Raw genomic sequence first — 442,681 nt, forward strand, 5'->3', positions numbered from 1 at the left:
TCAGCGCCGATGGTACTGCAAGGGAGACCTTGTGGGAGAGTAGGACACCGCCGGACCCATCCTCGAAACAGCCCAGCCCACACCGGCTGGGCTGTTCTCGTTAAGCCACCACAAACCCGCCACTAGACTGGCGGACACATATCTACACAGCGCGCACCAAGACGACAGGGAGTGTCATGAGCGATTCGCCAGACAGGGAGAAGCGCCCGGGGCGTCGTGCAGACGGTGCGCGATCAGACGGCCCACGAAGCGGTTCCGACCGGCCGAGGGGCTCCCGTCCGCCGCAGAAGTCGGGGGAGCGCAAGCTCTGGACCAGTGACGGCAAGCCTGCACGAAGTGCCGCTCCCGGCTCCCGCGACAAGGCCAACCGCGGCGGGTACCGCGACGAGGGTCTGAGCCCCGAAGAGCTGCGGCAGCGTGAGCTGCGCGCCGTTCGGGCGCACCACGACGACCCGGAGGTACCCGAAGACGTTTCGGTCAAGGAGCTCGATCGCGTCGCGTTCAACGAACTCAAGACGCTGTCGAAGGAGAACGCCGATGGCGTGGCCAAGCACCTCGTCATGGTGGCGCGACTGATCGAGAGTGACCCGGAGCTCGCCCACAAGCACGCCACCTCGGCCTCTCGACGGGCGGGTCGTATTGCGATGGTGCGCGAGACCCTGGCGATCACGGCCTACGCGACGGGTGACTACGGGCTGGCCATCCGCGAGCTGCGCACATACCGGCGTATCTCCGGTTCGAACGAGCAATTGGCGCTGATGGTCGACAGTGAGCGCGGGCTCGGCCGGCCCGACCGAGCGCTCGAGCTCGGTCGTTCGGTTCCACGGGAGTCGCTGACGCCGGCCACACAGGTCGCCGTTGCAATCGCGATGTCGGGTGCACGGCTCGACCTCGACCAGCCTGAAGCTGCCCTGGCCGAGCTGAGCATCCCGAAGCTCGATGCGTCGCGCGCGTACAGCTACAGCCCCGAGCTGTTCTGGGCCTACGCCGAGGTGCTCGATGATCTCGGGCGCGCGGCCGAGGCCGCCGAGTGGCGCGAGCGGGCCGACCGGGCTGAGGCGGCGCTCTACGCGGCCTCAGCGGAAGAAGACGACGACCTGGTGGAGGTCTTCGAAGAAGAAGGCGAAGACGGGGCTGACAGTGAACCTCTTCACGACGAGAAGGAGTAGAGACGTGGCATCCGAAACCCCCCTCAACGGAGTAGACGTGGTGCTGGCCGACCTCGACGGCGTCGTCTACACGGGAAAGAACGCGATCGAGTTCGCCGTGGATGCTCTCGGCCGCGCCGTCTCCGAAGGCACACGGGTCGGTTACATCACCAACAACGCCTCGCGCACCGACGAGCAGGTGGCCGAACACCTCTCGAGCTTCGGCCTGAGGGTCGCTCCCCACGACGTGGTGACGAGCCCGCAGGCCGCGGTGCTGCTGCTGGTCGACCTGGTCGAGCCGGCATCGACGATCCTCGTGGTCGGGGGAGTCGGGCTGACCTCGGAGGTCGAGAAGGCCGGCTTCACCGTCACGCGACGGGCGGCTGACCAGCCGGCGGCGGTCATCCAGGGCTTTGCTCCGGATGTCGCGTGGACCGATCTGGCCCAGGCGAGCTTTGCGCTGCACACCGGTATCCCCTGGGTCGCGACGAACACCGACTGGACGATCCCTGTCGAGGGCGGTATCGCACCCGGCAACGGCACTCTCGTGTCGGCCGTGCACACCGCCGTCGGTATTCTGCCGGTGGTAGGCGGTAAGCCGGAGAAGGCGATCTTCGAGGCGGCGGTGAAGCGTTTTGCCGCTGAGACCCCGCTCTTCATCGGCGACCGGCTCGACACCGACATTGTGGGTGCCAACCGCGCCGGAATGCGTTCGGTGCATGTTCTGACCGGTATCGACGGAGCCAAACAGCTCATCGCCGCCGACAAGGACTCCCGGCCGACGTACATTCTCGATGACCTGCGCGGGCTCTTCGAGCCCTATCCCGAGACGGTGTTCTCGAAGGACGGGCTGAGCGCGACCGTGGGTTCCGCTACCGTGCGACTGAAGGGCAACGAGGTCGAGGTGGCGAAGGCGGGCGACTCCGCGGTGAACCGGCTGCGGGCTGCGTGTGCGCTCATCTGGGAATCCGGGCGCCCCATCTACGGTCTGAAGGTCGCCCCGGAGCTCTACAGCTGAGGCGTCGGGTAGCCTTGCAGCGTGACAGACGATGAGGCGCCGAGCGGAGGCGCGGAGCTGAGGGGCGAGCTGCTGTCGCGGCTGCGGGTCATCGAGGACCAGCCGCTCGAGGCGCGCTCGGGCGCGTACAGCCAGCTGCACGACGAGCTGCGAACCCGCCTCGAAGGCGGAGACGTGTCGACCCCGCGTGCCTGATCCTGCCGAGCAGGGCGTGGCCGACGACGATCGCGCGGTGGGGTACGCGGAGGGCAGCCGCCTCGATTCCGCGTTGGCCTCGAGCGGCTTGGCGCGCTCGCGCAACCACGCTGCGCAACTGATCGCCGACGGGTTCGTGAGCGTGGACGGCGTGGTCGTGGTCAAGCCCTCGGCGAAGGTGTTCGGGGGCCAGGCGCTGCGGGTCGAAGGCAGCGACCACTACGTCAGCCGCGGTGCCGGCAAACTGCTGGCCGCGCTCGATGCGTTCGACGGGGTCGTGGTGGCGGGCCGCGTTGCGCTCGACGCCGGGGCGTCGACCGGTGGCTTCACGCAGGTGCTGCTCGAGCGCGGTGCCCGGCTGGTGCTGGCAGTCGACGTGGGCCACGACCAGCTCTCGCCTGTCGTGTCGACGGATGCCCGGGTGCGCGTCATCGAGGGGTACAACGTCAGGCATGCCACCCCGGAGTCGCTCGCTGGGGTCTCCGGAGTCTCGGAGTCGCCCGCGCTGGTCGTGGCCGACCTCTCGTTCATCTCGCTGACCACGGTGCTGCCGGCCCTGGTGGCCGTCGCGGCGCCAGGCGCAGACTTCGTGCTGCTGATCAAGCCGCAGTTCGAGGTGGGACGGACGGGCATCCGTGAGGGAGTCGTGAGAAATGCCGGGCTGCGCGCCGACGCGATCACCACCGTGCTCTGGGCGGCGTTCGACCTCGGGTTGGGCACGGCGGGGCTCCTCTCCTCCCCAGTCATCGGAACTGCCGGGAATCATGAGTATCTGGTCTGGCTGAGCAGTTCGGCTGGAACCAATCCGACAGAATGGTTGGACCGCGCACTTTCACTGTCAGGAGCTCAGACGTCGTGACGACACCCCGCTATTTTCTCGTCGTGCTGCACACCGGGCGCCGGGATTCCGTCGACGCGGCGATGCAGGTCTGCGACCAGCTGGCGGCATCGGGCGTCACGGCGGTGCTGTCGCCGAGCGACCTGGCCGACATCTCCGACCGGCTGACCGACCCGGCGCTCGTGGGTGTTCTCGGCGAAGGCGTGCAGATCAGCGAGCTCGAGCTCGTGATCGTGCTGGGCGGCGACGGCACCATCCTGCGCGCCGCGGAGATCGTGCGCGGCTGCAAGGTGCCGCTGCTCGGCGTCAACCTCGGCCACGTCGGTTTTCTGGCCGAGAGCGAGCGCGAAGACCTGAAGGCATCGGTTTCGAGGGTTCTCGACGGTGACTACATCGTCGAGGAACGCATGACGCTCGACGTGGTCGTGACGCATGCCTCCGAGGTGGTCTACTCCGGCTGGGCCCTGAACGAGGCGACCGTCGAGAAGGCCAGCCGGGAGCGGATGATCGAGGTCGTGATCGAGGTCGACGGCCGGCCGCTCTCGACCTTCGGCTGCGACGGTGTCGTGATGGCGACGCCCACGGGCTCCACGGCGTACGCATTCTCGGCCGGCGGCCCCATCGTGTGGCCGAGTCTCGACGCGCTGCTCTTCGTGCCCCTGAGCCCGCATGCGCTGTTCTCCCGCGCGCTGGTCATCGGCCCCGACTCGGTGCTGGCGGTCGAGATGCTCGAGCGCACGCCGGGTGCGGGGGTGCTCTGGTGCGACGGGCGACGCGGGTTCGACCTGCCGAACGGGTCGCGGGTGGAGTCACGGCGCTCCGAGGTGCCGGTGCGGCTCGCCCGGTTGACGCACGGGCCGTTCTCCGACCGGTTGGTTCGCAAGTTCGCGCTGCCGGTCGACGGCTGGCGGGGGCCGGTGATCCGGTGAGCGGCCCCCGTTCCGGAGTGATCGACGAGATCACGATCCGCGACCTCGGGGTGATCGCCGAAGCGGTGCTGCCCCTCGGGCCGGGTTTCACAGCAGTGACCGGCGAGACCGGTGCCGGCAAGACGATGGTCGTGCAGGCGCTCGGGCTGCTGATGGGCCAGCGCGCCGTCGCGGGCCAGGTTCGGCTCGGCAGTGCCCAGAGTTGGGTGGAGGGTCGCTGGAGCGTTCGCGTCGACGGCGTCGTCGCCCAGCGGGTGCGTGACGCCGGCGGCGAGGTCGAGGAGTTCGAGCCCCGGGCCGCGCTCGGCGAGCTGATCCTTTCGCGCTCGGTCTCGGGCGAGGGCCGCAGCCGCGCCATTGTCGGTGGCCGCAGCGCCCCGGTCGGGGTGCTCGGCGAGCTCGGCGAGAGTCTTGTGGTGGTGCACGGGCAGTCAGACCAATTGCGCCTGAAGTCGTCGACCGAGCAGCGGCTCGCACTCGACCGGTTCGCCGGGCGGGCGTTCCGCGACCTGCTCGACTCCTACGAGAGTGCGTTCCACGCCTGGCAGGGCCTTCGTTCTGAGCTCGAGACGCTCGTCTCCCAGCGTGAGGCGCGCATCCGCGAGGCCGACGCCCTGCGCATCGCGGTGGCCGAGATCGACGCACTCGCGCCGATCGCCGGCGAGGAGGAGGCGCTGGCGGAACGGGCGAGCAGGCTCACCAACCTCGAAGACCTGCGGCTCGCGGCGGCGTCGGCCCGGGAGTCGGTCTCCTCCGATGAACTCGATGGGCGCGCCGACACGGTCGGTCTGCTCGACTCCGCCCTGCGGCAGCTCGAACGGGTTCAGGCGCACGACCCCGCCCTCGAGCCCATCGTCGAGTCGCTGACCAGCGCCTCGTTCCTCGTCGCCGAGATCTCCACCCAGCTCTCGAGCTACCTCGCCGAGCTCGACACCGACGGCGGCTCCGAACTCGACGAGGTGCAGGATCGACGCGCGGCGCTGTCGGTGCTTGCCCGCAAATACGGGCCGACCCTCGACGAAGTCATCGACTACTTCGGGGCGGCCGGGCCGCGGCTGATCGAACTCGAGAACGATTCCGATCGCATCGACGAATTGACGGATGCAACGGCCGACGCCCTCGCTCTGGCCGAGACCCTCGCCGCCAACGTGAGCGTGGCGCGGTCGGAGGCCGCGGGGCGACTGAGCGGATCGGTCTCCGACGAACTGGCGGCCCTGGCGATGGGCGGCTCCTCCCTCGTGGTGGAGGTCGTTTCGGGCATCGAGCTGACGACCTCGGGGCGGGACGCTGTGCACTTCCTGCTGGCCTCGCACGCCGGCGCCGAGCCGCGGCCGCTCGGGCGGGGAGCCTCGGGCGGCGAACTTTCGCGCATCATGCTCGCCATCGAGGTGGTGCTGGCCGCGACCGATCCGGTGCCGACCTTCGTGTTCGACGAGGTCGATGCGGGGGTGGGCGGGGCATCCGCCATCGAGATCGGGCGGCGACTCGCCCGGCTGGCCGAACAATCCCAGGTCATCGTGGTGACCCATCTGGCGCAGGTGGCGGCGTTCGCCACGAACCATCTCTCGGTGGTGAAGGACTCCGAGGGGGCCGTCACCGAATCGAGCGTGCAGCAGCTCACCGGCGAGGCCCGGGTGGCCGAGATGGCCCGGCTGCTGTCGGGTCTTCCCGACAGCGAGAGCGGGCTCGCTCACGCGCGCGAACTGATCGAACTGGCGAGCGAGTCGGGGGCGTGACCGCTCGGCGAACGGCGGGGACGGGCATCCGTACTGTTAGAGTGGAACTCCGTGGATGATGATCAAAACGGCCCCCTGTTGAACGCCCGTGCCAGCGCCGAAGAGGCGCTCAGCCCCGCGAAGCTGACGAAGCACATTTTCGTGACGGGTGGTGTTGTCTCCAGCCTGGGTAAGGGTCTCACCGCCGCCAGCCTCGGGAATCTTCTCACCGCTCGTGGCCTGCATGTCGTGATGCAGAAGCTCGACCCGTATCTTAACGTCGACCCGGGAACGATGAACCCGTTCCAGCACGGCGAGGTCTTCGTGACCGACGACGGTGCCGAGACCGACCTCGACATCGGGCACTACGAGCGGTTTCTCGACATCAACCTGAACCAGGCCGCGAACGTGACGACCGGACAGATCTACTCCACCGTCATCGCCAAGGAGCGGCGCGGGGAGTACCTCGGCGACACGGTGCAGGTCATTCCGCACATCACCGACGAGATCAAGCGCCGCATGCGGCTGCAGGCGCAGGGCGAGAACGCTCCCGACGTGATCATCACCGAGATCGGCGGAACGGTCGGCGACATCGAGTCCCAGCCCTTCCTCGAGTCCGCCCGCCAGGTGCGGCACGAACTCGGTCGTCGCAACGTGTTCTTCGTGCACGTGTCGCTGGTGCCGTTCATGAACGCCTCGGGTGAGCAGAAGACGAAGCCCACGCAGCACTCCGTGGCGGCGCTGCGGTCGATCGGCATCCAGCCCGATGCCCTCGTGCTGCGGAGCGACCGACCCGTCTCCGACTCGAACAAGCGCAAGATCGCCCTGATGTGCGACGTCGACGAAGACGCCGTGGTGAACGCGATCGATGTGCCTTCGATCTACGACATCCCCACGATGCTGCACGACCAGATGCTCGACGCCTACATCATCGACCACTTCGGCCTCACCACGAACGAGGTGGACTGGTCGGGATGGTCGGCGCTGCTCGAGGCGGTGCACGAACCGCGGCACGAGGTGACCATCGGCCTCGTGGGCAAGTACATCGACCTGCCCGACGCCTACCTCTCGGTCACCGAGGCGCTGCGGGCCGGCGGGTTCGCGCACAAGACCAAGGTGCACCTCAGGTGGATCGCCTCCGACGACTGCGAGACGCCCGAGAAGGCCTCGAAGGAGCTCAGCGACCTCGACGGTATCTGCGTTCCCGGGGGGTTCGGCGTGCGCGGTATCGAGGGCAAGCTCGGAGCCCTGCGATTCGCGCGGGAGAACGGTATCCCGACGCTCGGGCTGTGCCTCGGCCTGCAGTGCATGGTCATCGAGTACGCCCGCACGGTGGTGGGTCTCGACGAGGCGTCGTCGAGCGAGTTCAACCCCGACACCCCGTTCCCGGTCATCGCGACGATGGCCGAGCAGGTGGACATCATCGCGGGCGGTGACCTCGGCGGCACCATGCGCCTGGGGCTGTACGAGGCGAAGCTCGCGGGCGGGTCGCTCGTCGAGTCGCTGTACGGGGCTCCCACCATCGAGGAGCGGCACCGTCACCGCTACGAGGTCAACAACCACTACCGCAGCCAGATCGCCGATGCGGGGCTGTGGTTCTCGGGCACCTCGCCCGACGACCAGCTCGTCGAGTTCGTCGAGCTGCCGCGCGACGTGCACCCCTACTACGTCGGTACGCAGGCGCACCCGGAGCTGCGCTCGCGGCCCAACCGAGCGCATCCGCTCTTCGACGGGCTGATCTCGGCAGCGCTCGCCCGCCAGGAATCCACCCGGCTCTTCCCGACCGACGCGTAGGGGCTTCCCGTGACCGACTCCACACCCTCACCGCTCTCCGACGAGACAGCCACCCCCGAGATCACCGGCAGCGAGGTCGTCTTCGACGGCAAAATCTGGGATGTCCGCCGTGAGACGTTCGTGTACAACGGCGCCGATGTGGTGCGCGAGTTCGTCGACCACACCGGGGCCGTTGCGATCGTCGCGCTCGACGAGAACGACCGGATGCTGCTGATCAAGCAGTACCGCCACCCCATCCGCACGCGGGAGTGGGAGATCCCGGCCGGGCTGCTCGACGTCTCGGGTGAAGACTGGCTCGTCGGCGCGAAGCGCGAACTGGCAGAGGAGGCCGATCTCGAGGCCGACACCTGGAACGTGCTGACCGACTACGCCACGACGCCGGGTGGCAACAACGAACTGATCCGCATCTATCTGGCCCGCGACGTGCGCTCGACGGCCACGCCGTTCGAGCGCGAAGACGAAGAAGCCGACATCGAGTTGCGGTGGGTCGACCTCGACGAGGTGGTGGATGCGGTACTGCGGCGTGAGCTGCAGAATCCGAACCTCGTGATCGCATCCCTGGCGCTGGCGGCGAGCCGGTCGCGCGGGTGGGGCTCTCTCGGAGCGCCCGACGCACCGTGGCCGGAGTACACCCGGCTGCACCCCGCGGCCTCCTGAGGCCCGATCTTTACCGGCGGCGCGTGATGGACGAGCTCATCGACGGGTACCTGCGGCACCTCACGATCGAACGCGGACTCTCGGCCAACACGCTGGCCGCCTACCGCCGTGACCTCGAACGGTATGCGGCGTGGCTGGCGTCGGCGGGCATCCGGGGCCCGGGGGAGATCGGTGAGACCGCGATCGGGGAGTTCACGCGGCAGTTGCAGACACTCGCCGAACCCGGTGTCGAGGCTTCGCCGCTGGCCGCGACATCCGTCGCCCGTATCGTGTCATCGGTGCGGGGGCTGCACCGGTTTCTCGCCGAAGAGGGCGCGACCGACGCGAACCCGGCGCGGGAGGTGAAGCCGCCGAAGCTCGCGATGCGACTGCCGAAGGCGATCTCGATCGGGCAGATGACGACGCTGTTGGAGGCGACCGGAGGAGATGATCCGCAGTCGCTTCGCGACCGGGCGCTGCTCGAGCTGCTCTACGCGACGGGCGCGCGGGTGTCGGAGGTGGTGGCGCTGAACGTCGACGACGTGGGCGCCGACGACGACTTCGTGCGGGTCGTGGGCAAGGGGAGCAAACAGCGCATCGTTCCGGTGGGGAGTTTCGCGCGGGCAGCGCTCGACGCGTACCTCGTGCGGGTGCGGCCGCTCTACTCGGTACGGGGGAGGTCGACGCCGGCACTCTTCCTCGGGCTGCGCGGCGACCGGTTGAGCCGGCAGGGGGCGTGGCTCGTCATCCAGGCGGCGGCGAGACGGGCAGGGTTCGAGACGCACATCTCCCCGCACACCTTCCGGCACTCCTTCGCGACCCACCTGATCACCGGTGGCGCTGATGTGCGCGTGGTGCAGGACCTCCTGGGCCACTCCTCGGTCACCACGACGCAGATCTACACCCAGGTCACCGCCGACACCCTCCGCGACATGTACCAGACGGCGCACCCCCGCGCCCGCTGACGCACCCCGCGCCCGCCGACGCACCGCGCGCCGCTGCATCTTCAGTGAGACACTTTCGGACAGGTGAGAGCCGCGTGCGCGTCTCACGTGTCCGGAGGTGTCTCACCGACGGGCGCGCGGGCGCGGCTCCCCGAGGGCAACGCGCCGTCGCACTAGAATTGGGTCACCCGCCCTGGGAGAGGTCGGGGTGAGTGAGGAGCAGCGCCTGTGACGGCAAAGAAGAACGACCTTGCTTCTGAACTTCCGGGTCTCGAGGCTCCTGATCTGGGGCCCACCGGCCGGCCGCGCCGTATCTTTCCGCAGCCCGCTCCGCTGAAGAGCCACGGCCCCGCGCGCATCATCTCGCTCTGCAACCAGAAGGGTGGCGTGGGCAAGACCACGACAACCGTCAACCTGGGCGCAACTCTCGCCGACGATGGCCGGCGTGTGCTGGCGGTCGACTTCGACCCGCAGGGCGCGCTGTCGGCCGGGCTCGGCGTCGACACTCACGACAGCCTGACGATCTACGACCTGCTGCTGGGTACCGAGAAAGACCCCCACAACGTGATTCGGCAGACCAGTGTGCCGAACTTCGACATCATCCCCGCCAACATCGACCTCTCGGCCGCCGAGGTGCACCTCATCAGCGAGGTCGCCCGCGAGACCATTTTGGCGCGGGTGCTGCGCCGCGTGAGCGACGAGTACGACGTCATTCTGATCGACTGCCAGCCGTCGCTCGGCCTGCTGACCGTGAACGCGCTGACCGCCAGCCACGGGGTGCTGATTCCGCTCGAATGCGAGTTCTTCGCGCTGCGCGGTGTGGCGCTGCTGGTCGAGACGATCGAGAAGGTCAAAGACCGGCTGAACCCGGCGATCAAGCTCGACGGCATCCTCGCGACCATGTACGACTCGCGCACCCTGCACTCGCGTGAGGTCATGCAGCGCGTGGTCGACGCGTTCGGCACGGATGTGCTCGAGACGGTCATCGGGCGCACGATCAAGTTTCCCGACGCGAGCGTGTCGGGTACGCCGATCACGCAGTTCGCTCCCGATCACCCGGCCGCGAACGCGTACCGGCAGCTCGCGCGAGAACTGGTCTTCCGTGGCGCGGTCGCCTAGGGCGGTTCTGGATGCCCGCGGTGGCGGTGCCTCCCGCGGTGGCGGTGAACCCCTCGCGGAACAGCTGCCTGCCACACCCGGCTTCTCGCTCAGCCTCAGCAACTTCGAAGGTCCCTTCGACCTGCTTCTCTCGCTGATCTCGAAGCACGAGGTCGACATCACCGACATCGCCCTCAGCGCTGTCACCGACGAGTTTCTGAGCTACCTGAAGAACCTCGACTCCGAGGAGGAGTTGGAACGGGCATCCGAGTTTTTGGTGGTGGCAGCAACCCTGCTCGACCTGAAGATCGTCGGGCTGCTGCCGCAGGGTGAGCTCGTCGATGCCGAAGATGTGGCATTGCTCGAGGCGCGCGACCTGCTGTTCGCCCGGCTTCTGCAGTACCGGGCGTTCAAACAGGTGTCGCTGTGGTTCGCGTCGCACTTCGACGACGAGGGGCACCGGCACGCGCGCGCTGTGCGGCTGGAGGAGAAGTTTCGGCAGCAGACACCCGAACTGGTGTGGACGCTTAGCCCCGACGACTTCGCCGCGCTCGCGGTGCTGGCGCTGACGCCACGCGAGGTGCCCGTGCTCGGGCTGGAGCATCTGCACGCACCGCTGGTGAGCATCCGGGAGCAGGCCGCGCACGTCGTGTCGGCGCTGCGGTCGGGTGAGCCGGTGTCGTTCCGGCGGCTGATCGACGGCATCCTCGAGAAGGGGATCGTGGTGGCCCGGTTCATCGCCGTGCTCGAGCTTTACCGGCACGCGGCACTCGCGTTCGAGCAGCTCGAGCCGCTCGGTGAACTGACCCTGCGCTGGACGGCCGAGAACTGGTCGGAAGAGAGCCTCTCGAGCCTGGGGGCCGACTATGACAGCTGAGATCCTGGGGCAGGTGGGGCAGGTGGGGCAGGGCATGGCCGGCGCGCCGGTTCAGGATGATCGTCCGCTCGATCTCGAACGCTCCCTCGAAGCGATCTTCACGGTGGCCGACGCACCGCAGAGCCTGATGGCCCTGGCGACGACCCTCGGGCGACCCGTCGCGGCCGTGCGTCAGAGCATCGAGCGGCTCGTGGCCGACTTCGACGGTGCAGACGGCGGCGTTCAGCGCGGATTCGAGCTGCGGGAGGTCGCCGGAGGCTGGCGACTGTATGTTCGATCGACCTATGACGCCGTCGTTCGTGACTTCGTCCTGACCGAAAACCCTTCACGGCTCTCGCAGGCGGCGCTCGAGACGCTCTCGGTGATCGCCTACAAGCAGCCGATCACGCGAAGTGCGATCGCGTCGATCCGGGCCGTGAACGTCGATTCGGTGGTGCGCACGCTCCTCGGGCGGGGGCTCATCACCGAGGTCTCGACCGACGGCGAAACCGGCGCCATCTACTATGGAACGACGGATCTGCTGCTGTCACAGCTCGGCATCAACACGCTTGACGAGCTTCCGAGAATTTCACCACTCCTGGCCGATGGTGCGGAGGGTTTCGATGACCGGTTCCACTGAGTTTCCTGAAGAGCGGCGCGGTGGCGACGCCCGCGCCGGCGACGCTCCACTGCCCGAGGGTGTGCGCCTGCAGAAGGTGCTCGCCTCCGCGGGGGTCGCCTCACGGCGCGTGTCGGAAGACCTCATCACCGCGGGCCGGGTGCGCGTCAACGGCGAGGTCGTGCGGGAGCTCGGCCGGCGCATCGACCCGACGACCGACAGAGTCGCGGTCGACAACACGGCCGTGCAGCTCGACACGACGAAGCGCTACGTTCTGCTGAACAAGCCCGTGGGCATCGTGTCGTCGCTCGCCGACCAGCACGGCCGGCCCGACCTCTCGCGCTACACCTCGCAGTACGAGGAGCGCCTGTTCAACGTGGGCCGGCTCGACGCCGAGACCTCGGGCCTGCTCATCCTCACCAACGACGGCGAATTGGCGCACGTGCTGGCGCATCCGTCGTTCGGCGTGCTGAAGACGTACATCGCGCAGGTCGAGGGGCGCGTCACGCCGCAGACCATCTCGAAGCTGACCGCCGGGGTCGAGCTCGACGACGGCCCGATCGTGGCCGACAGGGTGCGCCTCATCGACAGTTCGAACGGCTCGAGCCTCGTCGAGGTGACCCTGCACTCCGGGCGCAACCGCATTGTTCGGCGGATGCTCGAGGAGGTCGGCCACCCCGTCATCGAGCTCGTGCGCCGCCAGTTCGGCCCGCTGCACCTCGGCACGCTTGCGGCAGGCGAGCTGCGCGACCTCAGCCGCGACGAGCTCGGCGCGCTGCTGACCCTGTCGCGACAGGCGAAGGCCCCGGGCGCGCAGGGCGCATCCAATGCGCCTGGCGCGTCCGCAGCACCCGTCACCGGGGCCCCCGACCGTGGTTGAGAGCCGCCTCACTGGTTCGGTGCGGGTGGTCGGTGCCGGGCTGCTCGGCACGAGCATCGGGTTGGGCCTCGTCGCGCGCGGTGTCGACGTGATCGTCGCCGACGCCTCACCGACGCATGTCAGCATTGCGGTCGACTACGGTGCGGGCCGGCAGGCGGCACCGGATGATCGGCCCTCCCTCATCGTCGTGTGTGTTCCGCCCGACGTCACCGCGCAGGTGGTCGCCGCCGAGCTCGAGGCCTTTCCGCACGCGGTGGTGGCGGATGTGGCGAGCGTGAAGCTCAGCGTTCTGCACGAACTCCGGGCATCCGGTGCCGACGTCTCGCGCTATATCGGCACCCACCCGATGGCCGGTCGCGAGCGGGGCGGGCCGCTGCAGGGCAGGGCCGACCTCTTTCTCGGACGGCCCTGGGTCGTGGCGGCGCACGACGGCGTCTCGTACCAGCGGGGGAGCGTCATCGACGACCTCATCCTCGACCTCGGCGCGACCCTCGTGGAGATGACGCCCGAGGCGCACGACAGCAGCGTGGCGCTGGTCTCGCACGTTCCGCAGGTGGTGTCGACACTGATGGCGAAGCGGCTGACCGACGCTCCGGGCGCCGCGGTGAACCTCGCGGGGCAGGGCCTCCGCGACGTGACCCGGGTCGCCGCGAGCGACCCGGGGCTCTGGGTGCAGATACTCGGGGCGAACGCAGCACCTGTGGCGGGCATCCTGAAGGCCTTTCGTGCCGATCTCGACCGCGTGATAGAGACCCTCGACGCGCCCGAGGCCGTCGGCAACCGGCGGCGGCTGGCCGAGGAACTGCTGGGCGGCAACGTCGGAGTGGCGCGCATTCCGGGCAAGCACGGGCAGGACCGGCGCTTCGCGCAGCTGGTTGTGATGGTCGACGACAGGCCCGGCGAACTGGCGCGGCTGATGAGCGAGATCGGCGAGGCCGGCGTGAACCTCGAAGACCTGCGACTGGAACACTCCCCGGGTGCGCAGATCGGGCTCGCCGAGATCGCGGTCGTGCCCGAGGCGGTCCCGGGGCTGACAGAGTGGCTGGGCGAACGCGGATGGCGGATCGCCGGATGAGTGGAGATGCAGTGAGTGACGAAGTGGCGGTGGCCGGTCGGGCAGCGGTGGCCGGGCATCCTGAGCCGGTCGTGGTCGTGGTCGCGTTCGACGGGCCGGTCGTGGTGGCCATCGACGGACCGGCCGGCAGCGGCAAGTCGAGTGTGAGCAAGGGGGCAGCGCGTGAGCTCGGCTTCGCGTACCTCGACACCGGGGCCGCATACCGCGCACTGGCGTGGATGCTGCTCGACCGCGGGCTCGACGCCGAGAACCCCGACGTCGTGGTGGCGTCGCTGCCCGAGTTCGACCTGTCGATCGGAACCGACCCCGACGGGTACTTCGTGAAGGTCGGTCCCGACGATGTGACCGACGCTATCCGCGAGCCGTGGGTGACGAGCGAAGTGCGGCTCGTCGCGCGGTTGCCCGAGGTGCGAACGTTTCTGACGAACCTGTTCCGTGACACCATCCTGTCGACGGATCGAGCGGGCATCGTGGTCGAGGGCCGCGACATCACGACGGTGGTCGCGCCCGATGCGACCAGCAGAATCCTGCTGACGGCCTCAGAAGAGGCTAGAATGAACCGGCGTTCAGCAGAAATCGTCGGATCGACGGCCGCCGTGGTTGGCGAACAGCTGAGATCTCGCGATCGGGCAGACTCCCGGGTCGTCGACTTCATGAATGCCGCAGACGGGGTCACCACCGTCGACTCCACCGAACTCGACTTCGGCCAGACCGTGAAAGCGGTGGTCGACGTTGTCACACTTGCACGAACGAAGGCTTCAGATGGTCAATATACACAGCGCTGACAAAGACACCGACGGCGAGTACGACGAGTACCCCGAGGTCTCGAGCGCGGTCGTCGAACGCCTGAGCGACCTCGACGAAGACCTCGTCACCCGGCGGGCGGATGCTCTGCGGAGCGGCCTCGCCGACTACGACCTCGGCGACGAGGACCTCGCCATCCTCCAGGCTGCGACAGACGACCCCGATGCGATCACCTACCTGCCGGCCCTGCCGGTGCTGGCGATCGTCGGTCGGCCGAACGTCGGCAAGTCGGCCCTCGTCAACCGCATCATCGGCCGCCGCGAGGCCGTCGTCGAAGACACCCCCGGCGTGACCCGCGACCGCGTCAACTACAAGGCCGAGTGGGCCGGGCGCCACTTCACCATCGTCGACACCGGCGGCTGGGAGCCGGATGCCCGGGGTATCGACGCCTCGGTCGCCGCGCAGGCGGAGATCGCCATCGACCTCGCCGACGCCGTGCTGTTCGTGGTCGACGCCAACGTCGGCCCGACCGCGACCGACGAGCACGTGGTGCGCATGCTGCGAAAGACCAAGCGGCCCGTGTTCGTCGCGGCGAACAAGATCGACGACGTGCGCCAGGAGCCGAACGCGGCCTCCCTCTGGTCGCTCGGCCTCGGCAACCCCTACCCCGTGTCTGCGCTGCACGGCCGGGGTGTCGCCGACCTCCTCGACCAGATCATGAAGGTGCTGCCGGAGGTCTCGGCCGTCGCCAAGCAGGAGGTCGGCGGGCCCCGCCGTGTCGCCATCCTCGGCCGGCCGAACGTCGGCAAGTCGTCGCTGCTGAACCGCGCTGCGGGCGAGGAGCGTGTCGTCGTGAACGAGCTCGCGGGCACCACCCGCGACCCCGTCGACGAGCAGGTCGAGATCGCCGGCAAGATCTGGCGCTTCGTCGACACTGCCGGCATCCGTCGCCGGGTGCACCTGCAGCAGGGCGCCGACTTCTACGCGTCGCTGCGCACGTCGGCCGCGCTGGAGAAGGCCGAGGTCGCGGTCGTCATGATCGATGTGTCACAGCCGGTGAGCGAGCAGGATGTGCGCATCATCGACCTCGTGCTCGAGTCCGGTCGCGCGCTGGTGCTCGCCTTCAACAAGTGGGACCTGCTCGACGACGAACGGCGCCGCTACCTCGAGCGGGAGATCGAGCAGGATCTGGCGCACGTGTCGTGGGCGCCGCGCGTCAACATCTCGGCCAAGACCGGGCGTCACATGGAGAAGCTGGTTCCGGCCCTGGAGCTGGCACTCGAGTCGTGGGACACGCGTATTCCGACCGGAAAGTTCAACGCCTTCCTCGCCGAACTCACGGCCGAGCATCCTCACCCCGTTCGTGGTGGCAAGCAGCCGCGCATCCTGTTCGGCACCCAGGCGTCGAGCCGCCCGCCGACCTTCGTGCTGTTCACGACCGGGTTCCTCGACCCCGGCTACCGCCGCTACATCACCCGTCGCCTCCGCGAGATCTGGGGCTTCGAGGGCAGCCCCGTCAACGTGAACATGCGGGTGCGCGAGAAGCGCAAGCGCTAGAACCCGGGCGCTCCGGGCGCTGAGGTTCCCGGCGCACTGGGAGGTGGCTGGGAGGCTACCCACGGGAATGTCAGGGGGGCTCGACTATCGTGGAGGCTTGGTCGGCGCCGCTGTGGTGCCGGCACGGGCCCCTCGCGCAGTCGGGTTGCCCGGTCGCGCGTGGCTGTGGCCTCGCCGGGTGAGCTGAGACAGGGGTGAGCCGAGTGACCACGCCGCCGCCACCCCTGCCGCCCCGGCCGCGACGCGAGGGCGCGCCCGGTGCCGGTGCCGGTACGTCGGGTGCTGGTGCGTGGGGTGCTGGTGCGTCACGCTCCGCGGTGCCCGCGACATCGGGCCGCGGGGGCGGCCCCGGTCTTGCCGCTCGCGCCGGGCGTTCGGGTGACGTCGCGAGCGTGCTTCCGCTGGCCCTCGGCGGCGCGGCGTTCGTGATCAGCCTGGTGTTGGCGTTCGTCGAGGGGGCGGATGCCCGGGCATCCGATCTGGGAATCGCGACGCTTCCCGTGATCGAGCCGCGCCTGTGGTGGGTGGCGCTTCTCGGATACCTGCTGACGCCGATCGTGGTCATCGTCGCCTCGGGGCTGGACAGGCTCTGGCAGCGCGCGGGCCTGCGCGATCGCCGGTTCACACCGAGGCCGCTCTACAGCACGGTGCTCACCTGGCTCGTGCGCGTGGGTTTCGTGCTGGCGCTCTGGCACATCGTCAACCTCGCCGCGGCGATCTCCGACTTCTGGAGCAACCGGTGATGCGCCGGATGCTCGCGCTCGCGGTGAGCGTGGTGCTCGCGGTGGGTGGGGTGGCGACACTCACCGCTGCCGCGTCGCTGCCGAACGAGAGCACGGTCACGGCCACCCTCGCCGCCGCGGGTGACGCCGGCACGCTGGACGCCTCCGGCACGGCGGCCATCGACGACGTGCGCCGCTGCATCGCGTCGAACAAGCAGCTCAACGTCTTCTACCTCATCGATGCCTCGGGCAGCCTCTTCAAAGATGTCGATCCGGTCAACGCGACCGACCCCGACTTCGTGCGCGCCGACATCCTCGGCAACAGCCTGACCCAGCTCGCCGGGCTCGGCAACGGCGTGCAGGTGAACTACAGCGCCGGATTCTTCGGTTCGAGCTACAAGACCGCCACGGGCTGGTCGTCGGTGACGCCGGAGACCGCAGCCGCGGCATCCGAATCGCTGAAACAGACCATCCGCACCCAGCCCTCGCTCGGTTTCACCGACTGGGGTGCGGGCATCGCGGGTGCCCAGGATGCGCTGGCCACCCAGCACGCCGCCAACAACGGCTGCCAGATGATGGTGTGGCTCACGGATGGGGCGCTGAACATCCGCGACGATGCCGCCCAGAATGCGGCCGCGATCAACACCCTCTGCGGCAACGCCATCGACGGGTCGACCCAGCCCGCCGAGGGGCTCGGCACGTTCAACGCGCTTCGCCAGAGCGGGGTCGTCGTCGTGGGCGTGCTGCTCTCGGTGCACCCCGACGGCGGCGAAGCGGTGAACACCCAGTACATGCGGCCGCTCGTAGAGTCGTCGGGCGAGGTCGACGGCACAGCTGTGACGTGCGGCCAGTCGCCGCCACCGAGTTCGTCGGTGAATGGAGCGCTCGTCGAAGCCAACGATCCGAGCCAGCTCGCCTCGGTGTTCGCGCAACTCGGCGTGCTGATCAACGGCGGGTACCCGCATCCGTTCGACGCCGACGGCGGCTTCCAGGTCGACCCGGGGGTCGCGAGCTTCACGATCATCACGTCCGACCCGAGCTGGACGCTCACGCCGCCCCAGGGCTCGGGGTTGGCTGCGGTGTCGGCTGCGAGCGTCGACCCATCGGTGGTCGTGACGTCGACGGGCGGGGCCATCCAGATCGACGTCGACGTGGCGAGTGCGGCCCAGCAGGGGCGATGGATGCTCGCCACACCGGGCGGCGGAGACCGCCAGCTCTTCTACTACAGCGGTCTCACCATCGTGCCCGGCACGGGCAACCAGCTCGTGGCGGGGCTCGCCGGCGCGGTCTCGGGGCAGGTCGCAACCACAACGGGGCGTGCCCTCGTCGCCACCGACTACTCGTCGCTCACGGTGTCGGTGTCGAAACTTCCGGCCGACGGATCGGCGGCGCAGAAGATCGGCGATGCCGTCGTCTCTGCCGACGGCTCGTTCACCCTGCCCTACACCCCGGGCGCCGACGACGGAGGGGCGGTCGATCTGGTCTACTCGATCGATCCGCTGGCGACGGCGCTGAATCAGATCGCGCTCGCGGCAGTGAGTGCCTCGCAGACGGTGATCGTGACCGTTCCCGCGAACTACCCGACCGTCACTCCCTCTGCTCTCGTGCTCGGTGCGCTCGAGGGAGCCAAGGGCTCGGCGACCGGAACCCTGACACTGGCCGCGCCGGCGGACGGGTCGGCCGGCTCGGTGTGCTTCCCGTCGGGCGCGACGCCCACCGTGGTATCCGACCCGGCGAACCGGGTCGACACCTGGCAGTGGAGCAGCTCGGCTGAGCTCACCGGCGGCTGTGTGGCGCTTCTGCCCGGGCAGAGCGTGACGGTCGACCTTGCGGCGTCGAACCCGGTCGCGGCGAACAGCTCGGTGGCAGCCGCGCTGCCGGTCGCGCTGACGAGCGCCGCGGGCGAGAGCCTGCCGCAGACGATCGCGGTGACGTTCGACACGACCCGCCCGGTCAACGCTGCGGCGTTCAACGTGGCTGTGCTGCTGCTCATTCTGCTCGGACTGCTGATCGCCCTCGTCGTGCTGTGGCTGATGAACTTCGTAACGTCCGGCATCGCCCACGGTCGACAGCTCCTGCGGGCGTCGTTCCCCGTGACGGTCGATGCCGAGAACGGTGTCGTCGGTGCTCGGGGGATAGACCTGATGGCGGCCACGCTCGACGACTTTCTCTACCAGCCGCAGCTCGGAACGGTGAAGACACTCACCGACCCGGAGCTCGGAACGCTCCGCACGCACGCCCGGCTGTTCCAGACGCGCTACGAGATCCAGGCACCGGCCGGGATGCGCGTCTTCACGGTCGTCTCAGCGGGTTCGCGCCGGGTGGCCGTCGAGCAGGGCACGATCGCCCCGATGACCGACCAGCTCAACCGGCTGTGGGCGGTCGTCGTGCGCGACAACGATCTCCTGGCGGGGGAGCCGGGCAGCCCGATCGCCGGCCGGCTCGTGGTGTACAAGCGCAACGAGTCGAACCGCGCCGACCAGTTCACTGACCGGATGCTCGACGTGACCCGGGACCGCACGCTCTGGTCGCGCGTGGCGCGGGCGCGGGTGCTGCTGCTCGAAGAGCGCGGCAGAGGGCCGGCCGCGACCGCAGAGCGCGGCGCCGGGCCGGCCGCGACCGCGGAGCGCGGCGCCCCCGCACCCCCACCGGCACCCCGGGCATCCGGAACCGCCGCACCCCCGCCCGTCACACCTCGCCGCGACCCTCGCGACCCGCCGCCGCCCCGCCGCTGACCCGGCGCTCCCCACTTCACCGACATCCCCCTCTCGTCAGGAGACAGACCATGCTCAGACCGTTCCTCATCATCGGCGTCGGCGGCTCCGGCGGCAAGACCCTGCGCGGCCTCCGGCACGCCCTCGAGCTGCGCCTGCAGCAGGCCGGCTGGGACGGCGGCCTTCCCGCGGCCTGGCAGATGCTGCACTTCGACACGCCCATCGCGCAGGACGGCGCCGACTATCCCCAGCCGTTCATGCCGCCGCAGAACTACAAAGGACTCGTCGCCGGTGGGGGAGCGTACGAGAGCGTCTTCGGCGGCATCGTGCACGGCAAGAAGATCGCGTCGCAGGCGATGGACGACGTGCTGCGCCAGCTCCCCGACCCTAAGCGGGTGCCGGTGGATGTGACGAAGGGCGCCGGGCAGTTCCGTGCCGTTGGGCGCGCGGTTGCCCTCTCGAAGCTCTCCGACATCGCGAAGGCTGCGTCGGAGTCCATCAACACGATGAGCGACGCGAAGGCGCTCGGCCAGTTGCGCACCCTCGGCGACGTGCTGCGGGCGAAGAGCGAGGGCGGCGTCACGCCGAACCCGACGGTGATCGTGATCTCGTCGATCGCCGGCGGATCGGGCGCCGGCCAGTACATCGACGTGATCGAGGCCATAAAGGCGACCGCGAAGACGCAGCCCTGGGCGTATCAGTTCTTCAGCCTGCTCTTCGCCCCCGACGTCTTCGACCAGATCAAGGGCAGTGGCGGCATCCCGAGCAACGCACTTGCGACGGTCGCCGAGACGATGAACGGATTCTGGACGACGAACCCGTCGGAGTCGACGATCGAGCTGTTCAAGAGCAAGGGTCTGACGCCGAGCTATGGTGGTGCGCGCGACAGGGTCGGCGGTGCCTACCCGTTCATCATCGGCCGGCAGAACTCGAAGATCTCGTTCGACAACCAGGGCGAGGTCTACTCGGCGCTCGCGACGAGCGTGGCCGCCTGGATGACCGACGACCGCGTGCAGGGCGACATCGACGAGTACGCGACCGGCAACTGGACGGCGAACGTCGGTGCGAACAAGTTGAGCGACGAGTCAAGACTGATGCGTCCGATCGACCAGTCGCCGCCGTTCTCGAGCCTCGGCTTCGGCCGGGTGACGCTCGGGCGTGAGAAGTTCCTCGACTATGCCGCCGAACGGTTCGCCCGCTCCTCCGTCGACCGCATGCTGTTCTGGCACGCCGAGAGCGACCCGCAGTTCACCGAGCGCACCCGCGAGGAGTGGATCGAGCTCAAGGCATCGTGGGCGCTGACCGGCTTCATCAGCGCGGCCCGGCTCGACGAAGAGACGGAGGAGCGCAACGACGTCATCGACGCCCTGCGCGATGCGCCCGCCCAGAAGACCCTGCAGCTCGAGTTCGAAAAGGACGTTCTCGCCTCCGCCGGCGCCGAGTACTCGCTCGACAAGTCGGGCGGGCTCGACATCTCGGTCTGGCACGAGCGGCTGATGAGCGAGTACAACGACAAAGTGGAGCGGTTCCTCTCCCGCGACACGGCCAATCGCCAGGCGAAACTCGACGAATGGATCGCGTCGCAGCCCTCCCACATCGTTACCACCGTCGAGCAGGCCATCGGCGAGCACGGCCTGCCCGTCACCGTCGAGCTGCTGAACCGGGTCGGCCGCGTCGTGAAGAGCGCCTCGGAGACCCTGACTGCCGAGGCGGAGCTTCGCCGCAGCTGGATCCGGCAGCTGCCCGGCTACATCCACGAGGAGCTGAGCCGGTCGTCGAGCCAGAACTCGATCCGGCCCGACCAGGAGCCGGTCGACCTCGCGATCGGCCGTATCGGCCAGGCCTTCGAGTGGGAGTCTGAGGCGCGCCTGCGCGACAGCGCCTCGGCGCTGCTGCGGGAGCTGCGCCGCGACTTCCTCGATCCGCTGCGCGCCCACCTCGCCAGCAGCCTCGCCGCACTGCAGTCCCGCGTCTCGGAGCAGAACCACTCCGACGGCCGCGTCAACGAGTACGAGTTCTGGCCGCGCCAGGACGACCAGACCGTTCCGCGCAAGTACGCGCCGGCGCCGAACGAGCGCCTGCTCGTCGAGGTCGCCGAGTACGCCGGCGAGTTCGAATCCCTGGTCTCCTCCGCAGCGAGCGGAGCATCGTTCGGCGACGCCATGCCCACGGTGATGAGCTCGATCCTGCTGGGTACGATCGGCGACGAGACGGTCACCGATCCGAAGCAGCGCTGGCGACTCATCCAGAGCACCCGCTCGTGGAAGCCCGTGGTGACGGCCGACAAGACCCACGTCGTGTCGTCGCCCCAGCTGCCGCGGTTCACCTTCGCCGACCAGCCCGAGGTCTACGTCGACAGGGCGAGGGTGTGGATGCTGCGCCAGGGCACCGCGTTCCAGAGCTACATCACCGAAGACCTGCGTACCTACTTCGATGTGCAGCATGTCGACCCGGTCACGTTCAAGAACCGCCGCGACAAGTTCACCGAGCAGCTGCGCGCGGCGCTGGGATCGAGCGAACCGCTCGTCAAGCTCAACCCCGCCCTGCTCTCCGAGGTTCACGGAAAGTCGGTCGGCGACGGCACCCGGCTGGTCTTCAGCTCGATTCCGTTCGAGGCCGGCACCGAGATGTACGAGGTCACCAAGCACGCCCTCGTCACGCAGGGCGTCTGGGACGACAGCGTCTCGAAGGGCTGGTTCCAGGATGCCCGGGTCGACGGTATCGAGATCTTCGCCATGTCGGGGTTCCCGTACCAGCCCTTCGTCATGGACTCCGTCATGGAGCCCATCGCCCGCGGCTGGCTGGCCGAGTCGAACAACGTCAACAGCCGCGCTGCGTTCTGGAAGTGGAAGCGCTCGCGCCTGCTGATGGAGGCTGTGCCGGCCGACCCCGAGGTCGCCGAGTCGATCATCCGCGGCTGGTACGTGGCCAAGGCGCTCGGCCAGCTCGCCGTCGACACCAGCGACGACGCCCGTGGCCCCGCGCTCAGCGTGTGGGACGCCGAGCACCGCACGTTCGCCGACTTTCCGCACCCGCTGCTCTATCCCGGCATCGCCCCCTCGAACGACTACCCGGGTGTGGTGCTCGAGTCGCTCATCGTCGCGATGGCGCTCATCAGTTCGGAGGGGTCGCTTCGGCCGCTCCACGCGTACCACGCGCTGATGGAGCTGGGCGGGGCGCCGGGACAGCTGTCGCGTCCGCTCTCGACGTGGATCCGGTCGGGCGAGCTGGCCGGCGGCGCGCCGGAACCCGACGACGAGCGGGCGGGGGGCGCATCCGCGAGTCTGAGCGCACGCCAGGATGCGCTGCGGGCCTTCCTCGAGAGCGAGCTCGACGACTTCCGTGCCGAGATCGCGACGCAGGATGCCCGCACCAGCGTCTACAACTACCCGGTGAGCTGGGAGATCCGCAACGAGATCATCCGCGTGCTGGGCGACCTGCGTGACGGTGTCGTCGAAATCAAGGCCGCGAAGTCAGGGATCTAGCCGTGGCGCGCGGAATGTGGCCGAACGGCGCGGTGAGCATCATCCTGTTGCCGAGCGGCGACCAGGGAGCCTCGCTCTTCGATCTCGCTCGCGAATGGGTGGGACTGTCGCTCGTGGCGCCGGCGCTCTGGGTGCGGCCCGAGCGGGTGAGCATGCTGCCCGACAGCCCACCGAGCATCCGGGCCTGGGTGATCGGTGTCGACAGCGATCGTGAGGTTCAGCAGATCGATGTCGACCTCTTCGAGGCCCTCGCGCGCGAATCGCTGTCGCTCGTCAGGCTCATCAAGGTGCGCTCAGCGTTGCCGAGCCGGGAACAGGATGATCTGCAGGACGCCATCGGTCAGACGGTGTCTGACTACATCACCCTCTCGCTGCCCTCGGTGAACCCCGAGTACTCGCACCTCAAGGCCCGCACCTCGCTGACGAAGGTGAGCCTGATCGCAGCGCCCACCGAGTTCCAGCTGCGCGAGCGGGTGGAGTGGGCCGACACCGACCAGGGCGTCACCCTCGTGGCGTCGCCCGAAGACCGGTCGAGCCCCTGGGCCGGCGATGCGTTCGTGCGCGATAACGCCCGGTTCGTGGGATTCACGCTGATGCACATCGCAACGGTCGGCGGGCTCTGGAACGGGGTGCCCACCGGGTCTCTCGACATCGTCGACTCGTCGTCCTCCGCGCAGCCGGTCTCCGGCGGAATCTGGATGCCCCGGGTCTTCGTCAACGCCGTGCTGACCGACGGCCTCGCCCGACGTGTCGCGGCGCAGGTGCTCGAGTCGGCCGCCGATCCATCCTCTGCCCTCATCGACCCCTCGCGGGGCGTGCCCGCCGAGGGAACGGCGGCGATTCCGGATGAGCGGATCGATGACTACGTGGGCGCGATGGTCGAAGCAGCCTTCCAGCTCGACGACGCGAAACTCAGCTACCGGGCTCCCGTGCTGGAAGGCATCCGGGGGAAGGACAGCGTCGGGGTCTTCCGCCAGCTCGGGCTCTTCACAGCGTTCGCCGCGGAGAAGATCCTCTGGATGCCGTACTGGTTCGTCGCATTCTTTCGCGACGGGCTCGTGGCGGCGGTGCAACGGTTGTTCCAGGGGAACAGGGGCCGGCTCGAAGTGGTGGCCGGCGGCGGTTCGGCGACGGACGGCGGCGCCCTCTTCGGCCGCCGTGCGCCCCGCGTCGATTCCCGCGACCGGATGCTGTTGACCGCCCGATCGGCGTTGGTCGAGGCCGAGGCGACCGCACAGCAGTCGCTCAACACCCCCGCTGCGGCCAGTGCGCTGCGGTCGACACCTCGCCTCTGGACCGGCCTTCGCGAGCTGGTCTTCGGATCGCTCGACGGCAGCGCCGACCTCGAAGACCGCGGGTTCACGCCGATCGAAGACAAGACGCCGGTCTTCGGCCGCGTCAGTGACGTTCTGCCCGACGCGAACGACGTCTGGCACTTCCCGGGTGACGTTCTGCCCCCCGGATTCCCCGCGTCGATCGGGTCGCAGAACCTGCACGAGGCCTCCACCCTGCGCGAGAGGATCGGGTCGGCGATACGTGACACGCGTCTCGAGGCAGAGGGTGTTCAGACGGCGTACGACGCGGCACAGTCCGAGTACGTGACCGCATCGGCGCGCTTCGAGGTATTGCAGAAGTACCTGCTCGCCCAGAACGCCATCAGCCTCGACGGCGAGGGGCGGCCGACTGTGCTGGTGCCCGGGCTGCCGAGCGGCGAAGCCGACCCGGCGGCGGCCGGTGCCGCTTCGGGGGCAGGATCGGCTGACGACTCGTTCGCATCCCTTCGCCCGTATCTCACTGAGTACCTTGCGCTGCCCGTGCGCCTCGAGACCCTCGAGCTGAGCGGAACGGAGTTCGGCGCCGACCTCGAGCGGCTCACCGCGCGGCTCGAGACCCATCGCACCGCCCTGGCCTCGTTCGAGACCTGGCTCAGCCAGCGCGAGCGGTCCTTTCTCTGGCGAACGCTCGCCCGCATGAACCGTACCCGCGACAGGGCGCGTTCCGACCTTTCGGGGTTCGAACGCCGCATCGTCGCCACCGAGCTGCCCGAGGCCGGCACGCTGGTGCGCCTCCGGCAGAGCTTCCACGGGCGAATCGGACTCGCGGCCTTCGTGCTGTTGGTCATCGGCGCGCTGCTCGTGCTGTTGCCCCGCGCCGTGCAGCAGGTGCGCGACTGGCCCCCGTACCCGGCCGACTGGATGATCGTCACCGCACTCGTCGTGCTGGTGCTCCTCTTTCTTCTGGGCTATCTGGTGGCCTACTACCGCGGCTGGTCGGAGTTCGACCGAACCGTCGCCGAGACCCTCGACGAGTTGCACCAGCTGGGCCGCGCGACCACGCAGGTGCGCAGCGAGCTGCACCGGCTGGCGAGCCTGCACGGCCAGTCGATGGACTGGCTCGAACTGCTCGCTGTCTCGCTCTACCGGCCGTGGGCGGTCAAGCCGTCGTGGCTCGACTCCGGGCTGACGTCACTCGACACGCTGGCGATGCCGTTCGCGATGCAGGTCGCGCAGGCCTACGAGGGCAGCTCCACCGAGTCGGTGCGCCTGCAGCATGCGGCGGCCCGCAGCCTGGTACGCACCGGATGGCGCGCCCGGGCCTTCGAGCAGATGCTGGCAGCGATCGGCACCCGCCTCGGCCTCTCGCCCGAACAACTTGGGCTCGACGCTCTCGACCACGACCTTCCGCACGCCTCGAACAACTCCCGTCGGATCGTGCGCGACAACATGACCGATGGGGTACTGCTCGAGACCGTGGCGCGCACCCACCTCGGCGAGCTCATCCAGGAGGTGCAGAGTGGTGCGCTCTACGAGTCCAAACCGCGGGTGCGCCGACTCGTCAGCGACCCCCTGGCGCGGCTGCAGTCCGATGCCTCAGGAATCGACACGAGTGTCGAAGACCTTGAGTGGAGCGGCTTCCTCACGGGCGCACTGGGGGAGGCGAGCGATCCCATCTCCCCCCTGAGCGCCCTCGGAATCGCGCCCTTCGAGGTGCAGGACGGACACCACATCGAACCGTCCACCTTCGTTCTCGCTCCGGCCCGCATCGCGTCGGGACTGGCGGCGCGGGAGGGGCGCCGTGTGCACATCACGTCGTACAGCGACGCTGTGGCACGCCCTCTCGACATCGTGCTGCGCATCGACCTGGCGGGCCCCCTGCCTCTCAGCGCCGTGCACCTGTGGGGAGAAGGCAAGCGGCGGCATCCGCAGCTCGTCGACGCCCTCGCCGCAGCCGCGCCCGCGGGCAACCCAGCGGCGCGCGCCGATGCGGCCCGCTGCCCCCAGTGCGGCAAGACCTCGTGCCCTGCCGCAGACCCCGCGAGCGGTGCCGCCTGCGTGAACTCGGGGATCTGAGCCCTCGGTCCCCGGTCGGGGTCTTCGCTAGGCTGGGGGCCCGTACACTCTGGGAGGTTTTCGTGGGATCACTCGAGGCGGCGTGTGTCGTTCACCAACTGCGTTCGGACTCCGGCAACGTCGGTGTCACCGCCATCGACAAACGCCCGGTCGACGGTCCCGTGCGCGTGAGGCCGCTCGGCCTCTACGCCGATGCCCAGGCCGACCGCGCACACCACGGCGGCGCTGACAAGGCGCTCTACGCGTACTCGGCCGCTGATGCCGAGTACTGGGAGTCGGAGCTCGGGCGCCCCCTGCCGGCGGGCTGGTTCGGAGAGAACCTGCGCGTCTCGGGCATCGATGTGTCGGGCGCGCCAATCGGCTCGCGCTGGCAGATCGGCGCACAGGTCGTCGTCGAGGTCACCATGCCCCGAACGCCCTGCCAGACGTTCGCCCGCTGGGTGGGCGGTGCGGATGCCCGGGGCTGGGTCAAGCGCTTCGCCACAGCCCTCCGCCCCGGCGCCTACCTCCGCGTCGTGACGCCGGGCTCGATCCTCGCTGGCGACACGATCACGGTGCTGTCGCAGCCCGCGGGTGCACCGACCATCGCAGAGGTGTTCGCGGGCTCGCTGTCGTCGACGCGCGCCTGAGGCGCGCTGCGCGCTGCGCGCTGCGCGCTCGCGTGGGCGGTGCGCGCCGGTGGGTTCGCGACTGCCGCCGGGTTGGGCTAATATGGACAAGTTGTCGTCCCACCAACGGGCTGTAGCGCAGCTTGGTAGCGCACCTGACTGGGGGTCAGGGGGTCGCAGGTTCAAATCCTGTCAGCCCGACACAAAGCCCCGGAACCCGGCCAGTAGGCAAGGCTCCGGGGCCTTCTTCGTTCCGGGCGGTGTCTTCTACGAGTTCCCGCAGGTCTTTCCTCTACTCGCTGTCGTCTGCGCCGCCACCCGAGGTCGTGTCTGCCCCATCGTCGGCCTGGCTGCCATCGGACCCCGAACCGTCCGGAATCGCGTCGACATCGGGTTTGCCACCATCGAATTCAGTCATGTCTCCCTCTCGTTGTGCTGCGAAACTACGCCCATCCACGGGCCTTGGCACGGGGTTGACTCCGCAGCGCACGCTGACTTTCATAAAACTGAGTCCAGTCCTGGTTTTTGGTAACTGACAAACATTCGCTTCGGCGAATTTCCGGCTGAGGGGTCTGCGATGAGCGCCAGGCGGCTGCGAACCATGAAGTCGTGGACGCGACGCCGGTCGGCAGCCTCCGCTTTTCTTCTGCTTAGTAACACTTAAGCGCACAAGTGTTACTAAGCTGATCGTGTGAAACCAGATAGTCCCGTCACCAGCTCTCTTCCCATCCCGCCCGGGGCAGCAGAGAACAGGGTGTGGAAGCCGAGGGACACCGGCTACCATTCTCGCAACGAGCTCCGGCGGCAGACCGGCGAATACAGCTCCTCGGTCACGCCTGAGATCGTCTCCTGGAACCCCCGTCTCTCGAGCGCTCTCAGCGCTGACGTGGAGGACGCCGCGAGGGCGCTCGTGGATTTCGACTCCTACGCGTTGCGCGTTCTCGGGGTGGACAGCCCGGCAGTCGGCCCGATGTCCGCGATCCTGCTCCGCACAGAGAGCGCCTCCAGTTCGCAGATCGAGAACCTGACGACCAGCGCACGACAGATCGCGCTTGCCGAGATCGAGGAGACGGTGAAACCCAACGCGTTGACCGTCATCGGTAATGTCCGAGCAATGGAGGCCGCACTCGCGCTCTCAGAAAGCATCGATAGGGCGGCGATACTGGCGATGCATCGAGAACTCCTCAGCCGACAGCGGGGATGGGAGGAGCACGCGGGGGTGTTCCGGTCGGAACTGGTCTGGATCGGAAAAAGCAGAGCCGGGCCCCTGGGTGCCGATTTTGTTGCTCCTCAGCATGAGCGGGTCGGTGCGGCGATCGACGACCTCATCGCTTTTGCCGACCGGGACGATCTTCCCGTTCTGGTGCAGGTCGCCGTAGCGCACGCACAGTTCGAGTCCGTGCATCCCTTCGTCGACGGCAACGGCCGCACCGGCCGCGCCCTCGCGCAAGCGATGCTGAAGAACAAGGGGCTCGTCTCCCACACCACCGTGCCGATTTCAGCGGGCCTCCTGACGCAGACGGAGGTCTACTTCGGTGCTCTGGAGAGATTTCGGGCCGGGGACGCGGCGCCCATCGTCGAGAGCTTCGCGTGGGCGTCGCGGTACGCCGCTGCGACCGGCCGCGGGCTCATCGACCGGCTCTCGGAGCAATTGGAGTCATCGCGATCGCACCTGCGGGGCATTCGATCGGATGCAGCCGCCTGGGGTGTTCTGCCGAGGCTCATCGCCCAGCCGATGTTGAACACGCAGTATCTTCGGTCGGCGCTCGGTATGAGCACGATGACGGCCCAGCGGGCGCTCGAGGTGCTCACGGACCGCGGCGTGCTGAAGGAGACGACGGGGCTCAGACGCAATCGCGTATGGCAGCACACGGGCATCCTGGGTGTGCTCGACCAGTACGCCGACGACATCAGGCGCGGACGATAGTCGCGCCCCGATCGTTCCTCGGCGAGACCGCCGGGCCGGGGGCTGGTGCTCTGCAGGCTCGTGGGCGGTACACCGGCCGATCTGTGCGAACGTATGATCAGGTGAACGCATTCGGGGGAACGTTGTGAGTACTTCATCGGGGATGCCTGCGGGCTGGTATCCGGATTCGCAGATCGACGGCGGCGAGCGGTACTGGAACGGCGTCTCGTGGAGCACCCGGCGGATGGCGGCTCCGCCAGCGGCGGCTCCCGCAGTACCTCCGCCGGTCGCGCCACGACGGCCGGCCCCGCCACGACGGCCAGCCTCGCCGCGACGGCCAGCCTCGAAACGACGACGGGTCTCGCAACGACGACCGGTCGCGCCTCGGCGGGGCGTTCCAGTGGTGACCATGGTCGTCGGTGCTGTGGTGCTGCTCGTCCTGGCGCTCTCGCTCGTCAGCGGCGTCGGCGGGTTTCTGATCACGCTCGGCCTCATCGCGCTGCTGACGGGGCTGTACGTCGCCGTCACGAAGCGCCGGAGTTGGGCGCGGCTGCCCGCATCCCGGATGATCGGGGCCGGCGTCGTGGTCGGCGCGCTCATCATCGCGGGGGTCGGTGTCGGGGTTTCGCCGAAGCGGGTTCCGGATGTCGCACCCGCCGCCCTCGCGGCGACTGGGGCGGTGGCAGACCCTACTTCTGGCGATCCGACCCCGGCTGTGCCGACGGCCGCGCCCACGACTGCTTCGGACGCGGAGCTGGCCGCCGCTCAAATGGATCCGGAGACCGCCACGACCCCGCCCGAAGGCTCGAGCGTGGTCGCTGCCGACACCAGCGTCACGACGGGCACGGCCCTCGCGGTGCTCGCGACGTTGGCGGTGAAGGGCCGGGCGCCCAAGACGGGGTACGACCGGGTCGGGCAGTTCGGGATCGCCTGGCTCGACGTCGATCGGAACGGCTGCGACACTCGCAACGACATCCTCGCCCGTGACCTGGCGGATGTGACGAAGTCGGGCCCGTGCAAAGTGCTGACGGGTGTCCTGACCGACCGGTACACGGGAAAGACCATCGACTTCGTGCGCGGCAACACGACCTCGACGCTGGTGCAGATCGACCACGTCGTCGCACTGTCCGATGCTTGGCAGAAGGGCGCACAGCAGCTCACGGCGGCGCAGCGGGTGAGCTTCGCGAACGATCCGCTCAATCTGTGGGCGGTCGACGGAGCGACCAACGAGGCGAAGAGTGACGGGGATGCCGCCACCTGGCTGCCGCCCAGCACAGGGATTCGGTGTGAGTACGCTGCCCGCCAGATCTCAGTGAAGGCGACCTACGCGCTCTGGGTGACGCAGGCGGAGCACGACGCGCTCGCGGGCATCCTCTCGGCGTGCCCCGACCAGGCGGCGGTGTCGTCGGCGTTCACGCCCGCTGCCGCGGTTACCGTGCAGGCCGCGCCTCCGGCCGCGCCGGCACCTGCCCCCGTCGCCGCGCCGGTTCCCGCACCCGCACCGGTGCCTGCGCCCGTCGCGCCCGTGCCGCAACCGGCCCCCGCTGAACCCGCCGCACCTGCCGCACCTGCACCGGCCCCCGTCGAACCGGCCCCGGCAGACGTCTATTACGCGAACTGCGCGGCAGCGCGAGCAGCGGGGGCCGCGCCTCTGTATCGCGGAGATCCCGGCTACCGGCCGAAGCTCGACGGCGACAGCGACGGCATCGCCTGCGAGTAGGCGGTCAGTTCACCTCGAGCAGCACCGTCAGCCCGACCATCGCCGAGCCGATGAGCGCCAGCGCGACTCCGGCGATACCCGCCCTGATGGTGGTGAAGGGCGCCCACCAGGTTCCGATGAGAAAGAGCGAGGCGATAGCGATGGCGTTCGAGAGGTCGAGCGCTACGTCGGGGTCGAGGGGGAGGAGGAACGGGATGATCGGGGGGAGCGTCGTGGCGAGCACCAGCACGACGATCGCTCCGGCGGCGAGCAGATCGGAGCGCCGCAGTCGGGGCGCGAAACGGCGACCGGCCACGTTCTCGGCGACGGCGTCGTAGAGGTGATCGACGGCATCCGGGGTCGCGTAGTCGTCGAGCGCGGAGTCGAGGGCACCTCGCACGAGGGCACGACGCTCGCTGGCGTCGGGGGAAGAAGCGCGGAGGGTGCTCGCCACAAGGTCGAGCCGCCCACGCTGGAACAGCACGTTCATGAGATACAGCGCCGCGTCGATGATGGCCCAGGCCAGCGCCGTCGAGAAGGCGACCGTCAGCAGGTTGTTCACGCCCTCGTCGGTGTTGATCACATCGAGGCGGGCGGTCGAGGTGATGCCGATGACCATCACCAGACCGACGACGATCTCGGGGAGCGTCTCCGCAGGGCTCAGATTGCCGAGGACGGGCAGCTTCCGCTGGAGGAACGGTTTCTTGGTCACTGTTCGCGATGGTACTGGATGCTGGCCGGTACCATCGGCCCATGCCAGATTCGCGACACGCAGCCGACAGCCACGACCTGATCCGGGTTTTCGGAGCGCGGGAGAACAACTTGAAGGATGTCTCGCTCGACATCCCGAAGAGGCGTCTCACGGTGTTCACCGGGGTGTCGGGTTCGGGCAAGACCTCGCTCGTGTTCGGCACCATCGCGGCTGAATCGCAACGTCTCATCAATGAGACCTACACCGCGTTCGTGCAGTCGTTCATGCCCAGCCTCGGCCGGCCCGACGTTGACGCACTGACGGGGCTGACGCCGGCGATCATCGTCGACCAGGAGCGCATGGGTGCCAACTCCCGCTCCACGGTCGGTACGGCCACCGATGCGAACGCCATGTTGCGCATCCTGTTCAGCAGGCTGGCGGAGCCCCGGCTGGGGGCGTCGATGCGCTACGGGTTCAATAGCGCAGAGGGGATGTGCCCGCGCTGCGAGGGTCTGGGCGAGGTCAACGACATCGATGTCGACGAGCTCGTCGATCGCTCGCTCTCCCTGGAGCAGGGCGCCATCCGGGTCCCGGGCTACACGCCCGATGGGTGGTACGTGCGCATCTTCACCGAGTCGGGTTTCGTCGACGGTGCGAAGAGGGTCGCCGACTTCAGCGCGCAGGAGCTCGTCGACTTTCTCCACCGACCGGCCGAGAAGGTCAAGATCGGCAACACCAATATGACATACGAGGGGCTGGTGCCGAAGGTGCAGCGCACTCTGCTCTCGAAAGACCGGGAGTCGATGCAGCCGCACATCCGGGCCTTCGTCGACAGGGCCGTGACGTTCACCTCGTGCCCGGAGTGCGGTGGCACCCGGCTGAACGCGGCCGCGCTGGGTTCGACGATCGAGGGCCTGAGCATTGCCGACTGCACGGCGATGCAGATCAGCGACCTGGTTCCGTTCATCCGGGGCCTCGGCACGTCGTCGGGTGCAGCATCCGTCGCCCCGATCGTCGAGACGCTGGCAGAGACGCTCGACTCCTTCGTCGAGATCGGACTCGGCTACCTGAGCCTCGACCGCCGCACCGGAACGCTCTCGGGCGGCGAGGCGCAGCGCGTCAAAATGGTGCGGCACCTCGGATCGAGCCTCACCGACGTGACATATGTGTTCGACGAGCCCACCGTCGGCTTGCATCCGCACGACATCCAGCGAATGAACGGGCTGCTGCTGAGCCTCCGCGACAAGGGCAACACGGTGCTGGTCGTCGAGCACAAGCCCGAGACCATTGCCATTGCCGACCACGTTGTCGACCTGGGGCCGCGGGCCGGAACGAACGGTGGCGAGATCTGCTTCACGGGCACGGTTGCCGAGCTGCGGGCATCCGACTCCCTGACCGGGCGACACCTCGAAGACCGAACTCGGCTGAAGGGGATGCCCCGGGTGGCGCGCGAGGTTCTCTCGATTCAGGATGCGACCACCCACAACCTGCAGAACGTCAGTGTCGATGTTCCTCTCGGCGTGCTGACGGTCATCACGGGGGTGGCGGGCTCGGGCAAGAGCTCGCTCATCCACGGGTCGATCCCGCGCGGGGCGAACTTGGTCTCGGTCGACCAGACGGCGATCCGTGGGTCTCGGCGCAGCAACCCGGCGACATACACGGGGCTGCTCGACCCGATCCGCACGGCGTTCGCGAAGGCCAACGGGGTGAAGCCGGCGCTGTTCAGCGCGAACTCGACCGGGGCGTGCCCGACCTGCAACGGTGCGGGCGTGATCTACACCGATCTCGCGATGATGGCCGGGGTGGCGACGGTCTGCGAGGAGTGCGGTGGCGCGCGCTTCCAGGCGCAGGTGCTCGAGTACCGGCTCGGCGGTCAGAACATCGCGGAGGTGCTGGCGATGCCGGTCGCCGAGGCGGAGCGGTTCTTCGCGGCCGCGGGTGCGGGGGGCGAGGGCGCGCACGCTGGTGCTGGTGCTGGTGCTGGTGCTGGTGCTGGTGCCGGTGCGGCGGGTGCGGGGGCTGCGGCTGGCGCTGGCGCCCGTGCGGCTTCTGCGGCGGGCGCGGGTTCCGCCGCGGCGGCGGCGCACGCCATCCTGACCCGGATGCTCGACACCGGCCTCGGCTACCTGAGCCTCGGGCAGCCGCTCACCACGCTCTCGGGCGGAGAACGTCAGCGCCTGAAGCTCGCAATCCACATGGCCGACAGAGGCGGCATCTACGTTCTCGACGAGCCCACCTCCGGGCTTCACCTCGCAGACGTCGAGCAGCTGCTCCGGCTGCTCGACCGACTCGTCGACTCCGGCAAATCTGTTATCGTCATCGAGCACCACCAGGCCGTCATGGCCCACGCCGACTGGATCATCGACATCGGCCCCGGCGCCGGCCACGACGGAGGCCGAGTCGTCTTCGAGGGCACGCCCGCCGACCTCGTCGCGGCCAGATCGACCCTCACGGGCATTCACCTCGCCGACTACGTCGCAACGGCGCGGTAGCCCCCGCTGGCCTGCGCAGCACCCACCACCCCAAGAATGCCGTCGCCGCGGGACGGGGAGGCCCCCCGCTGCGATTCCCTACGCCGTCAGCTCGGGTAGGAAATCGCGTGGCTCAGTCGAAAGTTTCAATCGACGCATTTCGATGAGCGCCTCGAGTTGTCAAAGAATCAGGGACGCTCATCACCGTGCAGTGAATTGCAAAAGTTTCGAGGTGAACCTCGGCGGGGTGGAACAGGGTTGCAGATCGACTTCAGTCTTCACACGACAGTGCAGTCTTCACATGACGATGCTGTCTTCACACGACAGTGCAGTCTTCACACGACGACGCGGCGCACATCAGCGATGCACCGTAGCGACGATCTCAGACCCCGTGCTCGAGCTTCCGCAGGGCGGTCAAGCGAGCAACCAGAACTGTAGCACGGTCGGCGTGCCGTGGCGAATCGGATGCCTCGGACAGCCGTACTGACTAGGTTTGACCCATGGCAAGCAAAGCAGTGGTGCTCGACGTTCCCGGCCCGGAGGGCGACCGGCAGGTGCGCGTGTCGAGCCCGAGCCGCGTGCTGTGGCCGGAGCTGGGCATCACCAAGCTCGACCTGGCAAACTACATCATCGCGGTCGGCGACGCGTTCATCAATGCCAACGGCGGGCGCCCGCTTTCGCTCGAGAGGTTTCCCGAGGGAATCGAAGGCGAACGGTTCTATTCGAAGAACCCTCCGCGGGGAGCGCCCGACTATGTGCGCTCGGTGGTGGTGACGTACCCGAGCGCGCGGGCGCATCCGCAGCTCATCCTCGACGAACCGGCCGCGGCGGTCTGGGCCGTGCAGATGAACACCGTCGTGTTCCATCCGTGGGCGTCGCGGGCCGAAACGAGCGACTTCCCCGACCAATTGCGCATCGACCTCGACCCGCAGCCCGGCACCGACTTCGATGACGCCGTGCCGGCCGCGCTCGAACTGCGGAAGGTGCTCACGGAGGCCGGTCTCGAGGCGTTCATCAAGACATCCGGTAACCGTGGGTTGCACATCTTCGCGCCCATCGAGCCGAAGCACGAGTTTCTCGAGGTGCGGCACGCGGTCATCGCCGCCGCCCGCGAACTCGAACGCCGGATGCCCGAAAAGGTCACCACCGCCTGGTGGAAGGAGGAGCGCGGCACCCGCATCTTCGTCGACTTCAACCAAGCCAACCGCGACCGCACCATGGCCGGCGCCTACAGCCCGCGCGCCCTCGCCCACGCACCCGTCTCGACCCCCCTCGAGTGGAGCGAACTCGAGGGCGCCGACCCGCGTGCGTTCACGATCGGCACGGTTCCCGAGCGGCTTCGGATGATCGGAAACCCGTGGGAGCGGATGCACGAGAACCCCGGCACGATCGACACTCTTCTCGAGTGGTGGAAACGCGACCTGGCCGCGGGGCTCGGTGAGCTGCCCTTCCCGCCGGACTACCCGAAGATGCCGGGGGAGCCGCCGCGGGTTCAGCCGAGCCGGGCGAAGAAAGCCTGATCAGGGCGGCTTCAACCGTATTGTGCGCATCGACTTTCACCGTTGTGAGCATTTGTTCAGGAAGTCAACGTACTTTGGACGCTTCGCCCGGCTGACGGCCTCTGGTCGCGGGCGTTCGGTGAGATGGTTCGCGTCTTGCCTGTGATACCGACTGTCATCCGTCGCTCGCTCGTGCGCTCACCCCGCTCGCGCAGTGCCCTGTTCCGTGCCCTCTGCGGCTCTGAACCCCGGATGCGCGTGCCCCTCCCTGAGGCCGGCGCACGTCGGCCGACCATTGGAAGACATGCAGCCCGAACAGCCCGAAACATCCAGACGCTCAGCCCGCCGCGCACACGCTGCGTCGGCGAAGAACCCCGCATTCCCGGCCCGACAGGGTCACCCTGCCAGCACCGCTCCCGCCACGGCCGCATCCACCACCCCGCCGGACGCCGATGCGTTCCCCACCCGCCGGTCGCTCCGCACGCCGAACCGGCGTCACCGCAGCCGCACTGTGCTCGTGTCGACCGCGGTCGTGGCCACGGGCATCCTGATCGGCTCCGGGTTCGTCGTGCAGTCGACGGTGACGGCCAACCAGGTCGCGGCCGAGGCTGCAGCGTCGACCGCTCGCACGCAGGCCGATGTCATCGCGCGGGTCGCGCAGTCGAAGGTCGACGCAGACGCGCAGAACGCACTCACGAAGGCCAATGCGGTCGTCGACCAGTCCGCGGCCAAGGTCGATGCGACCCCGCTCATCGCCTCGATCGCCTCGCTGAACAACTACACCGAGCTCGATGCGCAGACCGTGACCGCGCTGACCACCCAGACGGAGTCGCAGGCGCAGACGATCGCTGCCGCCGCTGCGGAGGCCGACCGGGTTGCCGCTGAGGCCGCCGCCGCAGCCGCCGCGAAAGCCGCGGCCGACGCCGCTGCAGCCGCCGAAGCCGCAGCTGCCGCGCTCGCGGCAGGCAACACGGTCTCGGGGGCGAAGGCCACGGCCGAGAGCATCGCCTCCTCCGACTACGGCTGGGGTGCCAGCCAGTTCTCCTGCCTCGTCTCGCTCTGGGCGAAGGAGTCCGGATGGTCGTACCAGGCCTACAACGCGTCGAGCGGTGCCACGGGCATCCCGCAGGCCCTGCCCGGCAGCAAGATGGCGACCATCGCCGACGACTGGAAGACCAACGCCACGACCCAGATCAGGTGGGGCCTGGCCTACATCAACTCTTCCTATGGCAGTCCCTGCTCAGCATGGTCGCACTCGCAGTCGGTGAACTGGTACTGAGCCCCGGCCTACTCACCACCGAAACCCGTGAATCTGTCGATTCGACTGCCGGGGGCGACACCTTCCGGGGCTTCGACGAAAACGGCCCTCTGTACGCTGGCCGCATGGATCTGCGATTCAGCGGCGTGCTCTGGTACTGGCGCGGGCCGGCGCCGTACTACTTCGTGACGGTTCCGGTCGAGGAGTGTGAGGCGATCAGCATTGTCGCGGCCGTGGTGAGCTACGGGTGGGGGATGATTCCAGCGACCGTCCGCGTGGGCGACACCGTCGTCTCCACGTCCCTCTGGCCGAAGGATGGCGGCTACATCGTGCCGCTGAAGAAGCAGTTGCGCACGGCCGAGTTGCTCGAGTTGGGCGACGTCGTGAACGTTCGGGTGGGCATCCGCGTGTGAGTGAGGGCGGTGTGACGTTCGTTCGGCAGGCGTGCTGCCGATCATCCTGAACCGGGGGAGGCTACGGGCGCACCGTCTGGAGTTCGCTCATCTCCAGCCCGGGGGAGGCGGCAACGCGCATCGGCGGCGTGTAGGAGCGGAAGGCGGCGACGAGCTCGTCGATCGAGTCGGAGAAGCGCAGCATGGCGGTGTAGCGCGGGTGCGTGAAACCCCGATCGCGCATGGTCTCGACAAGCGTGATCAGTGGGTCGTAGTAGCCGGCCACGTTGAGAAAACCGCACGGTTTCTCGTGGATGCCGAGCTGGGCCCACGTCCACTGCTCGGTGATCTCCTCGAGGGTCCCGGGGCCGCCGGGAAGGGCGAGGAACGCATCTGACCTCTCGGCCATGACCATTTTGCGCTCGTGCATCGTCTCGACGATGACGAGTTCGGAGACGGTGTCGTGGATGATCTCCCGATCGTGCAGCGCCTGGGGAATCACGCCCGTGACATGACCGCCCGCGTCGAGGGCGGCGTCGGCCACGGCACCCATCAGTCCGACGTGGCCGCCGCCGTAGACGACGGCGATGCCCTGCAGCGCGAGGGTTTCGCCGACAGTGCGGGCGGCATCGACGTAGACGGGATCGTTGCCGGTGCTCGAGCCGCAGAACACGGCGACGGTGAACGGGCGGTCGGTGGATGTCATGGTGTGCCTCTTTCGGATGCCGTGGGCCAGGTCAGGGGGCACGGTTCTTCTCCAGTGAATCTGCCTCACGCGTGTTTCGCGCCGGTTACCGTGCGGGAAATTCCAGAGAGTTCGCGCCGGGTCAGACCAGGACCTCCGAGAGGTCGTAGGCGATCGGGCGGTCGAGCTGGTCGAAGGTGCACGAGCGGGCCTCGCGATCCGGCCGCCAGCGATCGAACTGCACGGTGTGGCGAAAGCGCGACCCCTCCATCTGGTCGTACCGCACCTCGACCACGAGTTCGGGGCGGAGTCGCACGAACGAGACATCCTTCGACCCCGAGAACCTGCTGCGATCGGTTTCGCCGCGCACCATCTCGCCGTCGGCATCCCGTTCGGCGTAAGGCGCGAGTTCGTCGATCAACTCGAGGCGGCGTGCATTGCTGAACGCGGAGGCGCCCCCGATGCCCTGCAGCTCTCCCTCGGCGGTGTACAACCCGAGCAGCAGGGACCCGACGCCCTGGCCGCTGGTGTGCATCCGGTACCCGATGACCACGACATCGGCGGAGCGGTGGTGTTTCGTCTTGAGCATGACGCGCTTGCCCGGGGCGTAGGGTGCGGCGAGCGGTTTGGAGACCACGCCGTCGAGGCCCGCGCCCTCGAACTCGACCAGCCAGCGGTTCGCTGTGGCCTCGTCGGTGGTCACCTGGCTGAGGTGCACCGGATGCTCGGTTCCTGCCAGCAGCGTCTCGAGCGCTTCCCGGCGCTCGCCGAAGGGCCGGGAAGCGTAGTCGTCATCGTCGATGGCGAGGAGGTCGAACGCGACGAACATCGCCGGAGTCTCGACGCTCAGCTTCGCCACCCGGCTGGCGGCGGGGTGGATGCGCTGCGACAGTGTCTCCCAGTCGAGCTTCTCGTGGCCGGGCTCGCCGGCGCGCACCACGATCTCTCCGTCGAGAACGCACGGCCTCGGCAACAGCGTCACGAACGCCTCGACGAGCTCGGGAAAGTAGCGGGTCAGCATTTTCGACCCGCGGCTGCCGATCTCGACCGTTTCGCCGTCGAAATAGATGATGGCGCGAAAGCCATCCCACTTGGGCTCGTAGCTCAGGCCGCCCTCCACCGAGTCGGCGGCCGGAATCGTCGCGACGGCCTTGGCGAGCATCGGAGTGAGGGCGTCTTCGGGGGAGTAGGGCATGCTCCGATCATGCAGCACGGCGGAGGGTTGCGACAGGGTGTTGCGGGCGCGCGGTCGACGGCTCGTACAATCGAACCGGTGGCTGATGCACTCGGCCACGGCGCCACAGGGCGCGCGAACGTGAGAGGTACGACACACATGGCAGGTAGTACGGGAACGAAATGTCCCGTCTGTGGCAAGTCCATAGGTGTCGGCCTGGTGTCGGGAACGTTGATCCAACACGAGAACAAGCACGGCGAGCGCTGCGAGGGCACCGGGAGGGCTCCCGTCGTGGCGGCTCCGCGGGTATCCGCGGCATCCGGGTCGAAGGCCCCCGCGCGCGCCCGCGCGTCGGCCGCCTCGACCGGTTCGTCGGGTGCGGGCGAGGCATACAAGCCGTCGACGGGCACGAGCGTGACGGGGGCACCGCCGGCTGCTGCGGGGTCCGCCGCGCGAACGGCACCCGCGGCGCGGCGCGGCGTCACCGTTCGAAAGGTCGAGGTTGATCCCGAGTGGCTGGCGGCGCGGGAGGCGAAGCAGGCGCGGTTGCGTGACGAGCGCGACGCGCGGGCGCGTGCCCGCAACGAGATCTACTCGACGGGACTCGACGAGGAGCCGGCGCATGTCGCCGAGCAGACCCCGGACATCCCGCAGGCCGACGGCGAGAAGTAGCACCCGTTATTCACCGACGCGGGGCTCTCAGAGTCGTAGTGTGAAGTCATGGAACTAGGCATTCACTTCGCGAACTTCACCCTCCCCGGCGGTCCGCAGGCCCTCGGCCCCGCGCTCGCAGCATCAGCAAAGGCTGCAGAGGAGGGCGGATGCTCGCTGTTCACCCTGATGGACCACTGGTTCCAGATGGAGAGCCTCGCCACGTCGTACGATCCGATGCTCGAGGGGTACACCTCGCTCGGGTTCCTCGCGGGGCAGACCTCGAGCATCCGTCTGGGTCTGCTTGTCACCGGCGTGACGTACCGCTACCCCGGGCTGCTCGCGAAGATCGTCACGACGCTCGACGTTCTCTCGCAGGGTCGCGCCATGCTCGGTCTCGGCGCCGCCTGGTACGAGCGCGAGCACCTCGGGCTCGGCGTGCCCTACCCCGCCATCAGCGAGCGGTTCGAGCGCCTCGAGGAGACGCTGCAGATCTGCGCGCAGATGTGGAGCGACAACGACGGCCCGTACGCCGGAAAGCACTACCAGCTGGCCGAGACGATCTGCGTGCCGCAGCCCATCCAGAAGCCCGGCCCGCCGGTGATGATCGGCGGCAGTGGCGAGAAGAAGACCCTGCGCCTCGTCGCGAAGTACGGCAACGCCTGCAATATCTTCGACCTCGGAGTGGAGGGCGTCGCCCACAAGCTCGACGTGCTCAAGGGGCACTGCGACACCGAGGGCACCGACTACGACGCTATCGAGAAGACGCTGATCACGTCGGCGGATCTGCTCGGAGACCCCGACGCATTCCTCGCGTCGATGGAGCAGTACGCCGCCATCGGCATCGACCTCGTGACGACAGGCCCTCGCGCCGACGACCCCGCGGCGTGGGTCTCCGAGGTGACGGCGGCGATCGTGCCGCGCCTCCGCGAGATCTGATCCGCGGCGCCAGACGAGACCGAGAAAACGCCGCGTTCTCGCGAGACGGCGTATCCCGCACTTCGTGTGCTCTGGCCGGGCCTTCTGAGCATCCGACCCCCGGGCGTCGGCGCGGGCGAGTAGGGTCGCGGTGAACGCACTACGGCGTGCCCCGCGGGGGCTAGCCACCTGAGACAGAGGAGTCCACCCATGCAAGCCATCAGCCCGTTTCTGTGGTTCGACGACCAGGCCGAGCAGGCCGCCGAGTTCTACGTGAGCATCTTCGACAATTCGCGCATCCTTAACGTGTCGCGCTATCCCGAAGGTTCGCCCTACCCGGCCGGCACCGCGATGGGCGTGAGTTTCGTGCTCGACGGGCTGGAGTTCCAGGCGCTGAATGCCGGTCCGCAGTTCCACTTCAGCGAGGCGATCTCGTTCTTCGTCTCGGCCGAGACGCAGGAGAAGATCAATCACCTCTGGGAGTCGCTGCTCGAGGGCGGCGGCACGGAGTCGCAGTGCGGTTGGCTGAAGGATCGCTTCGGCCTGTCGTGGCAGATCGTTCCGCCGGCGCTCGGTGAGCTGCTGGGCGACGCCGACCCCGAGAAGTCGCGCCGCACCATGGAGGCGATGATGACCATGCAGAAGATCGTCATCGCCGACCTGCAGCGCGCGCACGACGGCGAGTGACCGTCTAGTGGTCGAGCGGGCGCACTGAGCAGCCGATCATCCATTTCTCACCTGACATTCAGCAAAATGGGCAGGATTCGAGCCCGCGTCGCGTTGCACCCCTACGTAACGCAATCGAAGGGAACACCATGAAGGTCTGGTTCATCACCGGCACATCACGCGGATTCGGCCGCGAATGGGCGATCGCTGCCCTCGAGCGGGGCGACAGGGTCGCTGCTACCGCTCGCAACACCGACAGCCTCGACGACCTGGTCGAGAAGTACGGCGACAACATCCTCCCGATCTCGCTCGACGTCACCGATCGCGCTGCCGCGTTCGCCGCCGTCGCTGCTGCGCACGAGAAGTTCGGCCGGCTCGATGTCGTCATCAACAACGCCGGCTACGGGCACTTCGCCTTCGTCGAGGAGATCACCGAAGACGAGGCCCGCGCCCAGCTCGAGACCAACGTCTTCGGAGCGCTCTGGGTCACCCAGGCGGCGCTGCCCTTCCTGCGCGCTCAGAAGAGCGGTCACATCATCCAGGTCTCGTCCATCGGCGGTATCTCGGCCTTCCCGCTCGTCGGCATCTACCACGCGTCGAAGTGGGCGCTCGAAGGCTTCAGCCAGTCGCTCGCGCAGGAGGTCGCCGGCTTCGGCATCAAGGTCACGCTCGTCGAGCCGGGCGGATTCTCCACCGACTGGGCCGGGTCGTCGTCGTCGACCTCCGAGCCGCTCGCGGACTACGCCGAGCTGCACGAGCAGGTCGCCGAAGCGCGCAAGTCGCGAAACGCGACCCCCGGCGACCCGAATGCGTCTGCCGCCGCCATCCTGAGGATCGTGGATGCCGAGGAGCCGCCGCTGCGCGTCTTCTTCGGCTCGGGCCCGCTCGGCATCGCGAAGGCCGACTACGCCTCGCGTATCGAGACGTGGGAGAAGTGGAACGATGTGTCGGTACTCGCCCAGGGCGGCGCCGCGTAACATCCGCCCCTGCGGGCTCGCGTCTGACGGAACGGACACGACTTGGGCACTCCGCCGCGCTCTGTGGCGGGGTGTGCCGGAGTCGTGTCCGTTCGTCGTGGCGGCCGCACCCGGTTGTCGTGGTGGCCGCACCCGTTTGTCGCAAAAGCACCCAAACCGCACAGTTTGGGTGCTTTTGCGCAAGAGGGGTGGTGGTGCGGGGCCGGGACGCGGGGGGCGGGCCGGGACGCGGGGGCGGTGTGGCGCGGGTGGCAGGCACCGGTGATCGTGCTGCGGGCGGGCTCCGGTGGTCGTGCTGCGGGCGGGCTCCGGATGCTCGGCTAGCCTTGGTGCATGGCGACCCCCGACTTCGTGCTGGCGCTGCGAGAGAAGATCGGGCACGACCCGATCTGGCTCGTCGGCACCACCGCCGTGCTCACCCGCGGCTCCGAGATCCTGCTCGTGAAGCGCGCCGACAGCGGCGCCTGGACCCCGGTCACCGGCATCATCGACCCCCGCGAGGAGCCGGCCGACGCCGCCGCCCGCGAGACTCTCGAAGAGGCCGATGTAGTCGCCGTCGCCGAGCGACTGGCATGGGTGCACACGATCCCGCGTGTGACGTATCCGAACGGCGACCAGGCCGACTACCTCGACTTCACATTCCGCATGCGGTACGTGTCGGGCGAACCGTACCCCGCCGACGGTGAGAACACCGAGGCCCGGTGGTTCGAGCTCGACGCACTTCCACCGCTCTCGGAGGCGATGCGCGAGCGCATCGACCATGCCCTCGCCGACGAGGTCGCAACCGAGTTCGTTCGCGCATCCTGAGTTGCGGCCCGCCGGTGCGCCCACTCTGCGCGGGTCGGCGGCGAATGCCCGCGCTCACCGGCGGGCAGCGCCCTCGCCGAGCACCTCGCGCGAGATGCGCTCGGGACGGAAACCGTACCCCACGACGCGGGCGGCGATCGGGCGGATGATCGGGATCGCAACACGCAACGCCACCCGCTGCCTGCGCGTGGGCGGGTTCTGCAACACCCGCTTGCCCGCACCCGTGCCGATGATCCGGTGCACCGACCGTTGCAGCCGCTGCATCAAGGCCGTCGGCCCCTCGCGGCGACGCTGCACGGCGCGGGTGGCGGCGTCGATGGCCTTGGGTGAGCCGCCCGCGCGCAGAACGGGCACCAGCAGATTCGCGGTTGCGACGGCATCCTGCACTGCGTAGTTGATACCCACGCCGAAAACCGGCGACATCGCGTGCGCCGCATCGCCGATGCACAGAGCGCCCGGCGCCGACCACGTCTTCAGCCGATTGATCCGCACCGACAGCAGCTTCACGTCGTCGATCGAGGCGAGACTGGAGACGGATGTCGCGAGCCGCGGTGCAGCGACGGCGATGCGCTGGCGAAAGGCCTCGATGCCATCGCGCCGAAGCCCGGCGAACGACCCCTTCGGCACCAGCAGTCCACACTGCAGGTACTCGGGTCGCGGAATCGTGACGATGAACGCTGAATCGCTCAGGTACCCGAGGGTGTCGGGCGCACTACCGGATGGGCGGTCGAGGCGGAACCACGTGACATCCACCGGTACGCCGAACTCTCTCCCGGCCAGATCGAGAGCCTTCCGCACGATCGAGTCGCGCCCGTCGGCGGCTACGGTGAGTTCGGCGTCGATCCGCAGCAGCCCGCCGGCCGTCTGTGCGAGCACACCCGTGACGCGGCCGCCGGCGCCGTCGCGCACGACATCGACGACCTCGTAGCCCATCCGCAGCTCGAAGTGCGGTGAGCGGGCCCCCTCGATGGCGAGGAGCTTCAGCAGGTCCCACTGCGGCATAAGGGTGATGGCTCGGTTCGGTGCCGGCAGCGAGGCGAAATTGATCGCGTGCAGCCGGACTCCGTTGACCACCGCGTCGAGACGGGGAAGCAGAGCATGCCCAATGGCGTCGAACTCCGCGCGGATGCCCAGCTGGTCGATCAGGTTCAGTGTCGACGGGTGCACCGTGTCGCCACGAAAGTCACGGAAGAAGTCGGAGTGCTTCTCGAGCACCAGCACGTCGATTCCCGCCCGCGCGAGCAGCAGCCCGAGCATGACGCCCGCAGGCCCGCCTCCCGCAACGCACACCCGCGTCGAGATGCTGTCAGTCGTGCTCGGTGAGTCGCCACTCGGCATCGTCATGACGCCATTCTGGCCCGCCGCGCGGTGCGAGACCAGAGGGTCGGGGCTCGGGATGATCGCCGACGGGGGGCTGCGGGTACGGGCGGAGCCGACCGTGCCGCTCACGGCCTGAGTCGACCGTGCCGCTCACGACCCGAGGATCGACTCCGCGATGCGTGTGCGGTTGGTGCCGGTGATTCGTCCGACCGTGAGCTGACGGCGGATCTCATCTCTCAGGGCGGTCGATTCCTCATCCGTCAGGGACTGGGCATCGACGGCCGCGCGGGCCGTCAGCAGCCCCTGGTACTGCTCGAAGGTGCTCCTCGATCCACCGATCGACTCGACCAGCATCTCGAGGCTTCCGAGATCGGGGCGCTTCTGGGTGATCGCCAGCGCGGTGATCCGTTTGTCCTCGCTGTGGTCGCCGTACAGCTTCTTCACGTCGGCGCGGCGAAGCGAGGGTCGCTTCGCGAGTGCGTGGCCGCGATTCAGGGCGGCCTGAATCTCGGGGGTGGGTGCGTTCTCGGTGGTGAGCTGTGCGCTCGCGCTTCCGTGGGGTTGCTGCGCGCCAACGCCGTCGCGCCTGTGGTCGTCTTCGCTGACTGGCGCAGCGGGTCGGGGCACCGGGGCGCGGCCGGAGGCCTCATTCTGACGCCGTCCATCGGCGTGTACCGGGGAGTTCGCGACGCGATCGCCGAAGAACCCCAGAACGACGAGCACCACGCCGGCGCCGATCAGCGCGGCCGTGCCGCCAGCATTCGTCGAGACGAAGACCGCGACCGCACCCGCCGCGAGGAGGGCCACGCCGACGACGATCAACCCGGTGGTGCCGAGACGAGCGGCGGTAGTTCGCCACCGGGCAGAGGTCGTGGTGTTCACCCGCTCAGGCTATCCGCGCCTGGGAGGCGCCGCGGCGAAAGGTCATCGCGGCGGCGGGGGTGTTGGGGTGGTGGGGGTGGGGGATGCGAGCGGCGGCATGTCGGCGCGCAAGCGACGAGACCTGCCGAGAGTTCGCCGCGTGTCTTCCGCGAAGAGCCCGAGCACCGCGGGGTCCCATCCGCCCTCGCCCATCGCCCATCGCCCATCGCCCATCGACCGCCACCGCCACCGCCACCGGCATGCTAGGTTGTGCGAATTCGATGGATTCGCCCCGGGGTGGCGACTCGGGGGAGACAAGCTGTGCTGAAACGCGTTCTGGCCTCAGGTGCGGCCCTCTTGTTGGTCGCCGGTCTCACCGTGACCCTCGCGCCCACCGCACAGGCCGCCGTGACCCAGCCGCCCACCGCTACGGCGGCGCCCCCCACCCCGGCGGCCTCCGCTCCGCAGCAGGCGCCGGCTCCGACCGCGGACACCCCCGACCCCACCACCCTCCCCGCTGCAGCAGCGGCCCCTTTCACGCTCAACGGCCACATCGATCTCGGCTCGGCCGGGCATCCTGCAGGCCCCACCGACGTCGTCATCACCATCTGGGGCTGGACGAGTATCGAGGGCGGCTACTGGCTGCACTACAACTCCGAGTTGCGTCCCGACGCCGCGGGCAACTTCACCCTAGGCTCCGCCCTTCCCGACGTCGTGCTGCAGTACGACTACGTCGGTGCGGGCAACTTCGTCAGCGCCTACACCAGCGATTTCAAACAGCGTCCCCTCGCCAGTGAGCCCGGTGTCATCCACCTGACCGCACCCGTCACCAGCCTGAACTCGACCCTCGGTGTCGGCGCCACGATCGCCGGCAGCGTCACCGACACGGTGCACAGCCTGACCGACGGCCTCACGGCGCTCGCCGTCCCATCCTCCGGCACCCGGACGACTCCGCGGTACGTCTCCACGAAGGTGAAGAGCGACGGGACCTACGTGCTCACGGGTCTGCCCGCCGGCACCTACACCGTCGAGTTCTCAGGCAACGACGTGCGGGGCAGCAACTTCTGGCAGTTGTGGAAGGGAACCCCGGCGCATCCGGAGGGTGTCTCGATCACTCTCGCCACCGGCGGCCGCGCCGACCTCACGCTCGAGACCGTCAAGCTCCAGGGCCGTATCGCCGGGTACGTCGACTGCGGCCAGGACTGCCTCACCGCGAACAGGTCGAAACTCACCCTGCAGGCCTTCGATCCGGTCACCTCCACCTGGGTCACGCAGCTGGATCCGAATCTGACCCGGTCGTCGGAAGACCCTCGTGTCGCCTACGAGTTCCCGCGGCTGCTTCCCGGCACGTACCGACTGGCCGTCGACTACCTGCTCCAGGGCGACTACGACGACCTGCTCACCGCACCGTTCACCCTGAACCCGGGGGAGAACAGGAGCGCCTCGCTCGTCCTAGTCAAGCACGCCATTCCATCGGCCGGTGTCTCACCCGCGGTGAGCTCCTTCGTCACCGCGCTCTACATGGACTACCTCAACCGGCGCCCCAGCTCGGCGGATGTCGCGTGGTGGGGCGGCAAGCTCGCCGCGGGCGCCCCACGTTCCGCTGTCACCGCGGGTTTTGTCAACAGCGACGAGTACCGGTTGATCCGCATCGACGCCGCCTACAACACCGTGCTGGGACGGGCACCGGATGCTGGCGGCCGCCAGTCGTGGCTCACGGCCATGCAGGCCGGCGCGATCACGACCGACGACATCGAGCGCTCGTTCTACGCGTCGTGGGAGTATTTCACGCGGAAGGGCGGTACCGACAAGACATGGGCCGCCGCCCTGTACAGCACTCTGCTCGGGCGTTCAGGATCGGACACGGACTACACGTTCTGGGCGAACCTCGCCGCCCAGCACGGCCGCGACTGGGTGATCACCCAGTTCTGGATCAGTCCCGAAACGATCGCCGCCGGCTGAGCGCGATGTACAGCCGCTATCTCAACCGCCAACCCGACGCCCCCGGCCTCAGGCTGGGTCGGTGTCGCGCTTGCCCTGGGGGATTCGGGACTCCGCTCGGCGCTGACGAGCAGCGACGAGTACTTCGCCAAGGCGTCGGTGCGCTTCCCGGCTGTGTAGGGCCCCACATGACCGGCCCCCGCCTGGCCCGGGCGCCCTGCGCGACGGAGGTTCAGCATCCGTTCACCGAGCCCTCACCTGCCACGGCCCCTCAGGCCCGGCGCCCGGCGCCGCGCCTGCCTACTATCGGAGGCATGCCGCACGCGACCGAACGTGACATCCCGCTGCCCGACTCGATCCTGCGTGCTCTCTGGCGCGCCGTCGAGGTGTACGTATTCGTCGTGCTGATCGTGAAGGATAGGCGGGTGCCCGCCTGGAACGGTGCGATTCCGGATGCCCGGCCACCCGCCGATGTCAGTGCACCGTCACCGTTCCGCACCCTCCTGGCCCGACAATAGAGGGATGGGCGAGACTCAACACCGCATCTTCGCCACTCCTTTTGCCGCCATCCACCCCCTCTACGTGAGGAAGGTCGAGCGCAAGGGTCACACCCGCGCCGAGGTCGACGAGGTCATCGGCTGGCTCACGGGCTACGACGAGCTCGGCCTCGCACTGGCTGTCGCTGAAGGAGTCGATCTCGAGACCTTCTTCGCCCGGGCACCCGCCGTCAATCCGAATGCGACGCTCATCACCGGACTGATCTGCGGAATCCGGGTCGAGCAGGTCGAAGACCCCCTGATGCAGAAGATCCGCTACGTGGACAAGCTCGTCGACGAGGTTTCGCGCGGCAAGAAGATGTCTTCGATTCTGCGCGCCTGAGCCGAGTATGCGAACAGGGGCGCGTTGCCAGACACGCTCTGTTTCCGTGCCGGCAACGTCACTGAAGTCGATCTCGATTCACACCAGCCCAAGCTCCCGCAGGCTCTCCGCCGTCTCCACGATCGTCTCCTCCACAGCCCGCGGACGAAACCCGAGTTCGCGCTTCGCCCGGTCGTTGTGGATGACCAGCGGCGTCGGCTCGTCCCCGGGCGCCTCCACGGTCGGCACGGCGTCAGCGAACGCTCCCAGCCGCTCCCGCAGCACCCGCGCCACGTCGAGGAACGACAGTGTCGGACCGTCGGCCAGTGCGAGATACCGTCGCCCCGCAGCATCCGGAGCCTGCATCGCGGCGATGTGCAGCCAGGCGACGTCGCGCACATCCGCAATGCCGAAGAGCTGGCGGGGTGTCGCCGTCATCGAGCCGTCGAGCATCGCGGTGAACACCTGCAGCGACGAACGTGCGTCGACGGTGAGGGTGGGGCCGGCGATCCACGTCGGGTTGATCACGACCAGCGAGGTGTCGCCGCCCTCCCGCTCGATGAAGTCCCACGCCGCACGCTCGGCGACCGCCTTCGACAGTGGATACGCGGCCAGTCCGGGCGTCGCCGGATCGGTGAAGTCGTCTTCGTCGTAGTCGCGCACGGGCTTGGGGGAGTACCCGACCGCGGCGAACGATGACGTGAGCACCACGCGGGGCACACTCGCATCCCGCGCCGCCCGCAGCACGCGCAACGCCCCGTCGCGGGCCGGAACGACCACCTCGTCGGGCGTCGTTCCGAGGATCATCGGCGACGCCAGGTGGTAGACACCCTCCATGCCGTCGGCGGCGGATGCCCAGCCCTCGTCTTCGGTGAGGCTGGCGTGCACGATCTGCAGGAAGCGGTGGTCGTCGGCGTGATCACGGGGGTGATCGGTGGCGTGATCATCGGGATTCCGGCGACCGTCGCGAGCAACAGTCTCGGCGCCGCGATCGACAACCAGGCCACGTGCGACAACCCGCAGGAGCTCACCCTGCTCAGGGGTGACACGATCCAGGCGACAGGCGAATATCTGATCTACCCGATGCCGGACGGGCCGTTCAGGTACCCGCCCGGGCAACTTGTCGACGGAACCCGCTCGACCGCCTGGGTGGCCAAGGAGACCGACGATCAAGGCGTCGGGTCGACGGTCACTCTGACCCTGCCCGATGAGACGGATGTCCGGCTCATCTGTGTTCTGAACGGATACGCGAAAGGCGCGGACTACGAGATGAACGCCAGCGTGCAGGTGGTCAAGGTGGTGACGGATCGCGGCGAACGCGACGCCACCCTTCCTCCCCTTGACGCCGCGAACGCGTTCACCTACCAGCCTCTGGCGTTCGCGCCGGGCAAGACCAGAACGATCACCTTGACGGTGCTCGTGGTCGATCCGCCCGCGCATCCGGATCCCGCCGAGGGACCCGTCTCGGCGACGATGAGCGAAGTCGAGGTATGGACCAGCTCAGGTGGTCGACTTCCGTTCCTGTGAGGCGCCGCGATATCGAGCCCCAGAGCGCTGCTGTTGTACGAGCAGCGGAATCCGGGTATCCGGATTTCCGCCGCCAGCCGCGAGCTGCGGGAGCGACTCGAGAGCACGCGCGACGGGTCCAGCAGCGAGTGGCGCATCATCGGCCTGCCCGCGCCCGAGATGCGGGAGATCCTTGCTCGCGGTGGCGGCAGCCACCGCATCACCCAGCAGCAGCCAGCGAGGCACGTGCGATGACGGGCGACGCGTCGAGGAGCATCCAATGCTCCAGGGCGCACGTGAGTTCGGGGAACTCTCTGAGGAGCGGTCGTTGTTGTTGGCGGAGACCGCGATGGCTTCCAAGATATATCCGATGCCGATGTGAGCGAAGAGGTGTTGGATCTGCTGATCCCTGATGGGCGCCTCGGCTCAATCAGCTGAGAAGCCCCCGAAGTACCGAGGCGAGAGAGTCGGAACCGTCGACGCTGACGGCGAAACTTCGCCCACTCTTGAGGTCGACGACGATGCCCTCGCCACGCCTCAAGATAATGGCCGACCTGCTTGGTGTGACGCGATATCCCCATCCTCCCCATTCCGCTGGGCGGATCTCAACCGAGTGAACGTCTGCCATCTTGGCAAGACTGATTGTTCGCGCCGCGAAGGGGAGGAAGCGCGAAGATATTCGGAGGCCCCGATCGTCGGCGGTGACGCGCAGCCAGGCGAGGGCGGCGCAGACGAGGGCCAGACCGATCATTGCCGCTGAGGAGCTAATGACGGCTGCGTTCCAGTCGTGGTGGGTGAACGGGCCGAGTACGAGCATCCCGATTGCAGCGACAAGCGCTGACGCTGCGACCCAGGCAAATGCAGGTGTCGTCATGGTTTGGTTCCACGACGCTCTCTCGTGAGGTGAAAGCGTGAGTGGAGCGGCTTGGGTTCGCGATTTTGCAGGTGGGGGCGTTCGCGCTACGAGAAAAACGATCAGCCCGTACAACGGAGCCGCGATGACAACCAACCCCAGCGAGCCGATGGCAGGTTGGATGCTCGGGGCGGTGTTGACGGCTAGGCCCGCACTGATCATCCAGATCGCAGCAGCAAGCGCAGCGAATAGTCCGCAGAGGAGAAACCCAAGGCGCGAGGTGTAATTCGTCAGTGGGAGCGCTGCCTTGCTGACGGTGAAGGCGGCGGCGACAAGCGCTGTGACACCGCTCACAACAAGAACGGCAATAGTCGGCTGTGTTGAGACCACCCTGTCGCCAGACCACTGGGTCGGAAGGGTCTGCGGTAGCGCGTCTCTCCAGGTCAGCCACGTGATGACGATGAGAAGGAGGGGAATGGTGGCCAAGGTTGCCGCGGTAATGTTTCGTGGGGAGCGTTGAAAGCTTGTCACTTTACGTCCTGTCCAGGAGGCGGATGACGTCGCTTCGCGTCAACCCGAGTTCGTGTGCTTCGTTGAGAAATTCAAGGGCGAGCTGGTTCAGGTGTGCGGTTCGGGGAGCGAACCGCGATCTCACCCACGCGCCGCGGCTCTGTCGCATCTCGACCAGGCCTTCGTCCCGAAGCCTGCTGTAAGCCCTGAGCACGGTATGCGATCTGTCTGGCCAGAGGTTGACTCGATGAGTGATCAATCCTCACAAATAATGACACAGTGTCACTATAGCGATGCGTGTTGGACGATGTGGGTGCTCAGCGCGGATGGGTCGGGGATGAAGAGCGCGCTCGCTGGTGTTGAGCACGCCTGCTTCCAGCGGGTATCGACGTCGTCGCCCGACCTCGCCAAGACGCCTGCGCCGGATGACGCTACGCTCGGCCGCCCACGAATCCGCGCGAGACGGTCACATCGTGGAGCTCCGGTCACTCGAGAGCCGCAGCGTCGACCGTGAAGCCGCGATGCGCTCCGCCGACGCACCTCAGCTGACCTGCGGACGTCCGAGCGCGTCCGAGGTGGGGTGGTCGGTTGGGGCCGATGAAGTACTGTCGGAGGGTGCTGCGATGGTAGGCGGCGAGCAACACGGCGGGGGTCAGCGCTTGCGAGGGAAGACGGTAGACGTGACAGGGGAAGGCCCGTGCCGATGACGGTCATCATCGATCTCGAATGCTCTGACGTGATCTCGTACGCGGCCACGCACAACGGTCGTCCGTTCGTGCAGCATCTCTCGGTGCGGCCGGCGGACAGCGCCGCCGAGCTCACAGACATCACCGTCGCCGTCGAACTCACCAGCCTCGGCACGGCGCTCATCGAGCCGTGGCGGCGCGAGCAGGCCGTGGTGGGCTCGCAGGGCACCAGCTGGGACGACCTCGACCTCCGGATGCGCGCCGACGTGCTGTTCGAATTCACCGACCAGCGGGCCGCCGAGGTCGTCGTGACCGTGACGCAGGCGCAGGGAGCGGCGGCGGCGCAGGGAGCAGCAACGGCGCAGGAGGGAGCGACGGCGCAGGAGGGAGCGGAGAACGAGCCCACCATCCTCGCCGTCGAACGTCGCCCCGTGCGCGTGCTCGCCGCGAACGCCTGGGTCTGGCAGGCCCCGCCCCGCGACTACGCGCTGATGCTGCCCGCGTTCGTGATGCCGAATCACCCAGCGCTCCGCCCGATCCTCGCCGAAGCGACCGAGCGGTTGGAGAGGGCGGGCTTCTCGGCCGGGATGTTCGGCTACAGCAGCGAGAGCGGTGACCCCGAAACCGACCCGGAGACCGCCGCGGAGTCCGATCGGCGCATCGACGCGACCGTCGAGGCGATCTACGAGACGGTGCGTGCGGTCGGGCTCACCTACGTGCATCCACCCACCTCGTGGGACATGAAAGACAATCCGAGCACCCGGGGCCAGCGCATCCGCACACCCGGCGACGTGATGGGCGAACGCGCCGGAACCTGTCTCGACACGACCATGCTGTTCGCCAGCCTGCTCGAGAACATCGGGCTGAAGCCGCTGGTGATCGTCGTGCCGGGGCATGCTTTCGTGGGCTACTGGCGACTCGACAGCGAGGCGCTCGAGTTCGCCGACGCTGTTGCCGGATGCTCGACGGCGGTCAATTTCGTCGATGCAGGGTCGACCAGGCTGTTCGAGACGACCACCGTCTGCGGAACGGAGAGTCTTCCCTATAGAGAGGCCTGCGTGATCGGCCGGGCGAAGCTCTCCGACCCCGAGGTGCTCGACCCTGCGAACCCGTTCTCAGTGTTCGTCGACGTGGCGATGGCCCGTCGGCGCAACCGTGTTCTGCCGATCCCTGCCCGGGTGATGAACGCAGACGGCACGGTCGAGATCGTCGAATACCGGCCGCAGGAGTTCACGGTGAACCAGCTGCGCCTGAACCTGGCCGGGCAGTTCGCGAACCGCTCTGCGCTGCACTCGTCGCACGAGCCTGCGCGCATCCGGCGCTGGAAGAATTCGCTGCTCGACCTCAGCCTTCGCAACCCGCTCATCAACTACCGCTCACCGGCGGCCTCCTCGGTGGGGCTGATGGTTCCGCGGGGCACTCTCGGCACGATCGAAGACCTGCTGCAGTCGGGTTTCGAGCTGAAACTCGGGCCGGCCCCGGCGCTCGGCAGCGGGCAGCCGCTCGCCCTGAACGCGCGTGGAGAGGTTCCCGAAGAAATCAACGCGCATCTGGAGACGCGGTTGACCACCGAGCGCAGGCTGGCGACGACGGCCAGCGAAGAGGTGTTCGTCACGCGGATGCGCCGCATAGCATCCATTGCTCGAGCCTCGGAGGAGGACACCGGCAACAACACGCTGTTCCTTGCGATGGGGTCGCTCGTCTGGGTACCCGAGGGCAAGGCCGAGGTGCGATCGCCGCTGATTCTCGTGCCGGTGACCCTGCGGGCGTTGAACCGGTCGAAGAACTTCTCGCTCGTGATCGATGAGGCGAGCGCGGTCACGCCGAATTACAGCCTGGCCGAGAAGCTGTTGCAGGATGCGAACCTGGTGCTGCCGAAGCTCATCGAACCCGATCTCGACGAGTCGGGTGTCGACATCGACGGGCTGCTCACCTACATGCGCGAGGCGCTGGCGACGACCGAGCTGGCGAACTTCCGCGTCGACGAGACCTGCTCGCTCGGCTTCTTCGATTTCAGCACCTACCGGCTCTGGCGCGACCTGAGCGACAACTGGCCGACCTTTGTCGGTGCTCCCCTCGTCGACCATCTCGTGCACACGCCGCAGCTCGAGTTCGTCGACCCCGCCGATGCCGCGCCGCACGACCTCGACGAGCTGGCGGCGCTGCTCCCGATCTCGACCGACGGCTCGCAGGTCACGGCTGTGCAGAAAGCGATGGCCGGCCAGACGTTCGTGCTGCAGGGCCCGCCCGGCACAGGCAAGTCGCAGACCATCACGAACCTGCTCGCGCGGGCGCTGCACTCGGGCAAGCGGGTGCTGTTCATCGCCGAGAAACCGCCGGCGCTCAACGTCGTGAAAGACCGTCTCGAGAGTGTCGGTCTCGCTCCCTTTCTGCTGAACCTGCACGACAGGGGTATGCGGCCGGCCGAGGTTCGCCGGCAGCTGCTGGCGGTTCTGGATGCTGCGGTGGTTCCTGATCGCGCCGGTTACGACGCTTCACAGGCGGAGCTCGACCGCGCGCTTCCGCCGTTGCAGCGCTACCCCGAGCGCATCCACACACGCGGGAAGTTCGGCGAATCGGCCTACTCCGCGCGCGGCAAGCTGTTGGCTGCTCTGGATGTCGCGGAAGTGCCGGTTCCGTCTGCCTTTCTGTCGTTCGGTGACCTGCCGGCGAAGGATGCCGTCGCCGGCGCGCTCCGCGACGTGGCCGAGCTCGGGCCCTCCGCGGGTACGGCCCGGCAGAATCCCTGGTCGCTCTCTCTGCTGAGCACCGAGCACCTGACGACGGAGGCGACGTCCCAGATCGCGGCGGCGGTTGCCGCACTCTGGAAGGGGTTGTCGACGCTGCGTTCTGTCGAGCCGGCGTCGCGGTTCCTCGGGTCTGTCGACTCGCTGGGGGAGCTCGCTGATGCGGCCGTGCTCAGCCAGCCGAACGCCCTCACGCTCGCGCAGATCGACCTCGCTGCCGATCCAGCGGAGGCCGCGACACGGGAGCAGCTGAAAGAAGTTCTCGGGCGGCTGGCCGCTGCGCCATCGACCATCGTGCCCGGCACGGCTTTCGCGCCGCTGGCCGAGTTGACCGCATCGGTGGCCGCGGCCGAGGGCAGCTTCTTCATCGGCCGAAAGAAGCGTCTGCAGGTGGAGTGTCGCCGCGTCGAGGAGTTTCTCTCTCCCGGTTCGACGGTCGCTCCGGAAGCGCTCAGGTCGACCCTCGAGCTGATCGGCCGGGTGCAGCAGGATGCCGCGGCCGCCGTCTCGCTCGCGCAGAACATCGCAGGGATGGTGGTGCCCGACGCCTTCAACCCAGTCGATTGGTCGAGGCATCCGGAGGTCATCAACCAGCTCGACTGGATCGCCTACTGGGCAGCGGTGCTGGGCCCGTCGACCGGCGCTGCTCGCGAACGACTGCGGCAGGTGTTCAGTGAGTGCGACCCGGTGTCGCGAGCCGGGGTCGGTGCTCTGGGCGGCGCCGTGGGGGCGCTCGTCGAGCTGTTGCGGGCCACCCCCGAGAGCATCGCGCTCTGGCAGGGAGACGAAGGCATCGCAGACGCCCTTCTTCGTCGGGCGGAGGCGTGGCAGCTCGACGCCGTCGACGACGAACTGCGCAGACTGCGCCGCTGGGGTGCCCTGGTGTTGGCAGTGGAGCCCGTTCGCGCGAACGGACTGACAGAGGTGGTTCAGGCGCTTCTCACGGGCGCGACCGCCTACGCCGATGGTGGGCCTGCGTTCGAAAGGGGCTTTCTGAAGGCCGTGTTCCGGCGCCAGCTCGATGACCAGAGCCTCGACACCTTCGACGGGTTGGCCCACGACGTGGTGGTGAGCCGCTTCGACCAGAGCAGTTCTGCCCTTCGGTCGACGATCCCGAACATCCTCGGTGCTGACCTCATCGAGGCCCGAGGATTCGCGGCGTCGGTCGCGATCGGGGCCGTCGGTGAGCTCAAGCGAGAACTGTCGAAGACGCGCGGAGGCAAGCCGATCCGTCGGCTGATCAAAGACCACTGGTCGGTCATCTCGCGGCTGACGCCGTGCGTGCTGGCGAGCCCGGATTCGGTGGTTCGCTTCATCGACGCTGACCTCGAGCCCTTCGACCTGGTGGTCTTCGATGAAGCATCTCAGATCAGGGTTCCGCACGCGATCGGGGCGCTCGGTCGTGCGCGCGCGGCAGTCATCGTGGGCGACAGTAAACAGATGCCGCCGACGTCCATCGCCGAGATCGGTGTCGCCGACGAGTTCCCTGAGGACGACGCGGGCACCGCCGGGCCTGACGGTTCGGATGCCGACCCCAATGCCTTCGTCATCGATGAGGAGAGAATCCTTTCGGAGAGCGTGCAGGCTCGCGTTCCCGACGTCATGCTGGCCTGGCACTACCGCAGCGAGGATGAGTCGCTCATCGCCTTCTCGAACCAGCAGTACTACGACGGGCGTCTGAGCTCGTTCCCCTCTGCTCGCGACACACTCGACGACAAGGGCCTGTCGTTCGTGCCGGTGAAGGGCGAGTTCATCCGGTCGGGGTCGGCCAAGGAGTTCCGCACGAACCCTGAGGAGGCGCGCGCGATCGTCGCCGAGATCACACGTCGGCTGCACGACCCCGAGCTGTCGGCGTTCAGCATCGGAGTGGTGACGTTCAACAAGCAGCAGCAGCTGCTCATTCTGCAGCTGCTCGAAGACGCGGGTGACGAGCTGGTGGATGCCGCTCTGCAGTCGAGCACACCCGACTCCATTCTCGTGAAGAACCTGGAAGACGTGCAGGGCCAGGAGCGTGACGTCGTGCTGTTCTCGGTCGCCTTCAGCCGCAACGCGGCTGGGGTGCTGCCGCTGAACTTCGGACCACTCAACCGGACCGGTGGCGAGCGACGTCTCAACGTGGCCGTGACGAGGGCCAGGCGCCAGGTGGTGGTGTTCTGCTCGTTCGAGCCGAGCGACCTGCGGGTCGACCCCTCGAGCCCGGCCGGCCTCCGGCACCTGCGCACGTACCTGGAGCTGGCGAAGTACGGCCCGTCCTCGTCGGGCGCCGTGTCGAGCAGGGCGGTGCGGCCGCCCGACCGGCACCGCGATGAGATCCTCGCGGCGCTCACCGCGCGGGGCCTCCGGTGCGTCTCCGATGTCGGACTTTCGGACTTCAAGGTCGACATCGCCGTGCTCGACCCGGCTGACCCGTCACGGCGGGTGCTTGGCATCCTGCTCGACGGTGATACGTGGCGCTCGCGCGTGACGGTCGGCGACCGCGACGGACTGCCCTCCGAACTGCTGACGGGTCGCATGGGCTGGCCCGCGATCGCGCGGGTGTGGATGCCCACCTGGGTGCGGGATGGTGCGCAGGAGGTCGAGCGCATCGTGGCGCTCTACGGGAAGGTGATGGCGGGGGAGTTCGAGCCGGGGGAGTTCGAGCCGGGGGTGGTTGATCCCCCGAACGCCGTCGAGGCCACGCCGGTGGATGCCAGCGAGTCCGCTCTGATGGCGCCTCCGCCGGTCAGTACTGGATCCGGTATCGACTCAGGCGCGCTGTGGCCCGATGTTCCGGAATGGAGGGTGTGGGCCCCGCGGGCCGTCGGCAGGACCTCCGATCTCGATCGGCTCGGGCACCCGGTGGTGAGGGCGGGCATCGGGGCTCTGGCGCTCGAGATGCTTGCAAGCGAGGGCGATCTGCACCCCGCCCGCTTCGCCCGGATGGTCGGGTTCGCTCACGGGCTTCAGCGCGTGGTGGCGCGGCGCTCCGAGCAGATCGGGGCGGTAGCAATCGACGGTGTGCGCCGTGATGCGGAGGAGTTTCTCGTGCTCGAGAGCGTGCGCGCAGGCGACCTCGACTGGCGCACCTCCCGGCCCGGGGCGGGGCGCGACATCGCCGAGATCTCGCTGCGCGAACTGGGCAACGCGATGCGTGCTGTCGCCCTCGTCGGGCTGGGGGCGACGCCGGATGATCTTGCACGACTCACCAGCCAGGCGTTCGGAGTGACCCGCCTCACGGCGGGCATCCGGGTTCGACTCGACGAGGCGCTCGCCGACGCACTGGGGCGCGGCATCGTCGAGGAGCGCTCCGGCTACGTGGTCGCCACCTGACCGCCCTGCTCCCTTCCCAGGGGCCAGCGAGCGCCAGCCGCACCCGGTGGGTACGCTGGAGGGGTGACACAACCCGGGGGCGCGGCGAACTGGCGCACGCGTGCGCGCGAGCTGTCACGCAAGGTGCCCACGAAGTGGTTCGTGACGGGTGTCATCGCGGTGTTCCTCTCGGGGTCGGCGGCGTTCGGCGGGTTGAACACGGTCGAAGCGGATGCTCTGCCACAGGTCGCGGCGGCCACGCCCTACGACGGGGCCGAACTCCGCATCAGCGTCGAGCGGGCCGTGCTCGTCGACGGGTTTCCGGAGCAGAGCATCAACCCGGCGGAGGGCAAACGCTTCTTCGTCGTGGTCGCGACGGTCGAGAACCTCTGGGACCGTCCTGTCTCCACCTACAGCGACTCCGGCGCGGCCGACAATCTGCGCCCGGTGGGCATCGACGGCATCAGCGCAGACACGAAGCCCGTCGACGTGATCGTGATCAGTGATGCCACGCGCTCGCCGAGGCTGCAGCCGCATGTGCCGATCCAGCTCGCCTACCTCTGGGAGGTCGACCCCGGTGTTGCGGCGGGAATGGACGAGGTGAAGGTCGACATCTACGACAAGGTGTATGCGGCGGGCGGTTTCGTCACCTTTGGCGCGCGGTACGACGATCCGTTCCTCGCGGCCACCTCGACGGTGCCGCTGAAGGACAACGGCGCCGGCGCGAGCGCCGAGACCGGGGCGTCGTCATGACGAATGAGTCGACACCGGAGGGCGGGCCGCCGACACCGGAGGGCGGCCCGCAGGCCCCCGCCGCCGCATCGCAGACCTCTGCCGAAGCCCTGAAGACCCCCGCCGCACCCCCGCGCACCCCCGTCTGGCGACACATCGCCAACGGCGCGGCACTCGTCGGCTTCCTCGTCGTCGGCGGCATCGTGGTGCACACCGCCCCGACCGAGGAGCAGTGGCAGGCGCCCATCGCCGTGACCGGGGCGATCGGGCAGACGCTCACGGGCCGCAACATCCAGGCGACGGTGACCGACATCCGGGTGGCCGACTCCGTGACCGCGAGCAACGGATGGTCAGGCGAGACGTCGGGCGTGTGGGTGGTGGTCGACGCCAGCGTCGAGGCCGTCGTCACCGATTACGGAGCGAGCCTCAGCACCGCGCAACTGAAGGTCGGCGACACGCTCTACGGAGCATCCGAACGCCCCGACCAGGCGACGATCGAGGGGGTTCCGCTGAGCGTCGGGCTGCCGAACACCGGGCCGCTGATGTTCGAGGTGCCGGCCGATGCGCTCGCGGGCGACGATGCGCGTGATGCCGAGGTGCAGCTCGCCGCCACCTCCGACCCGCGCACCGACTCGATGATCGTCGTTCCGGTCGACCTCTCGGCGATCGCGCGGCAGACATCGGTCACCACCGAGAAGCCGACGTGGGGTGACGGATGAGCGGGGGCTGGTTGAGACGCAACGGGATCGCCCTCGGGGCCGTCGTCGTGCTCGTTCCGCTGACGCTGGGCGTGACCTTCTCGAACGAATGGGTGGCGTACTACGCGAACCGGCCGAGCCAGCCCGTGGCGGTCGCTGCGGCGTCCACGGCGGATTTCGCGGGCACCGGCTGGGCCGTCGAGAGCAGCCGCCGTATCGCCGCCGACAGCGCCGAGGGTGTCGAGGCCGGGCTCCCTTCAGGCAGCCAGCTCGTGGTGGTGACCGTCGATGTCACCCCACGGGAGCTGAGCGGCGAGGGGAAGTCGCCGTACTGCACGTTGCGGCTCGAGGAGCAGGGGCGCGGGGAGCTGGCGCGTACCTGGGGTGATGCGACGTTCGACGCCATCGACTATCGGGAGCCCGAGGGCGTCGAGTCCGGCTGCAACACCGATCTGGCAACGCCGTACCGCATGGAGGCGAAGTTCGTCATCCCCGGCGACGTGCAGACGACGCTCGCGCTGAGGCTCGAGGTGGTCGACGAACTGCCGCGCTACCTCTCGTTCACGCTGTGACGCTGCCCCGGGCATCCGCCGTACCGGCCGTGCCGCCCGAACCCGCCGTGCCGGTCGCGGCCGCCGCCACCTCGCGGCGCTCCTCGAGCTTCACCAGGCAGAAGTTGTAGGCGGCGGCGACCAGGCAGAGTCGCAGCGGCTCGACGATCACGTCGACGACGAAGCTCAGAATCTGGTCGAAGTTCATCCACCACGAGCCGAGGTCGTGCGGGCCGATGATCCGCACGGCGGCGAAGTCGAGCCAGGCGCTGGCGCTCTCGAGCACGGTGTAGCCGAGGATGAAGATGCCCATGGGGACGACCCCGGCGCGCCAGATGAGCAGCAGAGCATCCGCGAACGGGCGCCAGCGGCCGGCCCAGTCGGCGCCGAGGTCTTTGAGGCGATTGCTGACGGCGGGGGGCAGAGCGTTGAAGCGGGTGCGCGCGCCGGTGTACAGGCGGTTGCGGGGTTCGCGCAGGCGTACGCGTGGGGCGGCGAGGGCGCGGCCGTAGACGATTCCGGCGAGGGTGAGCCAGGCGAGCGGGAGCAGCACGAGGCCGCCGGTCTCGTTGATGGCCCACTGCACGGCGTTGTAGATCGTCTCGAACGGGGCGAACACCCCGACGATCGCCTGCCGGGTGTCGTCGAGCCAGCGCATGGCCTGGCGGTCGGCGAGCCAGGTCTGGAATCCCTGCTGATAGTTCGTGATGAGGAAGAGGGTGAGGTAGACCCAGACGGCTTCGAGGTAGACCGCGACGAGGTTCGTCCAGCGGGGGAGGCGGTCGCTGTAGCGCTTGATGAGGAAGCGGCCCGCGAACGCCAGCACGATCACGCCGACCGAGACCGGGCTGAACTCGATGCTGAGCACGGAGTTCGGGGCGCTCCCCGCGAAGAAATCGATGTTCTTCAGGGCCGCCTGGGCGTAGGCCTGCGTGTCGTCTTTGAGCAGCTGCCACGCGGCATAGAACGCGAAGAACGGCAGGATGCTCACCAGCAGGATGTCGTAGAGCCTCTGCCGCGGGGCGTCTGCTGTGCCGGCGGTGGTGCGGTCGACCGCGTCTTCGCCCTTGTCGCGCAGGCTCACGAAGCCCGGCAGGGCTGGGCGCAGCACGAGGAACATCGCGATGTAGCTGCCGAGGCGGGCCAGGATCGCGAGGGGCATGAGCAGCAGGCCCATCAGTGCGCTGGTCGCGCCGAAGAACGCGGCCAGCTCGATGAGGAGGTAGCGCGCCAGCCAGCCCGTGAGATACCACGCCAGCAGCTGCGGCCAGCGGGCCGCCACCAGGCGCAGGGTGCGGGTCAGGATGGAGAACACGCCACCAGCGTACCGCCGCGCCCGCGTGCGGTCGCGATGTGCCGTAATTCAGGCGTGGGCGGTCGCCGTCCCCGAATACGCCGCCGCGAGTCGCTCCTCCTGAATTGATGTCGCGGCGGCGGCGTTGTGATCTTCTTCTCCACAGGCACGCTGTTCGGCGAACTGTCCACAATTGGTCGCTGTAGCGCCCCGGACGCGCTGGGCCGCTCGTAACGTCAGCACATGCTCGAAAACGACTACCAACCACCCCCGTTGACCTTCGCCGAACCCGGTTCTTCCTGGGGAGAACTCGCCGCGCGTTTTCCGACCACAAACCTGTGGCCGATCTTCGGTGCCGGGCACTGCTACCGGGATCGCCCCGGGGTTCGCCACACGCACTGGCGCGATGACCCGCCGACGCCGGCCACGACCCTGCGGGAGCAGTTCGGGCTCGACCGCCGGGATGAGTACGACATCCAGGAAGACGACTTCTGCTTCGAGTGCGGGGTCGTGCGAGATCGGTCGGGCGAGCTCAGCATCGGCAATCCCTCCGGTGATGGCGACTTTCTGCGAGCCCTCGACCGCTGGCGGGATGAGGAGGAGAGGCCGGCGTTGATCGCTGCGGAGAATGCGTGGGACTGTCTGGCCGAGTTGGGTTGGACGGGCGCCGTCAACTCCGGGATGCTCGGGGCGGACGCCTCAGTCGTTCTGGAGTCCTGGCAGCGACGTTTCGGTGCCTACGTGTTTTCTGCCTACGGGGCATCTCTCGAACTGGTGGTCGCACGGCCGCCCACGACCGTGGAAGACGCCCGACTCCTGGCGCGCGAACACTTTCACTTCTGCCGCTACGACAGTCAGTTTCACGGCACCGGGGGAATCGGCCCCTACGTCCGGCAGCTGGTTGGTTCCCACAGCTGGAGCTTCTGGTGGGACTGATGGTTGACCAACTAAAGTTGGTCAACATGACCGAGGTAGTGAATGTCCAGGATGCCAAGACACGGCTGAGCGAGATCCTCAGCCGTGTGGAGCGGGGGGAGGAGTTCATCTTCGCGCGCGCAGGGAAGCCCATCGCGATGCTGCGCGCGGTGGAGCCTGTGCGGCGCATCGAGCTGGGGTTCGCCCCGGGGCCGGACCTGCCGGACTCGTTCTGGGAACCGATGAGCGAAGAAGAACTCGCCGATTGGGGCCTGTAGTGAAACTACTCCTCGACACCCACACGGCGTATTGGGCCGTTCGGGTGCCCGAACGAATACCGGAGGCGGCCATGACGCTCATCACCGACCCGTCGAATGAGCGTCTTGTCTCAGCCGTGACGCCCTGGGAGCTGGGAATCAAGCTTCGCAAGGGCGGGTTCCCCGAGGCCGGGCCGTTCCTGGCTGCTCTGGCTCACCATCTCGTGTCGCTGAGGGCGACTGAATTACCGATAACCGGAGAGCACGCCCTCGCGGCGGGTCGACTCGATTGGGACCACAACGATCCATTCGACCGGATGCTGGCCTCCCAGGCGATCGTGGAGAATGCCGTGCTGGTGACGGCAGACACCGCGTTCGCAGGTCTCGCCGGCCTTCGATCGGTCTGGCGATAGGGAGCGGCGGTCAGACGAAGGGGGTGGCCGAGTCCATCAGGCGGGAGCGGATCATGAAGCGCACGCCCTCGGGGGCCTCGACGCTGAAGCCACTGCCGCGGCCCTTGACCACGTCGATCGTGAGATGGGTGTGGCTCCAGTAGGCGAACTGCTCGGCACTCATCCAGAAGTCGATCGGCTGTGGCTCGCCACCCGGAGGGGCGATGTCGAGTACGCCGAGCAGAACGTCGGCGTCGGAGGTGATGAAATCCCCGGCGGGGTAGCACATCGGGGAACTGCCGTCGCAGCATCCGCCCGACTGGTGGAACATCAGGGGGCCGTACTGGTCCCAGAGCTTGCGCAGCAGTTCGGCGGCCGCGTCGTTCGCGGCGACGCGCGATTGCGTCTCGTTCGGCACGGTGACGGTGGCGTCGATCATGGTGGCCTTCTCTCTGGGTCGAACAGTACGCCGGATTTGCGCAGAAGCACCCAAAACCTGCGGTTCGGGTGCTTCTGCGCTGAGTGGGCGGGTGGTGCCGCGGCCGAGGGCACGCGGCACCACCCACGATTGGTGGGTTTAGAAGAAGCCGAGCGCGCTGTCGCTGTACGACACGAGGAGGTTCTTCGTCTGCTGGTAGTGGTCGAGCGCGAGCTTGTTGTTCTCGCGGCCGATGCCCGAGCTCTTGTAGCCACCGAACGCGGCCCCGGCCGGGTAGGCATGGTAGTTGTTGATCCACACGCGACCGGCCTGGATGTCGCGGCCCGCCCGATAGGCGACGTTGCCGTTCCGTGACCAGACGCCGGCCCCGAGGCCGTAGAGCGTGTCGTTCGCAATGGAGATCGCGTCGTCGTAATCGTCGAAGCTCGTCACCGCGACGACCGGGCCGAAGATCTCCTCCTGGAAGATGCGCATCTTGTTGTGGCCCTCGAAGATGGTCGGCTGCACGTAGTAGCCCTCCGACAGGTCGCCGCCGAGGTCGGCGCGCTCGCCGCCGAGGCGCACCTTCGCGCCCTCCTGCTTGCCGATGTCCATGTAGCTGAGGATCTTCTCGAGCTGGTCGTTCGAGGCCTGCGCCCCGACCTGGGTGTCGGTGTCGAGCGGGTTGCCCTGCACGGCTTTCGCGGTGCGCGCCGTGACGGTGTCGAGGAACGAGTCGTAGATGGGCTTCTGGATGAGCGCCCGGCTCGGGCACGTGCACACCTCACCCTGGTTGAAGGCGAAGAGCGTGAAGCCCTCCTGCGCCTTGTCATAGAACGCATCGTTCTCGTCTGCGACATCTTTGAAGAAGATGTTCGGGGACTTGCCGCCGAGCTCCAGCGTGACGGGGATGAGGTTCGCCGACGCGTACTGCGAGATGAGCCGGCCCGTGCTGGTTTCGCCGGTGAAGGCGATCTTGCGGATGCGCGGGCTCGACGCGAGCGGCTTGCCGGCTTCGACACCGAACCCGTTGACGACGTTGATCACCCCGGGCGGCAGGATGTCGCCGATGAGCTCCATCAGCACCAGGATCGACACCGGGGTCTGCTCCGCAGGCTTCAGCACCACCGTGTTGCCAGCGGCGATCGCGGGCGCGAGCTTCCACACCGCCATCAGGATGGGGAAGTTCCAGGGGATGATCTGCCCCACGACCCCGAGCGGCTCGTGGAACTGATACGCGACTGTGTCCTGGTCGATCTCGGCGTGGTCGCCGTCCTGCGCGCGGATCGCCGCGGCGAAGTAGCGGAAGTGGTCGGCGGCGAGCGGCAGGTCGGCGTTCAGCGGCTCGCGGATCGGCTTGCCGTTGTCCCAGGTCTCGGCGACAGCGAGCAGTTCGAGATTGGCGTCGATCACGTCGGCCATCTTGTTGAGCACGGCGGCTCGTTCTGCCGGCGAGGTCTTGCCCCATGCGGGAGCAGCGCTGTGCGCCGCATCCAGGGCCTTCTCGATGTCTTCGGCGGTGCCGCGGGCGACCTCGGCGAAGGGCTTGCCGGTGACGGGGGAGATGTCTTCGAAGTACTGGCCCTTGACGGGTTTGGTCCACTCACCGCAGATCCAGTGCTCGTAGCGGGGTTTGAACGTGACTTTGGCATCCGGGGTGCCGGGTGCTGCGTAGATCGTCATCTTCACTGATCCTTTGACGTCGTTGTCGTAGGAGGCGCAGGTCAGGCCTCGCTCGCGACGGTACGCGCCCGGAGGTTGCGCGGAGGTTGCGCCGGGTTGCGCGGGTTACGCGCGGGAACGCGTTGCGCCGGGTTGCGCTGGGTTGCCCGGCCTGCGCGCGGGAATATGTCGCGCCGGGTTGCGCGCGGGAATGCGTCGCACCGGTAGCGCTGCGCGTTTTGCGCAAAAGCACCCAAAGGGTTGGGTTTAGGTGCTTTTGCGCAAAATAGGGTGGGTCAGGCGCGCGCGGAGGTTGGGTGAGCGGGCGCGGGGCGGGTCAGCGCGGGCGGGCGGGTGCGGCGAGTTCGGCGTCGATGCGTTCGATGCGGGAGACGACGGATGCCCGGCGGGGCGAGTGCGCCGGTAGCCGTTTGAGGCATTCCGCCCAGACCTCTCGGTCGTACGAACATTCGTCGGAGCGGGCGTACCCCAGCAGCACCTCGGCGGAGGCGTCGGCCATCAGCGACTCCCGCACGTTCGCGCTGACCTCACGGCGGATCTCGACGACCCCCGGCGCCCGCGACCCCGCCAGCACCTCGCCGGCGTAGGCACCGAGGGCCACCCTGTGCGCCCCCCGCTCGAGAAACGCCAGAACGCGGTGCGCGTCGAGCTCGATCGGCACGGGCAGGCGGTAGGGGCGCGACAGCGGTTCGAGCGCGGGGTCGATGTCGGCCAGCACAGCGCGCAACCGCACCATCTCCGCACGAAGAGTCGCGACCGAGTTGTCGGCCGCGTAGAGCTTCTGGGCCAGCTGCTCGGCCGAGAGTCCGTGCCGGTTCCACGCCAGCAGGGTGAGGATCTCGGAGTGCCGCACGCTCAGTTCGTGCGACCGGCCACCCTGGGTCAGGCGGCCCGCCTCGCGGCCGAGCACGCTGAGAAGGGGGGCATCCGTCGATGAACGCCTCGCCGGAGCCGACACGATGTGCGTCGCATGATGCCGCTCGGCGCGGCCCGGGCGGGGCGGACCGGAGCTGCGCAGCCCCGCGTTCGCCAGCCCCGCGTTCGCCTGGCCGGCGTTCGCCAGGCCGGCGTTCGCCAGGCCGGCGTGCGACAGGCCGGCCTGCGGAAGGCCCGCGTGCGGCAGGCCCGCTCGCGACTGACCCGGGCGGGGCAGGATGCCCGGCGAGAGCTGGTGGATGCGCAACTCGGCCTCAGCGGCAGCCACGGCGGCTTCGAGCAGGGGCAGCGTGATCGGCGAGACCGCGTCATCGCCTCCGGTCACGTCGATGACGCCGAGCACGTCGCCCGAGCCCGGGTCGTGCACGGGCACGGCGGTGCAGCTCCACGGGTGCACGATGCGGTTGAAGTGCTCGGCCCCGCCGATCTGGATGCTGCGATCCAAGGCCAGCGCGGTTCCGGGCGCGCTCGTTCCGACGACGCGTTCCGACCAGTTCGCCCCCTCGACGAACGACATGCCCTCCGCTCGGCGGCGCAGGTCGCGGTCGCCGTCGATCCACAGCAACCGGCCCGCCTGGTCGCCGATCGCCACGATCAGCCCGCGTTCGAAGGTGTGCGCGATGAGCAGGCGATGGATGACCGGCAGCACCAGCGCGAGCGGATGAGCGCTGCGATACTCCCTCAGGGCATCATCGTCGAGGTCGAACGCGGGAGTGAGCCGGTCGGGGTCGAGGTGCAGCTCGAGGGAACGCTGCCAGCTCTCCTCCACGATTCGCCGCACCGCGACGGTGTGCGCGGGGCCGCCCTGCCCCGCCGAACCCCGCACGGATTCGCCGACCACGGATTCGCCGACCACGGAGTCGTGCGCGAGGGCGGCTCGGTGGCGCGGTGTATCGCCCGAGGGAGTGATGGCGACCGTGCGGGCCAAGGGGTGTTCCGATCTGCGCTGATCTGTGGCTGTGCGCCTCAGGATACCCCTCACCGCACCGAACAGGCTGGAGATGGCGCGGGAACCGGCAACGCCTCGGGCGGTGGTCGAGCCGCTACAGTTCTGGCATGGAGATCCGGTTGTTCGATGTCGCCACGGCGACCGCGCTGGCACAGATCCTGCCGATCATCCTGCTGGCCCTGATGGTGGAACTGCGTCGCGTGAAGATCCATCGTCGGGGCCGCAGCATCCGGCGCACGCGGGCGATCATGGCGGTGTTCTTCACGCTTTTCGCCTCGATCGAGACCGTGCTGGTGCTGTCGATCGACGGCCGGCTGTTCCCGACGCAGTGGAGTGACATCGTTGCCGCGCTGATCATCTTCGCGATGCTGTGGCTGCTGTTCGTGCTTTCGTTCATGAGCGAGAAAGAAGAGAGCGAGCGCGAGCTGCGTCAGGACGGGCGGCGGGCCGGGAAGCGCAGTGGCGGTCGTGAGCAGGATGCGGGCGACGACGCTCTCTGAGCGTTTCGGCGACCTGCCGCTCGGGGTGGCGGGCTGCGGCTGAGCGGTTCGGCGAACGGCCGCTATGCGGGTTCGGGGGCGGGCTCGGCGACCACTTCGGTGACGATCCGTGGCATCGAGACTGCGGCGAGTACGGTCGCTCCGGCGCAGACGGCGACCGCGATGAAGGCGCTGCCGGAGGCGAGGGCGATGGTCGCCGGGTCGGAGGTGCCGCCGTCGCCGTGCGCGGCGTAGATGCCGTTCGCGATCGCACCGAAGATGGCCACGCCCACGGCGCTGCCGATCGACCGCGCGAAGAGGTTGGTGCCCGTCACGACCCCGCGCTCGTTCCAGGGCACGCTCGACTGGGCGGCGATCAGCGACGGCGTCGCGACGAAACCCAGACCGAGCCCGACCACGAAGCAGCTCACGGTCGTGAGCACCAGGTTCGGATTGGGAGCCGAGAGGGCCAGCGACACGGCACCCGCGACCGCCACGGCGAGTCCGATGAGAACTGTCGAGCGGAACCCGATCCGCAGGTACACCCGCCCCGACTGCGACGCAGCGATCGGCCAGCCGATGGTGATGGACGCCACCGCGAGCCCTGCCACCAGCGGCGAGACGCCGGTCGCGCCCTCGAGGAACGTGGGCACGAACGACGTCAGCCCGACGAGCACGGCGCCGACACCCAGCGAGATGAGGGTGGTGGTGAGCAGCAGGCGTCGGGAGAAAACCCAGAGCGGCAGCACGGGTTCAGCGGCGTGTCGTTCGACGAGCAGGAACGCGACCACGGCCACTGCGCCGATGCCGAAGGCCGCGAAGCTGGCGGGGGAGTCCCACGCCCAGGCCTGTCCGCCTTCGAGCACGGCCAGAATCAGCGACGTCAGTGCCACCGTCAGCACGGCGGCCCCGGCGTAGTCGACCGTGTGTCTAGTGCGTTCGATCTTCTCGTGGAAGTTGCGGATGAGCATCCAGCCCGCAATCAGGCAGAGCGGGATGTTCACGAAGAAGATGAAGCGCCAGGAGACGAACTCGGAGAAGAGACCGCCGAGGCTCGGGCCGACCACCGATGAGATCGCCCAGACGCTCGCCAGGTACCCCTGCACCTTCGCCCGTTCGGCCAGGGAGTAGATGTCGCCGGCGATCGTGATCGACATCGGCGCCACCGCCCCGGCACCGAGACCCTGCACCACGCGGAAGAGGATGAGCGCGGGCATGCTCCACGCGAAGCCGCAGAGAATCGAGCCGACCAGAAAGAGCGAGATGCCGATCAGGATGATCGGCTTGCGCCCGACCGTGTCACTGAGTTTCGCGTACACAGGCACAGAGACGGCCTGGGCGAGCAGATAGATGGAGAAGAGCCAGGGGAACTGGGAGAAGTCCCCGAGGTCGGCCACGATCGACGGCACGCTGGTGGCCAGGATCGTCGCGTCGATGGCGACGAGCCCTGTGGCGAGCATCAGGGCGATGAGGAGGGGGCCGCGCTCGGAACGGAAGCCGACGCCCTGCCTGTGTACGGAGGTGCTCATAGTGACCTCAAGTCGCGGGTGGGGTGAATTTATTTCCTGCGGGGCAAGTATCCGTGGGCTCTGGTGGGCGCGCGGGCTGCGCCGGGGTGCGGTGGCGGTGGCGGTGGCGGGGCAGGGCGTGGTGGGAGTGCGGCGGCGGGGCGGGCGGCACGCGGGCGGCGTGCGGGTGGCGCGGGGTGGCGCGGGGACGGGTAGGCGGTGCCGGGGCGTGCGGGCTCCACTGGGGGTCACGGGCAGGTGTAGGACGCGCCGGTGATGACGTCGGTGCAGGTGAAGGTGAAGATCGGGGGCGTGACGGGGAAGATGACCCCGCCACCACCCGAGCTACCGCTGCTGCTGCTGCCGCTGCCGCTGCTACCGCCGCCACCGCTCCCGCCGGAACTCGACGACGATCTGACGGCCGCTGCTGCACGGGCTGCCTCGGCCTTCGCCTCTTCGGCGGCCGTCTGGCTGGCCTGCACAGCCTGGGCCGCGGCGATGTAGGCGGTGACGGCGCCGGTCAGGTCGACGGATGTCACGGCGACACCGGTTTCGAGAGCGCTTCCGGCCGACGTCACGGCGGTCAGGGCCGCGCCGAGCGCGTCGCGCGTCTCCGAGGTGGCGAGGGCGGAATCGTCGAGGATCTTCTGTCCGCGGGCGACTGCGGCGGTCGAGACGCTCGCCAGTGCGGCTCGCGCTTCGACTGACTGGGCGGTGAGGGTGGCCGCTGCATCCGTGAGTGCGGCGGCGTGCGCGTCGGCACTGGCGCGGGCGGCGTCGAGAGCAGCCGCGTCGGCGAGGATGCCCGGGGTCGTGGTCGCGGTGACGGAGACGGCGGTGAGCGTGACGGTGGTCGCAGGCGCAGCTGCGGTGGGCGCGGAGCCTGCGGCTGCCGTTGTCGCGGCTGCGGGGGCCGCGGCTGCGGAGTTCGCTGCTGAGGCGCTCGCGGTTCCGCCGCCCGCTCCGGCGTCGGAGGCGAGGGCCGCCGTGACCCGGGCCGCGGTGGCGGCGGCGGTGTCGAGTGCCGACTGGTCTGCGAACGTCGCCAGCGGCGTCGTCAGCGCGCCGAGTTGTGCCGCGAGTGCCGAGGCATCGGACACGCTCGAGGTGTAGGTCGCCTGGGCGGTGGTCTCGGCATCCTGAGCCGTCGTGAAGAGCTCAGACGACGCTTCGCGGGAGGCGATCGCGGCCTCGTGCGCGGCCGCACCCTGCCGAAGATCGGCGACGACACCCCCGGCGATGAGCAGGGCGACCACCGCGGCGAAGGCACCGAGACCGAGGTTCAGGGTGCGGCGGCCCGGCCGGCGACGCTCGTGTTCGGCAGTCGACATGTTGCGGCCCTCCCCGGCGTCACCGTGCGGGTCGGCGCTTTTCTGCTGCCAGAGTAGCCGACTGTCAAGCATTCGGGAGTGCATGGCCGGGTGTCGGTTCTGCCGCGTACGCTCGGACCATGACCACGTCACACACCCTTCTCATTCTCGGCGCGAGCGGAGACCTCACCGAACGCCTCCTGCTGCCCGGCCTCGGCAGCCTCATCGCGGGCGGGGTCGAGGCCGACAAGGAGCTCATCTCGGGGCTGCGCATTCTCGGTTCCGGGCGTTCGGAGCGCAGCCGCGACGAATGGCAGAAGACCGTCGCGACGGCACTCGATGCGGTGGGGGCGAAGGGGGCGGATGCTCGGCAGATCATCGCCGACGCCGACTACGTGGTGGCCGACCCGACCTCGAAAGACGATCTCGCGGGCATCCTGGGCGGAGTGGAGGGTGCTCTGGTGATCTACTTCGCGCTGCCGCCCGCGATCGTGGTGAAGGTCATCGACACGCTCGCGAAGGTCGAGTTGCCCGGGGGAACGGTGCTGGCGCTCGAGAAGCCGTTTGCCTCCGACGCGCGGAGCGCTGCCACGCTCAACCGGCACCTGCTGAAGCTCGTACCCGAGGAGCAGATCCACCGTGTCGACCACTTTCTCGGCATGTCGACGGTGCTCAACATTTTGGGCCTTCGTTTCGTCAACCGACTGGTCGAGCCGATCTGGAACAACCAGAACGTCGAGAAGGTCGAGATCATCTACGACGAAGACCTCGGGCTCGAGGGGCGAGCCGGGTACTACGACAGTTCGGGCGCCCTGATCGACATGCTGCAGTCGCACCTGTTGCAGGTGCTGTCTATCGTCGCGATGGAGGCGCCGACGCGCATCGACCCGGTCGACTTCCGGGCGGCGACGGCGGCCGTGCTGCGGGCCACTTCGGTGTGGTCGGGGGTTCCGCAGCTGCAGGGAACGGATGCTGTCAGCCGGCGTGCGCGCTACACGGCCGGTACCGTGGGCACCCGGAAGATGCCTTCGTATGCGTCGGAGGAGGGTGTCGACCCGTCGCGGGAGACGGAGACGCTGGCTGAGATGGTGGTGTCGGTCGACACCCGGCGGTGGGCGGGCGTGCCGTTCGCGCTGCGGTCGGGCAAGGCTATCGGCGAACCGGTGAAGCAGGTCGTCCTGACCCTCAAGCCGGTCGGATTCGTGCCCGCCGGCTTGACCGGCGCGCAGTCGCGCGAGCGCCTGGTGATCGGTCTCAAGCCCGAGACCCTCACCTTCGAGTTGACATTGAACGGCGACGACGATCCGTTCAGCCTCGAGCGGCACGACCTGACGACCGAGCTGGCACCGAGCCCCCTGACGGCCTACGGCGAGGTGATGCGGGGGGTGCTCGGCAGTGATCCGACGCTGTCGATCCGCGGCGATGTGGCCGAACAGTGCTGGCGCATCGTCGCACCCGTGCTGAACGCGTGGAAGCGGGGCGACGTGCCCCTCGAGGAGTACGCCGCGGGCTCCCAGGGCCCGAGCAGCTGGTCGCACGACGTGACGGAGTAGCGGCGGGGTAGCGCTCACCGCCCCGCGCTGCCTCGGGTGGGCGTGGCGGGGTGGGGTCGGTCAGGTGTGGATCGTGTGGGCGGAGCTGCCGACGCGGAGGCCGGTCACGGTGAGGGCGCCGGCGGGGGCCGGGCGGATCGGGTTTACGGCGAGAGTGCCGCACGCGGCATCCGGATTCAGGCCGAGGGTGGTCGTGAGAACGCTGACGGCGGCGGCTGCCGACCACGCCTGCGGACGGCAGGCGGCGGGGTACGGGACGGCTTTCGACGCTGACGTGAGCGGGTCGCCGGAGTGCAGCTCGGGCATCCGGTAGTCGAAGCCCTCGGCGGCCGCGAGGAGGCCCTCGATCAGAACGGCTGCCTCTGCGGTGAGGCCTTCGCGGCCGAGGCCGGCGATCGCGATGGCGGTGTCGTGGGCCCAGACCGATCCGCCGTGGTAGCTGAGAGGCCAGTAGCCGGCGGAGTCGGTGGACATCGTACGGAGCCCGTAGCCCGAACTGAGTTCGGGGGAGACGAGGCGAGCGGCGATGAGGGCGGCCTGGTCGGAGGTGAGGATGCCGGTGCCGAGGAGGTGGCCGATATTGCTGGTCACGGTGTCGACGCGTCGCTTGGAGGCGTCGAGTGCAACGGCGGGATAGGCGCCGTGGGGGGAGTCGATCCAGAAGTGGTCGGCGAAACGCTGCTTGAGGGCGTCGGCCCACGCCAGCCATTCGTCGGCTTCGGTGGGGCGCGCGGAACCGGAATCCGCGGCGCGCGCGGCGGCAGGGCGCGCGGCGGGCCCCGCGACATCCGGAAGCCCAGCGAAGTGCGCAAGCAGCGCCGCCCCACCGACGGCTGCCTCATGGGCGTAGCCCTGCACCTCACAGAGCGCGATGGGCCCGGTCGCCAGGGTGCCGTCGCGCCACTGGATCGAGTCGCCGGAGTCCTTCCAGCCCTGGTTCGCAAGCCCGTGGCCTGTGGTGTCGACGTACTCGAGAAAACCGTCGCCGTCACTGTCGCCGTAGTCGCGCATCCACGCAAGGGCGGCGCGCAGGTTCGGCAGCAGAGCGCGCACGGTGGCGTCGTCGAGGCCCCACGTCCACGCATCGTGCAGCAGGATGATCCACAGCGCGGTCGCGTCGACCGTGCCGTAGTACAGCGGGGGCAGCGAGACGTTCTCGCCGGGGATCAGCAGCTCGCTCGCGCGCAGCTCGTGCATGATCTTGCCCGGCTGCTCGGCGGTGTCGGCGACCTCGCGCGTGCCCTGCAGGCGGGCCAGCAGCTTCAGCGTCGAGCCCGCCAGCTCGGTGCCGAACGGCAGGAGGAAGCGCGCGGCCCAGAGTGAGTCACGACCGAAGAGGGTGAAGAACCAGGGCGCACCGGCCGCGAGGAATGGCTCGTCGGGGTACGCCCGGGTCACGAGCCGCAGGGCGTCGAGGTCGTCGAGCGCCGTCTCCACCCAGTGGGCGAGGCGCGTGTCGTCGCTCCGGATGCTCGGCTTCACCCGGTGCGCATCGAGCGGCGGACCGGCGACGACGTTGGCCGAGTCGCTGAGGTCGAGCGTGAACGTGACGGTTGTGCTCGAGTGCGGGGCGACGTGGATCGGCCAGGTGCTCTCGCTGGCGCCACCCGCCGCGCCCGCGGTGCGCGAGGTGGTGGCACCCGGCGCGGTGAGCGCGGCGCGCGCGGTGCCGTGCTCGAAAACGGCGGCGTGCGCTCCGTCGCCCGGGGAGGGGGTCGACGGGGCAGGGGGGTGTGGCGTCGCCCCTGCGGCCGGGCCACCTGCGGCGGGACCCCCTGCGGCGGGGCCACCCGCGGCCGCCCGGCCGGTTCCCTCGAGCCCCGCCTTCACGGACTGCATCTCCGAGAAGTCGGGGCAGAGGGTGAGGGTCAGGGTGGTGTCGATCGGCGTGGCGATCGCCGAGGTGACCGTGAGGGTCTCGGTGAGGTGTCCGTCGGCGACGGTTCGGGTGCGGTCCAGGCGCACTCGCGGGTCGGCTCCCGCACCATCCAGTTCGCGCAGCAGCGAGACGAAGGTCACCGAGGAGGCGCCGTTCCGATGGGTCGCGATCGATTCGGGTGTCACGCCGCCGACGTCGATGCTGAGCCCGGCGAACATCCGGATGTCTGAGTGGTACACCCCGTGAATGGGACTGCCTCCGAGGGAGCCGTCGTGAGCCGACCACACTTGGGTCGGGGCGCGGTAGACGACGAGCTCGTCGGCGAGGAGGGGTTGCCGCAGTCGCCCGGGCACCTCCGTCACTCCTTCACCGCCCCGTCGCTCGCATTCAGGATGCGTCGCTGGAAGATGAAGAAGACGACGGCGACGGGCACCGTCATGATCGCTGCGGCCGCCAGCTTCAGCGGGTACTGCGAGCCCTGGCTCAGCTGCCCGCTCGCGAGCGAGGCCATACCCTTGGTGAGTGTCGTGAGGTCGGGGGACTGCGTCGAGATGATGAAGTGCGACAGCTCGTTCCACGACCCCTGGAACGACAGGATGATGATGGTGATGAGGGCGGGCCGGGCCATCGGCAACACGATCGACCAGAAGGTGCGGAAGACGCCGGCGCCGTCGATCTTCGCCTGCTCCTCGACGCTCGCCGGTATCGACTCGAAGAAGTTCTTCATGATGAAGATGCCGGCGGCGTCCGCGAGCAGAGGGATGATCATGCCGCTGTACGAGTCGTACATGCCGAGCTGGTTGATCACCAGGAACTTCGGGATGAGCAGCACGACGTTCGGCACGGCCATGATGGCGATGAGTGCAGCGAACACCACGTTGCGGCCGCGATAGCGCAGTCGTGCGAGGGCGTACCCGGCGAGAGAGTCGAAGAAGACGCGACCGGCCGTCACGAAGATCGTCACGACGAACGAGTTCTTGAACCAGACCGGGAAGTCGGAGTTCAGGAACAACCGTTCGTAGGCCGCGGTGGTGATGGTCTGCGGCAGCAGCGAGAGGGGCGAGCTGGCCGCTTCGGCATCGGTCTTGAACGAGGTGGCGAGGTTGATGAGGAACGGGAAGATGTAGACGACGGCGATCGCCACGAGCAGCGCGTAGAGGAGCGACTTCGCGACGAGGGCGGCACCGGGGCGTGCCGCACCCGCCCTGCGGCCAGGGCCGGACGGGGTCGCCGACGAGGGCGCCTTCAGCACCTCCTCGGCGGTGACGGCCAGGGCGAGCGAGCGTGCGGTCGGGGTGGTGGCGGTCATCGGCCCGTTCCCTTCGTGTCGAGGCTGTAGGCCCGCAGGCGCCGTTTCGAGACGGCCTTGTCGCGCAGGATGAAGCGCTGCAGCAGGGTGAGCACGACGATGATCACGAACAGGATGAACGCGATCGCCGAGCCCTGCCCCCACTGCTGGTTGTTGAACGCGGAGGTGTAGGAGAGGTAGGCCGGCGTCACCGTCGTCTTGCCCGGCCCGCCCTGTGTTCCCGTGTAGATCTGGTCGAAAACCTGCCAGGTTCCGATGACGCCGAGCGTCAGAACCGTGAAGAGTGTGGGCTTGAGCTGCGGGAGCGTGACCCGGAAGAAGCGTTGCCAGCCGTTCGCGCCATCCATCATCGCCGCCTCCTGCGTTTCACCGCTGAGGTTCTGCAGGGCCGCGATGAACAGCAGCATGAACGTGCCGCTGGTGGTGAAGACGGCCATCAGGACGAAGGCCGACATGGCGACGGATGGCCCGGAGAGCCAGTCCCAGAGCGAGACGCCGAGCGCGGTGTTGTCGGTCAGGAACCCCGGACCCTGGGTCACTCCGAAGAGCCCGAAGAAGTTGTGCACGATGCCCGACGGGTCCTGGAACCAGTTCGGACCGTTCACGCCGAGGTACGAGAGCACTTTGTTGACGGCGCCGGTCGCTCCGAAGAGAAAGAGCCAGAGCACGGTGATGGCAACCGAACTGGTGACCGACGGAAAGTAGAACGCGGTGCGAAAGAACCCGCGCCCCCGCAGAACCGCGCGGTTCACCAGCACGGCCAGAAAGAGCGACAGCGCCGTCTGCAGCGGTACGACGAGCAGCACGTACCAGCCGTTGTTGCGCAGCGAGATACCGAAGTCGCGCTCGGCCAGGCCGCCGCCGTTCAGCAGTTCGCTGTAGTTGTCGGTGCCGACGAAGCCGACGGTGCCCGAGAAGGGGCTGCCCCGACCGGTCCAGTCGGAGAAGCTCACCCAGAGCGCCATCCCCACCGGCACCACGAGGAACAGGCCCAGGATGACGATCATCGGAGCGGTGAAGAGCCACCCCGCGACGCCCTCCCGGCCGGCGATGTGCGATCGCCTCCGAGCGGATGCCCGACGGTCCGTGAGTGCTGTCATGACCTGTTCCTCCCGAAGCCCGTACCCGTGCCTGCCCGGCGCCCGCCCGCGCCTACTTGCCGATCACCGCTTCGAGGTTCTTCTGCGTCGAGTCGAGGATGGCCTGCGGATCGGCGGTCGCCAGTGACTCGAGCTGTGAGTTCAGGTCTTTGATGACATCGGCCGAACCCTGCGCGGTGGGCACACCCTGGGCGAAGGTCGCGGAGTCGAGGAAGGGGGCCAAGTCTGGGTTGGCCGACTTCCACTCCGCCGCTGCCGACTGCACGGAGGGCATCACGCCGAAGGCGCTGGCGAATGCCAACTGCTGGTCGGTGGAGGTGAGTTGTTCGACCAGCTTGAGGGCGGCATCCTGGTTCTGGCTGTCGGCGGCGATGCCCCAGCAGTTGGTGAACTGCAGGGTGCCCTGGCCGGCGGTGCCCGCGGGAAGCTCGGCGATGCGGTACTTGATACCCGGGTAGTCGGCCTTCATGGCGCCGCTGATCCAGTTGCCTTCGATGGTCATTGCCGCGAGGCCCTTGCCGAACGCCTCGCCGCCCCAGCCGGCCCCGAGGGTGGAGGAGTACTTCGCGGCGCCGCTGGTCAGGAGGCTCTTGACGTAGCTGAGGCCGGCGACACTGGCCGCGGAGTTCGCGGTCGCGGTCGTGCCGTCGGTGTTCACGAGGCCGCCACCGGCCTCGGCCATGAAGGCCCCGACGCGTGCGTACTCCGGTGAGAAGCTCAACCCGGCGTGGTCGGCGGTCGTCAGCTTCTGGGCGACGGCGCTCAACTGGTCCCAGGTGGTGGGAACGTCGGCGTCGGTGAGGCCGGCCTGCGACCAGAGGTCGGTGTTGATGACGAGGCCGAGGGTGGAGAAGTCCTTGGGCGCGCAGTAGAACTGGCCGTCGTAGGTGAACGACTTCACGAGGGTGGGGTAGAAGTCGTCCTTGTTCGCGAGCTTCTCGCCGTAGGCGAGCAGGGAGCCGTTCGCGGCGTAGCCGGCGAGGGCGTCGGTCGAGACGTAGAACACGTCGGCAGGCTTGCCGGATGCGAAACCCTGGCTGAGCTGCTGGTTCAGGTCGCTGGCTGCGGTGACCGTGGCCTGGGTGCCCGAGGAGCTCGACCAGGTGGCGACGGCATCCGTCACGGCCTTGGTCTCGGCGTCGCCGCTGGAGCCGATGAGAACGGTGAGGGGTGACGAGGCGTTCTGGCTGGAACCGGCGCTGTCGCTGAAACCGGATCCGCTGCAGCCGGCGAGAGTGAGGGTGCTTGCGGCGACGACGGCGCCGAGCGCCAGCCATCTCTTCGTGCTTCTTTGCATGATGTCTCCTTGGTGTTCGATCGATCCAACATCGTTGTCGTCGGGGCAATTTGATCGATCAAATTTGCTGTACCTCACGTTAATCGCCGCGTCAGAGGGTGTCAAGACGTGCGGCGGATTGTGGTTGGATCGTTCTAAGCTGACCGCGGAGGATCGGATGAAGCGCATGGCGACCATTTCAGACGTGGCCGATGCAGCGGGTGTCTCGCGGCAGACGGTGTCGAATGTGCTCAACACGCCGACGATCGTGCGGCCCGACACCCGGCAGCGGGTCGAAGAGGTCATCGCTCGGCTCGCGTACCGTCCGCATGCGTCGGCCAGGCGCCTCCGCACGCGGAAGAGTTCGACCATCGGTATTCGGCTCGATCCGATGACCGACGGCATCTCGGGCTCGGTGCTGGACCGCTTTCTGCACGCGCTCACCGAGCAGGCCGCCGAGAGGGGCCTGCGCATCCTGATCTTCACGGCGGCGGGGCCCGAAGACGAGATCGTGCAGTTCAAACGGCTGATCGACGGGGCAGACGTGGATGCGTTCGTGCTCACATCGACGTTCCACGGCGACCCGCGCACGGAGTGGTTGATCGAGAACGGGCACTCGTTCGTGACGTTCGGGCGGCCGTGGGGCATCGACGACATGAGCGATGAGAACCATCTGTGGGTGGATGTCGACGGCTCGGCCGGGCTGCGGGCCGCGACCGAGCACGCGCTGGCCGCCGGGGCGCGCCGGGTGGGATACATCGGTTGGCCGGTGGGGTCGGGAACGGGGGATGACCGCCGGCGCGGCTGGCAGAGCGCCCTCGTCGCTTCGGGGGTCACCGATGTGGCGCTGCTCGAATCGCTGCAGGTCGCGGCGAACGACACCGTGGTCGAGGGCGGAGCGGCGATGCTGAGGCTGCGGGAACAGGTGCCGGGTCTCGACGCGGTGGTCTGCGCGAGCGACTCTCTGGCGCTTGGGGCAATGATGAACAACCCGCACGCGCTGCCGGTGACGGGGTACGACAACACGCCGGTCGCCGCGGCGCTCGGGCTGTCGAGCGTGGAGCAGTGCCTCGGCGACGTCGCGGCGGGGGTGCTGGAGCTGCTGATGGCGGAGAGCGCTGCCGGTGCGGCTGCGGGCTCGGGCGCTGGGGCGGGTTCGGGGGGTGCCGCTGGCGAGAGTTCGGGGGGTGCCGCTGGCGAACGTTCGGGTGATGCCGCTGGCGAGGTCGCCGGGGACGGGGTCATGGGCCCGCAGGCCGATGACCCGCGGCACCGTCTCGTCATCCCGCGTCTCGTCGTGCGGGAGATGGTGGTGCCCGGCTGGTCTCCCGAGTGAGGGGCGGGGGTGCCACTGGGAAGCAACGGTGTCGTGGGGCTGATGATGGGCGGGGGATCGCCGACCCGCCTATTGAAGGAGTTTGCTAAGGTTTTCTCATGTTGGAGAAGACGTCACCCCAAGTCATCGTCGGCCGCGTCGGTCGGCGTGCGAGCAATGCCCTGACCGTGGAGTTCACCGACGGCCCGGGTGCGCCGGTGGCGACGGCGAAGCAGGGCGGGGCCGGGGGGTTCGGCGGTAGGTTCGCCATCGCACTGGGCCTCCGCAACCACGGCCCGGGGCGGCACCTGTCGGTCACGCGCGAGGGTGACCGCATCGTGACCGACAGCGGGTACAACTCGCCGTCGGTCATCACGCGCAACAGCGAACCGGCCCTGTCGGTGACCTGCGGGGGGTTCACGAGGGTCTGCGGGGCCGATGGCGTCGAGCGGTTCCGCGTCGAGCGCGATCCCGATCGGGCGAGCACCTCCGACGTCGACCGGATGCTCGTGGTCGACGCCCGCGGAATGCGGGTGGCGCTCATCGAGGTCATCCTGGCGCGCACGGGGTGGACGATCAGGCCCGGCGACCTGCTCGACCTCGGCCTCAGTGTGGCGAACGACGGGTTGCTCGGGCTGCTGGGCGACGGGTCGCCGAGAAACGGCAGCCTGCCGATCCGCATCCTCGGAACGCGGCTCATCATCCCGGCCCCGGTGTCGCTCGAGGAGCGCGACCTGCTGCTCGGTCTGTGCGTCGACCTCACCATCGGCGGCCGAGACTACGTGGTGGGCGACTGAGGGTGCGGTGTACGGCGCGGGAGCGGGGATGGCGCGGGCTTCAGTTGATGCAGGCGCCCTGCGCGTAGCTCGTGCCGGGAGTGGTGGGGGCTGGGGTGGCTGCGTCCGTTCCGGCGTCGGTGGCGGCTGTGGAGTCGGCGCTGCCGGAGTCGGTGCTGCCGGAGCCGGTGCTGCCGGAGCCGGCCGGATCGGTCGCGGTGATTCCATCGCCGCCGAGCACGACCGTGACGTCGGCGGCGCTGTCGGAGACCTCGACGGCCGCACCGGGGAAGTACGCGGCGACCGCCTTGGCGTCGCCCTCCTTGCCTGCGGGGTATTCGACGACCGTGGTCTCGCGGGTCTCCGCCGAGTCGGGGGTGCCGGTGGCGAACCCGAAACCGCTCAGCGTCTCGGTGCTCGATGCGGCGGCCCCGTCGGCGTCGCTCCCGTTGAGCACCGTCACCGTGACGTCACCGGGTGCAGAGGCCGAGGCGGCATCGTACGCAGAGGGGGTGGGCGAGGCATCCGGAGCAGCGTTGCCGAGAATGCCGGCGATGAACCCGGGCATTGCCGCGGTGTCGACCGCCACGATCGACACCTCGTTCCCGTCGACGTCGATGGTCGGCGTTCCGGTGATGGGAATCGTGGCCGACCGGATCTTGTCGGGGCTGAGGTTTCGCATCTGCGTAGCAAGGTCGATGATGTTCAGCCCGGCGTCTGTCTCGACAGACGAACTGATGGCGTCGAGAACGTTGGCGAGCTTGCCGGGGTTCAGCAGGGTGCCGGCCGACAGAATCTGGCGGGCCTCGACCGAGAGGAAGTACTGCTGTCGAACCTGCCGGTCGAGATCGCCGTTCGGCAGACCGTGTCGCTGGCGCACGAACGACAGCGCCTCGGAGGCGTTGAGCGATGAGACCCCGGCCGGCAGGTCGATCGCCGAGAACGGGTCTTTCACCGCCTGGTTCAGGCACACCTGAACGGGCCCGAGGGCGTCGACCACGTTGTAGAACCCGAGCAGGGAGACGCGAACGAAGTGGTCGATCTTCAACCCGGTGAGCTTCTGGATGGTCGAGACCAGGAGCTGGGCGCCGGCAGCGTCGTTGCCTCCGGCCTCCACCCCGTGAACGAACGCCGAGTTCAGCTTGTCTTCGCCGTAGCCCGGAATGTCGACCCAGGAGTCGCGCGGCAGGGAGATCATCGTGGCCGAGCTGCCGTCGGCCGGCAGGTGCACGACGATCATGGTGTCGGTGCTGGTGCCGCCGCCGTCCTGTTCGGTGCCGAGCTGGGCGAGCTGTTCGGGGGTGGCGTTGTCGGGGCGGTGATCGTCACCGACGAGGAGGATGTTCTGGTCGGTGCCGCTCGCGCCCGACCCGCCGGGAATCGCGTCGATGTGGTTGATCCCGGTGACGAAGCGCTGGTAGTTGTAGACGACGTACCCGCCGGCCGTCACGACGACGAGGATGACCGCGATGACGAACCACCGTGTAATGACCTGGCGTCGACGGCGGCGTCGGCGCTGATCGGGCGTCAACATGCGGCGGGGCGGCGTAGCGGTAGTCATCGCAGCAGAGCCTAGGCATCCGTCTGCACCTCTCAGCTGAGCGACCCGGCCATTCGCAGAAAATTTACACGGCACTGCCAGCCGGCGACTGCGTCAGAGGAGGTGGGAATAAAACCGCAGCCCTGCGGTTGTATCGTATGCAAACGCATAGACTTGTGATGCAGAGATGAAGGATGGCAGGGTTTCGTCATGACTGAAGCAGTAGCAACAGACCGCATCGAGTTCGGACTCGACACGTTCGGGGATGTCACCCAGGCGCCCGACGGTTCCGCCGTCAGCCAGGCCCAGACCATTCGCAACGTCGTCGAAGAGGGCGTTCTGGCCGATCAGGTCGGCCTCAGCTTCTTCGGTGTGGGAGAGCACCACCGCGAGGACTACGCCGTCTCGGCCCCCGACGTGGTGCTGGCCGCCATCGCGAGTCGCACGCAGAACATCCACCTCGGCTCGGCCGTGACCGTTCTGAGTTCCGACGACCCGGTGCGCGTCTTCCAGCGCTTCTCGACGCTCGATGCGGTGTCGGATGGTCGCGCCGAGGTCATCCTGGGCCGCGGTTCGTTCACCGAGTCCTTTCCGCTGTTCGGCTACGACCTCGGCGACTACGAGAAGCTCTTCGAGGAGAAGCTGGAGCTGTTCACCCACCTCCTCGCCGAGAAGCCGGTGACGTGGAGCGGCACGACCCGTGCACCGCTGACCGATCAGCGGGTGTTCCCGGTCACCGAGAGCGGCTCGCTCCGCACCTGGATCGGTGTCGGAGGCAGCCCCGAGTCGGTCGTGCGCACCGCCCGGTACGGGCTGCCGATGATGCTCGCGATCATCGGTGGGTCTTCCGCTCGCTTCGCGCCCTACGTCGACCTGTACAAGCGTGCGCTCGCCCAGATGGAACTGCCGATGCAGGCCATCGGTGTGCACTCGCCCGGGTACGTGGCCGAGACCGATGAGCAGGCGCGCGAGGAGTTCTTCCCGCACTACCAGCTGATGCATGCCCGCATCGGCGCGAGCCGCGGCTGGCCGCCCCTCACCCGCATGCAGTTCGAGGGCGAAGCCACCCCGAACGGCGCCATCTACGTGGGTTCGCCCGAAACGGTCGCCCGCAAGATCGCGACCACCCTCGAGGTGCTCGGAGCCAACCGGTTCGACCTCAAGTACAGTGCCGGAACTCTCCCCCACGAGAACATGATGAAGAACATCGAGCTCTACGGCACCCAGGTCGTACCCCGCGTCCACGAGCTGCTCTCCGAGTCAAAGGCCCCGGTCGCCCTCTAGCCCGAGCCCGTTTTGCGCAAAAGCACCCAAACCGGAGGTTTGTGGTGCTTTTGCGCAAAACCGCGAACGCTCTAGGGGAGTCCGACCATGCGCGCGCTCGTCTCCCACAGCTGGGTGGCGAGCGCGCTGTCGTACGCCTGCTTCGTCGCCCGCTGGATCTTTCGGCGCTCGTAGTACTGCCCGGGCACCCAGTCGACCGCAGGCTCCGTGCTGGCCAGCCAGACCAGTGTGTCGGAGCCCTTCTCGGGCGACATCATCAGCCGCCCCAGCACCGTGCGGTACACGAAGCGCAGGTTGCTCGTCGAGCCGGCCGCGAAGCTCGTTCCCACGATGCCCGGGTGGAACGCCGCCGTGGCAATGCCGTCGGCCGCGTGCAGGCGGTCGAGTTCACGGGTGAACAGGATGTTCGAGAGCTTCGCGTTGCCGTAGGCGAGGTTCGGCGTGTACTTCTGTCGCAGGTTGAGATCGTCGATGTCGATCTTGCCGTACAGGCTGTTCGCGACGCTGGCGGTGTTGATGACCACGCCCTGGGAAGCCGTCAGCCGGTCGAGCAGCAGGTTCGTCAGCAGGAACGGCGCGAAGTGGTTCACCTGCATCGTCTTCTCGAGCCCGTCGACCGTCTCTTCCCGGGCCGACATCAGGCCACCCGCGTTGTTCGCCAGAATGTCGATGCGGGGGTGGTTCTCGAGCAGTGTCGCTGCCAGAGCGTGCACGTCGTCGAGCCGGGCGTAGTCGGCGAGGTAGTACGGCACGGCGAGTTCGTCGGCGACGGCCTTCGTCTTGGCGGGTGAGCGCCCCACGATGACGACATCATCGCCGCGACGCTTCAGCGCCCGGGCCGCGGCGGCACCGATGCCGTCGCTCGCACCCGTGATGACAACAGTTCTCTGGGGCATTCGTTCTCCAAAAAGCGCTGGATCAGGTGTGCAGGAGTGCGACGCCCGGTACACCTCTATTCTCGCTGGTCCGCCGTGCCGTCGATGATCGCGGCGAACCGGGAGGGTAATCGTACGTTGCCGGGAACCTCTGAGAAGTACGGTGCGACCTGGGCCGGGGTGTAGCCCGCGATGCCGCAGCCGATCTCAGTCACGAGGAACATCAGCTCGGGGCGTGCGCGAGCGACGTCGAGAAACTCGGCCACGTCGGCGGCCATCGCCTTGAGCCCGCTCATCGTGTCGATGCCGTAGCTCTGGCCCTGCAGCCCATGCCCCTGGCCCCAGACCGCTCCGAACTTCTCGTAGGCGGTGCGTGCGGCTCCGCCACCGTGGGCGCCCGACGCGTTCGAGCCGAACACGAAGATCTCGTTCGGTTCGAGGCGGGTTATCTGTGCATCCATGGCTCGAAAACTACGCGTGCGCACACTGTTCACACAAGCGGGGGTGGTGAAACACGACCGTATTCCGCCTGAAACCAAGCCGAAACGGGTGAGCCGAAGACTTGATGACATGGCCCCCACGACATCGGATGCACATCGGCACATCGGAGTGCTGCCTGCGTACCCATTCTACGGCGGGCCCGCCATCAACCCGGATACCACCGCCCGGGCCACCATCGCCGAGTTCATGGCCGACGTGGATGCCGAGCAGACAGACCGTGCCCTCGTGCTGCCGAACTACGGTGTTCCCGTGGCGTCGGCCGCCTTCGAACTGAACCCGCTGGCCATCGAAGCCGCGCAGAAAAACGAGCGCATCCTGTGCGGGTTGTGGGTGTCGCCCCGGCCCCAGGACATCCTGCTGACCGAACAGGCCCTGGCGCTCGCGGGCGAGGCCGGAGTCCGGGCGCTCAAGACCAGCTTCCTGCTCGGTGGCAGCGCAACCGATGAGGCCTGCGCCCCGGCCCTCGACCGCATCTTCGAGACCGCGCGCGAGCACGATCTCGTGGTTCACGTGCACACGTCGCCCGGCGGGGCATCCGACATCGACCAGGTCGGCGCACTCGTCGAGGAGTACGGCGATGACGTGAAGATCCATCTCGTTCACCTCGGCGGCGGCATGAGCGGCAACATGAAGCTCATCGGCGGTCGGCTCTTCGACTGGATCGCCGCCGGCAAGAAGGTCTACACCGACACCAGCTGGACCATCGGCTTCGCCCCGCGCTGGCTCGTGCAGGAGATCGAACGCCGGGGTTTCGGCGAAGACCGCATCCTGTTCGCCAGCGATGCCCCATGGGGCGACCACGAGGGCGAGTATGCCCGCATGCACGCCGCCGTGAAGGACACCGAGCTCGCAGACCTGTTTCTGCGCGAGAACTTCGCAACGCTCTACGCCTGATCGCACCGACGGCCTGATCGCACCGACCGCCTGATCGCACCGACCGCCTGAAGCTCCACCCACAACAAAGGAGAACCACCGTGTCAGACGACATCGAAACCACCATCCAGGAGAACATCGCGAAGTCGATCGCCGAGATTCCGCACCCTTCGCTGCCGAAGGGCAGCAACATCTACGGCTCGACCAAGATCTTCCCCGACTACCAGGCCGAGCCCGGCCAGTCGTACCTCACGCTCGTGCACGGCATCGCGCACGAGTCATCCGTCAGCTTCGTCGCGATTCTGCAGGCGACCCGGGCCCTCCGCAAGGGCTATGAGTCGGTGCTCTACTTCTACGGTCCCGGCGCGATGAACGCGATGGCGACCCGTGGCTTCCCGACCACCGGTGACAGCGCGTTCCCGGGCGAGCAGAACATCAACAACTCGCTCGAGACCTTCATCAAGGAGGGCGGCACGGTCTTCGTCTGCCGCTTCGGCCTGTCGCTGCACGGCCTGCGTGAAGAAGACCTGATCGAAGGCTGCATTCCGTGCCACCCGCTCGACGTGCAGGACGCCCTCATCCACTACGCCAACAAGGGCGCGATCATCAACTCGACCTACAACCTCTAGGAGACCCGTGTCGAATGCACTGTCGACCCGAGTGGATGTCGCGATCCGCGGCATCCGCGTCGACGCACCCGTCACCCGGCAGGCCGGCGCGGGGCCGAGCGACGACGCGCACGTCATGTTCGGGGGCGAGCAGGCGGCGATTCCGCAGAATCCGAACAGCCCCTACCTCGTCAAGAACGGGCGGCTGCTGCTCGACGGTGCCGACATGGGGCTCGACGTGGTGCCTGTCACGCGCCCGAAGTTCTACGACCTGAGCACGGCCGACGGGGTGTCGTACGAGCAGATCGCGCGGCTGCACGGCGCGAACGTGCTGGCGACGACTGTGGTTCAGACGTGCATCCGGTACGGCGAAACCGACCGCTGCCGGTTCTGCGCGATCGAGGCGTCGCTGCGGTCGGGGGCGACGATCGCGGTCAAGACTCCCGCGATGATCGCCGAGGTCGCGCTCGCCGCGTACGAGCTCGACGGCATCCAGCAGATGGTGATGACGACGGGCACCTCGAAGGGCAAGGATCGGGGTGCGAAGCATCTCGCGCGCTGCGTGAAGGCCGTCAGAGCGGTACTGCCCGACCTGCCCATCCAGGTGCAGTGCGAGCCGCCCGGCGACCTGCAGACGATCACCGACCTCTACGAGGCGGGGGCGCGCTCGATCGGCATCCACGTCGAATCGATGAACGACGATGTACGCGCGAAATGGATGCCCGGCAAGAGTTCTGTCAGCCTCCATGAATACCGCGCGGCCTGGCGTGAGGCCGTGCGCGTGTTCGGCCACAACCAGGTCTCGACGTACCTGCTCGTGGGGATGGGTGAAGACCCGGACGAGTTCGTGGCCGGGGCGCAGGAGCTCATCGACATGGGGGTGTACCCGTTCGTCGTGCCGTTCCGCCCGCTGAAGGGCACGCTCGCGACCGACGTCGACCATGTTCCCGCGCCGAACCGGTTGGTGCTCGAAGACGTGTCACGCCGGGTCGGGCTGTCACTGGTGGCAGCCGGGATGCACGGAGCCGACCAGCAGGCCGGCTGCGCGGCGTGCGGAGCCTGCAGCATCCTGAAGACGGCGGGCGCGTGATGAGCATCGACGTCCCGTTCCTGATGGGGTCGCCGCGCACGGCACCCCACCCTGCGGCGCCCGTTGCGTTCCTCATCCACGAAGCCGACGCGGCCGAGGTCAGGGCGTACCGGGTGTTGCGACGCGAGACCTTCGTCGAGGAGCAGCAGCTCTTCGACGGGCACGACCTCGATGAGCTCGACCTGGATGAGCGCACCGTGGTGCTGGTGGCGCGAGCCGCCGACGGAACGGTGCTGGGAGGGGTGCGGCTGAGTCCGGCCATACCCCTGCCGGCACCCGACCTCGGCTGGTGGACGGGCTCGCGTCTCGTCGTCGCCCGCGCCGCCCGGGGCCAGCTCGGCATCGGGGCGGCGCTGGTGAAGGCCGCCTGCGCACACGCAGAGGCACGCGGTGTGCTGAGGTTCGAGGCGACGGTGCAGCCGGCAGCAGAGCGGATGTTCGCGAAGCTCGGCTGGGAGCGTCTCGGTGAAACGACGGTCGCCGGGGTGCGGCACGCGAGGGTGCGGTGGCCGATCGGACGGGTCCAGCGGGCATCCGACCAGGCGAAAGCGCACCTGGAGGCGCTGCTCGATCCGTTCGGCGGGTGGACGAATGCGCATCCGCTCTCCCTCGGCGGGCCCGAGTACGTGGGCGACGACGGTGCGCCGGTTCCGGGTACCGACGTGATCGCGGCATGCGACGCGATCCTGCCCGCGATGGTGGAGCGTGACCCGGAGTGGGCAGGCTGGTGCGCCATCCTCGTGAACCTCAACGACATCAGCGCGATGGGCGCAGAGGCGGTGGGCGTGCTCGACTCGCTCGGCGCCCGCGACGCCTCCTTCGCCCGCCGCATCATGTCGGGCCTCCGGGCGGCGACCGAGGCGTGGGGCGTACCGGTGCTCGGTGGGCACACGCAGCTCGGCGTTCCGGCGTCACTGTCGGTCACCGCGCTCGGTCGTACAGCGCACCCGGTGCGGGGTGGCGGGGCCCGGGCCGGACACGCGCTCACGGTGACCGCCGACCTCAGCGGGGGCTGGCGGCGCGGCTACGACGGGTCGCAGTGGGATTCGACGTCGGGGCGCACGGGCGCCGAACTGCGGGCGCTGGGTGCTCTGGTGCCGACCGCCCGACCGGCCGCTGCGAAAGACGTGAGCATGGCGGGGCTCGTCGGCACCGTCGGCATGATGGCCGAGGCCTCCGGGGTGGGTGCCGAGCTCTACGTGGCTGAGATTCCGCGGCCGGGAACGGCGGGAATGGCCGACTGGCTGACCTGCTTCCCGGGGTTCGGGATGGTGACGGCCGATGCGCCGGGTGCGGGGCGAATGGGTGTGGTGCTCGCCGAGGGTTCGGGCGGGGCCGCGGGCTCGGGCCCCGGCGCCGGGGTAAATTCTCGTGGCGGCTCTGCCGGGCATCCGCCCCTCGCCGTGTCGGCCGAGTGCGGCACCATGACACACCAGCGGGGCGTTCGCCTGCGCTGGCCTGACGGAGACGTGACGACCGTGGTCGACTCCACGGTCACGGGATTGGGACGAGCATGACGAACGCACAACCCGTGCGCGTGGCGGCCGTGGCCGAGAACTTCGGGCGCGACCTCGACGAGAGCTATCGAACGATCGCCCGGCTGCTGGCCGCGGCGCGTGAAGAGGGCGTCGCGCTGGTGGCCCTGCCCGAGGCCGCCCTCGGCGGGTACCTCTCGAGCCTGGGGGGCGGCAGGGATGTCGCGGAGACCCTCAAGAGCCGGCCGAACTCGCTGCCGCCGGCGCTGCGCCTCGACGGCCCCGAGATCGCGCGCGTCATCGCCATGGCGGGCGACGTGATCGTGGTGTTCGGATTCTGCGAGGCCGAGGGGGAGCTGCGCTACAACACCGCTGTGGCACTGGATGGAACGGGAATCCTGGGTGTTCACCGCAAGGTGCACCAGCCGCTCGGTGAGAACCTGTCGTACGCGCCGGGGGAGTCGTTCGAGGCGTTCGACACCCCGATCGGCCGGATGGGCATGCTCATCTGCTACGACAAGGCTTTTCCCGAGGCCGCCCGGTCGCTCGCGCTCGACGGTGCCGAGATCGTGGTGTGCATCTCGGCCTGGCCCGCCTCGCAGACGGCGTCGAGCGACGACCTCAGCGAAGACCGCTGGACCAAGCGCTTCAACCTCTTCGACCAGGCGCGCGCACTCGAGAACCAGGTGGTGTGGGTGGCGTCGAACCAGAGCGGCACGTTCGGTTCGCTGCGGTTCGTCTGCAACGCGAAAGTGGTGGGCCCGGGAGGCGATGTGCTGGCGACGACCGGCACCGCGAGCGGGATGGCCGTGGCGACGGTCGACGTCGCCGAGTTGCTCGGCACCGCGCGCCGCTCGATGTTCCACCTGCGCGACCGCCGTCCCGCGGCGTACCTGACGGCTGAGCCGGCGGTGGCCCCGGCCGCCCCCGACCCCGACCGTGCCGCGATTCAGGCACCGCAGGCCGTCGCGCACGTGGCAGAGCCGGAGGTCACCCATGCCTGAGATGACGTTCACCGTTCGCTGGCCCGATGGCCGTGTCGCCGACTGCTACTCGCCCTCGCTGGTCATGCACGATCACCTCACCGTGGGTGCGTCGTATCCGCTGGCCGAGTTCATCTCGCGCACGAACACCGCGCTCGACCTCGCAAGCGAGCGGGTTCGGGCGAAGTTCGGCTTCGAATGCACCTCGGCGAGGCAGCAGCAGAGCGAGATCGCGGCGGTCGCGTCACGGTTCACCGCGGCTCCGGATGCCCGTGTCGAAGTGCTGGCGATGGTTCCGCCGCTCGAGGTGGACTCATGAGCGGGGCGGAGATCGATCCTGAGGTCGAGCACCACACCGTCGTCATCATCGGCGCCGGCCAGGCCGGGCTCTCGGCCAGCTGGCACCTCACGCAGCAGGGTGTCGAGCACGTGCTGCTCGAACGCGGCACCATCGCCCACGAATGGAAGGACGGGCGCTGGGACAACTTCACCCTCGTCACTCCGAACTGGCAGTGCGCGCTGCCCGGCTACGAGTACGCGGGCGATGACCGCGAAGGCTTCATGAAGCGCGACCTCGTCTACGACTTCGTGCGCGACTACGCCTCGACGTTCCGGGCACCGGTGCGTGAGCACGTCGAGGTCGTCGAGCTGACCGAGGGGGCGACCGGCGGATTCGCGCTCGACACGACGGCGGGGCGCCTGACCGCCGACAGCGTGGTCGTCGCCACCGGCGGGTACCACAAGCCGATCATCCCGGCCTCGGCCGAACGCCTGCCGCGGTGGATCACCCAGGTGCACTCCTCGGAGTACAAGAACGCGGCCGACCTTCCGCCCGGGGCGATCCTGGTCGTCGGAACCGGGCAGTCGGGGGCCCAGATCGCCGAAGACCTCCACCTCGAGGGGCGGAAGGTTCATCTCGCGGTCGGCGGAGCACCCCGCGCACCGCGCTTCTACCGCGGCCGCGACAGTCTCGACTGGCTGAACGAGATGGGTGTCTACGACATTCCGGTGCAGCTCCAGCCGGGCGGGCTCGCCGCGCGGGAGAAGACGAACCACTACTTCACCGGGCGTGACGGCGGGCGCGACATCGACCTGCGACAGTTCGCGCTCGAAGGGATGCGGCTGTACGGGCGCCTCTCGAGGGCCAACGGCTCGACGCTGCAGTTCGCTCCGACGCTCGCCGAGTCGCTCGACTACGCGGACTCGGTCGCCGAATCGATCAAGAACGACATCGACGGGTACATCTCCCGTGAGGGCATCTCGGCGCCGGTCGAGGAGCGATACGTACCCGTCTGGCATCCGCCGTTCGAGGCGACCGAGCTCGACCTCGCCATCAACGAGGTGTCGACCATCATCTGGTCGATCGGCTACCGGGCCGACTACAGCTGGATTCGCGTCGGAGTGTTCGACGGGGTCGGCCAACCGACGCACACGCGGGGCGTGACGGGTGTTCCGGGGCTGTACTTCCTCGGGCTGCCGTGGCTCTACACGTGGGGGTCGGGGCGGTTCGCCGGCATCGCTCGGGATGCGGAATACGTCGCTCGGTCGATCGTGGGGCCCGGGTTCGGTGCGCGCGCGGCGGCTGCGGCCGCGGCGGTGCCCTACGAGCAGACCGCAGCGGGTGCGGACGCACCCAGCGACGCCGCCGACCCTGGCGCCGTGACCGCTGCTGCCGACGCTGCCGCTGCACCCGAGACGATCTCCTCCGGGGCTGCCGGCTGACGGGCATCCCGCTCGCTGTTTATACACTCGACACCATGGCAGAGATCACCCTGGCGGCCGTCGCCGCGCACTTCGGGCGCGACATCTCGCGGGCGATGCCGAAGATCGCGGGCATCATCGCCGACGCGCGGGCACAGGGCGTCGACCTGCTCGTCTTTCCCGACGCCACCCTCGGCGGCTATCTCGCCAGCCTGGCGAGCCCCGACCCCTCCGAACTGCCGCCGCCGGTCGAGATCGACGGGCCCGAGATCAGGCAGATCATCGAGTGGGCGGGCGACATGGTGGTGTGCCTGGCGTTCACGGAGGAGGTGAGGGTGGCGGATGCGGCACCTCCGGGCGGTGGGCCGGGTGCCACGGGCGGTGGGCCGGGTGCCACGGGCGGCGGGCCGGGTGCTCCGGATGCCCGGCAGCGGTTCAACACGTCGGTCTGCCTCGACTCGACCGGAGTGCTCGGCGTTCACCGCAAGGTGCACCAGCCCCTGGGGGAGTCGCTCGTCTACGATCACGGTGACTCGTTCACCGCCTTCGACACTCCCGTCGGACGCCTCGGCATGCTGATCGACTACGACAAGACCTTCCCCGAAGCAGCTCGCTCGCTCGCCCTCGACGGCGCGGAGATCATCGCCTGCCTCTCGGCCTGGCCCGCCAGCACCACGAACCGTGCCGAGCGCCTGCCCCAGGATCGCCAGTCGCGCCTCTTCGACCTCTACGACTGCGCCCGCGCCGCCGAGAACCAGCTCTTCCTCGTCTCCTCGAACCAGACCGGTGTGATGGGCGGGCTGCGTTTTCTCGGCCAGGCGAAGGTCGTCGGACCGGGCGGAGATGTGCTCGCGAAGACGTGGAACAAGGGCGCGCTCGCCGTAGCCCGCATCGATGTGCAGCACGAGGTCGCCCGCGCCCGCCGCAGGCTGCACCACCTCCACGAGCGTGCCACGACGGCGTACCACCCCGGCATCGTCGGGCGGGCCTGAGCCGTGCGGATCGCCCTGCTCACCTACTCGACCAAGCCCCGCGGGGGAGTCGTGCACACACTCGCACTCGCCGAGGCGCTCGTCGCGGCCGGCGAGCACGTCGACGTCTGGACGCTCGGTCGGGGCGGTGACCAGGCCTTCTTCCGCCGGGTCGATCCGCGCGTAGGCCTCCGCGTGGTGCCGTTCGAGGGACTCGACCGAGAGAGTGTGGGGGAACGCATCATCCGTTCGATCGAGACCCTGCGCCGGGCGTTCACCCCGCGCGACTACGACGTCGTGCACGCCCAGGACTGCATCTCGGCGAATGCCGTCGAGCAGTGCATCCGTACCGTGCACCACCTCGACACGTTCACGACCCCCGAGCTCGTCGCCTGCCATGAGCGGGCCATCGTGCGTCCGAGGGCGCTCGTGTGTGTGTCGGCGGCGGTCGCCGGCGAGGTCGCGGCGGGCTGGGGTCGCACCGCGACCGTCATCGCGAACGGTGTCGATTCGGCCCGCTTCGAGGCCGCGGCGGGTGAGACTCCGGATGCCCGGGCCGCCCGGCTCCGCTGGCAGCAGTCGCTCGGTACCTATGTTCTCGCGGTCGGCGGCATCGAGCCGCGGAAGGGCAGTATCGACCTGCTCGAGGCGTTCGCCCGGGTGCGCTCGTCGGTTCCGGATGCCCGGCTCGTGTTCGCCGGAGGGGAGACGCTCTTCGACTACTCCGACTACCGGCGGCGGTTCGAGGCCCGCGCCGCGGAGCTCGGAATCGAGTACACCCTGCTCGGAACCGTCGTCGACGACGACCTTCCCGCGCTGGTGGCGGGCGCGGCGATGCTCTCGTTCGTCTCGACGAAGGAAGGATTCGGGCTGGCCGCGATGGAGGCGCTGGCGGCCGGCGTGCCGGTCGTCGCCCGTGACCTGCCGGTTCTGCGCGAGGTGTTCGGCGGCGCGGTCGCGTACGCGGCGGATGTGGCGGGGATCGCCCGCACCCTCGCCGCACTCCTGGCGCTGCGCGCCGCCCCCGCGGCCGCCGCGCCCGCGTTCTCTCCACGTCCCGTCGGGGAGGGCGGTGGCGGCGAGTGGTCTGCCGCGGAGGGGCGCGCGCTCGCGCGGAGCTACAGCTGGGCATCCGCCGCAGCCGCCCACCGCGAGCTGTATCGCGCAATCCTCGCAGAGGAAGCGGCCTCCGCCGCACCGTCCGCCGCCGCCGAGTCCTCCGCCGAATCTGTCGCCGCACTGTCCGCCAACGCCGCGGGTGGTCGCGGAGGCGACGCGCCCGAACCCTCCGCGGGCTGACGCGGATGCCCCGTCTCACCATCTCGCGCGCGATCTCGTGGCTGGCAGACCGGCATCCGGAGACCGTCGCGGTGCGAGACGACCACATCGCGCTGACCTGGCGGGAGCTCGACCGGCGCACGAACCGCCTCGGGCGCGCCTATGCCGAGCTCGGGGTCGGCGTCGATGACCTGGTGACAGTCGCGCTGCCGAACTCGGTCGAATTCGTCGAGAGCTGCGTCGCGATCTGGAAGCTCGGCGCCACCCCCGCGCCCCTCTCGCCCCGCCTCCCCTCCGCTGAACTCGCCGCCGTGTTTGCCCTGGCCGCGCCCACCCTCGTGGTCGGCTTCCGCCCCGCCGACGTCCCCGCTACCGCCGCTGTCGACCCCGCCGCCGCCACCCGCCCCACCCCTGCACCCCCGCACCACCTCCCGGCCGGTTTCGTACCCCGGCCCGCGCTCCCCGACGGGGCCCTGCCCGATGCGGCGGCCGCCTCGTGGAAGGCACCCACCTCGAGCGGAAGCACCGGGCGCCCCAAGCTCATCCTCGCCAGCGCTTCGGCCCACATCGATCCGGAGGGGCGCGTCGCCCCGTTCATTCCGCCGCGTGCGGTGCAGCTGGTGTCCGGGCCGCTCTACCATTCCGCACCCTTCACGTACGCGATGCGCGGGTTGATGACCGGGCACACCCTCGTGATCCTCCCGCGCTTCGACGAGCGCCGCGTGCTCGCCGCCATCGCCGATCACCGCGTCACGTGGGCGCCCCTCGTGCCCACCGTGATGAGTCGCATCTGGCGACTTCCCGCCGACACGCGCGCCGCGGCCGACCTCAGCTCGCTCGAGTCGATCCTGCACATCGGATCGCCTTGCGCACCCTGGCTGAAGCGCGCCTTCATCGGCTGGCTCGGCCCCGACCGCGTCACCGAGGTCTATGCCGGCGCGGAGTCACAGGGACTCACCGTCATCTCCGGGCGGGAGTGGCTCGAGCATCCGGGATCCGTCGGCAGACCCGCGGGCGGCTCCGAGATGCAGGTGTGGGGGGCGGATGACCGGCCCCTGCCCGCGGGCGAAACCGGTCGCATCATGATGAGGCGGTCGCACGGAGCGACGTACCGCTACCGCGGCGGCCCGCCACCGCGCCCGGACGGCTGGGACACGCTCGGCGACCTCGGCCACCTCGACGCGGACGGGTACCTCTACCTCGCCGACCGTGCAGACGACCTGATCGTCACGGGCGGGGTCAACGTGTACCCCGCCGAGGTGGAGGGTGTGCTCGAGCAGCACCCGGGCATCCGTTCGGCGGTGGTGTTCGGCCTGCCCGATGACGACCTCGGCGAGGTGGTGGCGGCGCTCGTCGATGTGGGCGGGGGCGGGGGCGCGCCGAACGAGCAGGAGCTGCTCGCATGGCTGCGGTCGCGGCTCGACCCTGAGAAACGCCCGCGCCGCATCGAGCTCAGCACGGAACCGGTGCGGGACGACGCCGGCAAGGTGCGGCGCCACCGGCTCCGCGCCCGCTTCGGCGCACGAACAGCGGCGCCCGACCACCAGCCCGGCGGCGACGCGGCCGATGCGGGGGCGTAGAGAGCCTTACATCGGCCGTGCTCCGTCCGGGTGGGGTTCACGCGGGCGCACGGCACGTTCGCCACCCGGGCGCGCCGACCGGGGCGTCCGCGCGCGGACGGCGAAGCCGGCGCAGGCCACAACCACCAGCGCGGCGACCAGCACGAGAGGATCGAGGCGCTCGCCGAAGAACAGGGCCGCCCAGACGATGGTGAGCACCGGCTGCAGCAACTGGATCTGGCTCACGTTCGAAATCGGACCGATCGCGAGCCCGCGGTACCAGACGAAGAACCCGAGAAACTGGCTGACCACGCTCACGTAGGCGAAGGCGACCCAGCCCGAGGCCCCCGCGACCAGCGGGCCGTGGGACGCACCTAGGAGCGTCAGCGGAACCATCACGGGCAGCGTCAGAACGAGCGCCCAGCAGATGATCTGCCAGCTTCCGAGTTCACGGGCGAGCAGGGCTCCTTCGGCGTAGCCGATCGCCGCCAGCACGACCGCCGCCAGCAGCAGCAGGTCTGACGGCTGCAGCCCACTGAATCCGCCGCCGCTCACTGCCACGAAGACCACCACCGCGGCGAGCCCCGCCAGACTGGCGATCCAGAACCGGCGGGTGGGCCGCTCACCGCCCCGCAACACGGCGACGACCGCCGTCGCCGCCGGCAGCACCCCGATCACGACCGCGCCGTGCGACGCGGGAGCAGAATGCATCGCGAAGCTGGTCAGCAGCGGAAACCCCGCGACGACCCCGGCGGCGACGACCAGGAGCCGCACCCACTCGGTGCCGCGAGGGCGGCGGGGACGGATGACCGCCAGCACGATCGCAGAGAGCACCGCGGCGACGACGGCGCGACCCGCTCCGACGAACAGCGGGTCGAGCGTGCTCACTGCCACCCGGGTGAACGGGAGGGTGAAAGAGAAGGAGAGCACCCCCAGGAAACCGAACAGCAGGCCCCCGGGCATCCGTCGGCCGGTGGTGGGCGGAGGCGATCCGGCGGATAGCGGATGTGCCGAACCGTCGATAGCGCTACTGTTGTGACTCATGCAGCAGGATAGCACCGATGCCCGGCTCGAGCGGCACCTCCGCCGACTGATCGCCGCGAGCGGTTCGGGGGCGCGGCTTCCCGCGACACGGACCCTCGTCGCCGACTTCTCGGCGAGCCCCCTGACCGTGCAGCGCGTGGTGCAGCGCCTGGCGCAGGCGGGTCTCGTGGAGACCCGGCCGGGCGCGGGAACCTTCGTCGCCCGCCCGCGCACCCTCACCCGGTCGGACTTCTCGTGGCAGACGACCGCCCTCGGGGCGGCTCGCAACAGCGCCCAGGCGGTGGGAGCGGCGATGGCGCTGAACGCTCCCGACGCGATCGCCATGCACAGCGGGTACCCTGCCGAGGACCTCCTGCCGGTGCGTCTCGTGCGCTCGGCGCTCCGTCGCGCGGCCCGCGGGCCCGCGTCGCTCGACCGTCCGCCGGTCGCGGGGCTCCGCGATCTTCGTACCTGGTTCGCCAACGAGGCCAACCGTGTGAACGAGACCACCCGTGTGAACGATGTCGGGGCGGGAGCGGGGGCGCGAGCATCCGGAATCTCGAGCGACGATGTGATCATCGTTCCGGGCAGCCAGAGCGCCCTCACCTCGATCTTCCGCGCGCTCGCGCAGCCGGGCGACGCCATCGTCATGGAGTCGCCGACCTACTGGGGCGCCATCGCGGCCGCCCGCCAGGCGGGCCTCGTGATCGTGCCGATCGCCCGGGGTGCATCCGCACCGGCGGCAGAGGCGCTCGACGAGGCCTTCGCGACCAGCGGTGCCCGGCTGTTCTATGCGCAGCCGAGCTTCGCAAACCCGACCGGTGCGCTGTGGACCCCCGCCGAGACCCGCGCGATCCTCGACGTCGTACGGGCACGCAACGCCTTCGTGATCGACGACGACTGGGCGCACGACTTCGGTATCGAGGCTGACTCGCGGCCGATCATCGGCGACGACACCGACGGCCACGTGGTGTACCTGCGCTCGCTCACGAAGAGTGTCTCGTCGGCGTTCCGCGTGGGCGCCCTCATCGCGCGTGGCCCGGCGCTCGCGCGGATCCAGGTCGACCGCACGGTCACCGACCTCTACATCAGCGGCACGCTGCAGGCCGCGGCAGTCGATGTCGTGACCGATCCGGGCTGGCGCAGCCACCTCGTGCGGCTGCGCTCGCAGCTCCGCCAGCGGCGCGACAGCCTCGCCGGTTTCGTCACGGCCCGACTCGGGCCCGACGCCCTCACGTCACTGCCCCTGGGCGGGCTCAACCTCTGGGTGCAGTTCGGCGACCGAGTGGATGCCCGTGCTCTCGCCGCCCGCTGCCTGGCCGCCGGTCTCGCGGTGGCGCCGGGTGCCGACTGGTTCCCGACGGAACCGCCGGGGTCGTTCCTGCGCCTCAACTTCTCGGGGCCCCGCCCGGACCGCTTCGAGGAGGCCGCCTCGATCCTGGCGGGCGCGCTCGCCGAGGCGCCGTAGCCCGGCCGCCGGGCGAGACCGGGGCCGCGGGCAGCCGCACAGCGCGCTGGCGGCCCCGCAGCGGCCGCGTCAGTTGACGGTCGCGGGGTGGCTGCCGTTTCGCCCGTCTTCGCCGCGGTCGAGCCGCGCGATCACACCGAGATCGGCCGCAGACAGCTCGAAATCGAACAGGTCGAAGTTCTCGGCCATCCGGTCGCGGTTGTTCGACTTCGGAATGACGATGTTGCCGATCTGCAGGTGCCACCGCAGGATGACCTGCGCTACGGACTTCTGGTGGGCGTCAGCGATCGCCTGCAGCTCGGGCGACGAGTTGATGCGGCCCTGGCCGAGCGGACCCCACGCTTCGGTCGCGATGCCGTGCTCGGCGTGGAACGCCCGCAGCTCGGTCTGCTGCAGGTCGACGTGCAGCTCGATCTGGTTGACGGCCGGAACCACCGAGGTCTCGGCGAGCAACTGCTCCAGGTGCGGCACCAGGAAGTTCGAGACACCGATCGACTTCGCGAACCCCTGCGCCTGCAACTCCTCGAGCGCCCTGTACGCCTCGACGAATGTGCCCTTCTCGGGCGTGGGCCAGTGGATGAGGTACAGGTCGACGTAGTCGAGCTCCAGCCGGCCGAGGCTCTTCTTCATCGCCTCGACCGCGTCGGTCTGGTCGTTGTTCCACAGTTTGGTCGTGATGAAGAGATCCTCGCGGGCGATGCCCGACTCGGCGATCGCGTGCCCCACACCCTCTTCGTTCTTGTAGATGGCGGCCGTGTCGAGATGACGGTAGCCCACCTCGAGAGCGTCGCGAACGATGCGCCCCGTCTTGTCGGGGTCGACCTTGAAGACTCCGAAACCCAGCTGGGGAATGGTCAGGCCGTCGTTCAGAGTGTGCTCAGGAACCGTGTTCGTCATGCCTCAAGCTTAGGCAACTATTCTGGGGCGACCCCGCAGCACTTTCCCCCAGCATGGCCGCCGTTCCGGCGAGAAGAGAGCACTCCGCATGGCCGACAGCCCCTTGTCGCGCACCCCCTACGAGGTGCTCGGGGTGAGCCCGCGCTCGACCGACGACGAGCTCCGCCGGGCCTACCGGCGACTGCTTCGCGAGACGCACCCCGACACGGGTGGCAGCGCGGCCGAGTTCCACGCTGTGCAGGCGGCCTGGGAGCAGGTCGGCTCCGAGGCCGAGCGTGCGGCCTACGACTCCGGCGCGGGGGCACGTCGTTCGGCTCCGGATGATCGTGCCGCGGGTGACTCGAGCCGTGCATCCGGTGCCCACCGACCGGAGGGCAGCTCGCTCAGAGCCCGCTCCTACGGACACCCCGGCGGTGTGGAGCGCGAGCACTTTCTCAGCCTCATGCGGGAGTGGGTGGGGCGCGGCGTCGAGCTGCCCGACCCGTACGATCCGACGCTGGTGCGGTCGGCGCCGCGCGAGATCAGGCGCTGGCTTGCCAAGGCGCTCGCCGAGGAGGAGACGGCGCGCATCGTGTCGACCCTCGGAATCGGCTACACGATCTGGAACAACGTGCTCGTCGACCGGGCGGGGCGCAACATCGACCAGATCGTGCTCGGGCCGGCCGGTCTGTTCGCCGTGCAGTCCGAAGACTGGGGGAGCACCGTGCGCATCTCCCGTGGCGAGCTCGAGGGAGACGGGATCGGGGAGGAGGAGCAGCCGTTCAGAGTTCTGGGGCAGGCGGCGCGCACTCTCCAGAAGACGCTCGGGGTGCGTTTCACGGGCCTGGTGATCGTCGTTCCCGACGACGATCTCGACGCTGCTGTCGAGCAGATCGAGCGCGGTCGCCAGGCGGGAGCGGTGGTTGTGCGGCGCTCGGTACTGCCGCAGGTACTCCGGAACGGAGTCGGCGGCGGAGAGCGCGCGAGCGTCGACCGCGTCTTCGAACTGCGGTCGCGGCTGCAGCAGGGCATCCGGTTCGTCTGAAGACCGGGAGTCCGGCAGGTCTCCCTCGGGCCGGAACGTTCACGGCGTATGCCCCGAACGGCATCGGTTGAAGCTTCAATGAAGCTGGAAGTCTCGCGGCTGATGTGACAAAAAGGTAACGGTTCGGTAACCTCGAGAAGTCGTCGCGACCACCCGAAACGGTTTCGACGCTCGATCTGGACACTGAGCACCAGATCCCACGGGCCGAAGTGAAAGACGCACGGCCCGGCGCACCGCAGTGCGCTGGAGGAAAACGACACGTGACTCACGCGAGCGAAGGACCAGATGGTTCCGGCGATCTGGTACCCAGCCCGAGTCTTGAAGAGGTAGGCGACGCCGTTCCGTTGGGTCGCCGCGCACTGCGCGAGCAGCGTGCCGCTGCAGCTGGCGCTGTGGTGTCGCCCGCTTCGCGGCCTGCGCCTGCGCAGTCGCCCGTGTCGCCGATTGCCGCTCCGAGTTCCGTTCCCACCGCCGGCAGACGCGTCCGCCGCGACATCACGGGGCTCGAGCACCTCCTGCTCGCTCCGAGAGAACGCCGGGACGCGAGCCAGGCTGCGGGCCCCGCTGAGCGGTCGATCCAGGATGCTTTCGACCCGACCGGGCCGACCACGGTACCCGTGCAGGTCGTCGCGGCTGCGACGGTGACGGCGGCCGAACCCGTCGTGCCGAGCAGGCACCCCGATCTCGAAGCCGATCCCGAACCCGCCGAACGCGAAGAGCCCGCGACCGCGCCGCTCGCCCCCGAGGCCCTGCCCCACGCCGTCGACTCGACTCCGCGCACGATCGACGTCACGCCCGCACCCGCCAGGCCGAGAACCTCCGTCTCCGCGCCGCGCCAGGCCCGGGCATCCGTGTCGTCGCCCTCAGACCCCCGACAGCGCGTGATGCCGCGTCTCGGACGCACCTCGTCGTCGTCACAGCCCTTCTCGCGCAAGCGCACCATCGTCAACACGTCGGTGATGGTAGCCACCGCCGGTCTCGTCGCAACCCTGGCCCTGCCGGCGTACGCCTACACCGAGAACGACGGCCTGCCGCTCTCGGCCCGCACCGCGTCGAGCCAGCTCGGCATCCAGAGCCTCACGGTCGACGGGGTCAACTCGCAGAGCTCGACACGCGACGGGTACACCACGACCGGCGACATGGCGGCGATGGACTCCACGAACGGCACGACCGTCTCGCCCACCGTGCAGGCCCTCGCCGCCGAGCTGATGGCCGATGTCGCCTCCGGCAAGCTCGTCGGATCGGTGCCCGATCACATCGCCGAGATCCGCAACCTGTCGAACGGCGTCGCCGTGCCGGGCTGCGGCGTCGACTACCGCGTTCTGCAGACCATCAAGGTCGCGGTCGACAACTTCGACAAGGTCGGTGTGAGTGACATCAACCGGCACTGCACCAACCAGATCGAAGGCGCCGGTACGGCGTCGTCGCACTACAAAGACGGCGGCGGGCACGCGGTCGACTTCTACATCCTGAACGGGCACGGCCTCACCGGAGCCGACAGCGACTCGCTGAAGCTGATCAGCCTGCTCGACCCGCTGGTTCCCAAGGGCAGCGGACTCGGCCAGGCGAGCTGCGGCCGTTCGATCTCGCTCTCGAACTTTGCGCCGTTCGACGACACCTGCACGCACCTGCACGTCGACTTCGGCGCGGCGCGGGGGGTCAGCCTCGGCTCCTAGGAGCTTTCCCTACTTCAGTGCCCCGGGCACCGGTTGCGGACAGGACCGGTTGATCGCCTCCCACTCGCTCTCTGCCATGGTCTGGCTGAGTCGGGCGACGTCCGACGACGCCATCGCCGACCACGCCCGGCTTTCGTACCCGTCGAGGAAGGTCTGCAGGCTCGGCGCCTCATCGACGGCGTAGCCGTGCGCCTCGAGGCAGTCCCGCTCGGCCAGTTCGGCGCCGTACAGCAGGTGCTTCTGCCGGTCGTCGACCGGAAAACGCGCCGAGACCTCCGAATTGCAGGCCCAGGTGTCGGCGAGGTACCGGTCGTACTGCTCCTTCGGAATGGTGTCGCTCGAGGCGTCGATGCCGCCGTCGGAGGTCAGTGTCACCGTCCAGCCGCGGTCGGTGATGCAGCGGTAGAGGGCATCGGCGACCGGCGACTGGCTGAGGGCGCTCTCCACGGTGGGCTCCGGATGCGCGGAGCCGGTGCCGCAGGCCGTCACGGCGGGTGGCACCAGCGCGGCCACCACCATGCACGCGAAGAGAGGTGTGGGTCGGCGTCTGTCGGGCATCCACCTGTCCTTTCTGAGAGTTTCGGCTCACCGACGTGGCGCAAAAGCCTGAGGCGTATAGTGAGGATTATTCACACACAACAATCCCACCGAAGCCGGCTCGCGTCAATGCGTCCGGTCTCGCACTCGGTGGAGAAGAGGGAGATCAGTCATGAAGTCAGTTCCAGCAACACTCGCCGTTCTCGTCGTCGCAGCCGCGCTCGTCGTGGCGAACTCGTCGGCGGCGTCGGCCAACTCGGTCGACTTCGGGTCGCAGGTGTGTGGTTTCGGCGGGCCCGCGGCCGCCTCGACGGCCTACGTCAGCGCCACGAGCGTGCACTACCACCAGGCGAACGGGGTCAGCTGGTCGAGCCGCACGTTCGGATCGGGGTTCCACCGGTTCTCGAGCGGCAACGGGGTGGTCGCGATGCAGATCTCCTATCCCGCCGGCACGGAGACCGGCCGGGCCTTCTCCTGCGCCGACGGCTCGTTCTGACCGGCGCCGCGAGACGTAGGGGAGAGAGGGAGATCATGCCGAACGGGCGACCTGCGGTAACGGGTCCATTCGACACGCTGGCAGACGCCCGTTCGGGTATGGCAGTCGGCCGGGAGCGGGGCTGCGACACCCTGGTGCTCGCCTGCGTCGAGGCCGGGGTCACGCTCGGGCGCTTCGACACCCGGGTGCTCGACGAGCTGGCAGAGCTCGAGGCCGAATCCGTGTGGGTTCTGGCCTCGATCATCCGCCGGGCCGGGGGTGACACCCGATGAGTGCCCGGCGCCTTCGAGTTGGGGGCCGGGCGGGGATGATCGGGGTCGCCGGGCTGGTTGCCGGCGGTGTCGTCGCAGGTTGGGCACTCACGGTCGTCCTGTCGCCGCCCGGTGCTGCAGCAGACCCCGCGGCCTTCGCGACCGTGACGGTGACGGAGGGGGAGGTGGGTTCGCGGCTCGCCCTGAACGTCGCCGCCGAATGGCAGGCCTTGCCGGTCGGTACGAACGAGGCGGTCGGTGTGGTCACCTCGGTCGACGCCACCGCCGGAACCGTGGCGGCGGCGGGTGCCCGACTGTACGGCGTGAACGAGCGCCCGGTGGTTGCGGCGCAGGGCAGTGTTCCGGCCTACCGTGACATCGGTTCGGCCACGAGCGGTGACGATGCGGCCCAGCTGCAGGGCCTGCTCCGCGACCTGGGCGTCTACGCGGGCGCCATCGACGGCACCATCGGCACCGACTCGGTGGCAGCGATCGAGCGCTGGCAGCAGGCGCTCGGCGTCGACGCGACCGGAACGGTGCGACTGGGCGACGTGGTCTTCGTACCGACGCTCCCTGCTCGTCTGACGCTGAAGACCGACGTGGTGCGGCGGGGCGCGCGGCTCGGCGGGGGAGAGGAGGTCGTGCTCGCGCTCGGCTCCGCTCCGCAGTTCACCCTGCCGGCCGGCGAGGCGCAGTCGGCCGAGATCCCGACCGGCGCCCGCGTGGAGATCACGGCGGCCGGCGGGCAGCGCTGGGAGGCCTCGGTCGCGGGGCGCGCCGCCGCACCGTCGGGCGGCACGGTGGTGCTGGGGCTCGAGCCGGCGCCCGCGGGCGGGGCTTCGGGCGCGGAGGCCGCGGGTGGGGCTATGGGCGCGGAGGCCGCGGGCGGGGCTATGGGCGCGGCGCCCGCGGGCGGGGCCGCGGGCGGGGATGCCGCGGGCGAGCCGGGTGCGGCCGCATCCATCTGCGGCGCCGCCTGCGATTCGGTGCCGGTCACCGGCCAGACGCTCCTGGCCGCCGAGATCGTCACGCTCGAGACGGTGCGTGGCACGGTGGTGCCGGCGATCGCCCTGCGCTCCGACCCGCAGCACGCGCTCTCACTGCTCGACGAGGGCGGGGTGGCGCATCCGGTGACCGTCACGGCCGAGGCCCGCGGAATGGCGGTCGTCGGCGGCGTACAGCCGGGGCTCCGCGTGCGGGTGCCCTCAGCGGTTGCACCGTGACCGTGGTGAGGGTGCGCGCCGAGGGCGTGAGCTTCGGATTCCGGGGTGGTGAGCCGCTCTTCGACGCGTGGCACGGGTCGTTCGAGGCGGGTGAGGTCGTGGCGGTCACCGGGGTGTCCGGCCGTGGAAAGTCGACGCTGCTCCATCTGCTCGGGCTGATGGTGCGCCCGGATGCCGGCGAGGTCACCCTCGACGGAGTTCCGACCGCGGTGCTCAACGATCTCCGACGTGCGAGACTCCGTGCGACGCTGCTCGGTTTCGTGTTCCAGGATGCACTGCTCGACTCGCAGCGTACGGTGCTCGACAACGTGCTGGAGTCGTGCCTGTATCGCTCCCGCTCCCGCCGGGCATCCGTGAACCGAGCGCACGAGCTGTTGGAGCGGTTCGGGGTGAACCGGCGTGCCGACGCCCGTCCCGGGCAGATCTCGGGCGGACAGGCGCAGCGCATCTCCCTCTGTCGTGCGCTGATGGGGAGCCCTGGCATCCTGCTCGCCGACGAACCGACCGGCAACCTCGATGCGGAGTCGGCGGCCATCGTGCGGGGCGCGTTCCGTGAGGTCGCCGACGAGGGGGCGGTCGTCATCATCGCGACGCACGACCGTGACCTCGTCGCTCGGTGCGATCGAGTCGTGGAGCTCTGATGCTCCGGCGCGCCGCCCCTGCGCGCGCCGCCGCCCCGCCCTGCCCTGCCCTACCCTGCCCCGCCCTGCCCCGCCCTGCCCTGAGAGGACCCGAAGTGTTCGAAAGCGCGCCCGATACAGCAGTTGGGGTGCTCTCGGTGCGTTTGTTCGCGGTGCTGAGGGAAGCATGGGTGTCGGCGGCGAGCCAGAGGGTCGCCTCGCTGCTGACCGTGGTCGTGGTGGCGGCGCTGTGTGTGACCGTGCTCGTGACGGCGGGGAGCGCGGAGGGCAGCGCTGAGACCGTACTCTCCAGCCTCGACGCGTCGGGAACGCGGTCGATCGTCGTGCGCGCCCAGGCTGGCTCCGGGCTCGACACGCGTGTGCTCGATCGGCTCCAGGGTGCCGCAGACATCGACTGGGTGGGGGCCTTCGGATTCGCCGACGACGTCACGAACGCGGCCTTCGAGGGCGGCGCGCGGGTTTCCCTGCGGCCCTACTACGGAACGGACCTCGGCGGTTCGGGTCTCCTGTCGACGGATGCCGCGACCCAGCTCGGTTTCGCCGCCGGTCTGGGAACGGCGGTCTCGGAGTCATCGGGACGGTCGTACGATCTCGCGAAGACCGTGGACCTGCCCGGGGAGCTGTCGTTCCTCGAACCGGTGGTGCTTGTGCCGACGGCGGTATCCGGGGTCGGGGGGGTACGGGTGGCGACGGGAGCGGGGTCGGCGGGGGTGCGGCCCAGCCGGTGGCGGTAGTGGTGGTGCGGGCGGCGTCACCCACGCTGGTGGGCGCGGTTGCGGCGGTGGTGAGTTCGGTGCTGGGGGTGGACGATCCGACCACCGTCACGGTGCAGACGAGCGAACAGCTGGCCTCGGTGCGGCAGCAGGTTGCGGGGCAGCTGGGGGACTACGGGCGCACACTCGTTCTGTCGGTCTTCGGTGCGGCCGCAGCACTGGTGGGCGCCATCCTGCTCGCGCTGGTGATGTTGCGTCGGCGAGACTTCGGGCGGCGTCGTGCGCTCGGGGCATCCCGATCGATCCTCGTCGCTCTGCTGCTCAGCCAGGTCGGGCTGCTCGCCGCGGTGGCGGTGCTGGTGGGCGTGACAGCGGCGCTCCTCCTGCTCGGTGTGCAGGGGTTGCCGCTGCCGACACCCGCCTTCACTATTGCCGTCGGGGTGCTCGCCATTGTCACAAGCCTGGTGGCCGCGGTGGTTCCGGCGCTGATCGCGTCGACCCGTGATCCGCTCCGCGAGCTGCGGGTCGCCTGAGGTCGAGCGCAGCCTGCGCGGTGGTCTGTAGGGTCGAAGTATGACGTCGACCACTACCGGGCTTGCCTCTTCGAGGTCGACCGGGGCGACGGTGGGGTCGTCAGACGCCGCAGTGGTGCCCGCAGTGTCACCCGCGACAGAGCCCGCTGTGCCGATGGTGGGTTCGGCCGGCAGGGCGGTGGCGGTATCCGGTGCATCCGCAGGCGCGTCCGTGCCCGCCACGGTGGTGCTCTCCCTCGAGGTGTGGACGGCGCTCGAGGCCCGTCACCAGGAGCGCGCGGATGACCTCACCGCAGGCTGGCGATCGCGGCGTGCAACAGGTGTGGCGCATCCGATCGACGACTTTCTCTTCACGTATTACCCGTACAAGCCGAGCCTGCTGCGAAGGTGGCACCCCGGCGCCGGAGTGACCCTGGCCGACACCGCCGATCGCGACCGTCATGCGTGGCGGTGGTACGCGCGAGTCGCCGGCCCGCGCAGCTCCGCCGCCACGGGCGCCCACAGCACGGTCGACGCGGCCGGGTTCCTCGCCGCCAGGGCGTCGACCGTCGACTTCATCGAGCGGCTGCTGCGCCAGACCGCCGCGCGCCCCGCGCAGTTCGGCTGTTTCGGACTCCACGAGTGGGCGATGGTCTACCGCGTTCCGGCGGGCGGGGTGCGTCACGAATTCCTTCCGCTGCGGCTGACCTCCGAACAGACCGACCGCGTCGTCGAGAGCAACCGCATCGCCTGTTCGCACTTCGACGCGTTCCGATTCTTCACGCCCGAAGCGGTCGGTACAAATGCCCTGCAGCCCACCCGCGAGTCACAGCCCGACCTCGAGCAGCCGGGCTGCCTGCACGCCGGCATGGACGTCTACAAATGGGCGATCAAACTCGGCCCGCTGGTTCCCGGCGAGGTGCTGCTCGACTGCTTCGAGCTCGCCCGCGACATCCGCCAGCTCGACATGCAGGCCTCGCCGTACGATGTGTCGTCGTTCGGGCTGCACCCCGTTCGAATCGAGACTCGGGACGGCAAGGCGGAGTACTCCCGGCGGCAGCGTGGCTTCAGAGACCGGTCGAATGCCCTGCGGATGAGAGTGGTCGCCGCCGTCGAGAGGGCCCGCGAGGTCGCCGCTGTCGAGACGACCCATGAGGTCACCGCCTCCATCTGACGCCTGCGCCTGTCCCGCGCCGTGCCCGCACCCGGCCCGCACCCGCACCGCAGCCGCCACGGCCCTGTCGCTGCTCGCGCCCTATCGCCCGCGCAGCCGCAGCCGCCCCGGCCCTGTCGCTGCTCGCACCCTATCGCCCGCGCAGCCGATCCACTTCGCGCCGCTCGCGTTTCGTCGGCCGCCCGGCGCCCCGATCGCGCGTGGCGACCAGCGCCACCGTCTCGCGCGGCGGCGGCGGGGGAGTCACATCGACCAGGCACTCGGCCGCGACCACGGCACCCACGCGCTTCACGACGGGGCGGCTGACGATGACGATGCGGTCGAATCCGGCACTGCGGATGCGCACCTCGTCACCCACCTTCACCGTCTGCGCGGCCTTGACCTTCTCGCCGTTGACCTTCACATGCCCCGCGCGGCAGGCCGCCGTCGCTGCCGACCGCGTCTTGAACAGCCGCACCGCCCAGGCCCAGCTGTCGACGCGGGCACTCACCAGGTCAGGCACGGATGCGACTCAGGATGCCCGGCGGTGCTCGCGCTCGCCACGACCGGCGACGGGAGTCTTCGCGGCGTTGTCGGTGTCGGCGTTGTCGGTGTCCTCGGTGTCGGTGTCGTCCGTGCCGGTGTCGTCCGTGTCAGTGGTGTCGGTGTCGTCGGCGAAGAGACTGCCGAGCTTGTCGACGTCGTCGATCTCGTCGGTTTCGTCGCGCACGATGTGGTGCTCGATGACAGCGGTGTGGCCGATGAGCGCTGGTTCGGGCTCCGCGGGCCGCCCCGCTAGCTGCTCCGGCCGGGCGGTGTCATCGTCTTCCGTTGCACCCTCTTGGGCTGCTGCGTCTTCGTGCGCAGCATCGTCATCGTCGTCGTCATCGGAGAGCGCCCAGCTGCCCGAGGGCACGTCGCCCTCCGACGCCTCGAACTCTACGTCGACCTCATCGCGCAGCTCAGCCTCGAACTCGGCGTCAGCCTCCTCGACCTCCGACAGCTGTGCGTCGCCGGAGTCGGCACCAACGGAACCACCTGCAGCGACGACACCCGCTCCCGTACCGACTGCAGTACTGGCACCGACATCAGCACCGGCACCCGCACCGACGTCACCCTCACCTTCCTCGGCCGACCCGTACAGTGCGTTCAGCACCAGCACCGCGGCGTCGTTCGCGCCGATCGCGTAGTCGCTGGTCTCGGTCTCGTCCACGAGCTGCGACGTCGCCACCTCTTCGATCTCGTCGAGGGTCGCGCGGGCGGCATCCACGTCAGCGGTGAGGGCGAGCCGACTCTGCTCGACGACGCTGATGAGCCGGGCGTCGGGAGCATTGTCGTTCGTCCACTCGCCCACATCGACGGTGCTGGCCAGCGCACCGACCGTCTGGTGGAGACGGTTTCGCCATTCGGAGCCCTCGGCGATGGCCCGGTCGCGCTGCGCGGTGAGGCTGCCGGCCTCGAGGCGGGCCTCCCTCAGCTGGACGGTCGTGGCCTCGGCCGCCGCGATCGCGGCTGCGAGCTCGGCCTGGAGGGCAGCGATGGCTGCGGCGTGCCTCACTCCGAGGGCCGCGACGGCAGCGTCATGGCGTGCTTCTGCCTCCTCGGCGGCCTGCACATTCGAAGAAGTGAGCGTGCCGACGGCGCCCGCGTGGGCGGCGTGCAGGGCCTCGATCTCGGCCTCGTGCTGCGCCCGCTGCTCCGCGGTGTCGTTCGTGAGCTGGGCCTCGAGACGGGCCACCTCTGCGTCGCGGTCGGCGACGAGCGCGGCGACCGTCGTGTCGCGGTCTGCTGCGAGCTCGGCCAGAGTGCGGTCGCGCTCCTCGGTCAGGGAGGCGACGGATGCCTCGTGCGATCCGAGCGTCGCAGCCAGCTCGGCAGCGTGGCTCGAATGGAGGCCTGAGACCTCGGCTTCGAGTTGCTCTCCCAGCTCGACGACCCGGGCGTCGGCGGTGCCGAGGCGAGCCGTCGTGTCGGCCAGGCGTTCGTCGAGGTCGGCCGCGCGGGCGCGGACGTCAGCCAGGTCTGCCTGTGTCTCCTCGAGGTGTGCCTGAAGATCGAGGCGGGCCTTGTCGCGGGACTGCCGGTCGTCGATCACCACGCCGAGGTGCGAACGGATGATCTCGAGCGGATCGCTCTCGGCATTCAGCTGGTCGACACGCGCGAGGGCGGGCGGCACGAAGGCGGGCTTGGCCGTCGGGTCGATGTAGACGTGAGTGAAGAGTTCGTCGGAGACGGGGCGGTAGCGCTGCTGGAACTCCGGGGTACCGAGTTTCACGGCCCAGTCGATGAAACGGATGGCTGTACGGTCGCGGCGGGTGAGCACATAGCCCATCTGGTTCATGGGGAGCGCAACAGTCGCCGCTGGCACGACGACCGTGGCTGCGGGCCGGGCAGCAGCGCCCTCGAGGGCATCGGTCTGTGTCTCGTCAGTCATGCATTCCAGACTACAGAGATCTCCTCGCCGGCACCCTCAGTCTTCCCACGGATAGTTCTCAGGCTGTCCGAGCGCTGCGCATAGCTTCTTCATAGCATTCGGGCGTTCTCTTGATCTTGCCCACGAGGGGCACCGAGAGGACATCATGGAAACCCCCGAGATCGACCCGCAGCCGGAGCAGCACCAGGTGGCACCCGCCGCCGCCGGGAGCACGACCCGCGAGAGGCGGATCTGGCGCCCGCGCAACTTTCTCATTCTCGGCGCGACGGCGGCCGCACTCGCCGTCGGCTGCCTCGGCGTGGGCGTGACGGTCACGGGTGTCCCCCTCGCGGTGGGTGCCGTCGCAGCAGCGACCGGTGCCTCAGACAGCAGCGCGGCATCCCGCTACCTCGACACCACCGGCGGCTCGGGCACCTCGACGCTCCCCGACGGCACCAATGGCTACGGCTACGGGTTCGGTGGCGGCTCGAGCAGTGGTTCCTCGGGCAGCAGCGGCTCGACGGGTTCGGGTTCCACCGGCAGCAGCACGACGGCTGCGACCGATGCGACGGATGCACAGGCCGTCGGTGTCGTCTTCATCAACACAGAGCTGAAGTACGAGAGCGCCAGCGCTGCCGGCACCGGCATCATCCTCACATCCGACGGCGAGATCCTCACCAACAACCACGTCGTCGAAGGCTCGACGAGCATCACTGTCACGATCGCCTCGACGGGCAAGACCTACACCGCGAAGGTCGTCGGAACCGACGCCACGAACGATGTCGCCGTGATCAAGCTCGAGGGAGCATCCGGACTCACCCCGGCGAAGCTCGACACCTCTGAGGCCCTCGCCGTGGGCGACGAGATCACCGGCGTCGGCAATGCCGGCGGCACCGGAACCCTCTCGGCCGCGGCCGGCACCGTCACCGGGCTCGAGCAGTCCGTCACCACGCAGGCCGAGGGATCGGCCGCGGGCGAGACGCTCGACGGCATGATCCAGATCGCCGCCGACATCCAGTCCGGCGACTCGGGCGGGCCGCTGTACGACGCCGACGGCGAGGTCGTCGGCATCGATACGGCGGCCTCCAGCGGCAGCTCGGATGTCACCGGCTTCGCCATCCCGATCACCGACGCGCTCACCATCGCGAAGCAGGTCGAGGCCGGCACCGAGTCGGGCACTGTCAGCCTCGGCTACCCCGCGTTCCTCGGTGTGGAGATCGCGAGCGACGCGACCAGCACGTACCCCGGCTCGAGTTCGCGCGGCAGCGGTTCCACCGGCTCGGGCACCAGCGGCTCGACCGGTTCGACCAGCACCGCAAGCGGCGCCACCGTTGCCGGCGTGATCGCCGACACCCCCGCCGCCACGTCGGGCCTCGTCGCCGGTGACGTCATCACCGCCGTCGATGGAATCGCGGTCGCCTCCGGCACCGAGCTCACCACCGCCCTGAAGGCCTACAATCCGGGCGACACCGTGTCGATCACCTACACGGATGCCGCGGGCACCAGCCAGACGGTCACCGTCACCCTCGTGCAGGGCCCGGTCGGCTGACCCGGCCCGCGTCGTCCGGCCCGCTTTTGCGCAAAACGTGTGCCGACACCGGTCGGGGCGCGCACGGCCTGCGCGGAACATCAGGTGGTTCGCGCCGCGAGACCGGTGTTGATCGAGTCGGTGAGCTGCGCATCCACGGCCCGGGGAGCCCCGTCGACCGAGCGGATGGGCGCCGCATTGCGCACGCTCGAGACGAGCCAGGCCGCATCGGCCGCGCGGAGGTCGGCCGGCGTCAGGCTCTCGTAGGCGGTCTTGAAACCGTTGAGCGTCGCGATCTCGAACACGCTGTGCTGCGTGGTGCCCGGCAGGATGCCGAGGTCGGGCCGCGGCGTCACGAATGTCTCGCCGAGCTTCAGGATGATCGTGGCCGTCGGTCCCTCGAGCAACAGTCCGTCGGAGGAGACGAAGACCACGTCATCGGCACCGCGCCGCGCGGCCTCGCGGAGCGCCGCTCTGTTGATCGCGTACGACAGCGTCTTGGCGCCCTGCAGAAGCCACGGGGAGGTCTGGGCAACGGTGCTGGGGTAACCGCGGTCGAGGAGAACCACGTCGATACCCTCGGTGCGCTGTCGGGTGAAGTCGCCGCTCTGTTGCATCCAGGCCCAGCCGGTGGGCAGGGGCTGCCCCTCCACGCCGCGCGAGTAGACCAGCTTGATGAACGCCTCCTCCACCGGGTCGTGCGTGTCGACAGCGGCGAAGACGGTTGTGCGCCAGGCGTCGAGGTCGGGGGTCGGGAGGTCGAGCAACTCGGCCGACCGTTCGAGGCGGGTGAGGTGTGCATCCAGAGCCTGCGGAATGCCATCGATCACCGTGATGGTCTCGAAGACGCCGTCGCCGCGGGTGATGCCGAGATCGAGGGCGTTCGCGACCGGTGCTGCAGGGTCGAGCCTGTCGAAGACGGGCGCTGAGGCACCCGCGGTGACGGCGCCCTCGTCGTGGGCGACGGTGGACGGGGAGCGCAGAACGAGCAGTACGGGAGAGACCATGGCACCCATTATCGACCGTCCTCGGCCAGTCAGTCGGTGGCAGGGGTCGTGACAAAGTCGATCAGCTGTTCGACCCGGCCCAGCAGCTCCGGTTCGAGGTCGGTGTAGCTGCGCACTCGGCCCAGGATGCGCTGCCATGCGGCCGCGATGTCGGTCTGGTCGTCGTGCGGCCAGCCGAGGGACTGGCAGATGCCGTGCTTCCACTCGATGGTGCGCGGGATGCTCGGCCAGGCCGTGATGCCGAGTCGCTCCGGTTTCACGGCCTGCCAGATGTCGATGTACGGATGCCCGACGATCAGCACGGCGTCTTCGCCCTGGCTTCGCATCACCTGTTCGGCGATTCGGCTCTCCTTCGAGCGTTCGACGAGGTGATCGACGAGGACACCGACGCGGCGCGCGGGCGTCGGACGGAACTCGGCCAGGACCGCGTCGAGGTGGTCGACGCCCTCCAGGTATTCCACGACCACACCTTCGCCGCGCAGGTCGTCTCCCCAGACCTTCTCGACGAGCTCGGCGTCGTGGCGGCCCTCCACGAAGATGCGGCTCGCTCGGGCGACCCGGGCCCGGGCATCCGGAGCCTTCACCGAACCCGACGCCGTGCGGAGCGCACCTTTCGCGCTGGCCGACGGCGCGACCAGGATGACCGGGGTTCCCTCATACAGAAAGCCTCCGCCGAGCGGGAACATACGCCGCTTTCCGTTGCGGTCTTCGAGCTGCACCATCTTGCCCTCGACGGCCGTCACCGAGCCGCAGAAGTCGCTCGCCACGTCTTCGACGACGAGGTCGAACGCGGCTTCGCGGGTGGGAACGGCGGCCCGAACCCGACGCCTTGAGAAGTCGGCGAGCACATCGTTGCTGTAGCGGTCGAAGGTCACCCGCCCGACGCTAGTGTACGAAACGGGCGCCGCAGAAAATCGACTCGCGACTTGTGCACATCCGCTTTTCGTACAGGGCCGATCAGCTACGCTGGTCACCAGTAAGGAGGCCATCGACAATGCCAGACGAGAGCGACAGCGCCGCACCGGGCACGAGTGCCATCGGCACCGCCTACACCGACAACACGATGAACCTCACGGGCGAGTTCGCGGCCCAGATGGCCGCCCTCGAGGGCGGCGTCACCCCCGAGGAGCTCGACGCCATCGCGGCCCTGCCTTCCGGGTCGGCGCTGCTGATCGTGCGCAGGGGCCCGAGCGCGGGTGCCCGCTTCCTGCTCGACAAGCTGACCACGACGGTCGGTCGGCACCCCGACGCCGACATCTTCCTCGACGATGTGACGGTCTCCCGCCGCCACGTCGAGTTCTCCCGCTCGGGCACCATTTTCACGGTGCGCGACCTGCACTCGCTGAACGGCACCTACTTCGATGGGGTCAGGGTCGACGACGCCCTCCTGACCGATGGCTCTGAGATCCAGATCGGCAAGTTCCGTCTCACCTTCTATCCCTCACGTCGTGACGTGGCGGCGAACGCCGACGCCTAGTGGCGGCTCTCTCCGCCCGCTTCGATGAAGGGCGGCTGCTCAGCATCGGTCAGGTACTCGCCCAGCTGAGCCCCGAGTTTCCCGACATCAGCCCGTCGAAGCTGCGCTTTCTCGAAGAGCGCGGTCTGGTGAGCCCGGCCCGCACCCAGTCGGGCTACCGCAAGTTCTCCAACGCCGACGTCGAACGCCTGCGCCTCGTTCTGGCCATGCAGCGCGACTGCTACCTGCCGCTCAACGTGATCAAGCAGTACCTGCACGACGTCGACGCCGGGCTGAACCCCGCGATGCCGGGCGGAACCTCCGCCACGGTGCCCTCGATGCTCGGTGGCGCACGCCGTCTCTCGCGCGACGACCTGCTCGCCGAGACGCGGGCGACACCCCAGCTGCTCAACGATGCGGTGAGCGCCTCCCTGGTGACCGCGAGCGAGACCTACGGCGACGACGCGGTCGGGGTGCTGAAGGCGATGGTCGAGCTGCAGAAGGTGGGCATCGAGCCTCGGCACCTGCGCGGGTTCCGCGCGGCGGCCGACCGGGAGGTGGGGTTGATCGAGAGCGCACTGTTGCCGGTGGCCCGCCGCAACACGGTCTCGAGCCGCGCGCAGATCGCCGACCGCGCGAGCGAGATCTCGGCGCAGCTCGAAATCGTGAGAACCAGCCTCATCCGGTCGGCGCTCGGCAAGCTCGCACCGTAAGGTGGGGGGCCGGGGCGCGTGCCGGTTCGAACGACACGCCGGGGCACTTGGCCCGATGTCGTTGCTCGCAGAACCCTGCGTCGATAGCGTGGGTAGAAGAAGTACGAGAGAGGCAGACGATGAGTGAGCATGTCCATGGCGGGGAAGCCCGCTACGACCAGGGCCTGCTCTTCACCGACGGTCTTCCCGAGCTCGACACCGCTGCGGGCTACCGCGGTGCGGTCGCCGCACGGGCCGCAGGCATCACGTACCGCCAGCTCGACTACTGGGCGCGCACGTCGCTCGTCGAGCCGACCGTTCGGGGTGCCGCCGGATCGGGTTCGCAGCGTCTCTACGGTTTTCGCGACATCCTGGTTCTCAAGCTCGTCAAGCGACTGCTCGACACGGGCATCTCGCTCCAGCAGATCCGCACGGCCATCGAGCAGCTGCGGGAGTCGGGCGTCACCGACCTGGCGCAGACCACGCTGATGAGCGACGGCGCGAGTGTCTACCTCTGCACGTCGAACGACGAGGTCATCGACCTCGTCAGCCGCGGCCAGGGCGTCTTCGGCATCGCCGTCGGCAAGGTCCTCCGCGAGGTGGAGTCCTCCCTCGTCGAACTCGGCACCGACGTGGCCGACCCGCTCGACGAGCTCGCCGCTCGTCGCGCCGCCCGCTCGGCCTGACGCCCGCTCGGCCTGACCCCCCGCTCGGCCTGACGCCCGCTCGGCCTGACCCCCGTCCGACCGGCCGCGCCGGCTCTCCGCTCGCACGGCCCCACCACCCATCCTCCGGCATCCGGTCGCGAACTCGTGCGTGAAAGAGGATCAGAGCTCGCACTGAGCCCGTGGTGGCCCCACCCACCCGCGTCATCCTCTTCTACGCCACGAGGCGCCGGCGGGGCACACGGGATTGCCGAGGGGCTCCCAAGGTGGGAGCGCGGTGGGTTGAAGTGCGGGGAGGTCGGCTGGGCCTAGCGGTCGGCGGGGGTGCGACCGGCTACGGCCGGTGCCGCGGAGTCGGCGTAGTCGCCGATGCGACCCGTGCGCATGACGCGCTCCAGCAGCAGGTCGAAGTTGCGCGCCATCTCCTGGGCGCCCTCGCCGGGCCAGACGTGCAGGGCCTTCGCTGCGCCCTGGGCCTGCTGCAGCGATGTGCGCTCCGGCAGCTGTGGTGAGAGCACCAGCGGCCCGAACATGTCGCGCAGCTCCTTGATGCGGAACTGGTGCTCGAGCGACTGGGACCGCACGCGGTTCACGATGATGCCGAGGGGCTGGAGGCGTGGCGACAGCCCGCGACGGATCTCCTCGATCGCGCGGAGTGCCCGGTCGGCGGCAGCCACGGAGAACAGCCCGGGCTCGGTCACGACGGCGACACGGTCGCTGGCCGCCCAGGCCGTGCGTGTCAGGGCGTTCAGCGAGGGGGCACAGTCGATGAGCACGAGGTCGTAGTCACTCTCGACGGTCGCCAGAGCCTCTTCGAGTTTCCAGATGTCTCGGATCGACGGATGCGGCCCATCGAAGTTCAGCGCCGACGGCGACCCGATGAGCACGTCGATTGTGCCGCCGCGGTCTTTCGTCCAGCCGGAGGGTGCGATGGCCGCCCGCACGATCTTCTCTTTGGGCGACGCCAGAACGTCGGCCACGTTCAGGTGGCCCGAGACGTTGATGTCCATTCCCGTCGACACATCCGACTGCGGATCGAGGTCGACGACGAGGGTGCGCAGGCCCTTCGCGAAGGCCGCGGAAGCCAGGCCGAGGGTGACGGTTGTCTTACCGACCCCGCCCTTGAGTGAGCTGACGCTGAGTACATGCACAATCGACTACGTTACCTTCACTAGGCTGAGAGAACCTAACTGTCTCCTGTATGCCGCATGGACGCCGCACTGCTTCGGAAGGACCGTATGTTCACCAAGATTCTGGTTGCAAACCGGGGAGAAATCGCCATCCGGGCGTTCCGAGCGGCGGTCGAGCTCGGCGCCAAGACGGTGGCTGTCTTTCCGTACGAAGACCGCAACTCGATGCACCGGCTCAAGGCCGACGAGGCGTACCAGATCGGGGAGATCGGGCACCCGGTGCGGGCCTATCTCGACGTGAGCGAGATCATCCGTGTGGCCAGGGAGTCGGGCGCCGACGCGATCTACCCCGGCTACGGCTTTCTGAGCGAGAACCCCGAGTTGGCCTCCGCGGCTGCCGCGGCCGGCATCACCTTCATCGGCCCCGCGACCGACGTTCTCGAGATGGCCGGCAACAAGGTTACCGCGAAGGAGCACGCCATCGCGGCCGGCGTGCCCGTTCTGCGCTCCACCCCGGCGTCGCGCGACCTCGACGAGTTGCTCGCCGGTGCCCACGAGATCGGCTTCCCGATCTTCGCCAAGGCGGTTGCCGGCGGCGGCGGGCGGGGGATGCGCCGGGTCGAGACGAAGGAAGAGCTGCGCAGCGCCCTCGAGGCAGCGATGCGCGAAGCCGACAGTGCGTTCGGCGACCCGACGATGTTCCTCGAGCAGGCGGTGCTGCGACCGCGCCACATCGAGGTGCAGATCCTCGCCGACACGCACGGATCGACGGTGCACCTGTTCGAGCGGGACTGCTCTGTTCAGCGGCGCAACCAGAAGGTCGTCGAGATCGCTCCGGCCCCGAACATCAGCGACGAGCTTCGCGAAGCGCTGCACAGCGATGCGATCAAGTTCGCCAAGTCCATCCACTATGTCAACGCCGGGACCGTCGAGTTCCTTGTCGACACCGTCGGCGACCGCGCCGGTCAGCACGTCTTCATCGAGATGAACCCGCGCATCCAGGTCGAGCACACCGTGACCGAGGAGGTCACCGACGTCGACCTCGTGCAGTCGCAGATGCTCATCGCCTCGGGGTCCACCCTCGAAGAACTCGGCCTCGTGCAGGAGAAGATCGTATTGCGGGGTGCTGCGTTGCAGTGCCGCATCACCACCGAAGACCCGAATGCCGGCTTCCGCCCCGACACGGGCAAGATCACCACCTACCGGTCGCCCGGTGGGTCGGGAATCCGGCTCGACGGCGGCACGGTCGCCGCGGGCGCGCAGATCAGCCCGCACTTCGATTCCATGCTCGTGAAACTGACCTGTCGCGGGCGCGACTTCCCGGCGGCCGTTCGCCGCTCGAAGCGCGCCCTTGCCGAGTTCCGCATCCGCGGCGTCTCCACGAACATCCCGTTCCTGCAGGCGGTGCTCGAGGACCCGTCGTTCGCGGCCGGCGATCTGTCGACGAGCTTCATCGAGGAGCGTCCGCAGCTCTTCGCCACCCATGTGTCGAAGGACCGCGGGTCGAAGATCGTCAACTGGCTGGCCGACGTCACCGTGAACCAGCCGAACGGCAAGCGCCAAGGCTCCGTCGACCCCGTCGCGAAGCTGCCCGCCATCGACATCTCCGCGCCCGCACCCGACGGCTCACGCCAGCGGCTGCTCGCGCTCGGCCCCATCGGCTTCGCACAAGACCTGCGCGCACAGACCGCCCTGGCGGTCACCGAGACGACGATGCGGGATGCTCACCAGTCCCTGCTCGCCACGCGCGTGCGCACGAAGGACCTCCTGGCTGTCGCACCCTACGTCGCCCGCATGACCCCTGAGCTGCTGAGCGTCGAGGCGTGGGGCGGAGCGACCTACGACGTCGCGCTGCGCTTCCTCGGCGAGGACCCGTGGGAGCGGCTCGCGTCGCTTCGCGAGGCCCTGCCGAACGTCAACATCCAGATGCTGTTGCGGGGTCGCAACACGGTGGGCTACACGCCATACCCCACCGAGGTGACCGACGCGTTCGTGAAGGAGGCGGCATCCACCGGCGTCGACATCTTCCGCATCTTCGACGCGCTCAACGACGTGAACCAGATGCGTCCCGCGATCGACTCGGTGCTGACGACCGGCACCACGCTGGCAGAGGTCGCGGTCTGCTACACCGGCGACCTGCTCGACCCGGCCGAAGACCTCTACACGCTCGACTACTACCTGCGGCTCGCCGACGACATCGTGAAGAGCGGCGCGCACATCCTCGCCATCAAGGACATGGCCGGGTTGCTGCGGCCCTACGCCGCTGAGAAGCTGGTGACGGCGTTCCGCGAGAACTTCGACCTGCCGGTGCACGTACACACTCACGACACGGCGGGCGGGCAGCTCGCGACGCTCCTCGCGGCGAGTCGCGCCGGGGCCGACGCAGTGGATGTCGCGAGTGCACCGATGTCGGGCACGACCTCGCAGCCCAGTGCGTCCGCGCTCGTCGCGGCGCTCGCTCACACCGAGCGTGATACCGGCCTGTCGCTCTTGGCGGTCTCCGACCTCGAGCCCTACTGGGAGGCCGTGCGGGCGCTCTACCACCCCTTCGAATCCGGACTCCCGGGGCCGACCGGGCGGGTGTACAAGCACGAGATCCCGGGTGGGCAACTGTCGAACCTCCGCCAGCAGGCCATCGCGCTGGGCCTGGCCGACCACTTCGAGAAGATCGAAGACCTGTATGCGGCGGCCAACGGCATCCTGGGTCGCATCCCGAAGGTGACGCCGTCGTCGAAGGTGGTGGGCGACCTGGCCCTGCACCTGGCGGCGGTCGGCGCCGATCCCGCCGACTTCGCCGAGAACCCCCAGAACTACGACATTCCCGACTCGGTGGTCGGGTTCATGGCCGGGGAGCTGGGCGACCTGCCGGGCGGATGGCCGGAGCCTTTCCGAACGAAAGTCCTCGAGGGGCGCACCGTGAGTGTGGGTGTCACCGAGATCAGCGACGACGACAGGGCGCTGATCGGTGCCGAGGCCAGCTCGGCCGACCGGCGGCGTACGCTCAACCGCCTGCTCTTTCCGGGGCCCACAGCGGCCTTCGAACAGCAGCGCGAGACGTACGGCGACCTCTCCGTCGTCGAGACGGCCGACTACCTGTTCGGGTTGCAGCAGGGTGAAGAGCACGTCGTCGAGATTGAGAAGGGCGTGCGACTGTTCATCGGCTTGGAGGCGATCGGCGAGGTCGACGACAAGGGGATGCGCGCGGTCATGACCATTCTGAACGGGCAGTTGCGACCGGTGGTGGTGCGCGACCAGAACGTGAAGGTCACGGTGACGCAGGCGGAGAAGGCGGATGCCTCGAAGCCGGGCCAGGTCGCGGCGCCGTTCTCGGGTGTCGTGACCCTCAAGGTCGAGCAGGGCACGGTGATCGCGGCCGGCGACGCCATCGCGACCATCGAGGCGATGAAGATGGAGGCGGCGATCACCTCGCCCGTCGGCGGTACGGTGCGGCGCCTGGCCATCCCCACGACGCAGCAGGTCGAGGCGGGCGACCTCCTGGTGGTCGTCGAGCCGTGAGGTGAGCGCGGCGGGCGCGCTGAACGGGCGCCCGCTCCAAGCGCAGCACACTGCGAGTCGTGACGCGGGGGTACCGGTAAAATCGGGGTGACCCATCTGCAAGGAGAACACCTGTGACTGCCCGCGAGATCCGTGTCTTCGGAGATCCCGTACTCAAGACCGTGAGCGATGAGATCGGCGTCATCGATGACCGGGTGCGTGCCCTGGTGGATGATCTGCTCGACTCGGTGCGTCTACCCGGCCGCGCCGGGGTGGCCGCCGCCCAGATCGGCGTGAACCTGCGCGCCTTCAGCTACAACGTCGACGGCGAGATCGGGTACCTGCTCAACCCACGACTCGTGGAGGTTTCGGGGGAGCCCGAGTTCATGGACGAGGGCTGCCTCTCGGTACCCACGCTCTGGTTCAAGACCAGGCGCTACCCGTTCGCGCGTGCCGTCGGCATGAACCTCGACGGCGAGGAGGTCGAGGTCTCGGGCACCGGCGTCATGGCGCAGGCGCTCCAGCACGAGACCGACCACCTCGACGGCGTGCTCTACCTCGACCGCCTCGAGAAGGAGACCCGTCGCGCGGCGATGCGCGAGGTGCGCGAGTCCGACTGGTTCTGATCTGCTCCCTGAGTTATTCTCGTCTGCATGTTTGATCTGCAAACGCTGCCGGAATGGTGGCAAAACGCCGACGACGACGAGGATCGCGACTGGATCTGGGCTGAGTGCCAGACCGAGCTGACGACGGCGCATCCGTCGTTTGAGACGGTGCGGCTGCTGGCGACGTCGATCGGTACCGATGACGTGCTGCTGGTGCACACCGACCGCGATAACGCCGTCTCTACTGTGCACCTCTCGATGAGCGGTCGGCCGGAGTGGCCGGTGTGGGATGGTTTCGAATTCACGGGCACGTTCGCCGAGTTCATGGCCCGAGAGCTGCGACGCTATGGCCCGCGAACCCCGTGAGGGGCTAGGTCAGTGGGCGACGGAGATGCCCTCGGTGGCGGGGGCACTGGAGTACATGCGCTCGATCGTCGTGGCGTAGTCGTGCACGATCACGGCGCGCTTGATGGTGAGCTTCGGAGTGAGGTGACCGCTCTCCTCCGTCAGGTCGGTGGGCAGTACCACGAACTTGCGGATCGACTCGGCCCGGGAGACGGTCTGGTTCGCGGCATCCACCGCCCGTTGGATCTCGGCGAGCACCGCGGGGTTCTGCGACGCCTCGGCGAGCGTCATCTCCTTCTTCTCACCGTGGTTGCCGAGCCACACCGGCAGCATCTCCGTGTCGAGCGTGACCAGCGCGGAGATGAACGGCTTCTGGTCGCCGACGACGATGACCTGCCCGACCAGCGGGTTCGCACGAATCGGATCCTCGAGCACGGCAGGCGCGACGTTCTTACCGCCGGCCGTCACGATGATCTCCTTCTTGCGGCCCGTGATGGTGAGGAAGCCGTCGCTGTCGAGCGCGCCGATGTCGCCGGTCCTGAACCACTCGCCGTCCATTGCCTCGGCGGTCGCAGCGGCGTTGTTCCAGTAGCCTCCGAACACGTTGACGCCCGACACCTGCACCTCGCCGTCGGCGGCGATGCGGATGCCCACCCCGGGCAGCGCCGGGCCCACCGTGTCGAGCTTGAACTTGTCGGGCAGGTTCACCGTGGCCGGAGCCGTCGTCTCGGTGAGGCCGTAGCCCTCGAGGATGGTGATGCCGAGGCTTCTGTAGAAGTGCCCGAGGCGGTGGCCCAGGGGAGCGGAACCCGACACCGCGTACTTCGTGCGACCACCGAGCGCAGCACGGAGCTTCGAGTAGACGAGTCGATCGAACAGGGCGAACTTGACCTTCAGTCCCAGCGGCACGTGGCCGGCGTCGAGCGCCTCGCTGTGGGCGACGGCAACGTCGGCGGCCTGGCGGAAGATCTTGCCGCGACCGTCACCCTCGGCCTTCTGCTCCGACGAGTTGTAGACCTTCTCGAACACCCGCGGAACCGCGAGCAGGAAGGTCGGTTTGAACGATCCGAGTGCGGGCAGCAGCTGCTTCGTGTCGGCCTGGTGCCCGACTTTGACTCCCGCGTGCACGCTCATCACGGCGATGAACCGGGCAAAGACGTGGGCCGTCGTGATGAACAGCAGGGTGGAGGCGCCCTCGTGCACGACGTCACTGAGCTTGACCGCGGCGTTCCGGGAGAGCTCGACGAAGTTCGAGTGCGTCAGGATGCAGCCCTTCGGGCGCCCCATGGTGCCCGAGGTGTAGATGAGCGTCGCGAGGTCGCTGCCCTTCGCGAGGGTGCGGCGCCTCTCGACCTCGGCGTCGTCGACGGACGCCCCGCCCGCGACGATCTTGTCGAGGTCACCGAGATCGATCTGCCAGACCCGGGTCACGAGCGGAAGGTCGGCGGCGACCTCGTCGTAGCGGGCGAAGTGGTCGGGGGTCTCGACGATGACGGCGACAGCACCCGAATCGCTCAGGCTCCACTGCACCTGCGAGGGAGACGACGTCTCGTAGACAGGAACGAGCACGGCGCCGGCGAACCAGGTCGCGAAGTCGATCAGGGTCCACTCGTAGCGGGTGCGGCACATCAGGCCGATCTTGTCGCCGGGCTGCACTCCGGCCGCGATGAGGCCTTTGGCGAGGGCGCGCACCTGCGCGAGGAACTCGGCGCCCGAGACATCCACCCAGCCGCCGTCGCCGCCGTTCTTCGAGGGAATCGCGAACAGGGGCGCATCCGGTGACTGCTTCACGCGGTTCACCAGCAGGTCGGTGGCGTTCGCCTCGGGGTCGGCCGGTACAACGGCTGGGGCGACAAACTGGTCCACGGTAGCTCCTTCGGTTCCTAACCCCCCCAGTCTATCGGTGGGCCGAAAATTCGACAGGAACAGCGGCGCTTGCCAAGATGTGACTGTGCAAGCCATAGGAATCGACATTGGCGGAACGAAGATCGCGGGCGCGCTCGTCGACGAGCTGGGAACCATTCTGCGCTCCGACCGACAGCCCACCACCGCGAGCAATCCGCAGCTCATCGAAGACGCCGTCGTCGCGATGGTCCAGAGGCTCTCCGAGGGGGTCGAGGTCAGCGCTGTCGGTGTCGCCGCCGCCGGCTTCATCGACGCCGCGCAGTCGATCGTCGACTACGCGCCCAACATCTCGTGGCGCAACGAACCCTTTCGCGAGAAGCTCGAACAGCGGCTCGGGATGCACATCATCATCGAGAACGATGCGAACGCTGCGGGGTGGGCCGAGTTCCGTTTCGGGGCGGGCCGTCTGGTCAGCGACATGGTCATCCTCACCATCGGCACCGGGGTCGGCGGGGCGATCGTCTCGGGCGACCGACTCTTCCGGGGCGGATTCGGCGCCGCAGCGGAGTTGGGGCACATGCGGGTCGTGCCCGACGGGCTGCCCTGCGGGTGCGGGGCCCGCGGATGTATCGAGCAGTACGGCAGCGGGCGTGCCCTCCTCCGCTCGGCCAACGAGCTGGCCGACGCCGGTGGGATCGGGATCGGTCTTGCGGCGGCACGCGCTCGCAGCGGCATCCTGAGCGGGCTCGATGTGAGCGAACTCATCCAGGCCGGTGACCCGGGTGCACTGCTGGCACTCCGCACGCTCGGGCACTGGCTCGGGCAGGCGGCCGCGAGCCTCGGGGCGGTGCTCGATCCGCAACTCTTCGTCATCGGTGGCGGGGTGGCGCAGGCCGGGGATCTGCTGCTGGACCCGATCAGGGCGGCGTACCTCGACGTGTTGCCCGCGCGCGGGTTCCACCCCGAGCCGGAGTTCCGCATCGCTGAGCTGGTGAACGACGCCGGCGTGGTGGGAGCGGCCGATCTGGCCCGGCTGTACGCCGAGTCGATCTGAGGCCGCGCCGGGCATGCCGCCGGGCGGCATCCGACGCGCCCGGGGTCATTCAGCCCCGGTAGAATCACAGGTCAGACGCGAGGACGACGATGTTTTACTGGTTCATGAAGTACATAGTGGCGGGCCCGATCGTGAAGCTCGTCTTCCGCCCGTGGGTGCTCGGTGCGGAGAACATCCCCGCCACGGGCGGCGCCATCCTCGCCAGCAACCACCTGTCGTTCGCCGACTCCGTCTTCCTGCCACTGATGATGGACCGTCGGGTGAGTTTTCTCGCCAAGAGCGAGTACTTCACCGGCAAGGGGCTAAAGGGCCGACTTGTGAAGCTGTTCTTCACAGCGACCGGGCAGCTGCCGATCGACCGGTCCGGCGGAAAGGCGTCCGAGGCATCGCTGAACACCGGTCTCGAGGTGCTGGGCAAGGGCGACCTGCTCGGCATCTACCCTGAGGGCACGCGTAGCCCCGACTCGAAGATGTACCGGGGGCGCACGGGAGTCGCACGCATGGTGCTCGAAGCCGGGGTGCCGATCATCCCGGTCGCCATGATCGACACAGAGAAGGTCATGACCGTCGGCAGCGGGGTGCACATCCGCCGGATTGGCATCGTGTTCGGCGAGCCACTAGATTTCTCTAGGTTCGACGGCATGGAATCAGACCGATTCGTGCTGCGTTCGATCACCGACGAGATCATGTACGAGCTGCACCGCATCAGCGGGCAGGAATACTCCGATGTGTACGCGACTTCTGTGAAGGAGAAGCGGGCGAAGGTCTCGCGTTAGGTCCTGTTCCCCTGTTGCTGATGTGAGTTGAGTGTTCTCGTGATAGATCTGTCCGAACGTGTCGTAGAAGCTGAAGCGAGCGTCATCGACGGTCTCGACAACTGGCGCACCCTGGTGGCCAAGCAGCAGCCGCAGTGGCCCGACCGCGCGGCGCTCGAGGCCGCCTCGGCCCAGATCTCCAAGCTGCCGCCGTTGGTGTTCGCGGGCGAGGTCGACACGCTGCGCGACCGGCTGGCGGTGGCGGCCTCCGGGCAGGCGTTCCTGCTGCAGGGTGGCGACTGCGCCGAGACGTTCGCGGGGGCGACGGCCGACCAGATCCGCAACCGCATCAAGACGGTGCTGCAGATGGCCGTCGTGCTCACCTACGGTGCCTCGATGCCCGTCATCAAGATGGGACGCATGGCGGGGCAGTTCGCGAAGCCGCGATCGAGCGACTCCGAGACGCGTAACGGGGTGACGCTGCCCGCATACCGGGGCGACATCGTCAACGGCTACGACTTCACGCCCGAGTCGCGTGCGGCAGATCCCGCCAGGCTCATCGCGGGGTACCACACCTCCGCGTCGACGCTGAACCTGATCCGGGCGTTCACGCAGGGCGGATTCGCAGACCTCCGCGAGGTGCATCACTGGAACAAGGGGTTCACCTCGAACCCGGCGAATGCCCGCTACGAAGACCTGGCGCGGGAGATCGACCGTGCCATCCGGTTCATGATCGCGTGCGGTGCCGACTTCGAGGCGCTGAAGCGTACCGAGTTCTACACCGCCCACGAAGCGCTGCTCTTCGACTATGAGCGACCGATGACACGCATCGACTCCCGCACCGGAACGCCGTACAACACGTCGAGCCACTTCCAGTGGATCGGGGAGCGCACGCGTGACCTCGACGGCGCCCACATCGACTTCCTCTCGCGGGTGCGCAACCCGATCGGCGTCAAGCTCGGGCCTACGACGTCGCCTGACGACATGCTGAGGCTGATCGACAAGCTCGACCCCCAGCGGGAGCCGGGTCGCCTCACCTTCATCACGCGCATGGGCGCAGGCAAGGTGCGGGATGCCCTGCCTCCGCTCCTCGAGGCGATCAAGGCTTCGGATGCGCTCCCACTCTGGGTGACCGACCCGATGCACGGCAACGGCCTCACCACGCCCAACGGCTACAAGACGCGTCGGTTCGACGACGTCGTCGACGAGGTCAAGGGCTTCTTCGAGGCCCACCGCGCGGTCGGAACGCACCCCGGCGGCATCCATGTCGAACTCACCGGCGACGACGTCACCGAGTGCCTCGGCGGCTCGGAGCACATCGACGAGGCCACCCTCTCCACCCGCTACGAGTCGCTCTGCGACCCCCGGCTGAACCACATGCAGTCCCTCGAGCTCGCCTTCCTGGTCGCCGAGGAGCTGCGCGGCGCGAAGCTGTAGTGCGCCGCGCACCCCCGCCGCACTGAGGCGCGCCAGCGGCGCGTGCCCGCGGCGCTGCGGCGCCACCCGGACGGAGCTGAGGCGATCCGGGCCCGTATGCGCGGCGGTTCGGTCCCCGTCCGTCCGAATGGGGGAACCGGTCCTCGACGGAACTGCGGCGGTGTTGTGCGCCGAATGGACACGCTCGCGCGCATCGTCGCCAGTATCTGCCTCGGAGGGCCGAAATCGTGTCCGTTCCACGCGACGGGCAGGTGCGTGACGGAGCGCGGTCGGTCGCCGGGGCTGTGGTGGGCCGCGGGACGGCGGCGCGCCGGGCGGCGCGGGGCCGCGGGACGGCGGCGCGCCGGGCGGCGCGGCGGCTAGAAGCCGGCGAAGCTGACGGTGACCTTCGAACCGCGGGGGAGGGCGGTGCCGGGGGCCGGGTCGGTTGCGCTGACCACGAAGGCCCCGGCCGCGAGGTCTGCAACGGGACTGTAACCCAGGCTGAACCCGTCGTTCTGGAGGGCGGCCTTGGCATCCGACCAGTTCTTGCCGACGACATCCGGAACCGGCACGGGAGCGGGGCCCTTCGACGTGTTCAGCGTGATGGTGGCGCCGGGCACGACGGGTGAGGGCGGCAGGCCGATCGAGATGACGTTGCCCTCGGGGATCGTCTCGCTGTAGTCCGACGAGCCGATCGCGGAGTCGAGGTTCGCGGCCTTGAGCGCCGCCGACGCGTCGTCGGGGGTCTTGCCGACCACATCGGGGACCCCGCCGAGCGACACGACGAGGGTGATCGGCTGCTGCTCGCCGTAGGTCGCCGCGAGGGGTTGTCCGTCGGAGCCGAGCGCCTGCATGACGGTTCCCGCCGCGACGTCGCCCGCGAACTGGCCCTGCGAGTCGGTCACGGTGAACAGGCCCGCGACGGATGCCCGTGCCGCATCCTCCATCGATCCGACGAGGGACGGCACCGGCAGTTGCGCCGGCCCGGCGGAGACCACTACCGACACCGTGGAGCCGTTCGGCACGGTGCCCGCGTCTGAACTCGGATCGGTTCCGAGCACGGTGCCCGCGGGAACGGTCGGACTCGTCGCCGACTCCTCGGCCCCGAGCTGCAGGCCGAGCGCGGTGAGGGTGGCCTCGGCATCCGCCGGCGTGCTGCCGGTCACGGAGGGGAGCGCGACGCTGCCGCCGGGTCCCGAGCTGAAGTACCAGCCCGTTCCGCCACCCGCGGCAAGGAGAATGACCACCAGTGCCAGGATCCACCACCCGCGCCGCCGACGTTTCGCCGTCTTGGCCTGGAGTTTCGCGACAGCGCTGCCGGGCCGGTGCTCGGCGGGCCCCGCAGGGCGAGCGGATGTCGGTGCCGCCGCCGGAGCGACCGCCGCAGCCGCGCCGCCACCCTGGGCGTGGCCCGTCGTTCCGGGCAGACCGAATCCCGCCGCGAAACCACCCGCGGAGGCGGCACTCCGGCCGGCTGTCGCGCCCGGTGCCGCGCCGTAACCCGCGGCCGTGCCGCCCGGCGCCGCACCGTAACCCGCGGCCGTGCCGCCCGGCGCCGCACCGTAACCCGCGGCCATGCCGCCCGGCGCCGCACCGTAACCCGTGCCCCCGCCTCCGCCTCCGCCCGCGCCGCGAACGGTGGCCGCACCGGTATCGACCGCAGCGGCAGCCGCCCCGGCAGCGGCGCCTGCCTTGGCAGCGCGGGCCGCGGCACGTCGGCCGCCCTTCGTCTTCTGGGGGCGGAGTACCTGGGTCGCAGCTTCGTCGAACCCGTCGTCGAAGCCCGAGAGACCGTCGTCGTCGTCGTCGTAGCTGCGATCGGCGTGCGCGCGGCCATCGCCCGAGCCGCCGGCGCCCGCCCGGCCAGCGGCCGCACCGTGGCCCGAGATGCCGGGTGCATACCGGCTCGTCTCGTCGGCAGAGGGGCGGTCGAGCACATCTGCTGCACCCGCGCCACCTGTACCGCTACCGGCTGCGCCGGCTGCGCCCGCCGCGCCCGCCGCGCCCGCCGCGACAGCGCCCGCCGCACCTGCAGCAGCCGCTGCCGAGTGCGCCGCCGTCATCATGCCCGCGGGCATCACACGGGTCTCGAAGACGCCGGCCCGCTGCGCGGCGGCCGACGCACGCAGCGACGCCGCGGTCGTGGCCTCGGCGTCGAGGAGGCGATCGAGCAGGATGCGGGCATCGTGCGGTCGATCATCCGGGGACTTGGCCGTCGCCCAGCGAACGAGTTCGTCGACCTCGCCGGGGATGCCCGCGACCCGGATGCTCGGCGCCGGAACCGTCTCGTTCGCGTGCTGGAACGCGATCTGCATGGGCTGCTCGCCGAGGTAGGGCTGCTCGCCGACGAGCATCTCGTACATCATGATGCCCGAGGCGTAGATGTCGCTGCGGGCATCCGCGACGCCCCGAGTCAGCAGTTCGGGGGAGAGGTAGGCGATCGTTCCGAGCAGCGCCTGGCCGGTCGCCGTGTTCGCGGATGCCGCGCGCGCCAGCCCGAAGTCACCGATCTTGATGCGGCCGTCGTCGGCCAGCAGCACGTTCTCGGGCTTCACGTCGCGGTGCACGATGCCCGCCTTGTGCGCGGCGGCGAGCCCGCCGAGCACGGCCTCCATGATGTCGAGCGTCTGCTCGGTGGTGAGGCGCCCGTAGTCTTTGAGCAGGTCGCGCAGCGTCATGCCGGGCAGGTACTCCATGACCATGTAGGCCATCTCGTCGTCTTGTCCCTGGTCGAACACGCTGACCACGTTCGGGTGCGCGAGCCGTGCGGCCGATCGCGCCTCCTGCACGAACCGCTCACGGAACGCTTCGTCGTCGGCCAGGTGCCCGTGCATGATCTTGATGGCGACCTGGCGGTCGAGCCGCAGGTCGTCGGCCACGTAGACCGTCGCCATTCCGCCTCTCGCAATGCGCGCAGAGACCCGGTAGCGACCGTCGACGAGACGATCGAGCATGGGGTCGGTGGGCGCGCGGTTCACGCCCCGATAGTAAACCGAAGAGTTCGCCGTTTGCGGTACCGACATAGCCGAACACCCGACTGCGACCGAATCGAGACCAGCGAGGGGGTGTCAGACCCTGCCCGGTACATGCCATCCTTGTGTGGTGAGCGACACAACACGAAACTGGCTGACCGTTCCCGACCTCGCCGACAGGCTGGGCATGACCATCAGCAAGGTGCGAAAACTCATCGAAGAGGGTTCGCTGCTGGCGACGAGGCGCGACGGGGTGCTGTCGGTTCCCGAGGTCTTCATCGTCGATGAGGCGCCGATGAGCGAGCTGAAGGGCACGATCGTCGTGCTGCACGACAGCGGTTTCTCCAACGACGAGATGATGGAGTGGATGCTCGAACCCGAGGATTCGCTCGGAGCCGCCCCCATCGACGCCCTCCTCGCCGGCCGCAAGGCCGAGGTGCGCCGCATCGCCCAGGCCCTGGGCTGATCCCCGGGGCTCGCAACCCCTTTCAGGCTCGGGCGGAGCCGCGGGCTACGCGTCGCGCTGGGTGATGACGCGGGCCAGCGACGCCAGCTCGATCTTCGCCGGCTCAGCCAGGGGGGCGGCCGTGAGAGCCGCAAGCGCGTCGTCGGTGTGCCGCGCGATGAGCGTCTCGACGCGGTCGGCGGCGCCGCTGTCGGTGATGGTCGCCTGCAGCATGGAGATCTGGGCCGGGCTCAGGTCGGGGTCGCCGAGCAGCTCGTCGAAGAGCCGGCGGCTCGAGGCCGAAAGGGTCTGGCGCGCGAGCGCCACGAGAACCGTGCGCTTGCCTTCCCGCAGATCGTCTCCCGACGGTTTGCCGGTGCGGGCCGCATCTCCGAACACGCCGAGCAGGTCGTCGCGCAGCTGGAAGGCGATGCCGAGCGGCAGGCCGAACGCCTGCAGCGCCGCCACCTGGTCGACGGATGCCCCGTGGAGCTTGGCACCGAGAACCAACGGTGCCTCCACGCTGTATTTCGCGGATTTGTAAACGATGACCCGTTCGGCCCGGGGCAGCAGGTCGGATTCGGGGACGACTGGCCAGGCTCCCTCCTCGAGGATGTCGAGGTACTGGCCGAGCGTCACTTCGACTCGCATGCGGTTGAACTCCTGCCGGGTGGCGAGCGCTGCCGCCGGTTCGAGCGCCTGCAGCGCCTTGCCGACGAGCTCGTCGCTCCACGCGAGCAGCAGGTCGCCCATCAGGATGGCGCTGGCCCGGCCGTAACCGGCCCTGTCGCCCGAGAAGCCCTGCGCTGAGTGCAGCCGCTCGAAGCTGCGGTGCGCCGCCGGCATGCCCCGCCGGGTGTCGGAATTGTCGATGATGTCGTCGTGCACGAGCGCCGCCGCGTGGAAGAACTCGAGCGCTGTGCACAGCTCGACCAGCGCCTCGAACTCGCGTTCGCCGGGGCCTGAACCGTAGCCGGTGGCCTGCTCTGTGCTGCGGATGTCGTCACCCAGCACCGAGCGCCAGCCCCAATAGCAGAACTGGGCGCGGAAGCGTTTTCCCCCGCTGAGAAGATTCCGCGAAAATTCGCCGAAAGGAGCCAATTCCGCCGCGATAGAGGTGAGAATGGGATCACGGTCCGTGAGGAAGTTCGCGATGTTGGTGTCGACGAACGTGGTCAGGCGTGTACTTTCAGTCACACGCCTAGCCTAGCCACGAACCCCGCAGTATTATTTGACGGCGCAGTTCGATTCGAACGGCGCAGGACCCGCTGTGATTGACGGTCCATACCGAGCCCAGAGGTGAATGAAATGCCGCTTTCGGAGCAGGAGCAGAAGCTCCTCGATGAGATGGAGCGCAGTCTCTATCACAATGACGCCGATTTCGTGTCGGCGGTGGGCGCAGGGCGAGGTCGCCTGAGTTACAGCTCGCTGGTTCTCGGAGTGCTGCTCGCCGTCGTGGGACTCGCCGTCGTGATCGTGGGTGTGGTCATCCACATTCCCCTCATCGGCATCCTGGGCTTCGCGGTCATGTTCACCGGCGTGCTCGTGGCTCTGCGCCCGACGAAGGCGCTCGGGCGTCTCCGCGGTGGCAGCGCTGCACCCGGTGCGAGCCAGTCCGGCGCCAGCCGAAAGCCCGCCAACAAGGCCGGCTTCATGGATCGCCTCAATGACCGCTGGGATGACCGCAACGAGAAGAACGACTAGTCCCCACCGCTTTCACCAAAAGACCGGCCCCCACGGGCCGGTCTTTTTTTGTGCCCGAAAACGAGGGAAGGGGAGGAGCGGGCACATCCGTGGGGCGATTTACCAGCAAAGTGGAGGGAAGTGGAGTACGGTGGAGCAACACCCGCAGTCTGGCCGGAAATGAGGGGAGTGGCGCATGTTCCTTGGTACCTACACCCCCAAGCTCGACGACAAGAGCCGCATCATCCTCCCGGCCAAGTTCCGCGAAGAACTCTCGAGCGGCGTCGTCATGACGCGTGGCCAGGAGCACTGCATCTACGTGTTCTCCACGCGTGAATTCGAGACCGTGCACGAAAAGATCCGCCAGGCACCCGTGACCAACAAGACGGCGCGTGACTATCTCCGCGTCTTCCTGTCTGGCGCGAGCGCGGAGAACCCCGACAGCCAGCACCGGGTCACTGTGCCGGCACCACTTCGCGCCTATGCCGGCCTCGAACGCGACCTCGTCGTCATCGGTGCCGGAAGTCGTGCCGAGATCTGGGATGCGAGTGCCTGGGAGACCTACCTCGCCGAGCAGGAAGCGAAGTTCAGTGAGACCGAGGAGGAGGTGGTTCCGGGACTCTTCTAGTGATGCGTGCGCTGTGACTCCCAGCCGTTCGCCCTGGCACACTTCCCCGGTGCCAGGTCGATGCGGATGGGGATCAGGGGGCACGACCGCCACCGGAACCCGTTGTCTATGGACCTCTCTCGAATCCACACCCCCGTCATGCTCGAGCGCTCGATCGAGCTGCTCGCCCCGGCCATCGGCGCCCCCGGAGCCGTTCTCGTCGACGGCACGCTGGGTCTGGCCGGTCACGCCGAGGCGTTCCTCACCCGTTTTCCCGACCTCACCCTCGTCGGCCTCGACCGCGATCCCGAGGCCCTGGCGCTCGCCGGGGAGCGTCTCGGGCCCTTCGGCGAGCGGGCGAAGCTGGTGCACTGCCGGTACGACGAGATCCAGGATGCCCTGCAGGGGCTCGGCTACAGCGACGTTCAGGGCATCCTGCTCGATCTGGGCGTCTCGTCGATGCAACTCGACCGCGCCGAGCGCGGATTCGCCTACTCGAAGGACGCGCCGCTGGACATGCGGATGGACGGCACCGCCGAGCTGACGGCCGAGGAGATCCTGGCCGAGTATTCCGAGCCCGACCTCCGCCGAATCTTCTGGGAATACGGCGAGGAGCGTCTCGCGGCGCGTTTCGCGAAGCGCATCGTCGAACGCCGGGCCGAGAACCGGCTGGTGCGCTCCGCCGAGCTCGTCGACCTCATCTCGAAGGCGACCCCTGCCGCGCTCGCCCGGCAGGGCCACCCTGCCAAACGCGTCTTCCAGGCGCTGCGCATCGAGGTGAACCAGGAGCTGGTGTCGCTCGAGCTCGCGGTTCCCGCTGCAATCGGTGCTCTCGCGCTCGGCGGGCGGATGGTGGTGCTGTCGTACCAGTCCCTCGAAGACCGCATCGTGAAGCGTGCACTCGCGGCCGCCTCCACCTCCTCCACCCCACCGGGACTGCCCGTGGAACTGCCTGAACACCAGCCGCAGCTGCGGTTGCTGGTTCGGGGGGCCGAACTCGCCGGCGAAGACGAGAAAGCCACCAATCCCAGGTCTACCCCCGTGCGTCTCCGCGCGGCCGAGCGAGTGAGAGTCGCATCATGACGAGTATTGCCCCAGCCAGGTCTCCCCGAGCATCCGGAGCCGCCACGGCGGTCGCCGAACCGTTCGACGACCCCTTCGACGATGCCTTCCTCGGTGACTACTCGCCGCCCGCGAAGCCGAAGTCGCGCTTCACGATCGCGACGAGCAACGTGCTGCGTCGCCGGAAGCCCAAGCTGGCGTACGCGGCCGTGGTCGTCGTCGGAGTGTTCTCGATCGTTGTGGCGCAGCTCACGCTGAGCATCGGGTTGTCGAACGGTGCCTATGAGATCGAATCGCTGCAGTCCCAGCAGAAGGAGCTGGACCGCACGAACGGCGCCCTCACGGAGCAGCTCGACGGGCTGAGCGCGCCGCAGAGCCTCGCTGCCAATGCAGAGTCGCTCGGCATGGTGGCCAACGTGCATCCCGCCTACCTGCGCCTGTCGGACGGGGCGGTGCTCGGCACGCCGCAGACGGCGTCGGGTGCCTCGGGCTCGCTGACGAACGGGCAGCCCTCGCTCGTGCCGAACGCACTGACGAGCGGCGCTGCCGCTGCGGCAGCGGCAGCGGCACAGGCCGCCACCGACGCCGCCACGACCGCCGCCGCAGCATCCTCAGCAACTGCCACCGGTACTCCGGCGCCCACCGCCGGCACCCCCGTCGCCACTCCGAGCGCGCCTTCTGCGGCGGCAGCCACCGCCGCAGTACCGTGGCAGGGCCAGCTGCCCGCGCCGACGACCCACTGAAGACCAGCCCCGCAAGGCGCCCACCGTTAGGACACTGCCCCTTTTGAGAAGCTCTCGTTCCACACGAAACCGGGTCGCCGTCTCGATCTTCATCATCACCGCCATCGTCGCGGTTCTCGTGGTGCGGCTCGTCGACATCCAGGTGGTGCAGGCCAGCGACCTCAACGCGCAGTCGTACGACAAGCTCTCGGTACCGCAGACCATCTATGGCCCCCGCGGCGACATCGTCGACTCGAACGGTGTCGTGCTGGCGACCACGGTCATCCGCTACAACGTCACCGCCTCGCCGAAAGACGTGGCCGACTACACCCCCATCGACCCGGCGACCGGCGGCGACCTGCCCGATGTCACCCCCACCGAGGCGGCCGCGAAGATCGCGGCGATCACCGGCCAGACCCCCGAGGTCGTGTTCGCCCTGCTGACCGCAGACAAGACCAGCTCGTACGCGTCGATTATCAAGGGCATCGACCTCGACAAGTACCGTGCCATCGTCGCGCTCGACATTCCCTGGCTCTACTACGAGACCGACCCGCAGCGCATCTACCCGAACGGCAGTGTCGCCGGCAACCTCGTGGGCTTCATGGGCGACGACGCGAACGGAGCGTTGGTGGGCACCGGCGGCCTGGAGGAGAAGGAGAACCAGTGCCTGGCCGGCTCCGACGGCCTGCAGACCTATGAGAAGGGTGCCGACGGCGTCGCGATTCCGAACACCACCGTGCTCGACAAGGAGCCGGTGAACGGATCGACCGTCGTCACCACCATCGACAGCGACCTGCAGTACTACTCCCAGCGGGTGCTCGCGCAGCAGGTCACGTCGACCGGTGCCGAGTGGGGCAGTGCGATCGTCACCGAGGTCGCCACGGGCAAGATCCTCACGGCGGCGCAGTACCCCACGCCCGACCCGAACAACCTGGATGCGACCGACTCGAACTTCTGGGGCGCCATCGCGTTCTCGAGCCCGTTCGAACCCGGATCCACTTTCAAGGCCGAGAGCGCAGCGACCGTGGTCGACGCCGGCAAGGGCACGCCGTCGACCGGCGTGATCGTTCCGCAGCGGTACAAGACGCCGGGTGGAGCGGTCATCACCGACGACGAGTCGCACGACCCCGAGCCCATGACCCTGACCGGCATCATGCAGGTCTCCTCCAACGTGGGCATCTCGCTGATGAGTGCGATGCTCACCGACCAGCAGCGCTACGACTACATGAAGAAGTTCCACCTCGGAGAGAAGACCGAAGTCGACTTCCCGGGCGAGTCGGAGGGCATCATCCGCGACCCCACGCAGTGGGACGAACAGACCCTCTGGAACACCTCGTTCGGACAGGGCCTCACCACCACCGCCGCGCAGGTCGCCAGCATGTACCAGACCCTCGGCAACGGCGGCGTCAGGATGCCCGTGACTCTCGTCGAGGGCTGCAGAGCGGCCGACGGCACCATCACAGAAGCCCCCAGCACGCAGGGCGAGCAGGTCGTCTCGGCCACCGCTGCGCAGCAGACCGTCGACATGATGCAGAGCGTCGTCGAGGGGGGCTACGCCGCCACACTGCTGAAGATTCCGGGCTACAACGTCGCGGCGAAGACCGGCACGGCCGAGGTGAGCAACGGCGAGGGAGCGTACGGCGGAGGCTACCTCACCAGCGTCGCGGGGCTCGCTCCGGCGGAGGCCCCCAAGTACGTCGTTTCGGTCAACCTGATGAAGCCGGTTACCATTACTAACGGTTCGGCTGCGGCTCCGGTCTTCCAGAAGATCATGTCGCAGGTGCTCCAGAAGTACCGGGTGCTGCCGTCGACGGTGCCTCCGGCCGACTATCCCACCCGCTATTGAGTGCCCAGAGGAGCCAGGTGAAGACAGGGGTCATTTCCGGGTTGCGACCCGAACACCCCGACGCCCGGCTCGTCTCCGATCTCGTGCGTCAGTTCGGGTTCGAGGTGCACGGTGACGTCGACGGAGTGGCGATCACGGGGATCACGCTGTCGTCGAAGAGCGTCGAACCGGGCGACCTCTACGTCGGGCTTGCCGGTGTGCACGCGCACGGTGCCCAGTTCTCCGAAGACGCCCGCGCGAAGGGTGCGGTCGCCATCGTGACGGATGCCCGGGGCCAGGCCCTGGCAGCCCGGTCGGGGCTGCCCGTGCTCGTCATCGACGACCCCCGTGCATCCCTCGGAGCCCTCTCGGCCTGGGTCTACCAGACCGCCCACTTCGCGCCCGTGCTCTTCGGAGTGACCGGCACGAACGGCAAGACGAGTGTCGCCTACATCATCGAGGCCATCCTGCGCCAGCTCGGCGTACTCGCCGGCCTCAGCACCACCGCCGAGCGGCGCATCGGCGACTTCGCCGTCACCAGCACCCTCACCACGCCCGAAGCCACCGAGGTGCACGGGCTGCTCGCCCGCATGCGCGAGGCCGACGCCGAGGCGGTGGTCATCGAGACCTCGGCGCAGGCCCTCACCCGCCACCGTGTCGACGGCATCGTGTTCGACGTGGTCGGTTTCACCAACCTCACCCACGACCACCTCGACGACTACGGCACGATGCAGAAGTACTTCGAGGCCAAGGCGCCGCTCTTCACGGCCGAGCGCGCTAAGCGCGGGGTCGTGATCAACGACGCGGAGTGGGGCACCAGGCTCGCCCGGGCCGCGACGATTCCGGTGACACAGCTCTCGACCCACCCGGGCAAGGCCGCCGACTGGTACGCCGCCATCCTCCGCGAGTCGATCGAGGAGACCCGCTTCATCCTGAACGGTCCCGACAACGCCTCGATCACGACATCGATCCCCGTTCTCGGCCGGCACATGGCCGAGAACGCCGCGCTGGCGCTCGTGATGCTCGTCGAGGCGGGTTACCCGCTGGCCGACATCGGCGCCGCGCTCGATCGCGACGGCGGCATCCGGGTCTACATTCCCGGTCGCTCCGAGCGCATCCCGAACAACGGCCCCGCCGTCTTCATCGACTACGGGCACAGCCCCGACGCCTTCACCAGCACGCTGGACTCGCTGCGGCGCGTCACTGAGGGCCGCATCATCATGCTCTTCGGCGCCGACGGCGACCGCGACCCGTCGAAGCGCGTCGAGATGGGCCAGATCGCCGCCCGGCTCTCCGACGTCGTGGTCGTCACCGACTTCCACCCGCGAAGCGAAGACCCCGCCGCCATCAGGAAGGTGCTGGTGGATGCCGCCCGTGCAGCCGTTCCCGGCCGCGAAATGTACGAGGTCGCCGACCCGCGCGACGCGTTCCGGAAGGCCCTCTCGGTCGCGACCCCCGACGACGTGATCCTCTACGCCGGCCCCGGCCATGAGGACTACCACGAGGTCAAGGGCGAACACATTCCCTACTCTGCGCGAGACGACGCACGCCTCGCGCTCCACGAATCCGGATGGCTGTAGATCTCATGCTCGACCTGACCCTCGACGACCTCACCCGCACGGTGGGCGGTACCCTGGTGCTCGGCGACCACGCCGTGCAGGAGGGTACCTCCGGCAGCTCGGTCGTGAACGGAACGGTCGACACCGATTCGCGCGAGATCGTTCCGGGCGGCATCTTCGTGGCCAAGCCCGGCGAGTTCAGCGACGGGCACCTCTACATCCCCGCCGCCATCCGGAACGGCGCCGACCTCGTGATCGTCGAGCGGGTCTCGGCCGGCCTCACCGTTCCCCAGGTCGTCGTCGAGAACTCGGTCGAGGCCCTCGGGATGCTGGCCACCGAGGTGATCCGTCGCATCCGCGAACTCGGCACCCTCACGGTCGTCGGCATCACCGGCTCGAACGGCAAGACCACCACGAAGAACCTCGTTCGCACCATCCTCGAGCGGCAGGGACCGACGATCGCGCCGCGCGACTCGTTCAACAACGAGGTCGGCGCCCCGCTCACCATGCTGAAGGTCGAGCCGTCGACCCGGTTCCTCGTTGCCGAGATGGGCGCGAGCGCTCCGGGCGAGATCACCCGGCTGGTGCGCATGGCCCGCCCCGACATCGGCGTGGTGCTGATGGTCGGCCTCGCCCACGCCGGCGAGTTCGGCGGCATCGAGAAGACGCTCGCCACGAAGACCGAGATGGTGACCGACCTCCTTCCGACCGATGTGGCCGTGCTGAACCTCGACGACTACCGCGTCGAGGGAATGGCAGAGAAGACCCGGGCCGAGGTTCTGTGGTTCGGGCTCGACACGAGTGCGGGGGTTCGGGCATCCGGTCTCGTGCAGACGACCGCGGGAACGGACTTCACCCTGACCCTGCCGACCGGTGAGTCGGCGCGCGTGCACTTCGGCGTGCTCGGCGAACACCATGTGACCAACGCTCTCGCGGCGGCGGCAGTGGCCCACACGGTGGGTGTGCCGATCACCGAGATCGTCGAGGCGCTCGAATCCGTCACCCGCGCCGAGCGCTGGCGCATGGAGGTGCTGCCCTCGACGAAGGGCGTCACCATCATCAACGACGCCTACAACGCGAGCCCCGACTCGATGCTCGCGGGGCTGAAGACGCTCGCCCAGATCTCGGGGCCGGGCATCCGGCGCGTCGCCATTCTCGGTGAGATGAGTGAACTGGGCGAGTTCTCGCTCGAGGAGCACGACCGCATCGGCCGCACCATCGTGCGGCTCGGTATCGAGCGCATCTTCGTCGTGGGCGAGGGCGCCCGCGCGCTGCATCTCGCAGCCACCCATGAGGGTTCCTGGGACGGCGAGTCGGCGTTCTTCGAGACGGCCGACGAGGCGTACGCTCTGCTCGAGAACGAACTGCGCTCCGGGGACGTGGTTCTGGTCAAATCGTCGAATTCGGCGGGCCTGCGGTTTCTCGGTGACCGGCTGGGGGAGCACTTCGCATGATCACGCTTATCGGAGCGGGCGGTCTGTCGATGATCTTCTCGCTGTTCATGACGCCTGTCTTCATCAGGCTCTTCAAGAAGCTGGCCTGGGGCCAGTACATCAACATCGATGGCCCCGCCTCGCACCACGTCAAGCGCGGTACGCCCACGATGGGCGGCATCGTCATCATTCTCGCGACACTGTTCGGGTACTTCGTGGCACTGCTGATCACCGGCAACGGTGCATCGGTATCGGTGCTGCTGGTGCTCTACATGATGGTGGGGCTCGGCATCGTCGGCTTCATCGACGACTTTCTGAAGGTGCGCAAGAAACGCAGCCTCGGCCTCGGCCCGACCGCCAAACTGGTCGGCCAGCTGCTGGTGGGTGGGTCGTTCGCTCTCCTGGCGATGATGGCGAAGGGGCCCAGCGGGCTCACCGTCGCCTCGACCCACATCTCGGCCATCCGTGACCTCGACTTCGACTTCCTGCAGTGGGGCGTGCTGCTCGGCACGATCGCGTTCGTGGTGTGGATCATCCTGATCGTGCTGGCGACCTCCAACGCGGTGAACCTCACTGACGGGCTTGACGGGCTCGCCCCCGGGTCTGCGATCCTCGCCATCGGCTCCTTCGTGATCATCGGGTTCTGGCAGGCGAACCAGAGTTGCGCGAGCCTCACGCTGGACCCCGATGTGACGTTCAAGTGCTACAACGTGAACCAGCCGCTCGACCTCGCCGTCGTCGCGGCGGCGGTCGCCGGTGCCCTCGTCGGGTTCCTATGGTGGAACACCAACCCCGCGAAGATCTTCCTCGGCGACACGGGTTCGCTCGCCATCGGTGGCGCCCTCGCTGCGCTGGCCATCGAGAGCCGCACCGAGCTGCTGCTCATCCTGATCGGCGGCATCTTCGTGATCGTGGCCGGCCAGGTGGTCGTGCAGCTGACCTACTTCCGCCTCACGGGCGGCAAGCGCATCTGGCGGGCCAGCCCGCTGCACCACCACTTCGAGGTCAAGGGCTGGGCGGAGGTCACCATCGTGGTGCGCTTCTGGATCATCGCCGGCCTCTGTGTGGCGGCTGGTGTCGGAGCGTTCTATCTCGAATGGATTCTGCAGGATTGACTGAGCGACTCGACTCCCTGACCAGCTGGCACTCCGACTGGACGGGCCTTCGTGTGGGTGTTCTGGGTCTCGGCAAGACCGGGTTCTCGGTCGCCGACACCCTCGTCGAACTCGGCGCGCGGGTTCTCGTCGTCGCCCAGCGGGCCGACGACTCCCAGGTGCAGCTCGTCGGCGTGATCGGCGCCGAGCTCGTGCTCGATGCGGTTCTGGATGCTCCGCCGACCGCTCTCGTCGAGCTGGAGCCCGAGCTGCTGGTCGTCTCGCCGGGCTTCCACCCCGATCATCCGGTGCTGCTCTGGGCCGCGGCCGCCGGCATTCCGGTGTGGGGCGACGTCGAGCTGGCGTGGCGCCTCCGCGACAAGGTCGGCACGCCGGCCGAGTGGCTCGCCGTGACCGGCACCAACGGCAAGACCACCACGGTGCAGCTGACCGCCACGATGCTCGTCGCCGGGGGCCTCCGCGCAGCGCCGTGCGGCAACATCGGGATTCCCATCCTCGACGCCATCCGCGACCCGCAGGGCTTCGATGTGCTGGTCGTCGAGCTCTCGAGCTACCAGTTGCACTCAACGTTCAGCATGTCGCCGTTCAGCGCAGTGTGTCTGAACCTCGCCGAAGACCACCTCGACTGGCACGGCTCGTTCGAGGCCTATGCCGCGGCCAAGGCGCGGGTCTACACGAAGACGAAGGTCGCCTGTGTGTACAACCGCTCCGATGAGCGCACGCAGTCGATGGTCGAGGAGGCTGAGGTGGTCGAGGGCGCCCGCGCCATCGGTTTCGGGCTCGGCGTTCCGGGGTTGAGCGACCTCGGCGTGGTCGACGGCATCCTCTGCGACCGGGCCTTCACCGATGACCGCCGCACCACCGCGCTGGAGATCACCACCGTGACCGCGTTGGCCGAGCGGGGGCTGGGGGCGCCGCACACCGTGGCGAACATCCTCGCCGCCTGCGCCCTCGCACGGAGCTTCGGGGTCGGCATCCCGGCGATCAGGGCGGCTCTCGCATCCTTCGAGCTCGATCATCACCGCATCGAGCCCGTGGCAACCGCCGCGGGGGTGACCTGGGTGAACGACTCGAAGGCCACCAATGCGCACGCCGCGAACGCCTCCCTCGGCGCCTTCGAGAACATCGTCTGGATCGCGGGCGGCCTTCTGAAGGGTGTCGACGTCGAGCCTCTGGTGAAGGCCCGGGCCGGGAAGCTGAGGGCCGTCGTGCTGATCGGTGTGGATCGCGAAGCTCTCAGGAAGGCATTCGAACGACACGCCCCCGAGGTGCCCCTGTTCGAGGTCACCGCCGTCGAGACTGATCAGGTGATGCCGACCGCCGTGCGGTTGGCAGCCGCCCAGGCCGCACCCGGAGACGTGGTGCTGCTGGCACCGGCCGCGGCGTCGATGGACCAGTTCGTCGACTACCAGGGCCGGGGCGACTCTTTTGCCCGCGCAGTACGTGAATACCTTGGAGGTGGGGGCAGCTGACGAACACGATGACCCGTGCCCGCACCGCCCGCATCTCGGTGAACCGCGTGTTCCAGGCCGAGTCGAGCAACTACTACTTTTTGCTCGGCATCACGCTCTTCCTCGTCGTGCTGGGCCTCGTGATGGTGCTGTCGTCGTCGTCGATCGACTCGTACACCGCACGCCAGGGCTTCTTCGGCACGTTCTGGAAGCAGGGGGTCTTCGCCCTCGTCGGGGTACCGCTCATGCTGGTCATCTCACGCCTCCCGATGTCGTTCTGGCGTCGCTGGGGCTGGATCGCCCTGGCGGTCGGCGCCATCCTGCAGCTCGTCGTGCTGTTCACCCCGCTGGGTGTGAAGGTCGGCGGAAACCTGAACTGGCTGAACGTCGGCGGCGTCAGCCTGCAACCCTCCGAGCTGATCAAGCTGGGGCTCGTCGTCTGGCTCGGCGTGATCCTCGCCAAGAAGCAGAAGTACCTGCACCTCTGGGGGCACGTCGCCATTCCGGTGCTGCCGATCGCGGGCGGCGCCCTCGGTCTCGTGATGCTCGGCGGAGACCTCGGAACCGTCATGATCATGGCCGGGCTCGTGTTCGGCGCCCTCTTCTTCGCCGGCGTCAAGCTCCGGATGTTCGTGGTGCCGCTGCTCGTCGCAGTGACGGCCGTCGTGATCATCGCCGGGTCGAGCGCGAGCCGCGTGTCACGCATCGGGTCGTTCCTGAGCGAGGGCTGCACCGACTACTCGGGGGAGTGCTGGCAGACGCAGCACGGTCTCTTCGCTCTCGCCAACGGCGGATTCTTCGGAGTCGGCCTCGGTAACTCGAAGGCCAAGTGGTCGTGGCTGCCGGCCGCCGACAACGACTTCATCTTCGCGATCATCGGCGAAGAGCTGGGCATGATCGGCGCGCTTGTCGTGATCGCCCTGTTCGTGGCGCTGGCCATCGCGTTCCTGCGCATCGTGCGGTCGTCGAAAGACATGTTCAGCAAGGTCGTTTCGGGTTCGGTCATGGTGTGGATCATCAGCCAGGCCTTCGTCAACATCGCCGTCGTGCTGGGGGTGATCCCGGTGCTCGGCGTGCCGCTGCCGCTCATCTCCTCGGGCGGGTCGGCGCTGATCACGACGCTGATCGCGATCGGGGTCGTGCTGTCGATCGCGCGGGGGCAGACAAAGGAGACGGCGGGCGATCCGGATGCGGCCGCACTCGTGGCTCCGGTGCGTTCGCCCGCAAACGGTTTCGCCCCCGTACCCCTCGCCCGGCGGAGCAGCCCGCAGCGGCCGGTCGCCGCGCGGAGCACTTCTGTGTCGGCCGGAGCTGTGCGCACCTCTTCACCCACCGCCCACCGCCGCGTGGTGCGCGACCGGTGACCACGTACCTGCTCGCCGGAGGCGGCACCGCGGGGCACGTCAACCCGCTGCTGGCCACGGCCGATGAACTGCGCCGCCGCGACCCCGCCGCCGAGGTCATCGTCGTCGGCACCGCGACCGGGCTCGAGGCGCGTCTCGTGCCGCGTGCGGGCTACGAGCTCGTCGCCATCCCCAAGCTGCCGTTCCCCCGGCGCCCGAATCGTGCCGCCGTCTCGTTCGCACCGGCCCTCCGGCGTGTGATCGTCGACCTGGCGAAGCTCCTTCGCGACCGTCGCGTCGACGTGGTCGTCGGGTTCGGGGGATATGCCGCCGCGCCGGCGTACCTGGCGGCCCGGCGGGCGAAGGTTCCGATGGTCATCCACGAGGCCAATGCCCGTCCGGGCCTGGCGAACAGGCTGGGTGCGCGCTTCACGCCGTATGTCGGTATCGCGTTCCGCGCCGGAACCCTGCCGCACGGTCGGTTCGTGGGCATGCCGCTCCGCCGGGAGATCCAGGCGCTGGTCGCCGCGCCCGCCGCACGAGACGCCGCCCGCCTCGAGGCGTACGGGCTGTTCGGGCTCGAGAGCGGCACGCCCACCCTGCTCGTCACCGGGGGATCTCTCGGCGCCCAGCAGATCAACGGCACGGTCTTCGAGGCCGCGGCCGACCTTGTGGGGGCAGGCTGGCAGGTTCTGCACATCACCGGTGAGCGCTCCGAGCTGGTCGACCCGGGCATCCCGGGCTACCGGATGCTGCGCTACTGCGACCGCATGGAGCTCGCCCTGGCCGCGGCCGACTTCGCGGTGTCACGGGCCGGCGCTGCGACGGTCTCCGAGCTCGCGGCGCTCGGCGTGCCGTCGGTGCTGGTTCCGTATGCCGTCGGCAACGGCGAGCAGCGCTTCAATGCGGTCGATCTGGTCGGGGCCGGGGGAGCGGTGCTGGTGAGCGATGCCTCGTTCACGCCCGAGTACCTCCGATCATCCCTTGTTCCCCTCCTGCACGATCGTGCGCGCATCGCTGCCATGGCCACCGCCTCGCTCGGAGCGGGCGTCACCGATGGCGCGGCACGCACTGCCGACCTGATCGGCCTGGCGCTCGGGAGCGCGTAACGTGGTGCACTTGCCGAACGAAAGAAAGCGACGCGAATCGTGATCAAACCCGATCTCACACTTGAGATTCCGGCCGAACTGGGGACGGTGCACTTCGTCGGCATCGGCGGTGCGGGAATGAGCGGAATCGCCCGCCTCTTCCTCGCCGCCGGGGTCACCGTGACGGGCTCCGACCGCACCGACTCGAAGACCGCCGAGAAGCTCCGTGCCCTCGGGGCGACGGTGCACGTCGGCCACGATGCCGCCAACCTGGGCGACGCCGACACGCTCGTCGTCACCAGTGCGCTCTGGCCCGACAACCCCGAACTCGTGCTCGCCCAGCAGCGCGGACTGCCCGTGCTGCACCGTTCTCAGGCGCTGGCGTGGCTCGTCAACCGCCGTCGCCTCATCTCCGTCGCGGGTGCGCACGGCAAGACCACGTCGACGGGCATGATCGTGCAGGCCCTGCTCGAACTCGGTGCTGCCCCGAGCTTCGTCAACGGCGGCGTCATCTCCGCGCTCGGAACCAGCTCCGCCTGGGGCGAGGGTGAACTCTTCGTGCTCGAGGCCGATGAGTCCGACGGGTCGTTCCTGCTCTACGACACGGCGGTCGCGCTCATCACGAACGTCGACCCCGACCACCTCGACCACTACGGCTCGAACGAGGCCGTCGAAGACGCCTTCGTGACCTTCGCCGACAAGGCGTCCGAGCTCGTCGTGATCTCCTCCGACGATCCCGGGGCGCTGCGGGTCGGCGCCCGGCTCAGCGCGTCGCGTGTGCTCACCTTCGGCGTCGCGTCGGGGGCGGATGTTCGTCTGCACTCGGTGGTGGCCGACGGCCCGGTGTCGTTCGCGGTCGAGTACCTCGGGGTCTCCTACTCCGGAGCGTTGCGGGTACCGGGTACCCACAACGCCCTCAACGCCGCGGGAGCCTTCGCGGTGCTCGTCGGCCTCGGGTTCGACCCCGCCGCATCCGTCGCCGCCCTCGGCGCCTTCGACGGAACGGGCCGACGCTTCGAACTGCACGACACCGTGCGGGGTGTGAGCGTCTACGACGACTATGCGCACCACCCGACCGAGGTGGATGCCGCGCTCACCGCCGCCCGCACCGTCGTCGGCGACGGACGCATCATCGCCGTCCACCAGCCGCACCTCTACAGCCGCACCCAGCTGCTGGCGGGCGAGTTCGCCGCGGTGCTGGAGCGCACGGCCGACTTCACCGTGGTGCTCGACGTGTGCGGGGCCCGCGAAGACCCCGTGCCCGGTGTGACGGGTGAGACCGTCTCGTCGCGCTTCGCCGACCCGGCCCACGTTGCGTACCTCGCAAACTGGCAGGCGGCGGCCGACTACACCGCCTCCATCGCCCGCCCCGGCGACTTCGTGGTGACGCTCGGCTGCGGAGACGTGAACCTCATCGTGCCGCAGCTGCTCGCGTCGCTCGCCGCGGTGCCGGCCGGCCCCGCCGACACCGCCTCGGCTGGTTCCGCCTCAGACGCCCCAGCTGTCGCTGCGGCATCCACTCGTTCCACCTCGGGCGTTTCGGCTTCTGCTCCGGCCGAGGGCGACGCGTAGCGTGGGGCTCCGATGAAGCGTCCCGGCGGAATCACCCCGCCGACAACGTCGCCCACACCACCCGCGCCTCCCGCCGCTCCACAGGGCCGCGCGAAGCGCCCCGCCACCACGCCCGCCAAGGATGATCGCCCGGACACCAAGCCCGCAGAGGGAAAGCGCGCGGCCACCCCGCGTGCGGAAGGGACCCGCCCGGCCACCCCGCCCACTCCCGTGCGGATGACCCGCGTCAAGCCCGCCCAGCCCCTCGTCGGCGATCCCATCGGCGCAAATACCCCCACCCCCAACACCGCACCCTCCACCCCCACCTCACGCAGCACCCCCTCCTCCACGGCCACCGGGTCGGGAACCTCCGCACCCTCAGGTCAGCCCTCCACCACCCCTCCGGGGTCGCGAGACGACGCAGATCGTTCCACAGCGAGTTCGTTGCAAAGATTTGCGTCCTCTCGGTGGGGCGCCGTGGCGCAGAGGGACGCCGCGAAGCGTTCCGCCGGTGCCGCGGGCGCGGGCGCGGCAGGTGCCGCAGGTGCCAGCGCCGCGGGCGCGGGCGGCAGCCGGTGGCGGTCCGACGCGAGTCTGGCGCGTAAGAACCTGCGGGTGGCTGCTCGCCGTCGGCAGCGGTTCGAGCGGCTCGAGTCGCGGCGGTTCACCGAGCAGAGCCGCAGGCGGCGGCTGACCTGGATCGTGTCGCTCGGAGCCGTCGCCCTGCTGGTCGTGGTGGTGCTCGTGACCGCCTACTCGCCCGTGTTCGCCGTGCGCGCCATCAGCGTCGAAGGGACGTCCCGCATCGACTCGGCCCAGGTGCAGTCCGCCCTCTCCGACCAGGTCGGGAGGCCGCTCGCGCTGGTCGACTACGGGCGGATGGAGTCCGAGCTCTCGGGCTTCCCGCTCATCCAGAGCTATTCGACCGAGTCGTCGCTGCCCAACACCCTCGTCGTTCGGATCGTCGAACGCCAGCCGGTGGGGGCGGTGGCCGCAGCATCCGGGGCCGGCTTCGACCTCGTCGACCCGGCCGGTGTCGTCGTGTCGCACAGTGACGCGCGCCCCGATGGCTTTCCGGTGATCGACCTCTCCGGTACGGCGATCGGCAGCCCGGGCTTCCTCGGAGCGACGGCAGTGCTTCGCGCCCTGCCCGCCGCACTGCTGGCGAACGTCGACACGATCAGCGCTGCAACGCCCGACTCGGTCACCTTCACGGTCGCCGGCGGTGGCCAGAAGGTCATGTGGGGGAGCAGCGCCAACTCGGCGCTCAAGGCCCTGGTGCTCGACAAGCTGATCGCCACGCAGAACGCCGACGCCACCCTCACCTACGACGTCTCGAGCCCCGAGAGCCCCGTCGTCTCCTGAGCGGATGCCTGAGCGGATGCCACGGCAGCACGTGGGCAGGCAGATTCGCCACGCAACATACGACACGCGGCACGGCGTTGCAGACGCTCCGTCACATCCCGCTTAGGTTTATCGAAAGAAATACATACTCAGCATAACATTAACTCTCAACTTGAACTTGAACCCAGCAGGGGCGAGTCGGGCGGGGAGTCGACCGGAGGCCGGACGTGACATCAAACCAGAACTACCTCGCCGTGATCAAGGTGGTCGGCATCGGTGGCGGCGGTGTGAATGCCGTCAACCGGATGATCGAACTCGGCCTGCGCGGAGTCGAATTCATCGCCATCAACACCGACGCCCAGGCGCTGCTGATGAGCGACGCCGATGTGAAGCTCGACGTAGGCCGGGAGCTCACCCGCGGCCTCGGAGCCGGCGCAGACCCCGAGGTCGGCCGCCGCGCCGCAGAAGACCACGCCGAGGAGATCGAGGAGGCGCTCGCGGGGGCCGACATGGTCTTCGTCACGGCCGGTGAGGGTGGTGGCACCGGTACAGGTGGCGCCCCCGTCGTCGCCCGCATCGCCAAGTCGATCGGCGCGCTCACCATCGGTGTCGTCACGAAGCCGTTCGGCTTCGAGGGCAAGCGCCGCATGGCACAGGCCGAAGACGGCGTCGCGACCCTCAAGAACGAGGTCGACACGCTCATCGTCGTGCCGAACGACCGGCTGCTGGAGATCAGTGACCGCGGCATCAGCATGCTCGAGGCCTTCTCGACCGCCGACCAGGTGCTGCTCGCAGGTGTGCAGGGCATCACCGACCTCATCACGACCCCGGGTCTGATCAACCTCGACTTCGCCGACGTCAAGAGCGTCATGCAGGGTGCGGGTTCCGCACTCATGGGCATCGGTTCGGCGAGGGGAGCCGACCGTGCGATCAAGGCAGCCGAGCTCGCCGTCGCCTCACCGCTGCTCGAGGCGAGCATCGAGGGTGCGCATGGTGTACTGCTGTCCATCCAGGGCGGGTCGAACCTCGGCATCTTCGAGATCAACGACGCCGCAAAGCTCGTGCAGGACGCGGTGCACCCCGAAGCCAACATCATCTTCGGTGCCGTCATCGACGACACCCTCGGCGACGAGGTACGCGTCACCGTCATCGCGGCCGGCTTCGACACCGCAGAGACGATCGCCGAGGCTGCCTCGAAGCGGCCCTTCGGTTCGGTGCCGAACGACGCCAGCGACCTGTTCTCCGGAGCGGGCGTGGGTAGCAGCGCCGGCTCGAGCGGTTCCAACGGTGCAGGCGCTGCTCCGGCGACCCGCCGCGACCGCGCCGACGAGCCGCACAGCGCCGCGGCATCGTGGTCGCAGACCCCCGAGCACAGTTTGACGGGCACCGCCCAGCTCGACCCGGCCTCCGATGACGACGATTCCGACCTCGACGTTCCCGACTTCCTGAAGTGACCGTCGATCCGAACCCGGGCCCCGATGACCTCGCCGGTCGTCTGGCCCGGGTTCGCGCCGCTGTCGAGGAGGCCGCCGACGCCGCGGGGCGCCGAGCCGCCGAGCTGACGCTCATCGCGGTGACGAAGTTCCACGGGGCGCCGCTGTTGCGCGATCTCGCCGCCCTCGGCGTCGCCGACTTCGGCGAGAGTCGTCACCAGGAGGCCCGCGAGAAGGCGGCAGAACTCGCCGACCTCGATTCGACCTGGCACTTCATCGGACAGCTGCAGAGCAAGAAGGCGCGGCAGGTCGCCGAATACGCATCGGTGATCCATTCTGTAGATCGTGCCTCCCTCGCCGACCTCCTCGCCTCCGACGAACGGCAGTCGACAGGCGAGAGCATCGGATGTTTCGTGCAGGTGAATCTCACGCCCGATCCCGAGCGCGGGGGAGTGTCACCCGAGGGCGCCGAGGCCCTGGCGGAGCACCTCGCTCCGCTCCCCGGGCTCCGCCTGCTGGGCGTCATGGCGGTCGCTCCGAACGAGGGCGACCCCCGGGCAGCGTTCGCGCGGCTCCGGTCGATCTCGGAGGCCGTTCGAACGAGCTTCCCCCGGGCATCCGCCATCTCGGCAGGGATGTCGAACGATTTCGCCGCCGCCATCGCCGAGGGCGCGACACACCTGCGGATCGGTTCTGCAATCACGGGAAACAGACCCGACCGCCGTTAATCTCGAAGCAGGCAACTGCACCCAGGCAACCGCACGTTCAACCGGAGGAAGAAATGGCCAATCCACTACGCAAGACGATGGTCTACCTCGGTCTTGCCGACGAAGAGCTCGACTACGAAGAGACGCAGGCCGCTCCCACAGCCCATGTCGCCCACCCCCAGGCGGCACAGCCGGCCGGTGACAGGCCCGTCGCCTACGCCGCTCCGCCCAGCGCACGGGCCGAGTCGAACGCGGGCCGTGCACCCGTCACCCCCCTTCGTCGAAACACGATTCAAAAGAATGCGGCGCCGCTCGAAATGAATGAAATCCTCACCGTTCACCCGAAGCAGTACAAAGACGCGCAGATCATCGCCGAGAGCTTCCGCGAGGGCATCCCCGTCATCATCAACCTGTCGCAGATGACCGATGCCGACGCGCGGAGGCTCATCGATTTCGCAGGTGGCCTCTCACAGGGTCTCTACGGCAAGATCGAGCGGGTCACCAGCAAGGTCTTCCTGCTCTCGCCGTCGCACGTCTCTGTCTCGGGCGAGGCCCAGACCGACACGCGTACAGAAGCCTCCTTCTTCGTCCAGTCATAATTGACGGGTGGATTCCCTCGTCGCCATCATCGCAACAGTCGCGTATTTCGCCCTCCTGCTCTACTTCTTCGTCATGTGGGGTCGGTTCATCCTCGACCTCGTGCGGAGCTTCCAGCGCCAGTGGCGTCCCCAGGGCGCTGTACTGGTGTTCGCAGAGGTGGCGTACACGGTGACCGATCCGCCGATCAAGTTCTTCAGGCGCCTGATCCCGCCGCTCCGGGTGGGCCCCGTGGCCTTCGATTTCGGGTGGAGCATCGTGATGCTCCTGGTGGTCATCCTGCTGTCCGTGACCAGTTACGTGCGCCTGATTGCGGCTTGATCGGGTGACGCATGTATCGTAGTTGCAGAAACGTAGAACGTCTCCTAGACAGTCACTAGGTTCCCTAGGCAGTCACAATTCATGAAGGTGGAAGAACATGCCGTTAACTCCGGAAGAAGTTGTTAACAAGCGCTTTTCGCAAACCCAGTTTCGCGCTGGGTACGACCAGGACGAGGTCGACGACTTCCTCGACGAGGTCGTGGTGGAGCTTCGCCGCCTGATCTCTGAGAACGAAGAGCTCCGCAAGGGCATCCTACCGAGTGCCGCTCCGGCTGCCAGCGATGAGGCTGCGCCCGTGAGTGCCGCCCCTGCAGAGGTCAGCGAAGAGACCGCCGTCGTCGACGTCGTCGAGACCCCGGCTCCGGCCGAGGTCGCAGAGCCCGTCGTCGCAGAGCCCGTTGCCGCCCCGGCCGCCGTAGCCTCGTCGACCGTGCCCTCGACCACCGTGCCCGACGGCGAAGACGCAGCCAGCACCACCAGCCTGCTGCAGCTCGCCCGTCGCCTGCACGACGAGCACGTCAAAGAGGGCTCCGACAAGCGCGCCGCGCTCATCGAGGAGGGCCAGGCCACGGCCAACCGCCTCGTCGCCGAGGCCGAGGCCAAGCAGCGCACCGAGCTTGCCAAGCTCAACCAGGAGAAGGCCGGCATCGAGAACCGCATCGACGAACTGCGTTCGTTCGAGAAGGAGTACCGTCTGAAGCTGCGCGGCTACATCGAGGGCCAGCTGCGCGACCTCGACTCGTCGGGCGAGAGCACCGACAGCGCTCCCGCTTCGAGCTTCCAGGGCTTTGGAGCCTGAGCCTCTGGCAACACCACCGGCCGTAGGCCGTTCGAGAACGATCAGTGCTCACGCACTGGTCGTTCTCGTCGTTGTGGCGGTTGTCGTCCTCGCCATCGACCAGGGTGCGAAGTTCCTCGTCGTCACCACCCTGCCGCTGGGCCAGTACGTTCCGGTTCTGGGCGATCTGCTGCAGTTCTTCTACGTCACGAATTCGGGCGCGGCCTTCTCCATCGGCAACGCCTACACCTGGATCTTCTCGATCCTGGCGGCCGCTGTCGTCGTCTTCATCGTCTGGTTCTCCCGGCGCATCCGGTCGCTCGGTTGGGCGACGGTCTTCGGGCTGCTGCTGGGCGGCGTGCTGGGCAACCTCGGCGACCGGTTGTTCCGGGAGCCCGGGTTCGGCGTCGGCCACGTGGTCGACTTCATCAAGATCCCGCTGCTTCCGGCGATTTTCAACCTGGCCGACACCGCGATCTGCGCGGCGATGGCGATCTTCCTCATCCTGACGATCCGGGGCATCGGGCTCGACGGCCGGCGTGCCGAGCGACCGGATGCTGCGGGCCCCGTCGATGCCGACCGCGACGCCGACACAGCCGAGGCGGCGGTCGACGTGCCCGCTCCCGCCGCCTCGCCCGACGAGAAGCGCGACTGAGCGTGGACTCGCGCCAACTCCCCGTACCCGACGGCCTCGACGGCGAACGGGTCGATGCCGGGCTTGCCAAGCTCATGGGCTTCTCACGGAGTTTCGCGGCCGATGTGGTCGAGGCCGGCGGGGTCAGTGTCGACGGGCGCACGGTCGGAAAGTCCGATCGCCTGCGCCGTGACACATGGCTCGAGGTGATCTGGGCGCCCAAACAGGAGCTGCGCATCGAACCGACGCCCGTCGAGAACCTCACGATCATCCACGACGACGACGACCTCGTCGTGGTCGACAAGCCCGTCGGCGTTGCGGCCCACCCCTCGGTCGGCTGGACCGGTCCCACCGTGCTCGGAGCCCTCGCCGCCGCGGGCTTTCGCATCTCCACGTCGGGAGCCGCCGAGCGGGCGGGTATCGTGCACCGTCTCGACGCGGGGACCAGCGGACTCATGGTCGTCGCGAAGAGCGAGGAGGCCTACACCTGGCTGAAGCGCCTCTTTCACGACCGGGAGGTCGACAAGATCTACCACGCCGTCGTGCAGGGTCATCCCGACCCGCTCGCCGGCACGATCGACGCACCGATCGGGCGGCACCCCCGCTCCGACTGGAAGTTCGCGGTGGTCGCGTCGGGCAAGCCGAGCGTCACGCACTACGAGACGATCGAAGCGTTCCCCAGCGCGTCGTTGCTCGAGATCCATCTCGAGACCGGACGCACGCATCAGATCCGCGTGCACATGGCGGCCCAGCGTCATCCGTGTGTCGGCGACGCCATGTACGGCGCCGACCCGACGATCTCGGCTCGGCTGGGGCTCGGCCGGCAGTGGTTGCACGCCCTGAAACTCGGGTTCGTGCATCCTGCGTCCCGGGAGTACGTGCAGTTCGAGTCGACGTACCCGGCCGACCTGCAGCACGCCCTCGATACACTCCGCAACGACTGAGCGGGCGCCCAGCGAACCCACCGGCGCGGCTCGCCGACGACACGCGGGAGCCGGCCCGATGTCGGTGGCCGACGGCTAAACTGGTCACCTCAACCTCTAGCTCGTCGGAGAAGATTTGTCACCCGCGTCCGATTCGTTCGTTCACCTCCACGTGCACTCGGAGTACTCGATGCTCGACGGTGCCGCACGGGTGAAACCCCTGATCGAGGCGGCAGTCGAGCAGGGAATGTCCGCAGTCGCGGTGACCGACCACGGCAACGTCTTCGGGGCCTTCGACTTCTGGAAGACGGCGACCGACGCCGGTATCAAGCCCATCATCGGCACCGAGGCCTACATCACGCCCGGCACGCATCGCGGCGACAAGACCCGGGTGAAGTGGGGCGGCCCGAACAGCGGTCGCGACGATGTCTCGGGTTCGGGCGCGTACACGCACATGACGCTGCTGAGCGAGAACACCGCCGGTATGCACAACCTGTTCCGGCTGTCGTCGCGGGCGTCGCTCGAGGGGTACTACTTCAAGCCGAGAATGGATCGCGAGTTGCTCGCCCAGTACTCCAACGGTCTCATCGCGACCACCGGATGCCCGTCGGGCGAGGTGCAGACGCGCCTCCGTCTCGGGCAGTACGACGAGGCCGTCAAGGCGGCATCCGACTACCGCGACATCTTCGGGGCAGAGAACTACTTCGCCGAGATCATGGACCACGGGCTCGGCATCGAACGCCAGATCATGGGCGACCTGCTGCGGCTCGCGAAGCAGCTCGACCTGCCCCTGGTCGCAACGAACGACCTGCACTACACGCACGCCCACGACGCGACATCGCACGCCGCGCTGCTCTGCGTGCAGTCCGGATCGACGCTCAGCGATCCGAACCGCTTCAAATTCGACGCCGACGAGTTCTACCTCAAGTCGGCCGGCGAGATGCGACAGATCTTCCGCGATCATCCGGAAGCCTGCGACAACACGCTGCTCATCGCCGAACGCTGCGAGGTGAAGTTCGACACCTCGGCGAGCTACATGCCGCGTTTCCCGGTGCCGGCGGGCGAGACCGAGGACACCTGGTTCATCCAGGAGGTCGAGAAGGGTCTCGTCGACCGGTACCCGAACGGCATCCCGTCAGACGTGCGGGCGCGCGCCGACTACGAGGTCGGCGTCATCGTGCAGATGGGGTTCCCGGGCTACTTCCTGGTGGTCGCCGACTTCATCAACTGGTCGAAGAACAACGGCATCCGGGTAGGCCCCGGGCGTGGATCCGGTGCCGGCTCGATGGTCGCCTACGCGATGCGCATCACCGATCTCGACCCGATCCGGCACGGCCTGATCTTCGAGCGGTTCCTGAACCCGGATCGCGTCTCGATGCCCGACTTCGACGTCGACTTCGACGACCGGCGCCGCGGTGAGGTCATCCGCTACGTGACCGAGAAGTACGGCGACGAGCGGGTCGCCCAGATCGTCACCTACGGCACCATCAAGGCGAAGCAGGCGCTGAAGGACTCCTCGCGCGTGCTCGGCTTCCCGTTCGGCATGGGAGAGAAGCTCACCAAGGCCATGCCGCCGCCCATCATGGGCAAGGACATCCCGCTCTCGGGCATCTTCGACACCGCGCATCCACGGTTCAAGGAGGCGTCGGATGTGCGCGCGGTCATCGAGGCCGACCCCGAGGCGCGCACCGTCTTCGAGACGGCCGTCGGCATCGAGAACCTGAAGCGCCAGTGGGGTGTGCACGCGGCCGGCGTGATCATGTCGAGCGACCCGCTGATCGACATCATCCCGATCATGAAGCGCGAGCAGGACGGCCAGATCGTCACGCAGTTCGACTACCCGGCCTGCGAATCGCTCGGGCTGATCAAGATGGACTTCCTGGGGCTCCGCAACCTCACGATCATCGACGATGCGCTCGACAACATTGAGTCGAACCGGGGGTTCCGGCCTGTGCTGGAGGAGCTCGAGCTCGACGATGTGCCGGCCTACGAGCTGCTTGCCCGGGGTGACACGCTGGGCGTGTTCCAGCTCGACGGCGGGCCCATGCGCGGGCTGCTGCGACTGATGAAGCCCGACAACTTCGAAGACATCTCGGCCATCCTGGCGCTCTACCGGCCGGGCCCGATGGGCGCCGACTCGCACACGAACTACGCGCTCCGGAAGAACGGGCTGCAGCAGGTCACGCCGATCCACCCGGAGCTCGAGGAGCCCCTGCGCGAGGTGCTCGGGCAGACCTACGGCCTGATCGTGTACCAGGAGCAGGTGATGTCGATCGCTCAGAAGCTCGGCGGGTTCACGCTCGCCCAGGCCGACCTGCTGCGGCGCGCGATGGGCAAGAAGAAGAAGAGCGAGCTCGACAAGCAGTACGAGGGTTTCTCGGCTGGAATGAACGCGAACGGCTACTCGAACGCGGCCGTCAAGACTCTGTGGGACATCCTGCTGCCCTTCTCCGACTACGCCTTCAACAAGGCGCACTCGGCGGCCTACGGCGTCATCTCCTACTGGACGGCGTACCTCAAGGCGCACTACCCGGCGGAGTACATGGCGGCGCTGCTCACGTCGGTCGGCGACTCGAAAGACAAGTCGGCGATCTACCTCAATGAGTGCCGGCGCATGAACATCACCGTATTGCCGCCCGACGTCAACGAGTCGATCGGGTTCTTCGCGGCCGTGGGCGAAGACATCCGGTTCGGCATGGGCGCGGTGCGGAACGTCGGTTTTGCGGTCGTCGACCACATCATCGAGGCCCGCAAGACCAAGGGTGCCTTCACGTCGTTCCACGACTTCCTGCAGAAGATCCCGCTGGCGGCGACGAACAAGCGCACCATCGAATCGCTCATCAAGGCGGGCGCCTTCGATTCGCTGGGCGATACGCGGCGGGCGCTGGTAGAGATCCACGAGGGGGCCGTCGAGGCGGCGGTCAGCGAGAAGCGGGCCGAAGCGAACGGGCAGGTCGGCTTCGACTTCGATTCCCTCTGGGACCTCCCTCAGGACAACCGGCAGGTACCCGAGCGCCCGGAATGGTCCAAGCGCGACAAGCTCGCGTTCGAGCGCGACATGCTCGGGCTGTATGTGTCCGATCATCCACTCGCCGGGCTCGAGATCCCGCTGGCCAAACACGCCTCGACGACCATCGCCGACATGCTGACGTCGGAGCACACCGCCGACGGCGACACCGTGGTGGTCGCCGGTCTCATCACGAACGTGCAACACCGCGTCGCCCGCAACTCGGGCAACCAGTACGGCTCGATCGTGGTGGAGGACTTCGGCGGCGAGGTCACGGCGATGTTCATGGGCAAGGCGTACCAGGAGTTCGCTCCAGCCCTCACGAACGACTCGATCGTGGTGCTGCGCGGCCGCGTGTCGATTCGCGACGACGGCATGAACCTGCACGCGTTCAGCCTGTTCAGCCCCGATCTGGGCAACGCCGACGGGGGAGGGGGCCCGATCGAGATCTCGATGGCCGACGCCCGCGCGACGACCGAGACGGTGCAGGCGCTGAACGACGTGCTGATCCGGCACGCCGGCGACAACGAGGTGCGGCTGAAGCTGCTGAAGGGCGGCACGGCACGCGTCTTCGAGATCCCGTTCCGGGTGCGGGTCACGGCCGACCTCTACGGCGAACTGAAGTCCCTCCTCGGCCCCGCCTGCCTGCTCTGACCAGCGCCCCGCACCCCCGGTCGGGCCGGTAGAATCGGGGGGCCATGATGCAGACCATTGACTTACGGGGAATGACCCCGTCGCGTGCCCAGTTGCTCGAGCTCGTTCCTCGTGCCGTCACCGACGTCGGGGTCGCGACCGAGGCCGCCCAGGCCCTCATCGATGCCGTGCGGGCCGAGGGCAGTACGGCACTGCGGGCGCAGGCGGCGCGCTTCGACGGGGGCGAGGCCCCGAGCATCCGGGTTCCGCAGTCGGAGATCGATGACGCTGTCGCTCAACTGGCTCCGGATGTTCGTGCCGCGCTCGACGAGGCGATCGACCGGGTGCGCCGGGCGACCGCCGCGCAGGTTCCCAGCGGCACATCGACGGTGCTCGGCGACGGTGCGGTCGTGGAGCAGCGCTGGCAGCCGGTGGACCGCGTCGGGCTCTACGTTCCCGGCGGCAAGGCCGTGTACCCGTCGAGCGTGGTGATGAACGTCCTGCCCGCACAGGCGGCCGGAGTGCCGTCGATCGCACTCGTCTCCCCGCCCCAGCAGCAGTTCGGCGGGCGCGTGCACCCCACCATCCTCGGGGCGGCGGGCCTACTCGGTGTCACCGAGGTGTACGCAATGGGCGGCGCCGGCGCGATCGGTGCCCTCGCCTATGGCGTCGCCGACCTCGGGCTCGAGCCCGTGCAGATCATCACGGGCCCGGGCAACGTCTACGTCGCCGCAGCCAAGCGCCTCGTGCGTGGTCGCACGGGAATCGATTCGGAGGCCGGCCCCACCGAGATCCTCATCATCGCCGACGAGACGGCCGACGCAGGATACGTGGCCGCCGACCTCGTCAGCCAGGCCGAACACGACGAGCTCGCCGCGGCGGTGCTGGTCACCCCCTCACCCGCCTTTGCCAGTGAAGTTCGAGTTGAGCTTGAAGGTTTGGCGGAGTCGACGCCGCATTCAGCACGCGTCCTGGTTGCGCTGGAGGGCCAGCAGTCCGCGGTCGTCCTGGTCGATGACCTCGCCGCTGCAGCGCGGTTCAGCGACGCCTACGGGCCGGAGCACCTCGAGATCCAGACGGCGTCCGACGACGAGGTGGTGGCGAGCATCCACAGTGCCGGGGCCATCTTCGTCGGCTCGTACTCGCCCGTCAGCCTCGGCGACTATCTCGCCGGCTCGAACCACGTGCTGCCCACCGGTGGCCAGTCGCGCTTCTCGTCGGGCCTCGGGGCATACACGTTCCTTCGCCCGCAACAGGTCATCCGTTACGACCGTGCCGCCCTCTCCGAGGTCGCCGGCCGCATCCACGCCCTCGCCACCAGCGAGAACCTCCCCGCGCACGCGGCGGCGGTCGCCGCGCGCTTCCCTTCGGAGTAGCGCCGGGCTTCCCGCGCCGGCCGGTCCGCGCTTCCCGCGCGACTAGCGCCGCGCCGCGTCGGCCGGTCCGCGCTTCCCGCGCGAGTAGCGCCGGGCCGCGCCGCGCCGCGCTTCCCTTCGGAGTAGCGCCGCAACGCGCCGGTTGCCTCGACACCGCCTTCGCCGTCAGCCCGGCAGGGTTCCACCGCTCGCCCGCCCCGTAACGCGAGGCGTCGCGGGTGGTCCGACCGCGTCCCCCAGCGCGTCCGAATCGACGTGAGAGCACACATCCGCGCCAGATACGGCGGCGGATTCACCATTTCGCGTCGGTTCGCCTCCCGCCGGCCGGCGCCCAGCCCGAGTGGCGCCCTATTCGCGACGGTTTGGCTGAGCTCCGTCCGGGTGGGGACCCCTGGGCACCGGCAGGGATGTGGCTCCCGCGTGGGCAGGGCGGTGGCTTGCACCGACCGGGCACCCCACGCACGTGCGGGCCGGTAAACTCGAGGCACCATGTATTGCCCGTACTGCCGGTACCCCGATTCCCGCGTCGTCGACTCGCGCACCTCCGACGACGGCACAGCCATTCGCCGCCGCCGTCAGTGCCCCGACTGCGGGCGGCGCTTCAGCACGACCGAGACCGCGAGCCTCAGCGTCATCAAGCGCAGTGGAGTGGTCGTACCGTTCAGCCGCGAGAAGATCATGAACGGTGTTCGAAAGGCGTGCCAGGGCCGCCCGGTGACGGATTCCGACCTCGCCGTTCTCGCCCAGCGCGTCGAGGAGACGGTGCGCTCGACCGGAGCGGCGCAGGTCGAGGCGAACGACATCGGGCTCGCCATCCTGCAGCCCCTCCGCGAGCTCGACGAAGTGGCGTACCTCCGTTTCGCCTCCGTCTACCAGGCCTTCGACTCCCTCGACGACTTCGAGGCGGCCATCACCCTGCTGCGGGTAGAGCACGACACGGCCCCGGATGACCGTTCCGGCCCCTCGGCACAGCGAACTGCGGCGGGCAGTGCTACGGGTTCGGCCACGACGACGGGCGCCGGCGCCGCAGCCACGCCCTCGGCTGGCGTGGCCTCCGCCCCCTCTTCGGTGCAAACCGAGGCAAGCGCCTCGCCTTCGACGGCGTCATCGCGCGCCGGAACGGCCACACCGCCATCGCACGCTGCCCAGGCCGCGGCCAGCGCCGCCCGGCGCGGGTAGCGCCCGCGGTGTACGGCTTTCTCTTCCGTCACGTTCTGACGCGCCTCGACCCCGAGCGGGCCCACCATCTCGCCTTCGACGTCATCCGCTCCCTTCCGCGCACCCGCCTCGGCGCGCGGGTACGCCGGTTCACGGCGCCCGATCCGTCGCTGGCCGTGCACACGCTCGGGCTCGAGTTCGATTCGCCGTTCGGGGTCGCCGCCGGCTTCGACAAAGACGGCCGCGCCATCATCGGGCTCGGGATGCTCGGCTTCAGCCATGTCGAAGTCGGAACCCTGACCGCCAAGGCCCAACCCGGCAATGATCGGCCGCGCCTGTTCCGTCTGGTCGCCGATCGAGCCGTGATCAACCGGATGGGCTTCAACAACGGGGGAGCGGGCCCCGCCGCCCTGCGAATCGCCCGCACATCGGCAGCGAACTACCGCCCCATCGTCGGTGTCAACATCGGCAAGAGCCGCGTCGTCGACGTCGACGACGCCATCGACGACTACCGCTCGAGCGCCCGGGCTCTCGCCCCCGTCGCCGACTACCTCGTCGTCAACGTCAGCTCACCGAACACCCCGGGCCTTCGCGGCCTTCAGGAGCTCGACAGGCTGGAACCCCTGCTCGCGGCCGTGCGCGAAGAGGCGGGCGCCGTACCCCTGCTCGTGAAGATCGCCCCCGACCTCACTGACGACGAGGTGCGCCGCATCGCCGGACTCGCCGTCTCGCTCGGCCTCGACGGCGTCATCGCCACCAACACGACGATCTCGCGCGACGGCCTGACAACCGACCCCGCTGCTGTCGCGGCAGCCGGTGCGGGCGGACTCTCGGGCCCGCCCGTCGCCGCACGATCCCTCGAAGTGCTGAAGGTGTTGCGCGCCGTCGTTCCGCCGGAGCTCTGCATCATCTCGGTCGGCGGCATCGAGACCGCGGATGATGTGGCCGAACGCCTGGCCGCCGGAGCCACGCTCGTGCAGGGCTACACCGGCTTCCTCTACCGCGGTCCCCTCTGGGCCCGCCAGATCAACCGCGGCCTCGCACGGCTCCACGCCGCACATCGATGACCCGGCCCACCCACCCACGCCGCCCCCACCCACGCCGCGCCCACCCACGCCGCGCCCACCCACGCCGCGCCCACCCACGCCGCGCCCACCCATGCCAGGCGGCGGGGGTTCCGCGGTCGTTTGTCGCTTCCGCGCCTGCGCGCGCAGCCGCGAAACGGACAAAGACCAGCGTCCCCCCGCGCCCACTGCGGGGGTGAGCAGAGCGGCCCGCGCTCGGCGCCTGCAGCGGCGCGAGCGGAGCGCCTAGCTCGGGAACTGCCCGCGCTTCACCTGCGGCTTCGGCAGGCGCATCGGGCGCAGTTGCAGGGCGCGCATCGCACCGTACCAGCGCAGCCCACGGTCGAGCGTTCCGTACTTCTCGCGCAGACGCTTGTTGATGCGGTTGCCCATGAGCAGGATGTCGATGACCACGATGATCACGAAGGCGTAGAGCACGAGCATCAGGTAGGTCTGGATGGTGGTGTTCGGCACGAGGGTCAACAGGATGACCGCGAACATCACCGGAATGATTGCTTCGCCGATGCTGAACCGCGCGTCGACGTAGTCGCGGATGTAGCGCCGCTGCACACCCTTGTCGCGCGCCAGGAGGTAGCGCTCCTCGCCGGCGGCCATGCCGATGCGGGCACGCTCCCGTGCTGTGGCGGTCTGCGTCTTCGCCTGCCGGGCCGCCTCTTTGCGGTCACTCGGCACCAGGGGCTTTCGGCGTGCCGCCTCCTGCTCGCGGCGGGTGGGCGTCGGGGCGCCCTTGCCGAGCGATACGCCCTGCGCCGACTTCAGGCGGGCAGCGGTCGCCTCGGGGGTCTCGATCTCGGCAACGGGGGTTTCGCGCTTGGCCACAGTCAGTCCTCGGGTCTCACGGGCGGTAGTCACCACCTGCCTTCTAAGATTACCCGTATGACCGACGAACAGGGCACTTCTGACAGCCAAAGCACACGCTCCGGGGATCGTGAGACGGGCATCCGCACCTCGCTGGCCGGCGCGTTGCCGGCCACGATCGCCGACCTGACCGACCTGGTGCGGCTGCCCTCCGTCTCGTGGGATGCTTTCGACCCGGCGAACGTCGCGGCCAGCGCGAAAGCAGTCGCTGCTCTGTTCGAGGCGACCGGGGTCTTCGAGGCTGTCGACGTGAAACAGGCCGTGGCGAACGAGCAGACGGGCGAGCTCGGCCAACCAGCCGTTCTCGCGACACGCCCCGCCCGCAATGGGCGACCGACCGTGCTGCTCTACGCCCACCACGACGTGCAGCCTCCCGGTGACGACGCTGACTGGGACTCACCTCCCTTCGAGCCGACCGTGCGCGGTGACCGCCTCTACGGCCGCGGAGCCGCCGATGACAAGGCCGGCGTCGTCTCGCACCTCGCCGCGGTCAGGGGATTGCACGAGGCGTACGGCGACGACCTCGACCTCGGCCTCGTCGTCTTCATCGAGGGGGAGGAGGAGTTCGGCTCCCGCTCCTTCGCCAGTTTCCTCGACCAGAATCGCGACGCTCTCGCGGCCGACGTCATCATCGTGGCCGACTCCGACAACTGGAACGTCGACACCCCGTCGCTCACCATCAGCCTGCGCGGCAACGTCACGTTCAGGCTCACGGTCTCGACCCTCGAGCACGCCTCGCACTCCGGCATGTTCGGTGGGGCGGCCCCCGACGCGATGATGGCCATGATCCGTCTGCTGGCCACGCTGCACACGGCAGATGGCAGCGTCGCGGTCGCCGGCCTGACCGAGTCGGGCGAGACCGTGCCCGAGAGCGCCGACGACGTGGCCGACTTCGAGCGGGATGCCGCACTGCTGCCGGGCGTCACGCCCATCGGCTCGGGGCCGCTGCTGTCGCGGCTGTGGGCCAAGCCCGCCATCACCATCACGGGAATCGACGCGCCCAGCGTGGCGAACGCATCCAACACCCTCCTGCCGAAGGTCTCGGCGCGTCTCAGCGCTCGCATCGCGCCGGGCCAGGATGCGCGGGAGGCGCTCGAGGCGATTGAGACCCATCTGCGTGCCAACGCTCCGTTCGGGGCTCACATCGACATCAGCGACACCGACACCGGCCAGCCGTTCCTCGTCGACACCAGCGGATGGGCGGTCGCTGCGGCGAAACAGGCGATGGCCGACGGCTGGGGCGTGGAACCGATGGAGACCGGCATCGGCGGCTCGATCCCCTTCATCTCCGATCTGGTACGGGTGTTCCCGGATGCCCAGATCCTCGTCACGGGCGTCGAAGACCCTGACACCCGCGCTCACAGCCCGAACGAGTCGTTGCACCTCGGCGTGTTCAAGCGCGCCATTCTGACGGAGGCCCTGCTGCTCTCGCGGTTGGCCGAGCAGACGCTGGCAGAACTCTCGGAGTGACGGAACGCCACATCCGGAGCCCGTCTTCGCACGGATGGGGAATGAACGGCCCGACTCGCAGGTTGTCGGCATAGAATTTCGGTAGAACCGGTCACCCCTAAGGAGACGAACATGAGCGACACCCTCGCACTCACCCCGCAGACCGAGGCCCCCGCGCACAAGGTCGGCCTCACCGACGGTGCAGCCGCCAAGGTGAAGAGCCTCCTCGGCCAGGAGGGCCGCGACGACCTGCGCCTCCGTGTGGCCGTGCAGCCCGGCGGATGCTCGGGCCTGATCTACCAGCTCTACTTCGACGAGCGCCAGCTCGACGGCGACGGCGTGGTCGACTTCGACGGCGTGGAGGTCATCGTCGACAAGATGAGCGTGCCCTACCTCGATGGTGCGACCATCGACTTCGAAGACACGATCCAGAAGCAGGGCTTCACCATCGACAACCCGAACGCCGGCGGTAGCTGTGCGTGCGGCGATTCGTTCCACTGACACCCGTGCGGGCCGCCCCCGGGGTGGTCTCGCCAAAAAATTTCTACGCTGAGTAGAATCGCTCAGCTTCACCCCCCGAGGCCCGTGAACATGCGGATCTCGGGGGGTTTTTCACGCTCTGGGCACACTCAGACACGCTTGTCAGCCCCGCCCGGTGAAACATTCAGCCCGGATTGGTCGCATTAGGCTAGGCAGCGTCAAATACACTGGACACACGTATCACCAGCAGTAGTTCCGAAGGGTTTCAGGTGCGCTCGAAAAGACGTCTCAGATGGGTCGCCATTCCCGTCATGGTGAGCATGGGCTTGCTGTTGGCAGGCTGCTCGCAGCAGCAGATGCAGGGCTTCCTCCCCGCGGAGCCCGGCACCACGAACAACACCGACAAGGTGACCGGTCTCTGGGTCACCTCGTGGATCGTGCTGCTCGCGGTCGGCATCATCACCTGGGGCCTCACCATCTGGGCCGTCGTCGTCTTCCGTCGTCGTCGCGGCCAGACCGGGCTCCCGGTGCAGCTGCGCTACAACATGCCCATCGAGATCTTCTACACGGTGGTGCCCCTCATCCTGGTGCTCGGCTTCTTCGCGTTCACCGCGAAAGACCAGGCAGACATCGAGCAGCCGTACGCGGCTCCCGACGAGGTCATCTCGGTCTACGGCAAGCAGTGGGCGTGGGACTTCAACTACGTCAACCAGAACGTCTACACCGCGGGCGTGCAGGCGCAGAGCGCGCCGGCCTCCGCCGGTGGCGACGCGAACAGCGCGCTGGTCGAGAGCGAGATTCCGACCCTGTACCTGCCGGTCGACAAGAAGATCACCATCGAACTTCACGCACGCGACGTCATCCACTCCTTCTGGGTCATCGACTTCCTCTACAAGAAAGACATGATCCCCGGCAAGACGAACTACATGTACGTCACACCCGAGCGCATCGGCACCTTCTCCGGCAAGTGCGCCGAGCTCTGCGGTGAGTACCACTCCGACATGCTCTTCAACGTGAAGGTCGTGTCGCAGGCCGACTACGACGCCTACACGAAGTCCCTCGCCGACCAGGGTTTCACCGGCCAGCTCGGCGACGACTACAACCGCAACACCAACCTTCCCGGCACGGTCTCGCCTCTGGCTGAGTCCGAATCGGGAGCTTCGAAGTAGAAGGCGACGATGAGCACACTGACCGCCCCCAGAGTCACGCCGATCGAGCGTAAGGGCAACGTTCTGGTCAAGTGGATCACCTCCACCGACCACAAGACGATCGGGTACATGTACCTGATCTCGTCGTTCGTCTACTTCTGCCTCGGCGGAGTCATGGCCCTCGTCATCCGGGCGCAGCTGTTCGAGCCCGGTGCCCAACTGCTGGCCACCAAAGACCAGTACAACCAGCTCTTCACCATGCACGGAACGATCATGCTGCTGATGTTCGCGACGCCGCTGTTCGCCGGGTTCGCCAACGTTCTGATGCCGCTGCAGATCGGTGCTCCGGATGTCGCGTTCCCCCGTCTGAACGCGTTCGCCTACTGGCTCTACAGTTTCGGCTCGCTCATCGTCGTCGCCGGGTTCCTGACCCCGCAGGGTGCTGCGTCGTTCGGCTGGTTCGCCTACGCGCCGCTCTCGAGTACGACCTTCACACCGGGAGACGGCGGCAACCTCTGGGTCTTCGGCCTGGTGCTCTCGGGTTTCGGCACGATTCTGGGTGGCGTCAACTTCATCACCACCATCATCACGATGCGCGCTCCCGGCATGACGATGTTCCGCATGCCGATCTTCACGTGGAACGTGCTCGTCACCTCCATCCTCGTGCTGATGGCGTTCCCCGTTCTGGCGGCGGCGCTGTCGGCGCTCGGTATAGACAGGGTGTTCGACGCGCACATCTATGACGCAGCGAATGGCGGTGTGCTGCTCTGGCAGCACCTGTTCTGGTTCTTCGGCCACCCGGAGGTGTACATCATCGCGCTGCCGTTCTTCGGCATCATCTCCGAGGTGCTGCCGGTCTTCAGCCGCAAACCGATCTTCGGGTACAAGACGCTCGTCTACGCGACCATTTCGATCGCGGCCCTCTCGGTCACGGTCTGGGCTCACCACATGTACGTCACCGGATCGGTGCTGCTGCCGTTCTTCGCTCTGATGACGATGCTGATCGCGGTGCCCACGGGTGTCAAGATCTTCAACTGGGTCGGCACGATGTGGCGCGGCTCGGTCACCTTCGAGACGCCCATGATGTGGGCCATCGGATTCCTGATCACGTTCACCTTCGGTGGTCTCACCGGCGTCATCCTGGCTTCGCCGCCGCTCGACTTCCACGTCTCCGACTCGTACTTCGTCGTCGCCCACTTCCACTACGTGGTCTTCGGCACCGTGGTGTTCGCGATGTTCGCGGGCTTCTACTTCTGGTGGCCCAAGTGGACCGGCAAGATGCTGAACGAGAAGCTCGGCCAGTGGCACTTCTGGCTCCTGTTCATCGGATTCCACACGACGTTCCTCATCCAGCACTGGCTGGGAGTCGTGGGCATGCCCCGCCGGTACGCGTCGTACTCGCCCGATGACGGCTTCACCTGGATGAACCAGATCTCGACGGTGGGCGCGTTCCTGCTCGCGTCGTCGATGATCCCGTTCTTCCTGAACGTGTACATCACGGCCCGGAGCGCACCCAAGGTCACGGTCAACGACCCGTGGGGCTACGGCCGCTCGCTCGAGTGGGCGACCTCGTGCCCGCCGCCGCGACACAACTTCACCTCGATCCCGCGCATCCGGTCGGAGTCTCCCGCCTTCGACCTGAACCACCCCGAGGCCGGCCTGCCGGTCGGTGTGGGCCCGGCGAAGGACGCTCCGGATGCCCCCACCTACGACCTCGACCAGGAGAAGGTGAAATAGCATGCGCGCCAATATCAACGTCTTCTGGATCCTTGCGGCTTTCTTCCTCGTCGCGGATGGCATCTACATCCTCTGGTCGCTGGTGTCGTACGGCACCGTCGAGTGGGTGGGTACGATCGGCATCGCGCTCGGTGCCATTCTCGGGGCGTTCATCGCGTTCTACCTCGGTCGCGTCCACAGTGCGCAGGGCGGCGAGCTGCCCGAAGACATCACGACGTCGAACATCGACGACGGCGATCCGGAGATGGGCTTCTACAGCCCCTGGAGCTGGTGGCCCGTCATGCTCGCCGGTTCGCTGGCCATCTTCGTGCTCGGCCTTGCCGTCGGAACGTGGATCAGCTTCATCGGTGTGGCCCTGGTGCTCGTCGCGATCGTCGGGTGGGTCTACGAGTACTACCGGGGCAACTTCGCCCGCTAGACCTCGTGCAGTGACCTGAGAGGGGCTCTTCCGTCACAGCGGGAGGGTCCCTTCGTCGTTCATCAGGGCCGGTCGGATGATGGGAGAGGATCATGCCATGAGTGCCGCCGAGCCATCCGATGACCGTGCCCCCCTTCCGCGCACAACGGCTGCCGAACGCGAGGCGCGTGCGGAGGAAGCACTCCAGGCCATCCTCGCCGGTGGTGACCTCGGCCAGGAGGCGCAGAGACTCTCGAACGGTTTCACCGACGAATACGCCGGGCGGATCGGAGCGTGGCTGCGCCGTCACCTTGGTCGACCTCCCGCCTGATGCTCCTCGCGTCACGGCGCGGGAAGCACGTTCACCGCATAGGGGGCTGCTCGGGTGGCGCCGTTGTTCTCGGCCTCGAACCCGATCACGACGGGCCCCGGATGCCCGGGGTCGGGCGTATAGGTCGCCACACCCGCGACCGGGTCGAGGTCACTCACCGTGCCGTACTCGGGCTGCTCGGTGATGCGGTAGTGCAACCCGTCGATCTGGCGCCAGCCTGCGAGCGGAGTGATCCAGCAGTCGAGCCGGACGCGCACGGGGGAGTTCGCGTCGGTGGTGGTGCCGGCGGTCGCGCAGCCCGGCACGATGTCGGCGATGTGGATGCTCACCCGAACCTCGGGGGACTGCAGCCCGAATGAGTCGGTGGTCTGAACCGTCACGTGATCGGTGTAGTCACCGCGGATCACATCGATCGAGCGGTAGTGCAGGTCGCCGCCGGTGTCGAACCACGCTCCGCCCATTGCGCCCTGGTCGGTGACGACCGAGCTGAGGTGGTCGCCGCTCTCCGCCTGGTGCCTGTCGACGTCGTCGTCGGTGAACAGTGCTGCCCGGGGAACGACGGTCTCGACCCCCCGTACCGCCTCGAACGGTGCGCGGCCAGAGCCGGGAGCTGCTGCCGGGGTGTATCGGTTGCGCACCGCCACAGAGAACGGGAGGGAGTACGTTCCGTCGGCCGAAACCGCCCACGCCTCGGCCGACACATACGTTCCCTGGGCCTCGGCCGTCGCGCTGTAAATGATGCTGCCGTCACCCTCTCGCGCGGTGGGAATGCCGAGCGACAGCGCGGAGTGGATCGTGCTGACCTCGAGCCGCACCGGCTCCTTGCCGGGTGCCGCCTCGCAGTCCACGTCGGCGACTGTGATGACCGTTGTGGAGCCGAACCCGCCATCCGTGACCACACCCGAGCACACGGGCACCTGACGCGACGAGAGGTCGATCACAGGGGCGGTGAGCGGCGATCGCGACGTTCTGATGGTCTTGGGTGTGGCGAAGGTGCACACGTAGGCGTTGCCGTTCGCCACACACGAGTCGAACAGGCCACCCGTGAGTCGGAAGATCGCTTTCGAGACGTCGCCGGGGGAGGAGGTCAGCTGCTCGGTGAAGGTGAAGACGTAGGCGAATGTGTTGGAGCTGCCGTCGGAACCCATCGAGGTCAGGGGCGTGATCCGTGCCAACGATTCGAGCTGCTTCGGATCGCGAACGGTGACGGCGTCGAACGAATCTCCATCGGCTCCGGGCCGGAAGACGTTGATCACGGCAGGCTTCGCGGCATCCTTCTTGCCGGCTCGGGTGTTGCGAACGCTCGTCGACTCCGGCGCCTTCTTGTCGCCGCCGGTCGAGCCGTCGCCCCCACCCCTGCCGGCCGCATGGGCGTAGGCATCGGTCTCGCGCGCCGTCATCCCGCTCAGCTGGGTGTGGAACACCCCCGGCGTCCTGTCTTCGGTGTCGGGATAGACGCCGAGCTTCTCGTCGCCCGGAGGCGCGCCCTCGGGAATGACCAGCGTGGCGGGGTCGCGCGCGATGGGCCCCGAACCCGCACCCCCCAGGTTGTCGTGCAGCTCTCCGCTCGGATGGGTACCCGGCTCCACCCCGCCGTGCGGGTCGACGGGTTCGGCGCTGGCGGGCTGCGCCAGGCCGCCAGCCAACAGGATTACCGCCACGGTCACAACGACCACTCGTCTCTGGAACACCATCTCAGCTACCCCGTCCTCAGCGGAGGCACTAGTGCCTCGCACACTGGAGAGACGCGGCTGCAACCGATCCATTACGCCGGTTCAGCAAAAAAGAAGGCCCCCGTTCCGGATCGACAGAACGGGGGCCTTCTGGGTGGTGCGATGAAGCGGTGACGCCTAGTGGAGCTGCTTCTGGTGCTCGAGGTCGGCGCGCGTGACGGGAGCGATACGGTCCTCGAAGAACCACTTCGACATGCCGGCTCGGAGACGCTGCGGGGCGGTGATCTTGCCCCTCGCGTTCGGGCGAACCATCAGCGGCTTGTACTCGTGGAACGAGACCAGCTTCCAGCGCTCGTACTCGTCGACATCCTGGTGGACCTCGATGTACTCGCCGCCCGGAAGGCGAACGATTCGACCCGACTCGAAGCCGTGCAGGGCCATCTCGCGGTCTTTCTTCTGCAGGGCGAGGCAGACGCGCTTCGCGACGAAGTAGGCGATGATCGGGCCGAGGATGACCAGAGCCTGGATGGCGTGGATGACGGACTCGATCGACAGCTGGAAGTGCGTGGCCAGGATGTCGGAGCTCGCTGCAGACCAGAGGGCGGCGTAGAACGTGACACCGGCTGCGCCGATCGCCGTGCGAGTCGGAGCGTTGCGGGGACGGTCGAGGATGTGGTGCTCGCGCTTGTCTCCAGTCACCCAGCCCTCGATGAACGGGTAGATCAGCACGGTCAGGATGAACAGGCCGAGCACGCCCACCGGAATCAGGATGTTGAAGGAGTACGTGTGATCCCACAGCACGAACTCGAGTCCCGGGGGCATGAGCCGCAGGGCGCCGTCGGCGAACCCGATGTACCAGTCCGGCTGGGTGCCGGCCGACACGGGGGAGGGGTCGTACGGCCCGTAGTTCCAGATCGGGTTGATCGTGAAGAACGAGGCGATCAGGGCGATGATGCCGAAGACGATGAAGAAGAATCCACCGGCCTTGGCCGCGTACACCGGCAGAACCGGGTAGCCGATCACGTTGTCGTTGGTCTTGCCGGGGCCGGCGTACTGCGTGTGCTTGTGCACCACGACGAACACCAGGTGCAGCGCGATCAGCGCGACGATGATGGCCGGCAGCAGCAGGATGTGCAGCGTGTACAGCCTGCCGACGATCTGCTCGCCCGGGAACTCTCCACCGAACAGGAGGTAGGAGATCCACGTTCCGACGAAGGGGAAGCCCTTCACCATTCCGTCGATGATCCGGAGGCCGTTGCCCGAGAGCAGGTCGTCGGGGAGCGAGTAGCCGGTGAAGCCCTCGCCGAGCGCCAGGATGAACAGCACGAAGCCGATGACCCAGTTGAGCTCGCGCGGCTTGCGGAACGCACCCGTGAAGTAGATGCGGAGCATGTGCAGGCCGATAGAGGCGATGAAGAGCAGCGCCGCCCAGTGGTGGATCTGGCGAACCAGGAGCCCGCCGCGGATCTCGAACGAGATGTTCAGCGTCGACGACATGGCCGACGACATCTCGACGCCCTTCAGGGGCACGAAGCTGCCGTCGTACACGGTCGGCGCCATCGATGCCTGGAAGAAGAACGTCAGGAACGTTCCGGTCAGGATGATGACCACGAAGCTGTAGAGGGCCACCTCACCGAGCATGAACGACCAGTGATCGGGGAAGATCTTGCGACCGAACTCCTTGACCACGGCGGAGATGCTGGTGCGTTCGTCGATGTAGTTCGCGGCCGCCGACGTGAAGCGCGCCGACGGGGCATTCGAGATCTTCGGCGGAGCGCCGTCGACCAGGTGATCTGTGGTGCCGGGCACGAGCCCGTCGACCTTGGACTTTTCGATTGTCATGACCGCTCCCAGAAGCTAGGGCCGACGGGCTCGAGAAAATCGCTGCGAGCCACAAGGTAGCCCTCGCCGTCGACTGTGATGGGCAGCTGGGGCAGGGGCCGTTTGGCCGGGCCGAAGATGACCTCGCACTCGTTGTTCACGTCGAACGTGGACTGGTGGCAGGGGCAGAGGAGGTGGTGTGTCTGCTGTTCGAACAGAGCCACCGGGCATCCGACGTGCGTGCAGATCTTGGAGTATGCGACGATGCCGTCGTAGTTCCAGTCTTCACGGCCGGCGCTGACGTTGAGGTCAGACGGGTTGACGCGCATGAGCAGCACGGCCGCTTTGGCCTTCTGCTCGAGGCGGTCGGGGGCGTCGTTGAGGCCTTCCGGAATGATGTGGAAGGCCGATCCGATGGTGACATCGGAAGCTTTGACGGGAAGGCCCGAGGGGTCGAGGGTGAGTCGGTCGCCGGCCTTCCACATCGTGTGGGAGAGCAACTCCGACGGGCTCTCGCCCTCGGGGCCGAGCCCGCGGAACAGGATGACCGCGGGCAGCGGGAAGGCGACGAGAGCGCCGATCAGGCTGTTGCGGATCAGCGAGCGGCGGCCGAAGCCCGACTCCACGTTGCCCTCGTGGAAGATCTCGACGGCACGCGCACGCGTCTCGTCCGAGCTCCGCACGGGGTGACGGATGTCGACGCCCTCTTCGTCGTGCATGAGCGTCTTGGCCCAGTGCACCGCGCCGATTCCAATGCCCATCAGGGCAAGCGTTATGCCGAGGCCCAGGAACACCGTGTTGAGTCGTACCGAACCCGGGTCGTCGCTGTTGATCGGGAACGCCATGTAGGCGGCGATCGCGAAGATGGAGCCCGCGATGGAGAGGTAGAAGAGTGTGTAGACCGCCCGCTGTGCGCCCTTAGCCTTCTTCGGGTCGAGGTCGGTGATGCGCTTGCGGTGCGGCGGGATGCCGGGGTCGGAGAGACCGTCGGTCGTCATGACGGCGAGGCCGCCTGATGCAGAGGAGACTGCGGCCGAGGGCTCGACGGCCCTGCCCGACGTGTTGCTCACGCCGCCTGCGCCTGACGAAGTCGCGGCCACGTCTGTGCCGCTCGTCTCGTCGTGTGCCATGGTGTTCCTTTCGAACCTGAAGAGTGTGTGTGCCGGTGCGCGGGACGCTGGATCAGTTGGACTTCGCCGTGAGCCAGACCGTCAGTGCGACGACCGCGCCGATGCCGAAGATCCAGATAAACAGACCCTCTGCGACAGGCCCGAGGTTACCCAGTTCGAACCCGCCCGGGGAGGGGTTGTTCTGCAGGTACTTCAGGTAGGTGATGATGTCGCGCTTGTCTTCCGGGGTGATGTTGTGGTCGTTGAAGACCGGCATGTTCTGCGGGCCGCTCAGCATGGCCTCGTAGACGTACTTGGAGTCGACACCCGTGAGCTCGGGCGCGAACTTTCCCTCGGTGAGCGCCCCGCCGGCACCCGCGACGTTGTGGCACATCGCGCAGTTGATACGGAACAGCTCACCGCCGTTCGTGGCGTCGCCGGTGTCGGCGATCTGCGAGTCGGTGGGGACCGCGGGCCCGGGCGACAGCGAGGCGACGTAGGCAGCGAGGGCCGCCGTCTGCTCCTCGGTGAACTGCGGGGGCTTCTGCATGGCCTGCGGGCCTTGCATGGCGAGCGGCATACGCCCGGTGCCGACCTGGAAGTCGACGGATGCCGCACCCACGCCGAGCAGGTTCGGGCCGGCAGCAGACCCCTCGAGGTTCATGCCGTGGCACGTGGCGCAGTTGGCGGCGAAGAGCTTGCTCCCCTCTTCGACGGTGGCCTGCGAAGCCGCGACGTTCGAGTCGGCGGTGGCCGTGCTGGAGAACAGTGCATAGCCGCCGCCCGTGAAGGCCAGCCCGATCGCGATCAGAACGACGGTCGCCAGAGGGTGCCGTCTGTTCGCTTTCCTGGAGGTGCGGGCCATTCTCTCAACTCTCTGTCGGGTGGTGCGGTCGGCCTGGTGCAGCCGAGATGATGCGGTGGTTGAGGAGCGAAACGAAATCATTTCAGGATGTAGATGACGAGGAAGAGGCCGATCCACACCACGTCGACGAAGTGCCAGTAGTACGACACGACGATCGCGCTGGTGGCCTCACGGTGCCCGAAGTTCTTGACCCCGAAGGCTCGCCCGATCATCAGGAGGAACGTGAACAGCCCAGCGGTGACATGTAGAGCGTGGAATCCGGTGGTGAGGTAGAACGCCGAGCCGTACGAGGAGGAGTTCAGGGTGACACCCTCTTCGACGAGGTTCGAGTACTCCCAGACCTGGCCGGAGACGAACAGGGCGCCGAGCACGTAGGTGAGGAAGAACCACTCGACCATGCCCCACTGCGTCGGCTTCCAGCCGGTGGCGCGCGACTGCAGTCGTTCGGCCGCGAAGACACCGAACTGGCAGGTGAACGAACTCGACACCAGGATGAGGGTGTTCACGGTGGCGAAGGGCACGTTGAGGATGGAACTCTCGGTGTTCCAGAGCTCGGGGCTCGTCGACCTCAGTGTGAAGTAGATGGCGAAGAGGCCTGCGAAGAACATGACCTCGCTGCCGAGCCACACGATCGTGCCGACGGCCACGACATTGGGCCGCTGCACCAGGGGTGCCGTGGATGTTTGGGTCATCGAGCTGCTAGTCACGTTCTCCATTATGTCCGATTTCTCTTCAGGGTTTTCTCATTTGCACCCCCTAGTGGAGACTTTTTTACGCGACGTAGAATAACCGGCCGCTCTCCCGCAGATCGGGCACCGTTTAGGATCGCTGGTATGTCGTCTGAACTCACCTGGTCGCACCTGATCTCGGCCCTTCTCGAGTCGAAGGACCTGTCGGTGGCGGAAGCGACCTGGGCGATGAACGAGGTCATGGAGGGCCAGGCGTCACCGGCCCAGCTCGCCGGTTTTCTCGTAGCTCTCCGCGCCAAGGGCGAGACGGTCGACGAGATCGTAGGCTTTCGCGACGCCATCCTCGACCACGCCCTCGAGCTGGAGGTCGACCCCTTCGCCCTCGACATCGTGGGTACGGGAGGAGACCGGTTCGGCACGGTGAACGTCTCGACAATGGCCTCGATCGTGGCATCCGGAGCCGGCGTGCCGGTGGTCAAGCACGGCAACAGAGCGGCGAGTTCGCTCGCGGGGTCGTCTGACGTGCTCCTGGCGCTGGGACTGAACCTCGACCTCGACGGTCCGGCGGTGGCCCGCGTGCTGCAGGAGGCCGGAATCACGTTCGCTTTCGCGGCCAAGTTCCACCCCGGCTTCCGGCACGCCGGCGCGGTGCGCAGCGAACTCGGCATCCCGACGGTATTCAACTATCTCGGGCCGCTCTGCAACCCCGCGCGGCCGGAGGCCTCCGCGGTGGGGGTGGCCCAGCTCGACCGGGTGCCGCTCATCGTCGGCGTCTTTCAGACCCGCGGCGCCACTGCTCTGGTTCTTCGGGGCGACGACGGGCTCGATGAGCTGACCACCACGGGGCACAGCCACATCTGGGAGGTCTCGCGGGGCGCGGTGACCGAACACGACCTGGAGCCCCGGGACCTCGGCATCCGCCGGGCCTCGATCGAGCAGCTCAGGGGCGGCGACCCGCAGGCGAACGCCGAGACCGTGCGGCGGGTGCTCGACGGGGAGCAGGGCCCGGTGCGCGACATCGTTCTGCTGAATGCTGCTGCGGGGCTGGCCGCGTTCGATCTTGCGCGCGATCCCTCCCAGGTGCAGAGGAGCATCGTCGAGCGCTTCAGCGAGAAGATGGCGACCGCCGCCTCGTCCATCGACTCCGGGTCGGCGGCCCGCCAGCTCGAGCGCTGGGTGGCCGCCACCAACCGGTGAACGCAAAACCCGATCCGAGCCATGGGCAAGGGTCGGTGGTTGGGCGTAGGTTGGTTCCCGAGTGCAGGCAGGGGCCCGATCATCCGGTTCTCTCCACCCCTTTTCTCCGCGAGTAAGGAAGTTCAATGAAGAAACTCATCAATGATCCGAAGAACGTCGTCGACGAGGCGGCCCGCGGCATCGAAGCCGCTCGCGGCGATCTCGTCGATGTGTTCTACGACCCGATCTACATCGTGCGAAAGGGCGCACCCGTTCAGGGCAAGGTCGCCCTGGTCAGCGGCGGCGGCAGCGGCCACGAGCCGCTGCACGGTGGCTTCGTCGGGTTCGGGATGCTCGATGCGGCCGTTCCCGGGCCGGTCTTCACCTCGCCCACCCCCGACCCCATTCTCGCCGCGACCAAGGCCGTCGACGGCGGTGCGGGCGTGCTGCACATCGTGAAGAACTACACCGGAGACGTTCTGAACTTCGAGACGGCCGCCGATCTCGCCTCGGCCGAAGACATCGAGGTGCGCACGGTGATCATCAACGACGATGTCGCTGTGAAGGACTCCCTCTACACCGCCGGCCGCCGCGGCGTCGCGGGGACCGTGCTGGTGGAGAAGATCGCCGGTGCCGCGGCCGACCGGTCCGACGATCTCGACACGGTCGCCGGCATCGCGCAGAAGGTCAACGACCAGATGCGATCGATGGGCGTGGCCCTGACGCCGTGCGTCGTTCCGCACGCGGGCGAGCCGAGTTTCGTGCTCGCTGACGATGAGATCGAGATCGGAATCGGAATCCACGGCGAGCCCGGGCGCGAGCGCATCAAACTGGAGCCCGCCGACGCGATCGTCGACCGCCTGCTCGGCCCCATTCTCGAAGACTTGCCCTTCGCCTCGGGCGACAGGGTGCTGCTGTTCGTCAACGGTATGGGCGGAACGCCCCAGGTCGAGCTGTACATCGTGTTCCGTCGCGCGGCCGAGGTGCTGAAGGAGAGGGGTATCGAGGTGACCCGCTCGCTGGTGGGCAACTTCGTCACCTCGCTCGAGATGCAGGGTGCCTCGATCACGGTGCTGAAGCTCGACGACGAACTGACCGAGCTGTGGGATGCACCCGTGCAGACCGCCGCCCTCCGCTGGGGAAGGTAGAACACGCATGAGCCTGGGCATCACATGGGTCACCGGCTGGATCCGGCTGACGGCCGCGGTCATCGCCGAGCACCGGGTCGAGCTGATCACGCTCGACCGCGAGATCGGTGACGGCGACCACGGCGAGAACCTCGACCGGGGTTTCAGTGCCGTCATCCACAAGCTCGACGACCTCCCCGCCGATGCGCTACCCGGTGATGCCCTGAAGCTCGTGGCCACCACGCTCATCTCGACCGTCGGCGGGGCGTCCGGTCCGCTGGTCGGTACGGCCTACCTCAAGGCCGCGCAGGCGGTCGGCAAGGCCGAGCAGCTGGATGGCGCGGCGATCGTCGCGCTGCTGACGGCCGCGCGCGACGGGGTGGTTCTGCGCGGCAAGGCCGAAGTGGGCGACAAGACGATGATCGACGCGTGGACGCCGGCGGTGGATGCCGCGGCGGCGGCCCTGGCCGACGGGCAGAGCGAGACGGCCATCCTCGAGGCCGCTGCTGCAGCTGCCGAGAAGGGCGCCGAGTCGACGGAACCGCTGGTGGCCCGAAAGGGCCGGGCAAGCTACCTGGGGGAGCGGGCCATCGGGCACCGCGATCCGGGTTCGCAGTCGTCGGCGCTCATCCTGCGGGCCGCCGCCGATGCTGCGGCCGGTTCGGGCGCCGCTGGCGATGCCGCCGCCGACGCCGCGGCCGGTTCCCCCGGAGCTGCGTAGCGTGATCGCCGTCGACGGCAGGGTCGGCCTCGTCTTCGTCTCGCACAGCGAGAAGATCGCGACCGGCCTGGTGGAGCTCGCGGCACAGATGGCCCCGCAGACAGCGATGGCCGCTGCGGGAGGCACCGACGAGGGCGGTATCGGCACCAGCTTCGAGAAGGTGACGGCGGCGATCGGCGAGGTGGATTCCGGTGAGGGCGTGGTCGTGCTCTGTGACCTCGGCTCGGCCATCCTCACAGCGGAGACAGCGCTCGACTTCCTCGACGATGAGCTGCGGGCGCGCATCCGTATCGTCGATGCCCCGCTCGTGGAGGGCGCGGTCGCAGCCTCGGTGACGGCAGAGACCGGCGGGTCGCTCAACGAGGTCGTCGCGGCGGCCGAGTCGGCTCGCGGTGCGGCGGCAGAGGATGCCCAGGGTTCCGCTGGCGGCGCCGAAGACGGGGCGGGCCAGACGTCTCAGCCGGCGCCCGACGGCGAGCTGACCCGGAGCGTCGAGGTCGTCAACCGAGACGGACTTCACGCCCGGCCCGCCGCCGAATTCGTCAAACTCGCGAACACCTTCGACGCGAAGGTGACGATCAACGGCAAGGACTCGAAGAGCCTGTTGGGCATCATGTCGCTGGGCCTGGTGCGCGGGGCCACCGCTACCCTGACCGCACGCGATGAGAGCGGCAAGGACGCCCTCGACGCCCTCGCCGCACTGATCGGATCGGGTTTCGGCGAGGAGTAGCCCGAACCGATCCCAGGCTGGGCGCCATTCGCCGGCGCCCAGCCCTCACTCGGTTCTACTTGGCGGTCGCCTTGCGGTTCTCGGCCGAAACCATCCATGCGTACTGCTCGAGGGCCGCGATGATGGCGTGGAGGATGTCGGCGCTCGTCGGGTCGGCCTCGTCGACCGCGTCGTGGACCTCGCGCATGCAGCCGACGGTCGCCTCGAGGCGAACCGTGATCAGGTCGACGGTCTCCGCGGTGTCGATCTCGCCGTTGGGGTACTCGGGCAGCGTCGTGGTTGCCGCGACCGTGTCGGAACGACCATCCGGAACAGCGTGCAGCGCACGCATGCGCTCGGCGACCTGGTCGCTGAATTCACGGGCCGCGTCGATGATCTCGTCGAGTTGCAGGTGGAGGTCGCGGAAGTTCTTGCCGACGACGTTCCAGTGCGCCTGCTTGCCCTGCACGTGCAGCTCGATCAGGTCGACGAGCACCTGCTGGAGCGAGTCGGTGAGCTCCTTGGGGGCCTTGAAACCGCGCTCGGCGTTCTGGCGCCGTGTGCTCTTCGCGCCTCCGTCGACGGGAACGTGCACGTCGCGGGCGATGGTTGTCGTTGCCATGGGTTGTACCTTTCTGGTCTGCGAGGGTGGTGATTTCTCGCCACTGTTTCCACGGTACGCCCCGTCGCTGGCAACCTGCCCGCAGGTGCGGGGTGGTTGACAATCGCGACACGGTCACTTCGGCGCCGCACGCTCACTTCGCCGCCGCGCGTTCACTTCTTCGGCGCCGTGAGCTCCTCGATCGTGATGGCGGCGTTGATGAGGGCCAGGTGGCTGAGGCCCTGCGGCAGGTTGCCGAGGAACGACATGTCGTCGGCGTCGATCATCTCGGAGTAGAGCCCGACGTCGTTCGACAGGCCGATGAGCTGGTCCATCAGCGCGATCGACTCCTTGGTGCGCCCGATGCACACCAGGGCAGAGGCGAGCCAGAAGGCGCAGGCCACGAAGGTCGCCTCCTCGGCCTCGGCGCCCGAATAGCGGTAGACGAGGGGGCCGCGGGAGAGCTCCTGCTGGATGGCGTCGATGGTCGACGACATGCGCTCTCCGCGATCGAAGCCGCTCGGAGCGTGCAGCAGCACGGAGGCGTCGAGTTCGTCGCTTCCCGGGTACATGACGTAGGCCTTCCGCTCGTCAGACCAGCAGTGCTCGCGCACCCACTCCGCGATGAGCGCACGCTCCGACCGCCAGCGCGACGGATCGCCCGGGATCTGGCCGAGCTCGGCGAGGGTGACGGCCGCATCCAGGGCCTGCCAGCAGCCCATCTTCGAGGAGGTGTAGTGACGCGTCTCCTCCAGTTCCCAGATGCCGGCGTCGGGGCGGCGCCAGTCGTCGCAGGCGCGATCGGCGACACCGGCGAGCATCCGGCCCGTCTCGGAATCGAGCACGTTGCCGGCGACGACGTAGAGCCGCATCACGTCGAAGAGGTCGCCGAAGACACCGAGCTGCAACTGCCCGCTGGCAGGGTTGCCCGTCACGACGGGGGTCGCCCCACGCCAGCCGGGGGAGTCGTGCTTCTCGACCTCGCCGGGTAGCGTGCCGTCGAGCTTGTAGAAGACGTGCAGCTCGGGGCCGTTCTCGCGGATGGTCTTCAGCAGCCAGGAGACCGACGCGTGCGTCTCTTCGCGCAGCCCGAACCGAATCAGCGCGTGCACCGTGTACGCGAGGTCGCGGATCCAGGCGAACCGGTAGTCCCAGTTCTTTCCGCCCCGCGAATTCTCGGGCAGCGAGGTGGTCGCTGCGGCGGCGATCGCGCCGGTGGGGCTGTAGATGAGCAGCTTGAGGGCGAGGGCGCTTCGCTGTACCGCCTCCTTCCACGGGCCGTCGTAGCTGAACTCCTCGGCCCAGGCCTGCCAGTTCGAGACCGTGCGCTCGATGCCGCTGTCGGTGAGCTCGGGCTGCGGGATGTGCAGGGGCTCGTTGGACGTGCCGGCCACAGCGAGCACATGGTGCGACTTCGCGCTCGTGGTGAACCGGCCCGCGAGGGCCCTGTCGCCGCCGCCGCGGGGGCCGTGGTCGATGCCGCGCACCGCGATCGTCACGGAGTCGACACGGATGACGGGGCCGTGGGTGGTCTTCTGGATCCACGGCGACGCGGTCTGGAGGCAGGTGCCGGGCGCGACCCGCCAGCGGAAGCGCACGGAGCCCTTCACACCGACGACACGGCGCGCGAGTTCTGCCCACGGCAACCGGCCGGCGAACCCGGTGACCAGCGCATCGGTCAGCACGGCCACGCCGGTGTCGGTGGTGAAGGTGGTCTCGAGCACGTTCGTGCCGGGCACGTACCGCCGTGAGGCCGTGAACGGCTGCGTCGGGGTGAGTTCGAGGGCGCCGCCCTCTGCCTCGTCGAGCAGGCGTGCGAAGACGGGGGTTCCGTTCAGATCGGGGAGGGGCATCCAGTCGATGCTGCCGTCGAGGGCGATGAGGGCGATCGTTCGCCCGTCGCCGATGGCGCCGTAGGAGCGGAGGTCGGTGTACCCGCCCTCCCGGATCGGCACCGTGCCGGTGGCGGGCGGGGTGGCCCGATCCGTTCGCTGGGCCTGGGCGGGGTCGGCGTGTTTCTTGGTCACTCTGGTCACCCTCTACGGTACGACGGATCTGCTGGGCGGCGGCCAGCCTGGCCGTTCAGCTCGGCGGGATGAGCTCAGTGCGCAGGTAACCCGCGAATCCACCGGGCGTGCGGCCGGCCTGACGCCCCGACGTCAGCACCTCGGCTGTCGTCGTGGAGACGATACGGGCATCCTGGGCTTCGAGTCGAGCGAGGAGATCGACGTCTTCGTGCTCGGTGAGGGCTGCGAAACGCCCGACGCGCTGGTAGAGGTTCGCGCGCAACCCGAGGTTGGCGCCGTGGATGTGCCCGCCGGGCTCACCGGCCGGGTTGAGGGCGAGCCACGCTGCGGTCTGCGCCGGTGTGAGGTCGGCGAAGTCGGGGCGCACGGTTCCGACCATGACGTCGGCGCCCTGCTCTGCGAGGTCGAGCTGGGTGAGCAACCAGTGCTCGGGGACGGCGGAGTCGGCATCGGTGTTCGCGATCCAGACGCGGGAGGTGTCGCGATGGCCGAGCATGCAGACGGTCGTCAGGGCGAGATCGATGCCTGCGCGCCGGGCCTCGCCGACGTTCTGCGCGTCGATCGTCAGCACGGAGACGCCCGTGAAGCCGGCGGCGATCGCCTCGGTCCCGTCGTGACTGCTGTCGACCACGACGACGGTCACGATGTGGGGCGCGTCGTCGGTGAGCGTGGCCCGGGCCCGGGCGACAGCTGCGTCGATGGAGCCGAGGCAGCGGCCGATGAGCTCCTCCTCGTTGCGCGCCGGAATGACGATGGCGATGCTGTCGACGGCTCCGGATGACCGGCGGCGGCCGCGGGAGGGCAGGGTCTGCTCGGTCGTCACACGAGCCCCGTTCGAGCGGCGACGGATCGGCCATCCGGTGCATACACGTCGAGCACGAAGTCGTCTTCGAGGTGGTGGGCGATCAGCGTCCAACCGGCGCGGGCGGCTGCCTCGGCGATGAGCCTGTGCACACCGTCGCCGGTCTGGAGGTAGTCGGCGACGGGATGCCGCCAGTGGCAGGCGACGAACACCCCGTCATCGGTGAGGGCGGTTGCGATGCTCCCGAGCACGCGGTCGAGGGTGCCGGCGTCGAAGTAGTAGCCGACCTCGGAGAGGAGGACCAGGTCGAAGGTGCCCTCGGGGAAGTCGGTGGCGACATCGGCGACGCGGAGGGTGACGTGTGGCGTTGCACTGGCGTGCTGCGCTGTGCCGGAGGGCGGTGCAGCGAGGCGGGCGCGGGCGCGATCGATGGCTGCCGGCGCGATGTCGAGGGCGAGCAGGGCATCGGTGCGCGGGGCGAGCTGCTCGGTGAGAACGCCGATGGAGCAGCCGATCTCGAGTGTGCGGGCGAAGTGCTGCCGGGGCAGGCTGGCCGTCGTGAGCGCACGCTTTCGCTCCTCGTACCAACGGGTGGTGAAGCCCCAGGGGTCGTCGTTCGCTCGGTAGGTGGCGTCGAAGTACGTGCCGGGGAGCTGCGGGGTGGTGAGTGAGGCGGTGGTTCCGGGGCCGGCGGCGCCCGGTGCGGGCTGTGGGGTGTTCACGATGTAGACCTCCTGGGCGCGGTCGAAGTGCTGCAGGAAGGTGGGGTTCAACAGCGCCTCGTCGCCGGCGGCCGGCGAGAGCGGTTCGACCTGCGAGCGGTGGGCGGCCAGGGCGCGGCGCTTGGCCGCAAGGGCTTCGGGGGTGGGATACAGGGCGGCGAAGCTGGTCCACGGTGTCGCCGGGTCGGCCGGGGACGACCAGTGCCAGAGCCAGATCGGGTACTCCACGAGCTCGATGCGGGGGGTGTCGGGGGCGGCGGCTGTTGCTTCCGCGGTGGCATCGGCGGCGGCCATTCCGCCGCTGCCGGCGGCGAGCTCGGCGCACAGCTCGCCCACGATGCGGTGGTCGGGATGCTCGTCGCCGCGCCACGGGCAGACGAGCAGGGTGCGGCCGCCGCTCGGGGTGCGGGCGGGAGAGGCGGCGACGGGCGCGAGTACTTCTGCGAGGGCGGATCGCAGCGCGCCACGGCCGTTGTCGATGCGGCCGTCGGGCAGCCCGAGAAAGGTGAGCGTCGCCGCGGGGTTCAGCAGGCGTACGGCTGCCGTGGCCTCCGCCGCGCGGGTGGCCGCGAGCGTCGCCTGGGGCGTGGTGGGAGAGGAGGGATGGGAGGCGGAGCCGTCTGTGACGATCACCACGGCGGTGGGGATTCCCTGCGCTCCGGCAGTGGCGATGAGGGCGCCCGCCCCGAGCGTCTCGTCGTCGGGATGGGCGGCGACGACGAACATTCGTTCGACGCCGTCGAGCGCGAACACCGGCAGGGCGGCGAGACGGGGGTCGAGCATCCATTCGCCCGAGGTCGTACCGGGGTCGCGCGAGTCGAAGGTCACCACGGCCGAGGCCCGCTCTCGATGAGCTGGCGGCCGAGCGACAGGGAGTCCTTCTCGGCGTGGTGCTGGCGCACGTAGAGCTCGAGGTCGGCGACGCGCTTGGCATGCGCGGCATCGAGGGCGAGGGGGGCCGGCCCCAGCGCGTGGGCGGTGTGGCTGAGCACGTCTTCGGATGCCCGGGCCACGCTCGAGCGCACGCGCTCTGCGAGCAGGCGGCCGGGTTCGCCCACGGCCTGCCCGGCATCGATGAGAGCGGCGGCCTCCGCGAGCGCCCGCCGCGCATCGCCGAGGCGTTCGTCGATCGTACCGAGGTGCATCAGGAGGAGTGGATCGGGGGCGACTGCGCTCGCTGCTCCGCGTGCGAAGACGGTGCGGGCGACGCCCACTGCTCCGCCGAACCAGCAGGCGGCCACGCCGATACCGCCCCAGGCGAAACCGGGTCGCTTCAGGTACCAGCCGGGCTCGCCCACGGGTTCGCACTCGACGGTGTCGAAGCGCACGGGCCCGCTCGGCACCTCGGCGAGGCCCCGGGCGTGCCAGGCGCCGGGCTCCACGCTGACGCCCGGCTGCCGCAGGTCGACAGAGAAGAGCCGGCGGCGTTCGGCGCCGACAGTGGTGTCGTCGGCCGCGACCGCCGCCGAGACCAGGGCGCGGTCGAGGCGGTCGGCGAGGGAGCACCAGAGCTTGGTGCCGCTGAGCGACCAGGTGGCGTCACCGCTGGAGTAGGTCGCCACGAGCGGGGCGGGCCCGCCCTCTGCCGCGAAGACGCCCCAGGAGTCGGAGGCCGGGAATCCGTCACCGAGCCCGGCCTGGTCGAGTATCGCGAGCGCGTCGAGGTGCGGTTCGATCGCCCGGGCGGCGCCGAGGTCGGCGGCGGCGACGGTCGCGAGGGCCTCGAAGAGCTCCGCGGTGCGGCCGACGCCGGGGAACGGGTGCCCGGCACCCAGTTCGCTCGCGAAGCGCAGTGCCGCGCCCACCCGTTCTGCGTGAGCGTCGGCGGGCCCACGGGCATCCGGAGCCGAACCCCCACGTGGGTCGGTCGCACTCTCCGACCACTGCAGCACCCACGAAGCGGCCTGCTGTGCCCACCCGGCCGGTGCCGCAACGAGCCCGGGAGCGAGCGAGATGGCAAGGGGAGATGAGGTCACGGTTCGAGCTCCTCTCGTCGGGTCGGGGGCGGAACGGTAGGTCAGGGGCGGCGCAGGCGCGGCAGACGAGTACCGGCGCGTACAGAGAATACACAGCCCAGCTCACACCGTACGGTGTGAGCGTCCTCCGCTCACCACACGCCAGGTACCCCTTGCGCCCGCGGCCGTTTTCCCCCAGTGGCCCGTACGCATGCCCGAGCACCGGGAGTCAACCCCCGATGCGCCGCGCGTGGCGCCCCTGTCGTATCCGCGAGAATTGGGGCATGTCGACTTCTTCTCGCCCCCTGCCCTACCCGCTCGGTGTCACCCTGCTCGACGACGGGATCTCGTTCGCGATCTACTCGGAGACGGCCGACTCCGTCGACTTCTGCAGCTTCGACGAGTCGGGGGCCGAGACGGCAACACGCCTGACCGAGCGCACGGGCCACGTCTTCCACGGCTTCGTGCCCGGTGTCGGCGTCGGAACCCGTTACGGCGTTCGGGTCGACGGCCCGTGGAACCCGGCCGAGGGCATCCGCCACAATCACCACAAGCTGCTGCTCGACCCGCACGCGACCGCGATCGAGGGCGACTACACCTGGGGCCAGACGGTCTTCGGGCACGACATGAACGAGCCCGAGACGATGGATCAGAGCGACTCGGCCGCCTCGACGCCGCGCTGTGTGATCACCGACCCCGCATTCGACTGGAATGAGGGCGGCCCCGATGTCGCCCCCCGCACCCTCCTCAGCGAGACGGTGATCTACGAGACCCACGTGAAGGGTTTCACGAAGCTGCACCCCGACGTGCCCGAGGGCATCCGGGGAACCTACGCGGGTCTCGGTCATCCTGCCGCCATCAAGCACTTCACCGATCTGGGCATCACGGCAGTCGAGCTGATGCCCGTTCACCAGTTCGTGCAGGACAGTCACCTGCTGGAGAGAGACCTGCGAAACTACTGGGGCTACAACAGCATCGGCTTCTTCGCACCCCACGGCGAGTACTCGTCGGTCGGCGACGGTGGCGGCCAGGTCGCCGAGTTCAAGCAGATGGTCAAGAACCTGCACGCGGCCGGTCTCGAGGTCATCCTCGACGTGGTGTACAACCACACCGCCGAGGGCAACCACATGGGCCCGACGCTGTCGTTCAAGGGCATCGACAACGGCGCCTACTACCGGCTGGTCGAGGATGACCGCGCCAACTACTTCGACACGACCGGTACGGGCAACAGCCTGAATGTCGGGCACCCCACCGCCCTCGGCCTGATCATGGACTCGCTGCGCTACTGGGTGACCGAGATGCACGTCGACGGGTTCCGCTTCGACCTCGCCACCACGCTCACCCGGCAGGGCGGCGACGCCGAGCTGCACAGCGCGTTCCTCACGCTTATCCAGCAGGATCCGGTGCTCGCCGCGGTCAAGATGATCGCCGAGCCGTGGGACACCGCCGGGTACCAGGTCGGCGGCTTCCCGGCCGACTGGTCGGAGTGGAACGGTAAGTTCCGCGACGACGTGCGCGACTTCTGGCACGGGAGTGACGGCATCCTGGGAACCCTCTCGCAGCGTGTGCTGGGCAGCCCGGATGTGTACGAGAGCGACCGGCGCTCGCCGCTGTCGAGCATCAACTTCGTGACGGCACACGACGGGTTCACGCTCGCCGACCTCACCGCCTACAACAACAAGCACAACTCGGCCAACGGCGAAGACAACAACGACGGCGAGAGCGACAACAAGTCGTCGAACGGTGGCGCCGAGGGTTCGACCGACAACGAGGCAGTGAATGAGCGGCGCGGTCGCCTGCGTCGCAACTTTCTCGCGACCCTGCTGCTGTCGGCCGGTGTACCGATGCTCCTGGGCGGCGACGAGATGTGTCGCACCCAGGGCGGCAACAACAACGCCTACTGCCAGGACAACGAGATCTCGTGGTTCGACTGGGCCAACGCCGACAGGGAGCTGCTGGCCTTCACGACCTCGCTCATCACGCTGCGCCGCGAGAACCCCGCATTGCACCCGGCCTGGTTCCGATCGGCGCCGTCGACGGGCGACGAGAACACCGTGGTGGTCGAGCGCAGCGACGCCGAGGAGTTCAGCGACGAAGACTGGGAGAACCCCGACGCGCGTTCGATCGTCTTCCTGCTCGAGAACGAGGGCACGGATGCGTTCGCGCTGCTGTTGAATGCGGCCGAGAACGGCGTCGAGTTCCAGGTTCCGGATGCGCCCAACGCCGAGTGGGAACTCGCCGTGTCGAGCGACCCCGACCAGCACGTGGCGGCCCCCGTCTCGACGCTGATCGTTCGCGACTGCTCCTTCACCCTCCTGCGCTCCCGCGCCTGAAAACGGGGCCCTACTGAAGGGCGGAGGTCAGGCGTGCCAGGTTGTCGAGGATGGTGGAGCCGAGTGGCTGCTTCAGCCACTCGGCGAGGGTCAGCTCGCGGCTGAGTGCACGGTAGCCGTCTTCGATCGCGCGCATCTCGGTCACGAACGGCGCACCGCGCACCATCATCGAGATCTCCAGGTCGAGATTGAACGACCGGATGTCCATGTTGCTCGACCCGATCACCGCCACGTCTTCATCGATCGTGAAGTGCTTCGCGTGCAGGATGTACGGCTTGCGGTAGAGCCAGATGTGCACCCCGGCGCGCAGCAGCGCCTCATAGTAGGAGCGCTGCGCGTGAAAGACCCCGCCCTGGTCGCCGATCTCCGACACGAAGAGCTGCACGTCGATTCCGCGCTGGGCTGCCGTCGTGATCGCGAAGAGCATCGAGTCGTCGGGCACGAAGTACGGTGACGTGATGATCACCTTCTTTTGCGCGTAGTACATCAGCGCCAGAAAGAGTCGCAGGTTGTTCTGCCCCTCGAACCCGGGGCCGCTCGGCACGATCTGGCAGTCCAGGGCATCGGGCGCCGAGTTCACGATCTCGTCGGTGATCTCGATCGTCTCTCGCGAGAGCAGTTCGTCGGTCTCGCTGTACCAGTCCGTGATGAAGATCGCGTTGATTCCGCTCACGATCGGGCCCTCGACCCGCGTCATGAGGTCCTGCCACTTCAACCCCCGGCGGATGTTGCTCTTCTTGTTGTAGTCGCGACTCACCATGTTCTGTGAGCCCATGAACCCGACGGTGCCGTCGACGACCAGCAGCTTGCGGTGGTTGCGCAGATCCGGCCGCTGCCATTTGCCCTTGAAGGGCTGTACCGGCAGCATGAACTGCCACTTGGCGCCCATCGAATCGAGTCGTTCGAACGTCGCCCGGTGGGTCGCGCTGCGGATGGCCGTGATGTGGTCGACGAGAACGCGCACCACGACTCCGCGCTGCACCGCGGCCTCGAGCGCATCGAAGAAGCCGGCCGTGACGTCATCGAGCGCGATGAGGTAGAACTCGCAGTGCACGAACGTCGTTGCCCCCTCCACCGCCTCGGTCATGGCAGCGATGGATGCGGCGTAGTCACCGATGAGGCTGGCCGAGTTGCCGCCGACCAGCGGCATCGCACCCAGCTCGCGGTTCAGGTGCACGACCGACCGTAGCCAGGCCGGCCACGGCCGGTCGTCGGCCACGAGCTCGATGCCGTGGGTGGTCTCGATGATGAACCTGTTGATGGCGGCCTGCTTGTCACGCCGCTTCTTGGGCAGTTTGTAGCTGCCGATGAGCAGGAACACGATCACACCGACATAGGGGATCAGGAAGATCGCCAGCAACCACGCCATGGCCGCCGACGGCCGACGGTTGCGCGGCACCACGATGATGGCGATGATGCGCACCGCGAGGTCGACCAGCAGCCCGATGCCGACGAGGAGAAGGGCGATCTGCTCGTCGGACATTGCATTCCCCTTCACCCCGCGTGTGCAGCGATTCTATCCAGAGCCCACGAAGTCGCGCGGGAGGGCCGCTTCGACGTAGAACCAGCGGCCGCCCTGCTTCGCGAAAGTGCTCGTCTCGTGCACGACTCCCCGCTCGGCGCCGAGCCGGTAGCGTGCCACGAACTCGACCGTGCCGGTGCTGTCGAGCATCCCGCCCCCCGAGCGCGCGAGAATGTCGAGGCGGTACCAGCGCTGTGCCGGGTCGAGGTCGAAGTCGCCGGCCCGAGGCCTGGTCGACGGATGCCACGACGCGAGCAGGTAGGCCGCGTCGGCCACGGCGAAGGCCGAGTACCTCGACCGCATCAACCGTTCGGCCGTCGGAGCGGCCTTCTCGCCCCGGTGGAACGGGTGGCAGCACTCAGCGTAGGTGTTGCCACTGAGGCACGGGCAGCGGTCGGAGCCCCGGATGGCGTCGGTCACCCCTCCATCATGCCGCGGCGCCGCGGCGCGGCACGGCAGGCGCGGTGTCGCGCGACGGGGGTCGAGCCGCGGCTCGGGGCGGTCGGGGCGCGGTTTCGCGCGGCTAGGGTCGAGGCATGACTCGGGGCGGTGCGGTGCAGTGGCTCGAGCGGCACCAGGTGGCGCTGTACCTCGCTGCGCTGGGCGTGGGCGCGGTCGTGGGGCTGGTCGTTCCGGAGGCGGCGGGCGGGTTCGAGGTCGCGATCACGCCGGTGCTGGGGGCGCTGCTGTTCGCGACGTTCCTGGGGGTGCCGGTCATCCGGCTGCCCGAGGCGTTGCGGGACCCCCGGTTCCTCGCGACCGTGATGGTGCTCAATTTCGTGGTGGTGCCCGCGATCGTCTTCGCTCTGACGAGGTTCGTGGCCGACGACGGGGCGCTGCTCGTGGGGGCGCTGCTCGTGCTGCTGGCGCCCTGCGTGGACTACGTGATCGTCTTCACCGCTCTGGCGGGCGGGGCGAAGGAGCGCCTGCTCGCGGCGACCCCACTGCTCATGGTGGCTCAGCTCGTGCTGCTTCCGGTGTACGTCTCGCTCTTCGCGGGCGACGCCGATATCGTCTCTCTCGACCCGACACCGTTGCTCGGGGCTTTCGCGCTGCTGATCGTTCTGCCGCTCGCGCTCGCCGCGGTGGTGCAGGGGCTCGCAGCGCAGACGCCGCCCGCGGGAGAGGTTCCGTCGCGGGGGATGCCTGCGGGCAGGGTCGGGCGCGCGATCTCACGGGGGATCGGGGCGGCGATGGTGCCGCTCATGATGGCGACGCTGGCGGTGGCGGTGGCATCGCAGGTTGCGGGCGTGGGCTCTGAACTCGGAACCCTCGGCAGGCTGGTGCCGATCTATGTCGCCTTCGCGGTGGTGATGCCGCTGGTGGCGGTGGGTGGTGCGCGGGTCGCCCGGCTCGATACAGCCGCGGGCCGCGCCGCCGTCTTCAGCGCGACCACGCGGAACTCGCTCGTCGTGTTGCCGCTCGCTCTGTCTGTGGCGCCCACACTCCCGCTCGCGCCACTGGCCGTCGTGACGCAGACGCTCGTGGAACTCCTCGCGATGGTGGTGCTGGTCGCGATGGTTCCACGCCTGCTTCCGACCCCGGCCCCACCCGCCCCGCCACCGAGAGGACGTTGAGTGCTGGAGTACCGCGGGTATGCAGGATCTGGAATCCTTGTGCGGCTAACGACGTGACGTGACGTGACGTGGCGTGGCGCGACGCGACACTGCGCGACCCCGGCGCGAAGCTGGGAACGTCCCTGAGGGCTTTCACATCTGGCGCCGCGTAAACTGTGAGATGCCCCTCTCCCCGACACGAGGAGATCCGCGTGATCTTTGCCCTTCTGACGTTCTTCGGGCTCGCGGTGCTCACACCGTTCCTGACGAGGGCGCTGGGCACCCGGGTCTTCTCCCTCGTCGCCCTCCTGCCCGCTGCGGTGTTCGTCTACACGGCGCTGCAGTCGGCGACGGTTCTGGACGGCGGTGTCGTGACCGAGAAGGTGCCGTGGATTCCCCAGCTCGACATCAGTCTGTCGTTCCGCATGGACACGCTCGCCTGGTTGCTCGCCCTCGTAGTGACCGGGGTCGGCGCACTCGTCATGATCTACTGCTCCCGGTACTTCTCGAACGACGAACCCTCGCTCGGCCGGTTCGCCGCGCTGCTGCTCGCCTTCGCCGGAACCATGTTCGGTCTCGTCACCGCCGACGACATCTACATCATGTTCATGTTCTGGGAGATCACGAGCGTGCTCTCCTATCTCTTGATCGGGCACTACACCGAGCGAAAGGAGAGCCGGGGTGCCGCCCTCCAGGCCCTCCTCGTGACGACCTTCGGCGGCCTGGCGATGCTGGTCGGTGTCGTGCTGCTCTCGGTCGCCGGTGGAAGCACCTCGATCTCGACCCTCGTGGCAGATCCGCCCGAAGGTGCGATCGTCACGGTCTCGATCATCCTCATCCTCGCGGGGGCGTTCTCGAAGTCCGCCCTCGTGCCCTTCCACTTCTGGCTGCCCGCCGCCATGGCCGCACCCACCCCTGTGAGTGCCTACCTGCACGCAGCCGCGATGGTCAAGGCCGGCATCTACCTCGTCGCCCGGTTCGCACCCGGCTTCGCCGACACGCCGGGCTGGATGCCCGTGGTCGTGATCGTCGGAGTGGCGACGATGATCCTCGGGGCCTGGCGCTCCCTCCGCCAGAACGACCTCAAGCTGCTTTTGGCCTTCGGAACCGTCAGCCAGCTGGGCTTTCTGATGGTGGCGGTCGGCTTCGGAACGCGCGACATGGCGCTCGCCGGTGCCGCACTGCTGCTCTCGCACGCCCTGTTCAAGGCGACGCTGTTTCTCGTCGTGGGCATCATCGACCACGACGAGGGCACCCGCGACCTCAGACAGCTCTCGGGGCTCGGCCGACGCCGGCCCGTGCTGGCGGCAACGGCCCTCCTCGCGGTGGCCTCCATGTCGGGCATTCCACCGCTTCTCGGCTACGTCGCCAAGGAGGCCGTCTTCTCGGGGCTCATCGAGGCGGGGTCTGCAGGGGATGCCTGGGGCTGGGTCGCGCTCGTCGGCACCGTGATCGGGTCGGCGTTCACCGTGGCCTACAGCGCCCGGTTCTTCTGGGGTGCGTTCGCCGCGAAGCCGGCGGTCGCGGCGGCGGACGGCGGAGGCGCCAGCGGCCCTGCTGCCCCCGCGACGGCCGCGGGAGAGCACCACGAGTCACATGCCTCTCGCGGCATACTGGCGGCCCCGATCATCCTGACCCTGGCGACCCTCGCCCTCGGTCTTCTTGCGTCGCCGCTCGGCTCGGCGCTCGAGAGCTACGCCGACACCGTGCCGGGTGAGGGTGACTACCATCTCGCGCTCTGGCACGGGTTCGAGCTGGCGCTCGGGCTCTCGGCGGTTGCGATCGGAGCGGGTAGCGGCCTGTTCGCGGTGCGCCGTGGGTTCGCTCGGGTTCAACGGGCACTGCCGCCGGTGGTCGACGCATCACGCACCTACTGGACGATCGTGCACGCCGTCGACCGGCTGGCCGCACGTATCACGGTCTTCGCCCAGCGCGGCGGTCTGCCGCAGTACCTCACCACCATCCTGCTGGTGTTCGTTCTCTGCCTCGGGGTCGCGACGGCGCTGAACCGCAGCTGGCCCACCCAGCTCGTGGCGTGGGACTACCCCGCGCAGGTCTTCGTCGCCGCGGCCATGGCGATCGCCGCCGTGATGGCCGCGCGGGCCACCCACCGGCTCGCTGCCGTGCTGCTCGTCGGCGCGACCGGTTTCGGCATGGTGGTGCTCTTCGCGTTCCACGGCGCGCCCGACCTCGCACTGACGCAGGCACTGGTCGAGACAGTGACGATCGTGGTGTTCGTGCTGGTGCTTCGCCGGCTGCCCCGCAAGATCGCACAACACAACAGGCCGGTGCGGCGCCGGCGGCGCGGGATGATCGGGGCAGCGGTCGGCGTCACGATGGGCCTTGTCGGATTCACCGCCCTCGGTGCCCGCCAGGCCGGCGGTCTCGGCCCGGAGCTCGCGCGGCTCGCCGTCGAGGAGGGTCACGGCAGCAACGTGGTCAACGTGATGCTCGTCGACATCCGCGCCTGGGACACGATGAACGAGCTCTCGGTGCTCGTCGTCGTGGCGACCGGGGTCGCGAGCCTGCTCTTCGTGACAGGCCGCAACGTGACCGTGCCGCGTCTGGGCGACTCCCGCAAGCGGCGGCAGGGCAGCGAACGCGGCCGGCTGGTCGGCGATCCGCACACCCAGCACGATGCTCCGGATGATCGCCAGCACACCTGGTTGCTCGGCGGTCGAACGCTTGTGCCCGAGAACCGTTCGCTCATGCTCGAGGTGCTCGTGCGGCTGCTGTTCCACCCCGCCATCCTGGTCTCGATCTACCTCCTCTTCGCCGGGCACACCCTGCCGGGCGGCGGCTTCGCGGGTGGACTGCTGGCCGGGTTGGCCCTGATTGCGCGTTACCTCGCGGGTGGCCGGTTCGAGCTCGGCGAGACGTTGCCGGTCGGCCCGGGCATCCTGCTCGGCGGCGGGCTGCTCCTCGCGACGGGTACGGCGCTCGGTTCCCTGTTCCTCGGTGGAGAGATTCTCACATCGGCATATTTCGAAGGCGACCTTCCCCTGCTCGGACACCTGTCATTCGGAACCTCCACGATCTTCGACATCGGTGTCTATCTCGTCGTGATCGGTGTCGTGCTCGACGTTCTGCGCAGCCTCGGTGGCGAGGTCGACCGCCAACAGGCCGAAGCCGACGAGAAGGCGGAGGCCACCGCATGAGCGCCTCCCTGACCCTCGTCATCCTGATGGCGATCATGTACGGCACGGGCGTCTACGTCATGCTCGAGAAGAGCCTCACCCGCATCCTGATCGGCTTCCTGCTCGTCGGCAACGCGACGAACCTGCTCATTTTCCTGATGTCGGGCCGGGCCGGGGATGCTCCGATCATCGCCGGGGGAGCGACCGGTGAGACGACCGTCGACCCGGTACCCCAGGTGCTCATGCTCACCGCGATCGTGATCAACTTCGGTGTGACGGCGTTCATTCTGGCGCTCATCTACCGGTCGTGGTGGCTGGCGAACCTCGGCGACGAGGGTGACGATGTGACCGTCGACGACGAGGACGCGATCGAGGCGGAGGAGGCCGGGGTCTACCACGCCTCGCTCGACGAAGACGATGAGGCCGTTCGGGCCCAGCTCGAAGAGGCGGCCGACCAGACCGACGATGGGGTGCACCCATGAACGTCCTCGTTCCCCTGCTCGTGGTGCTGCCCCTGGTGGGCGCCGCGATCACCCTCATCCTCGGCCGGAACCCCCGCCTGCAGGTGACCATCAGCATCAGCACGCTCAGTGTCGTGACCGGCATCGCGGGCATCCTGCTCTTCGTCGTCGACACCACGGGCGAGACGGCCGTCGTGAAGGTCGGCGGCTGGGAGCCGCCTTTCGGAATCGTTCTCGTCGTCGACCGGCTCTCGGCGATGATGGTGGTCGTCTCGGCCCTGATCTTGCTCGGCGTGCTGGTCTTCGCCATCGGGCAGGGCATCGCCGACGGCGACCGCGACACCCCGGTGTCGATCTTCCACCCCACGTACCTCATCCTCTCGGCGGGGCTGTTCGACGCCTTCATCGCGGGTGACCTCTTCAACATGTACGTCGGCTTCGAGATGCTGCTGGCGGCGAGCTATGTGCTGCTCACGCTCGGCGGGACGGGTGCGCGCATCCGCGCGGGTACGACGTACATCGTGGTGAGCCTGGTCTCGTCGCTGTTCTTCCTCGCCGCGATCGCGCTGATCTACGGCGCGACGGGAACGGTGACGATGGCGTTGCTCTCGACGCGCATCCAGGCCCTGCCGCTCGATGTGCAGATCATCCTGTGCGCGGCCCTGCTGATCGGGTTCGGGGTGAAGGCAGCCGTGTTCCCGCTGTCGTTCTGGCTGCCCGATTCGTACCCGACGGCACCAGCGCCCGTCACGGCAGTGTTCGCCGGGCTGCTCACGAAGGTGGGTGTGTACGCGATCATCCGTACCGACAAACTGCTGTTCTTCGCGGTGCCCCTGGCCATTCCGCTGATGGTGGTGGCCTTCTTCACGCTGGTGATCGGCATCTTCGGGGCCCTCACCCAGGCCGATGTGAAGAGGCTGCTGTCGTTCACCCTGGTGAGCCACATCGGGTACATGATCTTCGGCATCGCCATCGGCACGCAGCTCGGCACCGGGGCGACGATCTACTACATCGTGCACCACATCATGGTGCAGACCGCCCTCTTCGTCTCGGTGGGGCTCATCGAGCGGGTCGGGCGGTCGACCTCGATCACCCATCTCGGCGGGCTGCTGAAGAAGGCGCCGTTCGTGGCCATCCTGTTCTTCATCGGTGCGCTGAACCTCGGCGGCATCCCGCCCTTCTCCGGATTTCTCGGCAAGGTGGCTCTGTTCGAAGCCGGCGCCGAGAGCCCGAACCCGCTTGTCTACGTGCTCATCGGCGCCGGAGCGCTCACCTCGCTGCTGACGCTCTACGCGCTCATGCGGGTGTGGAACAAGGCCTTCTGGCGCCCCGCAGCCGATGTGAAGGGGTATGAATCGCCCCTGCTGGCTTCTGTTCGGGAGAGCCCGGATGAGACGGGTGGCGTTGTGACCGCGACCCTGCCCAAACTGATGGTCGCCGCCACGACCGGCCTGATCGCCCTGACGGTGTGCCTCACCGTTTTCGCCGGGCCGCTGTTCGAACTCTCGGAGCGTGCGGCCGTGGGTGTGGCGACGCCGGCCGAGTACATCGACGCCGTGTTTCCGGGGGGTGCACCGTGAGTGGCAGTGGTTCCGGCCCAGCCGGTTCGAACGGTTCCCGGTCCCGCCTGCGCCGGGCCCGCCTCGCAAGCGGACTGATCCCGTTCCTCGGGCTGGTGCTGCTCTGGATGCTGCTCTGGGGCCAGTTCACCTGGCTGGCATTCGCCACCGGGCTGGTGCTCGCGTTCATCGTCTCCGTCGTGTTCTATCTGCCCGCGGTGCGGTTGAGCGGCCGATTCAATGGGGGTCGGGCCCTGCTCTTCCTCGGCCGGCTGATCGCCGATGTCGTCGTGGCGTCGGTACAGATCGCCTGGTCGGCCCTCAACCCGGGCTACCGGCCGAGCAACGCGATCCTCACCGTGCAGCTCGCCACCCGCTCCGACCTCCTCATGACGTTCACCGCGGTGGCGGTCGGACTGGTGCCGGGCTCGATCGTGCTCGACATCGATCGCGACGCGGGCATCCTTCACCTGCACGCTCTGAACGTCGCATCGGCGGCCGACGTACCCGCCCTGAAGCGTTCGGTGTCGGCGGCCGAGCGGCGACTCATTCTCGCGATGGGGTCGGCCGACGACCTCGCACGCCTGGCGAAGTCTGCGAGCATGTCTGAGGGGAGGGCCGGATGATCGTCGTCATCGTCACCGCCGCCGTACTATTCGGCGCGGGGGCCATCGCTGCGCTGTGGCGGATCATCCGTGGTCCGTCGGCGCTGGACCGCATCATCGCCTCAGACGTTCTGATCGCGACCGCGATGTGTGCGCTCGGGGCCGAGATGGCGATCAACCGCCACACCGACACCCTGCCGGTGCTGCTCGGGCTCGCCCTCTTCACCGTGGTCGGATCGGTGAGCGTGGCCCGCTTCATCTCCACGAGGGACGACACATGACCGGCGACGGCGTTCGCGACGTGATCACGGCGGTACTCGTGCTGCTCAGCGCATTCCTCTGTTTCGCGGCCGGGGTGGGGCTCATCCGGTTCACCGACGTGCTGTCGCGTCTGCACGCCGCGACCAAGCCCCAGATCCTCGGCCTGATGGCCATTGTGGCCGATGTGGCCGTGTCGAACCCTTCCGTCTCGACGATCACGCTGGCGTTCGCGATCGTCTTCTTCCAGAGTCTGACGGCGCCGATGGCCGCGCACATGGTGGGCCGGGCCGCCTACCGCACCGGGCACTTCCGCAGCGACATCCTGGTCGCCGACGACCTGGGCCCCTTCATTCCTCCACACGGAGGGAAATCCTGAGTTCTGCACAAGCCCCCGGATTTAATTCTGCGGAAACATCGGTGGGAGTAGCGTTACCGGATCGAGCGCCCGACCGGGCGAATCGAAACGATCGGGGGCACAGGTGTCGAAGATTGAGCAGAGCGGGTCGGGCCAGGAGTCGCCCGATTCGGCCAAGCTGACGAAAGAGCGGGCAGACGGGCCCGGGCAGGACTTCTCGAACGAGCAGGCGGGCTACCACAAGGGCCTGAAGAACCGGCAGCTGCAGATGATCGCCATCGGCGGCGCCATCGGTACGGGCCTCTTCCTCGGAGCGGGTGGCCGGCTCAACCAGGCGGGTCCGCTGCTGATCTTCGACTACGCCATCTGCGGGTTCTTCGCCTTCCTCATTCTCCGGGCGCTCGGTGAGCTCGTGCTGCACCGTCCGTCGTCGGGCTCGTTCGTCTCCTACGCGCGCGAGTTCTACGGCGAGAAGGCTGCCTACGTCGCGGGGTGGATGTACTTCCTGAACTGGGCGATGACCGCCATCGTCGACTCCACGGCCGTGGCCGTCTACGTGCAGTTCTGGTCGGCGTTCACCGCGGTTCCGCAGTGGCTGCTCGCCCTGATCGCCCTGGCGATCGTGCTCACCCTCAACATGATCTCGGTGAAGGTCTTCGGCGAGATGGAGTTCTGGTTCGCGCTCGTGAAGGTGGTGGCGCTGGTCGCCTTCCTCGTGATCGGTGCGATCTTCCTCGCGTTCAGCTTTCCGACCGACCAGGGCGCGACCGGCGTCGAGATGATCGCGAACAACGGCGGGTTGCTACCGAACGGCATCTCCACCATCGTGGTCGCTGTCGTGATCATCCAGGGCGTCGTGTTCGCCTACGCAGGGGTCGAGCTCGTCGGCACGGCCGCGGGCGAGACGCCCAACCCCGAGAAGATCATGCCCCGGGCGATCAACAGCGTGGTGCTCCGTATCGCGGTGTTCTACTGCGGGTCGGTGCTGCTGCTCGCGCTGCTGCTGCCGTCGAGCACGTACGCGGCCGACGAGAGCCCGTTCGTCACGTTCTTCTCGCACATCGGCAACCCGACTGTGGCCGCGATCGCGAGCTCAGCGATGAACTTCGTGGTGCTGACGGCTGCCCTCTCGAGCCTGAACGCCGGGTTGTACTCGACCGGTCGCATCCTGCACTCGATGTCGATCAGTGGTGCGGCGCCGAAGTTCACCGGTGTGATGAACAAGCGCGGGGTGCCCTACGGCGGCATTCTGCTCACCTCCGCGGTGGCGCTTCTGGGTGTGGCGCTGAACTTCTTCGTTCCGAAGGAGGCATTCGAGATCGTGCTGAACGTGTCGGCGCTCGGTATCATCTCGAGCTGGGGAACGATCATCCTCTGCCAGATGAAGCTGCAGAAGATGGCCGCACAGGGGTTGTTGACGCGCCCGGCCTTCCGGCTGTTCGGGGCACCCTTCACCTCGTATCTCACGCTCGGGTTCCTGGTGGTGGTGCTGGTGCTGATGGCGTTCGACTACCCGGCCGGAACGTACACGATCGCGTCGCTGGTGATCATCGTTCCGCTGCTCATCCTCGGCTGGTACCTGATGCGGGGGCGCATTCTCGAGATCGCCCGCGCCAGAGACGGGTACACCGGGGCGTTCCCGACGATCGCCAACCGGCCCCAGGGCGGAGGCGAAACGCCTCAGACGAAGGAGTAGGGGCAGAGCGCACATCGAAAGTCGCCGGGCGCAAGGGGTTGTCGGTGAGGCCGCCCGTACCGGAGTCTGGGTTGTATGCACCCCCACCCGCACTCCGGTCGTTGACCGTCGCGCCGAGACCGTCGGGCCTGTTGTCACCCGGTGTCTCCGTCGTCATTCCGGTCAAGGATGACGCACCGGCCCTCGACCGGTGCCTCGAGGCGCTCAGCCGACAGACACAGCCGGCGGCCGAGGTCATCATCGTCGACAACGGCAGCAGCGACGACTTACGTGAGGTGACCGAGCGGTGGGGGGCCCAAGTGCTCCACGAACCCGAGCCGGGAATTCCGGCGGCCAGCACCACCGGCTATGACGCGGCCCGCTACAGCGTGATCGCCCGGCTCGACGCCGACTCGGTGCCGCCGCCGGACTGGATCGCCAGCGGACTGCGCGCCCTCGAGGGCGCTCCGCTCGCGGCTGCCGTCACGGGCCCGGGTGACTTCTACGACGGTCCGAAGTACGGTTCGCGGATGCTCGCGGCCCTGTACCTCGGAGCGTACTTCTCGAGCATCCGGCTCGCCGTGGGTGAGACACCGCTGTTCGGTTCGAGCTTCTTCCTGCGCGCCGAGGCGTGGCGGGCGGTCAGATCGTCGGTGCACCGCTGGGGCACGACCCTACACGATGACCTCGACCTGACGATCCACCTGACGCCGGAGCACGCGATCGTCTACGATCCGTCGGTGCGGGTGGGCATCTCGTTCCGGCCGTTCGCCAAGTGGAAGACGTTCGGCCTGCGCCTGCACCGCGGGTTCGTGACGCTGGCGGTTCACTGGCCGGGCGACTCGGCGCTGCTGCGGATGCGGCGCCGCATCCTCGACCGCCTCCCCGGCGAGAACACCGATGACGACAGGCTGCCCAGCCCGATGGCCTGAGCCGCCCTCTCGGACGGGCCGGCAGGGCGGGCCCCGCCCTAAGATCGAGAGATGACCGAACGAGTGGTGCGTTCTCCGCTCGACGGCAGCTATTCGGCGGCCGAGGTCTTCCGGGTGCTGCACGGCGACGACACCGACGTGTTCTGGCTCGACGGTGGCCAGACCAGCCTTGTCGGCAGGGGGGAGCCCTGGTACCCGGGCACCGCCTCCGATCAGAAGGGCGGCGTTCTCGAGTCGCTTCGTACTGCGCTGGCTGCGCCGGCGGACCGGGCGGCGGGGGCTGACCGGGCGGCGGGGGCGGACCGGGCGGCGGGGGCGGACCGGGCGGCCGGAGCGGACGTGGGTGCCCCGGCGGGAGTGCGGGCCCAAGCGATGCTCGGGTTGGTCGGCTGGCTCGGCTACGAGGTGCTGGGTGAGACCGTGGGTGCTGACGCGCTGTCGTTCTCGGCGCATCGGAGCTCGCCGCACCCGGACGCGGCGTTCCTCCGGGTGGATCGTGCCGTCGCCGTCGCTGCAGGGGGAAGCGCCGAGCTGCTCGCCGCGGGTGACGCCTGGGAGGGCGACCTCGAACAGTGGCGCCGCGTCACCGTCGAGCGCCTGGCCGCGGTCGCCACTCGCCCAGACTCCGACCCCGACTCGACGGCCGCCGCCGCCCCCATCCCGACCGCCGCCTCGGCCTGCACCCCCGCCCCCTCCCGTGTCACGGCACCGCATCGCCTGGCGCAGTGGCGGGAGACCGACGCCGAGTACCTCGCCAACATCGCTGCCTGCCAGGATTCCATCCATGCCGGTGATGCTTACGTGCTCAACCTCACCACCACGGTCACCGTCGCCGCGGCACCCCGCACCACCGCTGGCGCGCAGCCCGCTCTCGACCCCGTGGCGGTGTACCGCGCGCTGCGGCGCACGTCGCCGAGCGAGCACGGCGCTCTGCTGCGCATCGGTGGGGTCAGCCTGCTCAGCGCCTCTCCCGAACTCTTTCTCGACATCAGCGCCGACGGCCACGTTCGCACGTCACCCGTCAAGGGAACGCGTGCCCGAGCCGATCATCCTGAAGCCGACGCCGCACGCGCGGCCGCGCTAGCAGCCGACGTCAAGGAACGCGCAGAGAACACGATGATCGTCGACCTCATGCGCAACGACCTCACTCGCATCTCGGTGCCGGGTAGCGTGCACGTGACGAGCCTGCTGACGGTGGAGACCCATGCCCACGTGCACCAGCTCGTGAGTACTGTGGAGGGCCAGCTGCCTCCGGGGTCGGGAGTGGTCGACGTTCTGCGCTCCACCTTTCCGGCCGGCTCCATGACGGGCACGCCGAAACGACGCGCGGTGGAGATTCTCGACCGGCTGGAGGGTCGCGCCCGCGGCCTGTATTCCGGCGCCTTCGGTTTTCTGGGTGCCGATGGCAGCGCGGAGCTGGCGATGACCATCCGTTCGATCGTCATCGACGACCGGGGGGCGACGATCGGTGTGGGAGGAGGCATCACTGCGCTGTCGAACCCGGTCGACGAGCTCGCTGAGGTCAAACTGAAGGCGGCTGCGCTGCTCGAGGCCCTGGATGTCGCGGCGACCTGATCGAGACAACCAGTGCGTCCTCTCGGCGCCCACGACCTGTCATCCGGTTGTCCAGACGCACTCTCCGCACGATCGTCGCCCTGCACGCGCTCATGAAGGAGAAGGGCGATGGGGCGAAGAAGATCTGGATCACCGAGTACGGTTCTCCCACCAACCTGCACATCCAACAGCAGTAGTCCGACCTCGTCGTCTCGGGCCTGAGCTGCTGGAACGAACTCGCCTTCGCCGGACCCTTCCTTCTCTACACCGCCCGCGACGGAGCCACGGCTGCCGATTCCTTCGGCGCCGTCACGAACGCGTTCACCCCGAAGACGGTGCTCTGGGCGGTGCAGTACCTGCAGAACGCCGGCATGCCCTCGCGAGACGAGGCCAAGACCTTTGCGGCGAACGTCGACACGGCTCTGGGAGCATCCGTCTCCCCGGTCTATCCGCTCGGCGGTGGCTACACCCAGGAGTTCGAGAACGGTTCGCGCTACCTCTCGGGCAAGGGCTGGTTCAGCTCGCCCCCGGCGGTGGCGACTCTGGCACGCGCCTACCGGATCGTTCCCCTGGGCGCGCTGGTGGGCGGCCGCCAGGATTTCGATGTGGCCGACGGTTTCGCCGTCTTCTCCTCGCCGGCCACCGGGACGCACGCGGTGTACGGCGCGATCCGGCACTCCTATATCGCCCGCCTCGGTCTCGCGACCTCCGACGAGTACGCCTGGCAGGGCACGACCAGTCGCGCGGTCGACTTCCAGAACGGGCGCATCGTCTGGTCGCCGACCACCGGCCCCGTCGTCTCGCTGAAGAGCTGACGGGGCTGCCGTCGAGGGATGCTCGGGAGTAGCATTCCGGCATGACAACCTTCACCGACCGGCCGAACACCGCTCTCGTCGTGATCGATGTGCAGAACGGCGTCGTGGGCACGGCGCACGAGCGCGACACCGTGATCGCCCACATCGGCAGCCTGGTGGAGCGGGCGCGGGGCGAGGGTGTGCCGGTCGTCTGGGTGCAGCACCAGAGCGACGAGCTGCAGCCGGGCAGCCCCGGGTGGGAGTACGTTCCCGAACTTGTGCGCACGGATTCCGAGCCACTGGTGCACAAGCAGCACGGCGATTCCTTCGAGGGCACCCAGCTCGAGGAGGTGCTGGCCGCCGCCGGGGTCGGTCGCCTGGTGGTGACCGGAGCGCAGACGGATGCCTGCATCCGGTCGACGATCCACGGCGCGTTCACGAGGGGGTACGACGTCACCCTCGTGGGCGACGCCCACACCACGGAAGACCTCAGCGAGTGGGGTGCGCCGACCCCCGACCAGGTCATCGCGCACACGAACCTCTACTGGCAGTGGCAGTCGGCGCCCGGCCGCACGGCGGAGGTGGGGGAGACCGCCACCGTCTCGTTCGCGGGAGCAGCGTCGTGACGCACGACCCGGGCGGCCCCAGCCGCGGGGGCCTGCCCACCCCCGGCGGCCTGCCCACCCCCGTCGACCCGGTGGGGCTGTACCGCAGCACGGCCTTCGCGCAGGGGATGATCGCGCCGGCCGGCCGCACGCTCTACGTCGGCGGGCAGAACGGCGCCGACTCCTCCGGCGCCCTGCTCGAGGGGCTGAAGGCTCAGACCGAGCAGGCGTTCCGCAACGTGCTGGGGGTGCTCGCGGCATCCGGAACCGGCCCCGAATACGTCGTCAGGCTCACGATCCACGTGGCGCCGGGCATCGACCCGACCGACGGCTACGCCGCGACCGGGGCCGTCTGGGGCGAACACCGAACCGCTGTGACAGTGCTCGCGGTAGCGCCCGCCCGCCCCGGCGCCCTCGTCGAGATCGACGCCGTGGCGGTCATCCCCGACTGACCGCGCCCGCGCCGTTTCCAAAGCGCCGGTCGCTGGCGTCCGCCGTCGCCGCGCTGGTTCCGAGCGCGACCGAGCGAGGAGAAAGCAAGCGTTTGCGATAAATCGTGCAGAGTTCATCCCAGGCGCTACATTGAGCGTCGTGACACTTATTCCGGGCACTCAGCCCCCCGCGAACCTCGAGGCCTATGCCGCCGTGCTCTTCGACCTCGATGGGGTTCTCACCCCGACGGCCGACCTCCACATGAAAGCGTGGAGCGCACTGTTCACGGCCTATCTGGCGGAGCTTCCCGATGCCCAGCCCTACACCGACGACGACTACTACACCCACCTCGACGGCAAGAAGCGCGACGACGGCGTCTCAGCCGTGCTGGCCTCGCGCGGCATCGAGTTGCCGTTCGGCAGCCCGGACGACGACGAGAGCGCCGAAACGGTGAGCGGGCTCGGCAATCGCAAGAACGCCGAGTTCACCCGCATCCTGCACCGCGACGGCATCGCCCCCTACCCGGGCTCGAAGGCGCTGGTCGACGACCTCAGAAGCCACGGCGTGCCGGTCGCGGTCGTCTCGAGTTCGAAGAACGCCCGCTGGGTGCTCGAGGCCGCAGGCCTGCTGCCGTACTTCAGCGTGATCGTCGACGGGGTGGTCGCCACGGAGGAGGGGCTGCCGGGTAAGCCCGCGCCCGACCTGTTTCTCGACGGTGCGCGAAAGCTCGGGGTCACACCGGCCTCGAGCGTGGTCTTCGAAGACGCCCTGGTGGGCGTCGCGGCCGGCCACGCCGGAGGCTTCGGCCTCGTCGTGGGCGTCGACAGGGGAGCGGGGCAGCAGGCCCTCCTCGACGCCGGAGCGAGCGTCGTCGTCGACGACCTCGCCGTCTTCGTGCGCACGGGGGCCGGGTCGTGAACCGGGGTTTCGACCGCGACCGGTTCCCGGTCGACCCGTGGGCCCTCCGCGAGGTCTCCAGCTCGACGTCAGACGTGGCTCTCACCGAGACGCTCTTCGCGATCGGCAACGGCTATCTCGGCATGCGCGGCAACAACGTGGAGGGGCGCAAGGCCCACGAGCACGGAACGTTCATCAACGGGCTGCACGAGACATTCAAGATCCACCACGCCGAGGATGCCTACGGTTTCGCCGAGGTCGGCCAGACCATCGTCAACGTACCCGACAGCAAGGTCATGCGGCTCTACGTCGACGACGAACCGTTCTCCATCGGCGACGCCGACGTGCTCGAGTACGAGCGCTCGCTGAACTTCCGTGAGGGTGTGCTGCGCCGCACCGTGCTCTGGCAGACGCCCTCGGGCAAGCTCGTGCAGATCGTCACCAGCAGAATGGTCTCCTTCTCCGACCGGCACCTGGCCGTGATGACGATGAACGTCACCGTGCTGAACGCCGACGCCGCCCTGGTCATCTCGAGCCAGTTGATCAACCGCCAGGACGGTCACGACAGCGACGCGGACGGCGTGCATCCGGATGCCGCGGCCAGAGACCCCCGGCGCGCCGAACGGATCGCAGACCGGGTCTTCCGCCCCGGTGAGTACTGGCAGGAGGGCTCGCGCAGCGTGCTCAGCTACCGCACCAACAACTCGCGCATGAGCATCGCGGTCGCGACCGATCACACCATCGAGACCGAGAACGAGTACGACGTCGAGCGGTTCGTCGAACCCGACATCTCGAAGGACGTCTACGCCGTGCGTGCCCGTCAGGGCGCGTCGGTGAACCTGACGAAGACGGTGAGCTACCACACCTCGCGGTCGACCCCGACACGTGAGCTGATCGACCGCTGCGCCCGCACCCTCGACCGCACCGCCGCGGAGGGCGTCGCGGCGCAGTTCGACAAGCAGCGCCTCTACCTGGCCGACTTCTGGGAGCGTTCCGACGCCGAGATCGTCGGGCGTGACGATCTGCAGCAGGCCGTGCGCTGGAACCTGTTCCAGGTGGCCCAGGCGGCGGCCCGCGCCGATGGTCTCGGTATCGCTGCGAAGGGAGTGACCGGCAGCGGGTACAGCGGTCACTACTTCTGGGACACCGAGATCTACGTCATCCCGTTTCTCGCCTACACGAACCCGATGTGGGCGCGCAACGCCCTCCGCCAGCGCCAGTACCTCCTCCCGGCGGCGCGCAAGCGGGCCCAGACCCTCAGCGAGGGCGGGGCGCTCTTCCCCTGGCGCACGATCAACGGTGAAGAGGCCTCCGCGTACTACGCGGCGGGCACGGCCCAGTACCACATCAATGCCGACATCACCTATGCGCTGGCGAAGTACGTGCGCGCCACCGGCGACCTCGACTTTCTCGCCTCCGGCGCGATCGACATCGCGGTCGAGACGGCCCGGATGTGGGCGACGCTGGGGTTCTGGCGGAGCAATGGCGAGGACAAGTTCGAGATCCACGGCGTGACCGGCCCCGACGAGTACACGACGGTGGTCAACAACAACCTCTTCACGAACGTGATGGCGCGGTTCAACCTTCGTTACGCGGCCCAGATCGTCGCCGAGCTCACCGAGACCCGTCCGGCCGCCGCCGCGAGCATGCGCGAACGGCTCGCCCTTGCCGACGGTGAAGTCGTGGAATGGGAGCGGGCCGCGGCAGCCATGTTCATCCCGTATTCGGATGCCCTCGCGGTGCATCCGCAAGACGAACACTTCCTCGAGCGCGAGGTCTGGGACCTCGCGAACACCCCTGCCGTGCAGCGTCCCCTGATGCTGCACTTCCATCCGCTGGTGATCTACCGCTTCCAGGTGCTCAAGCAGGCCGACGTCGTGCTCGCCCTCTTCCTGCAGGGCGACGAGTTCAGCCTGCAGGAGAAGACGTCGGACTTCGACTACTACGACCCGTTGACCACCAGCGATTCGACGCTGTCGAACGTCGTGCAGTCCATCATCGCGGCCGAGATCGGCGACGAGCGCCTGGCCATGGAGTACTTCATCCACACTCTGTTCGTCGACCTCAGCGACCTGCACGGGAACACCGCCGACGGGGTGCACATTGCGTCGGCGGGTGGCGTCTGGAACGCGCTGGTCTCGGGGTTCGGCGGCATGCGCGACCACGACGGCCTGCTGAGCTTCGACCCGCGTCTTCCCGAGGAGTGGCCCGAACTGCGTTTTCGACTCACCTGGCAGGGCAGCCGCATCCTCGTCACAATCACCGCGACCTCGCTGGTGGCCCGGATGCTCGAGGGCGACGAGAGCGTCACGTTCTCGGTGCGCGGCGACGTGCACGTGGTCGGTCCGGAGGCTGAGGTGCGGGTCGCCCTCTCCGGGCAGGGGCCGGTGCGCCGGGCCAACACCCACCGTGCACCCCACCGCCGCGAAGACGGCTCGGTCATGACGCCGTCGCTGCCGACCGGCCCCATCATGCTGCCGACCGGGCTCGAAGACACGCGCTGACGGCTGACGGCTGACTCGCCCCGGGTGCAGACTGGGTTGCAGACACTGGGTTGCAGACACTGGGTTGCAGACACTGGGTTGCAGACACTGGGTTGCACACAGTGGAGTGCACACAGCCGGGTGCATACAGTGGAGTGCACACGCGGGGAGGCCGGATGGATGCCGATGTGATCATCGTGGGAGGCGGGCTGGCCGGCCTCGTCGCCTCGAACGAGCTGGTGCGCGCGGGCAAGCGCGTGGCGATCGTCGAGCAGGAGAACCGGGCGAACCTCGGCGGCCAGGCCTTCTGGTCGTTCGGCGGCATCTTCCTGGTCGACACCCCCATGCAGCGAAGATACGGGGTCAAGGACTCGCTCGAGCTCGCCTGGCAGGACTGGCAGGGCAGCGCCGGCTGGGACCGACTGGCCGGCGACCTGCCCGAAGACGAGTGGGCGACGAAGTGGGGCCGCGCCTATGTCGAGTTCGCGGCGGGCGACAAGCGGCCGTGGCTGCAGGAGCAGGGCGTGAAGTTCACCCCGCTGGTCGGATGGGCCGAGCGCGGCGACGGCAGGGCCGGCGGCCACGGCAACTCGGTGCCGCGCTTCCATGTGCCGTGGGGAACCGGCACGGGAATCTCCGAGCCGTTCGCCGACAAGGCCCGTGCGGCGGCGGAGAGCGGCCTGGTCACCTTCCACTTCCGCCACCGGGTCGACGGACTGATCATGAAAAACAATACGGTCACGGGGGTGCACGGCACCGTTCTCGCGCCCGAGGAGGCGGCCCGGGGCGTCACGTCGAACCGAACGAAGGTCGGTGAATTCGAGCTGACCGCCCAGGCAGTGGTGATCGCCTCCGGAGGCATCGGCGGCAACCACGACCTCGTCAGGAAGTGGTGGCCGAAGCGGTTGGGCACACCGCCCAGAACCATGATCACGGGAGTTCCGAAGCACGTCGACGGGCGGATGCTCGACATCGCCGACAGCGCGGGCGTTCGGCTGGTGAACCGTGACCGCATGTGGCACTACACCGAGGGCGTCGAGAACTGGAATCCGATCTGGCCGGGCCACGGCATCCGCATCCTGCCCGGCCCGTCATCGATGTGGTTCGACGCCCTCGGCCGGCGTCTGCCCGCCCCCGGCCTGCCGGGCTACGACACCATCGGCACCCTGGCGCTGCTGCGCAACACTCCCGACATCCAGCAGTACGACCATTCGTGGTTCATTCTCGACCAGAGCATCATCAAGAAGGAGTTCGCGCTGTCGGGGTCGGAGCAGAACCCCGACATCACCGACCACGACCTGAAGCTGCTGCTGAGAAGCCGGCTCGGAAGAAGTGCCCCGCCGCCGGTGGAGGCCTTCAAAGACAACGGTGCCGACTTTGTCGTCGCCGACACCCTGCGGGAGCTCGTGGCGGGCATGAACGACCTCACCGACGAACGGTTGCTCGACTACGCGGAGATCGAACGACAGATCGTGCAGCGAGACGCGGAGCTGGCCAACGCCTACGCGAAGGACGCGCAGGTGGTCGGCATCCACAACGCCCGCCGCTACCTCGGCGACCGGCTGTTCCGCGTGGCTAAACCGCACCGCATCCTCGACCCCGTCCACGGTCCGCTGATCGCGGTGAAGCTGCACATCATCACGCGGAAGACGCTCGGCGGCATCCAGACCGACCTCGACGGACAGGCGTTCACGGCCGACGGGTCGCCCCTTCACGGCCTGTACGCCGCGGGCGAGGCGGCCGGGTTCGGTGGCGGCGGGGCACACGGCTACAACGCCCTTGAGGGAACCTTTCTCGGCGGCTGCATCTTCACGGGTCGTACCGTCGGCCGCTCCCTCGTTCGGCGACTCTGATGCCGCAGGCGTAGGAGTTCCGTATGGATTCACGCACCGTGCGTTAGGGAAGCGTTAGGACCGTAAAAAGCGTGGCATCACGGGTGTCTAATCATGTGCTGTACCTGTGAGCGATCGAAGATCTTCGACTGACTCCTGCCTTCTCACCCGGATGGAGTTCTCCGTGCTTGACGTGTTTTTCGTAGCGGGCATCATCGTGCTGTTCGCGATCGTCGCCCTTGTGGCCAAGGGGGTCGAGAAACTGTGATCGTCTTCACCGTTCTCGCCGCCGCGCTGGCGGTGGCCTCTCTGGGCTACCTCGTGTACGCCCTCGTGAAACCGGAGCGTTTCTAGCCACAATGGACACTTTCTTCGCCATTCTGCAGGTCGCGACCCTGGTGTTGCTGCTTGTACTCATCCATCGCCCGCTCGGCGACTACATGGCCCATCTCTACACGAGCCGCAGGGACCTGAAGGTCGAGGGAGGGTTCTACCGCCTCATCGGCGTCGACTCCCAGGCCGAGCAGACCTGGCGCGCCTACCTGCGGAGCGTTCTGGCCTTCTCCCTCGTGGGAGTGCTCATCCTGTATGCGATGCAGCGCCTGCAGGCCGTGCTGCCCTACTCGCTCGGCATGCAGCCGATTCCCGAGGGCCTGTCGTTCAACACCGCGATCTCGTTCGTCACCAATACGAACTGGCAGTCGTACTCGCCCGACGTCACCATGGGCTACAGCGTTCAGCTCGCCGGTCTGGCCGTGCAGAACTTCGTCTCGGCCGCTGTCGGCATCGCGGTCGCGATCGCCCTGGTGCGGGGTTTCGCCTACAAACGATCGGGAACGATCGGGAACTTCTGGGTCGATCTCACCCGCGGTGTGCTGCGGCTGCTCCTGCCCCTCTCGATTCTGACGGCGATCATCCTCATCGCGGGTGGCGTCATCCAGAACTTCAACGGCTTCACCGACGTGACGACCCTGACGGGCGGCACCCAGTCGATTCCCGGCGGGCCGGTGGCCTCACAGGAGGCGATCAAGGAACTGGGTACGAACGGTGGCGGTTTCTTCAACGCCAACTCCGCACACCCCTTCGAGAACCCGACCGCCTGGACGAGTCTGCTCGAGGTCTTCCTCCTTCTCGCTATCCCGTTCAGCCTGCCGCGCACCTTCGGAACCATGGTCGGCGACAAGCGCCAGGGCAACGCGATTCTCGCGGTCATGTCGACGATCTTCCTCGTCTCGCTCTCGGCGCTGTCGATCTTCGAGTCGATCGGCGGCGGCTCGGCACCCCAGGCCGCGGGGGCGGCGATGGAGGGCAAAGAAGACCGATTCGGCATCTTCGGCTCCACGCTGTTCGGAACGGCCAGTACGCTCACCTCGACCGGTGCGGTCAACTCGATGCACGACTCGTACACCGCCCTGGGCGGCATGATGCCGATGCTGAACATGATGCTCGGCGAGGTGGCACCGGGTGGAGTGGGATCGGGTCTCTACGGGATGCTGATCCTCGCCGTGATCGCCGTCTTCATCGCCGGCCTGCTGGTGGGTCGTACGCCCGAGTACCTCGGCAAGAAGCTCGGCCCGCGCGAGATCAAGCTCGCCAGCCTCTACATTCTCGTCACCCCCACGCTCGTGCTCGCCGGCACCGCGGCGAGCTTCGCGATACCGGCCATTCGCGACGATGTCACGACGACGTCGATCTGGAACCCGGGCATCCACGGCCTCTCCGAAGTGCTGTACGCCTTCACGTCGGCCGCGAACAACAACGGGTCTGCGTTCGCAGGCCTGACAGCGAACACCCCGTGGTTGAACACGGCCCTGGGTGTCGCCATGCTGCTCGGCCGGTTCCTGCCGATGGTTCTCGTTCTGGCGCTCGCGGGGTCGCTCGCCGCACAGGACAAGATTCCCGCCACCTCCGGCACCCTGCCGACCCACCGCCCGCAGTTCGTGGGCCTGCTGGTCGGCGTGACGGTCATCATCGTCGCCCTCACGTACTTCCCCGCAATCACGCTAGGACCGCTAGCGGAAGGACTCCAGTAACAGCCATGTCGACACTGACACCGACCCGTTCCTCCGAACCGAGCCCGACAGAGACTCACCACCCGAAGACGGGTGGCGGCGCCTTCAGCGTCGGCCAGCTCGTTGCGGCGACTCCCGGCGCGCTCGCGAAGCTCGATCCGCGCGAGATGTGGCACAACCCCGTGATGTTCATCGTCGAGATCGGCGCCGCCCTCACGACGGCCCTGGCCATCGCCGAGCCGTTCATCGGCGGCCCCGAGCAGTCCGGCGGGGCCGCGGTACCGGGCTCGTTCACCTGGGGTATCGCCATCTGGCTCTGGCTGACGGTGGTCTTCGCGAACCTCGCCGAATCCGTGGCCGAAGGCCGTGGCAAGGCCCAGGCCGACAGCCTGCGGAAGACGCGCACGAGCACCTCTGCGAACAGAGTCACCCGCTATGACGAGAAGGCCGACGCCTCGGCCGACAACAGCGCGACGCAGGTCGTCTCCTCGGCCGACCTGACCCTCGGCGATGTCGTCGTGGTCACGGCCGGCGACCTGATCCCCGGCGATGGCGACATCGTCTGGGGCATCGCCAGCGTCGATGAATCCGCCATCACGGGTGAGTCGGCCCCGGTCGTCCGCGAGTCCGGCGGTGACCGAAGCGCCGTCACGGGCGGCACCCGCGTGCTCTCCGACCGCATCGTCGTTCGCATCACCTCGAAGCCCGGAGAGACGTTCGTCGACCGGATGATCGCCCTGGTCGAGGGCGCTTCGAGGCAGAAGACGCCGAACGAGATCGCTCTGAACATCCTGCTCGCGAGCCTCACCATCGTCTTCGTCATCGTCACCCTTACGCTCAACCCGATCGCGAGCTACGCGGCGTCTGCGGTCAGCCTGCCGGTGCTCATCGCTCTGCTCGTGTGTCTCATCCCCACGACGATCGGTGGTCTGCTCTCGGCGATCGGCATCGCCGGCATGGACCGGCTTGTCCAGCGGAACGTGCTCGCCATGTCGGGCCGCGCGGTCGAAGCCGCCGGTGACGTGACGACACTGCTGCTCGACAAGACCGGCACGATCACCTATGGCAACCGGCAGGCCGCGGAGTTCACCCCGCTGGCCGGGGTGCGAATGGATGATCTGCGGTACGCCGCCGCCGTCAGCTCTCTCGCCGACCCGACCCCCGAGGGCAAGTCGATCGTCGACCTCGCGGCCCAGCAGGGATTCAACCGCAGCGTGGTCATCCCGGGCGACATCGTGCCGTTCACGGCGCAGACCCGCATGTCGGGGCTCGACCTGCCCGACGGCTCTCAGATCAGAAAGGGTGCGGGTTCGTCTGTCACGGCCTGGGTGGAGGAGTCCGGCCGCCTCGCCAGCAGTGAGCACGCCGAGCTCGAAGAGAGCATCGAGCGCGTCTCCAACGCCGGCGGCACTCCGCTTGTGGTCGCCGGCAAAGACGCACAGGGTGAGGCCCGCGTTCTCGGCGTGATCTACCTGAAAGACGTGGTGAAGGAGGGGATCGCAGAGCGCTTCGCGGAGTTGCGCGAGATGGGCATCCGCACCGTCATGGTGACCGGCGACAACCCGCTGACCGCCGCCGCGATCGCGAAGGAGGCGGGGGTCGACGACTTTCTCGCCGAGGCGACGCCCGAGCAGAAGCTCGCTCTGATCAGGCGCGAGCAGGAGGGCGGCAACCTGGTCGCGATGACTGGTGACGGCACGAACGACGCCCCGGCTCTCGCGCAGGCCGATGTCGGGGTCGCGATGAACACCGGAACCTCCGCTGCGAAGGAGGCCGGCAACATGGTCGACCTCGACAGCGACCCGACCAAGCTGATCGACATCGTGCGGATCGGGAAGCAACTGCTGATCACCCGCGGCGCCCTGACGACGTTCTCGATCGCGAACGATGTGGCCAAGTACTTCGCGATCATCCCCGCGATGTTCGCCGGTATCTTTCCCGGGCTGCAGGTGCTCAACATCATGGTGCTGCACTCGCCGGCCTCGGCCATCCTCTCGGCCATCATCTTCAACGCGATCATCATCGTCATCCTGATTCCGCTGGCGCTTCGCGGCGTGAAGTACCGTCCGCTCAGCGCATCGCGCGTACTGAGTCGCAACCTCCTCGTCTACGGCGTGGGCGGCGTCATCGCCCCGTTCGTGGGCATCAAGATCATCGACCTGCTGGTCAGCGTCATTCCGGGCTTCTGAGCGTCGCCCGACAGGAAAGGTTTCACATCATGAGTACCACTTCACGCACCGCCGGGCGCCAGTACTGGGTCGCCCTCCGGGCGATGATCGTCTTCACCGCCGTGCTGGGCGTCGCCTACACCCTGCTGATCACCGGCATCGGGCAGCTCGCGCTGCCGGCGCAGGCTAATGGGTCCCTCGTGCGGTCCGGCGATGCCGTCGTCGGATCGGCGCTGATCGGGCAGTCCTTCACCGACGCAGACGGCAACGCGCTGCCGGAATGGTTCCAGTCCCGCCCGTCGGCGGCCGGCGACGGTTACGACGGCGCGGCGTCCAGCGGCAGCAACTACGGCCCCGAGAATGCCGACCTCCTGGCCGCGATCGCCGACCGGAAGGCTGCAATCGTGGCATCCGATGGAGTGACCGAAGACCAGATCCCGGCCGACGCGCTGACCGCATCCGCGTCGGGACTCGATCCGCACATCAGCCCCGAGTACGCTCAGCTTCAGGTCGAACGCGTCGCGGCGGCCCGTTCGCTGCCCGTGGAAGAGGTACAGAAGGTGGTTGACCGTGCAATCCAGGCCCCCGACCTCGGCTACCTCGGCGAGCCGACCGTCAATGTGCTGCAGCTCAACATCGCGCTGGCCGAGCTGGCCGGTTAGGCAGCGACACACGAGATGAAGCGGGGAACATTCCGGGTGCTGCTGGGTGCGGCACCCGGGGTCGGCAAGACCTACAGCATGCTCGAGGAGGGCCGTCGCCTGAAGGGCGAAGGCAGAGACGTCGTCGTCGCGATCGTCGAGACGCACGGCCGCAAGGGAACCTCCAGCATGCTGCTCGGTCTCGAGACCGTTCCCCGCACCGTCTCTGTGCACCGTGGCGTCGAGCTCACCGAGATGGACCTGCAGGCCGTTCTCGCCCGGAAGCCCGACGTGGCTCTCGTCGACGAGCTGGCCCACACCAACGCGCCCGGATCGACGAACGTCAAGCGCTGGCAGGATGTCGAGACCCTGCTCGACGCCGGCATCAGCGTCATCTCGACCGTCAACATCCAACACATCGACTCGCTGACCGACGTCGTGGAGCAGATTACCGGCGCCCCGCAGCGCGAGACGGTTCCCGACAGCGTGCTGCGATCGGCCGAGCAGATCGAAGTCGTCGATCTGGCACCGCAGGCTCTCCGGGACAGACTCGCCGGGGGCTTCGTCTACCCCGCGACCCGGATCGACGCCGCGCTGTCGAACTACTTCCGGCTCGGCAACCTCACCGCGCTGCGGGAGCTCGCTCTGCTCTGGCTGGCCGATGAGGTCGACAGTGCCCTGAAGAACTACCGGCGCGAGCACGGCATCCAGAACAAGTGGGAGGCCAGGGAGCGCGTCGTCGTCGCACTGACCGGGGGACCCGAGGGGGAGACCCTCATCCGCCGGGGCGCGCGCATCGCGGCGAGATCGGCCGGGGGGCAATTGCTCGTCGTGCACGTCTCCAGCGACGACGGTCTGCGCGATGCGAGCCCCGGGGCCCTCCTCGCCCAGCGGAAACTCGCGGAGACCCTCAACGGTTCGTACCACCAGGTCGTCAGCGACGACATCCCGCACGGCCTCGTCGAGTTCGCCCGGGCCGAGAACGCCACCCAGCTCGTCATCGGGGTGAGTCGCCGCAGTCGGCTCAGCGCTCTGCTCACCGGGCCGGGCATCGGTGCCACGGTCATCCGTGAGTCGGGCGACATCGATGTGCACATCGTCACCCACGCTGCCGCGGGTGGGCGGTTCGCGCTGCCGCGGCTCGGGGGAGCGCTGACACGCAAGCGCCGGTTGCTCGGCCTGGCCATCGCGCTGGGCGGCGGGCCGCTGGTCACGTGGCTGCTCGTCAGCCTCCGGTCGGATGACTCGATCACCAGCGACGTGCTCACCTACCAGTTGCTCGTGGTCGTCGTCGCGCTGGTCGGCGGGTTCGGGCCGGCCCTGTTCGCGGCCCTCCTGTCGGGACTCACGCTCGACTTCTTCTTCGTCGACCCGGTCTACACGATCACGGTGACCGAGCCGGTGCATCTCTTCGCCCTCGGCCTGTACGTCGTCAACGCCGTTCTGGTGAGTGTCGTCGTCGACCAGGCCGCGCGCCGATCCCGTGCCGCCACGCGCGCTGCTGCCGAGTCGGAGCTGCTCGCCACGGTCGCCGGCAGCGTGGTGCGGGGACAGGACGCGCTGCAGGCGCTCGTCACCCGCACCCGTGAGGCCTTCGGGCTCAGCTCCGTGAGGCTGCTCATCGACGGAACGGTCTCGCACAGCGACGGCGAGTCCACCGGGTCTGACGAGATCACCGTGATCCCGGTCGGCGACCACGCTCAGTTGGAGCTGCACGGCGGCGATCTGGCGGCATCCGAACGTCGCCTGCTCACCGTCATCGCGACCCAGCTGGACGCCGCCCTCGAGTACAGCGACCTGGCCGAGACCGCTGGCGAGGTCGCGCCGTTGGCCCAGACCGACAGGGTCAGGAGCGCCCTGCTCGCCGCGGTCGGGCACGACCTCAGGCGTCCGCTGACCGCCGCGACCGCTGCGGTCGGGGGGCTGCTGGCCACTGACGTGACGCTGGCCGAGCCCGACCGACTGGAACTGCTGACGACGGCGCAGGAGAGTCTGGACACCCTCTCCCTGCTCGTCACCAACCTGCTCGACGTCACCCGGTTGCAGGCGGGTGCGCTCGCCGTGTTCCTCAGCTCCGTCGATGTGGAGGACATCGTGCTGCCCGCCATCGACGAGCTCGGTCTCGGCCCGGACACCGTCGAACTCGACCTCCCCGAGACCTCCCACCCCGTCACGGCCGACCACGGCCTGCTGGAACGGGTGGTGGTCAACCTGCTCTCGAACGCCGTGCGGTTCTCGCCCGCCGGCAAGCGTGTTCTCATCTCGACGAGCGAGTTCGCCGGCACCGTCGAGATCCGCATCGCCGACCAGGGGCCGGGCATCGCGCCGGAGCGCCGCGAGGAGATCTTCGTGCCGTTCCAACGGCTGGGCGACACCGACAACCTCACCGGCCTCGGCCTCGGCCTCGCCCTCTCGAAGGGGTTCGTCGAGGGCATGGGCGGCACCCTCGAAGCCGATGACACCCCCGGGGGCGGCCTCACCATGGTCATCGCCCTTCCCGCCGCCCGAACCCCAGCCCCCGAACCGATGCCGGAGCTCACCCCGTGAAAATCCTGGTCGCCGACGACGACCCCCAGATCATCCGTGCCCTCACCGTCACTCTTCGCGCGCGCGGCTATGACATCGTGACCGCCGAAGACGGAGCGGGGGCGCTGAACCAGGCTATCGAGCACCACCCCGACCTGATCATGCTCGACCTCGGCATGCCGAACCTCGACGGTATCGACGTCATCCACGGCATCCGCGGCTGGTCGACAGTGCCCATTCTCGTCGTCTCCGGCCGTACGGGAGAGGCCGACAAGGTCGAGGCTCTGGATGCCGGCGCCGACGACTACGTCACCAAGCCGTTCAGCATCGACGAGCTCCTCGCCCGCATCCGTGCCCTGACCCGCCGGGTGCTCACCGTGGAGGATGCGCCCCTCATCACGTTCGGGACGGTCACCGTCGACCTGGTCGGCAAGCACATCTACCACGGCAGCATCGACGAGCCCGACACCATCCGGCTCACGCCGACGGAGTGGGCCATCCTGGAGGTTCTGCTCCGCAGCCCGGGAAAGCTGATCACGAGAGACGCCCTGCTCACCGAGGTGTGGGGTGTGCACCACACGAACGACTCGGGATACCTGCGCGTGTACATCGCTCAACTGCGCAAGAAGCTCGAACCGGTGCCGGCCCAGCCCCGGTACCTCATCACCGAGTCGGGGATGGGGTACCGGTTCAACCCCGATCGCATCGCGTCGGAGCGGCCGGCCGAGTCGCAGCGACCCGCTCAGAGCGGCGAGCGTTAGAAGTCCGTCAAGGAAGCGTAGGAACCTCGTTAGTGCTCTGGAATGAGCCCGAACACGCTTCTAGCCTGAGGAGATGACCCAGTTCCACTCCCTCTCGGCGGCCGCCCACCGGGCCAGGACGCCCAGAACCGTGGCCCGCGCCACGGAGCATTTCCTCGAAGGCCCGCACCCCTGGGGGAGCGTCGACGTTTCGCCGACCGGGCGAACCACGTGGAACCGCACCCGCCTGACCGTCTTCCCCCCGGGCACCAACCGCGGCGAGAGGCGGGCCCTGCAGTTCTACCGCACCTGGCCCGTGGCCGGCGCGGTCATCGGACTTCTCACCTTCCTGGCACTCGACTCGTGGCCCCCGATGGCGGCGACCGCGATGGTGCTCGGCGTGTACGTGGCCGGCTTCGTGGTCGCCCTGCGCCTCACGACGACGCTCCGCCCCGGGCTGCGGCGGCTCACAGTGATGTCGATCCCCGTCGGCGGCCGGTTCGAGACCGTGGGCGACGTCGAGTACTTCGACCACGCCACCGACCGCCTGCGGACGCTCGACACGCTGCGCGAGCGCGGTCTGCTCAGTCCACTCGAGTACGAGGCGGGATGGGCCGAGATCTACGATGCGATCCCCGAACAGACCCTGTACCGCAGAACGCTGCGCAGCCGGACTAATCCCGCAGGATGAACTCGAACGCCGCCCGGGCGCGCTCGGCGCTCGGTGTCTCGTCGTTGATGAGGTCGGCATAGGTGAACGACTCAGCGATGCGCACGAGCAGGTAGGCGAGATCGTGGTCGGGCAGGGCGAACGCCGTGTGCCCGGCCGTTCTCTCCTCGCGAACAAGTGTCTCGACCACGGCGAGGAACCGCCGCTGCACCTCGCTGCCGGTGGTGGTCAGCAGGCGAAGCGCCCGGGCCGGTTCGCGGCGGAGGAAGACCCGGAAGTAGTCCGCCACGATCAGGTCGTCGACGAATATGGACAGCAGGGTGCAGATGCGCTCTGCGCCGCTCTGGTTCGCCGCCGCGCTGTCGGACTGGTCGAACGTCGGCACCGCGAGTGACCAGAGCACCTCCGACAGCAGCGCATCGCGGTTGCCCACCCAGCGGAAGAGCGAGGTGCGCTCGACCCCGAGACCGGCGGCCAGCTCGCCCATGTCGATGCGTTCGCCCGCGATGAAGAGCCTGCGCGCGGCGACGAATGCCCGCTGCGCGTCGGCGTGGGAGGCGGCACCCTCAGCAATGCGGCGTGACAGGGCCGTCGGCACGAGGGCCGTGCCCACCTCGCCCAGCGAGCTGCGGGGGACGCCCGGGGCCCGGCCGTGCAGGATGCCCAGGGCCTCTTCGCTCGTCATGTCCGGCACTCTATCGTTGGCTGGGAAGGCGTGCAACATTTTGCAGAATGATGCATAGTGGAGGGAGGCGCCCGAAGAAGGGCTGTCGACCAAGCAACGGAGATGGTCACATGACGATGAACCTGGCAAGCGATTTCTACTACTTCCAAGACGAACTGAGCGACCGTGAGAACGAGTCGGTGGCGAGCATCCGGAGCTATTTCGAGACGAACGTCACACCGATCGCCACGGACTACTGGGCGCGGGCCGAGTTCCCGCACCACCTCATTCCCGGCATCGCCTCGCTCGGGCTGTTCGGTCCCGAGTGGGAGGAGTCGCGGCAGTTCGAGAGCGGCGCGGTCTACCGAGGCTGGACCGGGCTCGAAATGGCCCGCGTCGACGCATCGCTCAACACCTTCACGGGAGTGCAGAGCGGGCTGGCGATGGGGTCGATCGGGGTCGGCGGCTCCGACGAGCAGCGTGCCGAGTGGCTGCCGCCCATGGCGACCGGAGAGGTCATCGGGGCGTTCGGTCTGACCGAGCCGCTGTCGGGCTCCGACACCGCGAAGGGGCTCCGCACCACGGCCGAGCGGCGCGGCGACTCCTGGGTGCTGAACGGCGAGAAGCGCTGGATCGGCAACGCCACCTTCTCCGACATCGTCATCATCTGGGCGCGGGATGCGGCCGACGGGCAGGTCAAGGGTTTCATCGTGCCCACATCGACGCCGGGGTTCTCGGCCACGAAGATCGAGAACAAGCAGAGCCTGCGCATCGTGCAGAACGCCGACATCGTCATGACGGAGATGATCGTCCCCGAAGAGAACCGGCTGCAGAAGATCGATTCGTTCCGCGACCTTGCGGTCATCCTGAAGCTGACCCGGGCCGGGGTCGCGTGGCAGGCGGTCGGCAACTCGATCGGCGCCTACGAGGCAGCCGTCGCCTATGCCGGCGAGCGGGTGCAGTTCGGCAAGCCGATCGCCGCCCACCAGCTCGTGCAGGACCGGCTCGCGGGGTGCCTGGCGAACATCACGGCGAGCATCGCACTCTGCGTGCGGGTATCGAAGCTCCACGACGAGGGTCGGCAGGCCGACCAGCACTCCGCGCTCGCGAAGGCGTTCGTCACGGCAAAGGCCCGGGAGACGGTCGCGTGGTCTCGCGAGGTTCTCGGCGGCAACGGTATCGTGCTCGAGTACGGAACCGCCAAGCCGTTCGCCGACGCCGAGGCGATCTACTCGTTCGAAGGCACCCGGGAGATGAACACGCTGATCGTCGGGCGTGCCATCACCGGGCACGCCGCGTTCGTGTGACGGGCGATCATCCCCTCTCCGTCGACCACGACAGCCACTCTTTCACCTCCCGTCCCAGACCCGCACATCTCTCACCAGGAGCACACATGACCGACCACCGCACCGCCATCGTCACCGGAGGCGCCAAGGGCATCGGCAGAGCCGTCGCCATCCGGCTCGCTGCAGACGGGTTCGCGACAGCCGTCATCGACCTGCGCGAAGAAGACACGGCCGCCACCGTGTCGGCGATCGAGGCGGCGGGCGGCCTGGCGCTCGGCGTGGGCGCAGACGTGTCGAATTCGGAGGATGTCGCGCGCGCGGTGGCGACCGTGGTCGACCGGCTCGGTGCACCGACGGTTCTGGTCAACAATGCGGGCATCCTGCGCGACAACATGCTGTTCAAGATGACGGATGGCGACTGGGACTCCGTGCTGGCGGTTCACCTGCGCGGCGCGTTCCTGATGACCCGGGAGGTGCAGCGGCACCAGGTCGCCGCGAAGTGGGGCCGCATCGTGAATCTCTCGAGCACCTCCGCTCTGGGCAACCGCGGCCAAGCGAACTACGCGGCGGCGAAGGCCGGACTGCAGGGCTTCACGAAGACGATCGCCATCGAGCTCGGGCCGTTCGGCGTCACCGCCAACGCGATCGCGCCGGGCTTCATCGCCACCGACATGCTGCGGGCCACGGCCGACCGCCTCGGCATCACCTTCGAGGAGTTCCTCGACGGCGCGGCGAAGGAGATCCCGGTGCGCCGTGTCGGCACGCCCGACGACATCGCGGCCGCCGCCTCCTTCTTCTGCTCGGAGGCGGCCGGCTACGTCTCAGGCCAGGTGCTGTACGTGGCGGGTGGGCCGAAGGCCTGAGCCTCGAGCCGCGGCCGGTCGGCCGCCTCGACGTTCGTGCCATTTCGGCCGAGGATTTGTGCCGCGAGCGGCGGCGGCGGCATGCTTCAGCTATGGATGAGAAGAACGTCGACCTGGGCGAGCAGCGCGAGTGGGATGCGCGCTACGCCGACCTCTCCCAGCTCTGGAGCGGCCGGCCCAATGCGACGCTCATCTCCGAGGCGACGTCGCTGAACCCCGGCCGGGTGCTCGACGTGGGTTGCGGCGAGGGTGCAGACGCGCTCTGGCTCTCGGAGCAGGGCTGGCAGGTGACGGCGCTCGACGTGTCGAAGGTCGCACTCGACCGTGCCGAGAGCGAGGCCGCGGCGCGCGGGCAGCATGTGACCTGGTTGCACGCCGGTCTGCTCGAAGCCGGGATCGAACCGGGCAGCTTCGATCTGGTCTCGGCGCAGTACCCGGCCCTCGCCCGAACGGCGGGCGACCTCGCCGAACACGCCCTGCTTGACGCTGTGGCGCCCGGCGGAACCCTGCTCGTGGTGCACCACCCGCGGGCCACGACGGACGAGGCGGCGAAACACGGCTTCGACCCCGACGACTACGTCAGCCCCGCGAACGTACGCGCGCTGCTCGACGCCACCCTCGCCGCCCACCCCGGCGACTGGGTGATCGAACTCGACGAGACAAGACCCCGCCACGTGGCATCCGGCGCCGGCGCCCACCACACCGAAGACATCGTCCTGCGCGCCCGGCGCCTCGCCTGACCCCTCCTCCTCCTCCTCCCGCCGCCGCCTCCCGCTCCGCCCGCTGCTGGCCCGCTCCGCCCATCGGCTCCCGCTCGGGGGTTTCGCTCCGAGCCGGGCACCGGCATCCGGGGCGCTATATAGTCGTCTATACAAGACGAGGAGCAACCCATGACCGTGACATCGATCGACATCGATCCCGTCGAACTCCGTACGGCCCGTGCGCTCGCTGGTGCCTCGAGCAACCGCGAAACGGTCGACCTGGCGCTGAAGACGCTCATCGCGATCCGTCGCCAGCCTGACGTCGTGAGCCGCATCATCGCACGCGAGTTCTCCACAGAACAACTCGACCCCGGCACCGTTGCTCCGCGGGGAGACTAGGCTCACCGCGCGTGAGCACCTATCTTGTCGACAACAGCATCTGGCAGAAGGCCGGCCGCAGCACGCGGATCGCCCATCGACTGACCCAGCTGTCGCCGCTGCACCTGTTCATCACCTGTCCGCCTCAGGTTCTCGAGTACTGTCACTCTGCCCGCACCGCTGCCGAGTACGCCGAGCTGCGGAGAGACATGGATGACCTGCTGCCCGCCCATGTGCACCCGAGCGCTGCCGATGCTCTCGACATCCAGCAGGCCCTCTGGAGAACCGGGCGGATGCGCGCCGCCGCCGCCTTCGACTGCCTCATTGCTGCCTATGCCCGGGTCAACGGCGCGATCGTGCTGAACAATGACCGGGACTTCGGCTACATCGCCGACGCCGTGGGCGAGAGCTTTCACCAGGAATACGTGCCCGAATAGCCCCGGCGCGGCACCGCGGGGGCTATCCGAGCGCTACTGCGCCGCGGCGGCGCGCTCGCGCACGTGTCGGGTTGCGGCGACGATGTTGCTCAGCGACGCAACGGTCTCGTCGTAGCCGCGCGTCTTCAGGCCGCAGTCGGGGTTCACCCAGACCTGGCGGTTCGGGATGGCGCCGAGCGCGATCTCGAGCAGGCCCTCGACCTCCTCGGTGCTCGGTACGCGCGGCGAGTGGATGTCGTAGACCCCGGGCCCGATTCCCCGGGCGAACCCGGCCTGCTGGATGTCGGGTACGACCTCCATCTTGGAGCGCGCGGCCTCGATCGAGGTGACATCGGCGTCGAGACGGTCGATCGCGTCGATGACCACGCCGAACTCCGAGTAGCAGAGGTGCGTGTGGATCTGCGTGCGGTCGCTGACGCCGGCCGTGGCGAGCCGGAACGACCCCACCGACCAGTCGAGGTAGTCGGCCTGGTCGGCCGTCTTCAGCGGAAGCAGTTCGCGAAGCGCCGGCTCGTCGACCTGGATGATGCCGATGCCCGCCGCCTCGAGGTCGGCGATCTCGTCCCGCAGCGCCAGGGCGACCTGGTTCGCCGTCTCCCGGAGCGGCTGGTCGTCGCGCACGAAACTCCAGGCGAGAATCGTGACCGGGCCGGTCAGCATCCCCTTCACGGGCTTCGAGGTCAGGCTCTGCGTGAAGGTCGACCATGAGACCGTGATGGGCGCCGGGCGGGAGACGTCGCCCCAGAGCAGCGAGGGTCGGGTACACCGTGACCCGTAGCTCTGAACCCAGCCGTTCTCGGTCACCTCGAACCCGTCGAGGTTCTCGGCGAAGTACTGCACCATGTCGTTGCGCTCGGGTTCGCCGTGCACGAGCACGTCGAGCCCGATCTCCTCCTGCAGGGCGACGACGCGGCGGATCTCCTCCTGCATCGCCGTCACGTACTCGTCGTGACTGATCTCACCCTTCACGAGCCGGGCGCGCTCGCGGCGGATGTCCCCGGTCTGCGGGAACGACCCGATCGTGGTGGTGGGCAGGAACGGCAGGCCGAGCGCGGCATCCTGAGCTGCGAGCCGCACACCGTAGGCTCCACGGCTGAAGTCGGCATCGGTCAGCGCTGCCTCGCGGGCACGCACCGCCCCGTCGCGGACACCCGGCGCGCTCTGCCGGTCTGCGAGGGCGGCGGATGCCGCATCCAACTCGTCACGAATGGCGAGACGCCCCTCGGCCAGGCCCTTTGCGAGCGTTGCGACCTGGGCCACCTTCTGGTCGGCGAAGGCCAGCCAGCTGACGAGCCGCGCGGGGAGCAGCGTCTCGTCGGCCACGTCGTGCGGCACGTGGAACAGACTGGTGGATGTCGCGACCGCGACGGGCGCGCCGCTCCCGGCCAGGGAGGTCAGCTTGTCGAACCCCGCCGCGAGGTCGCCGCGCCAGATGTTGTGGCCGTCGACCACGCCGCCGACCAGGGTCTTGCCGGTCGTGATTCCGGCCGGAACGGAGCCCTTCACGAGATCGAGCCCGATCGCTTCGATGGGGGCGTCGAGCAGCACGGGGAGGGCATCGTCGAGGCTGCCGTAGGGGGCTGAGACGAAGAGCTGCGGGCGGGCATCCACCCCACCGAGCTGACGGTAGGCGTGGGCGGTGCGCTCGAGTACGACCGCGCGGTCGACGTCGACCGATTCGCTGACGAGGATGGGCTCGTCGAGCTGCACCCACTCCGCACCGGCGTCGGCGAGCTCGGCGAGCAGCCCTTCGTACACGGCGATGAGGTCGTCGAGGCGGTGGAGCGGGTCGTAGCCCTCGGGTGCCTGTTCGCTGGCCTTGCTCAGCAGCAGGAAGGTGATCGGTCCGACGATGACGGGGCGGGTGAGAAAGCCCGCCGCCTTCGCCTCGGCGAACTCTCGCACGAGCCGGTCGGAGGCGAAGTGCAGGTCGGTCTCGGGCCCGATCTCAGGTACCAGGTAGTGGTAGTTGCTGTCGAACCACTTCGTCATCTCGGCGGGAACGTCGTCGCCCTCACCGCGTGCGATGGTGAAGTAGCCGGCCAGGTCGACGGTTCCGTCGGCGCCCACGACCCGGGCGAACCGGCTGGGCACGGCCCCGACGGTGACGGCGGTGTCGAGCATCTGGTCGTAGAAGCTGAATCCTTCGGGAATGGAGGAGTCGTCACGACCGAGCCCGAGCGAGGCCAGGCGTTCACGGGTCGCGGCGCGCAGCTCTGCAGCGCTCGCCTCGAGCTGGTCGGCCGAGATCTTTCCGACCCAGAAGGCCTCCACGGCCTTCTTCAGCTCGCGGCGACGGCCGATGCGCGGGTAGCCGAGAACGGTGCCGCGGGGAAAGGGAGAGTGGGTTGTCATGCGATGCCCTTCGATACAGAGATGGGTGACTCGGGGATGATGCCGGCGCCGGGTGCGCCGGGTGCGAGCCCGAGCGAGCGGAGCACGGCGAGCACGGCGTGGTGCTGGTTGAACGTGTAGAGGTGGAGGCCCGGGGCGCCGCCTTCGAGCAACTGCTCCGAGAGGGCCCGGGCGTGCTCGATGCCGACGCGCTGCTGGGCCTCGGTCGAGCCGGCGGCCTGCAGCTGCCCGAGCAGTTCCCCGGGCATCCGTTCGCCGGTCAGCTCGACGATCTTCGTCAGCCGTGCCTCGCTCAGCACGGGCATGATGCCGGGCAGGATGCGCATGCCGACGCCGGCCGCCCGGGCCAGTTCGACGAACCGCAGGTATTCATCGGCGTGGAAGAACAGCTGCGTGATGGCCAGGTTCGCACCGGCGGCCTCCTTCGCAAGAAGGGTGTCGAGGTCTTGCTGCACCGAGCGCGAGCGTGGATGCCCGTTCGGGAAGGCCGCGACCGCGATGGTGACCTTGGCGCCGCTTTTAAGTCTCTTGGCGCGCGGGAATCCCGGAACATCCGCCTGCGTGAACTGCTCCTTCTCGGCCTGCACGCGGTGCACGAGCTGCACCAGCTCGCCGGCACTGCCGAGGTCGCCCAGGAACGTGTCGTTCTCGGTGCTCCCCTCGGGCGGGTCGCCCCGCAGCGCGAGGAACTTCGTGACGCCGGCGTCGAGGAACTCCCTGATCACCAGGCTCTCCTGGGCGTAGGTGGTTCCCACGCAGGTGAGGTGGGCCATCGGTTCGACGCCGAGTTCGCGCAGGCGGCAGAGCACGGCGAGGGAGCGGCCGCGGGTGCTGCCGTTCGCACCGTACGTCACCGAGATGAATTCGGGGCGGGCCGTGGCCAGGTGCTCGAGCGTCTCGTAGAGCCCCGCCTCGGCCTTCTCGCTACGAGGAGGGTAGAGCTCGAAGGAGACCGTCGGTGCAGATGGTGAAGACACGCCGAAGCCCTCCGAAGAATCACGGTGGGGCGGGTGCCGGGCTCGGCTGTCGCTCCGAGCCGAACGGGATGCCCGGCTCTTCTGCTGACGACACTAGCAACGTCGCCCGCCCGCGGGGCCGAATATTACGCCGGGGGTCGAACCGGGGCGGATGCGCCGGAGCTCGACGCTCAGTGACCGCGCGCGATCCACTCCTCGAGGTGCGGGGCCTCGGCCCCGATCGTGGTGGAGTCGCCGTGCCCGGTTCGCACCACCGTGTCGGCGGGCAGCGTGAGCAGCTTCGCGGTGATCGACTCGATGATCGTCGGAAAGTCGCTGTACGAGCGGCCCGTCGCTCCGGGCCCGCCGTTGAAGAGGGTGTCGCCGCTGAAGACGGTGCCGAGGGCCGGGGCTGTGAAGCACACGGCGCCGGGGGAGTGCCCCGGGGTGTGGAGCACCCCGAGCTCGATTCCGGCGACCGGGATGACCTGGCCGTCGGCGAAGCCGGAACTCGGCGCGGTGTCGGGGTAGACCTCGTCCCAGAGCATCCGGTCTGCCTCGTGCAGCAGCACCGGCGCTCCGGTCGCGGCTCGCACGGCGGCGACCGCATCGATGTGGTCGTCGTGGGCGTGGGTCAGCAGCACAGCCTTCAGCGTGCGCTCGCCGATGGCGGCGAGGATCGCATCGGCGTCATGGGCGGCGTCGATGACGACGCACTCGGTGTCGTCGCCGACGATCCAGACGTTGTTGTCGACCTCCCACGTGCCGCCGTCGAGGCTGAAGGTTCCGTGGGTGACGACGTTCTCGATGCGGGCGGCCATCAGAGCACCACGACGGAGCGCAGCATAGTGCCTCCGGCCATGCTGGCGAAGGCCTGCTCTATCCCGTCGATACCGATGCGTTCGGTCACGAACTCGTCCAGCGGCAGGCGACCCTGCAGAAAGAGGTCGGTGAGCATCGGGAAGTCGCGCTCGGGCAGGCAGTCGCCGTACCAGCTCGACTTCAAAGACCCACCCCGGCCGAACACGTCGAGCAGGGGGATCTCGAGCATCATGTCGGGCGTGGGCACACCGACGAGCACGACGGTTCCGGCGAGGTCACGGGCGTAGAACGCCTGGCGCCACGTCTCGGGCCGGCCGACGGCGTCGATCACCACATCTGCACCGAAGCCGTTCGTGAGCGCCTGGACGGCCGCCACGACGCCGGCCTCGTCGAGCCCACTGGAGTCGATCACGTGGGTGGCGCCCAGCCGCTTCGCAGCGACCAGCTTCTTCGGGTCGCGGTCGATCGCGACGATGGTGCTCGCTCCCGCGAGGGCTGCGCCGACGACGGCGGCGGTGCCGACTCCACCGCAGCCGATGACGGCCACCGAGTCACCGCGCCCGACGTTGCCGGTGTTCATCGCGGCGCCGAGGCCGGCCATGATGCCGCAGCCGAGCAGGCCGACGGCCGCGGGGTCGGCATCCGGGTTCACCTTCGTGCACTGTTTGGCGTGCACCAGCGTCTTCTCGGCGAAGGCGCCGATGCCGAGGGCCGGGCTCAGCTCGGTGCCGTCCTCGAGTGTCATCTTCTGCGTCGCGTTGAAGGTGTTGAAGCAGTACCAGGGTTCGGCGCGAAGGCACGCGCGGCACTCGCCGCAGACCGCCCGCCAGTTCAGCACCACGAAGTCGCCGACCTTGACGTTCGTGACGCCTTCACCGATGGCGCTGACCCGGCCCGCGGCCTCGTGCCCGAGCAGAAAGGGGAAGTCGTCGCTGATGCCGCCCTCGCGGTAGTGGTAGTCGGTGTGGCAGACCCCGCAGGTCTCGACGTCGACCACGGCCTCACCGGGCCCGGGATCGGGCACGACAATGTTCACGAGCTCGACGGGCGTGCCCTTGGATCGTGCGATGACGCCGGTCACGGTTGTGGGCATGGGCGGGTGCTCCCTCGGGTGCGGCGGGTGGTGCTCAGGTCGCTTTCACCCTACCCGGCGTCACCCGCCGACGAGGGCCGGGGCGGGGGCTTCGCGCCGGCCGATTCCGGCGGATGCCCGCAGGGCCGCGAACGCGCGCTCGAGGTCCTCCAGCAGGTCGGTCTCGTCTTCGATGCCGATCGACAGGCGAATGAGACCCGGGTGGATGCCGAGGGTGCTCCGCTGGTCATCCGTCAGATGAGCATGCGAGGTCGTGCCGGGGTGCAGAATGAGCGATCGCACGTCACCCATGTGCGACATGCGGCTGAACAACTCGACGGAATCGATGAGGGTGCGTGCGGCATCCCGCCCTCCGGCCAGGGTGAAGCCGAAGACCGAGCCGGTGCCCCGTGGGTAGTGCTTGACGGCAATGGCGTGCGAGGGGCTCGAGGCGAGACCGGGATAGTCGACAGACAGCACCTCGGGCTGGTCTTCGAGCCAGGATGCCACGGCGAGTGCGTTGAGGCAGTGCCTCTCGACGCGCAGTGAGAGGGTCTCGAGGCCCTGCTGCAGCAGGAACGCGTTGAGCGGCGACAGCGTCGGGCCCAGCCGGCCGGCGATCACGGTACGGGTGTACTCGAGGTAGGCGGTGCGTCCGAACTTCTGAACGAGGGTAGGCCCGCCCGGGCCGTTCTCGCCGCCACCCGCGCCGACACCGATCGGGGTCGAGAACTGCGGGAACTTCTCGGGGTAGCGCGCCCAGTCGAAGTTTCCGCCGTCGACCACCACGCCGGCCAGGGACGCACCGTGGCCGCTCAGGAACTTGCTCGCCGAGTGCACGACGATGTTCGCCCCATGCTCGATGGGCCTGATCAGATAGGGGGTGGAAGCCGTGCTGTCGATCACGAACGGCAGGCCCTGTTCTCGGGCGAAGCCGGCGATGAGGTCGATGTCGATGAGGTCGTTCTTGGGGTTCGGAATCGTCTCGCCGTAGATCGCCCGGGTGGTGGGCCGGATGCGCCGCCGCCAGTCGTCGAGGTCGTGCGGGTCGTCGACGAATTCCACCTCGATGCCGAGCCGGGCGAAGTTCTCGCGGAACAGCGTCTTCGAGCCCTCGTAGAGGCTCGGCGTGCTGAGGAAGTGGTCGCCCGACTTCAGGATGCCGAGAAGGGCGACCGTGATCGCCGCCTGTCCGCTGGCGACGAGCAGCGAGTCCACCCCGCGCTCGAGCGCGGTCAGCTTCGCCTCGACGGCGGCGTTCGTGGGGTTGGCGTAGCGCGTGTAGACGAGCCCGCCGTCATGGCCGCGGAAGCGGGCTTCCGCGTGGTCGAACGAGTCGAAGAGAAAGCCGGCGGTGAGGTAGATCGGGGTGATGCGGGCACCGAACTCGCCGCCGACGATCTCGCCTGCGTGAACCTGCTCGGTGGCGAACCCGAAGTTGTCTTCGCCGTACGCCTGCTGGGTGGTTGTCATCCGGGTGGTCGGCCTCTCTCGATCCCGCAACGCTACGGTCGCAACGCCCGGTCGGCCACCCGGCACTTCACACGGCGAAACATTCGGGCGCGCTTCGTCGCCGGTCGTTCACACTGGAGCCATGTCACGCCTGCAGCACTTCGGTTGGTTCTTCGGTCGGGGCTTCGGCCCGCAGGGCTGGGGGCGCCTCGACTATCGGTGGAACTACGCCTGGCAGCGCCCGGACATCTACCAGCAGTCGGCCCGCGAGCTCGAGCAGGCGGGATTCGACCTGCTGATCATCGAAGACGCCCTCTCGCTCGGCTCGCCCGACACTCTCGGCCTGCGCGTCGACTCGGCCTACGGCGGGCCGAAGCACGACCCGCTGATGCTCGCGCCCTACCTGTTCGCCGCGACCACGCACCTCGGCATCGCCCCGACCGTCAACGCCGGTGCGTACCCGCCCTACCTGGCGGCCCGACAGTTCGCGACCCTCCAGCACCTCAGCAGCGACCGGTTCGGCCTCAACGTGGTGACGGATGTGAAGAGCGCCCGGCACTTCGGGCTGCCCGAGCTCTCCCACGATGCCGCCTACGATCGCGCGGAGGAGTGGCTGGGGGCGGTTCGCCGGCTCTGGCACAGCTGGGGTGCGGGGGCGTATCTCGGCGATGTCGACTCGGGCCGGTTCGCGGATGCGTCGAAGCTCGACGCCTTCCACCACGAGGGGGAGTACTTCACGCTCGACGGGCCGCTCAACGCGCTGCCGTTCACCGAGGGGGTGGGCGACCCGGTCGTGGTCTCCCCGGGCGGGTCGGGGCGAGGGCTGGCCTTCGCCGGGCACCAGTCCGATGTGCAGCTGGCGCTGGCGCCGCTGGATTCGGCGAGTGTGCGGGCGTACCGCGCCAAGATCCATGCCGCCGCGACCGCGGCGGGCCGCCGGCCGTCGGACATCTCCATTCTCTTCGTCGTCAAACCGGAGATCGTGGCCAGCGAGGAGGAGGTGCGGCGCGTGGTCGCCGAGTCCGAGCATCCGACCGACGAGGCGCTGCGTGAGGTGCTCGCCGCCCAGTCGAGCGACCTCGAGACCGACCTCACGGTGCTCGACCTCGATGCGCCGATCGGCGAAGGGGTGTTCGGGCAGCACGTCTCGCGGGGCACGATCGACAACCTCGTGGGGCGCGGCGGATCGCTCGAGACCGACACCGTGCGCCAGATCGCGACCCGCAAAGCGAAGAAGGGCAGCCTCAGCGACGGCACGGGGTTCGTCGGCACCGCATCGCAGTTCGCCGACTTCGTCGAGGAGCTCGGCGAGTCCGCCGACAACGACGGCTTCATCATCAACGGCGACCTGCACCCCGTCACCCTCCACCGGATGCTCGACCAGACCGTTCCCGAACTGCGCCGCCGGGGCATCCTCCGTACCTCGTTCGGCGGAGGGGGCCTCCGGGCGAACCTCCGCGACTTCTAGGCGCCGCCGTTCGGCGGCAGGGGCCCGCGCGCGAACCTCCGCGACGTCCGGTCCCGGGCGCGGGCCAGGATGGCGGCGATGACCTCGGTCTTCGCGTCGGAGTAGTGATTCATGTCGGCCCAGGGGCGCGTGGCGAGTTCGCGTTTGGTGGCCTCGTAGAGGTCACGGTCGGCGGCGTCGGTGCGCAGGTGGTCGCGCAGCACGAGGTAGTCGGAGATCTGCGGGGCACCCGGCGGATACAGGTGAACGTGCACGTCACGCTCCGGCGTGCGGAACAGCACATGTCTGGGCTCGCGCACCCGCAGTACGAAGCCGGCCCGCTCAAGGGCGGGCAGGAACGCCGCCTCGTCTTCCAGGGAGAGCACGACCACCAGCACATCGATGATCGGCTTCGCGGCGAGACCGGGCACAGAGGCCGATCCGATGTGCTCGATGTTCGTGGCCACCCGGCCCAGAGCATCCTGGATCTGCATCTCGAGGCGGGCGTACTGCAGGGGCCAGGCGCCGTCGTAGTCGGCGATGACGATCTCCCGCTTCTCGCGACCCCCGATCAGCACGCGGTCGAGCTCGGCGTCACGGGCATCTGTCATGGCCCGATTCTCGCATCCGGGCCATCGGCAGACCACCGCGGGAGGCTCGCGAGTTGCCGGGGGCACCCTGCGGGCAACAGACTGGGTGCACCGGATCGCGCCCGCGACCGCCAGCCGCTGAGGAGCCCACCATCACTGAACCGAACGAGGCCCGGGTCGGGTTGTACATCGACTTCGACAACATCGTCATCTCGCGCTACCAGCAGTTGCACGGACGCCAGGCCTTCCAGCGTGACAACATCCGCGACTTCGACAAGCGGGCACCGGATGCCGACCCCGCTGTGGTTGCCCGGCTGGCCGCGGCGACGGTCGACTTCAGTGCCATCATCGACTTCGCCGCCTCGTTCGGCACGATGGTCGTCAACCGGGCGTACGCGGACTGGTCGGTTCCGATCAACGCGAGCTACCAGCGGCAGCTCATGTCTCGCGCCGTCGACCTGACGCAGCTGTTCACGACGACCACGCGGGGAACGAAGAACGGCGCCGACATCCGGCTCGCGGTGGATGTGGTCGAAGACCTCTTCCGCCTGCCCGACCTCACCCATGTCATCATCGTCGCGGGCGACTCCGACTACATCGCGCTCGCCCAGAAGACCAAGCGGCTCGGGCGGTTCATGGTGGGAATCGGTGTCGCCGGGTCGACGAGCACCTCGCTCGCGGCCGCCTGCGACGAGTTCGAGGACTACGACTCGCTGCCCGGTATCCAGAAGGTGACGCCGGCGCCGGCCGAGGGTGCGTCGGGTGGCGCGGGTGCGTCGGATGGTGCGGGTGCCGGTGGTGCGAGTGCGGGTGGTGCTGGTGCTGGTGCTGGTGCTGCGGGTGCGGGTACGTCGTCGTCGGGCGCTGCGGCGGTGACGTCGACGGGGTCGCGGCGGGCGTCGGCCTCGGGTTCGGCCGCGAACCCGCGTGCCACGGCGGGGTCTGCGGCTGCGCCTGCGTCTGCTTCTGCGTCTGCTGCTGGGGCCGCTTCTGCGCCCGCGTCCGCGTCGGCGTCCGCGTCGAAGGGTGCGGCAGCTGATGCTGCGCCGGATGCAGCATCCGCACCGGCCCGCTCCGGCGCGGGTACCTCCCGCCGGGTCACCACCATCCCGATGTTCTCGCACATGGAGGAGGTTCTGTTCGACGAACCCGATCCGGTGCCGGAATCAGACCCGCAGACCGTCGCCACCGAGCTTCTGGTGCGGGCGCTGCAGATCGGGCACGCCAAGGGAGACGCCGAGGAGTGGTTGAACACCGGATTGGTCAAGACGCAGATGCGCCGCATGGACCCGTCGTTCAACGAGAAACCGCTCGGCTTCCGCTCGTTCTCCGACTTCCTCTCCTCCCGGAGCGAGGTCGCCGAGTTGCAGGATGACGGCTCCCAGCGCCTGATCCGCCTCCGGCCCGACGCGGATGCCTGGGGCTAGCCGGGCGCATCCGGCACGCCCGCAAATACTCCCGGGTAGTTGTCGAGGTAGGTCCACCGAGTGATCGGATAGGTCGTCACCAGCGCCCTGCCCACGACATCAGCGATGGGAACGAAACCCCCACCCGGCGTGTCGAGGTTCAGACGTGAGTCTTTCGAGTTACCCCGGTTGTCACCCTCGACCCAGAGGCTGCCCGCCGGCACGGTCACCGAGAACGGAACGGCGAGGGTCGTCGCCAACGGGTCGTGCAGGTACGGTTCGTCGAGCACGACGTCGTTCACCGTCGTCTGCCCTTCCGCGTTGCAGCAGACGACACGGTCACCGGGCAGCCCGATGACCCGCTTGATCAGATGATCGTTCGAGTCGGTCGGTGAGATGCCGGTGAGGTCGAGCATCCCGTTCACGGCTGCGACCAGGGGCGGCTGGGTTTCAGGCGTCGTGGCGGTGAGCCAGCCACCCGGGTCGGAGAACACGATGACGTCACCGCGCTGGAGGGGGATCAGCGACGGCTCGAGCTCATTGACGAGAACCCGGTCGCCGTCGACGAGGGTGCTCGCCATCGATGCCGAGGGGATGAAGAACGAGCGCACGAGGAACGTTCTGATCAGGGTCGACGCGACGATCGCGATCAGCAGGATGACGAGCACATCGCGAGCGAACTGCCATCTGCTTCTCGGGCGTCGCTGCCGGGCCAGTCGTCTCTGCACACGGCGTACTCTACGGGCATCCGCTGCCACCGGGGTGCGCGCGTGTCAGCCGAAATGCCGACTGGTGAAAGCTGGCCCGAGGGTGGAACGTGATCATCAGGTTCGGGATGATCGGGGGAGCCTGTGACGGGAAATGCTGCAGGCGCGGTCGATGCTGCCGACGCCGCGGGCGGTTCAGGGTCACCGCCGCCGCGCGCCGGTTCCGGACGCCGCGACGTGCTGAAGTCCGGGGTTGTTCTTCTCCTGGTGACGGCGGCGCTCTTCGGGCTCGCCGAGGTCTGGTTCGCCTTTGGCGCATATTTCACGCTGGGCGGATCCACGCCGGATCCGCCCCTGGGCGAGCTGGTGAGAATCGACGTCTGCGCCGCCGTCTCGGTCGGGGCTGCGACTCTTTCCGTTGTGCTCTCGCTGATCATCCGGGGCCGATGGGGCCTCCTTTTCGCCGTACTGGGCGGCATCGGCATGATCGTGGCCATTCTTCTGGCGCTGGTGATCACCTCGCCACAGGTGGACTGGCGCCCGGGGCCCGAACCGGCACCCGACCTGCCATCGAACTACCAGCCGTGTTACAGCGGCAGCGGAAAGTGCAACTGAGGGCTGACGCCTGCTGCCGTGGTCGGGGGCTGTCGCTGCTGTTGCCGTTTGCTCTGGCGCCAGCTGTATCGCCAGCTGTATCGCCAGCTGTACCGCTGGCTGCTGTGGTTTGCTGCCTGCATCAGCTGCAGTCGGGGTCTGCTGGCGCCAGCTCTGTCGCTGGCTCTGGGTACGCTGGAAGCATGATCCACCGACGACCCCCTCTTCCACACGCGGGTGCGCGTGCCGAGCGAGTCTCCGACCGCGCCCAGGCCGTCGAGCCGTTCTACGCCCTTCAGTTCGGGCAGGAGGCGGCCGAGCTGGCCGCTCTCGGGCACGACGTGGTGCGGCTGAGCATCGGCGAACCCAGTTTCGGAGCCCCGCCGGCCGTTCGGAACGCCATGCGTGAGGCGATGGACGGACGCCCGCTGCCCTACACGCCCCCGCTCGGGCTCCCGGCGCTTCGAGAGTTCGTCGCGACCTTCTACCGCGAGCGGCACGGGGTCGTCATCGATCCGGCCCGCGTGGTCATCACCTCCGGTGCGTCGGCAGCCCTGCTGATGCTGGCCGCCGCGACCGTGAACCCGGGAGACGAGGTCATCATGGCCGACCCTTCCTACCCATGCAATCGACAGCTGGTGCAGACGTTCGGGGGCCGAACGGTAGCGGTTCCGACCGATGCGAGCACGCTCTATCAGCTCACTTCGGAGCTCGTCGACCGCGCCTGGACAGCCCGTACTGCTGCGGTGATGATTGCATCGCCGTCGAATCCGACCGGAACGAGCATCCCTCTCGCCGAACTGTCTGCGATCTGCGATCGTGCGCGCGAGCGGGGTGCCTGGCGCATCGTCGACGAGATCTACCTCGACCTGGCCGACCACGACGAGAGTGGGGCGCCAGCGCGAACCGTGCTTGCAATCGATCCTGATGCCCTCGTGATCAGCAGTTTCTCGAAGTACTTCGGTATGACCGGCTGGCGGTTGGGCTGGTGCATCGTTCCCGAGCGGTTGGTGCCGATCATCGAGCGGCTCGCGATGAACTACTTCCTGTGCGCGTCCGCTCCGGCGCAGCATGCGGCGCTCCAGTGCTTCACGCCCGAGACTCTCGCGGTCTGCGAAGACCGGCGCGTCGAACTCGTGGAACGCCGGATGATCGCGCTCGACGGCCTCGCTGCCCTGGGTCTACCGGTGGAGGTGCCTCCGGTCGGCGCGTTCTACGCGTACTTCGACGTGAGCAGCACAGGCCTCGGCTCGTGGGAGTTCTGCGAGCGGGCCCTGCGGGAGGCACACGTTGCGCTCACTCCCGGCAGGGACTTCGGAACCCACACCGCCGACACGCACGTGCGACTCTCCTACGCTGCGTCGCCCGAAGAGCTGCGGGAAGGCCTCCGACGCCTTGCGGGGTTCGTGAAGGGACTTCACGCCCAGGCCACGGCGGGGTACTGACCAGCTGATCGCGCGCTGGCCGCCGCCGCCGTTGCCGCGCGGCGCGCGCCGCCGCCCTTGCCGCAACGCCCATGCCGCCGCCGTTGCCGCAACACGCACGCCGCAGCCATTTCAGCGGGCGTGTCGCGTCGCCCACACCGCACCGCGCACGCCGCAGCCGTTTCAGCGTGCGTGTCGCGTCGCCCACACCGCACCGCGCACGCCGCAGCCGTTTCAGCGTGCGTGTCGCGACGCCCTATTTATGCCGCGGCTTGCGCTCCGCACGTTGTGAATCGGCACCCCGGTCGGAACCCGCGCCGCCACGATCCCCGCGCTCAGCGCGATCTCCGTACGACGAACCGGAGCGGGGGGTCGTGCGCCGGGACTCTTCGATGCTGCGGGCGCCTCCGCGGCGGTCGGGGCGAATCTCGATCAGCTTTCCACTGATGCGGGTGTCGCGCAGGCGCTCGAGCACATCCCCCGGCATGTCTGCCGGCAACTCGACCAGCGAGAAATCGGGGCGGATCTGGATGTGCCCGAAGTCATCCCGGCCCAGGCCGCCTTCGTTGGCGAGCGCTCCGACGATCTGGCGGGGCTCGACCTTGTGTCGCTTGCCCACCTCGATGCGGTACTGAGACATGGGCTTGGAGCTGCGGGGTTGGCGCTCTGCACGCTCGCCCCGAGCATCCGTGTTCCCGTATGACGAGCGATCGCCGCGGTCGTCGCGACCACCTCTGCCGCCCTGCGCGCCGTCGGAATAGTCGCCGCGGCCGGTGCCTCGGTCGTCGCGCTCCGGCCGACGGCTCCGCGGATCGTCTGTGAGCAGCAGGGGAGTGTCGCCCTGCGCGACCACGGCGAGGGCAGCGGCGACATCGGCCTCGGGAACATCGTGATGCTCGACGTAGTGGCCCACGATGTCGCGGAAGGCGGCGATGCGCTCCTGCTGCTCGAGCGCTGCCGTGATGGCGTCGTCGAAGCGCGCAAGGCGGGTGACGTTGACGTCGTCGACCGACGGAAGCCTCATCTCGGTCAGGGGCTGGCGTGTCGCCTTTTCGATGGCGCCCAGTAGACGGCGCTCGCGCGGGGTGACGAAGCTGATAGCAGCACCACTTCGGCCCGCTCGCCCGGTGCGGCCGATGCGGTGCACATACGATTCCGTGTCGATCGGGATGTCGTAGTTGATCACGTGGCTGATTCTGTCGACGTCGAGCCCGCGGGCCGCAACATCCGTCGCCACCAGGATGTCGAGCTTGCCCGACTTGAGCTGGTTGACCGTGCGCTCGCGCTGAGCCTGCACGACATCGCCGCTGATGGCTGCCGCCGAATATCCGCGGGCCCGCAGCTTCTCGGCAAGGGTCTCGGTCTCGCTCTTCGTGCGCACGAAGACGATCATGCCCTCGAAGTTCTCGACCTCGAGGATGCGGGTGAGAGCATCGACCTTCTGCGGGTAAGACACCATGAGGTAGCGCTGGGTGGTGTTCGCCGACGTGGTGGTCTTGTTTTTGACCGTGATCTCTTCGGCGTCATTCAGGTATTGCTTCGAGATGCGCCGGATGGCCGCCGGCATGGTCGCAGAGAAGAGGGCGACCTGTTTGTCGTCGGGAGTGTCGGCGAGGATTGTCTCGACGTCTTCGGCGAAGCCCATCTTGAGCATCTCGTCGGCCTCGTCGAGCACGAGGTATTTCAGCTCGGAGAGGTCGAGGGTGCCCTTGGCGAGATGATCCATGATGCGGCCGGGGGTGCCTACGACGACGTGCACTCCGCGTCGGAGCGCCGAGAGCTGCACACCATAAGCCTGGCCACCGTAGACCGGGAGTACGTGAACACCTCTCATCTGAGAGGCATACTGCTCGAAAGCCTCGCAGACCTGAAGGGCGAGCTCGCGGGTGGGGGAGAGCACAAGGGCCTGCGGAGTCTTCTGCGAGACGTCGAGCCGGGAGAGGATCGGAAGGGCGAAGGCGGCGGTCTTGCCGGTGCCGGTCTGGGCGAGGCCGACCACGTCGCGCCCGGCGAGAAGGGGAGGAATGGTCGCGGCCTGAATCGCAGACGGCGTCTCGTAGCCGATCTCGCGCACGGCTTTGAGTACGGCGTCGCTCAGCCCGAGGTCGGAGAAGGTGGGCACGGCGTCGGCAGCGTCGGCCTCAACCTCGGCGTTCGTATCGGTGGTCATTCCGTTAACGCTAGTCGTACAACGGTGGTCGTTGGGGCCCTGTGAATAGTCAGGGTCGGGGTTGCGGCCTGTGAGGGGATGGATGCGACCCGTTCGTGCCCTTTTCTCTCCTCCACAGGCGGCCGTTTCGCGAGTTTGTCCACCGTTTCGGGCGCGTGGCGTCGGGTGTCGGATGCCCGTGGTTGACTGTCCGCATGACCCGAGCAATACTCACCGAACGACCGCCCGTCGGCTCGGCCGTCGCCCCGCGGACCGCCGACGCGCCAGCGCTCTCGTCGCGCCCAGAGTCGCCACGGGAGCCGCCGACTGAGTCACTGGAAGAGTCGCCCGGGTCACGGGAGGAGTCACGAGGGTCGCGGGAGGAGTCACGAGGGTCGCGGAGGGAGCGTTTCGCGGCGGCGGTGACCGCGGTGCTGCAGAGTCACCGCCTGCTGGCTGCGGCGCAGGCGGAGCACGCGGCGCTGGTCGAGGAGGCCCGACTGGCGGGTGTGGGTCTGCACTCGCAGGACACCTTCCGCGGTGGCCCGCAGTGGTCGAGCCAGATGGTCGCAGAGCGCGAGGTCACCACTGAGCTCGCTGTCGCCCTGCATCTCAGCGAAAGCGACGCCCGCCGACTCCTGCACACCAGCGAGGGCCTCACCGGCGTGTTCAGCTCGACGATGACCGCCCTCCGATCAGGCACCATCTCCTACCGCCACGCTGAGAAGATCGTCGAATGTTCCCGAACCCTGCCCGCCGACTGCCTGCCCGCCTACGAGGCCGAACTCCTTCCCGCCGCCAAGAAGGTGTCCGTGCAGCGCCTCGAGAGGCTCGCGCGCTCAGCGGTCGAGCATGCGCAACCGGATACCGCGATCCAGCGCCACACCGACGCCGCGGCCTGCCGCCGTCTCTACCTCGAACCCGCCTCAGACGGAATGGCATACCTCTCCCTCTACCTCCCGGCGGTCGAAGCGGTCGCGATCTACAATCGCGCCACAGAACTGGGCCGGTCAGCGAAGAACTCGGGCGACCCCCGCACCCTGACCCAGTTGCGCGTGGACACCCTCACCGACCTGATGCTCAACGCCGAGACCCAGATCCCCACCGTCACCCCCGGCATCCGCGCCCGCGTCAACATCACCGTCCCCATCCTCACCCTCCTCACCACTCGAATCCGTCCGGCTGCTGCCCCGGCTGCGGCTGCGGCTGCGGCTGCCGCCGAGCCTGCGGCTGCTGCCGAGCCCGCGGTTGTCACTCCGACGGGGACTGCTGCCCCGGCTGCGGCTGCGGCTGCGGCCGAGCCTGCGGCTGTCACTCCGACGCGGACTGTCACTCCGACGCGGACTGCTGCTCTGGCCGCACCAGCTACCGAGCCTGCGGCCGCCGAAGCTGAATTCGGCCTTGAGATTGGTGGTCGCTGCGCGGGTTCCCCTGTCGGGGTCGGGTCGCAGGTAGACGAAACGTTCGCTGACCTTATCGCCGGGTGGGGTGGCGGTGGTTCAGCGGAGCTTGAGGGCTATGGGCCGATAGACCAGCACACCGCACTGCTCCTCAGCCGAACCGCCCCTTCCTTCCGGCGGGTGCTCACCGACCCCATCACCGGGGCCGCCCTGGCTTACGGGCGCGAACGGTACAAACCACCCGCCGATCTCGACGAACTGATCCGGCTGACTCACACCGAATGCACCTTCCCTCTCGACTGCCAGCCCTCCGCAACTGCCGACCTCGACCATACAATCGCTTGGACCGACGGTGGCGGCACCGACTTCGGCAATCTGAGTCCGCTGTGCACCAGCCATCACAAAGTCAAACACCACACCACCTGGAGAATCGAACAGACTCCAGACGGTTCTGTCACCTGGACTTCCCCCGCCGGTTTCGAATACCACGTCGACCCCACCCCCGTGACACACCCAACCCGATCCACACCCCGTTTCGCTGACGACCCGGCCCTGGGAGTCGCCATTCCGCCCCCGTTCTGACTGGTGGTGGTCGCACCCGATACCCGTAGCCCGGCGACCTGCCCGGTTGGGTCCTGAAGCGCGCGCTGAAACGCTGCCTGGTACGGCACGTTGAAACTCAGCGCGCTCGGGATCGTGGTTCTGGCCCGGCCTCAGCGCGCTGCGGGGGTGGGGCTGTCGAACCCGGGGCCCTGTCGCAGGCTGATCGGTGTGTGATGCAACTTCCGCGGAAGCGACCGTATGTGCAGGGGTGACCTAGGATGGCGAGATCGAAACGCTCGTAGTCAGCGGGCGACACCTTTCCTAGGGGTGACATGAACGACGAGACCAATGCCGACGTGGACAAAGACAGTGTCAAAAGCGGTCTAAACGAAGACAATGTCGATGTCAATGCCGACGAAGAAAAAGGCACTGACCGCGGCGAGAGCTCTGTCTCTGTCAATGACAGTCGCACTGCAGGTGACAGTCGCACTGCCGATGACAGTCGCACTGCCGGTGACAGTCGCGCTGCCGGTGACAGTCGCGCTGCCGGTGACAGTCGCGCTGCCGATGACAGTCGCACTGACAGTGACATGAATGCCGACCAGGCAGGTGCGCCGGGGCGGGTAGACCGGCGGGCGGTGCTGAGGCTGGCCGCATGGTCTGTCCCGGTGATCGCGGCGGGGATGGCGGGTTCCGCGGCGACGCTTGGTGCTACCGCCGCGGCAGGTACTGCGGCCAGAACTGCGTCAGGTACTGCGGCCAGAACTGCGGCCGGAACTGCGGCCAGTACTGCGACCGGAGCGGTGGCCGGAACCGGAACCGCGGCAGAAACCGCGGCCGGCACCGCGGCCGGCGTGGCAGCAAGCGACGCGGGAACGGCAGCCGCGGCATCCGGAGTCGTCACCGTCGGGGGATCGGGGTACGGCGCCATTGCCGCGAACGTGACGCGACGGGTCTACGGTCGCAACTTCTCGCAGTCGAACTACTGTTGGTATCTGCCGTCGACGCTCTCGGTGCGGAATGCGTCGTACACGATCACTCCGCTGACCTCGACCAAGGCGGCGCTGGTGCCGTCGCAGCCGTCTCCGGGGGCGACCAATCCGCTGGCGCTGTTGCGACTGGGACCGAACAACTCGCGATCCGGCAAGCAGGTGATCGTCGACGGCCTGGTGCTGACCGGCACGGTTCAGCCGAAATCCGCGGCGAACCCGCTTCGGCCGGGGCACAACTACCACGGGTTGTCGGTGTACTGGGGGCGCCGGGCGAAGATCCTCAACTCGACCTTCATCGCAGCAGAGTGGGGGGACTCGAACTCGCCGCCCGGCGAGACGTTCCAGATCATGGGATATCACGACGTCGACACGTACATCTCCACTGTGGAGGTCGACGGTCGCACGGTGGCGGGTACCCGTGTGGGCGGTTCGCCGATCGGTTTCAATGCGTCGACACGTCCGGTTGTCGAGGATTCCTATCTGCACCATTCGCTCGTGTCGTCACTGACGTTCTCTACGGCCGGGGGTACGCCGAGCATGGCCACGGCGACCAGCAGTCCGACGACGCGTCGTGTTCGTATCGAGCACAATGCGAACACGAAGATGGCGCCGGGGTTCCGGTTCACGGGCATCAACCACGAGCACGTCGTCGGAGACATCACCCACATCCTGCCGAAGATCTCGATCGACTGGTGGGAGTGGACGGCCTCGCACATGTTCTTCGGCACCTGGCTCCCGTCGGCACGGGTTCACATCACCATCGATCCCGGCGAGATCAGCGGAGGCCACCCGAACAACCAGGGGTGCCTCACGGTGGCCATTCCGCGGCTGTTCAATGGAAGAGCGAACGGGCAGCGAGTGACGGATGTGGTGGTTCAGGATGTCTCGGGTCGACGACTGCGGGCCTACATCATCACCGGGGCCCAGTCCAAGCCGATGCCGGTCGACCGCGAGACGCACTTCATCGTGAATGCGGCGTGACCATGCCGAACCGTTCGCCGGGTGAGTACCCCGCAGTGACTGCACATCACCACTTCTATCTGCCGTGGCATGAGAACGGTTCGAACGAGGCCGTCGGCGTCGCGCTCGCGCGCCAGCTCACGCACGAGAACGCGGGAGCGGAGGTCGTCACCCTGCTGCATCCGAACGAGCTATCGAACGCGCCCACCACCCCCACCGATCCGGCGCGGTACGTCGTCGGTATCGAAGGACCCGGGTGTTCCCTCATCGCCTGGGCCGCGCGTTTCGGCGCGCTGAACATCGATACCGGAGAAGTGGAGCACGCGCGGGCCGAGACGGAATGGCACAGCTGACTGGTAAAACTTTGCGGATCGCGCAAGAATTCACCCAGAAACGGGAATCCTCTCCGCCAGCATGGCGTTACAGTGACCGTACCCGTGGTGGTACCGTCTGCCGCAGGGCAGATTCGCACTCTCGAAAGGACGATTCGTGACCAACACGACTCCTGACATCACAACCTTCAGCTCCGCGCAGAGCACGCACCAGACGCAGCAGCCGTTGCATGAGCTGATGAGCCCCGAGGTCAACGTTCAGCGCATCATGCGCACGGGCACGATCTGGTTCGCCGCCGCCGTCGGCGCCGTGGCCATCGTCGCCGGCATCCTGCTCTCGTCGGGTTGGCGTCCGGCCGTGCTCTCCGCCGGTCTGGCCGTGGCGTTCTGGGTGGGGGCGGGCTTCGTTGCGATCAGCGTCGGGCTGATCGGATGGTCGGGGTGCCCCATTCTCGAAGTCGACGTGCCCACGGCCTCCCGCAACAAGTCACTCACCATGCAGCTCGGCACCATGATGTTCATCGTCGGCGGCGCCGTCACGCTGATCTCTGTGCTGCTCGGCCCGGCGGTCTAGTTCTCCGCGGATTGGCTCCCGGCGGTCTGGGTGCCGTACGTGTAGAAACCCTCGCCCGTCGCGATTCCGAGCTTGCCTTGGTCGATGTACTCCGACTTCAGGAGCGCTGCGAAGGCTTGTGACTTCGGGTCGGGGCTCGCCGCAGTGATGTTGTAGGCCGTGGTCAGACCCACGACGTCGAAGATCTGGAAGGGGCCTGCGGGCGCACCCGTGGCGAGCCGCCAGGTCTTGTCGATCGTCTCGGTGTCGGCGATCCCTTCGACGAGCAGACCGGCCGCTGCGCTCAGCAACGGAACCAGCAGCGAGTTCAGAACGTAGCCCGCCTTCTCCTTCTTCAGCTCGATCGGAACCAGTCCGCTCCCCGTCGCGAACGCGACGACCGAGGCATAGACCTCTGGGTCGGTGTCGATCGTTCCCATGACTTCAGCGGTGTTGTTCCGCCAGACCTGGTTCGCGTAATGCAGAGCCAGGAAGCGGTCGGGCCGGCCGGTGAATGCCTTGAGGTCGCTCGGCAGCAGCGTGGAGGAGTTGGTCGCGAAGATGGTTTTCGCCGGCGCCAGTTCAGCCAGCTTCGTGTAGGTGTCGCGCTTGAGCTCGAGAAGCTCGGGTACCGCCTCGATCACGAGGTCGGCGTCGGCGACCGCCTCGCCGAGGTCTGCCGTGAGGCGGATGCCGGCTGCTGCCCTGTCGGCGCGCCCGTCTGCGGCGCCCGGCATGCCGTCGGCCGTGTAGAGACCCGCGAGCTGGACGAATCGTCCGCGGGCCTTCTCCAGAATCGCGTCGTCGAGATCGTAGGAGGTGACGTCGTACCCGAAGTACGCGGCCTGGTAGGCGATCTGCGAACCGAGCACGCCGGTTCCGAGAACAGTGACCGTGGTGATGTCTGGCATGATTCTTCCTTCTTTTTTAGTCAGTCAGGCGGGGTGCGGGGTCGTGTCAGAGCCGTAGATACTGCGGATCCAGATGCCCGAGAGCACGTCGAGCACCCGGGTCTGCTCGATCGCCGGGGACTCACCGCTGAAAGCCGCCGACAGAACACGTTCGTTCATGAGGTTCAGGGCGATGGCGAGGTCGCGGGCATCCGTCGATGAGCCGGATGCCGCACCCCGCGCCCGCTCGGCCACGATGACGTCGGTGGCATATCCGACCCACGTCTGCATCGCCGTCGACCAGAGCGCGTGCACTTCCGGATTGCGCAGTCGGGCACCGATCGCGGCGGCTGATACCGCCCGATGGGCCGCGAAGACATCGACGAAGACACCGATCGAACGGCGCCACGCCGCTCGGGGCTCTCGATCGAACGTACGGGGCAGGGCAGCGACCTGGGCCTGCACCTCGGAGATCACGCGATCGAGCAGCGCGAGCAACACCTCGTCTTTCGACGTGTAGTAGAAGTAGAAGCTCGGCCGGGAGATGCCGGCGCCCAGCGCGAGGTCTTCGATCGAGATCTCGTCGAGGTTCCTCTCGGCGAGCAGACGCTCGGCCGTCGCGAGAATGGCCTCCTGGCGTTCGTCGCCGGAGAGGCGGGGAGATCGACGTCCGCGTGTGGCCATGCCTTCACTGTAACCACGAACCGGGTTGTATCAACAGTGCGTTGATTAAATCGACACTGTGTCTATAGTGGAGGCATGACAGAGCACGTCGATGTGTTGATCGTAGGAGCCGGCCTGAGCGGAATCGGGGCCGCCAGCCATCTGAAACGCCGGATGCCCGGCACCACCTTCGCGATCCTCGAGTCGCGGAGCGCCGTGGGCGGCACGTGGGACCTGTTCAGGTACCCCGGAATCCGCTCCGACTCCGATATGTACACGCTCGGCTACTCGTTCCGCCCGTGGACCGACGCGAAGGCGATCGCCGACGGTGACTCCATTCGCGAGTACATCACCGCGACCATCCACGACGAGGGCCTTCGCCCCAACATCCGACTCAACACGCGCGTGCTGAGTGCCGCGTTCTCGAGCGAGACCGCCCTCTGGACGGTCACCGCCGTGCGAACCTCCGCGGCCGAGTACGTACAGGGCGACAGTGGCGGCGGCGACGAAGAGACCCTGACCTTCACCTGTTCGTTCCTCTCGGTGTGCTCGGGGTACTACCGCTACGACGAGGGGTACACCCCCGCGCTCCCGGGAGCCGATACCTTCGAGGGCCGGATCGTGCATCCGCAGCACTGGCCCACCGACCTCGACCACGCCGACAAGCGCGTCGTGGTGATCGGCAGCGGCGCGACCGCCGTCACCCTCGTTCCGTCGCTCGCGAAGACGGCGGCCCAGGTCACGATGCTGCAGCGCTCGCCCACCTACATCGCCGCCGTGCCGTCGAAGGATCGCACAGCCGACCGATTGCGCCGCCGGCTGCCCGCGCAGCTCGCCTACAACGCCGTGCGCGCGAAGAACATCGGCTATTCGATGTTCACCTACCAGCTCAGCCGCCGTCGGCCCGAGACGATGAAGAAGCTGTTGCGAACATCCGCAGTCGCCAAGCTGCCGGCCGGCTTCGATGTCGACACCCATCTCGCGCCCTCCTACAACCCCTGGGACCAGCGTCTCTGCGCCATTCCCGACGGCGATCTCTACCGCGCCATCAGTCGCGGGAATGCCGACATGGTGACCGATGGCATCGCCGAGATCACGGCCACCGGCATCCGGCTCGACTCGGGCAAGACGCTCGATGCCGACATCATCGTGACAGCGACGGGCCTGAACCTGCTGGTCATCGGTGGAATGACGCTGAGCGTCGACGGACGGACGATCGATGTGTCGAAGAAACTCAGCTACAAGGGCATGATGCTCGCCGGGGTACCGAATTTCTCGCTGACGATCGGCTACACGAACGCTTCGTGGACGCTGAAGGCCGATCTGGTGGCCGAGTATGTGGTGCGACTGCTGAAGCACATGCACAGGCACGGCTACCAGACGGTGACTCCGGATGCCCCGGCCTCCGTTCTGCGCGGCACCCTCGTTCCGCTCATCGACCTGCAGGCCGGGTACGTGCTGCGGAACGCCGCGAGCCTGCCGCGGCAGGGGGAGAAGTCGCCCTGGCGGCTGCACCAGAACTACCTGCGTGACTTCCGGCTGTTCCGCCTGGGGCGGATCTCCGACGGCGTGCGGTTCGGGCGGCGGAGAACCTCGACACCGGAGAAGGCACGTCCGCTCGAATTGCCCGGCACTGCGTTCGTCAAGGTCGGCGGGGTACGACTGCGGTATCGCACCACCGGCAGCGGCGACCCCGTTCTGCTGTTGCACGGCATCGGCCAGAGCCTCGAAGACTGGAGTGAGCAGCACGACCGCCTCTCTGAGAACCACACCGTCTACAGCCTCGACCTCCCGGGTTTCGCCTACTCCGAGCGTCTGACGGGTACCGCAACGCTCGAGGGGCTGGCGAGCATCCTGCCCGCCTTCCTCGACGCGGTCGGCCTGACGGAGCCGCTCCCGGTGATCGGCAACTCCCTGGGCGGCGCCGTGGCGATGACGTTCGCGGTCGCGCACCCCGAGCGGGTCTCGTCGCTCGTGCTCGCCGACAGTGCGGGCTTCGGCGCGGAGGTCACCCTCGTGCTGCGGCTGCTCGCGATCAAGCCGCTCGGTGCCCTGTTGATGCGGCCGAACCCCGCGAACTCGAAGCGCACCGTCGAGTCGGTCTTCTACGACAAAACCCTGGCGACGGATGCCCGCATCCGGCACTCCTTCGCTCTGGCCCGGCGGCGGGCGCACGCGCAGACGACGCTCGATGTCGCACACGACCTCGGCACCCTTCGCGGAGTGCGCCCGGAATGGCGCACACGGTTGCTCGCCCGGGTGTCGAGACTCGACATCCCCGTGCTCGTGCTGTGGGGCGACCATGACCACGTTCTGCCGTTCAGCCAGCACAGCGCGGCGACCAAGGCCCTGCCCCACGCGTCTGCGCATGTCTTCGAGCGCACAGGCCACATGCCGCAGATCGAACGACCCGACGAGTTCCGCGATGTCGTGGAACAGTTTCTCGAGAAGGCCGCGGGAAGTGCGGGCGAATCTCATCGGAGCTGTCCCGCGTTTGGGTAGCCCCCGAACTGGGAATCGCAGACTTTATTCATCTGCATGAAACTGGTTACTGCGGCCCGATGGTGTCGCTGCGAACCCCCCGGCTCACTGAGGCGGTGGGTGAGCAGGCACCCATCGTCGAATGAAGGTCTTTCCTAGGGATCGGGCGGTGACTGCGAAGCTCCCGTGTGGGGCCGGTCGGGTTTCCGCTGGCTCCACCGGGCCGCACCGAGACGCATCCAGAAGCGCCGAGAGGTACCGCGAAGCGCCGTGACGTATCGCGACGCAGCGGTGACGTATCGAGACGCAGCGAGACGCAGCGAGACGCATCGAGACGCAGCGCGACGTTCAGTTGGCGATCGGTGCACGATCGACGAACAACGGGTCGGTCGGCGCCGTGGTGAACGCGCCAGCGATGACCAGGCCCCCGCGGCTGAGGGTCGCCACGACGAGCGGGTCGTGCGGGCCGCCCCATTCACTGTGTGGAAGCGGACGGTCTCGGGTGGGGAGGAACGCGGTGGCGCTGAAGAGCGCGGGTTCGCGTGCCGTGCCGGTGCCGGCCGGTGCCGTGGTGCCGGTGAGCGGTTTGGTGGCGGTCAGTGGTTTGGTGGCGGACGGTGCCGTAGTGCCGGTCAGCGGTGTGGTGACAGTCAGCGGTGTGGTGGTGCCGTTGATACTCAGGTCCACCGCGTCTGAGGGCAGGGCTCCGACCGCGGTACCGGTGACGGTGATCCCGAGTCCGCCGTCGACCTCTGTGGCTGTGGCTCGGAGTTGGAGCGTGACCGCTTCGGTCTGGGTGAGCACGGCCGCGGGCATCCGTGTGTTCCGCTCATTCTCAAGCGGGGGTGTTCTGCCCGGGGGCACGCGGCGCCCGGCCCCGGACTCGTAAGCGTGTGCGTAGGCGAGCAGAGCACTGTCGTCGTAGGCCCGGCCGGCGAAGGTGAGGCCCACGGGCATCCCGGTGTCGGCCATCACCCCCATCATCACCGTGACCGTCGGAACACCGAGGTGCCGCAGCACGAGGTTGCCGTTCGCGACCCACGTGCCGTTCCGCCAGGCGAGGGCAGCCGAATCGGGGTTCACGTCGGCATCGGCCGGGCCCACGTCGGCGACGGCAGGGAAGACGAGGGCATCGATGCCGAGTTCGTCGAGCCAGTCTTCGAGGTCGACTCGCCGTGTGCGTTCGAGCCCGCGGAGGCCCTCTTCGAGGAAGGGGATGTTTTCGAGCGGAGTGATTCCGTCGCGGCGGGCCCGGGTGACGTAGTCGGCGAGGTCGACGTCCGTATTGTCGACGTCGGTGTTGTCGGCGTCAGTATTGTCGGCGTCAGTGTTATCGACGTGAGCCCGGGCTGAGCTGTGACCGGGGCTGTGCATCCCGTACCGGTCTGACAGGGCACCCGTTGGCGCAGGAAAGATCAGAGCCCCGTCGACGTCGGCCAGCGCGTGGAGCTCCGGGTCTCCGTTCGCGGCGAGGAAGTCGTGCCAGCCGAGCATCGACAGCTGCCACAGCTCGCTTTCGAGGAACTGCGGAGGCACGAATCCGCGCGTCGCCAGCGTCGGCGCACCCGGCCGGTCGCCCTCGTAGTTCGAGACCATCGGCAGCCCGACCTCGACCACCTCGGCACCCAGCGCTTCGAGGGCAGACCGGGCCTCGACCCAGAGCTCGATGACGGAGGCCCTGGTCTCGATCGGCGAGAACACGGCGTCGTCGCGGTCGATGTAGAGCCGCGGGATGCCCAGCCTCCGCCCGCGCAGGGTGTCGGCGGGGGCTGCCGTTCCGAGCTGCCGGTACGATTCCGGGCGCACCGTCGACGCGGGCGGGATCGTGACGAAGGGCTGCTGGCGCCAGAAGTCGCCGCGGGAGTCGGGATCGTCGGCCACGATCACATCGAGCAGGATGAGCAGATCATCCACCGACCGGGTGTGGGGCACGACCACGTCCATCGTCGGCACGAGCGGCCAGTTGCCGCGCACGGAGATGACGCCGCGGGAGGGCGTGTACGCGACCAGGCCGTTGTTCGACGCCGGTGCCCGGCCCGACGACCAGGTCTCTTCGCCGAGGCCGAACGCGGCGAAACTCGCGGTCGTGGCGGTGCCCGATCCGTTCGAGGAACCCGAGGCGTAGGCGGCGGTGAGGTAGCCGGGGTTGTACGGGCTCTCGGCGCGGCCGTAGAGACCCCGCTGCATGCCGCCGTTCGCCATCGGCGGCATGTTCGTGAGGCCGATCAACACGGCCCCGGCCGCCCGCAGGCGTGCGATCGTGAACGCGTCATCGGTGGCGACCAGGTCGCGGAACGCGGGCGAACCGGCTGCCACGGTGAGTCCGCGCACGCAGAAACTGTCTTTGGCCGTGTACGGGATGCCGTCGAGCAGTCCCCGCACCTCACCGCGCCGGCGGCGCTCGTCGGCGGCGCGGGCTTCGTCGAACGCGTCGGGGTTCAGAACGACGAGGGAGTTCAGCGTGATACCGCTGTGGTCGAAGTGCGCGATGCGGTCGAGGTAGCGGGCGACCAGGTCGACGCTGGTCACCGCGCCGCCCGCGAGGGCTGCGACGAGGTCGGCGATGCTCGTCTCGACGACGGTGAAGGCGCGCTCCGTCATGGTCGGGTCGGCGCGGTGGGCCGGGTCGGCGGGGCCTGCCGGGTCGGCGAGGTGGGCAGGGTCGGTGCGGTGGGAAGGGTCGGCTGGATCTGCCCGGTCGGCACCGACGGCTGCTGCTGGGTGATGCAGTGGATGCCGCCGCCCCGCAGGAGAATTTCCCGGGCATCGACGGTCACGACCCGCCGCCCCGGGTACGCCTCGGCCAGAACCTCGCGGGCCCGGCCGTCTGCCCGGTCGTCGTCGTAGCCGCAGGCGATGATCCCGTCGTTGACGACGAGATGGTTGACGTAGTTCCAGTCGACGAAGCCGTGGGCGTCTTCGAGTGCAGCGGGTGCCGGCAGGTCGACGATGTGAAAGTCGCGGCCGGCCGCATCCTGCGTCGTCTGAAGGAACGCCCGCAGGTCGCGGCTCACCGCGGCATCCGGATGATCGGGGTTCTGCTGCTGGTGCAGCAGCACCGTTCCGGGGCTCGGTATGGCCGCGACCATGTCGACGTGGCCACGGGTTCCGTACTCCTCGTAGTCGCGGGTGAGCCCACGCGGCAGCCAGATCACGTGGGTGGCACCGATCGTGCGCAGGAGCTCGGCCTCGACCCGCTGTTTGTCGAGGTTCGGGTTGCGGAGCGGATCGAGCTGCACGGTCTCGGTGATGATCACCGTTCCCTCGCCGTCGACGTGGATCGCACCGCCCTCGTTCACGAGCGTCGACGGGACGGGCTCTGCGCCCGCGAGAGCTCCGACGAGCCGGGCGATCTCGCCGTCGTGGCGGTATTCGGCGTGCGGTCCGCCGCCCCAGGCGTTGAATCTCCAGTCGACCGCGCCAAGGGTGGGGGAGCTGGCGGGCGCGCTGCCGCTCGTGCTGTCGGATCCGTCGCTGCCGCCTCCGTCACCACCGTCCTCCCGGAGTACGAAGGTCGGGCCGAAGTCGCGCATCCAGAAGTCGTCGAGGGGTGCCTCGACCAGCTCGATTCCGGCCGACAGCATCCGCCTGGCCCGCCGCAGCTCGCTCGGATCGACCACCATCGTGACCGGCTCGAAGTCGGCCACCGCATGGGCGACCGCCGTCCACGCCTCGTAGGCGCCCTGCGGGTCACCGATGCTCAGCGTTCGGCACGCCCGGGGAAACGCCATCCAGATGCGGTCGTGCGGGGCGGTCTCAGCGGGCATCAGCCAGGTCATGCCCGATACCCTACCGGCGCGGGAGCACGCCGAGGCGAGCCCCAGGCCCGGCAGCGCTGCTCACGGCAGCAGGATGACCTTTCCGTTCAGTGTGTGCGACTCCGCGAGGCGCAGTGCGGCGGCAGCCTCGGTGAGCGGGAAGCGGGCAGCGATGTTGGCGGTGATGACGCCCTGTGCCAGCAGGTCGAAGACACGACCGAGATCGGCCTCCAGGTGCCGGCGAAAACGTGCGGGACGAAAGCGGTGCCCGGCCCACAGATCGTAGAAGGTCGCGCGCCGCCCGTTCTGCAGCACCGACCAGAGCGCGGCCTGCCCGATCGCCTTCACGAACGGCCAGACGAGGTTCCCCGTGCCGCTCACCTCGCCCACGATCGCGTAGGTCACCACGGTGCCGCCGGGTGCGAGCAGGTCGAAGGAGAGCCGGGTGATCGAGCCGCCGATGTTGTCGAAGACCGCATCCACCCCACCGGGGGCGAGGGCGCGAACCGTCGCGGCAAGGTCGGGATCTGCATAGTCCACCGGAGTCACGCCCGCCTCGCGGAGAGCCTCGTGGTGCCTCGGCGAGGCGGCCCCGATGACCCGCAACCCGTGGTGCAGGGCCAGCTGGATCAGGATGCCGCCCACTCCGCCGTTCGCGCCGAACAGCAGGATCGTCTGGCCGGGCTCGATCTTCGCCGCCCGGTGCAGCATCTGCCAGGCGGTGACCCCGTTCACCACCACCGTCTCGGCCTCGTCGGAGGGGACCTGGTCGGGCACGAGGATGCTGTCGCGGACCTCGACGACCGCGTGGCCCGCCCACGCCCCGGTCTTGGTCATCGTCGCGACGCGTCGGCCGATCATCCCCTCGTCGGCGCTGTCGCCCGCCGAGAGGACCCGGCCGACCAGGTCATAGCCGGGGGTGAAGGGAAAGGCGGGCTGGCCGTAGTACCGTCCCCGTCGCATCGACTGTTCGGCGAAGGAGATACCGGTCGCCTCGACCTGTACGAGCAACTGCTTCGGCCCCGGGCTCGGCACGGGTACCGAGGTGACCTCGAGCCCGTCGGGTTCGACGAGCCCGGGGAGCACGATCCGGGTGGTGTGGGTGGCGTGCGTGGCGATCATGGTGTCTTCCGTTCTGTTAGTTAGTGACTGAACAGTCACAAATGGCGGCAAAGAAAAGCGGGGTGAGGGGGAGGAAGGGGGTGAGGGGGAGGAAGGGGGTGAGGGGGGAGGGAGGGGGTCAGTCGTGCCGGATGCCGTGGTCGACCGTGCGCGCCCAGACGGTGTCGACGTCGGCGAGCCCTGCCTGCACGACCAGGTGGCAGAGCTGACCGTAGGCGAGGAAGCGCTGGATCGCGTCGTCGTCGGCTCCCGACTGCTGCGTGACGACGTGCACGACGCTGCTGATACCGCGACGGACCGCGTCGCGGATCTCGGGAACGTCGCAGGCGCTCTGCGCATGCACCTGGAGGGCGATCAGGCTGCGGTCGCGGATGAGTTCGATGTAGGCCAGAGACATCGCGTCGAGCCGGTCGGTGGGGGTCTCGCTCACGCTTCGACCGGCGCCGGCCGTGAGGGCGGCGGCAACCTGGGCGTAGCAGTCGTCGACCGCTGACACGAAGAGGCCGAGCTTGCCGTCGAACAGGCGGAAGACGTAGGCGGTCGAGACCTTCGCGGCGGCGGCCACGCTCGCCACTGGCGTCGCCTGGTAGCCCGAGCGGGAGAAGATCTCGACCGCGCGGGCCACAATGCGCAACCGCTGGTCTTCAGCGGTCGATCTGGTGCCGCGGGACTGCGTTGCCACCGGTGTCGTCGTCATGTGACTGATTGAACACTAACTAAGTGGCCATGTCAAGAGCACCCGGTCGCTGGGCGCGGTCAGGACGCGAAGCCGACCCCCGCGGCATCCATGGCCCGCAGGAGGAGATTGCGCCTGCCGCCGCGGGCGTCGGCCCGGTTCAGGGAGCGGCGGGTGAGCTCGACGAGGGGGTACGTGAGTGGTTCGGCCGGCCAGGGGATGGGTTTCGAGCGCACCATCCCGAGCTCGGTGAGTTCAGTCTGCTCGCCCGAGAGCAGGTCGATGAGTACCCGCGCCGCCCAGCGGGAGGAACCCACACCGAGCCCGGTGAAGCCCGCCGTGTACGCCACCCGGCCACCGTGAGCCGTGCCGAAGAAGGGTGCGAACCGGGTACAGGTGTCGATCGCTCCGCCCCAGCGATGGGTGAAACGGATGCCCTCCAGCTGCGGGAACGTCAGGAGGAACTGCTCCGCGAGCTTCTGGAACGTCGCCGGCCGGTCTTCGTGGGCCCGGTTCACCCGCCCGCCGTAGTGGTAGATCGCGTCGTAGCCGCCCCACAGAATGCGGTTGTCGGCCGACAGGCGGTAGTAGTGGAACTGGTTGGCGAGGTCGCCCACGCCCTGTCGCCCACTCCAGCCGATCGACGCGAGTTGCGCATCGCTCAGCGGCTCGGTCATCAACACGTAGTCGTAGACCGCGATCACGTAGGGCCGGGCCCGGGCGAGAAGCGCAGGGAAGGCGTTGGTGCCGAGGGCGACCCTCGCCGCCTCGACCGAACCGTGCGGCGTCTGCACGACCATCCGCTCGCCCTCCCTGCGGAGGGCCCGCGCCGGGGAGTGCTCGGCGATCGTCACTCCGAGCTCGAGGCAGGCCTGCTTCAGTCCCCAGACCAGCTTGGCCGGGTGCACCATCGCGGTGTCGTGACGCGACCATTCGCCGCCGAGGTAGAGCGGCGAATCGATGCTCGAGCGCATCTCGGCTGCGTCGAGCCGGGTCACCGCCGGCCCACTCTCGGTCGCGAGCCACTCCAGCTGGTGCGGTTCGGTCGCGACGGCCAACTGGCCCGTGCGCTCGAACTCGGCGTCGAGGCCGTAGCGCCGCAGGGTGTCGGCGATGCCGTCGAGGTTCTCCATGCCCAGCCGGTGCAGGGTGGGCAGCTCGGCGGCGAAGTGCAGTTCGCCGTTCGCCTCGCCGTGGGTGAGGCTGGCCTCGCAGAATCCGCCGTTGCGCCCGGAGGCACCCGAGCCGACGGTGTTCCCCTCGAGCACGACGACACGGAGGCCGGGATCGAGCTCCTTGGCCTGCAGGGCCGTCCAGAGACCGGTGTACCCGCCGCCGACGACGAGGAGATCGGCCCGGTGGGCGCCCCGCAGCGCCGGTTCGGAGGTCGGCCCTGCGGCGTCGTCCGTCCAGAACGGGCGGAGTACCGCATCCTGGATCGACTGCGCGGCGGGGCGCGTGAGGTGCGCCGTCGACCGGTTGTAGCCGGCCCCGGAAGCGCCGCCGCTCACTGCCCACGACCAGACACGAGATCAGCGAGCGAGGCGATGGGCGAGGTCGAGCTCCGGCCGCGTCGCTCGGAGCGGTCGGCCGCATGATAGGCCGCGTAGAGCGCCTGCACCGCGATGTAGCGCAGCGGCTCGGGCTCCCATTTGCGCACGCGGTGGTTGACCCAGGGCAGCTCGGTGAGCGCCGAGGGCGTCTGCAGAATGAGGTCGCGGAGCGTGCGCCCGGCGAGGTTGGTCGAGGTGACCCCGGTTCCCACGTACCCGCCGGCCCAGCCCAGCCCGGTCTCGGGATCGAGCCCCACCGTCGCCGACCAGTCGCGCGGCACCCCGAGCACTCCCGACCAGACATGCTCGATCCGGGCACCGGTCGTCGCGGGAAAGAACCGGTTCAGGATGTCGCGCAGCTGCCCGACGGTTCGGGGGTCGGTGGCGCCATCGTCGTCTGTGCCCGATCCGTAGCGGTATGGAGCACCCCGGCCGCCGATGGCGATGCGGTCGTCGGCCGTGCGCTGGGCGTACATGTAGGCGTGGGCCTGGTCGCCGAGGGTATCGTAGCCCGTCCAGCCGATGCTCTCCCAGGTCGAGGCGGGCAGCGGCTCGGTGACGATCAGCGAGGAGTTCATCGGCAGCCAGGTGCGCCTCAGGCCGCTCAGTCGAGCCGTGAAACCCTCGGTCGCCCGAATCACGGTCGACGCGGTGACGGTCGCGTTCGCGGTCACCGCTTCATGGGGGCGGATCTCCGTGACCCGGGTGTCTTCGTAGATCTCCACTCCCTGTGCCTCGACGACCCGTGCGAGCCCGGCGGCGAGCTTCGCGGGGTGGATGCGCGCGCAGTGCGGATGCCACATGGCCCCGGTCGTGCCGCGCACGTCGATGCGGGCGGTCGCCTCCGCCGCACTGAGCAGTGCCACATCCGTCATCGACCAGGTCTCGGCCTCGGCGACGGCCTCACAGAGGCGAGCCTGCTGGGCAGCGCTCGTGGCCACGGTGAACTCACCGCCCTTCGCCACGTCACAGTCGATGCCCTCGAGCGCAGCGACCCGGATGACCTCGTCGACCGTTTCGTTCATCGCCGTCTGAAGGCGCCCGACGCCCTCGCGGCCGTGTGAGCGCAGGTACGAAGCGCGCCCGCCGGTGATCTCGTTCGTCAGCCAGCCGCCGTTTCGGCCCGACGCTCCGAAGCCGGCGAAACGCTGCTCCAGCACGACCACGCGAAGCTCTGGTGCGGCCTTCTTGAGGTAGTACGCCGTCCACAGCCCCGTGTAACCCGCGCCGACGATGCAGACGTCGGCCTGCAGGGATCCGGGCAGGGGAGCGCGTGCGGGCCCTCTGCCGATGCTCCGCCACCAGAACGAGACATCGCCGTTCACCAGGTCGCGTGCCGCGCTGCTCATGAGAATATCGAGGTCATGACAGAAGACTAGTTCAGCCCTGCTCGACTTTGCGCACAGGCACCCACCCCTCCCGGGTTGGGTGCTTTTGCGCAAAGCGGGCCGCGTCGTTCGGCGGCTAGGCCCGGTCGTCGGGGTCGGGGTCGGGGTGCTTGAACCTGTAGGTGAGGAACCGGCCGTTCACGAGGAGCACGTCGGCATCGCCCCGCACGGCGGCCTCGTGCATCCCGGTCGCCGCCTGCTCGAGAACCTCCAGCTGGGCGAGCAGGGCACCGTCGGGAGTGCTGCCGTCGGCGTAGACGTGGCTGTGCGCCCAGACGGCGGGGAGCGCGAGGTAGGCCTGCAGGGTTTCGGGCAGGTAGACCGTCGCCGTGCGGAGGGCGAGCGCCTGGGCTTCGCTCCCGGCGGTCGCCTTCGGCAGGGTGTCGCTGAGCAGGGTGACGATGCGCTCCAGCGCCGCTGAGGCCTCTGTCGGAAGGCGCCCGCGCACCTTGAAGGGCAGTGCACGGAGGTCGTCGAGAGCAGTGTCTTCACCGACATGGATGCTGGACCCCGAGACCGAGATGCCCAGCGCTCGCAGAGCCTCGCCCGGGGTGATCGGCTGGTTGTCGGCCCCGACATCCTGCGACAGCTCGGCGATGCGCTGGGCGAACTCGGTGAGCCACTCCGCCAGACCGAGGGTTCGGCGGGAGACGACGATGCCGCGCACCACGCGGCTCGCGCGGGTGACGTAGCGGGGGGTCCGGGTTGGGCTGCGGCCGGGTGCTGAACTGCCATTCGGGGACGGGTCCCGGCCGAGCTCGAGGCGGTGGCTGCGGGTGCTGAGGCGGATGAGCGTGATGGAGCCTTCGCGGCCGAGCAGGCGATCGGGCAGAGTGCGCACGCGTTCCACCGTGAGGGCGGAATCGACCAGGGAGCCGGGCAGGGCAGCACGGGCGGCGGTGACGAGCCCCGACAGGAAGGCCTGCGGGTCGTCAGCCAGAAGAACGTGCTGGGCCATGGCCCGAGTTTATCGCGCGGGTATATGCTGCCGCCGTGACAGTGACAGGAATCGGCGGACTCTTCTTTCGCAGCCGCGACCCCGAGGCGCGGGCGGCCTGGTACCTCGAGCACCTCGGCATCGAGGCGGGGGGCGCCGGAGTCTGGCAGCAGGATGCCGGCGCGACCGTCTTCGCCCCCTTCGCGGCCGACAGTGACTATTTCGCCCGAGACCAGCCGTTCATGCTCAACCTCCGCGTTGCAGATCTCGATGCGGTGGTGGCGCCGCTCGAGGCGGCAGGGGTGGCCGTTGAACGCCGCGCCGAGTGGGAAGGGGAGTACGGGCGCTTCGCGCGCATCCACGACCCGGAGGGGCTGCCGATCGAGCTGTGGGAGCCGCCGGCGGATGCCGAGGGCAGCTGCTGAACCCCTACGCGGTGCAGGGCCAGGGCTGATCGGATCGGGTGCCCTCGCCGGGCACGCTCAGGCGAGTTGCTGGCGGGGGATGACCACCTGTTTGACGATGATCAGGATGGCGGCCGTGACGGGAACCGCGACCAGGGCGCCGAGAACGCCCAGCAGCGTGCCGCCGATGAGCGCGCCGATCACGACCAGGATGCCGGGCACATCCACCGCCCGGCTCATGACCTTCGGGCTGAAGTAGTAGGCCTCGACCTGCATGTAGACCAGGAAATAGACGCCGATGGCGATCGCGGTCACGGGCGAGACCGACAGGGCGATCAGCGTCACCAGCACGGCGCTCACGATCGTGCCGACGAGTGGGATGAGGGCCAGCAGGAACGCGATCACGGCGAGCACCCCGGCGAACGGCACCCCGATGATGGTCATCGCGATGAACCCGAGCACCCCGTTGGAGGCGGCGAGGATCACCTGCCCGATGGTGTATTTGCCCACCGAGGTGACGATCTGCTCGGTGATGGCCTCGAACCCACTGCGCTTCGTGGCGGGGATGAGCAGGTAGAGCGACTTCTTCGAAGCGTCGAGTGAGCCCAGGAAGAACAGGGCGAGGATGACGATGGTGATCGTGCCGAAGACCCCGCCGATGATGTTGCTGCCGACCTCCACGAGGCCGCCGCCGAGGGCCAGCAGGTTCTGCGGGTCGCTGAGGAACTGGCCGAGGGAGGCCGAGATGGCCTTCAGGTCGATGACGCCGCCGACCGAGGAGTTCAGTGCGCTGAACCAGGGCTGGCTGCCGAGGCCTTCGACAGAGGTGGGGAGTGAGGAGATGAGTGCCGCGCCCTCGGTGATGGCGACGGGAACGACGAGGAAGAGCATCCCGACCAGGATGAGCACGAAGGCCGCGAACACGATGGTGATCGCCCAGACGCGCTTGACACCTCGCCGCTCGATGGCCCGCACGACGGGGTCGAGCCCGAGCCCGATGAACAGCGCCGCCGCGAGGTAGACGAGAACGGTGGCGATCGACGAGACCGCCAGCCCGAGCAGAAGCGCCAGGAGCCCGCCGAGGGTGAGGAGGAATCCCGTTTTGACCGCGCCGGTTCTCACCGGTCAGTACACCAGCGCGGCGGGTACGAGCAGACCCGTCACGTCACCGACGAGGTGCTCGGCCCGGGGGTTCATCGAGAGCACCTCGGTCTGCGCCGCGAGTTCGGGCAGCTCGGCCCAGATCACGTTCGGGCTGGTGGTCGACCAGAAGTAGTACGTCAGGTTCGTCAGGTCGGAGGCCGAGTGCCACCAGGTCGGATAGATGCCCCCGTCGTCGTAGGGCGCACCGGCCGGAACGGCGACGTTCTGCGACACTTGCAGTACCCCGGCGACGGTCTGCTCGAGGTTCCGAGGTTCGGGCAGGTAGTGCCGAAAGTAGCTCGCCCGCACGAACCGGTCGGCCGAGGTGATGTCGCCGGGCGGCGGCAGCTCGCCGCCGAACGGTCGGTAGCGGGCCCGGTTCGCGAGCTGCTCGTCGAACGTGGGGGAGTTGGCCATCACCGTGAACTCCGCGCCGTGGTGCACAACCATCTCGCCGTTGATCGGTTCGAAGATCGCCGAGTCTCCCGAGGCATCCTCGATCGCGATGTGTGCGCCCATGTACTGGCCGCGGATGGGCGGGGCGATGATGCGGATGTCTGCCACGTGCTCGACGGCATCGGCGACGGTGTCGAAATGGTCGAGCAGATACTGCACCCACATCGCCAGGCTGACGGTCGCCCGGGCGTCTTCGGCCTCGGGCTCGACGTCGTAGAGGAAGAGCGCGTGGGCCGCCAACCCCTTCTCGTTCATTCCGTCGACCGTGCCGATCTGCCACATACTGAGCGCGACGCTCGCGTACACCGAGGTCCAGGTGGCGGCATCGGCCTGCGGACCGCCCACCCGTTCAAGACCCGCGGGGTAGAACCACAGGTCGGGCTCGTCGCTGACCGCCCAGTCCATGCTGCGGGAGGCCACCTTGGCGATCGGGTTGTCGTTCCAGAAGACGCGAGTACACATGAGCAGATCCTAGGAGTACCGAACCCCACCCGTTCGGGTGACACACCCATCCGAAACGCCGACTTCAGGGGGCCTCCGCTGGGCCTCAGTGTCGGGGAGGGGTGGCCAGGGAGCGGGCGGCGACCAGCGCACAGAGCGTGCAGGCGGCCGCGGTGGCGACCAGCAGCATCCACATCGGGGCCACCGCGGTCAGCCCGGCGAGAATTGCGGGCAGCACGAACCCGGCGTAGGTGAGGGAGTAGTACACCGCCGTCAGACCGGCGAGGTCATCCGGCGCCGCCATCGCCTGCACGGCGGTCAACCCCGACACCATCGCGAGGCCGTAGCCGACGCCGAACACCGGCGCGGCGAGGAGCACGGCCCCGAGCTGCTGCGAGGTCGCAGCCGGGATGAGCAGCAGTGCCCCGGCGGCGGTGAGCCCGGCGCCCACCAGCCCGGCACGCCCCCGGAGCGCTCCGAGGATCGGCCCCGACACGAACTGGGCTGCCCAGCCGAAGCTCAGGGTGATGACCGTGACGAGGGTGGCGAAGCCCACCGCGAACCCGGCCGTTGCGCCTCCGACGAGACTGGGCCCGACGGCGAACGACAGGGCGGGGGCGGCGAACACCCAGGGCGCGAGGGGGAGCACCACCCCGACGAACCGGGCGCGCGCGGCCTTCGGTACCCGCAGGTCGCCGAGCAGGCTCGGGCCGCCGGTCTGGCGCGCGCGGGTCTCGGTGGCCCCGAGCAGAACCGCGAACGCGACGGCGCTCGCCGCGATCTGCACGAGGTAGGGCAACACCTGGGAGAACGGCGCCCACTGCGCGAGGGCTCCGCCGACACCGGCACCGCCGCCGAATCCGATGGTCAGAACAGCGGATGCTCGCCGGGCACCCGCCTCGGCCCGGCCGCCTCTCACCGAGAGTTCCTTGATCCACGACGTACCGACCACCATGCCCGCGGCGACGCTCAGTCCGCTGACGAAGCGGCCGGCTCCGAGGCCCGCCAGCTCCTGGCCCGAGGTCGCCAGGATGGCGCTGCCCACCATCCCGAGAATGAGGCCAGCGAGCAGCACGGGTTTCCGCCCATATCGGTCGGACCACGAGCCCGACAGCGCGAACCCGGGAACGATCCCGAGTACGTAGACGGCCAGCAGGATGTTCACCTGCACCTGGCTGAACCCGTCGACCTGCCGGTAGAGCTGCAGCAGGGGGAGGAACTGATTGCCGCCCCAGCCCAGCACGATCATGGCGGGAGCGACAGCGAGCCAGTCGCGCTCGCCGCCGGCGGCCCGCGGCGCTGTTCTCACCCCATCAGCCTAGGGCAGGGCCGCGGTGGGCTCAGCCGCGTCGACGTCCCGCGCAGGGGGACTCAGGCGGGGGAGCCGCCGGCGGACACGTACGACCAGAGTTCACTGCTGACGCCGACGTGCGCGGGGGCGGGCTGGCCGGAGCGCTCGGCTTCACTTCTGTGACCGTGGCCGAAGGCGGGGGAGTTCACCCAGGCCTGGAAGGAGTCTTCGTCGCTCCACCGGGTGACGACGAGCCAGGTGGTGCGATCATCCGTCGGCTTCATCAGTTCGAAACCCTCGAAGCCGGCCTGGCCGTCGACGGCACCGGCGCGCGCGGCGAAACGGTGGGCGAGCTCGTCGCCGCTGTCGGGAGCGACGGTGATCGCGTTGATCTTGATGACGGTCACGGGGATTCATCCATTCTGCGAGACGGCGTACGCGTGGGTGTCATCATCGCATCCGTGGCTGGCATGATGCCGTCGGAGGCATGTCTAGTGTGATCGCCCCCCCCGCAGTTTACGCAGTCTCGATATTTCGGGACTTCTCGTGGTTACTTGTGTCCAGGCTCCGATTACTTCTTTGCCGACCGTTCGGGCAGCTCGTGGACGCAGGGGTATCGCGGCGCCTGAACTTCGGACATTCCCTGAAATGCTGCACTGGATTTGTAATCGCTTAGTTGATTCATACTCAGTCTAAACCAACGGGCTTTCTACCTTTGGAGCGGCGCCTTCTACGGTTCGGGGCGGCCAGTGCACATTCAATGCGAGGAGAAATCACTTTGCTGCTGTGCTCTCGTTTACCTGACTCGACAGCCGGATGCGCCGAGGCAGGGCGACCATGCTTTTCTGGTGCCCTTCATGGAACCTCGGCGATAGCGCTCGTCTTCCATTCGCAGGAAAACTGAACACGAGTTATACTCGTTTTATGTGGATCTTGCGGGCGATTGCGCTCTGCGTCGCGGCGGTCGGGGTGTGGCTTGACTTCACGGCCCCTTCCGACGCGATGGGGATTTTCTTGGTTGACGATCTAGGTCAACTCCCGCCGGGGTTCTGGCAGCCTGTGCTTGGAACTTTCCTTGTGATCCTGGCGATCTTTATCTTCTTCCAGACATTACCGAGGCTGCATGACAAGGATCGCTGAAGTAACCACTTCACGGGGCTCGATCATTCGCAGCGGATGCGAAAACACAAAACATTTGTTGACATAATGTGCATTATCAGCGCACGGGTCAGCTTCAGCCGAGGGCGAGCTGCACGGCTTTCGATCCGGTGTAGTCGCCGGGATCGCCGTCGAAGACCAGACGGTCGGGCCCGGCCTCGCCGGCGAAGACATTCACCGAGCAGGCGACGTTGATGACGTCTCGGTTCTCGAACTGGCCGGTGGGCCGATCGGTGCATTTCTCATATTCATCGGGCACGAGCAGGGTGTTGCCGGTGTCGCCGGTGGCCGAGTTGAGGGCCGAGACGCGCTGGATGGGGCTCGAGTTCTCGGAACCCTCCAGCAGCACCCACGAATAGTTCACGTAGTAGGGCGTGCCGGTTGTGCTGTCGCTCGTACCGTTCATGACCTGCACGTCGGCGAGGTCATCCGGGCTGCCCTGTCGAACGGCGCCGGAACGGATGGCGATGGTCGTGACAGCAGGCGTCTCCGACGAGTCGCTCAGTTCAACGACCGCCCACTCGCCGGCCGGCACGACCGAGCCTGCGGGAGTGAGGGCGGCGGCGTCGGGCATGTTCGTGGCCGGGGCAGGTGACGGCCCGCCGAGCGACTCCTCGCGAGCCGTCAGGCCGCTCGAGGAGCACCCGGTGAGCAGGGCGACGGCGGCGCTGGCGGCGCACGCGACACTCAGAATGCGACGGGAAGGGAGGATCTGCACCCGTCGAGACTAGCGTCGAAGCACGGCGGGCCGAGCGCGCCGAGACGGCCGACCGGCTGCCCAGGTTCCCCTGCGCAGCCGGCCGGGCCCGGGTTCTCCGGGCGCTCAGCCGATCGGCGTCGGGTTCGCGGGGTTCGGCGGCACCGGCAGAGAGCCGCGGATCTGGTTCTGCGCCTGGCACTGGCTCGTGCAATTGGTGGCTCCGGCGCTCAGTTCGATCGCGTCTTCACCGAGAACGTCGACGGCCTCGGTCGCCGCCCGGTCGCCCGAGAGCAGGGCGTCGGTGAGCGCGGGCTGCACGAAAGCCTCGGCGATGCGGTCGGCGCGGTCGGCGGCATCCTGAACCGACTCCTGCTCGGCCAGGCCCCGTGCGGCGACGAGTGCGGCGATGAGCACGGCGGCGATCACGAGAACGGATGCCACGGCCACCCAGATGACGACACGGCGCGGTGTCAGCGGCCCCGACCGGGCCGCCGTGGCAGCCTCCCGCGGGGCGACGACCGTCAGCCAGGGTACGCGCCGGGCATCGGGGGTGTCGGTCATGACTTCATCCTCCCCCGAACCGGAGTCACCGGCGGCTTCCGTCGTTCTGCTTTCTGGAATACTTCTGTGACTATGAGCATCTTCGACGAGCGCCTCAGTGTTGAGCTCCCCCGTCTTCAGACCCTCTTTGACGGCATCTACGGCGACGACAGGGCGGCCCGCGCCGAGCTGGCCGCCCTGGTGGACGACCTGCGGCGGTCGTGGGCAGAACGGTCACCGGAGCTGAGGCGGCTCGACGACGCGCACGAGGCCGACCCCGTCTGGTTCTCGTCGAACCAGATGCTCGGGGGTGTCTGCTACGTGGACCTGTACGCGGGAACACTCGAGGGCGTGCGGGCTCGCATCCCCTACTTCAGAGAACTGGGCCTGACGTACCTCCACCTGATGCCACTGTTCCTCGCCCCGGCCGAGAACTCCGACGGCGGGTACGCGGTCTCGAGCTACCGTGACATCGACCCGGCCCTCGGCACGATGCCCGGGTTCGAGGCGCTTGCAGCAGAGCTTCGCGAGAACGGCATCTCGCTCGTCGTCGACTTCGTGTTCAACCACACCTCGAATGAGCACCTCTGGGCGAAGCGGGCGCTCGCCCGCGACCCGCTCTACGAGGACTTCTACCTCATCTTTCAGGGCCGTGACATGCCCGACCGCTACGAGGCGACGGTGCGCGAGATCTTCCCTGACGATCATCCGGGCTCCTTCGTGCCGCTGCCCGACGGGCGGTGGGTCTGGGCGACCTTCCACAGCTTCCAGTGGGACCTGAACTACGAGAACCCCGCCGTCTTCCGGGCCATGGCGAACGAGCTGCTGTTCCTCGCGAACCGCGGGGTGAACATCCTGCGCATGGACGCGGTGGCGTTCATCTGGAAGAAGCTCGGTACGACGAGCGAGAACCTGCCCGAGGCGCACCTACTACTGCAGGCGTTCAACGCGGTGTGCCGCATCGGCGCGCCGTCGCTGCTGTTCAAGTCGGAGGCCATCGTGCATCCGGATGAGGTTGCCGTGTACATCCGTCCCGACGAGTGCCAGCTGAGCTACAACCCGCTGCAGATGGCGCTCATCTGGAACTCGCTCGCGACGCGGGAGGTGAACCTGCTCGCCCAGGCGCTGGAGGAGCGGCACGCTCTCCCCGCCCACACGGCGTGGGTGAACTATGTGCGCAGCCACGACGACATCGGGTGGACGTTCTCCGACGACGACGCCCGGGTGTTCGGAATCGACGGGTTCGAACACCGCCGGTTCCTGAATGCGTTCTACGTCGACCGCTACCCCGGCAGCTTCGCGCGCGGGGTTCCGTTCCAGGACAATCCGCGCACCGGTGACTGCCGCATCTCCGGAACGACGGCCTCGCTCGCCGGACTGGAAGCGGGCGACCCCGGGGCAGTGAACCGGATCGTGCTGGCTCATTCGATCATCCTGAGCACCGGCGGCATCCCGCTCATCTACCTGGGCGACGAGGTCGGCCAGCTCAACGACTACGCCTCCCTGGAGCTGCCCGGGCACGCCGGCGACAGCCGCTGGGTCGGGCGCCCGGCCTACCCCGCCGCGCGCTACCTCGAGCGAACGGATGCGACGACCGAGGCGGGTGCGCTGTACGCCCGTTTTCGACAGCTCATCGAGACGCGCAAGCGCACCACCGAGTTCGCGGGCGGGCACCTCGTCGCGTTCCACACGCACAATCCGCACGTGCTCGGTTACCAGCGGGGCGCTGTGCTCGTGCTGGCGAACTTCTCGGAGCATCCCGAGGCTCTGGATGCGGAACGGTTCGGCGCCCTCCCGACCTCCCGGGTCGACCTCGTCACGAACCTCCTCGTCGACCTCTCCCCCGGTCTCACCCTCGGGCCCCACGAGTTCGTGTGGCTGGGGCCCTCCCCTGCCTTCGCTCCCTCTTCTGCTCCCGCCCTGTAGCCGCGCCGCACAGTGAACATGGCGTGTCTGTGCTGCCGGTCAGGAGACCCAGGGGTGACGCAGAGTTCAGCGAACGAGTGGTGATCGACCCGCGACAGCACCGACGGATCTGCCGAGGCTCGCGCAAGCTCGGAGATGACGTTCGTGTCCAGGATGATCATTTATCACATACAGCGAACCGCTGTGGCTCCGGGGAGCGTGGTACGTCCAGATCCCAGTCGGGGCGGTCAGCTCGGGAACGAACCAGGGGTAGCGCTCGGCAAGGGTGATAGCGGTGTCGGTGCTGAGCACAGGTACGACGGTGCGGGCGGGATGGGTCACCGCGCCCGCCGGAGCGGCTCGCTGTGCGGGTCCTCCAGTGGAGTCCCCGAGAGAGCATCGAGGGCGAGGCGGAGGCGGGTGCTCGAGGTGTGCATCGTGTAGGGGAAGTAGACGACCTCGACGCCGACCTTCGCGAACTCCGTCTCGAGCCGGTGGCCCTTCTCGGTGCCGCGCCAGTCGTCGCCCTTGAAGAAGATGTCGAACTGCACCTCGCGCCAGGTGTCGAGCTTGTCGCTCAGCACCTCGGCCCGGGCCTCGTCGACATAGTCGATATGGTTGACGATCTCGAGGCGCTCGGCGAGCGGAACCACCGGGCTGATGCCCTTGTTGAGCTCGAGCATTTCGTCGGAGACGACGCCCGCGATGAGGTAGTCGCAGCGGTCTTTGGCGTGCTTGAGGAGGTTGAGGTGCCCGACGTGGAACAGGTCGTAGGCACCCGCGGCATAGCCGATTCGGGTCATTGGTTGACTACTTCGGGTTAGTCGACAACGCGGGCAGGCGCGGCTCGAGACGAATACCGCTCCGTTGCTCTAGGAAAGCGCCGGAACAGAAGTGATGAGGTCTCGAGCCTAGGCGACAGGCGCCCCCGAAGGAAAACCCCCGTTAGGGGACCCCTAGAACCGCCCCACCCTCTTCGTGCCGGTCGGCTGACCCACCGCAGCCGCGACGTCGCTCGGCAGGCCGACGGCTCCGGATGCCGCAGCACTGATCTCGGTGGCCATCGACGAGAGCGGCTCGCTCGCCGTCGTCTCCCTGTTCACGAACGCCGAACTCTTCTTGAGCATGCTGGCGGCCGTGTCGTACCGGGTGATCGAGGTGTTGTCACTGCCGCCCCAGGCCAGCATGGTCGCCTGCGCCGTGGTGGTGCGGGGGTTGAACAGGTTGCCCGCCACCGTGATGGCCATCTGGTCGGCCGGAATGTGCGTCACCCCATCGAGCGCCCAGACCTGGAAGAAACCGCCGCTGCCGAACGCGTTGTCGGCGACGGTGATGTTCTTCGTGATCCAGGTCACCGTCGAGTCGGGGATCGGCTGCCGCGGGTCATGACCGGCGAAGGAGGCCGTCGCCTGGCGGCGCTGGTCCTGGTAGATGCGCACACCGAACTTCGCGTTGTTGCCGATGGTGTTGTTGAAGATCTTGACGTTGCTGGCATCGAAGAGCTGCACGCCGAACTGCTGGTTCGACACGTCGTTGTTCGCGATGATGGCATTGCTCGAGATCTCGAGCTGGATGCCGGTGTACTGGTTGCCCGACGAGACGTTGCCCGTCACCTTGACGTCGTAGCACGACTCGTCGAGCCAGATTCCCGAGCCGTAGTTGTTGCTCGTGTTGTTGTTCGCGATCGTGACCCCGCGGCTGCGGGTGACCTTGATGCCGCCCGACACGGGGGCCGGTTTGAACTGCTCGGAGTTGTTGTTCGTGACCTGCGAGTTCTTGATCACGAGCCCGTACGAGGCATTGGCACCGATGCCCATCAGGCCGCTGCGTACGACGGTGAGGTGGTCCAGGGTGACCCCGTTGTTCTCCACGTTGACGCCGATCATCGCGCTGTCTTCGACGACGATGTCCCGGGCCGTGATGTTGGTGTTGGCCAGACGGAGTGCGGCCCGGTCGCCGTACGAGGTCGCGTACCTCCGTACCCCGAAACCCTGCAGCACCGTTCCCGACGACATGACGTACACCGCCTGCGCCAGGTCGCTCGCGGAGACCTTGTGACCCGACGGGTTGTTGCCGATCGTGAGGGTCTTGTTCGTGTGGTCGGCGTAGAAGGTTCCGGCCTTCACCTGCGCGGCGCTGCCGACCTGCACCAGGGCGACGCCGTCGTAGAACACCTGGTCAGGCCGCGCGGCCATCGGATGCGCCGGGTCGACGAAGCCCGGATTGTCGGCCTTGCCATCCATCACCGACGAGGGCGCGAAGCTCCAGTTGGAGGCCTTCCACGTCGAACCCGACTGCGAGAAGGTCGAGATCTTCGACGAACCGTCGAGCCAGACCGTCTCCTTGGGATAGGACTGGATGACCAGCTGCTTGTTCGTCGGAACGACGACCGCCTCGTGGTAGGTGCCCGAGCGCAACACGATCTGCTGGCCGTTCACGGCTTTGGCCACCGCCTTGACGAGGGTCTTCAGCGGTGAGGAGACCGTGCCGGCGTTGGTGTCGGAACCCCCGGTGACCGCCACGTAGAGGGCGTTCGAGGCGAGCGGGTACGACGTGGAGCCGAGGGCTGCGGCCCCCGGGGCTGCGGCGGCCTGGGCGGTCGCCGGGGCGCCGAGTACGGCGCCGGTGATGACGACGGCCGCTGCAGCGAACCAGGTGAGCGAGCGGAGGGCGAGAGGGCGTCGATGGGTGGGTCGACGAAACGGCTGAGACAGAATGCACTCCTCGGGGGCGAGTGTTGATTGATAAAGCTCGGCGGGAGATGTACCGTATCACCCGTACGGGGCACACCACCTTTGGGGGGAGGTTCGCTGGTGCTTTCGGCAATAGGGTGGCAGGATGCCGTCGCGACCTTCGAGCCCACTCCGCCCGGCGGTCTCCCCCCTTCGCTCGGAGGTTCCCTCCCGTTCGAGGTCCGCCGCCGGCTCCGTTCCGGCGCCCGGCGTTCTCGAACCCCGTCGCTGGGTGCGTTTCATCGCCGCCGCCGCGCTCATCCTGATCGGAGCGCGCATCGCTCTTCCGCAGGGTGTCGAGGTCGGTCATGTGGCGGGCCTGCTGCTGATGCCCGTCTGGATCCCGGTCGTGCGCCACTACCGCTGGGGCTGGGCCCTGCTCGGCACCGGAGTCTTTGCCGCCCTGATGGGCGTATGGCTGACGGTGTTCAATGCCGACACGCACAGCACCGATTCGTCACTGATGCTCCGTAACACCATCCTGCTGGTCGGCGCGCTGGTGTCGATCGGCGTGGTGCTCTGGGCCCGGCGGGTGCTCCCCGAGGCCAACGTCACCCTGTGGTTCGGTATCGGGCTCGCCTTCGCGATCACGCCCGACAGCCCGCTCTTCCCGTCCAACCCGTGGAAGTTCGGGTTCGCGGTTCCGGTCGCCATCATCACCCTCTCGCTCGCCTACAAGTCGGGCCGGCGCTGGCTGCAGCTCGTCGTGCTCGGGGCCCTGACGCTCACCTCGGGTCTGAACGACTCCCGCTCCGCCTTCGCCATCCTGCTGCTCGCGGCCATCGTCGTGGCGTTCCAGGTCGTTCCGAGGGGGAAGAACCGCAGGCTCGCCGCTCTTCGCATGGTCTTCGGCCTCGGTGGTCTCACCGTCGTGATCTACAACCTCGGTCAGGCGCTCATTCTCGACGGCTACCTGGGGGCATCCACCCAGGCCCGATCGCTCGAGCAGCTGAGAACGTCGGGGTCGCTCATCCTGGGCGGCCGGCCGGAGCTGTCGGCCTCGGTGGCGCTGTTCAAAGACCAGTGGTGGGGCTTCGGCTCGGGCACCGTTCCGAGCCTCAGCGACATCAGCGTGGCCAAGGCGGGCATGGCCTCGATCAACTACGCCCCCGACAACGGCTATGTCGAGCGCTACATGTTCGGCGGCCACTACGAGCTGCACTCGATGCTCGGCGACTTCTGGACCCACTTCGGCATCGCCGGCCTGCTCTTCCTCGCCGTGGTCGTCGTGGTCGCCATCTGGGGCATCGCGATGCGCATCGCCGACCGCACCGCGAGCGGAGTGATCATGTTCGCCTCGGCCACGACGCTCTGGGGCGTCGGTTTCAGCCCGTTCTACAGTGCCGCGCCGCTCTTCGTGCTCATGCTGGGTATGCTGGCGATCGCCCGGCCCGCCGCACGCCCGTTCGTCAAGGAGACACCCCCGTGGCCAGTCACGCCAGCACACCGCCCCTGAAGACCGGCCCGGGCCGCGGCCTGATCGCGGGAATCGCGATCGCCGTGGTCGTCGTGGTGATCATCGTGGTCGCCGTCATCGTCGCTTCGGTGAACGCCGGGTCGACACCAGCTCCGGCCGGTGACTCGAATTCCCAGGGCCAGGATGCCGGCGGCTCCGCGTTGCCCGCCGACAGCGCCGGGGCCCCGAGCGTCGCCGGGCCGACGGCCGATGCCGGCGACCCGGCCCAGCCGGTGGAGCAGGCGCCCGTTCCCCTGGACTCCCCCGCCCCGGTGGCCGAGGGCGTCTCCGTGGCGGTCTCCGACGTCACTTCGGTCGACGGGGTCGCGAACGGCGTCGGCGAGGTGGGTGGTCCGTCGCTGTCGTTCACGGTCTCGGTCACCAACTCCAGCAGCGCCTCCGTCTCCCTGCAGACCGCTGTGGTGGGCCTGACCTACGGCGCGAACCAGACACCGTCGAACGAGCTCGTGAGCGCCAGCACCGGGCTGACCGGCGACGTGGCCGCGGGTGCGACGGTGACCGGCCGCTACGTGTTCGTCGTGCCGACCGAAGACCGGGATGCCGTGCGCATCACGCTCGACTACCGCGCGGGCTCCCCCGTCGCCGTCTTCGAGGGTGCAGCGCCCCGCTAAAAGCGGCCCGTTCTGCGCCGTCGATGTGGGCCGCGAAAGCGGCCCGTTCTGGGGGGAGCGGAATCTTACGCCCGTGATTTACATTCGTAATACCACAGAACCGAATTTCTGCGGTCTGACCGAATGAGGCACTTCCTATGCCATTGGCGCCCCTGCGCCGGTCTATCGTCGTCCTAGCGACCATAGCCGCTGTCGCACTGACATCACTGACCGCCGTGCAGTCTGCCCAGGCAGACACTGCTCCCACCGACCCGACCGCGGCGACCTCCCCGCCCACGGTCTCGGCCGACGCTCTCCCCACCCCGCAGATCAACGGTGTCGTCTGGTCGCAGACCATTGTGGGCAACACGGTGTACGTGGGCGGAAACTTCACGACCGCGCAGCCCGCGGGAGCAGCCTCCGGGGTGAACACGGTGTCCCGCACCTACGTTCTGTCGTACAACCTCACGACCGGAGCGCTGAACACGTCGTTCGCGCCCGTGCTGAACGGCCAGGTCAAGGCGGTCACCGCCTCCCCCGACGGCTCACGCATCTACGTCGGCGGTGCCTTCACCACCGTGAACGGGGTGAACCGCTACCGCATCGCCGCGCTCGACCCGACGACCGGCGCCGTCGTGACCTCCTTCGCCCCCGGTACGAACTCCACCGTGAGCGCCATCGCGGCGACCGCCACGACGGTGTACCTCGGCGGCACGTTCAGCAGCATCGGTAAAGACGTTCGCAACAAGGTCGCTGCGGTCAACGCCACCACCGGTGCCAACCTCTCCTGGGACCCGAACGCCGCGGGCGGCGACGTCACCGCGCTGACAGTCTCCCCCGACAGAACCAAGGTCGTCGTCGGTGGCAACTTCACCTCGCTCGGCGGCTCCACGAACCCCGGTTTCGGTCTCGCCTCGACCGACGCCGTGAGCGGCGCCGTGCTCTCCGGCTTCGCGGTGAACAACCTCGTCCGCAACGGTGGGTCGCAGGCCTCGATCACCAGCCTCACCTCCGACAGCGACAGCTTCTACGGCTCGGGGTACGTCTTCGGCCAGGGCGGCAACCTCGAGGGATCGTTCCGTGCCGATTGGGCGACGGGAACCATCACCTGGGTCGAAGACTGCCACGGCGACACCTACTCGGCGGCGTCTACCGGCACGGCGCTCTACATCGCCGGCCACCCGCACTACTGCGGCAACATCGGCGGGTTCCAGCAGACCCCGCAGCCGTGGGTCTTCCACCGCGCGCTCGCTTTCAGCAAGTCGGCCACGCAGACCATCACCAACGACCCGCTCGGCTACTACAACTTCGCCGGCAACCCCGCACCGACCCTGCTCAACTGGTACCCCGACTTCAACACCGGTACCTTCACCGGCCAGAGCCAGGGCCCGTGGAGCGTCGCGGCCAACAGCCAGTACGTTGTCTACGGTGGCGAGTTCACCCAGGTGAACGGCAAGCGCCAGCAGGGCCTCACCCGCTTCGCCGTGCGTTCCATCGCACCGAACAAGGAGGGTCCGCTGAACGCGGGCGCCCTGTTCAAGCCCTCGGTCGTCTCCCTCGCCGCCGGCACCGCCCGGGTGAGCTTCACGGCGAACTCCGACCGCGACAACGAGAACCTCACCTACGCGGTCTACCGCAACGGCAACCTGACGACCCCGGTCTACACGACCACGGCCGCGTCATCCGTCTGGAAGACACCCAACCTCGGGTTCACCGACACCGGGCTGACACCGGGCGCCACCTACTCCTACCGGGTTCGGGCCACCGACCCGCTCGGCAACACCGTGATCGGTGACAGTGTGAGCGTGGCGGTGACCTCGGCCGCCACCAGCGCCTACACCTCCGCCATCCAGAACGACTCGGCCTCGAGCTTCTGGCGCCTCGGCGAGGCCAGTGGCACGACGGTCTACGACTGGTCCGGATTCAACGACCAGGTGGCCGGCGCCGGAGTGACGCGCGGAACATCCGGAGCGATCGGCAACGACACCAACACGGCCTCCACCTTCTCGGGTGACAGCACCGGGTTCTCGTCGACGCAGACCGCGGTGGCAGGTCCCCAGACCTTCTCGCTCGAGACGTGGTTCAGAACGACGACGACGGCCGGTGGAAAGATCGTGGGCTTCGGCAACTCGAGCACGGGAACGTCGTCGAGCTACGACCGTCACATCTACATGACGACGGACGGCCACATCAACTTCGGTGTCTACAACGGCAACACGCAGGTGCTCCAGAGCGCGAATGCGCTGAACGACGGCCAGTGGCACCAGGTGGTCGGAACGCTCAGTTCCACCGGGATGCAGCTCTTCGTCGACGGCGTGCGCGTCGGTACCCGCTCCGACACGACCTCGGCCCAGGCCTACGACGGCTTCTGGCGCATCGGCGGAGACTCCTCGTGGAGCGGTTCCAACTTCTTCGCCGGCGACATCGACGACACAGCCGTGTACAGCCAGGTGCTGAACAAGCAGCAGGTCGACACGCACTACGTCGCCTCGGGCCGCGCCTCGAAGCTGCCGCAGCCGCCGACCGACAACTACGGCAACCGTGTCTTCACTGACGCGCCGAGTGTCTACTGGCGCCTCAACGATGCAGCGGGAAGCACCGTCGCAGCCGATTCGAGCCAGGGTCTCGACCCCGGTGTGATCAGCGGTGGTGTCACCCTCGGTGCCGCGGGAGCCCTCGCGGGCAACCCCGACAAGGCCGCGCAGTTCGACGGCCAGAGCGGGGTGATCGCCACCTCGGCGCGCATCGCGAACCCGCAGACCTACTCGATCGAGGCGTGGTTCAACACGACCACCACGGTCGGCGGCAAGATCATCGGCTTCGGCAGCAACCAGACCGGAACCTCGGGCAGCTACGACCGTCACGTCTATCTGCAGGACAATGGGCAGCTCGTCTTCGGTACCTATACGGGCCAGCTGAACACGATCACCACCCCGGGCTCGTACAACGACGGCATCTGGCACCAGGTCGTCGCCTCGCAGTCGAGCGGCGGTTTGAAGCTCTACGTCGACGGCGTTCTCATCGGCACCAACCCGCAGACCCAGGCCCAGCCGTACGACGGCTACTGGCGAATCGGCGGTGACAACACCTGGGGCTCGTCGAGTGCGTTCCTGAACGGCACGATCGATGAGGCCGCGGTCTATGACACCGCGATCTCCGACGCCACCGTGGCCCAGCACTACGCGCTGGGTACGCCGGCGCCGGCGAACGCCGCCCCGACCGCGTCGTTCACCACGGCCGCGACCGATCTCACCGCCTCCTTCGACGGTTCGGCCTCTGCCGACTCCGACGGAACGGTCACCTCGTATGCCTGGGACTTCGGCGACAGCACCACAGGAACCGGTCGCACCACGTCGCACACCTACGCGGCGACCGGAACCTACACGGCGACGCTGACGGTGACCGACAACAAGGGCGCCACGGGTGTCTTCAGCAACACCGTCTCTGTGACGGCACCGCGCGTGAACGTGGCCCCCACGGCCTCGTTCACCACCGCGATGGCCAACCTGGCCCTCACGGTCGACGGCACCGGATCGGCCGACTCCGACGGAACCCTCTCGTCGTATCTCTGGTCGTTCGGTGACAACACCACCGCGACCGGACCGACGCCGCCCGTGCACACCTACGCCGCGGCGGGCACCTACACCGTCAAGCTCACGGTGACCGACAACGACGGAGCAACCGGGGTCTCGCAGACGACGGTCACCGCCGTGGCCGCGCCGCCGCCGAACGTTCCGCCGACCGCCGCGTTCTCGTCGACACCGACAAACCTGCAGGTGGCCTTCGACGCCTCCGATTCGGCCGACAGCGACGGAACGATCGCCTCCTATGCGTGGACCTTCGGTGACGGCACAAACGGAACCGGCAAGACGGTCACCCACACGTATTCCGCAGCCGGCACCTACTCGGTCAAGCTCACCGTGACCGACAACAAGGGCGCCACTGCGGTGACGACAGGGTCTGTCATGGCCACGGTTCCGCCGCCCGTCAACGTGGCACCCACCGCGTCGATCGACACGACGGTCTCGAACCTCACCGCCAACCTCAGCGGTGCAGGATCGACGGACTCCGACGGCACCATCGCGTCGTACGCCTGGAACTTCGGTGACACCCAGACGGGCACCGGCAAGACGGTCTCGCACGTCTACGCCACCGCCGGAACCTACACGGCGACCCTCGTGGTGACCGACAACTCGGGTGCCACCGGAACCGCCACGCAGTCTGTGACCGTGACGAACCCGCCCGCCATGCCCTTCGCGCTCGACTCGTTCCAGCGCACCGTGGCCAGCGGCTTCGGTTCGGCAGACGCGGGTGGTGCCTGGACCAAGCAGGGCGCTGCCACCGACCTCGCGGTGAACAACGGCAGTGCCGTGTTCAAGCTCGGGGCCGCTGGATCCCAGACCGGCGCCTACCTGAACAGCGTCTCGCAGACCGACACCGACATGCGGGTGCAGTTCAGCCTCGACAAGGCCGCGACCGGTGGTGGCACGTACCTCTACGCCATCGCCCGCAAGGCCTCGACGAACAACGAGTACCGCGCCACCATCCGCCTGAAGAACAACGGGACCGCGGCTGTCTCGCTGACCGCCCTGAAGGGCTCGGCCACGGCGGTCACCATCGCCAACGAGGTCGTCGTGCCCGGCAGCGTGGTGGCGGGAACCAAGCTGAGCGTCCGCGTTCAGGTGACCGGCACCAACCCGACCACCGTCAAGGCGAAGGTGTGGCCCGCGGGCACCACCGAGCCGACGGACTGGACGGTGCAGGCGACCGACAGCTACGCCGCGCTGCAGGCACCCGGTGCCCTCGGTCTGGTGAGCTACGTCTCCGGCACGGCGACGAACGCCCCGCAGCAGGTCACAGTGCAGGAACTGAGTGCCTTCAAACCGTAGGCGCCGGCGCACGAATGACAGCTTCGTCGTTCAGCAGTCCTTCCCTGTCCCCCGCCCGACCACGAATCCCTACCTGGTGATGCTGGCTTCGAGTCTCGACTCGATCGCCGGTGTCACGGTGCGGAACTTCACGTGGCGGGGGGCGCTGCTGGGCAGTTACGACGTGTTCCACGTGCACTGGCCCGAGATTCTGGTGGCGGGCCACAGCCCGCTGAAGGCCCTGGTGCGGCAGGCCCTCACGGTGCTGCTGCTGCTCAGACTCGCGGTCACGCGCACCCCCATCGTGCGCACTCTGCACAACCTCGAACTGCCCTCGGGCATCTCGGGGCGGGAGCGCGCGCTGCTGAGGCTGTTCGAGCGCCAGACGGACCTCTTCATCCGGCTGAACCCCGAGACGCCGGTTCGGGATGACCGGCAGTACGCCCTCATACCCCACGGCCACTACCGCGACTGGTTCGCCGCGTATCCGCAGCGCGAGAGCGTCGAAGGCCGGTTCGTCTACTTCGGGCTCATCCGCCGGTACAAAGGGGTCGACACCCTTCTCGACGCCTTCCGGCAGCTGCCGGGAGACGTCAGTCTGCACGCCGCCGGGCGGCCGTCGACCGTCGAGCGCGCCGACGACCTCCGTCGGCGCGCGGCGGGCGACGACCGTATCGATCTGACTCTGGAGTTCCTCGACGACGGCCGGCTGGTCGACACCGTGACCCAGGCGTCGCTCGTGGTGCTGCCCTACACCGAGATGCACAACTCCGGCGGCGCGCTGACGGCCCTGTCGCTCTGCCGGCCGGTGCTGCTGCCGGCGAATCCGGTCAACGAGCGCCTGAACGCCGAGGTCGGTCCGGGCTGGGTGTACCAGTACCACGGTGCCCTCACGCCCGAGGTTCTCGCCACGACCCTGGCCGAGGTCGCGAGTCGCGGCCCGATCGCCCCACCGTGCCTCGACGCCCGGGAGTGGCGGGCCGCCGGTCTGCTGCACTACTCGGCGTACCTGCAGGCGACGAACGCCCAGGCCATCCGACAGCTCGACGCGGCACGGGGGTGAGCACGGTGCGCTCCCCCGCCCCCTCCGTCGCCACCGCCTCAGCCCCTGCGGTACTCCCGGTAGGTGTAGCCCCACGCCCCGCTCACCATGCCGGCGCCCCGCGCGAGGGTGCGCGTTCCGCGTGCCCGGTGCGAGAGCCTTCCGAGCGCGATTCCCACCAGGATCTGGGCGACACCGCCGGCCGCGCGCACCGAGCCGCGGGCGGTCAGCCCGAGCTTCGCGCGCAGGGTGCCCAGGCGCCCGTGGGTCAGCATCAGCGTCGTGAGGCTCCAGCTGTTGCCGCTCGAGAACGCGCGGAGCACCACCCAGCGCTTCGTGGTGCGCGCCCGGGGTACGACATCGACCACGCCGGCTCCGGCCGCCCAGAACATGGTTCCACCCCGGTTCAGAATCTCGCGGGTGAACAGGGTGTCCTCACCCCCGGTCACGCCCAGCGCGGTGTCGAAGCTCAGGCCCCAGTGCCTCACCCGGCCCAGGTCGAGCAGCAGGTTGTTGGTCGCGGCGACGGCGATGGGGGTGCGGTCGGGGAGGCTCCGGCGCTCGAAGTACCGGCCCGCCGTGATCCAGCGACCCGGTCGCACCTCGTACTCGGAGACGACGGGGCCGGCGACGGCCGCGGCCCCGGTTGCCCGCTGCACCTCGATCAGCGAGGCCAGCCAGTTCACGCTCGGCCGTTCGTCGTCATCGATGAAGACGAGCAGGTCGGCCGAGCCACCCTCGACCAGCGCCCGGTTGCGCGCTGCCGCAATGCCCGGGGTCGGTTCATGGATGTACGTCACCGCCGCTCGGTCGGTCTCCCCGAGCGAGGCGACGATGGTCTCGAGGGGGGCGGCCGCCGAACCGGCGGGATCGTTGTCGACCACCAGCACAGAACCGGCGACGGCCCGCGCCACAGCCCGCAACTGCTCGACGACGAGCGGTACGATCTGCTGCAGGTCGCCTGGCCTTCTGAACGTCAGCACGGCCACCACCAGCGTGGGCAGTGGCCCGGCAGGAAGCGTCACATCGGTCTCGGGCACGGTTTCGTCGGAGTTCATCACGCCCATTATCCCGCGTCAACAGGAGTCACATCATGACCGCGCCCACTTTCTCCCAGCTCGCGATCGTGGTGGTGAACTACGGTTCCACGGCGCTGCTCGAGGCGAACCTCGCTCCCCTCACGCGCCGGCAGCCCGACCTCACCGTTGTGATCGTCGACAACTATTCGACCGACACCGAGCGGGCGCGCCTCGTCGCGACGGCGGCGCGGGAGGGCTGGCACACCGTGCTGCCCACGGGCAACACCGGCTTCGGTGGCGGGATGAACCGGGGCGTGCTCCAGGCGGAGCAGCTCGGCGCCCAGCTGCTGCTCCTGCTGAACCCCGACGTGGAGATCGCGGAGGCCGCGCTGCGGCTTCTGCTCGAGACGAGTGCCGAGCATCCTGAAGCCCTGCTCTCCCCCCAGATCCTCCGCCCCGACGGCTCGGTGTGGTTCAACGGGTCGGACCTCTACCTCACCGATGGCCGCATCCGTTCGGCCCGTCGCCGTGTCGCGACGAACACGATGGCCATCGAACCCTGGCTGAGCGGCGCCTGCCTGTTGATGACGCGGGAACTCTGGCGAAAAACCGGAGGATTCGACGAACAGTACTTCCTCTACTGGGAAGATGTCGACTTCTCGCACCGGGTCGCCTCGGCCGGCGGAACCCTGCGGGTCGTCTCCGATGCCGTCGCCGTTCACGCCGAGGGTGGCACTCAACAGGGCGGCGGGTATTCGCACAGCGGCGAGGCGAAGTCGAACACCTACTACTACTACAACGTGCGCAACCGGCTGCTGTTCGCCGTGCGCCACCTCGACGACACCGATCTCGTGCGCTGGACGGCGCTGACGCGCGCCATTGCGTGGGAGATCCTACTTCAGGGTGGCCGACGCCAGTTCACCCGGTCGCTCTCACCGCTCGTGGCGGCCTACCGGGGCGCGCGCGACGGGCGACGGATGGTCAAAGACGAGCTGCGCGCACGCCGGCGTCGGGCGCGGGCGCTGGGTCGCGATATCGTAACCCGGTGAGGGCGGCGAGCTCGCGCACCATGTGCGAGGTCGTCAGACCCTGCTCGACCGCCCGGCGGCCGGCCGCACCGAAGGTCGCGGCGAGAGCGGGATCGGCGAGCAGCTCGAGAACCCGCGCCGCGAGAACCGCCGGGTCGCCCACCGGGGTGAGGTAGCCGGTCTCGCCGTCGAAGACGTAGTCCTCGATGCCCGGGGTGCGGGTCATCACCACGGGGCGCGCGGTTGCCATGGCCTCCAGGCTCACCGTCATGCCCGAGGCGTGCAGGTTCTCGCGGGTGGCGATCGCCACCACACTCGCCCGGGCGTACAGCGCGGCCAGTTCGCGGTGGCTCACTCGCGGGAGGGTTCTGACGCCGTCGGGCGGAGTGAGCGCGCTGGAGGTCTGCACGACGATCTCGGTGTGGGGTGACCGCTCGTGCACGAGGGCGAGGGCCGCGAAGAGGGTGGCGGTGTCTCGGTCCCTGTCGCCTCCGACGCTCAGCACCAGGGGCCGCTCCGCGGCGGGGGCGGGTGTGAAGAAGGCCTCGTCGACGCCGAAGCGGAAGAACCCCACGGGCGGACCGTCTTCGCCGACGAGGCGCTGAACAGCATCCTGTTGCCCCCGGCTGATCACCCAGAGACCGTTCATCCGACGAAGAACCTGGCGCATCGTACCGATCTCTCCGCCCCGGGCGAGAATGTCGGTGACCCAGATGACCCCGCTGTACATCTCCTCGACCGGTTGGTTGATGCTCATGCGCCGGGCGGCATTCTCGTCCCAGGTGAGGCCGAGGTGGCGTACCGCACCGTTCGGCGCCTCGGGGCCGTGGGCACGTCGTGGCGGGGCGAGTCGGTCGCGCAGCCGGCTGCGCAGAACGGATGCCCGGCTGGGCTCTGCGCTCGAGGTGGCCGTCAGCGCGTCGGTGTAGTGCCGCAGTTCGTCGAGCCCGTAGGGCCAGAAGCCCGGAACCTCACCCGCGGTGTGCCGATGCTGCCAGGCCGGAATGTCGCGTTCGTTCGGAAACACGAACTGCACCGCCGTGTCAGACATTCTGGCTCTCCCGCTCGGGGCTCTGTTCGACGTCCTTCAGCAGCTGGCGCCGCGCGGCCACGTCGCGCGACACGTACCAGAGGTTCGGCACCACCTGGCAGAGCGCGACCGCGACCGACGAACCCACGACGGGCCCGGCCGCACCGATGATGCCGATGAGCCACCAGGAGAGTCCGATGTTCAGAGGGATCATGATGAGCACGGGAACGACCTGGAAGACGAGTCCGCGCTTGTCGGTCATGTACATGCCGATCGGGTACTTCGCCGCCTGCAGCCCGACGAAGACCACGAAAGCCAGAAGCAGCCAGCCGCCGAGCTGGATCCGGCCGCCCGAGACGAACTGGGCGAGATACGGCGACAGAACGGCGAGGGCCCCGCCCATCACCAGCCCACCGGCGAGGAACCACAGCGTGGCCACTGCGGGAGACTCGACGCGGTTGGCCGAGCGGGCGGCGGCGTAGATGGGCCACAGTGCGAGACCGGCGGCCGCGATCGTCTGCAGCACGATGCCGAAGAGCTGGGAGGCGAGGTTGTACTCGGCGAGCTGCTCGACGGTGCCCAGATGGCTGAGCAGCAGTCGCCCGGTCTGCATGGCGATCGGCAGGGCGACCATCTGCACGAGCATCGGCCACGCCAGCCCGAGCGCCGAGACGCCCCGGTAGCTCTTCACATGCGGAATCTCGCGGAGGGCAGCACCGACCTGCGGCTTCAGCGCCCGCGCGGCGACGATGAGGCATATCACCGAGACGAGGGCGTTCGCGATGTAGGAGACCACGGCGAGGTAGGTGCCGGCCGGAACCATGAGCACCACGAAGGCACCCACGACGAGGAACATGAATGGTGCGACGACGGCCTGGCTGGCCACCTGGGTGGTGGTCTTCTTCAGCCCGACGAGGATGCGCTGGCCCACGGTCAGCGGAATGACCAGACCGAAGACGGCGATGCAGAGAAAGGCGGCGACGTCTCCGCCGTTGGGCATCAGGCCCTTGCCGAGCAGCACCGGCCACCAGCCGGCGATCGTGATGACGGCGCCGATCGTGACCATGATGCCGCCCGACACGATCAGGATGCGGAACGCGGTCACGATCGTGCGACGAACGTAGTCGTCGGTCTTCGGAGCGGCCGATCCCGCCACCGCGTTGATGACCACGGCGGCGATACCGAGGTCGGCGAACGGCAACAGCGTCGGAAAGCTCGAGAGCAGGCCGTACTGGGCGTACGCGTCGACACCGAAGTTCTGGATGATCATCCGGCTCGTGATGATGCCCAGGATGCCGGCGACCGCCATCACCGCGACCTTCGCCACCGCGGCGCTCCCCACCAGGGAGAAGGTGCCGCCGCGGCGGGGTCTGGCGTGGACCATCAGGTGTACACCCGCACGAGGTCGGTGATCGTGGGGGTGCTGGAGAACATCCAGTCGTCTGCGGCCAGCCGGCCGTCGCGGGCGGGGAGGCTCGAGAGCACGTCGGCCGCGGAGCGGTCGGCGTCGAGCAGTTGCACGATCGCCACGGCGAGTTCCGGGCTCGACTTCGGATCGCTCACGACGGCGTGCCGGTTGGCGCTCAGCCAGTCGGCGAGCCCGGTCTCTCCGGTCGTCGCGACGACCAGGCCGTGCGACAGGCCCTCGACGATCGGCAGGCCGACCTGTTCGCGCCAGGTGGGGCTCGGCTGTGAGGGCAGCACGAGCACCCGGGCCTCGTTCAGCGCCTGGGAGATGCGCTGGCGATCGGGGTCGATCTCGACGGTGATGCCGGGAAAGAGCCGGGCCACGGCCAGCACGTTGTCTTCGAGCACACCCTTTCCGATGATCGTGAGGCTCGCGCCGGGGCGGAGGCGCACGACGTGCGGCCAGGCCTCGAGCAGAACCCGGATGCCCTTCCGCTCGCTGAAGGCGCCGACGAACGCCACGCGGCCGTCGATGCGGTCGCTCTCGGCTGCACCCGGGGCCGGTGACGGGAGGGCGGGAATGACGAGCGAACTGGACTTCAGATCGACCTCGCCGAGCACGTTCTCGTACGTCTCCCGCGCGGCGCTGGTGCCGAAGGCGGCACGGTCGACGCGCTTGAAGACCGCACGGGCGATCACGCGCTCGAGGCGTCGCCTTACCCGCGAGCGTGCTCGGTGCGGCTGCACGGCGAACGGGTCGGCGTTTCCGATGGCGTAGGTGACGACCGTGGTGCGCGGCCGGCCGGCCAGGCGGCGCAGCTCCAGTGCGAGCAGCGCCAGAGAGGTCGCGGGCAGGCTCGAGAGCATCAGCGGTTCGTTGATCTCCAGCGTCTCGACCGGTGAGCGCAGAATCAGCAGGGCGCCGCTGAGCAGGCCGACCCTGACGAGCTGCTGGTCCTTCGCGATGGCCTCTTCGAAGTCGTAGCGCTTCACGCGGTACAGGATGCTGGCGGGCTGCAGTTCGCGGGCCCGCTCGAGGTGCGCGGTGCGCACGGATTCGTACAGCCGCACCCGCGGCTGCAGCACCGGGCGTGAGGGTGCGCTCATCGCGCGACGTGCGTTCACGGAACCGGCCTCAGTTCGGCGCTCTGCGAGACATTCTGCGAGACACTCTTCGACACGCCCGGCGTGCTGCGCTCGGTGTCGTTCTGGGCCTGGCGCTCGGTGCCGTCGGGTGAGGTGTGCGCCGGCTTCACGGTGCGTGGGTTGCGCGGGGCGCGGGGCTTGCGGGGCGGCGCGACCGGGGCCGACAGGGTCGACGGGGTGGTCTCGGCGCTCGAAGCTGCCGTGGCGGTCTCCTCCGCGGCGGGCTCGGCCGGCCCAGCCGCAGTGGCCGTGGTGGAGGGGCGGGCCGACGGGGCAGAGACCTCCGCTGCGCCGGTCTGGCGGGGCGCGGCGCCTTCCGGGGCATCCATCTTCGTGACGTCGCTGCTGTAGTACTCGTCGCGGGCCTTCGGCTTCGTCTGGTTCAGCACGACGCCGATGGTGCGCGCCTTCACCCCCGAGAGGGCGGCGAGGGCATCGGTGAGCTTCTGGCGGGTCGTCGAGTTGTAGAGCGACACCACCACCGCACCGTCGGTCATGTGCGTCAGCGTCAGCGCGTCGGAGGCGGGCAGCAGCGGCGGGGTGTCGACGATCACGAAGTCGTACTGGCCGATGACCGTGCTGAGCAGGCGTGCCATGGCCGAGGAGCCGAGCAGCTGGTTCGGGTTCGGCGGAATCACGCCCGAAGTCAGGATGTCGACATTCGGCGCCCAGTGCTGGATGACCTCGTCGAGGTCTGCCGATCCGACGAGCACGGTGGTCAGTCCCGCCGCGCCCTCGATCTGGGCATAGGTGGCGACGGATGGCCGACGGAGGTCGGCGTCGATGAGCAGCACGCGCAGCGAACGTTCCGCCATCGCGAGGGCGATGTTGATCGACATGGTGGTCTTGCCCTCGCCGGGCATGGCCGACGTGACGACGATCGAACGGATGGCGTTGTCGACGTCGGCGAACTCGAGGTTCGTGCGCACCCGGCGGTAGTCCTCGGCGATCAGGCTGTGCGGTGCCAGGCGCATGGTGATGCCGTTGGGCTGGGGGTCGTGGCGGCGACGGCGTTCGACGTTGCCGATCACGGGAACATCGGTGAGACGTTCGATGTCGCGCGGTGAGCGCAGGCGGGTGTCGAACAGCGCGCGACCGATCGCGTAGAGAACTCCGGCGGCGAGGCCCACGGCCAGACCGCTGATCTCGATGAGGCGCCGGTTCGGGGCGATCGGGTTGACCGGGGCCTGGGCGGGCGTCACGATCTCCATCGAGATGGAGGCGACGTCGCTCGAGTTCTGCGGCGACAGGGCTGTGGCGGTCTTGGCGAGGGATTCGCCGACGCTGTTCGCGATGGCCGCGGCCCGGGCGGGGGTGCCGTCGGTCACGGTGATCTGAATGATGACGGTGTTCAGCGGGGTCGCGGCCGTGATGGATTTCGCCAGCTGCGCCGGAGTGACCTGCAGGCCGAGCTCGGCGATGACGGGGGTCAGCACCTTCGGCGTGGTCGCGAGCTGGGAGTAGGACTGCACGAGGTTCTGGGTGTAGGTCGAGCCCTGCACCAGCTCACTCGTGGTCTGGCCCTGGGTCGAGGAGACGAAGATCTCGCTGGTCGCCTGGAACGAGTCGGGCAGCGATTCGGCGTAGGTGTACGCCACTCCCCCGCCGAGAACACCGAGGATGGCAATGACGATCCACCGTTTGCGCAGCGCTTTGAGATAGTCGTGCGGATCCATGGGTCAAACCTCGTTCGTGGTCAGTCGCGCCGTGGTGAGCGCGTTCGTGCGGAAGCCTGGGGCGGATTCGCCCGTGATGAGTTCGAGGACCAGGCGGGAAATGGTTTGGCGGTAGCGTTCGGGCGAGTGCTTTTCATTCGCGCTGATCGCGTCGACGGCGGCATCGATCCGCACCGTGGCCCAGTGCTCCTGCAGGTCGAAGAGGCTCGCCGCCAGGGCGGAGGCGTCACCGGGTGCAACGGCCCTCGACGAGAGGTACCCGCCCGCGGCCTCGCGGAGTCCGGAGGTGTCGCTGACGACCACGGGTCGGGCCGCGAGCAGGGCCTCGACCGCGGTGTTGCCGAACGGTTCGTCATAGAGAGACGGAACCACCGCGACGTCTGCGCGCTGCAGGTGCGGCCAGACGTCGTTCTGGAACCCGTGCATCCTGACCCGGTCGGTGAGCCCGAGGGCGGCGACCCGGCAGATGAGGTCGGCCTCGTAGCGTTCCTGCCCCGGCACCGGTGCCCCGACGAGGTCGAGGGATGCTGCGACCCCTCTGTCGGTGAGAAGCCCGAGGGCGTCCACCGCGACCTCCGCGCCCTTGCGGGTGGAGAGTCGGCCGACGAACAGGATGCGCAGGCCTCCCTCGAGCGTCTGCCGGGCCGGCTCCGAGGTCTGGGGACCGGGCACGCCGTTGTAGACCACGAGCGTGCGCCCGGCGAGGCACGGGTAGCTCTTGGCCAACACCTGCACGCTGTAGGCGCTGTTCGCGATCACGCGGGAGGCGAAGCGCAGCGGCAGGTTCAGAGCGGCGGCGATCGGCCGCGCGATGGAGCCCTCCGCCTCGTGGATGTGCGCGAGGACGGGTACGCGTGCCAGCCGCGCGAGCGCGATCCAGAGCGGAACCGTCACGGTGTTGACGTACATGACGTCGGGGCGCACCCGTGCCAGGAGCACGTTGCCCGACCGGTGCCCGCGAACCGTCGCCGCCAGGAACGAGACGAAGCCCTTCGGCCGGAGGCTGCTCTTGGACAGCACGGGGGTCTCGCAGAGTTCGACCTCCGCACCCGCGGCCTCGAGCACCGCGACGAGCGGACCGCCCAGGGGCAGGGCGACGACGGCGCGGCCGCCATCGGCCAGCACGGCCTCGACGCTCTCGAGCAGCACCCGGTCGGAGCCGTAGAGCTCGGCCGTGGGTTGCGCGAACAGAACCGTGCGGCCGGCCAGGGAACCGTCGATGCCGGCGAACCCGGTCATCGGGCCACCGCCTGGTCGGCGTCGAGCGCCACCATGTCACGGAACCACTTGCGGCTGGCCAGCAGCAGGTGCCCGGCGTTCGCCAGGGCCATCAGCCCGTAGACGATCACGAACAGCACGGGGCTGCCGAGCAGCACGAAGACGAGGCAGAGAAAGCCGTAGTCCGTGGGAATGACGAGCAGGGAACGCAGCAGCGTACTCCTGCCGGCGGGTGCCTCGACCTTGGCGCGCGTGGCGTACACCCGCTTCAGCTGATCGTTCAGGATCATGGCGAAGAACGACACACACGCGACCACCGAGTAGCCGATCGGGATCAGCAGCAGCGCAGGCGACGTGAGGTCGACGTGCAGGAAGAGCGTCACCAGCACGGCGAGATGCAGCGAGGCGATCTTCACCGAGTCGACGACGTGGTCGAGCCATTCGCCCGAGAGCGAACCGCCGCCCCCCAGGCGGGCGACCTGGCCGTCGGCCGAGTCGAAGGCGTAGCCGATCGCGAGCAGCAGGGCCACCGCGATGCCGGTGATCCACGAGACGGGCAGAACGGCGAGCAGAACGATGCCCGTGAACGTGAAGGCCGCGCTGATGGCGCTGACGCTGTTGGGGGTGAGACCCGCGCGGAAGGCCCAGGCGGCGAGGTACCGGCCCACCCTGCGGTTGACGTAGATCGAGTAGGCGGGCGCCCCGCGGGCGGCCTTCTTCTGCGCCGAGGCCAGGCGGGCGACCGTCTCACGGTAACTCTCCCGGGTGTGGGGAGCCGCGGCGGTGCCGCTCACGGCGGCGGGCGAGTCGATCACTGGGCCTCTCCAAGGGGAGCTTCTGCGTGGCGAGCGGGTGCGGTCTTCGTACGGTACCCGGTGGGAACCTCCCACGGAACTGGGTTGCGCTTGCCGCGGCTCACGCCGTGCGTCGAGTAGCCCGTGCTGAGGCGCCGGGCGAGCTCCTCGTAACCGGCGCTCACGGCATCCCAGTCGTAGTATTCCTCGGCACGGTCGCGCAGGCCCTCGCCGCTCTGGCGGGCACCCTCAGCGTCGTGCTCCGCACCCACGATGAGCCCGGCGAGGTCGTCCGAGGTGGCGAAGAACTTGCCGTCGTCGCCCAGCACCTCCCGGTTGAACACCACGTCCCAGGCGAGAACGGCGGCGCCGGCGCCCATGGCGCGCAAAAGCGACGGGTTGGTTCCGCCCACGGAGTGACCGTGCGAGTAGGTGAGGGCATTGGCGTACAGCTGGTTCAGCTGCTCCTGGTCCCACACTCCCCCGAGCATCCTGATGCGGTCGTCGGATGCCGCGACAGCAGCGATGCGCTCGGTATAGGCCGCGGAGTACGGCGCGGAGCCCACCACGATCAGCGGAAGCTCGGCCTCGCTCTTCGTGTAGCCGTCGACGATGACATCGACGTGGTTCTCCGGCTCGAAGCGGGCCACCACGAGGTGGTACTTGCCAGTTTCCAGGCCGAGCTCGGCAAGGCGGTCGGAAGCGGGCTCCCTGATGACCTTCGAACCGTAGCTGAGAAGCTCGGTGTCGATGCCGAACTCGTGGTCGTAGTAGTCGGCGATGCCCGCGGCGTCGGCGATCAGCGCGTCAGCGTGCCGCACGGCGAGCTCTTCGGCGATGCGGTAGTAGCGCTTGCCGGTGTTGCTCCACTTGTCGCGCTTCCACTCGAGGCCGTCGACGTGCACCGCCACAGCGGTGCCGCGGGCCCGGATGACCGGAACGAGCGGGGAGTTCGCCGCGTTGAAGACGAAGGCGACGTCGTGCTTGGGAGTGAAGAGCATGTGGAGCACCGAGAGCGCCGTGTGGCTGAGCGTCTCCATCGTCTTCGACTTCACGGCGGGCAGATAGACGAGTTTCATACCGAGGAAGGTCTTCAGCTTCTCGACCTTGCCGATGCGGCAGTACACCGTGATCGTGTGGCCCTGGGCGACGAGCCGCTGGCCGATCTCCTCGACGGCCGTCTCGAAACCGCTGTAGGCGGCGGGCACGCCGCGCGTTCCCACCATCGCGATGCGCAGGGGGCGGGTGTGGCGGTCAGACATTGATCTCTTCCATTCGCGGGAGGCCGTGTGAGGAGTGCTGTCGACCGGCGGTGTCCGGCCAGGTTTCGCCCGAGGGCAGGTCTTTCAGGACGGTGGTGCCGATGCCGACCTCGGCACGGCGGCCGACGCTGACGCGGTCGCGCACGGTCGAGTTCATCCCGAGCGTCGCCTCCTCAGCGATCCGGACATTCGCTCCGATGGCCGACCCTGCGCCGATCGTGGTGAACGACTGCACGCGGCTGCCGTGCATCAGTGAGACGTTCGGCATGACCACAACGTGGCGGCCGAGGTAGACCTCCGCGGTCAGGGCGACTCCGGCGAGCAGGATGCTGCCGTGTCCGACCCGGCAGTTCGCCGGCAGCGAGACGCTCGGGTGCACGACCCGGGCGTACTGCTCCTCGTTCACCCCGAGCATCCTGAGCCGACCGGCGAGACGGGCGCGGGACTGGCCGTTGCGCACGCAGATCACGAGGCGAGCCTCGGGGTATTCGAGAACGGCGGGTATTGGGCCGAGCACGGGCAGAGCGTTGACGCTCGACCCCCACCGGGCCTCGTTGTCGTCGACGAAACCCAGTGTGCGGTAGGTGTCACCGGCACGGACGGCGGCGAGCGTCTCGCGGGCCAGGCTGCTGGCGCCGACGATGATCAGGTTCTCCATCAGTACGCTCCGCTGGGTGCGAGCAGTTGCCTGCCGGTGCGGAAGAGCAGAGCGACATCGCCGGTGACCGACCAGTTCTCGACGTAGTAGAGGTCGAGACGAACACTCTCGTCCCAGTCGAGGTCGCTGCGGCCCTCGGTCTGCCAGAGCCCCGTGATGCCGGGCTTGCTGTAGAGGCGACGGCTCACGTTCGAGCCGTCGTTGGGAATGTCGTTCTCAAGCCACGGACGCGGACCCACCAGACTCATCGATCCGCACAGCACGTTCCAGAACTGGGGAAGCTCATCGAGGGAGTACTTGCGCAGCACCTTGCCGATGGAGGTGACGCGAGGGTCGTCGACCATCTTGAACATCACGCCCGCGCCCTCGTTGTGGGCGAGCAGCTGCTCGCGCCGGGCCTCAGCGTCGGTACTCATCGTGCGGAACTTCAGCATGGTGAAGATCGTTCCCTCGTGGCCCATGCGGCGCTGGCGGAAGATCACCGGCCCCTCGCTGTCGCGCTTGATCAGAATGGCGATGACGGCGAGCGCGGGCGCAAGCACGATCAGAGCGGCGATCGAGAGAACGATGTCCATGACCCGCTTGATGACGTGCTTCGCCCCGTAGTACTGGGGCAGTTCGACGTGCATGAGAGGAAGGCCCTCCACCGGGCGCCAGTGGATGCGGGGCCCTGCGATGTTGGTGAGCCCGGGGGCGAGCACGAGTTGGGTCGAGGTCTCTTCGAGTGCCCAACCTAGCTGCCGCACGAAGTCGCTGCCGCCGTCGAGCTGGCCGGCGACGATGACGGCCTGGGCACCGATCCGCGCAGTGATCTCGGGAACGTTGGCGGTGAAGCCCACCACGGGCACGGTCGCATTGCGGCCCACCACGGCGGTCTCGAGCGAACCCTCGGGCAGCACGGCGCCCACCACGTCGTACTCCACGCGCTTGCGCCGCCGGCGGGTGATCTGGTCTGCCACATACCGCACGTCACCGAGCTCGCCGACCACGATGACCTTGGTGAGGTAGGCGCCCTGCGCCCGGCGGCGAGCGAGCCAGCGTCGGTTCACGTTTCTTTCGAGGGCGAGGCACAGGATGCCCAGCGGCAGCCCCACGACGAAGTAGCTGCGCGGCACGACGGTCTGCGAGGCCAGGGCGGTGATCGCGGTGGCGCCGTAGACAACGCAGGTGGCCATCACGACGCGTCGGTACTCATCGAGGCCTGCACCGAGGACGCGGGAGTCACGGCTGCGCACGACGGTCAGCAGCGTCACCCAGGCGACGGCGATCACGATCGACAGCGCGGCGAACGCGCTGAGGCTGGCCGTGGGGATGTGGTCGAGTACCAGCAGCATGAAGAAGCAGACGCTGGTCACGGCAGCGACCACGATCGAGTCGCAGACGAGCAGGCGCCGTGCGTATCGCTCGGTCCAGCTCGACGGGCGGCGGATGCTCGAAACGCGGCGCAGCTGACTGTCGGCGACGGCGCCTGCGGCGGCGACGGCGGCGACGCTGGCGGTACGGGGGTGCTGTGCTTCTACGGTCACGAGTCAACCTGTCTCGGGTCACAGGGAAGTAAGGGTCGTGCGGGTGGAACTCTCGTTGGCGTGAAAAATTCGGGTCTCTTCACGCCAACGCCGGAGAGTTCGTCTCAGCCCCCACCGAACGGCGCGCTTCTAGGAAAAGCGGTCGCTCAATGTCAGCGTCTCTTCGGTCTGGCTAGATAGCGTCGTAGCTAGGATTACAACATCTGGCGCAGCCTGTTTCGGATTGCACTGTTCACACTAGCTTCACTTCGAGTTACCGAAAAAGCCCCCATTATGGGCGTTTTTGACACGAATGCCAGCGGTTCCACCAAATGGGTGAGCGATCCTAGATTTACCAGCGGCGCGCGGGGCTGGTGGGGTACCCTGACACACGGCAACTTCGCAGCATTCGGGTTGAGAGAAGTTGTGCTGAGACCGACGCGCTCGAGTCAGCTAGGAACTTTCGAAGAGTCGACGTCGTGAGTGACGGCGCGGCCTGGTGTACACGCCCAGGCCGCGTCGCATGTCTGCGTGGCCATGTCTGCACCGCCACGCCCGGCCGCCATGTTCTGCCAGAATGAGGGTCTCGACGAAGACGGGGGCTCATCATGTCGACACCCATCACTCCACTGCGCTACTCCTTCCATGCCGACGAGCTCACGGGCCCGGCGCTCCGCACCTTCGGAATCGCGCTCTGGATCGGCGCCGTGCTCTCGATCCTGGTCGGCATCGTGGTGCTGGCGTGGCCCGGTTCGACGCTCGAGGTGGTGGCTTTCTTCTTCGGCCTCTACTTCTTCGTCGTCGGCCTCGTGCGGGTGTTCGTGGGCATCGTGAACGGCACACTCTCGCCGAGCATCCGGGTGCTGAGTGTCATCCTCGGCGTTCTGCTGCTCATCGCAGGAGTGTTCGCCCTCAAGAACCCGCTGTCGTCGCTCGTGGTTCTGGCGCTGCTGATCGGCATCTCCTGGATCACCGAGGGCATCCTCGCCCTCACCCAGACGGTGAACGACTCGTCGAAGTGGTACGGAACACTGCTCGGGCTGCTCTCGATCGTCGCGGGCGTCGTCTTCATCTTCGCGCCGCTGAGTTCGCTGGCGATCCTCACCGTGTTCGCCGCGTGGACGTTCATCGTGCTGGGCGTGTTCCAGGCGATGTCGGCCATCACGCTGGGCCGGGTTCCGAAAGCGCGACTGGCGAAGTAGCGCGTCTCAGCCGAGCTGGCGCCGGATGACCGCCGGGAGGTCTTCGGGCTCGAAGGCGTCGTTCGTGGCGTCGAGCTCCTCGGCGTTCCACCAGCGGCTCGCCTCCATGTCGACGTGCTCCGACGGGGTCCAGTTCGCGCTCAGCGGCTCGAAGCGGGCGGTTCGGTGCACGAACCACTCCTCGTAGTTGCGCTTGAAGACGCCCGGCGCCCGTTCGTCGCTGAATTCGCGCGCGCGGATCGGCTGGCCGAGCGCATCCGGAGCAACCCGCAGCCCGGTCTCCTCGAAGAGTTCCCGGGAAGCGGCCTCGACATGCGTCTCACCCGGCTCGACGTGCCCGCCGGGCGTCACCCAGCGGGTCGGGTTCGTCGGCACGGCGGCCTTCGTCAGGAAGAGCAGCACGCTGCCACCCTGGTCGATCAGCAGAACGCGCGACTTGCTGAAGTCGAAACCCGGGCGGTTGGAGGGCGGCTGGTCGAGATCGGGCACGGCGCGGTCTGCGGCTCGTTCGCGGTCGTTCAGGCGGGCTCGGGCGCGAAACCCGAGACGTCGCCGACGTAGCGCGTGTGGGATTCGGGGATGGGTTCGACTGCGGCCGACGCCACTTCGGCCGCGAACTCAGCGACGTTGTACAGGCGACCGGCCGACTCCTTGCGGGCGCTGATGGCGCCCGGGTTGGCCCGCTCGAGCAGGGTGGCCGTGATGGTGCCCTCGATCATGTCGCCCGAGACGACCACGAAGTCGATGCCGTTCTCGGAAAGCTCGGGAATCATTGCCCGCAGGGCGTCTTCACCGGCACGCTTCGACAGCGCGACCGGCTCGTACTCCGGCATCGTCGAGGTCGTGCGGATGAAGTGGGCCTGGTGGCTGGTCACGAACACCACGCGCGAACCCGGCTGAAGCAGCGGCAGGGCGGCGGTGAGCAGATCGACCTGCGCGTCGCGGTTCAGCGTCAGGGCGTAGTCGGCGGCCATGCCGCTCTCCATACCGCCCGAGGCGTTGAGCACGAGAACGTCGAGCCCGCCGAGCTCCTCGCGGATGGTCTCGAACAGACGGGCGACGGATGCCGCTTCGGTCAGGTCTGCCCCGACGGTGAGGGCGGTCGCGCCTCCCGCCCGCAGCCGGTCGGCGAGCTTCTCGGCCCGCGCCGCCTTGTTGCGGAAGTTGATGACGACACTCGCGCCCGCCTCGGCGAAGTAGGCCACGGTGTCGGCGCCGACCCCGCGGCTCGACCCGGTCACGAGTACCCGCTTACCGGCGAGGGATCCGGGGGTGAGGGGGTTTTCCACGTCGTGCTCCTGTCGTCGGGCGGCGCCTGTCGCCGTGTGCAATGCCGCACCGAGACTACCAAGGCATCGGCTGTGAACTTCGTATCCACCGTGTGGTCGCTGGTAGTTTCATCAGAGGGGAACTAGCGCGAAGGAGCATCACATGGCCGACTTCCTGGCCTCGTACGCCTGGGTGATCTGGCTCGCCCTGATTCTCGTCTTCCTCGTCGTCGAGACGCTCACCCTCGATCTCCTCTTCCTCATGCTGGGCATCGGCAGCGTCGGCGGACTCGTGTCCCACTTCGCCGGTGCGCCCATCCTGCTGCAGATCGTGATCGCCGGCGTGCTGGCGTTGCTGCTCATCTTCACCCTCCGCCCGCCGCTTCTGAAGCGCCTGCAGCGGGGAGGCGACAAGACCCCGAGCAACGTCGAGGCCCTCCTGGGGCTCGAGGGCGAGGTGCTGGCCGCCGTCACCACGACGACCGGCAGCGTGAAGCTCATCAACGGCGACACCTGGACGGCCCGGGTCTTCCCCACCGCCTTCGAGCAGCAGCTGATGCCGGGCCAGCAGATCTTCGTGAAAGCCATCGATGGGGCGACCGCACTGGTCGCTCCCGAAGAGAAAGCAGTACTGTGAACGACATCTCCGCAGGCTCGGTCATCGCCGTGATCGTGGCGATCATCGTCGTCATCTTCGTGATCACAACGCTCGCGAAGGCGATCCGAATCATTCCGCAAGCCAGCGCGGGTGTGGTCGAGCGCCTCGGCAAGTACCACAAGACGCTCATGCCGGGCCTGAACCTGCTCGTTCCGTTCGTCGACCGTCTGCGGCCGCTGATCGATCTGCGTGAGCAGGTCGTCTCGTTCCCCCCGCAGCCCGTCATCACCGAAGACAACCTCGTCGTCTCCATCGACACGGTCGTCTTCTTCCAGGTGACGGATGCCCGGGCAGCCACCTATGAGATCGCGAACTACCTCGGGGCCGTCGAACAGCTCGCGACGACGACCCTGCGGAACGTCGTCGGTGGGCTCAACCTCGAAGAGGCGCTCACCTCCCGCGACGAGATCAACAGCAAGCTGCGCATCGTTCTCGATGAGGCGACTGGCAAGTGGGGCATCCGGGTCGGTCGGGTCGAGCTCAAGGCGATCGACCCGCCCCTGTCGATCCAGGACTCGATGGAGAAGCAGATGCGCGCCGAGCGCGAGCGTCGCGCCGTCATCCTCACCGCCGAGGGCACCAAGCAGTCCGCCATCCTGTCGGCCGAGGGTCACCGCCAGTCGGCGATCCTCTCTGCCGAGGGTGACGCCAAGGCAGCCGTGCTGCGTGCCGAGGGTGAGGCGCAGGCCATCACCACCGTGTTCGAGGCCATCCACCGCGGCAAGCCCGACCAGCTGCTGCTCGCCTACCAGTACCTGCAGACGCTGCCGAAGCTCGCCGAGGGCAGCGCCAACAAGCTCTGGGTGATCCCGAGCGAACTCACCGAGGCTCTGAAGGGTATCGGCCAGGCGTTCGGCGACCGCGGTGCCGGCGCGGCTGCGACTGCCGCTGCGGCCGTGCCTGCGGCCGTCCCTGCGGCTGTGCCGGCTTCGGCGCCCGCGGTGCCGCTGGCGAAGGCTCCGGATGCGCCGACCGCGAGCGAAGAGGGCTGAGCCGGCGGGGTACTTCGCCCCGCCGCTCCCCCGTCTGCTGGCACACCGGGGCCTGGCGACCACCGAGGTCGAGAACACGATCCCGGCCTTCCGGGCGGCCGTCGACCGGGGCGCGACCTATGTCGAGTGCGACGTGCACGCATCCAGCGACGGAGTGGCTGTCGTCGCGCACGACCCCTCCCTCACCCGTCTGCTCGGTAGCGACCAGACCATCGGCGGCCTCACCGCCGCCAGGCTCGCAGCGATCGACCTCGGGGCCGGCTGCGGCTTCCCGACGCTCGAGGATGCTCTGACCGCCCTGCCCGGCACGTTCTTCAACATCGACGTGAAGGCCGACGCGGCCGCCGCCCCGGCCGCCGCCGCGATCCGAGCGTGCGGTGCGACCCACCGGGTACTCGTCACATCGTTCTCGAACCGCCGCCGCCGCGCGGCGGTGCGCCTGCTGCCGGGCGTGGCGACCTCCGCATCCGCCCGCACCTTCGCGCTTGCGCTGGTGGCCGGTCGGCTGCGCCTCGCCCCCGTGGTGCGCTGGGTGCTGCGGAACGTCGATGCCGTGCAGGTGCCCGAGACCGCCCTGGGGCTGCGGGTCACGACGCCCCGGCTGCTGGCCATGATCCATTCTGCGGGCGTGGAGATGCACGTCTGGACCATCAACGACCCGGTACGGATGGCGGAGCTTCTTGCCCTGGGTGTCGACGGAATCGTGACCGACCGCGTGGACCTGGCGCTCGGACTGATCGCCGAAACCAAGCGTAAACGCCTCTGACACCGAATACCGTGTCAAGCCCCCGCGCTCCCGCTGACTATCTGGGAGAGTTCTGGGAATAGCCACAGGCGCGAATGAACCTCCCATCCGAGGGGTTTATACCTAGGTAAGCAGAGCGGGAGGAGACCACACAATGGCAGATCGCAGCTTGCGCGGCATGAGACTCGGGGGCCAAAGCCTCCAGAGTGAAGAGGGAGTCGTTTTCTCTCCGCGCATGACACACACATATGTATGCAGCACGTGCGGCAAGGAGACCGAGATGGTCTTCTCGGCCGAGGCAGACGCTCCCGAGACCTGGGAGTGCAAGTTCTGCAGTAACGAGGCCATCCTGATGGTGGATTCGGTACCCGTCGTTCTCGACCGGGCCGAGGCGAAGGTGCCCCGCAGCCACTGGGACATGCTGCTCGAACGCCGCACCCGTTCCGAGCTCGAAGAGCTCCTGCAGGAGCGTCTCGACTACCTGCGTGCCCGTCGCGGCCAGCACAAGATCGGCGCATAGCCGCGAGACCCGGGGCCGAACGCCCCGCACCACCAACGATGCGCTCGGCTACGGCCGGGCGTTTCGTCGTCTGAGGCCTGCTGCGACCAGGGCCATCACGAGCCCGGCCAGGCCTAAGCCCGAGACGAAGAGTTCGACGCCCGTGCCGAAGAGGCTGGCCGGCGTGATGGTGGTCGACAGGGGCACATCGTCGACCATGGCGCCGGGTACGTAGGGCGAGATCGCGTCGATGGTCGAGCCGTCGGGCGCGATGATCGCACTGTGGCCGACCGTCGAGATGTTGACGACGCTCCGCCCCGTCTCGATCGCCCGCAGCCGCGCGATCGCCAGCTGCTGCAGGTTCTCGTCGGTCTGGCCGAAGTCGGCGTTGTTGGTCTGCGCCAGAATGACCTGGGCACCATCGTCCACCATCGACTGCACCGCGCTGTCGTCGGTGATGTCGAAGCAGATCGAGATGCCCGCGACGACCCCGTTGACGTTCATCACGGTGTCGGTCGTGCCCACCTGGTAGTCGCGGGTGACCAGGTCGACGAGATCGGGCACCAGGGCCCGAAAGAACGACCGGGCCGGCATGTACTCCGCGAAGGGCACAGGATGCCGTTTGTCGTAGAAGTCGGCCACCGCTCCGTCTTCCCACAGCAGTGAGGTGTTGTAGTACTTGCCGTCACGCTCGGCCACCGTGCCGACGACCAGCGGGGCCTTCATGATGCCGCTGATGAAGTCGAGGTCGGCGGCGGCGGCCCTGGACGCCTCGGGGTCGAGGTCGGCGGCGTTCTCCGGCCAGACCACCATGTCGACCGGGTCGCCCTCGAGCTTCAGCGTCTCGGTGATGTGCGCGTTCAGGTTGTCGCCCGCCTCGACCCTGTCGAGCAGCCCCGATTTCGTGTTGCCCTGAACGGCGGCGATGCGCGTCGTGCCGGAGGTGGGTGCCGCCCATGCGGGTACGACAAGCAGCAGAGCGCCTGCCGCGACAGCCAGGGTGACCCGGCTCACAGTGCGAATGCTCGTCTCGCGGCAGAGCTGGATGCAGAATGCCACCAGCCACACCAGCAGAAAACTGAGTCCCGAGATTCCGACGAAAGCCACGAGATGCGCGAACGGGCTCGTCGACTGCGAGAAGGCGACCCGGCCCCACGAGAACCCGCCCTCCGGGGCGACAGCCGTAGCGGCCTCCCGGGCGGTCCAGAGACCCGCGACGACGAGCGGAACGATGACGAGCCGGCCCAGCCGGGTCGGCCAGACGAGCCCGGCGAAGCGGTAGACCAGCGCGATGGCCACGGCTCCGACCGCGAAGAACGCCCCCTCCACGACGGCCAGCGCGAGCCACGGCACAGGCCCGAGATAGAGCGTGAGCCAGGAGATGTGGGCGCACCAGAACGTGAGACCGGCGATCAGCCCGACCAGCAGTGCGCGGTTCCAGCGTTGCCCGACCAGGCTCACGAGAATGGCGGCGACACCCACCAGGGTGAGCGACCAGACATCGGCGCCCGGAAACCCGCTCATCAGGCTGAGCCCGCCGCCGAGTGCGAGCAGGCAGGCCAGCCAGAGCGGCAGGAGGGGTGTACTCGCCTCTGTGAGCCGGTGGTCGGAGAACGAGAAGCGGCCGGGTTTCGTGAGCGCATCCCGCACGCCTGTGTCACGGGGATCGCCACTGCCGGGCGCGGGAACCGCACTGTGTGAGAGGACAGACGTCACGGTGCCGCCTACGCCACCGACGAATACGCGACGATGCCGCGTTTGACGAGGTCGAGCGCCAGTCGCGCGGTTGTCGCGACCTTCGGGTCGTACTGGTTCTGCAGTTGGTCGAGGAGGTCTATCGTCTGTTTCGTCCAGCGCACGAAGTCACCGGCCGCCAGATCGGCGTCGAAGAGCACGGTGTCCAGGCTCGCACCGCGCGCCCACTCGTTCATCGGCTTCGCGAGCCCGACCGAGATGGGCGAGGAGCCGGGCAGGCGGTGGCGGGCCTCGAGCTGCTGGAGGTCTTCCCAGATCTCCTGCGTCTTCGAGAGCGCACCTCGAAAAGCCCCGCGCGGCAGAAAGCGCTCCGGCAGCTCACTCTCGTCACGGCGCGGTTCGTACACCAGCGAGCAGGCCATGGCCGCGAGCCCGGCGGGGTCGAGGTTCGCCCACACCCCATGGCGGATGCACTCGGCCACCAGCAGGTCACGCTCACCGTAGATGCGCTTCAGGGTCTTGCCGGTGTCGGTGAGCGTCAATTCCCCCGCGGCATCCGCCTTCAGGTACTCCAGGTGCATCAGCACCTCGGTGATGCGGTCGAAGACTTTCGCGATCGCGCCTGTGCGGGTGTTGATCTGCTGCACGAGCTGGTCGGTCTCGCGCTTCAGCCGATACCAGCGCTCGGCCCACCGGGCGTGGTGTTCGCGCTCGGGGCAGTTGTGCACCGGGTGCGACTTCATGCGGCGGCGCAGTTCGTTGATCTTCTTCTGCCGGCTGTCCCGCTCGGCACGGCTCTGAGTGTCGGCCCGGCCGGCTCCCGAGCGTTCGACGTCGCTGAGTTCGCGGCGGAGCCCGGCGTACTCCGGGAAGTTGCCGAGATGACAGCTCATCGCCTTCTCGTAGCCTTCGAGGGTCTCCTCTTGCGACCGCACCTTGCGGGCGAGATCGACGACGGCGCGGTCGGCCTGGAACTGCGCGAACGACAGTTCGAGCGAATCGCGCGTGCGCGAACGGCCGAAACGATCGATCAGGTTCACGGCCATGTTGTACGTCGGTCGAAAGCTCGAGTTCAGCGGGTAGCTGCGGCGCGAGGCGAGCGACGCCACTGCCTGCGGGTCGATGCCGTCGCGCCACTGGATGACCGAGTGACCCTCCACGTCGATGCCGCGTCGCCCAGCCCGCCCGGTGAGCTGGGTGTACTCCCCCGGTGTGATCGGAACGCGCGCTTCGCCGTTGAACTTCTCGAGACTCTCGAGCACCACCGTGCGCGCCGGCATGTTGATGCCGAGAGCGAGAGTCTCGGTGGCGAACACCACGCGCACGAGCTTCTTCTGGAACAGCTCCTCCACGACCTCCTTGAAGGCGGGCAGCAGCCCGGCGTGGTGGGCGGCGACCCCGCGCTCGAGACCCTCGAGCCACTCCCAGTAGCCCAGCACGGCAAGGTCTTCGTCGAGCAGGGTGCGACAGCGCTCGTCGACGATGCGCCGGATCTCCTCGCGTTCTTCCGTCGTCGTGAGTCGCACGCCGGCCCGCAGCACCTGCTTGACGGCCTGGTCGCAGCCGACCCGGCTGAAGATGAAGAAGATCGCGGGCAGCAGGTTGTGCTCGTCGAGCAGGCCGGTCATCTCGGCCCGGTCCATGCGGGGGGCCTGGGTGTGCTGCGGCCGGTACTTCGCCGAGTTGCGGCTGTGCCGGTCGCCACCCGAACCGCGCCCGTTTCTCGACTGGGGCGCTCCCGTCGAGCGGGCGATGCGCATGAGCTCGGGGTTGACGCGGCTGGTGGAGGCCTGGCCGGTGCCGTCGAAGAGGTCGAGCAGCTTCTGCCGCACGAGCATGTGCTGGTCCAGCGGCACGGGCCGCTCCTCCGACACGATGACCTCGGTGTCTCCGCGCACGGCCTGCAGCCAGTCACCGAACTCCTCGGCGTTCGAGACGGTGGCGCTCAGCGACACCAGTCGCACAGACGTCGGGAGGTGGATGATGACCTCTTCCCACACCGCCCCGCGGAACCTGTCGGCGAGGTAGTGCACCTCGTCCATCACGACGAACGACAGGTTGGCGAGCAGGTCGGAGCCCGCGTAGATCATGTTCCGCAACACCTCGGTCGTCATGACGACGATGCGGGCCGTGGGGTTGATGTTCGTGTCGCCGGTGAGCAGCCCGACCTGGTCGGAGCCGTACTCGGCGACGAACTCCTGGAACTTCTGGTTGCTGAGGGCCTTGATCGGCGCTGTGTAGAACACCTTCGCCGAACGTTCCTGCATCGCCATGAAGACGGCGAACTCGGCCACGATCGTCTTTCCGGCTCCGGTGGGAGCCGCGACCAGCACGCTGTTGCCCGCTTCGAGCAGCTCGCACGAGGCGATCTGGAACGGATCGAGGTCGAACCTCAGTCCGCTGCGGAAGTCGTCGAGCACCGGGGCCTTCGCCTTGTTCCGACTCAGAGCGTAGCGCTCGGCGGGCGAGAGGATGGCCACTAGGGCACAACCAGTTCGGCGTCGAACTTCTCCTGCGCCCGGGCCTTCCGCCGGTCGTGGATCCAGGCGATGAGGGCGGCGGAGTAGAACAGGAAGATCATCGGGATGGCCAGCAGGAACATCGAGAACACATCGGCCGACGGGGTGGCGATGGCGCAGAACAGGATGATCACGAGAATGGCGATCCGCCACGACTTCAGGATCGACGTGGCGCTCAGGATGCCGGCGAAGTTCAGCAGCACCAGCAGCACGGGCAGCACGAACGCGATGCCGATGGCCACGACGAGTTTGAGCACGAACGAGTAGTAGGTGCCCGCGTTGATGATGTTCGTCGTGTCCTGCGGGGCGAAGCTGGTGAGGATGGAGACCATGTGCGGCAGCACGTACCAGCCGGCGGCGCAGCCGGCGAGAAAGAGTGGAACGGCCGTCAGTACGAAGCCCACGGCGTACTGCTTCTCGCGGCGCGTGAGCCCCGGCACGAGGAACGCCCAGATCTGGTAGAGCCAGACCGGCGACGAGAGCACGATACCCACGGTGATGGCGATCTGCAGCCGCAGGTCGAATGCCTGCGAGACATCGGTGAAGTTCAGCGACGCTCCACGGCCCTGGGTGCTCGTGATGGTGTTGACCGGGGTGGCCAGCGCCACCAGGATCTGGTCGGAGAGCAGCCAGCCGATGATGGCGCCGATGGCGACCCCGAGCAGGGCACGGAAGATGCGTTTGCGAAACTCGACGAGGTGCGCGCCGAGCGACATTCTTCCGTCGCTGTTGGCGCTCTTCCTGGGGCGGGCGGCCACGTTACCTGGGTTTCTGATGGAGGTGACTAGCCGTGGGGCGCGCCTGGCGCACCCTCAGCTCGGGGCTGGCGGAGTCAGACGGACTTGTTCTCGGAACCGGTGTGCAGGTCGGTCGGAACAACCGTGGCGACGGTGACATCGGCAGGCTTCGCGACGGGTGCGGGGTCGGCGATGTTCGACGCGGTTTCGGCGCTGGCCGTCTTCGGGTCGTCGTCTTTCATGGTCTTGACTTCGCTCTTGAAGATGCGCATCGACTGGCCGACGCTGCGGGCAAGACCGGGGAGCTTGGGAGCGCCGAAGAGAAGCAGAACGATGGCGAGAATGACAATCAGGTGCCATCCCTGAAGGTTACCGAGCATGGGGCCACGTCCTTTGTCTGTAATCGGCTGTTGTGAGGAGTTTACCCCGCTCGAGGCGTTTGTCCCTGCGAAGCTGCTTCTGATCTTCACGGCGCTGCCTGTGGGCATCGTGCCGACGCGAGATGGTGGCGTAGCCGATCAGAATGGCGTTGTCGCTGGGTTCGGGCGTCAGCTGTTCGACGTTGCCCTGGATGCTCGTGACCCTGTCGCCGAGCTCACCCAGCTCGGCCAGCACGACCAGGGCCTTCTTGAACAATCGGTAGCCGAGCAGGGCGAACATGCCCAGCATCGCCAGCACGAGCGCCGCCCAGAGGATTATCCAGCTCCACCATGTCATTGCGACAGACTACTTGCTGTGCACGTGCGCCGCGCTGGGGGCGGGGGCCCGTTCAGGGCACCCGCTGCGCTCGCCCACCACGTCATAACCGAAGTTCAGGCGGGCGTCGCGTCGTCGTCATACGCCGCCAGCGCCTCGGCCGCCCAGTCGTACACGGCGAGCCGCGCCTCGGGCGGATCGATGACCCGCACCACCCCCGGCAGGCTCGCGATCAACCGCTTCAGCCCGTGGATGTGCGCGACCCGCACCGTCGTCTGAACCAGCGCGCCCTTCTGCAACTGCGGTGCACCCTCGGCGAGGTACTCGCCCAGCAGGCTCACCGCCGCCGGATGCACCTCCAGCACCACGCCGAGCGTCTCCCCCGATCCGTCGAAGAGGTTGTCGCTGAGCGCGAGGTCGCCCGGCCGGTAGAGGTTCGGCAGGTCGGTCTGGCGAAGGCCGGTCATCCGATCGAGGCGGAAGGTGCGGATGCCCTGGCGGGTGTGGCACCAGCCCCGCAGGTACCAGTCCTCGTTGTTGGAGTCGATGCGCAGGGGGTCGACCACGCGGTGCTCGCTGTCGCCGCGGGAGCTGGTGTAGTCGAACTCGATCTGCAGCCCGGCGGCGACAGCCGAGCGGATGGTCAGGAGCGAGTCGCTCGCCTGCGACTGTGCGACAGCGACCTGGCTCGGCTCCTCCGAGGCGCCCCGGGCGAGCTTCGCCATCAGGGAGGAGTGCACGGCGCTGTCGAGCGTCTCGGGCACCGCCTGCAGGTACTGCAGCCCGGCGATCAGGGCCGCCGCCTCGCGCGCAGAGAACCGGGGCGAGTCGTCGAGAGCGACGCGATGGGTGATCTGGATCTCGTCGCTGTCTTCGAAGTCGTCCCAGGCGATGTCGAACAGGTCGCCGTGCTGGTACTGGCTGGTCTCACCGGGCACGCCCGAGACGGCGATCAGCCGTACCGCCTCACGAACCTGTTCGTCGCTCACCTGGAAGTGGGCCGCGGCCTCCGTCACCGACACCCGGTCACGGTCGAGCAGGTACGGCACCAGAGCGAGAAGGAATGCGAGCTTGTCCTGCGCGTGCACGAAGGGGGCGGAATCGCCGGGCTGCCTGTTCATCGAACCGTGCCTCCGTGCGTCGCGAGGGTCAGTTCGAGGCGGCGCCGAACGGCGACCCGGAGGTCGGAAGGTGACACCACGAAGACCTCCGGGCCGAACCCGGCGAGCTCGTCGGCGAGCAGATGCAGATCGGTGAAGTGCAGCGTCAGGTCTCCGTCGGCGTTGCGGATGCTCCCCCGCCGGTTCACGAGGCGGGTCTGCGCATCGGAGCCGGCCCGTGCCCGTACGACCGCTGTGTTGGCGGCCCAGATGGCGTCGAGCTGGGTGAGCGCCGTCTCAGCCGAACCGCGTGCGTCGGTCTCGAACGGGGTGCGGGTGCGCGTGACCGGACCGACGATGCGCGACAGCAGGAAGGTGCGGGGCGCCAGGGCATCCTGGTCGATGCCCTGCACGTGCCAGCGACCCTCGTGCTGCACGAGGGCGAGCGGGGCGACGGTGCGCTCCCGGGGCGACAGGTCGCCCGGCTTGAGGTAGGCGAAGCGCACCAGCACCCGGCGGCCGAGGGCATCGGTGAGCGGGTCGAACGCCGCATCGCGGGTTCGTATCCGCGGGGCGTAGCCGAGAACGGGCTCGATCGACTCGACGCCCAACGACTGCAGCTTCAGCAGGGCGTGCCGAGACTCGCGGGAGAGCGACCCCTCGCGCCAGGCCATTGCGGCCAGGTTCAGCAGGGCGATCTCCTCGGGCGAGAACGAGATGTCGGCGGGCAGGTCGTAGGCGCCCTTGGGGATGCGGTACCGCAGGTTGTGATTGTTTCCCGACTCGTCGAGGGGTTCGACGGTCTCGAGGGGAACCCCGAGCTCGCGGATGTCGTCTTTGTCGCGCTCGAACTGCCGCTCGAGGCTGGCGTTGTCGCCGCCGAAGGCGTAGCGCTGCCGGTACCCCTGCACGGTCGACAGGATCTCGTTCTTCGTGAGCCCGGCCTCGGTCGCCAGCAGCGCGAGAACGAGGCTGAACAGCCGTTCCTCGACGGGTACGGGCGAGGCAGCCCTGGCATCAGTCATCGATGACCAGTTTAGGCGGCTGGCCGGTCTTACTGGGCAGGCGCCACCGGCACGATTCCCAGCACGTCGACGACATAGACCAGGGTCGAGCCGGCCGGGATCGAGCCGTCGCTCGACGCCGTGTCACCGTAGCCCGCGCTCGGCGGCACGACGGCGATGTACTGCGAACCGACGGTCTCGCCGACGAGCGACGGTACCAGCGTGGTGGCGAGCGGCTGGCTGGAGGAGGCGGTCACCAGTTTGGGCGTTCCGTCTTCCCAGGTCGAGGCGGCGACCTTCTTGTCGCCCCAGACCACGGCCGTGTACTGCACGATCACACTGTCGCCGTCGGCGACGGCCGTGCCGCTGCCCTTCTTGAGATCGGTCACCGCGAGGTCGGTCGGCAGCGCGCCCGACGGGATGGTGATGCCGGGGCGACCGTCGGGGCCGAGTGCGACGCTCGGGAAGCCGGCCTTCGCGGGCTGGATGGCCCCGTCGGCACGCACCCCGTAGGCGTCCTCGATGTCGAAGACCATGACGAGGGAGTCGGTCGCGCCGACGCCGGCCTGGGCATTGCCCGTGGCACCGAACCCGTCGACCGGCGGCATGGTGATGGCGACGCGTGACCCGACGGTCGCGCAGGCGAGACCCTTCTGGATTCCGGCGATGCCGCTGGTGGCGATGGGGAAGGTCTGGGGCGCTGTGCCGTCGTAGGCCGAGGCGGTCACGGTGGTGCCGGTGGTGGCGTCGAGAAGCGTGTAGTCGCCCGAGACGATCCCGTTCGCGGGCAGGGTCTTGCCGCTGCCCTGGATGAGAACGGTGCGCTGGGTGTCGGTTCCGGCGTTCAACGGAGTGCCGAAGGTGACCTTCGGCGCCGCTCCGAAGTCGCCGGTGGCGCTCACGAGGTTCGACGCGTCTCCCGACTGTGCCAGGGCCGTGCAGTCTGAAGCCGTGTCGCCGGAGGAGCTGCACCCGGCCAGGGCGACGAGCAGGCCTGCGGCCACGATGAGCGCGACGGACTTACGCACGGATCCTCAATTCTCTGGTGATGACGGCTCGCCAACGCGAGCCGCCTCAGTCTAACGGTTCGGTTTCCGACGCGATCTCAGGGCTGTCGCCCGCCTCCCGTGCCAGGGCGGCGTTCGCGCTGGCACTCGCCTGGCGCACCCGCTTGCGGAGGCTCTTGGGACTGATGCCGCGTTCGCCGAGTGCCCCGGGGGTCCAGGCCTCGACGTCGTCATCGTCGTACTCCGACTTGGAGGCGCGTCGCTTCAGTTCGGGCAGCACAGAGCCCGGGGCGAGCCGCCGGGCGGTCACCAGGAAGCCGGTGTGGCCGATCATCCGGTGGTCCGGGCGCACCGCGAGACCCTCGACGTGCCAGGTTCGCACCATCGTCTCGCTCGGGTCGGGGTTGGTGAACAGGCCGGAACTGCGGATGGTCTCGGTCACCCGCGAGAGCTGGGTCACGGTGGCGACGTAGCAGAGCACCACCCCGCCCGGCTTGAGTGCGGTGGCGACCGCCTCGATGCACTCCCAGGGCGCGAGCATGTCGAGGATGACACGGTCGACAGTGGCCTCGTCGTGCACGGTGGGGAGGGCATCCGTCAGATCCCCGACCGTGACGGTCCAGTTGTCGGGGGTCGCCCCCGTGAATGCGGCGACATTGGCGCGCGCCACGTCGGCGAACTCCTCCCGCCGTTCGAACGACGACAGCCGCCCGCCGCCGCCGAGAGCACGCAGCAACCAGAGGGAGAGGGCACCCGAGCCGACGCCGGCCTCGACGACGGCGGCGCCCGGGAAGACATCGGCCTGCGCCAGGATCTGCGCCGCATCCTTCGGGTAGATGATGGCGGCACCGCGGGGCATCGCCATGACGAAGTCGGTGAGCAGGGGCCTCAGCGCGAGGTACTCGATGCCGACCGAGTTCTGCACCACCGAGCCGTCGGGCAGGCCGATGAGGTCGTCGTGCTCGATTCCGCCCTTGTGGGTGTGGAAGGTCGCCCCGGCCTCGAGGCTGATGCTGTTCATGCGGCCCTTGGGCCCTGTGAGCTGAACGCGGTCGCCCGCCCGGAAGGGGCCGCTGGAGGTGGGTGAGGGGTTCATGAGGCGGTCATCCGTGATTCTGTGAGCACTCGGGAGATGTCGTCGGTGTGGCGCCCGGCGAGGGTCGGCCAGAGCGCCTGGGCACCGGTGTCATCGAGCGGGAGCATGTGCGGAACGCCGATCGTCACGCAGCCGGCGGCAACGGCCGAGGTCGCACCGGCGATGGAGTCCTCGATGGCGACGCAGTCCTGGGGGGCTATGCCGAAGTGGGCCGCGGCGGTGAGGTAGGCCTCGGGGTGGGGCTTTGCGTTGACCACGTCATCGCCCGAGACCACGAGGTCGAAGGCGTCGAACGGAATGAAGGAGCGCACGTGCTCCGCCATCCGGCGGATCGACATGGTGACGAGGGCAGTCGGGATGCCCGCCTCACGCAGTTCGCCGAGCAACTCCTTCGCGCCGGGGCGCCAGGGCACGGCCACACTGATCTGCTCCATGACACGTTCGCTCAGCAGGGCGACGATCGCGTCCTCCCCCATCGTGACGCCCTTGGCCTGCATCGTCCGGGCCGTGCGCCAGAGGCCGGAACCGACGAGGTCGAGCGCTTCGTCATGCGTCCAGGTGCCGCCATAGGACTCGATGAGCACGGTCTGGGCGATCATCCAGTAGGGCTCGGTATCGACGAGCGTTCCGTCCATGTCCCAGAGAACGGCGGCAGGTTTCGAAATCGTCACGGGAGCAGAGCCTACCGTGACCACTCGCCCGGCCCGGGGCCCGACCGCCTATCCTTGAGGAACGCTCTCACGCACGCAGGTGAAGGCACGACAAACGAAACACGAGGATTCTCCAAACGTGGCACAGAGCACCCCAGCACAGAACAAGGAATTCCTGACCGGTCGTCTGCTGGTCGTCGCATTCGAGGGGTGGAACGACGCCGGCGAGGCGGCGACAGGGGCGGTGCGCCTGCTCAAGGAGCAGCTCGACATGGCCGAGATCATCGACATCGACTCGGAGGACTTCTTCGACTACCAGTTCAACCGGCCGACGAGCGAGTTCGACGACGACGGCCAGCGCATCCTCGTCTGGCCGAACGCGACGATGCACGGCCCGGCCGCCGCCACGGCCGTGCCGGAGCAGCTCGCCACCGACGCGGGCCTTGCGGTGACGAGCAGCAACACCTCGAACGTGTATCTCCTGATCGGCACCGAGCCCTCCCGCAACTGGAAGCGGTTCACAAACGAAGTGCTGAACGTCGCCGTCGACGCGGGGGTCTCGGGCATCGTCTTCCTCGGCGCGATGCTGGCCGACGTTCCGCACACCCGCCCGATCAGCATCTACTCCACCAGTGAGAACGCCGAGGTGCGGAGCGAACTCGACATCGAGCGCAGCACGTACGAAGGCCCGGTGGGCATCCTGAGCGTGCTCGCCGACTCGGCCGAGCAGTTGGGAATTCCAACGATCTCGCTCTGGGCCTCCGTGCCGCACTACGTGCACAACGCGCCCTCGCCGAAGGCCACCCTCGCCCTGGTCGACCGGCTCGAGGAGCTCATCGACGTGGTCATCCCCCGCGGCGACCTCGTCGAAGAGGCCACGGCCTGGGAGACCGGCATCGACGCCCTGGCCGGCGAAGACGAGGAGATGGCCTCGTACATCCAGCAGCTCGAGCAGGCCCGTGACACGGTCGACTCCCCCGAGGCGAGCGGTGAGGCCATCGCGCAGGAGTTCGAGCGCTACCTCCGCAAACGCGGCGACGGCGCACCCCCCGCTCCGGGCTCCGCCGGCCCCGCGGAGCCTTGGCGCCCCTAGGCCCCGCGCGTTTTGCGCAAAAGCACCCAACCGGCACGGTGTGGGTGCTTTTGCGCAAAACGGGCGCTGTCCTCAGTCGGTGAGACGGATGCCCAGCAGGGCGTCGACCGCGTCGACGACGAGGGCGGGCACGGCGTCGGCCGCCGCGAACCACCCGTCGAGCAGCGCGAGTGCCGCGGGGGTGTCGAGGTCGGCGGCGAGGGCCGCGCGGAGGCTCCCGAGAAGGGTCAGCGCGGCGGCGCCCGCGACGGCGCCGGTGCCCGCGACAGTGCCCGCGGCGGTGCCGGCCTCGGCGTCGGCCGGGACTGCGGTACCGGCATCCTGTGCAGCCGCGCTCCAGCGCGCGAGCCGATCCGACGCGAGGGCCAGGTCGGCGTCGGTGTACTCCCAGTCGCTCCGGTAGTGGTGCGCCAGCAGGGCGAGACGGATGACGCGAACATCCACGCCCGCTGCCCGGAGCCGTGACACCAGCACCAGGTTGCCGAGCGACTTCGACATCTTCTCGCCCTGGTACGCCACCATGCCGGTGTGGGCGTGGATCGACGCGAACGGCTGCCCGGTGAGCGCGGTGGCGTGCGCCGCACTGAACTCGTGGTGCGGAAAGATCAGGTCGGCCCCACCACCCTGCACCGCGAAGTTCTCGCCCACACACTTCAGGGCGATGACGGCGCATTCGATGTGCCAGCCCGGCCGACCGGAGCCGACGGCGCTCGGCCATTCGGGCTCACCCTCGCGGGCGACCCGCCAGAGCAGCGGATCGAGCGCGTCGCGCTTGCCGGCGCGGTCGGGGTCGCCGCCGCGCTGGGCGAACAGTTCGAGCATCGTGGCGTGGTCGTAGCGGCTCTCCATTCCGAGGAACCAGCTCGTCGCGCTTTCGGCGTGTGCGGCGTCGAAGTACACGTCTTCGGCACCGCGCTGCAGAGCATCCGGCGTCGGCACGGTGTACGCGAAGCCGGCCTCGACCAGCTGGGCCGCCGCGGCACCGATCTCGTCGACGACCTCGGTGACCGCGACATAGGAGGTGGGCGCGATGACCCTCAGCGCCTCCATGTCGCCGCGGAACAGGTCGGTCTGGGAGGCGGCGAGTTCCCGCCAGTTGACCCCGGTTGCCGTGGCACGCTCGAGGAGCGGATCGTCGACGTCGGTGACGTTCTGCGCGTAGTCCACGGTGAGACCGGCGTCCCGCCAGAGGCGGTTCAGCGTGTCGAAGGCGAGGTAGGTGGAGGCGTGGCCGAGGTGCGTTGCGTCATACGGCGTGATGCCGCAGACGTAGAGACCGGCCGTGCCACCGGTTCCCGGTGCGGGTTCGATCTCGCCGCTGGCCTGGTTGAAGAGCCGGGGCGTGGGCGCCTGCCCGGGCAGCAGAGGAATGTCGGGGCTGGTCCAGGAGTGCACCTATGAACTCTAACTTCTGCGGCGCGAGAGGCAGACCAGACGGCCCGGGCGTCAGGCCGCGATGGTGTTCGTCGCCAGCAGCACGATCAGCACGATGCCGAGCACGATGCGATAGATCACGAACGGGAGGAAGCTGCGGCTTGAGATGTAGTTCATGAAGAACGCGATCACGACGAGGCCGACCACGAACGCGACCACGGTGGCCGCCGCGGTTTCAACGCCGTTGAAGATCTCGGGCGTGCATCCGGCGGCCGCGTTCACGCACGGCTCCCTGATGCTCTTGTAGAGCTGGAACAGGCCACTGCCGAAGACGGCGGGCATGGCGAGCAGGAAGGAGTACCGCGCCGCGGCCTTTCGTTCGTACCCCATGAACAGCCCGGCAGTGATCGTTCCGCCGGAGCGGGAGACCCCGGGGATGAGCGCCAGGGCCTGGGCGAAGCCGTAGACCACACCGTGCGGGTAGGTGATCTCCTTCAGGCGGCGCTTCTTCGCGCCCACTGCATCGGCCACGCCGAGCAGGATGCCGAAGACGATCAGCGTGCCGGCGACGAGCCAGAGCGAGCGCAGTGACGTCTCAATCTGGTTCTGAAAGATGAGGCCCAGGATGATGATCGGCAGGCTGCCGATGATGATGAGCCAGCCCATGCGGGCATCCGGGTCATTCCGGGGAATACGCCCGAACAGCGCCTTCACCCAGGCCGTGACGATGCGCACGACATCGCGCCAGAAGAAGACGAGCACCGCCGCTTCGGTACCGAGCTGGATGATCGCCGTGAACGCCGCACCGGGGTCGCCCCCCGCACCGATCAGCTCGCCCACGATCTTGATGTGGGCGCTCGAGGAGATCGGCAGGAACTCCGTCAGACCCTGGACGAGGCCGAGGATGAGGGCTTGCAGGAATTCCATTCACACGCTTTCGGTAGTGGCAGACGCTTCAGTAGCGAAGAAGCAGGTCGGTCAGAACATCTGTGCCAAACACTAGTGCGTCGAGCGGCACCCGTTCATCGACGCCGTGGAAGAGCGCCGGGAAGTCGAGATCGGCTGGGAGCTTCAGCGGAGCGAAGCCGTAGCCCTTGATGCCGAGCATGCTCAGGGCTTTGTTGTCGGTACCTGCGGAGAGCAGGTAGGGCAGTACTTCTGCGCCGGGGTCGAACCGGTTCAGGCTCGAGATCATCTGGTCGACGAGCGGTCCGTCGAAGCTGGTCTCCAGCCCGATGTCCTGGTGCATGACGGTCACCTCGACGTGCGGGCCGGCCAGCTCGCGGATGCGCGCCATCACTTCGACCTCGTCGCCGGGCAGTACGCGCACATCCATGCGAGCCTCGGCGAAGTCAGGGATGACGTTGACCTTGTACCCCGCGTCGAGCATGGTGGGGTTCGTCGTCGCGCGGAGCGTCGCCGAGATGAAACGGCTGGCCGTGCCCGTGGCGATCGCCAGCTCTTCGGCACTGACCTGCTTCGGATCGCGGCCCAGGATGCCCGCCACCCTGTCGAGGAGCTGGCGGGTGGTCTGTGTGAGCTTCACCGGCCATTCCTGGCTGCCGATGCGCGCGACCGCACCGGCCAGGCGCGTGACGGCGTTCTCGGAGTTGATCTGCGACCCGTGGCCGGCACGCCCCCGGGCGGTCAGCGTGATCCAGATGAGCGCTTTCTCCCCCGTCTGCACGAGATAGGCGCGCTGGCCTTCGAGGTCGATCGAGTAGCCCCCGACCTCTGAGATGGCCTCGGTCGCTCCCTCGAAGACCTCCGGATGCTCGTCGACCATGAAGTGCGAACCGAGCACTCCCCCGGCCTCCTCGTCGGCGAAGAACGCGATGACGAGGTCGCGGGCCGGCTGTCTGCCCGACCCGAGGATCTCGCCGAGGGCGGTGAGGATCATCGCGTCCATGTTCTTCATGTCGACCGCACCCCTGCCCCAGATCATGCCGTCGCGAATTTCGCCGCCGAACGGATCGACCGACCAGTCGTCGGCGACGGCCGGAACGACATCGAGGTGGCCGTGCACGACGAGGGCTGCAGCATCCGGATTCGCACCCTCCACCCGGGCGATGACGCTGGTGCGACCGGGGGCGGCATCGAACAACTGCGGCTTCAGCCCCAGCGCCTGCAGCTCTGCCTCGACGTAGTGTGCCGCCTCGGTCTCGCCGTTCGACTTACCGTCGCCGTAGTTGCTGGTGTCGAAGTGGATGAGGTCGCGCGTGAGGTGCGCGGTGCGGTGCAGAGGGGTCTCGCTCGTCGGGGTCATGGCATCACGCTACCGGCCCGGGCAACCGGTGCGATGCGTTCTGGGGCAGCGCAGTTCGTGCTATCGTCTTACCTTGTTGTTCTCCTGATGGGAGGGCAGCGGTTCGTCTCCCTCGGGGGGCGGCGACACCTGTCCGGGTGGCGGAAATGGTAGACGCGCTAGCTTGAGGTGCTAGTGCCTGTTATGGGCGTAGGGGTTCAAGTCCCCTTTCGGACACCGAAGAAAAGAACGGGATTGTGACGACATGTCGCAATCCCGTTCTTCTTTTCCCGCAGTCTGTTGTAGTGTTAAACACGAAGTTGCTGTGCCTCGCAGTTCTGAATGCTCGCGGCCAAGCCCCGTTGCCCATTGCGCTTGAAAGATGGATGACAGGCACCGCGCTATCAGAACCCGGCAGTCGGGTTCATTGAGAACGCTCCTGGAGGAGTTTTAACATGGCAATTGGTACCGTCAAATGGTTTAACGCTGAAAAAGGCTTCGGCTTCATCGCACCCGAGGATGGAAGCCCCGACGTTTTCGCTCACTACTCGGCGATCTCGAGCAACGGCTACAAGTCGCTCGACGAGAACCAGCGCGTCGAGTTCGACGTGACGCAGGGCCCGAAGGGCCCGCAGGCGGAGAACATCCGTAGCCTGTAAATATTGCATGAGAAGCGCACGCGCTTCTCATCGCGAATAAATACTGTGGGAATGCCCTTGGCGAAAGCCAGGGGCATTTCTGTCTTAACGAAAGCCGGGGGCATTTCTGTTTTAACCAGTGGTGTTTAGGCTGGGGGGATGACTGATGAGACGCGCGGAGACAGCCCGGAGAATCCGATCGACAATGATACCGAGTGGGTGGCGGCGCAGATCAGGGAGTATCTCGCTACCGATGGGGAGAAGCCGGCGTTCAAGGGTGGGGCGCCGCTGGTGCTGTTGACGACTCGGGGGCGAAAGAGCGGGGAGTGGCGGCGTACCTGCCTGATCGGGGCCGAAGACGAAGGGCGCCAGATACTGGTCGCGTCGCTCGGTGGGGCTCCGAAGCATCCGGCCTGGTACATCAATCTCGAGGCGAACCCCGAGGTCATTGTGCAGAACAAGGGTGCGATCATCCACGGCACCGCCCGCACCGCCACGGCCGAGGAGAAGCCGGCCCTGTGGGAGAAGATGGTCGGGCTCTACCCCGACTATGCCGACTACCAGCAGAAGACAGACCGCGAGATCCCGATCGTGATCGTGGACCCCGCGGTCTGAAGTGAAGGCTCGGGCGGATTACGCTGCGGCGAGCGTCTTGATGTCCATCACGAAGCGGTAGCGCACGTCTGACTTCAGCACGCGCTCGTACGCCGCGTTCACCGCGTCGGCGGTCGCCTCGATGAGCTCGGTCTCGGGAGCGATGCCGTGCTCGGCGCAGAAGTCGAGCATCTCCTGCGTCTCGCGGATGCTGCCGATGCCCGACCCTGCGAACGAACGACGGTTGCCGAACAGGGTGAAGACCTGGATGGGCAGGGGCTCCGGCGGGGCGCCGACGCTGACGAAGGTTCCGTTCAGACGCAGAACTTTCAGGTAGAGGTTGAGGTCGATCTTCGCGCTCACCGTGTTGATCACCAGGTCGAACGTGTTCGCAAGGTCGGTGAGAGTCGACTCGTCGCTGGTCGCGTAGTAGTGGTCGGCGCCGAGGCGAAGACCGTCTTCCTTCTTGCTGAGCGTCTGAGAGAGCACGGTGACCTCGGCGCCCATGGCGTGCGCGATCTTGACGGCCATGTGGCCGAGCCCGCCCATACCGACGACGGCGACCTTCTTGCCCGGTCCCGCGTTCCAGTGCGACAGGGGCGAGTAGGTCGTGATGCCGGCGCAGAGCAGCGGGGCGGCCTTCTCGAAGGGAATCGACTCGGGAACCCGCAGCACGAAGTCCTCGACGACCACGATGTGGGTCGAGTAGCCGCCCTGGGTGATGCTGCCGTCGCGATCGACGGCGGTGTAGGTGCCGGTGTTGCCCTTGAGGCAGTACTGCTCCTCGCCGGCCAGGCAGTTCTCGCACTCACGGCACGAGTTCACCATGCAGCCGACGCCGACCCGGTCTCCGACCTTGTGCAGGGTGACTTCAGGGCCGACCTCGGTGACGACGCCCACGATCTCGTGGCCGACGACCTGCGGGTAGGCGATGTCGCCCCACTCGCCCCTGACGGTGTGGATGTCGCTGTGGCAGATGCCCGAGTAGGCGATCTCGATGAGCACGTCTTTCGCGCCCACCTCCCGGCGCTCGATAGTCGTGGCGCTCAGGGGTTCGGTCGGTGAGGTCGCAGCGATGGCGTTGACGGTTGTCATGTTTCTCCTAGGTGAGAGGGGTGGGGAGGGAATGAAGTTCAGGCTGCAGGCAAGACGGATGACGGTGCATCCGTTCGCCCGTCAGAAACCGGTGGGAATGTGCGGCTGATAGGGCGACTCGAGGGCCTCGAGCTCGTCGGGTGTGAGATCGATGTCCACGGAGGCGACAGCGTCGTCGAGGTGCTTCGGCTTGGTGGCGCCCACGATCGGCGAGGTCACGGCAGGCTGCTGCCGAACCCAGGCCAGCGCGATCTGCGCCCGTGAGACGCCGCGGTTCGCTGCGACGGTGGCCACAGCATCCGAGACCTGCTTGTCACCCTCTTCGGTGCCGGCGTAGACCCTCCCGCTGACGTTGTCGGTCTCGTCCCGGTGCGTCAACTCGCCCCAGGGGCGGGTGAGGCGGCCGCGTGCGAGGGGGCTCCAGGGCAGCACGCCCACGCCCTGGTCGAGGCAGAACGGGTGCATCTCCCGCTCCTCTTCGCGCTGGATGAGGTTGTAGTGGTCCTGCATCGAGACGAACCGGGTGAAGCCGCCGAGATCGGCCGTGTACTGGGCCTTCGCGAACTGCCAGGCGAACATCGACGAGGCACCGATGTAGCGCGCCTTGCCGGCTTTCACCACATCGTGCAGGGCCTCCATCGTCTCCTCGATGGGAACAGTGTCGTCCCACCGGTGAATCTGGTAGAGGTCGACGTAGTCGGTGCCGAGCCGCGTGAGGCTGGCGTCGATCTGGTTCATGATGTGCACACGGCTGAGGCCGCCGCCGTTGCCGCCCTTGTACATCGGCATGAAGACCTTGGTCGCGATCACGACCTCCTCGCGGGTCGCGAAGTCGGCCAGGGCGCGCCCCACGAACTCCTCGCTCGTGCCGTCGGAGTAGGCGTTGGCGGTGTCGAAGGTGGTGATACCGGCCTCGAGGGCCTGCTTGATGAAGGGGCGGCTGGTCTCCTCGTCGAGCGTCCACTCGTGATTGCCGCGGGAGGCTTCGCCGTAGCTCATGCAACCGAGGGTGATGGCCGAGACCTCCAGGCCGCTCGCGCCGAGTTTGAGGTATTTCATCGTGACTCCTTCATACGTCTGTTTCAGTCTGCTGCACCGGATGCCCCGCGAGGGAGGCCTCGACAGGGCACCCCTGGGTGTGCGGTCGGGAGGTCAGTGCGTTCCGATCCACTTGCGAACGGTCTGGATGCGCGCCTGCAGTTGTGTGACGCTCGCCTGGGCGACGGCCGGCCCGCCGCAGACCCGGCGGAGTTCGGCGTGGATGAGGCCGTGCGGCTCCCCCGATGTCTTCGCCCAGATGCCGACCACACTGTTGAGCAGGCTGCGCTGCTCCTTCAGCGTGCGGTAGAGGGGCGCTGCGGGCGCCTCCTCGGGCTTCTCCACCACGGGTGCGACGTAGCCGGGCTCATGCTTGCGCTTCGCCTGGCGTGCCTGCCGGTGCTGCAGAAGCTCTCGAACCTGCTCGGGTTCGAGCAGCCCGGGGATGCCGATGAAGTCGAGCTCCTCGTCGCTCCCGCCCATGGCCTCGGCGCCGAACTCGTCACCCTCGTAGACGACCATGTCGAAGGTCGCGTGCGAGGAGATGGGCTCGAAACTGAACTCCTGCTGCAGGGCGTCGGAAGCCTTCTCCTGGCGGTTGGCGGCATCCATCGCGTCTTCTTCGGGGGCGAAGAGGTCGATGGCGGGGTCGCCGCTCTCGCGGCGGTCGAGGGCGTGGTCGCGCTCGAGCTCCATCGTGTTCGCGAGGGCCATCAGGCTCGGCACGTTGGGCAGGAAGATCGAGGCGATCTCGCCGCGGCGCCGGGCCCGCACGAAGCGCCCGATGGCCTGCGCGAAGTACAGCGGTGTCGCGGCGCTCGTGGCGTAGACGCCCACCGACAGACGCGGGATGTCGACCCCTTCCGACACCATGCGCACGGCGACCATCCACCGCCTCGTCGAGTTTGAGAACTCCTCGATGCGGTCGCTGGCCTCCTTCTCGTCGCTCAGCACGATGGTGATCGGCTGCCCGGTGATCTCGCCCAGAACATCGGCGTAGGCGCGGGCGGCATAGTGGTCGGTCGCGATGACGAGGCCACCGGCATCCGGAATCGACTGCCGCACCTCGCTCAGGCGTCGGTCGGCGGCTCGCAGCACCTGCGGGATCCAGTCGCCCTTCGGATCGAGCGCGGTGCGCCAGGCCTGCGAGGTGATGTCTTTCGTGTTGCCCTCGCCGAGGCGGGCCTCCATCTCCTCGCCGACGCCATCGCGCCAGCGCATGTGGCCGGCATAGACCATGAAGAGCACGGGCCGTACGACGCCGTCCTTCAGTGCCCGGCCGTAGCCGTAGTTGTAGTCGGTGAGGCTGGTGCGGATGCCGTGCTCATCGGGCAGGTAGCTCACGAACGGAATCGGGGCGGTGTCTGAACGGAACGGTGTACCGGTGAGGCTGAGGCGGCGGGTGGCCGGCTCGAAAGCCTCGCGGATCGCATCGCCCCAGCTGAGCGCGTCTCCCCCGTGGTGCACCTCGTCGAGGATGACGAGGGATCGGCCGCTCAGGGTCAGGTCGCGGTGCAACTCGGCGCGGGTCGCGACCTGTGCGTAGGTCACCACGACACCGTGGTAGTGCTTCGCGTGCCGGCCGTGGGCGTTCTTGAAGGTGGGGTCGAGACGGATGCCCGCCCGGTGCGCTGCGTCTGCCCACTGCTTCTTGAGGTGCTCGGTGGGGGCGACGACAGTGATGCGGTCGACGGTCTTTCTCGCGAGGAGTTCGGCGGCGAGACGGAGGGCGAAGGTGGTCTTGCCGGCGCCGGGGGTGGCTGCGGCGAGAAAGTCGCGGGGCTCGTGCTCGAAATAGGCCGTCAGCGCCTCGGACTGCCAGGCACGCAGCTTGCCGGCGGTGCCCCAGGCGGCCCGCTCGGGAAAGCTCGGGGAGAGGTGTTCGGCCGCGGAGGTTCCGACCGGGGGTCCTCCGGCGGCAGGCAGAATAGTCACTTCCCAAAACACTACCCTGCTCGCGGAGGGGGTCGGGCGCAGGAGCCAGACGGGACAATGGGCAGGTGGAACCCTTCACCTTCACTCTCCCGGCGCGCCAGCCGTTCGATCACGCCGGTGTCACGCGGTTCCTCGCCGCGCATGCTGTTGCGGGTGTCGAGGCCGTGGTCGACGGGGAGTACTGGCGCACGCTGGCGCTCCCGGGTGGCGGTGGGGTTGGGGGCGCATCGGGCGGCGGTGGTGGCCAGGCGGTGCTGGCGGTGCGGGCCGATCCGGCGGGCGTCGCGGGGCGGGTGTGGCTGGGCGGCGGTGGCGGTGGCGGTGGCGGCACAGCTGAGCGTGTGGTGGCGGCGATCAGGCGGCTGTACGATCTCGACGCTGACGCGCCGGCGATAGACGGGGCGCTGGCGGTGGTGCCTGAACTGGGGGCATCGCTCAGGGCGGCCCCGGGCATCCGGATGCCCGGCTCGACCGATGCGCACGAGACACTCTTCCGCACCCTCCTCGGTCAGCAGGTCTCGGTGAAGGCCGCCCGAACGGTGCAGGGTCGCCTCGCGGCGGCCCTCGGGGACCCGCTGGACGAGCACCTGCGTGCCGTCGCGGCGGGCGGCCCACGCAGTCGGGCAGTGGGCGCCACGGACGCCGGTGATGACCCGCGGGGAGCTACCGCCGTCGCCGCGAGGGGTGGCTCAGGGAACCCGTCAGCAGTCCCCGGTGACCCTGCCGTGCTGTCGGGGCTGTTCCCGACGGCCGAACAGATCGCGGTCGGCGGACGAGGGGTGGTGCGGGGGCCGGCGCAGCGGGTGGAGACCATCCTGCGGGTGGCCGAGGCGCTCGCCGACGGGTCTCTCGTCATCGAGAACACCCTCACCGTGCCCGAGCTCACGTCGCGGCTGATGGCGGTACGGGGTATCGGACCGTGGACGGCCGACTACGTCTCGATGCGGGTGCTCGGCGCTCCCGACGTGCTGCTCGACGGGGATCTGGCGCTTCGCGCCGGCGCGGCCGCCCTCGGACTGCCCTCCGACCGCCGCGAACTCGTGCGCTACGCCGAACGCATGGCTCCCTGGCGCAGCTACTTCGGCATGCACCTCTGGCGAGACGCCGTCGCCGCGCTCGCCGGCTGACCACCCCCGCTCCCCCGCCCGCCCCCTCCCCGCCCGCCCGGCGCCCGTGCGGCGAACGTGAGGTGTCTCACGAGTCGTAGGCTGAGGCGCAGCACGAGAGGAGCCACCCATGACCGAACCCCACCCCTGGCGGCGGTACGTCGCACTGGGCGACTCCTTCACCGAGGGCATCGGCGACCCCGAGCCTGCCAGCCAGGGCGGAAACCGCGGCTGGGCAGATCGTGTGGCCGAAGTTCTGAGCACCCAGGCCGACGACGACTTCTCCTACGCCAACCTGGCGATACGCGGAAGGCTGATCCGCCAGATCCTCGACGAGCAGGTGGAGCCCGCGCTGGCGCTTCGTCCCGACCTCATCACGATCTCGGCCGGTGGCAACGACATCATCCGGCCCGGCACCGATCCCGACGTCATCGCGGGCCAGCTCGACGCCGGCATCGCCGCGCTCACACAGAGCGGCGCGACCATCGTGGTCTTCACGGGAACGGATGTGGGCTTTTCACCGGTCTTCCGCGGCATCCGGGGCAAGGTGGCGATCTACAACGAGAACATCCGCGCCATCGCGGCGAAGTACGACCTGGTCGTGGCCGACCAGTGGGGTCGCAGTGCCATCCAGAACGCGCGCATGTGGGCGCCCGACCGCCTGCACCTGAATGCGTTCGGGCACCACGAGGTCGCGCGCCTGGTGCTCGACGCGCTGAACGTGCCCAACGATCTGCAGCCCAACTCCCCTGAACCTCTGCCGGCACGACCGTGGCGCGCGGCCCGCACGGAGGATCTCGTCTGGGCCCGCGAGTACTTCGTTCCGTGGGTGCTGCGCCGCGTGCGGCACCGGAGTTCGGGCGACGGCCGCGCCCCCAAGCGCCCCGCCGCCGGCCCCGTGCTCGCCCGCACCCCCGACTGACCCGGGCGGGGGCGCAGCGCGTCAGGGGCGGAGGCGCAGCTCCCAGAGGGCGACCGCGGTCGCCGAGGCCACGTTCAGCGAGTCGACCCCGTGCAGCATCGGGATCGTGACCACCGTGTCGGCGGCCGAGAGTGCCGCGCGCGAGAGTCCGTCGCCCTCCGTGCCGAGCAGCAGCGCGACACGCTCCGGCGGGTCGGCGGCGAACGCGTCGAGCGTCACCGCGTCGTCGCTCAGCGCCAGCGCCGCCACGTGGAACCCCGCTGCACGAAGCAGTGGTCCCGCGACATCCCATTCGGGCAGTCGTGTCCACGGCACCTGCAGCACCGTTCCCATCGACACCCGCACGCTCCGCCGGTAGAGCGGGTCGGCCGAGCGCGGAGTGATGAGAACGGCGTCCGCCCCCAGCCCCGCCACCGAGCGGAAGATGGCGCCGACGTTCGTGTGGTCGACGATGTCCTCGAGAATCACGACCCGCCGGGCATCCTGCAGCAGCGAGGCGACCGCGGGCAGCGGTGGCCGATGCATCGACGCCAGTGCGCCCCGGTGCAGGTTGAACCCCGTCAGGCTCTCGAGCAGCGCCGACGACCCGACGTAGATCGGCACCGAGGGCGCCACCAGGCTCTGGATGCCCGCCACCCACTTCTGCTCGCACAGCACCGACCGCGGCTGGTGCCCCGCAGCCAGTGCGCGCGCGATGACCTTCGAGGACTCGGCGATGTACAGCCCACCCGCCGGCTCGCTCACCCGCCGGAGCGCCACATCGGTGAGGTCGCGGTAGTCCGCGAGCCCGGGGTCGGTCAGATCGTCGAGCGGAATGAGGGGCACAGAACCCCACTCTGCCAGCCGCGCGAAACATTCACGAAAACTGGAGCTTCTAGACTGGGGAACGAGGCGAGGAGGTGTGGCATGGCCCTGATGGAATCCGAGCGGGGTGGCACCGGCATCCTGAACCTCGATGAGGTCGTCGATGTTCTGCGCGGCAAGCGCACCGTCGTGCTCACCGGAGCGGGGCTGAGCACCGATTCGGGTATACCCGACTACCGCGGCGAGGGTGCGCCCAAACGCAACCCGATGACCTTCGACCAGTTCCTCGGCAACGCCGACTACCGCAAGCGCTACTGGGCCGGCAGCCATCTCGGTTGGAAGCTCTTCGACGCCGCCCGCCCCAACACCGGGCACGCGGTGCTCGCCGATCTCGAGAAGCGCGGATTCGTTTCGGGCATCGTCACGCAGAACGTCGACGGGCTGCACGTGCGCGCCGGTTCCACCCACGTCGTCGACCTGCACGGCTCGGTCGACAGGGTGCGCTGCCTCACCTGCGGCCAGATGTTCGCCCGGGTCAGCGTGGCCGACACGATCGACAGAGCGAACCCCTGGATCACCCGGCCCGACGCCGTCACGATCAACCCCGACGGCGACGCCGAAGTCAGTGACTGGGCCGACTTCGAGGTTCCCGTCTGCACCGTCTGCGGCGGCATCCTGAAGCCCGACGTCGTGTTCTTCGGCGAGTACATCCCGAAGGAGCGCTTCAGCGAGGCGACCGCTCTGGTGCGCGCATCCGAGGCCCTCATCATCGCCGGGTCGTCCCTCGTGGTGAATTCGGGCATCCGGCTGCTCGAGCAGGCCCGGCGCCGGCGCCTGCCGATCGTGATCATCAATCGCGGGGTCACCAAGGGTGATTCGCGCGCAACTGTTAAGCTCGACGCAGGTACCTCCGAGACTCTGACGGCGCTGGCCGCCCGACTCGTTTCGTAGGCGCCCGCCCGCCGCATCCGGCGGCCCACGCGTCACCTCTGTGTCAGGGTCGTCGCCAGGCTCCGGATGCTCTGCCGACGCACGCCGAAGGAATCCGTTCGACATGACCCACCTCGCGCTCGTCCGGCACGGCCAGACCGACTGGAATCTCGCCAAACGCATTCAGGGCAGCACCGACATCCCTCTCAACGACACCGGCCGTGCCGAAGCACGCGCCACGGCGGCTGAGCTCGTCGGCCATCACTTCGATGCGGTTTTGACCAGTCCGCTGGGCCGGGCCCGCGAGACCGCCGGCATCATCGCCGCGGCGCTCGACCTGCCCGGGCCGATCGCCGTCGCCGGTCTCGTCGAGCGCAACTACGGTGAGGCCGAGGGGCTCGACTATGAGGAGTTGCATTCGCGATTTCCCGAACACACGCTGGTTCCCGGCCGGGAGAGCCACCGCCAGGTACAGGAGCGCGTGCACGCGGCGCTGATCGAGGTTGCCGAGCGGCGTCCGGGCCAGTCGCTCGTCGTGGTCTGCCACGGCGGGGTCATTTCGTCGCTGGTGCGCTTTGCGACAGACGGTGCCAGGCCGCGTTCCGACGAGCGCATCCCGAACGGATCAGTGCACTGGTTCGGCTACGCCGACGGCGAGTTGACCCTCGACCGCTTCAACGGCGAGCCGGTGACGCAGCTAGCTCTTCAAGTAACGCCAGAAGCGCAGTAGCAGACGACTCCCAGCTGAAGGTCTCGGCGCGCTCCTTCGACGCGAGTGAGCGACGGAACCACTCCTTCGGGTCTTCGAGCTTCCGCACCGCTCCGGCGAACGCTGCGGGGCTCTGGGCTTCGAAGTAGAGCGCGGCGTCTCCCCCGATCTCGCGGAACACCGGGATGTCGCTGACGACCACCGGGGTGCTGCGGCCCATCGATTCCACGAGCGGGATGCCGAACCCCTCCTCGAGCGACGCGGAGACCAGCGCCGTGGCGCCGTCGATCGCGGCGAGGTACTCGGCGTCGGAGGCGCCGTCGTGGAAGGTGAGCCGGGCATCCGGAGCCAGCGCCTGCAGCCGTTCGCGGTCCGCGGGTCGTACACCGCTCATCAGGTGCAGAGTGTAGCCGGGCAGCAGCGCCATGGCCCGCACCAGCGTCTCGACGTTCTTGTACGGCATGAACGAGCCCATGTACACGAGCGACCGGGCGGCGGCGCGAGCGACCGGACCGTTCGTCTCGCCGGTGGGAACGCTCGCCCGGACCGCACTGTCGGTGTCGAGCGTGTCGGCGGCGTTGCTCACGACGACGATCGGCTTCGAGGTGAGGTGGTGCTGCTCGACCAGCGCCCGGGTGGTGTGCGAGACGGTGACGACCGCATCGGCGCGGTTCAGCAGCAGACGCTGCGGCCACCAGGAGAGGTGGTAGAGCCGCCACAGCAGGCGGAGGGGCGGCGCGAACTCCCGGGGCGGGGTGGGGTTCGAGTAGTAGATGAGGTCGTGCACTGTGAGGGCGAGGGGATACCTGCGACCCATCGTGCCCATGGTCTGCATCGGGGTGAAGACCACGTCGGGTTCGAGCTTGTTCACCTGGCGGGCGACGAAGAGCTCCAGCGGGCTCGTCGGGCTGCTGGCCATCGCGTACGGAAGGTCGGGCAGCAGTTCGAGCTGGCGCTTGTCGCTGATCAGCATGGTGACGGGATGCAGGTGCGCGAGCGCTGTCACGAGGCCGGCGGTGTAGCGGCTGATGCCGTCGTGCCGCCCGATGCGGGTGTAGCGGCAGTCGAAGACGATCTTCACGGGCGCGGCTCCGGGTCGGCCTGGTGTGCAGACGGGTCGGGATGCCCGGCAGCGGGGTTTGCCGACGGCTCGGGATGCCCGCCCGGCCTCGGCTCGGCCAGGAACGCCTCGATCGCGTCGGCCGCCTCCCGCGGCATCTCGTAGTGCACGAGGTGCCCTACCCCTTCGAGCACGACGAGCCGGGCATCCGGAATCGCCTTCACCAGCGTCAGCTGCGCTGCCACCGGAGTGATGTCGTCGCTGTCGGAGGCGATCAGCAGCGTCGGCGGCGCGATGCGGGCCGCGTACTCGGAGACGTCGTTGCTCACCGAGGCCTCGAACGCATCGAGTACGACGCTGCGGTTCGAGAAGGCACCGAAGAACTGGTCGTGCTGATCGTGGATCCAGCGCCGGAGCGCCCGGTCTTTCGTCTTCGCCATCGTCACACTCATGATGCGGGTCACGGCACCGAGTCGCAGCCACGCGAAACCGGGCCGCTCGGGCAGCCACGCGCCCACCCGGTAGTAGAACACGGCGAGGCGGGTCAGGATGCCGCGGGGACCACTGAGCGCGGGAGCCGCGATCGGGTTCACCAGCACGACGTCGTCGGCCCGGAGCCCCTCGGCGAGGGCGGCTGCGACGATGATCGAGCCGAAGGAGTGGCCGAGGATGACGAGGCGCGGTTTCGCACCCCGGGGCTGCGCGCTCTCATCGCGCGCGCTGTCTTCGGCGCTCCCAGCGCTCGTCGGCAGCTTCCCGACCAGTTCCCGGAGCCACGCCGAGTACCCGTGGATGTCGTGGTCGACCCCGAGAGGCGTCGAGACCCCGAAACCCGGGAGGTCGGCGACGATGGTGCGGTACGCCGGCAGCTGGGCGACGATCGGCTCGAGACCATGATGGTCGCCGCGAAAACCGTGCACCATCACGATGGTGGTCGCGGCGTCGGGCGGTCCGTAGATCCAGAGCTCGGTGGTGCCACCCAGCACGGCGACGCTCTCACGGGTCAGGGGCAGCTCGGCGAGTTGGCGCGCGTACGGTTCGATCATCCCTCCGAGTGTAGGGCGGGCATCCTGCGCCTGCCGCGCGGCGTGCCGGGTGTGCCGGTGCCGGGGCCGTTCGGGCCGGGCGGGTGTGGCGGTGCCGGTGCCGGTGCCGTGTCGGCGTGCCGGGTGTGCCGGTGCCGGTGCCCGGGCCGTTCCGGTCGGGCGGATGTGCCTGTGCCGGGGCCGTGTCGGCCGGGGCCGCTGTGACTTTCGTGCCCGTTTGCAGCGGCACGCGGAGCCCGTACCGGTCAACGTCGGAGGTTCGCTCTAGAGTCGAAAACGTGAACTCAACCGTGCAATCAGTGCCCCTCACGCTGTTCGATGTCGAACCGTCCGAGGTGCTCCCGCACGGCCGCCACGCGCGCTCAGCCGGCCCCGCCGTGCCGGTGCACCGGGGTGGGCGCCCGGGCGCTCCGGATGCCCGGGGTGACGCATCGTCGTCGACCTCCCGAACGTCGACGGCGCTCCTCGCGCCTCTCCTTCCCGACGGGCCCGCGTGGGCGCACCGTCTCGCGGTGTTCGATCTCGAGACCACCGGAATCGACGTTGAGACCAGCCGCGTTGTCACCGCCAACGTCAGCATCATCGACTACACCGGCGCCACCGAGTCGCGGTTCGACTGGATGGCCGATCCCGGTGTCGAGATCCCCGCGGGCGCTGCCGCCATCCACGGAGTCAGCACCGAGCGGGCCCGGGCCGAGGGCCGCTTCGCTGCCGACGTCATCGCCGAGATCGTCGAGACGCTGACCGATGCCCTCGACCAGGGTCTCTCGATCGTCATCTACAACGCGCCCTACGACCTCACGCTCCTCGACCGCGAGGCCCGCCGTTACGGCATCACACCCCTGCGCGAACCCATCCCCGTCGTCGATCCCCTCGTCATCGACAAGGCCCTCGACCGCTACCGCAAGGGCAAGCGCACCCTCGAGGCCGCCGCCCTGCACTACGAGGTCGACCTCTTCGACGCCCACGACGCGGGCGCAGACGCCATCGCGGCGGGCCGTGTCGCCCAGGCCCTCGCCAGCCGCTACCCCGCAGAGCTAGACGTCACCCAGCACCAGCTCCACCACTCCCAGGTCACCTGGTTCGGTGACCAGGCCACCAGCTTCCAGGACTACATGCGCCGCACCAAAGACCCCGACTTCACCGCCCGCACCGCCTGGCCGCTGGGCTAGTCCGCGGCCCCTGCGTTGGGACGCGGGCCCTCCGGGCCCCCGGGTCATCCTGCGGCTCGACCACCCCGGGTCTGGCCTCGGAGGCTCCGCGTGCCCATCCGGGCGGAGCCGAGCCGATCCGTCGCTGAGAGAGGCTCGGTCCGGCTGAACTCGGTCCGGCTGATCTTGGTCCGGCTGAACTCCGTCCGGGCGGTAACGGCCCCCGCACCACAGGCCCGGCACCGACGGTCGGCCCGAGGGTATGCAGAGGGGGTCTCCGAATCGACGTGATCCCGGGTATCCGCGGCACAGAGCGCTACGGATGCCCGTGGTTGCGTCCATTCGCGGCGACAGCAGGAGGAGACCCGATCTGCTCGCGGGCGGCGAGCGTAGACTCGCGGCCATGAAGCGCACAGCGAGTATCCCGAGCGCAGTGGTGGCAGCCGCGGCCGCCGCAGGGCTTCTCGTCGCGGTCACCGCGTGCGGATCGGGTTCCGGTTACAGCACACCGTCGACCGGCGTCGTCACGTTCACACCGACCCCCAGCGCGACGGAGCCCTCGACGCCCCCACCGTCAGTCGCGCCCACGTATTCGCCGGCCCCCACGACGAAGGCCACCACCGCACCGCTCGAGTGAGGGCCACCACCTCACCGCTCGACTGACGGCCACCACCCGCGGCATCCGGCGCCGATCCCCGCCGGTCACGCTCCGGAATCCAGCGGTAAAGGTTTGTGAACGCGCAAAAAGGCGGGCCGCCGAAGCGACCCGCCCTCTTAAGAGATCTGAGGTTACTTGCCGAAACCCTTGTAACGGCTGTTGAACTTCTCGACGCGACCGGCCGAGTCCATGATGCGCTGCTTGCCCGTGTAGAACGGGTGCGACTCGGAAGAGATCTCGACGTCGATGACGGGGTACGTGGTGCCGTCTTCCCACTCGATGGTCTTCTGGCTGGTCACCGTCGAACGGGTGAGGAACGTTGCGCCCGAAGCCAGGTCGCGGAACACGACGGGCAGGTAGTCGGGGTGGGTTTCGGTCTTCATGGGAGATTCCTTGGTGCTGGATCAGCGGGAGGGGTGTGGACGAAAGAATGTGGCGCGAGGGCCAGCTAGAAAGTCTAGCAGAGAAGCGGGCTCAACTCGCGGCGCGCGCCGCATAACGGCCATCGGTCTCGGTGAGCACGATCGGCAGCCCGAACGTCGCCTCGAGGTTGGACTCGGTCAGCGAGGAGGAAAGCGGCCCCGCGGCCACGATCGATGCCTTCGACACGAGGAGCACGTGCGTGAAACCCCGCGGGATCTCTTCGACGTGATGCGTCACCATGACGATCGCTGGCGCAGTAACCGCAGAGGCGTACCCACCCAGAAGCTGCAGCAGTTCTTCGCGGGCACCGAGGTCGAGCGACGCCGCCGGCTCGTCGAGCAGCAGCAGTTCGGGATCGGTCATCACCGAGCGCGCGATCTGCACACGCTTCTGCTCGCCGTCGCTCAGCGACCCGAACTTACGGTCTTCGAGGTGGTCGAGCCGCCACTCGGCGAGCACCCGCTGCGCCCGGCGCAGGTCGATCTCGTCGTACTGCTCATTCCAGCGGCCCGTGACGGAGTACGCCGCCGTCAGTACGACGTTCAGCACGGTCTCATCCGCCGGGAAGCGCTTCGCCATCGCGGTGGATGCGAATCCCACCCGGGGCCGCAGCTCGAAGACATCGACGCGCCCCATGCGCGAATCCAGGATCTGCACGGAGCCCGATGACGGGTGCACCATCGCCGAAGCGAGGTTCAGCAGCGTGGTCTTGCCTGCACCGTTCGGCCCGAGGATGACCCAGCGCTGGTCGTCCTCGACCTTCCAGGTGATGTCGCTCAGGATGCGGTTTCCGTTGCGAACGACCGACACATCTTCGAGGTCAAGAACTGTGGGCATGACCACAACTCTATCGGGCCGAACCGACCGGATCGGGCTGCGGGGAATCTAGATGAGGCTCCGGTAGATCCGTTCGGTCTCCTCGGCGATCTGCTTCCAACTGAACGTGCTTTCGGCCCGCAAGCGACCGTTCGCGCCCATCGTCCGCGCCGCGGCGGGGTCGGCGAGCACCTCGGTGAGAGTACCGGCGAGGTCGCGCACGAAGCGCTCGGGGTCGGTCGGGGTGCCCGTGCCGTCGGTGGCCTGATCGATGGCGACGAGTCGTCCGGTGACGCCGTCGTCGACGACCTCGGGGATGCCGCCGGTCGCCGTTCCGACGACCGGCAGTCCGCAGGCCATCGCTTCGAGATTGACGATGCCGAGCGGCTCATATACGGAGGGGCACACGAACACGGTGCCGCTGGTCAGTACCGCGGACAGGTCGTGCTGGCTGAGCAGCTCGGGAATCCAGATCACCCCGGTGCGCGTCTTTTGCAGTTCGCGAACCCCCGCCGTGACCTCTGCCATGATCTCGGGCGTATCGGGTGCTCCGGCGCAGAGGATGAGCTGAACATCCGGAGCCAGCTGCGAAGCAGCTCGCAACAGGTAGGGCAGACCCTTCTGGCGGGTGATGCGACCGACGAAGACGACGGACGGGCGTGAGGTGTCGATGCCCCAGCGCTCCAGCACTGACGGCTCCTGAACCGGCTTCCACTTAGCAAGGTCGATGCCGTTGTAGACGACGCTGACGCGGTCTTCGGAGATGGAGGGGTACGAGCGCAGGATGTCGTTGCGCATGCCGTTCGACACGGCGATGACCGAGTCGGCGCTCTCGAAGGCGCTCTTCTCGATCCAGCTCGACAGGCGGTACCCGCCGCCCAGCTGCTCGGCCTTCCACGGCCGCAGGGGCTCCAGGGAATGCGCGGTGACGACGTGCGGGATGCCATGCAGCATGGATGCCAGCTGCCCGGCCGCATTCGCGTACCAGGTGTGCGAGTGAACGACGTCTGCACCCGCCACATCGTTCGCGATCTGCAGGTCGGTGCCCAGCGTCGTGAGCGTCGGATTCGCCCCGGCCAGCTCGGCCGGCGGGAGGTAGGAGAACACGCCGGCCTCGGACCGCGGTTGCCCGAAGGCCCGCACCGTCACCTCGATGTTCTCCCGCAGGGCTTTCACGAGCTCGGCGACATGAACACCGGCTCCCCCGTAGACCTCTGGTGGATACTCTCTGGAAATCACATCGACGCGCACAAGGCGAACGTACTCCATTTCGGCCTGTGAAATCGAGGCTCTTCGGTGTCACCCGGCTGCCCTATAGTCGAGCTATGGCTGCATCAAAGAAGATCTTCGGCATCGTCCTAGCTGGTGGAGAAGGCAAGAGGCTCATGCCGCTCACAGCCGACCGCGCGAAGCCCGGCGTTCCGTTCGGTGGCGGGTACCGCCTCATCGACTTCGCCCTTTCGAACCTGATCAACTCGGGACTGACGAAGATCGTCGTGCTGACGCAGTACAAGTCGCACAGCCTCGACCGGCACGTGTCGCAGACCTGGCGACTCTCGGGCCTTCTCGACTCCTACGTCGCATCCGTTCCCGCGCAGCAGCGCCTCGGCAAGCGCTGGTTCAGCGGGTCTGCCGACGCCATCCTGCAGAGCCTCAACCTCATCCGCGACGAGATGCCCGACATCGTGGTCGTGGTCGGTGCAGACCACGTCTACCGCATGGACTTCGCGCAGATGATCCAGGCGCACGTCGCCTCGGGCCTGCCGGCGACCGTCGCGGCCATCCGCCAGCCGATGGAGCTCAGCGACCAGTTCGGCATCATTCAGACCGACCCAGAGAACCCCGCCCTCATCAGTGAGTTCCTCGAGAAGCCGAAGACGGCCGTCGGCATTGCCGACTCCCCCCACGAGGTGCTCGCCTCGATGGGCAACTACGTCTTCAACACCGATGCCCTCATTGACGCAGTCATCCGTGATGGCGAGAAGCCTGACTCCAACCACGACATGGGTGGCGACATCATCCCCGACTTCGTGTCGCGCGGCCAGGCCGGCGTCTACGACCTCTCACACAACGAGGTTCCCGGTGCGACCGACCGCGACCGGTACTACTGGCGAGACGTGGGAACGATCGAGTCGTTCTACGACGCCCACCAGGACCTGATCTCGGCGCTCCCGATCTTCAACCTGTACAACAGCGAGTGGCCGATCTACACGCAGCAGCTCAACTCGCCGCCGGCGAAGTTCGTGCGCGACGCCAAGGGCAACAGCGGAACGACGGTCGAGTCCATCGTCTCGCTCGGCTGCCTCATCTCCGGCGCCCGCATCGAGCGAAGTGTTCTCGGGCCCTGGGTGACCATCGGGTCGAGCGCTCTTGTGCAAGACAGTGTGCTCTTCGACCGCGTGCACATCGAACCCGACGCCGTGATCCGTCGCGCTATTCTGGACAAGAACGTGGTTGTCGCCGCCGGGGCCATGATCGGCATCGACCACGCGCGCGACCGCGAACGTGGGTTCACAGTGACCGACACGGGCATAACCGTGGTCGGCAAGGGAGTACGCGTAGAGCCATGATGAACCAGTTGCTGACTCCGGATGCCCGCACCCACGATCAGCAACTGAACGGTTCTGGCTCCGTGGCATCGCCGGGCGCTCCCACTGTGTCCGCTCTCTCCGAGGTCGCTGCCCCCGGGGTTGCTGCCCCCGAGTTCGCGCCCCCCGCGTTCCTCGTCGTACTCGACGTCGACTCGACGCTCATCGAGAACGAGGTCATCGAGATGCTGGCAGAGTGCGCCGGCAGTCTCGACGAGGTCGCCCACATCACCGAGCGCGCCATGTCGGGCGAACTCGACTTCCAGCAGAGCCTCCGCTCGCGCGTGTCGACTCTCGCGGGGCTCCCTGTCGCCTGCTTCGGCGAGGTCGCCGCGAGCATCCGGGTGACGGATGGCGCTGACGAGCTGGTGGCCGGGCTCCACGCCGCGGGCGGGTACGTGGGGGTCGTCTCGGGCGGGTTCCACGAGCTCGTCGACGATGTGGCCCTCTCGCTCGGCCTCGACTTCTGGAGCGCCAACCGCCTCGAAGTGGCCGACGGAGTGCTGACGGGCACCCTCGTGGGCCCCGTCATCGACGCCGAGGCCAAGGCCTCGGCGCTCGTTGCCTGGGCGGCTGCGGCGGGCATCCCCCTCGTTCGCACCGTCGCCGTGGGCGACGGTGCGAACGACCTCCGCATGATGCACACCGCGGGCCTCTCGGTCGCGTTCAACGCCCGAGAGGTGGTCCGCTCCGCGGCCCACCTCTCGATCGACACCCGCGACCTCTCCCAGCTGCTCCCCCTCCTCGGCCTCCGCGGCTGACCCCCGCGCTGCGCCGCGCCGCCCCGCGCCGCCCCGCGCCGCCCCGCGCCGCCCCGCGCCGCCCCGCTCGCGTGCTCGCGTGCCCCCGTTCGCGTACATGAGACACCTGCGGACACGTGAGACCGGCACGCGGGTCTCACACGTCCGCAACTGTCTCACCACGGCACCACCGGCGCCGCTGCGCGCGACTGTTCGCGGGCCGGGCGAGCGGGCGCGGCGCGGGCGCTAGTGCCCCATGCCGAGGCCGCCGTCGACGGGGATGACCGCGCCCGAGATGTAGGAGGCGTCGTCGGAGGCGAGCCAGGCGACGACACGAGCGACTTCGGAGGCCGTGGCGAAGCGACCCGCGGGGATCTGTTTCTTGTACTCGGCCTGCAGCGCATCCGGAAGCTCGGCGGTCATCTCCGTCTCGATGAACCCGGGTGCGACGACGTTCGCCGTGATGCCGCGGGCACCGAGCTCCCGGGTCACCGACCGGGCGAGACCGACGAGACCGGCCTTTGAGGCCGAATAGTTGACCTGGCCGGCCGATCCGTAGAGCCCGACCACACTCGAGATCAGGATGATGCGGCCGAACCGTGCCTTCAACATCCCCTTCGACGCGCGTTTGACGACGCGGAACGCCCCGGTCAGGTTCGTGTCGATCACGTCGGTGAAGTCGTCTTCACTCATGCGCAGCAGCAGCGTGTCGCGGGTCATGCCCGCGTTCGCGACGACGACCTCGACCGGACCGAGCGCCGCCTCGACCTCGGTGAACGCGGAGTCGACGGTCGCGGCATCCGTCACGTCAGCCCGTACCGTGAGGGTGCCGGCAGGGCCCTCGCCGGAACGCGCGGTGACGGCGACGCGGTGCCCCTGGGCGACGAATTCCGAGGCAAGGGAGTAACCGATTCCGCGGTTGCCTCCGGTGATGAGAACAGTTCTGGGGGTCGTCATCTAACGCCTTTCGGGCTCTTGTCAACTGGTCCCTCAATGGGCCGCATACAAGCATATGGGGCCCACGGGAAGCGTAGGCTTAGATGAATTCCTTCCGACAGGCGGCACACGATGAAGCACGAAACACAGCAGTTCTCCGTGACGAGCCTTCCCGCGAACCCGGCCGACGAACGGCATGCCAGAATGGTGCGCTACACGCTCGCCATGGGCATCCGGCTCCTCTGCCTCGCGGGTCTGCTCTTCGTTCAGGGCTGGTGGTTGCTCATCCTCGGCGTCGCCGCCGTGGTGCTGCCGTGGTTCGCTGTCGTCATCGCCAACACGGGCAAGAACACCCCCGGAACGATGCAGGCGCCCGGCGGCCAGCTTGTTCCCCTGGGCCAGATGCCCCTCCGTGGCGGTGGCCGCGAGACCGGCGGCCGACCCGAGTGAGCCTGCTGGATGCGCTGGGTGGGTCGCCGCTCGGCGGTACTCCCGGCGCGCAGGAGTGTTCGCGCGCGGGCTGCCGCTCGGAGGCGGTCTGGTCGATCGGATGGCGCAACCCCAAGATCCACGCGGCCGACCGCGTCAAGGTCTGGGTGGCATGCGACGAGCACGTCGATTTCCTCCGCGAGTTCCTCGCGGCGCGCGACTTCCCGCTGACGGTCACTGCCCTCCCTTCGTAGGGTACGTATTGTGATCAATCGTCACTAAGCTGTTGCATTACCAGCGGTGCCGGACATTTCCTCTGTAGGGCCCGCACCGTGGGCCCAGAGATGAGGCCAGATGTCTGCACCACCCGACGATCATTTTCGTCAGTCGTATTTCGAGCACTATGCGGCCGTTCTGCGGTTCGTCCGTCGCCGCGCTCACCCACTGAACGTCGACGACATCGTCAGCGAGACGTTCACCGTCGCCTGGGTCAAGCGTCGAACCCTCCCTGCTGAACCACTGCCCTGGCTCTACAAGACTGCGCGGAACGTCATGCTCAACTCGGCTCGCGCCATCGACCGTCAACACGCCCTCGAAGTTCGCATCGCCACCTTCGAGCCCCACTCGGCACCGGATGAATCGGCCGCCCTCGACCGCCACCTCGACGTTCGAGCGGCCTTCGCGACCCTCTCGATCGCCGACCAGGAAGTTCTCGCCCTCGACGTGTGGGAGGACCTCGACGCGCGCTCCGCCGCAGCGGTGATCGGATGCTCGCGGGCCACCTACTCGATGCGCCTCACCCGCGCCCGCCGCCGCCTGGCCGCGCTCCTCACGGAGGATCATGTTCCGTTCGCAGACGCGCGCCGTGCGGCCGGCGCTGCCCTCCCCCAGACTCTTCCGACCCGATGAACAGGACTCCGCACATGACCCTCACCGAATACGACCTCACCGAGCGCCTTCGATCGCTGGACCCTTCTCCGGAACCGACCCTCTCCCAGGGAGATCGCCGTCACCTCGACGAGACACTCCTTCGCATCACGACCGCCACCGTCGAGGCGCCCACCCGCCGGCCGCGTCGTCGACGACTCGCCGTCGGTGCTTTCGGGGTGCTCTCCGTGGCAGCGGTCGCCGCCACGCTGGTGGTCTCGATCAACTCACCCTCGCAGGCCCCGGTGTCGAACTTCGCTCTCTCGGCGAAGGGTGCTCTGGCCAGCTACACGACGACGCCGGTTCCCGTGCCACCGAGCGCCGCCGACCGCAACGCCTGCGGTACCGCGTCGAGTGAGCACGGCAACACTTCGACGGAGGCGGTGCTGACCAGCGAGCAGCGTGGAGATTTTCGGGCAATGATGTTCGCCGACGGCGACACCCACACCGCATTTTGCATCGTGGCTGGAGACAGTGCCCTCTGGATCTCGAACGCGGAGTACCTCAGCACTGCCCCGCCCGAAGACCTTCAGCTCGAGCCGGCGCCGTCCGCAGATGAGATCACAACGGATCTCGGTCGAATGGACAGCCCATCTGACGAATTCGGCATCATCACGTCGATGTCGGGTCGCGCAGGTGACGACGTCACGTCTGTCACTCTCGCGCTCCACGACGGCCGCGTCGTCGACGCCAGCGTCAACAACGGCAGTTGGTCCGCTTGGTGGCCCAGCACGATCGACGCTGCGGTTGATGCAGACTTTCCCGACCGGACCACGTACACCACGGTCGACGGCGTCGAGCACGACGGTCCCGCTTTCGGGGGCTGAGCCGACCCGTCAGGCGAGCTCGATGAGGTCCTGGTACTCCTTGTTCCAGTGGTCCTCGACGCCGTCGGGGAGGATGAGCACGCGCTCGGGGTTCAGGGCCATGACCGCGCCCTCGTCGTGCGAGACCAGAACGACGGCGCCGGCGTAGTTGGCCAGGGCATCCAGGATCTCTTCGCGGGAGGCGGGATCGAGGTTGTTCGTGGGTTCGTCGAGCAGCAGAACGTTGGCGCCCGAGACGACGATCATCGCGAGGGCGAGCCGCGTCTTCTCGCCGCCCGAGAGCACCCCTGCGAGCTTGTGGCCGTCGTCGCCCGTGAAGAGGAACGAGCCGAGCACCCGCCTGGCCTCGGTCTCTGTCAGGTTCGGAGACGACGACACCATGTTCGAGAGCACCGTGCGCTTGACGTCGATGGTCTCGTGCTCCTGCGCGTAGTACCCGATCCGCAGGCCGTGGCCGGGTTCGATCTGCCCGGTGTCGGGCTTGTCGATGCCGGCGAGGATGCGCAGCAGCGTGGTCTTGCCGGCGCCGTTGAAGCCCAGGATGACCACCTTCGAGCCGCGGTCGATCGCGAGGTCGACCGCGGTGAAGATCTCCAGCGACCCGTAGCTCTTGGACAGGTCGCTGGCCATGAGCGGCGTGCGACCGCACGCGACCGGGTCGGGGAAGCGCAGCTTGGCCACGCGATCCACCTCGCGCACCTCGTCGAGACCCGAGAGCATCTTCTCTGCACGGCGCACCATCTGGTGGGCTGCCGCAGCTTTCGAGGCCTTCGCACCGAAGCGGGCGGCCTGCATCTGCAGCACGCCGGCCTTCTTCTCGACGTTGACGCGCTCCTTCTTGCGGCGCTCCTCGTCGCTGGCGCGCTGGCGGAGATAGTTCTTCCAGTTCATGTTGTACGTGTCGATGACCGTACGGTTGGCATCGAGGTAGAAGACGCGGTTGACGGTCTCCTCCACGAGCGCGACATCGTGGCTGATCACGATCAGCCCGCCCTGAAAGCCCTTGAGGAACTCGCGCAGCCAGACGACCGAGTCGGCGTCGAGGTGGTTGGTGGGCTCATCCAGCAGCATCGTGTCTGCACCCGAGAACAGGATGCGCGCCAACTCGATACGCCGGCGCTGCCCGCCCGAGAGGGTCGAGAGCGGCTGGTCGAGGATGTGGTCGGGCAGGCTCAGGTTCGACGCGATCGACGCCGCCTCAGCCTCGGCCGAATATCCGCCGAGAGCGTTGAACCGGTCATCCAGGTTGCCGTACTTCTTCATGGCCTTCTCGACGACCGCAGGGTCACCGGATGCCATGTCGAGCTGTGCCTGCTGCATCTGCAACACGATCTGGCCGAGGTCGCGGGCGTCGAGAATGCGGGTGCGTGCCAGGTCTTCGGGGTTGCCCGAGCGCGGGTCCTGCGGCAGGTAGCCGATCTGGCCCGACATGTCGATGCGACCGCCGTCGGGCTTGAGTTCGCCGGCGAGGGTCTTGGTGAGCGTCGTCTTGCCGGCACCGTTGCGCCCGACCAGCCCGATCTTGTCGCCGGCCGAGACACGGAAGTTCACGCCCTCCATCAGAACGCGGGCGCCGACGCGCAGCTCAAGGTCATGCACACTGAGCACGGGGGTAGTCCAATTCTGATTTCTCGCCGCTACGGCGAAGGTGGGGGTAGAAGCCAAGTATAAATCGTGAACGGAAAACGCCCCGACCGGAACGGATCCGGTCGGGGCGTCGTTGCTTGCCGAGGGCTAGATGGAGAAGCCGAGTGCCCGCATCATGTCGCGGCCGTCATCGGTGATCTTCTCGGGGCCCCACGGCGGCATCCACACCCAGTTGATGCGGAAGGCGTCGACGACGCCGTCGAGGGCCTCGGCGGTCTGCTCTTCGAGCACGTCGGTCAGGGGGCATCCGGCGCTCGTGAGCGTCATCGAGATGATGAGGGCGTCGTTGTCGCCATCCCAGCCGAGGTCGTAGATGAGCCCGAGGTCGACGACGTTGATGCCGAGCTCCGGGTCCATGACATCTTTGAGCGCCTCTTCGATCTGATCGAAGCGGGCGGGCTCGAGTGTGGTCACCATGTCGGACTCCTACTCGACGAGCGATGCCGCGTCGGCGGCTGCGGGAATGTCGGCGAGAAAACGATCGTAGCCCTCGTTCTCGAGGCGCACGGCGAGCTCGGGGCCGCCCTGCTCGACGATGCGACCGGCGACGAACACGTGCACGAAGTCGGGCTGGATGTACTTCAGGATGCGGTTGTAGTGCGTGATGAGCAGCACGCCGAGCCCGGTGTTCGTCTTCGCGCGGTTCACGCCCTCCGACACGATCTTCAGCGCGTCGACATCGAGCCCGGAATCGGTCTCGTCGAGCACCGCGAACTTGGGCTTGAGCAGTTCGAGCTGCAGGATCTCGTTGCGCTTCTTCTCGCCACCCGAGAAGCCTTCGTTCACGTTGCGCTCGGCGAACGCGCGGTCCATGCGCAGTGCCTCCATCGAGGTGCGGACGTCTTTGACCCAGGTGCGGATGGGCGGGGCCGATCCATCGATCGCGGTCTTCGCCGTGCGGAGGAAATTCGTGACGGTGACGCCGGGGATCTCCACCGGGTACTGCATCGCGAGGAAGAGGCCGGCGCGGGCGCGGGCATCCACGGTCGCCGTGGTCATCTCTTCGCCGTCGAGCAGGATCGACCCGCTGGTGACGTGGTACTTCGGATGACCGGCGATCGCATAGGCGAGCGTGGACTTGCCCGAGCCGTTCGGCCCCATGATCGCGTGGGTCTCGCCCTGGTTGATCGTGAGGTCGACGCCGCGCAGGATCTGCTTGGCGCCCTGCTCGGTGTCGACGCTGACGTGCAGGTCGCGGATTTCGAGTACAGACATGGCTTAGCTGATTTCCTTGGTCGTTGAGGGATCTATGTACACATCTCCGTCGACGATGCTGAGCTCGTAGACGGGAACCGGCTCGTAGGCCGGGAGGGTCAGGGGCTTGCCGGTGAGCAGCGAGAACTTCGAGCCGTGGGCCCAGCACTCGAGCGTGTCGTCTTCGACGAAACCCTCGGCCAGCGAGATGTCGCCGTGCGTGCAGGTGTCGCCGATGGCGAAGCACTCCCCCGACGAATCCTTCACCAGCGCGATGGCGACGCCGTCGATCTCGACGCGGACGGCTTCGTTCGGGTTCAGTTCTTCGAGAGCACAGATACGGGTGGCGGCCATCAGGCGGTCTCCTCCGGGGCAGGGGTGGGTGCAGCATCCGGAGCAGCATCGGGCGTGAACGCCGAGACTGAACCAGGCGTCAGGGTCAACTCCGCCTCGACCGCGCGCGACAACCGCTCTTCGACGGCCGGAGCACCGATCTGCTGGATGATCTCCGCGAGGAACCCGCGAACGACGAGTCGACGCGCCTCCTCCTCGCTGATACCGCGCGACTGCAGGTAGAACAGCTGCTCGTCGTCGAAACGCCCGGTCGAGCTGGCATGCCCGGCACCGAGGATGTTGCCGGTCTCGATCTCGAGGTTCGGGATGGAGTCGGCACGGGTGCCCTCCGAGAGCACGAGGTTGCGGTTCTCCTCATAGCTGTCGGTTCCGTCGGCGCTCTGGCGGATGAGCACGTCGCCCACCCAGACCGAGTGCGCACCCTCACCCTGCAGCGCGCCCTTGTACTTGACGCGGCTGCGTGAGTTCTCGGCTTCGTGGTCGATGTAGACGCGCTGCTCGAGGTGCTGCCCGGCGTCGGCGAAGTACAGCCCATACGCTTCGGTCGCGCTGCCGGGAGACGAGAGATGGATGCTCGGGTTCACCCGCACGATCGAGCCGCCGAGCGACACCACGATGTGGCGGAGCGTTGCGTCCCGGCCGACCTGGGCGAAGTGGCTTGCGAGGTGGGATGCTCCGTCATTCCACTCCTGCACGGTGACGACCGTGAGGTGGGCGCCCTCCTTGACCACGATCTCGACGTTCTCCGAGATCCGGGCGTCACCGGTGTTCTCGAGAATGACGACGCCGCGGCTGTTGGCGGCCGCGGTGATCACCGTGTGTGCGGCACGTGGTGCGCTGCCGAGGCCAGAGCGCCGGACGATGTACTCGCTCGTGGGCTCCTCCCCCGTCACGTCGATAGCCAAGGCCTTCTCGAACTGCGACCAGGCGTTGGCGCTGGCCTTGTCTTCGGGCAGGCCCGCAGACGCGATGCGCTCGTCGGTGCGACTGACCCACGACAGGGTGAATCCGTCGACGGGCTCGGCCACGGTGAGCGCAGACTCCAGAACGGACCCGTCGAGCTCACCCGAGATGAGATCGGAGACGAGCTTGATCGGCGTCAGCTTCCAGTCGACCTCGTGGCCGGAGGGCTCATCGAAGTCGGCGACGTCGGCCGAGGTATAACGCTCGGACCGGGTCTGCACCGGGCGCTCCGACCAGGCTCCGTCGGTGTGCGACTTCGAGCCCATCGGGGTGCCGCGGTGACCGCCGGTCGGAGTCTGTCCGCCGGGATCGACCGCCGGGACGGCGATACCGGCCGCCTCGGATGCTGCGGGAACGACCTTTTCGGTCGCCGTGATGTTGCTGGGTACTGCGGACATCTAGCCGACAGGTCCTTTCGGCGCGGGAAGGGTACGGACGGTCATCCGACCGACCCTTCCATGCCCATCTCGATGAGCTTGTTGAGTTCGAGCGCGTACTCCATGGGCAGCTCGCGCGCGATGGGCTCGATGAACCCGCGAACGATCATAGCCATGGCCTCGTCTTCGGGCAGACCGCGGCTCATGAGGTAGAAGAGCTGCTCTTCACTGACCCGCGAAACGGTCGCCTCGTGGCCGAGCTGCACATCGTCGACCCGGATGTCGATCGCGGGATAGGTGTCGCTGCGCGACTGGGTGTCGACGAGCAGGGCGTCGCAGCGCACGGTGTTCGCCGAGTGGTGCGCGTTCTCAGCGACGCGCACCTCGCCGCGGTAACCGGCACGGCCACCGCCGCGGGCGATCGACTTCGAGACGATCGACGACTGCGTGTAGGGCGCCATGTGGATCATCTTCGCGCCGGCGTCCTGGTGCTGGCCGGGGCCCGCGAACGCGACGGAGAGGGTCTCACCCTTGGCGTGCTCGCCGACCAGGTAGATCGACGGGTACTTCATGGTGACCTTCGAACCGATATTGCCGTCGATCCACTCCATGGTCGCGCCCTCGTGGGCGATGGCCCGCTTGGTGACCAGGTTGTAGACGTTGTTCGACCAGTTCTGGATCGTCGTGTAGCGAACGCGGGCGTTCTTCTTCACGATGATCTCGACCACGGCCGAGTGCAGCGAGTCGCTCTTGTAGATCGGGGCGGTGCAGCCCTCGATGTAGTGCACGTACGAACCCTCGTCGGCGATGATCAGCGTGCGCTCGAACTGGCCCATGTTCTCGGTGTTGATGCGGAAGTAGGCCTGCAGCGGAATCTCGACGTGCACGTTCTTCGGCACGTAGACGAACGACCCGCCCGACCAGACGGCCGAGTTGAGCGCTGCGAACTTGTTGTCGCCTGACGGGATGACCGTACCGAAGTACTCGTCGAAGAACTCGGGGTGCTCGCGGAGCGCGGTGTCGGTGTCCATGAAGATGACGCCCTGGGCCTCGAGATCTTCACGGATGGTGTGGTAGACGACCTCGGACTCGTACTGCGCGGCCACGCCGGAGACGAGGCGCTGGCGCTCAGCCTCGGGGATGCCGAGCTTCTCGTACGTGTTCTTGATGTCGTCGGGCAGGTCGTCCCACGTGGTGGCCTGCTTCTCCGTCGAGCGCACGAAGTATTTGATGTTGTCGAAGTCGATGCCCGAGAGGTCTGCTCCCCACGTCGGCATCGGCTTGCGCTCGAACAGGGCGAGGGCCTTGAGGCGGTTCTTGAGCATCCACTCGGGCTCGTTCTTGAGCGTCGAGATACCCGCGACGACCTCGGGTGAGATGCCCCGCTTGGCAATGGCACCGGCGGCGTCGGAGTCGGACCACCCGAACTCGTACACCCCCAGGTTCTGAAGCTCCGGGCGGTCGATGAGTACGTCTGTCATGACTTTCTCCCTTCCTTTTCTGGTACAACATGTCAGGTTCGGAAGGAATTCCACAAAGCGTAGAACATCGAGTCTCGGTATCTAGAATGTACTGAGATCAATCGGCACCGGCGCCGCTTCGTGCGAACGACCCGCTGCGCGTGCAGCGCGGGGTTCTTGACCCCCTCACTCTATCGCCTCAGCCCCATGAAGGAACCTGTCCTGTGAAACGCCTGTACACCTGGCTCCCCACCACCGTCGACCGTCGGGTGCGCCTTCTCGCCTGGGCGTCGCTCGTGGTGCAGATCGTTCTGATCGGAACCGGCGGGGCCGTTCGGCTGACCGGTTCGGGCCTGGGGTGCCCGACCTGGCCCCAATGCACCGACGGCTCGTTCGTGTCCACCCCGGAGATGGGCGTGCACGGCATCATCGAATTCACCAACCGGCTGCTCACGTTCGTCGTCGTCCTGGTGTCGATCGCCGCCTTCGTTATCGTGCTCCGGATGCGCCGCGAACGCCGCGATCTGTTCGTTCTGACCCTGCTGCAGGGGCTCTCGATCCCGCTGCAGGCGGTCATCGGCGGCATCACGGTGCTCACCGGCCTGAACCCCTACATCGTCGGGCTGCACTTCGTCGTGTCGATCGGGCTCGTCGTCGTCACCGCGATGCTCGTCTACCGGGTGCACGACGGAACGCGCGGTGCGGGGCTCACGCTCGTCGTGCCGGCCTGGTACCTCGGGGTCGCGCGGGCCGCGGCGGTGTTCGTCGGGCTGGCGGTGGCCCTGGGCATCCTGACCACCGGATCGGGCCCGCATGCCGGTGACGCCGCGACCCCGCGCAACGGGCTCAACACCGACGTGATGGAGCACCTGCACAGCTACCCGGCGTACGTGCTCTTCGCGCTGACCGTGCTGCTCGTCGTGGTCGCCGTGGTGCGCGGCCTGCCCCGTCGCTGGCCCGTGACCCTGCTCGCGGTCGAGGTCGCGCAGATCGCCGTGGGACTGACGCAGTCGCGACTGGGCCTGCCGCCCGCCCTCGTCATCGTGCACATGCTGCTCGCGGCCTGCCTAGTGGCCGCCATGACCGCGACCCTCCTCGCGGAGCGCCGCTCCCCCGCCGCCGCCCCGGCGGCCCCCGCCACCGCGGCGCCGCTGGCACCGGAAGCTGTAGCCCCCGCAGTATCCCCCGCATCTGCCGCGCGCTGACCCTCCCACCCCGCCGCCTCCGCCGCGCGCAGACCCCCCCATCGACTTTCCCGTTTGCGCACGAATCGCACCCCCGCGCCGCACAGTGGGGAAAGTCGACGGGGTCACCGGCGTGCGAGGGCAGTTGCGACGCGACGGACGGTGGTGTTAGGCGCAGTGAAGAGGCCGTACTTTCGCACGCGGAGCACCGTCCACCCCGCGAGATGGAAACGTTCTAGGCGCGTCATGTCTTTTTCGTATTGAGTCGTGTCGGTTCGGTGCTGGTCGCCGTCGTACTCCACGATCACCCGTTCGCGTCGAAACACCAGGTCTGCGCGGCCGATGAGGCCCCCGCGTGCATCCGCGAGCTCGGGGTTCACCTCAGGCAGCGGCAGGCCCGCGTCGATCAACAAGAGCCGCAGCAGTGACTCGGGCCGCGACTCCGCCCGGGTGGTGAGACGGGGCAGGGCTTCGGATGCTCTGCTCTTCCCACGCCCATGGAACCGTTCGACGCGCCAGGCCAGCTCGTCGAGAGTGACGAACGGTCGGCCCGGCACCGGGTGCGACTCCGGCGGGACGTGTGCGAAGTAGTCACCGGCCGCGACAAGGTCGTGCACCCCGAGCGTGCCGGCGAGCGTGAGCCACGTCGTCGCAGGGTCGGGAACCGGTAGTCCGCATCGGCGGCTCTCGACGAGAAGGGTCCGACCCAGGGATGTCTGGTGCCCGATGACATGCTTCTCCCGCGCAGCGTTGAGGGGAGCACGGACCGCCAGGTGGATCGGTCCGGCGACCGACCTCAGAGGCAGCGGGCAACCCCAGAGCAGGGCGCTTGTCGGCCCCCAGAACATCTCTCCTTCCCGCAGCCGCGGCTCGTACGATGTGCACGCCCTGAGCGCCGCGGCCTCGGTTCTCTCGTCAGTGCTCGGCGAGGCGGGCGTCAACACCCGAACCCCGCGGTACGGCGCCGAAAGGCCGCGCTGGCGCAACCGGTGACGGCTCACGCCCGCAGTTTCGGCGTCAGAGACACTGAACGGACGCGCAGTGAGGGGTACAGGAAGTTCTGGCATCCCGACACCCTGCCGCATCCCCGAATCCCCCGCAGAAGTTATCCACAGGCCCCACACGGCCTCCGCATCATCCAGTTTCCCGTTTGTGCAGCAATTGCTCGAGATCACCGCGCAAACGGGAAAGTCGATCGGGGGGGGGGGGGGTGAGCGGGCTAGAAGGGGAGGAGGGGGTCGATCGCGATCTCGAGGAAGAGGATGGTGAGGTAGGTGATCGAGGCGTGGAAGACGCGCATCGGCTTCACCGAGCCGTGGCGGATCGCGGAGCCGTAGAGGCGGTGGGTCTCGTAGATGAACCAGCCGCCCGAGGCGACGGCGGCGACCGAGTACAGGATGCCCATCGAGGCGACCGGGATGAGCAGCAGCGAGCAGGCGACCGTCGCCCAGGCGTAGAGGATGGTCTGCAGCCCCACGACCGACTGGCCCCGCACGACCGCCAGCATCGGCACGCCGACCGACTTGTAGTCCTCGCGATAGCGCATCGAGAGCGGCCAGTAGTGCGGTGGCGTCCAGAGGAAGATCACGCCGAACAGGATCCACGCGGGCCAGTCGAGTGAATCGTTCACCGCAGCCCAGCCGATCAGCACAGGCATACAGCCGGCCGTGCCGCCCCAGATGATGTTCTGTGAGGTGTGGCGCTTCAGGATGATCGTGTAGACGACCGCGTAGAGAACGATCGCGATGACCGACAGAAGAGCGGTGAACCAGTTGACGAGCAGGCCGAACCAGAGCGTCGACACGATCGCGAGCACCCAGGCGAAGACCAGTGCCTCGCGGTTCGACAGCTCGCCGGTGACGAGCGGACGGCCCTGCGTGCGGTTCATGACGCGGTCGATGTCGCGGTCGACGTAGCAGTTGAACGCTCCGGCGCTGCCGGCGCTGAGCGCCCCGCCGACGAGGGTGGCGAGCATCAGCCAGAGATTCGGGATGCCGCCCTGCGCCAGGATCATCACCGGCGCGGTCGTCACGAGCAGCAGCTCCATCACGCGCGGTTTCGTCAGGGCGACGTAAGCCTTGGCCTTCTGCCCCGCGGAGATACGCGGATGCTCGACTCGGCCTTCAACAGCTACGTCCATTGCTCCTCTAACTGCGTTCGACATACCCACCCCAGCATAGTTTACGGAGCGTAGAAGTCGTCACTGGCAGCCGACGGCACCCACCGAATCTCTATACTGGAAGCGAGGTGGGAATCACCTGCGGCTCATTGGTGTCCGGGCTCCTACCGCGTCGGCAACCGAAGAAGGGCTCTAAACCTCGTGGCATCACTGCAGTGGGATTCAATCGACGACCAGGCCGTCAAGACAGCGAAGGTTCTCGCTGCTGACGCCGTTGAGAAGGTCGGAAACGGTCATCCGGGAACGGCCATCAGCCTCGCGCCCCTCGCGTACCTCCTCTTCCAGAAGGAGATGCGGCGCGACCCGAACGACAACGAATGGATCGGCCGCGACCGCTTCATCCTCTCGGTGGGCCACAGCTCGCTGACGCTCTACATCCAGCTCTACCTGGGCGGCTACGGCCTCGAGCTCGACGACCTCAAGAAGCTGCGCACCTGGGGTTCGCTCACTCCGGGCCACCCCGAGTACGGCCACACCGACGGCGTCGAGATCACCACCGGCCCGCTCGGCCAGGGCCTCGCCTCGGCCGTGGGCTTCGCGTACGCCTCGCGCTTCGAGCGCGGCCTGTTCGATCCGGATGCCGCACCCGGCACGAGCCCGTTCGACCACTTCGTGTACACCATCGCCGGTGATGGCGACATGGAGGAGGGCGTGACGAACGAGGCATCCTCGCTCGCCGGCCACCAGGAGCTCGGCAACCTGATCGCGTTCTACGACAGCAACCAGATCTCGATCGAAGACGACACGAACATCGCGTTCACCGAAGATGTGCACGCCCGCTTCGAGGCGCTGCACTGGCACGTGCAGGTCGTCGACTGGAAGAAGACGGGCGAGTACGTCGAAGACGTGCACGCTCTGGCCGAAGCCATCGCGGCCGCCAAGGCAGAGACGGGCAAGCCGAGCCTGATCATCCTGAAGACGATCATCGGCTGGCCGAGCCCGAAGAAGCAGAACACCGGCAAGATCCACGGCTCGGCGCTCGGCGCCGAAGAGCTCGCGGGCCTCAAGGAGGTTCTCGGCTTCAACCCCGACGAGACGTTCGCCGTCTCCGACGAGGTCATCGGCCACACCCGCGAGGCCCTGACCCGCGGCACCGCTGCCCACGAGGAGTGGAAGGTCGGGTTCGACGCCTGGGCCGAGGCCAACCCCGAGAAGAAGGTGCTCCTCGACCGCATCCTGAAGGGTGACGTGCCCGAGGGCCTCGAAGAGGCGCTCCCGGTCTTCCCCGCAGGCAAAGAGGTCTCGACCCGTGCCTCCTCCGGCAAGGTCATCAACGCCATCGCAGGCGTCATGCCCGAGCTCTGGGGCGGCTCCGCCGACCTCGCAGAGTCGAACAACACCACCATCGAGTCGGCCGCCTCGTTCGTGCCGGCCGAGCGGTCGACCCACGAGTGGACCGGCAACCCGTACGGCCGCGTGCTGCACTTCGGCATCCGCGAGCACGCCATGGGCTCGATCCTGAACGGCATCGTGCTGCACGGCAACACGCGCCCGTTCGGCGGCACGTTCCTGATCTTCTCCGACTACATGCGCCCGGCCGTGCGTCTCGCCGCGCTGATGAAGTCCCCCGCCATCTACGTCTGGACCCACGACTCCGTGGCGCTCGGCGAAGACGGTCCGACCCACCAGCCGATCGAGCAGCTCTCGACGCTCCGGGCCATCCCGGGTCTCGACGTGGTTCGCCCCGGCGACGCGAACGAGGTCTCCTACGCCTGGAAGACGATCCTCGAACGACGCAAGGGCCCGGCCGGTCTCGCGCTCACCCGCCAGAACATCCCCGTGTACGAGCGTGGTGAGGGCGAAGCATCCGGTGAGACCTTCGCGTCGGCGAAGTACGTCGCCCAGGGCGCATACGTGCTCGCCGAGGCGCCGAACGGCACCCCCGACGTGATCTTCATCGCGACCGGTTCAGAGGTGCAGATCGCTGTCGAGGCCCGCGAGCTGCTGAAGGCCGACGGCATCAACGCCCGGGTCGTCTCGGCTCCGTGCCTGGAGTGGTTCGAGGAGCAGAGCGCGGAGTACCGCGAGTCTGTGCTGCCCGCCGCCGTCAAGGCGCGCGTGTCGATCGAGGCCGGCCTCGCGCTGACCTGGCGCGGCTACGTCGGCGACGCCGGCAAGAGCGTGTCGATCGAGCACTTCGGCGCATCCGCCGACTACAAGACGCTCTTCCGTGAGTTCGGGATGACCACCGGCGCTGCAATCGAAGCAGCCAAGGTGTCTCTCGCCGGCCTCAAGTAGATTTCAAGGAGATAGAAGACATGACTGATACACAAACGTCCACCCCCACCGCCCAGCTCTCCGCCGTCGGCGTCAGCATCTGGCTTGACGACCTCTCGCGTGAGCGCCTGAAGACCGACAACCTGCAGAAGCTGATCGCCGAGAAGAACGTCGTCGGGGTCACCACGAACCCGTCGATCTTCGCCTCGGCCCTGGCCAAGGGTGAGGCCTACGACGAGCAGGTGCGGGAGCTCGCTGCTGCGGGCGCCAACGTCACCGATGCCGTCTTCGAGATCACCACGAGCGACGTCGCGCACGGCTGCGACATCTTCCGCCCCATCTACGACGCGACGAACGGCTTCGACGGCCGGGTGTCGATCGAGGTCGAGCCCGGTTTCGCGAACGACGCCGAGGCGACGATCAAGCAGGCCAAAGAGCTCTTCGACAAGGTCGACAAAGAGAACGTGCTCATCAAGATCCCCGCGACGATCGAGGGCCTGAAGGCCATCACCGCCACGATCGCGGCCGGTATCAGCGTCAACGTCACGCTGATCTTCAGCCTCGAGCGCTACCGCGACGTCATCAACGCCTACCTGGCCGGTCTCGAGCAGGCACAGGCGGCCGGCGAAGACCTGACGAAGATCCACTCCGTCGCCTCCTTCTTCGTGTCGCGCGTCGACACCGAGATCGACAAGCGTCTCGTGGCCATCGGCACCGACGAGGCACTCGCGCTCAAGAGCAAGGCCGGCGTCGCCAACGCGCAGCTCGCCTACGAGGTCTATGAGCAGGCCTTCGAGACCGTGCGGGCCACCGTGCTCCTCGACGCGGGCGCCAACAAGCAGCGCCCGCTCTGGGCATCGACCGGTGTGAAAGACCCCGATGTGCTCGACACGACCTATGTGGTCGAGCTGGCAGCGCCCGAGGTCGTCAACACCATGCCCGAGAAGACGCTCGACGCCACGTTCGACCACGGAGTCGTCGCCGGCAACACGATCGCGGGCAGCTACGCCGAAGCGAACAAGGTGCTCGACGCGATCGCCGCGCAGGGGATCTCCTACGCCGAGGTCACCGAGCTGCTCGAGAAGGAGGGCGTCGACAAGTTCATCGTGTCGTGGAATGAGCTGCTCGAGACCGTCCAGACCGCGCTGAACGCCGCCAAGTGAGCGTTCGGGTCCACGTCAGTGGTGCGGCGGAGACGGCCGTCAGCACCCACATCGGCCAGTTGGTCGATGACCTGGTCGCCTCCAGCATCACTGCTCAGGACCCGGCCCTCTGGGGAACCGACGCCGAAGCTGGGGCGTCGAAGCGACTCGGCTGGACGGAGTCGGTTTCTGTGTCCCGTTCGCTCGTCGCCGAGATCGAGGCACTCCGCGCCGAACTCCTCGCCCGAGGGGTTGAGCACATCGTGCTCGCTGGGACGGGTGCCTCGCTGCTCGCCCCCGAGCTCATCGCCAAGACGGCGGGTGCGGAGCTGACCGTCCTCGACTCGGCAGTTCCCGGCCGGGTGCAGGATGTGCTGCACGACCGCCTGCAGAGCGCGGCCCTCGTGGTGTCGTCGACCTCCGGTTCCGCCGACGGGATCGACAGCCTCCGACGCGTTTTCGCGCAGGCCTTCCAGAGCCTCGGCATCGACCCCGCCGAACGAATCGTCGTGGTCACCGACCCGGGCTCCCCGCTCGGGCTGTCTGCCCGCGAAGCCGGTTACCGTGTCTTCGCCGCCGACCCGAGCGTCGGTGGGCGCTACTCGGCGCTCACCGCGTTCGGGCTGGTGCCCGCCGGGCTCGCCGGAGCCGACGTCGGTGAACTGCTCGACGAGGCCGACGCCATTCAGCTGTACCTCGCGACCGACGACGTCGACAACCCCGGTCTCATCCTCGGTGCGGCCATCGCCGGAACATCGCCACCCAAGAGCAGGCTCGGCATCGTCTCCGACGGCACGCACGTCGTCGGTTTCGGTGACTGGGCCACACAGCTGATCGCCGGGCCGACGGGCACGACGGGCACGACAAGCCGCGGCCTGCGACCCGTCGTTCTCGAGCTCGGCTCGCCGGAGCTCACGGCCGGTGCGGCCGACCTGCAGATCGTTCGGCTCGTGAAGGATGCAGACGCGTTCCACCTGCTCCCCCAGCACCGGCACGAGGGCGAGATCCTCGTCAGTGGATCGCTCGGCGGTCTCCTCCTCGCCTGGGAGTACGCTGCCGCGGTGGCGGCTCGACTCCTCGGCGTCGACCCGTTCGACGAACCTGACGACTGAAACCCGCCCGTTCTCACCCCACAAGCGCACACGCACACGCAAGGAGCACGATGTCACCGGTAGAAATCACTCCGGAGTTCAACCCGCTTCGACTACCGACCGACCGCCGTCTCAACCGCATCGCGGGGCCCAGCGCTCTCGTGATCTTCGGAGTGACCGGCGACCTGTCGCGTAAGAAGCTCATGCCGGCGGTCTACGATCTCGCCAGCCGAGGGCTGCTGCCACCCGGTTTCTCCCTCGTCGGCTTTGCCCGGCGCGACTGGGAAGACCAGGACTTCGAACGGGTCGTGCACGACTCCGTCAAGGAGTACGCCCGTACGCCCTTCGACGAGGATGTCTGGCGCCAGCTCTCCGAGGGCATCCGCTTCGTCTCGGGCGAGTTCGACGACGATTCGGCCTTCGAGCACCTCAAAGAGGTGATCGCCGAACTGGATGCCGACCGCGGCACGATGGGCAACCACGCGTTCTACCTGTCGATTCCCCCGAAGGCGTTCCCGCTGGTCACCGAACAGCTCCGTCGCTCGGGACTTGCGCATCCGGAGCCCGGCCAGTGGCGCCGCGTCGTCATCGAGAAGCCGTTCGGCAGCGACCTCAAGACGGCTCGCGAGCTGAACGACGTCGTCGAGTCGGTCTTCGCCCCCGATGACGTCTTCCGTATCGACCACTATCTGGGCAAGGAGACGGTGCAGAACATCCTGGCGCTCCGTTTCGCCAACCAGCTCTACGAACCCATCTGGAACGGCAACTACGTCGACCACGTGCAGATCACCATGGCCGAAGACATCGGTGTGGGCGGTCGTGCCGGGTACTACGACGGAATCGGCGCCGCCCGCGACGTCATCCAGAACCACCTCCTGCAACTCATGGCGCTCACCGCCATGGAGGAGCCGATCTCGTTCAACGCCTCCGACCTGCGGGCCGAGAAGGAGAAGGTACTGGCGGCCGTCAAGCTTCCGAAGGACCTCTCGCACTCGACTGCCCGCGGGCAGTACTCGAGTGGCTGGCAAGGCGGTGAATACGTGCCCGGCTTCCTCGAGGAGGACGGAATGAACCCCGAGTCGACGACCGAGACGTATGCCGCTGTGCGCATCGACATCGCGACGCGCCGGTGGGACGGGGTGCCGTTCTACCTGCGGGCGGGAAAGCGCCTCGGCCGTCGGGTGACCGAGATCGCGGTCGTCTTCAAGCGCGCCCCGCAGCACCTCTTCGCCGAGAGCCAGACCTCCGAGCTCGGCTCCAACGCGCTGGTCATCCGGGTGCAGCCCGACGAGGGTGTGACGATCCGTTTCGGTTCGAAGGTACCCGGCGCCGGTGTGCAGGTGCGCGATGTGACCATGGACTTCGGTTACGGCCACGCCTTCACCGAGGCCTCCCCCGAGGCCTACGAACGTCTCATCCTCGACGTCCTGCTCGGCGACCCGCCCCTCTTCCCTCGCCACCAGGAGGTGGAGCTGTCGTGGAAGATCCTCGACCCCATCGAGGAGTACTGGGCGACCCAGGGCCAGCCCGACCAGTACCGCCCCGGAACCTGGGGTCCGGACTCGGCCGAAGAACTCTTAGCCCGCGACGGAAGAACCTGGAGACGCCCGTGATCGTCGACTTTCCCGACACCAATACCAGCAAGATCTCGAAGGCCCTCGTCAAGATTCGCGAAGAGGGCGGCGCTGTCGCCCTCGGTCGTGTCCTGACGCTGGTCATCCGCACCAGCCTGGGACACGAGGAGGAGGCCATCGAGGCGGCGAACGATGCCTCGCGCGAGCATCCGATGCGTGTCATCGTCGTGTCGACCGACGCCGAGACCGACGGCGCCCGCACGGGCCGGGGTGCCCGCCTCGATGCGCAGATCCGCGTGGGCGGAGACGCCGGTGCGAGCGAGGTCGTTCTGCTCAAGGCCTACGGCGCCGCGGCGTCAGACGAAGAGGGGCTCGTCACCGGCCTGCTGCTGCCCGACGCCCCCGTGGTGGTCTGGTGGCCCGGCGACTCCCCCGACAGGGCCTCGAGTTCGAGCCTCGGGCGCATCGCCCAGCGCCGCATCACGGATGCCTCGAACCACCCCAACCCGGTGGAATCGCTCATCCGGCTGTCGCAGACCTACGCGCCCGGTGACACCGACTTCGCGTGGACCCGCCTCACCCTCTGGCGCGCCCAGCTCGCGGCTGTTCTCGACCAGCCACCCTTCGAACCGGTGTTGAGCGTGGAGGTGCAGGGAGCATCCGACTCGCCCTCGACGCTGCTGCTCGCGGCGTGGCTCGGCCACCAATTGCAGGCGCCCGTCACGTACGGGCTCACCAAACGGGCGAACGGTTCAAGCGGCATCCACAGTGTGAGACTCGTTCGGGCATCGGGGGCGATCGACCTGACGCGCGAGATCCCGAACGTGGCCACGCTCGTGCAGCCGAACCAGCCCACGCACGACCTTGCGCTTCCGCGCCGCAATCTGCGGGACTGTCTGGCCGAAGAGCTGCGCAGGCTCGATCCCGACGACCTGTATGGTGAAGTGATCTCGGTCGGTCTCGCAGAGCTGTTCGAGACCACCGATGTCGGCTCGCAGAGCCGTGCCTGACCACTGCCGTCTCCACGCGAAAACAGGGGCTGAATTCCGATGACAACTGACCGCCGCGTTCTGGTGCATCCCGACCGAGACTCTCTCGCCGGGGCGGTGGCCGCTCGTTTCATCACGAAGATCATCGACATCCTCGACGAGAACGACGAGGCGCACGTGGTGCTGAGCGGGGGCAGCGTCAACACGGCGGTGCTCGCCGCCATCCGCAACTCGCCCGCCCAGAACAACGTCGACTGGAAGCGCATCACCTTTTGGTGGGGCGACGAGCGGTTCGTCGAGGCCGGCAGTGCCGACCGCAACGACCTGCAGGCCCGGGAGGCACTGCTCGACCACGTTCTCGTCGATCCCGCGAAGGTGCATCCGTTCCCGTCGACCGACGAGATCGCCGACCTCGCCGAGGCGGCCGAGGCGTACGCGGCCGAGCTGGCGGCTGCGGCTCCGGATGCGGCGCTCTACCCGCGCTTCGACATCATGTTCCTCGGGGTGGGCCCTGACGGCCACATCGCTTCCCTCTTCCCCGGCATGTCGGGCGTGACCGAAACAGTGAAGACGGTGATCGCCGTGCGGGACTCCCCCAAGCCTCCGCCGCTGCGGCTCAGCCTGACGCTGCCGGTCATCCGCTCGGCCGACCGGATCTGGCTGGTCATGGCCGGGTCTGACAAGGCCTCTCCCCTCGGGCTGGCATTGGCGGGTGCGTCCATCGAGGAGGTTCCGGCGGCCGGTGCCGAGGGTCGCAGGCGCACCGTGTTCTTCGTCGACCAGGATGCCGCGGCCGAGGTTCCCGAGAACCTCATCGCGCCCTCCTACTGATCGGCACTCACCGACACCCAGCTCAACGAGAAGGGCGGCCCCGAGTCATTTCGGGGCCGCTCTTCTCGTTGTGCTCAGGCTTACTTGGAGGGGGTCGCCGTGCCGCGCCGCGCGCGCAGTTGAGCGAGAGCGTCTTCAAGCAGCTGTGCTGCCTCTTCTTCGGTGCGACGTTCTTTTACATAGGCGAGATGGGTCTTGTAGGGCTCGAGCTTCGCCACCGACGGCGGGTTCAGCTGGTCGCGGCCGGCGGGAAGCCCGGACTGCGGTGAGTCGATGGTCTCGGGAATCTCCTCGACGGGGAGGTTGGCCGCGAAGTAGCGCACCGTCTCGTTGCCGAGAGCATCCCAGTAGGAGATCTTGATGCGATCGGCGTGGTAGCCGCGATCCTGTTCGCCCATGGGGCCGGCGCCGACGCGCGAACCCCTGATGGCGCTGCCGCCTGATGCCATGATTTCCCCTAGTTTCCGGAATCGAACTTTGTGATGAGCCCCAGCACGATGATGCAGGCAACCCACACGATGCCGAGGATCACGGTGATGCGGTTCAGGTTGCGTTCTGCGACACCCGACGCGCCGAGGTTCGAGGTGACGCCACCACCGAACATGTCTGAGAGCCCTCCGCCGCGACCGCGGTGGAGGAGGATCAGCAGGGTGAGAAGGAGACTGGTTATGCCGAGCAGAACCTGCAAGACGACCTGGAGGATTTGCAACGGTTACCTTTCACACAAGACGGGAGACGCTCAGTCCCCCGCAGACAAAGACCAAGTATACCTTGAGCCTGCGGAAACACCGTGCGCGGGCGCCGCGAGTATTCATTCGCGGCGCCCGGAGGGTGCGCCATTGACTCAGACGCCCACGTGCTTCTTGAAGCGAACGATGGCACTGAACTCGTCGAGGTCGAGGCTCGCTCCACCCACCAGGGCGCCGTCGACGTTGGGTTCGCGCATGAAGCCGGCGATGTTGCCCGACTTGACCGAACCCCCGTAGAGGACGCGGGTCGCGGCGGCCGTATCAGGACCGAGCGTCGCGGCGAGCTCGGCCCGGAGGGCGGCACAGACCTGCTCGGCCTGCTCGGGCGTCGCCGCCTGGCCCGAGCCGATGGCCCAGACGGGCTCGTAGGCCACCACGATGTTCGCGTCGGACGGAACGCCGGCGAGTGCCGCCTTCAGCTGGCCGACGGGCACGGCACTCGGGCCGAACTCCTCGAGGTCGGCGGCCGTCTCGCCGACGCAGAGCACCGGAACCAGGCCGTGCTTGAGGGCTGCCCTGACCTTGGCGCCGATCTGCTCGTCGGTCTCGTTGTGCAGTGTGCGACGTTCCGAGTGGCCGATGATCACGTAGGCGCAGTCGAGCTTCGCCAGGAACTGGCCCGAGATCTCACCGGTGTAGGCACCGGAGTCGTGAGCCGAGACATCCTGGGCACCGTAGGCCAGCTCGAGCTTGTCGGCCGAGACGAGTGTCTGCACCGAGCGGAGGTCGGTGAACGGCGGGAACAGGGCCACCTCGACGTCGCTGTAGCTGTGCGAGGCGTCTTTCAGGCTCCAGGCGAGCTTCTGCACGAAGGCGATGGCCTGGAGGTGGTCGAGGTTCATCTTCCAGTTGCCGGCGATGAGGGGGGTGCGATTCGTCATGCTGTCCATCCGAGAATGTCGAGGCCGGGGAGGCGCTTGCCTTCGAGGAACTCGAGGCTGGCACCGCCGCCCGTGGAGATGTGACCGAACTGGTCATCGGTGAAACCGAGCGCGCGGACCGCAGCGGCAGAGTCGCCGCCGCCGACGACCCCGAGGCCGTCGACCTTCGTAAGCGCTGCGGCGATGGATCGGGTGCCCTCGGCGAAGGGCTCGAGTTCGAAGACGCCCATCGGGCCGTTCCAGAACACGGTGTGCGACGCCTCGATGATCTCGGCGAACGCGGCCGCGGTGTCGGGGCCGATGTCGAGCCCGAGCCCGCTCTCACCGAAGGGCGTCTCCTCGATCGTCTCGGCGCTGGTGACCGTGTGCTCGGCGTCGGCTCCGAACTTCGACGCCACGACGACGTCTGTCGGCAGCACGATCTTCACGCCGAGCTCGGACGCCTTCTCGAGGTAGCCCTTGACGGTCTCGATCTGGTCCTTCTCCAGCAGGCTGGCGCCGACCCGGAAGCCCTGGGCCGCGAGGAAGGTGAAGAGCATCCCGCCGCCGATGAGCAGCGAGTCGACCTTGGGCAGCAGATGGCCGATGACCCCGAGCTTGTCGGAGACCTTCGACCCGCCGAGCACGACCGCGTAGGGGCGGTCGGGCTTCTCGGTGAGCTTCTCGAGAACCTCGAGCTCGGTCTGGATGAGCAGTCCGGCCGCACTCGGCAGCAGTTCGGCCAACTCATAGACACTCGCCTGCTTGCGGTGCACGACGCCGAAGCCGTCCGAGACGAAGACGTCGGCGAACGCGGCCAGCTGCTCTGCGAACGCCGTGCGCTCCGTTGCGTCTTTGGAGGTCTCTCCGGCGTTGAACCGGAGGTTCTCGAGGAGCAGGAAGGTGCCGTCGCCGGCCAGGGAGGCCACAGCATCCCGGGCCGCCGAACCGACCGTGTCGGAGGCGAAGGCGACCGGCGCCTCGAGCAGCTCGGCGAGCCGCGAGGCGACCGGCGCCAGGCTGTACTTCGCTTCCGGAGTACCCTCAGGGCGGCCGAGGTGGCTCACAATGACCACCTTGGCCCCCTGGGCGGCGAGAGCCACGAGCGTGGGAAGTGACGCGCGAATACGCCCGTCGTCGGTGATGACACCGTCTTTCAACGGCACATTCAGATCGCAGCGGATGATGACTGTCTTGCCATCGAGCGACCCGAGGGACTCGAGCGTTCTGATTGTCACTTCGTGTTTCTCATTACCTTCTCGCGGGATTCATTCGTCGAGCCGGGCAGGGACCGGCTCGACCATGTGCTCAGAGTTTGGCGGCGACGTACTCGGTGATGTCGACGAGACGGTTGGAGTAGCCCCACTCGTTGTCGTACCACGAAGCGACCTTGACCTGGTTGCCGATGACCTTGGTGAGGCCCGCGTCGAAGATCGAGGAGTGCGGGTCGCCGACGATGTCGCTCGACACGATCTCGTCTTCGGTGTACTTCAGGATGCCCTTCAGCGGTCCCTCGGCGGCAGCCTTGTACGCGGCGTTGACCTGGTCGACCGTCACCGTGGCACTGGTCTCGATGGTGAGGTCGGTGATCGATCCGGTCGGAACCGGAACGCGCAGGGCGTAGCCGTCGAGCTTGCCGACGAGTTCGGGAATGACCAGCCCGAGCGCCTTGGCGGCACCGGTGGAGGTCGGGATGATGTTGACGGCGGCGGCGCGTGCACGGCGCAGGTCGCTGTGCGGGCCGTCCTGCAGGTTCTGGTCTGCGGTGTAGGCGTGCACCGTGGTCATCAGGCCGCGTTCGATACCGAAGTTGTCCATGAAGACCTTGGCCAGCGGCGCGAGGCAGTTGGTGGTGCAGGAGGCGTTCGAGATGACGTCGTGGATCGCGGGGTCGTAGGTGCCCTCGTTCACGCCGAGTACCAGCGTGGCGACGTTGTCGCCCGTGGCGGGAGCCGACACGATGACCTTCTTGGCGCCGCCGGCGATGTGCTTCTTGGCGTCTTCGGCCTTGGTGAAACGACCGGTGGATTCGATGACGATGTCGACGCCGAGTTCGCCCCAGGGCAGGTTGGTGGGATCGCGCTCGGCGAGCACCAGGATCGGCTTGCCGTTCACGATGATGTTGTCACCGTCGAGCTCGACGGTCGCGTCGAGCCGGCCGTTGATGGAGTCGTATTTGAGAAGGTGCGCGAGCGCCTTGTAGTCGGTCAGGTCGTTGACCGCGACGATCTCGAGGTCGCTGCCCTTGGCGAGGGCTGCTCTGAAGTAGTTACGGCCGATGCGGCCGAAGCCGTTGATGCCGATCTTTACGGACACGTGGTGCTCCTGTGAGTGTGGCCCCGCGGGGCTGGGTGTGGGGAGGGGGGTGAAGAAGGGTGACCGGGCCCGGTGGAGGGGCCCGGTCACAGTGTCGCTATGACAGTACCAGCAGGCCGTTCGTCTTCTCGGTGGCGGCCGCATAGCGTGCGGCGACGTTCTCCCAGTTCACGATGTTCCAGAAGGCCTTCACGTAGTCGGGCCGCACGTTCTGGTAGTCGAGGTAGTAGGCGTGCTCCCAGACGTCGAGCATGAGCAGGGGCACGAGGCCGAACGGAACGTTGCCCTGCTGGTCGAACAGCTGGAAGATGCTCAGCTTCTGCCCCAGCACGTCGTAGGCGAGAACCGACCAGCCGGAGCCCTGCACGCCGAGCGCTACGGCGGTGAAGTGCGCCTTGAACTTCTCGAGGTCGCCGAAGTCGGCGCCGATCGCCTCGGCGAGGGCACCTGTGGGCTCACTCGATTCGGGGGTCAGGTTCGTCCAGAAGATGGAGTGGTTGACGTGGCCGCCGAGGTTGAAGGCCAGGTCTTTCTCGAACTTGTTGACGGCGGCGAGGTTACCCGAGTCGCGGGCCTCGGCGAGGGCACCGTTCGCGGTGTTGGCGCCGGCGACGTAGGTCGCGTGGTGCTTGTCGTGGTGCAGCTGCATGATGGTCGCACTGATGTGCGGCTCGAGCGCTGCGTAGTCGTAGGGAAGGTCTGGAAGGGTGTATTCAGCCATCGTTTTCTCCTTGTACTCGTTTGCACCAGTCTATTGACTGAGTGCGGGGCCTCAGTCGTCGAGGTCGGGCGGCAGGTTGGCGTCGGTGCCCGGAATGCCCAGATCCTGCGCCTTCTTGTCGGCCATGGCCAGCAGGCGACGGATGCGCCCCGCGATCGCGTCCTTCGTCATCGGCGGGTCGGCGTGGTGGCCCAGTTCGTCGAGACTCGCATCCCGAAAGTTCAGCCGGAGTTCACCCGCGTAGCGCAGGTGCTCCGGCACCTCGTCGCCGATGATCTCCAGGGCTCGCTCGACCCGTGAGCAGGCCGCGACGGCGGCCTGTGCCGAACGCCGCAGGTTCGCGTCGTCGAAGTTGACCAGCCGATTGGCAGTGGCGCGTACCTCGCGGCGCTGGCGCATCTCCTCCCAGCGGGCGACCGACTGCTTCGCACCCATAATGCTGAGCATCGAGGCGATCGCCTCGCCGTCGCGGATGACGACGCGGTGCACTCCGCGTACCTCGCGGGCTTTGGCGGCGACATGCAGCCGTGCCGCGGCGCCCACCAGCGCCATGGCCGACTCGTTGCCCGGGCAGATCACCTCGAGGGCTGCGGACCGGCCCGGATCGGTCAGCGAGCCCTGAGCGAGGAATGCCCCGCGCCAGACGGCCCCGAGCTCGTCGGCAGACCCGGTGGTGAGGCGGTTCGGGAGGCCGCGGATGGGCCGCCGCCGAGCATCCAGCAACCCCGTCTGGCGGGCCAGCGTCTCGCCGCCCTCGAGAACGCGCACCAGATAGTAGCTGCTGCGCCGCACCCCGGAGGCCGAGATGAGCTGCACGTCTCCGCGCACTCCGTAGAGCTCGGCGAGATCTCTGCGCACCCGCTTCACGAGTTCGGGGGTGTCGAGCTCGCTCTCGATGGCGATGCGACCCGAGATGAGGTGCAGTCCGCCCGCGAATCGCAGGATGGTTGCGAGTTCAGCGGCGCGAGCCGACGTTCTGCTGACGACGACTTCGGTCAGTTCGTTCTTGACATCGGCGGTGAGAGCCATTCTCTTCCATCTCCTTACATCACTGCGCGAGTGTCCCGCTTGTGGCAGGAGGGCCGTCGCAGCTGTTATTCGCGACCGAGGTCGCGGTGTTTGACACTCACCACAACGCCGGGATTCGTGCTGATCAGGTCTGCCAGCCTGCGAGCCACGGCGACCGAGCGGTGTTTGCCGCCCGTGCAGCCTATGGCAATTGTGGCGTGCCGTTTGTTCTCGCGCTGGTACCCGGCGAGCACAGGCGCCAGCGCCAGGGCGTAGTTCTCGATGAAATCTCCCGCGCCCTCCTGCCCGAGGACGTAGTCGCTCACCTCGGTGTCGAGGCCGGTCTTGTCTTTCAGCTCGGGAATCCAGAAGGGGTTCGGGATGAAGCGGCAGTCGGCCATGGCGTCGGCGTCGGCGGGGGCCCCGTACTTGAACCCGAAGCTCATGATCGTGACCTGCACTCCGGCGGTGTCGACGGCCGAGAATCGCTCCTGCACCGCGTTGGCGAGCTGGTGCACGTTGAGGTCGGAGGTGTCGATGATCATGTCGCTCGACTCACGGATGGCGGTCATCCGCGCCCGCTCGGCTCCGATGCCGTCGAGCAGGGTGCCGTTGCCCTGCAGGGGATGCGGCCGCCTCACCTGCTCGAATCTGCGCACCAGGGCGGCATCCGTCGCCTCGAGGAAGACGACCCGCACCTGCGTGCCGCTCCGCAGGGCCAGGATGATCTCCTGCAGGTCGGTGAAGAAGTCCCGGCCGCGTACATCGACGACGGCCGCGAGCCTCGGCAGGGTCGAGCCGGCGTGCTCGGCGAGGTCGACGAGTGGACGCAGCATCTGCGGCGGAAGGTTGTCGACGACGTACCAGCCGAGGTCTTCGAGCGCATTGGCGACGGTCGAGCGGCCGGCCCCCGACATCCCGGTGACAATGAGCACTTCCTGCTGCCCAGCGGTGTCGGGTGTCATCGTGTGTCGAACTCTCGCCTCGTCGGTGCTCCGTGTGATTCCAGACTACCGGGCCCGGGGTGCGGCGCCGCTCGGCTGAGGCGGGCGCATACCCGTGGGAGCAGACCCGTGGGAGCAGGCCCGGCGGGCCGGCCCGTCGGGTCTGCCCATCGGGTGGTCACGCTCGGAGCTGCTGGTGGATGGTGCTGGCCAGGGCGGGGCCGACGCCCTTCACCTCGGCGATCTGCTCGGGTGACGCTTCCTTCAGCTTCGAGACCGAGCCGAACTCCTTCAGCAGGGTCTTCACCCGCGCAGGGCCGAGGCCGGGGATCTCGGAGAGCACGCTCGTGATGTCGCGCTTGCGGCGGATGCGCTGGTGGGTGATCGCGAAGCGGTGCGCCTCATCACGGATGCGCTGCAGCAGGAAGAGCGCCTCGCTGCCCCGGGGCAGGATGACGGGGAAGTCGTCGTCGGGCAGCCAGATCTCCTCCAGCCGCTTGGCGAGCCCCGCGAGGAAGATGCCCTGCACGCCGGACTCCTTCAGCGCACGCGCCGCGGCCTGCACCTGCGGCTGCCCGCCGTCGACGATCAGCAGATTCGGCGGGTACGAGAACTTCTTGGTGGCGCTGTCGGATTCGCTGCGCTCCGAGCCCTCCTCGAGGTAGGCCAGGCGCCGGGTGATGACCTGGTAGATCGAGTCGGTGTCGTCGGTGGTCTCGGGGATGGTGAAACGGCGGTACTGGTCTTTGCGGGCCAGGCCGTCTTCGAACACCACCATCGATGCGACCACGTTCGTGCCGCCGAGGTGCGAGACGTCGAAGCACTCCATGCGCAGCGGTGCGTCGGGCATCCCGAGCCCGTTCTGGATGTCGGTGAGTGCCTCTGTGCGCGCCACGAAGTCGCTGCTGCGGCGCATCTTGTAGAGCATCAGCGCGTTCTTGGCGTTGAGGGTCGCGGTCTGCATGAGCGCCGCCTTCTCGCCGCGCTGGGCCGTCTTCAGGGCGACCTTGGAGGTTCCACGACGCTCGGAGAGCCACTGCTCGAGTTCGCGTGCGTCGTCGGGGATGTCGGGCACGATGATTTCACGCGGCGGGACCTGGCCGTCGTAAGCCGTCTGCAGGATGGAGTCGACGAGCTCTGCGGTGGTGAGGTCGAGCTCCTTGTCGACCATCCAGGCGCGCACACCGCGGATGCGGCCGCCGCGCACTATGAACTGCTGCACCGCCGCCGCGAGCTCATCGTGTTCGATGCCGAAGAGGTCGGTGTCGACGCTGTCGGCCAGCACCACGGTGCTCTTCGCCAGTACGGCCTCGAGGGCGCCGAGCTGGTCGCGGAAACGGGCCGCCTTCTCATACTCCTGGGCATCGGAGGCTGCGCGCATCCGCTTGGTCGTCTCGGTGACGAACCGCTTGTCGTGGCCGTTCATGAAGGCGATGAAGTCGTTCACCATCTCGCGGTGCTCGGCGATGGTCACTGTGCCCGAGCAGGGGCCGCCGCAGCGCCCGATCTGGCCGGGGAAGCACGGGCGGCCGCTCGCCATCGCCTTCTTGTAGCTCGAATCGGAGCACGTTCTGATCGGGAAGGCCTTGATCATCAGGTCGATGGTGTCGTGCACCGCCCAGATCTTCGGATACGGGCCGAAGTACTTGGCACCCTTGATCCTGGGGTTTCGTGTCACCATCACCCGGGGTGCCTCATCGGCCAGCGTGATGGCCATGAACGGGTAGGTCTTGTCGTCGCGGAACTTGACGTTGAAGGGCGGGTCGAACTCCTTGATCCAGGTGTATTCGAGCTGCAGGGCCTCGATGTCGGTGCCGACGACGGTCCACTCGACGCTGACAGCCGTGGTGACCATGCGACGGGTTCGCTCGTGCAGGCTGCGGAGCGGCGCGAAGTAGTTGCTCAGCCGGGCACGCAGGTTCTGAGCCTTGCCGACGTAGAGCACGCGCTTGTTGGCGTCGCGAAAACGGTAGACGCCCGGCTGCGTGGGGATCTCCCCCGCCTTCGGACGGTAGCTGACGGTGTCTGTCATGACGCTTTGCGCCGCGTGCCTTCCTCCGCATCGAGGATCTCTTTGAGAAAGAACCCGGTGAAACTCTTCTTGACCTTCGCGAGCTGCTCGGGGGTGCCGGTTGCCAGCACCTTGCCGCCGCCGGAACCGCCCTCGGGCCCGAGGTCGATGAGCCAGTCGGCGCTCTTGATGACGTCGAGGTTGTGCTCGATGACGATGACCGTGTTGCCCTTGTCGACCAGACCGTTCAGCACCAGCAGGAGCTTACGCACATCTTCGAAATGCAGGCCGGTGGTGGGCTCGTCGAGCACGTAGACCGATCGGCCGTTCGAACGCTTCTGCAGTTCGGTCGCGAGCTTGACGCGCTGCGCCTCGCCGCCACTCAGCGTCGTGGCGCTCTGGCCGAGCCGCACGTAACCGAGGCCGACCTCGACGAGCGTCTTCAGGAACCGGTGGATGGCGCCGATCGGCTCGAAGAACTCCGCCGCCTCGGCGATCGGCATCTCGAGCACCTCGGCGATGTTCTTGCCCTTGTAGTGCACGAGCAGGGTGTCGCGGTTGTACCGCGCTCCCCCGCAGACCTCGCAGGCGACATAGACGTCGGGGAGGAAGTTCATCTCGATCTTGATCGTGCCGTCACCCGAGCAGGCCTCGCACCGACCGCCCTTGACGTTGAAGCTGAACCGGCCCGGCTGGTACCCGCGGGTCTTGGCCTCGATGGTTTCGGAGAAGAGGGTGCGGATGCGGTCGAACACCCCGGTGTAGGTCGCCGGGTTGGAGCGGGGTGTGCGACCGATCGGGTTCTGGTCGACGTGCACGACCTTGTCGAGATTCTCGAGGCCGGTGACGCGCTTGTGCTTGCCGGGGAGCTTGCGGGCCCCGTTGAGCTTGTTCGCGAGCACGCGGTACAGGATGTCGTTGACCAGCGACGACTTGCCCGAACCGCTCACCCCGGTGACGGCGATGAAGGTGCCGAGCGGGAACTTGACAGTGACGTTCTTGAGGTTGTTCGCCTCAGCGCCGACGACCACGATCTCGCGCTCGGGGTCGAGTGGTCGACGCCGATCGGGGATGTCGATCGACTTGCGCCCGGAGAGGTAGTCACCGGTGAGACTCTGGGTGTTCTTCAGCAGCCCCTCGTATGAACCGGAGTGCACGACCTTGCCGCCGTTGACGCCGGCGCCCGGACCGATGTCGACCACCCAGTCCGCCGTGCGGATGGTGTCTTCGTCGTGTTCGACCACGATCAGGGTGTTGCCGAGGTTCTTCAGTTTCACGAGCGTCTCGATCAGACGCCTGTTGTCGCGCTGGTGCAGACCGATACTCGGCTCGTCGAGCACGTACAGCACTCCGGTGAGACCCGATCCGATCTGGGTCGCCAGCCGGATGCGCTGGGCCTCGCCGCCGCTGAGGGAGGCGGCCGCGCGGGCGAGATTGAGGTAGTTCAGCCCGACCTGGATGAGGAAGTCGAGCCGCAGGCGGATCTCACGCAGCACCTGCGCGGCGATGTGCGCCTCGCGGTCGGTGAGGGTGAGGGTGTCCATGAAGTCCTGGGCGTCGGAGAGGCTGATGTCGGTGACGTCGGCGATGCTGTGGCCGTTGACGAGAACGGCGAGCACCTCGGGCTTGAGGCGCTTGCCGTTGCAGACCGGGCAGGCCACCTCGCGCAGGTACTCGGCCCAGCGGGCGCGCTGGTTGTCGGTCTCGGCCTGCAGGTACTGGCGCTCGATGTAGGGAACCACGCCCTCGAACCCCGAGGTGTAGCTCATCTCCCGGCCGAACCGGTTCTTCCACTTTACGCGGACCTCGAAGTTGTCGCCCCGCAGCACCGCCTCCTGAACGGTCGTGCTCAGCTCGTTCCACGGGGTGCTCAGCGTGAAGTCGAGGTCGCGCGCCAGGCCCTGCAGTAGTTTGTCGTAGTAGTTGTAGAGGCCCTTGCCCTGGGTCGACCACGGAATGAGCACGCCCTCGTTGATGCTGAGCTCGGGGTCGCCGAGCAGCAGGTCGGCGTCGACCGACATGCGGGTGCCGAGCCCCGAGCACTCGGGGCAGGCGCCGAAGGGAGCATTGAACGAGAACGTGCGTGGCTCGATCTCGGTGAGCTGGATGGGGTGCTGGTTCGGGCAGCTCAGTTTCTCGCTGAACGTCTGCCAGGCGTCGGGCCCCTCTGCATCGACGTAGTTGACCTGCACGATGCCGTCGGTGAGGCGCAGCGCCGTTTCGAGCGAGTCGGTGAGCCGGCTCAGAATGTCGGGGCCGGCGACCAGGCGGTCGACGACGACCGAGATGTCGTGCTTGTACTGCTTCTTCAGCTTCGGCGGCTCCTGCAGCTGGATGGTCTCGCCGTCGACGACCGCGCGGGAGTACCCGCCTGCGGCGAGCTCCTTGAAGAGGTCGACGAACTCGCCCTTCTTCTGTGAGATGACCGGGCTCACGATCTGGTACCGGATGCCCGCCTCGAGTTCGATGAGCTGGTCGGCGATCTGCTGCACCGTCTGGGCGGAGATGACCTCGCCGCAGACAGGGCAGTGCGCGATGCCGATACGGGCCCACAGCAGGCGCATGTAGTCGTAGATCTCGGTGATGGTGCCGACCGTCGACCGGGGGTTTCGGTTCGTCGACTTCTGGTCGATGCTGACCGCTGGGCTCAGACCCTCGATGAAGTCGACGTCGGGACGGTCGACCTGGCCGAGGAACTGGCGGGCGTAGGCACTGAGGCTCTCGACGTAGCGGCGCTGGCCCTCGGCGAAGATCGTGTCGAAGGCGAGACTCGACTTTCCGGAGCCGGAGAGACCGGTGAAGACGACCAGCGAATCGCGCGGAATGTCGAGGTCGACGTTCTGCAGATTGTGCACGCGAGCGCCTCGAACGCTCAGTTTCGAGAGGGGATCTACCTTTGTAATCGACACCCTAGAAGTCTATGGTCTGCCACTGACACTGCCCCCCGCGCCCCCTCTGCGCTCTGCTCGCCGGCTGCGCTCTGGGCTGAATCGGGCGGCCGTGCGTGGCTACGCCCGCCGGCTGCGCTCTCGGATGAACTCGGCTGCGGTGAGAGTGTGCGACCGACCCGGAACCATTTCGGGCCGGAGCCCGTTCAACCACGACCCCGGGTCTGCGCTGAGTGCCCCCGCCAGCGCAACGATGGTCGACAGGCTGGGGTTGGTCTGGCCCCGTTCGATCTTGCCCACGTTCGTCACGTGCATCTCCGCCAGCTCGGCGACGTGCTCCTGGCTGACGCCGAGTTGCAGGCGGGTGGAACGCACGCGGTCGCCGAAGAGACGGGCGGCTTCTGAATGGAGTTCAGGCATACCTCATGAATACTTGCACCAGTGATCTGCTACCAGAGTGCAGAGACATGATGCTTTTGAACCTTACACTCGCCAGACTATCTGAGCGAACGTCATCTTAGCGGCTCAGATGTGGCCTGCCTTCTCCATCTGCCGGAGTTCGTGCTTGAGGTCACCGAGCTCATCGCGGAGGCGCGCGGCCAACTCGAACTTCAGCTCTGCCGCAGCCGTCATCATCTGGTCGTTCAGGTCACCGATGAGACCCTCCAGTTCGTTGGCGCCGGCCGCGGCGATACCCTCGCGCCGCAGGTTCGGCGTGGGGCTCTTCTTGCGGCCGCCCCGCCCCGCCAGCAACTCGGCCGTGTCGGCACCCTCCCGGGCGAGCATCTCGGTGATGTCGTTGATCTTCTTGCGGAGCGGCTGCGGGTCGACACCGCGTTCGAGGTTGTAGGCGACCTGCTTCTCGCGGCGACGGGTGGTCTCCTCGATCGCGCGTGCCATCGAATCCGTCATCACGTCGGCGTACATGTGAACCTGGCCCGAGACGTTTCGAGCGGCCCGCCCGATGGTCTGGATGAGGGAGGTCGACGACCGCAGGAACCCCTCCTTGTCGGCATCCAGGATGGCCACCAGGGACACCTCGGGCAGGTCGAGCCCTTCGCGCAGCAGGTTGATGCCGACCAGCACGTCGTAGACGCCGGCGCGCAGCTCGGTCAGCAGTTCGACCCGGCGCAGGGTGTCGACATCCGAGTGCAGGTAGCGCACCCGCACACCGTGCTCCCCCATGAAGTCGGTCAGCTCCTCGGCCATCTTCTTCGTGAGCGTCGTCACCAGGATGCGCTCGTCTTTGGCCACCCGTATGCGGATCTCCTCGAGCAGGTCGTCGATCTGTCCCTTCGAGGGCTTCACGATGATCTCGGGGTCGATGAGGCCGGTGGGCCGAATGATCTGTTCCACCACCCCGTCGGCGATGCCCATCTCGTACTTGCCCGGCGTGGCCGACAGGTAGACCTTCTGGCCGACGCGGTCATTGAACTCGTTCCACCGCAGCGGACGGTTGTCGAGCGCGCTCGGCAGCCGGAACCCGTGCTCGACGAGCGTGCGCTTGCGCGAGGAGTCACCCTCGTACATCGCGCCGATCTGCGGAACGGTCACGTGGGACTCGTCGATCACGACCAGGAAGTCGTCGGGGAAGTAATCGAGCAGGCAGTGCGGCGCCTCGCCGGGGTTGCGACCGTCGATGTGCCGGGAGTAGTTCTCGATGCCCGAGGTGAACCCGATCTGCTGCATCATCTCGAGGTCGAAGGTGGTGCGCATACGCAGGCGCTGTGCCTCGAGCAGTTTGCCCTCACGCTCGAGCTGCTTGAGCCTGTCGGTCAGCTCCTCCTGGATGGTGCCGATCGCGCGGTGCATGACGTCGTTGTCGGCGACGTAGTGCGAGCCCGGGAAGACGGAGATCGAATCCATCTTGCGCACGATGTCGCCGGTGAGCGGGTGCAGCGTGTAGAGCGCCTCGATCTCGTCGCCGAACATCTCGATGCGGATGGCGAGCTCTTCGTACATCGGGATGATCTCGATGGTGTCGCCGCGCACCCGGAAGTTGCCGCGCGAGAAGTCGATGTCGTTGCGCTGGTACTGCATGGAGATGAACTTGCGGATGAGCCAGTCTCGGTCGAGCTTCATGCCCACCTGCAGGGCCATCATGGCGTTCATGTACTGCTCGGGCTGCCCCAGGCCGTAGATGCACGAGACGGTCGACACCACGACCACGTCGCGCCGGCTGAGGAGCGAGTTCGTCGTCGAGTGCCGCAGCCGCTCGACCTCGGCGTTCACCGAACTGTCTTTCTCGATGAACGTGTCGGTCTGCGGAACGTACGCCTCGGGCTGGTAGTAGTCGTAGTACGAGACGAAGTACTCGACCGCGTTCTTCGGCATCAGTTCGCGGAACTCGTTCGCCAGCTGCGCCGCGAGGGTCTTGTTGTGCGCGAGCACCAGTGTCGGCCGCTGCACCGCTTCGATGAGCCAGGCCGTCGTCGCGGACTTACCCGTTCCGGTCGCCCCGAGCAGCACGACGTCGGTTTCGCCGGCGTTGATGCGGGCCGTCAACTCGGCGATCGCGGTGGGCTGGTCGCCGCTGGGAGTGTAGTCGCTGATGACTTCGAAGGGGCGAACAGAGCGGGTGGGTTCCATGTCTTCAAGTTTATGGAGAGCCACTGACACTGGCTCCCTTCGGGTGCTGATTGCGCAGTGCGAGAAAGCCCTAAAGTGATAGCCATGCGCATAGGAATCCTGACCAGCGGTGGAGACTGCCCCGGCCTCAACGCGGTCATCCGCGGAATCGTGCTGAAGGGGACCGAGCTCAACGACCAGGAGTTCGTCGGTTTCAAGGGCGGCTGGCGCGGGGTCGTCAACTCCGACCTGGTCGAGCTCGGTCGCGCGAACGTCCGCGGTATCGCCAAGGAGGGCGGCACCATCCTCGGCACCTCCCGCACGAACCCGTTCGAGGGCGACGGCGGTCCCGACCGCATCCTCGCGAACATGCAGCGTGAGGGCATCGACGCCATCATCGCCATCGGTGGCGAGGGCACCCTGGCGGCTGCGAAACGCCTCACGGATGCCGGGCTCCAGATCGTCGGAGTGCCGAAGACCATCGACAACGACCTCGACGCGACCGACTACACGTTCGGCTTCGACACCGCCGTGCAGATCGCGACCGACGCCATGGACAGGCTCCGCACCACCGGGGACTCCCACAGCCGCTGCATGGTCGCCGAGGTCATGGGCCGGCACGTCGGCTGGATCGCCCTGCACTCGGGCATGGCCGCAGGGGCCCACGCCATCCTCATCCCCGAGCAGAAGACCACGACGGACGAGGTGCGCGGCTGGGTCGAGAGTGCCAACGCCCGCGGGCGCGCTCCACTCGTCGTCGTCGCCGAGGGCTTCATCCCCGGATCGGCGGATGACGCGCACTCCGAACGCGGACTCGATGCGTTCGGCCGCCCCCGCCTCGGCGGTATCGGCGAACGACTCGCCCCGATGATCGAGGAGATGACGGGTATCGAGACCCGCGCCACCACTCTCGGCCACATCCAGCGCGGCGGCGTGCCCAGCGCCTTCGACCGCGTTCTGGCCACCCGGCTCGGCATGGCTGCGAGCGACGCTGTGCAGACCGAGTCGTGGGGCCAGATGGTCGCCCTGCGCGGCACCGAGATCGTGAACGTCGGCTTCGAAGAGGCGCTCGGCAAGCTCAAGACCGTACCCCAGTCGCGCTACGACGAGGCCGCCCAGCTCTTCGGTTAGTCGGTTCCGGATGCCGCTGCGGCCTCCGCTGCGGTCCCGGGCAGGGCCGTGAGGGTCGTCCAGAGCTCTCCGACCTGGTCGAGGGTCTGCCCGAGTGTGCCGTTGGAGTCGATCACCACATCGGCGATGGCCAGGCGTTCGGCTTCGGAGGCCTGCGACGCTATTCTGCTGCGGGCATCCGCTTCGGTCATACCCCGGATCTCGACCAGCCGCCTGACACGGGTCTCCTCCGCGGCGCTGACCACGATGGCGAGCTCGAAGTCGTACGGGCGCCTGCTCGCCTCGAGGAGGAGGGGCACGTCGTAGACCACGATCGCGTCGGGGTCGGCAGCCTCGGCGGCAGCGATGCGCTCGAGACCCAGCTGGTGGACGGCCGGGTGCGTGATGTCGTTCAGCTTCTGCAGGTTCTGCGGCTGCCCGAAGACACGGCTGCCGAGAGCGGGGCGGTCGAGAGAGCCGTCGGGCTGCAGAACCTCCTGGCCGAACGCCTCTGCGATGTGGCGGAGGGCATCCGTTCCCGGTTCGACGACCTCGCGGGCGAGCCGGTCGGCGTCGATGATGACGGCTCCGAGTTCGGCGAGGCGGGCGGCGACGGTGGATTTTCCGGAGGCGATACCCCCGGTGAGGGCTACGAGATGCACCTGCTCATGGTACCGAGGCCGCGGGAGCTGCCGGGCATCCGGAGCCTGCTGTAACGGCGAATGGCCGCCCTCCCGGGGGAGGACGGCCATCCGTATGAGGCGTGGTGCAGTGGTGCTAGTTCGAGCTGAGCTTCTCGCGGAGGGCCGCGAGGGTCTCGTCGTCGGCGAGGGTACCCGCGCCGGCCGACTCGCTCGAGAACGTGGAACCGGCGGAGGCGGTCGAAGCGCCCTCGGTGATCTCCTCGTTCGAGGTCGCGACCTGCTTCTTGTGGGCCTCCCAGCGAGCCTGGGCTGCAGCGTAGTCCTGCTCCCACTTCTCGCGCTGGGTCTCGAAGCCCTCGCGCCACTCGTTGGTCTCCGGGTCGAACCCTTCGGGGTACTTGTAGTTGCCCTGGTCGTCGTACTCGGTGAGCATTCCGTACAGTGCCGGGTCGAACTCGGTACCTTCGGGGTCGACACCCTCGTTGGCCTGCTTGAGGCTCAGCGAGATGCGGCGACGCTCGAGGTCGATGTCGATGACCTTGACGAAGACGTCGTCACCGACCGAGACGACCTGCTCGGCGAGCTCGACGTGCTTGCCCGACAGCTCAGAGATGTGCACGAGGCCCTCGATGCCCTCTGCGACGCGAACGAACGCACCGAAGGGGACGAGCTTGGTGACCTTGCCGGGCGCAACCTGGCCGATGGCGTGGGTGCGGGCGAAGACCTGCCACGGGTCTTCCTGCGTCGCCTTGAGCGACAGGGAGACGCGCTCGCGCTCGAGGTCGACCTCGAGGATCTCGACGGTGACCTCCTGGCCCACCTCGACGACCTCTGAGGCGTGCTCGATGTGCTTCCACGAGAGCTCGGAGACGTGAACCAGACCGTCGACGCCGCCGAGGTCGACGAACGCACCGAAGTTGACGATCGACGAGACGACGCCCTTGCGGACCTGGCCCTTCTGGAGGTTGTTCAGGAACGTGGTGCGGCTCTCCGACTGCGTCTGCTCGAGCAGCGCGCGGCGGCTCAGAACGACGTTGTTGCGGTTCTTGTCGAGCTCGAGGATCTTCGCTTCGATCTCCTGGCCGAGGTACGGCGTGAGGTCACGAACGCGGCGCAGCTCGATGAGCGAGGCCGGCAGGAAGCCACGGAGGCCGATGTCGACGATGAGGCCACCCTTGACGACCTCGATGACCGAACCGGTGACAACACCGTCGGCATCTTTGATCTTCTCGACGTCGCCCCATGCACGCTCGTACTGAGCGCGCTTCTTCGACAGGATGAGACGGCCTTCTTTGTCTTCCTTCTGGAGGACCAGGGCCTCGACCAGGTCGCCGACCTGGACGACCTCTGTCGGGTCTACATCGTGCTTGATAGAGAGTTCGCGGGAGGGAATGACGCCCTCGGTCTTGTAACCGACATCGAGGAGGACCTCGTCGCGGTCAATCTTTACAACGGTGCCTTCGATGAGGTCTCCGTCGTTGAAGAACTTCAGTGTCTTCTCGACCGCGGCAAGGAAGTCTTCGGCAGACCCGATGTCGTTGACGGCGACCTGCTTGGGTGCCCTGTCGGTCGTTGTGATTGTCATGTAGTAGTAGCTCCAGTATGGACATGTATCAGGCAGCGCAGCAGGGTGCTCGGTCAGGATCGAGGGAGGATCTTCGCCGCGCGGCGAATGGGTTGTCGACGCAAATTGCGCCATGTAATCTTAGCCCCGCGAAATGGGCTGCGGCAACCACGCCTCAGCGCCGACGACTCCGGGCCGTCAGCACAGAGCAGCTACCCACTGCTCATCGATCAGCGATGCCTCCCGGGCCCACTGAACGGGGCCTCCGGTCGATGGCCAGCACCAGGTGGCATGCTGCGATCGGGATGTCAGCCGCTCGGCCAGGGACCGACCCGCGGACGCGACGGCCTTCCCACGTTTCGAAGCCTCGGGAGTCAGATACCGCATCAAGTTCTCGTATTCCGCGACGCTCCGCAGACACTGCTTCTCCTCTTGGTCTGTATCCCTGCGGGACAGTAGGCAAAACGAGGGCGGCGTCCCTTCCTTCAGGGCTGCGATGAGCCGATCGTGGCCGTCGAGGATGACATAGGAAAGGAGCCCGCTCACCCACCAGAGCAGCACAGGAGGCAGAACGTTTTCGCGGGCGAGGCGCCGAAAGGCCCTGACCCGAGCGGAATCGACCGGCGAGAACGACCTGAGCGGCACAATCGACGCGTCGTCGGACGATGCCATCCGATGGAGAACTCCTGTCTGGGCGTCGGATGCTCGCCGGTTGGCAGCCCTACCGTCAGCTGGGCAATGCGGTGCGCTGAGATCCGGTCCGACACCGAACGATCGACAAACCAGGCACCATCATGCAGTACCCATTGGCCGTCGTGGACGGGACTCGTCGTGCTCTCCATCAAGTGACTCCGGAACCTGTGCATCCAACGCGCGGAGGACGATCTCCCCCCACTTGGTTCCACAGTGCGCCGGGCCACGTCTGCCGTGATCGGAGGCATCACCCCCGGGCTTGAGCTCCCAGCCACCAATACTCTCGCACCATAATGGCCCGACTCTAGGAAGCAGAACGCCAACGGCCGTCCCACCGCGGACATGGTGATTCTGTGCGCATCGGCATACGTGACGATCAGCGAGGGACGAGGCGTCCCCGAAACCTGGAAGCAAGATCGATGTGTCAGCGGCATCCTGTGAAGCTGACAGTGCTGGTTAGTTGACTCAAGCTCACCTCCGTTGTTCAGCGCTGCATCGCGGAGACGAGAGTGTCGAGGCGCACTCCCCCGAGGTCGAGCGCGCGACGGTGGAACTCCCGGATGTCGAACGCGGAACCCTGGCGGGCGCGCTGGTCGTCGCGCAGCTGCTCCCAGATGCGCTGCCCCACCTTGTAGGAGGGCGCCTGCCCCGGCCAGCCGAGGTAGCGGTTCACCTCGAAGCGGATGAAGCCGTCGTTCATGTTGACGTTCTCCCGCAGGAATTCGAGGGCGTACTCCGCATCCCAGACGCCGGTGCCGTCAAGGCGCGGCTTGCCGAGGTGCACGCCGATGTCGAGCACGACGCGGGCCGCGCGCATGCGCTGGCCGTCGAGCATCCCGAGCCGGTCGGCGGGGTCGTCGAGGTAGCCGAGCTCCTCCATCAGTCGTTCGGCGTAGAGCGCCCAACCCTCGGCGTGGCCCGAGGTGCCGGCGAGCTGGCGGCGCCACGTGTTGAGCTTCGAGCGGTTGTAGACGGCCTGGCCGATCTGCAAGTGGTGGCCGGGGACGCCCTCGTGGTAGACCGTGGTCAGCTCGCGCCAGGTGTCGAACTCGGTGACGCCCGTGGGTACCGACCACCACATGCGCCCGGGCCGGGAGAAGTCGTCGGTGGGACCGGTGTAGTAGATGCCGCCCTCGTCGGTGGGCGCGATCATGCACTCGATGGTCTTGATCTCGTCGGGAATGTCGAACTGGCTCGCCGACAGCTCCTCGACGGCACGGTTCGAGGTCTCCTGCATCCACCGCTGCAGCGCGGCCGTGCCGAAGAGCTTGTGCGCCGGATCGGCGTCGAGGTGCGCAATCGCCTCGCGGACGGATGCCCCGGGGAGGATCTCGCGGGCGATCGACTCCTGCTCGCCCACCATGCGGGCCAGCTCGGCGACGCCCCACTCGTAGGTCTCGTCGAGGTCGACCGTCGCCCCGAGGAATTTGCGCGACTCGAGGGCGTAGAGCTCGCGGCCCACCCCGTCGACCTCCGACGCCGCGGGCATCAGCTCGTCGGCGAGGAAGGATGCCAGACGTTCGTAGGCTGCAGACGCGACCCCTGCGCCCGCACGAAGCTGCTTCGAGAGTGCGTCGGCAAGATCATCCGGAGAACGGACCAGCTCACCGAAGAACCCGGTCTCGCCCACGTTCTTCTCCGCCTGCAGCAGCACCTCGTGAACCTGGCGACGGGCCGGCACGACACCCTCGCGGATACCCTGCCGCAGGGTCTCGATGTAGCCGTCGATCGCGGTGCCCACGCCGGCCAGACGCAGGCCGACGACCTCCCAGTCGTCGACGGTTTCGGTGGGCATGAGGTCGTAGACCTCACGGATCTGCTGCGAGGGCGACTCGATGACGTTCAGGTCGCGCAGGTGCAGCCGTGCGTCTGAGCTCTCGAGCATGAGGCGCAGTTCGCTGCGGAGGTCGGTGCGGGTGACCGCGTCCACCTCGTCTGCCGGGGTGGCTGCGTCGAGGTCGGCCAGGGTGCTCCGCACCGCGGCGACATAGCTCTCGTGCCCCGCGGGTGAATAGTCGCCATAGCGGTCGTTCGCCTCGTTGCGGCCGATGTAGGTGCCGACGGCCGGTTCCAGGTCGACGAGGGTGTCAACCCAGCGTTCGGCGATGCGGTCGACGGCTGTCGGGGTGCGGGGTACGTCTTCAGACGTGGAACTGGTCATCCACTCAGACTATGCCCGCCCCCCGACACGCGCCGAAGAGGGTCAGTGCGGGTGTGAGGCGGGCTTCGGATGACCGGGGATCGAGTCTCCGCTGAGGTTCAGTTCTGACGGGTCGACCTCGATGTCGCCGACGTCGTCGGGACCGCCGGTGCCGGGCAGCACCTCGACGTCGGAGACGTTCGTGTCGTCGTCGATGGCGTCGCTGGCGGTGACGGGTTCGTTCTGCAGGATCTCGGTGTCTGCTTCGCTTCCGGGCATGTCTTTTTCGTTTGTCATACTCCGACGCTACGCACGGCACCGGTGTATTGCCATCATCGGGCAGCATGTCGCGGATGGCTTGACAAGCGGTTGTAGCGCTTTCCCCACCGGCGGATACTGCTGGAATGGCTGAACACGATGACTCGGGCGACAGGGCGACGCTCAGAGATTTTCACTCCGTTGTGAACATGACGGCGTCGCAACTGGAGAAATGGTTGCAGACCGAGGATTCGAAAGCCGTGGGCCAGAAGAAGGACTCGAATGAGTCGGTCGGGCACCGGAGTGGGCGTCACATCATCACGCTGCTGCACAAGAAGCAGGCCGAGTTCACCGCGGCCGACTACGAACACATGGAGAAGGTGGTGGGCTACGTGCACCGCCATCTGAAGCAGCGGCCCGACGGCGATATCACCGACACCCGCTGGAGATTCTCCCTCATGAACTGGGGCCACGATCCGCTGAAATAAGGGGATGTCAGGGGTCTCTGGCACTGTCTGAATCAGCTCTGCGCGCTGCTTCCGACGGCTCTCGGATGTCGGGTTCGAACGCTTTCGAGCGGTTGACTTATTCGAACATATGTTCGAATATTGGGGGGTGTCCGAACCCGCTGTTCTCCTCGCCGATGCCGCCCCCGCGGCTCCTTCGGTGCGCGATCTGCAGGAGCGCATCCGGCAGATGCAGACGACGAAGCTCGAGACCCGCAGCCTACAGACGTCACCTGCACTCGCGCCCCTGCTGCCCGGCGGAGCGCTGAAGGCGGGCTCCGCCTATTCGGTCGAGGGCTCCAACGCCCTGGTGATGGCCCTGATGGCCGGCCCCTCGGCGGCCGGGGCCTGGTGCGGGGTGGTCGGCCTGCCCGACTTCGGGGCGGAGGCGGCCAGCCGGTCGGGGGTCGACCTCGAACGGCTGGTGTTCGTGCCGCACCCAGGCGACCAGTGGCTGACGGTCGTCTCGGCCATCATCGACGTGGTGACGGTGGTGGTCACCGTGGCTCCCCCGCGGCTCGGCGACGCTCTCGCCGCCCGGCTCGCGGCACGCATCCGCCAGCGAGAGGCGACGCTGATCGTGCTGGGGGGCTGGCCGCAGAGCGACGCGACACTGCGCATCACCGAGAGCACGTGGGGTGGCATCGGTGAGGGCCACGGGCATCTCGCGAGCCGCCAGGTGACGGTGAACGCCGTGGGCAAGGGTTTCATGGGCCAGAAGCGCTCGGCGCGGCTCTGGCTGCCCGACGCGTCGGAGCAGGTGCGGGCGGTGGAGCCTGCGGCTGTGCCTGGTGCCGTGCCTGCTGCTGTGGTCGCGCCGGTGCGGGTGCCTCGCGGTTGGGGCGCGGGACGCGTCTTCGCCGACGCCCAAGAACTGGCGGGCTGACGATGACCCTCATCGAGAACACCGCGGTGCGGCACAGCCAGGCCACCCGCACGATGGTGCTCTGGTGCCCCGACTGGCCGGTGCGCGCGCTGGCGCAGTTCGAGGGCATCCCCGTCGAGGAACGCATCGCCCTCGTCGAACACGGGGTGGTCTTCGCCTGCTCCGCCTCCGCGCGGGCGGAGGGCGTGCGGCGGGGCCAGCGCATCCGCGAGGCGCAGGCGGCCTGCGTCGACCTGATGGCGTTCGACTACGACCCTGCGCTCGACTACCGGAGCTTCGAGCCCGTCGCCCTGGCCGTCGAGGAGCTGATGCCCGGGGTGCAGCTGCTGCGGCCCGGAATGTGCGCGCTGGCGGCCAGGGGCCCCGCTCGCTACTACGGTGGTGAGAGGGCGGCGGCAGGGGTGCTGCTCACCGCACTGGTGGGGCTGGGCGTGGAAGATGCCCGCATCACCGTCGCCGACGGCCGGTTCGCCGCAGAACAGCTCGCCCGCATGCCCGGTGAGACCGGCATCCGCATCGTCGAAGCCGGAGGTTCGCCGCAGTTCCTCGCCGATCATCCCATCGAAGCCGTCGGCGACTCGAACCTGTCGATGCTGCTGCGTCGGCTCGGGCTGACCACGCTCGGCTCGTTCGCCGCCCTCGACTTCCGAGACGTGCGTGCCCGCTTCGGCGAGACAGGTGTCTACGCCCACACGCTCGCCAGCGGTAGAGACGTGCGGCGGGTGGTTCCTCGTCTGCCCCCGCAGCTGCGCGACATCGAGGTGGCCTTCGAACCGCCGCTCGATCGTGTCGACCAGATCACCTTCGCCTTTCGAACGGCGGCGGAACGGTTCGTCGACGAACTCACCAGTGCGCTTCTGGTCTGCACGAGCATCCGGGTCGAACTGCACACCGACAATGGGCTGGTACACGATCGCGGGTGGGGGCATCCGCGGTGGTTCAGTGCGAACGATGTGCTCGACCGCATCCGCTGGCAGGTGCAGGGGCGCACGGGTGCCGGCGCAGGAGCGCTCACCTCGGCGATCTCACGGGTGCGCGTGCTCCCTGAGGGGCTCGACTCGATCGGCAACTACGAGACAGGGCTCTGGGGCAGCACGCCCGACGACCGCATCCACCATGGGTTGTCGCGGGTGCAGAGCCTGCTCGGCCACGGCGCGGTCATGACGGCGGTCATCGCCGGCGGGCGAGGCGTCGTGGAGCGACAGGTGATGATCCCGTGGGGTGATCCACGCGGCGGGGCCGGTGACGAGCATCCGTGGCCCGGCAGCATCCCCTTGCCGGCACCATCGACGGTGTTCGAGAAGCCGCGGGCCGTGACGGTGCAGGGTCACGATGGCGGGCCGGTCGACGTGACCGACCGCGGGTCGCTGACGTGCGTGCCGGCGCTGTTCGCGGTGAGTGATGCGGGTGCGGGTGTGGGTCGTGTTGCGGGCGCGGGCGGCATGGGTGGTGGTGCGGCGCACGGCGGCGGCGCGGGCGGGGGTCTCGCGGCGGTGGAGAGACAGCAACCCATTGCCGCGTGGGCGGGCCCCTGGCCGGTGTACGAGCGCTGGTGGGACCAGGCCGTCGCGCGGTCGTTCCACCGCTTCCAAGTGGTCGATGCCTCGGGTACGGCGTGGCTGCTCGCGCTGCACGAGCACGGCTGGTGGGCGGAGGCCCGCTATGACTGAGGGCACCTTGCCGGTGCGGCCAACCGCGCTCCCGGCATCCGGGCGGCGAGTCGCGCCCATCACCGCGCCCACTGCCGCGCTACCCACTTCACCCGCGGCAGAGGAGCGCTGATGGGGTTCAACAATCCGCCGATTCCGTGGTCGGAGTTGGAGCGACGGCTCTCTGACATGCGGCGTCCGGGCGACGATCCGAGCAAAGACGGCGGCGACGGGCCGGCGTACTCCCGCAAGCGGATGCCGTATGTTCCGCCGACCCTGCCGCCGAAGGCGGAGCTGCAGCTCGACGACGGCCCGCTCGTCGGGTACGCCGAACTGCACGCCCACTCGAACTTCAGCTTTCTCGACGGCGCATCCTCACCCGAAGAGCTGCTGGAAGAGGCCGCCCGGCTCCGGATGCACGGCCTCGCTCTCACCGACCACGACGGTTTCTACGGGGTCGTGCACCTGGCCGAGGCGGCAGAGGCCTACCCGAGCGTCTCCACCATCTTCGGCACCGAACTCTCCCTCGGCCTCAGCAAACCGCAGAACGGCATGGCCGACCCCGAAGGCAGCCACCTCGTCATCCTGGCGCGCAAGCAAGAGGGGTACCACCGACTCTCCGGTGCGATCACGACAGGCCAGCTTGCGGTGAAGGCGGAGAAGGGGCGCCCGCTCTACAACCTCGAACAGCTCGCCGACCAGGCGCGGGGCGGCAGCGGTGCCGACGGGAGTGAGGCGGTCGGCGGGTGGCACGGAACCGACAGCGGGGGTCGGGGCGGTCGTGGTCGGGGCGGTGGTCGCGATGTGGCTGGCGTGGGGGGTGCCGATCCGGCTGGGGGCAGCGCCTTCGGCGACGGCTCCGGCGAGTCCGCCTGGATGGTGCTCACGGGCTGCCGTAAAGGGATGGTGCGCCAGGCCCTCGCCGCAGAGGGGCTGCCCGGCGCCTCCCGCGAGCTCGACCGGCTGGTTGCGCTCTTCGGTCGCGACAACGTGCTCGTCGAGCTGTACGACCACGGCAACCCGCTCGACAGTGATGCCAACGACGCCCTCTACGAGCTCGCCCTGAAGCACCGGGTGAGTACAGTCGCGACCGGCAACGTGCACTACGCCACTCCACGGCAGTTCCCCCTCGGGCAGGCCCTCGCCGCCGTTCGGGCCAGGCGCAGCCTCGACGATCTCGAAGGGTGGTTGCCGGCATCCGCAGGTTCGCACCTGCGTTCGGGGGCCGAGATGGCGGCCCGCTTCGCGCGCTACCCGGGAGCGGTCGAACGAACGGTCGAAGTGGCCGACGACCTTTCGTTCCAACTGCGTACGGCCAAGCCACGACTTCCCCGGCAGGAGGTTCCGGCGGGGCACACCCCGATGACCTGGCTGAGAAAACTGGTTGACGATGCCATACCGACCCATTACCCGAACGCCTCCGATGCCGTTCTGAAGCGCATCCAGAGCGAACTCGCGGTGATCGAGCAGAAGGACTTCCCCGGCTACTTCCTGATCGTGCACGACATCGTGCACGAGGCACGGCGGCTGGGCATCCTGTGCCAGGGGCGTGGATCGGCCGCGAACTCGGCGGTCTGCTTCATCCTCGACATCACAGCTGTCGATTCGATCTTCTACAAGCTGCCGTTCGAACGGTTTCTGTCGAGTATGCGTGACGAAGAACCTGATATCGATGTGGATTTCGATTCGGGTCGACGGGAGGAGGTCATCCAGTACGTCTACAGGAAGTACGGGCGCCGAAACGCCGCCCAGGTCGCGAACGTCATCACCTACCGGCCGAAGTTCGCCGTGCGCGACATGGCCAAGGCGCTCGGGCACAGCCCCGGGCAGCAGGATGCCTGGTCGAAACAGATCGAGCGGTGGGGTTCGAAGGTTGCGAGCGAGGAGCATGACATCCCCGCCGACGTGATCGATCTCGCGGAGCAGGTGCTGCGGTTTCCGAGGCACCTGGGTATCCATTCGGGAGGGATGGTGCTCACTGATCGGCCCGTCGGAGAGGTCTGCCCCATCGAGAACGGCCGAATGGATGGTCGCACCGTTCTGCAGTGGGACAAGGACGACTGCGCGTGGATGGGCCTGGTCAAGTTCGACCTGCTGGGGCTCGGCATGCTCTCTGCCCTGCAGCACTCCCTCGACCTGGTTTGCGAGCACCTCGGAGAAGAGTGGAGCCTGCAGAGCATTCCCAAAGAGGAGCAGGGTGTGTACGACATGCTTTGCAGGGCCGACTCGATCGGTGTCTTCCAGGTCGAGAGTCGGGCGCAGATGGGTACGCTGCCGAGGCTCCAGCCGCGCAAGTTCTACGATCTCGTCGTCGAGATCGCACTCATCAGGCCCGGGCCGATCCAGGGTGGGGCCGTGCATCCGTACATCCGGCGCAAGCTCAAGCAGGAGCCGGTCACCTATCTGCACCCGCTGCTCGAGGAGCCGCTCGAGCGCACCCTCGGGGTACCGCTCTTCCAGGAGCAGCTGATGCAGGTCGCCCAGGCGGTGGGCAACTGTACGCCCGAAGACGCCGATCTGCTGCGCCGGGCGATGGGGTCCAAGCGCGGCATCGAGAAGATCTCGTCGCTGAAGGAAAAGCTCTTCGCGGGCATGGCATCGAACGGCATCGCACCCGACGTGGCCGAGCAGATCTACCAGAAGATCGAGGCGTTCGCGAGTTTCGGCTTCGCTGAGAGCCACTCGAACAGCTTCGCGCTGCTGGTCTATGCGAGTTCGTGGTTCAAACTGCACTATCCGGCGGCGTTCCTCGCGTCACTGCTGCGCGCCCAGCCGATGGGGTTCTACTCGCCGCAGACGCTGGTGGCGGATGCCCGGCGGCACGGTGTCGTGGTGCACCGCCCCGACATCCAGCGGTCGGGTGTGCAGGCGGGCCTCGAGCCGAGCGCCGGCGGTGCGGGTGGTGCGGGCGCGGGCGGTGCGGGCAGCGCGGGCGGTGCGGGTGCGGGCGGTGCGGGCAGCGCGGGCGCGGGCGGTGCGGGTGCGGGCGGTGCGGGTGCGGGCAGCGAGGGTTCGGGTGGGGGCGACGGCGCGGTGGGTGTCACGGCGGCAACGGGAATGGAGCAGTGCCTGCACACGGCGGGGCACCTGCCCAGTGAGAAGTTCGACCGGTCGGTTCCGGCCGACTACGCCGAGCATCGGCGTGACGGCAACCTCGATGTGCGCCTGGGGCTCGACGAGATCACGTCCATCGGCAAGAAGGTGGCCGAGCAGATCGTCGCTGAACGCGACCGGGGCGGCCTGTACATCGACATGGCCGACGTTGCCAGACGCAACGACCTCAACACCGCGCAGATGGAGGCACTGGCCTCGGCCGGCGCGTTCACCAGCCTCAACCTCACCCGGCGCGAGGCGCTGTGGGAGGCCGGAAACGCTGCACAGGATCGACCCGAGTTTCTGCAGGGCACCCACGTCAGCGTGCAACCTCCGCTGTTGCCCATGCTCAGCCCCACCGAGCAGGTGGTCTACGACCTGTGGAGCACGGGTATCTCCCCCGACGATCACCCCGTGGCGCATTCGCGCGACTGGCTCGATGAGCGGGGAGCGCTGTCGATCGCGGGGGTACAGACGTGCGAGAACGGTCGGCGTATCGAGGTGGGTGGCGTGGTGACGCACCGGCAGCGCCCCGCGACGGCGAGTGGTATCACGTTCGTGAACCTCGAGGATGAGACGGGCATCCTGAACGTGATCTGCAGCGTGGGGGTATGGACCCGCTACCGCCGTGTGGCGCGGGAGGCTCCGGCGATGGTGGTGCGCGGCATCCTGGAGCGCACCGACGACGGCATCATCAACCTGGTCGCCGACCGCATCGAACTCCTGCCGCTCGGCGCACCCACCCGCTCCCGCGACTTCCGTTGACCTGCCCGTCCCGCTCGCGCTGTCCCGCCCGTCACAGCCGCGGCTGCACCGCCACCCGGCAGGTGTGGCAATCGTGACATGTAACGGGAGCCCCCGTAGAGCGGGTCGCCGTGATCATCAGTGCGAGAGTAAAACCACGTCGCGATCGCGCGAGTGAGCCGCCTGCTCGGTCCACGAACATGGGCGACGTCGAGATTCTCGACGCCTGCTGCACCAGGACGTCGGCTGCAGCCGAAGTGAGATGCGTGTGCGTGACTGGGGATTCGACGTCGCCGAACGGCAAGGCGCTCACGGTGGTGAACGACCGGAGCCGGAGTGAGTGCAGCCACTCCATGGACACCTCGCCGGGCATCGCTCGACCTAGCACCGCTTCCATCCCAGCGAACGCACGCATCATCGACGCTTAAGGCCGGTAGCCAGCCGAGGCTTACACCTGCCGTCCCCTTCGTGGTTGACTCGAGCCGTGGAATCAACCGCGCCGGTACCAGCCAAAAACCTGGAGCTCGCCCAACACCGTGCTGAACACCTCGTCCAGCACGGCGCCACCGTTACCGGCCTTTCGCTTCAAGCTTTCGTTGTCGGTTCTTCCTTCCTGTGGACGCTCCTAGCTGCACCTTCCGCTTTTCATCCGCAGAGCCTTGTCTGGTTTTTGCTCGCAGCAATAGGGTTCGTGATCGCCGTCATCTATTGGGCTAGGGGACGACGCCGACACGAACTGCTCCCCAACATCACCGCGGACGCTGAACGCCCGTTCGCTGTCCTGACCAAACGACAACGGGCCACTATCACCAGACAGATGCGGGGTAAAGAAGAGACGACACCGTCCACGGCGCCGCTCGTTCGGGCGATGCTGCTGTGGCAGCGACGTTCAACACGGATCGTGCTACCAACCCTCATCGGAATGGGCATTGGGCTCATCGGACTAGGCGGATCGACGACTCGCACACTGGGCGGTTGGTCCTTCGCGCTTCAAGCATTCGAACTTGTCACCGTGCTCTTCGTCACCATCCTCAGCCTCAGGGAAGCGCGCCGATGTAACCGTGTACTCACCGAAATCGGCACCGACTGGAGCGACGAAACCACCGTCCGCTGACAAGTCAGATCCACCTCAGAGATGGTCCGCCACGCGGTGTGACGATTTCGTTTCTTCAGTGCGCTTATCTGGATTGGATACAGCTGGCTCGAGGCCCGCTCCCCCACCGGCGCGGTTCTGCCTCTGTGGCCAGATACGTCATCGCGCCCAGGGGTCGTAATCGGCCAGCAGCGGCTCCTGGGCCGGGCGGATGCCTTCCGGAACGTGCTGCAGATTCACCCGCACACGGTACCAGAGTGAACTCGAGCCCCTCATGCCGTCGATCAGCACATCGGCCGGATGAAGGGCGGCAGCGGCATCGGGATGCCCGGCGCACCACTGCTCGTACAATTTCGTCGCCTCGCTCTTCGTCTTGGTGCGGGCGACCTCGATGAGCGGCATCGTCGACGATCGGCGACCTGACCCGTCGGGGCCCCGGGGCGGCTTCTCAGACGGACCGAGCTCCGCAGCGAGGCGGAGCAGACCCTCGAGCGACCCGGCCGCCTCATCGATTCCGCGGTGCGGGTCGCCGATATCGGCGAAGCGCTCCAGCACGGTGGCCACGGTGAACTGCTCGGGCTTCAGTGCGCGCACCTCGCTCCATTCGACCGGGGTCGAGACCCGGGCATCCGGGAGCGAACGGATGGAATAAGCCGAGGCAACGGTGCGATCCTTCGCGTTCTGGTTGAAGTCGACGAACACGCTTTCGCCTCGCTCCTCCTTCCACCACTTGGCCGTAGCCAGCCCCGGGGCGCGGTTCTCCACCTCTCGCGCAAGCGATTCCGCAGCGAGCCGCAGCTCCGCGAAGCTCCACTCGGGGCGGATGCGGACGAGAATGTGGAGGCCTCGCGACCCGCTCGTCTTCGGCCAGCCCACCAGCTCATAGTCGGCCAGCACCTCCTGGGCGATGTAGGCCACGTCGACGATCTGCGACCAGTCGACACCGGGCATCGGGTCGAGGTCGACGCGCAACTCATCGGGGTGGTCGAGGTCTTCGGCGCGTACCGGATGCGGGTTGAGATCGAGGCAGCCGAGGTTCGCCACCCACGCCAAGCCGGCCGCGGAGCGCACGACTGTCTCCTCGGCCGACGTGCCGCGGGTGTAGTGCAGGGTCGCCGTGTCAATGTAGGGCGGGTGGTTCTCAGGCACCCGCTTCTGGAAAAAGGCCTCCTCGTCGATGCCCTTCACGAACCGCTTCAGCACCATCGGCCGGCCGCCGGCCCCGCGCAGGGCGCCCTCGGCGACGGCCACGTAGTAGTTCACGATGTCGAGCTTCGTGAGCCCAACCTCAGGGAAGACCACGCGGTCAGGGCTGGTGACGCGCACCTTTTCGCCACCGATCTCGACCACGGCGGCTGGCGTCTTCGCTGCACTCATGCTGAAACGCTACCGCCGGGCGGTGTGGGGGCGGAAGCGGGTAGCAGTCGAGGCCGCAGATCACCGGTTCGCGTCGCCGCGGCCGGCTGTGTCATCGGCGCCGTGTGCCACGGCTCTCAGGTGCTCCCGCGGGACTCGCCGAAGGTGGCCGCATGACCTCCTGGAGGGCCGTCGCCCCCGCGACCGACGCTCAAACTCGAATCGACCCCGCAAAGGGTCACTGATTCGGTACGCGGCCTACCCTCGGCTGCCTGGGCGCGTACGGCGCAACTGATGATCGATCGTTCTTTGCGAACTGGACCAATGCGGCCAGGACTGGGAGCTGCGTTGTTGTGTCCCATATGCTGAGCGAAGCAGTCATGGCGTCCGAGTCTGGCTGGCGAGGAGCGCCCGTGCCCGAACAACGCCTTCACCCCGCTCCCCCAATCCCTCCCCGAGGAGCCCTCAAGACCGTAGCGACCGTCATGGATCTAGTGACGTCCTACCCGCTCGCAGCCCGCACCCGCGGCGGGCTGACGCAGGCTCCAGCGTTTTCGCAGCTGGTCGAGATCGACTACGTCACGTCGTCACCAACCGATCCGGGTTACTCCCCTGTAGTAGCCGTTCTCACGCTGAACCACTCGAACGGACCCGGTGAACTTCTTCGGCAGGCGGAAAGCCTCAGGGCCGCTGGCAACCGCATCGCTCTCGCAAACGTCGGCGAGTCTCCTGCCTCGGTCGCCGTTCTTCCGTTGCTGCAACCAGACCTTATTCAGATCAATCTCCCGGCGCTTCAACGCCAACCCGACTTCCAGTCGTCGCAGACCTACAACGCGCTCAGCGGCTACGCCGAAGAACTCCCTGCTGTCGTACTCGCCAGCGGAGTCACCACTGAAGACGATCGTCTGCTCGCCGCCGCGTTCGGCGCTACCCTCGGCGAAGGCACCTACTTCTCATCACTGGCTGACGCTCAAGAACCGGCCGGCATCCGTTTCGCCGCCGAACCGCGGACAACCGCGCCGCAAACGACACCGTTCCTGATCGCCGCCCGCCGCGGCCAGGTCGCAACAGCGAGCCGAACCCAGCTCCTGAAGACGAGCCATATCCTGGAGACCTGTGCGTTCGACTGCGACGAGGCGACGGTCGTGATGTCCACGTTCCAGAAGAGCACGAACCTCACCCCGAACACGATCGAGCTGTACTCGGCTCTGGCCCGTAACCTCAGCTACGTCTTCGCCTTCACCCACCCCGTGGACATCTCCGAAACGAGCCTTCAGGAGATCCCCGATCTGCGCATTCACACCTTCGCCCGCCACGATCCGCTCTCCCTCGAATGGGACCTCATCATTGTGAACGCCCGATACCAAGTCCTGCTCGCCGCGCGGGAGAACCCTGAATCAACCGACGAAGCGACGGAGTTCGACTTCGTTGTCACCCACGACCGGCCCACCATCTTGTCCGCGGCGCAATCGCTCACGTCCTACCTCTGACCAGTTCGCGCAAAGCTACGTCTGCAAAGCACCCGTCTGGTCGCCCGCGCTGGTTTCAGAGGCGGCCTAGAAATGCTAGCGAGGCGCAAGCCGGCAGACCCCGGTGGTGAGTGATGCTGTACTCAACTGAACCCCCGAGTCTGCGGCACCTGGGCCCGGCAACTTCCCGTGCTCAACAGGGGGGCGCGCTCGAACCGAGCGTGACGCCCGGCTCTCTGGGTACCTCAATTTCGACGCTCTGAACGTGAGTCGCTTTCGGATGCGCCTCAGATTTGGCCTGCCAATGTGTTCAACGGTTTTTCGACGACTTGGCTTGCATACCGATACACCCTGATTTCCGCACTCAATTTTCCGCCCACGCAGTCAACGGTTGCGTGGCACTTCCACTCGCCAGCAATCGTTTGGCTTCCCTCGGATGTGATCGTCGTGACCCCTGATACGTCCCACTCGCCAACCGTCGGCGTTTGGCGATCGAGCTCGAGCAGGCTGATTTCGCCGACAGTGATCGTACTCGGGATGGCTTCGCCTGCCCTTATCGATACCTCGGCACAAGCGTTGACGATACGACTGTTCGGACCCTCCCACTGCACCTCGACACCATTCACGGTGTTCGTGCAGCCAGCCATCACCACTCCTATACCCAGCAGAACGCAAGCCGCCACGGTTCGTCTTCGCAACCGACCCTCGCCAGTCACCGTCTCGGCGGCGTTCCTCCGACCTCTGTGCATGTGGACAGTTTAGAAAGAGCCATCGCTAACAAACAGGCCACACTGCCCATGCAGCGGCGCTGAAGCGCGACCGCGATGCCGAACGGACATGAAATCGGGCATCCCCGCCATATACGTGTGCGCATCTGCAGAATCGTGTCGATCTGCGAGTGCGGTGGCGGCTGCGGGGGGTCGCACCGTCGCGGGCGAGCCACCTTGTACCGTGATTTAGGTGGCGAATGGGGCCGAGTCCAAATACACGATGGAGGCGGTACGTGCCTGAGTCACCGCAGATCCACTGAGGGTCGGAGCGAGCACCCGCGCACACCGTGCCGTGCTGAAGAGGGTCGGGCTCCCCGGCGGCGTCACGGCAGGGTGCCCCTAGTGGGCCGCCTCGTTCCAGTTCTGGCCGCGGCCGAGTTGCACGTCGAGGGGCACCTTGAGGTCGGCGGCCGTCGACATGCGGGCCGTGACGATGGCGGCGAGGGCATCCCACTCGCCCGGATAGACGTCGAACACCAGCTCGTCGTGCACCTGCAGCAGCATTCGCGACTGCAGCCCGTGCGATGCCATGTCAGCGGCGATATTGACCATCGCGATCTTGAGGATGTCGGCGGCCGTGCCCTGGATCGGAGCGTTCAGCGCCTGGCGTTCGGCGTTGTCGCGCAGCACCCGGTTGCCGCTGTTGAGGTCGGGGAACATCCGGCGGCGACCGAAGATGGTCTCGGTGTAGCCGTCTTCGCGCGCCTGCACCACAACGTTCCGGAGGTAGTCGCGCACCGCGCCGAAGCGTTCGAAGTAGTCGCCCATCAGCTGTTTCGCCTCGGCGGTCGGGATGCGGAGCTGCTTTGAGAGCCCGAACGCCGAGAGCCCGTACGCGAGCCCGTACGACATCGCCTTCACTTTCGAGCGCATCGCCGAGGTCACATCGGAGGGGGCCACACCGAAGATGCGCGCCCCGACGAAGCGGTGCAGGTCTTCGCCCGACTGGAACGCTGCGATCAGCCCCGCGTCTTCGGAGAGGTGCGCCATGATGCGCATCTCGATCTGCGAGTAGTCGGTGGTGAGCAGGGTCTCGTACGACTCCCCCACAATGAAGGCCTTGCGGATGCGGCGACCCTCCTCCGTGCGCACAGGGATGTTCTGCAGGTTGGGGTCGGTCGACGAGATGCGCCCGGTCGACGATCCGGTCTGCACGTAGGTGGTGTGGATGCGACGGTCGGGCGCGATCGACTTGTCGAGCGTCTCGACGATCTGGTTCAGTTTGGTCGCGTCTCGGTGCAGCAGGAGCAGGTCGAGGAACGGATGCGGAGACGACGCCTGCAGGTCGGCCAGCGACACGGCGTCGGTCGAGTAGCCCGTCTTCGTCGCGCGGGTCTTCGGCATGCCGAGCTGGTCGAAGAGCACCTCCTGGATCTGTTTCGGTGAACCGAGGTTGATCTCCCGCTCGATGATCGCGAAGGCCTGTGTCGCAAGATCGGTCGAGCGTGCGGTGAGCTCTGCCGACAGCTCCGACAGCTGCGGGTGGCTCACCGCGACACCGTCGAGCTCCATCTGCGCCAGCACAACCAGCACGGGCATCTCGATGTCGACGAGAACCGACCGCGACCCGTCGTCGAGCTTCGCGTCGAGCGCCCGCGCCACCCTGCCGACGAACCAGGCCTGAACGGCCGGGCCGATCACGGAGTCGTCATCGGGAACGAGCTGGTTGGGGTCGGGAGAGGGCAGAGTCTCTGCGAGCATCCGGTCGACCAGGTCGGCCAGGGTGGGCGAGGCCGTGTCGGACTTCAGGAGCCAGGCCGCGACGGAGGTGTCGAACGCGACGCCCGACACGGTGAGACCCGCCGTGAGAAGGGCTTTCAGCTGCACCTTCGCCCCGTGCAGGATCTTCGGTGCGTCGGAGGCGAGCCAGTTCTCGAACGGGAGAAGTGAAGCAGAGTCGGGTGACCACGGCAGGAAGACCGCCGAGTCTGAGGCGGCCACACCGAAACCGATCGGCTTGCCGTCGAGCAGCTCGGTCGAGAGCGCCAGACCGAACGGTTCAGCCACCGTCACCCGGTCGAACCATTCCGCCAGCTCAGCGCCGACGATGTTCTGCGGCACCGGGGCGACCACGGCCTTGATGTCGACGAGTGACGACGAGCCCACCCCGCCAGGGCCAGGACCACCCGAACCGCCCGCGCCCCCGGTACCCGTTTCGATACCGTCGAGCTTGAACACCCGCTCGAGCAGCGTGCGGAACTCCAGCCGGGCGAAGAGGTCGCGCACCGCATCTTCGTCGATCGCCCGGCGGTCGAAGTCTGCCGGGCCATGCTCGAGCTCGACATCGGTGAGCAGCCGGTTCAGGCGGCGGTTGCGCACCGCGTTCTCCTGGAACTCGCGGAGGCTCTCGCCGACCTTGCCGCCGATCTCATCCGACCGGCGGAGAATTTCGTCGAGACTGCCGAACTGGTTGAGCCACTTCACCGCGGTCTTCTCGCCGACCTTCGGGATGCCCGGCAGGTTGTCGCTCGTCTCCCCGACGAGAGCCGCGATCTCGGGGTACTGGTGCGGCTCGATGCCGTAGCGCTCGAACACCTTGTCGCGGTCGTAGCGCGTGAGGTCGGTGACCCCCTGCCGTGACGGGTAGAGCAGCGTGACCCTGTCGTTGACGAGCTGGATCGTGTCGCGGTCGCCCGAGACCACCAGCACGCGATAGCCCTGCTCGGCACCCTGCACCGACAGCGTGGCGAGGATGTCGTCGGCCTCGAAGCCCTCCTTCTCGAGGGTGGTGATGTTCATCGCCTTCAGGGCGTCTTTCAGCAGCGGTACCTGACCGGAGAACTCGGGCGGGGTCTCGCCCCGGGTTCCCTTGTACTCGGGGTACTCATCGGTGCGGAAGGAGTGCCGGGACATGTCGAACGCCACAGCGATGTGGGTGGGTTTCTCATTCTTCAGCAGCAGGAGCAGCATCGACAGAAAACCGTGGATGGCGTTCGTGTGCTGGCCGTCACGGGTCGTGAAACTGTCGACGGGAAGCGCGTAGAACGCTCGGAAAGCGAGCGAGTGGCCGTCGATGATGAGAAGGGTGGGCTGTTCGTTGTCGGACACAGCCCCAGCCTACTGGAGCCCCCCGACACCCCCGCCGGGGGGCGAATGGATGCCGCGTCAGGAGGCGTCGCGGAGGAAATTCGTGATGCGAACCGTCGACAGGCGCCGCCCGGCCTCATCGCTGATCGCGATCTCGTGCACGGTCAGGGTGCGCCCCAGCTTGATGGCTGTGCACACTCCGGTGACGGTTCCGGATGTCGCGGAGCCGGTGTGGCTCGCACTGACTTCGATGCCCATCGCGATCCGGCCTTCGCCGGCGTGGAGATTGGCGGAGAACGAACCGAGGCTCTCGGCGAGCACCACGTAGGCACCGCCGTGCACGATCCCGAACGGCTGGGTGTTGCCCTCGACGGGCATCGTGGCGACAGAGCGTTCCGCGGTCAACTCAGTGAACTCGATGCCCATGCGTTCGGCGAGGGCACCCCGACCGAGGGCGATCGCGTCGGACTCGTTGATGGTCGAACTTATTTCTTGACGCTGAGCTGCTCGATGATCGCCTGGGCGACATCGTGCATGGTGAGCCGACGGTCCATCGAGGCCTTCTGGATCCAGCGGAATGCCTCGGGCTCGGTGAGGCCCATCTTCTCGTTGAGAAGACCCTTGGCCCGGTCGACGAGCTTGCGGGTCTCGAACCTCTCGACGAGGTCGGCGACCTCGGCCTCGAGCGTGATGATCTGCGCGTAGCGCGACAGGGCGATCTCGATGGCCGGCAGAAGGTCGCTCGGGGTGAAGGGTTTGACGACGTAGGCCAGGGCACCGGCCTCGGTGGCCCGCTCGACGAGTTCTTTCTGGCTGAAGGCCGTGAGCAGCACGACCGGAGCGATGTGGCCCTTGCTCAGGCGTTCTGCCGCAGAGATGCCGTCGAGCAGGGGCATCTTGACGTCCATGATGACCAGGTCGGGGCGGAGCTCCGTGGCGAGGGCGACCGCGGTCTCGCCGTCACCGGCCTCACCGACGACCTCGAACCCGGCATCGCGGAGGATCTCGACGATGTCGAGTCTTATCAGGGATTCGTCTTCAGCGACGACCACACGACGGGGTGCGGAGGTGGAGGCAGGTTGGTCGGTCACAGAGATAACCCTACGGTATTCTGAACGGTGTTGATGCGAGCCGGTGTGGCGGAATGGTAGACGCGGCGCACTCAAAATGCGTTGTCGCAAGACGTGCGGGTTCGAGTCCCGCCACCGGTACGAGCTGGTAGTGGAGTACAGAAAGAAGCCCCCCGGGGATGTTCCCAGGGGGCTTCTCCGTTCTGCAGAGGCCTAGTGGTCGAGCTCGTCGGGGCTCGGCTTCTGCGGGTTGTGGCCCTCGCCGACGATGTGCACGCGCATGTCGTTGGTGGTTCCGGCCTTGCCGGGAGGGGAACCGGAGATCACGACGACCCTGTCACCCATCGCGGCGAGGTTCTCGCCGAGCAGCACGTCGTCGACCTGCACCATGAGCTGGTCGGTGTGCTTGACGCGGTCCACGAGGTAGGACTCGACGCCCCAGGAGAGCGCCATGCGGTTGCGGATGCCCGGCTCCGGTGTGAGGCCGATGATCGGGATGCTGGAGCGCAGTCGCGTCATCCGGCGAACCGAGTCGCCGGACTCCGTGAACACGACGAGGTACTTGGCACCGACGAAGTCGGCGACCTCGGAGGCGGCCAGGGTGATCGCGCCGGCCTGGGTGCGAGGCTTCGTGCCGAGAGCGGGGATGCGCTCGAGGCCGTGCACCTCAGTGGACTCGACGATGCGGGCCATGGTCTGCACCGTGATGACGGGGTACTCCCCCACGCTGGTCTCGCCGGAGAGCATGACGGCGTCGGCTCCGTCGAGTACCGCATTCGCGACATCCGAGGTCTCGGCGCGCGTCGGGATCGGTGAGGAGATCATCGATTCGAGCATCTGGGTCGCCACGATGACGGGCTTCGCCATGCGACGGGAGAGCTCGACGGCACGCTTCTGCACGATCGGAACGGCTTCGAGGGGAAGCTCCACGCCGAGGTCGCCGCGGGCGACCATGATGCTGTCGAACGCATCGATGATCTCTTCGAGATTCTCGACGGCCTGCGGCTTCTCGATCTTTGCGCATACCGGGATGCGACGGCCCTCTTCGGCCATGATCTCGTGCACGCGCGAGATGTCGGCCGCGTCACGCACGAACGACAGCGCGATCATGTCCGCGCCGAGCTTCAGGCCCCAGCGGAGGTCGGCTTCGTCCTTCTCGGAGAGCGCCGGCACATTGACGGCCACGCCGGGGAGGTTGATGCCCTTGTTGTTCGAGACGTTGCCGGCGACGATGACCTCTGTGGTCACGACGACACCGTCGGTCTCGAGAACCTTGACCTTCACCTTGCCATCGTCGACCAGCAGAAAATCGCCGGGTGCGACATCCTGCGGCAGTCCTTTGAACGTCGTGCCCGAGAGCTCGCGCGTTCCGATGACGTCTTCGGTGGTGATTTTGAAGATGTCGCCCTGCTCGAGGTAGTAGGGACCGGCCTCGAACTTGCCGAGGCGGATCTTGGGGCCCTGCAGGTCGACCAGCACGGCCACGGCGCGGCCGGAGTCTTCGGCGGCCTTCCGTACGGTGGCGTAGATGCCCTCGTGCACGTCATACGTTCCGTGGCTGAGGTTCATGCGGCAGACATCGACTCCGGCATCGATGATCGCTCTGATGTTTTCATACGACGACGTTGCCGGCCCGAGGGTCGCGACGATCTTTGCGCGTCTCATTCTTGGAATTGCTCCATGCTCCTGCGCGGGTGCGCATTGTTGGGTGTTCAGTGAAGACGGATGCCCGCCACAAGTCTTTCGCGATCAGACCGAGATTGCACGGTCGCGGGGGGAAACGGGGAATGGCAGTTCGGTGGCACCTTCGAGGTAGGTGTCGACAGCGGCCGCCGCGGCGCGCCCCTCTGCGATGGCCCAGACGATGAGCGACTGGCCGCGACCGGCGTCGCCCGCGACGAAGACACCCGGGATGCTGGTCTCGTACTGCTCATCGCGCTCGACGTTGCCACGCTTGTCGAACGCGGCACCGACCTGGTGGGTGAGAGCGTCGCCCTCGGGCCCGGTGAAGCCCAGCGCCAACAGCACGAGATCGGCGGGGATCTCGCGCTCGGTTCCGGCCTTCGGCACGCGGCGCCCGTCGAGGTACTCGGTCTCGGCGACGCGGATCGCGCGAACCTCACCCGACTCGTTCGCGAGGAATTCGACCGTCGAGGCCAGGAACATCCGCTCGCCGCCCTCTTCGTGCGCACTTCCGACCTCGAAGAGGTTCGGCACCATCGGCCAGGGCTGTTCGTCGGGACGCTCGGTCGGGGGCTGGTTCCCGATGGCGAGGTTGGTCACCGAGAGGGCCTGCTGGCGGTGGGCGGTTCCGATGCAGTCGGCGCCCGTGTCACCGCCACCGAGCACGACGACGTGCTTGCCCTCGGCGGTGAGCTGGTCGTCGACGGTGTCGCCCGCGCCGACCTTGTTGCCCTGCACGAGGTACTCCATGGCGAAGTGCACGCCGTCGAGGTCGCGGCCCGGGATGGGCAGGTCGCGGGGCACGGTCGCTCCGGTGCAGATGATCACCGAGTCGTAGCGCGAACGGAGGTCTGCCCACGTGATGTCGACGCCGATGTTGATGCCGGCGCGGAAGCGGGTTCCCTCGGCCATCATCTGGGTGAGTCGCGCCTCGAGGTGCTTCTTCTCCATCTTGAAGTCGGGGATGCCGTACCGCAACAGCCCGCCGATGCGGTCGTCGCGCTCATAGACGGCAACGGTGTGGCCCGCGCGGGTCAGCTGCTGGGCGGCGGCGAGCCCGGCCGGGCCCGATCCGACGACGGCGACCGTCTTGCCGGTGAGGCGCTCGGGCGGGTGTGGCGTGACCCAGCCGTTGGCGAAGGCCTGGTCGATGATCGACTGCTCGACCTGTTTGATCGTCACCGCGGGCTGGTTGATGCCCAGAACGCAGGAACTCTCGCACGGAGCCGGGCAGAGGCGACCGGTGAACTCCGGGAAGTTGTTCGTCGCATGCAGGCGTTCGATGGCCTGTCGGCCCTCGTTCCGCCACGTGAGGTCATTCCACTCGGGAATCAGGTTGCCGAGGGGGCAGCTGTGGTGGCAGAACGGAATGCCGCAGTCCATACACCGGCCGGCCTGGCGCCGTGTCTCCGACGGATCGGCGGCCTCGTAGACCTCTTTCCAGTCCATCAGGCGGATCGGAATCGGGCGGCGCTTGGGCAGTTCCCGCTCGGTGACCTTCAAAAAGCCCTTGGGATCAGCCACCGGTAACCTCCAGAATTCTCTCCCAGACGACATCTCCGTCGGGGTCGAGACCCTCGTCGACGGCGCTCTGGCGTGTGGCGAGTACTGCCGCATAGTCGCGCGGCAGTACCTTGACGAAATCGCGCACCGTGTTATCGAAGTCGGCGAGCATCGCTGCGGCGACCGTCGACCCCGTCTCCGACTCGTGTTCGGCGAGCAGTGAATGCACGAGCGCAGCGTCGTTCTCGTCGAGGGCCGATAGTGTCAGCTCACCGGAGCCGAGCGAGTCGGTGTTGACGAGCTCGGTGCGCAACCTGTGCACATAGGCGGTACCGCCCGACATCCCGGCCCCGAGGTTGCGGCCGGTCGTGCCCAGGATCAGGGCGATGCCGCCGGTCATGTACTCAAGGGCATGGTCGCCCACGCCCTCGGCGACGGCAGTGGCACCGGAGTTGCGCACCAGGAAGCGCTCCCCCACAATGCCCCGGATGAACATCGTGCCGCTGGTCGCGCCGTAGCCGATGACGTTGCCGGCGATCACGTTCTGGGAGGCGTCGAAGGTCGACTCGCGGTTCGGTCGCACCACGATGCGGCCCCCGGAGAGACCCTTACCGACGTAGTCGTTGGAGTCGCCCTCGAGCCGCAGGGTGATGCCCTTCGGCAGGAAGGCGCCGAGCGACTGGCCGGCCGAGCCCATCAGTGTGATCTGGATGGTGTCGTCGGGCAGGCCGTCTTCACCGTGCCGCACCGTCACCTCGTGGCCGAGCATCGTGCCGACGGCACGTTCGGTGTTGCGGATCGGCAGGCTGATGACGACCGGCTCGCCGAACTCAAGCGCCTCCGCCGAATCGCGGATGAGCCGGTTGTCGAAGTGCTTGTCGAGGTCGTGCTGCTGCTGGCGCCGGTTCACCCGGGGCTCGTCGGCGGCGAAGGTCGGCCCGACGAGGATGGGCGACAGGTCGAGACCGTCGGCCTTCCAGTGCTCGAGGGCGTGGTCGACGTTCAGCAGCTCGTGGTGGCCGATGGCCTCCTCCAGCGTGCGGAACCCCAGCTCAGCGAGGTACTCGCGCACCTCCTGCGCCAGGAACTCGAAGAAGTTGACCACGAACTCGGGCTTGCCGGTGAACCGGGCGCGGAGCTCGGGGTTCTGCGTCGCGACCCCGACGGGGCAGGTGTCGAGGTGGCAGACGCGCATCATGACGCAGCCCGAGACGACGAGCGGCGCGGTCGCGAAACCGAACTCCTCGGCCCCGAGCAGGGCGCCGACGATCACGTCGCGGCCCGTCTTCATCTGGCCGTCGACCTGCACGACCACGCGGTCGCGCATCCCGTTCAGCATGAGGGTCTGCTGGGTCTCGGCGAGGCCGAGCTCCCACGGGGTGCCGGCGTGCTTCAGCGAGTTCAGCGGGCTGGCACCGGTTCCGCCGTCGTGGCCCGAGACGAGCACGACGTCGGCCAGGGCCTTGGTCACACCGGCCGCAACCGCACCGATGCCGTTCTGGCTCACCAGTTTGACGTGCACCCGGGCTTCGGGGTTTGCGCGCTTGAGGTCGAAGATCAGCTGCTTGAGGTCTTCGATCGAGTAGATGTCGTGGTGCGGCGGCGGCGAGATGAGGCCGACGCCGGCGGTTGCGTGGCGGGTGCGGGCGATCCACGGGTAGACCTTCGTTGGAGGCAGCTGGCCACCCTCGCCGGGCTTCGCGCCCTGCGCCATCTTGATCTGGATGTCGGTGGCGTGCGTGAGGTACATGCTGGTCACGCCGAAACGGCCCGAGGCGACCTGCTTGATCGCGCTGCGACGCTCAGGGTCGAGCAGGCGCGCGGTGTCTTCGCCGCCCTCACCGGTGTTCGACTTGCCGCCGAGGCGGTTCATCGCGATCGCGAGGGTGGTGTGCGCCTCCTCGGAGATGGAACCGTAGCTCATCGCCCCGGTCGAGAAACGCCTGACGATCGATTCGACCGATTCGACCTCGTCGAGCGGGATGGCCGGCCGTGCATCCGTCTTCAGCTTGAACAGGCCGCGGAGGGTCATCAACTCGGCGGCCTGGTCGTCGACGAGCTTGGTGTACTCACGGAAGATGTCGTAGCGGCGCGCCCGCGTGGAGTGCTGCAGCCGGAAGACGGTGTCGGGGTTGAACAGGTGCGGCGGGCCTTCGCGGCGCCACTGGTACTCGCCGCCGACAGCGAGGGGTTCGTGAACGGTGATGGCGCCGTCTTCGGGGAAGGCGGCGGTGTGGCGGCTGGCGCTCTCCGACGCGATGACGTCGATGCCGACACCGCCGAGCTTCGAGGAGGTTCCGGTGAAGTACTCCGCGACGAATTCCTTGTCGAGGCCGACCGCTTCGAACGCCTGGGCGCCTGCGTACGACGAGACCGTGGAGATGCCCATCTTCGACATGATCTTCAGAACGCCCTTGCCGAGCGCCTTGATGACGTTCTTCACGGCCTTCTCCGGCGTGATGCCGGTGATCATGCCCGAACGGACGAGGTTCTCGCAGGTCTCCATGGCGAGGTACGGGTTGATGGCGGATGCCCCATAGCCGATCAGCAGCGCGACGTGGTGGACCTCGCGAACGTCACCCGCCTCGACGATGATGCCGACCTTCATGCGCGTCTCCCGACGGATGAGGTGGTGGTGCACACCCGAGAGCATGAGAAGGGAGGGAACCGGTGCGTTCTCCTTGTTGGAGTCGCGGTCAGAGAGCACGATGAACTTCGCGCCGTTCGCGATGGCCTCGTCGGCCTCGGCGCACATCTCGGCGATGCGCTCCTTCATCGCGGTCTGGCCGTTCTCGACGCGGTACAGACCGCGGATGGTCGTGGTCGTCGAACTGCCCGACGTGGGGTCGATGTGCTGGATCTTCGCGAGCTCGTCGTTGTCGATCACCGGGAAGTCGAGCACGACCTGGCCGGTGTGGCCGGGGGTCGCGTCGAGCAGGTTGCGCTCCGGACCGAGGCCAAGGCGGAGCGACGTCACGACCTCCTCCCGGATCGAGTCGAGCGGCGGGTTCGTGACCTGCGCGAACTGCTGCGTGAAGTAGTCGAAGAGCAGCCGCGGGCGCTTGGAGAGCACAGCGATGGGTGTGTCGGAACCCATGGCGCCGAGTGGCTCGGCCCCGTTCTTCGCCATCGGGGTCAGGAGGATGCGGATCTCCTCCTCGGTGAACCCGAAGGTGCGCTGGCGGCGCGTGACCGAGGCGGGGGTGTGCACGATGTGCTCCCGCTCGGGCAGGTCGCGGAGGTTGATCCGGCCACGGTCGAGCCACTCGGCCCAGGGCTCCGACGCAGCGAGCTCCGCCTTGATCTCGTCGTCTTCGATGAGACGGCCGGCCTCCGTGTCGACGAGGAACATCTTGCCGGGGCGGAGGCGACCCTTCCGCACGACCTTCGCGGGGTCGACGTCGAGCACGCCGATCTCACTGGCGAGCACCACGAGACCGTCGTCGGTGATGAGGTAGCGGCCGGGGCGCAGCCCGTTGCGGTCGAGGGTCGCGCCGACGAGGTCGCCGTCGGTGAAGACGAGAGCGGCGGGGCCGTCCCACGGCTCCATCAGCATGGAGTGGAACTCGTAGAACGAGCGGCGCTCCGGGTCGAAGTCGGCGTTGTTCTCCCACGCCTCGGGCACCATCATCATGATGGCGTGCGGCAGCGAGCGGCCCGCGAGGGTGAGCAGCTCGACCGTCTCGTCGAACGACGCCGAGTCGCTGGCGCCGGGCGTGACGATCGGCAGCATTGGAGCCATGTCGCCCAGCAGCTCGCTCTTCAGCTGGGACTGCCGTGCGCGCATCCAGTTGCGGTTGCCCTGCACCGTGTTGATCTCACCGTTGTGCGCCATCATGCGAAGCGGCTGGGCGAGGGGCCACGACGGGAAGGTGTTCGTGGAGTATCGCGAGTGCACCAGCGCGAGCTTCGACGCGAACCGCTCGTCGGAGAGGTCGGGGTAGAACGGCTCGAGCTGCAGCGTCGTGACCATGCCCTTGTACGTCAGCGTGCGCGCCGACAGCGACATGAAGTAGATCTCCTGCTCGTGCTCGACTCGCTTGCGCAGGCGGTAGACGACCCGGTCGAGCTGGATGCCGGTGAGCGTGTCGCCCGAGGCGTCGTGGTGCCTGGCGGTGATGAACAACTGCCAGATCGCGGGCATCGCCTCGCGGGCCAGCCGCCCGAGCTCGCCCGGTCGCACCGGAATCTCTCGCCAGCCGAGAACCGACAGGCCCTCCTCCGCGGCGATCTCGGCGAGGCGGGCCGTGACCTTCTCCCGAAGGTCGTCGTCGAGGGGCAGAAAAGCGTTGCCGACCGCGTAGTGCCCGACCTCGGGCAGCTCGAACCCTGCGACGGCGCGCAGGAACTCGTCGGGGATCTGGGTCAGGATGCCCGCACCGTCGCCGGTGCCCGCATCGGAGCCGACCGCTCCGCGGTGCTCGAGGTGCCGCAGGGCATCCAGGGCCGTGTCGATGATGTCGTGGCCGGCCGTACCCCGGAGGGTCGCGACCATGGCCAGGCCGCAGGCGTCTTTCTCGCTCGCTGGGTCGTACATGCCCTGCGCCGCGGGGTGCGCGCTGAAACGTGCAGTGGTGCTGTGCTCAACCATAGGAATCCATCCCCCCGGCCGACTGGCATCCGGGTTGCTGATAGTTGGGACGCCGGCGGCCCGAGTGGGGAAATGCGATGGTGACGGGCAGTTGAGTACGACTGCTATTTCTTTCCGACTGTGCTTGTGGCCTTCGGTTCACGGGGTGCGTCACCAGAAACAGACTCGTCAAGGGCATCGTCGCCGCTGAGTTCTTCGTCTGTGTATCTGTCTGCCGAGTCTACCTCAGTGCTTGTCGCAGACCACGCTATTCCTGAACGGTACGGGCCGCGTTCGACACCGGGATGACGCTTGGTCTGCACGAGGATCAGGATGAGCCCCAGTGCGATCGCGATCCAGGAGGCCCAGACGTTCGTGCGCACTCCGAAGAAGATCTCGCTCGGATCGATACGGATGGTCTCGAAGACGCTGCGGCCGGCGCCGTACCAGATGAGGTAGGCACCGAAGACCTTGCCCCACTGGAGCTTCAGCCTGCTGCTGAGCGTGAGGAGGACGATGACCCCGATGACGTCCCAGATGACCTCGTAGGCGAAGGTGGGCTGGAACAGCGTTCCGGGTGCCAGGCCGATCGGGATGGCCGGGTTCGGCGAGGCGATCTCGAGCCCCCACCAGCCGTTTGTCGGATAGCCGAACAGCTCCTGGTTGAAGTAGTTGCCGAAGCGCCCGAAGGCCTGGGCGAGCAGCAGGCCCGGGGCGAGTGCGTCACCGAAGGTCCACAGGCGGATGCCCGTCAGCCGGCACCCGATGTAGGCGCCGAGGGCCCCACCGATCAGCCCGCCGTAGATCGCGATACCGCCCTCCCAGATGTACAGCGTCTTCAGGAGGTCTGCACCGGGGTAGAAGTAGTCGCCCGGGTGGGTGAGCACGTGGAACACGCGCGACCCGATGATGCCCAGCGGCACAGCCCAGAGGATGATGTCCAGCACGATACCGGGCTCTGCGCCGCGCTTCGTGAGACGTCTGGAGGTCATGATCGTCGCGATGATGATGCCGAGCAGGATGCACAGGGCATAGAACTTGATGCTCAGGTTCCAGTTGCCGGGCAGGTCGATGCCCAACGTGCGAATCCACCCGGTGATGTCGAGCGCGCTGATCGACGGGCTGGGAATGCTCTGCGGCAAAAACACCTTGGTGGTTGACCTTCCATACGGGAGACGAATGCGAGGGGGGCAAACGGCAAGCCCAATTCTAGGGTGCTGGGGTCAGCGCGCGGTACCAGCGGCGAGGCCGGCGGCGACACGCGCGACACCGCTGACACCGTCGTCGTTCAGTGCGCGTACGAGGGCCGATCCCACAATGGCGCCATCGGCGTAGGCGAGTACTTCGGCGACCTGGTCACCGGTCGAGATGCCGATGCCCACACACGCGCTGGTCGAACCGGCCGCACGGAGGCGGTCGACGAGGGTGCGCGCCGAAACGTCGACATCGGTGCGGGCGCCGGTGACGCCCATGGTGGAAACGACGTAGACGAAGCCCCGGCTGCTCTGGGTGACGACCTCGAGACGCGCGTCGGTCGAGGTCGGTGCCGCGAGGAACACCCGGTCGAGCCTGGTGCGGTCGCTCGTGGCGAGCCACTCGGCACCGGAGTCCACGGTGAGGTCGGGCGTGATGAGCCCGGCGCCCCCCGCCGAGACGAGGTCGTCGGCGAAGCGGTCGACGCCGTACTGCACCACCGGGTTCCAGTACGTCATGAGCAGGATCGGCGCATCCACCCTCGAACGGATGGCCTCGACAGCGGTGAACGCATCGCGCAGGCGGAAACCGTTCTCGAGCGCGGTCTGGGTGGCGCGCTGGATGACCGGGCCGTCCATCACGGGATCGGAGTACGGCAGGCCGAGCTCCAGCACGTCGACGCCGTTCTCGACGAGCGCCACGGCCGCGTCGACGCTCTGATCGATCGTGGGGAAGCCGACGGGCAGGTACCCGATGAGGGCGCCCGCCCGTTCGGAGTTGGCGCGGGCGATGCGGGTACCGACGGGCGAGTCGGTCGTCGCGGTGTCGCTCACAGTTGCACCCCGGCACCCGATGCCAGGTCGGCGGCCTCCTCGGAATCGACGCGCAGGGCGTTCACGCCCAGTTCGCCCGGCTCGAGCGAGCTGTATTCGACCTCGGTGGCGACCAGGGCCGCCTCGTCGAGCACGCCGAAGTAGCGCGCTGCGGTCTCGACGTCTTTGTCGCCGCGCCCGCTCAGGTTCAGCAGGATGACGCCGTCGGGCCCGAGCTCGCGGCCCAGCGTGAGTGCACCGGCCAGAGCGTGCGCCGTCTCGATCGCCGGGATGATGCCCTCGGTCTCGCAGAGCAGCCGGAAGGCTGCCATCGCCTCGGTGTCGGTGATCGGCAGGTACTCGGCGCGACCGATGGAGGCGAGCCAGGCGTGCTCCGGGCCGACCCCCGGGTAGTCGAGGCCCGCAGAGATGGAGTGCGAGTCGAGCGTCTGGCCGTCTTCGTTCTGCAGGATCAGGCTGCGCGAGCCGTGCAGCACGCCGGGGCGACCCTTCGTGATCGTGGCCGAGTGGCGCAGGGTCTCGACGCCGTCTCCGGCCGCCTCGTACCCGATCAGGCGCACGTCGGGGTCGTCGAGGAAGGCGTGGAAGATGCCGATGGCGTTCGAGCCTCCGCCGACGCAGGCGACCACGGCGTCGGGCAGCGCACCCGTCAGGTCGAGCACCTGTTGGCGGGCCTCTTCGCCGATGATCTTGTGGAAGTCGCGCACCATCACCGGGAACGGGTGCGGGCCGGCCACTGTGCCGAGGACGTAGTGCGTGTCGCCGACGTTGGCCACCCAGTCACGGAACGCCTCGTTGAGGGCGTCTTTCAGGGTGCGCGTGCCGGTCGTGACGGGAACCACCTCGGCGCCGAGAAGGCGCATGCGCGCCACGTTCAGCGCCTGCCGCTCGGTGTCGACCTCACCCATGTACACGATGCAGCTCATGCCCATCAGGGCGGCTGCGGTGGCCGTGGCGACGCCGTGCTGCCCGGCCCCGGTCTCGGCTATCAGGCGGGTCTTGCCGAGGCGCTTCGCGAGCAGCGCCTGGCCGAGAACGTTGTTGATCTTGTGCGAGCCCGTGTGGTTCAGGTCTTCACGCTTCAGGATGATGCGTGCTCCGCCCGCATGCGCGGCGAACCTCGGTGCCTCGGTGATGATCGACGGCCGCCCGGTGTAGGTACGGTGAAGCGAGGCGAGTTCGGCGGCGAAGGCCGGATCGTTCTTCGCCACGCCGTAGGCGGCCGAGATCTCGTCGAGAGCGGCGATGAGCGACTCGGGCATGAATCGTCCGCCGAATTCGCCGAAGAACGGCCCCTGTTCGTCGCGGAGGTGGGTGGTCATGAGACTCCTAGGAATTCTTCGAGGGTGCGCGCCGGGTCGCCGGTGACGAGGGCTTCGCCCACCAGCACCACGTCGGCGCCGCTCGAACGGTAGTGGCTCACGTCGGCGGCTGTCTTGACGGCCGACTCGGCCACGCGGATGATTCCGGCCGGGATGCGGTCGGCGAGCGTTCCGAACAGGTCGGGGTCGAGTTCGAACGTCGACAGGTTGCGGGCGTTGACACCGATGAGTGAGGCACCGAGATCGAGTGCGCGTTCGACCTCGTCGGCCGAGTGCGTCTCGACGAGTGCGGTCATGCCGAGGGAATGGATGAGTTCGTGCAGGTGTTGCAGCACCGGCTGCTCGAGCGCAGCGACGATGAGCAGCACGAGGTCGGCACCGGCGGCACGCGCCTCGAACACCTGGTAGTCGAGCGAGACGAAGTCTTTGCGCAGCACCGGAATGGAGACGGTGTCGCGCACCAGCTCGAGGTCTTCGAGCGAGCCCTTGAACTTTCGGCCCTCGGTGAGCACGCTCACGGCGCTCGCGCCGGCGGACTGGTAGGTGGAGGCGAGCGCGGCGGGGTCGGTGATGGCTGCCAGGGACCCGCGCGACGGGCTCGCCCGTTTGATCTCGGCGATGATCTTGACTCGTTCGGCCGGGGCGAGGAAAGCGAGGGCGTCGAGGGCCGGAGGCATAGCGAGGGCCCTCTTCTCGACCTCGTCGAAGCCGACCAGGGCGAGCCGCGCGCTGGCGTCTTCAGCAGCTCCAGCGGTCAGGGTGTCGAGCACGGGTGGTCAGTGCCCCCTGGCCGCGACGCGGGAGCCGCCGACGCCGTAGCCCGCCTTGGCGAGGCCGTAGCCCACCAGCAGACCGACGACGACGAGACCGACCGCCGCCCAGACGAGCCAGACGATGCTGAAGAAGAAGGCGACCGTGCCGATGGCGAAAGCCACCAGCATGATGACGACGGCCGTCCATGATGCGGTCGAACTGCCGTGGCCGAGTTCTTCGGTCTCGTTGGTCATTGTGCTCCTTGAAAAGTGCGGTCGCGGGTCGGTGTCCAGTGTATCCGGTGCTTCCCGGGTCAGTCCGTCGGGTCCTGCCCGCGGGTCAGGCTGTCCCAGCTGTCGACGGCCTGCGTGCGGGCGGTGTCCACGTCGCGGTGGACACCCCGATCACGCGGCGTGGTGTCGTCGGCGTCGGTGGTGTCGTCGGGAGTGGTCGCGTCCAGCGCCTCGGCATCGGTCGACAGAGCGCCGTTCGGAACGCGCTCCTCGTCTGACAGCACAAGGTCAGCCGGATCACCCGAGGTGCGCCCGTCTGCGGCGGCGTACGTGACCGGCTGGTACTTGCGGCCGGACTCGGGCCAGCGCGCGATCGACAGAACGATCAGGATGCCCGTCAGCGCCATCAGCACGCCAGCGACGATGGCGAGAAAGGGCCACAGCTCCGCCCCGGCTGCGGTGGCGATCTGGCTGATCGAACTCGTTCCCGCAACCCCGGTGGCCGTGGTGATGGCAGACTGCCCCGCACCGACGGGGTCGGCGAGGGCGGCTACGGCCGAGAAAGTGATCGAGACCCCGAGCACCAGCTCGAGCACCCCGAGCACGATGCGGATGAACCGCCCCGCGATCGCCAGGGCCGCCGAGAGCGCCAGCCCGGCCAGCGCGAGGGCCGAGAGCGCGGGCGCGGCCACGGCGCCCTGCACGGTCACCGACACGGTGTCACCCGCCCGACCCTGGGCGTGCAGGGTGAACCACGGCTGCGACCAGGAGAGGAAGACGAGAGCGCTCCAGACGATCACGGCGAGGATGGTGAGGGACTTCAACCGTCGGGTACGGGATGCCCGCAGCTCGGCTCCGCCCTGGGTGGCGGTCGCGTCGGCCGGGGATGGTTGCTCGGCCGAGCCTGTCCCGCCGGTCATCCGACCCTCGTCATCGCGTTCGCGATTGCCACCGCGCGAAGTGGTGCAGCCGCCTTGTTCTGCGACTCGATGAACTCGGAGTCGGGGTCGGAGTCGGCCACGAGCCCGCCACCGGCCTGCACCCGGGCCACTCCCTCAGCGATCACGGCGGTGCGGATGGCGATGGCGAGGTCGGCGTCGCCGGCGAAGTCGAAGTAGCCGACCACTCCCCCGTAGAGCCCCCGCTGGGCGGGTTCGAGGTCGTCGATGATCTGCATGGCCCGCGGTTTCGGGGCGCCCGACAGGGTTCCCGCCGGGAAGGTGGCTCGAAAGACGTCGATCGCCGTGACGTCGGGCGCGAGCGTTCCTTCGACCGACGAGACGATGTGCATGATGTGGCTGAACCGTTCGATGCGCATGAACTCGGTGACCTCGACCGAGCCCGCTTCGCAGACCTTGAGCAGGTCGTTGCGGGCGAGGTCGACGAGCATGAGGTGTTCTGCGCGCTCCTTCGGGTCGGCGAGCAGGTCGGTCTCGAAAGCGTCGTCCTGCTCGACGGTGGCACCGCGCGGGCGCGATCCGGCGATCGGGTGCGTGAAAGCCCGGCCGCTGCCTACGGTGACGAGAGCCTCGGGGCTCGACCCGACGATCGCATAGGGCTGCCGCGAGGGCGATTCCAGGTTCAGGAGGTACAGATACGGGCTCGGGTTGAGCGTGCGCAGCACCCGGTAGACGTCGATCGGTTCGGCCGTGCACTCCAGGTCGAAGCGCTGGGCGATCACGACCTGGAAGATGTCGCCGTCACGGATGTGCTCCTTGGCCACCGCGATCGACGCGAGGAATTCGTCTCGCGTGGTCCGGGCATCCGGAGCCGCCGCCAGGCTGAAGTCAGCCTCGGCCAACCAGGCTTCGGCGGGCTTGGAGAGGCGGCGCTGCATCGAATCGAGGCGCGTCTGCGCGTCGCGCCACAGGTCGTCGCCGGTGTCGGCACCGGCGTCGGCGAGCACCGTCGACACCAGCACGACCGTGCCGAGCAGGTGGTCGACCGCGATCAGGTCGGAGACGAACGAGAGCGCCTGGCTCGGGATGGCGAAGTCGGCGGGAGGCTGGTCGGGCAGGTGCTCGATCTGGCGAACCGCCTCCCACCCGATGAAGCCCACGAGCCCGCCGGTGAGGGGCGGATGCCCGGGGATGGCCGGCGTCTTCCACTCTTCGTAGAGCTCGGCGAGAGCCTCGAGCGGGCCGGCGGGCATTCCGTGCGGGAAGGCGCGGGCCGAGCTGAGGCCCGATCCCATCCAGATGGCGCGGTCGCCCTCGGCGCTCAACACGCCGTAGCTCGACACGCCGATGAACGAGAAGCGCGACCAGACCCCGCCCTGGGCGGCCGACTCGAGCAGGAAGGTGCCCGGCCGGTTGTCGCTCAGCTTGCGGTAGATGCCCACCGGTGTCTCGCCGTCGGCGAAGAGGGTGCGGATGACCGGAATGACGCGATGCGTCGACAGGAGGTCGTCGAAGTCCACGCGGGTGGTCGAGGTCGTTCGTGTTTCAGCCATCACCGTCATTCGCCAGCGTCGAGAGAGGAGGACAGGCCGCCAGCAGCGAACCGCGCCGGAGCCAGAGGGTCGCCGTCGAAACAGGTTCGGGTGCCGGTGTGGCAGGCCACGCCGATCTGGTCGACCTTCACGAGAAGCGTATCGCCATCGCAGTCCAGGGCGGCTTCGTGCACATACTGCGCGTGGCCCGAGGTGTCGCCCTTACGCCAGTACTCCTGGCGGGAGCGCGACCAGAACGTGACGCGGCCGCTGGTGTAGGTGCGGCGCAGGGCCTCGGCATCCATCCAGCCCATCATCAGCACCTCGAGCGTGTCGAACTGCTGGATGATGGCCGGCAGCAGGCCCTTCTCGCTGAACGTCGCGCGCGCGATGACCGCCTCGACGTCGGTGGGCAGTATGGCGGTCGGATCGCTCATCGAACGGTCACCCCTTTTCTTCTCAGGGCCGCCTTCACGTCACCGATCGTCAGCTCGCGATTGTGGAACACGGAGGCCGCGAGTACGGCATCGGCACCCGCCGCGATCGCCTCGGGAAAGTCGTCCACCGTGCCGGCGCCGCCCGACGCGATGACGGGAACCGAACTGAACCCCTTCATGAGACCGATCAATTCCAGGTCGTAGCCGTCTTTCGTTCCGTCGGCGTCGATCGAGTTGACGAGCAGTTCGCCCGCCCCCAGTTCGATGGCCCGGGTGGCCCAGGCGAGGGCGTCCAGATCGGTCTCGCGGCGGCCGCCGTGGGTGGTGACGACGAACCCCGAGTCGGTTCGGGCGGATCGTTTGACGTCGAGCGAGAGCACCAGCACCTGGGCGCCGAACCGGTCGGCGATCTCCCCGAGCAGTTCGGGGCGGGCGATGGCGGCGGAGTTGACGCCCACCTTGTCGGCTCCGCTCGCGAGCAGCATCGCCACGTCTTCGGCGGTGCGCACTCCCCCGCCGACGGTGAGCGGAATGAAGACCTGCTCGGCAGTCTGCCGCACGATGTCGTAGGTCGTCGCGCGTTCGTCGACCGTGGCGGTCACATCGAGGAAGGTGATCTCATCGGCACCCTGCGCCGCGTAGAGCCGGGCGAGCTCGACGGGGTCACCGGCGTCACGGAGGTTCTCGAAGTTGACGCCCTTGACGACCCGGCCGGCGGCCACGTCGAGGCACGGGATCACCCGAACGGCGAGTGCCATGCTCAGAGCCTGGCAGCGTGGATCGGGCTGACGAGGATGGCGCGGGCGCCGACCTCCCAGAGCGAGTCCATCACGAGATTCATCTCGCTGCGGGGCACCATCGCGCGAACGGCCACCCAGTCGGCGTCGGCGAGCGGTGAGATGGTGGGCGACTCGATGCCCGGCGTGATCGCCGTCGCGGCGTCGAGGTGCACGCGGGGTACGTCGTAGTCCATCAGCACGTACTGCCGGGCGACGAGAACGCCCTGCAGACGGCGCAGCAGGGTTTCGGCCGCGGGGCTCTGCGTACCCGAGGAGATCAGCACAGCGGTGGACTGCAGGATGACCGGACCGAAGATCTCGAGACCGGCCTTTCGCAGGGTGCTGCCGGTGGAGACGACGTCGGCCACCGCATCCGCCACCCCCAGTCGCACGGCGGACTCGACGGCCCCGTCGAGCTTCACCAGGGTCGCGGTGACGTTCGTCTGTGCGAGGAACGCGCCGACCAGCCCGGGATAACTGGTCGCGACGCGACGGCCCTGCAGCTGGTCGAGGGTCTCGAACGCGCCACCCGGCGCGGCGAAACGGAAGGTGGACTGCCCGAAGTCCAATTCGGCGACCTCGGCGGCCGGCGACTCTGAGTCGAGCAGAAGGTCACGGCCGGTGATACCGACGTCGAGTGCGCCCGACCCCACGTAGGTGGCGATGTCCCGCGGGCGCAGGTAGAAGAACTCGACGCTGTTCTTCGGATCCTGCGTGACCAGCTCGCGCGGGTCGCGACGCCCGATGTAGCCGGCCTCGGCGAGCATCTGGGCGGCGGTCTCTGACAGCGAACCCTTGTTGGGCACCGCGATTTTCAGCATTTCAGGACTTTCGTGGGGGGGGGGTTTGTGGAGGGTCAGAGGTGTTTGTACACGTCGGCGGGGCTGAGGCCCTTCGCCAGCATCATCACCTGCAGATGGTAGAGCAGCTGCGAGATCTCTTCGGCTGTCTCTCGGTCGCTCTGGTATTCCGCGGCCATCCACACCTCGGCGGCCTCTTCGACGATCTTCTTGCCGATCGCGTGCACGCCGGCGTCGAGCTCCCTAACGGTGCCCGATCCCTCGGGGCGCAGCTGCTGCTTCTGCATCAGCTCGTCGAACAGGGTGTCGAAGGTCTTCACCCTTCTAGGTTAGTGCGTGTGCTGGGCGGCGAGGTTCCGCAGCAGCTCGATCTGGTTCGCGGCGTTCTCGGCCCCGAACACGCTCGACCCGGCGACGAAGGTGTCGGCGCCGGCGGCAGCCGCGATGCCGATCGTGTCTTCGCTGATGCCTCCGTCGACCTGCAGCCAGACATCGAGACCAGCCCGGTCGACTGCTTCGCGTGCAGCGCTCAGCTTCGGCATCGTGTCGGCCATGAACGACTGCCCGCCGAAGCCCGGCTCGACGGTCATGATGAGCAGCAGGTCGAATTCGGCCAGCAGTTCGAGGTAGGGGGCGATGCTCGTGCCCGGCTTCACGGCGAGGCCGGCGCGGGCGCCGATCTGCCTGATGCGCCGGGCGGTGGCCACTGCATCCTGGGCCGCTTCGGCGTGGAACGTCACCGAGTAGGCGCCGCTCTCGGCGTAGACGGGCGCCCAGCGGTCGGCATCGGTGATCATCAGGTGCAGGTCGAGCGGCAGTGGCGAGACCTTCTGCAGCGCCTCGACCACGGGCAGGCCGAGGGTGAGGTTCGGCACGAAATGGTTGTCCATCACATCGACGTGCACGAGGTCGGCGGTCGCGACGCGTTCGATTCCCGCCTGCAGGTTCGCAAAGTCGGCGGACAGGATGCTGGGGTGGATACGCACGGGCACACTCCAACCCTAGCCGGGGCTGCGGGGCGGGCGCAGGCGTCAGGCGGCGGGCGCCTTGCGGAGGAGGGCGATGAACATGGCGTCGGTGCCGTGGCGGTGGGGCCAGAGCTGGGCCTGCGTCTCGTCTGATCCGAGCACCAGCGGGGTATCGGCGAGTGACTGCAGCGTGGCCTGGGTGGCGAGCGGCTCGAGCACTCCCCCATGGCGCTTCAGAGCATCCGTCACCTGCCCGCGGGTCTCGGCGACGTGCGGTGAGCACGTGACGTAGGCGAGGATACCGCCCGGCTTCAGCGCCTGAACCGCCGCGTCGATGAGCCGCGACTGCAGCTGCACCAGCTCGGCGACGTCTTTCGGCGACTTGCGCCACCGCGCCTCGGGCCGGCGCCGGAGCGCCCCGAGCCCGGTGCAGGGCGCATCGACGAGCACGCGGTCGAACTCGCCCGGGTTCGTCTCGCCGACCGTGGTTCCGTCGAGCTCCCACACCTCGGGCGGATGCGGCAGGGCGGCCAGGGCGTTCCGCACGAGCTCGGCGCGGGCCGCAACCGGCTCGTTCGCGACCAGAGTGGCGCCGCCCGCCCGCGCCTCTGCCGCGAGTACGGCCGACTTGCCGCCGGGGCCGGCGCAGAGGTCGAGCCAGCGCTCACCGGCCATGATCGGTGCCGCACGCGTCAGCGCGAGGGCGGCGAGTTGCGAGCCCTCGTCCTGCACGCGCACGGTGCCGGCCTGTACCTCGGGAATGCCCCGCGGATCGCCGGCATCCGTGATGAACCCGAACGGCGAATACGGTGCCGGATGCCCGTCGGCGGTGATGTCGTCGCGATCCGCCAGCCCCGGCAGGGCGACGAGCCCGAGTCGCGCGGGCTCGTTGTCGGCTTCGAGCAGCTCGACGAGGTCGACTTCGGCCTCGTCAGCCGTTGCTCCGTCGGTGAGCAGGGCGCGGCGGAAGGCGCGGATGATCCACGACGGATGCGAGTACAGCACCTCGAGCCGCCCGTCGGCATCGCGGGCGTTCTCCAGCACCCTGCCCTGCCACTCGTCGGGGGTCGTGCGCGTGATGGTGCGGAGGACGCCGTTCACGAAACCCGTGGACGAGCGGGATGCGACGACCCGCGCGAGTTCGACGGCTTCGTTCACCGCGGCATGGCTCGCGACCCGCAGCGACAGCAGCTGATGGGCGGCGAGTTCGAGCACGTCGACGAGCACACCGTCGATCTCGTCGATGCGCCGGTTCGCGGCGAGCTCGATCACGCGATCGTAGTAGCCGCGCTGGCGGAGGGTTCCGTAGGTGAGTTCGGTGGCGAGGGCCGCGTCGGCGGTGTTCAGCTTCGCGCGGGCGATCTTCGTCGGCAGGAGCAGGTTCGCATAGGCGTCGTCTTCGCGAACAGCTCGGATGACCTCGAACGCGATGCGGCGCGCGGGCTGTACGGCTGTGGCGCTCTGCGTGCGCTCGCGGGGGCCCGGGGCGGTACCCGAGCGGTCGCGACCCGCTCCCCGGCCCCGGCCCCGGTCGCGGTTGGGGTTCGGGCTGGCGTGCTGGGCGTTCACTCCGCCACCACCTCTCGTGTCTCGTCGGTTCGATCGCCTGCCATGGCGGGGTCTGTGGTGCTGGTCGCTGCGGTGGCCAGACCCTCGGCCGCGCCATCTGCGATGCCGTCGGTCACCACGACGTCGCCCGTCACCCCGCGCCACCAGTCTGCGGCAGCCATCGGCTTTCGACCCGACGGCTGCACGCGAACGAGCCGCAGGGGAACGTCGGCCGTGCCGATCACCGGCGTACCGCCCACCAGCCGGATCTGCCCCGGCGCCAGAGCGGGCGCATCGTGCGCGGGTTCCGCTTCGAGGATCTTGAAGCGCTCGCCGCCGATGCTCGTGAAGGCACCGGGCTCGGGCGTCACGCCGCGAAGTCGCTGGTAGATCGACGCCGACCGCTCGGTGAAGTCGAGTCGGGCATCCTTCAGCGCCAGCTTGGGGGCGAGCGTGGGTTCGCCCTGCTGCGGCGTCGACACGGCGGTTCCGTCGGCGAGACCCTGCACCACGTCGGCCACGAGGCCGGCCCCGTCGTCGGCCAGCGCACCCAGCAGGCTGCCGGATGTCTGGTGTGCGCCGATCGGCGTACGGAGCGTCGCAAAGACAGGCCCGGCATCCATTCCCGCAACCAACTGGAAGACCGACGCACCGGTGACAGCATCGCCGGCGATCACCGCATGCTGCACCGGCGCCGCGCCCCGCCAGCGCGGCAGCAGGGAGAAGTGCAGGTTGATCCAGCCGAGGCGCGGGAGGCTCAGCAGCGGTTCGCGCACGAACCCGCCATAGGCGACGATCACCCCGAGTTCGGCGCCGAGGGATTCGACCTCAGCGGTGACGGCGTCGTCGAGCCTGTTCGCTTTGATCACGCGCAGCCCGAGAGCGCCGGCGCAGTCTGCCACGGGAGACGCGGTCAGCACACGCTTGCGACCCTGCGGAGCATCCTGCCGCGTGATGACCGCGACGATCTCGTGCCGGGGGTCAGCGGCGAGGCGGCGGAGCGTCGGGGCGCTGACCTCGGGTGTGCCGGCGAACACAAGTCTCAATCGAGGATCTCCAAATCGTCGAAGCGAACCCGGAGGGTCGGCGGGGAGCGGTACGTGGCGGGTTTGCCCGGAATCTTGCGCCGGCTGGTCGCATTCTTGATGACCGCGGCGCGCAGTGTGGCCGCAACGGCCACGCCGACCGCGTAGTCGAAGCGCACGATGGAACGAACGAACTCGTCACCGTCGGGAACAGGACCGAGCACGTCTATCTTCGCGCTGTCTTCGCCCTGCACCGAATCGTGCAGCTGCTGCACGGCTGCAGCAACGGCTTCGGCGGTTCCCCTCACCGTGGCGACCCGCACGGCGGGTGGGAAGCGCAGCCGTCGTCGGTCGGCCAGTTCGGAGCGCGCGAACCGGTTCTGCTGCCAGGTCACCAGTGTTCGGGCGAGCTCACCCCCGACGCCCACGATGATGGCAGGCGCCCGCGGGGCCGCCAGTGCGATCGCGTTCGACCACCAGCGCAGGCAGTCCTCGGCCACCGTGAGCGACTCGCGGGCGAGCATGCGTTCGCCGTCGAGCAGCAGCACGGCGCGGTACCCGCCCGCCGCGACCGGCTCGGCGCCGCGGGTCGCGATCACGAGCGCCGGCTCGGCCGAGACGTCGCCGAGCGAGCGGGTGCCGTCGGAGATGACGATGCGTGTTGCCGGGAAGGCCCGCCCGAGGTCTTCGGCGGTGCGGGTGCTGCCCTGGCCGATGAGGCGGAACGTCGTGCCCTCGCAGTGCCGGCACTGCCACTGGGCTGCGATGGCGCCGCACCAGGCGCACGAGGGCGGGGAGTTCTTCGTCGTCGTTCGCAGCGGGCCGTCGCAGACGAGGCAGTGGGCGGGGCTGTTGCAGGAGGCGCAGGCGAGCACGGGTGCGTAGCCCGGGCGGGCGACCTGCACGAGAACGGGGCCCGACTCGAGCGCGGTGCGAACGGCGTTCCAGGCGGCCGACGGAATGCGCGCCGACTGCGCGAACCGGTCGTTCGACACCTGCGCGGAGGTGGGCACGACGTTCGGCAGAAACCGGGGGCTCTGCTCGACATCGGCCAGGAAGCCGAGCTCGACGAGCCGTTCGACCTCGGAGCTGCGGGAGTGCGCAACGAATGCCAGGGCCGCCCCAGACAGCTCCTGCCGAACGAGTGCCGCGTCGCGGGTCGACACATAGGGGCTGAGGGGCTCGTTGTGCAGGGGGTCGCCGTCGTCCCACACCGCGATGAGACCGAGCTCGTGGGCGGGAGCGAAGATCGCTGAGCGGGTACCGTAGATGACCCGCGGATGCTCTTCCAGGCACTCGAGAAAGTGACCGTAGCGCTCGGGGTTGGTCTGGTGCGCGTCGAGCGGCGAGAGGAGGTCGGCCGGCACCCCCGCCCCCTGCAGGGCGGTCTCGAGCTGCTGCTGGTCGCGGTAGTCGGGCACCACCAGGATGGCTGACCGGCCGAGCCGGAGGGTGCCGGCGGCCATCGCGGCCATCGTCTCGGCCCAGGCGCCCACCCACGAGCCACCCGGCACCTGCCGCACGGTGGGCACCGCAGTGATCGCGAGCCGCGCCCGCCCCGCAATCGCCCGCTCGACGACGCCCTCGCCGTAGCCCCGCACCGCAGGCGCGCCGCCGGGCCCTGCGGGTTCGTCGGGGTCGCCCGCCGCCGCATCGGCGTGGTCGCGGATGGCTGAGGGCGCGGCTGTCTGGCTCTTGGCCACCTCGCCAGCCCCTGGCTGGCTCGCCGCCGCATCGCGGGCCGCAGCCTGGCGGGCCGCCCACGCCTTCTCGACGCGCACCTGCCGCGGCGGCACGGCGATGCGCACCACGTCGCTCGCGTTTCCCGCTGCCCGGGTCGCCACGCGCCGGGCGAGTTGCCAGACCTCGGGCGCCAGCACCGGCACCGGCGACACCACCTCCTCGATGTCGCTGAGGGTGCCCACGTAGTCTGCGTGGTTCGTCACCTCGACGATGTAGCCGCGCGAGACGCGACCCGCCGTGCGCAACGGAACCTTGACGCGCACGCCCGGCCGGGCATCCTCGGCCAGGTGCGGCGGAATGCGGTAGTCGAACAGCCGGTCGAGCTGCGGCAGCGGCGACTCGAGCATCACCCGTGCTACGGGGGTGATGCCGTCGGCGCTCACAACCCCGCTGCGGCCTGCAGGTCGGCGACCCGGTCGAGGCGCTCCCAGGTGAAGTCGGGAAGTTCGCGCCCGAAGTGACCGTAGGTGGCCGTCTGGGCGTAGATGGGACGGAGCAGGTCGAGATCGCGGATGATCGCCGCCGGCCGCAGGTCGAACACCTGCCGGATGGCCTCGATGATGCGCTCGTCGGGCACGTGGGCCGTGCCGAACGTCTCGACATAAAGCCCGACCGGAGCCGACTTGCCGATCGCGTACGCGACCTGCACCTCGAGCTTGTCGGCGAACCCGGCGGCGACCGCGTTCTTCGCGACCCAGCGCATGGCGTAGGCCGCCGAGCGGTCGACCTTCGAGGGGTCTTTGCCACTGAAGGCCCCGCCGCCGTGCCTGCTGGCGCCGCCGTACGTGTCGACGATGATCTTGCGGCCGGTGACCCCGGCGTCGCCCTGCGGTCCACCGATCTCGAAACGACCGGTGGGGTTGATCAGGAATTTGGTCGCCCCTGAGTCGAGGTGCGAGTCGTCGAGCACGGGCTGGATGACCAGCTCGGCCACATCGTGCTGCAGCTGCTCGGTGGAGACGCTCGGCGTGTGCTGGGTCGAGAGAACGACGGTGTCGACCGTGCGGGGAACGAGCCCGTCGTAGCCGATGGTGACCTGCGTCTTGCCGTCGGGCCGCAGGTAGTCGAGCTGCCCGGTCTTGCGCACCTCGGCGAGGCGCTCGGAGAGCCGGTGCGCGAGCCAGATGGGCAGCGGCATGAGCTGCGGGGTCTCGGTCGTCGCGAAGCCGAACATGATGCCCTGGTCGCCGGCGCCCTGCTGGTCGAGCGGGTCGGAACCACCCGCGCCCTGGCGGGTCTCCCACGCGTTGTTGACACCCTGCGCGATGTCGGGCGACTGCGCTCCGATCGAGACCGAGACCCCGCAGCTGTTGCCGTCGAAGCCGATGTCTGAAGAGGTGTAGCCGATGGCGTTCACGCGCTCGCGGATGATCGTGGGAATGTCGACGTACCCCTCGGTCGTCACCTCGCCGGCGACGTGCACGAGCCCCGTCGTCACGAGGGTCTCGACGGCCACGCGGCTGGTCGGGTCGACCGTGAGGAGGGCGTCGAGGATGCTGTCGGAGATCTGGTCGCAGATCTTGTCGGGGTGGCCCTCGGTGACCGACTCGGAGGTGAAGAGGCGAAGGGTAGTCATTGTGCTCCTGGGGGGTTCGACCGTGCGGGTTGTGCCAGCACGTTCAGAATGCTGTGAGCCACCGACAGCTTCGAGCCGGTGGCCTCGATCACTATATGCCCGGCCGTATCGAGCACGATGACCGTGTTGCTGTCTGTGGCAAAACCCTCGGTGAACCCCACCCTGTTGACAACAAGATAGGTCGCGCGTTTGCGGGCGGCCTTCGATCGGCCGAGCTCGAGCAGCTCATCGCGAGTGCCAGCCGTCTCGGCTGCAAAACCGATGACGGTCTGGTTCGGGGCGCTGTTCGCCGCCAACTCGGCCAGGATGTCGGGGTTCTTGACGAGCTCGAGGGTCAGGATGTCGCCGGTCTTCTCCTTCTTGATCTTGCCCGGCGAGACCTCGCGCGGGCGGTAGTCGGCGACCGCGGCCGCCATGATGACCACGTCGGCCTCGCCGAGCAGCGCCAGCATCTCGGCGCGCAGCTGTTCGGCCGTCTCGACAGCGTGCACCTCGGTGCCGCGGGGTGGCTCCACCTCGAGGTGGGCCCCGACGAACGTGACGCGAGCGCCGCGCGACAGGGCGGCCTCGGCGAGGGCCGCACCCTGCTTGCCGCTCGAGCGGTTGCCGAGAAAGCGTACGGGGTCCAGCGGCTCGCGCGTGCCGCCGGCCGAGATCAGGATGCGGAGGCCCGCGAGATCCTCGGCGCCCGAATCGACGCCGCCGGCGCCCGAATCGACGCCGCCGGCGCCGGAATCGACGCCGCCGGCCCCCGATGCCCCACCGACCTCCGCCAGCAGCGCCAACCCCGCCGTCACGATCTCGTCGGGCTCCGACATCCGGCCCGGCCCGACATCGGTACCGGTCAGCTGCCCCGTCGCGGGCCCGATGAAGCGGTACCCCCGCAAGGCGAGCAGGGCCGCGTTGGCCACGGTGGCCGCGTTCCGCCACATCTCGGTGTGCATCGCCGGCGCGAGCAGGATGGGCGCCGTCGTCGCCAGCACCGTGTTGCCGAGCAGATCGTCTGCAAGGCCCGCCGCCAGCTTCGCCAGTGTGTTCGCCGTCGTCGGAGCGATCACGACCAGATCTGCCGCCTGCCCGAGGGCCACGTGCCGCACCTCGGCGACGCCTTCGTAGAGGTCGGTGTGAACGGTGTTCCGCGAGATGGCTTCGAGCGTCGGCTTGCCGACGAACCGCAGTGCGTGCTCGGTGGCGATCACCTGCACGGAGTGGCCGGCGAGAACGAACCCCCGCACCACCCCGACGGCCTTGTAGGCGGCAATACCCCCGGTGATACCGACGACGATGTTCATGGTCCTACTCTGGCAGGTGCGGGCAGCAAAAAGCTCGCCGTCAGGATGTGACGGCGAGCCCTCGGTGCTGAAGAGAAGAGCTACTCCGAAATCGGAGCGTTGCTCGTCCGATTCCTACTCCGGAATCGGAGCGTTGCTCGTCCCATTCCTACTCGGGAATCGGAGCATTGGCCTTGACGGTGAGCTTGTCCTCGTTGATCTCGTGCAGGGCGATCGACAGCGGCTTGTCGTCGATGCCCGAGTCGACCAGCGGGCCGACGTTGTCGAACAGGCTGCCTTCGTGCAGGTCGGCGTAGTAGTCGTTGATCTGGCGCGCACGCTTCGACGCGAAGATGACGAGGGCGTACTTCGAGTCGACCTTCGACAGCAGTTCGTCGATGGGCGGGTCGATGATGCCGAGGGGCTTGGCTGGCATGGGTGTGCTCCTTGAATCGGGGGAAGGTTTCGTCGCGTCAGGCCGGGGCGGGCCGAGCGGAAATATTCATCAAGTCTACGACCTCGCGGGCCGCATCTTCGACCCTGTTGTTCACGACACGGTGGTCGAATTCGTTCTGGGCCTTCAATTCGACCTTCGCGGTCGACAGCCGCCGGGCCTGCTCCTCGCTCGATTCGGTGCCGCGACCGATGAGCCGGCGAACGAGTTCCTCCCAGGTCGGGGGCAGCAGAAACACGAGCACCGCTTCGGGCATCGATGCCCGCACCTGCCGGGCACCCTGGATGTCGATCTCCAGCAGAACGCTCCGCCCGGTATCGAGGGCCTCCTGCACGGGACCTCGGGGCGTGCCGTACCGGGACTGGTTGTGCACGACCGCCCACTCCAGGAACTCGCCCGCTTCGGTCATCCGGTCGAACTCCTCGTCGGTGACGAAGAAGTAGCTCACGCCGTCGATCTCGCCGGGCCGGGGAGCCCTGGTCGTGGCCGAGACCGACAGCTTCACCTCGGGGTAGTTCTCGCGGATGTACGTCGAAACCGTTCCCTTGCCGACCGCGGTCGGGCCCGCGAGCACGACAAGGCGCGTCTGAGCCGCAGCGGGCGCCGGATGCCCGGGGCCGGGGTGCTGGGCTCCGGAGGCCGTCGGCGCACGGGTGCCCAGGTACTCCACCAGCCGCTCCCGCTGGTGGCGGCCGAGACCCCCCACTCGCTTCGACCGAGAGATGTCGAGCCTGTCGAGCATCCGGTCGACCCGCACCGGGCCGAGACCCGGTATGCAGAGCAGAAGGTCGCGAACGCGCAGCCCTGCCTCGACACTGTCGGCCTCGGCGAGCCCCACGGTCGCGACGTCGACGGCTGCCCGGCGGCCGGCGATGACCTCGTTCTTGACGGCAGCACGCGCCCGGCGGGCAGCGACCGCGGCCTTCGACGCAGCGACCCGGTCGACCTCCGGCGGCTTCATGCCGAGACCGCCGACGAACCGGCCACGGCCTCGTTCGCTGCACCCAGCGCACCGACCACGCTCGGCGCGTCCGCCGCGCCCAGCGCGTCGCGCAGCTCGGAAACCTGGGCATCGATGCGGGAGGCCAGCCCCGCGGGCCCCGCCTGCAGCACCGACCGGGAGACCGCGACGACGGTGGTCGGAGTGAGGGTCCCGTACACACGGCGAACGTCGGCGAACGTCGCGCCCTGGAATCCGAAGCCCGGCGCAAGCACCGGCGTCGCGGGAGTCGCCGCCAGACGATCGCGGTCGATCCCGTAGTCGGTCAGTGTCTTCGTTGCTCCCAGCACGAGTCCGATGTTACCGACCGCGGAGGTGTCGGGGTGGTGGGCACGATTGTGGGCGCCCACGTCGGCGGCGACGAGCCCGGCGAGCGAGAGCGATTCTCCCTCACGGTCGGCCCGGGCGCTCTGCACAGAGAACGACTCCGGATTCGACGTGGCGCTCAGCACAAAGGCACCCTTGCCGATCTTCTCGACCAGGGCGAACACCGGCATCAGCGACCCGACTCCGGCGTACGCCGTGAGCGTCACCGCGTCGGCCTCGAGCGGCGAGCCCGGCTCGAGCCAGGCCCGTCCGTACGCCTCGGCGCTGGTACCGATGTCGCCCCGCTTGGCGTCCGCGATCACGATCAGTCCAGCGGAGCGTGCCGCTGTGAGAACCTGCTCCAGGGCCGCGAAACCGGCGGCGCCGTAGAGCTCGTAGAACGCCACCTGCGGTTTCAGGATGCCCACCCGCCCCGCCGCGGCATCCACGACCCGCAGGCCGAACTCCCGCACGCCGTCCGCAGAGCGGTCGAGCCCCCAGGCGTCGAGCAGGTAGTCGTGCGGATCGATGCCCACGCAGAGCTGCCCGGACGCGGCGAAGACGGCGGCGAGCCGAGAGCCGAAGCCGCCAGCACCGCCCACCCCGGGAGTCACGCCGCTCACAGCGCAGGCGTAGCCAGCGCGCGCACCTCGGCCCGCTCCAGCGCCTCGGCGCGCTCCCACGCGTACTCCTGCAGGCTCGTCACCGAGAAGCCGTCCTTCATGCCGTCGAACGAGGCCACCGCCGCGCCGAGCTGGGCGATCGTGGTGAACAGCGGCTTGTCGGCCGCCACCGCCGCCGCCCTGATCTCGTAGCCGTCGGCGCGTGCCGACCGCCCCGAGGGCGTGTTGATCACGATGTCGACCTCGTTGCGGTTGATCAGGTCGACGATCGTCGGCTCGTCGGTCGAGGCATCCACACCCTGGCTGTACTTCCGAACGATGCGCGTTCGGATACCGTTGCGGTTCAGCACCTCGGCCGTGCCGAGCGTGGCGATGATCTCGAAACCGAGCTGCTGCAGGCGCAGCACCGGCAGCACGATCGCGCGTTTGTCACGGTCTGACACCGACACGAACACGGTGCCGCTCTGGGGCAGCCCGCCGTACGCGGCCTCCTGGCTCTTGGCGAACGCCCGCGGGAAGTCGCGGTCGATACCCATGACCTCGCCCGTGGAACGCATCTCCGGCCCGAGCACCGAGTCGACGACGAGCCCTTCCTTGGTGCGGAAGCGTTTGAACGGCAGCACGGCTTCTTTCACCGAGACGGGCGCGTCGAACGGAACGATGGAGCCGTCGATGACCGGCAGCATCCCTTCCGCCTTCAGCGCGGCGATCGTGTCGCCCACCATGATGCGCGACGCCGCCTTCGCCAGCGGAATGCCGAGCGCCTTCGACACGAACGGCACGGTACGGGAGGCCCGGGGGTTCGCCTCGAGCACGTAGAGAATGCCCGCACCCACCGCGAACTGCACGTTCAGCAGGCCGCGCACACCGATGCCCGAAGCGATACCGAGCGTCGCCGTCTTGACGCGGGCGATGACATCCTGGCCCAGCGTGACGGGCGGGAGGGTGCACGAGGAGTCACCGGAGTGAATGCCCGCCTCCTCGATGTGCTCCATGATGCCGCCGATGTACAGCTCGTCGCCGTCGTAGAGTGCGTCGACGTCGATCTCGATCGCATCGTCGAGGAAACGGTCGACGAGCAGCGGAGTGGACTCCCCCACGATGCCCTGGCCGGCGATGCGCTCGAAGTAGTCCTCGAGCGACGGGCTGTCGTAGACGATCTCCATGCCGCGCCCGCCGAGCACATACGAGGGGCGCACGAGCACCGGGTAGCCGATCTCCTCGGCGACGGTGACAGCGGAGTCGTAGTCGTAGGCCGTGCCGTTCTTCGGTGCGAGAAGGCCCGCCGCATCCAGGATGCCGGCGAAGAGCCCGCGCTCCTCGGCGAGGTCGATCGCCTCAGGAGTGGTGCCGAGAATCGGAACGCCCGCGGCCTTCAGCCCCTTCGCGAGCCCGAGCGCGGTCTGGCCGCCGAGCTGCACCACGACGCCGACGAGTTCACCGCTCGCCGACTCCGCGTGGATGACCTCCAGCACGTCTTCGAGCGTCAACGGCTCGAAGTACAGCCGGTCGGAGGTGTCGTAGTCGGTCGAGACCGTCTCGGGGTTGCAGTTGATCATGATCGTCTCGTAGCCGGCGTCCGCCAGTGCGAACGAGGCGTGCACGCAGGAGTAGTCGAACTCGACGCCCTGGCCGATGCGGTTCGGCCCGGAGCCCAGGATGACGACCTTCCGCCTGTCAGAGGGCGTCACCTCGGTCTCGGAGTCGTACGACGAGTAGTGGTAGGGCGTGAGCGCCGGGAACTCCCCCGCGCAGGTGTCGACGGTCTTGTAGACCGGGCGGATGCCCAGGCCGTACCTGATCGAACGGATCTCCTCCTCGGTGGTGCCCCGGAGCGCCGCGATCTGCAGGTCGGAGAAACCGTGGTCCTTCGCCAGGAGGAGGGTTGCTTCATCCGTCAGCGGCGCGGAGGCCACGGTATCGGCGACCTCGTTGATGAGCACGATCTGGTCGATGAACCACGGGTCGATCTTGGTGGCCTCGAAGACCTCCTCGAGCGTGGCGCCCGCGCGGAGGGCCTGCTGGACCGTCACGATACGGCCGTCGGTCGGCACGGCCGCGATCGCCAGCAGCTGGTCTTTCGAGAGGGCGGAGGCGTCACCGTCCCAGTGGAACGACGACCCGCGCTTCTCGAGCGAGCGCAGGGCCTTCTGCAGTGCGGTCGAGTAGTTGCGGCCGATGGCCATCGCCTCGCCGACCGACTTCATGGTGGTCGTGAGCGTCGCATCCGCCGCGGGGAACTTCTCGAACGCGAACCGAGGCACCTTGACGACCACGTAGTCCAGGGTGGGCTCGAACGAGGCCGGCGTCACCTTCGTGATGTCGTTCGGGATCTCGTCGAGCCGATAGCCGATCGCGAGCTTGGCCGCGATCTTGGCGATCGGGAAGCCGGTGGCCTTGGACGCCAGCGCCGATGACCGCGAGACGCGCGGGTTCATCTCGATCACGATGACGCGCCCGTTGGCCGGGTCGATGGCGAACTGGATGTTGCAGCCACCCGTGTCCACGCCGACCGCGCGGATGATGTCGATGCCGATGTTGCGGAGGTTCTGGTACTCGCGGTCGGTCAGCGTGAGGGCGGGGGCGACGGTGATCGAGTCACCGGTGTGCACTCCGACCGGGTCGACGTTCTCGATCGAGCAGACGACCACCGTGTTGTCGGCCGTGTCGCGCATGAGTTCGAGCTCGTACTCCTTCCAGCCCAGGATGCTCTCTTCGAGCAGCACCTCGGTGGTCGGGCTCTGGTGCAGCCCGTCGCCGACGATGCGCCGCAGCTCCGACTCGGTGTAGGCGAAACCCGATCCGAGCCCGCCCATGGTGAACGAGGGGCGGACGACCAGCGGGTAGCCGAGGTCTTCGGCGAACACGACGGCCTCCTCGACGGTGTGTGCGATGAACGACCGCGCGACATCCGCTCCGCACTCCAGCACGAGCTCCTTGAAGATCTGGCGGTCCTCACCCTTGTTGATCGCCTCGAAGTTCGCGCCGATCAGCTCGACGTCGTACTTCTCGAGGATGCCGTGGTTGTGCAGGTCGATCGCCGCATTCAGCGCGGTCTGGCCACCCAGGGTCGGCAGGATCGCATCCGGCTTCTCCTTCTCGATGATGCTCTCGATGACCCGCCAGGTGATCGGCTCGACGTAGGTGGCATCGGCGAAGTCGGGGTCTGTCATGATGGTCGCCGGGTTCGAGTTGACCAGGATGACGCGTACGCCCTCCTCGCGGAGCACCCGGCAGGCCTGGGTGCCCGAGTAGTCGAACTCACAGGCCTGGCCGATGACGATCGGGCCGGAGCCGATCACCAGGACGCTTTTGATGTCTTCTCTCTTGGGCATTACTTGCTGCCATCCTTCGCAAGATCGAGAACCATGTCTCTGAAACGGTCGAACAGGTACATCGAATCGTGCGGCCCGGCGGCCGCCTCGGGGTGGTACTGCACACTGAACGCATTGATGTCGAGGCACCGGATGCCCTCCACCACGTCGTCGTTCAGGCTGATGTGGCTCACCTCGACCCGGCCGAAGCCCTCGGGGCTGTCGATGACGCCCTCCCGCGGTGCATCGACCGCGAAGCCGTGGTTCTGGCTGGTGATCTCGACGCGACCGGTGGTGCGGTCGAGCACCGGCTGATTGATGCCGCGGTGCCCGAACGGCAGCTTGTAGGTTCCGAAGCCGAGCGCACGCCCGAGCAACTGGTTGCCGAAGCAGATGCCGAAGTACGGCACCCCGGCCCGCAGAACGTCGCGCAGCACCTCGACATGACCCTCGGATGCCTCGGGGTCGCCGGGCCCGTTCGAGTAGAACAGCGCAGAGGGCGAGAGCGCGAGCACCTCGGCAGACGTGATGGCCTCGGGCAGCACCTCCACGTCGAAGCCGCGCGCGGCGAGGTAGTTCAGGGTGGACTTCTTCACGCCGAGGTCGAGCACCGCGACGGATCCGATTCGCTCACCGACCGCCGGGATGGTGTAGCGCTCGGGCGTCGAGACACGACTCGACAGGTTCTGCCCCGCCATCTGGGCGCCCTCCCGCACGAGCCGCAGCTGGGCATCCGGTTCCAGGGTGAAGTCGGGGCCCGAGAAGATACCGGCCCGCATGGCACCCGCTGAACGCAGGTGCCGGGTGAGGGCCCGGGTGTCGATGCCACTGATTCCCACGACCTCGTCGCGAACCAGGTCGTCGTCGAGCGAGCGGGTGGCACGGTGGTTGGAGACGATGCGCGAGGGATCGCGCACGACGTAGCCGGCCACCCAGATGCGTGCGGACTCGAGGTCTTCATCGTTGGTACCGGTATTGCCGATGTGCGGCGCCGTCATCATGACGATCTGGCCGGCGTACGAGGGGTCGGTCAGGGTCTCCTGGTACCCGGTCATACCGGTGGCGAAGACGGCCTCGCCGAAGGTGCGACCGCGGGCGCCGTAGGCCCGTCCGATGTGACGGGTGCCGTCTTCGAGAACGAATACTGCCGGTTCGGTGACGTTCACGCGACCTGGCCTTTCTGTTGCGGATTGCCGGTGGGCTTGAGGAGCGCCTGCACGGTGCTGAGCACGCGGGCGCTGGCGGTCTGGTCGAGGATGCGCACGTACGACTCGATGTTCGCGCTCGAGGGGCGGTCGCCGGCTGCTGCGGCGGCGAGGATGGCCTTCTTCTCGGTGCGCGTCGCGCCGGCGGTGGCGGCCACCGTGCGGGCCTTCTCGTCGCCGACCAGCGGCGTGGTCCAGTCCAGGCGCACGAGACCGCCCGACTCGACGACGCGGTCGATCGTGAAGGTCGATGTTCCGATGCTCCGGATGTTGTCGAACGGAACGAAGATGTCGCGCTCGCCGTCGATCGAGAGCGTGACGCCCTTCTCCCAGACGATGAACGTGCCGCGGCCGCGGAATGCCAGGCCCGGCAGGGCGAGGCGCTCGAGCGGCTTGTCGGCCGGTGTCGTGGCCACGTACAGCATGGGGGTCTCGAGCAGGAGCTGCCCGGCGTCGACCGGGGTCACCGCGGCGGCGGCGAAGCCGGACTGGCGCTTCCTGCGGGCGCGCCAGCCGAGCACCATGCCCAGGTAGACGACGACGAGCACGGCGAGCACGATGAGGGCGGGGCCGAGGTTGTTCACGCGGGTGTACCTGCTTTCCAGAGAGCGGCCGAGGCTTTGACGGTGTCGCTGTCGAGCACACGGGTGTCGATCATGGTCGGGTATCCGTGATGGAAGGTGTGCTGCACCCGGCCCGAGAGGGTTCGGCCGAGGAAGGGTGAGTTGTGGCTCTTGCCCGCGAGCCGGTCCAGCTCGAAAGTGCTCGCCGCGCTCGGGTCGTGAAGGGTGAAGTTCGCGGGGGCGCCGTTCTCGAATGCGTGGCTGTGCCCGGCGAGCCGACCGATCTCGGCGGGGGTGCGGGAGAGAACGCGGGCGATGTCGTTCCAGCCGAGCAGCCCGGTGTCGACCAGGGCGGTCTGGGCGACCGACAGGGCGCTCTCGAGGCCGACCATGCCGAAGCTCGCCGCGTCCCACTCACTCTCCTTCGACTCGGTCGGGTGAGGAGCGTGGTCGGTGGCGATGATGTCGATCGTGCCGTCGGCGAGACCCCGGCGGAGCGCCAGCACGTCTTCGTCACGGCGGAGCGGCGGGTTCACTTTGAAGCGGGCGTCATAGCTCCGCACGAGGTCTTCGGTCAGCAGCAGATGGTGCGGTGTGGCCTCCGCCGTCACCACGATGCCGCGGGACTTCGCCCACCGGATGACCTCCACCGACCCCGCGGTCGAGACATGGCACACGTGCAGGCGTGCGCCCACGTGCTCGGCGAGCAGAACATCCCGCGCGATGATCGACTCCTCGGCGACCGCAGGCCAGCCCTTCAACCCGAGTTCGCTCGAGAGGGCGCCCTCGTTCATCTGGGCGTTCTCGGTCAGCCGGGGATCCTGGGCGTGCTGGGCGACGACACCGTCGAAGGTCTTGACGTACTCGAGGGCGCGTCGCATGAGCAGGGAGTCGTGCACGCACTTGCCGTCATCCGAGAAGACGCGCACGCGGGCGCGGGAGTGCGCCATGGCGCCGATCTCGCTGAGGCGCTCGCCGCCGAGCCCGACCGTGACCGCGCCGATGGGTCGCACGGTGGCGTACCCCGCGTCGTCACCCAGGGCCATGACCTGTTCGACGACGCCCGCTGTGTCGGAGACGGGAAGAGTGTTCGCCATTGCGAAGACGCCGGTGAAACCGCCCGCCGCCGCAGCGCGACTGCCGGTGAGCACGGTCTCGCTCTGCTCGAAACCGGGCTCCCGCAGGTGGGTGTGCAGGTCGACGAGCCCGGGGAGGGCGACCAGACCGTCGGCGTCGATGCGCGTGGCGCCCCGGGTGCTCGCGCTGTCGGTTCCCGGCGCCAGGCGGGTGAGCCGGTCATCCTGAACCACCAGATCGGTGCGTTCTCCGGTCGGAAGCGTCGCACCGACGATCAGGTACGTCGGAGTGCTCACGAGGGTTCCTTTCGTTCGGCCGGCTGGGGCTGATTCGCCATCAGGACTGGCCCGACATCAGCAGGTAGAGAACGGCCATGCGGATCGAGACCCCGTTGGCGACCTGTTCGAGCACCGTCGAGCGGGCAGAGTCCGCGGCGCCGGCAGAGATCTCGAGGCCGCGGTTCATCGGGCCGGGGTGCATCACCATCGTATCGGGGCGGAGCGTGGCGAGACGTGCGTCGTCGAGGCCCCAGATGCGGGCGTACTCGCGGGCGTTCGGGAAGAAGGCCGCGTTCATGCGTTCGCTCTGGATGCGCAGCATCATCACGACATCGGGCTGCGTCTCGCGGAGGGTCGTGTCGAGGTCGTAGCTGATCGTGGCGGGCCAGGTCGAAGCCCCGAACGGGATGAGTGTCGCCGGTGCCACGAAGCTGACGTGCGCCCCGAGGGTCTCGAGCAGCCAGAGGTTCGAGCGCGCGACCCGGGAGTGCAGGATGTCGCCCACGATCACGACGCTCACGCCCTTCAGATTGCGCCCGCGGCTGGTGTCGCCGAAGAGCCGACGCCGGATCGTGAACGCGTCGAGCAGGGCCTGGGTGGGGTGTTCGTGGGTGCCGTCGCCCGCGTTGACGATGGGGGCGTCGATCCAGCCGCTCTCGGCGAGCACCTGGGGGGCGCCGCTGGCGTGGTGGCGGATGACGACGCCATCGGCGCCCATCGCGGCGAGGGTCTGGGCGGTGTCCTTCAGGCTCTCGCCCTTCGACACGCTGGAACCCTTGGCGCTGAAGTTGATCACGTCGGCGCTGAGGCGCTTCGCGGCGGCTTCGAACGAGATACGGGTGCGGGTGCTGTCTTCGAAGAAGAGGTTCACGACCGTTTTGCCACGGAGCGCGGGCAGCTTCTTCACCTCGCGTTCGTTCACGGTGGCCATGTCCTCGGCGACGTCGAGGATCTGCAGGGCTTCGTCGCGGCTGAGCTGCTTCGTCGAGAGGAGGTGCCTCACCGGGTGCCCCCGTCGGGTTCGGCGCTGCCCGTCTCGCCCGGCCCCTCGATGCTGACCTCTTCGACGTCGTCGACCTCGCTGAGCCGCACGTTGATGCGCTCGTCGGTCGAGGTCGGCAGATTCTTGCCCACGAAGTCGGCACGAATAGGCAGTTCACGGTGCCCGCGGTCGACCAGCACGGCCAGTCGCACGACCTTCGGCCGGCCGATGTCGCTCAGCGCATCGAGCGCGGCACGGATGGTGCGCCCCGAGTACAGCACGTCGTCGACGAGCACCACGGTCTTGCCGTCGACTCCCCCGGCCGGAATCTGTGTCGGCTGCGGCGTGCGCGTCACGTTCCGGGCCAGGTCGTCGCGGTACATCGTGGCGTCGAGCGCCCCCACCAGCGACGCCGGAGCATCGGGTTCGATGCGCTGGATGATCTCGGCGATGCGCCGCGCCAGAAAGACCCCCCGGGTCGGAACACCGAGGATGACGAGCCCGCCCGCCCCGCGGTTGCTCTCGAGGATCTCGTGCGAGATACGGGTCAGAGCCCGCGCAATGTCAGCCTGAGACAGCACAGTACGCGCCATTCCGGACTCCCTTCTCCGTCTCGCAGAACGGCTCTTAAAGGTTGTCGTATTGCGTCGACCCTACCAGCCCGAACCGACGCGGTTTCCGGCTTTTTCCGCAGTTACCGCGGCCGAGGCACGAATCGGTGTCCATTGCGTGCGCGGACGCCGGAAGCTAGTGCGCGACGCCCTTCGTCTGGGCGATCTTCGCGAGGATGCCGTTGATGAAGCCGGCGGAGTCGTCGGTGGACATCGACTGGGCGGCCTCGACCGCCTCGGCGATGGCCACGGCATCCGGCACGCCGTCGTTGTACAGCACCTCCCAGATGCCGATGCGCAGCAGTGCCCGGTCAACGTGAGGCATGCGGCCGAGGGTCCAGCCGACGGCGTACGTCTCGATCAGCTCGTCGATCTCGTAGCCGTGTGCCACCACCCCGTCGACGATCTCGCGGGCGTACTCCCACGACGCCTCACGCGACGGTTCGGTCAGCGCCCGCGCCGCCTCGGCTGCGAGGGATTCGTTGATGGAGATCTGCCGGACATCTGCCGCATACAGAACGTCGAGCGCCCGCTTGCGGGCCTTGGTGCGTGCACTCATCGAACGGGTGCGCCCTAGTCGCTGACGCGGCCGAGGTAGTCGCCCGTGCGGGTGTCGACCTTGACCTTGGTGCCCTGCTCGAGGAAGAGCGGCACCTGGATCTCGTGGCCGGTCTCGACGGTCGCAGGCTTGGTGCCCCCGGTCGAGCGGTCGCCCTGCAGGCCCGGCTCGGTGTAGGTGATCTCGAGGATGACGGAGGCCGGCAGCTCGACGTAGAGCGGCGCATCTTCGTGCAGCGCGATCGTGACGGGCTGGTTCTCGAGCATGTAGTTCTTCGCGTCGCCGACGACGGCGTCGGTCACGCTGAGCTGCTCGTAGGTGTCGTTGTCCATGAACACGAAGTCCTGGCCGTCGTTGTAGGAGTAGGTGTAGTCGCGGCGGTCGACGTTGGCCGTCTCGATCTTCGCGCCCGCGTTGAATGTGCGGTCGACCACCTTGCCCGAGAGCACGTTCTTGATCTTGGTGCGGACGAACGCACCACCCTTGCCGGGCTTGACGTGCTGGAAGTCGACGACAGCCCAGAGCTGGCCATCGATCTTCATCACTACGCCGTTACGGATGTCGCTTGTCGAAGCCATGAGAGTGGTGATTTCCGTTCAGTTGAGAAGATGCTGGTGGGGCCGTTTCGACCCGACATCACAGTGTAGTCGAGATGCGCCCGAGGTGGTCCAGGGCCAGACGGTACCCCTCGAAGCCGAATCCCGCGATGACTCCGGTCGCCACGGCGGAGATCACGCTGGTGTGCCGGAAGGTCTCCCGGGCATGCGGGTTCGAGATGTGCACCTCGATGAGCGGCACCCCGGCCTTCGTCACCAGGGCCGCGGCATCCCGCAGCCCGTAGGAGTAGTGCGTGAAGGCGGCGGGGTTCAGGATGACCGGGGTGCGGGCATCCACGGCAGCGTGAAGCCACCCGATCAGCTCTGACTCGTCATCGGTCTGCCGCACCTCGAGGGTGAACCCGTCGGGAGTGTTCTCGTCGAGCAGCTTTCGCAGGGCGGCGAGATCCTGGTGCCCGTAGACGTCGGGCTCGCGGCTGCCGAGCCGACCGAGGTTGGGGCCGTTGAGCACAACGACGTGTGTCACGAGCCGATCTCCTGGTACGCGGCGAACAGCAGCGACGTCTCGGGCCCCTGCAGAACGGTCGGCTTGGCCACGTCGTCGAGCACGATGAAGCGCAGCATGCTGCCCCGAGCCTTCTTGTCGCGCTGCATCGCCGCGAGCAGGGTGTTCCAGCGGCCGACGGGGTAGGTGGTCGGCAGGCCCAGGGACTCCAGGATGCTGCGGTGCCGGTCGACGGCGGCATCCGACAGCGAGCCGGTGAGCCGGCCGAGCTCTGCGGCGAAGACCATGCCGACGGCCACCGCCGCGCCGTGCCGCCACTGATAACGCTCGGTGTGCTCGATCGCGTGGCCGAGCGTATGGCCGTAGTTCAGGATCTCGCGGAGCCCCGACTCCCTGAAGTCTTCCCCGACGACTCTCGCCTTGAGGCCGATCGACAGCTCGACGAGCCGCCGGAACTGCGGGGTACCCGGGTCGGTCGCCACCGCCACATCGGCCTCGAGATGAGCGAGGATCTCGGGCTCGGCAATGAAGCCGGCCTTGACGACCTCGGCGAACCCGGCGAGCAGGTCGTTGCGCGGCAGGCTGACGAGCGTGTCGAGGTCGGCGACGACCGCGCGCGGGGCATAGAACGCGCCCACGAGGTTCTTGCCCTCCGCCGTGTTGATGCCGGTCTTGCCGCCGACCGCCGCGTCGACCATGCCCAGCAGCGTCGTCGGAACCTGAACGAGCTGCACCCCGCGCAGCCAGGTCGCCGCGACGAAACCGGCGAGGTCGGTGGTCGCCCCGCCACCGAAGCCGACGATGGCGTCGGTACGGGTGAAGTCGGCCTGCCCGAGGATCTGCCAGAGGAACGACGCCACCTCCACCCGCTTCGCGGCCTCACCGTCGGGCACCTCTGCGAGCAGCACCTCGAACTCATCCCGCAGTTCTGTACGGAGCGAGGCCGCCCAATCGGCGAGCTGCGGAGCGTGCACGATGAGCACCTTCCGCACGCCCGGCGTGAACGAGGCACGCAGGTTCGAGAGCACGCCGCGCCCGACGATCACGTCGTACGGTTCGGTGCCCGGAACGGCGATGACGGTGGGGGTGTCGGTGTTCATCTGTCTTCTCTGGTTGTGACGGGGGTGCGCTCTGCCCGGCCGAGTCGGGTTCTGACCCAGGCGGCGACCTCATCGGCGATGTCGTCGGCCCGGTGGTGCGAGGTGTCGACCGTGAGGTCGGCGAGGTCGGCGTAGAGCTCTCGCCGAGCATCCACGACCCGCTGCCACGACGCGACGTCGGGAACGAGCGGCCGTTTCGCGTTGCCCAGCCGGCCCGCGACGGCCTCGGCTGTCGCGGTGAAGAGCACGACGAGGCAGGCGTCGAGATCGCGCTGCGTAGCCGTGTTCAGCACGGCTCCGCCGCCGAACGAGACGACTCCGCCTCCGCGCAGGGCTTTCACGACCTCGACCCGCTCGATCTCCCGGAACCGGTCTTCGCCCTGCGTCTCGAAGATCACAGGGATGGGCCCGTGCTCGGCCTGGATCTGTTTGTCGGTGTCGGTGAACGGCAGCTCGAGCAGCTTCGCCACGCGGCGGCCGATGCGGGTCTTGCCCGCGGCCGGCGGGCCGATGATGACGACGGTCACGGTCTGCTCCGAAGCGCCGGCGGAATCGCGTCGAGATACCCGTCGAGGTTGCGCTTCGTCTCGCGCACCGAGTCTCCGCCGAACTTCTCCTGCACGGCGTTGGCGAGCACCAGCGCGACCATCGCTTCGGCCACGACCCCGGCCGCGGGAACGGCGCAGACGTCGGAGCGCTGGTGGTGGGCGGGCGCTGCTTCGCCGGTGGCGACATCCACGGTTCGAAGGGCGTGCGGGATGGTCGCGATGGGCTTCATGCCGGCGCGAACCCGCAGCACCGTGCCGGTACTCATTCCGCCCTCGGTGCCGCCGGCTCTGTCGCTCAAACGCTCGATCTCGCCGTCGACCTCGAAGAGTTCGTCGTGCGCCTCGGACCCGCGGCGGGTCGTCGTGAGGAATCCGTCGCCGACCTCGACGCCCTTGATCGCCTGGATGCCCATCAGTGCGGCCGCGAGCTGGGAGTCGAGGCGTCTGTCCCAGTGCACGTGCGAGCCGAGCCCCGGCGGAAGGCCGTAGGCGAGCACCTCGACGACGCCGCCGAGCGTGTCGCCCTCCTTGTGTGCGTCGTCGACCTCTGCGACCATGCGCTCGGAGGTGGCGGGGTCGAAGCAGCGCAGCAGATCGGCGTCGAGCGTGTCGACATCGGCCGGCGTCGGCAGAGCCGACCCCTCGGGCACGCGAACCGGCCCGATCGAGAGGGTGTGGCTGACCAGCGAGATGCCGAGCTCGGCGAGAAAACTGCGGGCGACGGCACCGAGTGCGACGCGGGCCGCGGTCTCGCGGGCGCTGGCCCGTTCGAGAATCGGGCGGGCCTCGTCGAAGTCGTACTTCTGCATGCCCACCAGGTCGGCGTGGCCGGGTCGGGGACGGGTGAGGGGTGCACCCCGACCGGTGGTCTTCGGCTCGCCGACGACCGGGTCGGCGCCCATCACCTCGACCCATTTGGGCCACTCGGTGTTGCCGACGCGAACGGCGACGGGGCTGCCCAGCGTGAAACCGTGCACCACGCCGCCCGAGAGGGACACTTCGTCCTGCTCGAACTTCATGCGCGCGCCCCGGCCGTACCCGAGTTTGCGGCGCGCGAGGTCTATACGGATGTCTTCAACGGAAACCGGGATTCCAGACGGCAGACCCTCAAGGATGGCAATGAGTTCGGGGCCGTGGGATTCTCCGGCTGTGAGCCAACGGAGCATGCTGAAATCCTCCCACACGATTGGCGGAGGCCGAGCCGCGGGTGTGGGGGGCGGCGGTGCGGCGGGAGCCGAGCCGCACGGCGGGGGCAGACCGCGGTCAGGCCTCGAGGCCGACGGCCCCGAACATCGCCGCCAGCACGGCCGCTTCGTTCTCGAGCACCAGCTCGGGGTCACCGTTCACGAAGATGCGCACTTGCACGAGGGCCTGGTGCACGAGCATCCGGAGCCCGGACACCACGACTGCGCCACCCGCCGACCAGGCCGTTCCGAGCACGCTGGGCCAGGGTGAGTACGCGACGTCGAGGAGCACCGATCCCGGTTGCGGCGTCATGGAGGCGATGTCGGCGGGCGTGAGCACTCCCCCGGGCAGGGTGCTGATGGTCACCGTTTCGGCACGGGGGAAGCTCAGCGCCTCGGCGAGCGGGATGACCGTGGCCGCCAGCCCCGCCGCCCGCGCCACCGCGACGGCGCCCTCGGCCCGAACGGCCGTCCGTGCGGCGATGTTCACGCGCTGGGCCCCGAGGCTCGCCGCGGCGACCACGGCCGACCGTGCCGTCGCTCCAGCGCCGAGCACGAGCACCTCGCGGAGGGCGGCGGAGCCTCCGCCCGCCACGGCCAACGCCCCGACGATCCCCGCCACGTCGGTGTTGAACCCCTCGCGTCGCATCCGGTTGCCGTCGGCCCGGAACAGCACCGTGTTCGCCGCGCCCGTGAGCGTCGCCATCCTGTCGGCGGAGTCGAGGAGCGGAAGCACCTCCTCCTTCAGCGGCATGGTGAGGGAGAGCCCCCGCCACGAGGTGTCGAGACCCTCGATGAAGGCCCCGAGCATTCCGGAACCCACCTCGGCCGACCCGTAGTCGGCCTCGAAGCCGAGCTCGCGATAGGCCGCGGCATGCAGCGCGGGCGACTGGGAGTGAGCGATCGGCGAGCCCAGCACGGCCAGCTGCGGCCGCGGAATCATCCCCCGGCGCCCGGGTTGGCCGCCGACCACGCCTGGTACTGCTCGACCGCGGCATTGTGCTCGTCGAGCGTTGTCGAGAAGACGGTCTCACCCGTATCGAGGTTCACCGTTACGAAGTAGACCCACGTGCCGTCGGCGGGGTGCTGGGCCGCATCGATGGCGGTGTCGCCCGGGTTCGAGATGGGGCCGACGGGTAGCCCGGTGTACACGTAGGTGTTGTACTTGTTCGACTCGTCGTTGCGTTCTGCATCGGTCGTGTCGACCCGCTTCTGGCCGGTGCCGTAGGCGACGGTCGCGTCGGACTGCAGCGGCATGCCGTCGGCGATGCGGTTCGTGAAGACACGGGAGACTTTGTAGAAGTCGGGCTCAAGCCGTGCCTCCTTCTGGATGACCGAGGCGAGCGTCAGCACCTTCTCCCGGTCGCCCACAGCGACGCCCGCGGCATCCAGTGACTGGAAGGTGCGGTTCACCATGGTCTGCAGAAGGTCTTTTGCGCTGGTGTTCGGCTCGAAGGTGTAGGTCGCCGGAAAGAGGTAGCCCTCGATGTTCGGTGCGGAGGCGTCGATGCCGAACTGGGTGTAGTTGGTCGCCTCGGCCTGCAGATCGGCAAGCGGCACCCCGGTGTCGGTCGAGAGGGTCGTGAGCACGTCGGCTGCGATCGTTCCCTCGGGAATGACGACGCTGACGGTGACGTGGTTGGCCGGGTCTTCGAGGGCGCTGAGTGCCGACTGCGCGCTCATCTCCTTCGACAGCGTGTAGGTGCCGGGCTGGAAGACCACGTTGGGCTGGGTGAGCAGCAGCTTGTAGAAGGCCGCTGAGCTCTTCACGACCCCTTCCTTCTCCAGATTGTCGCCGATGATCTCACCGACGTCGCCGTCGCTGATGACGAAGGCGACCTTGTCGCCGGTGCCGGTACCGGCGAAGTCGTCTGCAGAGTCGTTGCCGCCGCCGAAGATCTTCGAGATGCCGGGAATGAGGGGGCCGATGACGACGCTACCCACGGCGACGAGCCCGCCGACCAGGAGCACGGCGACGATCGCGAAGATGATGCCGCGCCGGGCACGACGCCGCCTCGGTTGCCTCGGGCCGTCGCTTCCGCGCCGGGGCCGCTCCTGCTCGATCGTGGCGCGGCGGCCACCGCCGCCTGTGGGCGACTCGCGAAAGAATTCGGCGAAGGGATGGTTCTCGGGTGGCTGGGGGTCAGTCACGGTGCAATCCTTGGTTCGGGTCGACGAGCTGGCCGGGTGGGTTGCCCGACGTGCGCTCGACGTCGAGGGCATGTTGCAGAAGTATAACGGCGGCGACTTGATCGATGACCGAACGGGAGTTTTTGGTGTTGCGCCCGGAGCGGTGCAGGGCTGCCTGCGCCGACACCGTCGTCAGGCGTTCGTCGATCATCCGAACGTCTCGGTCGACGGCTGTGGCGAGGCGCAGGGCGAAGGCCAGGGCATCGTCTGTCGATGCGGTACTGCCACCCGACATCGACAGCGGCAGCCCGACGATGAACTCCACCGTGTCGTATTCCCGGGCGATCGTCAGGATGCGGTCGACATCGGCGGAGCCCGCCGTCTGTCGCGCCACGGTTTCGACCGGCGTGGCGAGGATGCCGTGCAGGTCTGAGCGCGCAACGCCCACCCGGGCCTTGCCGACGTCGATGCCGAGGCGCACGCCGGGCCTCACGAGCTCCGTCTCCCCGGGGAAATCAGGTGCCACAGAATCCGGCGCGCCTCTAGCCTCACGACCGCCCGTCACCCACCGCGGCGCGGATGGCGGCCAGAGCATCGTCGATCGCAGTGACGTTCGTTCCGCCGCCCTGGGCGAGGTCGTCTCTACCGCCGCCGCCACCGCCGAGCACCCCGGAGGCCAGCTTCGCCAGCGCGCCGGCCTTCAGCGAACGGGTGCGGGCCGCCTCGTTGGTGGCGGTGATCACGACCGGCTTGTCGGAGAGGCTCGCCGCCAGGGCGATGACTGCCGCGTCGGAACCGAGTCGCTCGCGAACGCCGGTGACGAGCATCCGGAGGTCGTCGCTGGATCGCAGCTCGCCCACATTCGCCGTGACGAGGGACACGTCGCCGGCACGGACCGCCGTGTCGGCCAGCGCGGGAACCCTCGCCGACAGGGCACTCGATTCGTAGGAGGCGATCTTCTTCTCGGCCGTCTTGAGGTTCGCGACGAGGTCGGCGATGCGGTTGGCGAGCTCGTCGCGCGGCGCCTTCAGCGACGACGTGAGCTGTGAGACGATGGCCCGCTCGGTGGCGAACTCGCGGAACGCGTCGGCTCCCACGAGCGACTCGACGCGGCGGTTGGTCGACCCGATCGACGACTCCCCCAGCAGGTTGATGAGGCCGATCTCGGAGGTGTGCACGACGTGGGTGCCGCCGCAGAGTTCGCGTGACCAGGGCCCACCGATCTCGACCATGCGCACGACGTCGCCGTACTTCTCGCCGAAGAGGGCCATCGCACCGAGCTCTTTCGCCTCATCGACGGCCATCTCCCGGGTGATCACCTCGAAGTCGGCGCGCACGGCGGTGTTCGAGATCTCTTCGATCTCCGAGCGGGTCTCGACCGAGAGCGGCTGGCTCCAGGTGAAGTCGAGACGCAGGTAGCCGGCCCTGTTGTAGGAGCCGGACTGGTGTGCCGCCCCGCCGAGGATCTCACGGAGCGCGGCATGCACGATGTGCGTGGCCGAATGCGCCTGGGTGGCACCCTTTCTCCATTCGTGGTCGACCACGGAGCGCGCGGCATCGCCGACGGCGACCTGCCCGGTGGTGACCCTCGCACGGTGGCTGATGAGGCCCTTGACCGGCTTCTGCACGTCGAGCACTTCGAGCTCGAAACCGTCGCCGACGATGGTGCCGGAGTCGGCCTCCTGCCCGCCCGACTCGGCGTAGAGGCTGGTCTCGGCGAGGATGACCTCGACGAGCTCGCCCGAGACGGCCGTGTTGACGGACTGGGAGTCGATGATGAGGCCGAGCACCCGGGAGTCGGTCTCGAGTTCGGTGTAGCCGGTGAAGACGGTCTCGCCCGCGGCACGGAACTCCGCGAAGGCGCTCAGGTCGAGACCGCCGAGCTTCTTCGATTTGGCATCGGCCTTGGCACGCTGCTTCTGCTCGGTCATCAGGCGCTCGAATGCGGCGCGGTCGACCGCGAGCCCGGCCTCCTCGGCGATCTCGACCGTGAGATCGATCGGAAAGCCGTAGGTGTCGTGCAGTTGGAAGGCCGTGTCGCCGGCGAGGGCGGGGGCGCCCTCGCCCTTGGTCTTCAGCACGGCGAGATCGAGGATGGTCGTGCCACCGGTGAGCGTACGGAGGAAAGCCTCCTCCTCGGCGTAGGCCGTACGGGAGATGCGCTCGTAGTCTGCGGAGACCTCGGGATACGCGGCCGACATGGCGTCGCGTGAAGCGGGGAACAGCTCGGCGAACGTCGACCGGTCGACTCCGAGCAGCCGCATGCTCCGCACGGTGCGTCGGAGCAGTCGCCGCAGCACGTACCCGCGCCCCTCGTTCGACGGAGTCACGCCATCGGACATCAGCATCAGGGCAGAGCGCACGTGATCGGCGACGACGCGCATGCGCACGTCGTCGTCGTGCTGGGCCCCGTACCGTCGGCCCGAGAGTTCGGCCGCCCGGTCGAGCACGGGACGCACCTGGTCGATCTCGTAGAGGTTCTCGACCCCCTGCTTGATGAACGCGACGCGTTCGAGTCCCATCCCGGTGTCGATGTTCTTCTTCGGCAGCTCACCGAGGATGTCGAAGTCGACCTTCGACGTCACGTTGCCGATGAGGTACTGCATGAACACGAGGTTCCAGATCTCGATGTACCGGTTCTCGTCGGCCGCCGGGCCGCCCTCCGCGCCGTAGGCAGGGCCCCGGTCGTAGTAGATCTCCGAGCAGGGACCCGCGGGGCCGGGCTGGCCGGTCGACCAGTAGTTGTCTTCTTTGCCGAGGCGCTGGATGCGGTTGTCGGGCAGGCCCGCCGTCTTCTTCCACAGCGCGATGGCCTCATCGTCGTCTTCGTAGACGGTGACCCAGAGGTCTTTCTCGTCGAAACCGAGGCCACCGTCGGCCTCGCTGGTCGTCAGCAGCTCCCACGCGAACTCGATGGCGGTCTCTTTGAAGTAGTCGCCGAACGAGAAGTTGCCGTTCATCTGGAAGAACGTGCCGTGGCGGGTGGTCTTGCCGACCTCTTCGATGTCGAGCGTACGGATGCACTTCTGAACGCTCGTCGCGCGTTTGAAGGGCGCCGGCACCAGCCCCGACATGTACGGGATGAACGGCACCATACCTGCGACGGTGAAGAGCAGGGTCGGGTCGTCGCTGACCAGCGAGGCCGAGGGAACGACGGTGTGGCCACGGTCGCCGAAGAACTCGAGCCAGCGACGGCGGATGTCTGCGGTCTGCACTACTTGGTTGCAGCCTTCTTCACCGCGTCACCGGCATCGCCGATGGCGGAGCGGAGCTCGTCTTCACGCTCGTGGTAGCCGTCGACCAGCGCGTCGGAGAAGTCTTTGATCTTCGCGTCGAGTTCGGCGAAGAACCTCTTGCCCTGCGCGGTCTGGTTCAACTGGTGTGCTGCCACGATTCCGACGGCTATTCCGGCGGTGAACCACAGGACTTTCTTCACAACGGGCTCCTTCTGAGGGGGGTCGATTTCGAGCTGCCGCCAGCTTACCGGCTGTCAGTAATCCGACTTGCGGGTGCGCCTGCCTGTGGACTTCTTCTTCGAACCGCCGCTTGTGGAGGAGGTTTCTTCTGCGATGGTGCTGCCCCCGCGGATGGCTGCGCGAACCGCTGCGCTGAAGCCCGCGATCTTGATCAGAGGCCCGCCCACCGACGCGGCGAAGAGCGCCACGAGGGAATTCACGTTGCCGGTGACCTCGGCGACATTCGACGTGATGGCATCGACCCGTGCCAGCTGCTTGTTCGCCTCCTGCACGGTGACGGTCGTCTCCTCGAGAATCGGCGTCACTCCCCGGCTCACGTCTTTGATCGCCAGCGTGGTCTCGTCGAACACCCTGCCGAGCTTGATCAGCGGGAGGGCGAGAAACCCGACCAGAACCGCAAACACACCAGCGGCGATCAGCCCGGCGATATCTCCACCCGTCATGGGCTTTCTCCTTACACGTCGAACAGAAAAAGGGCGGTCCACCCGAAGATGGACCGCCCCAAGCGTATCCGTAACGCTACGACGAACGGGTGCTAGCGTGCCGCGTAGTACTCGACGACCAGCTGGACTTCACAGGTCACGGGAACCTCGGCGCGGCGCGGGCGACGCTCGAGACGGGCCTGCAGCTTGTCGATCTCGACCGACAGGTACCCGGGAACCTTGGGCAGAACGTCGACGTGACCGCCGGCGGCAGCCACCTGGAACGGAGGAAGAACCTCTGAGCGGGCGTGCACGTGGATCATCTGGCCGGGCTTCACGCGGAACGACGGGCGGTCCACGCGGGCGCCGTCGACCAGGATGTGACGGTGCACGATCAGCTGGCGGGCCTGGGCCGTCGTGCGGGCGAAGCCCGCACGGAGAACGAGAGCGTCGAGACGCATCTCGAGCAGCTCGACCAGGTTCTCACCGGTCAGGCCGCTGCCGCGGCGGGCTTCCTCGAACGCGATCTTGAGCTGGGCCTCCCGAATGCCGTACTGGGCGCGCAGGCGCTGCTTCTCGCGCAGACGCACCGCATAGTCGGAATCAGTCTTGCGCTTGGTGCGGCCGTGCTCACCCGGAGCGTAGGGACGCTTCTCGAGGTACTTGGCGGCCTTCGGGGTCAGCGGAATGCCGAGGGCCCGGGAAAGGCGGGTCTTGCTGCGGGTACGTGACTTGGTAGACACAAACATCCTTCGAAAGTGAAATGGTGAAATGGTGACCCACAGGCATATGGATGCCGGGGGAAATCGGAGGGATGGGCCAAGCGGTTCGGCTACAGAACTCGCTGTTCCTCGTCGGGGTCTCTCGCAGCCGCGCTAAAGATACCCAGAAGTAGGCCTCGAAAAGATTACCACAGTGCGGTTCAGCCTTTGGTGATCCGGCGGATCTTCTCCAGCCGTGCCGCGACATCCCGTTCGTTGCCGTGCTCGGTCGGTCGGTAATACTCCGTCGTCTTCAGCTCGTCGGGCAGATACTGCTGTTCGACCACGCCGAGGTCGCTGTCATGGGGGTACACGTATCCCTTGCCGTGCCCGAGCCGTTTGGCGCCCGCGTAGTGCGCATCGCGCATCGGTTTGGGCACACGCCCGATCTTCCCGGCGCGCACATCGGCGATCGCCCTGTCGATGGCCAGGTAGGAGGCGTTCGACTTCGGTGCGGTGGCGAGGTAGACGACGGCCTCGGCGAGCGGGATGCGCCCCTCCGGCATGCCGATGAACTGCACCGCGTCGGCAGCCGCTGTCGCTATGACCAGGGCCTGCGGGTCAGCCATGCCGATGTCTTCGGCAGCCGAGATGATGATGCGCCGTGCAATGAACCGCGGGTCTTCGCCCGCCTCGATCATTCGTGCGAGGTAATGGATGGCCGCATCGACATCGGAACCCCGCACCGACTTGATGAACGCGCTGATCACGTCGTAGTGCTCGTCGCCGTTGCGGTCGTACCGCAGCAGCGCCCGGTCGACGGCCTGGGCGACGGTCTCGTCGGTGATCTCGGGCAGCGCGGCGGGTTCCGGCCCGTCGTCATCGTCGTCGTCGCGGTCTTCGTCGTCATCGTCGTCGTCACCGTCGCGGTCTTCGCCGTCGCGAGGTTCGGCGCCGGCGCCGGCCAGCACCGATGTCGCCGCGGCCTCCAGCGCCGTCAACGCCCGCCGTGCGTCGCCCGACGCCAACCGGATGATCGTGGCCCGTCCCTCGGCAGAGAGAGCGACGCGCCCGGCGAGACCCCGGGCATCCGTCACCGCCCTGTCGACGAGCACGCCCAGATCGCGGTCGCTGAGCGGCTCGAGCGTCAACAGCAGGGAGCGGGAGAGCAGGGGCGAGATGACCGAGAACGACGGGTTCTCGGTGGTGGCCGCGACCAGGATGACCCAGCCGTTCTCGACCCCCGGCAGCAGTGCGTCTTGCTGGGCCTTCGTAAAGCGGTGGATCTCGTCGAGAAAGAGCACCGTCGAGACCCCGTAGAGATCGCGGCTGCGGAACGCCTCCTCCATCACCTGGCGCACGTCTTTCACTCCGGCCGTGACCGCGGAGAGCTCGACGAACTTGCGGTTCGAACTGTGCGCGATGGCCTGCGCCAGGGTGGTCTTGCCGGTTCCGGGCGGGCCCCACAGGATGATCGACACCGACCCCTGCGCGACACTGGTGTCGGAGGCGAGGTTGACGAGCGGTGATCCCGGCCGCAGCAGATGCTTCTGACCGGCGACCTCCTCGAGGCTTCGCGGGCGCATCCGTACCGCGAGGGGCACGGCTCCCGCGTGGAGCCCCTGCTGCGTTCCGGCCATGGCTTCTACGGTAGTCGCCACCACCGACACCGGCGCCCGGCGGCTCGGCACGGGCATCCTGAGCCTGTCCTTTTCAACTGCGCGTACGATTCACCGTAAAGTTCTCGGGGGTCTGTCGCAGTTCTCGCGCCAGAACAGTCGTCGACGGAGGATTCGTGGCACCGAGCAATTCCGAGCGTGAGGCACGCGAAGCCAAGCAGCGGCTCCGCAACTACCAGGCCCGCCAGAGCGTGCATGCCTCGCAGGTCAGCCGTCGCCGGCGCGACAACCTGCTCGCCGTCATCGCGCTGCTCGTGGTCATCGTTCTTGCGGTCCTCGCGCAGCTCTTCTACTTCTCGGGCGGCCCAGGCATGCCCGCACCCACTCCCTCCACGTCGGCGACGCCCGAGCCCACCGCCACGCCGACGACCACCCCCAGCGCCACGGGCAACACCGGAGACGTCCCGCCCACCACCGTCGCCCAGGGTCGGGACTGGACCGGGACGCTCACGCTGAACAGCATCCCCCTGGCCATCACGCTCGATGGCGTGGCGGCTCCGCAGGCGGTGTCGTCGTTCATCTCTCTCGTGCAGGCCGGCTTCTACACCAACCTCACCTGCCACCGGCTCACGACCGAGGGCATCTTCGTTCTTCAGTGCGGCGACCCGAACGGCGACGGCACGGGCGGGCCGGGATACTCCTACGGACCGGTCGAGAACGCGCCGGCCGGCGGTGTCTACCCGGCCGGCACTCTTGCCATGGCCCGCCAGGGCGACGCGGCCTACAGCCAGGGCAGCCAGTTCTTCATCGTCTACGCCGACTCGACGATCCCGGCCGACACGGCGGGCGGGTACACGGTGCTCGGGCAGGTCACGAGTGGGCTCGACCAGCTCCAGTCCGGAGTCATCGCCGCGGGCGTGGCAAGCGGTACGCAGACGCCGAACGTTCCCACCACCATCACCAGCGTCACCGTGCAGTAGGGTGAATTTCGTGATAAGCAGTGACCAGCATCCCTGGGGACGCGTCGATGAGACCGGTACGGTCTTCCTCCGCGAGCCCTCCGGAGAGCGCGTCGTCGGCCAGTATCCCGACGGCACCCCCGAGGAGGCACTCGCCTATTTCGAGCGGAAGTACACCGATCTCGCGGGGCAGGTGACACTACTCGAGCAGCGCGTCAGGCGCGGTGCGTCAGCATCCGATGTCAGCCGAGCCGTCTCCTCCCTGTCGAGCGCCATCGACACCGCGAACGCGATCGGCGACCTCGCGGCGTTGAAGAAGCGGGTGGATGCTCTGACAGAGGTCGTCTCGTCGCTGACCGAGAAGCAGCAGGAGGAGACGAAGGCCCAGCTGGCCGACGCCATCGCCGAACGCACCGCGATCGTCACCCAGGTCGAAGCCCTCGCCGCCGAAGACCCGGCCAAGGCGCAGTGGAAGCAGGTGACCGCCCGCCTCGACGATCTGTTCGCACGCTGGCAGAAGCACCAGCAAGACGGCCCGCGACTCCCCCGCACCGAGGCCGGCGAACTGTGGAAGAGGTTCCGCGACGCCCGCACCATCATCGAGGGTCACCGCAAGTCGTTCTTCGCAGAACTCGACACCGCCCACCGTGACGCACGCACCAAGAAGCAGCAGCTCGTCGAGCGCGCTGAGGCGCTCATTCCGAAGGGGGCCGACGGCGTCAACGCCTACCGCGACCTGCTGACGGAGTGGAAGAACGCGGGCCGCGCCGGCAAGCGGGTCGACGACACCCTGTGGGACAAGTTCAAGGCCGCCGGCGACATGATCTACGCGGCGCGCACCGAGGTCGTGGCGAAAGACGACGAAGAGTTCGCGGGCAACCTCACCCTGAAACTGGCCCTCCTCGACGAGGCCGAGCCCCTTCTCACCGAGACCGATCGGGCCGTCGCCCGCGAACGGCTCACCTCGATCCAGCGGCGCTGGGACGAGATCGGCAAGGTTCCGCGCGACCAGGTGAAGTCGGTCGACGATCGTCTGCGCAAGGTCGAGGCCGCCGTTCGCAAGCTCGACGACGACTTCTGGCAGAAGAACAATCCCGAGAAGAAGGCGCGTGCCGAGGGTCTCGCCGGCCAGCTCACCGACGCGATTGCGAAACTGCAGTTCGAGATCGACGTGGCGAAGGCCGCGGGCGATGCCTCGAAGGTCGCCGAACTGCGAGAGGCTCTGGATGCCCGCCAGGTCTGGCTCGACGCCCTGGGGTAGTTCCGCCGCTGTTCCACAGGTCACCCGGCCGAACGGTTCTCCACAGATCGCTCCTTCGCGAACGTGGGGCGTACTGGGCGGACGCACGATGGTGGCATGCCCCAGTTGCCCGATCTGCTTTTCCCCTCCGCCGACCTCAGCCTCGCCGAACTCTGTGCGGCGCGCCTCGACGGTGAACTCATGGCCGTCGACGACGGTTTCACGTCGGTCGACCAGCCACTGACCCTTGCACTCCGGCTGCAGTCCGTCAGGTCGCTGCTCGCCGGCCGTGTCGTGCTCGAGGGCCAGAGCGCACTCTGGGCCCATGGGTTTCGATCGCTGCCGCCGACCCCGCACCAGGGTTGCACGCCGAGCGGCACGCGTCGACGTGCGGTCGGATCAGCGCGGATCGTGGTGCGCGAGGTGGTTCTCCCCCCGGGCGACATCGAGACGCACCACGGAGTGCGTCTGACGTCGATGCTGCGCACTGCGGTCGACATCGCGAGGGGTGCCGACACCTTCGGCGAAGTGCAGCTCGGCCAGCTGGCCGAGCTGCTGGCCGCGGCTTCAGCGACCCCCGACGACTGCCTCGCGCAGCTCACCCGATCGCGCAACACACCGAACAGGGTGCGGGCGCTGGGAAGGCTGTGTGAGGCCTTCGCGCTTGCGGAGAGGAACGACCGCCCCGGTTGCGGGGGTGCCTCAGCCTCCGCTGACGCGGTACACGTCGTACACCGCGTCGATGCGCCTCACCGCATTCAGCACCCGGTCGAGATGGGTGGTGTCGCCCATCTCGAAGACGAACCGGCTGATCGCCAGTCGGTCGCGTGAGGTGCTCACCGTGGCCGAGAGAATGTTGACGTGATGCTCAGAGAGTACCCGGGTGACGTCGGAGAGCAACCCGGAACGGTCCAGCGCCTCCACCTGTATCTGCACCAGGAAGACACTCTTCGACGACGGGGCCCACTCGACCTCGATCATGCGCTCCGGTTCGAGCAGCAGCGACTTCACGTTGTGGCAGTCGGACTGGTGCACAGACACGCCAGCGCCCCGGGTGACGAACCCGACGATCTCGTCGCCCGGCACGGGTGTGCAGCATTTGGCGAGCTTCACGAGAATGTCGGGGGCCCCGCGTACGAGAACGCCCGACTCGCTGTGGCTCGACCGCGGGCGCCGCCCAACGACGAGGTCGACCTCGCTGTCGTCGCTCTCGACCTCGGTCTGCAGCGACGAGAGAACCTTCTCGATCACGGACTGGGTCGAGACGTGTCCCTCCCCGATCGCGGCGTAGAGCGCTTCGACGCTGTTGTAGCTCAGCTGGGAGGCCACTTCGGTGAACGAGTCCTGGCTCATCAGCTTCTGCAGCGGCAGGTTCTGTTTGCGCATCGCGCGGGCGATGGAGTCACGACCCTGCTCGACGGCCTCGTCGCGACGTTCCTTGGTGAACCACTGGCGGATCTTGTTGCGGGCCCGCGGGCTCTGAACGAAGGTCAGCCAGTCCTGGCTGGGGCCCGAGTCGGGGTTCTTCGACGTGAAGACCTCCACGACGTCACCCGTGACGAGCGTGCTCTCCAGCGGCACCAGGCGACCGTTGACCTTCGCGCCCATCGTGCGGTGACCGACCTCGGTGTGCACGGCATACGCGAAGTCGACCGGCGTCGCTCCGGCGGGAAGCCCGATGACCCGACCCTTGGGGGTGAAGACGTAGACCTCTTTGGCACCGATCTCGAAGCGCAGGGAGTCGAGGAATTCCCCCGGGTCGACCGTCTCGGCCTGCCAGTCGGAGATGCGGGCGAGCCACGCCATGTCGGCGTCTCCCCGATCGTCTGTCGAGCCTGTCTTGCCGGCGTTGACCCGCTCCTTGTACTTCCAGTGCGCGGCCACACCGAACTCGGCCCGCTGGTGCATCTCATTGGTGCGGATCTGTATCTCGACGGCCCGCCCACCCGGCCCGACCACGGTGGTGTGCAGCGACTGGTAGAGATTGAACTTGGGGGTGGCGATGTAGTCCTTGAAGCGGCCCGGCATGGGCGTCCATCTGGCGTGGATGGAGCCCAGCACGGCGTAACAGTCGCGCACCGAATTGACGAGAACCCGAATGCCCACCAGATCGTAGATCTCGTCGAATTCACGACCGCGAACGATCATCTTCTGGTAGATCGAGTAGTACTGCTTGGGCCGACCGGCGACCTTGCCGCGGATCTTTGACGTCTTCAGGTCATCGGTGACCATGTCGATGACCTGTTGCACGTACTCCTCGCGCTGCGGAGTGCGCTGTCGAACGAGATTCTCGATCTCGACGTAGAGTTTCGGCGAGAGAACGGCGAAGGAGAGGTCTTCGAGCTCCCACTTGATGGCCTGGATGCCCAGCCGATGCGCCAGTGGCGCATAGATCTCGAGCGTCTCCTGAGCCTTGCGGGTCGAGGACTCCGGCGAGACGAATCCCCAGGTGCGGGCGTTGTGCAGGCGGTCGGCGAGCTTGATGATGAGAACGCGGATGTCTTTCGACATGGCCACGATCATCTTGCGCACCGTCTCGGCCTGCGCGCTCTCGCCGTACTTGACCTTGTCGAGCTTGGTCACACCATCGACCAGCATCGCGACCTCGTCGCCGAACTCGGCCCGCAGTTCGCCGAGCGAGTAGTCGGTGTCTTCGACCGTGTCGTGCAGCAGAGCGGCGGCGATGGTCTTGGTTCCGATGCCGAGCTCCGCGAGGATCTGCGCCACGGCGACCGGGTGCGTGATGTAGGGCTCGCCACTTCGTCGCTTCTGCCCGTCGTGAGCGCGCTCCGCGACGGTGTAGGCGCGTTCGATGATGCTGAGATCGGCCTTCGGATGATTCGTCCGCACCGTGCGCATCAGGGTGTCGACGGCCCCGGCCGGCTGTGCCCGCGAGAAGAGGCGGGGAACGAGGCGCCGCAGCGACGCATTGGTCGCGGTGGTTTCAGTCATGACAGAGCCTCCGAGACCATTATCTCTCACGGAGCAGAGATGCTCTCGGTCACCTTCTCTGGCGCGGTCGATCCGCGGGCGGCGCGCTGAGCGAGTACCCGCTGGTCGACCTTCTGGATCTTCGGCTCGCGCTCCCGCAGCTGTGCGTAGAGCGGTGAGGCGATGAAGATCGTCGAATACGTTCCCACGAAGATGCCGATGAGCAGCGCGAGCGATATGTCGCGCAGCGTGCCGGCACCGAGCACGAAGGCACCGATGATCAGAATGGAGGCCACGGGCAGCATCGCGACGACCGAGGTGTTGATTGAACGCACGAGGGTCTGGTTGACCGCGAGGTTGATCGTCTCGCCGAAGGTCCGTGTGGACTTGTCGCCCCACTCCGCCGTGTTCTCCCGGATCTTGTCGAACACCACGACGGTGTCGTAGAGCGAGTAGCCCAGAATGGTGAGGAACCCGATGACAGCGGCAGGCGTGATCTCGAAGCCGGTGATGCCGTAGATGCCCGCGGTGATGACCAGGTCGTGCAGCAGCGCGATCATCGCCGACAGGGCGATCTTCCAGGTTCGGAAGTAGATCGCCATGAAGATCGCGGCGAGAGCGATGAAGATCAGCAGGCCACGGATGGCCTGGCCGGTGATGTCGGCGCCCCAGGTCGGCCCGATGAAGTTGATGGTGACATCGGAGGGCTGAACGCTGTAGGCGGCCGCGAGGGCGTCGCGCACCGAGTTCTGCTCTGCATCGCCGAGCTGGTCGGTCTGGATGCGGATGCCGCTCTGGCCGAGGGTCGAGACGAGGGGAACGATCGCGGGGTCGACCGACTTGACGGCATCGATACCGGCCTGCTGCGAGGCATTCGACACCTGCGAGATCGAGAACTGCGACCCACCGCTGAATTCGATACCGAACACGAACCCGCCCCGCAGGAACGGCCCGACGATCGACACCAGGATGAGCACTCCCGCGATCGCGTACCAGAGCTTGCGCCGACCGATGATGTTGTACGAGCGCTTGCCCGTGTAGAGATCGTTGCCCAACTCACTGAACTTGGCCATCAGCGCTTCGCTCCCTTGTCGGAACCGCCGGTACCCGGCTGCTTCGTCGTGTCATCACTCGGCCGGGGCGGATCGATCACCATGGTGGTCGAACCGGCTGACTTGCGCTCCGCGATCGTCTGGCGGCGGGCAGCCTCGCGGCTCGCCGACTCCTGCTTCGATCGGGGAATGGCGGCAGACGGGCTCTTGAACTGCGCCCGGCCGCGGTACACGGCACCGAGCTGGCGTGGATCGAGCCCGCTCGTCCTGTGTCCGTCGCGGAAGTAGGGCAGTTCGGCCAGCAGCGTCATCACAGGATGCGTGAACATCATCACCACGACGAGGTCGATGATCGTCGTGAGACCGAGGGTGAGCGCGAAGCCCTTCACGCTTCCGACGGCGACGATGTACAGCACGACAGCGGCCATCAGGTTGATGAGGTCGGAGGCGAAGATCGTGCGGATCGCCCGCTTCCACCCGGCCTGCACAGAGGAGGGCAGCCCGCGCCCGTCACGCAGTTCGTCGCGTATTCGTTCGAAGTAGACGATGAACGAGTCGGCGGTGATACCGATCGCCACAATGAGACCCGCGACACCGGCCAGCGAGAGGCGGTAGCCCGCGCGCCAGGAGAGCAGGTCGACGAGCAGGTAGGTGAGGGTGCCGGCCACGACGAGCGAGGCGATGGTCACGACGCCGAGCACGCGGTACTGCGCGAGCGAGTACAGCACGACGAGGATGAGACCGATCAGACCGGCGATCAGACCGCTGATCAGCTGGGTCGAGCCGAGGGTCGCCGAGATGGTGTTCTGGCTCTGCACGGTGAAGCTGATCGGCAGTGCGCCGAACTTCAGCTGGTCGGCGAGGGTCTTCGACGACGCGGCGTCGAAGTTGCCGGAGATCTGCGGCTCGCCGTTGGTGATGACGGCGAGGGTGCGCGGCGCCGAGATGACCTTGCCGTCGAGAACGATGGCGAACTGGTTCTGAGCCCCGGTGAGGCCCGAGAGCCGTGTTGTAACGCTGGCGAATTCGCTGCTGCCCTGGTCGTTGAAGAAGATGTTGACCACGTACTGGCCGGTCGATGCTCCGGAGCTGGTCTGGGCGACGCCGCTCGTGGCGTTCGAGATCGTGTCTCCGGCCACCTCGACCGGGCCGAGGATGTACTTCGCGCCGTCTTCACCACAGGCCACCAGGGGCTGGTCGGCGGGCGCCTGGCCGGCATCCGTCGCCGCGGTCGACGTGCAGTCGATGTTCAGGAACTGGTCTTCGAGCGCCGGAGTGACGTACGCCAGGTCGCTCGCGTTGGTCGGGGCGACCGTGGGCGTCGCGCTGAGGCCCGGGGTCGGTGTCGTGGTGGGAACCGATGCAGCGTCGGAGACGAGCACAGCCCGGAAGTCGAGTTTCGCCGACGCCTCGATGCGGGCCAGCGTCGCGTCATCCGGTGTGCCCGGGATGGAAACGACGATGTTCTGCCCACCCTGGGTCGAGATCTGCGCCTCGGAGACACCGCTGGCGTCGACGCGCTGCCGGATGATCGACACGGCCTGCGCGACCTGCTCGTCGGAGACGGCCGCACCGCCGGTCTTCGGGGCAAGGATGATCTCCGTGCCGCCCTCGAGGTCGAGAGCCAGTTTCGGTGTGAACGACCCACCGCCCCAGATCGTTCCTGCGAGATTGACGCCTGCAAGGGCGATGAAGATGACAAGGAGCCACACCAGTGTGCGCCTGGCTCTCTTGACGGCGGTTGATTTTGCCACCTGCGAAACTCAGCTTTCTATGACGCCCCCGCGGCAGAGTGCTGCCGACGCATGAGCCTACGGCATGACGCCTCTGGCCCGCGTCGAAGCAGTCGTCTGCCGCGAACTCGTGAACGGGTTGGGGTTACTCGGCCGACTGACGGGGGTTGCCGTGTTCGTCGAGAGGAACACCGTTGAGCATCGTACCGCCATCGACGGGCTTCTTCTCGAGGAGGGGTTCGTGGACGCGCTCACCGAACTCGGGCGAGGTCTCGTCGTCGGCCGTCTCGGCACGATCGAGGGCGACCTCTTCTTCGGTGGGAACGACGCGGGTGACCGTCTGGCGGTGCACCTTCAGAACGGTGCCCGGGGTGGTCTCGAGCATGATCTGGTTGTTCTCGACATCGATCGACAGGATGGTGCCGTAGACGCCGAAGTTGGTCATGACATAGGCCCCCTCCGTGATCTTCGTCGCCAGCTCTTCGGTCTCACGCTTGCGCTTGCGGCTGTTGCGCACCATGAAGATAATGAGAACGGCCAGCACGGCCAGCATGATCAGGGTTAACGGATCCATTGAGAGTAGAGAGCCTTCCACGGGGTTGGGGGTGTTGACGGCTCCAGTGTACTGATCGGGGCTGAGCGCCAGCTTGAATCATAGTTCATCGCCGAACAGGGGCTGGGCCTGCCCCGGAGCGACATCCTTCTGCGGCGTCATGCCGAAGTGCCGCCAGCCCTCCCGTGTGGCGACGCGGCCGCGCGGGGTTCGTACGATGAGCCCGATGCGCACCAGGAAGGGCTCGACGACCGATTCGATGGTCTCCGACTCCTCGCCGACCGAGACCGCCAGCGTGTTCAGGCCCACCGGGCCACCGTTGAACCGCGTGAGGAGGATCATCATCACGGCCCGGTCGAGCCGGTCGAGCCCCCGTTCGTCGACGTCGTACAGTTCGAGTGCCGAGCGCACCACCGCCCGGGTCGCCTCTCCCCCGTGCACCAGCGCGTAGTCGCGCACCCGCCGCAGCAGCCGGTTCGCGATTCGCGGCGTTCCCCGGGAGCGACCCGCGATCTCGATCAGCGCCGACTCCTCGATCGAGAGTTCGAGCATCACCGCGGCCCGGCGGAGCACATGCACCAGCTCCTCGGGGTCGTAGAACTCGAGGTGCGCCGTGAAACCGAACCGATCGCGAAGAGGGTTCGGGAGCAGCCCCGACCGAGTGGTGGCGCCCACGAGCGTGAACGGTGCGAGGTCGAGGGGGATGGATGTCGCGCCAGCCCCCTTTCCCACCATGATGTCGATGCGGAAGTCCTCCATCGCGAGGTAGAGCAGCTCCTCGGCCGAACGCGCCATGCGGTGGATCTCGTCGACGAACAGCACCTCCCCCGGCACCAGGGAGGACAGCACTGCGGCCAGGTCGCCCGCGTGCTGGATGGCAGGGCCGCTCGACATGCGAAGCGGTCGCCCGCTCTCGTGCGCAACGATCATGGCGAGCGTGGTCTTGCCGAGGCCCGGAGGGCCGGCCAGGAGAATGTGGTCGGGGGTGCGGTTCTGGATGGTCGCAGCATCCAGCAGCAGCTGCAACTGCCCGCGCACCCGCTGTTGGCCCACGAACTCCGCCAGGCTCTTGGGCCGAAGCGCTCCCTCGAAGGCGACCTCCGCCTCGGAACCCAGCTCGGGCTGCAGCAGTTCGTCGGCGCTCATCGGGGGCCCGCCGAACCCTGGCGCGGGCCGAGTTCGCTGAGTGCCAGACGCAGCAGGGACTGCACGCTCATCGTGTCGACGTCGTCACTGGCGGTGAGCAGCACGCGGTCGAGGGCTTCGGATGCACTGCGATCGTTCCAGCCGAGACCGACCAGAGCCACCAGCACGTCGTCGCGGATCGACGTCTGGCCTGTGAACGACGGCACCCGGCCCGCGGCGGTCCCGGCAGAGAACCCGGCGACCTTGCCCGTGAGCGACACGACGATCAGCTTCGCCGTCTTCGGCCCAATACCTGTGACGCGGCGGAACACGGAATCGTCGTCCCGCGTGACGGCCTGGGCGATCTCGGACGGTGTGAGGGCAGCGAGCACGCCCAGCGCCGACTTCGGCCCGACACCTGTCACACCCACCAGGAGGGAGAAGATCTCGAGCGAGTCGGCGCCTTCGAACCCGAAGAGCGAGAGCGCGTCTTCCCGCACGATGAGGGTCGTGACAACGAACGCCTCCTGACCCACGCGCAGGGACAGCGCGTGCGCGGGCGTGACCTGTACGGAGTAACCCACCCCGGAAACCTCGATGACGACGGCCGAGCCGACAGCTGCGAGCACGGTACCGCGAAGACTGGAGATCACGAATCAACCCTATGACTCGTACACACTTTCGAACCTCCGACATGCGGAGCGTCGAAGAGATACAGGTCAGCGGCGGAGGCCGCGGCGCTCGGGGCTGGCGGCCTTGGCGGCCTGCTCCGCGGCGAACCACACCGCCTGCGCTCCGGTCAGCGCTCTGTCGGGGCGGTCGCGCGACTCGGCACCGCCGTGCAGGTCGGCCGTCGCACTGCCCGCCAGGCGGCCGAGCGGGGAACGCCACGCGTGGCAGATGGCGAGGGCGAGGGCGTCGGCCGCATCCGCCGGCTTCGGAATGACCGCCAGGCGGAGGATCTTGGCGACCATCGTGCCGACCTGCTTCTTGTCGGCCTGGCCGTATCCGGTGACAGCAGCCTTGACCTCGGTCGGCGTGTGCATGCCGATCGGCAGCGAACGCTTGGCGGCCGCGAGCATCGCGAGGCCACTGACCTGGGCCGTGCCCATCACCGTACTGACGTTGGTGTCGGCGAAGACGCGCTCGAGGGCGACGCGCTCGGGCCGGTATTCGTCCATCAGGGCCTCGAGCTCGGTACTGATCGTCAGAAGACGGCTCTCGTGCTGGTGCCCCGCGGGCGTTCGGATCACGGTCACGTGCACGAGCGTGGCAACGCGGCCCTCGGTCACGTCGACGATACCGACGCCGCAGCGCGTCAGGCCGGGGTCGATGCCGAGCACTCTCACGACGCGATCCTCACGGGAGTGCCGGCCGGCCGGGCACCGCGGCTCAGTCTTCTTCGAGCTCGGCCTGGACCTCGGAGCTCAGGTCGAAGTTGCTGTAGACGTTCTGCACATCATCATTGTCTTCCAGCGCGTCGATCAACTTGAACACCCGGCGTGCCGTGTCGGCGTCGACCTCGATCTTGAGGCTCGGCACGAACTCCACATCGGCCGACTCGTAGTCGATACCGGCGTCTTGCAGCGCGGTTCGGTTCGCGACCAGGTCGGTCGCCTCGGTCAGCACCTCGAACGTCGACCCGTGGTCGGTCACCTCTTCTGCCCCCGCATCCATCACGGCCACCAGCACATCGTCTTCGCTCAGCCCGTCGGCGTGGGCGACCGTGATGACACCCTTGCGGTGGAAGTTGTAGGCGACACTGCCCGGGTCTCCCATGGTTCCGCCGTTGCGGGTCATGATCGTGCGAACGTCTGCGGCAGCGCGGTTCTTGTTGTCGGTGAGGCACTCGATGAGAATGGCCACTCCGTTCGCGCCGTATCCCTCGTACATGATGGTCTGGTAGTCGACGGCCTCAGAGCCCACACCGGCACCGCGCTTGACGGCACGGTCGATGAGGTCTTTGGGCACGGAGGTCTTCTTGGCCTTCTGCACGGCGTCGACGAGCGTGGGGTTGCCCACCAGGTCTGCGCCGCCCTGGCGCGCCGCGACCTCGATGTTCTTGATCAGCTTCGCGAACGACTTCGCGCGCCGGGCGTCGGTGACGGCCTTCTGGTGCTTGGTGGTGGCCCACTTGGAATGACCTGACATAGTGCTCTCCTCGAAAATTCTCACCCAGTCTAAAACATCGCCGACACGGGGCCCCATCGATCGGGCGCTATCGCTGGAAACCGACCTCGAGAACGCGATTGTAGAAACGTCGGTGGAAGCGGTAGTCCTCGGTCATCTCCGGGTGGAAGGAGGTGCCGAGCAGATTGCCCTGTTCGACGGCGATCACCCGCCCGTCCTCGAGCGCTCCGAGAACGGATGCCCGCTCCCCCACATCGTCGACGACCGGCGCCCTGATGAACACCGCGTGCACGGCCGGCTCCCCCAGTTCGGGAATGTCGATGTCGACCTCGAAGGAGTCCTTCTGGCTTCCGAACGCATTGCGGCGAACCGCGATGTCGAGTCCGCCGAAGCTCTGCTGCCCGGCGATCGCATCGACGAGCCGGTCGGCCAGCATGATCAGGCCCGCACAGGTGCCGTAGACGGGCAGACCCGCCGCGATCGCCTCCTTCAGCGGCTCGGCGACCCCGAACATCCGCGACAGCTTGTCGATGACGCTCGACTCCCCGCCGGGGATGACCAGCCCCGAGACCTGCGCCAGCTCGGAGGGGCGTCGCACGGAGATGACGTCGGCGCCGAACGAGCGCAGAACGGCGGCGTGCTCGCGAAAGTCGCCCTGCAGGGCGAGAACGCCGACCGGCGCGGAAGCGCCCGTGCTACCAGCCACGCTCTGCGAGGCGGTGGGGGGCGGGGATGTCGGCGACGTTGATGCCGACCATCGCCTCGCCGAGCCCACGCGAAGCCTCCAGAACCACCTGCGGGTCGTCGTAGAACGTTGTCGCCTTGACGATCGCGGCGGCGCGCTTCGCCGGGTCACCCGACTTGAACACCCCGGAGCCCACGAAGACGCCGTCGGCGCCGAGCTGCATCATCAGCGCAGCATCGGCGGGCGTCGCGACACCCCCCGCGGTGAAGAGCACGACCGGGAGCTTGCCCGTCTCGGCGATCTCGGCGACCAGCGCGTAGGGCGCCTGCAGTTCTTTTGCCGCGACATAGAGCTCGTCGGGTGCGAGAGCGGTGAGCGCGCGGATCTCGGCATTGATGGTGCGGATGTGCTTGGTCGCCTCCGAGACGTCGCCGGTGCCGGCCTCGCCCTTCGAACGGATCATGGCCGCGCCCTCGTTGATGCGTCGAAGCGCTTCGCCGAGGTTGGTCGCACCGCAGACGAAGGGAACGGTGAAGTTCCACTTGTCGATGTGGTTCACGTAGTCGGCCGGGCTCAGCACCTCCGACTCGTCGATGTAGTCGACGTCGAGCGCCTGCAGGATCTGCGCCTCGACGAAGTGGCCGATGCGCGCCTTCGCCATCACGGGGATGGACACGGCCGCGATGATGCCGTCGATCATGTCGGGGTCGCTCGAGCGGGCGACGCCCCCCTGCGAACGGATGTCGGCGGGAACGCGCTCGAGGGCCATCACAGCGACGGCGCCGGCGTCTTCGGCGATGCGGGCCTGTTCGGCGTTCACGACGTCCATGATGACGCCGCCTTTGAGCATTTCTGCGAGTCCCCGCTTGACGCGGGTGCTGCCGACGGAGGAGGTGGGAGTGCTGTCTGTCATAGTTCTTCTATTCTATGTAGAAATCGACGGGTTCAGGCGGGCCAGGCGGCGGCAACAGAGGCGCGGACGTCCCCCAGCAGCTGGGGCAGTGCCTTCGTCTTGGCGATGATGGGAAAGAAGTTCGAGTCGGTCGCCCAGCGCGGAACGATGTGCTGGTGCAGGTGGTCGGCGATGCCGGCGCCCGCGATGCGACCCTGGTTCATGCCGAGGTTGAAGCCCTCGCAGTTCGACACCTCGCGCAGCACCCGCATCGCGGTCTGGGTGAGTCCCGCGATCTCCGCCGTCTCCTCGGCGGTCGCCTCGTCGTAGAGCGGGATGTGCCGGTACGGGCAGACGAGCAAATGACCGCTGTTGTAGGGGAACAGGTTGAGCAGAACGTAGGCATGCCGACCCCGGGCGACGATGAGCGCATCCTCGTCGCTCCGCGTCGGGGCGATGCAGAACGGGCACTGCTCGTCGCCCGGCTGCGTGCCGTTCTGGATGTAGACCATGCGGTGCGGGGTCCACAGTCGCTGGAACGCGTCAGGAACACCCGCCATGGTGCTCGAGTCGGTGATCTCGACGCCCTCGGAGTCGGAGGTCATCAGATCTGCCCGGCTGAGGTGACCTGCGCCTTGTTCTCGATGGCTGCAACGATGCGCTCGATGGCCGAGGCCACCGGCACGGCGTTCTCCTGCGTGCCGTCACGAAAACGGAAGCTGACGGTGCCGCCGGCCCGGTCGTCCTCGCCCACGATCAGCAGGAAGGGCACCTTCTCCTTCGTGTGGGTGCGGATCTTCTTCTGCATGCGGTCGTCGGAACGGTCGAGCTCCGCGCGCACACCTCGCCGTTTGAGCTGGCCGATCAGGTCGCCGAGGTACTCCTCGTACTGTTCGGCGATCGGGATGCCGACCACCTGCACCGGAGAGAGCCAGACCGGGAATGCACCGGCGTAGTGCTCGGTGAGAATCGCGAAGAAGCGCTCGATCGACCCGAACAGCGCCCGGTGGATCATGATCGGCTGCTGCCTGGTGCCATCGGAAGCCGTGTATTCCAACTCGAACCGCTCGGGCTGGTTGAAGTCGAGTTGGATGGTCGACATCTGCCAGGTGCGGCCGATCGCGTCTCGGGCCTGCACGGAGATCTTCGGACCGTAGAACGCCGCTCCCCCGGGATCGGGCACGAGCTCGAGCCCGGATTCGATCGCGACCTCCCGCAGGGTCTCCGTCGCGCTCTCCCAGAGGTCGTCGGCGCCGATGAACTTCGGATTGGTCGCGTCTCGCGTACTGAGTTCGAGGTAGAAGTCGTCGAGACCGTAGTCCTTCAGCAGATCGAGCACGAACTGCAGGGTGGATGTCAGCTCGGACTTGACCAGCTCCGGCGTCACGTAGATGTGCGCGTCATCCTGGGTCATGCCCCGCACCCGGGTGAGGCCCTGCAGGGTGCCGCTCTTCTCGTAGCGGTAGACGGAGCCGAACTCGAACATGCGCAGCGGCAACTCGCGGTAGCTGCGGCCGCGGGCGCGGAAGATGAGGTTGTGGTACGGGCAGTTCATCGGCTTCAGGTAGTAGTCCTGGCCCTGCCGGGTGATGTTGCCGTCGGCGTCGCGCTCCTCGTCGAGGTGCATGGGCGGGAACATGCCGTCGGCGTACCACTGCAGGTGACCGCTGGTCATGAAGAGGTTGGCCTTGGTGATGTGCGGGGTGTTCACGAAGTCGTAGCCGGCCTCGATGTGGCGCTTGCGCGAGTAGTTCTCGAGCTCCTGCCGGATGATGCCGCCCTTCGGGTGGAAGACCGCGAGACCGGATCCGATCTCTTCGGGGAAGGAGAAGAGGTCGAGCTCGGCGCCGATGCGACGGTGGTCGCGCTTGGCGGCCTCCTCCAGCCGCGACTGGTGCGCGCGCAGTTCGTCTTTCGACGGCCAGGCCGTGCCGTAGATGCGCTGCAGCTGGGGGTTCTTCTCCGACCCGCGCCAGTACGCCGCCGCCAGGCGGGTGAGCGCGAAACCGTTGCCGATCATCCGTGTGTTCGGCAGGTGCGGCCCTCGGCAGAGATCTTTCCAGACGGTCTCGCCCGTCTTCGGGTCGACGTTGTCGTAGATGGTGAGCTCGGTGCCGCCCACCTCGACCGACTCGTCTTCGGCTGCCGAGCCGCCCTTGATGCCGATGAGCTCCAGCTTGTACGGCTCGTTCGCCAGTTCGGCCCGGGCATCGTCTTCGGTGACCACACGACGAACGAAACGCTGGCCCTGCCGGATGATGCGTTCCATCGATTTCTCGAGGGTCTTCAGGTCGTCAGGGGTGAACGCGGTCGACACATCGAAGTCGTAGTAGAAACCGTCGGTCACGGGCGGCCCGATGCCCAGCTTCGCTTCGGGGTTGATCGACTGCACAGCCTGCGCCAGCACATGGGTCGCCGAGTGGCGCAGGATGTTCAGTCCGTCGGGAGAAGAGAGCGCGACGCCCTCGACGTAGTCGCCGGTCTGCGCTGTGGCGGCCAGGTCGCGCAGCTCGCCATTGACCTTCATCGCCACGATCGTTCGATCGGTGAAGAGTTCGAACCCGGTGCTGGCGTTCTCGACCTGGATGATGTCACTCACGTACGTGCGGCTCCTCAGTAGTGCTCGGTGTGCTTCAACTTTAGTGCTGCGAAGATGGAGCCATGACCTGTGCCAGCCCCGAGCACCCGGCGCCCGGCGGGCTGTTCGTGCCCCCGATCGCGGTACCGCTCCGCACGATCGGGGGGCGCCGCTTCGACTTCAGCCGCCAGATCGCGGTCATGGCGATCATCAACCGCACGCCCGACTCTTTCTACGACCGGGGCAGAACGTTCGCCCTCGACCGCGCCGTCGCGGCGGCCGTGCAGGCGGTGCTCGACGGCGCAGACTGGGTCGACATCGGAGGGGTGCCGTTCGCGCCCGGGCCCGAGCTGCCTCTCGCCGAGGAGCTTCGCCGGGTGGTGCCGGTGGTCGAGGCGCTGGCCGCCGAGTCCGACGTGGTCATCTCCGTAGACACCTTCCGTTCCGAGGTCGCAGAGGCGGCGATCGCGGCCGGTGCGTCGGTGATCAACGACACCACGGGCATCCACGACCCTCGGCTCGCCGATGTGGTGGCCGACAGCTCTGCGACCCTCGTCATCACGCACAGCAGGGCCGAACCGCGAAAACCGTTCCCCCGCCCGCAGTACCTCGACGTAGCGGGCGAGATCGCCGCATTCCTCTCGGCCCGCATCGACTTCGCCCTCAGTCGGGGCATTCCCGAAGAACGCCTCATCGTCGACCCGGGGCACGACCTCAACAAGAACACGGCGCAGACGCTCGAACTCTCAAGGCGGTTGCCCGAGGTCGCCGCGCTCGGCTTTCCCGTGCTCGCGGCCATGTCGAACAAGGACTTCATCGGCGAGACACTCGGCCGGGACAAGGCCGACCGACTCGCCGGCTCGCTGGCGGCCGCCAGCGCGAGCGTGCTGCTCGGCGCGCGCATCGTCCGCATGCACGACGTGGTGGCCTCGGTGGATGCGATGCGCATGCTCGAGGGCATCCTCGGCTGGCGCGACCCCGTGCACGCGGTGCACAACGTCTGACCCGTCCCTCTCGTGTGAATGGAGAACCCGGTGACCCACGGCATCATCAGTCTCTACCCGACGGCTCGGCACCCTGCGGGGGCTCCGGATGCTCTCACCGACGCCGAGCTGCTGTCGGCCTACAGCGTGGCCGATCGTTCTGCGACCCTCGTTCGCGCCAACGTCGTCGCGAGCCTCGACGGTTCTGCGACGGCCTCCGGTCTCTCCGGCGCGCTGGGCGCACCATCCGACAAACGGGTGTTCGACCTGCTCCGTCAGCTGTGCGACGTGGTGATCGTCGGCGCCGGAACCGTTCGTTCGGAAGGGTACGGTGCGCTGCGGTTGGCACCGGAGGCTGTGGCCTGGCGTCTTGCGAACGGGCTCCCCGAGCATCCGGTGTTCGCCGTCGTCAGCGGACGCCTCGACCTCGACCCGGCGAACGACCTCTTCGCCGCAGCGCCGGTCAGGCCGCTCGTGCTGACCGCTCGGACCGCACCCGCCTCCCGGCGGGCGACTCTCTCAGAGGTCTCTGAGGTGGTGGACTGCGGCGAGACCCGGGTGGAGGCGTTGCGCCTCGTGGCGGCACTCGTCGAGCGGGGGCTGTCGCAGATCCACTGCGAGGGCGGGCCGACGCTGCTCGGCACACTCGTGGCCGCCGATCTTCTCGACGAACTCTGCCTGACGACGAGCCCGACTCTTGAAGGCGGAGTCGGACCACGAATCTCGCACGCGGCGGCGAGCATCCCCCTTCAGCCGATGCACCTCGAGCACGTTCTGCTCGCGGGCAGCATGCTGCTCTCCCGGTACTCGCGGCAGCGTAGCAGTAGCGAAGGGCAGAGTGGGTCGGGTCTCAGACCGGCAGCAGCGGGTTGATGTCGGGTGCCTCAGCCAGGTGCTCCCCGGCGATCGACAGCGCCTGCTGGATGTGAGCGGTCTGCATGTGCCCGTCGAGATCGCTCTGCGAACGCCACTTCTCGATGGTGAAGAAGGTTCCGGGAGCTGTAGCCGACGAGTAGAGGTCGTAGCTGACGCAGCCCTCCTCGGCACGGGTCGGCTGCACAAGCCCGCGGAGCGCGTCGCCGACGATCTGCTCCGCCCCCGGCTTCGCTTTCAGAACGGCGACGACGTTGAGATCCGGCATGGTGTGCTCCCTCTGCTTCCGGCGACGCTGCCGGGTCGGCTGAGGCTATCACGCGCCCTGCGCAACCGGTTCTGCGGGGTTGGGCTACGGGGATGTTACGGGAATGAGTCGGGCCGGTATCCATCCCCCATTTGGGGGATACTCACCACCCCGTTTCCGCTAGCGTTGAGGAGACGGGCACTGGATGCCCGGGGCGCGAGCGGGCCGCAGCCCGCTCCGGGTGTCAGCTGAGGTGAGGGGTCACGCCGATGTCAGCAGCAAGAACGATGAGCCGCCGGGAGCGCCGTCGTCAGTTTGTCCGTTCCCGGGCCTGGCTGGTCATCCGGCTCGTGGCCCTGGCCCTGATCGCCGCGGTCGCGATCCTGCTGGCCATGCTCGCCTTCAGCGACGCCCACGGCTAGCCCCACCCGCGCCCTCAACGACAAAAGGCCCCGAGAGTATCGAGGCCTTCAGTCTTCTGTGGGCGGTACTGGGATCGAACCAGCGACCTCTTCCGTGTCAGGGAAGCGCGCTACCGCTGCGCCAACCGCCCATGGTCAATTTCGTGCATGTGAGTGTCTTACATTTCATTCGAGCGAGGTGGCGACGGGATTTGAACCCGTGTGGACGGCTTTGCAGGCCGCTGCCTCGCCTCTCGGCCACGCCACCATGTGGAGGGTTACCCCCGGTACTTCAACACTCGAGCGGATGACGAGATTCGAACTCGCGACCCCAACCTTGGCAAGGTTGTGCGCTACCACTGCGCCACATCCGCACTTACTTCAACCCGCATTACTGCGTGCTCGGAAGACTCTACCCGAACCCCCGACACAAAACCAAACCACGCGGATCGCGTGTCGTCACACCCGCTCGATGTGCGTTCGGGGCTCGCGGTCGGCTAAGATCGACGAGCACGAGATCGGGATTCCCCTGCGGTTCCCACCACGTTCTCGGGCGATTGGCGCAGTTGGTAGCGCGCTTCGTTCACACCGAAGAGGTCATCGGTTCGAGTCCGGTATCGCCCACTCCACACACCCCACGCACGTTCCCCGGTGGGGTCGAGAGTCCGGTGGGGTCGCGCGTCCAGTGGGTAGTGCGTCCGGTGGGGTCGCGCGTCCGGTGGGGTCGAGCGTCGGCGGGTCGGAAGAGTGGCTCAGGACCGGTAGCGCTGCTGCAGTGCTTCTGCCACCCGCGCGTATCGGGCAGCATCCAGGGCCGCTCCCTCACGACGCATGCTGGCGTCGTTCACGCGGAAGAGTCGGTCGAGGCGCACCCAGGACGCCCGCCCCGTCTGATCCCACGGGCCGCGGCCGAGTTCGAGTGAACCGAGATCACCCTCGTGCTCCTTGCTCGTGAGCTGCACGCCCAGAACAGTGTTGGCGCTCAGCCGCGCCAGAACCAGCACGGGGCGGTCTTTGCCGCGGCCGTCGTTCTCCTCGTACGGCACCCAGGTCCAGACGACCTCGCCCGGGTCGGGTCGAGCGTCGGCGTGTGGCGAGTAGCTCAATTTCTGGTGCCCGAGTGAGCGCGAGTCGATCTCGACGGTGCGGGTCGCGTCGGTCGGCAGCGGTGCCGGGCGCGACGACGAGGTGGTCGTGCGAGTGCCCGACCCGCCGGTCGCCGCAGGTGCCCTGCGTGCGGGCAGGCTGGAAGCGAGCGATCGGAGAACGGTACCGAGGAGACGCGTGAAGGAGGCCACGTCGACAATCTACGCGACCCGCCACCGCGCCCGCCCGCCACCGCATGCTCGCCCGCCGGCCCGCCGGCCCGCCGGCCCGCCGGCCCGCCCGCCCGCCCGCCGGCCCACCTGCCCTCCCATCCGCCGCCCCGCCCCCGCATGCTCGCCCGCCGGCCCGGCCGCCCCGCATACCCGCCCCACTTTGCGCAAAAGCACCCAACCTCGGGGGTTTGGGTGCTTTTGCGCAAAACGGGCCGCCAGCGCGGGCGCCAGCACGGGCCGCCTGGGGGGGGCCGCCAGGGGGGGGGGGGTTTGTGGAGGGTCAGAGGTGTTTGTACACGTCGGCGGGGCTGAGGCCCTTCGCCAGCATCATCACCTGCAGATGGTAGAGCAGCTGCGAGATCTCTTCGGCTGTCTCTCGGTCGCTC

At 68.1% G+C, this 442,681-nt stretch carries 390 protein-coding genes, 7 tRNA genes and 8 pseudogenes; 208 read left to right on the forward strand and 197 right to left on the reverse strand.

Annotated features, from left to right (window positions below; translation table 11 throughout):
- The first annotated feature begins 176 nt into the window (after positions 1-176).
- The 22 genes from B7R24_RS17995 (at position 177) to B7R24_RS06285 (ending at position 27,126) form a co-directional block, all read left to right on the forward strand.
- Positions 177-1,169 carry a hypothetical protein gene (locus B7R24_RS17995; RefSeq protein WP_253259301.1) on the forward strand — a complete coding sequence of 331 codons (993 nt, stop codon included), beginning with the start codon at positions 177-179 and terminating at the stop codon, positions 1,167-1,169.
- A gap of 4 nt (positions 1,170-1,173) precedes the next feature.
- The gene (locus B7R24_RS06190; RefSeq protein WP_253259302.1) at positions 1,174-2,166 is read left to right on the forward strand and encodes an HAD-IIA family hydrolase; all 993 of its coding nucleotides are present in this window, start codon (positions 1,174-1,176) and stop codon (positions 2,164-2,166) included.
- Positions 2,167-2,187: 21 nt separating this feature from the next.
- Positions 2,188-2,361, forward strand: a complete 174-nt coding sequence (locus tag B7R24_RS17550; protein WP_172582730.1) for a hypothetical protein — start codon at positions 2,188-2,190, stop codon at positions 2,359-2,361.
- A gap of 37 nt (positions 2,362-2,398) precedes the next feature.
- Positions 2,399-3,220: a TlyA family RNA methyltransferase gene (locus B7R24_RS06195; protein WP_116418449.1), complete on the forward strand. Its 822-nt coding sequence runs from the start codon at positions 2,399-2,401 to the stop codon at positions 3,218-3,220.
- Positions 3,175-4,128, forward strand: a complete 954-nt coding sequence (locus B7R24_RS06200) for an NAD kinase (RefSeq protein WP_116418114.1) — start codon at positions 3,175-3,177, stop codon at positions 4,126-4,128. The genes B7R24_RS06195 and B7R24_RS06200 overlap by 46 nt, the downstream gene beginning before the upstream one ends.
- A 17-nt stretch (positions 4,129-4,145) precedes the next feature.
- Positions 4,146-5,864, forward strand: coding sequence for a DNA repair protein RecN (recN, locus tag B7R24_RS06205; RefSeq protein ID WP_116418115.1), 1,719 nt, complete (start codon positions 4,146-4,148; stop codon positions 5,862-5,864).
- Between the two features lie 123 nt (positions 5,865-5,987).
- Entirely contained in the window at positions 5,988-7,637 is a 1,650-nt protein-coding gene (locus tag B7R24_RS06210) for a CTP synthase (protein WP_147303999.1), read from the forward strand.
- 9 nt (positions 7,638-7,646) lie between these two features.
- Positions 7,647-8,294, forward strand: a complete 648-nt coding sequence (locus B7R24_RS06215) for an NUDIX domain-containing protein (RefSeq protein WP_116418116.1) — start codon at positions 7,647-7,649, stop codon at positions 8,292-8,294.
- Positions 8,295-8,320: 26 nt separating this feature from the next.
- On the forward strand, positions 8,321-9,238 hold the full coding sequence (gene xerD / locus B7R24_RS06220; RefSeq protein ID WP_116418117.1) for a site-specific tyrosine recombinase XerD: 918 nt from the start codon (positions 8,321-8,323) through the stop codon (positions 9,236-9,238).
- Between the two features lie 207 nt (positions 9,239-9,445).
- Positions 9,446-10,336: a ParA family protein gene (locus B7R24_RS06225; RefSeq protein WP_116418118.1), complete on the forward strand. Its 891-nt coding sequence runs from the start codon at positions 9,446-9,448 to the stop codon at positions 10,334-10,336.
- A 7-nt stretch (positions 10,337-10,343) separates the two neighbouring features.
- Entirely contained in the window at positions 10,344-11,192 is an 849-nt protein-coding gene (locus B7R24_RS06230; protein ID WP_116418451.1) for a segregation and condensation protein A, read from the forward strand.
- Positions 11,193-11,226: 34 nt separating this feature from the next.
- Positions 11,227-11,811, forward strand: coding sequence for an SMC-Scp complex subunit ScpB (gene scpB / locus B7R24_RS06235; protein WP_253259333.1), 585 nt, complete (start codon positions 11,227-11,229; stop codon positions 11,809-11,811).
- Positions 11,795-12,670, forward strand: a complete 876-nt coding sequence (locus tag B7R24_RS06240; protein ID WP_116418120.1) for a pseudouridine synthase — start codon at positions 11,795-11,797, stop codon at positions 12,668-12,670. The genes scpB and B7R24_RS06240 overlap by 17 nt, the downstream gene beginning before the upstream one ends.
- A complete protein-coding gene (locus B7R24_RS06245; RefSeq protein ID WP_116418121.1) occupies positions 12,618-13,745 on the forward strand; it encodes a prephenate dehydrogenase in 1,128 nt (375 codons plus the stop codon). The genes B7R24_RS06240 and B7R24_RS06245 overlap by 53 nt, the downstream gene beginning before the upstream one ends.
- 11 nt (positions 13,746-13,756) lie before the next feature.
- Positions 13,757-14,530 carry a (d)CMP kinase gene (cmk, locus tag B7R24_RS06250; protein ID WP_437123511.1) on the forward strand — a complete coding sequence of 258 codons (774 nt, stop codon included), beginning with the start codon at positions 13,757-13,759 and terminating at the stop codon, positions 14,528-14,530.
- Positions 14,508-16,046, forward strand: a complete 1,539-nt coding sequence (gene der, locus B7R24_RS06255) for a ribosome biogenesis GTPase Der (protein WP_116418123.1) — start codon at positions 14,508-14,510, stop codon at positions 16,044-16,046. The genes cmk and der overlap by 23 nt, the downstream gene beginning before the upstream one ends.
- A 194-nt stretch (positions 16,047-16,240) precedes the next feature.
- Positions 16,241-16,789, forward strand: a complete 549-nt coding sequence (locus tag B7R24_RS06260; RefSeq protein WP_147303979.1) for a hypothetical protein — start codon at positions 16,241-16,243, stop codon at positions 16,787-16,789.
- Entirely contained in the window at positions 16,786-19,503 is a 2,718-nt protein-coding gene (locus B7R24_RS06265) for a hypothetical protein (RefSeq protein ID WP_216364025.1), read from the forward strand. Before B7R24_RS06260 ends, B7R24_RS06265 begins: the two co-directional genes overlap by 4 nt.
- Before the next feature lie 50 nt (positions 19,504-19,553).
- On the forward strand, positions 19,554-22,967 hold the full coding sequence (locus B7R24_RS06270) for a tubulin-like doman-containing protein (RefSeq protein ID WP_116418126.1): 3,414 nt from the start codon (positions 19,554-19,556) through the stop codon (positions 22,965-22,967).
- A gap of 2 nt (positions 22,968-22,969) precedes the next feature.
- Positions 22,970-26,317, forward strand: a complete 3,348-nt coding sequence (locus B7R24_RS06275; RefSeq protein WP_147303980.1) for a hypothetical protein — start codon at positions 22,970-22,972, stop codon at positions 26,315-26,317.
- 62 nt (positions 26,318-26,379) lie between these two features.
- Positions 26,380-26,946: an MOSC domain-containing protein gene (locus tag B7R24_RS06280; RefSeq protein ID WP_116418128.1), complete on the forward strand. Its 567-nt coding sequence runs from the start codon at positions 26,380-26,382 to the stop codon at positions 26,944-26,946.
- 106 nt (positions 26,947-27,052) lie between these two features.
- Positions 27,053-27,126 (forward strand) — tRNA-Pro (locus B7R24_RS06285).
- Positions 27,127-27,217: 91 nt separating this feature from the next.
- Here B7R24_RS06285 and B7R24_RS18280 read toward each other — a convergent pair.
- The gene (locus B7R24_RS18280) at positions 27,218-27,343 is read right to left on the reverse strand and encodes a hypothetical protein (RefSeq protein ID WP_301182462.1); all 126 of its coding nucleotides are present in this window, start codon (positions 27,341-27,343) and stop codon (positions 27,218-27,220) included.
- Between the two features lie 273 nt (positions 27,344-27,616).
- On the opposite strand from B7R24_RS18280, the gene B7R24_RS06290 reads away from it, so the two are divergent.
- The 3 genes and pseudogenes from B7R24_RS06290 to B7R24_RS06295 all read left to right on the forward strand — a co-directional run bounded on the left by B7R24_RS06290 (position 27,617) and on the right by B7R24_RS06295 (position 30,551).
- The gene (locus tag B7R24_RS06290) at positions 27,617-28,852 is read left to right on the forward strand and encodes a Fic family protein (RefSeq protein WP_253259304.1); all 1,236 of its coding nucleotides are present in this window, start codon (positions 27,617-27,619) and stop codon (positions 28,850-28,852) included.
- 142 nt (positions 28,853-28,994) lie between these two features.
- Positions 28,995-29,087: pseudogene (locus B7R24_RS18380) on the forward strand (DUF2510 domain-containing protein); the annotation flags it as partial.
- 153 nt (positions 29,088-29,240) lie between these two features.
- Positions 29,241-30,551 (forward strand): GmrSD restriction endonuclease domain-containing protein, encoded by a 1,311-nt coding sequence (locus B7R24_RS06295; protein ID WP_253259305.1) that lies wholly within the window; start codon positions 29,241-29,243, stop codon positions 30,549-30,551.
- Positions 30,552-30,555: 4 nt separating this feature from the next.
- On the opposite strand, the gene B7R24_RS06300 is transcribed toward B7R24_RS06295, so the two are convergent.
- A complete protein-coding gene (locus B7R24_RS06300) occupies positions 30,556-31,242 on the reverse strand; it encodes a hypothetical protein (RefSeq protein ID WP_116418131.1) in 687 nt (228 codons plus the stop codon).
- Between the two features lie 41 nt (positions 31,243-31,283).
- On the opposite strand from B7R24_RS06300, the gene B7R24_RS06305 reads away from it, so the two are divergent.
- From B7R24_RS06305 to B7R24_RS06320, 4 genes are all read left to right on the forward strand, one after another.
- On the forward strand, positions 31,284-33,713 hold the full coding sequence (locus B7R24_RS06305) for an ATP-binding cassette domain-containing protein (RefSeq protein ID WP_116418132.1): 2,430 nt from the start codon (positions 31,284-31,286) through the stop codon (positions 33,711-33,713).
- A 479-nt stretch (positions 33,714-34,192) separates the two neighbouring features.
- Positions 34,193-35,212, forward strand: coding sequence for a non-homologous end-joining DNA ligase (gene ligD / locus B7R24_RS06310; protein ID WP_116418133.1), 1,020 nt, complete (start codon positions 34,193-34,195; stop codon positions 35,210-35,212).
- Positions 35,213-35,495: 283 nt separating this feature from the next.
- Positions 35,496-36,470: a phospholipase gene (locus tag B7R24_RS17745; protein ID WP_216363631.1), complete on the forward strand. Its 975-nt coding sequence runs from the start codon at positions 35,496-35,498 to the stop codon at positions 36,468-36,470.
- A 104-nt stretch (positions 36,471-36,574) separates the two neighbouring features.
- Positions 36,575-36,862, forward strand: a complete 288-nt coding sequence (locus B7R24_RS06320) for a DUF1905 domain-containing protein (RefSeq protein WP_116418134.1) — start codon at positions 36,575-36,577, stop codon at positions 36,860-36,862.
- 61 nt (positions 36,863-36,923) lie between these two features.
- On the opposite strand, the gene B7R24_RS06325 is transcribed toward B7R24_RS06320, so the two are convergent.
- Both B7R24_RS06325 and B7R24_RS06330 read right to left on the reverse strand, forming a co-directional pair.
- Entirely contained in the window at positions 36,924-37,547 is a 624-nt protein-coding gene (locus tag B7R24_RS06325) for a TIGR00730 family Rossman fold protein (protein ID WP_116418135.1), read from the reverse strand.
- Between the two features lie 121 nt (positions 37,548-37,668).
- Positions 37,669-38,721 (reverse strand): ATP-dependent DNA ligase, encoded by a 1,053-nt coding sequence (locus B7R24_RS06330; RefSeq protein WP_116418136.1) that lies wholly within the window; start codon positions 38,719-38,721, stop codon positions 37,669-37,671.
- A 198-nt stretch (positions 38,722-38,919) separates the two neighbouring features.
- Here B7R24_RS06330 and B7R24_RS06335 point away from each other — a divergent pair, with 198 nt between their 5' ends.
- The 5 genes from B7R24_RS06335 to B7R24_RS06355 all read left to right on the forward strand — a co-directional run bounded on the left by B7R24_RS06335 (position 38,920) and on the right by B7R24_RS06355 (position 42,719).
- The gene (locus B7R24_RS06335) at positions 38,920-39,372 is read left to right on the forward strand and encodes a hypothetical protein (protein ID WP_116418137.1); all 453 of its coding nucleotides are present in this window, start codon (positions 38,920-38,922) and stop codon (positions 39,370-39,372) included.
- Between the two features lie 48 nt (positions 39,373-39,420).
- Positions 39,421-40,290: an LLM class F420-dependent oxidoreductase gene (locus B7R24_RS06340; protein WP_116418138.1), complete on the forward strand. Its 870-nt coding sequence runs from the start codon at positions 39,421-39,423 to the stop codon at positions 40,288-40,290.
- A 189-nt stretch (positions 40,291-40,479) separates the two neighbouring features.
- Positions 40,480-40,956 carry a VOC family protein gene (locus tag B7R24_RS06345; RefSeq protein WP_116418139.1) on the forward strand — a complete coding sequence of 159 codons (477 nt, stop codon included), beginning with the start codon at positions 40,480-40,482 and terminating at the stop codon, positions 40,954-40,956.
- 128 nt (positions 40,957-41,084) lie between these two features.
- Entirely contained in the window at positions 41,085-41,912 is an 828-nt protein-coding gene (locus B7R24_RS06350; protein WP_116418140.1) for an SDR family oxidoreductase, read from the forward strand.
- Positions 41,913-42,245: 333 nt separating this feature from the next.
- On the forward strand, positions 42,246-42,719 hold the full coding sequence (locus B7R24_RS06355) for an NUDIX hydrolase (protein ID WP_116418141.1): 474 nt from the start codon (positions 42,246-42,248) through the stop codon (positions 42,717-42,719).
- A gap of 54 nt (positions 42,720-42,773) precedes the next feature.
- On the opposite strand, the gene B7R24_RS06360 is transcribed toward B7R24_RS06355, so the two are convergent.
- A complete protein-coding gene (locus B7R24_RS06360) occupies positions 42,774-44,168 on the reverse strand; it encodes an FAD-dependent oxidoreductase (protein ID WP_253259306.1) in 1,395 nt (464 codons plus the stop codon).
- Between the two features lie 21 nt (positions 44,169-44,189).
- The gene (locus tag B7R24_RS06365) at positions 44,190-44,921 is read right to left on the reverse strand and encodes a hypothetical protein (protein WP_116418142.1); all 732 of its coding nucleotides are present in this window, start codon (positions 44,919-44,921) and stop codon (positions 44,190-44,192) included.
- Between the two features lie 300 nt (positions 44,922-45,221).
- Here B7R24_RS06365 and B7R24_RS06370 point away from each other — a divergent pair, with 300 nt between their 5' ends.
- The 3 genes from B7R24_RS06370 (at position 45,222) to B7R24_RS06380 (ending at position 47,720) form a co-directional block, all read left to right on the forward strand.
- Positions 45,222-46,862 carry a DUF4214 domain-containing protein gene (locus tag B7R24_RS06370; RefSeq protein ID WP_116418143.1) on the forward strand — a complete coding sequence of 547 codons (1,641 nt, stop codon included), beginning with the start codon at positions 45,222-45,224 and terminating at the stop codon, positions 46,860-46,862.
- A gap of 293 nt (positions 46,863-47,155) precedes the next feature.
- Positions 47,156-47,359, forward strand: a complete 204-nt coding sequence (locus tag B7R24_RS06375; RefSeq protein ID WP_116418144.1) for a hypothetical protein — start codon at positions 47,156-47,158, stop codon at positions 47,357-47,359.
- Positions 47,360-47,363: 4 nt separating this feature from the next.
- Positions 47,364-47,720 (forward strand): DUF2200 domain-containing protein, encoded by a 357-nt coding sequence (locus tag B7R24_RS06380; protein WP_116418145.1) that lies wholly within the window; start codon positions 47,364-47,366, stop codon positions 47,718-47,720.
- A 78-nt stretch (positions 47,721-47,798) separates the two neighbouring features.
- Here the strand turns inward: B7R24_RS06380 and B7R24_RS06385 are convergent, their stop codons facing one another.
- Positions 47,799-48,701: an NAD-dependent epimerase/dehydratase family protein gene (locus B7R24_RS06385; RefSeq protein WP_253259335.1), complete on the reverse strand. Its 903-nt coding sequence runs from the start codon at positions 48,699-48,701 to the stop codon at positions 47,799-47,801.
- Between B7R24_RS06385 and B7R24_RS18000 the strand changes: the two genes are divergently transcribed.
- Entirely contained in the window at positions 48,582-49,226 is a 645-nt protein-coding gene (locus B7R24_RS18000) for an NADase-type glycan-binding domain-containing protein (RefSeq protein ID WP_253259349.1), read from the forward strand. The genes B7R24_RS06385 and B7R24_RS18000 overlap by 120 nt on opposite strands.
- Positions 49,227-49,259: 33 nt before the next feature.
- Positions 49,260-49,460, forward strand: a complete 201-nt coding sequence (locus B7R24_RS17750) for a hypothetical protein (RefSeq protein WP_116418147.1) — start codon at positions 49,260-49,262, stop codon at positions 49,458-49,460.
- A 175-nt stretch (positions 49,461-49,635) separates the two neighbouring features.
- Here B7R24_RS17750 and B7R24_RS17285 read toward each other — a convergent pair whose 3' ends face one another.
- Positions 49,636-50,079 (reverse strand): hypothetical protein, encoded by a 444-nt coding sequence (locus tag B7R24_RS17285; RefSeq protein ID WP_147303983.1) that lies wholly within the window; start codon positions 50,077-50,079, stop codon positions 49,636-49,638.
- A gap of 1,192 nt (positions 50,080-51,271) precedes the next feature.
- Here B7R24_RS17285 and B7R24_RS06405 point away from each other — a divergent pair.
- From B7R24_RS06405 to B7R24_RS06420, 4 genes are all read left to right on the forward strand, one after another.
- Positions 51,272-57,310 (forward strand): DUF4011 domain-containing protein, encoded by a 6,039-nt coding sequence (locus B7R24_RS06405; RefSeq protein ID WP_116418149.1) that lies wholly within the window; start codon positions 51,272-51,274, stop codon positions 57,308-57,310.
- Between the two features lie 63 nt (positions 57,311-57,373).
- Positions 57,374-58,042: a hypothetical protein gene (locus tag B7R24_RS06410; RefSeq protein ID WP_116418150.1), complete on the forward strand. Its 669-nt coding sequence runs from the start codon at positions 57,374-57,376 to the stop codon at positions 58,040-58,042.
- Entirely contained in the window at positions 58,039-58,740 is a 702-nt protein-coding gene (locus B7R24_RS06415; RefSeq protein ID WP_116418151.1) for a hypothetical protein, read from the forward strand. Before B7R24_RS06410 ends, B7R24_RS06415 begins: the two co-directional genes overlap by 4 nt.
- Before the next feature lie 11 nt (positions 58,741-58,751).
- Entirely contained in the window at positions 58,752-59,291 is a 540-nt protein-coding gene (locus B7R24_RS06420) for a hypothetical protein (protein WP_216364026.1), read from the forward strand.
- Here B7R24_RS06420 and B7R24_RS06425 read toward each other — a convergent pair.
- Positions 59,281-60,585, reverse strand: coding sequence for a hypothetical protein (locus B7R24_RS06425; RefSeq protein ID WP_116418153.1), 1,305 nt, complete (start codon positions 60,583-60,585; stop codon positions 59,281-59,283). The genes B7R24_RS06420 and B7R24_RS06425 overlap by 11 nt on opposite strands.
- A gap of 222 nt (positions 60,586-60,807) precedes the next feature.
- On the opposite strand from B7R24_RS06425, the gene B7R24_RS06430 reads away from it, so the two are divergent.
- From B7R24_RS06430 to B7R24_RS06440, 3 genes are read left to right on the forward strand one after another with little or no spacing between them, the layout of a single operon-like run.
- Positions 60,808-61,500, forward strand: a complete 693-nt coding sequence (locus B7R24_RS06430) for a DUF4253 domain-containing protein (protein WP_116418154.1) — start codon at positions 60,808-60,810, stop codon at positions 61,498-61,500.
- 26 nt (positions 61,501-61,526) lie between these two features.
- A complete protein-coding gene (locus B7R24_RS06435) occupies positions 61,527-61,757 on the forward strand; it encodes a type II toxin-antitoxin system Phd/YefM family antitoxin (RefSeq protein WP_116418453.1) in 231 nt (76 codons plus the stop codon).
- Positions 61,757-62,149, forward strand: a complete 393-nt coding sequence (locus tag B7R24_RS06440; RefSeq protein ID WP_216363632.1) for a type II toxin-antitoxin system VapC family toxin — start codon at positions 61,757-61,759, stop codon at positions 62,147-62,149. The genes B7R24_RS06435 and B7R24_RS06440 overlap by 1 nt, the downstream gene beginning before the upstream one ends.
- 10 nt (positions 62,150-62,159) lie before the next feature.
- On the opposite strand, the gene B7R24_RS06445 is transcribed toward B7R24_RS06440, so the two are convergent.
- The 3 genes from B7R24_RS06445 to B7R24_RS17755 form a co-directional block, all read right to left on the reverse strand.
- On the reverse strand, positions 62,160-62,567 hold the full coding sequence (locus tag B7R24_RS06445; RefSeq protein WP_116418156.1) for a DUF779 domain-containing protein: 408 nt from the start codon (positions 62,565-62,567) through the stop codon (positions 62,160-62,162).
- Between the two features lie 138 nt (positions 62,568-62,705).
- Positions 62,706-64,229 carry an acetaldehyde dehydrogenase ExaC gene (gene exaC / locus B7R24_RS06450; protein WP_116418454.1) on the reverse strand — a complete coding sequence of 508 codons (1,524 nt, stop codon included), beginning with the start codon at positions 64,227-64,229 and terminating at the stop codon, positions 62,706-62,708.
- Positions 64,230-64,545: 316 nt separating this feature from the next.
- The gene (locus tag B7R24_RS17755) at positions 64,546-66,093 is read right to left on the reverse strand and encodes a GAF domain-containing protein (protein ID WP_437123512.1); all 1,548 of its coding nucleotides are present in this window, start codon (positions 66,091-66,093) and stop codon (positions 64,546-64,548) included.
- A 140-nt stretch (positions 66,094-66,233) separates the two neighbouring features.
- Between B7R24_RS17755 and B7R24_RS06460 the strand changes: the two genes are divergently transcribed.
- Positions 66,234-66,614 (forward strand): hypothetical protein, encoded by a 381-nt coding sequence (locus tag B7R24_RS06460; protein ID WP_216363633.1) that lies wholly within the window; start codon positions 66,234-66,236, stop codon positions 66,612-66,614.
- A 62-nt stretch (positions 66,615-66,676) separates the two neighbouring features.
- Here B7R24_RS06460 and B7R24_RS06465 read toward each other — a convergent pair whose 3' ends face one another.
- Together B7R24_RS06465 and B7R24_RS18285 are read right to left on the reverse strand one after the other, a co-directional pair.
- Positions 66,677-68,122, reverse strand: coding sequence for an MFS transporter (locus tag B7R24_RS06465; RefSeq protein WP_116418157.1), 1,446 nt, complete (start codon positions 68,120-68,122; stop codon positions 66,677-66,679).
- 227 nt (positions 68,123-68,349) lie between these two features.
- On the reverse strand, positions 68,350-69,432 hold the full coding sequence (locus B7R24_RS18285) for a hypothetical protein (protein ID WP_172582732.1): 1,083 nt from the start codon (positions 69,430-69,432) through the stop codon (positions 68,350-68,352).
- 119 nt (positions 69,433-69,551) lie between these two features.
- On the opposite strand from B7R24_RS18285, the gene B7R24_RS06485 reads away from it, so the two are divergent.
- Positions 69,552-70,964: a glucose-6-phosphate dehydrogenase gene (locus tag B7R24_RS06485; protein ID WP_116418160.1), complete on the forward strand. Its 1,413-nt coding sequence runs from the start codon at positions 69,552-69,554 to the stop codon at positions 70,962-70,964.
- 60 nt (positions 70,965-71,024) lie between these two features.
- Here B7R24_RS06485 and B7R24_RS06490 read toward each other — a convergent pair whose 3' ends face one another.
- Genes B7R24_RS06490 through B7R24_RS06505 form a run of 4 tightly spaced genes read right to left on the reverse strand, consistent with a single transcriptional unit; the run spans position 71,025 to position 76,549 of the window.
- Positions 71,025-73,205, reverse strand: coding sequence for an amylo-alpha-1,6-glucosidase (locus B7R24_RS06490; RefSeq protein ID WP_116418161.1), 2,181 nt, complete (start codon positions 73,203-73,205; stop codon positions 71,025-71,027).
- The gene (locus tag B7R24_RS06495) at positions 73,202-74,152 is read right to left on the reverse strand and encodes a carbohydrate ABC transporter permease (protein ID WP_116418162.1); all 951 of its coding nucleotides are present in this window, start codon (positions 74,150-74,152) and stop codon (positions 73,202-73,204) included. The genes B7R24_RS06490 and B7R24_RS06495 overlap by 4 nt, the downstream gene beginning before the upstream one ends.
- Positions 74,149-75,252 carry a carbohydrate ABC transporter permease gene (locus B7R24_RS06500; protein ID WP_116418163.1) on the reverse strand — a complete coding sequence of 368 codons (1,104 nt, stop codon included), beginning with the start codon at positions 75,250-75,252 and terminating at the stop codon, positions 74,149-74,151. Before B7R24_RS06500 ends, B7R24_RS06495 begins: the two co-directional genes overlap by 4 nt.
- A gap of 52 nt (positions 75,253-75,304) precedes the next feature.
- Positions 75,305-76,549: a sugar ABC transporter substrate-binding protein gene (locus B7R24_RS06505; RefSeq protein WP_116418164.1), complete on the reverse strand. Its 1,245-nt coding sequence runs from the start codon at positions 76,547-76,549 to the stop codon at positions 75,305-75,307.
- 166 nt (positions 76,550-76,715) lie between these two features.
- Between B7R24_RS06505 and B7R24_RS06510 the strand changes: the two genes are divergently transcribed.
- Together B7R24_RS06510 and B7R24_RS06515 are read left to right on the forward strand one after the other, a co-directional pair.
- Entirely contained in the window at positions 76,716-77,864 is a 1,149-nt protein-coding gene (locus tag B7R24_RS06510) for a LacI family DNA-binding transcriptional regulator (protein ID WP_253259309.1), read from the forward strand.
- 98 nt (positions 77,865-77,962) lie between these two features.
- Positions 77,963-78,640: a hypothetical protein gene (locus tag B7R24_RS06515; RefSeq protein WP_116418166.1), complete on the forward strand. Its 678-nt coding sequence runs from the start codon at positions 77,963-77,965 to the stop codon at positions 78,638-78,640.
- A 40-nt stretch (positions 78,641-78,680) separates the two neighbouring features.
- Here the strand turns inward: B7R24_RS06515 and B7R24_RS06520 are convergent, their stop codons facing one another.
- Positions 78,681-80,180 carry an LCP family protein gene (locus B7R24_RS06520; protein WP_116418167.1) on the reverse strand — a complete coding sequence of 500 codons (1,500 nt, stop codon included), beginning with the start codon at positions 80,178-80,180 and terminating at the stop codon, positions 78,681-78,683.
- A 189-nt stretch (positions 80,181-80,369) separates the two neighbouring features.
- On the opposite strand from B7R24_RS06520, the gene B7R24_RS06525 reads away from it, so the two are divergent.
- Positions 80,370-81,443, forward strand: coding sequence for an LLM class flavin-dependent oxidoreductase (locus B7R24_RS06525; RefSeq protein WP_116418168.1), 1,074 nt, complete (start codon positions 80,370-80,372; stop codon positions 81,441-81,443).
- Positions 81,444-81,514: 71 nt separating this feature from the next.
- On the opposite strand, the gene B7R24_RS06530 is transcribed toward B7R24_RS06525, so the two are convergent.
- Entirely contained in the window at positions 81,515-82,339 is an 825-nt protein-coding gene (locus B7R24_RS06530; protein WP_116418169.1) for an SDR family NAD(P)-dependent oxidoreductase, read from the reverse strand.
- 56 nt (positions 82,340-82,395) lie between these two features.
- Entirely contained in the window at positions 82,396-82,779 is a 384-nt protein-coding gene (locus tag B7R24_RS06535; RefSeq protein WP_116418170.1) for an A1S_2505 family phage non-structural protein, read from the reverse strand.
- 109 nt (positions 82,780-82,888) lie between these two features.
- Between B7R24_RS06535 and B7R24_RS06540 the strand changes: the two genes are divergently transcribed.
- From B7R24_RS06540 to B7R24_RS06585, 10 genes are all read left to right on the forward strand, one after another.
- Positions 82,889-83,713, forward strand: coding sequence for an amidohydrolase family protein (locus B7R24_RS06540; RefSeq protein WP_116418171.1), 825 nt, complete (start codon positions 82,889-82,891; stop codon positions 83,711-83,713).
- An 80-nt stretch (positions 83,714-83,793) separates the two neighbouring features.
- Entirely contained in the window at positions 83,794-84,321 is a 528-nt protein-coding gene (locus B7R24_RS06545) for an MSMEG_0572/Sll0783 family nitrogen starvation response protein (protein WP_116418172.1), read from the forward strand.
- A gap of 7 nt (positions 84,322-84,328) precedes the next feature.
- Positions 84,329-85,390, forward strand: a complete 1,062-nt coding sequence (locus B7R24_RS06550; protein ID WP_116418173.1) for an MSMEG_0568 family radical SAM protein — start codon at positions 84,329-84,331, stop codon at positions 85,388-85,390.
- Entirely contained in the window at positions 85,390-86,907 is a 1,518-nt protein-coding gene (locus B7R24_RS06555; protein ID WP_116418174.1) for an MSMEG_0567/sll0787 family protein, read from the forward strand. The genes B7R24_RS06550 and B7R24_RS06555 overlap by 1 nt, the downstream gene beginning before the upstream one ends.
- Positions 86,904-87,869, forward strand: a complete 966-nt coding sequence (locus B7R24_RS06560; protein WP_116418175.1) for a carbon-nitrogen hydrolase family protein — start codon at positions 86,904-86,906, stop codon at positions 87,867-87,869. Before B7R24_RS06555 ends, B7R24_RS06560 begins: the two co-directional genes overlap by 4 nt.
- Positions 87,862-88,167 carry an MSMEG_0570 family nitrogen starvation response protein gene (locus B7R24_RS06565; protein ID WP_116418176.1) on the forward strand — a complete coding sequence of 102 codons (306 nt, stop codon included), beginning with the start codon at positions 87,862-87,864 and terminating at the stop codon, positions 88,165-88,167. Before B7R24_RS06560 ends, B7R24_RS06565 begins: the two co-directional genes overlap by 8 nt.
- A complete protein-coding gene (locus B7R24_RS06570; protein WP_116418177.1) occupies positions 88,164-89,570 on the forward strand; it encodes an MSMEG_0569 family flavin-dependent oxidoreductase in 1,407 nt (468 codons plus the stop codon). Before B7R24_RS06565 ends, B7R24_RS06570 begins: the two co-directional genes overlap by 4 nt.
- Positions 89,571-89,605: 35 nt before the next feature.
- Entirely contained in the window at positions 89,606-90,541 is a 936-nt protein-coding gene (locus B7R24_RS06575) for a carbon-nitrogen hydrolase family protein (RefSeq protein ID WP_116418178.1), read from the forward strand.
- Positions 90,542-90,544: 3 nt separating this feature from the next.
- Positions 90,545-91,819: an MSMEG_0565 family glycosyltransferase gene (locus B7R24_RS06580; RefSeq protein ID WP_116418179.1), complete on the forward strand. Its 1,275-nt coding sequence runs from the start codon at positions 90,545-90,547 to the stop codon at positions 91,817-91,819.
- A gap of 5 nt (positions 91,820-91,824) precedes the next feature.
- Positions 91,825-93,378 (forward strand): AMP-binding protein, encoded by a 1,554-nt coding sequence (locus B7R24_RS06585; RefSeq protein ID WP_116418180.1) that lies wholly within the window; start codon positions 91,825-91,827, stop codon positions 93,376-93,378.
- Positions 93,379-93,384: 6 nt separating this feature from the next.
- Here B7R24_RS06585 and B7R24_RS06590 read toward each other — a convergent pair whose 3' ends face one another.
- Positions 93,385-94,401 carry a DMT family transporter gene (locus B7R24_RS06590; protein WP_367302607.1) on the reverse strand — a complete coding sequence of 339 codons (1,017 nt, stop codon included), beginning with the start codon at positions 94,399-94,401 and terminating at the stop codon, positions 93,385-93,387.
- Between B7R24_RS06590 and B7R24_RS06595 the strand changes: the two genes are divergently transcribed.
- On the forward strand, positions 94,400-95,848 hold the full coding sequence (locus tag B7R24_RS06595) for a PLP-dependent aminotransferase family protein (protein WP_216363634.1): 1,449 nt from the start codon (positions 94,400-94,402) through the stop codon (positions 95,846-95,848). The genes B7R24_RS06590 and B7R24_RS06595 overlap by 2 nt on opposite strands.
- A 69-nt stretch (positions 95,849-95,917) precedes the next feature.
- Here B7R24_RS06595 and B7R24_RS06600 read toward each other — a convergent pair whose 3' ends face one another.
- Positions 95,918-96,745 carry an aldo/keto reductase gene (locus B7R24_RS06600; protein WP_116418183.1) on the reverse strand — a complete coding sequence of 276 codons (828 nt, stop codon included), beginning with the start codon at positions 96,743-96,745 and terminating at the stop codon, positions 95,918-95,920.
- An 88-nt stretch (positions 96,746-96,833) separates the two neighbouring features.
- Here B7R24_RS06600 and B7R24_RS06605 point away from each other — a divergent pair, with 88 nt between their 5' ends.
- Both B7R24_RS06605 and B7R24_RS06610 read left to right on the forward strand, forming a co-directional pair.
- Positions 96,834-97,769 carry a DnaJ domain-containing protein gene (locus tag B7R24_RS06605; RefSeq protein WP_116418184.1) on the forward strand — a complete coding sequence of 312 codons (936 nt, stop codon included), beginning with the start codon at positions 96,834-96,836 and terminating at the stop codon, positions 97,767-97,769.
- A gap of 434 nt (positions 97,770-98,203) precedes the next feature.
- Positions 98,204-99,445 carry a hypothetical protein gene (locus B7R24_RS06610; protein WP_147303985.1) on the forward strand — a complete coding sequence of 414 codons (1,242 nt, stop codon included), beginning with the start codon at positions 98,204-98,206 and terminating at the stop codon, positions 99,443-99,445.
- 9 nt (positions 99,446-99,454) lie between these two features.
- On the opposite strand, the gene B7R24_RS06615 is transcribed toward B7R24_RS06610, so the two are convergent.
- Positions 99,455-100,003, reverse strand: coding sequence for a hypothetical protein (locus B7R24_RS06615; RefSeq protein WP_147303986.1), 549 nt, complete (start codon positions 100,001-100,003; stop codon positions 99,455-99,457).
- Positions 100,004-100,154: 151 nt separating this feature from the next.
- On the opposite strand from B7R24_RS06615, the gene B7R24_RS06620 reads away from it, so the two are divergent.
- From B7R24_RS06620 to B7R24_RS06645, 7 genes are all read left to right on the forward strand, one after another.
- The gene (locus tag B7R24_RS06620) at positions 100,155-100,478 is read left to right on the forward strand and encodes a hypothetical protein (RefSeq protein ID WP_116418187.1); all 324 of its coding nucleotides are present in this window, start codon (positions 100,155-100,157) and stop codon (positions 100,476-100,478) included.
- Positions 100,479-100,513: 35 nt separating this feature from the next.
- Positions 100,514-100,750 (forward strand): hypothetical protein, encoded by a 237-nt coding sequence (locus tag B7R24_RS17290; protein WP_147303987.1) that lies wholly within the window; start codon positions 100,514-100,516, stop codon positions 100,748-100,750.
- Between the two features lie 35 nt (positions 100,751-100,785).
- Positions 100,786-101,952 carry a peptidoglycan-binding domain-containing protein gene (locus B7R24_RS17560; RefSeq protein ID WP_172582733.1) on the forward strand — a complete coding sequence of 389 codons (1,167 nt, stop codon included), beginning with the start codon at positions 100,786-100,788 and terminating at the stop codon, positions 101,950-101,952.
- Positions 101,949-102,593, forward strand: a complete 645-nt coding sequence (locus tag B7R24_RS06630) for an ABC transporter ATP-binding protein (protein WP_367302608.1) — start codon at positions 101,949-101,951, stop codon at positions 102,591-102,593. Before B7R24_RS17560 ends, B7R24_RS06630 begins: the two co-directional genes overlap by 4 nt.
- Positions 102,594-102,688: 95 nt before the next feature.
- Positions 102,689-103,327 (forward strand): hypothetical protein, encoded by a 639-nt coding sequence (locus B7R24_RS06635; protein ID WP_147303988.1) that lies wholly within the window; start codon positions 102,689-102,691, stop codon positions 103,325-103,327.
- A complete protein-coding gene (locus tag B7R24_RS06640) occupies positions 103,318-103,839 on the forward strand; it encodes an FtsX-like permease family protein (RefSeq protein WP_147303989.1) in 522 nt (173 codons plus the stop codon). The genes B7R24_RS06635 and B7R24_RS06640 overlap by 10 nt, the downstream gene beginning before the upstream one ends.
- Before the next feature lie 154 nt (positions 103,840-103,993).
- Positions 103,994-104,992 (forward strand): 3-methyladenine DNA glycosylase, encoded by a 999-nt coding sequence (locus B7R24_RS06645; protein ID WP_437123516.1) that lies wholly within the window; start codon positions 103,994-103,996, stop codon positions 104,990-104,992.
- Between the two features lie 130 nt (positions 104,993-105,122).
- On the opposite strand, the gene B7R24_RS06650 is transcribed toward B7R24_RS06645, so the two are convergent.
- Together B7R24_RS06650 and B7R24_RS06655 are read right to left on the reverse strand one after the other, a co-directional pair.
- A complete protein-coding gene (locus tag B7R24_RS06650; protein WP_253259311.1) occupies positions 105,123-105,494 on the reverse strand; it encodes an RNA-binding S4 domain-containing protein in 372 nt (123 codons plus the stop codon).
- A gap of 9 nt (positions 105,495-105,503) precedes the next feature.
- Positions 105,504-107,405, reverse strand: coding sequence for a hypothetical protein (locus tag B7R24_RS06655; protein WP_116418190.1), 1,902 nt, complete (start codon positions 107,403-107,405; stop codon positions 105,504-105,506).
- A gap of 145 nt (positions 107,406-107,550) precedes the next feature.
- Here B7R24_RS06655 and B7R24_RS06660 point away from each other — a divergent pair, with 145 nt between their 5' ends.
- Positions 107,551-108,933: a S1C family serine protease gene (locus tag B7R24_RS06660; protein WP_116418191.1), complete on the forward strand. Its 1,383-nt coding sequence runs from the start codon at positions 107,551-107,553 to the stop codon at positions 108,931-108,933.
- Positions 108,934-109,013: 80 nt separating this feature from the next.
- On the opposite strand, the gene B7R24_RS06665 is transcribed toward B7R24_RS06660, so the two are convergent.
- Both B7R24_RS06665 and B7R24_RS06670 read right to left on the reverse strand, forming a co-directional pair.
- Positions 109,014-109,919: an aminodeoxychorismate lyase gene (locus B7R24_RS06665; RefSeq protein WP_116418458.1), complete on the reverse strand. Its 906-nt coding sequence runs from the start codon at positions 109,917-109,919 to the stop codon at positions 109,014-109,016.
- Between the two features lie 29 nt (positions 109,920-109,948).
- The gene (locus tag B7R24_RS06670) at positions 109,949-110,794 is read right to left on the reverse strand and encodes a DUF3097 domain-containing protein (protein WP_301182463.1); all 846 of its coding nucleotides are present in this window, start codon (positions 110,792-110,794) and stop codon (positions 109,949-109,951) included.
- 119 nt (positions 110,795-110,913) lie between these two features.
- On the opposite strand from B7R24_RS06670, the gene B7R24_RS06675 reads away from it, so the two are divergent.
- The 3 genes from B7R24_RS06675 to B7R24_RS06685 all read left to right on the forward strand — a co-directional run bounded on the left by B7R24_RS06675 (position 110,914) and on the right by B7R24_RS06685 (position 112,753).
- Complete coding sequence (locus tag B7R24_RS06675; protein WP_437123513.1) at positions 110,914-111,396, forward strand: FHA domain-containing protein; 483 nt, start codon at positions 110,914-110,916, stop codon at positions 111,394-111,396.
- On the forward strand, positions 111,396-112,088 hold the full coding sequence (gene ftsR / locus B7R24_RS06680) for a transcriptional regulator FtsR (RefSeq protein ID WP_116418193.1): 693 nt from the start codon (positions 111,396-111,398) through the stop codon (positions 112,086-112,088). The genes B7R24_RS06675 and ftsR overlap by 1 nt, the downstream gene beginning before the upstream one ends.
- A 119-nt stretch (positions 112,089-112,207) precedes the next feature.
- On the forward strand, positions 112,208-112,753 hold the full coding sequence (locus B7R24_RS06685; protein ID WP_116418194.1) for a MerR family transcriptional regulator: 546 nt from the start codon (positions 112,208-112,210) through the stop codon (positions 112,751-112,753).
- A 287-nt stretch (positions 112,754-113,040) separates the two neighbouring features.
- Here B7R24_RS06685 and B7R24_RS06690 read toward each other — a convergent pair whose 3' ends face one another.
- Positions 113,041-113,883 (reverse strand): ParA family protein, encoded by an 843-nt coding sequence (locus tag B7R24_RS06690; RefSeq protein ID WP_116418195.1) that lies wholly within the window; start codon positions 113,881-113,883, stop codon positions 113,041-113,043.
- 87 nt (positions 113,884-113,970) lie between these two features.
- On the opposite strand from B7R24_RS06690, the gene B7R24_RS06695 reads away from it, so the two are divergent.
- The 3 genes from B7R24_RS06695 (at position 113,971) to B7R24_RS06705 (ending at position 118,328) form a co-directional block, all read left to right on the forward strand.
- A complete protein-coding gene (locus tag B7R24_RS06695; protein ID WP_116418460.1) occupies positions 113,971-117,378 on the forward strand; it encodes a pyruvate carboxylase in 3,408 nt (1,135 codons plus the stop codon).
- Between the two features lie 113 nt (positions 117,379-117,491).
- Positions 117,492-117,983 (forward strand): peptide deformylase, encoded by a 492-nt coding sequence (locus B7R24_RS06700; protein ID WP_116418196.1) that lies wholly within the window; start codon positions 117,492-117,494, stop codon positions 117,981-117,983.
- Positions 117,984-118,010: 27 nt separating this feature from the next.
- Complete coding sequence (locus B7R24_RS06705; protein WP_116418197.1) at positions 118,011-118,328, forward strand: hypothetical protein; 318 nt, start codon at positions 118,011-118,013, stop codon at positions 118,326-118,328.
- 9 nt (positions 118,329-118,337) lie between these two features.
- Here the strand turns inward: B7R24_RS06705 and B7R24_RS06710 are convergent, their stop codons facing one another.
- Positions 118,338-120,173: an AMP-dependent synthetase/ligase gene (locus B7R24_RS06710; RefSeq protein ID WP_116418198.1), complete on the reverse strand. Its 1,836-nt coding sequence runs from the start codon at positions 120,171-120,173 to the stop codon at positions 118,338-118,340.
- Positions 120,174-120,258: 85 nt separating this feature from the next.
- On the opposite strand from B7R24_RS06710, the gene B7R24_RS06715 reads away from it, so the two are divergent.
- The 3 genes from B7R24_RS06715 (at position 120,259) to B7R24_RS06725 (ending at position 123,398) form a co-directional block, all read left to right on the forward strand.
- Positions 120,259-121,206 carry an ROK family glucokinase gene (locus B7R24_RS06715; protein ID WP_116418461.1) on the forward strand — a complete coding sequence of 316 codons (948 nt, stop codon included), beginning with the start codon at positions 120,259-120,261 and terminating at the stop codon, positions 121,204-121,206.
- 89 nt (positions 121,207-121,295) lie between these two features.
- A complete protein-coding gene (locus B7R24_RS06720; protein ID WP_116418199.1) occupies positions 121,296-121,982 on the forward strand; it encodes a lysophospholipid acyltransferase family protein in 687 nt (228 codons plus the stop codon).
- A 39-nt stretch (positions 121,983-122,021) separates the two neighbouring features.
- Positions 122,022-123,398, forward strand: a complete 1,377-nt coding sequence (locus B7R24_RS06725; protein WP_116418200.1) for a class II 3-deoxy-7-phosphoheptulonate synthase — start codon at positions 122,022-122,024, stop codon at positions 123,396-123,398.
- A 359-nt stretch (positions 123,399-123,757) separates the two neighbouring features.
- Here the strand turns inward: B7R24_RS06725 and B7R24_RS18505 are convergent, their stop codons facing one another.
- Entirely contained in the window at positions 123,758-125,458 is a 1,701-nt protein-coding gene (locus B7R24_RS18505; protein WP_437123517.1) for a PASTA domain-containing protein, read from the reverse strand.
- A gap of 69 nt (positions 125,459-125,527) precedes the next feature.
- Positions 125,528-126,334 (reverse strand): annotated as a pseudogene (locus tag B7R24_RS18510) (protein kinase domain-containing protein); the annotation flags it as partial.
- A gap of 148 nt (positions 126,335-126,482) precedes the next feature.
- Between B7R24_RS18510 and B7R24_RS06735 the strand changes: the two are divergent.
- Positions 126,483-126,818 (forward strand): Rv2175c family DNA-binding protein, encoded by a 336-nt coding sequence (locus B7R24_RS06735; RefSeq protein ID WP_367302609.1) that lies wholly within the window; start codon positions 126,483-126,485, stop codon positions 126,816-126,818.
- A gap of 45 nt (positions 126,819-126,863) precedes the next feature.
- Here the strand turns inward: B7R24_RS06735 and B7R24_RS06740 are convergent, their stop codons facing one another.
- Positions 126,864-127,994 carry a polyprenyl synthetase family protein gene (locus tag B7R24_RS06740; RefSeq protein WP_116418202.1) on the reverse strand — a complete coding sequence of 377 codons (1,131 nt, stop codon included), beginning with the start codon at positions 127,992-127,994 and terminating at the stop codon, positions 126,864-126,866.
- Positions 127,995-128,105: 111 nt separating this feature from the next.
- Here B7R24_RS06740 and B7R24_RS06745 point away from each other — a divergent pair, with 111 nt between their 5' ends.
- The 24 genes and pseudogenes from B7R24_RS06745 (at position 128,106) to B7R24_RS06860 (ending at position 156,214) form a co-directional block, all read left to right on the forward strand.
- Positions 128,106-128,501 carry a DUF3040 domain-containing protein gene (locus tag B7R24_RS06745; protein WP_116418203.1) on the forward strand — a complete coding sequence of 132 codons (396 nt, stop codon included), beginning with the start codon at positions 128,106-128,108 and terminating at the stop codon, positions 128,499-128,501.
- A gap of 175 nt (positions 128,502-128,676) precedes the next feature.
- Positions 128,677-129,108, forward strand: a complete 432-nt coding sequence (gene mraZ / locus B7R24_RS06750) for a division/cell wall cluster transcriptional repressor MraZ (protein ID WP_116418204.1) — start codon at positions 128,677-128,679, stop codon at positions 129,106-129,108.
- Positions 129,109-129,216: 108 nt separating this feature from the next.
- Entirely contained in the window at positions 129,217-130,170 is a 954-nt protein-coding gene (rsmH, locus tag B7R24_RS06755) for a 16S rRNA (cytosine(1402)-N(4))-methyltransferase RsmH (protein WP_116418205.1), read from the forward strand.
- Complete coding sequence (locus B7R24_RS06760; RefSeq protein WP_116418206.1) at positions 130,167-130,892, forward strand: hypothetical protein; 726 nt, start codon at positions 130,167-130,169, stop codon at positions 130,890-130,892. Before rsmH ends, B7R24_RS06760 begins: the two co-directional genes overlap by 4 nt.
- 43 nt (positions 130,893-130,935) lie before the next feature.
- Positions 130,936-132,717 carry a peptidoglycan D,D-transpeptidase FtsI family protein gene (locus B7R24_RS06765; RefSeq protein ID WP_253259312.1) on the forward strand — a complete coding sequence of 594 codons (1,782 nt, stop codon included), beginning with the start codon at positions 130,936-130,938 and terminating at the stop codon, positions 132,715-132,717.
- A 17-nt stretch (positions 132,718-132,734) separates the two neighbouring features.
- Positions 132,735-134,276, forward strand: coding sequence for a Mur ligase family protein (locus tag B7R24_RS06770; RefSeq protein WP_116418207.1), 1,542 nt, complete (start codon positions 132,735-132,737; stop codon positions 134,274-134,276).
- 5 nt (positions 134,277-134,281) lie between these two features.
- Positions 134,282-135,709, forward strand: coding sequence for a UDP-N-acetylmuramoyl-tripeptide--D-alanyl-D-alanine ligase (locus tag B7R24_RS06775; protein WP_116418464.1), 1,428 nt, complete (start codon positions 134,282-134,284; stop codon positions 135,707-135,709).
- On the forward strand, positions 135,706-136,803 hold the full coding sequence (gene mraY / locus B7R24_RS06780; protein ID WP_116418208.1) for a phospho-N-acetylmuramoyl-pentapeptide-transferase: 1,098 nt from the start codon (positions 135,706-135,708) through the stop codon (positions 136,801-136,803). Before B7R24_RS06775 ends, mraY begins: the two co-directional genes overlap by 4 nt.
- Entirely contained in the window at positions 136,785-138,275 is a 1,491-nt protein-coding gene (gene murD, locus B7R24_RS06785) for a UDP-N-acetylmuramoyl-L-alanine--D-glutamate ligase (RefSeq protein WP_116418209.1), read from the forward strand. Before mraY ends, murD begins: the two co-directional genes overlap by 19 nt.
- Before the next feature lie 8 nt (positions 138,276-138,283).
- Positions 138,284-139,618 carry a putative lipid II flippase FtsW gene (ftsW, locus tag B7R24_RS06790; RefSeq protein ID WP_116418210.1) on the forward strand — a complete coding sequence of 445 codons (1,335 nt, stop codon included), beginning with the start codon at positions 138,284-138,286 and terminating at the stop codon, positions 139,616-139,618.
- Positions 139,615-140,706 carry a UDP-N-acetylglucosamine--N-acetylmuramyl-(pentapeptide) pyrophosphoryl-undecaprenol N-acetylglucosamine transferase gene (locus B7R24_RS06795; protein ID WP_116418211.1) on the forward strand — a complete coding sequence of 364 codons (1,092 nt, stop codon included), beginning with the start codon at positions 139,615-139,617 and terminating at the stop codon, positions 140,704-140,706. Before ftsW ends, B7R24_RS06795 begins: the two co-directional genes overlap by 4 nt.
- A gap of 39 nt (positions 140,707-140,745) precedes the next feature.
- A pseudogene (murC, locus tag B7R24_RS06800) lies at positions 140,746-142,164 on the forward strand (UDP-N-acetylmuramate--L-alanine ligase); the annotation flags it as partial.
- 105 nt (positions 142,165-142,269) lie between these two features.
- Positions 142,270-143,601: an FtsQ-type POTRA domain-containing protein gene (locus B7R24_RS17565; RefSeq protein ID WP_172582734.1), complete on the forward strand. Its 1,332-nt coding sequence runs from the start codon at positions 142,270-142,272 to the stop codon at positions 143,599-143,601.
- Between the two features lie 206 nt (positions 143,602-143,807).
- Entirely contained in the window at positions 143,808-145,034 is a 1,227-nt protein-coding gene (gene ftsZ / locus B7R24_RS06810) for a cell division protein FtsZ (RefSeq protein ID WP_116418213.1), read from the forward strand.
- Positions 145,031-145,741 carry a YggS family pyridoxal phosphate-dependent enzyme gene (locus B7R24_RS06815; RefSeq protein WP_116418214.1) on the forward strand — a complete coding sequence of 237 codons (711 nt, stop codon included), beginning with the start codon at positions 145,031-145,033 and terminating at the stop codon, positions 145,739-145,741. The genes ftsZ and B7R24_RS06815 overlap by 4 nt, the downstream gene beginning before the upstream one ends.
- Before the next feature lie 53 nt (positions 145,742-145,794).
- Positions 145,795-146,319 carry a cell division protein SepF gene (locus B7R24_RS06820; protein WP_116418215.1) on the forward strand — a complete coding sequence of 175 codons (525 nt, stop codon included), beginning with the start codon at positions 145,795-145,797 and terminating at the stop codon, positions 146,317-146,319.
- A gap of 7 nt (positions 146,320-146,326) precedes the next feature.
- On the forward strand, positions 146,327-146,638 hold the full coding sequence (locus B7R24_RS06825) for a YggT family protein (RefSeq protein WP_301182464.1): 312 nt from the start codon (positions 146,327-146,329) through the stop codon (positions 146,636-146,638).
- 97 nt (positions 146,639-146,735) lie between these two features.
- Complete coding sequence (locus tag B7R24_RS06830; RefSeq protein ID WP_116418216.1) at positions 146,736-147,437, forward strand: DivIVA domain-containing protein; 702 nt, start codon at positions 146,736-146,738, stop codon at positions 147,435-147,437.
- Complete coding sequence (gene lspA, locus B7R24_RS06835) at positions 147,427-148,071, forward strand: signal peptidase II (protein WP_367302610.1); 645 nt, start codon at positions 147,427-147,429, stop codon at positions 148,069-148,071. Before B7R24_RS06830 ends, lspA begins: the two co-directional genes overlap by 11 nt.
- Positions 148,072-148,073: 2 nt before the next feature.
- On the forward strand, positions 148,074-148,994 hold the full coding sequence (locus B7R24_RS06840) for an RluA family pseudouridine synthase (protein WP_116418217.1): 921 nt from the start codon (positions 148,074-148,076) through the stop codon (positions 148,992-148,994).
- 169 nt (positions 148,995-149,163) lie between these two features.
- The gene (gene dnaE / locus B7R24_RS06845) at positions 149,164-152,634 is read left to right on the forward strand and encodes a DNA polymerase III subunit alpha (protein WP_116418468.1); all 3,471 of its coding nucleotides are present in this window, start codon (positions 149,164-149,166) and stop codon (positions 152,632-152,634) included.
- Positions 152,635-152,681: 47 nt separating this feature from the next.
- Positions 152,682-153,989: a histidinol dehydrogenase gene (gene hisD, locus B7R24_RS06850; protein WP_216363643.1), complete on the forward strand. Its 1,308-nt coding sequence runs from the start codon at positions 152,682-152,684 to the stop codon at positions 153,987-153,989.
- A 489-nt stretch (positions 153,990-154,478) separates the two neighbouring features.
- A pseudogene (gene nrdR, locus B7R24_RS18025) lies at positions 154,479-154,937 on the forward strand (transcriptional regulator NrdR); the annotation flags it as partial.
- Between the two features lie 239 nt (positions 154,938-155,176).
- The gene (locus B7R24_RS06860) at positions 155,177-156,214 is read left to right on the forward strand and encodes a quinone-dependent dihydroorotate dehydrogenase (RefSeq protein WP_116418220.1); all 1,038 of its coding nucleotides are present in this window, start codon (positions 155,177-155,179) and stop codon (positions 156,212-156,214) included.
- A gap of 243 nt (positions 156,215-156,457) precedes the next feature.
- Here B7R24_RS06860 and B7R24_RS06865 read toward each other — a convergent pair whose 3' ends face one another.
- Complete coding sequence (locus B7R24_RS06865; RefSeq protein ID WP_116418221.1) at positions 156,458-157,051, reverse strand: DUF3043 domain-containing protein; 594 nt, start codon at positions 157,049-157,051, stop codon at positions 156,458-156,460.
- A 57-nt stretch (positions 157,052-157,108) separates the two neighbouring features.
- Here B7R24_RS06865 and B7R24_RS06870 point away from each other — a divergent pair, with 57 nt between their 5' ends.
- From B7R24_RS06870 to B7R24_RS06895, 6 genes are all read left to right on the forward strand, one after another.
- On the forward strand, positions 157,109-158,560 hold the full coding sequence (locus B7R24_RS06870) for a dipeptidase (protein ID WP_116418222.1): 1,452 nt from the start codon (positions 157,109-157,111) through the stop codon (positions 158,558-158,560).
- A 111-nt stretch (positions 158,561-158,671) separates the two neighbouring features.
- Positions 158,672-159,040, forward strand: coding sequence for a HesB/IscA family protein (locus tag B7R24_RS06875; RefSeq protein WP_116418223.1), 369 nt, complete (start codon positions 158,672-158,674; stop codon positions 159,038-159,040).
- Positions 159,041-159,288: 248 nt separating this feature from the next.
- On the forward strand, positions 159,289-160,188 hold the full coding sequence (gene ctaC / locus B7R24_RS06880; RefSeq protein ID WP_253259929.1) for an aa3-type cytochrome oxidase subunit II: 900 nt from the start codon (positions 159,289-159,291) through the stop codon (positions 160,186-160,188).
- 9 nt (positions 160,189-160,197) lie between these two features.
- Complete coding sequence (ctaD, locus tag B7R24_RS06885) at positions 160,198-161,904, forward strand: aa3-type cytochrome oxidase subunit I (RefSeq protein ID WP_116422255.1); 1,707 nt, start codon at positions 160,198-160,200, stop codon at positions 161,902-161,904.
- A 1-nt stretch (position 161,905) separates the two neighbouring features.
- The gene (locus B7R24_RS06890) at positions 161,906-162,322 is read left to right on the forward strand and encodes a cytochrome c oxidase subunit 4 (protein ID WP_116418226.1); all 417 of its coding nucleotides are present in this window, start codon (positions 161,906-161,908) and stop codon (positions 162,320-162,322) included.
- 97 nt (positions 162,323-162,419) lie between these two features.
- Positions 162,420-162,632: a hypothetical protein gene (locus B7R24_RS06895; RefSeq protein WP_116418227.1), complete on the forward strand. Its 213-nt coding sequence runs from the start codon at positions 162,420-162,422 to the stop codon at positions 162,630-162,632.
- Positions 162,633-162,643: 11 nt separating this feature from the next.
- Here B7R24_RS06895 and B7R24_RS06900 read toward each other — a convergent pair whose 3' ends face one another.
- The 5 genes from B7R24_RS06900 to ctaE form a co-directional block, all read right to left on the reverse strand.
- Entirely contained in the window at positions 162,644-164,299 is a 1,656-nt protein-coding gene (locus tag B7R24_RS06900; protein ID WP_147303990.1) for a hypothetical protein, read from the reverse strand.
- Between the two features lie 183 nt (positions 164,300-164,482).
- Positions 164,483-166,147 carry a cytochrome bc1 complex cytochrome b subunit gene (qcrB, locus tag B7R24_RS06905; RefSeq protein ID WP_116418229.1) on the reverse strand — a complete coding sequence of 555 codons (1,665 nt, stop codon included), beginning with the start codon at positions 166,145-166,147 and terminating at the stop codon, positions 164,483-164,485.
- Entirely contained in the window at positions 166,144-167,256 is a 1,113-nt protein-coding gene (gene qcrA, locus B7R24_RS06910) for a cytochrome bc1 complex Rieske iron-sulfur subunit (protein ID WP_116418230.1), read from the reverse strand. Before qcrA ends, qcrB begins: the two co-directional genes overlap by 4 nt.
- Positions 167,257-167,308: 52 nt before the next feature.
- On the reverse strand, positions 167,309-168,100 hold the full coding sequence (qcrC, locus tag B7R24_RS06915; RefSeq protein WP_116418231.1) for a cytochrome bc1 complex diheme cytochrome c subunit: 792 nt from the start codon (positions 168,098-168,100) through the stop codon (positions 167,309-167,311).
- Between the two features lie 77 nt (positions 168,101-168,177).
- Positions 168,178-168,816: an aa3-type cytochrome oxidase subunit III gene (gene ctaE, locus B7R24_RS06920; RefSeq protein ID WP_116418232.1), complete on the reverse strand. Its 639-nt coding sequence runs from the start codon at positions 168,814-168,816 to the stop codon at positions 168,178-168,180.
- A gap of 117 nt (positions 168,817-168,933) precedes the next feature.
- Between ctaE and trpD the strand changes: the two genes are divergently transcribed.
- The 4 genes from trpD (at position 168,934) to dhaM (ending at position 172,543) form a co-directional block, all read left to right on the forward strand.
- The gene (gene trpD / locus B7R24_RS06925; RefSeq protein ID WP_116418233.1) at positions 168,934-169,986 is read left to right on the forward strand and encodes an anthranilate phosphoribosyltransferase; all 1,053 of its coding nucleotides are present in this window, start codon (positions 168,934-168,936) and stop codon (positions 169,984-169,986) included.
- Between the two features lie 125 nt (positions 169,987-170,111).
- Positions 170,112-171,113 carry a dihydroxyacetone kinase subunit DhaK gene (gene dhaK / locus B7R24_RS06930; protein ID WP_116418234.1) on the forward strand — a complete coding sequence of 334 codons (1,002 nt, stop codon included), beginning with the start codon at positions 170,112-170,114 and terminating at the stop codon, positions 171,111-171,113.
- A 7-nt stretch (positions 171,114-171,120) separates the two neighbouring features.
- Positions 171,121-171,813, forward strand: a complete 693-nt coding sequence (dhaL, locus tag B7R24_RS17760; protein WP_116418235.1) for a dihydroxyacetone kinase subunit DhaL — start codon at positions 171,121-171,123, stop codon at positions 171,811-171,813.
- 1 nt (position 171,814) lies between these two features.
- Complete coding sequence (dhaM, locus tag B7R24_RS18290) at positions 171,815-172,543, forward strand: dihydroxyacetone kinase phosphoryl donor subunit DhaM (protein ID WP_301182466.1); 729 nt, start codon at positions 171,815-171,817, stop codon at positions 172,541-172,543.
- A 55-nt stretch (positions 172,544-172,598) separates the two neighbouring features.
- On the opposite strand, the gene B7R24_RS06945 is transcribed toward dhaM, so the two are convergent.
- From B7R24_RS06945 to B7R24_RS06965, 5 genes are all read right to left on the reverse strand, one after another.
- A complete protein-coding gene (locus B7R24_RS06945) occupies positions 172,599-173,144 on the reverse strand; it encodes a Dps family protein (RefSeq protein WP_116418237.1) in 546 nt (181 codons plus the stop codon).
- 152 nt (positions 173,145-173,296) lie between these two features.
- Positions 173,297-175,078 carry a glycoside hydrolase family 15 protein gene (locus tag B7R24_RS06950; RefSeq protein ID WP_253259342.1) on the reverse strand — a complete coding sequence of 594 codons (1,782 nt, stop codon included), beginning with the start codon at positions 175,076-175,078 and terminating at the stop codon, positions 173,297-173,299.
- A 127-nt stretch (positions 175,079-175,205) separates the two neighbouring features.
- A complete protein-coding gene (locus B7R24_RS06955) occupies positions 175,206-175,973 on the reverse strand; it encodes a glycosyltransferase (protein ID WP_172582737.1) in 768 nt (255 codons plus the stop codon).
- On the reverse strand, positions 175,970-177,505 hold the full coding sequence (locus tag B7R24_RS18295; protein ID WP_116418239.1) for a bifunctional PIG-L family deacetylase/class I SAM-dependent methyltransferase: 1,536 nt from the start codon (positions 177,503-177,505) through the stop codon (positions 175,970-175,972). The genes B7R24_RS06955 and B7R24_RS18295 overlap by 4 nt, the downstream gene beginning before the upstream one ends.
- Positions 177,499-178,650, reverse strand: a complete 1,152-nt coding sequence (locus B7R24_RS06965) for an acyl-CoA dehydrogenase family protein (protein WP_116418240.1) — start codon at positions 178,648-178,650, stop codon at positions 177,499-177,501. Before B7R24_RS06965 ends, B7R24_RS18295 begins: the two co-directional genes overlap by 7 nt.
- A 263-nt stretch (positions 178,651-178,913) precedes the next feature.
- Between B7R24_RS06965 and glgX the strand changes: the two genes are divergently transcribed.
- Positions 178,914-180,962 (forward strand): glycogen debranching protein GlgX, encoded by a 2,049-nt coding sequence (glgX, locus tag B7R24_RS06970; protein WP_116418241.1) that lies wholly within the window; start codon positions 178,914-178,916, stop codon positions 180,960-180,962.
- A gap of 10 nt (positions 180,963-180,972) precedes the next feature.
- On the opposite strand, the gene cls is transcribed toward glgX, so the two are convergent.
- Both cls and B7R24_RS06980 read right to left on the reverse strand, forming a co-directional pair.
- Complete coding sequence (gene cls / locus B7R24_RS06975; protein ID WP_116418242.1) at positions 180,973-182,445, reverse strand: cardiolipin synthase; 1,473 nt, start codon at positions 182,443-182,445, stop codon at positions 180,973-180,975.
- Positions 182,446-182,478: 33 nt separating this feature from the next.
- Entirely contained in the window at positions 182,479-182,904 is a 426-nt protein-coding gene (locus B7R24_RS06980; protein ID WP_116418243.1) for a YchJ family protein, read from the reverse strand.
- A 116-nt stretch (positions 182,905-183,020) separates the two neighbouring features.
- Here B7R24_RS06980 and B7R24_RS06985 point away from each other — a divergent pair, with 116 nt between their 5' ends.
- The 25 genes from B7R24_RS06985 to B7R24_RS07095 all read left to right on the forward strand — a co-directional run bounded on the left by B7R24_RS06985 (position 183,021) and on the right by B7R24_RS07095 (position 210,400).
- A complete protein-coding gene (locus B7R24_RS06985) occupies positions 183,021-184,061 on the forward strand; it encodes an arsenic resistance protein (RefSeq protein ID WP_116418244.1) in 1,041 nt (346 codons plus the stop codon).
- A 191-nt stretch (positions 184,062-184,252) separates the two neighbouring features.
- Positions 184,253-187,198 (forward strand): Na+/H+ antiporter subunit A, encoded by a 2,946-nt coding sequence (locus B7R24_RS06990; protein ID WP_367302611.1) that lies wholly within the window; start codon positions 184,253-184,255, stop codon positions 187,196-187,198.
- On the forward strand, positions 187,195-187,659 hold the full coding sequence (locus B7R24_RS06995; protein ID WP_116418245.1) for a sodium:proton antiporter: 465 nt from the start codon (positions 187,195-187,197) through the stop codon (positions 187,657-187,659). The genes B7R24_RS06990 and B7R24_RS06995 overlap by 4 nt, the downstream gene beginning before the upstream one ends.
- On the forward strand, positions 187,656-189,218 hold the full coding sequence (locus B7R24_RS07000; protein ID WP_116418246.1) for a Na+/H+ antiporter subunit D: 1,563 nt from the start codon (positions 187,656-187,658) through the stop codon (positions 189,216-189,218). Before B7R24_RS06995 ends, B7R24_RS07000 begins: the two co-directional genes overlap by 4 nt.
- Complete coding sequence (locus tag B7R24_RS07005; RefSeq protein ID WP_172582738.1) at positions 189,215-189,823, forward strand: Na+/H+ antiporter subunit E; 609 nt, start codon at positions 189,215-189,217, stop codon at positions 189,821-189,823. The genes B7R24_RS07000 and B7R24_RS07005 overlap by 4 nt, the downstream gene beginning before the upstream one ends.
- On the forward strand, positions 189,820-190,083 hold the full coding sequence (locus B7R24_RS07010) for a monovalent cation/H+ antiporter complex subunit F (protein ID WP_116418248.1): 264 nt from the start codon (positions 189,820-189,822) through the stop codon (positions 190,081-190,083). Before B7R24_RS07005 ends, B7R24_RS07010 begins: the two co-directional genes overlap by 4 nt.
- Positions 190,080-190,439: a monovalent cation/H(+) antiporter subunit G gene (gene mnhG, locus B7R24_RS07015; protein ID WP_116418249.1), complete on the forward strand. Its 360-nt coding sequence runs from the start codon at positions 190,080-190,082 to the stop codon at positions 190,437-190,439. Before B7R24_RS07010 ends, mnhG begins: the two co-directional genes overlap by 4 nt.
- 157 nt (positions 190,440-190,596) lie before the next feature.
- Entirely contained in the window at positions 190,597-192,114 is a 1,518-nt protein-coding gene (locus tag B7R24_RS07020) for an amino acid permease (RefSeq protein WP_253259343.1), read from the forward strand.
- Between the two features lie 71 nt (positions 192,115-192,185).
- On the forward strand, positions 192,186-193,025 hold the full coding sequence (locus B7R24_RS07025; RefSeq protein WP_172582739.1) for a glycosyltransferase family 2 protein: 840 nt from the start codon (positions 192,186-192,188) through the stop codon (positions 193,023-193,025).
- Positions 193,026-193,076: 51 nt separating this feature from the next.
- The gene (locus B7R24_RS07030; protein WP_253259316.1) at positions 193,077-194,600 is read left to right on the forward strand and encodes an anthranilate synthase component I family protein; all 1,524 of its coding nucleotides are present in this window, start codon (positions 193,077-193,079) and stop codon (positions 194,598-194,600) included.
- A 47-nt stretch (positions 194,601-194,647) separates the two neighbouring features.
- Positions 194,648-194,776, forward strand: a complete 129-nt coding sequence (locus tag B7R24_RS18300; RefSeq protein ID WP_301182467.1) for a hypothetical protein — start codon at positions 194,648-194,650, stop codon at positions 194,774-194,776.
- 150 nt (positions 194,777-194,926) lie between these two features.
- A complete protein-coding gene (locus B7R24_RS07035; RefSeq protein ID WP_147303991.1) occupies positions 194,927-195,394 on the forward strand; it encodes an LGFP repeat-containing protein in 468 nt (155 codons plus the stop codon).
- Between the two features lie 41 nt (positions 195,395-195,435).
- Positions 195,436-195,999, forward strand: coding sequence for a cysteine hydrolase family protein (locus tag B7R24_RS07040; protein WP_116418251.1), 564 nt, complete (start codon positions 195,436-195,438; stop codon positions 195,997-195,999).
- Positions 195,996-196,430 (forward strand): RidA family protein, encoded by a 435-nt coding sequence (locus B7R24_RS07045; protein WP_253259317.1) that lies wholly within the window; start codon positions 195,996-195,998, stop codon positions 196,428-196,430. The genes B7R24_RS07040 and B7R24_RS07045 overlap by 4 nt, the downstream gene beginning before the upstream one ends.
- Positions 196,431-196,569: 139 nt before the next feature.
- Positions 196,570-197,328, forward strand: a complete 759-nt coding sequence (locus B7R24_RS07050) for an HAD family hydrolase (RefSeq protein ID WP_253259318.1) — start codon at positions 196,570-196,572, stop codon at positions 197,326-197,328.
- A complete protein-coding gene (locus B7R24_RS07055; protein ID WP_116418252.1) occupies positions 197,325-199,811 on the forward strand; it encodes a glycoside hydrolase family 65 protein in 2,487 nt (828 codons plus the stop codon). Before B7R24_RS07050 ends, B7R24_RS07055 begins: the two co-directional genes overlap by 4 nt.
- A 155-nt stretch (positions 199,812-199,966) precedes the next feature.
- Positions 199,967-201,643, forward strand: a complete 1,677-nt coding sequence (locus tag B7R24_RS07060; protein ID WP_116418253.1) for an FAD-binding dehydrogenase — start codon at positions 199,967-199,969, stop codon at positions 201,641-201,643.
- A 106-nt stretch (positions 201,644-201,749) separates the two neighbouring features.
- Positions 201,750-201,890, forward strand: a complete 141-nt coding sequence (locus tag B7R24_RS17570) for a hypothetical protein (protein ID WP_172582740.1) — start codon at positions 201,750-201,752, stop codon at positions 201,888-201,890.
- The gene (gene kdpF / locus B7R24_RS07065; protein ID WP_116418254.1) at positions 201,887-201,976 is read left to right on the forward strand and encodes a K(+)-transporting ATPase subunit F; all 90 of its coding nucleotides are present in this window, start codon (positions 201,887-201,889) and stop codon (positions 201,974-201,976) included. Before B7R24_RS17570 ends, kdpF begins: the two co-directional genes overlap by 4 nt.
- A 5-nt stretch (positions 201,977-201,981) precedes the next feature.
- Entirely contained in the window at positions 201,982-203,655 is a 1,674-nt protein-coding gene (kdpA, locus tag B7R24_RS07070; RefSeq protein WP_116418255.1) for a potassium-transporting ATPase subunit KdpA, read from the forward strand.
- A 5-nt stretch (positions 203,656-203,660) separates the two neighbouring features.
- Positions 203,661-205,823, forward strand: coding sequence for a potassium-transporting ATPase subunit KdpB (kdpB, locus tag B7R24_RS07075; protein WP_116418256.1), 2,163 nt, complete (start codon positions 203,661-203,663; stop codon positions 205,821-205,823).
- A gap of 29 nt (positions 205,824-205,852) precedes the next feature.
- Positions 205,853-206,464: a potassium-transporting ATPase subunit KdpC gene (gene kdpC, locus B7R24_RS07080; protein WP_116418257.1), complete on the forward strand. Its 612-nt coding sequence runs from the start codon at positions 205,853-205,855 to the stop codon at positions 206,462-206,464.
- A 15-nt stretch (positions 206,465-206,479) separates the two neighbouring features.
- Positions 206,480-208,990 carry a sensor histidine kinase gene (locus B7R24_RS07085; protein ID WP_116418258.1) on the forward strand — a complete coding sequence of 837 codons (2,511 nt, stop codon included), beginning with the start codon at positions 206,480-206,482 and terminating at the stop codon, positions 208,988-208,990.
- Positions 208,987-209,730 (forward strand): response regulator, encoded by a 744-nt coding sequence (locus B7R24_RS07090; protein WP_116418259.1) that lies wholly within the window; start codon positions 208,987-208,989, stop codon positions 209,728-209,730. The genes B7R24_RS07085 and B7R24_RS07090 overlap by 4 nt, the downstream gene beginning before the upstream one ends.
- A 73-nt stretch (positions 209,731-209,803) precedes the next feature.
- Positions 209,804-210,400 (forward strand): DUF6611 family protein, encoded by a 597-nt coding sequence (locus B7R24_RS07095; RefSeq protein ID WP_116418260.1) that lies wholly within the window; start codon positions 209,804-209,806, stop codon positions 210,398-210,400.
- Here the strand turns inward: B7R24_RS07095 and B7R24_RS07100 are convergent.
- On the reverse strand, positions 210,384-211,064 hold the full coding sequence (locus B7R24_RS07100; protein WP_172582741.1) for a QsdR family transcriptional regulator: 681 nt from the start codon (positions 211,062-211,064) through the stop codon (positions 210,384-210,386). The genes B7R24_RS07095 and B7R24_RS07100 overlap by 17 nt on opposite strands.
- A gap of 110 nt (positions 211,065-211,174) precedes the next feature.
- On the opposite strand from B7R24_RS07100, the gene B7R24_RS07105 reads away from it, so the two are divergent.
- The 5 genes from B7R24_RS07105 to B7R24_RS07125 all read left to right on the forward strand — a co-directional run bounded on the left by B7R24_RS07105 (position 211,175) and on the right by B7R24_RS07125 (position 214,708).
- Positions 211,175-212,350, forward strand: coding sequence for an acyl-CoA dehydrogenase family protein (locus tag B7R24_RS07105; protein WP_116418261.1), 1,176 nt, complete (start codon positions 211,175-211,177; stop codon positions 212,348-212,350).
- Positions 212,351-212,436: 86 nt separating this feature from the next.
- Positions 212,437-213,192, forward strand: a complete 756-nt coding sequence (locus tag B7R24_RS07110; protein ID WP_116418262.1) for an SDR family oxidoreductase — start codon at positions 212,437-212,439, stop codon at positions 213,190-213,192.
- A 92-nt stretch (positions 213,193-213,284) separates the two neighbouring features.
- Entirely contained in the window at positions 213,285-213,932 is a 648-nt protein-coding gene (locus B7R24_RS07115; protein ID WP_116418263.1) for a class I SAM-dependent methyltransferase, read from the forward strand.
- A gap of 150 nt (positions 213,933-214,082) precedes the next feature.
- A complete protein-coding gene (locus B7R24_RS07120) occupies positions 214,083-214,292 on the forward strand; it encodes a type II toxin-antitoxin system VapB family antitoxin (RefSeq protein ID WP_116418264.1) in 210 nt (69 codons plus the stop codon).
- 11 nt (positions 214,293-214,303) lie between these two features.
- Positions 214,304-214,708: a PIN domain-containing protein gene (locus B7R24_RS07125; RefSeq protein ID WP_116418265.1), complete on the forward strand. Its 405-nt coding sequence runs from the start codon at positions 214,304-214,306 to the stop codon at positions 214,706-214,708.
- A gap of 33 nt (positions 214,709-214,741) precedes the next feature.
- Here the strand turns inward: B7R24_RS07125 and metE are convergent, their stop codons facing one another.
- The 5 genes from metE to B7R24_RS07150 form a co-directional block, all read right to left on the reverse strand.
- A complete protein-coding gene (gene metE, locus B7R24_RS07130; RefSeq protein WP_116418266.1) occupies positions 214,742-217,063 on the reverse strand; it encodes a 5-methyltetrahydropteroyltriglutamate--homocysteine S-methyltransferase in 2,322 nt (773 codons plus the stop codon).
- On the reverse strand, positions 217,060-218,040 hold the full coding sequence (locus tag B7R24_RS07135) for a methylenetetrahydrofolate reductase (RefSeq protein WP_116418267.1): 981 nt from the start codon (positions 218,038-218,040) through the stop codon (positions 217,060-217,062). Before B7R24_RS07135 ends, metE begins: the two co-directional genes overlap by 4 nt.
- A gap of 170 nt (positions 218,041-218,210) precedes the next feature.
- Entirely contained in the window at positions 218,211-218,840 is a 630-nt protein-coding gene (locus tag B7R24_RS07140) for an MBL fold metallo-hydrolase (protein WP_116418268.1), read from the reverse strand.
- On the reverse strand, positions 218,840-219,934 hold the full coding sequence (locus tag B7R24_RS07145) for an S-(hydroxymethyl)mycothiol dehydrogenase (RefSeq protein ID WP_116418269.1): 1,095 nt from the start codon (positions 219,932-219,934) through the stop codon (positions 218,840-218,842). The genes B7R24_RS07140 and B7R24_RS07145 overlap by 1 nt, the downstream gene beginning before the upstream one ends.
- Positions 219,935-219,994: 60 nt before the next feature.
- Positions 219,995-221,386 (reverse strand): O-acetylhomoserine aminocarboxypropyltransferase/cysteine synthase family protein, encoded by a 1,392-nt coding sequence (locus B7R24_RS07150; RefSeq protein WP_116418270.1) that lies wholly within the window; start codon positions 221,384-221,386, stop codon positions 219,995-219,997.
- A 121-nt stretch (positions 221,387-221,507) separates the two neighbouring features.
- Between B7R24_RS07150 and B7R24_RS07155 the strand changes: the two genes are divergently transcribed.
- Complete coding sequence (locus B7R24_RS07155; protein WP_116418271.1) at positions 221,508-222,833, forward strand: LLM class flavin-dependent oxidoreductase; 1,326 nt, start codon at positions 221,508-221,510, stop codon at positions 222,831-222,833.
- Here the strand turns inward: B7R24_RS07155 and B7R24_RS07160 are convergent.
- Entirely contained in the window at positions 222,830-223,423 is a 594-nt protein-coding gene (locus tag B7R24_RS07160) for a GrpB family protein (RefSeq protein ID WP_116418272.1), read from the reverse strand. The two genes, B7R24_RS07155 and B7R24_RS07160, sit on opposite strands and share 4 nt — an antisense overlap.
- A 161-nt stretch (positions 223,424-223,584) precedes the next feature.
- Between B7R24_RS07160 and B7R24_RS18385 the strand changes: the two genes are divergently transcribed.
- Positions 223,585-224,829, forward strand: coding sequence for an NYN domain-containing protein (locus B7R24_RS18385; protein WP_367302612.1), 1,245 nt, complete (start codon positions 223,585-223,587; stop codon positions 224,827-224,829).
- Here the strand turns inward: B7R24_RS18385 and lepB are convergent.
- Positions 224,826-225,536: a signal peptidase I gene (gene lepB / locus B7R24_RS07170; RefSeq protein ID WP_116418273.1), complete on the reverse strand. Its 711-nt coding sequence runs from the start codon at positions 225,534-225,536 to the stop codon at positions 224,826-224,828. The genes B7R24_RS18385 and lepB overlap by 4 nt on opposite strands.
- 123 nt (positions 225,537-225,659) lie before the next feature.
- Here lepB and B7R24_RS07175 point away from each other — a divergent pair, with 123 nt between their 5' ends.
- Together B7R24_RS07175 and B7R24_RS07180 are read left to right on the forward strand one after the other, a co-directional pair.
- Positions 225,660-226,130, forward strand: a complete 471-nt coding sequence (locus B7R24_RS07175; RefSeq protein ID WP_116418274.1) for a DUF6234 family protein — start codon at positions 225,660-225,662, stop codon at positions 226,128-226,130.
- A gap of 182 nt (positions 226,131-226,312) precedes the next feature.
- On the forward strand, positions 226,313-227,554 hold the full coding sequence (locus tag B7R24_RS07180) for an aminotransferase class I/II-fold pyridoxal phosphate-dependent enzyme (RefSeq protein ID WP_116418275.1): 1,242 nt from the start codon (positions 226,313-226,315) through the stop codon (positions 227,552-227,554).
- A gap of 235 nt (positions 227,555-227,789) precedes the next feature.
- On the opposite strand, the gene B7R24_RS07185 is transcribed toward B7R24_RS07180, so the two are convergent.
- Entirely contained in the window at positions 227,790-229,703 is a 1,914-nt protein-coding gene (locus B7R24_RS07185) for a DEAD/DEAH box helicase (RefSeq protein ID WP_116418276.1), read from the reverse strand.
- A gap of 194 nt (positions 229,704-229,897) precedes the next feature.
- On the opposite strand from B7R24_RS07185, the gene B7R24_RS07190 reads away from it, so the two are divergent.
- The 5 genes from B7R24_RS07190 to B7R24_RS07210 all read left to right on the forward strand — a co-directional run bounded on the left by B7R24_RS07190 (position 229,898) and on the right by B7R24_RS07210 (position 234,483).
- The gene (locus B7R24_RS07190) at positions 229,898-231,664 is read left to right on the forward strand and encodes an HNH endonuclease signature motif containing protein (RefSeq protein ID WP_116418277.1); all 1,767 of its coding nucleotides are present in this window, start codon (positions 229,898-229,900) and stop codon (positions 231,662-231,664) included.
- Positions 231,665-232,027: 363 nt separating this feature from the next.
- On the forward strand, positions 232,028-232,219 hold the full coding sequence (locus B7R24_RS17765; protein WP_147303992.1) for a hypothetical protein: 192 nt from the start codon (positions 232,028-232,030) through the stop codon (positions 232,217-232,219).
- The gene (locus B7R24_RS07200; protein WP_116418279.1) at positions 232,216-233,598 is read left to right on the forward strand and encodes a hypothetical protein; all 1,383 of its coding nucleotides are present in this window, start codon (positions 232,216-232,218) and stop codon (positions 233,596-233,598) included. Before B7R24_RS17765 ends, B7R24_RS07200 begins: the two co-directional genes overlap by 4 nt.
- 35 nt (positions 233,599-233,633) lie before the next feature.
- Positions 233,634-233,930, forward strand: a complete 297-nt coding sequence (locus tag B7R24_RS07205) for a hypothetical protein (protein WP_147303993.1) — start codon at positions 233,634-233,636, stop codon at positions 233,928-233,930.
- A 136-nt stretch (positions 233,931-234,066) separates the two neighbouring features.
- Positions 234,067-234,483, forward strand: a complete 417-nt coding sequence (locus B7R24_RS07210) for a hypothetical protein (RefSeq protein ID WP_116418281.1) — start codon at positions 234,067-234,069, stop codon at positions 234,481-234,483.
- Here B7R24_RS07210 and B7R24_RS07215 read toward each other — a convergent pair.
- Together B7R24_RS07215 and B7R24_RS07220 are read right to left on the reverse strand one after the other, a co-directional pair.
- Positions 234,480-235,373 (reverse strand): 3-hydroxyacyl-CoA dehydrogenase, encoded by an 894-nt coding sequence (locus B7R24_RS07215; protein ID WP_116418282.1) that lies wholly within the window; start codon positions 235,371-235,373, stop codon positions 234,480-234,482. The two genes, B7R24_RS07210 and B7R24_RS07215, sit on opposite strands and share 4 nt — an antisense overlap.
- Before the next feature lie 24 nt (positions 235,374-235,397).
- Entirely contained in the window at positions 235,398-236,036 is a 639-nt protein-coding gene (locus B7R24_RS07220) for a TetR/AcrR family transcriptional regulator (RefSeq protein WP_116418283.1), read from the reverse strand.
- Between the two features lie 75 nt (positions 236,037-236,111).
- Between B7R24_RS07220 and B7R24_RS18060 the strand changes: the two genes are divergently transcribed.
- Positions 236,112-238,517, forward strand: coding sequence for an alpha/beta fold hydrolase (locus tag B7R24_RS18060; RefSeq protein ID WP_253259319.1), 2,406 nt, complete (start codon positions 236,112-236,114; stop codon positions 238,515-238,517).
- A gap of 816 nt (positions 238,518-239,333) precedes the next feature.
- On the opposite strand, the pseudogene B7R24_RS07230 reads toward B7R24_RS18060, so the two are convergent.
- From B7R24_RS07230 to B7R24_RS07260, 7 genes and pseudogenes are all read right to left on the reverse strand, one after another.
- Positions 239,334-241,097, reverse strand: a pseudogene (locus tag B7R24_RS07230) (amidase); the annotation flags it as partial.
- Positions 241,094-242,275 carry an agmatine deiminase family protein gene (locus tag B7R24_RS07235; RefSeq protein WP_116418285.1) on the reverse strand — a complete coding sequence of 394 codons (1,182 nt, stop codon included), beginning with the start codon at positions 242,273-242,275 and terminating at the stop codon, positions 241,094-241,096. The pseudogene B7R24_RS07230 and the gene B7R24_RS07235, both read right to left, overlap by 4 nt.
- A gap of 60 nt (positions 242,276-242,335) precedes the next feature.
- Positions 242,336-243,376, reverse strand: a complete 1,041-nt coding sequence (locus tag B7R24_RS07240) for a zinc-binding dehydrogenase (protein ID WP_116418286.1) — start codon at positions 243,374-243,376, stop codon at positions 242,336-242,338.
- 118 nt (positions 243,377-243,494) lie between these two features.
- Positions 243,495-244,073, reverse strand: coding sequence for a TetR/AcrR family transcriptional regulator (locus tag B7R24_RS07245; protein ID WP_116418287.1), 579 nt, complete (start codon positions 244,071-244,073; stop codon positions 243,495-243,497).
- A 59-nt stretch (positions 244,074-244,132) separates the two neighbouring features.
- A complete protein-coding gene (locus B7R24_RS07250) occupies positions 244,133-245,563 on the reverse strand; it encodes an NAD(P)/FAD-dependent oxidoreductase (RefSeq protein ID WP_116418288.1) in 1,431 nt (476 codons plus the stop codon).
- Positions 245,560-246,954, reverse strand: coding sequence for an NAD(P)/FAD-dependent oxidoreductase (locus B7R24_RS07255; RefSeq protein WP_253259320.1), 1,395 nt, complete (start codon positions 246,952-246,954; stop codon positions 245,560-245,562). Before B7R24_RS07255 ends, B7R24_RS07250 begins: the two co-directional genes overlap by 4 nt.
- 115 nt (positions 246,955-247,069) lie before the next feature.
- Positions 247,070-247,951 (reverse strand): hypothetical protein, encoded by an 882-nt coding sequence (locus B7R24_RS07260; RefSeq protein ID WP_116418289.1) that lies wholly within the window; start codon positions 247,949-247,951, stop codon positions 247,070-247,072.
- A 35-nt stretch (positions 247,952-247,986) separates the two neighbouring features.
- Here B7R24_RS07260 and B7R24_RS07265 point away from each other — a divergent pair, with 35 nt between their 5' ends.
- On the forward strand, positions 247,987-248,355 hold the full coding sequence (locus B7R24_RS07265; RefSeq protein ID WP_116418290.1) for a VOC family protein: 369 nt from the start codon (positions 247,987-247,989) through the stop codon (positions 248,353-248,355).
- 57 nt (positions 248,356-248,412) lie between these two features.
- On the opposite strand, the gene B7R24_RS07270 is transcribed toward B7R24_RS07265, so the two are convergent.
- The 4 genes from B7R24_RS07270 to B7R24_RS07285 form a co-directional block, all read right to left on the reverse strand.
- The gene (locus B7R24_RS07270; RefSeq protein WP_116418291.1) at positions 248,413-249,456 is read right to left on the reverse strand and encodes an AI-2E family transporter; all 1,044 of its coding nucleotides are present in this window, start codon (positions 249,454-249,456) and stop codon (positions 248,413-248,415) included.
- Between the two features lie 3 nt (positions 249,457-249,459).
- Positions 249,460-250,395, reverse strand: coding sequence for a linear amide C-N hydrolase (locus B7R24_RS07275; RefSeq protein ID WP_116418292.1), 936 nt, complete (start codon positions 250,393-250,395; stop codon positions 249,460-249,462).
- An 85-nt stretch (positions 250,396-250,480) separates the two neighbouring features.
- Complete coding sequence (locus B7R24_RS07280) at positions 250,481-251,683, reverse strand: MFS transporter (protein WP_116418293.1); 1,203 nt, start codon at positions 251,681-251,683, stop codon at positions 250,481-250,483.
- A gap of 62 nt (positions 251,684-251,745) precedes the next feature.
- Positions 251,746-252,072 (reverse strand): antibiotic biosynthesis monooxygenase family protein, encoded by a 327-nt coding sequence (locus B7R24_RS07285; RefSeq protein ID WP_116418294.1) that lies wholly within the window; start codon positions 252,070-252,072, stop codon positions 251,746-251,748.
- 517 nt (positions 252,073-252,589) lie between these two features.
- Here B7R24_RS07285 and B7R24_RS07290 point away from each other — a divergent pair.
- Entirely contained in the window at positions 252,590-252,805 is a 216-nt protein-coding gene (locus B7R24_RS07290) for a hypothetical protein (protein ID WP_116418295.1), read from the forward strand.
- A gap of 94 nt (positions 252,806-252,899) precedes the next feature.
- Here B7R24_RS07290 and B7R24_RS07295 read toward each other — a convergent pair whose 3' ends face one another.
- Together B7R24_RS07295 and B7R24_RS07300 are read right to left on the reverse strand one after the other, a co-directional pair.
- On the reverse strand, positions 252,900-253,541 hold the full coding sequence (locus B7R24_RS07295; RefSeq protein WP_116418296.1) for a hypothetical protein: 642 nt from the start codon (positions 253,539-253,541) through the stop codon (positions 252,900-252,902).
- Between the two features lie 105 nt (positions 253,542-253,646).
- Positions 253,647-254,084: a hypothetical protein gene (locus tag B7R24_RS07300; RefSeq protein ID WP_116418297.1), complete on the reverse strand. Its 438-nt coding sequence runs from the start codon at positions 254,082-254,084 to the stop codon at positions 253,647-253,649.
- Positions 254,085-254,156: 72 nt separating this feature from the next.
- Here B7R24_RS07300 and B7R24_RS07305 point away from each other — a divergent pair, with 72 nt between their 5' ends.
- Entirely contained in the window at positions 254,157-255,989 is a 1,833-nt protein-coding gene (locus tag B7R24_RS07305) for an amylosucrase (RefSeq protein ID WP_116418298.1), read from the forward strand.
- 317 nt (positions 255,990-256,306) lie between these two features.
- On the opposite strand, the gene B7R24_RS07310 is transcribed toward B7R24_RS07305, so the two are convergent.
- Entirely contained in the window at positions 256,307-256,771 is a 465-nt protein-coding gene (locus tag B7R24_RS07310; protein WP_116418299.1) for an adenylyltransferase/cytidyltransferase family protein, read from the reverse strand.
- Between the two features lie 153 nt (positions 256,772-256,924).
- A complete protein-coding gene (locus B7R24_RS07315; protein ID WP_116418300.1) occupies positions 256,925-258,490 on the reverse strand; it encodes a right-handed parallel beta-helix repeat-containing protein in 1,566 nt (521 codons plus the stop codon).
- A 316-nt stretch (positions 258,491-258,806) separates the two neighbouring features.
- Between B7R24_RS07315 and B7R24_RS07320 the strand changes: the two genes are divergently transcribed.
- The 4 genes from B7R24_RS07320 (at position 258,807) to B7R24_RS07335 (ending at position 266,698) form a co-directional block, all read left to right on the forward strand.
- Positions 258,807-260,156, forward strand: coding sequence for a hypothetical protein (locus tag B7R24_RS07320; protein ID WP_147303994.1), 1,350 nt, complete (start codon positions 258,807-258,809; stop codon positions 260,154-260,156).
- On the forward strand, positions 260,126-260,788 hold the full coding sequence (locus B7R24_RS07325) for a hypothetical protein (RefSeq protein ID WP_116418302.1): 663 nt from the start codon (positions 260,126-260,128) through the stop codon (positions 260,786-260,788). Before B7R24_RS07320 ends, B7R24_RS07325 begins: the two co-directional genes overlap by 31 nt.
- 215 nt (positions 260,789-261,003) lie before the next feature.
- Positions 261,004-265,656 carry a PKD domain-containing protein gene (locus tag B7R24_RS07330; RefSeq protein ID WP_253259321.1) on the forward strand — a complete coding sequence of 1,551 codons (4,653 nt, stop codon included), beginning with the start codon at positions 261,004-261,006 and terminating at the stop codon, positions 265,654-265,656.
- Positions 265,657-265,735: 79 nt separating this feature from the next.
- Complete coding sequence (locus B7R24_RS07335; RefSeq protein ID WP_253259322.1) at positions 265,736-266,698, forward strand: glycosyltransferase; 963 nt, start codon at positions 265,736-265,738, stop codon at positions 266,696-266,698.
- Positions 266,699-266,736: 38 nt separating this feature from the next.
- On the opposite strand, the gene B7R24_RS07340 is transcribed toward B7R24_RS07335, so the two are convergent.
- Positions 266,737-267,735: a glycosyltransferase family 2 protein gene (locus tag B7R24_RS07340; protein WP_116418479.1), complete on the reverse strand. Its 999-nt coding sequence runs from the start codon at positions 267,733-267,735 to the stop codon at positions 266,737-266,739.
- A gap of 35 nt (positions 267,736-267,770) precedes the next feature.
- On the opposite strand from B7R24_RS07340, the gene B7R24_RS07345 reads away from it, so the two are divergent.
- Positions 267,771-268,745, forward strand: a complete 975-nt coding sequence (locus tag B7R24_RS07345) for a glycosyltransferase family 2 protein (protein WP_116418305.1) — start codon at positions 267,771-267,773, stop codon at positions 268,743-268,745.
- Here B7R24_RS07345 and B7R24_RS07350 read toward each other — a convergent pair.
- From B7R24_RS07350 to B7R24_RS07390, 9 genes are read right to left on the reverse strand one after another with little or no spacing between them, the layout of a single operon-like run.
- The gene (locus B7R24_RS07350) at positions 268,678-269,775 is read right to left on the reverse strand and encodes a glycosyltransferase family 4 protein (RefSeq protein WP_253259323.1); all 1,098 of its coding nucleotides are present in this window, start codon (positions 269,773-269,775) and stop codon (positions 268,678-268,680) included. The genes B7R24_RS07345 and B7R24_RS07350 overlap by 68 nt on opposite strands.
- A complete protein-coding gene (locus B7R24_RS07355; protein WP_116418306.1) occupies positions 269,768-271,138 on the reverse strand; it encodes a lipopolysaccharide biosynthesis protein in 1,371 nt (456 codons plus the stop codon). The genes B7R24_RS07350 and B7R24_RS07355 overlap by 8 nt, the downstream gene beginning before the upstream one ends.
- Positions 271,138-272,268: a glycosyltransferase family 4 protein gene (locus tag B7R24_RS07360; protein ID WP_116418307.1), complete on the reverse strand. Its 1,131-nt coding sequence runs from the start codon at positions 272,266-272,268 to the stop codon at positions 271,138-271,140. The genes B7R24_RS07355 and B7R24_RS07360 overlap by 1 nt, the downstream gene beginning before the upstream one ends.
- 14 nt (positions 272,269-272,282) lie before the next feature.
- Positions 272,283-273,983 (reverse strand): polysaccharide biosynthesis tyrosine autokinase, encoded by a 1,701-nt coding sequence (locus tag B7R24_RS07365; RefSeq protein ID WP_116418308.1) that lies wholly within the window; start codon positions 273,981-273,983, stop codon positions 272,283-272,285.
- Between the two features lie 3 nt (positions 273,984-273,986).
- Complete coding sequence (locus B7R24_RS07370) at positions 273,987-275,222, reverse strand: glycosyltransferase (protein ID WP_116418309.1); 1,236 nt, start codon at positions 275,220-275,222, stop codon at positions 273,987-273,989.
- Entirely contained in the window at positions 275,219-276,016 is a 798-nt protein-coding gene (locus tag B7R24_RS07375) for a CDP-alcohol phosphatidyltransferase family protein (protein WP_253259324.1), read from the reverse strand. The genes B7R24_RS07370 and B7R24_RS07375 overlap by 4 nt, the downstream gene beginning before the upstream one ends.
- Positions 276,013-277,257, reverse strand: a complete 1,245-nt coding sequence (locus B7R24_RS07380) for a DUF1972 domain-containing protein (RefSeq protein WP_116418310.1) — start codon at positions 277,255-277,257, stop codon at positions 276,013-276,015. Before B7R24_RS07380 ends, B7R24_RS07375 begins: the two co-directional genes overlap by 4 nt.
- Entirely contained in the window at positions 277,250-277,915 is a 666-nt protein-coding gene (locus B7R24_RS07385) for an acetyltransferase (protein ID WP_116418311.1), read from the reverse strand. The genes B7R24_RS07380 and B7R24_RS07385 overlap by 8 nt, the downstream gene beginning before the upstream one ends.
- Positions 277,915-279,441 (reverse strand): sugar transferase, encoded by a 1,527-nt coding sequence (locus tag B7R24_RS07390; RefSeq protein WP_116418312.1) that lies wholly within the window; start codon positions 279,439-279,441, stop codon positions 277,915-277,917. Before B7R24_RS07390 ends, B7R24_RS07385 begins: the two co-directional genes overlap by 1 nt.
- A gap of 587 nt (positions 279,442-280,028) precedes the next feature.
- On the opposite strand from B7R24_RS07390, the gene B7R24_RS07395 reads away from it, so the two are divergent.
- Positions 280,029-280,622, forward strand: a complete 594-nt coding sequence (locus tag B7R24_RS07395) for an HdeD family acid-resistance protein (protein ID WP_116418313.1) — start codon at positions 280,029-280,031, stop codon at positions 280,620-280,622.
- A 6-nt stretch (positions 280,623-280,628) separates the two neighbouring features.
- On the opposite strand, the gene B7R24_RS07400 is transcribed toward B7R24_RS07395, so the two are convergent.
- On the reverse strand, positions 280,629-281,111 hold the full coding sequence (locus B7R24_RS07400) for an NUDIX hydrolase (protein ID WP_172582742.1): 483 nt from the start codon (positions 281,109-281,111) through the stop codon (positions 280,629-280,631).
- 29 nt (positions 281,112-281,140) lie between these two features.
- Positions 281,141-281,911, reverse strand: a complete 771-nt coding sequence (locus B7R24_RS07405) for an SDR family oxidoreductase (RefSeq protein ID WP_116418315.1) — start codon at positions 281,909-281,911, stop codon at positions 281,141-281,143.
- 142 nt (positions 281,912-282,053) lie between these two features.
- Between B7R24_RS07405 and B7R24_RS07410 the strand changes: the two genes are divergently transcribed.
- The 4 genes from B7R24_RS07410 (at position 282,054) to B7R24_RS07425 (ending at position 284,805) form a co-directional block, all read left to right on the forward strand.
- Entirely contained in the window at positions 282,054-282,527 is a 474-nt protein-coding gene (locus tag B7R24_RS07410) for an NfeD family protein (protein WP_116418316.1), read from the forward strand.
- Complete coding sequence (locus B7R24_RS07415; protein ID WP_116418317.1) at positions 282,524-283,540, forward strand: SPFH domain-containing protein; 1,017 nt, start codon at positions 282,524-282,526, stop codon at positions 283,538-283,540. Before B7R24_RS07410 ends, B7R24_RS07415 begins: the two co-directional genes overlap by 4 nt.
- Positions 283,512-284,306 carry a glycerophosphodiester phosphodiesterase family protein gene (locus B7R24_RS07420; RefSeq protein ID WP_116418318.1) on the forward strand — a complete coding sequence of 265 codons (795 nt, stop codon included), beginning with the start codon at positions 283,512-283,514 and terminating at the stop codon, positions 284,304-284,306. Before B7R24_RS07415 ends, B7R24_RS07420 begins: the two co-directional genes overlap by 29 nt.
- A 133-nt stretch (positions 284,307-284,439) precedes the next feature.
- Positions 284,440-284,805, forward strand: a complete 366-nt coding sequence (locus tag B7R24_RS07425; protein WP_116418319.1) for an RNA polymerase-binding protein RbpA — start codon at positions 284,440-284,442, stop codon at positions 284,803-284,805.
- Between the two features lie 48 nt (positions 284,806-284,853).
- Here B7R24_RS07425 and lnt read toward each other — a convergent pair whose 3' ends face one another.
- The 10 genes from lnt to B7R24_RS07475 all read right to left on the reverse strand — a co-directional run bounded on the left by lnt (position 284,854) and on the right by B7R24_RS07475 (position 295,309).
- The gene (gene lnt / locus B7R24_RS07430) at positions 284,854-286,500 is read right to left on the reverse strand and encodes an apolipoprotein N-acyltransferase (protein WP_253259325.1); all 1,647 of its coding nucleotides are present in this window, start codon (positions 286,498-286,500) and stop codon (positions 284,854-284,856) included.
- An 8-nt stretch (positions 286,501-286,508) separates the two neighbouring features.
- Positions 286,509-288,959, reverse strand: a complete 2,451-nt coding sequence (locus tag B7R24_RS07435; RefSeq protein WP_116418320.1) for a DEAD/DEAH box helicase — start codon at positions 288,957-288,959, stop codon at positions 286,509-286,511.
- Positions 288,959-289,714 carry a twin-arginine translocase subunit TatC gene (tatC, locus tag B7R24_RS07440; protein WP_116418321.1) on the reverse strand — a complete coding sequence of 252 codons (756 nt, stop codon included), beginning with the start codon at positions 289,712-289,714 and terminating at the stop codon, positions 288,959-288,961. Before tatC ends, B7R24_RS07435 begins: the two co-directional genes overlap by 1 nt.
- A gap of 116 nt (positions 289,715-289,830) precedes the next feature.
- Positions 289,831-290,115 carry a Sec-independent protein translocase subunit TatA gene (tatA, locus tag B7R24_RS07445; protein ID WP_116418322.1) on the reverse strand — a complete coding sequence of 95 codons (285 nt, stop codon included), beginning with the start codon at positions 290,113-290,115 and terminating at the stop codon, positions 289,831-289,833.
- A complete protein-coding gene (locus B7R24_RS07450; protein WP_116429907.1) occupies positions 290,105-290,452 on the reverse strand; it encodes a hypothetical protein in 348 nt (115 codons plus the stop codon). The genes tatA and B7R24_RS07450 overlap by 11 nt, the downstream gene beginning before the upstream one ends.
- Positions 290,453-290,547: 95 nt before the next feature.
- A complete protein-coding gene (locus B7R24_RS07455; protein ID WP_116418324.1) occupies positions 290,548-291,552 on the reverse strand; it encodes a helix-turn-helix transcriptional regulator in 1,005 nt (334 codons plus the stop codon).
- Entirely contained in the window at positions 291,549-292,556 is a 1,008-nt protein-coding gene (locus B7R24_RS07460) for a helix-turn-helix transcriptional regulator (RefSeq protein WP_116418325.1), read from the reverse strand. Before B7R24_RS07460 ends, B7R24_RS07455 begins: the two co-directional genes overlap by 4 nt.
- 29 nt (positions 292,557-292,585) lie before the next feature.
- Positions 292,586-293,563, reverse strand: coding sequence for an FKBP-type peptidyl-prolyl cis-trans isomerase (locus B7R24_RS07465; protein ID WP_116418326.1), 978 nt, complete (start codon positions 293,561-293,563; stop codon positions 292,586-292,588).
- Positions 293,564-293,609: 46 nt separating this feature from the next.
- Positions 293,610-294,638: a tRNA (adenine-N1)-methyltransferase gene (locus B7R24_RS07470; protein WP_116418327.1), complete on the reverse strand. Its 1,029-nt coding sequence runs from the start codon at positions 294,636-294,638 to the stop codon at positions 293,610-293,612.
- Positions 294,635-295,309, reverse strand: coding sequence for an HAD family hydrolase (locus B7R24_RS07475; protein ID WP_253259326.1), 675 nt, complete (start codon positions 295,307-295,309; stop codon positions 294,635-294,637). Before B7R24_RS07475 ends, B7R24_RS07470 begins: the two co-directional genes overlap by 4 nt.
- 118 nt (positions 295,310-295,427) lie before the next feature.
- On the opposite strand from B7R24_RS07475, the gene B7R24_RS07480 reads away from it, so the two are divergent.
- The gene (locus B7R24_RS07480; protein ID WP_116418329.1) at positions 295,428-296,381 is read left to right on the forward strand and encodes a PAC2 family protein; all 954 of its coding nucleotides are present in this window, start codon (positions 295,428-295,430) and stop codon (positions 296,379-296,381) included.
- Between the two features lie 72 nt (positions 296,382-296,453).
- On the opposite strand, the gene mshC is transcribed toward B7R24_RS07480, so the two are convergent.
- Genes mshC through B7R24_RS07495 form a run of 3 tightly spaced genes read right to left on the reverse strand, consistent with a single transcriptional unit; the run spans position 296,454 to position 300,021 of the window.
- A complete protein-coding gene (gene mshC / locus B7R24_RS07485) occupies positions 296,454-297,776 on the reverse strand; it encodes a cysteine--1-D-myo-inosityl 2-amino-2-deoxy-alpha-D-glucopyranoside ligase (RefSeq protein WP_116418330.1) in 1,323 nt (440 codons plus the stop codon).
- Positions 297,777-297,827: 51 nt separating this feature from the next.
- The gene (locus tag B7R24_RS07490) at positions 297,828-298,682 is read right to left on the reverse strand and encodes an undecaprenyl-diphosphate phosphatase (RefSeq protein WP_116418331.1); all 855 of its coding nucleotides are present in this window, start codon (positions 298,680-298,682) and stop codon (positions 297,828-297,830) included.
- A 28-nt stretch (positions 298,683-298,710) separates the two neighbouring features.
- Positions 298,711-300,021 carry a M20/M25/M40 family metallo-hydrolase gene (locus tag B7R24_RS07495; RefSeq protein WP_116418332.1) on the reverse strand — a complete coding sequence of 437 codons (1,311 nt, stop codon included), beginning with the start codon at positions 300,019-300,021 and terminating at the stop codon, positions 298,711-298,713.
- A 131-nt stretch (positions 300,022-300,152) separates the two neighbouring features.
- On the opposite strand from B7R24_RS07495, the gene B7R24_RS07500 reads away from it, so the two are divergent.
- From B7R24_RS07500 to B7R24_RS07510, 3 genes are all read left to right on the forward strand, one after another.
- Positions 300,153-300,237, forward strand: a tRNA-Leu gene (locus B7R24_RS07500).
- 218 nt (positions 300,238-300,455) lie between these two features.
- Positions 300,456-300,659, forward strand: a complete 204-nt coding sequence (locus B7R24_RS07505; RefSeq protein WP_116411270.1) for a cold-shock protein — start codon at positions 300,456-300,458, stop codon at positions 300,657-300,659.
- Between the two features lie 138 nt (positions 300,660-300,797).
- Positions 300,798-301,253, forward strand: a complete 456-nt coding sequence (locus B7R24_RS07510; RefSeq protein ID WP_116418333.1) for a nitroreductase family deazaflavin-dependent oxidoreductase — start codon at positions 300,798-300,800, stop codon at positions 301,251-301,253.
- A gap of 18 nt (positions 301,254-301,271) precedes the next feature.
- On the opposite strand, the gene B7R24_RS07515 is transcribed toward B7R24_RS07510, so the two are convergent.
- From B7R24_RS07515 to B7R24_RS07525, 3 genes are all read right to left on the reverse strand, one after another.
- Positions 301,272-302,327, reverse strand: a complete 1,056-nt coding sequence (locus B7R24_RS07515; protein ID WP_116418334.1) for an NAD(P)-dependent alcohol dehydrogenase — start codon at positions 302,325-302,327, stop codon at positions 301,272-301,274.
- A gap of 81 nt (positions 302,328-302,408) precedes the next feature.
- On the reverse strand, positions 302,409-303,386 hold the full coding sequence (locus B7R24_RS07520) for an aldo/keto reductase (protein WP_116418335.1): 978 nt from the start codon (positions 303,384-303,386) through the stop codon (positions 302,409-302,411).
- A 93-nt stretch (positions 303,387-303,479) separates the two neighbouring features.
- Positions 303,480-305,300 (reverse strand): DEAD/DEAH box helicase, encoded by a 1,821-nt coding sequence (locus B7R24_RS07525; RefSeq protein ID WP_437123514.1) that lies wholly within the window; start codon positions 305,298-305,300, stop codon positions 303,480-303,482.
- 65 nt (positions 305,301-305,365) lie between these two features.
- Between B7R24_RS07525 and B7R24_RS07530 the strand changes: the two genes are divergently transcribed.
- Positions 305,366-306,427 carry a DNA-3-methyladenine glycosylase 2 gene (locus tag B7R24_RS07530; protein WP_116418336.1) on the forward strand — a complete coding sequence of 354 codons (1,062 nt, stop codon included), beginning with the start codon at positions 305,366-305,368 and terminating at the stop codon, positions 306,425-306,427.
- Between the two features lie 109 nt (positions 306,428-306,536).
- Complete coding sequence (locus B7R24_RS07535; RefSeq protein WP_116418337.1) at positions 306,537-307,328, forward strand: SGNH/GDSL hydrolase family protein; 792 nt, start codon at positions 306,537-306,539, stop codon at positions 307,326-307,328.
- Between the two features lie 21 nt (positions 307,329-307,349).
- Here B7R24_RS07535 and B7R24_RS07540 read toward each other — a convergent pair whose 3' ends face one another.
- Positions 307,350-308,153 carry a TrmH family RNA methyltransferase gene (locus B7R24_RS07540; protein WP_116418338.1) on the reverse strand — a complete coding sequence of 268 codons (804 nt, stop codon included), beginning with the start codon at positions 308,151-308,153 and terminating at the stop codon, positions 307,350-307,352.
- An 81-nt stretch (positions 308,154-308,234) separates the two neighbouring features.
- Here B7R24_RS07540 and B7R24_RS07545 point away from each other — a divergent pair, with 81 nt between their 5' ends.
- Together B7R24_RS07545 and B7R24_RS07550 are read left to right on the forward strand one after the other, a co-directional pair.
- Positions 308,235-309,083, forward strand: coding sequence for a Sir2 family NAD-dependent protein deacetylase (locus B7R24_RS07545; RefSeq protein ID WP_116418339.1), 849 nt, complete (start codon positions 308,235-308,237; stop codon positions 309,081-309,083).
- A 103-nt stretch (positions 309,084-309,186) separates the two neighbouring features.
- Positions 309,187-309,792 (forward strand): histidine phosphatase family protein, encoded by a 606-nt coding sequence (locus B7R24_RS07550; protein ID WP_116418340.1) that lies wholly within the window; start codon positions 309,187-309,189, stop codon positions 309,790-309,792.
- Here the strand turns inward: B7R24_RS07550 and B7R24_RS07555 are convergent.
- Both B7R24_RS07555 and B7R24_RS07560 read right to left on the reverse strand, forming a co-directional pair.
- Positions 309,737-310,852, reverse strand: a complete 1,116-nt coding sequence (locus B7R24_RS07555; protein WP_116418341.1) for a glycosyltransferase family 4 protein — start codon at positions 310,850-310,852, stop codon at positions 309,737-309,739. The two genes, B7R24_RS07550 and B7R24_RS07555, sit on opposite strands and share 56 nt — an antisense overlap.
- Positions 310,849-311,877 (reverse strand): alpha/beta fold hydrolase, encoded by a 1,029-nt coding sequence (locus B7R24_RS07560; RefSeq protein ID WP_116418342.1) that lies wholly within the window; start codon positions 311,875-311,877, stop codon positions 310,849-310,851. The genes B7R24_RS07555 and B7R24_RS07560 overlap by 4 nt, the downstream gene beginning before the upstream one ends.
- Before the next feature lie 278 nt (positions 311,878-312,155).
- Here B7R24_RS07560 and B7R24_RS07570 point away from each other — a divergent pair, with 278 nt between their 5' ends.
- Together B7R24_RS07570 and B7R24_RS17305 are read left to right on the forward strand one after the other, a co-directional pair.
- Positions 312,156-313,049: an exonuclease domain-containing protein gene (locus B7R24_RS07570; protein WP_367302613.1), complete on the forward strand. Its 894-nt coding sequence runs from the start codon at positions 312,156-312,158 to the stop codon at positions 313,047-313,049.
- 382 nt (positions 313,050-313,431) lie between these two features.
- Positions 313,432-313,665, forward strand: a complete 234-nt coding sequence (locus B7R24_RS17305) for a hypothetical protein (protein WP_147303996.1) — start codon at positions 313,432-313,434, stop codon at positions 313,663-313,665.
- Between the two features lie 152 nt (positions 313,666-313,817).
- Here B7R24_RS17305 and B7R24_RS07575 read toward each other — a convergent pair whose 3' ends face one another.
- From B7R24_RS07575 to glgA, 3 genes are all read right to left on the reverse strand, one after another.
- Entirely contained in the window at positions 313,818-314,069 is a 252-nt protein-coding gene (locus B7R24_RS07575; RefSeq protein WP_116418344.1) for a type B 50S ribosomal protein L31, read from the reverse strand.
- A 91-nt stretch (positions 314,070-314,160) separates the two neighbouring features.
- Positions 314,161-314,946: an ABC transporter ATP-binding protein gene (locus B7R24_RS07580; RefSeq protein ID WP_116418485.1), complete on the reverse strand. Its 786-nt coding sequence runs from the start codon at positions 314,944-314,946 to the stop codon at positions 314,161-314,163.
- Positions 314,947-314,994: 48 nt separating this feature from the next.
- A complete protein-coding gene (glgA, locus tag B7R24_RS07585; protein ID WP_116418486.1) occupies positions 314,995-316,176 on the reverse strand; it encodes a glycogen synthase in 1,182 nt (393 codons plus the stop codon).
- Between the two features lie 74 nt (positions 316,177-316,250).
- Between glgA and B7R24_RS07590 the strand changes: the two genes are divergently transcribed.
- Both B7R24_RS07590 and serB read left to right on the forward strand, forming a co-directional pair.
- Positions 316,251-317,495, forward strand: coding sequence for a glucose-1-phosphate adenylyltransferase (locus B7R24_RS07590; RefSeq protein WP_116418345.1), 1,245 nt, complete (start codon positions 316,251-316,253; stop codon positions 317,493-317,495).
- Complete coding sequence (gene serB, locus B7R24_RS07595; RefSeq protein ID WP_253259327.1) at positions 317,492-318,274, forward strand: phosphoserine phosphatase SerB; 783 nt, start codon at positions 317,492-317,494, stop codon at positions 318,272-318,274. Before B7R24_RS07590 ends, serB begins: the two co-directional genes overlap by 4 nt.
- A gap of 225 nt (positions 318,275-318,499) precedes the next feature.
- Here serB and fabG read toward each other — a convergent pair whose 3' ends face one another.
- Positions 318,500-319,210 carry a 3-oxoacyl-ACP reductase FabG gene (gene fabG / locus B7R24_RS07600; protein WP_116418346.1) on the reverse strand — a complete coding sequence of 237 codons (711 nt, stop codon included), beginning with the start codon at positions 319,208-319,210 and terminating at the stop codon, positions 318,500-318,502.
- Positions 319,211-319,321: 111 nt separating this feature from the next.
- Here fabG and B7R24_RS07605 point away from each other — a divergent pair, with 111 nt between their 5' ends.
- The 4 genes from B7R24_RS07605 to B7R24_RS07620 all read left to right on the forward strand — a co-directional run bounded on the left by B7R24_RS07605 (position 319,322) and on the right by B7R24_RS07620 (position 321,372).
- Entirely contained in the window at positions 319,322-319,639 is a 318-nt protein-coding gene (locus tag B7R24_RS07605; protein ID WP_116418347.1) for a DUF3099 domain-containing protein, read from the forward strand.
- Positions 319,636-319,872, forward strand: coding sequence for a hypothetical protein (locus tag B7R24_RS07610; RefSeq protein ID WP_172582743.1), 237 nt, complete (start codon positions 319,636-319,638; stop codon positions 319,870-319,872). Before B7R24_RS07605 ends, B7R24_RS07610 begins: the two co-directional genes overlap by 4 nt.
- A gap of 100 nt (positions 319,873-319,972) precedes the next feature.
- Positions 319,973-320,527, forward strand: coding sequence for an RNA polymerase sigma factor (locus B7R24_RS07615; RefSeq protein ID WP_116418348.1), 555 nt, complete (start codon positions 319,973-319,975; stop codon positions 320,525-320,527).
- A 14-nt stretch (positions 320,528-320,541) separates the two neighbouring features.
- A complete protein-coding gene (locus B7R24_RS07620; protein WP_116418349.1) occupies positions 320,542-321,372 on the forward strand; it encodes a hypothetical protein in 831 nt (276 codons plus the stop codon).
- 9 nt (positions 321,373-321,381) lie between these two features.
- Here B7R24_RS07620 and B7R24_RS07625 read toward each other — a convergent pair whose 3' ends face one another.
- The 6 genes from B7R24_RS07625 to sufB all read right to left on the reverse strand — a co-directional run bounded on the left by B7R24_RS07625 (position 321,382) and on the right by sufB (position 327,388).
- Positions 321,382-322,980 (reverse strand): ABC-F family ATP-binding cassette domain-containing protein, encoded by a 1,599-nt coding sequence (locus B7R24_RS07625; protein ID WP_116418350.1) that lies wholly within the window; start codon positions 322,978-322,980, stop codon positions 321,382-321,384.
- Between the two features lie 126 nt (positions 322,981-323,106).
- On the reverse strand, positions 323,107-323,436 hold the full coding sequence (locus B7R24_RS07630; RefSeq protein ID WP_116418351.1) for a metal-sulfur cluster assembly factor: 330 nt from the start codon (positions 323,434-323,436) through the stop codon (positions 323,107-323,109).
- 9 nt (positions 323,437-323,445) lie between these two features.
- Entirely contained in the window at positions 323,446-324,234 is a 789-nt protein-coding gene (sufC, locus tag B7R24_RS07635) for a Fe-S cluster assembly ATPase SufC (protein WP_116418352.1), read from the reverse strand.
- A gap of 3 nt (positions 324,235-324,237) precedes the next feature.
- Positions 324,238-324,567, reverse strand: a complete 330-nt coding sequence (locus B7R24_RS07640) for a non-heme iron oxygenase ferredoxin subunit (RefSeq protein WP_116418353.1) — start codon at positions 324,565-324,567, stop codon at positions 324,238-324,240.
- A complete protein-coding gene (sufD, locus tag B7R24_RS07645; protein ID WP_116418354.1) occupies positions 324,567-325,928 on the reverse strand; it encodes a Fe-S cluster assembly protein SufD in 1,362 nt (453 codons plus the stop codon). Before sufD ends, B7R24_RS07640 begins: the two co-directional genes overlap by 1 nt.
- 41 nt (positions 325,929-325,969) lie before the next feature.
- Entirely contained in the window at positions 325,970-327,388 is a 1,419-nt protein-coding gene (sufB, locus tag B7R24_RS07650; protein WP_116418355.1) for a Fe-S cluster assembly protein SufB, read from the reverse strand.
- 203 nt (positions 327,389-327,591) lie between these two features.
- On the opposite strand from sufB, the gene B7R24_RS07655 reads away from it, so the two are divergent.
- Positions 327,592-328,572 carry a COX15/CtaA family protein gene (locus B7R24_RS07655; protein ID WP_116418356.1) on the forward strand — a complete coding sequence of 327 codons (981 nt, stop codon included), beginning with the start codon at positions 327,592-327,594 and terminating at the stop codon, positions 328,570-328,572.
- A 104-nt stretch (positions 328,573-328,676) separates the two neighbouring features.
- Here the strand turns inward: B7R24_RS07655 and B7R24_RS07660 are convergent, their stop codons facing one another.
- Entirely contained in the window at positions 328,677-329,618 is a 942-nt protein-coding gene (locus tag B7R24_RS07660) for an endonuclease domain-containing protein (RefSeq protein ID WP_172582744.1), read from the reverse strand.
- 152 nt (positions 329,619-329,770) lie between these two features.
- A complete protein-coding gene (locus B7R24_RS07665; RefSeq protein WP_116418358.1) occupies positions 329,771-330,691 on the reverse strand; it encodes a heme o synthase in 921 nt (306 codons plus the stop codon).
- Positions 330,692-330,871: 180 nt separating this feature from the next.
- Here B7R24_RS07665 and tkt point away from each other — a divergent pair, with 180 nt between their 5' ends.
- The 6 genes and pseudogenes from tkt to pgl all read left to right on the forward strand — a co-directional run bounded on the left by tkt (position 330,872) and on the right by pgl (position 338,574).
- Positions 330,872-332,968 carry a transketolase gene (tkt, locus tag B7R24_RS07670; protein ID WP_116418359.1) on the forward strand — a complete coding sequence of 699 codons (2,097 nt, stop codon included), beginning with the start codon at positions 330,872-330,874 and terminating at the stop codon, positions 332,966-332,968.
- Positions 332,969-332,988: 20 nt separating this feature from the next.
- A complete protein-coding gene (gene tal, locus B7R24_RS07675; RefSeq protein WP_116418360.1) occupies positions 332,989-334,110 on the forward strand; it encodes a transaldolase in 1,122 nt (373 codons plus the stop codon).
- Positions 334,107-335,195, forward strand: a pseudogene (locus B7R24_RS07680) (glucose-6-phosphate isomerase); the annotation flags it as partial. The gene tal and the pseudogene B7R24_RS07680, both read left to right, overlap by 4 nt.
- Before the next feature lie 56 nt (positions 335,196-335,251).
- Positions 335,252-336,793: a glucose-6-phosphate dehydrogenase gene (gene zwf, locus B7R24_RS07685; protein WP_116418362.1), complete on the forward strand. Its 1,542-nt coding sequence runs from the start codon at positions 335,252-335,254 to the stop codon at positions 336,791-336,793.
- On the forward strand, positions 336,790-337,764 hold the full coding sequence (locus B7R24_RS07690; protein WP_116418363.1) for a glucose-6-phosphate dehydrogenase assembly protein OpcA: 975 nt from the start codon (positions 336,790-336,792) through the stop codon (positions 337,762-337,764). Before zwf ends, B7R24_RS07690 begins: the two co-directional genes overlap by 4 nt.
- Before the next feature lie 39 nt (positions 337,765-337,803).
- A complete protein-coding gene (pgl, locus tag B7R24_RS07695) occupies positions 337,804-338,574 on the forward strand; it encodes a 6-phosphogluconolactonase (RefSeq protein ID WP_116418364.1) in 771 nt (256 codons plus the stop codon).
- An 80-nt stretch (positions 338,575-338,654) separates the two neighbouring features.
- Here the strand turns inward: pgl and B7R24_RS07700 are convergent, their stop codons facing one another.
- From B7R24_RS07700 to uvrB, 12 genes are all read right to left on the reverse strand, one after another.
- Positions 338,655-339,023 (reverse strand): RNA polymerase-binding protein RbpA, encoded by a 369-nt coding sequence (locus B7R24_RS07700; RefSeq protein ID WP_116418365.1) that lies wholly within the window; start codon positions 339,021-339,023, stop codon positions 338,655-338,657.
- 8 nt (positions 339,024-339,031) lie between these two features.
- Positions 339,032-339,283, reverse strand: coding sequence for a preprotein translocase subunit SecG (secG, locus tag B7R24_RS07705; RefSeq protein WP_116418366.1), 252 nt, complete (start codon positions 339,281-339,283; stop codon positions 339,032-339,034).
- Between the two features lie 135 nt (positions 339,284-339,418).
- The gene (tpiA, locus tag B7R24_RS07710) at positions 339,419-340,213 is read right to left on the reverse strand and encodes a triose-phosphate isomerase (protein WP_216363635.1); all 795 of its coding nucleotides are present in this window, start codon (positions 340,211-340,213) and stop codon (positions 339,419-339,421) included.
- Positions 340,201-341,421, reverse strand: coding sequence for a phosphoglycerate kinase (locus B7R24_RS07715; protein ID WP_116418367.1), 1,221 nt, complete (start codon positions 341,419-341,421; stop codon positions 340,201-340,203). Before B7R24_RS07715 ends, tpiA begins: the two co-directional genes overlap by 13 nt.
- A 70-nt stretch (positions 341,422-341,491) precedes the next feature.
- Positions 341,492-342,499, reverse strand: coding sequence for a type I glyceraldehyde-3-phosphate dehydrogenase (gene gap, locus B7R24_RS07720; RefSeq protein WP_116418368.1), 1,008 nt, complete (start codon positions 342,497-342,499; stop codon positions 341,492-341,494).
- A 97-nt stretch (positions 342,500-342,596) separates the two neighbouring features.
- Positions 342,597-343,220 (reverse strand): superoxide dismutase, encoded by a 624-nt coding sequence (locus tag B7R24_RS07725; protein ID WP_116418369.1) that lies wholly within the window; start codon positions 343,218-343,220, stop codon positions 342,597-342,599.
- Between the two features lie 51 nt (positions 343,221-343,271).
- On the reverse strand, positions 343,272-344,249 hold the full coding sequence (gene whiA, locus B7R24_RS07730) for a DNA-binding protein WhiA (RefSeq protein ID WP_116418370.1): 978 nt from the start codon (positions 344,247-344,249) through the stop codon (positions 343,272-343,274).
- Between the two features lie 65 nt (positions 344,250-344,314).
- Positions 344,315-345,193: an RNase adapter RapZ gene (gene rapZ, locus B7R24_RS07735; protein ID WP_116418371.1), complete on the reverse strand. Its 879-nt coding sequence runs from the start codon at positions 345,191-345,193 to the stop codon at positions 344,315-344,317.
- A 157-nt stretch (positions 345,194-345,350) separates the two neighbouring features.
- A complete protein-coding gene (uvrC, locus tag B7R24_RS07740; RefSeq protein ID WP_116418372.1) occupies positions 345,351-347,204 on the reverse strand; it encodes an excinuclease ABC subunit UvrC in 1,854 nt (617 codons plus the stop codon).
- Positions 347,201-350,092 (reverse strand): excinuclease ABC subunit UvrA, encoded by a 2,892-nt coding sequence (gene uvrA, locus B7R24_RS07745; RefSeq protein ID WP_116418373.1) that lies wholly within the window; start codon positions 350,090-350,092, stop codon positions 347,201-347,203. The genes uvrC and uvrA overlap by 4 nt, the downstream gene beginning before the upstream one ends.
- A gap of 99 nt (positions 350,093-350,191) precedes the next feature.
- Positions 350,192-350,491, reverse strand: a complete 300-nt coding sequence (locus tag B7R24_RS07750; RefSeq protein WP_116418374.1) for a helix-turn-helix domain-containing protein — start codon at positions 350,489-350,491, stop codon at positions 350,192-350,194.
- A gap of 105 nt (positions 350,492-350,596) precedes the next feature.
- Positions 350,597-352,660 (reverse strand): excinuclease ABC subunit UvrB, encoded by a 2,064-nt coding sequence (gene uvrB, locus B7R24_RS07755; RefSeq protein ID WP_116418375.1) that lies wholly within the window; start codon positions 352,658-352,660, stop codon positions 350,597-350,599.
- Positions 352,661-352,744: 84 nt separating this feature from the next.
- Here uvrB and B7R24_RS07760 point away from each other — a divergent pair, with 84 nt between their 5' ends.
- Positions 352,745-353,770, forward strand: a complete 1,026-nt coding sequence (locus B7R24_RS07760; protein WP_116418376.1) for an ATP-dependent 6-phosphofructokinase — start codon at positions 352,745-352,747, stop codon at positions 353,768-353,770.
- Here B7R24_RS07760 and coaE read toward each other — a convergent pair.
- From coaE to B7R24_RS07785, 4 genes are all read right to left on the reverse strand, one after another.
- Positions 353,767-354,411, reverse strand: a complete 645-nt coding sequence (gene coaE, locus B7R24_RS07765) for a dephospho-CoA kinase (protein WP_116418377.1) — start codon at positions 354,409-354,411, stop codon at positions 353,767-353,769. The two genes, B7R24_RS07760 and coaE, sit on opposite strands and share 4 nt — an antisense overlap.
- Positions 354,412-354,526: 115 nt before the next feature.
- Positions 354,527-355,978 carry a 30S ribosomal protein S1 gene (gene rpsA, locus B7R24_RS07770; protein ID WP_116418378.1) on the reverse strand — a complete coding sequence of 484 codons (1,452 nt, stop codon included), beginning with the start codon at positions 355,976-355,978 and terminating at the stop codon, positions 354,527-354,529.
- 1,156 nt (positions 355,979-357,134) lie between these two features.
- A complete protein-coding gene (locus B7R24_RS07780) occupies positions 357,135-358,811 on the reverse strand; it encodes a DUF885 domain-containing protein (RefSeq protein WP_116418380.1) in 1,677 nt (558 codons plus the stop codon).
- Between the two features lie 42 nt (positions 358,812-358,853).
- Complete coding sequence (locus B7R24_RS07785; RefSeq protein ID WP_116418381.1) at positions 358,854-359,087, reverse strand: hypothetical protein; 234 nt, start codon at positions 359,085-359,087, stop codon at positions 358,854-358,856.
- A 107-nt stretch (positions 359,088-359,194) separates the two neighbouring features.
- On the opposite strand from B7R24_RS07785, the gene B7R24_RS07790 reads away from it, so the two are divergent.
- From B7R24_RS07790 to B7R24_RS17310, 5 genes are all read left to right on the forward strand, one after another.
- A complete protein-coding gene (locus tag B7R24_RS07790; RefSeq protein WP_116418382.1) occupies positions 359,195-359,536 on the forward strand; it encodes a DUF3140 domain-containing protein in 342 nt (113 codons plus the stop codon).
- Between the two features lie 127 nt (positions 359,537-359,663).
- Positions 359,664-360,440 (forward strand): hypothetical protein, encoded by a 777-nt coding sequence (locus B7R24_RS07795; protein WP_253259328.1) that lies wholly within the window; start codon positions 359,664-359,666, stop codon positions 360,438-360,440.
- 2 nt (positions 360,441-360,442) lie between these two features.
- Entirely contained in the window at positions 360,443-362,110 is a 1,668-nt protein-coding gene (locus B7R24_RS07800) for a DNA polymerase Y family protein (RefSeq protein WP_116418383.1), read from the forward strand.
- A 111-nt stretch (positions 362,111-362,221) separates the two neighbouring features.
- Entirely contained in the window at positions 362,222-365,947 is a 3,726-nt protein-coding gene (locus B7R24_RS07805) for an error-prone DNA polymerase (protein WP_116418384.1), read from the forward strand.
- Positions 365,948-366,410: 463 nt separating this feature from the next.
- A complete protein-coding gene (locus B7R24_RS17310) occupies positions 366,411-367,040 on the forward strand; it encodes a hypothetical protein (protein ID WP_147303997.1) in 630 nt (209 codons plus the stop codon).
- 138 nt (positions 367,041-367,178) lie between these two features.
- On the opposite strand, the gene B7R24_RS07820 is transcribed toward B7R24_RS17310, so the two are convergent.
- Entirely contained in the window at positions 367,179-368,396 is a 1,218-nt protein-coding gene (locus B7R24_RS07820; protein WP_116418387.1) for a DNA polymerase domain-containing protein, read from the reverse strand.
- A gap of 464 nt (positions 368,397-368,860) precedes the next feature.
- Here B7R24_RS07820 and B7R24_RS07825 point away from each other — a divergent pair, with 464 nt between their 5' ends.
- Complete coding sequence (locus B7R24_RS07825; RefSeq protein ID WP_172582745.1) at positions 368,861-369,865, forward strand: EAL domain-containing protein; 1,005 nt, start codon at positions 368,861-368,863, stop codon at positions 369,863-369,865.
- 266 nt (positions 369,866-370,131) lie between these two features.
- Here the strand turns inward: B7R24_RS07825 and B7R24_RS07830 are convergent, their stop codons facing one another.
- From B7R24_RS07830 to B7R24_RS07845, 4 genes are all read right to left on the reverse strand, one after another.
- Entirely contained in the window at positions 370,132-370,491 is a 360-nt protein-coding gene (locus B7R24_RS07830) for a hypothetical protein (protein ID WP_147303998.1), read from the reverse strand.
- Between the two features lie 462 nt (positions 370,492-370,953).
- Positions 370,954-373,662 carry a DNA polymerase I gene (gene polA, locus B7R24_RS07835; protein WP_116418390.1) on the reverse strand — a complete coding sequence of 903 codons (2,709 nt, stop codon included), beginning with the start codon at positions 373,660-373,662 and terminating at the stop codon, positions 370,954-370,956.
- A gap of 57 nt (positions 373,663-373,719) precedes the next feature.
- Positions 373,720-374,067: a PaaI family thioesterase gene (locus B7R24_RS07840; protein ID WP_116418391.1), complete on the reverse strand. Its 348-nt coding sequence runs from the start codon at positions 374,065-374,067 to the stop codon at positions 373,720-373,722.
- Positions 374,068-374,126: 59 nt separating this feature from the next.
- Positions 374,127-374,732, reverse strand: coding sequence for an ANTAR domain-containing response regulator (locus tag B7R24_RS07845; RefSeq protein ID WP_116418392.1), 606 nt, complete (start codon positions 374,730-374,732; stop codon positions 374,127-374,129).
- A gap of 39 nt (positions 374,733-374,771) precedes the next feature.
- Here B7R24_RS07845 and B7R24_RS07850 point away from each other — a divergent pair.
- Positions 374,772-374,852: transfer RNA gene (locus B7R24_RS07850), tRNA-Leu, on the forward strand.
- A gap of 72 nt (positions 374,853-374,924) precedes the next feature.
- On the opposite strand, the gene pyk is transcribed toward B7R24_RS07850, so the two are convergent.
- From pyk to B7R24_RS08065, 43 genes are all read right to left on the reverse strand, one after another.
- Positions 374,925-376,376 carry a pyruvate kinase gene (pyk, locus tag B7R24_RS07855; RefSeq protein ID WP_116418393.1) on the reverse strand — a complete coding sequence of 484 codons (1,452 nt, stop codon included), beginning with the start codon at positions 376,374-376,376 and terminating at the stop codon, positions 374,925-374,927.
- Positions 376,377-376,460: 84 nt separating this feature from the next.
- A complete protein-coding gene (locus tag B7R24_RS07860) occupies positions 376,461-377,918 on the reverse strand; it encodes a glutamate synthase subunit beta (RefSeq protein ID WP_116418394.1) in 1,458 nt (485 codons plus the stop codon).
- A complete protein-coding gene (gene gltB, locus B7R24_RS07865) occupies positions 377,911-382,488 on the reverse strand; it encodes a glutamate synthase large subunit (RefSeq protein WP_116418395.1) in 4,578 nt (1,525 codons plus the stop codon). The genes B7R24_RS07860 and gltB overlap by 8 nt, the downstream gene beginning before the upstream one ends.
- Before the next feature lie 104 nt (positions 382,489-382,592).
- A complete protein-coding gene (lgt, locus tag B7R24_RS07870; RefSeq protein ID WP_116418396.1) occupies positions 382,593-383,615 on the reverse strand; it encodes a prolipoprotein diacylglyceryl transferase in 1,023 nt (340 codons plus the stop codon).
- 75 nt (positions 383,616-383,690) lie between these two features.
- Positions 383,691-384,494, reverse strand: a complete 804-nt coding sequence (gene trpA, locus B7R24_RS07875; RefSeq protein ID WP_116418397.1) for a tryptophan synthase subunit alpha — start codon at positions 384,492-384,494, stop codon at positions 383,691-383,693.
- A complete protein-coding gene (gene trpB, locus B7R24_RS07880; RefSeq protein ID WP_116418398.1) occupies positions 384,491-385,816 on the reverse strand; it encodes a tryptophan synthase subunit beta in 1,326 nt (441 codons plus the stop codon). Before trpB ends, trpA begins: the two co-directional genes overlap by 4 nt.
- Positions 385,813-386,586 carry an indole-3-glycerol phosphate synthase TrpC gene (trpC, locus tag B7R24_RS07885; protein ID WP_116418399.1) on the reverse strand — a complete coding sequence of 258 codons (774 nt, stop codon included), beginning with the start codon at positions 386,584-386,586 and terminating at the stop codon, positions 385,813-385,815. The genes trpB and trpC overlap by 4 nt, the downstream gene beginning before the upstream one ends.
- Positions 386,587-386,592: 6 nt before the next feature.
- Positions 386,593-386,823 carry a DUF6704 family protein gene (locus B7R24_RS07890; protein WP_116418400.1) on the reverse strand — a complete coding sequence of 77 codons (231 nt, stop codon included), beginning with the start codon at positions 386,821-386,823 and terminating at the stop codon, positions 386,593-386,595.
- A gap of 59 nt (positions 386,824-386,882) precedes the next feature.
- Positions 386,883-387,722, reverse strand: a complete 840-nt coding sequence (locus B7R24_RS07895; RefSeq protein WP_116418401.1) for a Trp biosynthesis-associated membrane protein — start codon at positions 387,720-387,722, stop codon at positions 386,883-386,885.
- A complete protein-coding gene (locus B7R24_RS07900; protein ID WP_116418402.1) occupies positions 387,719-389,254 on the reverse strand; it encodes an anthranilate synthase component I in 1,536 nt (511 codons plus the stop codon). The genes B7R24_RS07895 and B7R24_RS07900 overlap by 4 nt, the downstream gene beginning before the upstream one ends.
- Before the next feature lie 5 nt (positions 389,255-389,259).
- On the reverse strand, positions 389,260-389,670 hold the full coding sequence (hisI, locus tag B7R24_RS07905; protein WP_116418403.1) for a phosphoribosyl-AMP cyclohydrolase: 411 nt from the start codon (positions 389,668-389,670) through the stop codon (positions 389,260-389,262).
- Positions 389,667-390,428: an imidazole glycerol phosphate synthase subunit HisF gene (hisF, locus tag B7R24_RS07910; RefSeq protein WP_116418404.1), complete on the reverse strand. Its 762-nt coding sequence runs from the start codon at positions 390,426-390,428 to the stop codon at positions 389,667-389,669. The genes hisI and hisF overlap by 4 nt, the downstream gene beginning before the upstream one ends.
- Positions 390,429-390,430: 2 nt before the next feature.
- Positions 390,431-391,270: an ATP phosphoribosyltransferase gene (gene hisG, locus B7R24_RS07915; RefSeq protein WP_116418405.1), complete on the reverse strand. Its 840-nt coding sequence runs from the start codon at positions 391,268-391,270 to the stop codon at positions 390,431-390,433.
- A 35-nt stretch (positions 391,271-391,305) separates the two neighbouring features.
- A complete protein-coding gene (locus B7R24_RS07920) occupies positions 391,306-391,569 on the reverse strand; it encodes a phosphoribosyl-ATP diphosphatase (RefSeq protein ID WP_116418406.1) in 264 nt (87 codons plus the stop codon).
- 9 nt (positions 391,570-391,578) lie between these two features.
- The gene (gene rpe, locus B7R24_RS07925; RefSeq protein WP_116418407.1) at positions 391,579-392,241 is read right to left on the reverse strand and encodes a ribulose-phosphate 3-epimerase; all 663 of its coding nucleotides are present in this window, start codon (positions 392,239-392,241) and stop codon (positions 391,579-391,581) included.
- Positions 392,242-392,280: 39 nt separating this feature from the next.
- Positions 392,281-393,786 carry an RsmB/NOP family class I SAM-dependent RNA methyltransferase gene (locus tag B7R24_RS07930; RefSeq protein WP_437123515.1) on the reverse strand — a complete coding sequence of 502 codons (1,506 nt, stop codon included), beginning with the start codon at positions 393,784-393,786 and terminating at the stop codon, positions 392,281-392,283.
- Positions 393,783-394,811 carry a methionyl-tRNA formyltransferase gene (gene fmt, locus B7R24_RS07935; protein WP_116418408.1) on the reverse strand — a complete coding sequence of 343 codons (1,029 nt, stop codon included), beginning with the start codon at positions 394,809-394,811 and terminating at the stop codon, positions 393,783-393,785. Before fmt ends, B7R24_RS07930 begins: the two co-directional genes overlap by 4 nt.
- Complete coding sequence (locus B7R24_RS07940) at positions 394,808-396,916, reverse strand: primosomal protein N' (RefSeq protein ID WP_116418409.1); 2,109 nt, start codon at positions 396,914-396,916, stop codon at positions 394,808-394,810. Before B7R24_RS07940 ends, fmt begins: the two co-directional genes overlap by 4 nt.
- Positions 396,913-398,109, reverse strand: a complete 1,197-nt coding sequence (metK, locus tag B7R24_RS07945) for a methionine adenosyltransferase (RefSeq protein ID WP_116418410.1) — start codon at positions 398,107-398,109, stop codon at positions 396,913-396,915. The genes B7R24_RS07940 and metK overlap by 4 nt, the downstream gene beginning before the upstream one ends.
- Complete coding sequence (locus B7R24_RS07950) at positions 398,106-399,401, reverse strand: bifunctional phosphopantothenoylcysteine decarboxylase/phosphopantothenate synthase (protein WP_116418411.1); 1,296 nt, start codon at positions 399,399-399,401, stop codon at positions 398,106-398,108. Before B7R24_RS07950 ends, metK begins: the two co-directional genes overlap by 4 nt.
- Positions 399,402-399,549: 148 nt before the next feature.
- Positions 399,550-399,816: a DNA-directed RNA polymerase subunit omega gene (rpoZ, locus tag B7R24_RS07955; RefSeq protein WP_104243599.1), complete on the reverse strand. Its 267-nt coding sequence runs from the start codon at positions 399,814-399,816 to the stop codon at positions 399,550-399,552.
- 37 nt (positions 399,817-399,853) lie between these two features.
- Positions 399,854-400,795, reverse strand: coding sequence for a guanylate kinase (gmk, locus tag B7R24_RS07960; protein WP_116418412.1), 942 nt, complete (start codon positions 400,793-400,795; stop codon positions 399,854-399,856).
- Positions 400,792-401,754 (reverse strand): orotidine-5'-phosphate decarboxylase, encoded by a 963-nt coding sequence (gene pyrF, locus B7R24_RS07965; RefSeq protein ID WP_437123518.1) that lies wholly within the window; start codon positions 401,752-401,754, stop codon positions 400,792-400,794. The genes gmk and pyrF overlap by 4 nt, the downstream gene beginning before the upstream one ends.
- Positions 401,755-401,759: 5 nt before the next feature.
- Positions 401,760-405,098, reverse strand: a complete 3,339-nt coding sequence (gene carB, locus B7R24_RS07970; protein ID WP_116418413.1) for a carbamoyl-phosphate synthase large subunit — start codon at positions 405,096-405,098, stop codon at positions 401,760-401,762.
- Positions 405,098-406,243, reverse strand: a complete 1,146-nt coding sequence (carA, locus tag B7R24_RS07975) for a glutamine-hydrolyzing carbamoyl-phosphate synthase small subunit (RefSeq protein ID WP_116418414.1) — start codon at positions 406,241-406,243, stop codon at positions 405,098-405,100. The genes carB and carA overlap by 1 nt, the downstream gene beginning before the upstream one ends.
- A complete protein-coding gene (locus tag B7R24_RS07980; protein WP_116418415.1) occupies positions 406,240-406,866 on the reverse strand; it encodes a PH-like domain-containing protein in 627 nt (208 codons plus the stop codon). Before B7R24_RS07980 ends, carA begins: the two co-directional genes overlap by 4 nt.
- On the reverse strand, positions 406,863-408,218 hold the full coding sequence (locus B7R24_RS07985) for a dihydroorotase (RefSeq protein ID WP_116418416.1): 1,356 nt from the start codon (positions 408,216-408,218) through the stop codon (positions 406,863-406,865). The genes B7R24_RS07980 and B7R24_RS07985 overlap by 4 nt, the downstream gene beginning before the upstream one ends.
- Positions 408,219-408,258: 40 nt before the next feature.
- Positions 408,259-409,203 carry an aspartate carbamoyltransferase catalytic subunit gene (locus B7R24_RS07990; RefSeq protein WP_116418417.1) on the reverse strand — a complete coding sequence of 315 codons (945 nt, stop codon included), beginning with the start codon at positions 409,201-409,203 and terminating at the stop codon, positions 408,259-408,261.
- Entirely contained in the window at positions 409,200-409,775 is a 576-nt protein-coding gene (pyrR, locus tag B7R24_RS07995; protein ID WP_116418418.1) for a bifunctional pyr operon transcriptional regulator/uracil phosphoribosyltransferase PyrR, read from the reverse strand. Before pyrR ends, B7R24_RS07990 begins: the two co-directional genes overlap by 4 nt.
- Before the next feature lie 154 nt (positions 409,776-409,929).
- Positions 409,930-410,352 (reverse strand): transcription antitermination factor NusB, encoded by a 423-nt coding sequence (gene nusB, locus B7R24_RS08000; protein ID WP_116418419.1) that lies wholly within the window; start codon positions 410,350-410,352, stop codon positions 409,930-409,932.
- A 14-nt stretch (positions 410,353-410,366) separates the two neighbouring features.
- The gene (gene efp / locus B7R24_RS08005) at positions 410,367-410,930 is read right to left on the reverse strand and encodes an elongation factor P (RefSeq protein WP_116418420.1); all 564 of its coding nucleotides are present in this window, start codon (positions 410,928-410,930) and stop codon (positions 410,367-410,369) included.
- Positions 410,931-410,988: 58 nt separating this feature from the next.
- The gene (locus tag B7R24_RS08010) at positions 410,989-411,435 is read right to left on the reverse strand and encodes a type II 3-dehydroquinate dehydratase (protein ID WP_116418421.1); all 447 of its coding nucleotides are present in this window, start codon (positions 411,433-411,435) and stop codon (positions 410,989-410,991) included.
- A complete protein-coding gene (gene aroB / locus B7R24_RS08015; protein ID WP_116418422.1) occupies positions 411,432-412,514 on the reverse strand; it encodes a 3-dehydroquinate synthase in 1,083 nt (360 codons plus the stop codon). The genes B7R24_RS08010 and aroB overlap by 4 nt, the downstream gene beginning before the upstream one ends.
- Entirely contained in the window at positions 412,511-413,041 is a 531-nt protein-coding gene (locus B7R24_RS08020; RefSeq protein ID WP_116418423.1) for a shikimate kinase, read from the reverse strand. Before B7R24_RS08020 ends, aroB begins: the two co-directional genes overlap by 4 nt.
- On the reverse strand, positions 413,038-414,228 hold the full coding sequence (gene aroC / locus B7R24_RS08025) for a chorismate synthase (RefSeq protein WP_116418424.1): 1,191 nt from the start codon (positions 414,226-414,228) through the stop codon (positions 413,038-413,040). Before aroC ends, B7R24_RS08020 begins: the two co-directional genes overlap by 4 nt.
- 97 nt (positions 414,229-414,325) lie before the next feature.
- A complete protein-coding gene (locus B7R24_RS08030; RefSeq protein ID WP_116418492.1) occupies positions 414,326-415,189 on the reverse strand; it encodes a shikimate dehydrogenase family protein in 864 nt (287 codons plus the stop codon).
- The gene (gene mltG / locus B7R24_RS08035) at positions 415,186-416,397 is read right to left on the reverse strand and encodes an endolytic transglycosylase MltG (RefSeq protein ID WP_253259330.1); all 1,212 of its coding nucleotides are present in this window, start codon (positions 416,395-416,397) and stop codon (positions 415,186-415,188) included. The genes B7R24_RS08030 and mltG overlap by 4 nt, the downstream gene beginning before the upstream one ends.
- A complete protein-coding gene (gene ruvX, locus B7R24_RS08040) occupies positions 416,390-416,869 on the reverse strand; it encodes a Holliday junction resolvase RuvX (protein WP_172582746.1) in 480 nt (159 codons plus the stop codon). The genes mltG and ruvX overlap by 8 nt, the downstream gene beginning before the upstream one ends.
- A 55-nt stretch (positions 416,870-416,924) precedes the next feature.
- Positions 416,925-419,591, reverse strand: coding sequence for an alanine--tRNA ligase (alaS, locus tag B7R24_RS08045; RefSeq protein ID WP_116418427.1), 2,667 nt, complete (start codon positions 419,589-419,591; stop codon positions 416,925-416,927).
- Positions 419,591-419,812, reverse strand: a complete 222-nt coding sequence (locus B7R24_RS08050) for a hypothetical protein (protein WP_116418428.1) — start codon at positions 419,810-419,812, stop codon at positions 419,591-419,593. The genes alaS and B7R24_RS08050 overlap by 1 nt, the downstream gene beginning before the upstream one ends.
- Positions 419,813-419,866: 54 nt before the next feature.
- Complete coding sequence (locus B7R24_RS08055) at positions 419,867-420,295, reverse strand: DUF948 domain-containing protein (RefSeq protein ID WP_116418429.1); 429 nt, start codon at positions 420,293-420,295, stop codon at positions 419,867-419,869.
- Positions 420,296-420,387: 92 nt separating this feature from the next.
- A complete protein-coding gene (gene rpsD / locus B7R24_RS08060; RefSeq protein WP_172582747.1) occupies positions 420,388-421,023 on the reverse strand; it encodes a 30S ribosomal protein S4 in 636 nt (211 codons plus the stop codon).
- A 173-nt stretch (positions 421,024-421,196) separates the two neighbouring features.
- The gene (locus B7R24_RS08065) at positions 421,197-422,615 is read right to left on the reverse strand and encodes a replication-associated recombination protein A (RefSeq protein WP_116418493.1); all 1,419 of its coding nucleotides are present in this window, start codon (positions 422,613-422,615) and stop codon (positions 421,197-421,199) included.
- A gap of 155 nt (positions 422,616-422,770) precedes the next feature.
- Here B7R24_RS08065 and B7R24_RS08070 point away from each other — a divergent pair, with 155 nt between their 5' ends.
- The 3 genes and pseudogenes from B7R24_RS08070 to B7R24_RS18515 form a co-directional block, all read left to right on the forward strand.
- Positions 422,771-423,574 (forward strand): peptidylprolyl isomerase, encoded by an 804-nt coding sequence (locus tag B7R24_RS08070; RefSeq protein ID WP_116418431.1) that lies wholly within the window; start codon positions 422,771-422,773, stop codon positions 423,572-423,574.
- A 10-nt stretch (positions 423,575-423,584) separates the two neighbouring features.
- The gene (locus B7R24_RS08075) at positions 423,585-424,814 is read left to right on the forward strand and encodes a DUF349 domain-containing protein (RefSeq protein WP_116418432.1); all 1,230 of its coding nucleotides are present in this window, start codon (positions 423,585-423,587) and stop codon (positions 424,812-424,814) included.
- Between the two features lie 180 nt (positions 424,815-424,994).
- Positions 424,995-425,417 (forward strand): annotated as a pseudogene (locus B7R24_RS18515) (type IV toxin-antitoxin system AbiEi family antitoxin); the annotation flags it as partial.
- 78 nt (positions 425,418-425,495) lie between these two features.
- Here B7R24_RS18515 and B7R24_RS08085 read toward each other — a convergent pair.
- The 12 genes from B7R24_RS08085 to thrS all read right to left on the reverse strand — a co-directional run bounded on the left by B7R24_RS08085 (position 425,496) and on the right by thrS (position 438,421).
- Positions 425,496-427,745: a RelA/SpoT family protein gene (locus B7R24_RS08085; protein WP_116418434.1), complete on the reverse strand. Its 2,250-nt coding sequence runs from the start codon at positions 427,743-427,745 to the stop codon at positions 425,496-425,498.
- Positions 427,746-427,771: 26 nt separating this feature from the next.
- Positions 427,772-428,797 (reverse strand): protein translocase subunit SecF, encoded by a 1,026-nt coding sequence (secF, locus tag B7R24_RS08090; protein WP_116418435.1) that lies wholly within the window; start codon positions 428,795-428,797, stop codon positions 427,772-427,774.
- On the reverse strand, positions 428,797-430,530 hold the full coding sequence (gene secD / locus B7R24_RS08095) for a protein translocase subunit SecD (protein ID WP_116418436.1): 1,734 nt from the start codon (positions 430,528-430,530) through the stop codon (positions 428,797-428,799). Before secD ends, secF begins: the two co-directional genes overlap by 1 nt.
- Before the next feature lie 124 nt (positions 430,531-430,654).
- Complete coding sequence (yajC, locus tag B7R24_RS08100) at positions 430,655-431,083, reverse strand: preprotein translocase subunit YajC (RefSeq protein WP_116418437.1); 429 nt, start codon at positions 431,081-431,083, stop codon at positions 430,655-430,657.
- A gap of 78 nt (positions 431,084-431,161) precedes the next feature.
- A complete protein-coding gene (ruvB, locus tag B7R24_RS08105; RefSeq protein WP_116418438.1) occupies positions 431,162-432,208 on the reverse strand; it encodes a Holliday junction branch migration DNA helicase RuvB in 1,047 nt (348 codons plus the stop codon).
- Complete coding sequence (gene ruvA / locus B7R24_RS08110) at positions 432,205-432,840, reverse strand: Holliday junction branch migration protein RuvA (RefSeq protein WP_116418439.1); 636 nt, start codon at positions 432,838-432,840, stop codon at positions 432,205-432,207. Before ruvA ends, ruvB begins: the two co-directional genes overlap by 4 nt.
- A gap of 66 nt (positions 432,841-432,906) precedes the next feature.
- Positions 432,907-433,536: a crossover junction endodeoxyribonuclease RuvC gene (gene ruvC, locus B7R24_RS08115; protein WP_116418440.1), complete on the reverse strand. Its 630-nt coding sequence runs from the start codon at positions 433,534-433,536 to the stop codon at positions 432,907-432,909.
- A gap of 43 nt (positions 433,537-433,579) precedes the next feature.
- Positions 433,580-434,338, reverse strand: coding sequence for a YebC/PmpR family DNA-binding transcriptional regulator (locus B7R24_RS08120; protein WP_116418441.1), 759 nt, complete (start codon positions 434,336-434,338; stop codon positions 433,580-433,582).
- A 67-nt stretch (positions 434,339-434,405) separates the two neighbouring features.
- Positions 434,406-435,023, reverse strand: a complete 618-nt coding sequence (gene pdxT, locus B7R24_RS08125; protein WP_116418442.1) for a pyridoxal 5'-phosphate synthase glutaminase subunit PdxT — start codon at positions 435,021-435,023, stop codon at positions 434,406-434,408.
- Positions 435,013-435,915 (reverse strand): pyridoxal 5'-phosphate synthase lyase subunit PdxS, encoded by a 903-nt coding sequence (gene pdxS, locus B7R24_RS08130; protein ID WP_116418443.1) that lies wholly within the window; start codon positions 435,913-435,915, stop codon positions 435,013-435,015. The genes pdxT and pdxS overlap by 11 nt, the downstream gene beginning before the upstream one ends.
- Positions 435,916-435,947: 32 nt before the next feature.
- Positions 435,948-436,499: an HIT family protein gene (locus B7R24_RS08135; protein WP_116418444.1), complete on the reverse strand. Its 552-nt coding sequence runs from the start codon at positions 436,497-436,499 to the stop codon at positions 435,948-435,950.
- Positions 436,499-438,421, reverse strand: a complete 1,923-nt coding sequence (thrS, locus tag B7R24_RS08140; protein ID WP_216363648.1) for a threonine--tRNA ligase — start codon at positions 438,419-438,421, stop codon at positions 436,499-436,501. The genes B7R24_RS08135 and thrS overlap by 1 nt, the downstream gene beginning before the upstream one ends.
- A gap of 134 nt (positions 438,422-438,555) precedes the next feature.
- Between thrS and folP the strand changes: the two genes are divergently transcribed.
- Together folP and B7R24_RS08150 are read left to right on the forward strand one after the other, a co-directional pair.
- Positions 438,556-439,476: a dihydropteroate synthase gene (gene folP, locus B7R24_RS08145; RefSeq protein WP_116418446.1), complete on the forward strand. Its 921-nt coding sequence runs from the start codon at positions 438,556-438,558 to the stop codon at positions 439,474-439,476.
- A gap of 30 nt (positions 439,477-439,506) precedes the next feature.
- Positions 439,507-440,328, forward strand: coding sequence for a pyrimidine reductase family protein (locus tag B7R24_RS08150; RefSeq protein ID WP_253259331.1), 822 nt, complete (start codon positions 439,507-439,509; stop codon positions 440,326-440,328).
- Here B7R24_RS08150 and B7R24_RS08155 read toward each other — a convergent pair.
- A complete protein-coding gene (locus tag B7R24_RS08155) occupies positions 440,306-440,596 on the reverse strand; it encodes a putative quinol monooxygenase (protein WP_116418448.1) in 291 nt (96 codons plus the stop codon). The genes B7R24_RS08150 and B7R24_RS08155 overlap by 23 nt on opposite strands.
- A 248-nt stretch (positions 440,597-440,844) precedes the next feature.
- Here B7R24_RS08155 and B7R24_RS17575 point away from each other — a divergent pair, with 248 nt between their 5' ends.
- A complete protein-coding gene (locus B7R24_RS17575) occupies positions 440,845-440,997 on the forward strand; it encodes a hypothetical protein (RefSeq protein ID WP_172582748.1) in 153 nt (50 codons plus the stop codon).
- 59 nt (positions 440,998-441,056) lie between these two features.
- Here B7R24_RS17575 and B7R24_RS08160 read toward each other — a convergent pair.
- The 3 genes from B7R24_RS08160 to B7R24_RS08170 form a co-directional block, all read right to left on the reverse strand.
- Positions 441,057-441,128, reverse strand: a tRNA-Val gene (locus B7R24_RS08160).
- Positions 441,129-441,173: 45 nt separating this feature from the next.
- A tRNA-Cys gene (locus B7R24_RS08165) sits at positions 441,174-441,244 on the reverse strand.
- 34 nt (positions 441,245-441,278) lie between these two features.
- Positions 441,279-441,350, reverse strand: a tRNA-Gly gene (locus B7R24_RS08170).
- A 177-nt stretch (positions 441,351-441,527) separates the two neighbouring features.
- Between B7R24_RS08170 and B7R24_RS08175 the strand changes: the two genes are divergently transcribed.
- Positions 441,528-441,600 (forward strand) — tRNA-Val (locus tag B7R24_RS08175).
- A gap of 128 nt (positions 441,601-441,728) precedes the next feature.
- On the opposite strand, the gene B7R24_RS08180 is transcribed toward B7R24_RS08175, so the two are convergent.
- Positions 441,729-442,274: a type II toxin-antitoxin system PemK/MazF family toxin gene (locus B7R24_RS08180; protein WP_216363636.1), complete on the reverse strand. Its 546-nt coding sequence runs from the start codon at positions 442,272-442,274 to the stop codon at positions 441,729-441,731.
- 301 nt (positions 442,275-442,575) lie between these two features.
- Positions 442,576-442,681, reverse strand: a pseudogene (gene hisE, locus B7R24_RS08185) (phosphoribosyl-ATP diphosphatase); the annotation flags it as partial.

It is taken from the genome of Subtercola boreus, from assembly GCF_003399645.1.
Lineage (GTDB): Bacteria > Actinomycetota > Actinomycetes > Actinomycetales > Microbacteriaceae > Subtercola > Subtercola boreus_A.

Bases quoted from the DNA above. Each gene is read 5' to 3' on its own strand.
- B7R24_RS07385 (WP_116418311.1), bottom strand. From the start codon at position 277,915: ATGGAGAACCTGATCATCGTCGGCGCCAGCAGCCTGGCCCGCGAGACG.
- B7R24_RS06660 (WP_116418191.1), top strand. From the start codon at position 107,551: ATGGAAACCCCCGAGATCGACCCGCAGCCGGAGCAGCACCAGGTGGCA.
- B7R24_RS07245 (WP_116418287.1), bottom strand. From the start codon at position 244,073: ATGACGACGACACCGGTGGCAACGCAGTCCCGCGGCACCAGATCGACC.
- B7R24_RS06340 (WP_116418138.1), top strand. From the start codon at position 39,421: ATGGAACTAGGCATTCACTTCGCGAACTTCACCCTCCCCGGCGGTCCG.
- mraZ (WP_116418204.1), top strand. From the start codon at position 128,677: ATGTTCCTTGGTACCTACACCCCCAAGCTCGACGACAAGAGCCGCATC.
- B7R24_RS07030 (WP_253259316.1), top strand. From the start codon at position 193,077: ATGACCGAACGAGTGGTGCGTTCTCCGCTCGACGGCAGCTATTCGGCG.
- B7R24_RS07215 (WP_116418282.1), bottom strand. From the start codon at position 235,373: ATGCCAGACATCACCACGGTCACTGTTCTCGGAACCGGCGTGCTCGGT.
- B7R24_RS06655 (WP_116418190.1), bottom strand. From the start codon at position 107,405: ATGACTGACGAGACACAGACCGATGCCCTCGAGGGCGCTGCTGCCCGG.
- B7R24_RS06775 (WP_116418464.1), top strand. From the start codon at position 134,282: ATGCTCGACCTGACCCTCGACGACCTCACCCGCACGGTGGGCGGTACC.
- rpoZ (WP_104243599.1), bottom strand. From the start codon at position 399,816: ATGCCAGCCAAGCCCCTCGGCATCATCGACCCGCCCATCGACGAACTG.
- yajC (WP_116418437.1), bottom strand. From the start codon at position 431,083: ATGGATCCGTTAACCCTGATCATGCTGGCCGTGCTGGCCGTTCTCATT.
- B7R24_RS06620 (WP_116418187.1), top strand. From the start codon at position 100,155: ATGAAGTCAGTTCCAGCAACACTCGCCGTTCTCGTCGTCGCAGCCGCG.
- B7R24_RS07550 (WP_116418340.1), top strand. From the start codon at position 309,187: ATGACCCACCTCGCGCTCGTCCGGCACGGCCAGACCGACTGGAATCTC.
- B7R24_RS06240 (WP_116418120.1), top strand. From the start codon at position 11,795: ATGACCGGTTCCACTGAGTTTCCTGAAGAGCGGCGCGGTGGCGACGCC.
- B7R24_RS07660 (WP_172582744.1), bottom strand. From the start codon at position 329,618: ATGCCAGAACTTCCTGTACCCCTCACTGCGCGTCCGTTCAGTGTCTCT.
- B7R24_RS06820 (WP_116418215.1), top strand. From the start codon at position 145,795: ATGGCCAATCCACTACGCAAGACGATGGTCTACCTCGGTCTTGCCGAC.
- trpB (WP_116418398.1), bottom strand. From the start codon at position 385,816: ATGACCACCCACCTCCGCGACGAACAGGGGCCGTTCTTCGGCGAATTC.
- rpsD (WP_172582747.1), bottom strand. From the start codon at position 421,023: ATGTTTGTGTCTACCAAGTCACGTACCCGCAGCAAGACCCGCCTTTCC.
- pdxS (WP_116418443.1), bottom strand. From the start codon at position 435,915: ATGACAGACAGCACTCCCACCTCCTCCGTCGGCAGCACCCGCGTCAAG.
- B7R24_RS06430 (WP_116418154.1), top strand. From the start codon at position 60,808: ATGCTCGAAAACGACTACCAACCACCCCCGTTGACCTTCGCCGAACCC.
- B7R24_RS07145 (WP_116418269.1), bottom strand. From the start codon at position 219,934: ATGCCCACAACCGTGACCGGCGTCATCGCACGATCCAAGGGCACGCCC.
- B7R24_RS07310 (WP_116418299.1), bottom strand. From the start codon at position 256,771: ATGACCCGAATCGGCTATGCCGCGGGTGCCTACGACCTGTTCCACGTC.
- B7R24_RS06270 (WP_116418126.1), top strand. From the start codon at position 19,554: ATGCTCAGACCGTTCCTCATCATCGGCGTCGGCGGCTCCGGCGGCAAG.
- gltB (WP_116418395.1), bottom strand. From the start codon at position 382,488: ATGGTTGAGCACAGCACCACTGCACGTTTCAGCGCGCACCCCGCGGCG.
- zwf (WP_116418362.1), top strand. From the start codon at position 335,252: ATGTCACCGGTAGAAATCACTCCGGAGTTCAACCCGCTTCGACTACCG.
- hisD (WP_216363643.1), top strand. From the start codon at position 152,682: ATGCAGACCATTGACTTACGGGGAATGACCCCGTCGCGTGCCCAGTTG.
- B7R24_RS07235 (WP_116418285.1), bottom strand. From the start codon at position 242,275: ATGACCTGGCTGATGCCCGCTGAGACCGCCCCGCACGACCGCATCTGG.
- B7R24_RS07425 (WP_116418319.1), top strand. From the start codon at position 284,440: ATGGCAGATCGCAGCTTGCGCGGCATGAGACTCGGGGGCCAAAGCCTC.
- B7R24_RS06330 (WP_116418136.1), bottom strand. From the start codon at position 38,721: ATGCCCTACTCCCCCGAAGACGCCCTCACTCCGATGCTCGCCAAGGCC.
- B7R24_RS07515 (WP_116418334.1), bottom strand. From the start codon at position 302,327: ATGACAACCGTCAACGCCATCGCTGCGACCTCACCGACCGAACCCCTG.
- B7R24_RS07825 (WP_172582745.1), top strand. From the start codon at position 368,861: ATGGATCTAGTGACGTCCTACCCGCTCGCAGCCCGCACCCGCGGCGGG.
- B7R24_RS06665 (WP_116418458.1), bottom strand. From the start codon at position 109,919: ATGGTCTCTCCCGTACTGCTCGTTCTGCGCTCCCCGTCCACCGTCGCC.
- B7R24_RS07590 (WP_116418345.1), top strand. From the start codon at position 316,251: ATGGCTGCATCAAAGAAGATCTTCGGCATCGTCCTAGCTGGTGGAGAA.
- B7R24_RS07000 (WP_116418246.1), top strand. From the start codon at position 187,656: ATGAACGTCCTCGTTCCCCTGCTCGTGGTGCTGCCCCTGGTGGGCGCC.
- B7R24_RS07120 (WP_116418264.1), top strand. From the start codon at position 214,083: ATGACCGTGACATCGATCGACATCGATCCCGTCGAACTCCGTACGGCC.
- hisF (WP_116418404.1), bottom strand. From the start codon at position 390,428: ATGGCACTCGCCGTTCGGGTGATCCCGTGCCTCGACGTGGCCGCCGGC.
- ctaE (WP_116418232.1), bottom strand. From the start codon at position 168,816: ATGGAGAACGTGACTAGCAGCTCGATGACCCAAACATCCACGGCACCC.
- B7R24_RS17560 (WP_172582733.1), top strand. From the start codon at position 100,786: ATGATCGGGGTCGCCGGGCTGGTTGCCGGCGGTGTCGTCGCAGGTTGG.
- B7R24_RS17995 (WP_253259301.1), top strand. From the start codon at position 177: ATGAGCGATTCGCCAGACAGGGAGAAGCGCCCGGGGCGTCGTGCAGAC.
- B7R24_RS07615 (WP_116418348.1), top strand. From the start codon at position 319,973: ATGTCTGCACCACCCGACGATCATTTTCGTCAGTCGTATTTCGAGCAC.
- B7R24_RS06870 (WP_116418222.1), top strand. From the start codon at position 157,109: ATGACCGACGAACAGGGCACTTCTGACAGCCAAAGCACACGCTCCGGG.
- B7R24_RS06350 (WP_116418140.1), top strand. From the start codon at position 41,085: ATGAAGGTCTGGTTCATCACCGGCACATCACGCGGATTCGGCCGCGAA.
- rsmH (WP_116418205.1), top strand. From the start codon at position 129,217: ATGGACCTCTCTCGAATCCACACCCCCGTCATGCTCGAGCGCTCGATC.
- B7R24_RS06565 (WP_116418176.1), top strand. From the start codon at position 87,862: ATGCCTGAGATGACGTTCACCGTTCGCTGGCCCGATGGCCGTGTCGCC.
- B7R24_RS07105 (WP_116418261.1), top strand. From the start codon at position 211,175: ATGACGATGAACCTGGCAAGCGATTTCTACTACTTCCAAGACGAACTG.
- B7R24_RS07830 (WP_147303998.1), bottom strand. From the start codon at position 370,491: ATGGCTGGCTGCACGAACACCGTGAATGGTGTCGAGGTGCAGTGGGAG.
- B7R24_RS07200 (WP_116418279.1), top strand. From the start codon at position 232,216: ATGAATGCCGACCAGGCAGGTGCGCCGGGGCGGGTAGACCGGCGGGCG.
- B7R24_RS06325 (WP_116418135.1), bottom strand. From the start codon at position 37,547: ATGACATCCACCGACCGCCCGTTCACCGTCGCCGTGTTCTGCGGCTCG.
- B7R24_RS07360 (WP_116418307.1), bottom strand. From the start codon at position 272,268: ATGAGCGCACCCTCACGCCCGGTGCTGCAGCCGCGGGTGCGGCTGTAC.
- B7R24_RS07255 (WP_253259320.1), bottom strand. From the start codon at position 246,954: ATGAGCAGCGCGGCACGCGACCTGGTGAACGGCGATGTCTCGTTCTGG.
- uvrC (WP_116418372.1), bottom strand. From the start codon at position 347,204: ATGACAGACACCGTCAGCTACCGTCCGAAGGCGGGGGAGATCCCCACG.
- B7R24_RS07240 (WP_116418286.1), bottom strand. From the start codon at position 243,376: ATGATCGCCACGCACGCCACCCACACCACCCGGATCGTGCTCCCCGGG.
- B7R24_RS06595 (WP_216363634.1), top strand. From the start codon at position 94,400: ATGCAGCAGGATAGCACCGATGCCCGGCTCGAGCGGCACCTCCGCCGA.
- B7R24_RS07365 (WP_116418308.1), bottom strand. From the start codon at position 273,983: ATGGATCCGCACGACTATCTCAAAGCGCTGCGCAAACGGTGGATCGTC.
- B7R24_RS07290 (WP_116418295.1), top strand. From the start codon at position 252,590: ATGTGGATCTTGCGGGCGATTGCGCTCTGCGTCGCGGCGGTCGGGGTG.
- B7R24_RS07820 (WP_116418387.1), bottom strand. From the start codon at position 368,396: ATGAGTGCAGCGAAGACGCCAGCCGCCGTGGTCGAGATCGGTGGCGAA.
- B7R24_RS06525 (WP_116418168.1), top strand. From the start codon at position 80,370: ATGACTGAAGCAGTAGCAACAGACCGCATCGAGTTCGGACTCGACACG.
- secF (WP_116418435.1), bottom strand. From the start codon at position 428,797: ATGGCCAAGTTCAGTGAGTTGGGCAACGATCTCTACACGGGCAAGCGC.
- B7R24_RS07890 (WP_116418400.1), bottom strand. From the start codon at position 386,823: ATGACCAACGAGACCGAAGAACTCGGCCACGGCAGTTCGACCGCATCA.
- B7R24_RS06295 (WP_253259305.1), top strand. From the start codon at position 29,241: ATGGTCGTCGGTGCTGTGGTGCTGCTCGTCCTGGCGCTCTCGCTCGTC.
- sufC (WP_116418352.1), bottom strand. From the start codon at position 324,234: ATGTCTGTACTCGAAATCCGCGACCTGCACGTCAGCGTCGACACCGAG.
- B7R24_RS07450 (WP_116429907.1), bottom strand. From the start codon at position 290,452: ATGACATGGTGGAGCTGGATAATCCTCTGGGCGGCGCTCGTGCTGGCG.
- B7R24_RS07630 (WP_116418351.1), bottom strand. From the start codon at position 323,436: ATGGTGACCACACTCGAGCCCGCCCGCTTCGATCAGATCGAAGAGGCG.
- carB (WP_116418413.1), bottom strand. From the start codon at position 405,098: ATGCCCAAGAGAGAAGACATCAAAAGCGTCCTGGTGATCGGCTCCGGC.
- cls (WP_116418242.1), bottom strand. From the start codon at position 182,445: ATGTCCGACGAGCAGATCGCCCTTCTCCTCGTCGGCATCGGGCTGCTG.
- B7R24_RS07085 (WP_116418258.1), top strand. From the start codon at position 206,480: ATGAAGCGGGGAACATTCCGGGTGCTGCTGGGTGCGGCACCCGGGGTC.
- B7R24_RS07040 (WP_116418251.1), top strand. From the start codon at position 195,436: ATGACAACCTTCACCGACCGGCCGAACACCGCTCTCGTCGTGATCGAT.
- B7R24_RS06245 (WP_116418121.1), top strand. From the start codon at position 12,618: ATGCGCCTGGCGCGTCCGCAGCACCCGTCACCGGGGCCCCCGACCGTG.
- rpsA (WP_116418378.1), bottom strand. From the start codon at position 355,978: ATGACAATCACAACGACCGACAGGGCACCCAAGCAGGTCGCCGTCAAC.
- B7R24_RS06585 (WP_116418180.1), top strand. From the start codon at position 91,825: ATGCCCCGTCTCACCATCTCGCGCGCGATCTCGTGGCTGGCAGACCGG.
- B7R24_RS06520 (WP_116418167.1), bottom strand. From the start codon at position 80,180: ATGACTACCGCTACGCCGCCCCGCCGCATGTTGACGCCCGATCAGCGC.
- uvrB (WP_116418375.1), bottom strand. From the start codon at position 352,660: ATGGAACCCACCCGCTCTGTTCGCCCCTTCGAAGTCATCAGCGACTAC.
- ftsW (WP_116418210.1), top strand. From the start codon at position 138,284: ATGACCCGTGCCCGCACCGCCCGCATCTCGGTGAACCGCGTGTTCCAG.
- B7R24_RS07560 (WP_116418342.1), bottom strand. From the start codon at position 311,877: ATGATCGAACCGTACGCGCGCCAACTCGCCGAGCTGCCCCTGACCCGT.
- B7R24_RS06875 (WP_116418223.1), top strand. From the start codon at position 158,672: ATGAGCGACACCCTCGCACTCACCCCGCAGACCGAGGCCCCCGCGCAC.
- B7R24_RS06505 (WP_116418164.1), bottom strand. From the start codon at position 76,549: ATGCAAAGAAGCACGAAGAGATGGCTGGCGCTCGGCGCCGTCGTCGCC.
- dhaK (WP_116418234.1), top strand. From the start codon at position 170,112: ATGAAGAAACTCATCAATGATCCGAAGAACGTCGTCGACGAGGCGGCC.
- B7R24_RS07275 (WP_116418292.1), bottom strand. From the start codon at position 250,395: ATGTGTACTCGCGTCTTCTGGAACGACAACCCGATCGCCAAGGTGGCC.
- B7R24_RS06575 (WP_116418178.1), top strand. From the start codon at position 89,606: ATGGCAGAGATCACCCTGGCGGCCGTCGCCGCGCACTTCGGGCGCGAC.
- xerD (WP_116418117.1), top strand. From the start codon at position 8,321: ATGGACGAGCTCATCGACGGGTACCTGCGGCACCTCACGATCGAACGC.
- tatC (WP_116418321.1), bottom strand. From the start codon at position 289,714: ATGTCGCTCGGCGCGCACCTCGTCGAGTTTCGCAAACGCATCTTCCGT.
- B7R24_RS07895 (WP_116418401.1), bottom strand. From the start codon at position 387,722: ATGACCGGCGGGACAGGCTCGGCCGAGCAACCATCCCCGGCCGACGCG.
- B7R24_RS07780 (WP_116418380.1), bottom strand. From the start codon at position 358,811: ATGACCAGTTCCACGTCTGAAGACGTACCCCGCACCCCGACAGCCGTC.
- B7R24_RS07760 (WP_116418376.1), top strand. From the start codon at position 352,745: ATGCGCATAGGAATCCTGACCAGCGGTGGAGACTGCCCCGGCCTCAAC.
- B7R24_RS06435 (WP_116418453.1), top strand. From the start codon at position 61,527: ATGACCGAGGTAGTGAATGTCCAGGATGCCAAGACACGGCTGAGCGAG.
- pyrR (WP_116418418.1), bottom strand. From the start codon at position 409,775: ATGGCGCGTACTGTGCTGTCTCAGGCTGACATTGCGCGGGCTCTGACC.
- dnaE (WP_116418468.1), top strand. From the start codon at position 149,164: ATGCTCGACGGTGCCGCACGGGTGAAACCCCTGATCGAGGCGGCAGTC.
- B7R24_RS06600 (WP_116418183.1), bottom strand. From the start codon at position 96,745: ATGACGAACACGGTTCCTGAGCACACTCTGAACGACGGCCTGACCATT.
- B7R24_RS07420 (WP_116418318.1), top strand. From the start codon at position 283,512: ATGCGCCGACCGCGAGCGAAGAGGGCTGAGCCGGCGGGGTACTTCGCC.
- pyk (WP_116418393.1), bottom strand. From the start codon at position 376,376: ATGAGACGCGCAAAGATCGTCGCGACCCTCGGGCCGGCAACGTCGTCG.
- B7R24_RS06485 (WP_116418160.1), top strand. From the start codon at position 69,552: ATGACCACGTCACACACCCTTCTCATTCTCGGCGCGAGCGGAGACCTC.
- B7R24_RS07185 (WP_116418276.1), bottom strand. From the start codon at position 229,703: ATGACCACCGATACGAACGCCGAGGTTGAGGCCGACGCTGCCGACGCC.
- fabG (WP_116418346.1), bottom strand. From the start codon at position 319,210: ATGACGACCCCCAGAACTGTTCTCATCACCGGAGGCAACCGCGGAATC.
- B7R24_RS18280 (WP_301182462.1), bottom strand. From the start codon at position 27,343: ATGACTGAATTCGATGGTGGCAAACCCGATGTCGACGCGATTCCGGAC.
- B7R24_RS06530 (WP_116418169.1), bottom strand. From the start codon at position 82,339: ATGCCCCAGAGAACTGTTGTCATCACGGGTGCGAGCGACGGCATCGGT.
- B7R24_RS07150 (WP_116418270.1), bottom strand. From the start codon at position 221,386: ATGACAACCACCCAGCAGGCGTACGGCGAAGACAACTTCGGGTTCGCC.
- B7R24_RS07495 (WP_116418332.1), bottom strand. From the start codon at position 300,021: ATGACCCCGACGAGCGAGACCCCTCTGCACCGCACCGCGCACCTCACG.
- B7R24_RS17765 (WP_147303992.1), top strand. From the start codon at position 232,028: ATGTCAATGCCGACGAAGAAAAAGGCACTGACCGCGGCGAGAGCTCTG.
- B7R24_RS07305 (WP_116418298.1), top strand. From the start codon at position 254,157: ATGAGCATCTTCGACGAGCGCCTCAGTGTTGAGCTCCCCCGTCTTCAG.
- B7R24_RS07350 (WP_253259323.1), bottom strand. From the start codon at position 269,775: ATGTCTGACACGGCGGTGCAGTTCGTGTTTCCGAACGAACGCGACATT.
- B7R24_RS06720 (WP_116418199.1), top strand. From the start codon at position 121,296: ATGTTTTACTGGTTCATGAAGTACATAGTGGCGGGCCCGATCGTGAAG.
- B7R24_RS07520 (WP_116418335.1), bottom strand. From the start codon at position 303,386: ATGAAATACCTCAAACTCGGCGCGAGCGGCCTGGAGGTCTCGGCCATC.
- B7R24_RS08065 (WP_116418493.1), bottom strand. From the start codon at position 422,615: ATGGCCGGAACGCAGCAGGGGCTCCACGCGGGAGCCGTGCCCCTCGCG.
- efp (WP_116418420.1), bottom strand. From the start codon at position 410,930: ATGGCTTCGACAAGCGACATCCGTAACGGCGTAGTGATGAAGATCGAT.
- B7R24_RS07490 (WP_116418331.1), bottom strand. From the start codon at position 298,682: ATGGAATTCCTGCAAGCCCTCATCCTCGGCCTCGTCCAGGGTCTGACG.
- scpB (WP_253259333.1), top strand. From the start codon at position 11,227: ATGGCCGGCGCGCCGGTTCAGGATGATCGTCCGCTCGATCTCGAACGC.
- B7R24_RS07665 (WP_116418358.1), bottom strand. From the start codon at position 330,691: ATGGACGTAGCTGTTGAAGGCCGAGTCGAGCATCCGCGTATCTCCGCG.
- B7R24_RS06495 (WP_116418162.1), bottom strand. From the start codon at position 74,152: ATGACCGCCACCACCCCGACCGCACGCTCGCTCGCCCTGGCCGTCACC.
- B7R24_RS07535 (WP_116418337.1), top strand. From the start codon at position 306,537: ATGACCGAACCCCACCCCTGGCGGCGGTACGTCGCACTGGGCGACTCC.
- B7R24_RS06570 (WP_116418177.1), top strand. From the start codon at position 88,164: ATGAGCGGGGCGGAGATCGATCCTGAGGTCGAGCACCACACCGTCGTC.
- B7R24_RS06515 (WP_116418166.1), top strand. From the start codon at position 77,963: ATGTTGGAGAAGACGTCACCCCAAGTCATCGTCGGCCGCGTCGGTCGG.
- B7R24_RS18285 (WP_172582732.1), bottom strand. From the start codon at position 69,432: ATGTCGACTGCCGAACACGAGCGTCGCCGGCCGGGCCGCCGCACCCTG.
- B7R24_RS06535 (WP_116418170.1), bottom strand. From the start codon at position 82,779: ATGGATGCACAGATAACCCGCCTCGAACCGAACGAGATCTTCGTGTTC.
- B7R24_RS06465 (WP_116418157.1), bottom strand. From the start codon at position 68,122: ATGAGCACCTCCGTACACAGGCAGGGCGTCGGCTTCCGTTCCGAGCGC.
- B7R24_RS08085 (WP_116418434.1), bottom strand. From the start codon at position 427,745: ATGACTGAAACCACCGCGACCAATGCGTCGCTGCGGCGCCTCGTTCCC.
- B7R24_RS06555 (WP_116418174.1), top strand. From the start codon at position 85,390: ATGAGCATCGACGTCCCGTTCCTGATGGGGTCGCCGCGCACGGCACCC.
- B7R24_RS06590 (WP_367302607.1), bottom strand. From the start codon at position 94,401: ATGAGTCACAACAGTAGCGCTATCGACGGTTCGGCACATCCGCTATCC.
- B7R24_RS06645 (WP_437123516.1), top strand. From the start codon at position 103,994: ATGGTGGGTTCGGCCGGCAGGGCGGTGGCGGTATCCGGTGCATCCGCA.
- B7R24_RS07115 (WP_116418263.1), top strand. From the start codon at position 213,285: ATGGATGAGAAGAACGTCGACCTGGGCGAGCAGCGCGAGTGGGATGCG.
- B7R24_RS06985 (WP_116418244.1), top strand. From the start codon at position 183,021: ATGACTCGGGGCGGTGCGGTGCAGTGGCTCGAGCGGCACCAGGTGGCG.
- B7R24_RS07340 (WP_116418479.1), bottom strand. From the start codon at position 267,735: ATGAACTCCGACGAAACCGTGCCCGAGACCGATGTGACGCTTCCTGCC.
- tpiA (WP_216363635.1), bottom strand. From the start codon at position 340,213: ATGGACAGCATGACGAATCGCACCCCCCTCATCGCCGGCAACTGGAAG.
- B7R24_RS06895 (WP_116418227.1), top strand. From the start codon at position 162,420: ATGAGTGCCGCCGAGCCATCCGATGACCGTGCCCCCCTTCCGCGCACA.
- hisI (WP_116418403.1), bottom strand. From the start codon at position 389,670: ATGAGCGATCCGACCGCCATACTGCCCACCGACGTCGAGGCGGTCATC.
- B7R24_RS06500 (WP_116418163.1), bottom strand. From the start codon at position 75,252: ATGACAGCACTCACGGACCGTCGGGCATCCGCTCGGAGGCGATCGCAC.
- B7R24_RS06200 (WP_116418114.1), top strand. From the start codon at position 3,175: ATGGTTGGACCGCGCACTTTCACTGTCAGGAGCTCAGACGTCGTGACG.
- B7R24_RS07605 (WP_116418347.1), top strand. From the start codon at position 319,322: ATGAAGCACGAAACACAGCAGTTCTCCGTGACGAGCCTTCCCGCGAAC.
- B7R24_RS06760 (WP_116418206.1), top strand. From the start codon at position 130,167: ATGACGAGTATTGCCCCAGCCAGGTCTCCCCGAGCATCCGGAGCCGCC.
- B7R24_RS07640 (WP_116418353.1), bottom strand. From the start codon at position 324,567: ATGGCCGCCACCCGTATCTGTGCTCTCGAAGAACTGAACCCGAACGAA.
- B7R24_RS07620 (WP_116418349.1), top strand. From the start codon at position 320,542: ATGACCCTCACCGAATACGACCTCACCGAGCGCCTTCGATCGCTGGAC.
- trpD (WP_116418233.1), top strand. From the start codon at position 168,934: ATGTCGTCTGAACTCACCTGGTCGCACCTGATCTCGGCCCTTCTCGAG.
- pgl (WP_116418364.1), top strand. From the start codon at position 337,804: ATGACAACTGACCGCCGCGTTCTGGTGCATCCCGACCGAGACTCTCTC.
- B7R24_RS06745 (WP_116418203.1), top strand. From the start codon at position 128,106: ATGCCGCTTTCGGAGCAGGAGCAGAAGCTCCTCGATGAGATGGAGCGC.
- qcrA (WP_116418230.1), bottom strand. From the start codon at position 167,256: ATGGCACACGACGAGACGAGCGGCACAGACGTGGCCGCGACTTCGTCA.
- aroB (WP_116418422.1), bottom strand. From the start codon at position 412,514: ATGAACACCGACACCCCCACCGTCATCGCCGTTCCGGGCACCGAACCG.
- B7R24_RS08135 (WP_116418444.1), bottom strand. From the start codon at position 436,499: ATGACCTCCGACTCCGAGGGCGTCGAGATCACCGACTCGAGCACCATG.
- B7R24_RS08055 (WP_116418429.1), bottom strand. From the start codon at position 420,295: ATGACGGGTGGAGATATCGCCGGGCTGATCGCCGCTGGTGTGTTTGCG.
- B7R24_RS07470 (WP_116418327.1), bottom strand. From the start codon at position 294,638: ATGAACCCCTCACCCACCTCCAGCGGCCCCTTCCGGGCGGGCGACCGC.
- B7R24_RS08155 (WP_116418448.1), bottom strand. From the start codon at position 440,596: ATGCCGGATCTCAACGTCGTCGCCGTTCTGAAAGCGAAGCCGGGGGCG.
- kdpB (WP_116418256.1), top strand. From the start codon at position 203,661: ATGTCGACACTGACACCGACCCGTTCCTCCGAACCGAGCCCGACAGAG.
- B7R24_RS07410 (WP_116418316.1), top strand. From the start codon at position 282,054: ATGGCCGACTTCCTGGCCTCGTACGCCTGGGTGATCTGGCTCGCCCTG.
- tal (WP_116418360.1), top strand. From the start codon at position 332,989: ATGACTGATACACAAACGTCCACCCCCACCGCCCAGCTCTCCGCCGTC.
- metE (WP_116418266.1), bottom strand. From the start codon at position 217,063: ATGACAACCCACTCTCCCTTTCCCCGCGGCACCGTTCTCGGCTACCCG.
- dhaL (WP_116418235.1), top strand. From the start codon at position 171,121: ATGAGCCTGGGCATCACATGGGTCACCGGCTGGATCCGGCTGACGGCC.
- hisG (WP_116418405.1), bottom strand. From the start codon at position 391,270: ATGCTGAAAATCGCGGTGCCCAACAAGGGTTCGCTGTCAGAGACCGCC.
- sufD (WP_116418354.1), bottom strand. From the start codon at position 325,928: ATGTCCGCAGTACCCAGCAACATCACGGCGACCGAAAAGGTCGTTCCC.
- B7R24_RS06445 (WP_116418156.1), bottom strand. From the start codon at position 62,567: ATGATCGACGCCACCGTCACCGTGCCGAACGAGACGCAATCGCGCGTC.
- B7R24_RS07455 (WP_116418324.1), bottom strand. From the start codon at position 291,552: ATGAACAGGCAGCCCGGCGATTCCGCCCCCTTCGTGCACGCGCAGGAC.
- B7R24_RS06345 (WP_116418139.1), top strand. From the start codon at position 40,480: ATGCAAGCCATCAGCCCGTTTCTGTGGTTCGACGACCAGGCCGAGCAG.
- sufB (WP_116418355.1), bottom strand. From the start codon at position 327,388: ATGACAGACGTACTCATCGACCGCCCGGAGCTTCAGAACCTGGGGGTG.
- qcrB (WP_116418229.1), bottom strand. From the start codon at position 166,147: ATGACAATCGAAAAGTCCAAGGTCGACGGGCTCGTGCCCGGCACCACA.
- B7R24_RS07805 (WP_116418384.1), top strand. From the start codon at position 362,222: ATGGGGTTCAACAATCCGCCGATTCCGTGGTCGGAGTTGGAGCGACGG.
- B7R24_RS06605 (WP_116418184.1), top strand. From the start codon at position 96,834: ATGGCCGACAGCCCCTTGTCGCGCACCCCCTACGAGGTGCTCGGGGTG.
- aroC (WP_116418424.1), bottom strand. From the start codon at position 414,228: ATGCTCCGTTGGCTCACAGCCGGAGAATCCCACGGCCCCGAACTCATT.
- ruvB (WP_116418438.1), bottom strand. From the start codon at position 432,208: ATGAGCGCCGACGAACTGCTGCAGCCCGAGCTGGGTTCCGAGGCGGAG.
- thrS (WP_216363648.1), bottom strand. From the start codon at position 438,421: ATGAAGGTCAATGGCGAGCTGCGCGACCTGGCCGCCACAGCGCAGACC.
- B7R24_RS17290 (WP_147303987.1), top strand. From the start codon at position 100,514: ATGCCGAACGGGCGACCTGCGGTAACGGGTCCATTCGACACGCTGGCA.
- B7R24_RS17305 (WP_147303996.1), top strand. From the start codon at position 313,432: ATGAAGCGCACAGCGAGTATCCCGAGCGCAGTGGTGGCAGCCGCGGCC.
- serB (WP_253259327.1), top strand. From the start codon at position 317,492: ATGATGAACCAGTTGCTGACTCCGGATGCCCGCACCCACGATCAGCAA.
- B7R24_RS07260 (WP_116418289.1), bottom strand. From the start codon at position 247,951: ATGGCCCAGCACGTTCTTCTGGCTGACGACCCGCAGGCCTTCCTGTCG.
- B7R24_RS07010 (WP_116418248.1), top strand. From the start codon at position 189,820: ATGATCGTCGTCATCGTCACCGCCGCCGTACTATTCGGCGCGGGGGCC.
- B7R24_RS07370 (WP_116418309.1), bottom strand. From the start codon at position 275,222: ATGACCGGGTTCGCCGGCATCGACGGTTCCCTGGCCGGCCGCACGGTT.
- B7R24_RS17575 (WP_172582748.1), top strand. From the start codon at position 440,845: ATGTCAGCAGCAAGAACGATGAGCCGCCGGGAGCGCCGTCGTCAGTTT.
- B7R24_RS06510 (WP_253259309.1), top strand. From the start codon at position 76,716: ATGGCGACCATTTCAGACGTGGCCGATGCAGCGGGTGTCTCGCGGCAG.
- B7R24_RS06675 (WP_437123513.1), top strand. From the start codon at position 110,914: ATGCCAGACGAGAGCGACAGCGCCGCACCGGGCACGAGTGCCATCGGC.
- B7R24_RS07180 (WP_116418275.1), top strand. From the start codon at position 226,313: ATGATCCACCGACGACCCCCTCTTCCACACGCGGGTGCGCGTGCCGAG.
- qcrC (WP_116418231.1), bottom strand. From the start codon at position 168,100: ATGGCCCGCACCTCCAGGAAAGCGAACAGACGGCACCCTCTGGCGACC.
- B7R24_RS08120 (WP_116418441.1), bottom strand. From the start codon at position 434,338: ATGTCAGGTCATTCCAAGTGGGCCACCACCAAGCACCAGAAGGCCGTC.
- B7R24_RS06695 (WP_116418460.1), top strand. From the start codon at position 113,971: ATGTTCACCAAGATTCTGGTTGCAAACCGGGGAGAAATCGCCATCCGG.
- B7R24_RS18060 (WP_253259319.1), top strand. From the start codon at position 236,112: ATGACAGAGCACGTCGATGTGTTGATCGTAGGAGCCGGCCTGAGCGGA.
- B7R24_RS07140 (WP_116418268.1), bottom strand. From the start codon at position 218,840: ATGGCCGCCCGCATCGAGAACGTCGTCACCCACGGAACCTTCAGCCTC.
- B7R24_RS06415 (WP_116418151.1), top strand. From the start codon at position 58,039: ATGACGAATGAGTCGACACCGGAGGGCGGGCCGCCGACACCGGAGGGC.
- murD (WP_116418209.1), top strand. From the start codon at position 136,785: ATGGATTCTGCAGGATTGACTGAGCGACTCGACTCCCTGACCAGCTGG.
- rapZ (WP_116418371.1), bottom strand. From the start codon at position 345,193: ATGACACCCGACACCGCTGGGCAGCAGGAAGTGCTCATTGTCACCGGG.
- B7R24_RS07950 (WP_116418411.1), bottom strand. From the start codon at position 399,401: ATGAACATCGTCGTCGGTATCACCGGGGGTATTGCCGCCTACAAGGCC.
- B7R24_RS07800 (WP_116418383.1), top strand. From the start codon at position 360,443: ATGACCCTCATCGAGAACACCGCGGTGCGGCACAGCCAGGCCACCCGC.
- B7R24_RS07790 (WP_116418382.1), top strand. From the start codon at position 359,195: ATGGCTGAACACGATGACTCGGGCGACAGGGCGACGCTCAGAGATTTT.
- B7R24_RS07380 (WP_116418310.1), bottom strand. From the start codon at position 277,257: ATGTCTGACCGCCACACCCGCCCCCTGCGCATCGCGATGGTGGGAACG.
- B7R24_RS07060 (WP_116418253.1), top strand. From the start codon at position 199,967: ATGGATGCCGATGTGATCATCGTGGGAGGCGGGCTGGCCGGCCTCGTC.
- B7R24_RS07700 (WP_116418365.1), bottom strand. From the start codon at position 339,023: ATGGCATCAGGCGGCAGCGCCATCAGGGGTTCGCGCGTCGGCGCCGGC.
- B7R24_RS18505 (WP_437123517.1), bottom strand. From the start codon at position 125,458: ATGCCCGCGGGCATGATGACGGCGGCGCACTCGGCAGCGGCTGCTGCA.
- B7R24_RS06305 (WP_116418132.1), top strand. From the start codon at position 31,284: ATGCCAGATTCGCGACACGCAGCCGACAGCCACGACCTGATCCGGGTT.
- B7R24_RS06890 (WP_116418226.1), top strand. From the start codon at position 161,906: ATGCGCGCCAATATCAACGTCTTCTGGATCCTTGCGGCTTTCTTCCTC.
- B7R24_RS07160 (WP_116418272.1), bottom strand. From the start codon at position 223,423: ATGACAGATGCCCGTGACGCCGAGCTCGACCGCGTGCTGATCGGGGGT.
- B7R24_RS07320 (WP_147303994.1), top strand. From the start codon at position 258,807: ATGCCGTCGCGACCTTCGAGCCCACTCCGCCCGGCGGTCTCCCCCCTT.
- mraY (WP_116418208.1), top strand. From the start codon at position 135,706: ATGATCACGCTTATCGGAGCGGGCGGTCTGTCGATGATCTTCTCGCTG.
- kdpC (WP_116418257.1), top strand. From the start codon at position 205,853: ATGAGTACCACTTCACGCACCGCCGGGCGCCAGTACTGGGTCGCCCTC.
- kdpA (WP_116418255.1), top strand. From the start codon at position 201,982: ATGGACACTTTCTTCGCCATTCTGCAGGTCGCGACCCTGGTGTTGCTG.
- B7R24_RS07840 (WP_116418391.1), bottom strand. From the start codon at position 374,067: ATGGGCATCGAGTTCACTGAGTTGACCGCGGAACGCTCTGTCGCCACG.
- B7R24_RS07220 (WP_116418283.1), bottom strand. From the start codon at position 236,036: ATGGCCACACGCGGACGTCGATCTCCCCGCCTCTCCGGCGACGAACGC.
- B7R24_RS06380 (WP_116418145.1), top strand. From the start codon at position 47,364: ATGGGCGAGACTCAACACCGCATCTTCGCCACTCCTTTTGCCGCCATC.
- B7R24_RS07110 (WP_116418262.1), top strand. From the start codon at position 212,437: ATGACCGACCACCGCACCGCCATCGTCACCGGAGGCGCCAAGGGCATC.
- B7R24_RS06615 (WP_147303986.1), bottom strand. From the start codon at position 100,003: ATGCCCGACAGACGCCGACCCACACCTCTCTTCGCGTGCATGGTGGTG.
- B7R24_RS07100 (WP_172582741.1), bottom strand. From the start codon at position 211,064: ATGACGAGCGAAGAGGCCCTGGGCATCCTGCACGGCCGGGCCCCGGGC.
- B7R24_RS07190 (WP_116418277.1), top strand. From the start codon at position 229,898: ATGACCCGAGCAATACTCACCGAACGACCGCCCGTCGGCTCGGCCGTC.
- B7R24_RS07510 (WP_116418333.1), top strand. From the start codon at position 300,798: ATGACTGATGAGACGCGCGGAGACAGCCCGGAGAATCCGATCGACAAT.
- ctaD (WP_116422255.1), top strand. From the start codon at position 160,198: ATGAGCACACTGACCGCCCCCAGAGTCACGCCGATCGAGCGTAAGGGC.
- tatA (WP_116418322.1), bottom strand. From the start codon at position 290,115: ATGCTCGGTAACCTTCAGGGATGGCACCTGATTGTCATTCTCGCCATC.
- B7R24_RS07545 (WP_116418339.1), top strand. From the start codon at position 308,235: ATGGCCCTGATGGAATCCGAGCGGGGTGGCACCGGCATCCTGAACCTC.
- B7R24_RS07155 (WP_116418271.1), top strand. From the start codon at position 221,508: ATGTCACGCCTGCAGCACTTCGGTTGGTTCTTCGGTCGGGGCTTCGGC.
- B7R24_RS07300 (WP_116418297.1), bottom strand. From the start codon at position 254,084: ATGACCGACACCCCCGATGCCCGGCGCGTACCCTGGCTGACGGTCGTC.
- B7R24_RS06320 (WP_116418134.1), top strand. From the start codon at position 36,575: ATGGATCTGCGATTCAGCGGCGTGCTCTGGTACTGGCGCGGGCCGGCG.
- B7R24_RS07785 (WP_116418381.1), bottom strand. From the start codon at position 359,087: ATGACAAACGAAAAAGACATGCCCGGAAGCGAAGCAGACACCGAGATC.
- B7R24_RS07575 (WP_116418344.1), bottom strand. From the start codon at position 314,069: ATGAAGACCGAAACCCACCCCGACTACCTGCCCGTCGTGTTCCGCGAC.
- B7R24_RS07725 (WP_116418369.1), bottom strand. From the start codon at position 343,220: ATGGCTGAATACACCCTTCCAGACCTTCCCTACGACTACGCAGCGCTC.
- B7R24_RS07335 (WP_253259322.1), top strand. From the start codon at position 265,736: ATGCTGGCTTCGAGTCTCGACTCGATCGCCGGTGTCACGGTGCGGAAC.
- B7R24_RS17285 (WP_147303983.1), bottom strand. From the start codon at position 50,079: ATGACGACACCTGCATTTGCCTGGGTCGCAGCGTCAGCGCTTGTCGCT.
- whiA (WP_116418370.1), bottom strand. From the start codon at position 344,249: ATGGCTCTCACCGCCGATGTCAAGAACGAACTGACCGAAGTCGTCGTC.
- B7R24_RS17565 (WP_172582734.1), top strand. From the start codon at position 142,270: ATGAAGCGTCCCGGCGGAATCACCCCGCCGACAACGTCGCCCACACCA.
- B7R24_RS07460 (WP_116418325.1), bottom strand. From the start codon at position 292,556: ATGACTGATGCCAGGGCTGCCTCGCCCGTACCCGTCGAGGAACGGCTG.
- B7R24_RS07095 (WP_116418260.1), top strand. From the start codon at position 209,804: ATGACCCAGTTCCACTCCCTCTCGGCGGCCGCCCACCGGGCCAGGACG.
- B7R24_RS07505 (WP_116411270.1), top strand. From the start codon at position 300,456: ATGGCAATTGGTACCGTCAAATGGTTTAACGCTGAAAAAGGCTTCGGC.
- B7R24_RS17745 (WP_216363631.1), top strand. From the start codon at position 35,496: ATGCAGCCCGAACAGCCCGAAACATCCAGACGCTCAGCCCGCCGCGCA.
- gmk (WP_116418412.1), bottom strand. From the start codon at position 400,795: ATGAAGCCGCCGGAGGTCGACCGGGTCGCTGCGTCGAAGGCCGCGGTC.
- B7R24_RS07900 (WP_116418402.1), bottom strand. From the start codon at position 389,254: ATGGCTGAAACACGAACGACCTCGACCACCCGCGTGGACTTCGACGAC.
- der (WP_116418123.1), top strand. From the start codon at position 14,508: ATGGTCAATATACACAGCGCTGACAAAGACACCGACGGCGAGTACGAC.
- B7R24_RS06945 (WP_116418237.1), bottom strand. From the start codon at position 173,144: ATGGCAACGACAACCATCGCCCGCGACGTGCACGTTCCCGTCGACGGA.
- B7R24_RS08030 (WP_116418492.1), bottom strand. From the start codon at position 415,189: ATGATTCCGCGGCCGCAGCTGGCCGTGCTGGGCTCGCCGATCGCTCAC.
- B7R24_RS06685 (WP_116418194.1), top strand. From the start codon at position 112,208: ATGAGTGAGCATGTCCATGGCGGGGAAGCCCGCTACGACCAGGGCCTG.
- B7R24_RS07395 (WP_116418313.1), top strand. From the start codon at position 280,029: ATGTCGACACCCATCACTCCACTGCGCTACTCCTTCCATGCCGACGAG.
- folP (WP_116418446.1), top strand. From the start codon at position 438,556: ATGACCTGTGCCAGCCCCGAGCACCCGGCGCCCGGCGGGCTGTTCGTG.
- glgX (WP_116418241.1), top strand. From the start codon at position 178,914: ATGTCGACTTCTTCTCGCCCCCTGCCCTACCCGCTCGGTGTCACCCTG.
- B7R24_RS06995 (WP_116418245.1), top strand. From the start codon at position 187,195: ATGAGCGCCTCCCTGACCCTCGTCATCCTGATGGCGATCATGTACGGC.
- mnhG (WP_116418249.1), top strand. From the start codon at position 190,080: ATGACCGGCGACGGCGTTCGCGACGTGATCACGGCGGTACTCGTGCTG.
- B7R24_RS06540 (WP_116418171.1), top strand. From the start codon at position 82,889: ATGGCCCCCACGACATCGGATGCACATCGGCACATCGGAGTGCTGCCT.
- B7R24_RS06375 (WP_116418144.1), top strand. From the start codon at position 47,156: ATGCCGCACGCGACCGAACGTGACATCCCGCTGCCCGACTCGATCCTG.
- nusB (WP_116418419.1), bottom strand. From the start codon at position 410,352: ATGAGTGCACGCACCAAGGCCCGCAAGCGGGCGCTCGACGTTCTGTAT.
- B7R24_RS06705 (WP_116418197.1), top strand. From the start codon at position 118,011: ATGTTTGATCTGCAAACGCTGCCGGAATGGTGGCAAAACGCCGACGAC.
- B7R24_RS07750 (WP_116418374.1), bottom strand. From the start codon at position 350,491: ATGCCTGAACTCCATTCAGAAGCCGCCCGTCTCTTCGGCGACCGCGTG.
- B7R24_RS06560 (WP_116418175.1), top strand. From the start codon at position 86,904: ATGACGAACGCACAACCCGTGCGCGTGGCGGCCGTGGCCGAGAACTTC.
- B7R24_RS06405 (WP_116418149.1), top strand. From the start codon at position 51,272: ATGACGGTCATCATCGATCTCGAATGCTCTGACGTGATCTCGTACGCG.
- B7R24_RS06355 (WP_116418141.1), top strand. From the start codon at position 42,246: ATGGCGACCCCCGACTTCGTGCTGGCGCTGCGAGAGAAGATCGGGCAC.
- B7R24_RS07355 (WP_116418306.1), bottom strand. From the start codon at position 271,138: ATGGTCCACGCCAGACCCCGCCGCGGCGGCACCTTCTCCCTGGTGGGG.
- exaC (WP_116418454.1), bottom strand. From the start codon at position 64,229: ATGACGATCTACGCAGCACCCGGCACCCCGGATGCCAAAGTCACGTTC.
- metK (WP_116418410.1), bottom strand. From the start codon at position 398,109: ATGACTACCCTTCGCCTCTTCACCTCCGAGTCGGTCACCGAGGGCCAC.
- B7R24_RS07345 (WP_116418305.1), top strand. From the start codon at position 267,771: ATGACCGCGCCCACTTTCTCCCAGCTCGCGATCGTGGTGGTGAACTAC.
- B7R24_RS07580 (WP_116418485.1), bottom strand. From the start codon at position 314,946: ATGCCCACAGTTCTTGACCTCGAAGATGTGTCGGTCGTTCGCAACGGA.
- ligD (WP_116418133.1), top strand. From the start codon at position 34,193: ATGGCAAGCAAAGCAGTGGTGCTCGACGTTCCCGGCCCGGAGGGCGAC.
- B7R24_RS06830 (WP_116418216.1), top strand. From the start codon at position 146,736: ATGCCGTTAACTCCGGAAGAAGTTGTTAACAAGCGCTTTTCGCAAACC.